At 50.9% G+C, this 461,373-nt stretch carries 364 protein-coding genes, 9 tRNA genes, 3 rRNA genes, 1 other RNA gene, 1 pseudogene, 2 riboswitches and 3 other annotated features (2 of these 383 only partly in view); of the genes and pseudogenes, 316 read left to right on the top strand and 62 right to left on the bottom strand.

All coding sequences use genetic code 11. The features are described 5' to 3' along the window. From JRJ22_RS23705 to JRJ22_RS23680, 6 genes are all read left to right on the top strand, one after another. Positions 1–42 carry the 3' end of a spore germination protein gene (locus tag JRJ22_RS23705; protein ID WP_206101788.1) on the top strand. The gene continues 1,380 nt to the left of window position 1, outside the view, so 42 of the gene's 1,422 nt are visible here — the last part of the coding sequence; its start codon lies beyond the left edge, outside the window; the stop codon is at positions 40–42. A gap of 11 nt (positions 43–53) precedes the next feature. Then, positions 54–1,142: a GerAB/ArcD/ProY family transporter gene (locus JRJ22_RS23700; RefSeq protein ID WP_206101787.1), complete on the top strand. Its 1,089-nt coding sequence runs from the start codon at positions 54–56 to the stop codon at positions 1,140–1,142. Continuing rightward, positions 1,135–2,238, top strand: a complete 1,104-nt coding sequence (locus JRJ22_RS23695) for a Ger(x)C family spore germination protein (RefSeq protein WP_206101786.1) — start codon at positions 1,135–1,137, stop codon at positions 2,236–2,238. The genes JRJ22_RS23700 and JRJ22_RS23695 overlap by 8 nt, the downstream gene beginning before the upstream one ends. A gap of 249 nt (positions 2,239–2,487) precedes the next feature. Next, on the top strand, positions 2,488–3,501 hold the full coding sequence (locus JRJ22_RS23690; protein WP_206101785.1) for an ABC transporter substrate-binding protein: 1,014 nt from the start codon (positions 2,488–2,490) through the stop codon (positions 3,499–3,501). After that, positions 3,482–4,258 carry an ABC transporter ATP-binding protein gene (locus tag JRJ22_RS23685; protein ID WP_206101784.1) on the top strand — a complete coding sequence of 259 codons (777 nt, stop codon included), beginning with the start codon at positions 3,482–3,484 and terminating at the stop codon, positions 4,256–4,258. Before JRJ22_RS23690 ends, JRJ22_RS23685 begins: the two co-directional genes overlap by 20 nt. Then, positions 4,258–5,004 (top strand): ABC transporter permease, encoded by a 747-nt coding sequence (locus tag JRJ22_RS23680; protein WP_232380936.1) that lies wholly within the window; start codon positions 4,258–4,260, stop codon positions 5,002–5,004. Before JRJ22_RS23685 ends, JRJ22_RS23680 begins: the two co-directional genes overlap by 1 nt. A 211-nt stretch (positions 5,005–5,215) precedes the next feature. On the opposite strand, the gene JRJ22_RS23675 is transcribed toward JRJ22_RS23680, so the two are convergent. Together JRJ22_RS23675 and JRJ22_RS23670 are read right to left on the bottom strand one after the other, a co-directional pair. After that, the gene (locus JRJ22_RS23675; protein WP_206101782.1) at positions 5,216–6,487 is read right to left on the bottom strand and encodes a sensor histidine kinase; all 1,272 of its coding nucleotides are present in this window, start codon (positions 6,485–6,487) and stop codon (positions 5,216–5,218) included. After that, the gene (locus JRJ22_RS23670) at positions 6,484–7,227 is read right to left on the bottom strand and encodes a LytR/AlgR family response regulator transcription factor (RefSeq protein ID WP_206101781.1); all 744 of its coding nucleotides are present in this window, start codon (positions 7,225–7,227) and stop codon (positions 6,484–6,486) included. Before JRJ22_RS23670 ends, JRJ22_RS23675 begins: the two co-directional genes overlap by 4 nt. A 222-nt stretch (positions 7,228–7,449) precedes the next feature. Here JRJ22_RS23670 and JRJ22_RS29815 point away from each other — a divergent pair, with 222 nt between their 5' ends. From JRJ22_RS29815 to JRJ22_RS23620, 10 genes are all read left to right on the top strand, one after another. Next, positions 7,450–8,019, top strand: a complete 570-nt coding sequence (locus JRJ22_RS29815) for an accessory gene regulator B family protein (RefSeq protein ID WP_206101780.1) — start codon at positions 7,450–7,452, stop codon at positions 8,017–8,019. A 201-nt stretch (positions 8,020–8,220) separates the two neighbouring features. Continuing rightward, positions 8,221–9,387: an SDR family oxidoreductase gene (locus JRJ22_RS23660; RefSeq protein ID WP_206101779.1), complete on the top strand. Its 1,167-nt coding sequence runs from the start codon at positions 8,221–8,223 to the stop codon at positions 9,385–9,387. A 38-nt stretch (positions 9,388–9,425) separates the two neighbouring features. Beyond that, positions 9,426–9,575: a cyclic lactone autoinducer peptide gene (locus JRJ22_RS23655; RefSeq protein WP_206101778.1), complete on the top strand. Its 150-nt coding sequence runs from the start codon at positions 9,426–9,428 to the stop codon at positions 9,573–9,575. Between the two features lie 33 nt (positions 9,576–9,608). After that, positions 9,609–11,297, top strand: coding sequence for an MFS transporter (locus tag JRJ22_RS23650; protein WP_332461342.1), 1,689 nt, complete (start codon positions 9,609–9,611; stop codon positions 11,295–11,297). A 19-nt stretch (positions 11,298–11,316) separates the two neighbouring features. Beyond that, positions 11,317–13,377 carry an AMP-binding protein gene (locus JRJ22_RS23645; protein ID WP_206101776.1) on the top strand — a complete coding sequence of 687 codons (2,061 nt, stop codon included), beginning with the start codon at positions 11,317–11,319 and terminating at the stop codon, positions 13,375–13,377. 25 nt (positions 13,378–13,402) lie between these two features. Then, the gene (locus JRJ22_RS23640) at positions 13,403–16,771 is read left to right on the top strand and encodes a non-ribosomal peptide synthetase (RefSeq protein ID WP_206101775.1); all 3,369 of its coding nucleotides are present in this window, start codon (positions 13,403–13,405) and stop codon (positions 16,769–16,771) included. 19 nt (positions 16,772–16,790) lie between these two features. Continuing rightward, positions 16,791–20,225: a type I polyketide synthase gene (locus JRJ22_RS23635; protein WP_206101774.1), complete on the top strand. Its 3,435-nt coding sequence runs from the start codon at positions 16,791–16,793 to the stop codon at positions 20,223–20,225. A 30-nt stretch (positions 20,226–20,255) separates the two neighbouring features. Beyond that, positions 20,256–21,476: an ACP S-malonyltransferase gene (locus tag JRJ22_RS23630; RefSeq protein WP_206101773.1), complete on the top strand. Its 1,221-nt coding sequence runs from the start codon at positions 20,256–20,258 to the stop codon at positions 21,474–21,476. Continuing rightward, positions 21,476–22,012: an HXXEE domain-containing protein gene (locus JRJ22_RS23625; RefSeq protein WP_206101772.1), complete on the top strand. Its 537-nt coding sequence runs from the start codon at positions 21,476–21,478 to the stop codon at positions 22,010–22,012. The genes JRJ22_RS23630 and JRJ22_RS23625 overlap by 1 nt, the downstream gene beginning before the upstream one ends. A gap of 534 nt (positions 22,013–22,546) precedes the next feature. Next, complete coding sequence (locus JRJ22_RS23620; RefSeq protein ID WP_206101771.1) at positions 22,547–24,895, top strand: YcdB/YcdC domain-containing protein; 2,349 nt, start codon at positions 22,547–22,549, stop codon at positions 24,893–24,895. A 138-nt stretch (positions 24,896–25,033) separates the two neighbouring features. Here the strand turns inward: JRJ22_RS23620 and JRJ22_RS23615 are convergent, their stop codons facing one another. After that, entirely contained in the window at positions 25,034–27,631 is a 2,598-nt protein-coding gene (locus JRJ22_RS23615) for a beta-L-arabinofuranosidase domain-containing protein (protein WP_206101770.1), read from the bottom strand. 509 nt (positions 27,632–28,140) lie between these two features. Here JRJ22_RS23615 and JRJ22_RS23610 point away from each other — a divergent pair. Further along, positions 28,141–29,109, top strand: coding sequence for a glycoside hydrolase family 43 protein (locus JRJ22_RS23610; protein ID WP_206101769.1), 969 nt, complete (start codon positions 28,141–28,143; stop codon positions 29,107–29,109). A gap of 71 nt (positions 29,110–29,180) precedes the next feature. Here JRJ22_RS23610 and JRJ22_RS23605 read toward each other — a convergent pair whose 3' ends face one another. Further along, positions 29,181–30,008 carry a TerC family protein gene (locus JRJ22_RS23605; RefSeq protein WP_206101768.1) on the bottom strand — a complete coding sequence of 276 codons (828 nt, stop codon included), beginning with the start codon at positions 30,006–30,008 and terminating at the stop codon, positions 29,181–29,183. Positions 30,009–30,895: 887 nt separating this feature from the next. Here JRJ22_RS23605 and nifB point away from each other — a divergent pair. The 15 genes from nifB to JRJ22_RS23530 all read left to right on the top strand — a co-directional run bounded on the left by nifB (position 30,896) and on the right by JRJ22_RS23530 (position 47,805). Further along, positions 30,896–32,269: a nitrogenase cofactor biosynthesis protein NifB gene (nifB, locus tag JRJ22_RS23600; RefSeq protein WP_206101767.1), complete on the top strand. Its 1,374-nt coding sequence runs from the start codon at positions 30,896–30,898 to the stop codon at positions 32,267–32,269. A 6-nt stretch (positions 32,270–32,275) separates the two neighbouring features. Continuing rightward, entirely contained in the window at positions 32,276–33,142 is an 867-nt protein-coding gene (gene nifH, locus JRJ22_RS23595; RefSeq protein ID WP_039876645.1) for a nitrogenase iron protein, read from the top strand. Positions 33,143–33,277: 135 nt separating this feature from the next. Further along, the gene (nifD, locus tag JRJ22_RS23590) at positions 33,278–34,735 is read left to right on the top strand and encodes a nitrogenase molybdenum-iron protein alpha chain (protein WP_206101766.1); all 1,458 of its coding nucleotides are present in this window, start codon (positions 33,278–33,280) and stop codon (positions 34,733–34,735) included. Then, positions 34,732–36,291: a nitrogenase molybdenum-iron protein subunit beta gene (nifK, locus tag JRJ22_RS23585; protein WP_206101765.1), complete on the top strand. Its 1,560-nt coding sequence runs from the start codon at positions 34,732–34,734 to the stop codon at positions 36,289–36,291. The genes nifD and nifK overlap by 4 nt, the downstream gene beginning before the upstream one ends. Before the next feature lie 289 nt (positions 36,292–36,580). Next, positions 36,581–37,942, top strand: coding sequence for a nitrogenase iron-molybdenum cofactor biosynthesis protein NifE (gene nifE, locus JRJ22_RS23580; protein WP_206101764.1), 1,362 nt, complete (start codon positions 36,581–36,583; stop codon positions 37,940–37,942). Next, positions 37,932–39,260, top strand: coding sequence for a nitrogenase iron-molybdenum cofactor biosynthesis protein NifN (gene nifN / locus JRJ22_RS23575; RefSeq protein WP_206101763.1), 1,329 nt, complete (start codon positions 37,932–37,934; stop codon positions 39,258–39,260). Before nifE ends, nifN begins: the two co-directional genes overlap by 11 nt. After that, positions 39,235–39,645 carry a nitrogen fixation protein NifX gene (gene nifX / locus JRJ22_RS23570; protein WP_206101762.1) on the top strand — a complete coding sequence of 137 codons (411 nt, stop codon included), beginning with the start codon at positions 39,235–39,237 and terminating at the stop codon, positions 39,643–39,645. Before nifN ends, nifX begins: the two co-directional genes overlap by 26 nt. Then, on the top strand, positions 39,629–40,195 hold the full coding sequence (locus JRJ22_RS23565; RefSeq protein ID WP_206101761.1) for a DUF269 domain-containing protein: 567 nt from the start codon (positions 39,629–39,631) through the stop codon (positions 40,193–40,195). Before nifX ends, JRJ22_RS23565 begins: the two co-directional genes overlap by 17 nt. A gap of 37 nt (positions 40,196–40,232) precedes the next feature. Continuing rightward, positions 40,233–41,003, top strand: coding sequence for a HesA/MoeB/ThiF family protein (locus tag JRJ22_RS23560; protein ID WP_206101760.1), 771 nt, complete (start codon positions 40,233–40,235; stop codon positions 41,001–41,003). Next, entirely contained in the window at positions 40,981–42,123 is a 1,143-nt protein-coding gene (locus tag JRJ22_RS23555) for a homocitrate synthase/isopropylmalate synthase family protein (protein WP_206101759.1), read from the top strand. The genes JRJ22_RS23560 and JRJ22_RS23555 overlap by 23 nt, the downstream gene beginning before the upstream one ends. A 209-nt stretch (positions 42,124–42,332) precedes the next feature. Then, positions 42,333–43,106: a Cof-type HAD-IIB family hydrolase gene (locus JRJ22_RS23550; protein WP_206105278.1), complete on the top strand. Its 774-nt coding sequence runs from the start codon at positions 42,333–42,335 to the stop codon at positions 43,104–43,106. Between the two features lie 500 nt (positions 43,107–43,606). Next, on the top strand, positions 43,607–44,086 hold the full coding sequence (locus JRJ22_RS23545) for a hypothetical protein (RefSeq protein ID WP_206101758.1): 480 nt from the start codon (positions 43,607–43,609) through the stop codon (positions 44,084–44,086). 112 nt (positions 44,087–44,198) lie between these two features. After that, positions 44,199–45,890, top strand: a complete 1,692-nt coding sequence (locus JRJ22_RS23540; RefSeq protein WP_206101757.1) for a glycoside hydrolase family 13 protein — start codon at positions 44,199–44,201, stop codon at positions 45,888–45,890. 139 nt (positions 45,891–46,029) lie between these two features. After that, entirely contained in the window at positions 46,030–46,764 is a 735-nt protein-coding gene (locus JRJ22_RS23535) for a class I SAM-dependent methyltransferase (RefSeq protein ID WP_206101756.1), read from the top strand. Continuing rightward, complete coding sequence (locus JRJ22_RS23530; protein WP_232380935.1) at positions 46,765–47,805, top strand: MBL fold metallo-hydrolase; 1,041 nt, start codon at positions 46,765–46,767, stop codon at positions 47,803–47,805. A gap of 359 nt (positions 47,806–48,164) precedes the next feature. Here JRJ22_RS23530 and JRJ22_RS23525 read toward each other — a convergent pair whose 3' ends face one another. Then, complete coding sequence (locus JRJ22_RS23525) at positions 48,165–48,761, bottom strand: phosphatidylglycerophosphatase A family protein (protein WP_206101755.1); 597 nt, start codon at positions 48,759–48,761, stop codon at positions 48,165–48,167. Positions 48,762–49,034: 273 nt separating this feature from the next. Between JRJ22_RS23525 and JRJ22_RS23520 the strand changes: the two genes are divergently transcribed. From JRJ22_RS23520 to JRJ22_RS23485, 8 genes are all read left to right on the top strand, one after another. Then, positions 49,035–50,156 (top strand): GerMN domain-containing protein, encoded by a 1,122-nt coding sequence (locus JRJ22_RS23520; protein WP_206101754.1) that lies wholly within the window; start codon positions 49,035–49,037, stop codon positions 50,154–50,156. A gap of 189 nt (positions 50,157–50,345) precedes the next feature. Further along, positions 50,346–51,104, top strand: coding sequence for a ribonuclease PH (gene rph, locus JRJ22_RS23515; RefSeq protein WP_206101753.1), 759 nt, complete (start codon positions 50,346–50,348; stop codon positions 51,102–51,104). A gap of 1 nt (position 51,105) precedes the next feature. Further along, positions 51,106–51,741, top strand: coding sequence for an XTP/dITP diphosphatase (locus tag JRJ22_RS23510; RefSeq protein ID WP_206101752.1), 636 nt, complete (start codon positions 51,106–51,108; stop codon positions 51,739–51,741). 593 nt (positions 51,742–52,334) lie between these two features. Further along, complete coding sequence (locus JRJ22_RS23505) at positions 52,335–54,263, top strand: glycosyl hydrolase family 18 protein (protein WP_206101751.1); 1,929 nt, start codon at positions 52,335–52,337, stop codon at positions 54,261–54,263. A 289-nt stretch (positions 54,264–54,552) separates the two neighbouring features. After that, positions 54,553–54,987: an NfeD family protein gene (locus JRJ22_RS23500; RefSeq protein ID WP_206101750.1), complete on the top strand. Its 435-nt coding sequence runs from the start codon at positions 54,553–54,555 to the stop codon at positions 54,985–54,987. Beyond that, positions 54,987–55,922, top strand: a complete 936-nt coding sequence (locus JRJ22_RS23495; protein ID WP_206101749.1) for an SPFH domain-containing protein — start codon at positions 54,987–54,989, stop codon at positions 55,920–55,922. The genes JRJ22_RS23500 and JRJ22_RS23495 overlap by 1 nt, the downstream gene beginning before the upstream one ends. A gap of 98 nt (positions 55,923–56,020) precedes the next feature. After that, positions 56,021–56,476, top strand: a complete 456-nt coding sequence (locus JRJ22_RS23490; protein WP_206101748.1) for a cupin domain-containing protein — start codon at positions 56,021–56,023, stop codon at positions 56,474–56,476. A 177-nt stretch (positions 56,477–56,653) separates the two neighbouring features. Beyond that, complete coding sequence (locus tag JRJ22_RS23485; RefSeq protein ID WP_206101747.1) at positions 56,654–57,490, top strand: aldo/keto reductase; 837 nt, start codon at positions 56,654–56,656, stop codon at positions 57,488–57,490. Between the two features lie 128 nt (positions 57,491–57,618). Here the strand turns inward: JRJ22_RS23485 and JRJ22_RS23480 are convergent, their stop codons facing one another. Further along, on the bottom strand, positions 57,619–58,446 hold the full coding sequence (locus tag JRJ22_RS23480) for a CPBP family intramembrane glutamic endopeptidase (protein WP_206101746.1): 828 nt from the start codon (positions 58,444–58,446) through the stop codon (positions 57,619–57,621). A 94-nt stretch (positions 58,447–58,540) separates the two neighbouring features. Then, entirely contained in the window at positions 58,541–60,385 is a 1,845-nt protein-coding gene (gene asnB / locus JRJ22_RS23475) for an asparagine synthase (glutamine-hydrolyzing) (RefSeq protein WP_206101745.1), read from the bottom strand. Between the two features lie 241 nt (positions 60,386–60,626). On the opposite strand from asnB, the gene JRJ22_RS23470 reads away from it, so the two are divergent. Both JRJ22_RS23470 and JRJ22_RS23465 read left to right on the top strand, forming a co-directional pair. Next, entirely contained in the window at positions 60,627–60,995 is a 369-nt protein-coding gene (locus tag JRJ22_RS23470) for a hypothetical protein (RefSeq protein ID WP_054942775.1), read from the top strand. A 198-nt stretch (positions 60,996–61,193) separates the two neighbouring features. Continuing rightward, positions 61,194–61,267, top strand: a tRNA-Arg gene (locus JRJ22_RS23465). 491 nt (positions 61,268–61,758) lie between these two features. Here JRJ22_RS23465 and JRJ22_RS23460 read toward each other — a convergent pair. From JRJ22_RS23460 to JRJ22_RS23415, 10 genes are all read right to left on the bottom strand, one after another. Further along, the gene (locus tag JRJ22_RS23460) at positions 61,759–63,630 is read right to left on the bottom strand and encodes an arginine--tRNA ligase (protein ID WP_206101744.1); all 1,872 of its coding nucleotides are present in this window, start codon (positions 63,628–63,630) and stop codon (positions 61,759–61,761) included. Positions 63,631–63,692: 62 nt separating this feature from the next. Then, positions 63,693–63,911 (bottom strand) — a binding site (T-box leader). Between the two features lie 167 nt (positions 63,912–64,078). Beyond that, on the bottom strand, positions 64,079–64,234 hold the full coding sequence (locus JRJ22_RS23455; RefSeq protein WP_206105364.1) for a hypothetical protein: 156 nt from the start codon (positions 64,232–64,234) through the stop codon (positions 64,079–64,081). A gap of 3 nt (positions 64,235–64,237) precedes the next feature. Next, positions 64,238–64,438, bottom strand: coding sequence for a hypothetical protein (locus JRJ22_RS23450; protein ID WP_232380934.1), 201 nt, complete (start codon positions 64,436–64,438; stop codon positions 64,238–64,240). A 261-nt stretch (positions 64,439–64,699) separates the two neighbouring features. Next, positions 64,700–68,035 carry a DEAD/DEAH box helicase gene (locus JRJ22_RS23445; RefSeq protein WP_206101742.1) on the bottom strand — a complete coding sequence of 1,112 codons (3,336 nt, stop codon included), beginning with the start codon at positions 68,033–68,035 and terminating at the stop codon, positions 64,700–64,702. A gap of 228 nt (positions 68,036–68,263) precedes the next feature. Further along, positions 68,264–68,956 carry a TetR/AcrR family transcriptional regulator gene (locus JRJ22_RS23440; RefSeq protein ID WP_206101741.1) on the bottom strand — a complete coding sequence of 231 codons (693 nt, stop codon included), beginning with the start codon at positions 68,954–68,956 and terminating at the stop codon, positions 68,264–68,266. A gap of 66 nt (positions 68,957–69,022) precedes the next feature. Further along, a complete protein-coding gene (locus JRJ22_RS23435; RefSeq protein WP_206101740.1) occupies positions 69,023–70,054 on the bottom strand; it encodes an ABC transporter permease in 1,032 nt (343 codons plus the stop codon). Continuing rightward, positions 70,051–70,782 (bottom strand): ABC transporter ATP-binding protein, encoded by a 732-nt coding sequence (locus tag JRJ22_RS23430; protein ID WP_206105276.1) that lies wholly within the window; start codon positions 70,780–70,782, stop codon positions 70,051–70,053. Before JRJ22_RS23430 ends, JRJ22_RS23435 begins: the two co-directional genes overlap by 4 nt. Before the next feature lie 77 nt (positions 70,783–70,859). Continuing rightward, positions 70,860–71,507 (bottom strand): hypothetical protein, encoded by a 648-nt coding sequence (locus JRJ22_RS23425; protein ID WP_206101739.1) that lies wholly within the window; start codon positions 71,505–71,507, stop codon positions 70,860–70,862. Between the two features lie 119 nt (positions 71,508–71,626). Beyond that, positions 71,627–72,817 (bottom strand): IS256 family transposase, encoded by a 1,191-nt coding sequence (locus JRJ22_RS23420; RefSeq protein WP_206101738.1) that lies wholly within the window; start codon positions 72,815–72,817, stop codon positions 71,627–71,629. A gap of 91 nt (positions 72,818–72,908) precedes the next feature. Next, positions 72,909–73,073, bottom strand: a complete 165-nt coding sequence (locus JRJ22_RS23415) for a hypothetical protein (protein ID WP_206101737.1) — start codon at positions 73,071–73,073, stop codon at positions 72,909–72,911. Between the two features lie 131 nt (positions 73,074–73,204). Here JRJ22_RS23415 and JRJ22_RS23410 point away from each other — a divergent pair, with 131 nt between their 5' ends. The 6 genes from JRJ22_RS23410 to JRJ22_RS23385 all read left to right on the top strand — a co-directional run bounded on the left by JRJ22_RS23410 (position 73,205) and on the right by JRJ22_RS23385 (position 80,265). Further along, complete coding sequence (locus JRJ22_RS23410) at positions 73,205–73,648, top strand: hypothetical protein (RefSeq protein ID WP_206101736.1); 444 nt, start codon at positions 73,205–73,207, stop codon at positions 73,646–73,648. A gap of 190 nt (positions 73,649–73,838) precedes the next feature. Next, positions 73,839–75,260, top strand: a complete 1,422-nt coding sequence (locus tag JRJ22_RS23405; protein ID WP_206101735.1) for a stalk domain-containing protein — start codon at positions 73,839–73,841, stop codon at positions 75,258–75,260. Positions 75,261–75,319: 59 nt separating this feature from the next. Beyond that, positions 75,320–76,183, top strand: a complete 864-nt coding sequence (locus tag JRJ22_RS23400; RefSeq protein ID WP_206101734.1) for a phosphate ABC transporter substrate-binding protein — start codon at positions 75,320–75,322, stop codon at positions 76,181–76,183. A gap of 80 nt (positions 76,184–76,263) precedes the next feature. Continuing rightward, on the top strand, positions 76,264–77,208 hold the full coding sequence (gene pstC, locus JRJ22_RS23395) for a phosphate ABC transporter permease subunit PstC (protein ID WP_206101733.1): 945 nt from the start codon (positions 76,264–76,266) through the stop codon (positions 77,206–77,208). After that, complete coding sequence (pstA, locus tag JRJ22_RS23390; protein ID WP_206101732.1) at positions 77,208–78,089, top strand: phosphate ABC transporter permease PstA; 882 nt, start codon at positions 77,208–77,210, stop codon at positions 78,087–78,089. Before pstC ends, pstA begins: the two co-directional genes overlap by 1 nt. A 310-nt stretch (positions 78,090–78,399) precedes the next feature. Next, positions 78,400–80,265, top strand: a complete 1,866-nt coding sequence (locus tag JRJ22_RS23385) for a FapA family protein (protein WP_206101731.1) — start codon at positions 78,400–78,402, stop codon at positions 80,263–80,265. Between the two features lie 192 nt (positions 80,266–80,457). Here the strand turns inward: JRJ22_RS23385 and JRJ22_RS23380 are convergent. Next, positions 80,458–80,531, bottom strand: a tRNA-Arg gene (locus JRJ22_RS23380). A 221-nt stretch (positions 80,532–80,752) separates the two neighbouring features. Between JRJ22_RS23380 and JRJ22_RS23375 the strand changes: the two genes are divergently transcribed. The 30 genes from JRJ22_RS23375 (at position 80,753) to JRJ22_RS23230 (ending at position 119,311) form a co-directional block, all read left to right on the top strand. Continuing rightward, the gene (locus JRJ22_RS23375) at positions 80,753–81,598 is read left to right on the top strand and encodes a hypothetical protein (RefSeq protein ID WP_232381212.1); all 846 of its coding nucleotides are present in this window, start codon (positions 80,753–80,755) and stop codon (positions 81,596–81,598) included. 108 nt (positions 81,599–81,706) lie between these two features. Then, positions 81,707–83,041 carry a trigger factor gene (tig, locus tag JRJ22_RS23370; RefSeq protein WP_206101729.1) on the top strand — a complete coding sequence of 445 codons (1,335 nt, stop codon included), beginning with the start codon at positions 81,707–81,709 and terminating at the stop codon, positions 83,039–83,041. A 296-nt stretch (positions 83,042–83,337) separates the two neighbouring features. After that, positions 83,338–83,928, top strand: a complete 591-nt coding sequence (clpP, locus tag JRJ22_RS23365) for an ATP-dependent Clp endopeptidase proteolytic subunit ClpP (protein WP_054942759.1) — start codon at positions 83,338–83,340, stop codon at positions 83,926–83,928. A 12-nt stretch (positions 83,929–83,940) separates the two neighbouring features. Next, positions 83,941–85,197 carry an ATP-dependent protease ATP-binding subunit ClpX gene (clpX, locus tag JRJ22_RS23360; protein ID WP_206101728.1) on the top strand — a complete coding sequence of 419 codons (1,257 nt, stop codon included), beginning with the start codon at positions 83,941–83,943 and terminating at the stop codon, positions 85,195–85,197. Between the two features lie 111 nt (positions 85,198–85,308). Continuing rightward, positions 85,309–86,448, top strand: a complete 1,140-nt coding sequence (gene ispG / locus JRJ22_RS23355; RefSeq protein WP_206101727.1) for a flavodoxin-dependent (E)-4-hydroxy-3-methylbut-2-enyl-diphosphate synthase — start codon at positions 85,309–85,311, stop codon at positions 86,446–86,448. Between the two features lie 448 nt (positions 86,449–86,896). Further along, a complete protein-coding gene (locus JRJ22_RS23350) occupies positions 86,897–87,568 on the top strand; it encodes a hypothetical protein (protein ID WP_206101726.1) in 672 nt (223 codons plus the stop codon). A 183-nt stretch (positions 87,569–87,751) separates the two neighbouring features. After that, on the top strand, positions 87,752–89,461 hold the full coding sequence (lonB, locus tag JRJ22_RS23345; protein WP_206101725.1) for an ATP-dependent protease LonB: 1,710 nt from the start codon (positions 87,752–87,754) through the stop codon (positions 89,459–89,461). A 229-nt stretch (positions 89,462–89,690) separates the two neighbouring features. After that, on the top strand, positions 89,691–90,506 hold the full coding sequence (locus JRJ22_RS23340; protein ID WP_206101724.1) for a hypothetical protein: 816 nt from the start codon (positions 89,691–89,693) through the stop codon (positions 90,504–90,506). 265 nt (positions 90,507–90,771) lie between these two features. Continuing rightward, the gene (gene lon / locus JRJ22_RS23335; RefSeq protein ID WP_206101723.1) at positions 90,772–93,138 is read left to right on the top strand and encodes an endopeptidase La; all 2,367 of its coding nucleotides are present in this window, start codon (positions 90,772–90,774) and stop codon (positions 93,136–93,138) included. 12 nt (positions 93,139–93,150) lie between these two features. After that, positions 93,151–93,843, top strand: a complete 693-nt coding sequence (gene yihA / locus JRJ22_RS23330; protein ID WP_206101722.1) for a ribosome biogenesis GTP-binding protein YihA/YsxC — start codon at positions 93,151–93,153, stop codon at positions 93,841–93,843. 175 nt (positions 93,844–94,018) lie between these two features. Then, complete coding sequence (locus tag JRJ22_RS23325; protein ID WP_206101721.1) at positions 94,019–94,606, top strand: non-ribosomal peptide synthetase module; 588 nt, start codon at positions 94,019–94,021, stop codon at positions 94,604–94,606. Between the two features lie 101 nt (positions 94,607–94,707). Next, entirely contained in the window at positions 94,708–95,490 is a 783-nt protein-coding gene (locus JRJ22_RS23320) for a tyrosine-protein phosphatase (protein ID WP_332461341.1), read from the top strand. A 139-nt stretch (positions 95,491–95,629) separates the two neighbouring features. Beyond that, the gene (locus JRJ22_RS23315) at positions 95,630–97,597 is read left to right on the top strand and encodes an S-layer homology domain-containing protein (RefSeq protein ID WP_206101719.1); all 1,968 of its coding nucleotides are present in this window, start codon (positions 95,630–95,632) and stop codon (positions 97,595–97,597) included. A 103-nt stretch (positions 97,598–97,700) separates the two neighbouring features. Beyond that, positions 97,701–98,480, top strand: a complete 780-nt coding sequence (locus JRJ22_RS23310) for a YveK family protein (protein ID WP_206101718.1) — start codon at positions 97,701–97,703, stop codon at positions 98,478–98,480. Further along, positions 98,461–99,147, top strand: a complete 687-nt coding sequence (locus JRJ22_RS23305; RefSeq protein ID WP_206101717.1) for a CpsD/CapB family tyrosine-protein kinase — start codon at positions 98,461–98,463, stop codon at positions 99,145–99,147. Before JRJ22_RS23310 ends, JRJ22_RS23305 begins: the two co-directional genes overlap by 20 nt. A gap of 42 nt (positions 99,148–99,189) precedes the next feature. After that, positions 99,190–101,022, top strand: coding sequence for a polysaccharide biosynthesis protein (locus JRJ22_RS23300; RefSeq protein WP_206101716.1), 1,833 nt, complete (start codon positions 99,190–99,192; stop codon positions 101,020–101,022). Between the two features lie 23 nt (positions 101,023–101,045). Next, positions 101,046–101,777: a hypothetical protein gene (locus JRJ22_RS23295; RefSeq protein WP_206101715.1), complete on the top strand. Its 732-nt coding sequence runs from the start codon at positions 101,046–101,048 to the stop codon at positions 101,775–101,777. Beyond that, a complete protein-coding gene (locus JRJ22_RS23290) occupies positions 101,774–102,775 on the top strand; it encodes a stalk domain-containing protein (protein ID WP_206101714.1) in 1,002 nt (333 codons plus the stop codon). The genes JRJ22_RS23295 and JRJ22_RS23290 overlap by 4 nt, the downstream gene beginning before the upstream one ends. Before the next feature lie 158 nt (positions 102,776–102,933). Continuing rightward, positions 102,934–103,491 (top strand): sugar transferase, encoded by a 558-nt coding sequence (locus tag JRJ22_RS23285; RefSeq protein ID WP_206101713.1) that lies wholly within the window; start codon positions 102,934–102,936, stop codon positions 103,489–103,491. A 220-nt stretch (positions 103,492–103,711) separates the two neighbouring features. Next, positions 103,712–103,954 (top strand): NAD-dependent epimerase/dehydratase family protein, encoded by a 243-nt coding sequence (locus tag JRJ22_RS29810; RefSeq protein ID WP_206101712.1) that lies wholly within the window; start codon positions 103,712–103,714, stop codon positions 103,952–103,954. A 408-nt stretch (positions 103,955–104,362) separates the two neighbouring features. Next, positions 104,363–105,190 carry a glycosyltransferase gene (locus tag JRJ22_RS23275; protein WP_206101711.1) on the top strand — a complete coding sequence of 276 codons (828 nt, stop codon included), beginning with the start codon at positions 104,363–104,365 and terminating at the stop codon, positions 105,188–105,190. 30 nt (positions 105,191–105,220) lie between these two features. Continuing rightward, positions 105,221–106,423, top strand: coding sequence for a hypothetical protein (locus tag JRJ22_RS23270; protein WP_206101710.1), 1,203 nt, complete (start codon positions 105,221–105,223; stop codon positions 106,421–106,423). Next, a complete protein-coding gene (locus tag JRJ22_RS23265; protein WP_206101709.1) occupies positions 106,416–107,303 on the top strand; it encodes a glycosyltransferase family 2 protein in 888 nt (295 codons plus the stop codon). Before JRJ22_RS23270 ends, JRJ22_RS23265 begins: the two co-directional genes overlap by 8 nt. After that, the gene (locus tag JRJ22_RS23260) at positions 107,296–108,183 is read left to right on the top strand and encodes a glycosyltransferase family 2 protein (RefSeq protein WP_206101708.1); all 888 of its coding nucleotides are present in this window, start codon (positions 107,296–107,298) and stop codon (positions 108,181–108,183) included. Before JRJ22_RS23265 ends, JRJ22_RS23260 begins: the two co-directional genes overlap by 8 nt. An 82-nt stretch (positions 108,184–108,265) precedes the next feature. Next, on the top strand, positions 108,266–109,762 hold the full coding sequence (locus tag JRJ22_RS23255; protein WP_206101707.1) for a lipopolysaccharide biosynthesis protein: 1,497 nt from the start codon (positions 108,266–108,268) through the stop codon (positions 109,760–109,762). Positions 109,763–109,842: 80 nt separating this feature from the next. Further along, the gene (locus JRJ22_RS23250) at positions 109,843–110,814 is read left to right on the top strand and encodes a glycosyltransferase family 2 protein (protein WP_206101706.1); all 972 of its coding nucleotides are present in this window, start codon (positions 109,843–109,845) and stop codon (positions 110,812–110,814) included. A 106-nt stretch (positions 110,815–110,920) separates the two neighbouring features. Next, positions 110,921–111,799 carry a glucose-1-phosphate thymidylyltransferase RfbA gene (gene rfbA, locus JRJ22_RS23245; protein WP_206101705.1) on the top strand — a complete coding sequence of 293 codons (879 nt, stop codon included), beginning with the start codon at positions 110,921–110,923 and terminating at the stop codon, positions 111,797–111,799. A gap of 20 nt (positions 111,800–111,819) precedes the next feature. Beyond that, on the top strand, positions 111,820–112,380 hold the full coding sequence (gene rfbC / locus JRJ22_RS23240; RefSeq protein WP_206101704.1) for a dTDP-4-dehydrorhamnose 3,5-epimerase: 561 nt from the start codon (positions 111,820–111,822) through the stop codon (positions 112,378–112,380). Positions 112,381–112,412: 32 nt separating this feature from the next. Further along, positions 112,413–113,408, top strand: coding sequence for a dTDP-glucose 4,6-dehydratase (gene rfbB, locus JRJ22_RS23235; RefSeq protein WP_206101703.1), 996 nt, complete (start codon positions 112,413–112,415; stop codon positions 113,406–113,408). A 614-nt stretch (positions 113,409–114,022) separates the two neighbouring features. Continuing rightward, complete coding sequence (locus JRJ22_RS23230) at positions 114,023–119,311, top strand: S-layer homology domain-containing protein (RefSeq protein ID WP_206101702.1); 5,289 nt, start codon at positions 114,023–114,025, stop codon at positions 119,309–119,311. A gap of 99 nt (positions 119,312–119,410) precedes the next feature. On the opposite strand, the gene JRJ22_RS23225 is transcribed toward JRJ22_RS23230, so the two are convergent. From JRJ22_RS23225 to JRJ22_RS23210, 4 genes are all read right to left on the bottom strand, one after another. Next, positions 119,411–119,869 (bottom strand): hypothetical protein, encoded by a 459-nt coding sequence (locus JRJ22_RS23225; protein WP_206101701.1) that lies wholly within the window; start codon positions 119,867–119,869, stop codon positions 119,411–119,413. A 239-nt stretch (positions 119,870–120,108) separates the two neighbouring features. Continuing rightward, positions 120,109–120,642: a hypoxanthine phosphoribosyltransferase gene (gene hpt, locus JRJ22_RS23220; protein ID WP_206101700.1), complete on the bottom strand. Its 534-nt coding sequence runs from the start codon at positions 120,640–120,642 to the stop codon at positions 120,109–120,111. 32 nt (positions 120,643–120,674) lie between these two features. Beyond that, the gene (locus JRJ22_RS23215) at positions 120,675–122,186 is read right to left on the bottom strand and encodes an IMP dehydrogenase (protein ID WP_206101699.1); all 1,512 of its coding nucleotides are present in this window, start codon (positions 122,184–122,186) and stop codon (positions 120,675–120,677) included. A 42-nt stretch (positions 122,187–122,228) separates the two neighbouring features. Continuing rightward, the gene (locus JRJ22_RS23210) at positions 122,229–122,789 is read right to left on the bottom strand and encodes a phosphoribosyltransferase (protein ID WP_206101698.1); all 561 of its coding nucleotides are present in this window, start codon (positions 122,787–122,789) and stop codon (positions 122,229–122,231) included. Between the two features lie 120 nt (positions 122,790–122,909). Further along, positions 122,910–123,012: riboswitch (purine riboswitch) on the bottom strand. A gap of 193 nt (positions 123,013–123,205) precedes the next feature. Between JRJ22_RS23210 and JRJ22_RS23205 the strand changes: the two genes are divergently transcribed. The 10 genes from JRJ22_RS23205 to JRJ22_RS23160 all read left to right on the top strand — a co-directional run bounded on the left by JRJ22_RS23205 (position 123,206) and on the right by JRJ22_RS23160 (position 135,260). After that, positions 123,206–124,537 (top strand): hypothetical protein, encoded by a 1,332-nt coding sequence (locus JRJ22_RS23205; RefSeq protein WP_206101697.1) that lies wholly within the window; start codon positions 123,206–123,208, stop codon positions 124,535–124,537. A gap of 19 nt (positions 124,538–124,556) precedes the next feature. Continuing rightward, positions 124,557–125,396: a protein phosphatase 2C domain-containing protein gene (locus tag JRJ22_RS23200; RefSeq protein ID WP_206101696.1), complete on the top strand. Its 840-nt coding sequence runs from the start codon at positions 124,557–124,559 to the stop codon at positions 125,394–125,396. Positions 125,397–125,632: 236 nt separating this feature from the next. After that, entirely contained in the window at positions 125,633–127,021 is a 1,389-nt protein-coding gene (hemA, locus tag JRJ22_RS23195; RefSeq protein ID WP_206101695.1) for a glutamyl-tRNA reductase, read from the top strand. A gap of 5 nt (positions 127,022–127,026) precedes the next feature. Then, positions 127,027–127,854, top strand: a complete 828-nt coding sequence (ccsA, locus tag JRJ22_RS23190; RefSeq protein WP_206105275.1) for a cytochrome c biogenesis protein CcsA — start codon at positions 127,027–127,029, stop codon at positions 127,852–127,854. 5 nt (positions 127,855–127,859) lie between these two features. Then, positions 127,860–128,507 carry a precorrin-2 dehydrogenase/sirohydrochlorin ferrochelatase family protein gene (locus JRJ22_RS23185; protein WP_206101694.1) on the top strand — a complete coding sequence of 216 codons (648 nt, stop codon included), beginning with the start codon at positions 127,860–127,862 and terminating at the stop codon, positions 128,505–128,507. A 470-nt stretch (positions 128,508–128,977) separates the two neighbouring features. Continuing rightward, complete coding sequence (hemC, locus tag JRJ22_RS23180) at positions 128,978–129,946, top strand: hydroxymethylbilane synthase (RefSeq protein WP_206101693.1); 969 nt, start codon at positions 128,978–128,980, stop codon at positions 129,944–129,946. 5 nt (positions 129,947–129,951) lie between these two features. Further along, positions 129,952–131,499, top strand: a complete 1,548-nt coding sequence (cobA, locus tag JRJ22_RS23175; protein WP_206101692.1) for a uroporphyrinogen-III C-methyltransferase — start codon at positions 129,952–129,954, stop codon at positions 131,497–131,499. 489 nt (positions 131,500–131,988) lie between these two features. Further along, positions 131,989–132,987, top strand: coding sequence for a porphobilinogen synthase (gene hemB / locus JRJ22_RS23170; RefSeq protein ID WP_206101691.1), 999 nt, complete (start codon positions 131,989–131,991; stop codon positions 132,985–132,987). Positions 132,988–133,017: 30 nt separating this feature from the next. Beyond that, positions 133,018–134,319, top strand: a complete 1,302-nt coding sequence (hemL, locus tag JRJ22_RS23165; RefSeq protein ID WP_206101690.1) for a glutamate-1-semialdehyde 2,1-aminomutase — start codon at positions 133,018–133,020, stop codon at positions 134,317–134,319. A 71-nt stretch (positions 134,320–134,390) separates the two neighbouring features. Further along, entirely contained in the window at positions 134,391–135,260 is an 870-nt protein-coding gene (locus JRJ22_RS23160; protein WP_206105274.1) for an RluA family pseudouridine synthase, read from the top strand. Between the two features lie 167 nt (positions 135,261–135,427). Here JRJ22_RS23160 and JRJ22_RS23155 read toward each other — a convergent pair whose 3' ends face one another. Next, positions 135,428–136,108 carry a hypothetical protein gene (locus JRJ22_RS23155; protein WP_206101689.1) on the bottom strand — a complete coding sequence of 227 codons (681 nt, stop codon included), beginning with the start codon at positions 136,106–136,108 and terminating at the stop codon, positions 135,428–135,430. A gap of 205 nt (positions 136,109–136,313) precedes the next feature. Here JRJ22_RS23155 and ypfJ point away from each other — a divergent pair, with 205 nt between their 5' ends. Continuing rightward, positions 136,314–137,162, top strand: a complete 849-nt coding sequence (gene ypfJ, locus JRJ22_RS23150; protein ID WP_206101688.1) for a KPN_02809 family neutral zinc metallopeptidase — start codon at positions 136,314–136,316, stop codon at positions 137,160–137,162. Between the two features lie 91 nt (positions 137,163–137,253). Here the strand turns inward: ypfJ and JRJ22_RS23145 are convergent, their stop codons facing one another. Continuing rightward, positions 137,254–138,492, bottom strand: a complete 1,239-nt coding sequence (locus tag JRJ22_RS23145) for a GGDEF domain-containing protein (RefSeq protein WP_232380933.1) — start codon at positions 138,490–138,492, stop codon at positions 137,254–137,256. 191 nt (positions 138,493–138,683) lie between these two features. On the opposite strand from JRJ22_RS23145, the gene JRJ22_RS23140 reads away from it, so the two are divergent. From JRJ22_RS23140 to JRJ22_RS22935, 42 genes are all read left to right on the top strand, one after another. Next, complete coding sequence (locus JRJ22_RS23140; protein WP_206101687.1) at positions 138,684–140,102, top strand: glycosyltransferase family 4 protein; 1,419 nt, start codon at positions 138,684–138,686, stop codon at positions 140,100–140,102. 141 nt (positions 140,103–140,243) lie between these two features. After that, a complete protein-coding gene (locus tag JRJ22_RS23135) occupies positions 140,244–141,626 on the top strand; it encodes a LysM peptidoglycan-binding domain-containing protein (RefSeq protein WP_206101686.1) in 1,383 nt (460 codons plus the stop codon). Between the two features lie 201 nt (positions 141,627–141,827). Further along, positions 141,828–142,110, top strand: a binding site (T-box leader). Positions 142,111–142,269: 159 nt separating this feature from the next. Then, positions 142,270–144,906, top strand: a complete 2,637-nt coding sequence (locus tag JRJ22_RS23130; RefSeq protein WP_206105271.1) for a valine--tRNA ligase — start codon at positions 142,270–142,272, stop codon at positions 144,904–144,906. Positions 144,907–144,911: 5 nt separating this feature from the next. Next, complete coding sequence (locus JRJ22_RS23125) at positions 144,912–146,288, top strand: bifunctional folylpolyglutamate synthase/dihydrofolate synthase (protein WP_206101685.1); 1,377 nt, start codon at positions 144,912–144,914, stop codon at positions 146,286–146,288. 7 nt (positions 146,289–146,295) lie between these two features. Further along, on the top strand, positions 146,296–147,684 hold the full coding sequence (murC, locus tag JRJ22_RS23120) for a UDP-N-acetylmuramate--L-alanine ligase (protein WP_206105272.1): 1,389 nt from the start codon (positions 146,296–146,298) through the stop codon (positions 147,682–147,684). Positions 147,685–147,950: 266 nt separating this feature from the next. After that, entirely contained in the window at positions 147,951–149,132 is a 1,182-nt protein-coding gene (locus tag JRJ22_RS23115) for a glycosyltransferase family 4 protein (RefSeq protein ID WP_206101684.1), read from the top strand. 183 nt (positions 149,133–149,315) lie between these two features. Next, the gene (locus JRJ22_RS23110) at positions 149,316–150,500 is read left to right on the top strand and encodes a glycosyltransferase (protein WP_206101683.1); all 1,185 of its coding nucleotides are present in this window, start codon (positions 149,316–149,318) and stop codon (positions 150,498–150,500) included. Between the two features lie 76 nt (positions 150,501–150,576). Beyond that, a complete protein-coding gene (locus JRJ22_RS23105) occupies positions 150,577–151,692 on the top strand; it encodes an SPOR domain-containing protein (RefSeq protein ID WP_206101682.1) in 1,116 nt (371 codons plus the stop codon). A 182-nt stretch (positions 151,693–151,874) separates the two neighbouring features. After that, positions 151,875–152,120, top strand: a complete 246-nt coding sequence (locus tag JRJ22_RS23100; RefSeq protein WP_206101681.1) for a DUF4321 domain-containing protein — start codon at positions 151,875–151,877, stop codon at positions 152,118–152,120. Positions 152,121–152,156: 36 nt separating this feature from the next. After that, complete coding sequence (locus JRJ22_RS23095; RefSeq protein WP_206101680.1) at positions 152,157–152,765, top strand: Maf family protein; 609 nt, start codon at positions 152,157–152,159, stop codon at positions 152,763–152,765. 19 nt (positions 152,766–152,784) lie between these two features. After that, the gene (gene radC, locus JRJ22_RS23090) at positions 152,785–153,474 is read left to right on the top strand and encodes a RadC family protein (RefSeq protein ID WP_206101679.1); all 690 of its coding nucleotides are present in this window, start codon (positions 152,785–152,787) and stop codon (positions 153,472–153,474) included. A 40-nt stretch (positions 153,475–153,514) separates the two neighbouring features. Next, positions 153,515–154,549 carry a rod shape-determining protein gene (locus tag JRJ22_RS23085; RefSeq protein ID WP_054942706.1) on the top strand — a complete coding sequence of 345 codons (1,035 nt, stop codon included), beginning with the start codon at positions 153,515–153,517 and terminating at the stop codon, positions 154,547–154,549. A gap of 59 nt (positions 154,550–154,608) precedes the next feature. Then, entirely contained in the window at positions 154,609–155,487 is an 879-nt protein-coding gene (gene mreC, locus JRJ22_RS23080; RefSeq protein ID WP_206101678.1) for a rod shape-determining protein MreC, read from the top strand. After that, positions 155,487–156,017 carry a rod shape-determining protein MreD gene (mreD, locus tag JRJ22_RS23075; RefSeq protein ID WP_206101677.1) on the top strand — a complete coding sequence of 177 codons (531 nt, stop codon included), beginning with the start codon at positions 155,487–155,489 and terminating at the stop codon, positions 156,015–156,017. The genes mreC and mreD overlap by 1 nt, the downstream gene beginning before the upstream one ends. Before the next feature lie 80 nt (positions 156,018–156,097). Continuing rightward, positions 156,098–156,757 (top strand): septum site-determining protein MinC, encoded by a 660-nt coding sequence (minC, locus tag JRJ22_RS23070; RefSeq protein WP_054942703.1) that lies wholly within the window; start codon positions 156,098–156,100, stop codon positions 156,755–156,757. A gap of 5 nt (positions 156,758–156,762) precedes the next feature. Next, positions 156,763–157,557 carry a septum site-determining protein MinD gene (gene minD / locus JRJ22_RS23065; RefSeq protein WP_206101676.1) on the top strand — a complete coding sequence of 265 codons (795 nt, stop codon included), beginning with the start codon at positions 156,763–156,765 and terminating at the stop codon, positions 157,555–157,557. 159 nt (positions 157,558–157,716) lie between these two features. Further along, positions 157,717–158,574 carry a M23 family metallopeptidase gene (locus JRJ22_RS23060; RefSeq protein WP_206101675.1) on the top strand — a complete coding sequence of 286 codons (858 nt, stop codon included), beginning with the start codon at positions 157,717–157,719 and terminating at the stop codon, positions 158,572–158,574. Beyond that, positions 158,567–159,409: a M50 family metallopeptidase gene (locus tag JRJ22_RS23055; RefSeq protein WP_206101674.1), complete on the top strand. Its 843-nt coding sequence runs from the start codon at positions 158,567–158,569 to the stop codon at positions 159,407–159,409. Before JRJ22_RS23060 ends, JRJ22_RS23055 begins: the two co-directional genes overlap by 8 nt. A gap of 33 nt (positions 159,410–159,442) precedes the next feature. Then, the gene (locus JRJ22_RS23050) at positions 159,443–160,684 is read left to right on the top strand and encodes an Rne/Rng family ribonuclease (RefSeq protein ID WP_206101673.1); all 1,242 of its coding nucleotides are present in this window, start codon (positions 159,443–159,445) and stop codon (positions 160,682–160,684) included. Positions 160,685–160,777: 93 nt separating this feature from the next. Continuing rightward, positions 160,778–160,863: a sequence feature (ribosomal protein L21 leader region), on the top strand. A 14-nt stretch (positions 160,864–160,877) separates the two neighbouring features. Further along, entirely contained in the window at positions 160,878–161,189 is a 312-nt protein-coding gene (gene rplU, locus JRJ22_RS23045; protein WP_054942699.1) for a 50S ribosomal protein L21, read from the top strand. A 12-nt stretch (positions 161,190–161,201) separates the two neighbouring features. Continuing rightward, a complete protein-coding gene (locus JRJ22_RS23040) occupies positions 161,202–161,537 on the top strand; it encodes a ribosomal-processing cysteine protease Prp (protein WP_206101672.1) in 336 nt (111 codons plus the stop codon). Positions 161,538–161,555: 18 nt separating this feature from the next. Continuing rightward, a complete protein-coding gene (gene rpmA, locus JRJ22_RS23035) occupies positions 161,556–161,867 on the top strand; it encodes a 50S ribosomal protein L27 (RefSeq protein ID WP_039876443.1) in 312 nt (103 codons plus the stop codon). 199 nt (positions 161,868–162,066) lie between these two features. Then, positions 162,067–162,807 (top strand): Spo0B domain-containing protein, encoded by a 741-nt coding sequence (locus JRJ22_RS23030; protein ID WP_206101671.1) that lies wholly within the window; start codon positions 162,067–162,069, stop codon positions 162,805–162,807. 15 nt (positions 162,808–162,822) lie between these two features. Next, the gene (gene obgE, locus JRJ22_RS23025; RefSeq protein ID WP_206101670.1) at positions 162,823–164,133 is read left to right on the top strand and encodes a GTPase ObgE; all 1,311 of its coding nucleotides are present in this window, start codon (positions 162,823–162,825) and stop codon (positions 164,131–164,133) included. A 185-nt stretch (positions 164,134–164,318) separates the two neighbouring features. Next, positions 164,319–164,843, top strand: coding sequence for a hypothetical protein (locus tag JRJ22_RS23020; protein WP_206101669.1), 525 nt, complete (start codon positions 164,319–164,321; stop codon positions 164,841–164,843). Positions 164,844–164,930: 87 nt separating this feature from the next. Beyond that, positions 164,931–165,368 (top strand): ACT domain-containing protein, encoded by a 438-nt coding sequence (locus tag JRJ22_RS23015; RefSeq protein ID WP_206101668.1) that lies wholly within the window; start codon positions 164,931–164,933, stop codon positions 165,366–165,368. Positions 165,369–165,504: 136 nt separating this feature from the next. Continuing rightward, positions 165,505–166,791: a homoserine dehydrogenase gene (locus JRJ22_RS23010; RefSeq protein ID WP_054942694.1), complete on the top strand. Its 1,287-nt coding sequence runs from the start codon at positions 165,505–165,507 to the stop codon at positions 166,789–166,791. 58 nt (positions 166,792–166,849) lie between these two features. Beyond that, the gene (thrB, locus tag JRJ22_RS23005; RefSeq protein WP_206101667.1) at positions 166,850–167,830 is read left to right on the top strand and encodes a homoserine kinase; all 981 of its coding nucleotides are present in this window, start codon (positions 166,850–166,852) and stop codon (positions 167,828–167,830) included. After that, the gene (gene pheA / locus JRJ22_RS23000) at positions 167,827–168,714 is read left to right on the top strand and encodes a prephenate dehydratase (RefSeq protein WP_206101666.1); all 888 of its coding nucleotides are present in this window, start codon (positions 167,827–167,829) and stop codon (positions 168,712–168,714) included. The genes thrB and pheA overlap by 4 nt, the downstream gene beginning before the upstream one ends. A gap of 4 nt (positions 168,715–168,718) precedes the next feature. Beyond that, positions 168,719–169,600, top strand: coding sequence for a branched-chain-amino-acid transaminase (gene ilvE, locus JRJ22_RS22995; protein WP_206101665.1), 882 nt, complete (start codon positions 168,719–168,721; stop codon positions 169,598–169,600). Between the two features lie 245 nt (positions 169,601–169,845). Next, a complete protein-coding gene (locus JRJ22_RS22990; RefSeq protein WP_206101664.1) occupies positions 169,846–171,432 on the top strand; it encodes a LysM peptidoglycan-binding domain-containing protein in 1,587 nt (528 codons plus the stop codon). Between the two features lie 465 nt (positions 171,433–171,897). Continuing rightward, positions 171,898–173,445: ribosomal RNA gene (locus JRJ22_RS22985) — 16S ribosomal RNA — on the top strand. Between the two features lie 229 nt (positions 173,446–173,674). After that, positions 173,675–176,600 (top strand): 23S ribosomal RNA (locus JRJ22_RS22980). Between the two features lie 147 nt (positions 176,601–176,747). Then, positions 176,748–176,864, top strand: a 5S ribosomal RNA gene (gene rrf, locus JRJ22_RS22975). Together the 16S, 23S and 5S rRNA genes form the textbook arrangement of a ribosomal RNA operon. A 96-nt stretch (positions 176,865–176,960) precedes the next feature. Then, positions 176,961–177,485 (top strand): DEAD/DEAH box helicase family protein, encoded by a 525-nt coding sequence (locus JRJ22_RS22970; RefSeq protein WP_206101663.1) that lies wholly within the window; start codon positions 176,961–176,963, stop codon positions 177,483–177,485. Between the two features lie 85 nt (positions 177,486–177,570). After that, a tRNA-Glu gene (locus JRJ22_RS22965) sits at positions 177,571–177,645 on the top strand. A gap of 66 nt (positions 177,646–177,711) precedes the next feature. Beyond that, a tRNA-Val gene (locus JRJ22_RS22960) sits at positions 177,712–177,787 on the top strand. Between the two features lie 34 nt (positions 177,788–177,821). Beyond that, positions 177,822–177,898, top strand: a tRNA-Met gene (locus tag JRJ22_RS22955). A gap of 4 nt (positions 177,899–177,902) precedes the next feature. Beyond that, positions 177,903–177,980 (top strand) — tRNA-Asp (locus JRJ22_RS22950). 55 nt (positions 177,981–178,035) lie between these two features. Beyond that, positions 178,036–178,110: transfer RNA gene (locus JRJ22_RS22945), tRNA-Gly, on the top strand. Between the two features lie 6 nt (positions 178,111–178,116). Then, positions 178,117–178,193: transfer RNA gene (locus JRJ22_RS22940), tRNA-Arg, on the top strand. A gap of 26 nt (positions 178,194–178,219) precedes the next feature. Next, positions 178,220–178,298, top strand: a tRNA-Leu gene (locus JRJ22_RS22935). 347 nt (positions 178,299–178,645) lie between these two features. Here the strand turns inward: JRJ22_RS22935 and JRJ22_RS22930 are convergent. After that, positions 178,646–179,416 (bottom strand): DeoR/GlpR family DNA-binding transcription regulator, encoded by a 771-nt coding sequence (locus JRJ22_RS22930; RefSeq protein ID WP_206101662.1) that lies wholly within the window; start codon positions 179,414–179,416, stop codon positions 178,646–178,648. 302 nt (positions 179,417–179,718) lie between these two features. Between JRJ22_RS22930 and JRJ22_RS22925 the strand changes: the two genes are divergently transcribed. The 4 genes from JRJ22_RS22925 to fucU are packed head-to-tail and all read left to right on the top strand — an operon-like array spanning position 179,719 to position 184,091. After that, positions 179,719–181,485 (top strand): L-fucose isomerase, encoded by a 1,767-nt coding sequence (locus JRJ22_RS22925; protein WP_206101661.1) that lies wholly within the window; start codon positions 179,719–179,721, stop codon positions 181,483–181,485. 28 nt (positions 181,486–181,513) lie between these two features. Further along, positions 181,514–182,950 (top strand): rhamnulokinase, encoded by a 1,437-nt coding sequence (locus JRJ22_RS22920; RefSeq protein ID WP_206101660.1) that lies wholly within the window; start codon positions 181,514–181,516, stop codon positions 182,948–182,950. Positions 182,951–182,978: 28 nt separating this feature from the next. Beyond that, positions 182,979–183,629, top strand: coding sequence for a class II aldolase/adducin family protein (locus JRJ22_RS22915; protein ID WP_206101659.1), 651 nt, complete (start codon positions 182,979–182,981; stop codon positions 183,627–183,629). A 21-nt stretch (positions 183,630–183,650) separates the two neighbouring features. Beyond that, positions 183,651–184,091 carry an L-fucose mutarotase gene (gene fucU / locus JRJ22_RS22910; protein WP_206101658.1) on the top strand — a complete coding sequence of 147 codons (441 nt, stop codon included), beginning with the start codon at positions 183,651–183,653 and terminating at the stop codon, positions 184,089–184,091. 150 nt (positions 184,092–184,241) lie between these two features. Here fucU and JRJ22_RS22905 read toward each other — a convergent pair whose 3' ends face one another. Further along, entirely contained in the window at positions 184,242–186,227 is a 1,986-nt protein-coding gene (locus JRJ22_RS22905) for an alpha-amylase family protein (protein WP_206101657.1), read from the bottom strand. 131 nt (positions 186,228–186,358) lie between these two features. Here JRJ22_RS22905 and JRJ22_RS22900 point away from each other — a divergent pair, with 131 nt between their 5' ends. Continuing rightward, positions 186,359–187,267, top strand: a complete 909-nt coding sequence (locus JRJ22_RS22900; protein WP_206101656.1) for an AraC family transcriptional regulator — start codon at positions 186,359–186,361, stop codon at positions 187,265–187,267. Here the strand turns inward: JRJ22_RS22900 and JRJ22_RS22895 are convergent. After that, positions 187,257–188,147 (bottom strand): helix-turn-helix domain-containing protein, encoded by an 891-nt coding sequence (locus tag JRJ22_RS22895; RefSeq protein ID WP_206101655.1) that lies wholly within the window; start codon positions 188,145–188,147, stop codon positions 187,257–187,259. The two genes, JRJ22_RS22900 and JRJ22_RS22895, sit on opposite strands and share 11 nt — an antisense overlap. A gap of 131 nt (positions 188,148–188,278) precedes the next feature. Between JRJ22_RS22895 and JRJ22_RS22890 the strand changes: the two genes are divergently transcribed. Both JRJ22_RS22890 and JRJ22_RS22885 read left to right on the top strand, forming a co-directional pair. Beyond that, positions 188,279–189,055: a GDSL-type esterase/lipase family protein gene (locus tag JRJ22_RS22890; RefSeq protein ID WP_206101654.1), complete on the top strand. Its 777-nt coding sequence runs from the start codon at positions 188,279–188,281 to the stop codon at positions 189,053–189,055. A gap of 58 nt (positions 189,056–189,113) precedes the next feature. Next, positions 189,114–191,423, top strand: a complete 2,310-nt coding sequence (locus tag JRJ22_RS22885; protein ID WP_206101653.1) for a helix-turn-helix domain-containing protein — start codon at positions 189,114–189,116, stop codon at positions 191,421–191,423. Positions 191,424–191,429: 6 nt separating this feature from the next. Here JRJ22_RS22885 and JRJ22_RS22880 read toward each other — a convergent pair whose 3' ends face one another. After that, positions 191,430–191,597 (bottom strand): hypothetical protein, encoded by a 168-nt coding sequence (locus JRJ22_RS22880; RefSeq protein ID WP_206101652.1) that lies wholly within the window; start codon positions 191,595–191,597, stop codon positions 191,430–191,432. A 69-nt stretch (positions 191,598–191,666) separates the two neighbouring features. Between JRJ22_RS22880 and JRJ22_RS22875 the strand changes: the two genes are divergently transcribed. From JRJ22_RS22875 to JRJ22_RS22845, 7 genes are all read left to right on the top strand, one after another. After that, positions 191,667–192,653 carry an ABC transporter permease gene (locus JRJ22_RS22875; RefSeq protein WP_206101651.1) on the top strand — a complete coding sequence of 329 codons (987 nt, stop codon included), beginning with the start codon at positions 191,667–191,669 and terminating at the stop codon, positions 192,651–192,653. Positions 192,654–192,668: 15 nt separating this feature from the next. Next, positions 192,669–193,553 (top strand): carbohydrate ABC transporter permease, encoded by an 885-nt coding sequence (locus tag JRJ22_RS22870; protein ID WP_206105270.1) that lies wholly within the window; start codon positions 192,669–192,671, stop codon positions 193,551–193,553. Between the two features lie 36 nt (positions 193,554–193,589). Continuing rightward, on the top strand, positions 193,590–195,143 hold the full coding sequence (locus JRJ22_RS22865) for an ABC transporter substrate-binding protein (RefSeq protein WP_206101650.1): 1,554 nt from the start codon (positions 193,590–193,592) through the stop codon (positions 195,141–195,143). Between the two features lie 377 nt (positions 195,144–195,520). Continuing rightward, positions 195,521–199,294 carry an Ig-like domain-containing protein gene (locus JRJ22_RS22860; protein ID WP_206101649.1) on the top strand — a complete coding sequence of 1,258 codons (3,774 nt, stop codon included), beginning with the start codon at positions 195,521–195,523 and terminating at the stop codon, positions 199,292–199,294. A 203-nt stretch (positions 199,295–199,497) separates the two neighbouring features. Next, positions 199,498–200,178, top strand: a complete 681-nt coding sequence (locus tag JRJ22_RS22855) for a hypothetical protein (RefSeq protein WP_232380932.1) — start codon at positions 199,498–199,500, stop codon at positions 200,176–200,178. Further along, positions 200,171–204,298 carry a glycoside hydrolase family 2 protein gene (locus tag JRJ22_RS22850; protein ID WP_206101648.1) on the top strand — a complete coding sequence of 1,376 codons (4,128 nt, stop codon included), beginning with the start codon at positions 200,171–200,173 and terminating at the stop codon, positions 204,296–204,298. Before JRJ22_RS22855 ends, JRJ22_RS22850 begins: the two co-directional genes overlap by 8 nt. A gap of 31 nt (positions 204,299–204,329) precedes the next feature. After that, positions 204,330–206,723 carry a GH36-type glycosyl hydrolase domain-containing protein gene (locus tag JRJ22_RS22845; protein WP_206101647.1) on the top strand — a complete coding sequence of 798 codons (2,394 nt, stop codon included), beginning with the start codon at positions 204,330–204,332 and terminating at the stop codon, positions 206,721–206,723. A gap of 100 nt (positions 206,724–206,823) precedes the next feature. Here JRJ22_RS22845 and JRJ22_RS22840 read toward each other — a convergent pair whose 3' ends face one another. Both JRJ22_RS22840 and JRJ22_RS22835 read right to left on the bottom strand, forming a co-directional pair. Continuing rightward, a complete protein-coding gene (locus JRJ22_RS22840) occupies positions 206,824–207,636 on the bottom strand; it encodes a helix-turn-helix transcriptional regulator (protein WP_206101646.1) in 813 nt (270 codons plus the stop codon). 143 nt (positions 207,637–207,779) lie between these two features. Then, positions 207,780–208,910: a glycoside hydrolase family 88 protein gene (locus JRJ22_RS22835; RefSeq protein ID WP_232380931.1), complete on the bottom strand. Its 1,131-nt coding sequence runs from the start codon at positions 208,908–208,910 to the stop codon at positions 207,780–207,782. Between the two features lie 277 nt (positions 208,911–209,187). On the opposite strand from JRJ22_RS22835, the gene JRJ22_RS22830 reads away from it, so the two are divergent. Then, positions 209,188–210,639: an IS1182 family transposase gene (locus JRJ22_RS22830; protein WP_206101644.1), complete on the top strand. Its 1,452-nt coding sequence runs from the start codon at positions 209,188–209,190 to the stop codon at positions 210,637–210,639. Positions 210,640–210,819: 180 nt separating this feature from the next. On the opposite strand, the gene fabV is transcribed toward JRJ22_RS22830, so the two are convergent. Next, entirely contained in the window at positions 210,820–212,010 is a 1,191-nt protein-coding gene (gene fabV / locus JRJ22_RS22825; RefSeq protein ID WP_206101643.1) for an enoyl-ACP reductase FabV, read from the bottom strand. 178 nt (positions 212,011–212,188) lie between these two features. Between fabV and JRJ22_RS22820 the strand changes: the two genes are divergently transcribed. From JRJ22_RS22820 to JRJ22_RS22810, 3 genes are all read left to right on the top strand, one after another. Next, entirely contained in the window at positions 212,189–213,163 is a 975-nt protein-coding gene (locus JRJ22_RS22820; RefSeq protein ID WP_206101642.1) for an ornithine cyclodeaminase family protein, read from the top strand. Between the two features lie 81 nt (positions 213,164–213,244). Then, positions 213,245–214,405, top strand: a complete 1,161-nt coding sequence (locus tag JRJ22_RS22815; protein WP_206101641.1) for a dipeptidase — start codon at positions 213,245–213,247, stop codon at positions 214,403–214,405. Between the two features lie 13 nt (positions 214,406–214,418). Then, complete coding sequence (locus JRJ22_RS22810) at positions 214,419–216,545, top strand: CocE/NonD family hydrolase (RefSeq protein ID WP_206101640.1); 2,127 nt, start codon at positions 214,419–214,421, stop codon at positions 216,543–216,545. A gap of 466 nt (positions 216,546–217,011) precedes the next feature. Here the strand turns inward: JRJ22_RS22810 and JRJ22_RS22805 are convergent, their stop codons facing one another. Then, the gene (locus tag JRJ22_RS22805; protein ID WP_206101639.1) at positions 217,012–217,365 is read right to left on the bottom strand and encodes a hypothetical protein; all 354 of its coding nucleotides are present in this window, start codon (positions 217,363–217,365) and stop codon (positions 217,012–217,014) included. 601 nt (positions 217,366–217,966) lie between these two features. Here JRJ22_RS22805 and JRJ22_RS22800 point away from each other — a divergent pair. From JRJ22_RS22800 to yajC, 28 genes are all read left to right on the top strand, one after another. Beyond that, positions 217,967–219,211, top strand: coding sequence for a serpin family protein (locus JRJ22_RS22800; RefSeq protein ID WP_206101638.1), 1,245 nt, complete (start codon positions 217,967–217,969; stop codon positions 219,209–219,211). Positions 219,212–219,567: 356 nt separating this feature from the next. Then, positions 219,568–220,317: a BofC C-terminal domain-containing protein gene (locus JRJ22_RS22795; protein WP_206101637.1), complete on the top strand. Its 750-nt coding sequence runs from the start codon at positions 219,568–219,570 to the stop codon at positions 220,315–220,317. Positions 220,318–220,551: 234 nt separating this feature from the next. Further along, positions 220,552–221,469 carry an ABC transporter ATP-binding protein gene (locus JRJ22_RS22790; RefSeq protein ID WP_206101636.1) on the top strand — a complete coding sequence of 306 codons (918 nt, stop codon included), beginning with the start codon at positions 220,552–220,554 and terminating at the stop codon, positions 221,467–221,469. A gap of 2 nt (positions 221,470–221,471) precedes the next feature. Further along, on the top strand, positions 221,472–222,623 hold the full coding sequence (locus JRJ22_RS22785) for an ABC transporter permease (RefSeq protein ID WP_310829855.1): 1,152 nt from the start codon (positions 221,472–221,474) through the stop codon (positions 222,621–222,623). A gap of 1 nt (position 222,624) precedes the next feature. Continuing rightward, a complete protein-coding gene (locus JRJ22_RS22780) occupies positions 222,625–223,731 on the top strand; it encodes an ABC transporter permease (protein WP_206101634.1) in 1,107 nt (368 codons plus the stop codon). 32 nt (positions 223,732–223,763) lie between these two features. Then, entirely contained in the window at positions 223,764–226,361 is a 2,598-nt protein-coding gene (locus JRJ22_RS22775) for a condensation domain-containing protein (protein ID WP_206101633.1), read from the top strand. Further along, positions 226,354–227,523, top strand: coding sequence for a condensation domain-containing protein (locus tag JRJ22_RS22770; RefSeq protein ID WP_206101632.1), 1,170 nt, complete (start codon positions 226,354–226,356; stop codon positions 227,521–227,523). The genes JRJ22_RS22775 and JRJ22_RS22770 overlap by 8 nt, the downstream gene beginning before the upstream one ends. A 10-nt stretch (positions 227,524–227,533) precedes the next feature. After that, the gene (locus JRJ22_RS22765; protein WP_206101631.1) at positions 227,534–229,114 is read left to right on the top strand and encodes a non-ribosomal peptide synthetase; all 1,581 of its coding nucleotides are present in this window, start codon (positions 227,534–227,536) and stop codon (positions 229,112–229,114) included. Beyond that, positions 229,098–230,588 (top strand): condensation domain-containing protein, encoded by a 1,491-nt coding sequence (locus tag JRJ22_RS22760; protein ID WP_206101630.1) that lies wholly within the window; start codon positions 229,098–229,100, stop codon positions 230,586–230,588. Before JRJ22_RS22765 ends, JRJ22_RS22760 begins: the two co-directional genes overlap by 17 nt. Beyond that, entirely contained in the window at positions 230,589–231,749 is a 1,161-nt protein-coding gene (locus JRJ22_RS22755; RefSeq protein WP_206101629.1) for an ACP S-malonyltransferase, read from the top strand. A 42-nt stretch (positions 231,750–231,791) separates the two neighbouring features. Further along, positions 231,792–235,538 carry an SDR family NAD(P)-dependent oxidoreductase gene (locus JRJ22_RS22750; RefSeq protein WP_206101628.1) on the top strand — a complete coding sequence of 1,249 codons (3,747 nt, stop codon included), beginning with the start codon at positions 231,792–231,794 and terminating at the stop codon, positions 235,536–235,538. A 38-nt stretch (positions 235,539–235,576) separates the two neighbouring features. After that, positions 235,577–240,070: an SDR family NAD(P)-dependent oxidoreductase gene (locus tag JRJ22_RS22745; protein ID WP_206101627.1), complete on the top strand. Its 4,494-nt coding sequence runs from the start codon at positions 235,577–235,579 to the stop codon at positions 240,068–240,070. Continuing rightward, positions 240,063–241,295, top strand: a complete 1,233-nt coding sequence (locus JRJ22_RS22740) for a beta-ketoacyl synthase N-terminal-like domain-containing protein (RefSeq protein ID WP_206101626.1) — start codon at positions 240,063–240,065, stop codon at positions 241,293–241,295. Before JRJ22_RS22745 ends, JRJ22_RS22740 begins: the two co-directional genes overlap by 8 nt. Continuing rightward, entirely contained in the window at positions 241,292–242,035 is a 744-nt protein-coding gene (locus tag JRJ22_RS22735; protein WP_206101625.1) for a thioesterase II family protein, read from the top strand. Before JRJ22_RS22740 ends, JRJ22_RS22735 begins: the two co-directional genes overlap by 4 nt. Next, entirely contained in the window at positions 242,032–243,639 is a 1,608-nt protein-coding gene (locus tag JRJ22_RS22730; RefSeq protein WP_206101624.1) for a non-ribosomal peptide synthetase, read from the top strand. The genes JRJ22_RS22735 and JRJ22_RS22730 overlap by 4 nt, the downstream gene beginning before the upstream one ends. Next, complete coding sequence (locus tag JRJ22_RS22725) at positions 243,620–244,273, top strand: hypothetical protein (RefSeq protein ID WP_206101623.1); 654 nt, start codon at positions 243,620–243,622, stop codon at positions 244,271–244,273. The genes JRJ22_RS22730 and JRJ22_RS22725 overlap by 20 nt, the downstream gene beginning before the upstream one ends. 12 nt (positions 244,274–244,285) lie before the next feature. Beyond that, positions 244,286–244,960 (top strand): 4'-phosphopantetheinyl transferase family protein, encoded by a 675-nt coding sequence (locus tag JRJ22_RS22720; RefSeq protein WP_206101622.1) that lies wholly within the window; start codon positions 244,286–244,288, stop codon positions 244,958–244,960. Between the two features lie 241 nt (positions 244,961–245,201). After that, a complete protein-coding gene (locus JRJ22_RS22715) occupies positions 245,202–245,840 on the top strand; it encodes an accessory gene regulator B family protein (protein ID WP_206101621.1) in 639 nt (212 codons plus the stop codon). Continuing rightward, positions 245,812–245,982 carry a cyclic lactone autoinducer peptide gene (locus tag JRJ22_RS29805; protein WP_206101620.1) on the top strand — a complete coding sequence of 57 codons (171 nt, stop codon included), beginning with the start codon at positions 245,812–245,814 and terminating at the stop codon, positions 245,980–245,982. Before JRJ22_RS22715 ends, JRJ22_RS29805 begins: the two co-directional genes overlap by 29 nt. Before the next feature lie 477 nt (positions 245,983–246,459). Further along, positions 246,460–247,467 (top strand): sensor histidine kinase, encoded by a 1,008-nt coding sequence (locus tag JRJ22_RS22705; RefSeq protein ID WP_232380930.1) that lies wholly within the window; start codon positions 246,460–246,462, stop codon positions 247,465–247,467. A 15-nt stretch (positions 247,468–247,482) separates the two neighbouring features. Continuing rightward, complete coding sequence (locus JRJ22_RS22700; protein ID WP_206101618.1) at positions 247,483–248,226, top strand: LytR/AlgR family response regulator transcription factor; 744 nt, start codon at positions 247,483–247,485, stop codon at positions 248,224–248,226. A gap of 223 nt (positions 248,227–248,449) precedes the next feature. Further along, on the top strand, positions 248,450–248,953 hold the full coding sequence (gene ruvC / locus JRJ22_RS22695) for a crossover junction endodeoxyribonuclease RuvC (protein ID WP_054941889.1): 504 nt from the start codon (positions 248,450–248,452) through the stop codon (positions 248,951–248,953). Beyond that, a complete protein-coding gene (ruvA, locus tag JRJ22_RS22690; protein WP_206101617.1) occupies positions 248,950–249,573 on the top strand; it encodes a Holliday junction branch migration protein RuvA in 624 nt (207 codons plus the stop codon). The genes ruvC and ruvA overlap by 4 nt, the downstream gene beginning before the upstream one ends. 26 nt (positions 249,574–249,599) lie before the next feature. After that, positions 249,600–250,607 carry a Holliday junction branch migration DNA helicase RuvB gene (gene ruvB / locus JRJ22_RS22685; protein WP_206101616.1) on the top strand — a complete coding sequence of 336 codons (1,008 nt, stop codon included), beginning with the start codon at positions 249,600–249,602 and terminating at the stop codon, positions 250,605–250,607. A gap of 35 nt (positions 250,608–250,642) precedes the next feature. Beyond that, positions 250,643–252,742 (top strand): SpoIID/LytB domain-containing protein, encoded by a 2,100-nt coding sequence (locus JRJ22_RS22680; RefSeq protein ID WP_232380929.1) that lies wholly within the window; start codon positions 250,643–250,645, stop codon positions 252,740–252,742. Positions 252,743–252,751: 9 nt separating this feature from the next. After that, entirely contained in the window at positions 252,752–253,780 is a 1,029-nt protein-coding gene (queA, locus tag JRJ22_RS22675) for a tRNA preQ1(34) S-adenosylmethionine ribosyltransferase-isomerase QueA (protein WP_206101615.1), read from the top strand. 21 nt (positions 253,781–253,801) lie between these two features. Next, positions 253,802–254,938, top strand: a complete 1,137-nt coding sequence (gene tgt / locus JRJ22_RS22670; RefSeq protein ID WP_054941885.1) for a tRNA guanosine(34) transglycosylase Tgt — start codon at positions 253,802–253,804, stop codon at positions 254,936–254,938. A 44-nt stretch (positions 254,939–254,982) separates the two neighbouring features. Next, positions 254,983–255,291 carry a preprotein translocase subunit YajC gene (gene yajC, locus JRJ22_RS22665; protein WP_206101614.1) on the top strand — a complete coding sequence of 103 codons (309 nt, stop codon included), beginning with the start codon at positions 254,983–254,985 and terminating at the stop codon, positions 255,289–255,291. 88 nt (positions 255,292–255,379) lie between these two features. Here yajC and JRJ22_RS22660 read toward each other — a convergent pair whose 3' ends face one another. Both JRJ22_RS22660 and JRJ22_RS22655 read right to left on the bottom strand, forming a co-directional pair. Next, positions 255,380–256,273: a phosphatase PAP2 family protein gene (locus tag JRJ22_RS22660; RefSeq protein WP_232380928.1), complete on the bottom strand. Its 894-nt coding sequence runs from the start codon at positions 256,271–256,273 to the stop codon at positions 255,380–255,382. A 41-nt stretch (positions 256,274–256,314) separates the two neighbouring features. Further along, positions 256,315–256,707 (bottom strand): TIGR04086 family membrane protein, encoded by a 393-nt coding sequence (locus JRJ22_RS22655; RefSeq protein WP_206101613.1) that lies wholly within the window; start codon positions 256,705–256,707, stop codon positions 256,315–256,317. Between the two features lie 349 nt (positions 256,708–257,056). Here JRJ22_RS22655 and JRJ22_RS22650 point away from each other — a divergent pair, with 349 nt between their 5' ends. After that, positions 257,057–257,848 carry a YetF domain-containing protein gene (locus JRJ22_RS22650; RefSeq protein ID WP_206101612.1) on the top strand — a complete coding sequence of 264 codons (792 nt, stop codon included), beginning with the start codon at positions 257,057–257,059 and terminating at the stop codon, positions 257,846–257,848. Positions 257,849–257,852: 4 nt separating this feature from the next. On the opposite strand, the gene spoVB is transcribed toward JRJ22_RS22650, so the two are convergent. Then, a complete protein-coding gene (gene spoVB / locus JRJ22_RS22645) occupies positions 257,853–259,442 on the bottom strand; it encodes a stage V sporulation protein B (RefSeq protein ID WP_206101611.1) in 1,590 nt (529 codons plus the stop codon). Between the two features lie 207 nt (positions 259,443–259,649). Here spoVB and JRJ22_RS22640 point away from each other — a divergent pair, with 207 nt between their 5' ends. From JRJ22_RS22640 to JRJ22_RS22615, 6 genes are all read left to right on the top strand, one after another. Beyond that, a complete protein-coding gene (locus JRJ22_RS22640; RefSeq protein WP_206101610.1) occupies positions 259,650–259,901 on the top strand; it encodes a post-transcriptional regulator in 252 nt (83 codons plus the stop codon). A 220-nt stretch (positions 259,902–260,121) separates the two neighbouring features. After that, a complete protein-coding gene (gene secD / locus JRJ22_RS22635) occupies positions 260,122–261,375 on the top strand; it encodes a protein translocase subunit SecD (protein ID WP_206101609.1) in 1,254 nt (417 codons plus the stop codon). After that, entirely contained in the window at positions 261,365–262,267 is a 903-nt protein-coding gene (gene secF / locus JRJ22_RS22630) for a protein translocase subunit SecF (protein ID WP_206101608.1), read from the top strand. Before secD ends, secF begins: the two co-directional genes overlap by 11 nt. 121 nt (positions 262,268–262,388) lie before the next feature. Continuing rightward, positions 262,389–263,351: a cation diffusion facilitator family transporter gene (locus JRJ22_RS22625; RefSeq protein ID WP_206101607.1), complete on the top strand. Its 963-nt coding sequence runs from the start codon at positions 262,389–262,391 to the stop codon at positions 263,349–263,351. A gap of 29 nt (positions 263,352–263,380) precedes the next feature. Then, positions 263,381–265,780, top strand: coding sequence for a single-stranded-DNA-specific exonuclease RecJ (recJ, locus tag JRJ22_RS22620; protein WP_206101606.1), 2,400 nt, complete (start codon positions 263,381–263,383; stop codon positions 265,778–265,780). A gap of 85 nt (positions 265,781–265,865) precedes the next feature. After that, on the top strand, positions 265,866–266,384 hold the full coding sequence (locus JRJ22_RS22615) for an adenine phosphoribosyltransferase (RefSeq protein ID WP_054941877.1): 519 nt from the start codon (positions 265,866–265,868) through the stop codon (positions 266,382–266,384). 94 nt (positions 266,385–266,478) lie between these two features. On the opposite strand, the gene uraA is transcribed toward JRJ22_RS22615, so the two are convergent. Next, positions 266,479–267,783, bottom strand: a complete 1,305-nt coding sequence (uraA, locus tag JRJ22_RS22610; protein ID WP_206101605.1) for a uracil permease — start codon at positions 267,781–267,783, stop codon at positions 266,479–266,481. A 385-nt stretch (positions 267,784–268,168) separates the two neighbouring features. On the opposite strand from uraA, the gene JRJ22_RS22605 reads away from it, so the two are divergent. From JRJ22_RS22605 to JRJ22_RS22555, 11 genes are all read left to right on the top strand, one after another. Continuing rightward, positions 268,169–270,349 (top strand): RelA/SpoT family protein, encoded by a 2,181-nt coding sequence (locus tag JRJ22_RS22605; protein ID WP_206101604.1) that lies wholly within the window; start codon positions 268,169–268,171, stop codon positions 270,347–270,349. A gap of 22 nt (positions 270,350–270,371) precedes the next feature. Then, positions 270,372–270,815: a D-aminoacyl-tRNA deacylase gene (gene dtd / locus JRJ22_RS22600; protein ID WP_206101603.1), complete on the top strand. Its 444-nt coding sequence runs from the start codon at positions 270,372–270,374 to the stop codon at positions 270,813–270,815. A gap of 512 nt (positions 270,816–271,327) precedes the next feature. Next, entirely contained in the window at positions 271,328–271,834 is a 507-nt protein-coding gene (locus tag JRJ22_RS22595) for a type 1 glutamine amidotransferase domain-containing protein (protein ID WP_206101602.1), read from the top strand. Between the two features lie 28 nt (positions 271,835–271,862). Beyond that, a complete protein-coding gene (locus tag JRJ22_RS22590; protein WP_206101601.1) occupies positions 271,863–272,306 on the top strand; it encodes a hypothetical protein in 444 nt (147 codons plus the stop codon). Positions 272,307–273,135: 829 nt separating this feature from the next. After that, on the top strand, positions 273,136–274,389 hold the full coding sequence (gene hisS / locus JRJ22_RS22585; RefSeq protein ID WP_206101600.1) for a histidine--tRNA ligase: 1,254 nt from the start codon (positions 273,136–273,138) through the stop codon (positions 274,387–274,389). An 82-nt stretch (positions 274,390–274,471) separates the two neighbouring features. Next, the gene (gene aspS / locus JRJ22_RS22580) at positions 274,472–276,250 is read left to right on the top strand and encodes an aspartate--tRNA ligase (protein ID WP_206101599.1); all 1,779 of its coding nucleotides are present in this window, start codon (positions 274,472–274,474) and stop codon (positions 276,248–276,250) included. 67 nt (positions 276,251–276,317) lie between these two features. Further along, positions 276,318–277,073 (top strand): tRNA threonylcarbamoyladenosine dehydratase, encoded by a 756-nt coding sequence (locus JRJ22_RS22575; RefSeq protein WP_206105266.1) that lies wholly within the window; start codon positions 276,318–276,320, stop codon positions 277,071–277,073. A gap of 155 nt (positions 277,074–277,228) precedes the next feature. Beyond that, entirely contained in the window at positions 277,229–278,530 is a 1,302-nt protein-coding gene (locus tag JRJ22_RS22570) for an NCS2 family permease (protein WP_206101598.1), read from the top strand. Positions 278,531–278,669: 139 nt separating this feature from the next. Next, positions 278,670–280,871 (top strand): HelD family protein, encoded by a 2,202-nt coding sequence (locus JRJ22_RS22565; RefSeq protein ID WP_206101597.1) that lies wholly within the window; start codon positions 278,670–278,672, stop codon positions 280,869–280,871. A 399-nt stretch (positions 280,872–281,270) separates the two neighbouring features. Next, on the top strand, positions 281,271–281,552 hold the full coding sequence (locus JRJ22_RS22560) for a CD3324 family protein (protein ID WP_206101596.1): 282 nt from the start codon (positions 281,271–281,273) through the stop codon (positions 281,550–281,552). A gap of 129 nt (positions 281,553–281,681) precedes the next feature. Beyond that, positions 281,682–282,989 (top strand): replication-associated recombination protein A, encoded by a 1,308-nt coding sequence (locus tag JRJ22_RS22555; RefSeq protein ID WP_206101595.1) that lies wholly within the window; start codon positions 281,682–281,684, stop codon positions 282,987–282,989. An 83-nt stretch (positions 282,990–283,072) separates the two neighbouring features. Here the strand turns inward: JRJ22_RS22555 and mnmA are convergent, their stop codons facing one another. Beyond that, positions 283,073–284,197: a tRNA 2-thiouridine(34) synthase MnmA gene (gene mnmA / locus JRJ22_RS22550; RefSeq protein WP_206101594.1), complete on the bottom strand. Its 1,125-nt coding sequence runs from the start codon at positions 284,195–284,197 to the stop codon at positions 283,073–283,075. A gap of 319 nt (positions 284,198–284,516) precedes the next feature. Between mnmA and cymR the strand changes: the two genes are divergently transcribed. After that, a complete protein-coding gene (gene cymR / locus JRJ22_RS22545) occupies positions 284,517–284,936 on the top strand; it encodes a cysteine metabolism transcriptional regulator CymR (RefSeq protein WP_054941865.1) in 420 nt (139 codons plus the stop codon). Between the two features lie 88 nt (positions 284,937–285,024). Here cymR and JRJ22_RS22540 read toward each other — a convergent pair whose 3' ends face one another. The 5 genes from JRJ22_RS22540 to JRJ22_RS22520 form a co-directional block, all read right to left on the bottom strand. Continuing rightward, complete coding sequence (locus JRJ22_RS22540; RefSeq protein ID WP_206101593.1) at positions 285,025–286,047, bottom strand: ABC transporter ATP-binding protein; 1,023 nt, start codon at positions 286,045–286,047, stop codon at positions 285,025–285,027. Continuing rightward, positions 286,040–287,059: an ABC transporter ATP-binding protein gene (locus JRJ22_RS22535; RefSeq protein ID WP_206101592.1), complete on the bottom strand. Its 1,020-nt coding sequence runs from the start codon at positions 287,057–287,059 to the stop codon at positions 286,040–286,042. The genes JRJ22_RS22540 and JRJ22_RS22535 overlap by 8 nt, the downstream gene beginning before the upstream one ends. Next, positions 287,026–288,045, bottom strand: coding sequence for an ABC transporter permease (locus tag JRJ22_RS22530; RefSeq protein WP_232380927.1), 1,020 nt, complete (start codon positions 288,043–288,045; stop codon positions 287,026–287,028). Before JRJ22_RS22530 ends, JRJ22_RS22535 begins: the two co-directional genes overlap by 34 nt. After that, positions 288,042–289,013 carry an ABC transporter permease gene (locus JRJ22_RS22525; protein ID WP_206101591.1) on the bottom strand — a complete coding sequence of 324 codons (972 nt, stop codon included), beginning with the start codon at positions 289,011–289,013 and terminating at the stop codon, positions 288,042–288,044. Before JRJ22_RS22525 ends, JRJ22_RS22530 begins: the two co-directional genes overlap by 4 nt. A 124-nt stretch (positions 289,014–289,137) precedes the next feature. After that, positions 289,138–290,874 carry a peptide-binding protein gene (locus tag JRJ22_RS22520; protein WP_206101590.1) on the bottom strand — a complete coding sequence of 579 codons (1,737 nt, stop codon included), beginning with the start codon at positions 290,872–290,874 and terminating at the stop codon, positions 289,138–289,140. 645 nt (positions 290,875–291,519) lie between these two features. Continuing rightward, a riboswitch (Fluoride riboswitch) is annotated at positions 291,520–291,579 on the top strand. Between the two features lie 60 nt (positions 291,580–291,639). Between JRJ22_RS22520 and JRJ22_RS22515 the strand changes: the two genes are divergently transcribed. Next, positions 291,640–292,965 carry a voltage-gated chloride channel family protein gene (locus JRJ22_RS22515; RefSeq protein ID WP_206105264.1) on the top strand — a complete coding sequence of 442 codons (1,326 nt, stop codon included), beginning with the start codon at positions 291,640–291,642 and terminating at the stop codon, positions 292,963–292,965. 13 nt (positions 292,966–292,978) lie between these two features. Here JRJ22_RS22515 and JRJ22_RS22510 read toward each other — a convergent pair whose 3' ends face one another. Beyond that, complete coding sequence (locus JRJ22_RS22510; protein WP_206101589.1) at positions 292,979–293,164, bottom strand: hypothetical protein; 186 nt, start codon at positions 293,162–293,164, stop codon at positions 292,979–292,981. A 122-nt stretch (positions 293,165–293,286) separates the two neighbouring features. Next, positions 293,287–293,955: an SOS response-associated peptidase gene (locus tag JRJ22_RS22505; protein WP_206101588.1), complete on the bottom strand. Its 669-nt coding sequence runs from the start codon at positions 293,953–293,955 to the stop codon at positions 293,287–293,289. Positions 293,956–294,118: 163 nt separating this feature from the next. Here JRJ22_RS22505 and JRJ22_RS22500 point away from each other — a divergent pair, with 163 nt between their 5' ends. The 9 genes from JRJ22_RS22500 (at position 294,119) to JRJ22_RS22460 (ending at position 308,094) form a co-directional block, all read left to right on the top strand. Further along, positions 294,119–294,592: a 2-thiouracil desulfurase family protein gene (locus tag JRJ22_RS22500; RefSeq protein WP_206101587.1), complete on the top strand. Its 474-nt coding sequence runs from the start codon at positions 294,119–294,121 to the stop codon at positions 294,590–294,592. 204 nt (positions 294,593–294,796) lie between these two features. Next, positions 294,797–295,942 carry a cysteine desulfurase family protein gene (locus tag JRJ22_RS22495; protein WP_206101586.1) on the top strand — a complete coding sequence of 382 codons (1,146 nt, stop codon included), beginning with the start codon at positions 294,797–294,799 and terminating at the stop codon, positions 295,940–295,942. 91 nt (positions 295,943–296,033) lie between these two features. Then, positions 296,034–296,555 (top strand): PRC-barrel domain-containing protein, encoded by a 522-nt coding sequence (locus JRJ22_RS22490; protein WP_054941856.1) that lies wholly within the window; start codon positions 296,034–296,036, stop codon positions 296,553–296,555. Between the two features lie 14 nt (positions 296,556–296,569). Next, positions 296,570–296,779, top strand: coding sequence for a hypothetical protein (locus tag JRJ22_RS22485; protein ID WP_054941855.1), 210 nt, complete (start codon positions 296,570–296,572; stop codon positions 296,777–296,779). Positions 296,780–297,110: 331 nt separating this feature from the next. Next, positions 297,111–301,658, top strand: a complete 4,548-nt coding sequence (locus JRJ22_RS22480) for a carbohydrate binding domain-containing protein (protein ID WP_206101585.1) — start codon at positions 297,111–297,113, stop codon at positions 301,656–301,658. Positions 301,659–301,791: 133 nt separating this feature from the next. Continuing rightward, positions 301,792–303,189, top strand: a complete 1,398-nt coding sequence (locus JRJ22_RS22475; RefSeq protein WP_232380925.1) for a sugar ABC transporter substrate-binding protein — start codon at positions 301,792–301,794, stop codon at positions 303,187–303,189. A 65-nt stretch (positions 303,190–303,254) separates the two neighbouring features. Beyond that, entirely contained in the window at positions 303,255–304,235 is a 981-nt protein-coding gene (locus JRJ22_RS22470; protein WP_206101584.1) for a carbohydrate ABC transporter permease, read from the top strand. Beyond that, positions 304,232–305,089: a carbohydrate ABC transporter permease gene (locus tag JRJ22_RS22465; RefSeq protein WP_206101583.1), complete on the top strand. Its 858-nt coding sequence runs from the start codon at positions 304,232–304,234 to the stop codon at positions 305,087–305,089. The genes JRJ22_RS22470 and JRJ22_RS22465 overlap by 4 nt, the downstream gene beginning before the upstream one ends. Positions 305,090–305,124: 35 nt before the next feature. Continuing rightward, on the top strand, positions 305,125–308,094 hold the full coding sequence (locus JRJ22_RS22460) for a GH36-type glycosyl hydrolase domain-containing protein (RefSeq protein WP_206101582.1): 2,970 nt from the start codon (positions 305,125–305,127) through the stop codon (positions 308,092–308,094). 5 nt (positions 308,095–308,099) lie between these two features. Here the strand turns inward: JRJ22_RS22460 and JRJ22_RS22455 are convergent, their stop codons facing one another. Then, complete coding sequence (locus JRJ22_RS22455; RefSeq protein WP_206101581.1) at positions 308,100–309,707, bottom strand: response regulator; 1,608 nt, start codon at positions 309,705–309,707, stop codon at positions 308,100–308,102. Beyond that, positions 309,682–311,400, bottom strand: coding sequence for a sensor histidine kinase (locus tag JRJ22_RS22450; protein WP_206101580.1), 1,719 nt, complete (start codon positions 311,398–311,400; stop codon positions 309,682–309,684). The genes JRJ22_RS22455 and JRJ22_RS22450 overlap by 26 nt, the downstream gene beginning before the upstream one ends. Positions 311,401–311,546: 146 nt before the next feature. Here JRJ22_RS22450 and JRJ22_RS22445 point away from each other — a divergent pair, with 146 nt between their 5' ends. Next, entirely contained in the window at positions 311,547–313,127 is a 1,581-nt protein-coding gene (locus JRJ22_RS22445; RefSeq protein ID WP_206101579.1) for an extracellular solute-binding protein, read from the top strand. Between the two features lie 63 nt (positions 313,128–313,190). On the opposite strand, the gene bglS (JRJ22_RS22440) is transcribed toward JRJ22_RS22445, so the two are convergent. Then, complete coding sequence (bglS, locus tag JRJ22_RS22440; protein WP_206105262.1) at positions 313,191–313,922, bottom strand: beta-glucanase; 732 nt, start codon at positions 313,920–313,922, stop codon at positions 313,191–313,193. Between the two features lie 196 nt (positions 313,923–314,118). After that, on the bottom strand, positions 314,119–314,841 hold the full coding sequence (gene bglS, locus JRJ22_RS22435) for a beta-glucanase (protein ID WP_206101578.1): 723 nt from the start codon (positions 314,839–314,841) through the stop codon (positions 314,119–314,121). 199 nt (positions 314,842–315,040) lie between these two features. On the opposite strand from bglS (JRJ22_RS22435), the gene JRJ22_RS22430 reads away from it, so the two are divergent. After that, the gene (locus JRJ22_RS22430; protein ID WP_206101577.1) at positions 315,041–316,108 is read left to right on the top strand and encodes an AI-2E family transporter; all 1,068 of its coding nucleotides are present in this window, start codon (positions 315,041–315,043) and stop codon (positions 316,106–316,108) included. 405 nt (positions 316,109–316,513) lie between these two features. Then, complete coding sequence (leuS, locus tag JRJ22_RS22425; protein WP_206101576.1) at positions 316,514–318,964, top strand: leucine--tRNA ligase; 2,451 nt, start codon at positions 316,514–316,516, stop codon at positions 318,962–318,964. A 111-nt stretch (positions 318,965–319,075) separates the two neighbouring features. On the opposite strand, the gene comER is transcribed toward leuS, so the two are convergent. After that, positions 319,076–319,927, bottom strand: a complete 852-nt coding sequence (gene comER, locus JRJ22_RS22420) for a late competence protein ComER (RefSeq protein WP_206101575.1) — start codon at positions 319,925–319,927, stop codon at positions 319,076–319,078. Positions 319,928–320,067: 140 nt separating this feature from the next. Between comER and JRJ22_RS22415 the strand changes: the two genes are divergently transcribed. The 6 genes from JRJ22_RS22415 to JRJ22_RS22390 all read left to right on the top strand — a co-directional run bounded on the left by JRJ22_RS22415 (position 320,068) and on the right by JRJ22_RS22390 (position 327,291). Then, positions 320,068–320,736 carry a ComEA family DNA-binding protein gene (locus JRJ22_RS22415; protein ID WP_206101574.1) on the top strand — a complete coding sequence of 223 codons (669 nt, stop codon included), beginning with the start codon at positions 320,068–320,070 and terminating at the stop codon, positions 320,734–320,736. A 102-nt stretch (positions 320,737–320,838) separates the two neighbouring features. Then, the gene (locus tag JRJ22_RS22410; protein ID WP_408637851.1) at positions 320,839–321,378 is read left to right on the top strand and encodes a deoxycytidylate deaminase; all 540 of its coding nucleotides are present in this window, start codon (positions 320,839–320,841) and stop codon (positions 321,376–321,378) included. Between the two features lie 122 nt (positions 321,379–321,500). Beyond that, positions 321,501–324,143: a ComEC/Rec2 family competence protein gene (locus tag JRJ22_RS22405; protein ID WP_206101573.1), complete on the top strand. Its 2,643-nt coding sequence runs from the start codon at positions 321,501–321,503 to the stop codon at positions 324,141–324,143. 290 nt (positions 324,144–324,433) lie between these two features. After that, a complete protein-coding gene (locus JRJ22_RS22400; RefSeq protein WP_206101572.1) occupies positions 324,434–324,973 on the top strand; it encodes an RNA polymerase sigma factor in 540 nt (179 codons plus the stop codon). Continuing rightward, positions 324,970–326,145: a hypothetical protein gene (locus JRJ22_RS22395; protein ID WP_206101571.1), complete on the top strand. Its 1,176-nt coding sequence runs from the start codon at positions 324,970–324,972 to the stop codon at positions 326,143–326,145. The genes JRJ22_RS22400 and JRJ22_RS22395 overlap by 4 nt, the downstream gene beginning before the upstream one ends. 120 nt (positions 326,146–326,265) lie before the next feature. After that, a complete protein-coding gene (locus tag JRJ22_RS22390; RefSeq protein WP_206101570.1) occupies positions 326,266–327,291 on the top strand; it encodes a LacI family DNA-binding transcriptional regulator in 1,026 nt (341 codons plus the stop codon). Between the two features lie 153 nt (positions 327,292–327,444). Here JRJ22_RS22390 and JRJ22_RS22385 read toward each other — a convergent pair whose 3' ends face one another. After that, the gene (locus JRJ22_RS22385) at positions 327,445–328,398 is read right to left on the bottom strand and encodes a sugar kinase (protein WP_206101569.1); all 954 of its coding nucleotides are present in this window, start codon (positions 328,396–328,398) and stop codon (positions 327,445–327,447) included. A gap of 359 nt (positions 328,399–328,757) precedes the next feature. Here JRJ22_RS22385 and JRJ22_RS22380 point away from each other — a divergent pair, with 359 nt between their 5' ends. The 5 genes from JRJ22_RS22380 (at position 328,758) to holA (ending at position 333,209) form a co-directional block, all read left to right on the top strand. Next, positions 328,758–329,399: a bifunctional 2-keto-4-hydroxyglutarate aldolase/2-keto-3-deoxy-6-phosphogluconate aldolase gene (locus tag JRJ22_RS22380; RefSeq protein WP_206101568.1), complete on the top strand. Its 642-nt coding sequence runs from the start codon at positions 328,758–328,760 to the stop codon at positions 329,397–329,399. A 216-nt stretch (positions 329,400–329,615) separates the two neighbouring features. Continuing rightward, on the top strand, positions 329,616–329,855 hold the full coding sequence (locus tag JRJ22_RS22375; protein WP_206101567.1) for a hypothetical protein: 240 nt from the start codon (positions 329,616–329,618) through the stop codon (positions 329,853–329,855). A 279-nt stretch (positions 329,856–330,134) separates the two neighbouring features. Continuing rightward, entirely contained in the window at positions 330,135–330,686 is a 552-nt protein-coding gene (locus JRJ22_RS22370) for an RNA polymerase sigma factor (RefSeq protein WP_054941836.1), read from the top strand. After that, complete coding sequence (locus tag JRJ22_RS22365) at positions 330,683–331,906, top strand: zf-HC2 domain-containing protein (RefSeq protein WP_206101566.1); 1,224 nt, start codon at positions 330,683–330,685, stop codon at positions 331,904–331,906. The genes JRJ22_RS22370 and JRJ22_RS22365 overlap by 4 nt, the downstream gene beginning before the upstream one ends. Before the next feature lie 283 nt (positions 331,907–332,189). After that, on the top strand, positions 332,190–333,209 hold the full coding sequence (gene holA / locus JRJ22_RS22360; protein WP_206101565.1) for a DNA polymerase III subunit delta: 1,020 nt from the start codon (positions 332,190–332,192) through the stop codon (positions 333,207–333,209). Between the two features lie 158 nt (positions 333,210–333,367). Here the strand turns inward: holA and JRJ22_RS22355 are convergent, their stop codons facing one another. The 3 genes from JRJ22_RS22355 to rpsT form a co-directional block, all read right to left on the bottom strand. Next, entirely contained in the window at positions 333,368–333,736 is a 369-nt protein-coding gene (locus tag JRJ22_RS22355; protein WP_206101564.1) for a DUF1304 domain-containing protein, read from the bottom strand. Between the two features lie 24 nt (positions 333,737–333,760). Beyond that, positions 333,761–334,258 (bottom strand): DinB family protein, encoded by a 498-nt coding sequence (locus JRJ22_RS22350; RefSeq protein ID WP_206105260.1) that lies wholly within the window; start codon positions 334,256–334,258, stop codon positions 333,761–333,763. Positions 334,259–334,519: 261 nt separating this feature from the next. Then, the gene (gene rpsT / locus JRJ22_RS22345) at positions 334,520–334,792 is read right to left on the bottom strand and encodes a 30S ribosomal protein S20 (RefSeq protein WP_054941831.1); all 273 of its coding nucleotides are present in this window, start codon (positions 334,790–334,792) and stop codon (positions 334,520–334,522) included. A gap of 311 nt (positions 334,793–335,103) precedes the next feature. Between rpsT and gpr the strand changes: the two genes are divergently transcribed. The 6 genes from gpr to JRJ22_RS22315 all read left to right on the top strand — a co-directional run bounded on the left by gpr (position 335,104) and on the right by JRJ22_RS22315 (position 342,158). Then, complete coding sequence (gene gpr / locus JRJ22_RS22340; protein ID WP_206101563.1) at positions 335,104–336,114, top strand: GPR endopeptidase; 1,011 nt, start codon at positions 335,104–335,106, stop codon at positions 336,112–336,114. Between the two features lie 220 nt (positions 336,115–336,334). Continuing rightward, the gene (locus JRJ22_RS22335; protein WP_206101562.1) at positions 336,335–337,699 is read left to right on the top strand and encodes a stage II sporulation protein P; all 1,365 of its coding nucleotides are present in this window, start codon (positions 336,335–336,337) and stop codon (positions 337,697–337,699) included. Positions 337,700–337,839: 140 nt separating this feature from the next. Further along, a complete protein-coding gene (locus JRJ22_RS22330) occupies positions 337,840–338,316 on the top strand; it encodes a hypothetical protein (RefSeq protein ID WP_206101561.1) in 477 nt (158 codons plus the stop codon). 121 nt (positions 338,317–338,437) lie between these two features. Beyond that, entirely contained in the window at positions 338,438–340,252 is a 1,815-nt protein-coding gene (lepA, locus tag JRJ22_RS22325) for a translation elongation factor 4 (RefSeq protein ID WP_206101560.1), read from the top strand. 146 nt (positions 340,253–340,398) lie between these two features. Next, complete coding sequence (gene hemW, locus JRJ22_RS22320; RefSeq protein WP_206101559.1) at positions 340,399–341,571, top strand: radical SAM family heme chaperone HemW; 1,173 nt, start codon at positions 340,399–340,401, stop codon at positions 341,569–341,571. 92 nt (positions 341,572–341,663) lie between these two features. Beyond that, on the top strand, positions 341,664–342,158 hold the full coding sequence (locus tag JRJ22_RS22315; protein WP_206105259.1) for an N-acetyltransferase: 495 nt from the start codon (positions 341,664–341,666) through the stop codon (positions 342,156–342,158). A gap of 95 nt (positions 342,159–342,253) precedes the next feature. On the opposite strand, the gene JRJ22_RS22310 is transcribed toward JRJ22_RS22315, so the two are convergent. Further along, entirely contained in the window at positions 342,254–342,979 is a 726-nt protein-coding gene (locus JRJ22_RS22310; RefSeq protein WP_206101558.1) for a hypothetical protein, read from the bottom strand. Positions 342,980–343,136: 157 nt separating this feature from the next. Here JRJ22_RS22310 and JRJ22_RS22305 point away from each other — a divergent pair, with 157 nt between their 5' ends. The 6 genes and pseudogenes from JRJ22_RS22305 to dnaJ all read left to right on the top strand — a co-directional run bounded on the left by JRJ22_RS22305 (position 343,137) and on the right by dnaJ (position 349,713). Further along, a complete protein-coding gene (locus JRJ22_RS22305) occupies positions 343,137–343,736 on the top strand; it encodes a TetR/AcrR family transcriptional regulator (protein WP_206101557.1) in 600 nt (199 codons plus the stop codon). A gap of 104 nt (positions 343,737–343,840) precedes the next feature. After that, positions 343,841–344,664: pseudogene (locus JRJ22_RS22300) on the top strand (SDR family NAD(P)-dependent oxidoreductase). Positions 344,665–344,811: 147 nt separating this feature from the next. After that, complete coding sequence (gene hrcA, locus JRJ22_RS22295) at positions 344,812–345,843, top strand: heat-inducible transcriptional repressor HrcA (RefSeq protein ID WP_206101556.1); 1,032 nt, start codon at positions 344,812–344,814, stop codon at positions 345,841–345,843. A 49-nt stretch (positions 345,844–345,892) separates the two neighbouring features. Beyond that, positions 345,893–346,465 (top strand): nucleotide exchange factor GrpE, encoded by a 573-nt coding sequence (gene grpE / locus JRJ22_RS22290; protein WP_206101555.1) that lies wholly within the window; start codon positions 345,893–345,895, stop codon positions 346,463–346,465. Between the two features lie 169 nt (positions 346,466–346,634). Then, complete coding sequence (dnaK, locus tag JRJ22_RS22285) at positions 346,635–348,470, top strand: molecular chaperone DnaK (protein WP_206101554.1); 1,836 nt, start codon at positions 346,635–346,637, stop codon at positions 348,468–348,470. 118 nt (positions 348,471–348,588) lie between these two features. Next, positions 348,589–349,713 carry a molecular chaperone DnaJ gene (gene dnaJ, locus JRJ22_RS22280; RefSeq protein ID WP_206101553.1) on the top strand — a complete coding sequence of 375 codons (1,125 nt, stop codon included), beginning with the start codon at positions 348,589–348,591 and terminating at the stop codon, positions 349,711–349,713. 210 nt (positions 349,714–349,923) lie between these two features. Here the strand turns inward: dnaJ and JRJ22_RS22275 are convergent, their stop codons facing one another. Further along, entirely contained in the window at positions 349,924–354,042 is a 4,119-nt protein-coding gene (locus JRJ22_RS22275; RefSeq protein WP_232380924.1) for a S8 family serine peptidase, read from the bottom strand. 557 nt (positions 354,043–354,599) lie between these two features. Here JRJ22_RS22275 and JRJ22_RS22270 point away from each other — a divergent pair. The 17 genes from JRJ22_RS22270 (at position 354,600) to JRJ22_RS22190 (ending at position 373,138) form a co-directional block, all read left to right on the top strand. Beyond that, positions 354,600–354,971: a hypothetical protein gene (locus JRJ22_RS22270; RefSeq protein ID WP_206101552.1), complete on the top strand. Its 372-nt coding sequence runs from the start codon at positions 354,600–354,602 to the stop codon at positions 354,969–354,971. Between the two features lie 39 nt (positions 354,972–355,010). Continuing rightward, positions 355,011–355,190, top strand: a complete 180-nt coding sequence (locus JRJ22_RS22265; protein WP_206101551.1) for a YfhD family protein — start codon at positions 355,011–355,013, stop codon at positions 355,188–355,190. Between the two features lie 111 nt (positions 355,191–355,301). Further along, positions 355,302–355,676 (top strand): hypothetical protein, encoded by a 375-nt coding sequence (locus tag JRJ22_RS22260; protein ID WP_206101550.1) that lies wholly within the window; start codon positions 355,302–355,304, stop codon positions 355,674–355,676. A gap of 257 nt (positions 355,677–355,933) precedes the next feature. Continuing rightward, positions 355,934–356,845: a methyl-accepting chemotaxis protein gene (locus tag JRJ22_RS29495; RefSeq protein ID WP_206101549.1), complete on the top strand. Its 912-nt coding sequence runs from the start codon at positions 355,934–355,936 to the stop codon at positions 356,843–356,845. A gap of 171 nt (positions 356,846–357,016) precedes the next feature. Continuing rightward, complete coding sequence (locus JRJ22_RS22250; protein ID WP_206101548.1) at positions 357,017–359,452, top strand: EAL domain-containing protein; 2,436 nt, start codon at positions 357,017–357,019, stop codon at positions 359,450–359,452. A gap of 173 nt (positions 359,453–359,625) precedes the next feature. Beyond that, positions 359,626–360,186 (top strand): RNA polymerase sigma factor, encoded by a 561-nt coding sequence (locus JRJ22_RS22245; RefSeq protein ID WP_206101547.1) that lies wholly within the window; start codon positions 359,626–359,628, stop codon positions 360,184–360,186. Next, the gene (locus JRJ22_RS22240; protein ID WP_206101546.1) at positions 360,146–361,807 is read left to right on the top strand and encodes a DUF4179 domain-containing protein; all 1,662 of its coding nucleotides are present in this window, start codon (positions 360,146–360,148) and stop codon (positions 361,805–361,807) included. Before JRJ22_RS22245 ends, JRJ22_RS22240 begins: the two co-directional genes overlap by 41 nt. A gap of 163 nt (positions 361,808–361,970) precedes the next feature. Continuing rightward, positions 361,971–362,528 carry a DNA-3-methyladenine glycosylase I gene (locus JRJ22_RS22235; RefSeq protein WP_232380923.1) on the top strand — a complete coding sequence of 186 codons (558 nt, stop codon included), beginning with the start codon at positions 361,971–361,973 and terminating at the stop codon, positions 362,526–362,528. A 109-nt stretch (positions 362,529–362,637) separates the two neighbouring features. Then, positions 362,638–363,687, top strand: coding sequence for a 50S ribosomal protein L11 methyltransferase (gene prmA / locus JRJ22_RS22230; RefSeq protein WP_206101544.1), 1,050 nt, complete (start codon positions 362,638–362,640; stop codon positions 363,685–363,687). 2 nt (positions 363,688–363,689) lie between these two features. Then, positions 363,690–364,382, top strand: coding sequence for a site-2 protease family protein (locus JRJ22_RS22225; protein ID WP_206101543.1), 693 nt, complete (start codon positions 363,690–363,692; stop codon positions 364,380–364,382). Between the two features lie 150 nt (positions 364,383–364,532). Then, the gene (locus JRJ22_RS22220; protein WP_206101542.1) at positions 364,533–365,297 is read left to right on the top strand and encodes an RsmE family RNA methyltransferase; all 765 of its coding nucleotides are present in this window, start codon (positions 364,533–364,535) and stop codon (positions 365,295–365,297) included. Between the two features lie 3 nt (positions 365,298–365,300). Further along, positions 365,301–366,644, top strand: a complete 1,344-nt coding sequence (gene mtaB, locus JRJ22_RS22215; RefSeq protein ID WP_206101541.1) for a tRNA (N(6)-L-threonylcarbamoyladenosine(37)-C(2))-methylthiotransferase MtaB — start codon at positions 365,301–365,303, stop codon at positions 366,642–366,644. A 159-nt stretch (positions 366,645–366,803) separates the two neighbouring features. Continuing rightward, the gene (locus JRJ22_RS22210; RefSeq protein WP_206101540.1) at positions 366,804–367,241 is read left to right on the top strand and encodes an NUDIX hydrolase; all 438 of its coding nucleotides are present in this window, start codon (positions 366,804–366,806) and stop codon (positions 367,239–367,241) included. A gap of 340 nt (positions 367,242–367,581) precedes the next feature. Continuing rightward, positions 367,582–369,828 (top strand): Ig-like domain-containing protein, encoded by a 2,247-nt coding sequence (locus JRJ22_RS22205; protein ID WP_206101539.1) that lies wholly within the window; start codon positions 367,582–367,584, stop codon positions 369,826–369,828. A 112-nt stretch (positions 369,829–369,940) separates the two neighbouring features. Further along, positions 369,941–370,510 (top strand): ECF-type riboflavin transporter substrate-binding protein, encoded by a 570-nt coding sequence (locus JRJ22_RS22200; RefSeq protein ID WP_206101538.1) that lies wholly within the window; start codon positions 369,941–369,943, stop codon positions 370,508–370,510. Positions 370,511–370,607: 97 nt separating this feature from the next. Further along, positions 370,608–372,314, top strand: a complete 1,707-nt coding sequence (locus JRJ22_RS22195; protein WP_206101537.1) for an ABC transporter ATP-binding protein — start codon at positions 370,608–370,610, stop codon at positions 372,312–372,314. After that, a complete protein-coding gene (locus JRJ22_RS22190) occupies positions 372,311–373,138 on the top strand; it encodes an energy-coupling factor transporter transmembrane component T family protein (RefSeq protein WP_206101536.1) in 828 nt (275 codons plus the stop codon). Before JRJ22_RS22195 ends, JRJ22_RS22190 begins: the two co-directional genes overlap by 4 nt. 159 nt (positions 373,139–373,297) lie before the next feature. On the opposite strand, the gene JRJ22_RS22185 is transcribed toward JRJ22_RS22190, so the two are convergent. Further along, the gene (locus JRJ22_RS22185) at positions 373,298–374,290 is read right to left on the bottom strand and encodes a Na/Pi cotransporter family protein (protein WP_206101535.1); all 993 of its coding nucleotides are present in this window, start codon (positions 374,288–374,290) and stop codon (positions 373,298–373,300) included. A 98-nt stretch (positions 374,291–374,388) separates the two neighbouring features. On the opposite strand from JRJ22_RS22185, the gene JRJ22_RS22180 reads away from it, so the two are divergent. The 33 genes from JRJ22_RS22180 (at position 374,389) to rnpB (ending at position 416,502) form a co-directional block, all read left to right on the top strand. After that, the gene (locus tag JRJ22_RS22180; protein WP_206101534.1) at positions 374,389–375,789 is read left to right on the top strand and encodes a class I SAM-dependent rRNA methyltransferase; all 1,401 of its coding nucleotides are present in this window, start codon (positions 374,389–374,391) and stop codon (positions 375,787–375,789) included. Between the two features lie 403 nt (positions 375,790–376,192). After that, positions 376,193–376,645, top strand: a complete 453-nt coding sequence (locus JRJ22_RS22175; RefSeq protein ID WP_206101533.1) for a MarR family winged helix-turn-helix transcriptional regulator — start codon at positions 376,193–376,195, stop codon at positions 376,643–376,645. Positions 376,646–376,670: 25 nt separating this feature from the next. Beyond that, positions 376,671–377,189: a spermidine/spermine N(1)-acetyltransferase gene (locus JRJ22_RS22170; RefSeq protein WP_206105257.1), complete on the top strand. Its 519-nt coding sequence runs from the start codon at positions 376,671–376,673 to the stop codon at positions 377,187–377,189. Between the two features lie 136 nt (positions 377,190–377,325). Then, complete coding sequence (gene addB, locus JRJ22_RS22165) at positions 377,326–380,850, top strand: helicase-exonuclease AddAB subunit AddB (RefSeq protein ID WP_206101532.1); 3,525 nt, start codon at positions 377,326–377,328, stop codon at positions 380,848–380,850. Continuing rightward, a complete protein-coding gene (locus JRJ22_RS22160; RefSeq protein WP_206101531.1) occupies positions 380,847–384,998 on the top strand; it encodes a UvrD-helicase domain-containing protein in 4,152 nt (1,383 codons plus the stop codon). Before addB ends, JRJ22_RS22160 begins: the two co-directional genes overlap by 4 nt. Positions 384,999–385,255: 257 nt before the next feature. Continuing rightward, positions 385,256–386,440, top strand: coding sequence for an exonuclease SbcCD subunit D (locus JRJ22_RS22155; protein ID WP_206101530.1), 1,185 nt, complete (start codon positions 385,256–385,258; stop codon positions 386,438–386,440). 1 nt (position 386,441) lies between these two features. Further along, on the top strand, positions 386,442–389,870 hold the full coding sequence (locus JRJ22_RS22150) for an AAA family ATPase (RefSeq protein WP_206101529.1): 3,429 nt from the start codon (positions 386,442–386,444) through the stop codon (positions 389,868–389,870). A gap of 810 nt (positions 389,871–390,680) precedes the next feature. After that, the gene (locus JRJ22_RS22145) at positions 390,681–391,040 is read left to right on the top strand and encodes a histidine triad nucleotide-binding protein (protein ID WP_206101528.1); all 360 of its coding nucleotides are present in this window, start codon (positions 390,681–390,683) and stop codon (positions 391,038–391,040) included. A gap of 138 nt (positions 391,041–391,178) precedes the next feature. Continuing rightward, positions 391,179–391,352: a 30S ribosomal protein S21 gene (gene rpsU / locus JRJ22_RS22140; RefSeq protein WP_005547957.1), complete on the top strand. Its 174-nt coding sequence runs from the start codon at positions 391,179–391,181 to the stop codon at positions 391,350–391,352. A gap of 15 nt (positions 391,353–391,367) precedes the next feature. After that, entirely contained in the window at positions 391,368–391,811 is a 444-nt protein-coding gene (locus JRJ22_RS22135) for a GatB/YqeY domain-containing protein (protein WP_054941798.1), read from the top strand. 259 nt (positions 391,812–392,070) lie between these two features. Continuing rightward, the gene (locus JRJ22_RS22130) at positions 392,071–393,393 is read left to right on the top strand and encodes an NfeD family protein (RefSeq protein WP_408637908.1); all 1,323 of its coding nucleotides are present in this window, start codon (positions 392,071–392,073) and stop codon (positions 393,391–393,393) included. 59 nt (positions 393,394–393,452) lie between these two features. After that, on the top strand, positions 393,453–394,454 hold the full coding sequence (gene floA / locus JRJ22_RS22125) for a flotillin-like protein FloA (protein WP_206101526.1): 1,002 nt from the start codon (positions 393,453–393,455) through the stop codon (positions 394,452–394,454). A 16-nt stretch (positions 394,455–394,470) separates the two neighbouring features. Then, positions 394,471–395,091 carry a hypothetical protein gene (locus tag JRJ22_RS22120; RefSeq protein ID WP_206101525.1) on the top strand — a complete coding sequence of 207 codons (621 nt, stop codon included), beginning with the start codon at positions 394,471–394,473 and terminating at the stop codon, positions 395,089–395,091. 467 nt (positions 395,092–395,558) lie between these two features. Beyond that, on the top strand, positions 395,559–396,950 hold the full coding sequence (ltrA, locus tag JRJ22_RS22115; RefSeq protein WP_206101524.1) for a group II intron reverse transcriptase/maturase: 1,392 nt from the start codon (positions 395,559–395,561) through the stop codon (positions 396,948–396,950). 192 nt (positions 396,951–397,142) lie between these two features. After that, positions 397,143–397,436 (top strand): sporulation protein YqfC, encoded by a 294-nt coding sequence (gene yqfC / locus JRJ22_RS22110; RefSeq protein ID WP_206101523.1) that lies wholly within the window; start codon positions 397,143–397,145, stop codon positions 397,434–397,436. Next, entirely contained in the window at positions 397,433–398,614 is a 1,182-nt protein-coding gene (gene yqfD, locus JRJ22_RS22105; RefSeq protein ID WP_206101522.1) for a sporulation protein YqfD, read from the top strand. Before yqfC ends, yqfD begins: the two co-directional genes overlap by 4 nt. A 15-nt stretch (positions 398,615–398,629) precedes the next feature. Continuing rightward, positions 398,630–399,601 carry a PhoH family protein gene (locus tag JRJ22_RS22100; RefSeq protein WP_206101521.1) on the top strand — a complete coding sequence of 324 codons (972 nt, stop codon included), beginning with the start codon at positions 398,630–398,632 and terminating at the stop codon, positions 399,599–399,601. A gap of 17 nt (positions 399,602–399,618) precedes the next feature. After that, entirely contained in the window at positions 399,619–401,874 is a 2,256-nt protein-coding gene (locus tag JRJ22_RS22095; RefSeq protein WP_206101520.1) for an HD family phosphohydrolase, read from the top strand. Continuing rightward, the gene (gene ybeY, locus JRJ22_RS22090) at positions 401,871–402,368 is read left to right on the top strand and encodes an rRNA maturation RNase YbeY (RefSeq protein ID WP_206101519.1); all 498 of its coding nucleotides are present in this window, start codon (positions 401,871–401,873) and stop codon (positions 402,366–402,368) included. Before JRJ22_RS22095 ends, ybeY begins: the two co-directional genes overlap by 4 nt. After that, the gene (locus JRJ22_RS22085; RefSeq protein ID WP_206101518.1) at positions 402,368–402,763 is read left to right on the top strand and encodes a diacylglycerol kinase family protein; all 396 of its coding nucleotides are present in this window, start codon (positions 402,368–402,370) and stop codon (positions 402,761–402,763) included. Before ybeY ends, JRJ22_RS22085 begins: the two co-directional genes overlap by 1 nt. A gap of 349 nt (positions 402,764–403,112) precedes the next feature. Further along, positions 403,113–403,532: a cytidine deaminase gene (locus tag JRJ22_RS22080; protein WP_206101517.1), complete on the top strand. Its 420-nt coding sequence runs from the start codon at positions 403,113–403,115 to the stop codon at positions 403,530–403,532. A 594-nt stretch (positions 403,533–404,126) separates the two neighbouring features. Then, a complete protein-coding gene (gene era, locus JRJ22_RS22075; protein WP_054941788.1) occupies positions 404,127–405,020 on the top strand; it encodes a GTPase Era in 894 nt (297 codons plus the stop codon). Between the two features lie 153 nt (positions 405,021–405,173). After that, complete coding sequence (locus JRJ22_RS22070) at positions 405,174–405,317, top strand: YqzL family protein (RefSeq protein ID WP_082451906.1); 144 nt, start codon at positions 405,174–405,176, stop codon at positions 405,315–405,317. Between the two features lie 36 nt (positions 405,318–405,353). Beyond that, entirely contained in the window at positions 405,354–406,109 is a 756-nt protein-coding gene (recO, locus tag JRJ22_RS22065; RefSeq protein ID WP_206101516.1) for a DNA repair protein RecO, read from the top strand. A gap of 465 nt (positions 406,110–406,574) precedes the next feature. Beyond that, positions 406,575–407,462 (top strand): glycine--tRNA ligase subunit alpha, encoded by an 888-nt coding sequence (gene glyQ / locus JRJ22_RS22060; protein ID WP_206101515.1) that lies wholly within the window; start codon positions 406,575–406,577, stop codon positions 407,460–407,462. Then, positions 407,455–409,536, top strand: a complete 2,082-nt coding sequence (gene glyS, locus JRJ22_RS22055) for a glycine--tRNA ligase subunit beta (RefSeq protein ID WP_206101514.1) — start codon at positions 407,455–407,457, stop codon at positions 409,534–409,536. Before glyQ ends, glyS begins: the two co-directional genes overlap by 8 nt. A gap of 196 nt (positions 409,537–409,732) precedes the next feature. After that, positions 409,733–410,212, top strand: a complete 480-nt coding sequence (locus JRJ22_RS22050; protein ID WP_232380922.1) for a YaiI/YqxD family protein — start codon at positions 409,733–409,735, stop codon at positions 410,210–410,212. Positions 410,213–410,252: 40 nt separating this feature from the next. Then, positions 410,253–412,073 carry a DNA primase gene (dnaG, locus tag JRJ22_RS22045; RefSeq protein WP_206101513.1) on the top strand — a complete coding sequence of 607 codons (1,821 nt, stop codon included), beginning with the start codon at positions 410,253–410,255 and terminating at the stop codon, positions 412,071–412,073. A 40-nt stretch (positions 412,074–412,113) separates the two neighbouring features. After that, on the top strand, positions 412,114–413,250 hold the full coding sequence (rpoD, locus tag JRJ22_RS22040) for an RNA polymerase sigma factor RpoD (protein ID WP_206101512.1): 1,137 nt from the start codon (positions 412,114–412,116) through the stop codon (positions 413,248–413,250). Between the two features lie 91 nt (positions 413,251–413,341). Beyond that, positions 413,342–414,166 carry a hypothetical protein gene (locus JRJ22_RS22035; protein ID WP_206101511.1) on the top strand — a complete coding sequence of 275 codons (825 nt, stop codon included), beginning with the start codon at positions 413,342–413,344 and terminating at the stop codon, positions 414,164–414,166. Continuing rightward, complete coding sequence (locus tag JRJ22_RS22030) at positions 414,163–414,939, top strand: tRNA (adenine(22)-N(1))-methyltransferase (protein ID WP_206101510.1); 777 nt, start codon at positions 414,163–414,165, stop codon at positions 414,937–414,939. The genes JRJ22_RS22035 and JRJ22_RS22030 overlap by 4 nt, the downstream gene beginning before the upstream one ends. After that, positions 414,915–416,030 (top strand): Nif3-like dinuclear metal center hexameric protein, encoded by a 1,116-nt coding sequence (locus JRJ22_RS22025; RefSeq protein ID WP_206101509.1) that lies wholly within the window; start codon positions 414,915–414,917, stop codon positions 416,028–416,030. The genes JRJ22_RS22030 and JRJ22_RS22025 overlap by 25 nt, the downstream gene beginning before the upstream one ends. Positions 416,031–416,093: 63 nt before the next feature. After that, positions 416,094–416,502, top strand: an RNA gene (rnpB, locus tag JRJ22_RS22020) — RNase P RNA component class A. A 91-nt stretch (positions 416,503–416,593) separates the two neighbouring features. On the opposite strand, the gene JRJ22_RS22015 is transcribed toward rnpB, so the two are convergent. Then, the gene (locus JRJ22_RS22015; protein ID WP_206101508.1) at positions 416,594–417,823 is read right to left on the bottom strand and encodes an aminotransferase-like domain-containing protein; all 1,230 of its coding nucleotides are present in this window, start codon (positions 417,821–417,823) and stop codon (positions 416,594–416,596) included. Positions 417,824–417,916: 93 nt separating this feature from the next. On the opposite strand from JRJ22_RS22015, the gene pdxR reads away from it, so the two are divergent. Beyond that, a complete protein-coding gene (gene pdxR / locus JRJ22_RS22010; RefSeq protein WP_206101507.1) occupies positions 417,917–419,356 on the top strand; it encodes a MocR-like pyridoxine biosynthesis transcription factor PdxR in 1,440 nt (479 codons plus the stop codon). Here pdxR and JRJ22_RS22005 read toward each other — a convergent pair. Continuing rightward, positions 419,353–421,251, bottom strand: a complete 1,899-nt coding sequence (locus JRJ22_RS22005) for a S8 family peptidase (protein WP_206101506.1) — start codon at positions 421,249–421,251, stop codon at positions 419,353–419,355. The genes pdxR and JRJ22_RS22005 overlap by 4 nt on opposite strands. A 222-nt stretch (positions 421,252–421,473) precedes the next feature. Here JRJ22_RS22005 and JRJ22_RS22000 point away from each other — a divergent pair, with 222 nt between their 5' ends. The 6 genes from JRJ22_RS22000 (at position 421,474) to thiI (ending at position 426,286) form a co-directional block, all read left to right on the top strand. Continuing rightward, on the top strand, positions 421,474–421,971 hold the full coding sequence (locus tag JRJ22_RS22000) for a YpuI family protein (protein ID WP_206101505.1): 498 nt from the start codon (positions 421,474–421,476) through the stop codon (positions 421,969–421,971). 174 nt (positions 421,972–422,145) lie between these two features. Next, positions 422,146–422,367, top strand: a complete 222-nt coding sequence (locus JRJ22_RS21995) for a DUF1540 domain-containing protein (RefSeq protein ID WP_206101504.1) — start codon at positions 422,146–422,148, stop codon at positions 422,365–422,367. A gap of 11 nt (positions 422,368–422,378) precedes the next feature. Further along, complete coding sequence (locus JRJ22_RS21990) at positions 422,379–422,780, top strand: hypothetical protein (RefSeq protein WP_206101503.1); 402 nt, start codon at positions 422,379–422,381, stop codon at positions 422,778–422,780. Between the two features lie 199 nt (positions 422,781–422,979). Next, complete coding sequence (locus JRJ22_RS21985; protein WP_206101502.1) at positions 422,980–423,690, top strand: lytic transglycosylase domain-containing protein; 711 nt, start codon at positions 422,980–422,982, stop codon at positions 423,688–423,690. 158 nt (positions 423,691–423,848) lie between these two features. Continuing rightward, positions 423,849–425,000 carry a cysteine desulfurase family protein gene (locus tag JRJ22_RS21980; protein WP_206101501.1) on the top strand — a complete coding sequence of 384 codons (1,152 nt, stop codon included), beginning with the start codon at positions 423,849–423,851 and terminating at the stop codon, positions 424,998–425,000. After that, on the top strand, positions 424,997–426,286 hold the full coding sequence (thiI, locus tag JRJ22_RS21975) for a tRNA uracil 4-sulfurtransferase ThiI (protein WP_408637850.1): 1,290 nt from the start codon (positions 424,997–424,999) through the stop codon (positions 426,284–426,286). The genes JRJ22_RS21980 and thiI overlap by 4 nt, the downstream gene beginning before the upstream one ends. Before the next feature lie 8 nt (positions 426,287–426,294). Here the strand turns inward: thiI and JRJ22_RS21970 are convergent, their stop codons facing one another. Then, entirely contained in the window at positions 426,295–426,996 is a 702-nt protein-coding gene (locus JRJ22_RS21970; RefSeq protein WP_206101500.1) for a TerC family protein, read from the bottom strand. A 202-nt stretch (positions 426,997–427,198) separates the two neighbouring features. Between JRJ22_RS21970 and JRJ22_RS21965 the strand changes: the two genes are divergently transcribed. From JRJ22_RS21965 to JRJ22_RS21940, 6 genes are all read left to right on the top strand, one after another. After that, entirely contained in the window at positions 427,199–427,861 is a 663-nt protein-coding gene (locus JRJ22_RS21965; protein WP_206101499.1) for a TerC family protein, read from the top strand. Positions 427,862–428,048: 187 nt separating this feature from the next. Beyond that, positions 428,049–428,561: a hypothetical protein gene (locus tag JRJ22_RS21960; RefSeq protein ID WP_206101498.1), complete on the top strand. Its 513-nt coding sequence runs from the start codon at positions 428,049–428,051 to the stop codon at positions 428,559–428,561. A 206-nt stretch (positions 428,562–428,767) separates the two neighbouring features. Beyond that, positions 428,768–430,612: a translational GTPase TypA gene (typA, locus tag JRJ22_RS21955; protein WP_206101497.1), complete on the top strand. Its 1,845-nt coding sequence runs from the start codon at positions 428,768–428,770 to the stop codon at positions 430,610–430,612. A 114-nt stretch (positions 430,613–430,726) separates the two neighbouring features. After that, entirely contained in the window at positions 430,727–431,023 is a 297-nt protein-coding gene (locus JRJ22_RS21950) for a YlaH-like family protein (protein ID WP_206101496.1), read from the top strand. An 83-nt stretch (positions 431,024–431,106) separates the two neighbouring features. After that, positions 431,107–432,195, top strand: a complete 1,089-nt coding sequence (locus JRJ22_RS21945; RefSeq protein WP_206101495.1) for an LCP family protein — start codon at positions 431,107–431,109, stop codon at positions 432,193–432,195. 98 nt (positions 432,196–432,293) lie between these two features. After that, the gene (locus tag JRJ22_RS21940; protein ID WP_054941768.1) at positions 432,294–432,749 is read left to right on the top strand and encodes a PNPOx family protein; all 456 of its coding nucleotides are present in this window, start codon (positions 432,294–432,296) and stop codon (positions 432,747–432,749) included. A 65-nt stretch (positions 432,750–432,814) separates the two neighbouring features. Here the strand turns inward: JRJ22_RS21940 and JRJ22_RS21935 are convergent, their stop codons facing one another. Next, positions 432,815–433,390, bottom strand: coding sequence for a YhcN/YlaJ family sporulation lipoprotein (locus tag JRJ22_RS21935; protein WP_206101494.1), 576 nt, complete (start codon positions 433,388–433,390; stop codon positions 432,815–432,817). Between the two features lie 105 nt (positions 433,391–433,495). Here JRJ22_RS21935 and JRJ22_RS21930 point away from each other — a divergent pair, with 105 nt between their 5' ends. Both JRJ22_RS21930 and JRJ22_RS21925 read left to right on the top strand, forming a co-directional pair. Next, the gene (locus tag JRJ22_RS21930) at positions 433,496–434,827 is read left to right on the top strand and encodes a PhoH family protein (RefSeq protein WP_206101493.1); all 1,332 of its coding nucleotides are present in this window, start codon (positions 433,496–433,498) and stop codon (positions 434,825–434,827) included. Between the two features lie 424 nt (positions 434,828–435,251). After that, a complete protein-coding gene (locus JRJ22_RS21925; protein ID WP_206101492.1) occupies positions 435,252–436,493 on the top strand; it encodes an ABC transporter substrate-binding protein in 1,242 nt (413 codons plus the stop codon). On the opposite strand, the gene JRJ22_RS21920 is transcribed toward JRJ22_RS21925, so the two are convergent. Both JRJ22_RS21920 and JRJ22_RS21915 read right to left on the bottom strand, forming a co-directional pair. After that, positions 436,485–437,564, bottom strand: a complete 1,080-nt coding sequence (locus JRJ22_RS21920; RefSeq protein WP_206101491.1) for a coiled-coil domain-containing protein — start codon at positions 437,562–437,564, stop codon at positions 436,485–436,487. The genes JRJ22_RS21925 and JRJ22_RS21920 overlap by 9 nt on opposite strands. A 209-nt stretch (positions 437,565–437,773) precedes the next feature. Continuing rightward, a complete protein-coding gene (locus JRJ22_RS21915; protein WP_206101490.1) occupies positions 437,774–438,010 on the bottom strand; it encodes a DUF2626 domain-containing protein in 237 nt (78 codons plus the stop codon). 347 nt (positions 438,011–438,357) lie between these two features. Here JRJ22_RS21915 and JRJ22_RS21910 point away from each other — a divergent pair, with 347 nt between their 5' ends. The 19 genes from JRJ22_RS21910 to murD all read left to right on the top strand — a co-directional run. Next, positions 438,358–439,008, top strand: coding sequence for an RsfA family transcriptional regulator (locus JRJ22_RS21910; RefSeq protein ID WP_206101489.1), 651 nt, complete (start codon positions 438,358–438,360; stop codon positions 439,006–439,008). A 135-nt stretch (positions 439,009–439,143) separates the two neighbouring features. Beyond that, entirely contained in the window at positions 439,144–440,121 is a 978-nt protein-coding gene (locus tag JRJ22_RS21905) for a ketopantoate reductase family protein (RefSeq protein WP_206101488.1), read from the top strand. A gap of 6 nt (positions 440,122–440,127) precedes the next feature. Further along, positions 440,128–440,514 (top strand): DUF3397 domain-containing protein, encoded by a 387-nt coding sequence (locus JRJ22_RS21900; RefSeq protein WP_206101487.1) that lies wholly within the window; start codon positions 440,128–440,130, stop codon positions 440,512–440,514. Between the two features lie 150 nt (positions 440,515–440,664). Further along, on the top strand, positions 440,665–442,389 hold the full coding sequence (locus tag JRJ22_RS21895; protein ID WP_206101486.1) for a peptide ABC transporter substrate-binding protein: 1,725 nt from the start codon (positions 440,665–440,667) through the stop codon (positions 442,387–442,389). A 227-nt stretch (positions 442,390–442,616) separates the two neighbouring features. Next, on the top strand, positions 442,617–443,549 hold the full coding sequence (locus tag JRJ22_RS21890) for an ABC transporter permease (RefSeq protein WP_206105254.1): 933 nt from the start codon (positions 442,617–442,619) through the stop codon (positions 443,547–443,549). 3 nt (positions 443,550–443,552) lie between these two features. After that, positions 443,553–444,500, top strand: coding sequence for an ABC transporter permease (locus JRJ22_RS21885; protein ID WP_269751859.1), 948 nt, complete (start codon positions 443,553–443,555; stop codon positions 444,498–444,500). 13 nt (positions 444,501–444,513) lie between these two features. Continuing rightward, on the top strand, positions 444,514–445,509 hold the full coding sequence (locus JRJ22_RS21880) for an ABC transporter ATP-binding protein (RefSeq protein WP_206101485.1): 996 nt from the start codon (positions 444,514–444,516) through the stop codon (positions 445,507–445,509). Beyond that, positions 445,506–446,426 carry an ABC transporter ATP-binding protein gene (locus JRJ22_RS21875; RefSeq protein WP_206101484.1) on the top strand — a complete coding sequence of 307 codons (921 nt, stop codon included), beginning with the start codon at positions 445,506–445,508 and terminating at the stop codon, positions 446,424–446,426. The genes JRJ22_RS21880 and JRJ22_RS21875 overlap by 4 nt, the downstream gene beginning before the upstream one ends. A 161-nt stretch (positions 446,427–446,587) precedes the next feature. Beyond that, complete coding sequence (gene bshC / locus JRJ22_RS21870) at positions 446,588–448,219, top strand: bacillithiol biosynthesis cysteine-adding enzyme BshC (protein WP_206101483.1); 1,632 nt, start codon at positions 446,588–446,590, stop codon at positions 448,217–448,219. A 323-nt stretch (positions 448,220–448,542) separates the two neighbouring features. Continuing rightward, on the top strand, positions 448,543–449,814 hold the full coding sequence (locus tag JRJ22_RS21865) for an adenosylhomocysteinase (protein ID WP_206101482.1): 1,272 nt from the start codon (positions 448,543–448,545) through the stop codon (positions 449,812–449,814). A gap of 190 nt (positions 449,815–450,004) precedes the next feature. Beyond that, positions 450,005–450,442 (top strand): division/cell wall cluster transcriptional repressor MraZ, encoded by a 438-nt coding sequence (gene mraZ / locus JRJ22_RS21860; RefSeq protein ID WP_038595376.1) that lies wholly within the window; start codon positions 450,005–450,007, stop codon positions 450,440–450,442. Positions 450,443–450,481: 39 nt separating this feature from the next. Then, positions 450,482–451,435, top strand: coding sequence for a 16S rRNA (cytosine(1402)-N(4))-methyltransferase RsmH (gene rsmH / locus JRJ22_RS21855; RefSeq protein ID WP_206101481.1), 954 nt, complete (start codon positions 450,482–450,484; stop codon positions 451,433–451,435). 26 nt (positions 451,436–451,461) lie between these two features. Next, the gene (locus tag JRJ22_RS21850; protein ID WP_206101480.1) at positions 451,462–451,857 is read left to right on the top strand and encodes a hypothetical protein; all 396 of its coding nucleotides are present in this window, start codon (positions 451,462–451,464) and stop codon (positions 451,855–451,857) included. A 43-nt stretch (positions 451,858–451,900) separates the two neighbouring features. Beyond that, positions 451,901–454,126: a penicillin-binding transpeptidase domain-containing protein gene (locus JRJ22_RS21845; RefSeq protein ID WP_206101479.1), complete on the top strand. Its 2,226-nt coding sequence runs from the start codon at positions 451,901–451,903 to the stop codon at positions 454,124–454,126. Positions 454,127–454,256: 130 nt separating this feature from the next. Then, the gene (locus JRJ22_RS21840) at positions 454,257–456,182 is read left to right on the top strand and encodes a stage V sporulation protein D (RefSeq protein WP_206101478.1); all 1,926 of its coding nucleotides are present in this window, start codon (positions 454,257–454,259) and stop codon (positions 456,180–456,182) included. Between the two features lie 50 nt (positions 456,183–456,232). Then, positions 456,233–457,720 (top strand): UDP-N-acetylmuramoyl-L-alanyl-D-glutamate--2,6-diaminopimelate ligase, encoded by a 1,488-nt coding sequence (locus JRJ22_RS21835; RefSeq protein ID WP_206101477.1) that lies wholly within the window; start codon positions 456,233–456,235, stop codon positions 457,718–457,720. Next, entirely contained in the window at positions 457,717–459,126 is a 1,410-nt protein-coding gene (locus tag JRJ22_RS21830) for a UDP-N-acetylmuramoyl-tripeptide--D-alanyl-D-alanine ligase (RefSeq protein WP_206101476.1), read from the top strand. The genes JRJ22_RS21835 and JRJ22_RS21830 overlap by 4 nt, the downstream gene beginning before the upstream one ends. A 21-nt stretch (positions 459,127–459,147) precedes the next feature. Continuing rightward, positions 459,148–460,113, top strand: coding sequence for a phospho-N-acetylmuramoyl-pentapeptide-transferase (gene mraY, locus JRJ22_RS21825; RefSeq protein ID WP_206101475.1), 966 nt, complete (start codon positions 459,148–459,150; stop codon positions 460,111–460,113). Positions 460,114–460,116: 3 nt separating this feature from the next. Beyond that, positions 460,117–461,373, top strand: partial view of a UDP-N-acetylmuramoyl-L-alanine--D-glutamate ligase gene (murD, locus tag JRJ22_RS21820; RefSeq protein ID WP_206101474.1) — the 5' portion only. It continues 162 nt past the right edge of the window; the window shows 1,257 of its 1,419 coding nt (coding positions 1–1,257); the start codon lies at positions 460,117–460,119; the stop codon falls past the right edge of the window.

The following is a 461,373-nucleotide window of genomic DNA, read 5'->3' as shown; positions in this document are numbered from 1 at the left end:
TCTGCAACCTCTAACCGGGTGAAGCAAACCAACAGAAAGTAGGAATGGTAGGTATGCCAGAAAAGCTTAGTCCCTTTCATATTGCCATTCTTGTGTACATGACTCAGTCGGGAATCGTGATCTTTACCCTGCCGCGTAGTCTGGCGGATTATTTCGGAACGAACGGCTGGCTTGTAATCATCCCGTGTCTGCTGCTGTCGTCATTCAATATTTATTTGATTAATCTGGTTTTTCGGCTGGGGAAGGGACGTTCCATCTTTGAAATTATGGAGCAGTCGGTTCCGAAGGGGATCCTGTATCCTTTCTACGTCTGTTTAACAGCAGTTTGGCTTGTTTTTGGCTGTATGATCGGCAAAAAATATGTGCTGCTCTTTCAAATGCTGGCTTTCCCGACAACCAATCCGATGCTGTTCAAGCTGGCTATCGACGTGCTCGCCTTTATGATGCTGATCAAAGGAATCTACAAGATGTCCAATGCGGTAACCCTTTTCTTTTGGATGACTATCTGGATGTTTGGACTGCTGCTCTGGTTCTTCCCCTCTTTTCGCTGGGCGAGGTTTACTCCGTTCATTCTTCACGGCGGGCATGACCAGGTAAAGGGGGCGGTGGAGGTGTATGCCGCTTATTTGGGCTATGAGCTGTCCATTCTGCTATTCCCGTATGTGAACAAGAGTAAAGGTAAAAAGTCGATGGCGGCCATTTATGCCGGAAATGTTTTTTTATCGTTCGTCTACATCTGTCTGTCGCTGATCTGTTTCGGCTTCTTCGGCCCGGGTCAGTTAAAAAAGCTGCTGTATCCCGTGCTGGACTTACTGGCCTATATCCAGTTGCCGTTTATTGAACGGCTGGAAAACCTGCTCTACGGTTTTTTTCTGTTTTTAGTCCTGGTCACGGTTGTGATGTATTGGTGGGCGGCGCAATTGACTATACAAAGAATTGTTCCAAAGATGAAAACACCGGTACTTCTGGTCATTTTGCTGGGCATCTCCTATTGTATTTCTTTTGTTCCCAAGACGCTGGATCAGGTCAATGTCTGGATTACTAACTTGGGCTATGCGGTGACGGGTATTGCCTTTGTCCTCCCCCTGTTATTGATCATGATCCTGCTTATTCAACGGAAAGGAGGGGCTTCCCATGTTTAAGCTGCGGCTAATTCCTGCGATTCTACTTCTGCTGCTGTTAGCCGGCTGCAAAAGCGATGAGCGGATACTTGAAAAGCTGGGGATGGTCCAAACGGCAAGCTATGATCTCATGGACGATAAACGGCTCAAGGTGACTTACTGCGTTCCGGTTACAGATCCCACCTCGAAGGTCCGCCGTGAACTCATGACGACTGTAAGCGACAGCCTAAAATCAGCGCGGCTGCAGTTCTCCCGGCAAACTGATCTGAAGGTGGTCAGCGGGCAGGTAAGAGAGACCTTATACGGAACGAAGCTGGCAAAAGAGGGTTTAGGCGATTATATCGATACACTCCTGCGGGATCCCTCTATCGCGCTGGGGGTCAGAGTAACCCTGGTTGAGGGGGATGCAGGAGATCTGCTGTCCAAGACGTTCAAGTCCCATAACGATACGGGGCGCTATATCACTCATCTGCTGGATAAGGAATCTTACGGCAATAGTGTCCCGGCCACCACCCTATATGAGTTCTCCAGGGACTTCAACGATGACGGCATTGACCCTGTAGCTCCGATTGTGAAAGACGGGGGAGACAAAGTGGTCATTGAAGGAGTTGCCATGTTTCAAGAGGACCGGTATGTGATGAGGATTCCGGCCAAGGATGGAATTATCTTTGCCCTGTTCCGCGATGATCTCAGGCAGGGGGAAGCCGCAATTAACTTAGGGGAAAAGGATGGCAAGCCAGTGGTCGTCATGTTAAGCTCCATATTAAACAAACGAAAGATCAAAGTGCATCAACTGGCCGGCGGGCGGTTTAAGGTTGACATCTATGCTTCCATCCAAGGCTCGGTACTCGAATACACCGGAGAAGAGAAGATTAATGAGAGCAAGGCACGTCATGAATTAGAACAGAAGATATCTGAATATATCACGGCCAAAGCTGATAAGATGGTGGCGCAGATGCAGGAGCATGACATAGACAGCCTGGGAATCGGATCATATGTGCGGAACGGGCTGACCTACAAGGAATGGATAAGTTTAAATTGGAAAAAAGTGTATCCTGAGATAGAGGTTAAGTGTCATACCAAAGTACTCATCAAAGACTACGGCAAATATAGCTGAGGTTAGATGCTGGTGCATATCTCATACACACTAATGTAACGATAGTGCAGAGCCGGTGGTGGCGCTGATACACTGTCGTTTTTTTATGCAGCCGTTATTATTTAAATTTATAAATATACAAAATAGGGCAATGGGTGTAAAATTGCATTACTTACGCTTCCCGGGGGAGCATAAAGGATTCTCTATGCCCTTATGTGAATAAATGCGCAAGCAAAATATACTAGAGAAGATATGGAGGCAGGAAGATTCATGAAAAGAAAGAACTGGAAACACCTGATGATGCTGTTTATGCTGGTCGCTGCGGTAGGCATGGTTGCGGCAGGCTGCGGCAATAACAATACAGCAAGCGGCGGCAGCAATACAGGCTCGGCCAATACAGGGGGAGCGGCTGCTACTGAGGCTCCGGCGGAAGCGGCAGTCGTCACACTGGGCCTGCTGCCTTCGATCGATGCCATTCCATTTATCATCGCCCATGAGCAAGGCTTCGACAAGGAGCATAACGTCAATCTGGATATTCAGACCTTCAAGAGTGCCAAGGACCGCGACGTGGCGTTCCAGGCAGGCAAAGTAGACGGCATCAGCGCCGATCTGGTGGCCATCTCGATCTATAATGAAGCCGGTCTGGATGTGAAGATCACAAGTACAACAACTGGTGAATTTGACCTTCTGACCGGTAACGATGAGATTCAGGATGTGAAGGATCTGAAGGGTAAAACCGTTATTTTGTCCAAGAACACGTCCACTCAATATACAGTAGCGATGATGCTGAAGCAGGCGGGCCTGAGCGAAGCGGATATCACCGTGAGTGAAGTGCCGCAGATCCCGACCCGTCTGGAGCTGCTTAAGAACAAGAAAGCCGATGCCGCTGTGCTGCCGGAGCCTTTTGTGACCATGGGGGAATCCGCTGGCCTGCGCGTGCTTAGCTCTACACATTCTGCTGGGGTCAACCCGTTTGTGCTCGCCTTCCCGCAAAGCGTAATTGATGCCAAACCGCAGGCAATCCGCGACATGTATGCTGCTTATAATGAGGCGGTAGAGTATATGAAATCTCATGACCAGGCGGAATATATGGATCTGATTATTAAAGAAGTAGGCTACCCGGAAACATTGAAAGACGAGATTAAGGTACCTGAATACCAGCCGGCGAACCAAGTGGATGTGAAGGAAGTGGAGGCAGCCTTTGCCTGGGCACGGGAGACAGGACTGCTGACCAAAAATATATCGGCTGAAGATGTGATCTCCGATGTCCAGTTCAAGAATTAGCGGACTTTGCATCAAAGAGCTCCAGGTTGAGTACAAGAGCGGCCAGGTGGCACTGGGTCAGGTCAATCTGACTCTGCCGGAGCACGGGATTTATACGATTATCGGGCCTTCCGGCAGCGGGAAATCGACGCTTCTGCGGGCGATTGCCGGCCTGCTGCCGGATTATACAGGAGAGCTGCTGTTTAACGGCAAACCTGTTCATGACAAAGATATCCTGGTCGGGCTTGTTCCGCAGAACTACGGATTACTGCCCTGGAAGACCGTTCATGGCAATATCCATATCGCGATGAAAATTACCGGGGCTGCCGGGGGAGACAAAGCGGAGCGGGAAGCGCGGATTACGCACTGGCTTAGCTCCATGGGAATAGCGGATCTGGCGGACCGTTATCCGCTCTCACTGAGCGGAGGCCAGCAGCAGCGGGTAGCGATCGCCCGGGCCTTTGCCATTTTGCCGAAGATTATGCTGCTGGACGAGCCGTTTTCGGCCCTGGACGCCGTGACGCGTGAAGCGCTGCAGCAGATTTTTCTCGACAATTGGCTTGCCCATCCGGCAACGGCGCTGTTCGTCACGCATGATGTGGACGAGGCTATCCTGCTGGGACAGCGGATTATCATCCTGCCTGCGGGCAAGGAGGATTCGCTGGAAGTTCTGGATAATGCCGTAGTGTTCGGGATGAAGCATGAGGAGAAACGGGAAAGTAATGAGTTCTTTGAGCAGACGAAACGGATCAGAAAGGTAATGCAGGAGAAATGGTGATGAACAAGCGGATTACCCGTGTGCTGCGGTTGTTGTTTGTCTTTTTATGCATGAATCTGGTCTGGTATATCGTCTACCTGCTGATGAATCATCCGATTCTGCCCAGTCCGGGTTCGGTCTACAAGGCGATGTTCCAGCTGGAAGGCCGGGAAGTTCTGCTCAACGTCGGCTATAGCCTGCTGCGGATTTTTGAAGGCGTTCTGCTGGCGCTGGTCATCGGTCTCCTGATTGGACTGCTGATGGGACGTTCAACGCTGTGGAACAAATTGCTCGATCCGGTCGTCTATCTGACCTATCCGATTCCGAAGATTGCCTTGCTGCCGGTGGTCATGCTGTTCTTCGGGCTTGGGGAAACCTCCAAGGTACTGATGATTATGCTCATTCTGCTGTTCCAGATCATTATTTCCGTACGTGACGGGGTCAAGGCAATTCCCGAGAACACCTATGATGTACTGACCAGTATCGGTGCCGGCACGGTCCAGAAATTCTGGAATGTGACGCTGCCCGGCGCACTGTCAGTCATTCTCAGCACAATCCGGATTTCGCTCGGTACGGCGATATCAGTGCTGTTCTTCACCGAAATCTACGGCACCGAGCATGGCATGGGCTACTTCATCATGGATGCCTGGCTGCGGCTGGATTATCCGGAAATGTACGCGGGCATTATGCTGTTTAGCTTAGTTGGCTTTGTATTGTTCCTGCTGGTGGATCTGCTGGACTACAAGTTTATGAAATGGCGGCGTTAACGATAGATTGTAGATAGATGCTTGCAGATAATTATTAACACAATATAAACGCTTTGGAATCTTTGCTAAGCAAAGGTTCCTTTTTTATGCTGTCAGAGTAGGGAAGTATGGAAGAAGTGTGAGATTAGTGGGACTTTTCCCTCTGCGATTTCCCTCTCTGCCCTTAGTTCATTCTGAAATACCGGGCTATCCAGTATCCAGTTTTCAGCATTTAGACTCCTCGGTTTATAGGAAGGACAACTATAGTTTTAAATGTTTCACTGGCCGTTACGGTAAGATGACCTCCATATCTTTCAGTGATCTGCCGGATATTGAGCAGGCCTACTCCGTGTAGCTCATTATTTTTCTTTATTCTCCTCTTGTTGCAAGGGGTATATGAATTTTCGGAATAAATGGTTAGCATTTGATACTGCGTGAAGATTCGAATGAATATGAAACGTTCCGCAGGGGTAGGAAGAAGTTGAGCCGCTTCAACTGCATTGTCTAAAATATTACCGATTACTATGCACAGGTCAAAAGGATCTATCATGTCCAGATTCTCTATACTTATATGATGTGTTATTTGTATATTTCTCTCATTAGAAATATTTATTGCATTATTTAGTAAAGAATCAATAACCAAGTTACCTGTAGCTATCGTGAAATAAGAATTCTTCATCGCCTGTAGAGTTTTGCTAATATGACCAAGTGCCTTTTCCCTTTCCCCTGCTTGAATGCAGGCGCGAATATAAATAAAGTGCTTATTCGTATCATGGATAATTCGTTTGGTCATTTGAAAGGAGTTTGAAATTTTCTGATAGCTGGTATTTTGATACTCAGTTTGTTTATGTAATCTTTGCAGCTCATCCTTCATCTGGAAGCTTTCAATTAATTCATCAAATAAATAGATGATAGTAACATTGATTAGCAGGACAGCAATGGCTGAATAAATATACATGTTATTTTCTTGTGCATAGAAGAAAAGCGTATGTAAGATAAACAGACTAACTATATTGATGACAGCCAGTATAAGATAGTACCAGGTGTTCAGCTTGTAGTCCCGTTGTCTTTTAAATAACTTGATGAATACAATGAACAAGAAAAAAATAAGTGATGATAGCAATAAAATGGGTAAGCGTGTTTGTTCATTGCTTAAGTCTATAGCATCAGAGGAAAGATGAAATTGCGAAATGAGTCCATATGACAGGGTTTCCGCTACGAAACCCAAAATGACGTATACAATTGAAAAAATCAATTTCGATTCTATCCGGGCAGGGTAGCACCAAGAGATGATAAATGCACTGCACATTGATAATGAACCTGTTATGACAACAGGAAAAAAGGAGATTGAGGATAAATAAATGATAATTCCGCTCAGCAGATAATGAAAAGTTGTTTGCAGTTTATTTTGTTGAGAAGAACCGAGCAAAGCAAAAAAATAGCGATTCAATAGAACGAGCTGTATGAGAGTCGTTCCTAGAAAGAACAGTAAGGTTATTTTCATAGAATAAATTTTCCTGCCATATAATGAGCATAGGAATCTTTAATTTGCTTAATGTGAGCTCTGCTTATAGGTAATTCCTGATGGTTGCTAAGTACAACGGAACGAACAGTAAATCTTCGGATATAATCCATATTGACAATGACTGATCTGTAAATGAGCAGGAAAGGTGCTCCTAACTTCGTAGAATAGGATGATATAGTTCCTGTAACGGAAAAATCCCCATTGGTTGTAATGATTTTCAATTTATTTTGTGCCAAAGAATGCTTTATTTTTAAAATGGATATAACCTCAGACAATGGGATAATATGCTCGCCTTGCTCCCCTTTCAAAATTATTGAATACGTTAAGGTAGAGTTGAGATGGTCATAAAGCCGTATCATTTTTGATTCAAAGGTACTGTACGTCAATGGTTTTAGTAAATACTGGAATGTGAATACTTCAAAACTTTCCATGATATATTCCGGGTGGCTGCTTAAAAATAAGATTGCGACTTCTTTATTAGGGAAGGAACGTATTTGCTTTGCCGTTTCCAGGCCATCTATACCTGACATTTCTATGTCAAGAAAGAGAAAATGGAAATGAGGAGGCTTTTTGCTTTGATAGTGTTCTAGCAGTTCTTCTCCTGAGGAAAAATAAGTCAAGGAGATTTTACAATTAATGTTTCTTTCGAAAAGTGTGAAAAATCGACTTAATTCTTCGTAAACTTCGCTTTCGTCGTCACATACCCCACCATATAACATTGGATCTTCCCTCCCATTTATTCCATATATTTTAAGTATAGCGAATTCCGCCTATAGATCAACACAAGGGCAGTTCTAAAAATTAGTATACTTTCAAAATAGAGTACACGAAAAAATAAATATCCAAAAATGCAATTCGCATAGAAATTTATACGGTTCGCATATAAGGTGTTCCTTTGACAGAATAATTATCATATATTGTTTAGGGGGAGATGGAAAAAAATGATAGAGATGTTAGTTAATATGATGAGCAAGAGAATGGTTCATCATAAAGTTATCATGCAGAAGGAGCTATCGATAATCCAATACGGGTTACAGGCCATGATCGAAACCTTACTTATTTTCTGTACGATGATAATTTTTTCCATTTTTCTGGGACGCTTTTTAGAAGCGCTAGCCTGGGTAGGGACGGTCTTCCTAATAAGAAGTTTGAGGGGAGGGAGACATGCCGGGACATTTTTACAATGCTACTTCATATCTGTAGGTACCTTTGTATCCTGTATGATTGCAATCCATTTTTTTCAACATCAATTTATTCTATATTGGATAATTTGGGGAGCCGCGCTACTGCTGTTAGTCTGTTCACTGGTATCTTTAGGCACAAGGTCGGGGCAGGAGAACGCACAAAAAATAGGTACACTAATAAATTGCCTTCTATTATTGGCATATGGCTTTTTAATTTTCTTGCAAAATACTAATCCAATCTTGTTAGCAAGCTTGTTGGGCTTAACTGTTTCGCAACTATCTAATGTTTGGAAGCGAGAGCCTAATCCAGAATATAGCCCAAATTAAAAGATTGTATTGGGTATGATTGTGAAATTTATAACGTTCTTTTGTGTCTCGCTTTATCGCTTTGCAGCGGCAGAGATGATTCAGGGGAGGTTTTATCATGGAAAAGATATTGACTGAAAAAATTGCCAAGGCTTTTGCAGGAATCCCTGTTTTCCTTATTCAGGGGCATGATTTGTTGGCACAGGGCAAGGGGGGGAATATATGACTTCTACAGGAGGTTCTATGAAGCCCTCTGAGCTTCAAGGCAATATTCTCATTACCGGCGTCACAGGATTTATCGGGAGACACGTGCTATACGAGTTTCTGAATGTGGCTATGGAAACTTCATGGAGAAATAAAATATACATTCTATTACGGGGAAAGAAGGGGCTCTCAGCAGCCGCAAGAGTGGAGCATTTATTGACCCATGAGTATCTTCCCGATTATCTAAAAAAGTATGACTACCAGGAATTAGCGGACAATATCACCGCCATTGATGGAAATTTAGAAGATTCTGATCTTGGGCTGCAGGTATGTTCGCTAATCCCCAGAGAGGAGCAGTTGTACGTTATACATAACGCAGGGTCGGTTAACCTTTTTAATACTGCTGCGGCTGAACAAGAGGTCCATCATACTAATTGGCTGGGAACAATAAATCTGATTCATGCCATAGAACTGTTCAACAGTAAATTGGTATTTATGAGTACTGCATTCTCCTGTGGCATTGTAGATGGGGTAATCGGTGATAATTTCTCCTTTTATCAAGACAATAGTTTCAGAAATCATTACGAGAAATGCAAAAATCTGACCGAAAAATTCATTCAGAGCTATTGCACCGAAAAAAACATCAAGTATCAAATTTTGAGGCCGAGTGTGGTCTGCGGAAGACTTATTGATGCACCGCTTTATTACATCTCTAAATTTGATGTATTTTACGGCTGGACTAAGTTCTTTTGGAATTTACAAAACCAGGGCAGTACCGAAAGTGTAAGAATTCACATTTCCCGCAACTCAAAGGTCAACATAGTGCCTGTGGATTTTGTGGCCAAATCGGTACTGGCATTTTTTCAACAGGATATCCCTTACGTCAATATTGTTTATCCAGAATCTATTAATAACCGTTATTTGCATGCCTCATTGCTGGATGCTTTACATTTTAATCGCTATGAATTCATTGACGAGGCGCCTACTAACCTGAACAAGAGTGAGAAGCTTTATTACAGGTCCATAAACAAGGTGTATACTCCTTACTTAAATCAGTGCAGCAATGAATATGACACCCAACTTATAGGCAGTATTATGGGCAGCACGGTTATGCCAAAAATTGACTTGCATTCATTGGCTGATTTTTCGATCTGCAATCATTTTGATGAAGAAATGGTCTACTAGAATACAAATATCCAATTTTAGGGAGGAAGAACCTGATCATGAATGTAGCTCAAATTAAAAGAATTCCTTGGAAAGTAATCAGTTTATTGGCCGTTGCCTTTGTGATGCTGAGAGTGAATACGTTATGTTGGTGGATTGCCCATGAGCCTGAAATGCCGGAAGAGATCAAGGAAAAGTATTACAAATAACAATTGCGAAAATCTGGGGGTGGAGATTGGAAGATGATAAGCGGGACAAAAAACAAATTAGCATTTATGGCAGTTATTTTTGGGTTTTTCATGGCATTACTGGATACAACGATCATTAACATCACCCTTCCCGAGATGATGAGCTACTACAATACCACGCTGAAAAACATTACTTGGGTAATCAACGGCTATAATTTGGCGTTTGCTGTTTTTATCATTACAGCTTCAAGATTGGCCGACCAGTTTGGCCGGAAGAAGATATTCGGGATCGGTATTTTATTCTTTACACTGATGTCATTTCTGTGCGCTATCTCACCATCCTCTGAGATGCTTATCTTATTTCGCGTGCTTCAAGGATTATTCGGCGGAATTATTCTGCCGGTATCCATACCCCTCGCACTTGACTTGGCTCCGGAAGATAAGCAGGGCAAGGTGCTCGGCATTTGGTCCGTAGTGTCGGGGCTGGCGGCGGCAAGCGGGCCGACGCTTGGAGGATTCTTAGCGGATCAGTTCAACTGGCAGTCGATATTTTTGATCAATGTTCCGATCGGTATTGTCGCTCTGTTCTTAGTGATCTTTTGCATCAAAGAATCCTATGACCCCACAGCAGGCAAACAACTCGATATTCCGGGGATGCTTACACTGTCCGTCTCGCTGTTCTCTGTCACCTATGCGCTCATTCAGGCCAATGACGAAGGGTGGACCTCTCCGCTTATCCTGTGCTTGTTTTTAGCCTTCTTGATCTTTATGGCGTTATTTGTCTGGGTTGAGCTTACCTCAAAGAAGCCAATGATTCCCCTGTCACTCCTTAGGAATGTCACCTTCAACGCAGCATCCTTAACTCTGCTTATTTTGGGTGCGGGAATCATGACAATATCGCTGCTTATTTCTTTTTTCATGACTCGGTTGATGGGGCTCAGCGAGCTTGAGGCTGGTGTGACTCTATCTGTTATGCCGTTGTCCTCGGCCTTCTTCTCGGTAATAACCAGTCTGCTTCTCAAAAGAGTGGGGGAACGCTGGCTTATCATTGCCGGGATGGGCTGCATCGCGCTGTCAATGTTCCTTATGAATGACCTGACTGCAGGATCGGATCGGCTTGATGTAATATACAGACTGGCTATCGCTGGCGCGGGTATGGGGTTTGCGCTGGCACCCACGATGAATTCGGCCATCGGCAATGTCCCTAAAGATAAGGTTGGTATTACGTCAGGTATTATGAATATGACGCGCTCTATCGGGGCAGTGCTTGGTGTAGCTATTATTGTCACTATTTTGAACGCGGCCATAGGCAGTGAAATTACGGCTGCAAAGTCCGATATAATCGGCATTATCCGTTCGGATAAAGTCTTCAGCGCCGCCGCTCAAGAGGAATTGATTAACGCTGTGAATGACATCGAGGTATCCAGCAGTAGTGAAGTTCCCCAGATGGAGAGCGTTATCGGCTTGATGCAGCAGCGAGGGGCCAAAGTGCTGGCTGGTGTAGCTCCGGACAAATTGGAGATGACCAAAGCTGCTCTTCAGGCTCAGCAAGACGAAGTGAAGAAACTGTGGCCTGAACGGATTCAGCCTGAGTTATATTCCGGATTGGTCTCTTCGTTCAGTGATACTTTCAAATACGGCAGTGCCGGTCTGCTGCTGGGCATCTTATTTTCCTTTTTCATAGGAACGGGACGAAGGCAGGAGCAGGGTACCGAAATAGCGATGGACAATCAAGAAATGTGATAAAAAGGTGGAGAAGCCAGTGAACAGTATCTTTGAGATCATTAGGCAGTCAGCGTCAAGATGGCCGGATAAAGAAATATTGAAAGAACTTCCAATGGACGAAACAGGGGAACGTGCAATTACTTATTCCGAATTGATTACCCGGGCCGAGGGCATTGCCGCGCTTCTTCGCACGAAGGGATGCCAGCCGAAGAGCAGGGTACTTCTCCTATTCAACTCGAACATTGAATTTACGGTTGCATTCCTTGGCTGCATCTTCGGAGGAGTTATAGCGGTTCCCATGTATTTAACCAAGAGCGCGTCGTTTGTGGAGGAACTCAAGGCTTTCTCCGCGGATTGCCTGACAAATCTTCTGTTGACCACATCCGAGATGCAGCCCATGCTGCAGGCGCGCTTGCCAGGTTATAGCATATATACAACTGACGGGCGACTGGAAGAGGCTGAATATATACCAGTCGATCTATCCCCGGCCTCCGAAGCATTCATTTTGTATACATCCGGTTCTACTGGCAGGCCCAAGGGAGTTGTTCATACGCATCAAAGCTTCAGCAGCCATGTGATGTCAGTTCAGGACCGTCTCCGACTGCAGGATACGGACAGTTCAGTGTGTGTCAGCCCGTTGCAGCATATTATGGGGATGCTGAATGTCTTCATTTCATTAACTTTTGGTCTTCAGGTTATTTTTCTGCCCATGCTCCGAGTCTTGCAATCGCCTCTTGATTGGGTAAGGGAGCTATCCCGGCGCAGAGCGACCATATTTCTTGGTCCTGATTTTGTCTACAAGCTGGCGGCTGGCGCATATACCCTGGAACAGGCGGAAGGGTTGGATTTGAGTCATCTACGAATTTCTCTCAGCGGCTCGGAGCGGATTCTTCCCTCCACGGTGGACAGCTTTACCCGCACTTTTGCCAGGCATGGCTTTGCGGCGAATAGCCTGATCATAGGATACGGAATGACCGAGGCGGGCATTATCTCAATCAGCGCATTGAATGAACCGCCGAAGATGCTTGAATCACTTCCAGGTATTTATAATTGTGGTCAGGTAGTTGCGGGGTATCAGGCCGTTATTGTTGACAGCAACAGCGGGCGGGAGTGTGGATCGGGCGAGATCGGCGAGATATGGGTAAAGGGCTCCGGACTGGCTGATAGATATTGGAATGATCCTGATCAAACAAAGAAGGATTTCAGCATGAATTTGCCCGAGGGAGAGGGGCCATTCTTCAGGACAGGGGACTTGGCCTGTAAGATCGACGGCAATCTCTTTCTGACCGGAAGACTCAAGGAAATAATAATTATCAAAGGGCAGAATTTCTACCCGGATGATATTGAGGCGGGTGTACGCAGACAGGCAATGACGATAGGGCAGTGTGCGGCTTTTTCGGTTGAAGATATCGAGGGAGAACGCTTGATTGTGGTGGTGGAAACCGCACTTCACGACAAGGAGGAACTTTCCCGGCTGGCTGATCTGACAGTTGCGGATATTCAAGCACGCAACGGAATTCGGATTGCGGAGCTGCTCTATGTACCTCCTCAATCGCTTCCGCTTACCCGTACGGGCAAGCTCCAAAGAAGTAAATGCAAAGCTCTCTATCTTGAAAAAAAACTAAGCCTTGCATACGTATATGAGCATCTGACCAACAAAACGGGGACAGGTAAATCCCGCTCCGCATTTACATCAGATTGGATGAAGGAGCTCACCTTGAATGAGCTCAGGGAGGCTGTGCTTGCCGATTTGATTACCGCTTTCAAAAGGTTACTTCCCGGTGAAAGTGAATCGATTGATATCGGGCTGCCGATCCATCTGCTCGGTACCGATTCGATTACGGCCATTGAGCTACACCACCTGGTTGAAGAGAAATATGGGGTTCAGCTTCCGATCTCCTATTATCTGGAGGGCAATACTATAGAGTCCATTGCCGGCAGAATCATTGAAGAGAGCAGGGCTTCCACTGCTATGGAGGCAAGCCCGATGATGGAAGAACTGGATCGGGACAGCATGGACATTGAGACGATATACAACCGTCTGAACAGTTATTCGGAGGAAGAGCTTGATCTGATATTAGATGCCCTACAGCGGTAACCTAAGGCATATTAAGGAGGAAAAAATGGAACAGACCCTCGAAAGGACACAGAAACTCCAGCTTGCTGAAGCTATATTGAGACATAAACTTGGTCTAACCGGAGACTCTCTTCCTGCCTCCAAAGGGCAGGAAGGATTGTTTCTTCAATATCGACTCGCTCCTGACTCTTGTGCGTACCACTTGAACTTTTGTGCACGGATTGATAATCAGATCCGGGTCGATCTTTTGCGGGAATCATTCCGCATTTTGCGGGACAAGCACCCTATCTTGCGTACCGGGTATCGTGAGAATACCAGTGGCCTCTTTAAAGTTGTCCAGCAGGTGATGAATGGGGAAGAATTCTGGACGGTGCATGAGGTATCCGATCTGGAGGAAGAAATGATTGAGCCTCTGGTTCACGAGTGTTCCAGGCATCCCTTTGATTTGGAGAACGGCAAAGTAATGAGAGTTGATTTTTTTGAAAGGGCGGGGGGACAGGGTTTACTACTGGTATCCATACACCATATTGCGATGGATTATTGGAGCCAGGGTATTTTGTTGAATGAGCTTGGGCAGATCTACACAAGTCTGGTTGAGCACGGAACGGCTTCTCCAGGCCCATCGGGAGTTTTGTACAGTGAGTTTGCAAAGTGGCAAGGGGGATTGCTGACATCTAATGAAGGCCGCCGTTCCTTGGATTACTGGAAAGAAACTTTGAACGGTTTACTTCCGTGCATGGATCTTCCAACGGATTATCCAAGAGGAGAGTATACGGATTACAGAGGCCGTTCTTGCTCCTTCGAGCTGAATCCAAAGATGGTAGATGGAATCAGAAGGCTAGCGGGTGCCCATGGAGCTACAGTTTATGTAATTATGCTTGCTTTCTATTATATGCTTCTCCAGAAATATTCGGGGCAGAGGGATATAATCATCGGATCGCCGACAACCGGCAGAAGCAGTGCCAGGTTCAAAGATACGATAGGGTACTTAGTCAATATGCTTCCGCTCCGAATTGCCGCTGACAGTAGCCTCTCTTTTCCGGAATTGGTTGCTTATGTGAAGCAAGTTTCTATGGAGGGCCTGATCCACGGAGATATCCCCTTCTTTAATATTGTTCGGGAGCTTCAGGGTCAACGCAACGGCAACCGGACGCCGGTCTTCCAGGTTTCTTTGACGTTCGAGAAGCCGACATCCGCGAACCGGTCGGGTCGCTTTCTTTTCGCGGAAGAGAGACCGCTCATTCAATTAGGGCGTTTAATCCTGCAGCCCGTTCCGGTGCCGGTACATGCTTCCCAGTATGAGCTTTCCCTGTATCTGGAGGAAGTCGAAGGTTCGCTGTCAGGGCAGTTTCACTACCAGTCTGCATTGTTCAAGGAAGAGACTATCCAGCGCATGGCTCTTCATTATGTACAGCTCATCTCGGAGGTGCTGGATAAGCCGGATCTGGAGATAGGCGCCTATCCCATGATTACTAAGGAAGAACGGGAGAGAATTCTGAACGTCTGGAACTCTCCTGCCGCGAAGTTTACAGAAGAAGAAACGTTGCACAGTCGGGTCGGCAAGATGGCGGCGCGATTTCCTACAAGAACAGCCGCAGTTTGCGGGCAGGAGGAGATTACTTACCGCGAGTTACATCTGAAATCTTCCATTCTGGCTACTTGTTTAGTTGCGAAGGGTGTCGGACCCGAAGTGAAGGTGCCCTTGATTGTGCAGCCCTCGCTCGATATGATCGTGGCCATTCTGGCTGTTCTTAAAGCAGGTGGGACTTACGTTCCCATTCATCATCAAGCCCCTCCGGAACGGATTGCCGAGATCATACAGGATATTCAACCTGCTGTTATGATCACCGAACGGGATTTGGCTGCCAAGATCCAAGGTGGCGAGACGGACATCTTGTATGTAGACGGAGATTGGAGTGTGCCGGAATCGGCGGAGATACTTGAGTCTAACCAGGATGTGACCGCCGAAAACACTGCTTATATTATTTATACGTCCGGCTCGACCGGAAAGCCAAAAGGCGTTATGGTCAGCCACCGGAATGCCGTCCGCCTGTTTACTTCAACAAAACCGTGGTACAACTTTGACGAAAGGGATACGTGGACACTCTTTCATTCATTCAGCTTTGACTTCTCGGTTTGGGAAATTTTCGGGGCTTTATTGTACGGCGGCAAGCTTGTTATCGTTCCTTACTACGTAACCAGAGAACCTCATGCTTTTTACAGACTGTTGAGCTCGGAAGGCGTTACGGTGTTGAATCAGACCCCGTCTGCATTCAAGCAACTTATGAATGTGGACCTGAGCCTGCATCATGAATATCCATTGGCGTTGAGGGTTGTCATTTTTGGAGGAGAGGCGCTTGATCTCAAGAGTTTGAGGCCTTGGTTTGAACGTCATGGGGACAAAGAACCAACATTGGTCAACATGTACGGAATTACCGAAACGACAGTCCATGTTACCTATAGACCCATCACTATGGCCGATACCGAGTTCGCCACCGGAAGTTTTATCGGAGAACCGATTCCCGATTTGCAGATCTATCTGCTTGATGAATATCGGAATTTGGTTTCGCCTGGTGTGTACGGTGAAATCTATGTCGGAGGAGCCGGGGTATCTAAGGGATACTTCAATCGTCCTGAATTGACCGCAGAGAAATTTATTGATGATTTTATAGGTGGAATTCCTGGCAATCGCCTGTATCGTTCAGGCGATATGGGAAGATATCTTCCGAACGGAGATATTGAATATTTGGGAAGACGGGACTCACAGGTCAAAATTAGAGGCTTTCGGATTGAACTGGGGGAGATCCGGTCTAAAATCCTCGATTTCACCGGTATCAAGGATGCTGTGGTTCTGGTAGACGGCAGCCGCGATGAAGACAAGAGAATTGTGGCTTATGTGGTGTTGCATGATCAAGAGCTATTCGATTCCGGAACGCTTCGGAAGTTTCTGAAGGGTAAATTGCCAGATTATATGATCCCATCTGCTTTTCTAGCCGTTGAGCAGATTCCACTGAATGCAAATGGAAAAATAGATCGCTCTGCCCTTCCACCAGTTGTCTGCGGTATCTTGGAGTCGAGCAGCTTTTCCGCCCCTGAGACCGAGTTGCAACGGAAGCTTGCCAGCTTATGGGGAGAAGTTTTATCAATGGACAAAGTGGGAATAGATCATCCGTTTTTTGATATGGGCGGGAATTCTATTCTTGTGGTGGAATTGCACAATCGTATAAAAGATCAACTATGTGCGGATATCAGCATAACGGACCTCTTCCAATATTCTACCGTGGCGGAGCAGGCCCAGCATATCGAGAGCATACAGTCAAAGCACAAGGATGACAAGACGTCGTCTGTGACCTCCGACAGAATTGACAAGCAGCAGTTAAGAAAACATGCGATGAATCGGAGAGTCAAGCCGTAGAGGGGGAGTGTAACTAGCTATGGATAAGGATACGAGCTACGATATTGCGATTATCGGAATGTCCTGCCGGGTACCTGATGCGGGAAATTTGGATGAATTTTGGGACAACCTGATGCAAGGCAGGGAAAGCATACAGTTCTTTTCCACCGAGGAAATGGCCCGGGAGGGGGAAGTGGCTTTTACTAAGAGCAACTATGTAAATGCTGGCGGAGTTCTGGAGGAGATAGAGGGATTCGACAGCAACTTTTTTGACATGTCCTCATCCGAGGCTGACATTTCAGACCCGCAGCATCTTATATTTCTGGAAGCTGTCTGGAGTGCTCTTGAGGACTCCGGGAATATCCCGGGGAGGTATCCGGGTATCATCGGGATGTTCGGAAGTTCCAGCACCAATACATACTTGTACCGCAACCTGCTGCCGAATCGCGATCTGATGGATACGCTGGGAATTCACCCATTGCTGATTGGGAATGAAAAGGACTTTCTCTCCACTAGGGTATCATACAAGCTGGGCTTAACGGGCCCCAGCATGACCGTTCAGACTGCGTGCTCAAGTTCTTTGGTTGCTGTGCATATGGCAATTCAAAGCTTACTGAATGGAGAATGTACTATGGCGGCGGCTGGCGGCGTTACGGTCAGATCGGCACAACGGGTCGGGTACGAGTTCAGCGAAGGTGGAATTTTGTCACCCGATGGGGTATGCCGAGCATTTGACGAAAATGCGAACGGCACGGTAACGGGAAACGGAGTCGGGGTTGTGATTCTGAAGCGCTATGAGGATGCGGTTCGGGAGGGGGATTCTATCTATGCCGTAATCAAATCCAGCGCGGTGAGAAACGACGGATTGCACAAAGTCGGATTTACAGCTCCGGGAATTGAGGGCCAGATCCAGACGATTCGGGATGCGCTTAATTTATCCGGTGTCCGTCCGGAGGATATCAGCTATGTGGAAGCTCATGGAACGGGCACACGGCTTGGAGATCCGGTGGAGCTCTCGGCTCTATGTCAGGTGTATGCAGAATATACTGATCAAAAGGCCTTTTGCGCTTTGGGGTCCGTTAAATCTTCAATAGGACATCTGGACGTGGCAGCAGGCATTGTCGGCTTGATTAAAGTGGCTTTGATGCTGCGCTACAGGAAATTGGTGCCTACCGTAAATTTTCTATCCCCTAATCCGGAATTAAACCTGGAGAAAAGCCCGTTCTATATCAACACGGAGTGTGAGGAATGGGAGAGTGAGGGAACCCGATTTGCAGGCATCAGTTCCTTCGGACTCGGAGGGACTAACTGCCATATCATTCTGGAGGAGCATGTGCCGGAGCGTACGAAGGGAGAGGATCGGCCGCTGTATCTGGTGCCGTTGTCGGCCAAAACAGAAACCTCATTGATCAGCTATACGGACAAACTGCTAAACCAACTGGAAAAGACCGGCTATCAACTGGCTGATGTTGCGTGTACGCTTGCCACTGGACGAAAGCCCTTTAATTACCGCCGGGCAATTGTTTGCAGAAATTTGGAGGAACTGAAGACTAAGCTCGGCTCCACTACGGAGATAACGAAGTCCCCCTCCCGGCCTCTTCCGTTGACCTTGCTTGTTTCCGATATGGACGTTGGGATATTGGACAAGCTGTATCCTCATATATCTGCTTGCGGAGGGTCCTTTGCCAGCAGCCTGTTGGCAAGCTCGGAAATTCTGGGCAGGCATGGACTGACTTGTAGCGACTTGCTGGATTGCGCCGCTGGAAGGGTATGCACTGAGCGGCCAGCTTGGCTAACCAAACAGGCTGCCGTGAGAGCGGCTTCTTATATCTGCAACTGCGCGCTTATCTCTGGAATGATCACCGACTTTGGATTGATGCCGAATACTTACGCTTACACAGGCGATGGACACTATGCGATCAAGGTGCTGCTCGGCCAGATCAGAGTGGAGGATGTGGTGGAAATCCTGCTGGAGGTCCCGGTATCATCCGGACGCGGACGCGGCACAGACGCTGATATCCAATCCGCAGTTGAGAATTATGACCGCAGTCGTAGAAGTGGACATATCCTCCATGTCGGCTGTATGGAGTTGATTATGGATGCCGCAGAGCAGGTGCATCAGATCGTCGGAAACCAAGATGATGTGGCAGATTATTCGCTGTTTCAATGCATCATGGAGACAATGGGAGCGTTATGGTGCGGCGGTATAACCATAGATTGGGAGAAGTTCTATGAAGGTCTTGCGGCCAGAAGAGTGTCATTAGCCACATACAGCTTTGAACGGACGCGTCACTGGATTGAAGCTAAGCCCCAAACGGAGCCGGGTATCACGGTGCCTAATGAGGCCGGTTGCAGATCCCCGGAGGAAGTGGCCTCCAGACTTATAGAAATTTGGCGGCGGCACCTCCCGGTGGAACAAGTAAATATGGATACTGATTTTTTTCTGGCCGGTGGGGATTCATTCCGGGCCATTCAGATTCAAGCTCAAATTAGTCAGGAATTCGGAGCCAAGCTGTCATTGTCCAGGTTCATAGCAGAGCCTACCCTTGGAGCGCAGGTACAACAATTGCTGTCCAAGCTTAAGGGGGAGAATGTTCAACATGCGAAAACCGGAGAGCCGGATGAGCGTGTGGTGAGGCTTAGAAGTGGCGATGATGCCCAGCCTCCGGTCTTTCTGATCCATCCTGCGGGAGGGACAGTGATGGTGTACAAGGCACTGATTCAGGAATTAGACTGCAACCGTAATATATTCGCGATACAGGTGGGGATGTCCGCAGAGCGGGCAGGGGAGAAGAAGGAATGCATCGAGGAGACAGCGGCCGAATATATTCAAATAATGAAGCGCTTATATCCTCAGGGCCCGTATATTATAGGGGGGCACTCCTACGGAGGGAATGTTGCCTTTGAAATGTCGCTTCAATTGCAGCGGACCGGGGATTTGGTGGAGGAGCTGCTGTTGTTCGACAGTCATCCGCCTAAAGCTTATTTTAATAACAAGGTCATGACCGAGGAGAAATTCCTCGAGGCATTTCCTATTATAGCTTCCTTGTACTTTCCTAACGATAACAGTCGGGAGGATCGGGGGGTTCCGTCTGTGCGTGTAATCACGCAGCCTCGGGAGGACATTGCGGGCATTGTCGGCTATTTGAAGAAATATTCAACTCAGTTGAGCTTGCTGCCCGATGAGGAGATCAAGCATTTCTTCCAGGTGTGGGTAAGCAACCATAATGCCTTGAGAACTCATAATCCGCAGGAAGTGTATAACGGGCGGCTGCATTTTTTCCAGGCACAGCAACCTCAGCCCGGAGAAATATTAGAGATATTGAACATCAATTTACAACCAGGTATGGATTTGGCCGACTGGGGAAGACTGTCCGCAGATTTCTGGGTATATCCCATTCCCGGCACGCATTATTCAATGCTAAACGAGCCGAATGTCCGAATCATGGCAAGAAGTTTAGAGAAGATTTTGTAAGAGCATATTGATTGCAAAGGTGGTTTAGCGATGAACAAGCTTGCACTTCTGTTTCCGGGACAAGGTTCTCAGTACACTGGAATGGGCAAAGAATGGATCGGCTCTTGCCGGGAAGCCGCTTTAGTCTATGAAGAAGCCAGTGACTGGTCTGGAGTAGACGTGAAAAAATTATGCACGGAAGAAGCAGCCGCACTGGGCGGCAGCCGCAACACCCAACTTGCAGTACTGGCAAACAGTGTTGCCATGTTCAAAGTCTACGAGGAGAGGGTGGGTATTCAACCGGCCGTTTCTGCCGGACACAGTCTGGGAGAGTACTCCGCTTTGACCTGTGCAGGGGCGCTCGACTTCTCTGATGCAATCAGGCTGATTGCCAGACGCGGACAATTTATGGAGGAAGCCTGCGCAGAGGTGGAGGGAGGGATGGCTGCGGTCACAGGCGTTAGTCCCGGTGTGGTTGAAGAGTTATGCGCTTTGGTTTCCGAGCCCGATCAATTCGTTCATCCGTCTAACTACAACACTGATCACCAAACTGTAATCTCGGGGCATAAGAAGAAGCTGGAGGAGGCTTTGGGGGTTCTGGACAGACGGGGAATCCAGTATAAGCGGCTCCCGGTAAGCTTACCCGCTCATAGCCGGATATTGCTGCCAGCTCGAGACAGACTGGTGGAAGAACTGCAGTCTCTGAATATCCGCATGCCCAAGTGGGAGGTTGTTTCCAACCTTAAGGCGAGTCCTTATGGCTCAGTGGATGAAATCAGACAATCCTTACCTGAACAGATTGTATCCCCCGTATTATGGTCCAGTACCATGCGTTTATTGCAAAGCAGCAGAATTACGGTTGCTGTTGAAATAGGGCCTAAGACGGTTCTGCGTAATTTGCTTCGCCAATCGACACCAGGTATCAGAAGCTTGGCTTTCGATGTAGTGGAGGATCGCACGCTTCTGCTCCAATATATGAGCAGTGATTTGTACCGGCAGAACGACGCTCATTTTATTTCACTTTGTATGGGAATCGCTGTGTCTGTGAGGAACAGAAATTACAATCAAGAGGAATATGAAGAAGGCGTGATCATACCTTATAGTGAAATGAGCAAGATGAAACGGATGTATGAAGCAGGAGGCTATTCACCGGAGGTTGCGGACAGAGATAAGGTCTTGGAATATCTAGTCCAAATTCTTGAGACGAAAAGGTATCCCCACGACCAAATCCGCCGGAGGCTTCGGACCTTGACTGCAGAAAGGAGAGCGTAATGAACCGGCTGATTAGCGATACGAGTATTTTATGGCTGCTCCCGATCATATTTATGATTCATGATTTTGAAGAGATCATTCCTATTCCCGGATGGGTTCAGAGGAACAAGGAACAAATATACAATAAGATTCCTAGTTTCGCCAAAGCCAGAGTGGAAAAAATGTCCTCCCTCACGGGGTCACAATTCTCAGCAGCGGTGGGAGTGCTGTTTGTCCTATTTTCGGCTGCAGCATTCCTAGCTTATGAGTATCATTTTTATCTTCTTTACATGGTGCTGAGCCTTGGATTGTTCCTGCACGCCTTCTTTCACATAGGGGTGTCGCTGTTTTTAAGAAGATGGACGCCGGGCGTGGCAACAAGCGTGCTTCTACTTCTTCCATACGGTGTTCTAAGTATTGATTACTTCAATCGGAATGATCTGTTTGTGTTCCCGGATATTTTGTATTTCAGCCTGATTGTAATCCTCTTATTCATGCCATTTCTTCAATTTCTTCATTTCATTGGAAGAAAGCTGGCGAGATCGGAGCATCAATAGCCCGTAATGCTTCTCGACATTCTCAAGTTCTTCGCTTGACGCAATTTTGCAAGACTCAAGTTATTTAAGTTCCGGCAGACTTCTGCTGCCCGCTTTTGCTTCTACAATTCCAAGTCCTCCCTCAGCAGAAGCTTATTCCGCCGGGCCAGACGTACAGCTGCTCCTCCCTAACTAGAGAATTTCCAGTTTGGGAGGAACGGCTGTTTAGGCTGCGTACAATGAACGAGGCAGATTGAATTTGACAACTAGATTACTGCCTTTTTATTACTTTTATGCAGGAGATAAACATTGTTTGTAGAATTTTTAATTGGCAGGATGATGCATCCAATTAATTACCATTTTCAATACACTCTATTACTACGAACTGGCCTCGCAAATCATGAGTAAGAAGGGAGGGGGTTATGAAAACACGGGTTATTGTGGATGATGAGCGTATCTCTTGAGAAGGCCTGATATATACAGGATGATTGTCGGTTAAACCTCAAGCCTATTTTCATAGCCCGTTAGGGCATTAAAATTTAGGAGGATAAAATTTTGAAAAATGACAGGAATCAGTTCATTCATCAGACTACCAAAGCCGCATTGATTACTACCGTGGCACTCGCTTTGATGCTTCCGGGCGGTTTAGCCGCAGCGGATGCCAGTTACTCTTCGCAGGGCATCGTTGTTTCAGCATCGGCAGGGCTGGGAGCGGCAGCAGCAACAGCAGACCCGGATAAAGCCAAGGTGACTCAGGAGCAGGCTGTGGCGAAGCTGCGGGAGTTGTTCCCTGCTCTGAAGGATGCCAAGATCTCTAATGCCCAAATCGGCACAGGCAATTCTTATCCGGTAAATCCTAACCAGCTGGTCTGGAGCATTCAATGGGAATATCAAATCGGCAGTGCAGGATATGGCTTTTCCAGTGAGGTCGATGCTATTACTGGTGACGTGATCTCTACATATCTCTATTTCCCGTTTATGCAAGCCGACAATTATTATCCGCCTAAAGTGTCACGGGCAGAAGCTTTAGAGAAGGCCCGGAGCTTTATTGCCGTAGCAGCGCCCTCGCTGAAGAATAGTGAGCTGGAACTGGAAGAGAATACATGGATGAATGAATCGGCACTCTTTGGCCCGGTTCAATATTCGTTTAGTTTTATGCTGCTGACCAATGGTTTGCCTTCACCCAGTGACTCCATCCGGGTTACTGTAGACGGCAACGGAAATATCATTCAATTTAATAAGTCTTCCTTTGGACTGGAGTATCCGTCCGCGAAACCTGCTGTTTCCAAGGAACAGGCGGAGAAGAAATTTAAAGAAGGTTTTGATATCGGGCTGTACTATACCCCTGTCTATAAGAAGGGCGTAGTAGACAGCTGGGTGCTCGGCTGGAGAGCGCAGGAGGAAGCTTTATATGCGATCGATGCGCAAACTGGCAAACGGATAGACTATGAAGGTAAAGAAGCCGCTGCCACACCGGTTGTCTACGAGGCAATACCGGCCGGTAAAGAAGTCTTCCAGCCGGTAAACACCGGTAAAGAGCTTACTGTTGAAGAAGCAGTCAAACGGGTCAAACAGGTAGCAACGATTCCGGTGAACCGTAAGCTGGTCTGGCAGACGCTAAGCACGAATTATCAGAACAGTAAACAGAAAGTCTGGTCACTGGCCTGGAGTGATACTGCAGAGGCTGCGTTTTCAGGCATGCCGGGCCGTACGTATGCCGAAGTGAACGCAACTACCGGCGAGGTAATTCAGTTCCAGGTTGAGCAGTATGCCTACCCGGCAGACAGCAAAACAACGCAGCCAATAGCCGCCGGAACGAAAAAGCTGAGCCAGGCTGATGCGAAGAAGCAGGCGATTCAGCTGATCAACCGTTTGTATAACGGGGCGGGCAGCAATCTGAAGCTTGCCGAGCATGGGGGAACCTGGAGCGTCCTGCCTGAAGGGAAAGGATACCGCTATCAATTTCTCCGTTATTTCGATGGCATACCGGTAAGCAACAGTACGGTCTCGATTGAACTCGACAGTTACGGTAGACTCCGGACATATACGAACTATGGATATTCTGATTTTGCCCTAATTACCAAGCAGCCGGCTCCGGTAGTCACTAAAGCTGAGGCCCTACAAAAATATCTGAGCACTTATATCCTTAAGCTTCAATACAGTCTCATAGGCGGAACTTATGGAGCCAGCGCGTATGTCGAGCCAAAAATCAAACTGGTCTATGCGCCGCAGCAGGCCGATATGAGTAAGCCTTACGAGGTGGTGAATGCACAGACGGGGAACTGGGTTTCGGTCTATGAGATGTACGGACAGGTGAATACTTCAGCAAATGCGGTTGATGTGAAGGGCCATGCTGCAGAACAGCAATTAACCGAGCTGCTGAAGTACGGGGTTATTACACCGGACGCTGACGGAAAAGTGTACCCGGACCAGGAGATCACTGTAGGAGAATGGCTTAACTTCATTGCGAAAGCTTCAACCCCATATTATACGCAATATTCCAATATGCAGGATCGTAAGACCATAGCTGGTGTAAGTACGGATAGCCCGTACTACGATGCTGTGAACTTTGCGGTTTCCCGCAGCTGGCTGGACAAGGATGCTGTAATTAAGCCGGAGGATAAACTCACCCGTGAGGAGCTTGCAGTTCTCGTATCCTCATTCTTGAAATACAGTAAGATTGCGGCCTTCCTTGGTAATGATAATACGGTAACCAGCTTCAGCGACAGTGCGAGTATCACTAATAAAGGTGCTGTAGCGCTTGTTGTCCGGCTGGGACTGCTGCAGGGTGAGAACGGAAAGTTCAATCCGCAGCAGCACATAACAAAAGCACAGGCGGCGTCCATTCTTATGAAGCTGGTAGAACTGCAAGGCAAAACCGACCAACCGATTGGCCAGCAGTAATCTCCAGGCAGGAGCTGCCGGTGATCATCCTAACCTGAATTTCGTACATTATCCATAAAAAAGATCGTTCTGAGCGCCTGTACAGCAGCGCATGCAGAACGATCTTTTTTTAGTTATAGCTGAAATGTTTACCCATTGTTACTGGATTGGCGGGGCTTTAATGATCGTAATGCTGTATTCCTGCTCGGTTACATGGTCTTCAGCTTTGACGGTCAAGTTGACCTGTGTGCTGTTCTCTTGCAGCGAGACGGTTCTTGGCTGTGTATCGTCAATTAGGATGCCACTGTAGTAGACCAGGGCATTTTTGTGTGCCGGTACAGCCTGCAGCTCAATGGTTTGTGTATCTGTTGGAACCGTCAAAGTATAGCTGCTAAGATCGGCTGAGAACGGCTGATCAAGTGATCCCGCATCAAAGCTCAGACTGTGGAGCGCCGCATTGTGATCGAAGCCTGTCATCGTCCGCAGCAGGTCGAATATTCCGTTCATCTCGCCTGGAATGACAAATCTGACCTCAAGCTCGTTGCTGTCTTTGATGGTGTCTGCAGGAATTAGGTAGCTTTTCGTATAGAAAGACCGCGCCTTATCGGTCATCAGCGTGTCGCTTACCAGCAGCTCGCCCTGTACATAAATGTCGATGGTTCTGCCGTTGCTGCCGGAGAAGTAAGTGACCGCCAAGAAATTATCCCTGTGCGGAAGAACTTTAAGCTGATAGCTGAACCAGCCGTTGTTCTCCGCCTGTCTGATGTTATATCCGTCCCAGGTAGCGACCGAGGTGTTCTCACCTTTGATTTTATGCTCCAGCTCGTACTGGTCGTTGCCCACAGGCAGGCTGTCAATCGTAGCTTCCTGTACGCGCTGACGCTGCTTGCCCTGGAGAATATGCTCCTGCAGCTCGGTTGAATCAGCTTCGACCAGATTCCAGTAGATCCCGTAACGCTCATTATGCTGCTTGTAATGAGGGGTGAATTCCAGCCGGTTATCTTCATCGGTATTACGGAGAACAAAGGCCAGCTCCCCGCCCTTCTGGACAAAATGCTCTTCAAACTTATCCAGCCAGCTGCTTACACTTTGCTGTGCAGGGGTGATAAAGTCCTTCACCAGCATGTTGCGGGTCGGCACACTGACTGCCACGCCGGTAGCGGATTCTGCGAGGTCTTCGGTTCCCAGTGCAGCGCTTAGTACAACCGGACCATACTTGAAGGCTACTACATTAGGCGCATCAGGCAAGGTATGGTAAGACGGCTTCATCGGCAGGCGGATACTGAGCGTATCCCCGTCAGTCCACTTTCTGTCCAGTACAGAATAACGTCCCGACTGGTTAAGTGCCTGCGGCTGCCCGTTCAGCGTAATCTCCATATCTCCGGCGGCCCAGTCCGGCAAACGCAGATGCAGGGCAAAGGACTGCTCCCGGCCTTTAAGCGTGCGGATCTTAAATTCAGCAGTGTCGTTGTACGGAAGAGTAGCCGTTTGAGTCAGCTCAATGCCGTATTCCTCAGCGTTCAATGTGGAGCTTATATATTGGTTCACATAAATACTGCTGCTGCCATGGAAATAGATGCTGTCATTCAGTTTAGTAAAGCTCTCCATGCCTGTTCCGGTGCAGCACCAGAAATGGTCGAAGGGGGAGCTGTATACCTTGAAGTAGCCCGTAGCCATTGGCTGAAAATACATCGTCATCCCGGTATGCGGGTTCTGCGAGGAAAGAATCGCATTAATGAACGTATTTTCATAGAAATCCATATACTTGGCTTCGCCTGTAATCTTGAATAATTCCCGGCTCAACTTCAGCATATTGTAAGTGTTGCAGGTCTCAGCCGTGAAATTCGACCGTTCCGCATCCAGAATATCCGGATCGCCGAAATGCTCCCATTCACTGTTGCCGCCTGTAATATAGCTGTGATGGAAGACGACCATGTCCCAGAACTGCTGCACGGCCTCAAGGTAAAAGCGCTCGCTTTCGCCCAGCACCCGGTACCGGTTCAGCGCCCCGAGGAACTTCGGAATGGTGGTATTGGCATGTTTGCCCTTCAGAATATCCCGGCCCTCATGCACTGGAGTGAAAAGGGACAGCTCGTCGAACATGTGGGCGGCCTGTAAGTGGCGCTCATCCCCTGAGATTTTGTACAGCTCATAGAGGCAATCATTCATCCCGCCGTATTCAACAGACAATACCCGCTCCTGAATTTCCGCCGACCAGCCTGAGCTGCGCTGATGCACCCAGTTGCCAAGTCCGGTGACAATCTGATAGGCCGTTTTACTGCCGGTGCCATTGTATACAGCGGTTAATCCGGCGATGATCTTGTGCATCGTGTACCAAGGCACCCAGGCAGGCTGTTTGTTCTCAACATTATCAAATAATTGCTCAGGAAAAGCCGACAGGTAACCGCTCTCAAGTTGGCAGAGCGCAAGCTCGCCTACGACATACTCCAGCCGCTTAAGAAGGTTGTCGTTACGGGTGGTCTGGTAAGCCTGTGACAGCGCAGTCAGATAATGGCCCAGCGTATGGCCGCGGATTTCTGTGCTTTCCCATCCGGGGTATTTTTCGCTTTTTGCCGGCAGCCCCCGGTTCTCGCGGAAGCCGGCAACCAGCCGGTCCGGGTCATAGCTTTTGAGATAAAGCACCTCTTTGGAGAAGGCGTTAACACAATAGGGATCGGTAACCTGGACCTGATCCATCCGGAAATCGTTCAGCAAAGAATGGTCTTTTGTAAGGGGAACGGTGTTGTTTACAGTCATTATTTTAGCTCCTGCCTGTTGAATTATAGGGCGGTCAGTCTGCTAAGCAGACTCGCCTTCATGCTCATAACTTAGCTTATATTTTCATACGATCTGTGGTAAATAGTGCAACGTTCGAATTTGTGTGAAAAGGTTAGAAATATGATTAATTCGGGAACAGGCCTGCAGGAGAATAGGTACACTGAATCAGAAAAATGTGAATGTAAAAAGGTTAGATCGATCTCATGGCTACGATTAAGTGGAAGCTGATGAACCCGCCCGTTTGAAGAAACTAGATATTTATATGCATTTATTTAATATATTTCATTTATATATGAAATAATAGCTAATATATATTATAGATGGACCTTTTTTAGAGTGCTTATTTACTTTAAACGGTGGAAAAGAACCTATTTTTAGATTGTATTTATAAAATTATTAATAAATTTATATTTACAAGAAATAAACGTTATGATACCTTGAGGACGGAAACAGAGGCAAGCTTAAGCTATTGAAAAGGAGAACTGATCATGCCTAGGAACCAAGAGTATGTCAATCCGCTGGTAGAGCAACGCGCTGATCCTTGGGTGTATAAGCATTCAGACGGTTATTATTATTTCACGGCTTCAGTACCGGAGTATGACCGGATTGAGGTAAGGAGATCGCTGACACTTGAGGGATTGCCTGATGCGGTGCCGGCAGTAGCCTGGCGCAAGTATGAGACCGGGATGCTTAGCGCCAATATCTGGGCACCCGAAATTCATTACATCTCCGGGAAATGGTATATTTACTTTGCTGCAGCGCATACAACGGAGACGAAGGAAGGGCTGTTCGATCACCGCATGTATGTGCTGGAGAACGATGCCGTGAACCCGCTGGAAGGTGAATGGACTGAGAAGGGTCAAGTGAAAACTGCGTGGGAATCGTTCGCTCTGGATGCCACAACCTTTCAGCACAAAGGTATATTGTATTATGTTTGGGCGCAGAAGGATCCGGAGATTCCGGGGAATTCTAATCTCTATATTTCCGAAATGAGCAATCCGTGGACCTTGCAGGGGAAGCAGACGATGATTTCCACCCCGCAGTACCCCTGGGAGGTTATCGGGTTCAGCGTCAATGAAGGGGCTGCGGTCATCAAGCGTAACGGGCGAATTTTTATCAGCTACTCGGCCAGCGCTACCGATTACAATTATTGTATGGGGCTGCTGGCAGCCGATGAAGACAGCGATCTTCTCGATGCAGCATCCTGGTCAAAATCGCCGGAGCCGGTATTCTGTACATCCGAGGGGAACGGGCAATACGGGCCGGGGCATAACAGCTTTACCGTCAATGATTACGGGGAAGATGTGCTTATCTACCATGCCCGGAATTACAAGGAGATTACCGGCGATCCGCTGTATGATCCGAACCGCCATACGCGGGCCCAGGTCTTCCGCTGGAACCCGGATGGCACTCCGGATTTCGGAGTGCCGGTCAAGGATAGCCAATTGAAGCGGTAAGCAAATAACCCGGAAGATTACACCTGTGCTGGTGTGTATCTTCCGGGTTATTGTTTTAACGGTATCTTTATTTATTTGCCGAGCTGTTTATCGACTTCTTTAACCGGATTCTCGCCTTCATGCCCTTCAACTTTGTGGTTACTCATGAACCAGCCTGTAGCTGCGATGATCACAAGCACGACATAGAAGGTTGCTTTCCACCAGGTGCTGTGGGCGAAATCCTCGGACAGAACACCAAGGGAAGGGTGGGCCAGTGTAATAACAGCCAGCTTCACGCCGACCCAGCCGACGATGAAGAAAGCCGCGACTTCAAGACCGGGACGGGAATGCAGCAGCTTGACGAAGAAGGAAGCCGCGAACCGCATGATAACGAGACCGATGAAACCGCCGGCAAAGATGACGAGGAACTGTCCGCCGTCAAGTCCGCCGATGTTGCGGATGCCGCTGTCCGGAAGTGCAACCGCAAGGGCTACTGCCGCCAGGATCGAATCGACCGCAAACGCAATGTCCGCTACTTCAACCTTCAGAACAGTGAACCAGAAGCTGGACTTCTTTTTATCGACAGCTTCAGAAGTGCCGCTCTCATTGGCTTCATCTGTAACCGGCTTCTTAAACAGCACCTTCCGGAAAATGTGATTTCCCGCTATAAATAGCAGGTAAATCGCACCGATGGCTTGTACTTGCCAGATGTCTACCAGATAAGAGATGACAAAAAGTGATCCGAATCTGAAGACAAACGCCCCGGCTAATCCATAAAACAGCGCTTTTTTACGCTCCTCATCAGGAAGATGTTTTACCATAATTGCCAGTACGAGTGCGTTGTCTGCGGCGAGCAGCCCCTCCAGTGCTACGAGAACGAGCAATACCCATCCGTATTCTAATAATAATCCCCAATCCATTGCTGTTTCCTCCTCTTTTGGATGTAAATATCTTCAAAAAATACCTACAGTACCTTATTTTGACCAAAATATATATAAAAAAGACCTTTACCAAACAGATCAGCCTTTGGAATAAAGGTCTAACCTGATTGGTAAAGGTCTCGCTAACAATAGTTCATTGCCGATAAAGCCGGAGAATATCCTCATATTCTCGTACTGACGACTTTATCTGGTATATAAGCAAGTACAGGTCTCTCACCCATACTACAATCTTATATTTCTCACAGAAACGATCACACCTTACAGAGAAGATGGCAACCGGGTCTGCTCGAACAGCTACTCCCCTTTACGGGATATATTAAATTTTATAAGTTGTGTTATTGACTTAGAAGTATCATATATGAGCCTAGGGCGATTGTCAATGGATATGAGAATAAATATCAATATAACATTGAGTTAAATGGAAACGGAAACATGATATATATAGGTTATGAAACTTAACATACGTTATGGCGATACTGCAAACATGAGGGAAATGAGGGCATTTTAAGCTTGTATGTAATTGACGATGCCGGGTGTTGAAAATATGATGAAAGTAATTCAAGCGGTCAAGCGAGGTTGCTGTCAGGAAACTTAACACAACCAATCTTGCCCTTAACTCCACTGTCGTATAGTCGATTCAGCAAAGCGGAGGCTAGTAAAGATGCTTCCGAAGCGAGTTTTACTGCGAAGAGGTTTCAAAGAAGTTGAGCTCCGTAAAACTAAGCGGATGCTTACGAAGCGAGTTTTACTGCGAAGAGATTTCAAAGAAGTTGAGCTCCGTAAAACTTAAGCGGATGCTTACGAAGTCAGTTTTACTCGAAGCAGAACAAGGTTGTACCGCTCGTAAAACTTTTAGGAGGTGGGAAATGATGCAGCCGTCGTGTATATCAAATGAAGCAGAGGAGGAGATCAGCCGCCACCCTTGCTACAGCGAGGAAGCCCACCGGTTCTATGCCAGGATGCACATCCCGGTTGCTCCCGCCTGTAACATCCAGTGTAATTACTGCAACCGCAAATTCGATTGTGTCAACGAGAGCAGGCCGGGCGTGGTTAGTGAGGTGCTGTCGCCGGAGCAGGCAGAACGCAAGGTGAAAGGCGTTGCGGCGCAGCTCATGCAGCTGTCGGTGGTTGGTGTAGCCGGTCCCGGCGATCCGCTGGCGAATCCGGAGCAGACCTTCGACACTTTCGCAAGGGTGAAGCGGCATGTGCCTGATGTCAGTCTCTGCCTCAGCACGAATGGTCTCACGCTTTACCGGCATGTGGATGAAATTGTAGAGCTTGGCATCCGTCATGTCACCATCACGATCAACGCCATTGATCCTGAGGTCGGCCGTGAAATTTATCCCTGGGTGTTTGATGAGGGGGTTCGGTACGAGGGAAGGGAAGCGGCGGAGCTGCTGATCAGCCGGCAGCTAATGGGACTTGAGAGGCTGGCGAAGCTGGGGATTCTCGTTAAGGTCAACTCCATCATGATTCCGGGGGTCAACGATCATCATCTTCCTGCAGTGTCCAAAAGAGTAAAAGAGCTCGGGGCCACACTGCACAACGTAACACCGCTGATTATCGCACCGGGCAGCCAGTATGAAACGGACGGCCGCAAAGCGCCCCGTCCGAAGGAGCTGCACAATCTGCAGGAACTGCTGGGGCGAGACGGGATGAAGGTTATGCGCCACTGCCGGCAATGCCGGGCGGATGCCATTGGACTGCTGGGCCAGGACCGCAACCAGGACTTTCCGTTGGAGGCGATGGAAGCCGATCCGGTGATCAATCAGGAAGCGCGGGCGCAGTTTCAAAGTGATCTGGATTCCAAGATCCGCGAACGTGTCAGCGCCAAGCAGGCCAGAGCCAAAGGGCGCTGGGAGGAAACACCGAGAACAAGAGTTGCAGTGGCCACCAGAGGCGGCGACAAGGTCAATCAGCATTTTGGCCATGCGACGGAGTTCCTGATTTATGATACTGACGGAGCTGATGTCAAGCTGGTCGGTGTCCGCAAGATCCAGGCTTATTGTCACGGCAAAGCAGATTGCAACGGTGATAAAGCCGCTACGCTTCAGGAAATCATAACTATTTTAAATGACTGCCGTATACTTCTCTGCTCCGGTATCGGAGACGGCCCGCGGGCCAGCCTGAACAAAATCGGTGTATTGCCGCTGGTCCGCAAAGGCGGGATACAGGAAGCCATTCTCGAAAGCGTGAAGTACAGCTCATATTTTGAAAATATAAACATTTCGAAGGGATGATCAATCATGAGACAAATAGCTTTCTACGGTAAAGGCGGTATCGGTAAATCGACAACTTCACAAAACACCCTGGCTCAGTTAGCTACAAAGTTCGGACAACGCATTATGATCGTTGGCTGCGACCCGAAAGCAGACTCCACCCGTCTGATCCTGAATACTAAAGCTCAACAAACCGTGCTTCATCTGGCTGCAGAGCTTGGCTCGGTAGAGGATCTGGAACTGGATGATGTGCTGCAAACCGGATTTGGCGACATCATCAATGTAGAGTGCGGCGGACCAGAACCGGGCGTAGGCTGTGCAGGACGCGGAATCATTACCGCCATCAACTTCCTGGAGCAGGAAGGTGCTTACACCGATCTCGACTTCGTATCCTATGACGTACTCGGTGACGTTGTATGCGGCGGTTTCGCCATGCCGATCCGTGAGAACAAAGCGCAGGAGATCTACATTGTCTGCTCCGGGGAAATGATGGCGATGTATGCAGCCAACAACATTGCCCGCGGGATTCTGAAATATGCCACCAGCGGCGGTGTCAGACTGGGCGGCCTGATCTGCAACAGCCGTAACACAGACCGTGAAGATGAGCTGATTATGGAGCTTGCCCGCCGGCTGAATACACAAATGATTCACTTTGTGCCGCGCGACAATGTGGTTCAGCATGCCGAGCTGCGCAGAATGACCGTTGCCCAGTACAATCCGGAGCATAAGCAAGCCAAGGAATACGAAATCCTGGCTGAGAAAATTCTGAACAATAAAATGCTGACCATACCGACTCCGATTTCCATGGAAGAGCTGGAAGAGCTGCTGATGGAGTTCGGTATCATCGAGGATGAAGAAGCGGCGATCCAGAAGCTGCAGGCTTCCGGACAATAAACAGTAAGCCGGAGTAAGGCGGGGAGTTACCGGTGAACGGAGTGGAGAGACGGAGGTTCACCGGAATGGCTCACAATGGCACGTTAGCCATGCGGACGGCTTAGGCAGTCTGCACCATGAGAAGGAGGGTCAATAATGGGACTGGATATTGAAGCGAATAAGAAGCTGGTTGAAGAAGTGCTGGAAGCCTACCCCAAAAAAGCGAAGAAAGACCGGGAAAAGCACTTTCAGATTAATACGGAAGAAGCGCAAACCTGCGGCACCTGTGCCTTGAAGTCCAATATCAAATCACGCCCCGGTGTCATGACACCGCGCGGCTGCTCTTATGCAGGCTCTAAAGGTGTGGTCTGGGGACCGATCAAGGATATGGTTCATATCAGCCATGGACCGATCGGCTGCGGACAATACAGCTGGGGAACCCGGCGTAACTATGCGAGCGGTACGCTTGGGATCGACAATTTTACCGCCATGCAGATTACAAGTGATTTCCAGGAGACGGATATCGTTTTCGGCGGCGACAAGAAGCTTGAAGTGATTATGCGTGAAATTACCGAAATGTTCCCGCTGGCCAAAGGGATCTCCGTTCAATCCGAGTGTCCGGTCGGTCTGATCGGCGATGATATTGAAGCTGTGTCCAAGAAAATGTCCAAAGAGCTGGAAATGCCGGTTGTTCCGGTACGCTGTGAAGGGTTCCGCGGAGTCAGCCAATCGCTGGGCCACCATATCGCCAATGATGCCATCCGCGATTTCGTACTCGGTAAAGCGGAGCTGGCCGAAACCGGTCCTTATGATGTCAATATTATCGGTGACTACAATATCGGCGGCGATGCCTGGGCCTCACGGATTCTGCTCGAGGAAATGGGCCTCCGTGTTATTGCCCAGTGGTCCGGTGACGGTACACTGAATGAGCTGGAGATCGCCCATAAGGCGAAGCTGAACCTGATTCACTGCCACCGTTCCATGAACTACATGGTGGAGCATATGGAGAAGGCCTACGGTATTCCGTGGATGGAGTATAACTTCTTCGGACCGTCCAAAACATATGAGAGCCTGCGTGCCATCGCCGCCTTGTTTGACGAAACGATCCAGGAAAATTGCGAGAAGATGATCGCGAAGCACAAGCCGGCAATGGATGCCATTATCCATAAATACAAACCTCGTCTTGAAAATAAAAAAGTACTCCTGATGATCGGCGGTCTGCGTTCCCGCCACACGATCGGCGCTTATGAGGATCTCGGTATGGACATCGTGGCTTCCGGTTACGAATTTGCCCATAAAGACGATTATGAGAAGACCTTCCCGATGATGAAGGAAGGAACGATCATTATGGATGATCCGACCGCCTACGAGCTGGAAGAACTAGCCCAGAAAATGAATGTCGATCTGGTAGGTTCCGGTGTTAAGGAAAAATACGTGTATCACAAAATGGGTGTTCCGTTCCGCCAGATGCACTCCTGGGATTACAGCGGTCCTTACCATGGCTTCGACGGGTTTAAGATTTTTGCCAAGGACATGGATATGACTGTAAACAGCCCGGTGTGGAATCTGATCCAGAAGAAGAAAACCGTCCAAAAAGAGGAGGCGAGCATATGAGTAAGGACAGACTGGACATTCCGGATTACAACACTCTGTTCTCGGAGCACCGGTTTGTGGAGCAGCGGCTGAACAAGCAGCAATTCGAAGCCCCCTGCAGTGAGCAGGAAACCGCTGAAGCGCTCGCATACTCCCAATCTGCCGAGTACATGGAGAAGAATTTTAACCGCAAAGCGGTTGTTATTAATCCTCATAAGGCTTGCCAGCCGCTCGGATCGATTATGGCCGCGCTCGGCTTCGAGAAAACCCTGCCCTTCGTTCACGGCTCGCAAGGCTGCAACTCTTATTTCCGCAGCCACTTGAGCCGCCATTTTAAAGAGCCTACACCGGCTGTTTCATCTTCCATGACCGAGGATGCAGCTGTATTCGGCGGCATGAGCAACCTGATTGACGGTCTGGAGAACAGCATCGCACTCTATAAACCGGAGATGGTTGCGCTCTGTACCACTTGTATGGCTGAGGTTATCGGGGATGACCTGTCCTCCTTTATCGGCAATGCCCGCCAAAAAGGCGTAATCTCCGAGGATTTCCCGGTTGCGTTCTGCAATACGCCGAGCTTCGTCGGTTCGCATATTACCGGCTATGATTCGATGCTGAAAGGCATCCTGAGTTATCTGTATGAGCGATCCGGTCTGCAGGCGGCCCCGGGCAGCGGTGAAGAAACAGGAGAGAAGCTAAATGTGATGCTCGGATTTGAGCCTTACACCGGGAACTTTGCAGAGATCCGCAAAATTCTGGATGCTTTTGATACCAAATATACGCTTCTCGGCGATCACAGCGGTAACTATGACTCGCCGGCTACCGGTGAGTACGAATATTACTATGGCGGAACGAAGCTGGCGGATGTCCCGCTGGCTGCCAATGCGCTTGGTACGCTGTCACTCCAGAAGTACACACTGAAGAAAACTCAGGATTTCATCAGTGAAACCTGGAAGCAGCAGGTCTCCGCATTGTCCACACCACTCGGTATTGCCGGAACCGACAAGCTGCTGGAAGCGATTAGTGAACTGACCGGCCTGCCGATTCCAGCTTCGCTCCTGGAAGAGCGCGGCCGGGTAGTGGATGCACTTACCGACAGCCATCCGTATCTCCACGGTAAGCGTGTGGCACTGGTAGGCGATCCGGATCTGCTGATCGGACTTATCGGATTCTGTATGGAAGTAGGCATGGAGCCTGTGCATATCGTCTGCTCGAACGGTGATGTGGATTTCAATGAGGTGAAATTCAAGGAAGAGGCCGAAGCGCTGCTGGCTTCGAGTCCTTACGGCTCAGAAGCTACGGTATATGTCGGAAATGACCTGTGGCATATGCGCTCGCTGCTGCTGACAGATCCGGTTGATCTGGCGATCGGCAGCTCGCATCTGAAATTCGCGGCCAAGGATGCGAATGTTCCGCTGATCCGTGTAGGATTCCCGATCTTTGACCGTCATCATATGCACCGTTATCCGATCCTTGGATACCAGGGCGCGCTAAATCTGCTCAGTCAGATCGTAAATACCGTTCTGGATGAACTGGACCGCAACAATTCCGGCTTCAACTATGATCTGGTGCGGTAAGCAGAATACTTGGATTTTTACAGATTGACTACATGGTTAAGTGATGGAAATTACTGAAACTTTCTGTAATCATATTTTATGCTTAACATACATCAATTTGAATAAATGTAAAAAGTAATATCAAGCCCGGCGTTCTCTAAACCCGTACTTTCGCCCATAGTTCTCACAAGCGAATGGCGGAAATAGAGTAGGCCGGGATTCTTGCTAGTGATGTGTAAATGCCGTTTCTGATGCAGGTTAGCATGTAGGTAAAGTTAGCATCCACCTTTAACGAAGGAGATGAAAGCCGATGGACCCTATTCGAAAAGACGAGTTTGATTCCGAGGCTTGCGGGAGTAAGGCACCCAAATCCAAGCCTTGTCCGCGGCCTAAGCCTGGTGAAGCGGCCGGAGGCTGCTCCTTCGACGGAGCCCAAATCACACTGCTGCCGATTATGGATGCTGCACATCTTGTCCATGGTCCGATTGCCTGTGCCGGGAACAGCTGGGAGAGCAGAGGTACGCTTTCAAGCGGCCCCTCGCTTTCCCAATATGGTTTTGCCACGGATCTGAACGATTCCGATATTATTTTTGGTGGAGAAAAGAAACTTAAAGAGAGCATTGACTACATTGCCGGGCGCTTTGCGCCTCCGGCAATATTTGTATATTCAACTTGCGTAACTGCACTCATAGGCGAAGATATGGATGCCGTATGCAAGGAAGCAGGCGACCGGCTGGGGATACCGGTCATTCCGGTCAACAGCCCCGGCTTCGTTGGCAGCAAAAATCTGGGCAACAGGCTGGCAGGAGATGCCCTTCTGCAGTATGTGATCGGTACAGGTGAACCGGAGCCGGAGTTACCTCCGGGTGTCAATCTGATTGGTGAATACAATATCGCCGGTGAGATGTGGGATATTGAGAAGCTGATGAATAGCGCGGGCATCGCTGTAACGTCACGCATTACAGGCGATGCCAGATATAAGGAGATCACTTGGGCGCACCGTGCCAAGGTAAATATGGTCGTCTGCAGCCGCGCCTTGCTGGGTTTGGCCAAGGAGATGGAATCCAGATACGGGATCCCGTATTTCGAGGGTTCCTTCTATGGGGCCAAGGAGACAACGTATTCCTTGCGCCAGATGGCATACCTGATGAATGACCGGGATATGGAGCGGCGGGTTGACCGTCTCACTGAACGTGAGGAGAGCCGTCTGACACAGGATTTGCGTCCCTACCGCAAGATTCTGAAAGGGAAAAGAGCGGTGCTGTATACCGGTGGCGTTAAGAGCTGGTCCGTGATTTCCGCTCTGAAGGAGCTTGGTGTCCAGGTGGTTGGGGTCGGTACAAATAAAAGCACAGAGGATGATGTACGGCGGATTGCCGACCGGGTAGGGGACGATACCGAATATATCCCGGAAGGCGGGGCAACCCGGATTCTCAAAACCGTCAGGGAGCGCAAGGCTGACATCATGATCGCCGGCGGGCGCAATATGTATGTAGCCATGAAAGAACAGATTCCGTTCATTGATATCAATCAGGAGAGACATAAAGCTTATGCCGGCTATGAAGGGTTGCTGCGCCTGGCCAAGGAGCTTACGTATTCGCTGGCCAATCCGATCTGGAAGCTGGCTTCCAGCCCGGCTCCCTGGGATAAGGAGGTGCCTTATGACCGTTAACAGACGGAACAAGCCGGCGTCAGTGAATCCGATCAAAATCGGCCAGTCACTCGGTGCCGTGCTTGCCCTTCAGGGCTGTTACCGGGCCATGCCGCTGATTCACGGCTCGCAAGGCTGTTCAGCCTTTCCTAAGGCGCTGCTGACCCGACACTTTCGTGAGCCGATTGCCGTGCAGACCTCTGCGCTTCAGGAGATGGATGTTATTTTTGACGCAAACCGCAATCTGGAAGAAGCGCTCAATATCGTGCTGAGCAAACACCGGCCCGACATTATCGGCATTATCGGCACGGAATTGACCGATGTTGCCGGAGTGGATTATGCGACGATGCTCAAGAGCTACAAGCGGGAGCGGAACATGCGGGGCGGGCTAGCTTTCTCCGTCGTGCTGCCCGACTTTCGCGGTTCAATTGAATCAGGATTCAGTGCGACAGTCGAAGCGATGATTGACGAAATGATCCAGCAGGTAGGGCACCGGGGCTCAAGAACGGTAAACACCCGCCAGATCACCCTGCTGCCGGGATCCTTTCTGACCCCTGCGGATGTGATGGAGCTTAAGGAAATGATCTCTGCCTTCGGGTTTGAGGTCATTGCGGTGCCCGATATCTCCACTTCATTATCCGGACATCTGCTTACCGGCTTTTCCCCGCTGACCCGGGGCGGGGTGCCGCTGGATTCGATGCTGCAGAGCCTGCAGTCCGGACTGACCATCGCCGTTGGAGCCAGCATGGAGCGGCCGGCGAGACGGCTGCACAATGCGCTGGGTACGCCTTACAAAGTATTTAACGGAGCGATGGGCCTTAAGGCTACGGATGAAATGCTGCATTTCCTGCACCAGATCAGCGGTGAACCAGTACCGCTGCGCTACTGCTGGCAAAGGGAAAACCTGCTCGACAGCATGCTTGACGCGCACTTCCAGTTTGCGGGGATGTCTGTAGTGTCTGCACTTGAGCCGGATCATCTGTACTCCATATCAGCATGGCTGGAGGAACTCGGTGTGGAGCAGAAGGCACTGATCGCCTCTTATGAGACACCGGTCGTCGCCGGTATGGAGCGGGAGGTATGGATAGGCGACATGGATGATGCGGAGGTATTGGGCGGGGGCGCTGACCTGTGGATCAGCAATTCGCACGGAATTGCCGGCGCACAGCGGATTGGAGCCGCGTTTATGCCTGCGGGATTTCCGGTCTGGAACGAGCTTGGAGCTTATATGTCCGTTTCAGTGGGCTACAGAGGAGCAATGGAGTGGAGTAATAAGGCAGGCAATTTGTTAATGCAGAGGGAGGCTAAACACCGTGAAAGTAGCGTTCGCCACAGATGATGGAAGCCGTGTAAATGCCCACTTCGGGCAGAGTCCGATGTTTGCTGTATATAATGTGACCAAAAATGGCGGCGATCTTGTAGAGCTGCGCAGACTTCCGGTGGTTCTGAACCAGGATGAAGCCGGGAAAATTGAGAGCCGTCTGGAAGCCGTAGGGGACTGCACCCTGATTTTCATTATGCAGATTGGCGCTTCGGCCGCGGCGCGGGTAACACGGCGCAAGATTATGCCGGTAAAGGTTCCGTTCGGAAGCCCTATCGATGAACAGGTGAAGCGTCTGGTCGAAATGCTGCAGGGCAAGCCGCCGATGTGGCTGGCTAAGGTACTGCGGGCGGAAGAAGAAGGCACAGGGGAAGGGGAGGAAGCAGATGGAACCCACGGCTAAGGAGCATTCAGCCCAGGTAGTGTGGACTCTTGAGGGCGGCGCGCTACAGAAACGCCGCAGCCGTCCCGGCCGGAAGGAGCTGGATCAGGAAACTGTGGATGCTTTTGTCCGCCGGTTATGCAATCTCCTTGATACGGAAGATTTCTTTGGCCGCTATGCCGCGCTGTCGCCGCAGGAGAAGATTGTGCAGCAGTTTCTGGCTTCCTCTGAGGATAAAAGCCAGTCCGACTTCAACTGTGCCGTCTCTCCGAAAGTACGCCAGCAGGTTCCACTGCTGTTCCAGGCCATTGCCGGTGTGATGGAAGAAAGAAGCGGGACTATGATCCAGAGTACGGCCGAGATTAACCATGAAGGCTTCGGCCGGGGGCTGCTCTACAGCGGGCGTGTCATTCTGGTTCTGAAGAGCCTGCGGGCAGGTTTTCCCTTCCCGTTCACTTCGGAGGAGAAGGTGATCCGGTACGGGGTGGAATGTGTGGAGGAAGGTTTGGCCTTCCTGGCTAAATACAAGGAAGTGACCGCTCTGCACGGCTTGCTTAGCCTGGAGGGCTAGGCGGTAAACAACTAATCAGTCACAGGGGGCGACAGGTATGGAGCAGCTTGCCGGAGGAATGGAGCTTGAACGGTATGCCCGGCAGCTGAAGCTGCTCGGAGAGAGCGGACAGCAGGCGCTGAAGGAAGCGACGGTGATGGTAGCCGGCATTGGCGGCTTAGGAGGCACGGCTGCGCTGTACCTGGCAGCGGCAGGTGTTGGTAAGCTTATTTTGGCTCATGAAGGAATCATCCTTCCGCCTGATCTGAACCGGCAGATTCTGATGGATAGCGATTCTTTGGGGATGGAGCGGATCAGCACGGCAACAGCGCAGCTGAAGCGTCTGAATCCGCATGTGGAAATCGAGGGCTACAATGCCAAAATTGAGTATGATCTTGCTAAACCTTGGGTGGAGCGTGCTGATATTGTGATCGATGCCCGTTATGATTTTCCGGAGCGGTATGCCCTGAACCGTCTCTGTGTGGATACTGCTACACCGATGGTGGAAGCGGCAATGTACGGCTTCGAAATTTCACTTACGACCATGATCCCCGGCCTGACCCCTTGTCTCGAATGCCTCTACCCAGATGTACAGCCGCAGTGGGAACCGTTCGGATTTCCAGTTTTGGGTGCGACCTCCGGGATTGCGGGTTGTCTGGCAGCGCTGGAGGCCGTAAAATGGATTACAGGGGTAGGGACAACTTATGCGGGCGTAATGCATCGCTTCAGCTCACTCGACTTCGCCTGTTATAGCGTCCGTATTACCCGTAATCCGAATTGCGCTTGCTGCGGAGAAGGAGGTAAACGTGAAAAGTCTCAAGCTATGTGACACGACACTTAGGGATGGTGAACAGGCGGCTGGAGTTTCATTCACGCAGGCGGAAAAGCTGGAAATCGCAAAGTTGCTGTCGGAGTGCGGAGTAGAGCAGGCAGAGGTAGGTATTCCTGCCATGGGTAAGCGGGAGCAGGAGGACATCGCGGCGGTGGCCGAGCTGGGGCTCCCCATGAAGCTGATGACCTGGAACCGTTCGGCTCTTGGTGATATCGACAAGGCGCGGAGCACCGGGGTGAATTGGAGCCATGTGTCCATTCCGGTCTCGGAAATACAGTTGCAGGGCAAGCTTGGGTTAACGCCGCTGGAAGGACTGAACAAGCTGCTTCATGCGGCGGAATACGGGCTCAGGCTGGGCATGACGGTGTCGGTAGGCATGGAGGATTCCTCCAGGGCGGATATGGGGTTCTTGGTTCAGCTGGTGAATGCTTTATATAAAGAGGGTATCCGCAGGTTCCGTTATGCGGATACGGTATCCGCTCTTCATCCGGGGCAGATGGCCGAGCGGATTCATACGCTGCTCGGTGCGGTTCCCGCCGATGTGGAGCTGGAGGTGCACTGTCATAATGATTTTGGGCTGGCCGTTGCCAACACACTGAGCGGGATTGCCGCCGGTGCGGTCTGGGCCAGCACCACAGTAGCCGGTATCGGCGAACGGACCGGCAATGCGGCCATGGAGGAAGTCGCCATGGCCTGGCGTCATTTGTACGGCGGCGAATGCGGCGTGCGGCTGGAGCTGCTCAAAGGCCTGGCGGATAAGGTCATTGCCGCCTCCGGCCGCAATGTCGGTGATGCCAAACCGATTGTGGGACAGCTGGCGTTCACCCATGAGTCGGGCATCCATGTGGACGGGCTGATGAAGGAGAGGGCTACGTATCAGACGTTTGATCCTGCCGAGATCGGCCGGGCACACCGCTTTGTGCTGGGCAAGCATTCCGGCAGCGGCGGTGTCGCGCATGTGCTGGAGCAGCGCGGCCTGGAAGTCAGCGCCGATACGGCCGGACGCCTGCTGGAGAAGGTCCGTGAATATGCGGAGGCCCGAAAAAGCAACGTTCCGGAGGTCATGCTGATTCAGTGGCTGATGGAAGAGCAGCAGCGGGCGCAGAATGTGGTCTGAATGAAGTGGAGATGACTAAAGGCTGAAGCTTCAGAAGGATGCTGAGGTCTTACAGGTTAAAGCAGCGGCAGTTTCCGTTTATGGAGACTCGCCGCTGTTTTTTTTCAGAAAATTGACGTAACTGTAATTGAAAACTTGCATAGCTTGCAGCAAGCATCTACAATTTTGGCAGGATGAATTCAAAGAGACAGCAAGGAGAATGGAGAGCCATGATGAAGAAGACGATCTTTTTTGATATTGACGGTACAATTTATGACGAAGATAAGGTAGTGCCTGCTTCCACGAAGGAAGCCATTGCCGAACTGAAATTGCGAGGCCATAATGTCGCTATTGCGACCGGTAGAGCCTCCTACATGTTCAAGGAGCTGCGCGAAGAGCTGGGAATCGACTCGTATGTCTCACTCAACGGGCAGTATGTTGTTTTTGAAGGGAAGGAGCTCTACCTTAATCCGCTGGATACCGGAGCTCTGAAGGAAATTACGCTGTTCGCCGAAAAGAACGACCACCCGGTAGCCTACATCGACGCGCTCGATATGAAGGTGAATGTGGCGGATCATGAGTATATCCACACAAGTATCGGCTCGCTGAAGCTGGCTTTTCCGACGCATGATGCGGAGTATTTCCTGCAGAACGAGATTTATCAGGCGATGATCTTCTGTCCGCAGGAGAACCAGGCGGTGTATGCTGAAGCCTATCCCGGGTTTAAATTTGTCCGGTGGCATCCGCTGTGCATGGATGTGCTGCCTGGCAACGGCTCGAAGGCTAATGGCATCGCCCAGATGATCAAAGCGCTCGGCGTGGCGAAAGAAGATGTCTATGCGTTTGGCGACGGGCTCAATGATGTGGAGATGCTCAGCTTTGTCGGTCATGGAATTGCAATGGGCAATGCGGAGGATGAGGTAAAGGCAGCCGCTTCTTATGTAACCAGTCATGTCAGCGAGAACGGAATTTATGAAGGGCTGAAGCTGGTGGGGCTGCTGTAGCAGGCAGGGACAGAAAAAGCCTAATGGAGGTTCAACGGATCTGCCCGGTCCCACATCCCACACTTTTTCCACACCTGATTGGCTTAATTGCACTTTGTACAACTAAAAATGCCATGTAGCTTCAAGTCATCCCTTTAGTTGTATTCTGTACACTTAAACAGGCATATAAAGCTAGTTTTAGCCGAATTGGGCAGTTTTAGTTGCACAGTATACAGTTATATCGAACAGGTGCGGGCTTACGGGGTTTTTAATTGTATAAAATACAGCTATATGAAGGACAAAGGGCTTTCTGTTGCAGAGTCTGCATTAGAAAGCCCTTTTAGCGCTACCGGAGAATTTTCTATTGCACAAAATGCAGCAGAAGCTGCTTTTACAGTGATATCGGCATAATCCATTGTACAAAATACAATCATGATTAAGATAAGACAGCCAGTTCCGCAACTAATTCTGCCATGGAGCCGTTAATTACTTATAAACGAAGTGAATAGGGGCTGGCAAAGATGAGTATGAGTATGAAGCTGCGGATGTCAGGGATATTAATACTGCTGCTCCTCGGCTTTGGAATGCTGCTTACCGGCTGCGGCCGGGGAACTGATCCGGTTAAAGTTGAGGCCAGGGAGCTTAGCGCAGATGAGATTTCTGCTTATTTTGCCAGGCAGGGTCTGGAATTGCATAGCGTGGTAGTACACCCGGAGAATATATTTCAGGGGGAACTGAACGGAAGGAAACCGCTGGTTTTCCTGCTGGACGAGAAGGAACTGGTCATTTATCAGTTTGCCACGGCCGGGGAACGCGAAGCGGGCTGGGCTGATTTTGAACAACATACAGCCACAGCTGACTTGGTGCCCTATAAGGCTTATCAGGAACAGTCGCTGCTGGTTTTTTATATCCATGATGAAGGTATGATCGGCCAGGAGCTGTACCGGCAGGTTGAGAAAACAATACCGGGACTGCTTGAGCTAAAAGCGGACGGAGCCTGACAGCTGGAACTCTGATTTTTGAAAGGGGCGTGTGATTGTCTTCCTTCAGTGTGGTTAAGATATATTAATATATCTAACACGGGCAGGAGCCGGAGAAGCGGAGGGAATCCTAGTGAATCCAAAATGGTGGAAAGAAAGCGTAGCGTACCAAATCTATCCGATCAGCTTCATGGACAGTAACGGTGACGGAATCGGTGATCTGAGAGGAATTATTTCGAAGCTCGATTATTTGCAGGACCTGGGTGTAGACGTCATCTGGGTATGCCCGATCTACAAGTCGCCGAACCATGACAACGGCTATGATATCAGTGATTACTGCGATATTATGAAGGAATTCGGGACGATGGAGGATTTTGACGTGATGCTGCGGGAGATGCACGCCCGGGGAATGAAGCTGATGATGGACCTGGTCCTGAACCACACTTCCCACCAGCATCCATGGTTCATAGAATCGCGGAGCTCGAAGGACAATCCCAAACGGGATTACTATATATGGCGGAAAGGTAAAAACGGCGGTCCCCCGAACAACTGGGAATCCTATTTCAGCGGTTCGGTGTGGGAGCTTGATCCGCAGACGGATGAATATTACCTGCACCTGTACTCCAAATATCAGCCCGATTTGAACTGGGAGAACCCGGCGGTAATCGACAAGCTGCATGAAATGGTGCAGTGGTGGCTGAAAAAAGGCGTCGACGGCTTCCGGTTTGATGCGATTGCCCATATTGTGAAGGCGGAGGGCTACCCGGATGCCCTGAACCCCGGCGGAACGGCAACCGTACGCGCTTATGATATGTTCTCAAACCTCGCGCATGTCCATACGCTGCTGCAGAATTTACACGACAAGGTGCTGTACTTCTACGATATTATGACGGTCGGGGAGACATCGGGCCTCGGACCGGAGCAGGCGCTGGATTATGTCGGCGACGGACGCCGCGAGCTGAATATGACGTTCCAGTTTGAGCATATGAATCTGGATTGTGCGGCTCCGGGCGGAGGGAGATGGGATACCATCCCCTGGAATCTGCGTGACCTCAAAAAAATCATGAGCAACTGGCAGACCGTTCTCCATGACCGGGGGTGGAACGCCAATTATTTGTGCAATCATGACCAGCCGCGCTCCGTATCACGGTTCGGCAATGACCTCTACTACCGTATTCCTTCAGCCAAGATGCTGGCGACCTTCATTCATATGCTGGAGGGGACACCGTATATTTACCAGGGTGAAGAAATCGGCATGACAAATGTGGCTTTCGAGTCTATCGATGATTACCGGGATGTGGAAACGCTCAATTACTATGAGGAAAAGCGTACCCAAGGCGTCCCTGAGGCTGACATTATGGCGGCAATCCATAAAAAAAGCCGGGATAACGCCCGCACGCCGATGCAGTGGGACGCCAGCGAGGATGGCGGCTTCACCACAGGCGTACCGTGGATCCGCGTGAATTCGAACTTCCGTGAGATCAATGTAGCCAGTGCGGTTAAAGACCCTGATTCGATCTACAACTACTATAAAAAGCTGATCCAGCTGCGGAAAAAGCATCCGGTCATTGTCTACGGTGAATACGCCTTGCTGCTGGAAGATCATCCGGAGATTTATGCTTATACCCGGACGCTGGAGGATCAGCGCCTCCTGGTCATTCTCAATTTCTTTGAGCATGAGCCGGTATTCGAGCTGCCTGCGGATTTTGCGGCCGGGAAGCAGGAGCTGCTAATCTCCAACTACCCTTCTGTCAAAGAAGAGGATCTGACCCGGCTGAAGCTACGGCCTTATGAAGCCAGGGTGTACTTAGAGCGGCATCGATAAGTTCAATTCAGAAGAGTTACCCTACCGTGTGAAATATGGCGGAAAGGCGACTCTTCTTTGAGTTTACAGGGAAAAGGGGGTACAATCGTAACCATATTATACATAGAGAGAACTGCAGGAGTGCGGGAGGAGAAGGAAGATGAGTGAATGGTACGAGAAAAGCTTCGGAGAAGATTATTTGATTGTATACCGGCATAGGGATTTCTGCGGAGCCCGGCATGAGGTGGAGCAGATGATCGGCTGGCTGGAGCTGCCGCAGGGGGCAAAGATCCTGGATCTATGCTGCGGCATGGGCCGCCATTCGCTGGCGCTTGCCGAAGCGGGTTATGAGGTCACAGGCGTCGATCTGTCCGAAACCCTGCTTCGTGAAGCCCGTGCCCAGGCTGGTGCCGGAGCGGTGACCTGGGTGCAGTCCGATATGCGCAGGCTGCCGCTCCCCGGCGGTTTTGATGCAGTAGTTAATTTGTTTACTTCATTCGGCTATTTTGAAGAGGATGAGGAACAAGTGAAGGTGCTGCGCGAAATTTACCGGATGCTGAAGCCTGGCGGCAGGTTTATTATAGATTTTCTGAATCCGGCTTATGTCATCCGCCATCTTGTACCGCATTCCTCACGTGAGGACGGGGTTAATCTGATTGACGAGTCCCGCCGGATCGAAGACGGTTATGTGAAGAAGGATATCATCCTTACCTCCCGAGGGGATGATACGCCCCGCAAATATCACGAGCGTGTGAAGCTCTATCCACTGGAAACGTTCCGCAGGCTGATTGCCGCAGCCGGGCTGCAGATCGAAGATGTGCATGGCGATTACGATGAAGGGGAGTACGATGAGGAGCATTCGAAACGGATGATCTTCGTTGGTGCCCGTCCTTAGATGGTTTCAGGCAGAAGACTCAAAGAGGGCGGTGAAGGAGCCATGCGGAAGGCACAGATAAAGGCTTGGGAGAGCGGCATCCTTCAGGTATCCGTGCCGATGGATCCGCCGCTGCGTCAGGTGAACTGTTATATTGTGACAGAGCCGCAGGGCGGCATCACGGTGATTGACCCCGGTCCCCATACACAGGAGGCGGAGCTGGCCTGGGAGGGCGTGCTGGACGAGCTGGATTTATCCTGGGACCATATCCGGAAAATTGTGGTTACCCATCATCACCCTGACCATTACGGTCTGGCGGGCTGGCTGCAGTCCCGCAGCGGCAGCCGGGTATGGATGTCGGAGCGAGCCCACGCCGAGGCCCGGATGTCCTGGGGCGGGGCAGCGACTCTCAATGAGGCGCTGCCGCTGCTGTTCCTCCGGCACGGGATGCCGGAGGAATGGATCCGGGGGATCAGGGAGCATCTGGTGAGCTTCCTGCCCCAGGTTACCCCGCAGGCGGAGGTCAGCTATATCGACGCTGCGGTGCCGGTTGTGATTGGCGGCCGGGAGTGGACGCCGGTTCTGACCGGCGGGCATGCGCCGGGTCACGTGTCTTTGTATGAGGCCGGCAGCGGGCTTGTGTTCTGCGGCGATGCGATTCTGCCGCAGATCTCGCCCAATGTCGGCCTGCAGCCGGGCAGCGATCCGCAGCCGCTGCAGACGTTCCTGGAGGGGCTTCGCGCGCTGCGCAGCCTCCGGGTGAGCCGTGCGTTCCCGGGCCACCGGGAACCGTTCACGGTGTGGACGGAGCGGGCGGACAGCCTGCTCCGGCACCATGAGGAGCGGCTGGATACCGCCGCTCAGCTGCTGGCCGGCGGACCGCTCAGCGGGTTCGCGGTCTGTGAAGCGCTGTTCCGCAGCCGCGTGTCCAGCGCGCATCAGATGCGCTTCGCCATGAGCGAGGCGCTGGCGCATCTGGCCGAGCTGGTGCGCCGGGGGCGGGCAGCGGAGCTTGCGCCTATCCCCGGCGGGCCGGTCCTGTTCGCAGCTGCGGACAGGTAGGACGGGCTGCCAGTTGCCGCGGTTGCGGCACTCCACTCGCTGGCCCTCGCCGCTCGCGCCAAGTATACAAGCACAGCAAAAAGCCATGCCACAGAGCAGTGGGAGCATCCCACCCGGTTCATGTGGCCATGGCTTTTTTAGTTAGTTCAAGTCAGTCCGTTTAACTGCACTTAGTACATTAAAAGCAGCAAAAGTTACACCCATAACAATGTAACTGCATTCTGTGCAATTACTATGCGGAAAAGGGGCTCATACGGAGTAAATGCAGATTTTTAGTTGTACGAAGTACAATTAAAGCTGATTTACAGCCTTATTCGCTTAATTTAATTGCGCAAAGTACAGCTAAATGAACTGCACGATTACTCCAGCCCATCCTCAGCCGCCAGCTTTCTGGCGGCTTCTTCGGTATCCTCCGGCGCATGCGGGAGGCCGAGCTCCTGCTCGCGTTCCGCTTGCTTGCGGTGGGCAATGCGGCTGCTGGCGGCAGCGGCCACAGCGCCGACGATGTCGTCCAGGTAGGTGTGAATCTGCCCGGTGGTTTTATCGTTCAGCCGCTCCAGCACACCGGGCTTCAGCTTGTCTACGTAACCATAGTTGGTGAAGCCGATGCTGCCATATACGTTCACAATGGAGAAGGCGAGAATTTCGTCTACCCCGTATAAGCTCTCATCGTTCTCGATCATATCCTGCAGCGGAGTGAACAGCTTGCCTTCCTCCGCCAGCACATCCAGCTGAATCCCGGTCAGCACCGCATTCTGCACCTCGCGCTTGCTCAGCACCATTTCGACGTTATGGACACATTCCTCGATCGTCAGATTCGGATAGTATTTTTGCTGCAGAAACAGAACAAGCTCAGCAATCTCCTCCAACGTCACGCCGCGCTTATGCAGCCAGTACTTGGTCGCCTCTGCAACCGCTTTGCTGTTAAGACTGTAAGGATTTTTTATATCTTCCATAGTCATCAGTCACCTCATCAGAAGGATAGTTGATTATTTGAATTGCCACTATTATAACGGCTGCTGCTGCGGTTGTCTAAACTGCCGGAAGCCCTGGGGGCGCTTCACAGGCAATGCATTAGTCTTTGGAGTGTTTGGAGTTTTTGGAGCCTGTCCAGAATATAAGATCTGCATTGTCCAGCAATTTAGGATAAGCCGTTGTTATTTTTTGGGCATGGGGCTCGTATACATAGCAGTACAAACTGATCTTAGTGTTGAAAGGGGTAATTATTCATGAAGCATATGAACACAGTCCGCGGTCTGTCTGCGGCTTGTCTGCTCACGGTTCCCATTCTTTTGTCCGGCTGCGGCCTGTTCGGCTCGGAATCGGCATCGGTTGATCCGCCGCCGGAAGAGATTGAGGCGCAAATGCTGGAAGTCAGTGACAACACCACGCTCGACACCGGGGTATTTGGGCCTGTTGCGGAAGAAGGAACTGCAGCGGAAGGCAGCACTACAGATAAGGCGGAAGCTGCTGCCCCCGGGGAACGGACCACCGTGTTTCTCAAGGACGCTAATGGTCTGCTGGCTCCGGTATCCCTCAGCCTTCCCAAAGGCGACAGTACTGTAATGCTGAAGGATTCGCTTACGGCACTGGTTAGTAAAGGGGCCTATGCCTCGGCTGTACCGGAAGGCTTCCAGGGTGTGCTCCCTGCAGGAACGGAAGTGAAGAGTGTCTCGGTAGACAAAGACAAACTGGCAGTAGTGGAATTTAACTCCGCATTTAATGACTACAAGCCTGCCGATGAGCGTAAAATCCTTGAAGCAGTTACCTGGACATTGACCGGCCAGGAAGGCATTCAGGGTGTGCAGCTTTGGGTAGACGGTAAAAAGCTTACAGAAATGCCGCTTCAGGGCACCCCGCTGGATCATCCGCTGTCACGCGCCTTCGGGATCAACCTGCAGAAGAATGGCCCGATGCAGATGAACCAGAGCGCGGTTACGGTATATTTTTCCGCAGCTACGCCTGACGGTACCCACCAGTATTATGTTCCGGTCACACGCTTTGTACCCGCCGGAGAGGACAAGGTGAAAGCGGCACTGGGAGAGCTGATCGCCGGACCGGAGTCTGCTAACGGCCTGGAGACGGCAATGACCGGGGGAACGGTGTTAGATTCCGTAGAAGCCGGGCAAAATGGGGTAGTTACCGTATCCCTGACTGACGATATGTTCACAGACGGTAAGAATGTGCCGGAGGAAATGCTGGAATCCGTGGTGCTGACGGTAGCGCAAAATGCCGAGGATGCTCCGGTCCAAATCCGTCTGAACGGACTTGAAACGGTCACCGGAACCAACAACGTGGACTATGGCAAGCCGGTCTCTGCTCCGGAATATGTGAACGCACTGCCGTTATAAAAGATTTTCTCAGGGCTAAAAGATGCTTTTGTGCCTGCTCTTTGATAGAATAAAGTTTGCTAAGCGAAAAACGGATAATGTCCTTCCCTGGATGTTATCCGTTTCTCGCGCAAAGTAGAGAATAGACATCCCGCTTGGCGGGAACTTTTATCACAACTTTAGCTATTCAAGATGCAGGAGGAAGAAAACATGAGATCAAACGGACGTAACGACGACCAGCTCCGGCCGCTGACAATAACCACCCAAACGAATAAATATGCTGAGGGTTCAGTTCTGATTGAAATGGGAGACACGAAGGTCATCGTCACCGCGACGGTGGATGAGAAGGTCCCGCCGTTTCTGAAAGGACAAGGCAAAGGCTGGGTGACTGCTGAATATTCCATGCTTCCCCGGGCGACCCAGACGCGCAACCAGCGTGAGGCGGCACGCGGCAAGCTGACCGGACGGACGATGGAGATCCAGCGGCTGATCGGACGGGCGCTTCGTTCCGTAGTCAATCTGCAGGCGCTCGGCGAGCGCAGCATTACACTGGACTGTGACGTCATCCAGGCGGACGGCGGCACACGGACGGCTTCGATTACAGGCGCTTTTGTAGCGATGGCGTTTGCCATTAACAAAATTGCGCTGCAGCATAAACTTAGCGTATTCCCGATTACCGATTATCTGGCCGCAATCAGCGTCGGTGTGGTCGGCGACAAAACGCTGCTTGATTTGAACTATGAAGAGGATTCCAAAGCAAAAGTCGATATGAACGTAGTCATGACCGGCGGCGGGGCATTTGTAGAAGTGCAAGGCACCGGGGAGGAGCGGCCGTTCACCCGCCAGGAGCTTGACCAGCTGCTCGGTCTTGGGGAGAAGGGGATCTACGAGCTGATCGCCGTGCAGAAGGAAGTACTCGGTCCGATCGCGCTCAAAATCCCGTCCGGCCAGCCTGGCCAAGAGGTGTAGCATGAACGCCGGCGGTGGAATTCTGATTGTCGCTACCAAAAATAAAGGCAAGGTCCGTGAGTTCCAGCATGCTTTTGCACCGCTTGGACTGACCGTGAAGAGTATGTTCGACTACCCGCAGCTGCCGGATGTAGTGGAAGACGGGACAACCTTTGCCGAGAATGCATTCAAAAAATCCAAAGCAGTCGGCGATGCCCTCGGGCTGCCTGTGCTGGCCGATGACTCCGGTCTCTGTGTCGATGCTCTGGACGGCCGCCCAGGGGTCTACTCGGCGCGTTATGCCGGAGAGGATGCCCGGGATCAGGACAATAACCTCAAGCTGCTGAGCGAGCTGGAAGGGCTGAAGCAGGGTGAGGATACCGGCCAGCCGCTGCTCAGTCCCGCCCGTTTCGTCTGTGCCTTGTCGCTTTATGATCCGGCGGACGGCCAGGAGCTGACGGCGGAAGGCACCGTGGAGGGCTGGATTACCTCTGAGCCGGCGGGCGGCGGAGGGTTCGGCTATGATCCGCTCTTTTACCTTCCCGAGTATGAGAAGACGATGGCCGAGCTGACGCTGGAAGAGAAGCAGAGGATCAGCCACCGGGGAATGGCGCTTAGGCTGCTGACGGATAAGCTGGCCGCGAAGCAGCGGAAATAGCGGGGTCACGGCTTGCGGCAAAATTACTGTAGTGTTGCACCCTAATTCAATTGGAACCATTAGAGGGCCTATCCGCAGTCTTTGCGGGTGGGCCTTTTTGTGCTGTGCAGCTACAAAATAAACTGAAATTGCAATATTACGCAGTGGCATTTTTTAAGCATAAGATGATCTTATCCCTCCAAAACGGAAATTTCCCCCTAGCCCTTTGAGCAGCAATGCTTGAAAATTAGAAGTGCCTTCACACCTTTTCATGTAATAAATCCTCCACTAGCATTCACTCCATCCTTGCAACCCGTTCACACACCTGACAGCACCTTTTTTTTGGCGAGTTCAATCTAAGGAGTCAAAAGACTCCTTCACCACAGGCAGCGGAGAAGCTTCATGCGTTTTTTTAGCATGCTATCTTCTATTTAGCTGCCGCTAATTTAATAGAAAGGCAAGTGAGGGTGAATCCAATTCCTGGGGGTGAGCGATGAGTTTTCTTTTCTGAGCATGCAGGCATAAGCATTACCATTCTAGTCCGAACGCTGTCGCCGTTTCTTGTACCTGAACAGAATTGTGCTACGCATTCAACCGAGGAGGTAACCACTTCAATGCTGAAGAAACAGAAATCGAGGAAAGCTGCGCTGCTGGGCCTTGTAGCTGCTCTGATCATTACACTTGCCGCCGGACTGGGCGGTAGTGTCAAAACTGCAAATGCGGAAGGAAATTACAAGGTGGTCGGGTATTATGCATCATGGGCTGCCTATGGACGGGCTTTTAACGTAACGGATATTGATCCCACGAAAATGAATGTAATTAACTATGCCTTCGCAGACATCTGCTGGAACGGTATACACGGGAATCCCGACCCGACCGGACCGAACCCGGTTACCTGGAGCTGCCAGAATGAGCAGGGCCAGACCATCAGCGTACCGAATGGTACGATTGTGCTGGGTGATCCCTGGATCGATGCCCAGAAAAGCTTTGGGGATGACAAATGGGACGATCCGATCAAAGGCAATCTGAAGCAGCTGTGGAAGCTCAAGGAAAAAAATCCGAACCTCAAGACTGTAATCTCCGTCGGCGGCTGGACCTGGTCGAACCGCTTCTCGGATGTGGCGGCTACGGCGGCGACCCGTGAGGTATTTGCTAATTCCGCGGTTGATTTCATCCGCAAATACCAGATGGATGGGGTCGACCTCGATTGGGAATATCCGGTGAGCGGGGGGCTGGCAGGCAACAGCTACCGTGCGGAAGACAAGCAGAATTACGTACTGCTGCTGCAGAAAATACGTGAAAAGCTGAATGCGGCGGGCACCGCCGACGGCAAAACCTATCTGCTGACCATTGCCTCCGGTGCAGGTCCAGCCTATATCCAAAATAATAATCTCAGCGGCATTGCAGCGGTTGTGGACTGGATCAACATTATGACCTATGACTTTAACGGAAGCTGGAACACCACGACCGGACATAACGCACCGCTGTATTATGACCCTGCGGCAGCGTCTTCCGGGCTTACTGAGCCGGCGAATTATAATATCGACAAAGCTGTTACCAGCTATCTTTCCGCAGGGGTTCCGGCAGGGAAACTGGTGCTCGGCATGCCATTCTACGGCCGAGGCTGGGGCGGAGCGCCGAGTACGGGCAATGGACAGTATCAGGTATCGTCCGGTATTTCCTCTACTGGCACCTGGGAGAAGGGGAATTACGATTTCAATGACCTGGAAGCGAACTATATTAACAAAAACGGCTACACCCGTTACTGGAATAATACATCTAAAGTGCCTTATCTCTATAATCCTTCGACACAAACCTATATCAGCTACGATGATGTAGAATCCATCGGTTATAAGATCAGCTATCTGAAGTCCAAAGGCCTGGCCGGGGCAATGTTCTGGGAGACGAGCGGCGACCGCAACAAAACTCTTCAGAACAAGCTGAGCACCGAGCTAGGCGGTACTGTGGTTACACCAACCCCAACGCCGACTGCAACGGTGGCGCCGACACCAACAGCCACGGCAACGCCAAAACCAAGTGCCACGGCAACACCGACCGCAAGCGCGACTCCTGGCGTTACAGCGACGCCGACGCCAAGTGCCACAGTGACACCAACCCCAACACCGGGGCAATGCACAGTAGCGGCCTGGAGCTCTACCGCCGTATACACGAAAGGCCAGCAGGCCTCTTACGGCGGTATATTATATGAGGCGCAGTGGTGGACTCAGGGCGACCGTCCTGATCTGAGCGGTGCATACGGGGTATGGAAGGTGATAGGAACCTGCGGCAATACCGCTGCTTCCCCGACACCGTCCCCTTCCGCAACCCCCACGCCTGTACCAACTGTTACGCCGACTGCAACGGTGAAACCAACGGCAACCGCATCGACAACACCTGGAGCCGGTGCATGGTTGGCAGGTACCGCTTATAAAGCAGGTGATGTGGTTACCTACAATGGAGCATCTTATACTTGCCTCCAGGCGCACACCTCACTGGCGGGCTGGGAACCGGCGACCACACCGGCTCTCTGGAAAAAGAACTAATCCCGCTTCCCCCGCATCCGCTGGGTATATCATTATTATTGGGCAGCAAAAAAGCTTGCGGAGAAGGATAACTTCTCTGCAGGCTTTTTGGTGTGGTTCACGTATAGCGTGACCATTACACCCGCTGCTCCCAAGCCCGGTATTTTTGCCAAAGTGCGGTTCTGTATTCATAAGCTTCCACAAGCTGAAATATAATGATGATGCCGCTGCCCGGTTTTTAACATTTATGGAACGTAAGTGCCTTTGATTTCGTTATAGTAGTATATAGCGGAAGGTGGTGGGTCTACCTATGGATGTCTGGGCGTTGTGGTTAATCATTGCCGGCGTCTTGTTTGTCGTAGAAATGTTTACGTTTACATTTTATTTGTTATGGCTTAGTATCGGAGCTTTGGCGGGCGGTGTGGTTGCAATCTTGTTTCCGGACGCAATATTTCTGCAGGTAGTGGTCGGTTCATTGGTTGCTTTGGGTCTGACGGTATTTACCAAACCCCTGGCCGCCAGGCTCCGGAGCTCGCGGGGGTTCAAGGATACCGGGACAGAGATCGTCGGCAGACAGGGGCTGGTCGTGGAACCGATTGTGCCTGGGCGCTACGGGCAGGTCAAAGTAGGCGGTGATACTTGGAGTGCAACGTCCACAGAAGCTCTGGGCAAAGATCAGAAGGTTATCGTTGTTAAAAGAGGTACCACGATTATTGAAGTAGAACGATGGGGGGACACGTACTGATGCAATTAGCCATTTTAGGAATTATCGTTGTTGTTGTCGTAGTATTTATCGCACTGACGATCAAAATCGTTCCGCAGCAAAGGGTAGGCGTAGTCGAACGGCTCGGGAAATTTAACCGCCTGCTTACACCGGGTCTTAACATCCTTATTCCGGTTATCGACCAGGTACGAACCTATCATGATTTGCGGATTCAGCAGGCCAATGTGCCGCCGCAAACGGTCATTACGAAGGACAACGTGCAGGTGCAGATTGATACGATCATCTTTTATCAGGTGGTAGGCCCGGAAGAAGCGACTTATGGGATCTCCGATTATGTATACGGGGTACGCAACATCTCCACGGCAACCATGCGGCAGATTATCGGGAAGCTGGAGCTGGATGAAACCCTGTCCGGCCGGGAAAAAATCTCCTCGGATATCCGGCTCGCCCTGGATGAAGCGACGGAAAAGTGGGGCGTACGGATCGAACGCGTGGAGGTCATTGATATTAAGCCGCCGCTTGATATCCAGGAAGCGATGGATAAGCAGATGAAGGCAGAACGCAGCAAACGTGCGATTGTCCTTGAGGCGGAAGCCGCCAAGCAGGATATGATCCTGCGCGCAGAAGGCGACAAGCAGAGTAAGATCCTGAAGGCTGAAGGTGACAAGGAAGCGCGTATCCGTCAGGCGGAAGGCATGCGCCAGGCGCAGGAGCTGGAAGCGCTCGGTCAGGCCAAGGCGATTCAGGCAGTGGCGGAAGCCGAGAAATCGCGTATCCAGCTGATCAGCAGCGCCGGACTGGATGAGCGGGTGCTGGCCTATCAATCCTTTGATGCATTAACTGAAATCTCCAAGGGTGCAGCCAATAAAGTGTTCCTGCCAAGCAGTGCTGTGGAAACGCTGGGTACACTCGGTGCCATCGCTGAGGTGTTCAAGGCCAGCAAGGAGAGCAAATAAGCGGGAGGTTTTACAATCGCGGTACATTCCGTTAAAGTAAAAGCAAACCTAAATTAACTGTGGATGCTTATGCAGCACAACTTTAAGGAGAAGATACTGTGACGCAAAAAGAAATTTCTCCGCTGGTGGAAGCGCTGGGGCTGCAGCCTCACGTTGAAGGCGGATGGTACAAAAGACTTTGGAATTCTTCCTTTGAAATCCCGCACGAAACCCTTGGCAGCAGCTACTCGGGGCCAAGAGCCTCAGCGTCGTCCATTTACTTCCTGCTTCACCCGGGCGAAGCTTCGGAATGGCACACTGTGCTCTCCGACGAAATCTGGCTGTGGCATTCCGGCAGCCCGATTGTGCTGAGCCTCGGCGGCAGCGGCGAACAGCCGGAGAACGTTACCGAGGTCGTTCTCGGCATTGATGTCGCAGCCGGCCAGCAGCCGCAGGTGGTCATTCCGGCAGGCGTCTGGCAGGCGGCACGGCCGCTTGGCGATGAGCCGGTGCTGGTTTCCTGCATCGTATCGCCGGAGTTTCATTTCGATGATTTCAAGCTGATCGAAAAGTAAATAAGTGGGGGGAGCGTCTACTGTGATTACAGTGGCGCTCTTTTTTTAGAGGGGCGATCCGCGCTTTTGGTGGCACCGCAGCAATCTGTTATACTGTTGTTTGCATCCGGCTGATTACACAGTCTCTATAAAGGTTAAGGAAGTTTGATCAAACTATTCAAGCTTGGAGGGTGAACCATGAGCGAAATGAACGGACCGTTTACAGGTGGGCCTACATTGAATGACGGAGTAACGATGCCATGGCTGGGTCTAGGGGTATGGCAGACCAAAGACGGCGAAGAAGTTATCCATGCGGTGAAGACGGCTATTGAAACAGGCTACCGCAGTATTGATACAGCGGCCGGATATAATAATGAAGAAGGTGTCGGACAAGCAATCCGGGAATGCGGGGTGCCCCGGGAAGAGCTGTTCATCACAACCAAGGTGCGCAATCCCGATCAGGGCTACGAATCCACGCTGAAGGCCTTCGAGGTGAGCCGGAAGAAGCTGGGGCTGGATGTGATTGATCTGTATCTGATCCACTGGCCGGTGGCCGGCAAATACCGGGATACGTGGAAAGCACTGATCCATCTGCAGAAGGAGGGGCTGGTCAAATCGATCGGCGTCAGCAACTTTCAGACTCATCATCTGCAGGATATTATTGATGACACCGGAGTGGTGCCTGTTGTCGACCAGATTGAATTCCATCCGCTGCTGACCCAGCGTGAGGTGCTGAAATTTGCGAAGGCGCATGACATTCAGGTTGAGGCCTGGAGTCCCCTCATGCAAGGCAATCTGGATGTGCCGCTGCTGAAAGAATTGGCTGAAAGATACGGCAAAACTGTCGCACAAATTGTGCTGCGCTGGGATTTACAGCAGGGTGTGATCACGATTCCGAAATCGGTGCATGCCGAGCGGATCGTCGAAAATGCCGGATTCTTTGACTTCACCCTGAGTGACGAAGACGTCAAGGCGATTGAGGATTTGAACCAGAATCACCGGTTCGGTCCCGATCCGGATAACTTTAATTTCTAAACCGGATAAAATCGCGGCTGTAGGCTGTAATAAAAGACAAAAGAGCAAGTCACAGGAATGTGACTTGCTCTTTATTTTGTCTTGCTCGGATAAGTGGAGCAACTGGTTGAATCCTCTCCCTTTGCCGTTTACAGCCTGGGCGGTTGGCTGCGGCGTCTGCCGAGGATCCGCATCAGCAGGATGCCATGGAGAATGACCAGCATACTGCAGACCATCGCCATTACCTCAGCAGCCTGGTCGCTGGCGGTCAGCAGATCAAAAATGCCGTGCCATACGATGACAGGAAGGATGCTCCAGCGGCTGCCTTCACAGATCCAGGCCAGCACGACTGAACCGTAGGTCAGGCTGATCGCCCAGCCAATGATGCCAAAGCCCATTCCAAGATAGCTTTCATTGAACCAGAAGGCAGGTAAATGCCAGGCCATCCAGATCAGTGCCACCAGCAGAGCAGAGGTGAACAGGGAGTAGCGCTTGTGCAGTGCAGGCAGCAAATAACCGCGCCAGCCGCTCTCCTCCCCGATACCGAAGGTCAGCATCCATACCCCTGAGGTCATCCAGATGTTAAACCGCGGCGGCAGGTCAGAGGTGAGGCCGAACTTGTGCATATCCGGCATACTCCCCGTGATCAGCGTGTGGGCCAATACAGCGACCGCCCCGTAAGCGAGCGGCAGACCTGCGGCAATGGCCAGCCACTTTTTGGAGAAAGCAAGAGAAAATGCGGTTTTGCTCCAGGTGGTAATCCCTCCTTCACCGGGCAGCCGGAGGCTGACCAGTGTGCCGAGCAGCGGCCCGAAGGAGCCTAGATAGAATTGACCGGGCAGCACCGGCATACCAGCTTCGAACTGCTTATTGAGCAGGAGCGGCAGCCAGCACAGCCAGGTGAATCCAAAGGCGACAATTATGAATGGAAGCAGTTTTTTTGTGGGCGAAGCAGCAGGTTTTACAGAGGTTGGCATCAAGGACAATACCCCTTTAACGAAGATATGTTTACCTATAGTTGTAGAGGTTTTTATCCTATCCGGCTGTATTAATAATCACGAACCTCTGCATTTATCCAATCGAAACGTTGTATGTTTTCAGCCAGAGATTTACCTGGGCCAGATAAGCGAACAGCTGCGGACCGGACATCAGCTGGCCGAACCAGGGCAGGTTGCTGGATGATTCCGGCGATGCCGCGATTTCGCGGATTTTGGCCGGATCGATGAGCGGCAGGATCGGAGAGGAGGAATCATCGAGAATACTCAGCATCTGTGAACGTACGGCGTTTAAATAAGCGGGATTATGGGTTTTGGGATAAGGGCTTTTTTTACGGTAGAGCACATCATCCGGCAGTACGCCCTCCAGCGCTTTGCGCAGAATGCCTTTTTCACGGTTGCCGACGGTTTTAATTTCCCAGGGAATGTTGAACACATATTGCACCAGCCGGTGATCGCAGTAAGGGACACGGACTTCAAGCCCTACACCCATGCTCATCCGGTCCTTGCGGTCCAGCAGCGTAGGCATGAACCGGGTAATATTGAGGTAGGACATCACGCGCATTTGCGCCTGTTTGCCGGTCTCCCCGTCAAGCTTAGGAACCTCAGCCACGGCATCGCTGTAACGGTCGCCTAAATATTCCAGCGGACGTATCCATTCCCTGACTTCGGGCGACAATAGTTCTGCGCGCATTTTGGGGGCCACAGACCAGGGGAACGTCCCGGAGGACAGCATCTCTTCCCGGTGGAACCAGGGATATCCGCCAAAAATTTCGTCAGCCGCTTCGCCCGAAATGGCTACAGTCGCATTCTTTTTAATTTCCCGGCAAAATAAATACAGCGACGAATCCACATCGGTCATCCCCGGCAAATCGCGCGAGTAGAGGGCATTATCCAGCGCCGACACCAGCTCCGGGGTATCAAAAGTCACATAGTGATGATTGGTATTCAGCTCATCGACCATCCGCTTAATCCACGGCCCGTCTGCTCCGGGCTGGAAGGTATGGCTTTTGAAATGCTTATCGTTATCAACATAATCGACGGAATAAGTGTCAACCTGTCCTTGGCCGCTGCGGTTGTAATAATCAACGGCGAGCGCGGTGAGGGCGCTGGAATCAAGGCCGCCGGACAGCAGGGAGCAGACCGGAACGTCGGAGACGAGCTGGCGCTCCAGCGTATCCTGCAGCAGTTCGCGTACCTTGGCGGCTGTTTCATCGACATTATCGGTGTGATTGTAGCTCTCCAGTTCCCAGTAAGCATACTTACGGATTCCATTCCGGTTATAAATCATGGCATGACCCGGGCGAAGCTCGAATATATCTTTGTATACACCCTGTCCCGGTGTGCGGGCCGGACCGATGATGAAGATTTCTGCCAGACCTTCCGGTCCGACCTTCGGCTGAACCTTGGGATGCTGCAGCAGCGCTTTGGGCTCAGAGCCGAAGACAAACACATCATCCACCTGGCTATAGAACAAGGGTTTCACGCCAAGCCGGTCACGTGCCAGAAACAGATGCTCGCGTACGCTGTCCCAGACCGCAAAGGCAAAGATTCCGTTCAGCTTCTCAGTGCAGTCAGGTCCCCATTCCATGTAGGCGTGGAGCAGAACCTCGGTGTCACACTGGGTCAGGAAGCGGTGCCCGCGCTGTTTGAGCTCACCCTTGAGCTCGCCCGCATTATACAATTCGCCGTTATACACAAGGGCATAGACCTGTTCGTCATGGCGGGCGATCATCGGCTGTGCGCCGTTCTCGGGGTCAATCACGCTAAGTCTGCGGTGTCCAAGGGCACAAGGCCCTGATATCCACGTTCCGGCCGCATCCGGTCCGCGGTTGGATAAGGTTTCAGTCATTTTTACGAGCAGCTGCGAGTGCTGTGTTAGGTCGCCGCGCCACTGGATAAATCCGGTTATTCCGCACATGTCGTTTCATCCTCTCTTTTTGTGCGATTGTTGTCCAAATATAAGAATGGATATGCTTTACGCAAAAAAATGATCCTTATATTCTCGCTGAAACGGTTGTGGTCCTTAGGAGACGGCGCAGCCGGTTCCACTTGTTTCTTTTTTGCCAAGTAATACAGATATATGCCGATTGAAGGGATAAAATGTATGTCCTTATCCGAACACTAGGGAGAGGGAAATTTGCCAGGAGGGATGATGACAAGTGTATTACATTAAAGACGCCAAAATCCGCAGAATGACCGAATATGACGGTGCGCCTTGTGCCGAAGTAGGGGTATTGCCGGGAGCTGTAGGCGATTCCGCGCTTTTGGTGTACATTGTTGAAGACCAGCGTGAGGAAGGGTACGAAATTGTGCGCATTCTGACGAATGATGCGGACACCGAAACCGATTGGTTTGATAACAATATGCATGATGCCTTTCAGGATGTGACAGTCAGCGCGTTTACCGGCAGTATTGTCATGAGTCCGGAGGATGAACGGTCCAAGTTCCAGCGGGAGCTGCTCATTTTCGGCCATCTGAAAAAACAGCTGGAGGAGCACTTCCGGCAAGTTACACCAGGACGGCATTAAGGGCTGCAGCAGAGATGCTGCTGCCTCTGCTCCGGCGGCGGAAGACGGAAAGTGAGCGGCGCTATGCGCCGCTTCATCCGCTGCCGGGGGCAGAAATTGTTTTTCTTCGTCTCCAGCCTTGAAAAATTATCTCAATGAGGTATAATAAATAACGTTGCGTTAATACATAGTGTTAATAATCAGTCCTGTCATCGACATGTCCCGGTAGCTCAGTTGGATAGAGCATGCGCCTTCTAAGCGCACGGTCGGGGGTTCGAATCCCTTCCGGGACGTCACTGTAACAGCCTTCCTCCGGGAAGGCTGTTTGCGTTCGGGGGGATGAGAACCCCGAAAGGGGGGGACGTTGAAGCATAAGCATCGTTAGGATTACATCGCAATCAGCCCGAAAGGGCTGCATCCCTTCCGGGACGTCACTGTAACAGCCTTCCTCCGGGAAGGCTGTTTGTGCGTCCGGAGGATGAGAAGAAGACTGTTTACCACCCGCGGGTATAATAAGTGTACTCTGTGCAATTAAAAATACTGTGTTATCCGGCAAATTAGTTTAGGTGCACTTTGTACATCTATTTTGCCCGGAATTGCCAATGTGGGTCGATTTCACCGATTATAGTTGTACGAAATGCATTTATTCTCATTAAATGCTCATTCTCACGGGTTATAGTTGTACGAAGTACAGTTAAACTATGTTATGCCACGGAAGATCCAATAATCGATAGGCCCGTCGCCAAATCAGCTGTCACTCGTATCAAAGGAGCCGCCTCGGCAGTTACATCCGTTCCGGTTTCGGCAGTCCCAGCACGTCCAGCACATCCCCCAGCGTCTCCTGGAATTTGTACGTTAGCCAGAGGCGGAAGGAGACCCGGGCGGCTTCACCTTTCAGGATCGGGCAGGCTGAGTAAAAGTTGTTAAACAGCGAAGCCAGAGTATGCGCATAGTTGCAGATGACATTCGGCGTCAGCAGAACGCTTGCACTGTAGAGAGTATCCTGCCAGGTGCTGAGATGTCTCAGCAGCGCAAGCTCTGCCTTTTCCAGCGGCGACGGGAATTCCGGTAGAGCGTCCTCTTCTTCAACATTAACAGGAACAACAGCTTTGCTGAGCACACTGCCTGCACGCGCGTAGGTGTACATCAGATAAACTCCCGTATTGCCGGAAATCTCCGTAGCCTGCTTGAAATCAAAAATAATCTCCGTTCCCAGATTGAAGCGCAGCAGATAATACCGGATGGCTGCGGTAGCGATGAGCCGGCTGGAGAGGCCGGTTTTATCAGACCGGGTGGCTTCAATGGTATGCTCCATCAGCTGCACCAGCTCGGTGACCTTGATGCCGATACCCTGGCGGCCGGACATGGCGTAAGAGGATTTGCCTTCCGTGGTGTCGATGCCAAGCTCCGCTGCGGAGGCGGGACTGAGTGAAACAACGCCATAGCTTACGTGATGCAGCTTCTCAGCCTGCCCCTTGAACCCCAGCACCTCAAGCGCCTGCTTGACCATCGCCTGCGGATATTCCTGACGGTAGTCAATCACATTGACCACCCGGTCTGCCCCGCCAAAAGGCAGCTGCTCCCCGGTTAATCCCGTCGTCCAAAGTCTGGCATTAAACTCGCTGTAGGCGAAATCCTTATCCAAAAGTCCAAACTTCCAGAGATGATAGGCAATATCCTTGGCGGTATAGGTCAGAATTCCGTTCGAGCGCACCAGCACCTTATCTTTGTGATGCTCTTCAGAATCTGCCTCTCCTTCATCCTCCGCAGGTTGCTTCAATATCCAGCAGCCCGCAAGCTTCCCCTCCTTCTCCTGCACAAATACTTCCGTCTGTTCCAGCAGCGCGAACGCGGATGACCAGAAGCCTTCCTTCACAATGCTGCTCTCCCAGACGAGCAAATCATAGCGGATGCCGAACCCCTTCATCTCCTCCACATGCTCTTTGACAATCCGCTCCGCAACCAGTTTACCCAGCCAGGCTGTATTGCCTTTCCCTTCTTCCAAAGCATGAAGAATCTCCGTCCGTTTGTGCAGCGTCTCAGGATGCAGCGCATATTCCTTGTTCACACCGGCGTAAATATCCCAGCAATAATCACCAAAACGCACATGTTCACCTGCAAGCGGCACATTCAGCAGCCCAACCACCGTATCTGCCAGCTGATTGCCGAGATCGTCCACATAATTATGGACCTCTACGTTGTGCCCGGTTCTACGCAAAATTCTTACCAGCGCGTCCCCGATACACGAGTTTCTCAGGTGGCCTATATGCATCGATTTATTGGGATTGACAGAGGTATGTTCGATGATGACCTTTTCCCCTGCAGATGTGGGCAGTTCAAACCTGCGTCCGGCCCACTCCCGCCAGTCAATGTACAGATTAATGAATCCCGGTGCCGCGATGTCGACTTTTTGAAATAGTGCCCCAAGACTCTCTGACTGACGTAGCTCAGTTGTTATCAGCTCCGCAATGGCCATAGGGGCTTTGCGCAGTACCTTTGCCAGCTGCATGGCAATGTTGCTGGAGTAGTCGCCGAAATCGGGATTAGCGGGCTGTTCAAGCACAATCGTTACCTGTTCTGCACCGTCAGCGCCGAGGGCTGTAAATACATGACTTACGCTCTTTTCCAAACTGTCTTTGATAAGCTGGCTTAACATGGTTATGACCTCCTGAAAATGTTGAATCGTAATATATGCAAAAGAAAAAGCCCTCATCTCCAAAAAGAGACGAAGGCTTATTGCGCTCGCGGTACCACTCTCGTTGCTAAACCGCCGGTTTAGCCACTCATAAGTTAACGGTCTTCAGCCGGGGCTTCCTACTGTCAGTTCAGAAGTCCATCTCCCGGGTGCGCTTCATGGGTTGGCCTGTACCGGTTTCCACTCTCCCGGCTCGCTGAGGACTAGATCCAACTCACTACTATCCCGTTCATCGATTGCATATTGATTTTTTTCAGTATAGCGAATTTTTGGGAGAAAGCAAGAGACTAAGCCTTAACTATTTCCTTTTTTTGAAAAATATTAACTATGGTACGCACATAGCAGGTGAGTGCTGTATGCCACAGCTTGTCTTTTGTAACCCCTCCGTCCAACTGGGGGCAGAGAGGCCTTAATCCGAGGTGGGGGCAGCGGTCAGATCCTTAATATCCGTGGAGCCATAAATCAGCAGGGCAATTACGATTACCAGCAGCAGGGCACCGGCAAAATTCTCCCCGTCAAAATCCAAATTTCCCATAAGCTCCTTTGCCCCCTTAATCGTCATCATTTTTTATGAGAGATCGGCTTTTTTCTTTAAGGCGGTCATAATTTCATTTAATGTCAGGCTGCTGTTATCATCGAGAAAGCTAACCAGCTTATCTACATTGCTCTCGCTCAAAGGATTCAGGGATGTATATTTTCCGACCAGGCTCACAAGCAGGGATGCGTCTCTAAACATCTGAATGGAGTCTACCTTCAGTTTGCCTGTCAAAAGGAGCGCAGCGACCGCAAATTCCAGCCCTTTCGGGCTTTGTGCTTTGGGGTTTGCCGGTTGTTTTTTAACACCCGTTTTCTTTCCTTTTCCAGGAGGGGGCATGGAACTCCCTTCTTCCGTTTACATTCTATCGGGAAAGCTGCAAAACTCCCTAAGCGTGCTCTCCTTTGAACACCATATGCGCATTTAGAGGTATCGGTGAATGGAGCTGCCGGATGTCCATACTGACAACACAGCATTCGAATCTATGCCAGTCTATCAGATCATGAGAATCTCACGGATGTCCTGCTCGCTCAGCGTGGATAGTGCTTCTTCCCCGGGCTGGATGACTTCGTCGATCAGATTCTTTTTCTTCTGCTGCAGCTCATACATTTTGTCCTCCACCGTGCCTTGGGCAACGAGGCGGATCACCTGGACCACTTTTTTCTGTCCGATCCGGTGGGCCCGGTCAGCCGCCTGCTGCTCAACAGCAGGATTCCACCATAGGTCATACAGGATCACCGTGTCGGCTCCAGTCAGGTTCAGGCCGGTTCCGCCTGCTTTGAGGGATACCAGGAACAGGTCACGTTCACCTTCATTAAACCTGTTGCACAGTTCCACGCGCTGCGAAGCAGGCGTCTTGCCGTCCAGATAGAAATGCTGGATGCCCTGCAGGGCAAGCTCTCGTCCGATCATTCCGAGCATCTCGGTGAATTGGGAGAAGACCAGCATCCGTTTGCCGGAGCTTCGGCATTCCTCAATAATTTCGAGCAGCTGCTCAAACTTGGCGGAACCCCCGTCATAGCCTTCAACGAAAAGTGCTGGGTGGCAGCAGAGCTGGCGCAGTCTTGTAATCCCGGCCAGCACCTTGATCCGGCCATGGCCGAAGCCTTCGTTATCCAGATGCTTCAGTGCTTCTTTCCTCAGTCTCGCGAGATAAGCAACGTACAGCTTCTTCTGCTCCGGCAGCAGCTCGGAGGCCTGCAGCGATTCGATTTTATCCGGCAGCTCCTTAAGCACATCGCTTTTGAGGCGGCGCAGCAGAAAAGGCCGGGACCGCTTCGCGACGGTTTCCCTGGGCAGGTCATGAAACGCCTTTTTGCCGGGGAACAGCCCGGGGAATACGACGCTGAATATAGACCACAGATCCTCCAGCGCATTCTCCACCGGCGTTCCGGTAAGGGCGAATCGGTAGCGTGCCTGCAATATTTTAACCGCTTGCGCAGTCTGGGTAGCATGGTTCTTGATCATCTGGGCTTCATCCAGAATCAGCGTATGGAAGGAGTGCCGGGCGTACAGCTCAATATCCCTGCGCAGCAGCGGGTAAGACGTAATGATCACGTCAGCGCCAGCGGCATTACGCACAGCTTTGCTCCGCTCGTTCAGGTTCCCGTCGGCAATGGCCGCCTTGATCCCGGGTGCGAACTTCTTCAGCTCATTCTGCCAGTTGTAGAGCAGTGAGGCTGGAGCAACGATCAGAGCAGGCTTGCCCCCTTCGCGGATATCCGCCAGCTCTGAGAGCAGAAAGGCGATTGCTTGCAATGTTTTGCCGAGCCCCATATCATCAGCCAGAATACCGCCGAAGCGGTAGTGGGCCAGGGTCTTCAGCCACTGGAACCCGAACTGCTGATAGTCGCGGAGAATGGGAGCCAGACTGTCCGGCACAGGAAAGTCCAGATTCTCGGGACTTGCCATATTGGCCATCAGCCGGCGGAAGGAGCGTCCGATCGTCACGGCGTCTCCATGCTTTGTCTCTGGATTCAGCTGCAGGCCATGGACTAGAGGCAGGGAGAACTGGGGTTTGTTGAAAGGAACGCTATGTACCCCCAGCTCGTTCATAAACGCTATAACTTCTAAGAATTCTGCACTCTCCAGCGGCAGCAGTGCCCCGTCCGGCAGCCGGTAATATCTGCGCTTTTCCTGCAGCGCTTTGAGGACCAGTACAATTTCACCTTCCGGTATTCCCTGCATCCCGAATTTGAATTCCAGCCAATCGGTCTTCTCGTTCCAGGTCAAAACAGCCTTCGGTGTGAAGGTATCGGCAGCAATTCTTCCTTTGACGGCAGTGGTGGCATACACCTGAAGCAGCGGCTCCAGCAGCGGAATCGTGTGGTAGAGGAAATCATATTCCCCCTCTTCATCGTTCATGATATAACCGCCTTCCGTCCGGGCAAAAGACTCATGCTCCATCAGCTCGAGAATCCGCCGTTCGGCCTCCCCGTCACGCATCAGAATGACCTCGCTGCCCCGCTCACGGCTCTGTTCATCAAGCGGGTTAATCACAATGCCGCCGTATTGAAATTCAAGGCCGGCCAGCAGCCGGTCTCTGACCCGGTCCAAATAGAGTCTGGCCTGCAGCTGTGTCTGGACAATACGGTCCGCAATCGCTTCGGCAATATGCACATGACCCAGCTTTTTCAGCCCGGGAATGACTTTGTCCATAAAAGGCTCCATCTGCTCCGGGGCGATCGCGATTCCGTCTTTGCGGGCGGCCGCCAGCATCCGCTTCAGCTCGGCGAGTCTGCGGCATTCCTCGGCCGGGAGCTTCAGCAGCCTGCCTTCGGACAGCACCAGCCCGTAATCCTCAAGCACCATAATCTGCGCCATCCCCTGAATATCCAGCCGGTAGCCATCCTCTGACGCCTGGTCGAACTGGAAGCTTAGCGGCGGCGCCTCTGTGGAGATCTGAAGTCTCTCCATGGACAGGTTGCCCTGCTGTAAATAGACGGAGGGGGCAGCGGTCAGAGCCGGAAGCACAGACTCCCAGAAAAAAGGCGGGACCGCCAGCAGCCTTTCCCCGCCGATTCCCCCGGAGAGCGCTGCATAGGGGTTAACAGCGGCACGGTAGATCTGTTCATTCTGAAAAATCTCAATCAGCTTCTGCAGGACTGTATTGTCTTCTTTATGAAAGGAGTGCAAAGCGGGATCATAGATGAAATGTCTGGAGAACTCAAACGGCTCACCGCGTTGTAGACGGTCCAGGAACATTCTGATTTTTTGCACAATATAGAGACGCTTCGGCCCGATCCTGAGTTCGATTCCGAGCATGGGTGCGCCATAGCTGAGTGAAACCGGCTTGCAGATGAACTCTACCTGCAGCGGTGTTCTAAGATCGATATAGGTTCCCGTACCGCTTGGGCGCGGACGGCTGCTGCTCTCGAACACGCCCAGCATGCTGTTCACAAGCTGCCGGTCACCGGAGCGCTCCGCCGAGCCTGAGCCCGGATAGCGGGGGGGAATCACGCCGGCCGCTTCCGGAAATTCTCCCCGGGTCTGAAGACTGGAAGCGGCCGTCCGTCCGCCGGGGCCCCGGCCCTCTTCAAGACGGAGAATGCTCACCAGCGCAGCTGCAATATGCTGGCAGAATGCTCCGCCGGGATAATAAGCAGGACAGGAGCATTCCGCATTCACATCACCATCGCTATCGACCGTAAGCGCTACGTCATAATTTTCCAGACCCTGAACCTCAGCCCGGTACTTAGAATATTCAAGCGTGTCGTCATTCTCTATATAAGTTAACCGGACCCTGTCTGATTCGTGGTAGGCTATTCCTTTGTCCAGGGATGCGCTGCCGCACAGCAGCTTGATCACCCGTTCCGGCACATAAAATCCCATGCTTACCTCACATCCTTAATCGCTTTAATGCCGCCGTTCGTTTCTTTTATCATAGCAGAACAAGCGTACGCCTCAAAGTGTGGAGTGAATCAGCGGGGAATCCCCCCCGAACAGCGTGGCAGTCTGCACAAAAAAAGCAACCCGAAGAATTCACTTCCGGGCTGCCCCAAGGTCTATCATACGCTCACTCCGCCGCGGTAGCTGCATTCCCCGCCGCCCGAACGTTTTTTACTGTTCTGCTTGGTGTCCCGGCCCGCCAATACCGTGGAGCATAAAGCTTAGGATCAGATTGATCTCTTCCTCATCATTCCAGTCCTTCTCCGGCATCAGCAGCAGGCGTGTCACCAGATACCCGATTACCGAAGAGACCGTGAAACGGATAATTGCTGGCGTAGGTGCCTCGATAATTTCGCCTTTAGCCTTGAAATGCTCGGTAATAGCGGTTACGCGCTCCAGCACCTGGCTGAGGATGTTCTCGGAAAACTGCTTGCGCAATACAGGCTGGAAGGGAATCTCTTGAATTAGAATCCGTATAATTTTAAAGTTGTTACGGGCAAATTCCAGGCGGTTAAGGATAAAGGCCCGCAGAAACGCTTCATAGCTCTCAAAAGGCATATCCAGCACACCGTTAAAATTGCGCATCACGAAGGGAGCAATCATACGGCTCATGGTTGGCCCTACAATAGACAGCAGCAGATCCTTTTTCGTCTTGTAATAGCGGAAAATCGTTCCTTCAGCTACTCCGGCCTTTTGGGCAATTTCACTGGTGGACGCTGCCGAGAAGCCTTTGTCGGAGAAGACTTCGACCGCTGCCTCCAGAATAGATATCTGCTTCGGCGTCATTTGCTTGTCTCCGCCAATTTCTAGCAGCTCCTCCATCCATTGCTCAATTTCGTGCTGCTCAGCACTGTCCTTCTTCATGTTAATGCCCTCCAAATTTATGCTATCCCTTAATAGTATCACGGGCGCCGGGCAAATTACACCATGCTACATCTTCCGGTGCTTGCGCAGGGCAAGAACATTCAGTGCCATGAACAGGAGGGAGAACCCGATCAGCACATATACCTCCAGTGCGATAGCACTCCAGCCTTTGCCGCGGATCATGATATCCATCAGCGCCTGTGCGCCGTAGTAGATTGGTGTGGCCAGCCCGATCCGCTGCAGCCACAGGGGAAGGGTATCCAGCGGGAACAGCCCGCTTAAGAAAATCTGCGGCACAATGACCAGCGGGATGAACTGGATCATCTGCAGCTCATTCGCGGCAAATGCGGAGAGCAGCGTGCCCAGCGTAAGTGCTGTTACCGCCAGCAGCAGCGTCATCAGCAGCACATAGCCGAAGCTGCCAGCCATCATAATGCCGAGCACCTGGATGGAGAACCAGGAGATTAGCAGCGCCTGAATGACGGTGAAGATGCCGAAGCCGCAGACATAACCGAGTACAATCTCCCAGCGCTTCAGCGGCGTGGAGAGCAGGCGCTCCAGTGTTCCGGTTGTCCGTTCGCGCAGGAAGGAGACGCCCGCGATCAGGAAAACGAAGAAGAAGATGAAGACTCCGATCATAATCGGACCGAAACGGTCGATTGTGGTCATATCCTCAGCGCCGTACAGGTAACTGACGGCCGGGTGAACTTGTCCAGTACCTGAGGGCTGCAGCCGCTGCATAGCTTCCTGCAATACCTGCATGACAGCTCGGTTGGCCGTAGGGTTGCTGCCTTCCAGCATAACCCCGGGAGTGGAGCCGTTCATTGTGATTAGCGCATCAATCTCGCCGTCCTTCAGTGCAGCGTTCCCCAGCTCAGCTGTCGCGAATGCGGTAACAGCCGCCTCCTGCGCTTCCAGGGCAGGGGTGAAGACAGCCGCTCCTGCGGTAACGCCGATATTCGGTTTATAAGCATCACCGTTGAACACCAGGCTCATTAAGCTGAGCACGATCAGAGGCGCGATGAACATCAGCGCCATTGTCCGTTTATCGTGAATAAACTGCCGTAGAATTCGAATTGTAATTGCCCGGATTCTCATTTGCGGGCACCTCCATAGTATAGAAAAGCTTCCTCAATCGTTGCGGAGCCGCTCGCCTGCATCAGCCCGGCCGGAGTATCTACACCGAGCAGCTCACCGTCCCGGATCATCCCCAGCCGGTCGCATTTCTCGGCCTCGTCCATCACGTGAGTTGTCAGCACAATGGTAGTGCCCTGACGGTTCAGCTCCCGCAGCTCCCGCCAAATGGACTGGCGCAGCACCGGGTCAATACCGACGGTAGGCTCGTCAAGAATGAGCAGCGGGGGCTCATGCAAAAGAGCAATGGCCAGCGACAAGCGCCGCTTCATGCCTCCGGAATATTGATCGACGCGTTTGCGCAGATGCTCCTGCAGGTTCACCAGTTCCATGACGTCGGCTATCCGCCGTGTGCGGTTTCCGCCTTTAAGACCATAAAGGGCGGCGAAAAACTCCAGATTTTCCTTCGCGCTCAGCTCCGTGTATAAGGCATCAGACTGGGCCATATATCCGATTTGCTGCAGCATCGGCAGTGCGGGAATCTTTACTCCCATAACCTGCACTTCGCCTGAGCTGACCTCATCAATGCCGGTAAGAAGCTTCACCAGTGTAGTTTTACCGGAACCGGATGGACCCAGAAGGCCAAAGGTTTCTGCCTTATTTACCTGAAGATTAATATCCCGAAGCACCTCCTTGCTGCCAAAAGCTCTGTTGACATGGGTTACTGTAATAACCGGAGTGTCCTGATTCATGTCGATCTCCTCGATTCTCATCATTATGAGTGAGTACTCACTCATAATATAGAATATTCCTTTGGAAAAGTAAACCGTTATTTATTGCTGTGATATACACCCCGGCGCGACCCCACAGAATCAAAGGGAAAAATCCCGTTGATTTCGCCAATCCGGCGCGACACCGCGGAATCAAAGAGAGAAATCCCGTTGATTTCGCCAAACCGGGGCGACACCGCAGAATCAAAGGGAAAAATCCCGTTGATTTCGTCAATCCGGCGCGACACCGCAGAATCAAAGGTAAAAATCCCGTTGATTCCGCCAATCTGGCGCGACACCGCAGAATCAAAGGTAAAAATCCCATTGATTTCGCCAATCCGGCGCGACATCGCAGAATCAAAGGTAAAAATCCCGTTGATTTCGCCAATCCGGCGCGACCCCACAGAATCAAAGGGAAAAATCCCGTTGATTCCGCCAATCCGGCGCGACCCCACAGAATCAAAGGGAAAAATCCCGTTGATTTCGCCAAACCGGGGCGACACCGCAGAATCAAAGGGAAAAATCCCGTTGATTTCGTCAATCTGGCGCGACACCGCGGAATCAAAGGGAAAAATCCCGTTGATTTCGCTAATCCGGCGCGACACCGCAGAATCAAAGGGAAAAATCCCGTTGATTCCGCCAATCCGGCGCGACACCGCAGAATCAAAGGGAAAAATCCCGTTGATTTCGCCAATCCGGCGCAACACCGGGTAGCGTCAAGAAGTTTGTGTAAGAGAGCAGAATGTAACTTCTCGGGTGTTCGTTGGTAAGTGCAGATGTTCTTTGGGGCGGGGGAGACCCGCCCCAAAGAACAAGGGATTTTGAGTTACTTCTCTGGCTCTGCCTGCGCTGGATATCGCGCTTCAAACATCTCATTTAGTTTCTTCTTTACTTCCAGATCGCCGAAGCCGCGAATGACTCGTTCGCTAAAACGTTCGTTGTAATCGATGACGTCCAGGTAGACAATTTTCTCTGCCGCATCCATATTCGTGAGGCTGTTCATCGGCTTCAGGCGTTTTCGGATTTCTTTGTTCATTCGTTCAATCGGATTGGATGTGTAGATGGCTTCTTTTATGAGCACGGGATACTTGTAAAAGGTCAGCAGCGTCGGTAACTGTTCTTCCCAGGACCGCATTTCTTTCGGGTAGAGCTTGCCCCATTTGGCCTTCACCGTGTCAAACGCAGCCCGGGCCAGATCATGGTCTGCAGCCGTGTAGATGGTCTTCAGATCTTCAATGACTTCCGTTTTGTGCTGAACTCGAATTTTCGGAAAGGTCGAACGCACTTTGTGGACGATACAATGCTGCACATCCGCCTTCGGATAAGTTTCACGAAACGCTGCATCGAGTCCCGGTAGCCCATCAAATACGCCCAGCAAGACTTCCTGGACACCACGGTTGTAAAGGTCTTTGAGCACCTCACGCCAGCCGTTTGCGCTCTCCTGGCCGCCTACGTAAAAGCCAAGAATCTGGCGGTGACCGTCTTCGTCGATACCCATGGCGAAATAAACGACTTCTCCGCTCACGGTGCTGCGCTTGAGCTTCACATATAGGCCGTCCAGGTAGATCACGGAGTAGCGTTTGTTTAACGGGCGTTTCTGCCACTGATGAATGTCGTCAAGTACCGTAGCTGTAATGTTGCTGACGGTGGTGGGTGAGTAGTGGCTGCCGAACATACTTTCAATGAACCGGGCCACATCTCGCGTTCCCATGCCACTTTTGTACATCTGGATGACGGCCTCTTCTAGCCACCCGTCCCGCCGCTGGTAAGGCTCGAACAACTGCGTTTGGAAGACTCCCTGACGGTCCCTAGGAACGGCCAGATCCTCAACATTACCGTATTTCGTGTGCAGATCCCGGGTGTAGTATCCGTTACGGCTGTTGTGATTCCCCGACTCATCACTGGTCATGAATTGCTGGATTTCCGCTTTCATAATGGACTCCAGATTATCTTTTACAAACTGGGTGACAAGATTTTCAAATAGATTATTTAACATGTTTTCGGGTAGAATAGTCATCGAGTAGGGTTCCTTTCTTGGTGGACTTCGCAATCCCGAGAACACCCTACTTTTTTGTTGCCTGACTAGGCTCCAAATCTTGGTACACAACTTACTTTACGCCATCCAACACCGCAGAATCAAAGGTAAAAATCCCGTTGATTCCGCCAATCCGGCGCGACCCCGCAGAATCAAAGGTAAAAATCCCGTTGATTCCGCCAATCAGCCACCGCCCCCCCCCCCCCCCACTTTTATTGTGGGAACCTAAAATTTTCACTATTCCGTTTGCACCCTTGTCAAACTGGTTAAATAAGGGTATATGCCGCAATTACCGTAAACTCTGTTTATATCTCTGTTTATATCAAACTTTGCTTATATCTGTGTTTTTATCATAGAGGAGGTTTCTGTATGTGGTCTGCCAAGAAACCTGTTTTTTCCACGCTGGTCCTGCTAGCCGCCGCTGTTTCACTAGTTGCTTGCAGCCGCACGGAAACAGGGGATGAGAATTTCCATACGCTGGCTCAGGAGCAGATTCGTGATCCGCAGTATCTTCCCGGTGATTTGCCGATCCCTGAGGGGGCGGGCATCACTTTTACGGAAGGGGAGCTTGTCGGCGGCAAGAAATCATCCATGCTGATCTATGAGACAGAGGAAAGTATGGCTAAGCTGGGCACTACATATTTAAAGTATATTCAAGACAAGGATTTAGATAGTAATACGGAAATTGTGGATCAGAACAATCTGATTATTAGTGGAAAAGCCCCGGGCAGCTACTCGTATTCCATTATAGGCAGCAGCTCAGCAGCGAAACCCGGCGGAGCCGAGATTATAGTCACTTGGATTGAAAATTAACATTTACAGGACTTTTTCAACCATTTTGCACCGATTTTTACACTGAGTTTACTTACAGGCCGACCTCGAAGTATTTCGGGGCCGGTCTTTTTAGTTACTTAATATTTCCATAACATTCCTCTTGAACAGAATTCACACTAGTAGATGAAAATAACATTAGCAGTTACCTATAGGAAAAGGGTGAATCTAATTGAGAAATAGTAAATGGTTCGGCGCGGCTTTGGCTTCAGCACTTCTCGTAACAGGGGGAGCAGGCAGCATTGTGGCAACTAGCAGCAACGTGAGCGCCGCCGCAGCCGTCAATACATCAGCAGTCAAAACAGCTAAGGCGACATGGAAAGTCAACAGCCTGCCGGTTGCGTTCAGCACAATAGACAGCAGCGGCTACAAGCTGTATTCCCTTAGTGAAGTTGCCGGGGAGCTAGGAGCCAAAGTGATCCTCAGCAGCAACGGTTTTGAATTGAATGACAGTAAAGGATTACATATCGTACAGCTTCAAGCGGGTGCCAAAAGCTATCTGGTGGACGGAGTATCGCAGCAGTTCACAGTAGCCCCTGTACTCTATAACGGAAAAGTATACGTGGAGCTGACCAAGCTGGTTACTGCCCTTGGCGGTGAGCTCACGGCTGAAGACCAGTCGATTCTGAGCTTTGCCCGTCCGGAAGGCCAGTTCGATACGCTGCACTGGAACGCCGATGGTAGCATCATTGCGAACCGGAGCGATTCGGAAACCGCTCAGCTGCTCAAATTCAGCGCCTTCCCTGGCGTATATGATATTTTCTCTTCCAATGAAAGTGCACTGGATTTCGCTGTATCCCCAGATCAGAAATGGGGCGCGTTCACAGATGAGAAAGGCCAGCTGAATCTAATCAGCCTGTCGAGCGGCGCGATCTCCCCTCTGGGTACAGATACGAGCGTGAAGATGGATCTGGTCTGGTCGCAGGACGGCAAAACGATCTACTTCATCCAGGGCGACAAGCAGGAGAAGATTGGCCAAATCTCTGTAGAGACCGGAGCCGTCAAAACCCTTCTTGAAGATAAAGTGGAGAACAAATCGGAGCTTCGGCTGTCTGCTGATTCGAAAAGCGTTGTCTACATTGTCAATGTAACCGGTGTTGCCAAGAATGATACTGACAGCACGGAAGATTCACTGACTGTAGATTTCAGCAAAGCCGGAGAACAATTGTACAAGCTGGACCTCTCCACTAAAGACGCGAAGCCGGCAGCCCTCACTACAGCGCTGGATAACAAACTGTATCCGGAAATTTTGGCAAATGGTGCTGTAGCCTACCTGAGTGCAGATCCGGACGGAAATGCGGCGAACACCCTGAAATCCATTGGAGCGGACGGTGCTATTACCAACATCGCGCTTGATGTAGAGCCTTCCTGGTCTACCGGTGTAGCCACAGGTCTTATCGTGTCCGGTACAGCAGCTGACGGAAGCACCACCATCTATTCGATCGACGCAAACGGCAGCAAAACGTCGCTCTTCCACACTACCGAAGATGTCTCGGAAGTAGCGGTTTCCCATGACGGCAGCAAGCTGGCTATCGTAAGTGACGGCAAAGTGCTCCTGATCCAGAACGGCCAGGCACTTCAGCTCACTAAATAAGCAATTCCACCCACACCCACACAATATATCGGCGCAAACGCCGGGAGGAGAATTATTTCATGAAGGTTTTCAAAAAATTAACAGTAACAGCACTGACAGCGGTCATCGCGGTAACAGCATCCTTTGCAGGGATTGCTGCAGCGGCTGACAGCCTCAAGGGTAAAATCACGGTCAACGGCTCCACAGCACTGCTTCCGCTCACGCTACAGGCAGCCAAAGAATTCCAGAAGCTGCATCCAAAAGTGAAAATCGCCGCTTCCGGCAAAGGTTCGGTTACCGGACCACAGGCCGTGAAGAAAGGCATCGCTGATATCGGCGCCTGCGATTGGGATGCCAGCATCGACGTGCCGGGCTTCAAAGCATTTGACGGACAGGTAGCGAACAAGGTAGCGGTTATTCCTTTTGCCACTATCGTGAACAAAAATGTCGGTGTAGACAACCTGACTACCGAACAGCTGGCAGGCATTTTCTCCGGTAAAATCACCAACTGGAAGGATGTCGGCGGATCGGATGCCAACATCGTTGTAATTACCCGTTCATTCGGTTCCGGTACTCGCGTTAACTACCAGGCTAAGGCACTGGGCGGCGGAGATATCGTCAAGAAAGAAAAGAACTACAAGGAAACCGGCTCCAGCGGTGACATGAAAACAGCGGTTGCGACTACACCTAACTCCATCGGCTATATCGACCTTGTTTATGTAACCGGCAGCGACATCAAGGCTGTTAAATTCAACGGTGTGGCGGCTACTACAGATAACGTAATCAATGGCTCGTACAAGATTTGGGCATACGGCTACTACATGACCAAAGGCCAGCCGACCGGCGCAACCAAAGAATTCATCGACTATGTACAGAGCAAGAAATTCCAGAACGGATCGCTGAAAAAGCTTAAGTTCATTCCGATTGCAGCAATGAAAGGCTAATTCAAGAGCTTCATTATATTGAACGGTAAAAGCGGCCAGCCCCGGAATGTACGGGGGTGGCCGCTTACAGGAGGGAAAGTATGGGGGCACCAGTTCAAAGCCTGGCATCGAAAGCACCAAAGAAGGTTACGCAAAGCACTGCAAATGACAAACGCCACCGCAAACATCTGCTTGGCAATAAATTATCCCGCTATTATTTCTTATTCAGCATCCTTGCACTGTGCTTCGTGCTTGGACTAGTTATTGTATTCATCGGAAAAACGGCGCTGCTCCTGTTCGCACACGTCTCTCCGGCTGAATTCTTCCTGTCCTTCAATTGGACTCCGGAGGAGGATGCCTTTGGAGCTGCCGCCTTTATCGTAAATACATTGTCTCTGACCGCATTGACCCTGCTGATCGCGGTGCCAGTCTCAGTCGGGATGGCCGTGCTCTGCGCGGAGATCGCTCCGAAGTGGCTGAAGAGCTTTATCCGTCCGGTGCTTGATCTGCTCGTCGGCATACCTTCCATCGTATACGGCTATCTGGGCCTAACTGTGCTGCTTCCATTTCTGCGTAGAGTCAGCGGGGAAGGACTGGGCGACGGGCTGCTGGCGGCTGCGCTAGTTCTAGCGCTAATGGTACTGCCAACGATCTGCCGGATCAGTGATGACGCCATTATTGCCGTGCCGCGCAAATACCGTGACGCGGCCTACGCCCTGGGTTCTACCCGACTGCAGGTGATTATGCGTGTGGTGCTGCCTGCGGCTAAGCGGGGAATTATCTCTGCCATTATCCTCGGCATGACCCGTGCGGTTGGTGAGACGATGGCGGTTGTCATGGTTATCGGCAATACGCCGCAGCTGGCCAAAAGCTTGTTCACGCCGTCCTCGGTATTGACCAGCAACATTGTCATGCAGATTTCCAATGTGGAGTTTGACTCCTCCTGGAACTACGCGCTGCATATGATGGCCTTCCTGCTGCTGCTGATTTCGTTTGCACTTATCTTTGTGATCCGCGTGCTGGGCCGGAAAAGGGGGGATGCATAATGAGCGGTTTCACCCGAACACGTTATACTGCACGTGCACAGCGGCGCAACAAAATTGCAACCATCGGCTTCTATACGCTGGGGGCGCTGGTCATGCTGCTGATTTTCTGGCTGCTCTTTACCATTCTAAGCAAAGGGCTGCCGGCGCTTAGACCCGATTTCCTGATCAAGCAGCCGGAAGAGATTGATGCCGGAGGCGGGATTGGCCCGGTGTTGTTCAATTCCTTCTATATTTTGTTTATCTCCCTGCTGATTTCGATTCCGATCGGCGTTGGGGCCGGAATTTATATGGCAGAATACGCGCCGGACAACCGTTTTACCGGTGCGCTGCGCATTTGTGTGGAGTCGCTGTCCTCCGTCCCTTCAATTGTATTCGGGATGCTGGGCCTGGCAATCTTCGCCGAATATTTCAATATCGGCCTGACCATTCTCGGCGGCGGCGTCTCCCTGGCGCTGCTGAACCTGCCGATGCTGGCCCGCGTAACGGAAGAAGCCGTGCGCGCGGTTCCCGGCGACATCCGCGAAGCCGGCTACGCACTGGGGATGACCAAATTCCACGTCATCCGCAAGGTGGTGCTGCCCGTGGCGATGTCTGCCATTGTCACAGGCATCTGTCTGGTGGCCGGACGCGCGTTCGGGGAGTCTGCGGTCATTATCCTGACCGCAGGCCTCAGTACCTCCGGCGAAATGTGGGACTTCAATCTGTTCTCGCCGGGTGAGACACTGGCGGTGCATCTGTGGTATGTACAATCCGAGGCGATCGTTGAGGATGCGCGGCAAATTGCCGACAAGTCGGCGGCAGTGCTTGTTTTTGTAGTCCTGCTGATCAATTTCATTTTCAGGTTCCCGCTGTGGCTGGGAAACCGCCGCAAGGGGCGGTAATGCCGTACCGAATCAGCTAGCTGTACTAATTTATAGGCCGCCGGGCTCATCCGGCGGCTTATTTGGTGTTGGGATAGGTCACCAGAAATTCCTGCGCATCAGTATTTCACGTGCCCGTCCGGAACAGATAGCCACCGGTGTTGCAGCGATTGTGGAGGAAGCGGCAGGCGGGGGATGGTGGTAAGCTCCAACTTTCTAATCCTTCCATGATCCGTAATTGCTTAAATTTAATATTAATAATAAAATGAAAGCAGTTACGTACAGAGCGCAGCCTTTCTACCGTTGTACATTAACCAGGAGGTGCAGCGAGATGCCTGATCATATGTCCGAACAGGAACTGAACAAGCTGATTAATATGCTGGAGCTTTCGCAGAATGACGATGAGCCCCTGCAGACCTTTATGGAGTCTGAGTATTTTGAGAATGACCTCGGCGGACGGGTTCTTGTCCGTGCGGGCAAAATATTTGTTCAGGACCCGCTGCCCGGCGGAACACCTGCGGTGATTTCGGCCGCTCCTCCAGTGGTAATCCTTGTTAACGGCCAGCCTGTTTCAGGCCCTGCTGAAGTGACCTCTCAAGATACGATTGAGTGGGAGATCATGGAGCCGCCGCTGTATACGATTACGGTATCTGAGGATCGTCTGCAGGCTTTTTTTACCTTACATTCCCCCAAACGCTATCAATGGAAATTGAATGACTACTATTCAGCCGGCATGGTAGAAGTAGAGGCCGCATTGGATACGGAGACTGTGGTTGAACTGCTGGGTCTTAACCGGATTATTACGGATTTCGAGCATCGGGGAATTATACAGAACCTGAATATATCCGGAATTCATGCCGAGCTGCAGAATCCCACCTATCAGCCGATAACCGCTGCTAAGGGACGGGCTGCTGTCCCGGGAGAGAATGCGCAGCTGGAGCTGTTTTTCTCAGAAACGATAGAGAATGAGTTCAGTGAAATTGAGGGGCAAGTGGATTTCCGCAGCCATCTACGCATTCCTTCAGTGATCAGAGGAGAGGTCATTGCCCGTAAAATTCCCTTTGTCGAGGGGATTCCCGGCTGTGACGTATATGGGGAGATATTATATCCGCCGCTGCCGAACGATGTGAATATCATTGCCAAAAATAACACCGTGGTGCTGATCAATAATGAGATCCGGGCGCTGCGTGAAGGCCGTCCCCGGGTAACCGGTGACAAGGTCAAATATTTTGACATTACTACAACCTATATCGTTCCCGGCAATGTGAGTATCAAGACCGGCAATATTCTTTTTTCCGGTGACGTGATTGTCCGCGGCAACGTGGAAGATAATATGATTATAGAGTCGCTGGGGAATGTATATGTGGACGGCAGCATTTACAATTCCACAATAACAGCAACCGGCAGTATTCTCGTCAAAGGAAATGTGGTGAACAGCAAGCTCTATTCCGGCTATTTTGGCGTGCTGTACAACCGGATTTTCAATTGCTCCAAGCTGTTGATTGAAGAAGCGCAGCTGCTGAGAACAGCCGTCCGGCTGCTCATCCAGGCGGTCCAGGCCCGCAAACAAAGCGTGAAATACGGACAGGCGGTGGTTCTGCTGCTGGAGAGTAAATTTCAAAAGATCCCGCAGCTCACCAAGGAACTGCTCTCCGTGCTCGCGACGGTCCAAGCTTCGTACCATCAGGATCTTCAGCAGACGCTGCATTTTCTGAATCTGCTGTTAAAGCCGGCCCAACTGGTCGACTTCATGAATGAGGCTGCTCTGAGCGGAGTAATTAGCATGCTGGAGGAGCTGCACATGGGCGTGGCCCGGTTGCAAGAGACTAAGGTAGAGGTCAATATCGGAAAATGCCAGAACAGCACGCTTAAATCCAACGGCGACATTATGATTCACAGAGACGGTATTGTGCAGAGCGAGCTGTTCTCCTCCGGCAATATCTCGTTTCGCAAGACGTTTTCGATGTGCCGCGGCTCCAAGCTGGAGGCGGGAGGCAGCATTTCTGCCTATTATGTAGGCGGAGAGAGCGGTGCGCAGTCTTATCTGAAGGCGAAACAAAGCATCTCTGTCCACAAAATGTATCTCGGCAGGGTCACGATCGACCGCTACACGGCAGAAATCACGGAGCCGGTGGAGAATATGGTGTTCAACATCGACAATATCCGCACCATTAAGCTGCGGATGGAGTCGAATTAAAGCCCCGGAACGTAAAAACAGCCCTCCGAAGGAAGGCTGTTTCTGTAGGACGTCCCGGAAGGGATGCAGCCCATTCGGGCTGATTGCGAAGCGGTCCTCCCGAAGATTATGCTCCAACGTCCCCCCAAGAGGCGTTCTCATCCCCCCGGAACGCAAAAACAGCCCTCCTGAAGGAAGGCTGTTTCTGTAGGACGTCCCGGAAGGGATTCGAACCCCCGACCGTGCGCTTAGAAGGCGCATGCTCTATCCGGCTGAGCTACCGGGACATGAGATAAGAGTGAAAAGCAAGCAAAAATTATGTTATCATAGATGAATAACTTTTTCAACTTGTTTTTTTGAAACCTTAATAGGTTATGCTATAATCTACAATTAATTATGGTTCGGAGAAAAAGGAGGTGCCCTCATTAATCAATTCAATTCCCCCGCCAAAGAGAATATCGTGCTGTTTCCGAAAACGCTGGATTACTATCAGATCCAGCTTACGGTAATGCTGGAGAGTGAACGCTACGGGGAAGCGATGGAATTGCTGCGGTTTCTGCTGCAATGCCAGGGTCAGGAAGAGCGGCACTACGAGGAATGGCAGTCGCTGCTGGGCTGGCTGGAAGCGGCCTTTCCGGAAGCAGCCGACAACGCAGACAGTAATCATACCGCTTCCGGAGCTGAACAGGATCTTAAGGAAGAGGATATGGCCCGGATTTTGGCAAAGTCGAAGCTGGAAGAAGATGCGGATTATCCCGACAAGCTGCTGCGGAAGGTGATGAATGAACCGCTGTCCGAAGCGACTATTCTGGCACTGGAGCAGCTCTCTTATCTGGAGGGCGGCCAAGTGGATGAACAGCTGACCGCCTGGCTGCAAAAGACTGCGGTGCATCCGCTGCTGCAGTTCCGTACACTCCAGACGCTGAAGAAACGCGGGGCACAAGGAATTGTGAAGCTGGGCCGCGGTCATGAGGTTGCGCAGATTGAGATCGAAACTGTCCCGCTGCAGAACGACGAGTTTCCGCCCCAGATCAGCCAGGTGTTGGAACGGGTGGCGGAGCAGGCAGAGGTGCATGAGCCCACCCTGTATTATTTTGCGCAGGAGCTCTGGGGACAGTTTATTATGTCGATTTATGGGACCTCTGAATATCACAAATTGCTGGAAGGTGAGGATGCCCTGCTGGATATTTGGGCGGGCGCGCTGCATCAGATGGTTTCGGAGAGCCTGAACGGGAACCGCCAGGAGGAAGAAACGCGTGTAATGTACGGGATAACAGACGGCATGCGCTTTCAATTTGAAGGAGCCTATCGGTCTCTCAAAGGATTTGTTAAGAGTTCCATACTTGATAAATAAAGCGATGTTGTATATAATATAATGGTTATTCTGTGCGTGAATTGCGTGATTATTTTGCGTAATTATTTGAAGTAAACATGTAACCTATTTTGGAGGGAAAAGTATATTATGAAAGCAACTTGGGAAAAAATAGAGAAGAACCTTGGCGTTCTTGAAGTCGAAGTAGAAGCAGAACGCGTAGCTGCAGCACTCGACAAAGCATTTAACAAAGTAGTTAAGAAAGCAAACGTGCCTGGTTTCCGTAAAGGTAAAGTGCCGCGGCCGATTTTTGAATCCCGTTTTGGCGTAGAGAGCCTCTACCAGGATGCCATCGACATCCTTCTTCCAGAAGTATACGGTGAAGCTGTTGAACAAACAGATATCTTCCCTGTAGACCGTCCTGAAGTAGACATCGAGCAATTCGCAAAAGGCCAAGCCTTCATCTTCAAAGCGAAGATCACTGTTAAGCCTGAAGTGAAACTGGGCCAGTACAAAGGCCTTGAAGTTCCGGCTCAAAAGGCAGAAGTTACCGAAGACGAGCTGAATGCTGAACTGAAACGTCTGCAGGAGCGTCATGCTGAGCTGGTTGTAGTTGAAGAAGGAGCAGCAGCTAACGGCGATATCGCTGTTATCGACTTCGACGGATCTGTTGACGGAGTGCCATTCGAAGGCGGCGCGGCTGAGCGTCATTCCCTGGAACTTGGCAGCAACTCTTTCATTCCTGGATTTGAAGAACAGGTTGTAGGCATGGCTACTGGAGATTTCAAGGATGTTGAAGTTACTTTCCCTGAGGCTTACCATGCAGAGAACCTTGCCGGTAAAGCAGCAGTATTCAAAGTGAAGCTGCATGAAATCAAACGCAAACAGCTTCCTGAACTGGATGATGAGTTCGCTAAGGATGTTAGTGAATTCGATACGCTGGAAGAATACAAAGCAGACCTGAAGGCACAGCTGGAATCCCGCAAACAGGATGAGCTGAAAGGCATTCGCGAAACTGCAGTAGTTGATGCAGCAGCAGCAAATGCAGACGTTGAAATTCCTGAAGCAATGATCAACAGCGAAGTTCAGAACATGGTTCGCGATTTCGACAACCGTCTTCGTCAGCAAGGCATGAACATGGACATGTTCCTCAGCTTCTCCGGCCAAACCCGTGAAGATCTTGAAGGCCAGATGAAGAGCGATGCCGAGAAGCGCGTTCGCAACAACCTGGTGCTTGAAGTGATTGCGAAGGAAGAGAACATCGAAGTTTCCGAAGAAGAAGTAAACCAAGAGCTTGCGACTATGGCTGAATCCTTCAAACGTTCGCCTGAAGAAATCCGTAGCATTCTTGCAGCCAATGGCTCCCTGAGCAGCTTGAGCGAAGAAATTTCTCTGCGCAAAACCATCGACCTGCTGATTGCAAGCAGTGTTGAAGTTGAAGCGGCAGAAGAAGCTCCAGCAGCAGAAGAAGCAAGCGCTGAGTAAGATTGTTCCCTAAAGTCCATTTTACCTAGAACGGCCAAGCAAGTCGGCCTCCATAAATAGTAATCAATAAGGCACGTAAGTTCTGTTACGTGCCTTATTTTTTATCGGCGGCTGCACGTTTGGGTGTACATAACCGGAAGCGGATTGGCATTCTGTCTGGAAGTGCGCTATAATGGCAGGCACGCGGGGTATTACGTTATTTTCGAACCAGTGAAAAAATGACATCCCGCCCCGAACGTGTTAAAATATTTCTGAAACGGAAAGACTAATCTGTATAGAGAAAAGAGGTTGGTGGCATGAGTTTGGTACCTATGGTTGTGGAATCAACAAGTCGTGGAGAACGCTCATACGATATCTATTCCAGATTGCTTAAGGACCGCATCATCTTCCTGAGCAATGCGATTGACGATGATGTCGCCAATCTGATTATTGCCCAGTTGTTGTTCCTGGCAGCAGATGACCCAGAAAAAGACATTCACCTGTACATCAACTCTCCCGGTGGTTCTGTAACAGCGGGCATGGGTATATATGATACGATGCAATATATTAAACCGGATGTTTCAACGATTTGCGTAGGGATGGCAGCCAGTATGGGTTCGCTGTTGCTTACCGCTGGAGCACCAGGCAAAAGATATGCGCTAACCAACAGTGAAGTCATGATTCATCAACCGCTCGGCGGTGTTCAGGGGCAGGCATCCGATATTTGGATTCATACGGACTGGATTCTCAAAACGAGACAGAAGTTGAATCAAATTTATGTGGATCGCACGGGTCAGCCCCTTGAAAAAATCGAACGGGATACGGACCGCGACAACTTCATGAGCGCGGAAGAAGCGAAGGAATACGGGCTTATTGACCAGGTACTCTCTTCACCGATCATATCTTAAAGGGGTGGTAAGATGTTTAAATTTAACGATGAAAAAGGGCAGCTGAAATGTTCCTTTTGCGGCAAATCACAAGAGCAGGTTCGTAAGCTTGTAGCCGGACCTGGTGTTTATATATGTGACGAATGCATCGAGCTGTGCACGGAAATCGTGGAGGAAGAGCTCGGTCATGAAGAAGAGCTGGATCTGAAGGATATTCCGAAACCGAAGGAAATCCGTGATATTCTCGATCAATACGTAATCGGCCAGGAGCAGGCGAAGAAGTCGCTCTCCGTTGCCGTATACAATCACTATAAGCGCGTCAACAGCCAAAGCAAGATTGAAGATGTCGAATTGACGAAGAGCAACATTCTGCTGCTCGGACCAACCGGCTCCGGTAAAACCCTGCTGGCCCAGACGATGGCGAAGATCATCAACGTTCCTTTTGCTATTGCGGATGCAACCTCCCTTACGGAAGCGGGCTACGTCGGCGAAGATGTTGAGAACATTCTGCTGAAGCTGATCCAGGCTGCTGATTATGATGTCGAGAAGGCCGAACGCGGCATTATCTATATTGACGAAATTGATAAAGTAGCACGCAAATCCGAGAATCCGTCCATTACCCGTGACGTTTCCGGTGAAGGTGTACAGCAGGCGCTGCTGAAGATCCTGGAAGGCACAGTTGCTTCTGTACCTCCGCAGGGCGGACGCAAGCATCCTCATCAGGAGTTCATCCAAATCGATACAACGAACATTCTGTTCATCGTAGGCGGTGCTTTTGACGGTCTGGAGCAAATGATCAAACGCCGTATCGGCAAAAAAGTCATCGGCTTCAATGCTGCAGTTGAAGGCCAGAAGGATCTGAAAGCCGGAGAATACCTCTCCATGGTATTGCCTGAGGATCTGCTCAAATTCGGTCTCATTCCTGAGTTTGTCGGCCGTCTGCCGGTAATCTCCACACTCGAGCCGCTTGATGAGAATACACTGGTCCGCATTCTGTCTGAACCGAAGAATGCATTGACCAAGCAGTACATCAAGCTTCTGGAAATGGACAATGTGGCGCTGAAGTTTGAACCGCAGGCCCTTGAAGCTATTGCCAAGGAAGCGATCAAACGCAACACGGGTGCCCGCGGTCTGCGTGCCATCATTGAGAGCATTATGCTTGATGTCATGTATGAGGTTCCTTCGCGTGATGATATTAAAGACTGCGTGATTACAGAACAGGTTGTGCAAGAGAAGGCTCTGCCTGAGCTGGGACTTAAGAAAGACAAGAAAAAAGAGGAAAGCGCCTAAGACACGCTGACCTTACAATAATACAAGTCATAGTCTCCACCGTTTCCGCTGATCCCGCTTCATAAGGTGGGCGGAAGGGGTGGAGCTTTGATCGTTATGGGGGAGAAAACCATGTTCTTGAGACACCAGACCCGGCCCGTCAATGTCGGCGGAGTGATCATCGGGGGTAACAACGAGGTTGCTATTCAAAGCATGTGTACGACCAAGACCGCTGACGTGGAAGCTACAGTGGCTGAAATTCTGCGGTTAGAAGAAGCGGGCTGCCAGATTGTGCGGGTTACCGTCAACAATGAAGAGGCGGCTGCAGCGATCAAAGAAATCAAGAAGCAAATCCACATTCCGCTGGTGGCGGACATTCACTTTAATTATAAACTGGCCCTGCTGGCGATTGAGAACGGCATCGATAAGGTGCGGATTAATCCCGGCAATATCGGCCGCCGCGACAAGGTAGAAGCGGTAGTCAAAGCCTGCAAGGACAAAGGAATTCCTATCCGTATCGGAGTAAATGCCGGTTCCCTGGAGTCTCATCTCCTGGAGAAATACGGTTATCCGACACCGGAAGCGATGGTTGAGAGCGCCCTTTATCATATCGGGATTCTTGAGGAACTGGATTTCCATGATATTATCGTATCGCTCAAAGCCTCTGATGTGCCGATGGCCATCGAAGCTTACCGTAAAGCAGCCGAAGTTATTCCTTATCCGCTGCACCTCGGTATTACTGAGTCCGGTACGCTGTTTGCCGGAACCGTGAAGAGCTCCGCCGGGATCGGTGCACTGCTCTCCATGGGGATCGGAAGCACCGTGCGCATTTCCTTGAGTGCTGACCCTGTCGAGGAGGTTAAGGTGGCGCGTGAGCTGCTTAAGACCTTTGGTCTAATCTCTAACGCACCTACACTGATCTCCTGCCCGACCTGCGGACGTCTGGATATTGACCTCTTCTCCATCGCTAATGAAGTAGAAGAGTATATCTCCAAGCTGAAGGTGCCGATCAAAGTCTCGGTGCTGGGCTGTGCCGTCAACGGTCCTGGGGAAGCGCGTGAAGCGGATATCGGTATCGCTGGTGCCCGCGGTGAAGGGTTGCTGTTCCGCTACGGTCAAATGATCCGCAAAGTTCCTGAAGCGGAGCTGGTGTCCGAACTTAAGAAGGAAATTGACGCGATTGTAGTCGCTTTTGAAGAGACCGGTGAGATTCCGGGCCGTAAGCATGCCGGATTGGCTCCGGCTGTAACCGTGGGGAATCCAGAGGAATAGTAGAACTTATTCTATATTATTCTGCTTTTGCATAAGCCATAATACCTCAGGATAGTTACGCCGGGTGGATCATGAGCGCTGAATTGTTGAAGGGCTGGCGTGGTGTTGGATTGCTGGCATTGCGTTGAAGTGCTGTAACTAACGGGGAATACTCCCGGTAATTTAGCTCGATTAAGGGAAATGAAGAATGTAACGGGATTTCCTCCCTTTAATTCAATTAAGTTAGAACGATTCGAAGATATAGAATGAATTAAAGGGTAGCATTCCCTTTATTGCTTGAGAAACATGCTTAATTGGTATTATAGCGGGTGTATTTCCCTTTAGTTGTAGATAGAAGCTCCGATTTTCATAGCATGAAGCAAGGTGACGATGAACGTCCCATTATACCACGGGTGATCCGCGGTGAATGGGGCGTTTTTTATTTTTATAACCAAGGGGATATGCAGATATGAATCATAAACAGATTATCGATGACTTTATTCAGTATCATCTGGATGCCAGAACCGGAGAACGCAAGGGGAGACTAGAACGAGGTCATCGGCACGCCGAAGCGTTATTTCTTCAGAATGTGTGGTGGCCGCTGCGCGGTGATTTCTGTGATCTTCATCCTGAGTATGAGGTTCTGGACTGGCGCGGCCGCTCCTATTTTGCTGACTTTGCTTTTTTGCCGGGAACAATCAGACTGCTGCTGGAGATCAAAGGTTACACTGCACATGTAAAGGATATGGATAGACAGAGGTATAGCAATGAACTAAATCGAGAAACTTTTCTGTGTGCCATGGGCTACCAAGTGATTTCCTTCGCCTATGATGATGTGGAGCAACGTCCGGAATTGTGCATAACTTTGCTCCGCATGGTGCTCAGCAGATATATGGCGGCAGTTGTTCCGGTTGATAAATTACTGCTCGGAGAAAGAGAAATCATGCGTTTTGTCATGCGTCAGTCCGGATCCGTACGTCCACAGGATGTTTCTGATTATTTTTCAATCGATGCTAAGACTGCGCGGCAAATATTATACAAGCTGTGTGACAAAGGCTGGCTCAGTCCGGTAAAACGTGGTGAGGGGATCCGAAAGGTAAGGTATGAGCTCGCCCGTAATGTTCTTAGTTATTGGGATTAAGAGTCGATCATAATACTAATCCCTCTCGCCCAGTCCACTGGATCCCCGGTTTCTATTCAAAGTTTAGGCCAATCTGTTATTATTCCTGTCCCGGAGCGTTTACGAATGACCGAAACGGCTATACTACCTAGTAGTAGCCAAATGGGCAGGACAGATAGACTGAATGAAACAGGAGGGTGACCTATGCAATTAGGAATATTGCTGATGATCGTGCAGCTCTTTTTCGCGCTGGTTATCGGCGTTTATTTTTGGAATCTGCTGCGGGGACAGAAGACGAATAAGACGGCAGTGGACCGGGAATCGCGCAAGGAGCTGGATAAGCTGCGAAAAATGCGGATGATCTCTCTAACGAAGCCGCTATCAGAAAAGACACGGCCGGCCTCCATTAGCGATATCGTCGGGCAAAAGGATGGACTGCGTGCCTTAAAGGCCGCGCTGTGCAGCGCGAATCCCCAGCACGTGATTATCTACGGACCGCCGGGGGTCGGCAAGACGGCAGCGGCCCGTGTTGTGATGGAGGAAGCCAAGAAGAATTCACTTTCTCCTTTTAAAAGTGATGCCAAGTTTACAGAAATAGATGCAACTACAGCACGCTTTGATGAACGCGGGATTGCCGACCCGCTGATCGGCTCTGTGCATGACCCGATATACCAGGGAGCAGGAGCAATGGGTGTGGCTGGGGTGCCGCAGCCTAAGCCGGGAGCGGTAACGAAGGCGCACGGCGGGATTTTGTTTCTGGATGAGATCGGTGAGCTTCACCCGATCCAGATGAACAAGCTGCTAAAGGTGCTGGAGGACCGGAAGGTGCTGCTGGAGAGTGCGTACTATAACTCCGAGGACAGCAATACGCCTGCTTATATCCATGATATTTTTCAAAATGGCCTGCCGGCTGATTTTCGGCTGGTTGGAGCCACAACGCGTTCGCCGGAAGAAATATCGCCTGCACTACGCTCACGCTGCATGGAGATTTATTTCCGTCCGCTGCTGCCTGATGAGATTGCCGTTATTGCCCGGGATGCCATTCAGAAGATTGGCCTGAAGCCCAGCCCGGAAGCCGTGACAGTGGTACAGCAGTATGCCACGAACGGCCGGGAAGCCGTGAACATGATCCAGCTGGCTGCGGGGCTCGCACTTACAGAACAGCGCGATACCTTAAGTGCGGCGGAAGTGGAGTGGGTAGCCGGCTGCAGCCAGCTGCCGCTGCGTACAGAGCGGAAAATTCCGACAGCTCCGCAGATCGGGCTGGTCAATGGCCTGGCGGTCTATGGACCGGGGATGGGCACCTTGCTGGAAATCGAAGTATCCGCAGCACCCGCGCAGAACGGCCAGGGCCGGTTGAATATCACCGGTGTTGTTGACGAAGAGGAGACCCGCGGCGGTTCGCGGACGATCCGCCGCAAGAGCATGGCTAAGGGATCGATTGAGAATGTACTGACCGTTCTGCGGTCGATGAACCTGGAGCCGGATCGCTATGACATCCACGTGAACTTCCCCGGCGGCACGCCAATTGACGGCCCTTCTGCCGGGGTTGCCATGGCCGTGGCCATTGTCTCCGCAATCCGCCACCTGCCAGTGGACAACACCGTAGCCATCACCGGGGAGATCGGCATTCATGGCCGGGTTAAGCCGGTCGGCGGCGTGATCGCCAAGGTCGAGGCGGCCTTCCAAGCCGGAGCGACAACCGTGCTCATTCCCAAGGACAACTGGCAGTCCCTCTTCGCCGACCTTGCACCACTGCAGGTCATTCCTGTGGATACCGTTGAAGAGGTATTCCGCCACCTGTTCGGCGCCGACACCGCCGATGTGCGCCTGCCGGCGGTTTCGGGCGAGACCTTTTCAACCGGGCCTTCGCTGCTTAAGGCGGATGCTTCGGGGGAGAGTGCGCAGGGGTGAAGGCTGCATATGAGGTTTTTGAACCCTATCCTTCTGTCAGGATATAATGTGAAGTAGGAAATATTAAAATCGCTCCCTCATCAACAATTTGAGGGAGTGATTTTTTATGCGAAGAAATTGCAACTTTTTTACAGTAAGATCGTCTGTAGTACCGTGGATTATTGATGAAAACATGGATATTATATACAATTTATTAGTGTGATAATTTTTATCGGGGGAGAGTTGTATTTTGAAAAGACTATTCATCTTAAAAATTATAGTTGCATCTATGCTTTCTTTTTCTGCCAGTGCCAATAGTGAAGGTGTGAGCCCTAAGTTCATACAAATGAACAAGTTCTACCGGGGATGGCAAGGAGTAGCAGCAGATAAGGATAAAGTATATGTGACGTCCGATCGGGATGTAGACTTTTCTCTTTCAAATACAATTTCGGTCTATGGAATTTCCGGTAAATATTTAGCAGAGAAAAGAATGGCCTACACAGGCACGGATAAGAAAATGCGCTTCATGTCATTTGGTGATTGTTTTGCAGCCAAAGGATTCCTGTATGCTACGGTCTATAACTTTAATTCAGGCCCGCCGGAAAAAGAGCGCATTAGCCGGGTTGTGAAATATAGGCTTCCTGATTTAAAGCAGGTAGCGCAATACGATATTGGACAAGGGACAGCTGAATCCCTGGCTACTTATAAAGGCTCTTTTTGGGTGGTATACCACGATAGGAACGAAATCAGGCGGTTTGATAGCAAATTTAGATTTCAGGCTGCTTACCCGCTTTCTGCTCAATTCGGTGGAGAGGGAGGATATCAAGGTATCTTTTTCAAGAATGATGACCTTTATGGAAATCTTCACGGATCGAATGAATATGGGAAGGCATACGCCCAAGGGTTAGATCACTACAGGTTCGATGGACATTCTTTTAAATTCATCGAAAGAATTAAACCTCCTACATATGGGGCTGGTCAAGGCGTTGAAAGAGTGGGTACATATGTGTTTTGGGCAGACCGCCCAGGAAATAAAATAATAATAACCAGTGAAAATGCGCTGTAAAGCGCGTTTTTGCTTTGTAATGATGTCAGTGTTTATATTGAGAATACCGTTGCCGGCTAAAAATTCCGCTCAAAACATATTCTGCAGAAGAACCACAAATACTAAAGACTGTGCCAAAATCTGTTTTGGGCATCTTAGCCCTTCAAATGTCCTCTAACAGACCAACAACCTTTGTATCGCAAGCCGCCAATTGGTGTTTTGATGCCGCTTTTGTTAGAATGAATGCATATGACATAACTTGAGAACCATGGGAGGTGCGAAAGCGATGATACCAAACAAATCCAAAGGTCGTCGTTTTCCTTTATTGCCGCTTAGAGGTCTTCTCGTGTACCCTAGCATGGTTCTTCACCTTGATGTAGGGCGCGAGAAATCTGTTCGTGCGCTGGAAAAAGCTATGGTTGAAGATAACCTGATTCTCCTCTGCTCCCAGTCAGAAGTGAATATTGAGGAGCCTGGACAAGAAGATATTTTTCGGGTCGGCACCGTCGCGAATGTGCGGCAGATGCTGAAGCTTCCGAACGGCACGATTCGTGTGCTGGTAGAGGGAGTGGAACGGGCCGAAATTATTCATTATACGGATAATGAGGAGTATTACGAGGTTATGGCACGCGAGCTGCCGGAGCAGGAGGACGTCGATCAGGAGAGCGACGCTTTGATGCGGACGGTACTGAGCCAGTTTGAGCATTACATCACCTTATCCAAAAAGGTCACCCCAGAGACGCTTGCTGCCGTGTCCGATATTGAAGAGCCTGGCCGTCTGGCAGATGTGATCACGAGCCACCTGGCACTGAAGATTAAGGATAAGCAAGAGATTTTAGAGACCATTGACGTCAGCAAACGTCTGGAGAAGCTGCTCGACTTTCTTAATAATGAGCGCGAAGTACTCGAGCTGGAACGTAAGATCAACCAGCGGGTGAAGAAGCAGATGGAGAAGACCCAGAAGGAATATTACCTGCGTGAGCAGATGAAAGCGATCCAGAAAGAGCTCGGGGAGAAAGAGGGCCGGGCTGGTGAAGCCGATGAGCTGCGCTCGCAAATGCAGGAGAAGAATCTGCCGGAGCGGGTGCAGGAGAAGATTGAGAAGGAAATCGACCGATTAGAAAAAATGCCTGCCAGCTCAGCCGAAGGCAGTGTCATCCGCAACTACGTCGATTGGCTGCTCGGACTGCCTTGGAGCGAATCTACGGAAGATGATCTGGATATTCTGAAGGCGGAGCAGGTGCTGGATGCTGATCATTACGGTCTTGAGAAACCGAAGGAACGCGTGCTGGAATACTTGGCTGTGCAGAAGCTGGTCAAGAAGCTGAAGGGTCCGATTCTCTGTCTCGTAGGGCCTCCGGGCGTCGGCAAAACCTCACTGGCGCGCTCCATCGCCCGTTCCCTGAACCGTAAGTTCGTCCGCATTTCGCTCGGCGGCGTGCGTGATGAAGCTGAGATCCGCGGGCACCGCCGCACCTATGTCGGTGCTATGCCAGGCCGGATTATCCAAGGGATGAAGACAGCCGGAAGCATTAATCCGGTCTTCCTGCTTGACGAAATTGATAAGATGGCGGCTGACTTCCGCGGGGACCCGTCGGCAGCCTTGCTTGAAGTGCTGGACCCGGAACAGAACAATACCTTCAGCGACCATTTTGTGGAGCTGCCGTTCGATCTGTCGAACGTAATGTTCGTGACAACGGCGAATGCTGTGCACAACATTCCGCGTCCGCTGCTCGACCGGATGGAGATGCTGTTTATCCCCGGCTATACGGAGCTTGAGAAGCTGCAGATAGCCAGCCGTTACCTGCTGCCGAAGCAGCGTAAGAACCACGGGCTTGAGGATACACAGCTGACGATTGAAGATGACTCGCTGCTGAAGATCGTCCGTGAATACACACGGGAATCCGGGGTGCGTAATCTGGAGCAGCAGATTGCTGCGCTGTGCCGGAAGGCCGCGAAGCAGATTGTATCCGGAGAGAAGGAAGAAGTCATTATTCTTCCGGGAGAGATCAAGGATTATCTTGGTGTTTCGAAGTACCGCTATGGAATGGCGGAGCTGGAGGATCAGATCGGTACGGTTACCGGTCTGGCCTGGACCGAGGTTGGCGGCGACACGCTGCTGATCGAAGTGACGGTAGTCCAGGGTACCGGCAAGCTGACGCTGACCGGGCAGCTGGGCGATGTAATGAAGGAATCGGCACAGGCCGCCTTCAGCTATACCCGTTCCAAAGCGGAGGAGCTGGGTCTGGCGCCTGACTTCCATGAGAAGAACGATATTCACATTCACATCCCTGAAGGTGCGATACCGAAGGATGGTCCGTCTGCCGGGATTACCATTGCTACCGCGCTGATCTCTGCACTCACGAAACGGTATGTCTCGAAGGATGTAGCAATGACGGGAGAGATTACACTCCGCGGACGTGTCCTGCCAATAGGCGGACTTAAGGAGAAGTCGCTGGCAGCCCACCGGGCCGGCTACAAAAAAATCCTTCTTCCAAAAGACAATGAACGCGACCTCAAGGATATTCCGGAGAGTGTGCGTAATGATGTGGAGTTCGTACCTGTATCCCATATGGATCAAGTACTGCAGCATGCGCTGGTAGATCATCATCATACAGAAATAAGCAGTGAAGCGCCGAGTAGTGTGCATTAGAAAGGAAGTCCTATGAAAGTTAACAATGCCGAATTTATCATCAGTGCCGTAGGCCCTGATCAATACCCAACGGACGCCTTGCCAGAGATTGCTCTGGCAGGGCGCTCCAACGTCGGGAAGTCCTCTTTGATTAACCGTATGATTAACCGCAAGAACCTGGCACGTACCAGCTCCACACCGGGCAAAACCCAGCATATGAACTATTACCGTGTGAATGAAGATATGTATTTTGTCGATTTTCCCGGATATGGTTACGCCAAGGTATCCAAAACCCAGCGGGCCTCATGGGGCAAAATGGTTGAAAAATACATGGCGGAGCGTGACACGCTGAAATTGATCCTGCTTGTTGTAGATCTGCGCCATCCGCCGACCGGCAATGACAAGATGATGTTTGATTGGCTTAAGCACTATGACCTGCCGCTCTGCGTGGTGGCTACTAAGGCCGATAAAATTCCTAAGACGCGCTGGCCCAAGCATATCAAAGTGATGAAACAGGAGCTTGGTGTGCTGCCGGGAGATAACTTCATTCCATTCTCGTCGGAAATCGGTCTTGGCAAGGATGAGCTGTGGGCGTTAATTGAAAGTTACAGTCTGCAGGCTACAGAAGAAGATACGGATGAGATGTCTGATCCGGATGGTCTAAATGATCAAGCTGAGCAGATAGCAGGAAATGAAGTTGTGCCTGAAGAAGAGCAGGAATCCTGAAACAAGGCTTTATCCTGTGTATAAGTTAGCAATAGAGCGCAATCCTTTGACTCTCCTCCTATTCTCAAGGTATAGGTTGAATTATCAGCTTACAGTCTGTTTCCGCTCATGAGAAAACCCACACTCATCGATGTATAATCATTGTAAAGGCCTTACAAAGAATAGAGGGATGGTTATGGCTCAGCGATTGGCTACAGAATATGTAAATGCAACAATGCAATTGACGGAATTTCAGATGAACCAGTTTCTGCTCACAGCCGATACCTGCTATATCAGTCACCGGGTGAAGGTGCTTGGAGGCGGGGAACAGATGATTGTTCTCGAGGAAGCCGGGGGTGAGGAGGTGTGCCTGTCGGTAGAGCGTAAAGGCGACATCCATTGGTGCACACTTTCCTGCCGGGTAGTTAATCCCCATCTGAACAATGCTGTCCGCAAACTATTCGTCACCTATAAAGGAACGGGGACAGTGAATAGAATCTATCATGGGTTTACCATGATCTATGATTATGAGAGAGGTTCTGTCCGCCGGATCTCAGAATTGACGTCTGCTGGCAGCAAGCTGATCTATCAGCATAAGCATTCTCTTTCAGAGATGATGAATCTGTATAAGTCAGATGCTATAGAGCGAGAGATAGAAGAACTGCGCCGCAGGGTTGATCGTTTGCTGGATCAGCGCAACTCCCTTCAGTCTGCCATAGATCCACGAGATATTGATGGCCAGCTTGCATTCATAGCTCATAGATTGCTATTTTTGGAGGCTTGAGGATACAATAGCTATATACTTGGCAATCATTTCCTAGTGAAATGGTTGTATTTTTTTGCGAAACTCTATAATTTTTCTGGAAAAGGACCGATAAAAAGTATATGATAGATATTCACAGCCACATTTTGCCTTTTATGGATGACGGAGCCACTGACTGGGAAGCGGCCCTCTCCATGGCACAGGATGCCGTACAAGATGGCATTTCCACTGTTGTTGCCACACCACATCATGCTAATGGAGTATATATGAACCCCGCTCCAACTATTGGACAAGCTGTGCAGCTGCTCAATGAGAGAATTCAGCAGGCTGGTCTTCCGCTGCTTGTGCTTCCCGGCCAGGAGATCCGCCTTTACGGGGATCTGCTGAATGATTTGGAGCAGAGTCAATTGCTGACCCTGGCGGGTTCGAAATACATCCTGCTGGAAATGCCTTCTTCACGTGTGCCACGCACAATGGAGGAGACCTGCCACGAGCTGGTTATTCAAGGCTTCGTTCCGGTCATCGCCCACCCGGAGCGCAATGCTGAGGTCGCTGCTAATCCCGCCACATTAGAAAGATTAGTAGAGCTGGGAGCCGTAGGTCAGGTAACCGCCCAGAGTCTGGCCGGAACCTTTGGAAGTAAACTGCAGAAGCTGTCGCTTGATTTGTGTCGCAGAAACGCCGTACATATTGTTGCATCGGATGCACATGACAGTAGTCATCGTCCGTTTGGATTAAGTGAAGCTTTCAAGGTTGTGGAGAAAGAGCTGGGGACTGTGACGTTCGACAATTTCCGCCAAAATTCGCAGAGAATCATCGCAAATGAGGAGCTAATCCGGGTCATTTATACTAATTCCGGCAAGAGACTTCATAGAATGTTCGGATTTTTTTCTCGTAAAGGGTGACCAACCTCTCAATTGATGGTAGAATGGGTATTACTGGGTTATTGTTATATTTTATCAGATTAGTGTGAGTTAGGGCGAAACTTCTCTGATAGCGCAGCAGTATAAGCAACATAACTACATACAAAGAGGTGGATGAAAAGTGTCTTTGAAGAAGAAACTGGCAGTATCAACATTAGCAGTAAGCATGGCAGCAGCATCCGTAGCAGGGTTTCCGTTCAGCAGCGAAGGATTGGCTAAACATCTGACTGGCGTAGCATCTGCAGCAGCAGTCGATCACAACGCAGTAAAAGCCAAGATTACGGCAATCTACAATAACCTGACTGCAACAGAAGTAACTTATTTGCAGAACTATTCCAAAGAAGTTGCCGGAATTGATCAGGCGAAGTTCGAGGATATTTTTGCACCAGTACTCGGCAAACTGCAACTTAACAGTGAAGATAAGGCTACTTCCTTGAAGCTCTTCAAGAGCGTTTCCAGCGTAGTATATGATGTATATGCAAGTGATTTCGATGTTCTTAAAGGCATCCGTTATGATGTTAACAACGTTAAATTGTTTAACAACATTGCAGCCAAAGCGAAAGTGGACAGCCTCAGCTTCGACGATATTCTGGACTTCTTCTTCGCTACTAACGGCGTAGAGGCAGAGCTTCGTGCATTGCTGGGAAGTAAGTCTACTGCAGATATGATCAACCTCATCGGTAATCCGGAGTCCCAGAAGACCTTGGTTAAAGATGCTGTTTACAAAGTGCTTGAGCACAAGACTGGCGTAGGTGCACTGACTGTAAGTGATGCAGTATACAACTTGGGTATCACAGCTGATGATCTCGTGCAGACATTTGATAATGTGAATACGCAGATCAAATCCGCAAAACCTGCTGCACAGGCACTTGCTCTCGCCTACATCCGTACTAATCCGCTTGTTTCTGGTGGTGGTACTGGAGGCGGTACAACAGTTACTACTCCAGGTGCAACTCCTGGCGTTTATGATGTATCGGCTTTGGTAAGTGTTGTTAACGGTAAAGCAACATTGAAGCTGGTAGATGCTGATGTACTTAAAGCCTTTGATGCACTGTTGGCAGCTAACCCAGGTAAAACTGGTCTTACACTAACATTGAACTTGGGTACAGTGACCGCAACGACTGTAGAAGTTCCACTGTCCAAAGCGATCATTGAAGCTGCTAAAGCTAAAGGTATTGCGAATATCGCGGTTACCTTCAACGGCCTGACTGTTACAATTCCAGTCGGACAATTCAGTGATGCAGTAACTTTGACGGTTACTACAGAAGCTGACACTACAGTAACTTCGATCACTAGCCTGAAATTGGCTTCGAAAGTTTATTCCTTCGACCTGACCGTTGGTGGAGTAGCTACAACAACCTTCAAACAACCACTGACAATCAAGCTTCCTCTGGTTGGTGCAGCATCACTGGATAAAGAGCTTCTGTCTGTATCGAAGATTGTTTACGGCAAACTGCAGTTCCAAGGCGGCGTTGTTGACGGTGATTTCATCGTTGAGCCGCGCGACACCTTCTCTTCCTACGCTGTAGTAGAGAACAAAGTAAGCTTCAGTGATACCGCAAGCGTACAAGCTTGGGCTGGAAGACAGATTCAAGTTGTAGCCGCTAAGGGTGCAATTGAAGGAATCGGCTCCGGCAAGTTTGCTCCTAAGAGCAATGTTACCCGCGCTGAATTCGCGAAGATGCTGATCCGTGCACTCAACCTTGAGAACAGCACGGCAACAGAAAGCTTCAGCGATGTAAGCTCTACTGCATGGTATGCTCCATACGTTGCAGTTGCTGCTGAGAAGGGCATTATCACTGGACGCAATGCTTCAACCTTTGATCCGAATGCGACAATCACACGTGCTGAGATGGCTACAATGATCTCCCGTGCGGTGAAAGCACTCAAGCCTGCTGCAACTGCTGATGCAACAGCACTTAGCAAATTCTCGGATGCAGCGAAGATCAGTGCTTCCCTGAAAGACGGCGTAGCCTTTGCAGCCAGCAATAACCTGGTTATCGGTAATGCAGGCAAGTTCAACCCTAACGCTACTGCTACCCGTGCAGAAGCAGCTGTAATCATCTATCGTACAATGAACTTCAAGTAAGAATAATACAAGCAAGTGGAGAGCCTCCTCTCGTTCATGTGAGAGGGGGCACTTTTTTAGCGTGAATTGAAATATTACAGAAACAGCTTGGAGGGAAATTCACTTGTCAGCACAAGAATTGGATCTTCGCGATTATTTTCAGATTGTAAGAAAGAGACTGTGGATGATTGTAAGTATTGTTATCGTCGTCTGTCTTCTTGCCGGTGTGTATAGCCTATACATTAAGAATCCGGTGTATGAAGCTTCAACGAAGATTATTGTTAATCAGACACAGCAAGTGCAGTCAGCAGCATCACAGCTGGATTTGAATCAGATTAATACTAATATTCAATTAATTAACACGTACAAGGAAATTATTAAGACACCAGCCATTCTGGATGTTGTAGCCAAGGACTATCCGCAATTTAACACTACTGCAGAAGAGTTGCTGAAGAAGGTTAATGTGAGTTCGGTAAATAATACGCAGGTGATGACACTTGTCGTTCGAGATAATTCTTATCAGAGAGCAGCAGAAATCGTGAATGCCATTTCACTTGTGTTCAAGCAGGAAATTCCCTCCCTGTTCAATGTACAGAACGTATCGATTTTGAATGAAGCCAAGCTTAATCCTACTGTTGCACCAGGACCGGTTGAACCTAATGTAGTGATGAACCTGGCAATTGCCTTTATCGTTTCACTGATGATCGGCCTGGGGATTGCCTTCCTGCTGGAGTACATGGATGACACCCTGAAGACAGAAGAGGATATTGAGAAATACCTGGGTCTGCCGACGATAGCAATGATAACCAGACTCGGACAAGAAGAGACCAAGTCTACAGAAACGCAAGCACAGAAGCTATCCAGAAAGGCAGGGGATCTCGAACATGTCACAGCAGCCAAATAAACAACGCCATCTGATTACCGTAACGAATCCGCGTTCGCCTGTATCGGAAGCATTTCGGGCTTTGCGGACCAATATTGACTTTTCTTCGATTGATGAACAGATTCAGGTCATTATGGTCACATCTTCCGGACCTGAGGAAGGTAAATCCACAGTAACCGCGAATCTTGCGGCCGCCTATGCACAAGCAGATAAGAAAGTGCTTTTGATCGATGGAGACTTGCGGAAGCCTACGGCACACAAAACCTTTTCTTTAAGCAACCGTTACGGGTTATCTTCTTTGCTGTCACAGCAGGCGGATTTAAACGAGGTTATACAGGAATCTGGAGTTCCTAACCTATACCTTATGACTTCTGGTCCGATTCCTCCGAATCCAGCGGAGATGATGGCTTCGAACCGGATGAGTACAGTCCTGCAGGAGCTTCGTCAACAGTTTGATGTGATTATGTTCGATACTCCGCCGCTCTTAGCGGTTACGGATGCACAGATTGTGGCTTCCAAGAGTGATGGTGTGATTATGGTAGTCAGCTATGGCAAGGTGAAACGTGATATAGCCGTTAAGGCTAAGGCCAATCTTGATCGTGTAGGGGCGAAGATGCTGGGGGTAGTACTTAATAACGTCAAGCGCAAAGCTAGCGAAGGCTACTATTATTACTACTACGGAAATTGACAATGTTCGGTAGAGAAAATGTTATTTTTGGAGGCACTAAAAATGACAGCAAAATCTAGAGTGTTCGTGTTGTTCTTCATTGATCTGGCCATCATTTGGTTCAGCATTGCTACCTCATATTGGTTCCGGTTCTATGATGGTATCCCTCATGATTATGTAGTCCAGATGCTGCAGTTTGGCATCATCTCGACGATTGTTATCGGGGGAAGCTTGATCTACTTCGGTCTTTACCGGCGGATGTGGCAATATGCCAGTATTGGAGAAATCGTCTCTATCCTTAAGGCGATTGTCATTGGTTCTATTAGTTCCTATGTGATAGCACTGCTGCTCCTTCCGGCACGAGTACCCTTTGGAGTGGAAGTTCGCTCGATGGAAACGATTCTGGTCTTGGTTGGGGGAGTGCGGTTCTTATGGAGAGTTTTTCGGAATGACCGGATCACTAATAAAGAAACCGAAACCCATGCACTGATTGTTGGAGCAGGGGATTGCGGCATGCTGATTGCGAAGGAAATGATGGGGCCTTCCTTTGCGCATACGAGATTGATAGGGTTCATAGATGATGATCACAATAAATATCACATGTCTATCTTGGGCTTGCCTGTGTTGGGGAATAGGTATGATCTGCCAAGGCTTGTCAAAGAAAAAGATATTCATGAGATCATAATTGCAATGCCATCTATATCGAGAACCGAGATCTCCGAGATTATCAATTTAGCCAAAACTACAGGTGCTAAGCTTAAAATTATTCCCGCACTTAATGATCTGATTGCCGGGAAAATATCTGTGAAGAAGCTTCGTGATGTTAGCGTGGAAGATTTACTAGGACGTGAGCCGATTATAGCAGATTTAAATGGCATTCTAGGCTATGTTCATAATAAGACGGTTATGGTAACGGGTGCTGGCGGATCTATTGGCTCGGAGTTGTGCCGTCAAGTTTCACCCTTTGCTCCAGAGAAGCTTCTATTGCTGGGTCATGGGGAAAATAGTATCTATACCATTGAAATGGAACTGCGTAAGAAGTTTCCTGATCTTGAGATTGTTACGGTCATTGCAGATGTACAAGACCGCAATCGCATGATGGATGTATTCCGCACGTTCAGACCGCATGTTGTCTTTCATGCGGCAGCGCATAAACACGTTCCTCTGATGGAGCGCAATCCATCGGAAGCGATTAAGAATAATGTCTTCGGAACAAGAAATGTGGCTGATTGTGCGGACCGATTTGGAGCAGAGCGATTTGTGATGATTTCATCTGATAAGGCGGTCAACCCTACTAGCGTAATGGGAGCAACCAAGCGTATTGCAGAAATGTACGTACAGAGTCTGAATACTACAAGCCACACTAAGTTCTCTGCAGTGCGATTCGGTAATGTCTTAGGTTCCCGGGGTAGTGTAATACCAGCCTTCAAACAGCAGATCGCTGCAGGTGGTCCTGTTACTGTCACCCATCCTGAAATGGTACGATATTTCATGACTATTCCTGAAGCTGTACAGTTGGTCATCCAATCCGGTTCTTTCGCCAAAGGCGGAGAAGTCTTTGTACTGGATATGGGTGAACCTGTGAAGATTCTTACCTTGGCCGAGGATTTGATAACCTTGTCAGGATACGAACCTTATAGGGATATCAATATTACGTTCTCTGGTATCCGCGAAGGTGAGAAGCTCTATGAAGAGCTCTTAACAGATGAAGAGAATCTGGGTTCGACTCAACATGATCGTATATTTATAGGTAAACCAAATGTAATCAGTCAGAATCAGCTAGAGTTGGAATTTAAGCGGTTGGAACGTGTATTAACCGAAGAGCCAAGTGCGATCCGCGAAGTGATTAATCAGATTGTTCCCATGCAGCCCGTTGCTCAAGCCGCTATTAGCTAACTATTCTGAAAGAAGGGATTACTATGTTCAACAAGAGATGGAAGAAAGTACTGGCGTGGTCTCTGTCTGTAGTAGTGGTATTAGCAATTGGTGGATTGTTTGCTGCAAATTATGCGGTGGATAAACTAATGACCTCCATGGCCGGTGGGCTGGATTTAGAATCTAACAATGTATCGAATAGCGGGAGCGTAATCGTGGAACCTACTATAGCACCTGCTGAAACGGTAAAGCCAACTGAAGCAATTGCGGATAACCCGTTCAACAATACAAATACTCCAACTGTATCAGCGCCGGCTTCAGAGACTGCAACTAGTCAACCTGTCACGGCACAGAAGACAGCTGAGAATAGTGGGAATATTGCTTCTCCTTCGGCAAAACCCCAAGCATCAAGAAGTCCGTCCTCGGACAAGAACACAGATGTGGGCGGATATTCTGCACAGGTCTCAGCTGATAAAGCTAAGCAAATACAAGAAAATGTTACAGTTAAGGAAAAAGCGGATGTTGCATCTATTGTAATGGGTCAATTAAGTGTGTCGGATATCAAACGTTTGCAGGAGCTAGCATCGGGTGGATTAACCATAGATGAGAAACGCGAAGCACGCAGTATTATTCTTGGTAAAGTGTCAGAGGAACAATATAATGAACTTTCACAGATTGCGAAGAAGTATGGAGTAAGCGAAGGGAAAACACAAGAACAAGTGTTAGCTGAAGAAGAACAGTCTAAAGCACAAGAAGAAGGAAGTGAACAGCAATGAGTAAAGTCAAAATTCCTGCAGCAGCTCTACTGCTCCTCTTATCCATCGGGGCTGCCCCATTAACAGCTTCGGCACCTTTATCTGCATCGGCTGCTTCAGTGGCTACTGCCGCAACACCATCGATTTATAATAACTCTGCTAAAGTTCAAAATATGAATGTCAAAATGATATTTGATGGTGTAAGTATGGTACCGCCTTCTGGTCAATTAGTATTTATTCATAACAATACGACTTATGTACCTGTAAGATTTATGTCTTATGCACTGCAAAAGAGCGTTACCTGGGATGCTAAGAATCTCAAGGTTACCGTAGGTGAACCAAGCAGTGCTGAGTCGGTTGTAATTAAAGAATATATAATGAATGCTGCGAATACTAAAATTACCTTTTCTGAATCTAAACCTGTAACCTTAACTACAGTGAAGGCAAGCTTTGTATTTGATGGAGTTATCAAAAGTCTGCCTGCTAACCAGACTAGTTATATATTAAATGGAGCACTATATGTGCCGCTTCGCTTCCTTTCAGAATCAGTAGGAAACGTAATCAACTGGGATCAGAAAGCGAAGGTTATTACGGCTACATCTAAGGCTTACCAAGAACAAGTGAATGAAGGGAATACAGCTGGTAATGCAGGCCAGGGAGCAACTACTACAACTCCATCACAGGCCGGTGGCTCAACTTCTGGGAAAGTTTCATATGAAGACATAACAAGTGCAACGGAAGCTAAGCTTAATGCATTAAAAAGTCAAAGTCAGTCAACTTTGATGAGTATTGCACTTGAGTATGTAGCTGCCAAAGATGATGCTAGTAAAGCCAGTATTAAGAACAAGGGCTTAGAACAATTGTCTTCATTTACTGCAAGCTTTAATAGTATTGTGGCTGATGCCGAACAACAATTGAAAGCAAATGGATATAGTACAGATATCATTCAACAATATCGAAGTGCTTTTGAGGCGGAATTACAGGCTGGCAAAGATTTAGCTGGAAATACGGCAAATTGAGTAGTAGTGACATCTATAAATTATTTAGAAATTCACTAAATACGGGGGCTGTCAAAAGTAACTCAGTATTAGTTTTGTCCTCTCTTATAATCTTACTTACTTGTGAAAATTATTTATGAACTATGTGTCGTTGAAAAAAATGATAAAGGTGAGGTAATTTGAAAAGAATCGTTGATATTACATTTTCTTTAATTGGTTTAATATTGCTATCACCCTTTATAGTTATTATAGCAATAGCAATTAGACTAGATTCCCCAGGCCCTGTGATGTTTAAACAGAAAAGAATCGGAATGGGCAACTCGTTGTTTACCATTTATAAATTCCGTTCGATGAAAATAGGAACTCCTGATATTCCAACGGATCGAATTAATCCAGCTGACTATGTAACAGCCATCGGTAAATTTTTACGTAAAACAAGTTTAGATGAGATACCTCAATTATTTAATGTGTTTTTAGGAGAAATGAGTTTTGTAGGACCGAGACCTGCTTTACATAATCAAAATGAACTTATTAAGAGTAGGACGGAGAAAGGAATTCATCATATCCTTCCCGGCATTACCGGATGGGCACAGATAAATGGAAGGGACGAGATAGACACTGCTGAGAAGGTAAGTTTGGATGAATATTACCTTAAGAACTGGTCAATAAAGTTGGATTTTAAAATTCTATATTTAACATGTAGTTATGTATTTAAAGCAAAAGGAATAAAAGCATGACATGGGAGTGCTTATGATAACTTTATAGGGAAGTATAATGTTAATTACTGGTTCAATAGGGTGTCTTGTTTATCAACTTGTAGAGAAATTGTTAGAATTAAAATGCTCTGATGTAAGGTGTTTAGTTCGTACTCCTGAATCACTTGATGATAAAATCAGAGACAAAGTAACAGTTTACTAATCTCGGAGAGTTTAAAGAAAATTGATACCGTAATTCATTGTGCAGCAAAAGTTTTTTCCTAAATTAGTATCTAATAAAGAAGACTTTTATAAGACGGATTTTGAAAAGACAATACAGCTATTCGAAATGTGTTTAAATAATAATGTTAAAAGTGTGATATTTATAAGCACTGTAGCGGTTTATGACAACTACCCTCTTATTAATGAATATTCTATAAAGGCACCAAATATGTCTACGGAAATTCAAAGGTATGCTGAGGAAGCAGCGCTGGAAATGTTTTAATTTTTGGAGATGGAAGTAATGTAAAAACCTTTACATATGTAAGGATGCGGTGAATGCAATAATTGAAAGTATTAATAATTCCGTAATCTTAGGGGAACGCATCATAATTGCCAATAATATTGATATCTCCTTTATTCAACTGGTACGGTTAGTTGCAGATGAATTAAAGAGGAAAGTAATTATAGTTAAAATACCATATTGTTTTATAATTAAAACGGCTCGTATTATTGATATGATAACTAAAAATTTCAGTATAAGGTTATGCTATATTTAAACAAATTCAATATAATACAAAAAAACTGTGAAGATGTTTTATTGAGTATATAGAATTGGTTTTAATCATTGATTAAATAATTGCTTGAATTGGTATAACCGTGAATAATAATTACTTAGATTATGAGGTGTTATATGTCTCAATTTTCCGTGTTGATGTCAATTTATCTCAAAGAGATACCAGAACATTTTGAAAAATCATTAAATAGTATAATTGATCAGACCTTAAAGCCGTCTCAGATTGTAATTGTGAAAGATGGTCCCTTAACTAAAGAATTAAATACGATAATCGATGAATTTAAAGAGAATAATGTAAATATCGTTAAAGTTGTGAATTTGAAAGACAACGTTGGATTGGGTGAAGCGCTGAGGGTTGGTCTCAATCAATGTGATTATGAATTAGTTGCTAGAATGGACAGTGATGATATTTGTAGAACAGATAGATTCGAAAAGCAAATTATGTTTATGGAAAAGAATCTAGATATAAGTGTGATGGGCTCATGGATCGCTGAATTTGAAAGGGAACCTAATGATATTATTTCTGTTAGGAATGTACCTTTAACCCATGAAGAAATTATAAGAACTGCGAAAATCCGGAATCCTATGAATCATATGTCTGTAATATTCAGAAAAAAAGATGTAATTAATGCTGGTAATTATCAAAGCTTCTTATGGAATGAAGATTATTATCTCTGGGTTAGAATGTTAGTTAATGGATATAAATTTGCTAATATTTCTGAAGTATTACTAGACGTGCGTACTGGACAGGAAATGTTTAAAAGAAGAGGCGGTTTGAAATATTTTTTTGTTGAAATCAAGTTGCAAAGAGTATTTATTTTTTTGGGATTAATTGGTAAATATGTAGCGGTGAAAAATATAACCAAACGATTATTTATTCGTTTACTTCCGAGTGAATTTCGTGCTTATATTTATAAAAGGTACTTAAGAAATTCAAATGAGTAGTTTTTCGATAAATATTAGGATGTGTGTCTCTTGCAGATTAAAACCAATCAAGCTAGAAGTGCGTATGATATTTTATTAGGACTGTTTTTCTTTATCTGTTTATTCTGTATGACCAGACAAACGAATTTTCCTGTTTTATCTAAATTTATTCTTTTTTCTTTATTAATGATTTTTTTTATTTCTGTACCTCGAATGATTAGAAATATAAGATCAGTTGATGTCTTTCTTTCAAGAACTGTTGTCATTTATACATTAGCGCTATTTATTTATTTGATGTACTCTGTGGTTTTTTTAGGCAATAATCCGGAATTTTCAATAAGGTTTTTCATGATATTGATGTTACTTCCCTTATGTTATTTCATACCTGGCAAAGGGTTTTTTTTGAAAATTTTCATATTTTTGATGGCTCTACAGAGTATATATCTTATAATATTTGAACTTTATATGATTTTCAATTCTAGTCCTGCATTCAATTCAATGATTAGATTTCAATATCTCTCTGCCGGATTGGGTGACATATATACATATAATGGTTATTTCTTTAAGATTCAAATTTTAGGGAATTCTCTGTTACCTACTGGTTTATTTGTTGGAACGGTATATTTAAAAGATAATTTCTTTAAAAAGATATTATTATTAGTAATGTTAAGTGCCGTTATAATAGCAGGAAACTTTGCTTTCTTTGTATCTATAGGCATATTTTTTATAGGTTACTATTTCTTTAAATCAACTAAAAATTTATCAAAAATAACCAAACGACTATTTTTTATTATGATAATAATGTCAATAATTATTACTCCAATAATATCTTATACAACTAAAGTGTTAGAAATGAAATCAGAATCTTCTTTGTCTATTAGAAGTGAACAATTTGATTTACTACTCAAAGATATGTCGGTATCTATAGGGAGTACTTTGTTCGGAAAGGGACTTGGAAATACTATAACTTTACAATCAAACTATAGAGATTATAGTAAAGCTATATATTATGAATTACAATCAATCTATATACTTAATCAGTTAGGGTTTATTAATTTTTTTATATTTATATTACTAAATATTATCCTAAGTATTCGTTTTTTTGGAAATAAGTATATATATTTGATATATCTATGTTATCTCATTTATGCTATAACAAATCCTTATATATTCGATTCAGCGAATATCATAATAATCATGATTTTAATCTCATTAAAAAAAGAATTGCAAAAAAGAGGAACAATAGATGCATAAAAAAAAGGTTTGTGCAATTTTTGTGTTATATAATCCAAATATTCCTGAATTGATTAATAATTTAAAGGTAGTTTTGCCACAAGTAGATCATGCTGTTATTATTGATAATTCTGAAAAAAGTGAAAATGTTAACTATGAATATTGTTTTAGTGATTTTGATAAGGTCCAATATTTCGCGTTTAATAAAAATAGAGGTATTGGAGCAGCGCAAAATAAAGGAATGGAACTTGCGTTTAATGAAGGCTTTGAGGCAGTTCTTATTATGGATCAGGATAGTCATGTACCACCAAACTTAGTAGAAGAACTTCTCAATGGAGCTTTCAAGTTGAAAAGCGCTGGTTACAAAATCGCTTGCATTGGTCCTATTGTATATAATAGGGATACTGGTGAAACATATAAACCGCTATTTCATAGTAAAATGGATATTTCGGATTTTATCAAAAAAGATGCAATTATTAGTTCCGGATCATTAATTTTAAGAGAAGCTTATGAAGTTATTGGGGGAATGGAAGTAGGTCTGTTTATTGATAATGTAGATTTTGAGTGGTGCTGGAGAGCAAAGAGGGAAGGGTATTCAGTATTTGTATCAAAAAGAATTGAAATGGCACACAGAGTAGGAGAAAGGGATTTGTCCATATTCAATTTGTTTTCCTTACAAGTTAGTACACCTATTCGACTCTATTATCAATTTAGAAATACAATAATTCTTTTGCCCAGAGCCTATGTTCCTCGATACTGGAAGATTAGAAGTATTTTGATAAAACCAATTGAATTTATTGTGTTTTCTTTATTTATCGGACCTAGGTCGTTGAGAATGAAGATGATGGTAAAAGGTATAAAACATGGTTTGTTAAAGAAAATGGGTGAGATGATTGACTGATAGCGATTTAAATTACTCAAACGTTTGTATAGTTATTGTAACATTTAATCCAAATATCATAGAGTTAAGGGCTAGTATAGAAAATTTAAAGGAAAATAAATTAAATGTGTGCATTGTTGATAATAGTATTGAGGATGAGATTCAGCGAGCTGTTAAACTATTTAAGAGCTTTTCTCAGATAATTACTCTAGGGGAGAACAAAGGAATAGCCGAAGCTCAAAATCATGGTATGAATTGGGCATTCTCAAATGGATTTAAAGCTGTTCTTTTATTAGATCAAGATAGTTATATTAACAAGAAATTATTGGATGATTTATGTTCATCATATAATTATTTGTCGAAAGAAGAGATAAAAGTCGCTTGTGTAGGCCCTCTTACATATAATCGTGATAAGACTGAGAGGGATTTATATACAAAAAAGAGGCGTAATTCAGGCATGAATTTAATGAAAGTAGACAAAACATTAAGTTCAGGTTCTTTAATAGCGAAGGAAACTTATCAAATTATTGGTGGTATGGAAGTTGGATTATTCATAGATCTTGTAGACTGGGAGTGGTGCTGGAGAGCCCGAGAAAAAGGATATGAAACTTATATAATAGCAGATTCAATCATGGCTCATCGATTAGGAGAAGGGAGGAGGGAATTGGCGGGTTTTGGTATTGGAATACCCTCTCCTATTAGACACTATTATCAATTTAGAAATACGCTACTTCTTTTTAAGCGTAGTTATGTTCCAATAAAATTTAAGATAAAGTATAGCTTAGTATTAATATTTAAATTTTTCTATTTCCCATTATTTGTTTCCCCAAGAAAAGAAAGGTTGAAATGGATAACTAAAGGAGTGGTTGATTTTATCATTGGGAAAACTGGTTCAATATAAAAATATAATTCTTGAGTTTTTTGGGTATTAAATAGAATTCCCACTAAAGAATGAATGGGAAATGATACAAAGAGGTGGAAAATTGGAACCCTTAGAGCAAAAGAAAACAAACATATTAGCGAGATTTGGTAAAGATACGTTAGCATATATACCTGCAATTCTAATCCCAGCAGTTTTAGGGGTTCTTAGTCTTGTGATATTCACCAGAATGTTCTCTCCCTTAGAGTATGGTCAATATGCTCTTGTTCTGACTTCAGTAAGCATTTTATCACCGTTAATCTCTCAGTGGTTAGTTCAATCAATACAAAAATTTAGGCCACAGTATGAAGAAGAGAATAATTTATGGAATTTCAATCAGTATATAAAAAGATTGGTATTCTACATAATTCTATTTTTTGCCATTATTTTTATGTCTTTATATCCTATTATTAAAGATATTATTGGTGAATATAAAAAATATTATTTTGTTACATTTTTGTTAGTCTCATTCCAAAGTCTTTTTAATATTGGAAGTACAATCTATCAATCAGAAATGAAGGTTAAACTTTACGGAATTATACAAATCTCTAATGCAGTATTAAAATTGATAATTAGTATTGGACTATACCTTTTTTTTTGGAAAAACACAGAATCATTATTTTGGGGAATGGTATTATCCTTTTTGATTTTAATTGTTCCAATGTATTATGATCTTTTCAAATATAAAGAGACTGAAAAATTCGACTCATTAGAATCATTTAAAGAATTTACTACAAAATTACTGTCCTTTGGATTTCCTATGATTGGTTGGTTTCTAGGGTTGTCCTTACTAAATATGAGTGACAGATATTTGTTAGAATACTTTAAGTCTGCTAGTGACGTGGGTATATATTCAGCAAACAACAATATTGTGACAGCGGGATTAGGATTATTATGTGGTCCTTTAATTACAGCAGCACATCCAATTATAATGAATGTTGCAGCTAAACAAGGTGACACTAAGCATGTTGAGTCTGTAATATCAAATTTCTCAAGAATTTTTTTACTTGTAGTAACACCTGTAGTTTCTTTTGTGACTGTTTATAGGGACTCCATAGTTAAACTTCTTTTAGGAGAAGAATTTCGAGAAGGAGCAATTATAATTCCTATTCTACTCGTAGGATACTTTGCCTGGAATTTTGCTATGTATGGTCATAAGGGATACGAGATTTTAGGGAAAACTAAAAGAATGCTTCTTTACGTTTTAATTTGTGTTGTAGTAAATGCTATTTTGAATATAGTATTAATTCCCAGATATAGTTATTTGGGAGCCTCATTAGCTACATTAATAGCTCTTTTGTTATATCCTATAATTATTTATTTCACTTCAAAAAAACACATAAAATGGAATATTTCAATTCTGCTGTTAGTTAAATTATTCCTGATTGCTATATTTTTAGGGATTGCATTGTGTTTTTCGAAAAATATTTTATCGATAGATAACTTGTTTTTGGAACTATTCGTTTCGTTGTGTCTTAGTATTTTATATTACGGTGTTTTATTAATGATTTTTAAGGAATTGAAGCTGAAAAAGCTGATATATTATTTTAAAAAAAGATAGACAGTATAATTTACTCTTAAAGAAGAAAAAATAATAAGTATTTTGTGTTTGTTGAAAAATAATATAAGAGGATAGATGAAATGTTGACAGATTATAAGATTTCTATAGCTCTGTGTACATATAATGGAGGGGAATATTTACTCGAGCAATTAGATAGTATCTCAAGCCAATCTAGATTACCGGATGAATTAGTAATATGTGATGATTGTTCAACGGATAGTACAGTTGCAATAATTAATGGTTTTAGAAATAGAGTTTCTTTTAAAGTAAACTTATTTATTAACCAATTCCAAATGGGAAGTACCAAAAACTTTGAAAAGGCGATTGGGTATTGTACTGGAGACATAATTTTCCTCGCTGATCAAGATGATGTATGGAATGAAAATAAAATTCAAGACATAGAGATGGAATTCTATCGTAATTCTAACTTATGTGCGGTCTTTACAAACGCTGAGATTGTGGATCAAGATCTAAATTTTATGGGGTACGACCTATGGAAATCGGTTGGTTTTTCACAGAAATCTCAAAAAGAGTTTGATAAATATCCAGAGAGAATTCTGTTGAAACAAAATGTCGTCACTGGTGCTACTATGGCCTTTAGAGGGGAACTCAAAAAATCTCTTCTGCCCATTCACGACAACTGGGTCCATGACGCTTGGATATCAATTATTGTAGCAGTAATGAAAGATAAGGAAATTAAAGCGCTGGATAAGAGATTGATAAAGTATAGACAGCATGCTAACAACCAATTAGGGGCTCTTAAAAAAGACATTTTTAGCGAAATTGAGATTTCAAAAAATAAAAATGTGAAAAAGGGGAAAAATGTTGACTTTCTTGCATTGATAGAATTCCTCAAACCTAAACAGAAGCTACTTAAAAGGGAGGGCTTAACCCAATTAACAGAGAAGAATAGACATTTGGAGCATCGGAATAAACTTCATCCCGAAATAGTGGTTCGAGTGTGGAAAGTTTTTCTAGAGGCAATGTCAGGTAGATACTTTAGATTTTCTAGAGGATGGAAAAGTATACTTCGTGATATACGGTATAGATAAATAATCGTCTGTATATAGATATTTAACAGATAATATTTACGTATAAACCTGACTGAAATATTAATTAGTTAATTAAGTTTATGTTGAATGTAGGAAGGGGCTCTTTATGAAAGGTATTATTCTAGCAGGTGGTAGCGGAACGCGCCTATATCCTTTAACGATGGTTACTAGTAAGCAGTTGTTACCCGTTTATGATAAGCCAATGATTTATTATCCACTTTCCACATTAATGTTAGCGGGAATAAATGAAATACTTATTATTTCCACTCCAGAGGATACTCCACGATTTGAGAGTCTTTTGGGTGATGGGTCTCAGTTTGGAATCACCCTCCAATATATCGTACAACCGACACCCGACGGCCTAGCACAAGCCTTTATTTTGGGAGAAAAGTTTATTGGAGAAGATTCTGTAGCTATGGTATTAGGGGATAATATTTATTACGGAAACGGCATACGGAAAATGCTGAAACGTGCTTCAGATAAAGAGGTTGGTGCAACTGTCTTTGGGTATCATGTGCAGGATCCGGAGCGTTTTGGTGTAGTGGAATTTAATGAAGAAGGTAAGGTGCTCAGTGTAGAAGAGAAGCCTTCTGAGCCGAAATCCAATTATGCAATTACGGGGTTGTATTTCTACGATAATAGGGTTGTGGAAATTGCTAAGAATGTACAGCCTTCGGTAAGAGGTGAACTTGAAATCACTTCTATTAATGAAGCATATCTTAAACTTGGTGAGTTGGATGTTGAGTTACTGGGCCGCGGGTTTACTTGGCTCGACACTGGAACTCATCAGAGTCTTGTAGATGCCACTAATTTTGTCAGAACTATTGAAGATCATCAAGGAATCAAAATAGCAGCTCTTGAGGAAATTGCATATATTAATGGCTGGATCACTAAAGAGCATCTGCTGGTATGTGGTCAGAAACTGAGTAAAACTGGCTACGGGCAATATTTAATCAAAGTCGCCACCGGAAAAATCCAATATTAAACATTGAAGGTGTGGGGAATATGAAACTAACGGAAACGATGCTTCCAGGCGTATTTATTGTAGAGCCTGCTGTTTTCGGAGATCATCGGGGATGGTTTATGGAAACCTTCAGTGATGCCAAATTCAAAGAGCAAGGTATTGATACTGCTTTTGTACAAGATAATCAGTCCTATTCTGCTGCGAAAGGGACGCTGAGAGGTCTCCACTACCAATTGAATCCCAAAGCTCAGACTAAGCTTGTCCGTTGTACGCGTGGTTCTATTTTTGATGTGGCAGTGGATATTAGAAGAGGAAGTCCCTCTTACGGGAAGTGGTATGGGGTAGAGCTTAGTGCAGAGAATAAGAAGCAGCTACTGATTCCAAAAGGGTTCGCTCATGGTTTTATGACGCTTACCGAAGATGTTGAGGTTCAATATAAATGTGATGAGCTTTATGCGCCTGAATGCGACGGGGGAATTCTTTGGAATGATCCATCTATAGGGATTGAATGGCCTATTCATGTTACTCCGGTACTTTCCGGCAAAGATGAGAAGGCTCCTTTACTGAGAGAGGCTAATTTGAATTTTACTTATGATCTTTAGAAGAATATTTTATTGAATTTGAGGTGCATTGAATGAGCAGGAAGAAATTGCTGATCACCGGTGGTGCTGGTTTTATTGGCGGGAATTTTGTGCAATATATGGTGGATAAATACTCGGATTATGATGTCGTGAACCTGGATTTGTTGACCTATGCAGGCGAACTTAAAAAGCATTCAGACATTGAAAATAGAGACAATTACCGTTTTGTGCAAGCGGATATTGCTGACCGGGAGACGATTAGTTCACTTTTTGAGCAAGAACAATTCGATTATGTAGTGCATTTTGCAGCAGAAAGTCATGTGGACCGCTCCATAACAGATCCGGCAGTATTTGTACGGACGAATGTTATGGGTACACAAGTGCTGCTTGATGCATCTCGAAAGGATGGAATCAGCAAGTTTGTTCATGTATCCACTGATGAGGTTTACGGAGAACTGGATTTTGATCCTTCTGTATTCTTTACGGAAGAAACACCTTTGCAGCCTAACAGCCCTTACAGTGCGAGCAAAGCTTCTTCAGATCTATTGGTGCGGGCGTATTATGAAACTTTCGGATTACCTATGAATATTACCCGCTGTTCTAATAATTATGGACCCTATCATTTTCCTGAAAAATTAATTCCTCTGACGATATCGAAGGTAATGAACGAACAGAAGGTTCCTGTCTATGGCGATGGCAAGAATATCCGCGATTGGCTGCATGTATGGGATCACTGTGCTGCCATTGATCTGGTTCTGCATCAAGGAGTTAATGGTGAAGTATACAATGTAGGTGGACATAATGAGCGAACCAATCTAGAGGTAGTTAAGACGATCATTCATACTTTGGGTAAATCTGAAGATCTGATTGAATTTGTTGCTGACCGTTTAGGTCACGACAAGCGTTATGCTATTGATCCAACCAAGCTGGAGAATCTGGGCTGGAAGCCAACTTATACCTTTGAGACTGGAATTGCTCAGACCATCCAGTGGTATATCGACAACACAGAATGGTGGGAACTTATCCTTAGCGGCGAGTACCGGAATTAATCTATGAAGAATTAAATACTGAAAGTAAGTCAGGCAAACCTGTAAAGAGCTGTTTCTTTATAGGTTTGTCTGTTCTATTAACACTGATATTGTTACCCTCAGATGGTCGATTTTTCTTTTCCTCTTAAAGGTACCACAAGAATCCGTTGTCAACATCGTCTTGTTCAGATGCCGCATTTGATCTACCTTATCTCCCAAGCTAAGTTACTACCTCTACCTCAGTAGTCGTTTGTTACTGGGCACGCCCCTCTATTAGTTTTGCAGCATAACTGCTCAGAATCTTCCTCAAAGCAATAGCCGGATTTTCTACCCAAACATAACTCAGCGTTGCAACTCTTTTATTGATTACCAGAGTCAATATGTATAATACCTTTGGCAATTTCTGGGACTACATCAGTCATAAATCCAGTAATTTCGACATTTCAGTGAAAGTATTATCCTGGAATTAGTTCTATTCTCTTACCTGTTAAGGGAATTAATAGACACTGCAAAGAAATAAATGTAAAATCTATGCTAGACGCCTTTTTTGGGCTTAGTTTAGAAAGGAGTAGTGATCGTACGGTTTAGATCGTTAAAAAAAGGATTTGAATTCACTGGGGAGTAGGAGATGGGTTATGTATTCAAAGAGATTTCGAATGGCTGTTTCGGTAGTTTTAGTTTTTTTATTAGCTTTTATTAATGTACTTGGGGTGTCTGCTGCTTCACTTAAAGCGGGAATGGCATCCAATGAACTATCGCCGGACGGCAAGCAAAAGATTACGGTCAACAGTGTAGTAGATGTCACCTATAAAGATCTTAAGGTTCTGCAAGAGGTTAAGTTTATCCTTACCAAGGGTGAAACTGAAATTGCACGCCAGGTGAAGCCTAAAAGCGAGGCGAAGCTTACAGCAGTGGATGCTGTATACAATTCCCTTGAATATAGCAGCATTCCTTTTGAAGGATTGACAGCCGGTGAAGAATATTCCCTGCGGGCAGAATTTGAGGGTGAGCAAGGTACGGTTGTTACCCTACCGCAGATTATCCGGGTACCCTCGACAACGGGGATAAACATTGCTGTCGAAGTAATGGCCAAGGATTCTAATACATATGTAAGTGCAACCAATGGAGAGATACGCAGTGATGATAAGAATGTAAGACTGACCATTAGCAATAATGGTGTTCCGCTAGCGAACGAATCGCTCGCTATTTCGTTGAATTATTCCTATTACACCTTTACAACGGATGCAAACGGACAGATTCAATTGAGGGATAAAATAAGCTCAACCATTAGTACTTCTGTTCTGTTCGTATTGTTGAAACAGGGGACCGATCAATATGAAGCTAAGCCCATCTATGTAACCGATCTCCAGCAGGCAGGAACATATACTGTTGCTATTCGTTACTTGGATGCAGCTGGCAAGCAGCTGCGTAACTATAATTCTAACACTTCTTGGCCAAACGGAATTGTTAACCGCTATGGAGTTTCGGGAATCGATGTGTTAGTTCTTAGAACTGGTGAAGTATCAGGAAATTATACAGGCTACGTTACTACAGACGATGGAGCGTATTTATTCCAGACGGGTCAAGCGGCGTTGTATTCCTCTGTTAGCGGAGTTCACAAGGAGATTATTGAGGATGGCAGTGATTATAGTCGTCTCAGCCTCCATTACACATGGGATAATAAGCCGGTGCAGCTGGAATCTTATTCACTCATTGATAACAACCAGTATAAACAGATTAATGGTGGATACAACAATAAAAAGTTAACTTCACCTGTTATCTATGTCAAAAAGAATAAGGAATATGAAATCACTGCGGTCGGCACCGTTCAGGGTGTGGACGGCAAGGTGGTCTTCCGTAATAGGGTTAAGCCGACGGAAGCTGCGGTTGAAGTAACAACGGCTGCGAACCCGGCTGATTATAGTGCCTTGAAGCTTCAGGTGCCTCAGCAGAGCGCAGGTGTAGGACAAGTGCTGGTGTCTTATCTTAATGACAGGCTCAATTATAGCCAGATCAGTACTACTCTTCCTGCGGCTAATGGTACTTTGTATGTGCGCAAGGGGGAAGAAATTCATCGACTGACAGCCACTGTTGCGCCTTCGGCAGCCGGCCAGAGTAACAGTGCGAATCAGATTGTACTGAAAGCATTCTTTAAGCCGGCCGAGAGCGAATATACGCTGAAGGGCGGCAGCACCTACACAACCAAGATTAATGTTGTGGTACCGGACACGTCTTATTATGGCAAAGATGAACTGCGGAATCAGGTTGTACTGGGTGAAAGTGTCCAGAACCAGGTTGTTATGACAGATGAATATGGCAATATTATCGATCTGAACGGCAGCTATAGGTTCTCGATTGTGGATGAGAGCGGCACAGTTTTAGCGAATGATTCGCTGTCTTGGACGACCAGGGAGAAGGATGGTCATCTGGAGCGCATTAATATGCGGGACTGGAAGCCGGTTACTGCAGGAACTTATAAAGTTCAATTCTCGCCTTATACCTATTCAAACGGTCAGTATGTCAATGGAGAACCGCTGGCTGAGGCAGTACTGAAGGTTTTGCCGAAGAATGAATTTGATGTAGAGATCAGAGGTAAAGACGGGAAACTGGTTGACCTAGTAGAGAAACCTTATCTAACTGTTGACCAGGCACAAAATGTAACCATTACTGTGCGGCAGCATGTCACTGGCGGACAAGGCGAATTGCAGGCCGGCGTGGAAATTAGCCGTTATGGTCAGGCGCTCGGAGTTACGGATGCTCAAGGGAAGTTTACGATCCCTTCAGATCAGACCTATTATATCGGTGAACTTATGTTCAAGAAACCGGGCTTCTTATTCAAAAAGGTAAAGGCAGCGGTGATTAATCCGGCGACCCAGGCGGTAATCCGCGTTCGCGGGTTGGACAAGGCCGAAGGAAGCAGTTATGCCGGTGGCGTTCCACTCGATTATGCCAGCGTACAGGCCGTTGTTAAGAGTCAGGATGGTTCCTACCAAGGAGACTCTTACTTCATTAATACTTCTGAAGCGCAAGCTATTCTGGTTGTGGATTCACCTTCTGTAGTTGGTGTTGACTTCATCCGCTACAACCGGAGTTATACGGGTGTAGAATCTAAATTCGGCTACTATATGTACGGTTCTGTCCGTACGGAGCCAGGCAAGGATTACTCGCTCGTGCTGGATGCAAGACAGGAACTGCAGGAAGTAAGTAAAGTGTTATTAGATAGACCTGCAGAGGATTTATCTGTTGTTAGAGCTGACTTGGCTGGTGCAAACAACGTTCCATATGTAATCGACAGCAATGCGGTGAAAGAGAACTACTTCTACGCAACGCAGGGGACTTACAGTATGCTGGCGCAAACTGCATCAGACACCTTTATCTACCGTGATGGAGTTGTTATAGGAGCGGGAGATAATACACTTACGCTTGATGATTCCGCTTCCGGGCTGGCTACCCTGGTTGCGCCAGAATCCGGAACGATTTATAGCGTTGAATATTCTACACCGAATCAATCGACACTAAAGAGTTATGCCTATAACGCAGATCAGGTACGGCTGACTCCGGGTGATGTAACAGTACAGGTAGATAAAGCATTTGGTACAATTGAGTATCAGTATGATATTCATTTTGCACCTGGAACGCTGAAGGCGGGGACACTTACTGAGCTTGCTCCGCAGACCATACAGGGGCTGGACATCGTTGGGCTGAAGGATGGAAAGTTGAAACGTCCTGCCGGAGTGAACTGGCTGACCATCGGACTCGTGGATACTGCGGGTAATCAGATCGGACAGATTAAAAAGCCGCAGATTTTGGTAATATCCAACGGTGGCTGGTCTAACGGGTATAAATATGTTACTCCAGAGGCAGCTTCCTATGAAATTCAGGATGAGTCTGGACGAACACTATACTCAGATTCATCGGTCAGCTATCCGCTGACTGCTTATACCTTTAACACTTTAGGTGAGAACGTTGGCTATCTGACAAATGGAACCTATATAATTAAGGCTTCTCTAACCATTGACGGCAAGAATTACACGCTGAACAAGAAGGTTGTGCTTGAGACAACCACAGGCACTGTAGTAGATCCGGGTACAGATTTGCCAGGAACAGATGTAGGTAATGGTGATGGAAGCGGAACCGGCAACAGCAATGGAAATGGAAATGGAAATGGAACCGGGTCTGGTACAGAAACTGGTACTGGTACGGTTACTCCTACTCCGTCACCGACTCCAACTCCAACTGCTGCAAACGTGACTGAGAATGTAGAGAAGCAGAATAACAAACTTGAAGAATTATTAACGAATACCACGGGCTCAGCCGTTGAACGGGCCGCAGCAGCGCAAACGGCCCTCACAAGCATTGCGGACTCGCTCAAATCTGCTACGACTTCCGCGGAAGCCGAGCAGAACAGCAAGAGCCTCTCAAAAGCTATGGATACGGCAGCAGGGTTGCTCGCAACGATCCAAGATTCTGCAGCGAAGCAGAAGATTGTGGACTCGATTACAGAGCTTGTTGGAAGTGCACCATATCTGCTGAATAAAATGGACAGCTCCGACAAGGCAGTCTCGCTCGCCCATACGCTTATTGAGAATGCAGCAGCTGTACTCAATAATGTGCAGGGTGTGGCAGCGGAAGACATCCAGAAGCTGAAGAACAGCGTAATCTCCTCAAGCCAGACCGCTCTTAATAAAGCGGGAGAAGTAACGATTGCCAAGGCAAATGTAACAGTGGCAGGTAATACTGTTTCTTCGAAGCTTGATGAGACGCTGATCAGCACACAGATCCAATCTGCGAAGCTGGCGCTGTCCGATCTGTCCAAAGATCTGACAAGCAAGCTGGGTACAGGAAGTGCAGCAGAGCTGAAGGTGAGCATCACCGTCAACGTGCCTCCGGTAGAAGAAGGAATTCATAAGCTGAATACCACGCTTCCGTCCGAAATCCTTACGCTGGTCAAAGAAAATGATGTTGCCGGCTTAAAAATTCAGATGGATCAAACCGCATTCACGCTTGAGCCGGATACCTTCGGTACTGTAGAAGCCGGCCAGACGATTAATTTGGCGGCTGAAGTTGTAGAGAATGCTGTAGTAAGTAAGCCTAGCCAGGCTGAACCGCTGGCCAGCATTCCTGTGATGGAATTCAGTGCCTCTGTAGGCGGTCAGCAGGTTAAGAGCTTTGCCAAACCTATTGAAGTTACTTTTGATGTATCTTCGATCGATACTTCCAAATATTCCGGGGCCAACCTGGAGAATCTGACGGTGTATCTGCTTAATAATGAGAGTCTTACATGGGAAGCTGTCGGGGGCAAATATGACCCGGTTACTCAAACCGTAACAACACCAAGAGGACACTTCAGCCGATATACAGTAATGTTAGGCAAAGCTTCTTTCACAGATGTCTCTGCTAATCATTGGGCAGTGCAGGAAATTAATTATTTGTTGAACAAAGGAATCCTGGATCAGAGTGCAGTGTTCCGTCCATCGGACAAAGTTACACGTCAAGAGTTTGCTGCAATGATCGCCCGGGCTTATGGTTTGAGCGGTGAAGGACTGCTTCTGCCGTTCAAAGACATCTCATCATCCAATCCGTATTATGATGAGATCGCCGCTGCTTATGCTGCGGGGATTATTACCGGCAAATCAGCAAATGCTTTTGATCCGAAAGCAACTATTACCCGTGAAGAGATCGCGACGATGCTTGCACGGGCACTCACAGCCTATAATGGCAAGCAAGCTGTCTCCCAGCCTGAATCCGTAAATGCAACCTTCACAGATAAGGCCAAAATATCGAAATGGGCAGCGGCAAGCGTAGCATTAACTAAGAGTATCCAATTATTCGAAGGATTTGAGGATCATAGCTTCCGTCCGGCTCAAACCGCAAGCAAAGCGGAGGCAGCTGCGCTTATCTATCGTTTATATCAATTAAAATAGTAGTTTAAGAGAAAAAGACATCATAACAAGCAGAGCAGCGATTATTCCGTTAAGGATAACCGCTGCTCTGCTCTTTTGTATGGGCTGCCCATGGAATGATTAAAGTTCAGGCTCCAGCTCAATATCCTCTGATCCCCCACTCCACTCCACATGCATCTTTACAACAGAATCCTGTTCGGCCACTGAGCCGGTTCCACCACTGCCGCCCAGGTTGTATATGACGGACGGTGACTCCGCATCAGATAGGGTCCCGCTCCCGCCACCGCCGCCTTCTGTAGTATAAGCGTATTTCATTTCACCTGACGGGCCGGGCTCCTTGCCGAGATATTTCAAAAATACTCTGGAGACATGACTATCGCTATCTTTTTTCTGATAGACGTAATAGGTGGATGCCCAGTTGTCAGTATGTCCTTTGTATGCGTAGATGTAATCCAGCTCCTTGGCAGAATTAATCTCCGTAAGGTCCTGCTTTTCAATTCCTGAATAAATATTATCCTTCCCGCTACAGCCGCCGATTAACATAGCACTGAGCAGGAGTAGAATAGGTAACCGCTTCAAGTTCATCATCACTCCTTATATTCCTGGATAAGAAGGTTAAATTAATCATATTCTCAAATATACCATAAAATGGATTGCTCTAATGAACCTGCTGCTCATTGGTTTAGGCTTATTTGTGATCGGCGATTACGTTAGTAGAATGATTTGAAAAAAACGGACACTTCTCTTGCCCATTCATTCTGAGTGAATGCTGGCGGGAGAGGTGTCCGTTATTTTGGTGGTGCATGGTGCTGCTACTGCTACTGCTGTTCCTCAGTCTCCACAATCCATACCTCCGGCAGGTTGCGGTACTGTTCGGCATAGTCGAGGCCGTAGCCGACGACGAATTCGTCGGGGATCTCGATGCCGCAGTAGTCGATGGGAATATCGGCCAGACGGCGGGAGGGCTTGCTGAGGATGGTGCAGATAGACACGCTTGCCGCTTCGCGGAGGGCGAACAGCTGCCCCAGGTGCTGCAGGGTGAGCCCGGTGTCGATCAGATCCTCGACGAGCAGCACATGCTTGCCACGAATGTCGGTGTTAATGTCCTGCTTAATTGTAATTACACCTGATGTGGTGGAGCTGCTGCCGTAGCTGGAGACGGACATATAATCAATGGCCACGGGGAAGGTGATTTCCCGCATCAGGTCGGCCATGAATACGGCGGCACCTTTCAGAATGCCAATGAGCACGAGCTCTTTGCCTTCATAATCGCGTGAGATGGCTGCGCCCAGCTCCTTTACCCGGCTCTCAAGCTGGGCTTTGCTAACCAGTACCTTGCGAAGTTCCTTCATTACCACTGCTCCTTGTGAATCATAATCAATGCTCAGGATGTTCGATCCTTCTCCTTAAGCATAACATCATGTGCCCCGCCTTCGTAGATGGTAGTTGATGAAACGAGGGTGATTTTGGCATGCTTCTGCAGCTGGGGAATGGTCAGCGCACCGCAGTTGCACATGGTAGATTTGATTTTGCTGATGCTGAGGTCCAGGTTGTCTTTGAGTCTGCCGGCATAAGGGATGAAGGAATCCACACCCTCTTCGAACTCGAGCTTGCTCTCTTTGTCGGCGTTCCCGAAGTCGTATCTTTGCCAGTTGCGGGCCCGGCTGGAGCCTTCGCCCCAATATTCTTTGACGAAGTTCCCGCCGACGAGCAGCTTGCGGCCCGGGCTCTCGTCGAATCTGGCAAAATAACGGCCCAGCATAACAAAGTCAGCGCCCATAGCCAGTGCCAGCACGATATGGTAGTCATGGACGATGCCGCCATCGGAGCAGATCGGGACATAGATGCCTGTTTGCTCATAATATTCCTGCCGGGCTGCCGCTACCTCAATGACGGAGGAGGCCTGGCCGCGGCCAATGCCCTTTTGCTCACGGGTAATGCAGATCGAGCCGCCGCCGATGCCGACCTTGATGAAGTCCGCTCCGGCTTCGACCAGGTAGAGGAACCCTTCTTTGTCGACGACATTGCCGGCTCCGACCTTCACTGTCTCCCCGAAGGTTTCCTTAATATAATGGATCGTCTCCGCCTGCCATTCGGAATAACCGTCAGAGGAGTCGATGCAGAGCACATCTGCTCCCGCTTCGACCAGCGCCGGCACCCGTTCCTTGTAATCCCGGGAGTTGATACCCGCGCCGACGATCAGCTGCTTGTTGCTGTCATGGAGCTCCAGCGGATATTCCTGGTGGCTGTCATAGTCCTTGCGGAAGACCAGATGCACCAGATGTCCACTGCTGTTCACGATCGGCAGGCAGTTCAGCTTATGGTCCCAGATCATATCATTGGCTTCAGTCAGTGTAATCCCCTCTTCGGCGTAGATCAGGGCGGACAGCGGTGTCATGAATTCGGTAATCGGACATTCCTGCGGCAGGCGGTTCTCGCGGTAGTCGCGGCTGGTGACAATGCCCATAAGCTTGCCGGTCGGCTCTCCGTTATCGGTAATGGCGATGGTAGAATGGCCGCTGCGGTTTTTAAGGGCCAGCACATCCTTCAGTGTATCCTCCGGACGCAGGTTGGAGTCGCTCAGGACAAAACCGGCTTTGAACTTCTTGACCCTGCGGACCATCTCCACCTGTTGCTCCACGGATTGGGAGCCATAGATGAAAGAGATTCCCCCGCTTTTGGCCAGGGCTATAGCCATATTATGGTCGGAAACCGCCTGCATCACCGCGGAGGTAACCGGCAGGTTCATGGTCAGCGCCGGAGTTTCGCCGCGCCGGAATTTGGTCACAGGGGTTCTGAGATCTACATTCCCGGGAATGCATTCTTTGGTCGTCAGGTTCGGAACGAGCAGGAACTCGCTGAACGTTCTGGACGGCTGATCATAATAATAAGCCATGGTTGTTCACTCCTTAGAAAGTATTGTAACCCTTGAATTCACTTACACTTTGGACAGCACCCGCACCGGGATTCCATAGTCCGCTTCCAGCTGTTTGTAGTGCTCACCTTTGGCCAGAATACCCTGCACCCCGACGAGTTCTACCCCCATATCCGCCATTTGCTGGGCGATGCAGCGGATCGTTGCGCCTGAGCTGATCACATCATCAAGAATAAGTACCCGATCTCCGGCTGTGAATCCGTCAAAATAAATATAGTTCTCGTTATAAGCCGTCTCCCGCTTAATGCAAACCTCGTAATTCTCGTACAGCTCGGTGCTGAGGCGCAGAATATTCATCGGCTTCATCAGCTTGTAGGCTGCCAGCATGCCCCAGGTGTGACCGCCCGGCTCGGGCGAAACAATATAATCGAAAGCGGGGAACTGCTCTGTAATGCTGCTGGCCAGATTGTCGGTAATTTCACTGATCAGCTCGGGATCGATATATGTGCCCCGTTCGCCAAAAGGATACAGCTTGAAATCATAGGCGGTGTCTTTATTTTTATAAATCCTCACGTTTTTGGCCTTGCTGATCGATTCGCTGAGTCTTGCAAGTAATGCGCTCATCGCCTTCACTCCTTTTGTCTGGATATGCAAAACCCCAGAATACAAGAGACACCTGCAGAACAAAGAGTCACCGGGAAGAGCGGGCACACCAAAGTCTGCGGCTGCTCGGCCTGGGATTATCTGTCTTGCGGTATCTCTTGTAGCCTGGGGCAATTTACGGTTGCCTGTAGAAACGCTCAAACCAAATTAATGAGCTTATACAAGAGGTATGTGATTGTAGGGTTCATGTAAGGAATCATAACCTTGATTATTTTGTTATATGCTATCACCCGCAATAAAGTGTGTCAATCCTAGAATTTGTGTTATAAAATATGACGCAAAGGAGGGGTGTGTATTAATTTGTCGGGAAAGAAGGGGAATTGAGGTGTTTTGTGAAATAGTTAAGAGTGAACTGTATCTATGGAGGCTGGTATAAAATGCGTTTTAGAATGTATCGTGACTATTTTTGGTATATTGCGATGTTGAAGAAGAAAGAAACCTTTATTATTCTGGTGGATTTCGGAATATTTATAGCGACGGTATATGCTTTTGTTGAGCAGATGACGCGTGAGTTCAATGGAGCGGGAATATCCTTCAGTATCGGTTTGTTGCTTGTTCTCAGCACGATAAAGTTTGGGTGGGATTGCTACAAAATGTATTCGGATTACTCTGCCTATAATGGACTGGGGAAGTATATGAGTGAACCTGTGAGCCAGATTGTTAATGAGCAGGGAGTATTCAAACTTCGGGATCTGCTGCCGGGTACCGAGGATGAGGAGAACGGTTTTCAGATGCAAAAGGTCCCAAGCAGGGATGCATACCATGAGGAATACGTATTGGTATCAGATGAGATTGACAACTATATACGGAAGACCTCTGAAATATCACTGATTCCGAAAACTAGAAAGTATGAAAAGGTCAGAGAGCGGATTAAGGATGAGGGGGATGCGCTGCTTGCGTTCTTAACCTTTAACTTTTATCGGTCCAAAAATAAGAATCAGTATTTCTTCAATGAGCAGAAGCTGTGTCTGTCCACGGATATCCGGTTGAATAGCACTGAAGTGGAATGTCACAAAGGAAGTTATTATGATACATATCTTACAAATATCATCTCCATGCAAAAGCTCGTCATCGCCAAGAAACCGGAGAGTATTGTATTTGACGGACGTAAGCTATACCCTTATGGCATCAGTGATGGAGAGCTGAGACTTTGCAGCATCAAAGATTCGAGTGTGAATAATGAGATCGGCGTCTCTACCTTGGCTTTTACGAAGGATCGTTATTTGGTGTTGTGGAATCAGAATGCAATGGCCCAATCAAGTGGCAATTTGCTAGTGCCATCAGGCAGCGGATCTGCAGATTGGAGCGATATTGTGGGAGAAAGCTTCACCCAATCGATCCAGAAAGGGATGAGCCGGGAACTGAAAGAGGAAAGCTCCCTGAAGGAGCTTTCCGCTGAGCAAATCGGAGAAACGCGTATTATCGGATTTTTCCGCTGGGTTCGCAAGGCTGGTAAACCGGAGTTTGTAGGTATAACCAAAATGAATGCCGAATGGCTGGATATTAAGCCCGAGGAAAAAGAAGTAGCCCGGATAAGTCATACCACCAATTCAAGTATTAAGAATCTGGATCAATTAAGCAAAAGCTTGGCGTCTATCAAAAGTAACCTCAACATTTCTGTTCCTCTATACATGAACATTGATGCGATGGAGCGTTATATTGCGCGTGAACCTGCAGAAGTAATTGCTTTTTTGGGACTGGATTCCTGATACAGAAAGGTTGAGAGATATGGACAGCATGAGCCAGTGGAAAATGGAGACTTATTCATTACAAGGAGACGGCGAGTGGAATGAGGATTCGCTGGTAGTTAATGAATCGGCGCGTATATACGGAGTTGTGGATGGAGCGACCTCACTTTCACCTTACCGGAATCAGGAGGGATTTACCGGCGGATATTTGGCTGCCCGGCTTGCTGCCACGTATTTTACAGCTACCTGCCAGCAGCCGTTAGAGCTTACAGCCATCGAAGCCAACGAGCGTTTGCGGGAGGCGATGGAAGCTGAAGGTGTGGATATTACGGATTCTTCTGCACTCTGGTCTGCTGCTTACGTCATCATCAAAGTACATGCGTATTCCATAGACTATATACAGTCCGGAGACTGCATGCTGCTGTGCAGGTACAGGGATGGTTCGGTAAGAGCGCTCACCCATACACAGGTGGCCCATATTGATCAGAAGACACTGAACCGGATGGCAGAGCTGCATGCAGGAGGGGTAACAGATCCGGTGGAGCTCCGGAGGCTGCTTACGCCAATGCTTCAGGATAACCGCAGAAAGGCTAACACGCTGGAAGGATACGGAGTGATGAACGGCAGTCCGGATTTCCCGCTTTTCCTGGAGAAAGGGACGTTCAACCGGGCGAATGTGGAGAGCCTCTATCTCATTAGCGATGGTCTGTTTACGGGTGCTGCGGGGTGGGAGAGTCTTATTGCCGATATCGATCGGAAAGGGCTTCAGCGCTGCGCAAATGACATTTATGCTGCTGAACAGGAGGATGCAATGCTGCAGAAAGTTCCCCGCCTGAAAATATCGGATGATAAAACAGGTCTGGTGCTGCGCTTTATCTGATTCATAATTAATGAAAAAATAACCGATCATAAACCATAGCACTTTTATGGTTTTTTATTTATAATTATTATTATCTGGATGTCATAAATAGTTCAAAGGTTATACAAAAAGTCACATTTTGATGTGATATACTTAACACACGTGATTTGGGGACTTGTGAAAGACTACCCAATTCATCCGATCTAATTGTAACAGTGCCTGCACCACTGAATAGAGACTAGGATGGTGAACAAGCGATGCATATTGTCGTCGTTGGCCTGAATTACCGTACGGCTCCCGTTGAGGTGAGAGAGCAGTTCGCTTTTGCAGAGAAGGACTTGCCCGCAGCGCTTCATCAGCTGATGAAGACCAAAAGCGTGCTGGAAGGGGTCATTGTGGCCACCTGCAACCGGACGGAAATTTATGTGGTCGTAGACCGGCTTCATATGTGCGGATATTTCATCCGCAGCTTCATAGAGCAGTGGTTTCATGTGAAAAGTGAACAATTTACGCAACATATGTATATATACGAAGATGAGCAGGCGATTGCCCATCTGTTCCGTGTGACCTGTGGTCTGGATTCAATGGTAATCGGGGAGACGCAGATTCTGGGACAGGTACGCAATTCTTTTTTGACTGCACAGAGTGAGGGTGTGACCGGTACCTGGTTTAACCAGCTGTTCAAACAGGCGGTGACTCTCGGCAAACGGGCGCACAGTGAGACCTCCATCGGAGAAAGTGCCGTTTCGGTCAGCTATGCGGCTGTCGAGCTGGGCAAGCGGATCTTCGGCATGTTTACCGGCAAAAGAGTGCTGATCCTCGGCGCAGGCAAAATGAGCGAGCTGACGGTGAAGCATCTGTACAGCAGCGGTGCGGCTGAGGTTATTGTCGCCAACCGTACCCTGGCGCGGGCAGTGGAGCTGGCGGAGAAGTTCTCCGGCAAGCCGAGTACCATTGATGAAGCCCTAAAGCATCTTGATGATGTAGATATTATTATCAGCTCTACGGGAGCAGAGGGTTATGTATTGACTGCTGACCAGGTGGCTGCCGGTATGAAGCGCCGCCCTTCGCGGCCGCTGTTCATGATCGACATTGCCGTTCCGCGTGATATTGATCCGGCGGCCTCGAGCGTACCGGATGTCTTCCTCTATGATATTGATGATCTGGAGGGTATCGTGGAGAGTAACCTTGAGATGCGCCGCAGCGAAGCCGCGAAGATTGAAGTCATGATCGCGGGCGAGATGGACGAATTCCAGGTATGGCTGAAAACACTTGGTGTCAGACCTGTGATCCGTGCGCTGCAGGACAAATCGAACGGAATTTATGAGGAGACGATGGACAGCCTGTTCAACAAGCTGCCTGAGCTGGATGAGCACCAGCGCAAGGTCATCCGCCGTCTGACGAAGAGCATCGTGAACCAGATGATGCATGACCCGATTAACGTCATTAAGGAAATGTCCGGCGGCAGTCAGGGAAATGAAGCTCTGGAGTATTTCACCCAAATCTTCGCCCTGCAGGAGCAGCTTGAAGCCGGCCCAGGCGGAAGCGGTAATGCTCCGGTGCAGCAGAATGACAAAGAACGTGCTTCTACTGACTTCAATGTGCCTAAGACCGTCTTTGCTCCGGCAGGCCTGCTGGGCGGGTGAGCAGCATGCAACTGCTGAACGGAATATATGATACTGCTCTGCTGCTATATGCCCTGAGCCTGCTGTTTATTTTCTCGGATTGCCTTCGGCGTAATCCGGGCGGAAAGCGGATAGGCACAGGGCTTCTTGCCGTTGTGGGTGTTTTGCAATCCGGGGGGCTTGCCGTTCGCTTCTCCCAGGAGAGGGGCCTGCCGATCTTTACTCCCTATGACTTCCTGTTCTGGTTCTCCTTCAGTATCGTTGTGACATCGCTGGCCGTTGCGTATACACGCGGCGGTGAATTCACCATTCTGCTGCTCAGCGGAGCCGGCTTCAGTGTATTTTTGCTGAACCGGGTATGGCTGACCGCGGCGGATCATAGCCTAGAAAGCTGGAGTGCAGTACATGGCTGGCTGGCGATGCATATAATTTTGGCCAATCTGAGCTTTGGCGCACTGACACTGGGGACCGTATTTGCGATAATGTACCTGTTCCTGCACACGAAGCTCAAAAATAAAAAGTGGGATGACCGTATCCGCCGCCTGCCGAGTCTGGAAACGATGGACAAATATTCGTATTCCGCGATTCTTGCCGGTGTGCCGCTGCTGATCATCTCTCTGCTGCTGGCGGCTACGTCGATTATCGCTGAGGGGCGGACGCCGCTGTTTCAGGATTCCAAGGTGCTGACGACACTGCTCGGGCTGGGGGTATATGTTATTTATATTGTCCTCAAACGGTCCGGACGGAGAAGCGGCACCATTATGGCCCGCTGGGCTATATCCGGCTACGCCTTCATTATCCTCAACTTCCTGCTGAATTCGTTGTCTGAATTTCATGGCTGGGGCGGGAGGTGAGCGGGATGGGCTATTATATGCCGGTGATGCTGGATCTCAGGGGACAGAAGGTAATTGTTATCGGCGGTGGAGCCGTAGCGGAGCGCAGGGTGCTGGCGCTCCTTGATGCGGGGGCGGAGGTTGTTGTTGTCAGTCCTTCGCTGAGTGGGGCGCTTACCGCGCTCGCTGAGGCCGGCGGGTTAAGCTGGATGAACCGCAGCTATGCACCCGGTGATCTCCGGGGGGCTTTTTTGGTATATGCCGCGAGTAGTAATGACGCGGTGAATGAGGAAGTGGCTGCAGAGGCGCGTTCACTTGGACTTCCGGTGAATGTGGCCAGCCGGGCTGAAGCGGGGAATTTCATCACACCCGGCGTTCTGCGCCGGGGACGGCTGACTGTAGCCGTCTCGACTTCAGGCGCAGGGCCGTCTGCCGCGGCCAGAATTACGGAGCAGCTGAGCGAGGTGCTGGGTGAGGAATACGAACCGTACCTGGATTTTTTGCATCAGCTGCGCACCGAGATCAAGCGGCGCGAGCCCTCGGCTGAGGTGCGGGGGCGGCTTCTGCGCAGGCTTAGCCGGCTGGACGTGTTGAATGAGATGCGGCAGGGCACCTTTATAGAGTGGACTCCGCAGGATGTGGAGGCGTGGATCGCCGGGAACCGGGGCGATTAGTGCCGGGAGGCAGCCGGGGGGTGCTAATGCCGGGTAATGCCGGGTAGTGGCCTTGGCGGAACCGGTTTTATGACCCGGCTTAAGGGATTTTAAGGAATTTGTTATAGAGATCATCTGCTGCTCAAGCTAAGTGGAATTACTCCACCTAATTCTCAGATCACACTTGGAATCAGAGTGCTAGTGGGAATAACTCCACTTAAATGTATCGAAATTGAGCCCAGATGGATGTGTGGATCGAATTAGGTGGAGGTTTTCCAACTAATCATCGTAAATATCGGAATATGATGGGATTAGATGGAGCAAATCCAATTAATTATTGGATAATACTTGCAGGCAGATAGTGTGGATAGTTAGAAGCTGCTGCCCATATCAGGCAGACGGATGAACGGCAGGCTTGCCCCGGATTAGATAAGAGTACAATGATTGGGAGAGCAGTAAGACAGAGCGATGTTACCGGGAGGAATGAGAGAATGCGTAAAATTATTGTAGGCAGCAGACAAAGCGCTCTGGCGCTGACCCAGACAGGGCATGTCATTGAGGATCTTACGCGGCTAAGTGCGGAGCATGGCTTCGATTTCACCTTTGAGGTGCACAAAATCGTGACCAAGGGCGACCGTATTCTGGATGTGACCTTATCTAAGGTAGGCGGCAAGGGACTGTTCGTGAAGGAAATTGAGCAGGCGATGCTGGCCCGTGAGATTGATATGGCAGTACATAGTATGAAGGATATGCCTTCCGAATTGCCGGAGGGCTTAATGAATGGCGCTGTTCCGAAGCGGGTAGATCCGCGGGACTGTCTGATTGCTTCCGGGGGATCAAGCCTAGAGGAATTGCCGCAGGGCGCGCGTGTGGGCACAAGCAGTCTGCGCCGCTCCAGCCAGCTGGCTGCCCTGCGGCCGGATCTTGTGATTGAGCCGGTGCGCGGCAATATCGACTCACGGCTGAAGAAGCTGGAAAGCGGCGAATATGACGCTATTCTGCTGGCTGCCGCCGGACTGACGCGTATGGGCTGGCAGGACCGGGTAAGCGCCTATCTGCCTCCTGAGGTGTGTCTTCCCGCAGTAGGCCAAGGCGCGCTCGGTATTGAGTGCCGTGAGGAGGATGCGGAGCTGCGACAGCTGCTTGCGCTATACAATGATGAGCAGACGGCGCTGACAGTTGCGGCGGAACGGACCTTCCTTGGGGCATTGAACGGCGGGTGCCAGGTGCCGATCGGCGCTTATGCGGTGCTTGGTGCGGGCGAAGCTGCGGGAACAGAGCGGACAGCTGAACCTAAGGGGCAAGTCATTACACTGACCGGTATGGTCGGAACACCAGACGGCTCGGTAATCCTTAAGGAAACCTGCAGCGGCGAAGACCCGGTGCAGCTTGGTGAAGAGGTAGCCCGCAAGCTGATTGCCAGGGGTGCGGAGAAGATTTTGGCGGATGTAAGGGGATGATAGGGATGACGGGGAAAGTATATCTGGTAGGTGCGGGTCCGGGAGATGCGAAGCTGATCACAGTGAAGGGCTTGGAGTGTATTCAAAAGGCGGATGTACTGGTCTATGACCGGCTTGCAAGCCCGAGACTGCTGAAACATATGAAACCCGGCGGTCAAAAAATCTACGTTGGGAAATTGCCTGACCGCCATACCATGAAGCAGGAGGAGATCAACCAGCTGCTGATTGATCTGGCGCTGGAGGGGAAGACGGTTGTGCGGCTTAAGGGCGGAGACCCGACGATTTTTGGCCGGGTGGGTGAAGAAGCGGAGCTTCTGCGGCGGCATGGCATTTATTATGAGATCGTGCCTGGCATTACGTCGGCGATCAGCGTGCCGGCGTATGCCGGCATTCCGGTAACTCACCGGGATTACGCCTCCTCCCTGTCGATTATCACCGGTCATGAGAGCCCGGATAAGCTGGATCGTTCCATCCATTGGGATAAAGTCACGAATGCTACGGGAACGCTGGTATTCCTGATGGGTGTAGCCAAGATCGGCTACATCAGCGACCAGCTAATCAAGCACGGGCGCCCGCCGGAGACGCCGGTGGCGCTCGTCCGCTGGGGCACGCGGGCGGATCAGGAGACGCTTGTGGGCACGCTCGCCGACATAGAGGACAAGGTCAAGGCGGCTGATTTCCAGCCGCCGGCGGTGATCGTCGTCGGCGACGTGGTCCTGCAGCGCAAGCAGCTGCAGTGGGTAGAGGCGCTGCCGCTGTTCGGCAAGCGCATCATCGTGACCCGCGCCCGCAGCCAGGCCAGCGAGCTGGTGGACCGGATTGAGGAGCTCGGCGGGGAACCCTACGAGTTCCCGGTCATTGAGACGGTCATGCCGGAAGGCGAAGAGAAGAAAGCCAAGATTGCTTCCGCGCTGGGCGCGCTGGAAGCTTATGATTGGGTTTTCTTCACGAGCGCGAACGGCGTGGAGTTCTTTTGGCGCCACCTGGCGGAGCTCAAGGTGGACATCCGCGGCTTGCACCGCGCGAAGATCGGCGCGGTGGGGCCGGCCACAGCCGCGGCGCTGGCGGAGCGCGGGCTGATGGCCGAGGAGCTGCCCGCCCGCTTCCAGGCGGAAGGGCTGCTCGAAGCCTTTGGCCCGCGGCTTGAGCCGGGGCAGAAGGTGCTGCTGCCGCGCGGCGATCTGGCGCGCGAGTGGCTGCCGGACAAGCTGAGGGAGCTGGGGCTGGAAGTGACCGAAGTGGACACCTACGAGACGGTGGTGACCGGCGAGGATGATATCGAGCTGATCAGGCTGCTGGAGGAGAAGCGGATTCATGCGATTACCTTCACCAGCTCTTCGACAGTGCGTAATTTCATCAGCATCCTGGAGCGCATGGGGCTGGAAGATCCGCTTCAGCTGCTGGCAGGGGTCACAATCGCCTGCATCGGTCCGGTGACGGAAGAAACCGCAGTCGAAGCGGGCCTCACCCCGGGGCTGCTTCCGGAAGAGGCGACGATTGAAGGGCTGGTGCAGGAGCTGTGCCGCTGGAATGAGTCGACGAGACTACGATAGAGACAGGTCATCTGGTTGCTGTGATCCGGGAGCAACCGGTTCTGTGTCTGGTGTTTGTGTTTGCTTTTGTGCGAAGTAACTTTGAGCTCTTATGAGCTAACTGCATTCTGTACAGTTAACAATGCCATATTTGTGCTTCCTGCCAAGTAACTGTATTCTGTGCAGTTATATTTGCTCAATTGGGATTAAAATAGCTTCATCCGTAAAAATAACTGTATGAAATACAGCTAGACTGGTTACTCAAAGGCAAATCGGCGATTTAACTGTACAAAGTGCAGTTGCGGTTAGTTGGAGAGGTGCAGGTTTACGAACAGGATTACTGTTTACGGAAGCAGAGTGATAATGCGTCTGAGCTTATATGCACAGAATCATGTGCAGTGTGATGAACAAAGCAACAGATGAATGCTGCTGCAACTGGCGGGTAAGCATTAACAGCGCTGATTGCTTTCGGATTGTGTTTACATATCTACTATACAGGAGGACATACCAATGAGTTTTCCAATTACCCGGCACCGCCGTCTGCGCGGTACTGCCGGAATCCGCGGAATGGTGCGGGAGACGGTGCTGAATACGCTGGACTTTATCCAGCCGATTTTTGTGACTTATGGAACAGGAGTGAAGAGTGAGATCGGCTCGATGCCGGGCGTATATCATTTTTCACTGGATATGCTGAAGGCCGAGGTGGACGAGATTGCAGCACTTGGCATTCCGGCTGTCCTGCTGTTCGGAATTCCTGAAACCAAGGATGCCATCGGTACTTCCGGCTTCGCGGATGACGGGATTGTGCAGGAAGCGACGCGGCTGATTAAGCAGTGGTATCCTGAGCTGCTGGTCGTTGCGGATACGTGCCTGTGCGAATTTACGGATCACGGCCACTGCGGGATGGTCCATACACATGTGGTGGATGGTGTCGTGCATGGCGATGTGATCAACGATGCTTCGCTGGAGCTGCTAACCCGGACTGCGGTATCGCAGGCTAAGGCAGGCGCGGATATTATCGCCCCTTCGAACATGATGGACGGGTTCGTGCAGGCGATCCGTACCGGGTTGGATGAGAACGGATTCGAGCATGTGCCGATTATGTCCTATTCGGTGAAATACGCTTCTGCTTTCTACGGCCCGTTCCGTGAGGCGGCTGATTCCGCACCGCAGTTCGGTAACCGCAAAACCTATCAGATGGACCCGGCCAACCTGCGGGAAGCCATTCGCGAAGCGGATTCCGATGTGCTGGAAGGGGCAGATATGCTGATGGTCAAACCGGCGCTGGCTTATCTGGATGTGATCCGGACCATCCGCGACCAGTTCGATCTGCCGCTGGTGGCTTATAATGTGAGCGGTGAATACTCTATGGTCAAAGCAGCGGCGCTGCAAGGCTGGATTGATGAGCAGGCGGTTGTACTAGAAATGCTGACCGGCATGAAGCGCGCAGGCGCGGATATTATCATCACTTATTTTGCGAAGGATGCCGCCCGCTGGCTGCGCGGTTAAATTAAGAGAACAGAACAGGAGTGATTAAGCATGGGCAATGTGCCATTGTCGCGCCGGGAAGAGGCTTCCAGGGCGGCTTTTGAAGAAGCAAAGCAGTATATTCCCGGCGGGGTGAACAGTCCGGTGCGGGCGTTCAAATCCGTGGGTCTGACACCGGTGTACGTGGATCACGGGATCGGCTCGCGCATCTATGATATCGACGGCAACAGCTTTATCGACTATGTCTGTTCCTGGGGGCCGCTCATTATGGGGCATGCCCATCCTGAGGTAGTCCAAGCGCTGCAGGAGACTGCGGTAAAAGGGACAAGCTTCGGGGCGCCTACCCTGCTGGAGACGGAAATGGCTAAAACTGTAGTGGAGCGCGTACCCTCTGTCGACATCGTGCGGATGGTTAACTCCGGTACGGAAGCTACGATGAGTGCCATTCGCCTGGCCCGGGGCTATACCGGACGTAGCAAAATCCTCAAGTTCGAAGGCTCCTACCATGGACATGCTGACAGCTTGCTGATCAAAGCCGGTTCGGGTGTGGCTACGCTGGGTCTGCCCGACAGTCCGGGAGTGCCGGAAGGCGTTGCGGTGAATACAATCACTGTGCCATATAACGATCTGGAAGGTGCCAAAATCGCGTTTGAACGCTACGGCAATGAGATCGCTGCTGTGATTGTCGAGCCGATTGCCGGAAATATGGGCGTTGTGCCGCCGCAGCCGGGCTTCCTCGAAGGCTTGCGCAAGGTGACGACGGGGTACGGGGCCTTGCTGATATTTGATGAGGTGATGACCGGCTTCCGGGTGAACCGGGGCTGTGCGCAGGGGTTGTTCGGGATTGATCCTGACCTGACCTGCTTCGGCAAAGTAATCGGCGGCGGTCTTCCGGTTGGTGCGTATGGCGGCCGGAGAGAAATTATGGAGCAGATCGCGCCTTCCGGTCCGATCTATCAGGCGGGAACGCTCAGCGGCAATCCGCTGGCAATGGCTGCCGGTTACAGCACGCTGAAGCTGCTGACACCGGAGGTGTACGGCCGGCTGGAAACGCTCGGTGCGCGCTTGGAAGCAGGACTGAAGCGCAACAGCGAAGAGACCGGCGTTCCGCTGACGGTCAACCGTGTAGGTTCGATGGTCTGTCCGTTCTTTACCGAAGGGCCGGTTTACAACTTCGAAACGGCGAAGACAAGCGACCTGAACAGATTCCGTACCTACTTCGGCAAAATGCTCGATCAGGGCATCAGCGTTCCGCCGTCGCAGTTTGAAGGCATGTTCGTCTCTGGTGTGCACACCGAGCAGGATATTGACGATACGATCGAGGCCCATTACCAGGCCTTGAAATCGCTGTGACGGCTGGCGGAGAGGGCGCCAGCTTCAAGGGCGGCGGCGCCTGGACCCGGCGGGGGGAATGGCTGGAAGCCATGCCCGGCCGGGCTGTCACCGGAGCTGCCGACAAGGAAGCAGCCATAGATCTGTGGCTGCTGGAGACCGCCGGGATGCCGCTGAAGCTGCACACGCGGCTGCGCCGCGAGGGCGGCATCCAGTGGCGGGGCGACCGGCTGCGGCTGGCGCTCTTCCCGTACCGGGAAGCAGGGATCGAGCCGATATGGCAGGAAGCCGGCGTGCTGTATGAGGACGACTTCTGCCTCGTCGTTCATAAGCCAGCGGGCATGGCCGTGCACCCGGACGGCAGCGGAACGGAGGCTACGCTGGATCACCTGGTGGCCGGACATTATGCATCTTCCGGCGGAGGTGTGGCGGTACGCCATATTCACCGCCTGGATAAGGATACAACGGGACCTGTGCTGTACGCGAAGAATGAATATGCCCAGCTTGCACTCGACGAGGATATGCGCGGCAAGAATATTTCGCGCCAGTACGCGGCTATTGCCGAAGGCATTGTGCCGCCTGCGCTTACCGTAATCGACGAGCCGATCGGCCGTGACCGCCATCATGCGTCACGCCGGCGGGTCTCGCCCGGCGGCCAGCCGGCGGTAACGCGGATCATCGGGCGTGAGGTACTGCGCGGCGGCACCTCGCTGAAGGTCGAGCTTGAGACCGGACGTACGCATCAGATCCGCGTCCATCTCAGCCATGTCGGCCATCCGCTCATTGGTGATGAGCTCTACGGCGGACCGCGCTGGGGTCTTGCAGAACGCGGCCGCCAGGCGCTGCACGGTGAGTCTCTGGCTTTCCGCCATCCCTGGAGCAAAGAGCAGATCCTGGTGGCCGATCCCTGGCCGGAGGACATGCTGCGGCTGCGGGAGTCGCTCGGAGGTCCTCAGCTCTAAGCAACCTATGGCGTCGCATATCTCGGATTCAGTAAACATATTCTATCTTCGGCATTATAGACAGTTAAGGCCGGGGGAAACGCCTGTAATCTGGCGTTTCCCCCGGCCTTTATGTTTGCGGAGAATACAATCAAAATCAACTGTGCACAATTCAACAGGAATTTTTATTATTTTTCCAGTACGTATTTTTTCAGATCATCAAATTTAGCCTTATTCTCCTTAGTCCATTGTGCTGAATCAACTGGAGAAATTGACTTGCTCAGCTCCCCGCTGTCTGAGACTAAATATTGAATTGCCGGAAATAATTCAGTTTTACCAGCCTCGACTTGGTCGATTATAAAGGGTACCGCAGGAAGTCCAAGCTTTGTTAACGATCTGATTTTAACATCATTGGTTTGCTCGGAAGACGCGATTTTCTCAACATCTTCTGGAATGCTTTTCAATTTTACCTTCCATTTTTCGGAGAGTGTATCGCCAGTGTCCCAGGGAGCCGGATCGTCCTCTTTTAAGTCTACCTTCGCAATCTCTTCAATTGCAGCGGCATAAATATAGTCAATGAGACCACTGCCCTCGCTTTCATCAATCTTCTTCTCCAGTACCGGGATAGCTTTGTATCCCAATTTCACTATATTTTCATATTCTTCGCTGTCCTTGATATAGTCATATGGATTGCCGCTGAGTGACAGTTTTGTTTTGTTACTACCTTCATTTTGGATTTGCTGAGCGAGCAAAGTCGTGTTGTCATCAATTTGTTTCTCAACGGATGCCTCTGCATTCTTGGGATACAAAGTAAACAAGGCAGTAGCGGTAAAAACAAGGGCGAACATGCCCAATATCAGCTTCTTCAATGTTTCACCTCCATGATTATTTAATTATATTTCTCTAAAGCTGAACCGTATACAAGATTAGTGCAGCTCAGATAAGAGAGGGATTACTTAACTCCACCGCAAACCCAGCAAGTGGAAGTGAGCTTCTGCAGATTTTGGGTATAACACTAATAAGAGTTCTGTTCACATGAATCGTTTAGTGTAAATACGACTGGGGGGCTCAGCTATGAAATGGCAGGGTAGAAGAGGCAGCTCGAATGTGGAGGACCGCAGGGGTATGGGCGGCGGCGGCAAAATGGTCGGCGGCGGAATCGGCGGTATCATTCTGGTGGTGATCGTAACGCTGCTCAGCGGCGGCAATGTCGGTGATATATTGGGAGGTCTGACTTCCGGCGGCACTACCTCCAATGCTCCTTACCAGGAGACGGCACAGGATAAAGAGCTTGCGGAATTTGTCTCTGTCGTGCTGGCAGATACGGAGGATGTATGGACAGAGGTATTCGCGCAGCAGGGATTGACCTATACGGACCCTACGCTGGTGCTCTATAGTGGCAGTGTAGACTCAGCCTGCGGGACAGCAAGCTCGGCGGTCGGACCGTTTTATTGTCCGGGAGACAGCAAGCTGTATATTGATCTAAGCTTCTATGATGAGCTGCAGCAGCGTTTTCAGGCCCCCGGCGATTTTGCGATGGCCTACGTCATTGCCCACGAGGTGGGACATCATGTACAGACCCTGCTTGGAACCTCGGAGAAGCTGAACGCGCTCCGTCAGAGTCTTAGTGAGAAGGAATTCAACAAATATCAGGTCCGCTTTGAGCTGCAGGCCGATTATCTGGCTGGTGTGTGGGCTAACCATGCGCAGGGTATGAATCTGCTGGAGGAAGGCGACTTGGACGAAGCATTGACGGCAGCCAGCGCAGTCGGCGATGATACGATCCAGAAGCAGACCCAAGGCTATGCGGTGCCGGACAGCTTCACGCACGGAACCTCAGAGCAGCGGAAACGCTGGTTCTATAAAGGCTTCAATTCCGGCACGATTGCAGGCGGAGATACATTTAATGCCACTGAGCTATAAAGAGAACATATGGAGGAGCTGCACTGTGCTGCATTCCGCCTACGCAAAGAGCCGTTTCAGCCGGACTACCCGGTGAAACGGCTCTTCTTCATTAATCATCCAGCTCATTTTTATGCGTGAGCCGGTTTCTGCCGAGTTTTTTGGATTCCAGCAGCAGCTGGTCCGCGCAAACATAACCTTTTTGCATAGAGGTATTCAGATCTGTCTTGTAGTAATAGAGGCCGAAGGAAGCTGAATACCTGACTTTGATCATCTGGTCCTCATACTCCGCCGTAGCGGAATGCTCTGCAATATCATTCTGAATTTCTTCAATTATGGACCGGCACTCCACGAAGGATTTATTTCTCAGGAACAGGGTGAACTCTTCTCCACCGCTGCGGAAGAGAATATCGTCCTTCTGCAAATGCGATTTCAGGGTGTCAGCAAAATCAACAATGACTTTGTCCCCGACAGCATGGTTGTAGGTGTCGTTAATTTTTTTGAACCGGTCGATGTCCGCCACTACGATGCCGATGCATTCGCCGCTATGATCCAGCTCTTTCATCATTTTGTCCATATGGGCACGGTTGTAGCTGCCGGTCAAAAAGTCCCGGTAAGCCATCTGCTCGAACTTGTCCCGCTCGAACTTATGCTGGGCACTCTGCGACTTCGAGAAGAAGGAGAGACTGACGATGTAATTCAGCAGGAAAAGAGCGATCAGCATTTCCCATTTCTCCATTTGAAGCAGGCGCAGCAGCAGGGCATTGGTTAATGCGACTTTGCTGAAATCCAGCAGATTCCGGCTTTTTAACAGCAGATTCAGCGCTTCTTTCCGCGTCTTAATATCCCCTGAGAGTGCAAAGGTGATTACCAGGAACCCTGAGGACAGAAAGGTTGTAACACAGACCATCAGCAGGAACAGCAGCCAGTATCCGGCCGGGAAATTAGCGGCAAATGGATAGAGAAGCGTATATAAATAGTAGGCGGCAGTACCGCCGAGCGTGAAGGAACCGATATTGTAAAAGGTATCCAGAAACTCTCCGGGATCAGCGGTTTTCGTTTTCTTTTTATAGATAAATACGGTAAACCGGTAACAAATCTCATAGAGCAGCGTACCCAGCGGGCCGGCAAAAATACCAAAGGAGGAAGTGTAGCTAATAGCGTAGTCAATGGTCGAGTTTCCGCTCCGGGTCACAATGCGCAGCTGGAAATAAAAGCTGGCGAATACCCAGTACAGCAGCATCGCTTTGAGATATGTATAGTTCAAGGCTACACCGGGATGCGTCCCGAGTGCTATGCCTACAGCAGCAATAAACAGTGACAAATCGAAAATTCGTGCTTTTGACATCATCGCCTGACTTCCTTTCCAGAGTTATACCGATTATACCCGAAATGTTGAAGCATGATAAAAATATATTTTGAAAATTTACAGGCTATTTTCTTTGTTGTACAAAAGAGACGCTCACCCATGTCGGGGAACCGGTGCCGATCATATAATACTTTGTTCATTAGTGAATTCTATTTGCCGGGGGAGAGGGGTTCATGAGAATATTGCTGGTTACCTACTGGGGACTCACCAATATGGGGGGGATCTGGACGTATATGAAACAACTCTCAGACAAGCTGAGCGAGCAGGGGCATACGGTAACCCTCATGGGCAGCAATGTGGAGAGCAATACCTTATATCTGCTGAACGAGAACGCTCTCTTTGATAAAAAAGCGTATTATACCGCGCTGCTGCCTTATCTGGATCCGCAGAAGTTTCCCCATTTGCATCAGGAGCACGGCATTTTTAGCTTTGAGCTGGGACGCTATGTATTCGAAGGCGGGGCTGCGGCGCTGGGCCTGGAGAAATATGATGTAATCCATGCCCAGGATCTTATTTCCTCTTATGCGCTGCGGCGGATTATGAAGGTTCCGGTGCCGCTGGTCTCCAGTGTTCATGGGGCTCTGGCCCGCGAGTCGTTTTATGAATACAAAGGGCTTGAGCCGGGGCTGACAAAGCTGGAATATGAGCGCAGGCCTATCTGGAGCTATTTCCGCCGGATCGAACAGCTTGGTGCGAACGCTGCGGACCTGATTATGGTCTCATCAGAATGGATCGGGCAGTTGGTGGGGGAGCTGGGAGTGGAACGGGATCGGATTCACCTTCAGCCCTATGGAGTCAATTTGAACGAATATGAGGTAAAAGCGGCAATGCCCTCTCCGCTTCATCTGGATCACGGGCGGAAGGTCATTATGTATGCCGGACGTCTTGAATATATCAAGGGAGTTCATGTATTGATCGGTGCACTTGGCATGGTGAAGCAGCAGCGCCGGGACTGGATCTGTGTGATCGCCGGGAACGGCAGCCTTATGGAGGAGCTAAAAGTACAGGTGGAGGAGCTTGGCATCCAGGACCTCGTTTTATTCCCCGGCAAAATAGACAATATCCCCGCTGCGCTGGCGGAAGCGGATATTTATGTCCAGCCCAGCCTGCAGGATACGCAGCCCTTTTCGGTTACTGAAGCGCAGCTTGCCGGCATTGCCCCGGTTGTAGCTGGTACGGCAGGGATGCCGGAAATGGTACAGCATGGGGTAACGGGCTGGATTGTGCCTCCGGAGAATCCGGAGGCGCTGGCGAAACAGCTGGAACAGCTGCTGGAAGATGACGAGCTGCGGGCCAAGACAGGAAGTGAGGCGAAGCGCTGGGCTGGGAACAGCCGTTCACTGGATGCGATGGTGGAAGGGACACTCAAGGGATACCGCTTGGCAGCAGGAAAGCAGGCATGCCGGCAGCCAAGCGCAGCTGCCGGTATATTGCATTTGATCAAACGGAAAGCCCGGCCTATTCCCGGTGCGTTTCATCCTGCAGATATTCTCAGTCTCACCGACCCAGGTAATCCACTGGCGCGTATCTTGCGCAGCAGACTTCCGGCAGAATATTGCATTCCCGATGCCGGCATCCTCTCCGGCAAGTGAAATAACCAGTGACTTATGCTGTTGTGTCCAAAATAGTCATGCCTTTCTGATTAAAGCATATACATGAGTGGAGTAACATTTTGGGCTTATGCTCTGGGCTTGTCTCAGAGTTAGATTATGCCAAGAAGGAGGACATTTCCCGTGTTTGACCAGTCCCACGGCTTGCGGTTTGATATTTATGAACGCATCCATCTATCGGATGAACTTCCGGGAATAGCTGAGCTGGAAGAGGTGGAGCTGATTCCGGATATTCAGGTGATTCAGCGGGAGGACCGGGCTGAGCTCTACGGCCAGCTGCTGCTCACCGGACTTTACCGGGGCGAAAATGACCGGACCGAGCGTCTGGAGCATGCCATTCCCGTTGAAATCACAGTTCCGCTGACCCGGGTCAGTTCACTTGAAGACATAGGGGTGGAGATCGAGAACTTCGATGTTGACCTGCTTACAATGCGAACTGTCAACATAACAGGCGTGCTCTCCCTGCGGGGTATCGGCGGAACGGATACTGGGGCCGCCTGGCAGCAGGAAGAGTACACAGTTGCGTATTCTCCGGAGCATGAAGGCCGGGGAAGTGATGCTCCGGCTGAACCCCGTGAGCATGATAACGATGCCCTGTATGAGAATTCATTGTGGACTTACGGCGAAGGTGCAGCTGAAGCCCCGGCAGATGAACACGAGAATGCTGTTTTTACAGCGGAAGCTGCAGTGAATCCGCTTTTTGTGGAAGGCTCCGTCTACACTCAGCCTGCAGGTTCCTCAGCACAGCTGCAGAAGGACAAAGAAGAGAAGCTGCGGACGCATAGCTTTGATTCTCATAAAGGCAGCGCAGAGCCGCTTTCCGGACACTTTTTTGGTGCGCGGGAGAAGGCAGAAGCTGCGAATACGCTTAACTCTCCGGAATTAGCGCAAGTGTCAGGCAGTGCGTCCTTAGAATCTGTTATACCTGCTGCTGCACTCGTGAATGCTTTTGAAGAAGACATAGCTGGGGCAGAGAATTATGCGGTTAACCGGGAAGAGCCTTCGGTTGCTGCAGAAGCAGAGGATAACGCTCCGCCTGAGGTTCAGGCCCAGGATGAAGCGGCGCTCCCCGAGCCAGCTGAATACAAGGAGAATGAAGTTTTCCATTCACCGGAGACGCTGCCCGCTCATGAAGAAAAGACGGACCTGAAAATCGCTTTAGGAAGCAAGAAGGAAGAAGAGACTCCTGCAAAGGAGCATCTCACCTTCTCCTCATTGCTCAGTTCAAGCCGTGCTCATAAGGAGCAGGAGACTGCCGCCCTGAGCGGAGCCGTTTCTGCAGTGCCTATTCCAGAGGCCGGAAATGATAGTGAATGGAAGAGCCGCTTCATCGGCGGATTGGGCGGTGCCGAGCTGTTCCGCAAAGTCCGGCTCTGCATCGTACAGCGGGAAGATACCCTGGACACTATTGCCGAGAAATATCAGCTGAGTGCCCGGGAGCTGGTCATGTACAACCGGCTGTCCGGCCAGAATGTGGAGGAAGGGCAGGTCTTATACATTCCTTAGAGCTCGTGAACGGCATGATTATGTACTTGAGAAACCTCTCCTTAAAAAATGGCAGGTTGCACTTCCATTTTTCAGAAAGGAGAGGTTTCTTTTTGTATTCCGACAAATATTTTATTTGGGCGGTATAAGTCTCGCGGTTTGTGCGTATGCTGGTTGACTAGGAATAGTACTAACTGTATTATGGGATTAAGTAAAACTTAGCTAAAGACTGGGAACGGGAAGAGTAGGCGGTCAGCCCTTCAGAGAGCGGAATTGTAATTGCTGTGAATTTCCGCAGGATGCAGCCACCGAAGTCGCCCCGGAGTCGCCCTTCTGAATGCATACCCTTAATCAGGGCTGCAGTGTAGGATGTGGCCGGATGCAGCCGTTATCTGCGTGAGTGTCGCGCTAAGCTCTGGAACCGTAAGGTACCCGGGCAGAGGTTTATTTTCTGTTAGCGCGAAACAAAGGTGGTACCGCGAAAGAATGGCCTTTCGTCCTTTGAGACGAAAGGCCTTTTTGTATTTTCATGACCACAAACAATACAGTTATCTTAATGGAGGTTCAGAACATGGCTGATCACAACACTAATGCGGCAGCGGAGCTGCCGGACACGCAGGCTGCGGCAGACAATGCTGCTGCTGACAATAACGCCAAGAGCGAAATGCCGACTACATATGATCCGAAGGCGGCAGAGCAGAAATGGTACACCTATTGGATGGAGAACGAATTCTTCAAGGCCGGCATGCGGCCTGATGCCGAGCCTTACAGTATTGTAATTCCCCCGCCGAATGTAACGGGCATGCTGCACATCGGGCATGCGCTGGATTTCACGCTGCAGGATATCCTGATCCGCACCAAGCGGATGCAGGGCTTCGATACCCTCTGGCTGCCGGGAACGGACCATGCCGGAATCGCCACCCAGACCAAGGTGGAGCAGAAGCTGCGCCAGCAGGGAATTTCACGCCATGATCTCGGCCGCGAGAAATTCCTGGAGCAGGTATGGGCCTGGAAAGAGCAGTACGCCGAAACCATTCACGGGCAATGGGCGAAGATGGGACTGTCTCTGGACTATTCGCGCGAGCGGTTTACGCTGGACGAAGGATTGACCAAAGGGGTACGCCAAGTCTTTGTTGAGCTGTACCGCAAAGGCCTGATCTACCGCGGCAAGCGTATTATCAACTGGGATCCGGCTGCGCGTACAGCGTTGTCAGATATCGAAGTGGAATATAAGGAAGTTAACGGTCATTTGTACCACCTGCGTTATCCGCTTAAGGACGGCAGCGGCTTCATTACAGTAGCGACTACGCGTCCTGAGACGATGCTGGGCGATACAGCGGTAGCGGTGCATCCTAAGGATGAACGCTATAAGGACCTGATCGGCAAAACTCTGATTTTGCCAATTATCGGCCGTGAAATTCCAGTGATTGCCGATGATTATGTAGAGAAGGAATTCGGCAGCGGAGCGGTGAAGATCACTCCGGCACATGATCCTAACGACTTCGAGGTAGGTCTGCGCCACAGCCTTCCGCAGATTAATGTGATGGACGAAGGCGGCATTATGAATGAGGAAGCTGGACCCTACCAGGGTCAGGACCGCAGCGAATGCCGCAAGAATATCGTTGCTGATCTGAAGGAGCAGGGTGTTCTGATCTCCATTGAGGACCATGTGCACCAGGTTGGTCACAGCGAGCGTTCCGGCGCAGTGGTTGAGCCTTACCTGTCCACCCAATGGTTCGTTAAGATGCAGCCGCTGGCCGAAGCCGCCATCACTGCACAGAAGAACGGCGACGGCGTTAACTTCGTTCCGGAACGTTTTGAGAAAACCTATCTGAACTGGATCGAAAATGTGCGTGACTGGTGTATTTCCCGTCAGCTGTGGTGGGGACACCGCATTCCGGCCTGGTACTCTGAGTCTACAGGCGAAGTATTCGTAGCCTACAGCGAGGAAGAAGCCCGCGAAATCAGCGGTCTTGATGATCTGAAGCAGGATGAGGACGTTCTTGATACCTGGTTCAGCTCCAATCTGTGGCCGTTCGCCACACTCGGCTGGCCGGATGAGAACAGCAGCGACTATCAGCGTTTCTACCCGAACAATGTCCTGGTTACCGGCTATGACATCATTTACTTCTGGGTAGCGCGTATGATCTTCTCTGCACTTGAATTTACCGGCAAAAAGCCATTCAATGATGTCTTTATGCACGGTCTGGTACGTGATGCGGAAGGACGCAAGATGTCCAAGTCGCTTGGTAACGGGATTGATCCGCTGGATGTTATTGAACAGTACGGTGCAGACGCGATGCGTTATATGATTTCAACCGGCAGCACGGCCGGCCAGGATCTGCGTTTCCGTATGGAGAAGGTAGAGCAGGCGCGCAATTTTGCCAACAAGATCTGGAATGCTTCCCGCTTCGCGCTGATGAATCTGGAAGGTGTAAGCTTTGCAGATATTGACATTACAGGTGAGCTCACTACGGCGGACCGCTGGATTTTACACCGCCTGAACGAAACTTCTCGCGATATTACGCGTCTAATTGACTCGTACGAGTATGGTGAGACCGGCCGTCTTCTGTACAACTTCATTTGGGATGACCTGTGTGACTGGTATATCGAGTTCGCGAAGCTGTCGCTTTATGGTGCGGATGCAGCCGCCAAAGCCAAGACCCAATCGGTGCTTGCCTATGTGCTGGACCGCACGCTGCGCCTGATTCATCCGTTCATGCCGTTCATCACCGAGGAAATCTGGCAGCATCTGCCGCATGAGGGTGAGACGATTACCCTGGCGCAGTGGCCTGTGTATGATGCGGCACTTGAGAACCCTGAGGCCGTTGCTGAAATGAACCTGCTGATGGATGTTATCCGTGCGGTTCGTAATATCCGTGCTGAAGTGAACGTGCCGATGAGTAAAAAGGTTGAGCTGATCATCAAAGCCGGCAGCGAAGAAACACTCAGCATCATTACCCGCAACGATAATTACATCGGGCGTTTCTGCAATACTTCATCGTTCGAAGCAGGCCTTAATCCGCAAACTCCGGATAAGGTTATGTCCGCAGTAGTTACAGGAGCAGAGCTCCTGCTGCCGCTATCCGGTCTGATCGATATCGAACAGGAAATTATCCGTCTGAAAAAAGAAGTTCAGACGCTGAACAGTGAAGTAGAACGCGTAGAGAAGAAGCTTGGCAACCAGGGATTTGTTGCCAAGGCACCGGCTAAAGTCATCGAAGAGGAACGGGCTAAGCAGGCGGATTATTCCGCTAAGCGCGAGAAAGTGCTGGCCCGCATCGCAGAGCTGAGAGGATAAGGGACATGGAAGAGATGATCGGGAGCGGCGGTACCGCTCCCTTAAGTTCTTATACAGAAGCGGTCGACTGGATTAACGGTTTGATTCCTTTCGGCATCCGTCCGGGGCTGGAGCGGATTGAAGTGCTGATGGAGAAGCTGGGCAATCCGCACCGCAAGCTGAAGTTCATTCATGTAGCAGGGACGAACGGCAAAGGCTCGACTTGCGCTTTTTTGACAAGTGTGCTGCTGAAGAGCGGGTATAGCGTTGGAACGTTCACTTCTCCCTATATCACCAAATTCACCAACCGTTTTCAGTATAATGGCATGGATATTCCTGAAGAGACGCTCGCCGAGCTTGCAGAGAAGCTGCGTCCGCTCGTCGAAGAAATTGCCGGGACTGAGCTGGGTTCACCCACGATGTTTGAGGTGGCTACGGCGCTGGCTATCCTCTACTATGCGGAGCGCTGTTATCCCGATGTAGTCGTATGGGAGACGGGTCTTGGGGGAAGGCTGGATGTAACGAACATCGTGACGCCTGTCGTGTCCGTGATTACAAATGTCGGCCATGATCATACCGATGTGCTGGGAGATACCCTGGAGAAGATTGCCGGTGAGAAAGCCGGAATCATCAAGCCGGGAGTTCCTGTAGTCAGCTGCGTGAGCCAGCCCGAAGTTATCGCTGTGCTTAAGGCCAAAGCGGCAGCCTGCCGCTCAACCCTCTATCTGGCGGGAGAAGATTTCAGCTATGATCTGATTGGGATTGAGGATGGTGTACAGCGGTTTAACTTTAAAGGTCCGTTCCGTTCACTGGACGTTGGCATTGGCATGAAAGGCGAGCATCAGCTGAGTAATGCGGCCGGGGCCATGATGACGCTGGAGGTTCTTCGTCAATACATGGCGTTCATGCTGGAGGACGAGGATGTGCTGGAAGGCTTTAAGAATACGTTCTGGGCTGGAAGGCTGGAGGAAGTAGGCCGCTCTCCGCGGATAGTACTCGACGGGGCACATAATCCCGAAGGTGCGGAGAGTCTGGCCAAAAGCCTGCCGCAGTTTTATAAGTACGGCAAATTAAATTTGCTCATGGGGATGCTGGCAAATAAGCATCATGAGTCATACTTCAAGCATATACTGCCTATAGTGGATACGCTCATCCTGACCGAACCGGATTTCCGGAAGAAAATGGACGCGGAAGAACTGCAGGCCATCGCAGAACGTCTGCGGGAGAAATATGCCAAAGAAAATTTGGAAATCATAGTAGAACGTAATTGGGGTAAGGCGCTGCAGCAGCTGCAGTCGATCACGTCAGAAAAAGATCTTGCGGTCGTGTCCGGCACACTGTATCTGATCTCCGATGTGCGCAGTACGCTTTTGCGGCAACCCGATTCTGAAAAAGGCTGGTGACGAACTGTTGGATACTACTGAACGTGTGCATTTTATAGGGATCGGCGGCTACGGAATGAGCGCGATTGCCCGGGTAATGCTTGAGATGGGATATACGGTTACGGGCTCCGATGTGGCAGCTCAGGAATTGACAGAGAAACTGATTGCCAAAGGTGCCAAGGTTTATATCGGACATACTGCGGAGCAGGTAAAAGGTGCGGATCTCGTAGTTTACTCTACGGCACTGGCAAGTGACAATGTGGAATGGGTGGAGGCGGAGCGTCTCAAAATCCCGGTTCTGCACCGTTCCCAAATGCTTGCCCGGCTGCTGAATGAACGCAAGGGAGTTGCCGTTGCAGGGGCGCACGGCAAAACAACTACCTCCTCGATGATCGCTTTGATCATGGAGGAATGCGGAGTGGACCCGACATATATTATCGGCGGGGAAATTATGAATGTCGGCACCAACGCCAAGGCCGGACAAGGAGAATTCGTCGTGGCCGAAGCGGATGAAAGCGACGGCTCCTTCCTCCAGTACCACCCTTGGCTGGCCATTGTGACTAATATTGAAGCGGATCATCTGGAGAACTATGGCGGCGATTTTGGCAAGCTGAAGGCTGCCTACGTCCAGTTTATGAATCAGCTTCGTGAAGACGGCACGGCCATTGTCTGTGCTGATGACGAGACGGCAAGCTCGCTTTTGTCCGAAGTGAAAGGCAATGTCATCACTTACGGCATTCATTCGCCGGATGCGGATTATACCGCCACTGACATCGTGCTGGGCGACCGGCTGGTCTCCTATACGATGAGCAGCCGTGGTCAAGTGCTGGGACGGATTGAGCTGTCCATTCCCGGAAAATACAATCTGTATAATTCAATGGCTGCGGTAATCGCCTGCCTGAAGTCAGGCATCGCTTTCGAGGCCATCGCAGACGCTATAGTGAAATTTCACGGTGCCAAACGCCGGTTCCAGGTGCTGGGCGAAGCAAATGATATTCTGGTGATTGATGACTATGCGCATCACCCTACCGAAATTCAGGCTACGATCAGCGCCGCCAAAGCTACCGGCAAACGGATTATTGCCGTCTTCCAGCCACAGCGGTATACCCGTACTTTCTTCCTGCTGGATGCGTTCAGCCGGGCCTTCAGTGAAGCAGATGAGGTAATCATTACCGACATTTACTCACCGGCCGGTGAGAAGCAGATTGAAGGTGTGACCTCTGCGAAACTAGTGGAACTGATTGTTCAGAACAGCAACGCCGGGGCAAGGCATCTGCCGACCAAGGAAGCCGTACTGGCAGACCTGCAAGGCCGTATTGCTCCAGGCGATCTGGTGCTCACAATGGGCGCCGGAGATATTTGGAAGGTCGGGTACACATTGGCGGAAGCTCTGAAGGAGCACGGTAAACAAGCATAAAAGGATTGAAGCTGTATCTCAAAGCGTATTCTTTCTGATCATTCGGAAAGGATACGCTTTTTTTTGAATTTTATTTAATTTTAATGGAAGCGTGTACAACCTTGTTGTATGGCGGTACTGCACTTTATGGAGTGGAAAATATTTTGAAATATTTCTGCAAAATCCCATAAAACGACAAAAACTCGCGCCGCTTTGGGGTAATATATCTTAAATGAATAAATATGTCCAAAAAATTACAGATAAAGTGGAGAGTAGGAGACGAGGTTATGAAGGAAAGATTACTGTTTATTTCCGCTGAGAATCCTTTTCCGCAAGACAGCGGCGGCAAACTGCGGACTGGCAATATTCTGAATATTTTGATGATGAAATATGAGGTAGACCTGCTAACCTACCGTAACCCCCGGGAACAGAAGCCGCAAGAGAGAGTGCCAGCCTTTACGATGCATGAAGTGGAACGACGGATGAGTTACCGTAAGGCGATGCTCCGTTCACTCTATAAGTGGCGCAACTGCTCTTATATGAGTCATGCAGATATGGATATGCACAGCCAGATTATTAGGCTTAGTAAACAGAACAGCTATAGTCACGTTTTTATTTCTCATAGCCTGCTAGGATCCTGTATTGATATCGTCCGCGGAGTACTGCCGGAGGCAGTCATTATTACGGATGCCCACAATTTCGAGAGCAATCTCTCGGCGCAGCTGGCACAGAAGAAGCACGGTATCGCCAAGCTGTATTTTAAGCTGAACGCGTTCTGGACCCGGCTGGATGAGCTGAAGCTGATGGATAAGACCAATCTGCTGCTGACAACGTCTGAACAGGACGGATTGTCCTTCAAAGCGCTGTCCACCAAAAATTCCTATAAAGTGCATGTCATCCCCAACTTCATCCGGATCGGCGATTATCGTTCAAAAGCAGAACCGGAGAAAGAAAAGTGGATCATCCTTCCCGGGAATATGAACTACTTTCCGAACGTTAATGCAGCCGTCTATTTCTACCGCGATATCTATCCGCTGATCAAAGCACAGGTTCCGGAGATCAAATGGTATATTGTAGGCCGGGATGTGCATCCTGATGTGGCTGCGCTGGCAGATAAAGATCCATCCATTGTGATCACTGGTTATGTAGACAGTGTAGCTGATTATGTACGGAGAGCACAGGTGGTTATTGCACCTCTGCTGGAGGGGAGCGGAACCCGTCTGAAGATACTGGAAGCCTGGGCGCTGAAGACCCCTGTTGTCTCCAGTACCAAAGGTGCGGAGGGTTTGCTCTACAAGCATGGCAGCAATATTATGATTGCCGATGATCCCGTGACTTTTGCCGCCAGTGTCGTGCAATTGCTCCAAGATCGTAAACAGGGAGCCATTCTGGCGGAGCAGGCGCATCGGACGCTGATGGCTAATTATGAGGCCGACAGTGTGAGGGAGAAGCTGTTGAGTCTTGTCTAAAACTCTTCATATTTAGAAATAAAAAAATTTTCTCTCATAAATCGACATTCTTTTTCAATAAACTGCGCTACTATTGATCTACAACTAAAGTTCTATAAAAAGCGGCTGGGTATGTATCCAGCCTGCTTTTTCTGCATGTTAATATAAGGTTTATTATTTTTATAGAACCAAGGAGCCAGAGATATGAGAGAGAGAATGCTGTTTCTTTCTGCCCGGATTCAAGGTCTGGGGGATGATCCAGAAGGAGAAATACGAACGGAAAGTCTGGTCAGCATCCTGCTGGAGAGATTCGATATCGATCTGCTTGAATATTGCAAGTGCCAGCGTGATTCAACATTACGTCCTGATGCTGCGCTTAGGATGCACACTGTAAATCAAGTCCCCAGGCCGCGCAAGTCCCTGATGGATTCGCTATATAAGCTTAGGGGTAAAGCTGTTCATAGTTATGCAGATAAAGATCTGCAGGCAGAAATCAGACGTCTGTGCAGCTTGAATGCATACAGCCATGTATTTATTGCGCAGGGAGTGCCTGGCGACTGCATTGATGTAGTGTCTTCATTGCTGCCGGAAGCTGCAATTATTACCGATTTACAGCGTCTGGAGAGCATGCAGTCAGAGGGAAGGGCTGCCGGCAAACGCGGTCTGAGCAGACGTTATCATAAGTTAAATGCGGCACTGTCCCGGCGGGATGAACGTAAATTATTGAACAAAACCGCTTTGCTGCTGACGGCTTCCGAGTGGGATGCCCTATCGTTCAAGGCCCTGTCTTTTGCGGATGCCGGCAAGGTTCATGTCGTGCCGCATTTTATCGATCTGGACGATTATCAATACAGCGAGCCTGCCGTCAAAGAGAATGCAATCCTGCTTAACTGGAATATGCACACCACTCAGGGCAAAAATGCAGCGTTGACCTTTCATAAGAAGGTGTATCCGTTAATTAAGGCTAAGGTTTCAGACTGCAAATGTTACATAGTCAGCAGGGAGGTTCATCCGGAGGTTGCAGCTTTAGCCAAGCTGGATTCCTCTGTGCAGATCATTGAAGAGAGCGGAGAGATGTACGCATACATACGGCGGGTGAAGGCGGTTGTGACTACGCTCCGTGAAGGCTGCGGCAGCCCGCTGAAAATTCTTGAGGCTTGGGCGCTGCGGACACCGGTAGTTACGGGCCACAAAAGTGCGGAGGGAATATATTGCGAGCCGGGCCGGAACATTCTGTTGGCCAACACCACCGGTGAAGTTGCCGAACAAGTGGTGAAGCTGCTGCAAACCCCGGAACTCGGATCGATTATAGCTGATCAGGCCTACCGGACACTGCTGAAGTATTATGAGGCAAGCAATATCAAGGAAAAAGTGCTCAGTTTGGTGTAATCATAGCAAAATAGCATATTCGCCCCCTCTCTATCATATATTCTCTTAACGAATAGACGATAGTGAGGTGTGAGATTTGAATAACGGAAGAATGACATTCCGCTTTGATATGAACAAGGACAAGAGCGGACAAGCACCGCAGGATATAAGTGCAGGCGGCGGAGGTCTCGGTACAGCGAAGGATTACAGCAGCACGCAGCAGCGTGAGGAGACAATCCCTTTAAAGACTTGGTCCTATAGAGATTATGAAGTAGAGCCTGTCAGCCAGTATCCTGAATTTATGCCAGCTGACGAACCGGAGAACTTCGGGGATATCTCCTACTCCGGAGTCAGTTATGGAGGCTCTTACCAGACCCGCCGGCCCACGCAATGGTGGAAATTCGCCCTTCCTGTTGCCGGAGCGCTGGGGATAGGAGTGTTGCTGGGCTACGCGGCGCTGAACTTCATCAGCGGTGTGAATGATGGCGGCAGCGGGCCTGCCGGAGCCAATACGGCAGCCGTGCAGAGCCAGGCGAACACTTCTTCCGGCCAGCCGGTTACCGGCGACACCGGTCTGCCGGACATCCCTGCTCCAGGCCGCATCCCCGTAGCAATTGCAGAGCAGAGCTATTATCTGCTGCAATACGGTGTGTTCAGTACCCCGGCAGGAGCCCAGCAGGCGCAGCAGGAATTACTCGCCGCGGGACTCGCCGCCGGCTTCGATCCTGAGGGCGGCAACCGGGTGTATGCCGGAATGTCGCCTGACCGCGAGCAGGCCAAGCTGCTTAGCAGCGGACTTAAGAATCAGGGGATTGAGCTGTACGTAAGAGAAGTGACATTGCCGGCCGCGGATCAGGCTGCTTTTGCCGGGGCTTCTGAGGCTGTGAACAGCTACTTTGCTGCCAGTGGGAAGCTGGTGAATGAGCTGAGCAGCGTATCTGCTTCGCTGCTTAGCGGAGCCGGCGGGAATGTGAACAGCGCTGCTGTCAGTGATCTTCATATGCAGTGGAATGAGGCTGTCAAACGACTGGAACCGGGCCTGTCTGCCGAGGGGAAGAGTCTTTGCGCAGGGCTGGAGAAATCCGTGAGCCAGGGAATTGCAGCACTTAACGAATATAATAAGAATCAAGCGCAAGGACTGCTCTGGGAAGTGCAGGACTCGATGATGAGCTTCCTGGCAGGCCAGAAGAGCCTGCTCTCCTTGCTTAGTTAACAGGAAATATAGCATCCCCCGGCCCGGTGTCCCGCCCCTGGCCGGGGGATTTTTGATACCAGTAGCATCCGGTTTTACCGGGTTGAATGGTAATCATTACCGATGTGGATTTTGAGTTTGTATTGAACTCAGTTTCACCGTATAATAATTAAGGTGTCAAAAAATGGCGAGGGAAGACGTGGATGAAGAAGAAAAATGTAGGAACACTGCTGTTATTTCTTATTCTGGGCTGGCTGGCCGGGGCATGGATCGCCAAGCTGCTGGAGCCTGTAAAAGCCCTGTCTTTTCTTACAGCCCCGACTGTTCTTAAGTGGTCGCCGCAAGCCGATTTGGACATCATAACCTATGATATCACTATTCATTTGAAATTGTGCCTGCTCAGTCTCGCCGGTATCATTACAGCCGTATGGCTGTATCGCAGACTGTAGCTTTCAGCTGCTGACTTCAGAAGGGACGTTTATACAGTGGAGCATGATAACTCACGACTCATTATCCTTGCCTCTGGTTCACCTCGCCGCCGGGAGCTAATGTCGAACCTTGGCTTGCCTTTCGAGGTGATGGTCAGCGATGCTGATGAGAGTACGCCGCCGGACTTTACACCGGAGATGATCGTGCATACGCTCGCTTTACGCAAAGCAGAAGCCGTATTGCCTGCCGCCGGAGAACGGAATGCCGTTATTGTCGGCAGCGACACCATTGTCGTGCTGGATGACAAGGTGCTCGGTAAGCCGGTGGATGAGCAGGACAGCAAAGCCATGCTGAGCATGCTTCAGGGCCGGACTCATCAGGTGTATACCGGCGTGGCCTGCATCGGGCTGCCGGACGGCAAGTCCGAAGTGGCGCACCGGGTAACCTCAGTAAAGATGAGAACACTCGGCGAAGAGGAAATATCCGCTTACATAGCGACCGGAGAGCCTGCCGACAAAGCCGGCTCCTATGCGATACAAGGCCTTGGCGCCACTTTGGTGGAAGAGATTGAGGGCTGTTACTTTAACGTGGTCGGATTACCGTTGTCGCTGCTTGGCGGCATGCTGACCCGGTTTGGGATTTCCGTGCTGAACCGGCAAGGATAGCAAGGAGAGAGGGATAGGGATGGAGTCGCAATCATTTATGCTGCGGGACCTCCCCCATGAAGAACGACCACGAGAGCGCATGATGCACTATGGGGCGGAATCACTCAGTCAAGCGGAGCTGCTGGCTATACTGCTGCGTACGGGTACACGCCGGGAATCGGCTATTCATATTGCCCAGCAGCTGCTGGGCAAGTCTGGCGGTCTGCGCGGGCTTGCGGATCTGAGCATTGAAGAATTGACGAATATCAAAGGCATCGGCCCTGCCAAGGCGGTGCAACTGAAAGCTGGCATAGAGCTGGGCAGGCGGATGGCGAATTCGAGGCTTACTGAGCCGGTTACCATTCGTTGCCCGCAGGACGCAGCAGAGATTCTGACGGAGCAGCTGCGCTATTTACAGAAGGAACACTTTGTCTGTCTGTTTTTGAATACGAAGAATCATGTAATATCGCAGGAGACATTGTCTATGGGGAGTCTGAATGCCTCTATTGTGCATCCGCGGGAGGTGTTCCGGGCAGCCATGAAATGCAGCAGTGCAGCGATAATCTGTGCACATAATCATCCAAGCGGCGATCCTACGCCAAGTCCCGAGGATATCGCCCTGACGTCAAGACTGATTCAGGCAGGCGAAATTGTCGGAATCGATGTGCTGGATCACCTGATTATCGGGGACAGCCGGTTTATAAGTTTGAAAGAAAAAGGGTACATGTAATATAATTGTGCAGATTCACTAGGAAAAGGAGAATACAAGCATGTTAGGTGGTTTTACGAAAGATCTTGGAATTGACTTGGGGACAGCGAATACGCTTGTCTATGTACGCGGTAAGGGGATCGTAGTCAGAGAGCCTTCCGTGGTGGCCATTAATACAGATACCAAAACGATTGAAGCTGTAGGCGAATCCGCCAAGAAAATGATCGGCCGTACGCCGGGGAATATCCGTGCGATCCGTCCGATGAAAGATGGCGTTATCGCAGACTTTGATACAACAGCGACAATGATTAAATATTTCATCCGACAGGCACAGAAGCAGCGCTCTATGTTCCAGCGGCATCCGAATGTAATGGTTTGCGTTCCTTCCGGCATTACTGCGGTTGAGCAGCGTGCGGTTGAGGATGCAACCAAACAGGCAGGCGCACGTGAAGCCTACATTATCGAAGAGCCTTTTGCTGCTGCAATCGGTGCGGATCTTCCGGTATGGGAGCCTACAGGCAGCATGGTGGTTGATATCGGCGGGGGAACTACAGAAGTTGCAGTCATCTCGCTTGGCGGTATTGTTACCAGCCGCTCTGTGCGTGTGGCTGGCGATGAAGCGGATGAGTCGATTATTCAGTACATCAAACGCCAATATAACCTGATGATCGGGGAACGTACCTCGGAGCAGCTTAAGATGGACGTGGGTTCTGCACTTCCGCTGGAGAAGGCGGAAACGATGGAAATCCGCGGGCGCGATCTCGTTACCGGACTACCGAAGACACTCACAATTACCTCGGATGAGATCTGTGAAGCTTTGTCGGATACGGTGAATGCGATTGTAGAAGCTGTAAAAGTGACGCTGGAGAAATGTCCTCCGGAGCTGGCTGCCGATATTATGGACCGGGGAATTGTGCTGACCGGCGGTGGAGCGCTTCTGCGCAACCTGGACAAGCTGCTGGCACGTGAAACGGGAATGCCGGTTATCGTTGCCGAGAATCCACTGGATTGCGTCGTCATCGGAACAGGCAAAGCGCTTGAGAACATTCATCTGTTCAAGAGCCGCAACAATACAGGACTTCGTCCTAAACGATAGGATATACTGCTTCATATGCACATCAACCCCTGATATGGGTGAAATACGGTTGTTAGAGGGTGTTGAAACTGTTTAAGCTGTTTAACAATAAACGTCTGTTCATCCTGCTGATTACACTGGTAATGTTCATCGTGGTCATGGGCTTCAGCCTGGGTGCAAGGAAAGCCTTGTCCTGGCCGGAGAATTTCCTCAGGGATACAACCGGATTCGTGCAAAGTTTGTTCTACAAGCCCGCTGGATATGTAGCGGGCTTGTTCCAAGATATCGGGAATCTGCATGATCTGGCAGAAGAGAACGAGCGGCTCAAAATTCTGGCTGCCCAGTACACACGGGACAAAGCGACCTACAACTTCATAAAAGCAGAGAATGAGAATTACAAAGAAGAGCTTGAATTCCGAGAGGCCCAGAAAAAGCTGTACCAGTATGAGCTGCATATTGCTCAGGTCATCAGCTTGACGACAGAGCCGAGCAATAGCTCGATAGTGATTGATCTGGGCTCGAAGGACGGAATCAAACCTAATATGTCTGTAATTTCTGTGGAAGGCTTGGTCGGTGTTATCAGTCAGGTAAGTAATTTCACTTCAACTGTGAAGCTGATGACAATGATGGATGCGAATGATCCTAATTCCCAGCCGCCAATTGCTGCAACTGTACTGAATAAAGAAAAGCTAAGCTTTGGAATGATTGAAAGCTATGATCAGCAAACCGGAATGCTGAAGATGAACAAGATCCCGGTAGGTGACCCTATAACCCCAGGAGATACCATTATTTCTTCCGGCAGCGGCGGCGTGTACCCGCGTGGATTAACCATTGGTACGGTGAAGAGTGTCCAGGAAGGGGAGTTCGGTTATACCTCGACTGCGCTCATTGACCCTGCGGCTGACTTTCAGAATTGGAAGGATCTGTTCGTGGTGTTTACGGAGGAGCGTGTGGAATAGTGAGGATGCGCAGATCTGTTCTTGTACTGTTATTGTTTCTTTTATTTATTCTTCAGGGCACCATTCTACCCTGGCTGCTTCCGGATGCCTGGGAATTGCGGATTATTCCTAATCTTGTTTTTATCGTTATCCTGTTTGTGACGATCTACCATCACCGGCATACGGCACTTATCTTAGGACTGTCTTTCGGCATGCTGCATGATATTGTTTACTACGGCAGAATTCTGGGTGCCCATTCCTTCGCAATGGGGCTATCCGCTTATTTGATTGGACTAATCTTCCAGATTCCGCGGGCTCCGCTTCCGCTGATGATGACCGTTGTGCTGCTTGGCAGTCTGCTGGAGGACAGCATCCTGTTTGCGATTTACAGTGTGTTCAATCTCAATCAGGAGCCCTATAACTGGGCGCTTCTGAACTATATGCTTCCAACCATGCTCTTTCATTTTGCCGTTGGATTACTCTTATACATTCCGGTAAGGCGTCAGCTGGAATTGTTGAAGAAAGAGACCCGCAAGGAAGAACCGGCATAACCGGGCTCCGCATTTTCTTTCACACAAAGAAGGAATTTACCTGACCCGGAACGAATGAATGAGGATGGGGGGACAGGCATATGACAGTAAAATCCAAGCATGTAAGGATTAAGGGCATCAAGGACGGCCTGGTATTCCTGCTAGACGACAAGTGTCCCTTTGAAGATCTCTTAAGCGAGCTTCGCTATAAGCTGGAGCACAGCCATCAAAATATTTTAACGGGTCCGATTGTGCACGTGGATGTTAAGCTGGGGAGCCGCCCCGTCACCGATGAAGACAAAGCGGCGGTGCTGGAGATTCTAAAAAGTCAGGGCAATCTGCTGATTCGCTCTATTGAAGCGGTTGAAGATCAAGGCAATGTGGATCCTGAGGCCTTGTTCCTGATGAGCGGTATGCTTCGTTCCGGGCAAGTCCTGCATCACCAGGGCAATCTGTTATTTCTAGGCGATGTGAATCCGGGAGGAACAATTACCTGTTCAGGTGATATTTATATTCTCGGAGCACTCAGAGGCATGGCTCATGCCGGGGTGGACGGCAATCAGGATGCGATTATTGCCGCTTCTTTATTGTCACCGACACAGCTGCGGATCGCCGACGTCATTAGCCGGCCTCCGGATGAATGGGGAACTCGGGAGAGCAGCATGGAATTTGCCTATTTATCGAGCGGCGCTATGCAGATCGACAAAATTCATAATATAGTCAAATTACGTCAGGGTTTAAATGTGTTTAAAGGAGTGTAGCCTCCATGGGAGAAGCGATTGTCGTAACCTCGGGCAAAGGCGGAGTTGGCAAAACAACCACAACAGCCAACATTGGAACCGCACTTGCATTGCAGGGCAAAAAAGTATGTCTGGTTGATACGGATATCGGACTGCGGAATCTGGATGTAGTTATGGGGCTGGAGAACCGGATCATCTATGACCTTGTCGATGTGGCGGAGGGACGCTGCCGCCTGAATCAGGCGCTGGTCAAGGACAAACGGTTTGATGAACTGTATATGCTGCCGGCTGCACAGACGAAAGACAAGACGTCCGTTACCCCTGAGCAGGTAAAGGATATTATTCTGGAGCTGAAGAAGGAGTACGAATACATCTTGATCGATTGTCCCGCCGGGATCGAGCACGGATTCCGTAATGCGATAGCTGGTGCTGATAAAGCTATTGTGGTTACCACTCCCGAGCATGCGGCTGTAAGAGATGCGGACCGGATTATTGGTCTGCTGGAACAATCCAGTGTAGAATCACCGAAACTGGTGGTCAACCGTATCCGGCCGGGCCTGGTCAAGACGGGAGATATGCTCGATATTGAGGACATCCTTCAAGTGCTCAATATTGACCTGATTGGAATTGTTCCGGATGATGAGCTTGTAATCAAGGCTGCGAACAGCGGGGAACCAACAGTGATGAATCCCAACTCTTCTGCAGCGATTGCTTACCGTAACATCGCGCGGCGTATTCTGGGGGATGCCGTACCGCTCATGCAGCTGGACCGCAAGCCGGGTGCGTTTAGTAAATTCAAGAAATTTTTTGGTATGGGTTAAACGGTACGGAGAGCAATTGTAGAATTATCCATAAAAATCCCGCCTGCAGAGTATCTGCGGCGGGATTTTTCTTGGTGTTCTCTTCCACGGGGGCTTGTTCTAAACAGATGCTGCGGTCTCATAAACTAGCATTAAAACAAGCCCGCCGGAGGGATGATTATGGAACAGAATTCAGGCATCAAAGGACGCCGCAAGGAACGTATCCGCAGTCTGCTGGATGAGAACCCGGAAGCAGCGGCACCGCCGCTGTTTACGCTGACCGATAATGTGACGAGCTTTAAAGAATGGGGACTTGGACAGCCAAGCGAGACTCCAACTGGACCGGAGCCCGACCCTGAACTCCTGTGGAAGCAGCAGCGCGGAGGCTGGGGGGACGAGGGGGGCGGAGGTGGTACACCGCGGTTCGCGGCCGGATTCATCCGGAGGACTATCGCAAGTGTCCTTGTATTCGGAGCAGTATGGGGTATCTTCATGTCCCGGGAGCCTTGGGCAGTTAAGGCGCAGGATTTTATTACCGATGTGCTGAGTAATGATATGGATTTTGCAGCTGCACAGGTTTGGTATGAAACACATTTTAACGGTGCGCCCTCCTTTATTCCGATTTTTGGTGACGATGAGGTACCGGCGCAAAAGGTAAATGCCTCGCACAGCTTGAGTGCTCCGCTGGAGGGAAGCATCGTACGCGCCTTCGCTTCCACACTGAAGGGAGTGGAAATTATGCCGTTGGCCGATTCAAGCGGTAATGTCACGGTGAAAAGTGTAGATACGGGCCGTGTGCTCTCTGTATCGAAAGAAGCACAAGGAGGAATCCGCGTGGTGGTTCGCCATACCGGCAATATAACAGCGGAATACGGCCATTTAAGCGGAACCCGACTATCGGCGGATGACTGGGTGCAGAGCGGAGATACTGTCGGCTGGATGCAGGAAACGGAGAGCCAGGATGCGCCGCTGCTTTTTTTTGCAATTATGAAAGACAAGACTTATATTGATCCCGCTGAAGTGGTATCGTTTGATTAGGATATTAGGAATCCAGCTGTCGCTGCATCCGCTGTTCGTGCTGATTATGCTCCTCTCTGTCATTACCGGACAGTTCCTGGAACTGCTAACGTTATTTACAATCGTATTTATTCACGAAATGGGACATGTCATTGCCGCTTTGCTGAACGGGGTTACAGTCAAGTCTGTCCAGCTGCTTCCATTTGGAGGGGTGGCTGTTATCGAGGATCACGGACGGCTGACCGCCGGCCGGGAGATTACCATTGCGCTTGCCGGACCACTGCAAAACGGAATTATGATTGTGATGGCTCTTCTCCTGCAGCACGCAGGAGGCGGCAATAGTGCTTTTCTTGCTTATTTTATACAGGCAAATGCCATTATTGCACTTTTTAATCTTTTGCCGGTGCTTCCTCTGGACGGGGGCAAAATCCTTCAGGCTGCGCTTAGTATGCTGGCGCCTTATTATTACACTCTCCTATGGAGCGGCAGAGTGAGCATAACAGCAAGCGTGCTGGTCATTTGCTATGCCCTGCTTCCGCTTTTGACAGGCGGCGGCCTGCGGCTGAACCTGCTGATGATCGGTGCTTTTCTGCTCTATTCGAATGTTACGGATCAGCGTAATTTGCCTTACCGCTTTGTGGCTTTTCTGATGAACAGGGAGGCTGCTTATGAACGGCATTTACGCTCGGGGGGGGCCGCACGTCCTATTGTGGCTTTTTCCGCGAAACCTTTAGATGATATATTGCGTCTATTTAAACGTAATCAATATCATTTTATTTATGTGATGAACGATGATAAAAATGTGGTAGCCGTTGTACCGGAGCAGCGCCTGATCTCTTCCTATTTCGGAATTTAGATACATGAATGATTGAATACCAGAGGTGAAGCCATGAAACAAATGATCGTTCACTGCACGCAGCATGTTACCCGGATGGCTCTTCTGGAGAACGGGCGGCTGGTGGAGTATGCGGCCGAGCGCGATCAGCAGCAAGGGCTGGTCGGCAGTTATTATAAAGGCCGGGTTATGAATGTTCTGCCAGGCATGCAGGCCGCTTTTGTCGATATCGGACAGAAGAAAAATGCTTTTTTATATGTTGATGATGTACTCCATCCACACTTGGACAAGCAGCCGGAGGTAAAGCCCTCCATTGATACACTGCTGCAGCCCGGCCAAGAGATCATCGTTCAGGTCCGCAAAGAGCCCCGCGGCGGCAAAGGAGCCAGGGTGACCACACACTACACACTGCCTGGACGGTGGATGGTGTACATGCCTTTTGCCGAATACGTCGGGGTGTCCAAAAAAATCAGCCGTGAATCGGAACGGAACCGGCTTAAAGTCATCGGCGAAAGACTGCGGCGGCGCGAGGAAGGGCTGATCATGCGGACGGTTTCGGAGGATGAACAGGCGGATGCGGTGGAAGGTGATCTTTCCTTTTTGCGGGCACAGTGGGAAATGATTCTCCGCCGGGCAGAAGAGGCGTCAGCTCCGGCACTGCTGCATTCCGATCTTAGTATTGTTCAGCGTTTTATCCGTGATGCTTACAATCCGCAGCTTGATGAGCTGATGATTGACTCGGCCAAGGCCGTTCGGGAGGCGGAGGCTTTTCTGGCGGAGATGGCCCCCGAGGGGTACAAGCCTGTAGGATTTTACCGTGGACAGGAGCCGATCTTTACCGCGTACGGCGTGCAGGAGCAGCTGCTCCGGAGCTTCAGCCGCAAAATCATCCTTGAGGGCGGAGCAACACTGATCTGGGACGAAACCGAGGCATTGACCGTCATTGATGTCAATACGGCTCAATATACCGGAGGAGCGACACTCGAAGAGACTGTAACACGTACGAATTTGTTAGCTGCTGAGGAGATTGGCCGGCTGATCCGTCTGCGTGATACCGGAGGCATTATTATAGTTGATTTTATTGACATGGAACTGGAAGAACATCGCAGGCAAGTGGTGGAACGGCTGGGGCGGGTGGTCAGCAGCGACCGCACCAAAACGCATATTCTGGGCTGGACCCATCTTGGACTGCTGGAGATGACCCGTAAAAAAGCAAGGCATGACTCGGCAAGCTTCGCCCCGGTGATCTGCCAATGCTGCGGCGGCACGGGCAAGGTCGGGGCCTGGCTGGAGTAACCCGCAACTTCTTAAATACCTTTCCAATAGTATTGACGATAGGTAATAAGTATGATAATATCTTCAAGTATGTGTTTGATTCTTCTAATCCTGCACATGCTGTAACCGCTCCGATCGGGTACATAAGCGCAGTTCCTCCGGGAATTTGCCACCTAGACTAGGCGAGTCTGAGACATGAGGAGGTGCAAGTACAATGTATGCAATTATCGAAACTGGTGGTAAACAATACAAAGTCCAAGAGGGCGATGTTTTGTTCATTGAGAAGCTGGTGGCTGAAGACGGCGCAAGCGTAACGTTTGACCGTGTATTGGCTGTTTCTAACGAAGGTGGTCTGACTGCAGGAACTCCGCTGGTTAGCGGCGCGTCTGTAACAGCTAAAGTCGAGAAACATGGTAAAGGCCAAAAGGTTGTAGTTTACAAATACAAACCTAAGAAGAACTACCACAAGAAACAAGGCCATCGTCAACCGTACACTAAAGTAACTATCGAGAAGATTCAAGCGTAAGAAGGTGCGTTAATGATTAACGTGCGGATTACACGGGCTTCGAACATGGGTACTGTTATCGGTTTTGAGGTGGAAGGGCATGCAGGTTATGCCAAACGCGGTGAAGATATTGTGTGTGCCGGAGTATCAGCCGTTACGGTGGGTACCGTCAATTCAATTGAGAGTCTGACCGGAATCTCCATGGATACTTCCATGAAGAATGGCTTCTTAAGCGGAACCCTCGGTTCTGTTGAAGATGCTGAAACGTCCGCGAAAGTTCAACTGCTGCTGGAATCCATGGTCTTAATGCTCAGTGATATCGCAGAATCATACGGGAAGTATATTAAGATACAGCAAGTTATCATTTAAAGAAGGAGGTTGACCAACATGTTGAAATTGGATCTTCAATTATTCGCATCGAAAAAGGGTGTAGGTTCCACAAAGAACGGACGTGATTCCCACTCCAAGCGTCTTGGCGTGAAACGTGCTGACGGTCAAGCAGTTACCGGCGGTAACATTCTGGTTCGTCAACGCGGAACAAAAATTCACCCGGGCACTAACGTAGGCATCGGTAAAGATGATACGCTGTTCGCACTGGTTGATGGCGTAGTGAAGTTCGAACGTTGGGGACGCGATCGCAAAAAAGTGAGCGTGTACCCGGTTGATGTCGCTCCGGTAGCAGCGGCAGTGGAAGCGTAAGCTTTCCGAACCACATTTGTATGTAGAAGCCTCCGGCATGAGTGCCGGGGGTTTTTTTGATAAAATATTAGAATGTATAGGTTACACGTGCTGGTGATTGCACCGGGCGCCTGTGTTATACTGGGAAATGGTAAAAGCCCCTTCGGGGCAGATTTATAATTTTGAATGAATTTTGCGAACTGAGGGACGGGGAGAAAGAATGAAATCCTGGAAAAGGTTGATCTGGGCAGTCATGTTATCCGTAGCGCTTCCTTTAGGTCTCGTGTATTGGCAAACCTCCTTTTTCACATGCCTGCTGCTCGGATTATGGGTAGCTGGGGTGCTTGCTTTCAGCTTTTATTACAACCGGCGTCATTTTGAAGAGGAACTGCGCATACAGGAGAAAACTCTGCAACAGGCGGCAAACCGGACACTGAATCATCATCGTCATGACTGGATGAATGATCTGCAGGTACTTTACGGATATATCCAGCTGGGGAAGCGTGATAAATCCGTACAATGTGTGGAAAGAATAAAGGAACGCATCGCACTGGATAGCCGGATCGCTAAGCTTGGCATTCCGTCGCTGGTGTTCTATCTGCAGTCCTTCCGCACTTTCCGGAGTAATCTGGAGCTGGAAGTGCAGGTAGAGGAAGGATTGCAGCTGGAGGACAAGCTGACTCCTGATCAGGGGGACGAACTAACTTCTGTGATTATGCAGACGGTAAGGGCTTACCAATATAGCGGACTCACGCTACAGGGCGATACACGGACACTCCGCCTCGGCTTTTCACAGGATGGAGGAGACATTCTCATCTCTTTCGAAAGCAAGGGAGATCATGGTAATCCCGAGCTGCTGCAGGGGCAAATTTATAATATAGTACAAGGCAAAATCATGAAGGCGGAGCAGTGGAAGCCAAGTGAGGCTTACGTAGAGCTGCGTGTACCGCTGGGAATGTAAGGAAGGTGAACATGAATGTTCGTAGATAAAGCTAAGATTTATGTAAAGGGCGGCGACGGCGGCGATGGACTCGTTGCGTTCCGCCGGGAAAAGTATGTGCCGGAAGGCGGTCCTGCCGGTGGAGACGGCGGACGCGGGGGAGACGTTATTTTCCGCGTGGATGAAGGCTTGCGTACTTTGATGGATTTCCGTTATCAGCGCCACTTCAAAGCGGAACGCGGAGTAAAGGGCCGCAACAAAAGCCAGCACGGAGCGAACGCCGAGCATATGATCGTGCGCATTCCTCCGGGAACTGTATTGATTGATGATGATACTCAGGAAGTCATTGCTGATATGACCCGTCACGGCCAGCAGGTAGTGGTGGCGAAGGGCGGACGCGGGGGACGGGGAAATACCCGGTTTGCCACTGCAAACAATACCGCGCCAGAACTCGCAGAGAACGGTGAGGAAGGCCAGGAACGTTATATTGTCATGGAGCTTAAGGTCATGGCAGATGTAGGGTTGGTAGGCTTCCCGAGTGTAGGCAAATCTACACTGTTATCGGTGGTGTCAGCGGCACAGCCAAAGATCGGTGCGTATCACTTTACTACAATTACTCCAAATCTGGGTGTAGTTGATGTTGGTGATGGCCGCAGCTTCGTAATGGCGGATCTGCCCGGTCTGATTGAGGGTGCCAGCGAAGGTGTGGGCCTGGGGCATGAATTTCTGCGCCATGTTGAACGCACGCGCGTCATTATTCATGTAGTGGATATGTCCGGTTCCGAGGGACGTGATCCTTTCGAAGACTGGGTGCTCATTAATGATGAGCTGAAGCAGTACAACGCGAGTCTGATCGACCGTCCGCAGATCGTTGCAGCGAACAAGATGGATATGCCGGAATCGGAAGCGAATCTGGTTTCCTTCCGTGAACGGGTAGCGGAACTGCGCCCGGATATGGAGATTATGCCGATCTCTTCACTAACCCGTCAAGGGGTTCAGGAACTGCTGTACCGGGCAACAGATCTTCTCGACAGCATCCCGGTTGCACCGGTAGTAGAAGAAGTAGCAGAAACCTCGGAACGCAAGGTATACAAGCTGGAAGCCGAAGATGATAATACCTTCACTATTACTCGTGACAATGATGCGTTTGTTGTCAGCAGTCCGCGCATTGAGAAAATGCTCAAACGCATGCAGCTTAGCACGCATGATGCGATTCTGAAGCTCGCCCGTACGCTGCGGCATATGGGAGTAGACGCAGAACTGCGTAAACGCGGAGCTGTGGAAGGCACAATCGTCCGCATAGGTGAATTCGAATTCGAGTTTGTAGAGAACAGCAGCTACTATTAAATAATTTATCTGCCGGTTAGGCAGAGAGTTATGGAACGCCGACAGTGATTTCCCGTCAGGGGAGAACACCGCCGGCGTTTTTTTCGTGCAGACAACCCTAAACAGCCCTTGAATCGTTTACAATAATAAGCGGAAATGAATGTCAAGTATAGGAGCACAAGAAGGAATGGTTAAAGGGGGAAGTTATGCGGAAGAACAAGCGCTATACGGGTATCGTCAGCTTAATTTACGCTGTAGCAGTCATTCTCACATTATTTTCCTTTATGATCCTGGCCTTCTCAGAATCACAGCTGGCCGAGCTGATTATCAGTGCTGTTATCCTTGGGGCAGCCGGTATTTACGGCCGGAGTACTGCAGTAAAGCTACAGAAAACTAAGGATACTCTGCGGATTCATCGCCAGCATCTGGCGGAATTACAGGATATAAGGGAGCTTGCCGGTACATGGAGGCATCCTGGAGCGGAATGGCTGACAGAACTGGTTACCGGCTTAGAAGAACGGTTTCAATACAGCGCTCCGGTTTCCCATTCCAGTCTGTTCGCCATTGAGGTTATCCTTACTCAGCAAATATCTTTGCTTCATGATCAGGTAAGCCTGCTGATGACGCTTCAGCGCCCGGGCGACAATTGGGAAGAGTCTGCAAGTGAACTGGCGGAGAGTATTTCCGCTACGCTCCAGCGGCGAAATATGGAGCTTGCAGCGCTTAAATAGCGGTATGAAAATGTATTGCTTTTTTCAGTTCCTTTCAAGTATAATGTCCACTATATAAACACAAAAGTCTTTGGGGTGAGGACGTTCGTGAAAGAACGCTATTATTTGGTCCGGGAGGACATTTTGCCTGATGCCGTGCTGAAGACCATGCAGGTCAAACAGCTGCTTGAAGCGGGTGACGCCAAGACGGTACATGAAGGTGTAGAACAGGTTGGACTTAGCCGCAGTGCTTTCTATAAATACAAAGATGGTATTCATCTGATCCATCAGCTCGAGCGTGAACGTATAGTTACGATTTCGCTTGATCTGGAGCATGAATCCGGTATGCTGTCCAAAGTGCTGGGCTGTGTCGCTGTGCATGGGGCTAACGTGCTCACGATTAATCAGAGTATTCCGCTGCAGGGACGGGCTAATGTCGTGATCTCTGTGGAAATTTCACATTTGAATGAAGAACTGGGCGACATGCTGGAAGGACTTAAGGAAATCTCCGGTGTGAAGCGGGCCGTAATCATCGGCCAGGGTTAACAAGCAAGTTTTATTACGTAGAAATGATCTAGGAAGTATAGCTTCATAAAACTTAAGCGAATGCTTACGAAGCAAGTTTTATTACGTAGAAATGATCTAGGAAGTATAGCTTCATAAAACTTTTAGGAGGAACCAAATGAAGCCGGTTAAAGTTGGACTATTGGGACTGGGAACAGTCGGTGCGGGCGTGGTCCGTATCGTAGAAGGAAATCAGGAGGATTTGAGCAGCCAAGTGGGATCACCGATTATTATTGAACGCATCGCTGTAAAGAACGCCGATAAGCCGCGTGATATCGAAGTCGATTCCGCCAAAATCACTACAGATCCCTGGGAGCTCATCCGCGATCCGGAAATTGATGTGATCGTCGAAGTGATGGGCGGCATCGCCGGGACGAAGGAATATATTCTTGAAGCGCTGGAGCGGGGCAAACATATTGTAACCGCCAATAAAGACCTGATGGCACTCCATGGATCGGAAATTTTGGCTAAGGCGCAGGAGAAGCAGTGTGATGTATTTTATGAGGCCAGTGTAGCCGGCGGGATTCCGATAATCCGCACATTGATCGAGGGGTTTTCCTCCGACAAGATTATGAAGATCATGGGGATTGTGAACGGTACAACCAATTACATATTGAGTAAAATGAGTCAGGAAGGCGCCTCCTACAATGATGTGCTTAAAGAAGCGCAGGAACTGGGATATGCGGAATCGGATCCTACTTCGGATGTGGAAGGCTTGGACGCTGCACGCAAAATGGCTATTCTGGGCACACTCGGCTTCCGCACAAATGTGGAGCTGAATGATGTCAGTGTCAGCGGGATTTCCGGTGTGAGCAAGGAAGATATCGCTTTTGCCAAACGGCTTGGTTATGATATGAAGCTGCTGGGAATCGCAGAACGTGAGGATGAAGAGTTCAGCATTAGCGTCCAGCCGACGATGATCCGTACCAGTCATCCGCTAGCTTCTGTAAATGGCGTATTTAATGCGGTTTATGTATATGGCCAGGCTGTTGGAGAAACTATGTTCTACGGTGCAGGTGCAGGGGCCATGCCTACGGCAACTTCTATTGTCGCCGATCTGGTGGCTGTGATTAAGAACCTGAAGCTTGGCGTAAATGGCCTGAAGCAAATTGTTCCATACAAACAGAAGAAACTTAAGAGCGACGAAGCTATTTTTTATAAGAACTTTTTGCTGCTGCATGTTGATGATAAAGCGGGGGTACTGGCGAAGATTACCCAGGTGTTTGCGGAGTATGATGTCAGCCTCGATTCTGTAGTTCAGCAGGCCAATCCGAATAATCCTGACGCAGAAATTATTATAGTAACGCATAATGCCAGTAAGGCGAGTATGAATAAAGTAATGCGGCATCTCGAGGAGCTTGCGGTCATCCATCGGATTAAGAGCCACTATCGCGTAGAGGGATAATACTCCTTCTGAACAGCTATTATACCGCGCAAAAAATATGAAGGAGATTTCACCAGCTATGAGTATGTACGGAAGGTCTAGAGTAAAAGTGCCCGCCAGTACCGCCAATCTGGGTCCCGGCTTTGATACGTTGGGGATGGCTCTGTCACTGTATGAATGGATTGAGATGGAAGAGGCGGAGGAGACGGTTTTTCACTTTTTTGGAGACGCAATGAACGGGGTTGCCGGTGACAAAAGCAATCTGATTTATCAGGTGGCGCAAATGGTGTTCGACGAAGCCGGAGTTTCGATTCCCGAGCTGTCGATATCAGTGTATTCCGAAATTCCGCTGACACGCGGTCTTGGCAGCAGTGCCTCGGCCATCGTTGGCGGAATGGCAGCGGCTAATGCTATGATTGGCTCACCGCTGGATCACGCGAAACTGTTCGACATGGCCTGCGCCCTGGAAAAGCATCCGGACAATGTTGGAGCCTCCTTGTTCGGGGGCATAATTACGGCAGTGTGGGACGGTGTCCATGCCGACTATATCCGGATCGAGCCTCCGCAGGACCTTGAGGTGCTGGTCGTTATTCCGGAATTCGAGCTGGCAACGACCAAGGCCCGCGGGGTGTTGCCGGCTGAAATTACCGTAAGTGATGCGGTGTATAACATTAGCCGGACCTCGCTTTTAACAGCAGCCTTGGCCACTGGCAGGCTGGATTTAATCAGCCGGGCCATGCAGGACCGCTTGCATCAGCCCTACCGTGCACCGCTTGTACCCGGAATGGAGAAGCTGCTGGCTGAAGCTCCACAGCATGGGGCGCTGGGCATTGCGCTTAGCGGAGCGGGACCGACACTGCTGTGTCTGGTGGACCGCAGCGAGAGTAAGAAGCAGGAGCTGGAGCTTTTTCTGAAGGAAACGATGCTTGAGCACGGTATTCAGGCCCAGACCTGCTGGCTGCCGCCTTCTGGTGCCGGTGTGACTGCAGAGCTGCTGGAAAGAAACGGGATGCAAAACCATTCATTTTTGGATATGATAAAAGGAGAAGTACAGTTATGAAGTCTATAGCGGTATTGCCGCAGGGCACCGTATCCCACGAAGCGCTGCTGCATTTGTTTGGTGATGAGCCTGTCCGGATCGTGCATCACAAGCTGATTTCCGACGTTTTTCTCTCTACGGCAGGCGGTTCTACCGATTACAGTGTAATTCCGATTGAGAATACGATCGAGGGATCGGTTAGTTTGCATATCGACTGGCTCATTAATGAAGTGAATCTGCCTATGCAGGCGGAATGGATTTATCCGTCGGTTCAGAATTTGATCAGTAATCCCGGGGAACTTATGGATAGCAGCGGGCATAAGGACTACAGCAAAGTGGTGAAGATTCTCTCTCACCCTGTCGCTATGGCACAATGCCTGCAGTTCGTCCGTGAGCATGCCCCGCAGGCTGATCTGGAATCGGTAGGGAGCACCTCGGAAGCCGTGGAAATTGTGAAGCACAATCCCGGCAAAGGCTGGGCTGCCATCGGTACAGCGCTTGGGGCGTCTACGCATAACCTTGAGATCGTTGACCGCAAGATTACCGATCACCATAACAATTACACGCGTTTCGTGTTGGTGGGACCGCACAAGCTGACCCTTCCGCAGAAGAGCGCCGGTGATAAGACAAGTATTCTTGTAACCCTGCCGGAGGATTTTCCGGGAGCCCTGCATCAGGTGCTGTCCGCATTTGCCTGGCGGCGTCTGAATTTATCACGTATTGAATCACGGCCAACGAAGAAGAAACTGGGTACTTATTATTTCTACATTGATGTGCTGGAACCGATAGAATCTGTCCTGCTACCTGCTGCGATTGAAGAGATCAAGGCTTTGGGCTGTCAGGTACGGGTTCTGGGCTCGTATCCCACATACACCTATGAGGAAGAGAAAGCGGAGGTGCAGTAAGTTCATGGCTGAGCAATGGATCTATCTGGATGGACAACACGTAACAAAGGGAAATGCAAAGGTATCCGTATTTGATCACGGGTTTCTTTATGGAGATGGCATTTTTGAAGGCATCCGTATTTATAACGGCAACATTTTTAAATGCAAAGAGCATCTGGACAGGCTGTATGATTCGGCCAAATCCATTATGCTGGACATTCCGCTGACTTACGATGAGATGCTGGAAGCAATGGCAGAGACGATTCGTCTGAATGAAATGCGTAACGGATATATCCGTTTAATCGTTTCACGTGGTCCAGGTAACCTGGGACTTGATCCGCGCCGCTGCCCTAAGGCCAGTGTAATCATCATTGTGGAGCAACTCGCGATCTATCCGGAGCAGGCTTACCTGAACGGCTTGCGTGCCGTCTCCGTTTCGCAGCGCCGCAACCTTCCGGATGCACTCAATCCGAAGATCAAGTCGCTAAACTATCTGAACAACATCCTCGTCAAAATCCAGTCCAATCTGGCGGAAGCCGATGAAGCGATTATGATGAACGCCCAGGGTTATGTAACCGAAGGCTCCGGTGATAATATCTTCATCGTCAAAAGAGGAGTAGTCTATACACCGCCTTGCTACCTGGGAGCGCTGGAAGGCATCACCCGCCTGGCGATTATCGAGCTCTGCGAGAAGCTGGGTCTGCCTCTGAAAGAAGAACCTTTCACTATGCATGACGTTTATATCGCCGATGAAGTTTTCTTTACCGGAACCGCAGCCGAAGTTATCGCCGCACGCGAAATCGACGGCCGGATTATCGGAGAAGGGCATGCAGGCCCGATTACGCTGCAGCTGCTTGAAGAATTCCGCAATGCCGTAGATAAAGACGGTTATAAGGTTTGGGGCTAATCCAGTCTCTTTTTACAGATCTAAGCTGATATCAAAAAATCCTTTCATGTCTGACATGAAAGGATTTTTTTTGTTCCAGGGATGTCAATCGCCCATGGGCTGCATAAGATGTAGTAACGAAGGAGGCGGCTGTACCGCATATAACGATGCTCGAGATCCGTGCAGAAAGTCCTGAGCCGGAATTTGCAGCTGTAAAGATGGCAACGCGCTCCAACAATTAAGCACTTTTAGGAGGTTAATGCTGCGTGAAAATACACATTGTCAAACAAGGCGATACGCTCTATGCATTATCGCAAAAGTACGGAGTATCGCTGCAAAAAATCATTGAGGCCAATCCGCAAATCAGTAATCCTGATGTGCTTGTCTTAGGGGATAAGGTCAAGATCCCTTCCGCTCCGACACCAGTGCCGGATAACAGTGAGCTTTTCTATAAACATACCGTTAAACAAGGAGATACGCTCTGGAAATTGTCCAAGGCTTGGGGGATTACGTTAAAGGAAATGATTGATGCTAATCCGCAGCTTAAAAACCCCAATGCGCTCCTGACAGGTGAAATCGTCAATATTCCTAAAAAGTCTAACGCAACTCCAATACAGCCCCAATCCACTCAAACCAATACTACCCCTCCTCAGCCTGAAGCCACATCACCTGCAGTGGTAGACAAAACGAAGGTCGGCGGTAAAACATACACTGGACCTAAAGAAGAAGCGGTTCAAGAAGCAGCTCCTATGCCTGCACCTGTCCCTGAACCAGTAATCTCTAAAGAACCTGAAGCGAACTTAGCTTCAGAAGTGAAAACAGCTCCTGAAGTAAACATATCGCCAGAAGTAGTGAACATAGCTCCTGAAGTAAACAAGGCACCTGAGGTCTCACCTGTCCAGATGGTCCATGAGTCTCAGAGCCTGTATGTACAAATCTCGGTTCCTGCGCAGGAGGCTGTTGCCTACGAAATGCCTAAGGAGAAAGGCAAAACGGAGGTTCAGCAGGCGTACTGGACTGCAAATAAGGAAATGCCATGCGACAAAACAGCGGGTTACCCCGGATTAAACGAGAATCCGTATCTTTTTGATTGCCCGCAGGTATATCCTTATTATGAGCAGGCGATGCCGGTGATGGGCGTGAATCCCGCGCAGAATTACATTCAGCCAGCCGCTTATATGCAGGAGAGCATGCCTCCCTATATTTATCCGGGTAATATGTATCCCGTCTCAGAGACTCAGGAACCCTGGTATCCGAACTATACCTCTGATTACACTGCTGGGCCATTAACCGCTGTAAGTCCAGCTGTCGACTATCCGTCTTATGGAGTACCCCAATATGGCGGCCAGACGATGAATCTGCCATGGCCATCCTGTGGTTGCGGTGGGGAAGTTCCTATGCAGCACTATGGTTATGAACAGCCAGCTTTTGGTGGTTATCCGGTTTATATGCCGCAGCCGGGCGTAATCTCTCCTTATGGGGTAGGAGCGGGTAACTTGCCTAATGCAGCAGCGAATTCTGTAGCGCCATTTGAAACATATGCAAACGCCCCGATATCCGGCATTCCTGCCTATCCGTCCTATCCGGGCATGGAGAACTTTGCACATCATAACCGGGTACCGGAAATATTGGAGCCTGAGCCTATTGAGCCTCATACACCTCAAGCAGCCGTTAATACAACGGAAGCTGCAACAAAGACTAAAAACCGTAGCAATAAAACAGGAGCAGCTAAGGTGAAAACATCAAGCCTTACTGGTACCAAGTCCGGTAAACCTGCTTCCAAACAGGGGGGGAATCAGAACAGCCGGTCGGGGAGCGCTAAGAAAAGCAAGAATCCATGGATTTTGAACTAATCATTCTTAGTCCTACACTAGTTCTGCAAGCATGTAAGGTTGCGTTCATATAAGCAGCCTTACATGCTCTTTAACATTCCCATAGTGTATAAGTGATGCATAGTAGTTTTAGATATTCTGAGGTACTCATTTGTAAAATTGGAAAAAGCTATGGGTTGTTTTTGTAGGACGAGTCGTGTTATATTATAAATCCAGTCGGGAACAGCAAGATAATGTGAAGGACTGGAACATGATTATCCGATATGATTTGCTAACTTTCTTAAAAATAAATGTTGCATTCAATCGGAAAACGTGATATATTATAAGAGTTGCTGGTGACGAGCTAATCATCACTGACAGCGAGCTTGATCTTTGAAAACTGAACAACGAGTGAGTACCTGGAGATCACTTCGGTGAGATCCAAAATTAGAGAATGCAAATTCTCGTCAGATGTTTCAAAATGAGCAATCGCTCTTTCTAAATACCAATTTGGAGAGTTTGATCCTGGCTCAGGACGAACGCTGGCGGCGTGCCTAATACATGCAAGTCGAGCGGAGTTTATCCTTCGGGATAAGCTTAGCGGCGGACGGGTGAGTAACACGTAGGCAACCTACCCCTCAGACTGGGATAACTACCGGAAACGGTAGCTAATACCGGATAATTCCTTTCTTCTCATGAAGAAAGGATGAAAGGCGGAGCAATCTGCTACTGAAGGATGGGCCTGCGGCGCATTAGCTAGTTGGTGAGGTAACGGCTCACCAAGGCGACGATGCGTAGCCGACCTGAGAGGGTGAACGGCCACACTGGGACTGAGACACGGCCCAGACTCCTACGGGAGGCAGCAGTAGGGAATCTTCCGCAATGGGCGAAAGCCTGACGGAGCAACGCCGCGTGAGTGATGAAGGTTTTCGGATCGTAAAGCTCTGTTGCCAGGGAAGAACGTCCGGTAGAGTAACTGCTACCGGAGTGACGGTACCTGAGAAGAAAGCCCCGGCTAACTACGTGCCAGCAGCCGCGGTAATACGTAGGGGGCAAGCGTTGTCCGGAATTATTGGGCGTAAAGCGCGCGCAGGCGGCTATTTAAGTCTGGTGTTTAAACCTTGGGCTCAACCTGGGGTCGCACTGGAAACTGGATGGCTTGAGTACAGAAGAGGAAAGTGGAATTCCACGTGTAGCGGTGAAATGCGTAGATATGTGGAGGAACACCAGTGGCGAAGGCGACTTTCTGGGCTGTAACTGACGCTGAGGCGCGAAAGCGTGGGGAGCAAACAGGATTAGATACCCTGGTAGTCCACGCCGTAAACGATGAGTGCTAGGTGTTAGGGGTTTCGATACCCTTGGTGCCGAAGTTAACACAGTAAGCACTCCGCCTGGGGAGTACGGTCGCAAGACTGAAACTCAAAGGAATTGACGGGGACCCGCACAAGCAGTGGAGTATGTGGTTTAATTCGAAGCAACGCGAAGAACCTTACCAGGTCTTGACATCCCTCTGAATCCTCTAGAGATAGAGGCGGCCTTCGGGACAGAGGAGACAGGTGGTGCATGGTTGTCGTCAGCTCGTGTCGTGAGATGTTGGGTTAAGTCCCGCAACGAGCGCAACCCTTGACTTTAGTTGCCAGCAGGTAAAGCTGGGCACTCTAGAGTGACTGCCGGTGACAAACCGGAGGAAGGTGGGGATGACGTCAAATCATCATGCCCCTTATGACCTGGGCTACACACGTACTACAATGGCCGGTACAACGGGAAGCGAAGCCGCGAGGCGGAGCCAATCCCAGCAAAGCCGGTCTCAGTTCGGATTGCAGGCTGCAACTCGCCTGCATGAAGTCGGAATTGCTAGTAATCGCGGATCAGCATGCCGCGGTGAATACGTTCCCGGGTCTTGTACACACCGCCCGTCACACCACGAGAGTTTACAACACCCGAAGTCGGTGGGGTAACCCGCAAGGGGGCCAGCCGCCGAAGGTGGGGTAGATGATTGGGGTGAAGTCGTAACAAGGTAGCCGTATCGGAAGGTGCGGCTGGATCACCTCCTTTCTATGGAGAATCGTTCTCTGCAATGAGAACATTCAAATTTTAAATCTAACCGGTCGGTTAGTTACTCACTCGTTGGTCAGTTTTGAGAGTTTAAGCTCTCAGCAGTACCTTGATCCTTGAAAACTGGATACCGAAACGAATTTGCGTTTTAGAACATTCTTTAAGCTGAACTTGTGTAAACAAGTTTCAATTATAGCAATGCTGGCGATTTTCCTAACGGAGAACGCATGGTTAAGCTAATAAGAGCACACGGAGGATGCCTAGGCGCCAGGAGCCGACGAAGGACGTGGCGAACAACGAAACTGCCTCGGGGAGCTGTAAGCAAGCTTTGATCCGGGGGTGTCCGAATGGGGAAACCCAGCTGTGGTAATTCGCAGTTACTCACACCTGAATACATAGGGTGTGTAGAGGCAGACCAGGGGAACTGAAACATCTAAGTACCCTGAGGAAGAGAAAACAATAGTGATTCCGTCAGTAGCGGCGAGCGAACGCGGAACAGCCTAAACCAAGGGGCTTGCCCCTTGGGGTTGTGGGACGTCTCACATGGAGTTACAAAGGAATATGGTAGGTGAAGAGGTCTGGAAAGGCCCGCGATAGAGGTAAAAGCCCTGTAACCTAAACTGTATTCCCTCCGAGACGGATCCCGAGTAGTGCGGGGCACGTGAAACCCCGTATGAATCCAGCAGGACCATCTGCTAAGGCTAAATACTACCTGGCGACCGATAGTGAAACAGTACCGTGAGGGAAAGGTGAAAAGCACCCCGGAAGGGGAGTGAAATAGAACCTGAAACCGTGTGCTTACAAAAAGTCAGAGCCCGATCTATGGGTGATGGCGTGCCTTTTGTAGAATGAACCGGCGAGTTACGTTTAACATGCAAGGTTAAGGTGAGAAGCCGGAGCCGCAGCGAAAGCGAGTCTGAATAGGGCGACTAAGTATGTGGACGTAGACCCGAAACCGTGTGATCTACCCCTGTCCAGGGTGAAGGTGCGGTAACACGCACTGGAGGCCCGAACCCACGTATGTTGAAAAATACGGGGATGAGGTGGGGGTAGCGGAGAAATTCCAATCGAACTCGGAGATAGCTGGTTCTCCCCGAAATAGCTTTAGGGCTAGCCTCGGTGAATGGAGTGGTGGAGGTAGAGCACTGATTGGGTGCGGGGCCCGCAAGGGTTACCAAGCTCAGTCAAACTCCGAATGCCATTAACTTCTTGCCGGGAGTCAGACAGTGAGTGCTAAGATCCATTGTCAAAAGGGAAACAGCCCAGACCATCAGCTAAGGTCCCCAAGTGTGTGTTAAGTGGGAAAGGATGTGGAGTTGCACAGACAACCAGGATGTTGGCTTAGAAGCAGCCACCATTGAAAGAGTGCGTAATAGCTCACTGGTCGAGTGACTCTGCGCCGAAAATGTAACGGGGCTAAACACACCACCGAAGCTATGGCTAGATGCTTTGCATCTGGGGTAGGGGAGCGTTGTATGTGGGTTGAAGGTGTACCGTAAGGAGCGCTGGACAGCATACAAGTGAGAATGCCGGTATGAGTAACGAAAAGATCAGTGAGAATCTGATCCGCCGAAAGCCCAAGGTTTCCTGAGGAAGGCTCGTCCGCTCAGGGTAAGTCGGGACCTAAGGCGAGGCCGAAAGGCGTAGTCGAAGGACAACAGTTTGAAATTACTGTACCACCGTAATCCGCTATGAGCGATGGGGTGACGCAGGAGGGTAGTGACGCGGACTGATGGATGTCCGTCTAAGCAGTGAGGCTGGTGTGTAGGCAAATCCGCACATCGTAAGGCTGGGCTGTGATGGGGAGCGAAAATTATAGTAGCGAAGGTCATGATCTCACACTGCCAAGAAAAGCCTCTAGCCAGGAGAAGGTGCCCGTACCGCAAACCGACACAGGTAGGCGAGAAGAGAATTCTAAGGCGCGCGGAAGAACTCTCGTTAAGGAACTCGGCAAAATGACCCCGTAACTTCGGGAGAAGGGGTGCCTCGGTAGGGTGAATAGCCCGAGGGGGCCGCAGTGAAAAGGCCCAAGCGACTGTTTAGCAAAAACACAGGTCTGTGCGAAGCCGCAAGGCGAAGTATACGGGCTGACGCCTGCCCGGTGCTGGAAGGTTAAGGGGAGTGGTTAGGGGTAACCCGAAGCTATGAACCGAAGCCCCAGTAAACGGCGGCCGTAACTATAACGGTCCTAAGGTAGCGAAATTCCTTGTCAGGTAAATTCTGACCCGCACGAATGGCGTAACGACTTGGGCGCTGTCTCAACGAGAGATCCGGTGAAATTTTAATACCTGTGAAGATGCAGGTTACCCGCGACAAGACGGAAAGACCCCATGGAGCTTTACTGCAGCTTGATATTGAATTTGGGTACGATCTGTACAGGATAGGTGGGAGCCGTAGAGGCAGGAGCGCAAGCTTCTGCGGAGGCGCCGTTGGGATACCACCCTGATCGTATCTAGGTTCTAACCTGGTACCCTAAGCGGGTACGGGGACCGTGTCAGGCGGGCAGTTTGACTGGGGCGGTCGCCTCCTAAAGAGTAACGGAGGCGTTCAAAGGTTCCCTCAGAATGGTTGGAAATCATTCGAAGAGTGCAAAGGCATAAGGGAGCTTGACTGCGAGACCTACAAGTCGAGCAGGGACGAAAGTCGGACTTAGTGATCCGGTGGTACCGCATGGAAAGGCCATCGCTCAACGGATAAAAGCTACCCTGGGGATAACAGGCTTATCTCCCCCAAGAGTCCACATCGACGGGGAGGTTTGGCACCTCGATGTCGGCTCATCGCATCCTGGGGCTGAAGTAGGTCCCAAGGGTTGGGCTGTTCGCCCATTAAAGCGGTACGCGAGCTGGGTTCAGAACGTCGTGAGACAGTTCGGTCCCTATCTGTCGTGGGCGCAGGAAATTTGAGAGGAGCTGTCCTTAGTACGAGAGGACCGGGATGGACGTACCGCTGGTGCACCAGTTGTTTCGCCAGAAGCATGGCTGGGTAGCTACGTACGGACGGGATAAGCGCTGAAAGCATCTAAGCGTGAAGCCCCCCTCAAGATGAGATTTCCCAATTAGTAAGACCCCTTGAAGACGACGAGGTAGATAGGTTGGAGGTGGAAGTGCAGTAATGCATGGAGCTGACCAATACTAATCGGTCGAGGGCTTATCCAAATTTCGAAGAACGCAGATTCGTTTGGGATTCAGTTTTCAGGAATCAAGTTCTGATTCATGAGACCCTAGCGGTTGACTGATAAAGACCTGATATTCAGCATTTGGCGATGCTGAGACCTGAATATGCATTTACGCTGTAAATGCCCGTTTGGTGGCGATAGCGGAAGGGTTCCACGCGTACCCATCCCGAACACGACCGTTAAGCCTTCCAGCGCCGATGGTACTTGGACCGAAGGGTCCTGGGAGAGTAGGACGCCGCCAAGCACTTAAGACCACTGTTGATACTATCAGCAGTGGTCTTTTGTTCGTTTTACGGATTAGTTATACTGGGAGTTATGAATAATCACGGGAGGGATGTTGTTGATTATTTGGATAAATGAAGCTTTTGGTTCCGGAAAGACACAAACTGCTGCAGAGCTGAACCGTAGAATAGCAAATTCCTTTATATTTGATCCTGAGAATGCTGGGGATTATATTAGTCAAAATGTACCGACAGGTATGCTCAAAAATGATTTTCAGGATTATCCGCTTTGGCGTGAAATCAATTATGCGATGTTAAAGCACATTGATTCTGAATATAACGGCACGATTATCGTACCCATGACGATTGTAGAACCAGCTTATTTTAGGGAATTGACAGGCAGGCTGCAAAATGAAGAAATTACAGTTCATCATTTCACCTTATGTGCTTCCCGGAAGACCCTGTTAAAGCGGCTTAGGAGCCGTGGCGAGAGAGAGGACTCTTGGGCTGCGCAGCAGATCGACAGATGCCTTAGCGGGCTACAACAGGCGTTATTCCAGCGGCATCTAGATACGGAGGCATTAAGCGTAGAAGAGGTCTCTGAGGCCGTTTTGTCTTCTTTAGGATGGCCTCAGAGTACATAGATAAAAAATAGGTAAATATAGTATTGCTATTTTACAGAATAATTGGTATAATATTTTTTGTTGTCACAAACGACATTGATGATATGGCCCGTTGGTCAAGGGGTTAAGACACCTCCCTTTCACGGAGGTAACATGGGTTCGAATCCCATACGGGTCACCATTTTCCTTAATAAAGATTGCTTTTATAAGGGATGTGTGATAAGATCATTAAGTTGCTTCTTTCAATGGAGGCTTAGCTCAGCTGGGAGAGCATCTGCCTTACAAGCAGAGGGTCGGGGGTTCGAACCCCTCAGCCTCCACCAGATGAACCATTGAGGAAGATAATACTTTTACTGACGCGGGGTGGAGCAGCCCGGTAGCTCGTCGGGCTCATAACCCGAAGGCCGCAGGTTCAAATCCTGCCCCCGCAACCAATTTGGAACCGTGGTGTAGTTGGCCTAACATGCCTGCCTGTCACGCAGGAGATCGCGGGTTCGAATCCCGTCGGTTCCGCCATTTAGATGGCTTCAGGGATATGAATCCCACAGTGTTATAAGAATACATACCGTGTGCGGACGTGGCTCAGCGGTAGAGCATCGCCTTGCCAAGGCGAGGGTCGCGGGTTCGATTCCCGTCGTCCGCTCCATTATTTGCGCCCTTAGCTCAGCTGGATAGAGCGTTTGACTACGAATCAAAAGGTCGGGAGTTCGAATCTCTCAGGGCGCGCCATTATTTTAAATAACAATTAAATTTATGCCGGCGTGGCGGAATGGCAGACGCGCTCGACTCAAAATCGAGTGGGAAACCGTGGAGGTTCGAGTCCTCTCGCCGGTATTATCAGACACAGGCTTACAATTTGCTTTCGGGCGATTTTGTAAGCCTGTTTTTATATTTATCACAATGTGTACCTCCGGGTACAGAAAGACTGCGAAAAGCTATAGACCTCCTTAGGTGTGTGGACCTGGTGGAATAGGGGGATGTGCATATGTTTTAATGTAAGCGTTATCTAAATTAGGGCTAAAGATTCTGCCTATTGGAGCTTTTTGAATACCATCCACAACAGCACTATAAGACAGGCTCCGACAGCGATAAGAACGAATGGAAACCACTGGGGAGCATGATAAGCAGCCAAACTTATCGATCCCATTGCAGGACTCACCCCCTTCCTGGTGAAGTATAGTTTACATCTCAGAACTGTAGAGAACGGATACCTGATAGGTATTCAGAAAAGCGATCCATTCTTCCGAAGGCTTCTGATCGGTCACAATGTAATCGACCTTATCAAAGCTGAAGAGCTTAATGAAGGCGATACGGTCAAATTTGGAATGGTCTACGAGCAGCACGACCTTACTGGCCTGCTTTTGCATTAGAATTTTTAGTTCGCTCTCTTCTTCGTTGGAATCACTGAGGCCTCCGGTCATAGACAGCGCTTTACAGCTGAATAGAGCTACATCCACATTGTACTTTTGTATGGACTGGGAAGCTGTGGGGCCAACGAAGGAGCTGGTTTCAGGCCCTAAAGTACCGCCGGTGGAGATGAGCTTGTGGCCGGAATGCTGGAACTCGGACAACACAGCCAATGAGTTGGTGATTATCGTTAGATTCTGTTTGGCTTCGGTAATTTTGCGTAAGGCTTCAAAAGCTGTTGTACTGGTATCGGTCATCAGACTGTCCCCGTCATTAATCAAGTCCAGCACATTGGCGGCAATAATGCCTTTGGCTTCAAGGTTGATCTGATGTCTGATTGCATAGGAAGGATCTTCATTGGTATGCGCATTCAAAATGGCGCCGCCGTAATTCTTTTTGGCCAGTCCTTCTTTATCGAGTTTGTCCAGATCGCGCCGGATCGTCTCTTCGGAAACCTGGAATTTTTGGGCGAGGTCAGCGACATGTACTTTTTTATGTCTATAAAGCTCGTTAATAATGAGGTCCCGCCGTTCAAATGCCTTCATGTCTAATCCACCTTTAATTATTTATCATTTAATATTCATAGTGTACTACAATTTACTAAGAGATAGTCAGGAATCAACATAAACTCCACACTATTTTTTTAATAATATCACATTAAACCACAAAAATATAAGATTATTATGTGGTTTGTTGTTGACTTCGTTGAATTTGGATTCTATTATTAACATGAACTTCATTTAATCAGTCCCAAAACATTAATGATAGCGCTTTATTCGCAGGATTGATTTTTTTTCTAAATGGATTTGCCGCAATATTCAACCACTTATTATGAGGAGGAACAGCAGTGGCAACAAATTATCCGAAGATTGGTATCCGGCCCACCATTGATGGCAGAAGACGCGGTGTCCGCGAATCGCTGGAGGTCCAAACGATGGGCATGGCGCAGCGTGTGGCTAAATTTCTGGAAGAAAAGCTTTTTTATCCGGATGGTTCTCAGGTGGAGTGTGTTATCGCTGATTCTACAATCGGCGGTGTTAAGGAAGCCGCGGCTGCCGCACAGAAGTTTGCAAGTGAGAATGTTGGAGTGTCTATTACTGTAACCCCGTGCTGGTGTTATGGTTCGGAAACCATGGATATGGATGCCACTATTCCTCATGCAGTATGGGGGTTTAATGGAACCGAGCGTCCGGGTGCGGTATATCTGGCTGCGGTATTGTCTGCCTATGCACAAAAAGGAATCCCGGCTTTCGGGATATACGGTGAGGATGTTCAGGATTCCGGCAGCGAAGAGATACCGGCGGATGTGCAGTCCAAGCTGCTGCAGTTTGCCAAATCCGCTTTGGCGGTAGCGTTGATGAAGGGGAAATCCTATTTGTCGATGGGCTCCGTCTCCATGGGGATCGCGGGTTCGATAGTTAACGAGCAGTTTTTCCAGGATTATCTCGGCATGCGCAATGAGTATGTGGATATGTCTGAATTTGTCCGCCGGTTTGAGGAAGAAATCTATGATCAAGCAGAATTTGAGCACGCACTGGCCTGGGTCAAGGAGAATTGCCGGATCGGAGCAGATAATAACCCGCCGGAGCTGCAAATCAGCGATGGGGAAAAGGAAAAGCAATGGGAGACATGTGTGAAAATGACCCTCATTGCGCGCGACCTAATGGTCGGTAATCCTAAGCTGGCTGAGCTTGGCTTCGAGGAAGAGGCGAACGGGCATAATGCACTTGTCGGCGGCTTCCAGGGCCAGCGGCATTGGACGGATCATTTTCCAAACGGAGATTTCATGGAGACCCTGCTGAACTCTTCCTTTGACTGGAACGGCAGACGCGCACCTTATATTGTGGCAACTGAAAATGACAGCTTGAATGGCGTAACCATGCTGTTCAATTATCTGCTCACGAACACCGCGCAAATCTTCGCCGATGTCCGCACGTACTGGAGCCCTGCCTCTGTAGAGCGTGTAACCGGATATACGCTGGAGGGAGACGCGGCAAACGGCCTATTGCATCTGATTAACTCCGGCTCCGCGGCGCTGGATGGAACAGGTGAGCAGAGTATTGATGGAAAGCCGGCGATTAAGCCTTTCTGGGAGATTACGGATGAAGAAGCGGATAGCTGTATCGCACAGACCCGTTTCCGCGCTGCATCGCAGGAATATTTCCGGGGGGGAGGCTTCTCTACAGATTATCTGACGAAAGGCGGAATGCCTGTTACAATGGCCCGTCTCAACTTGGTTAAGGGACTCGGTCCTGTACTTCAGCTTGTAGAGGGTTTCACCGTGGAATTACCCGAAGCTGTTCATAAGACGCTGGATGAACGGACTGATCCGACATGGCCAACAACCTGGTTTGCGCCGAAGCTGACGAATCAGGGCTCATTTAAATCTGTTTACGATGTCATGAACAATTGGGGAGCCAACCATGGAGCCATAAGCTACGGGCATATCGGCGCAGATCTGATCACGCTTGCATCTATTCTGCGGATACCAGTCAGTATGCACAATGTGCAAGAGTCACGTATTTTCAGACCGCGGGTATGGTCATTATTCGGTACAGAGGATCTGGAGAGTGCGGATTACAGAGCCTGCCGGAACTTCGGGCCACTGTATTAATTCCTCAAATGAAGCAGGTGCGGATAATATGAGCGATGCTATAAATTTGCTGGCGATGGATCTGGGGGCAAGCTCCGGCAGGGTTATGCTGGGCGTGTATGATGGTGAGAGTATTCACCTGGAAGAGATTCACCGTTTCGCTAATCAGCCGGTGCAGGCGGGCGGACATTTATACTGGGATGTTCTGAGGATTTTTCACGAAATGAAGCAGGGTATACGGAAAGCCGCTAAGGCTCAGCGTGCATTGACGGCTTTAAGCGTAGATACATGGGGGGTCGATTACGGCTACATTGACAGCCAAGGACAGCTGCTGTATTCGCCACACCATTACAGGGATCAGAGAACAGCTGCCAGTGCGGGCATCCTTGAGTCCCTATTGCCGCCGGAAGAACAGTTTCAGCTATCAGGCAACCAATCAGCCAGAATCAATACAGTGTATCAGCTGTTTGCCGATCTGCGAATCAGCCCTTGGCTGAGAGAGACTGCGGACAAAATGCTGATGATGCCTGACTTGTTCCATTACCTGTTCTCGGGTGTTGGTGTGGCGGAGCAGACGATTTGGAGTACAAGCGGCCTGCTGTCCGCAGGGGGAGCTGGACCTTCCCTGGAGGTACTGAACAGGCTGGGTCTCCCGGTTGAACTGATTCCTGCACCAGTTCCGGCTGGCACGGTCATCGGCTCTGTACTGCCTGCCCTGCAGGAAGAGCTTGGCATAGGTCCGCTCAAGGTGATAGCCGGAGCTTCACATGATACGGCTTCTGCGGTGGCCTCAATCCCCTATATATCCAAACCGGATGCCGCGTTTATCAGCTGTGGAACATGGTCCCTGGTGGGAATGGAGAGTGAGCAGCCGGTAATTACGGAGCTGGCCCGTGAATACGGGTTTACCAATGAAAGCTGCTATGGGGGCAGCAATCGTCTGCTGAAGAATATTACAGGGCTGTGGATTCTGCAGGAAACGCAGCGGGGCTGGGCAGATGCGGGTGAACCGGTGTCTCATCAGGAGGCTGCCCTGCTTGCACAGAGTGTTCATAGGACAGCGTATGCTGCACCGGTTATTGATCCGAATGATGCGCTCTTCAGTACACCTGGCGATATGCCGGGACGGATAGAGGCGTATTGTACCCGGACCGGGCAGACACAGCCGCAGACAAAGGCAGAGATCATTCTAACGATTCTGAACAGTCTGGCCTTCTCATACGCAGAGACGATTAAGGAGCTGGAAGCGCTAAGCGGACAAATCATCCGGAGAATTCATATGGTTGGCGGAGGGATCCAGAATGTTCTTCTATGCCAGCTTACGGCAGACGCTACCGGCAAGGAAATTGTCGCCGGACCTGTAGAAGCGAGTGCGATCGGGAATATTGCGGTTCAATTAACGGCCTTGGGAGCAGTTCATACCTCTGAGGTCAGAGAACTTGTGGCACGCTCCTGTACGCTTTCCAGTTATTATCCGGCTTTATAAATCACTCATTAAATAAAGGAGAGTAACCATGAATCATACTGAAGAGGAATTGCGGCTGCAAATTTGTGATATAGGCAGAAATCTGTTTAACAAGGATTTTATAGCCGCTAATGACGGCAACATTTCTGCGCGCCTATCGGAAACAGAGATTCTTACTTCACCGACCGGAGTCAGCAAAGGGTATCTAAAGCCGCATATGCTCGTAAAGGTTAATCTGCAGGGGGAGATTCTTGAAGCTGCGGAAGGCTACCGTCCGTCTACTGAAGTAAAAATGCACCTTAAGATTTATAATGAGCTGCCTGAGATGAAAGGCGTAGTTCATGCGCATCCTCCTTATGCAACTGCCTTTGCCATCAAAGGCGAGAGCCTGGACAAGATGATGATGCCTGAGTCTGTGATTGCCATGGGGGATATTCCACTGGCAGAGTACGGGACACCTTCGACGGAAGAGATCCCGGATTCGCTGATCCCTTTTCTGGGCAAGAAAACAGCAGTCCTTCTGGAGAGCCACGGTGCATTGACCTGGGGCAAGGATGTAATGAGCGCCTACCTGAACATGGAAAGGCTCGAATATACAGCTAAGCTGACGTTTATTACACGAATGATTAACGGTGAACGGGAATTGCCCCAGAACCGTATTGATGAGCTTGTTGCTTTAAGATCATTTTATGGAATGTAGCCCGGCTCTAGGAGGAACAACATGCTGAAGAAAATACCTAAGCTCCTGTCCCCCGAACTGGTTCGTGTACTGATGGAGATGGGCCATGGGGATGAGCTTGTGCTGGCAGACGCCAATTACCCGGGGCATGCACTGCATTCCAGAGTGTTGAGATACGATGGCATCGGGATTCCCCGGCTGCTGGATGCGATCCTTGAACTGCTTCCCCTGGATCATTATGCGGCGCACCAGGCGGCGTTCATGGCTGTGGTTGAAGGTGACAACACGGTACCGGTGATCTGGTCTACCTATGAAGACATTATCGCCAAACATGATGAGGCGGCAACCATCGAATACGAGGAACGCTTTGCGTTCTATAACCGCTCCAGGCAGAGTTATGCCATTGTAATTACGGGTGAAGAGGCGTTATACGGAAATATAATCATCAAAAAGGGTGTTATCAAACCGGAGGATAACAACTGAGATTCGTTACGGGCGAACGGTAATAGATACCCAGGTAGAAGGGTTTGATACGCGGATAGCGGATTAAAAAAAGGGAGGTTACAGAAGCCGGAGGCTGCTGCGACGTCCCTTTTTTTTATAAATCTACGGGCTCTCCCGCAATTATTTTGGCTACGCCAGCTCTATCACTGCCATCTGGTGATTCTCCAGGTAAGGAACCGTATACGAGAGTTCACCCTCCTGACCGGCCGTAAACGGCAGCTCTGTCATTGACGGGGCAAGATAGACTCGATGGACGGGGGCAGCGGTGGGGAGACGCAGACTGACGGAAATGTCCCGCAGCGGCACGATGTCTTCAATGACTTCAATGCGGCCTTTGAGTACGGGAGCGGCATAGAGCAGATGGTTCACATAGCGCCGCTCTGCCTGCTGGTACTGCAGGGTCGTTATTCCCCGGGCCGGCAGACTGGTACTCAGGGCTGGCTGCGGAAGCAGCCGGGAAAGGGCGTGGAGCACCATCTCTTTCAGGATGAGATGTCCGCCATCCGCATAATCGCTGAACACCTCCCAGGCAATATAGATTCCGTCTTCACTCTCGACCATGCCTGGACCCTTGTCTTCTCTGGTACCGGGGGTGTGCTGATGCGAACAAAAGGTGAAGACATCACGGTTGAAGTACGGATTCTCCAAGTGGCCCAGTGAATGACCGCCTTTAAGTTCCACTAGCTGGCCCTCGCTGTACACCACATAGGAAGCGGGCAACAGGGCACCGGGAGTGAAATGCGGACGGAAATAAGATGGCCGATACGGATTAACTCCCAGCCAGTTGATTCCGAGGTTTAGCGCAAAAGCATCCCCGGCCATGTTTAGACCCGAACGCCCTGTGGCCAGCACCTTGCCGCCTCCTGCCGTAAAGGTTTCTATGGCGCCGGCCAATTCCGGCCATACCGGCACCTCGTCCGGCAGAATCAGCACCTTGTAGGCGGTGAAATCACTGGACATATCCACGATGTCGAACAGGTAGTGGCCTTCAGTCAGCATGCGCACGACACCGGCATCGGCCAGATTGCGCTGCCCCTTCAGTTCGTGACCGCCGGGACAGGCCTCACGCGCCGCTTCCAGGGACAGGACCGCGATGTCGGCAACTGATTCTACCCCGCTGCACCAAGGCTCCTTCGCTTCTACCTCGGCGTAGGCAGCGCCGATCAAGGCGTAGGTTGCTTCGTCCATCCGGCCTGAAGGGTGAAGCTGGTCGCCGATGGAGCATTTGGCGCCGTGGGCGAGACTGAGTGCGGCCTCAAACCGCAGTGCGTTCGGATGCTTGTAGCCTCCGAATTCGCCCCACGACGTATGGAATTTGCCGGTCATGCCGAGAAATTCCATGCCCAGCGGCTGGGCGTACCGTGCCGACAGCGGGAAATGGTCATAGCCCCAGCCTCCGGTCGGGAGCGATTCCAGTTCAAGATGGCTGTTGACATGGACAAGATCACGGCGGCCCCGCTGCTGATGACCGTTGTTGTGATAGACCGGAAGACCGGGCTTCACGGCGTCGATAGTCTCCCTTACGCGGCGCGCATAGTTCAGATAAGTCGCTTCCCCCAAGGCAACTACGGATGTTTCGTCGCGGGGGTCCTGGCCGGCTGCCCGCAGTGCGGCTACACAATACTGGCAGCGGCATTTACGGGCGCCGACGATGTCGAGAAAGATGCCGTCTGCATCGTACCGGGAGACGACTTCATGGATTTGCGCCAGTAAAATGTCCAGATAAGGTGTGCCCAGGCAAAACTCGTGGTAACCCGGCGTCATAAAGTCCTTCACCCAGCGGGTCCGGTCCTCTGCATCACGGATCAGCCACTCGGGATGGCGGCGCGCCAGCTTCTCATCAAGACCAGCCGACAAATATACCGGTGTCCGGACCCCGATCTCGTGAGCCGCCGCGATCATTTCCCCCAGCAGGTCAAAGGAGAGATGCGGATGCATTTCATTGGCTTCACTGGGATGGTAAGCCCAGCCGTGATGGCATTTGGAGAACACGGTGATTGAATCTACATGCCCGGTACGCAGCATAGCTTGAAAATTGGCTTTGGAGAATTCCTGTCCTATGCCGGGAATAGCTTCGGAAGTATGGAAGTCGAGATGAACCTGACGAAAACGCATCGATAAACAGCCCCTTATATGGTTGGATGTAAAGCGGATTCCCAGTCAATGTACCTCTTTTCCGCCAGAGCAGCCAGTGATAATATAGACTTTGAATAGCACAAAATCGACTTGGACAGGAGAGATATACGGTGCTGTGCCTGGAATTCGCCATCCCGCCGCTGCCGCAGTTCGTCACGGTGGGACATGCCGTCTGGTCGCCGGGAGACCGGCATTTTGCCCGCACCTTCGCAGTGTACGATCTGCTGCTGGTCAAGCGGGGAACACTCTATATGACAGAACAAGATAAGGAATATGAGATTGGTCCGGGTAAGCTGCTTGTGCTGGAGGCGGGGCTGCCGCATGCCGGGCATAGAGCTTGTGCAGAGGATACAGAGATTTACTGGGTGCACTTCATCCACACTTGTAAGCCGGCTTATATCCGGCGGGAGGATATTCCCTGGCCGTCGCTGCTGGCCAAAGGTACGGTAGAGGATGAGGAGCCTTCGGCACAGCAGCGCCTGTACATGCCGAAGTTCGCCGATGTCGATGTAGAGGCACTGGAGCCGATTCTGCATGAGATGAACGAGATTCACAGCCGGCTGAACGCAGAAAATGCACTCCGGCTCCATCTGCTGCTGGCCAGACTGATGGCGGCATTGCAGGCGGAATGCGCGCGGACTGCCCTGCCGGAGCCGGCGGTCAGGCTTGCCCGGGCAGCAGCAAGCTATCTGGACGTTCACTGGAGGCAGCCGTTTAATCTTGCCGGGCTCGAGGAGGAGCTGCATTTCCAGGCAGATTATATTACGAGATGCATGAAACAGCATATCGGCACAACACCGCTGCAGTACGTGCTGCACCTGCGCCTGGAAGAGGCTAAAAAACTGCTGGGCGGTACGGTGCTGGGCATTTCCGAAATTGCCGAACGGGTAGGCATTCAAGATCCCAACTACTTGACGCGTCTGTTCCGTGCAAGGTTTGGGGTAACCCCCGGAGTGTACCGGCGGCGGCTTCGTCAGAGAGATGAGTCCGCTGCCGGTCCGGAGAGGTTCAAGGATTGACGGGGGATGCTTGCCCTGAATCCCGTATTTTCTCGCGGTATTCGCTGGGCGTGCAGTTAAAAACTTTGCGGAACTGGCGGGAGTAATAGTTCTGGTCGTGGAAGCCGCTGTCCATGGCCACTTGGGATATGGAGAGGTCGGGGCTCCGCAGCAGCGTGCAGGAATAATCCAGCCGTTTGCGGATGACATAATCCATAGGGGTCGTCTGATAGTTGCGGGTGAAGACTCTCAGGAACTGGCGGGTTGACAGGTAGGCCATGTCTGCCATGGATTGTAGGGTGATCGGCTGCAGAAAATGCTCCTCGATATAGGTAACCGTCTCACCGATCCGCAGCGCCTTGTTATCCTCGCGTCCGCTGCTGTTCTGATAATACCGTGACAGCATGCCTACGAGTGCGGTGAAATAGGTGCGGATCATTAGCCTATACCCTTCCTGCTGACGGTCATGCTCACCCAGAATATAATCCAGCAGCCGTGTAGCCTCCCGGAGCTGGCTAGCGTCAAGGGTGAGCATGCCTTTGAAGTACATCTCCTTCCGGTAGAAGGGCTCGATATAGAACAGCGCCTGAAAACCCGGCATCAGCCTGAGCTCAGACTGCTGCAGCAGCTGCTCTGGCTGGAACATCACGTTAACATATTCGATGCCGTCGACATTCTTGTAACCGTGGGAAACATTGCTGTGGATTAGAAAAACCTGGCCGGCGCTAACCGGATACTCCCTCCCTTCGATAATATGTACCGCGTTTCCTGACAAAATGACGACGAGCTCGGAGAAGTCATGGCTATGGACATAGTAGTCATGGGTCAGCGGACATTTCTGGATTCTGAAGGTGAAGCCGGGTTCAAGTCCGATGTCCCGCGCAAAAAGTTTGGTTGTCATGGCCATATTATGCTAAAGATGGTCGATATCGTCAAGGCGAAAAAGGGCAGGCGGCGCTACCATTAGGTTGCGGGTGTACCGCCCGATTTCGGCCGGGCAAGGGACCAGCGCGATCGACTGGAGGGAGAAATATGCTGCATTTATTTACTGATAAGATAACTGATAAGGTAATAAAAGATTCTGCGGATCTCCGGATTCTGTTTCTCGGGGACAGCATTACAGCTGACGGCCTCTATATCCGTCTGGCCGGGGAATGGCTGAGGAAGCACCGTCCGGATCTGGCCGTGGAACTGGATGCACGCGGTGTCCCCAGCGAGACGGCCTCGGGCCTCAGCGAAGCGGCTCATCCGTTCCCGCGGCCCTGTGTACATGAACGTCTGGCAAAAGAACTCGCGGAAGCATCTCCCGGTGTGGTCGTAGCGTGCTATGGCATGAATGACGGGATCTACCATCCCTTCTCTGAAGCACGGTTCTCCGCCTATAGGGCAGGAATGCTGCGGCTGAGTGCACAGATCCGTGAAGCCGGGGCCAAGGTCGTACTGATGACCCCGCCGCCGTTCGACGCCGAATCAATGAACGGCCAGCTTCTGCCTGCGGAGGCGTCCGGTTTCAGCTATCTGGCGCCCTACAGGGATTATGACCGTGTACTTGAGCGTTATGCGGACTGGCTGTTATCGGGGAGCTGCCCCGCCGAGGGCATCATCGATCTGCGCACTCCGCTGCTGGAGCATATCCGGCAGGAACGCTCAATGAACGGCTCGTATCGCTATGGCGACGGTATCCATCCGGATGCATCGGGTCACGGGGTGATGGCGCGGACACTTCTGCGGGAGTTGTTCCGTGCAGAGCCCGGGACATGGCCAGACGGGGAAGATACCGGCAGGACGCTTCAGGATATCGAGGATTGACAAGCAAAATCGCGCGGGATTATATTAAGGTCACCCTAAGAGCAGGGAGAGAGGACCCATGAATGTATTGCAGACGATCCGCTCGCGCAAATATTTACAGCGGATTTTGCTCAGCTTTATGCTTGTTGTCGCCATACTGGCCATTGCTTCGTTTGTTTTGAACACCAGTGCCCGCGGCAAGGTGCTTAGCCTGCAAAATGAAGCCGACCGCAAGCTGCTGACCCAAATGAATTACAACATTGAGAACATGAATGGCATCGTAAAGGATTTGGCGGTTTCCCTGTATAATGACGAAGAACTGATTGCGCTGAAGTCCGGTGCGGATTACAGGCAAAGCATTCTAAAGATCGAACGCCTGAACCATACGGTGGCCTCTTCCCCGTATCTGCATGCTGCGGTTTTTTACAACGGTGCACAGCACCGGTTCTTCTCATCGCTGAACCATGACATTGATAACAGCCTCTTTTACAATGCCTTAGAGGATTATATGACCTCCCGGGCCGATTTGCCGAAGCTGCAGCTGATTCCCCTGGATCTTGACGGCAAGGACGAGGGAATCGATGTATTTGCCTTTTTCATGTATGACGGAGATTCCCTGGGTTCAATCAATGACAATGTGCTGATTTTGACGGTGAAGCCGGGATGGATGCTGGATAATATGAAAGCGCTTAATCATGTGGCTGAGCGGGAAAATGATGTGCTTTTCGTCACCGACAGCGAGGGTGAGGTGCTTATTTCGACTGACGGGCAGCTTCCGGCCGGACTTAATATTAAGCAGGATCTGCTGCCGCGGATCTCCTCCTCGGACACGCCGCTGGATTCTTTTAACTACACGTATGGAGACAGGAAGTATAAAGTCACTTATCTGAGTAAAGCCCTGAATAACTGGCAGATTGTCAGTATGCAGGATTATGATGTCGTACTGGGCAGCGTCCGGCAGATGAAGTGGACGGAACTGGCAGTAACGCTGTCTGTAGTGCTGCTTGCTGTAATGCTGTCCGTGTTCTTTTCGCTGCGGCTCTATAAGCCGGTGGGCCAGCTGCTGACGCTGGTGCCGCAGGATGAGCGCGGCGCTCCGCAGGCGAAGGATGAGCTGTCGCTGATTACAGCCAACGTGACCGAGATGCTCGGCAAGCTAAAGGGGCTGGAACAGGAACGGGCATCGCAATCCAATATAGCGAAGATCTACCAGCTGCGGAGCCTGATCGGGCTCAGCGGCAGTGTAGACGAACGGGCATTTCTGCAGATCAGGGAGCAGTACGGGATTGATATTGCCTATCCGTCGCCGCTCCGCCTGGCGCTGGTACAGATCGATGATCTGCAGGGACTTGCTCCCGGCCCGGGACTGCCGATGGAATCACTGCTATACTTTGCCATTGGCAATATCGGCCAGGAGCTGCTGCGCCTTGAAGGTTCCTGTGAAGCGGCGGATATGAAAAGCGGGCATCTTGTCTTTATCGCCGGCGGCGAAACGGGGAAACTGGAAAAGCTGGGAGAGCGCTTCAAGGAGCTTCAACAAACCATTCTTGGCTATTACCGCATTACGTTTACGGTTACGCTGAGCGAAATATTCACGGATTACCGCTGCATTTCGCAGCATTACAATCTGGCGGTGCGCCATTTGGGCTACCGGATGATTTACGGCAAGGGAGCGGTACTTGAGCCTGATCTTCTCCGGGAGAATGAGCGGAATGAATCACTGCGCATCCCGCAGGAGCTGGAACGGCAGCTGACAGAAGGACTGAAAGGCGGGGATCTGGCGGAGACGGAGCAGGCAATCCGCAGCTGGAGAGAACTGATCGGGGGGTTCAGCTTCGAAAATATGTTCTCCGCGGTGCTTCATCTGGCGGTTACACTGAGCAACACGCTTGGTGAAATGAACAATCATAACGTCAATCCGGTGTCAGTCAATCTGCAGGCCATTAACCGGCGCATTCTTGAAAAAGAGACACTGGATGAGATTGAGGCTGTACTGCTGGAGGTTGTGCGTGAGGTTGCAGACCAGCGCCGGAGCGGACGCGAGGATAAGAACCGGCTGCTGGCTGAAACGGTAAAGGAAATTATCGACAAGCATTACGCTGATCCAGACCTCAATGTGCAGCGGATCGCCGACATGCTGAAGATGAGCTCCGTTTATTTGGGTCAGGTGTTCAAGACACAGGAAGGAACGACTGTAGTCGATCAGATCAATGCAGCACGCCTGGCCTATGCCAAAGAGTACCTGGAGCAGAAGGACTTAACCGTGACGGAGATTATGGAGAAGGTCGGGTTTGGCAATGAGAGTTATTTCTACCGCCTGTTCAAACGCCGCTACGGGACGACGCCTAAGGAGTACCGCCTGAAATCAGCCATAGACCGCAGCAAATAAAACAGATCAAAATTCATACGTAATCCGGGCCCGCAGATGAATGATTTTCATTTCGCGGGCCTTTTGCTGTACTGCTGCAGCGTTCAGCCATGCCGGAACAGTAATCCGTGAACAATACAGCCCGGCTGTACAGCAATCCTGTAATTGTACAGTACCGCCAAAGCCGTATTCCACGCTATTGTTAGTCGTGCAAAGCCTGGAACACAGGCAGCCGCTAAGGAAGGAAAGGAAGGGGCTTTGGCTATGTTGAAGAACGTTTCACTGACTCAGCAAGGGGCACATGCGGGTGCGCCGCCGGGAAAACGCAGGAAGACGTGGATCTCAAGAGAGCTTCACCATTTCAAGAACAACCGGGAGCTGTTCCTGCTCTCGCTGCCGGGAATATTGTACAAATTAATTTTTGCCTATATTCCTATGATCGGCCTGATTATCGCCTTTAAAAATTACCGCTATGATCTCGGCATCTTCGGCAGCAAGTGGGTAGGGCTTGATAATTTCCGTTATTTGTTCACCACGGATACAGCGTGGCGGATTACCCGCAATACGGTTCTTTATAACACCGCTTACATTCTGGTGGGCACCTCAGCAGCGCTGCTGCTGGCAATACTCATGAACGAAATTAAGGCAAAGTGGAGCAAGTTCTACCAGACGGCCTTGTTTCTGCCCCATTTTTTATCGTGGGTACTGGTGGGTTATGTAGCATATGCCTTTTTGAATCATTCCGATGGCTTTATCAACCGCACCCTGGAGTCCTTCGGTCTCGAGCCGGTGAGCTGGTACCAGAATGCCGCACCGTGGCCGGTAATCCTCATTCTGGCTCAATTGTGGAAAGTGGTCGGGTTCAACACGCTGATTTATTTTGCCGGCATCATCGGCATTAACAGCGAATATTACGAGGCGGCGCGGATCGACGGAGCGACCAAGCGGCAGATGGCGTTCAAAATCACGATCCCGCTGATGGCACCGATCATCATTATTATGCTGATTCTGTCTATCGGCAACATGTTCCGCGGTGACTTCGGGCTGCATTACTTTATACCGAACAACTCCGGGTTTCTCTATGGCTCTACGGATATCATCGATACCTATGTCTACCGTGCGCTGCGGGAAGTCGGCAATGTAAGCATGTCGGCGGCTACAGGCTTTTACCAGTCGGTTGTCGGTCTGGTGCTGGTGCTGTCGGCCAACGCAATCGTGCGCAAAATCAATCCCGATAACTCTCTGTGGTAAGGAGGTGCCATGGCAGTGGCCCGAAAATTCGAATTCTCCAAGCTGTTTATTAACCTGCTGTTTACGGTGCTCTCCCTTATCGTTATCCTCCCGTTTCTGCTTGTCATAGCAGTCTCGCTGACGGATGAAAAGGCGCTGACCCAAAACGGCTATCAGTTCATTCCTACGTCGTTCAGTCTGGATGCCTACCGCTACTTGCTTGATGCTCCTGATATTCTGCTGAGGGCCTACGGGGTGACCCTTACGGTGACTGTGATTGGATCGCTGACCGGCCTGCTGCTGACTGCGATGACCGCATACGTCATTTCAAGACAGGACTACCGGTATAACCGGGTGACGACATTTTATGTTTTTTTCACCATGCTGTTCAGCGGGGGGCTCGTTCCCTCCTATATCCTCATTACGCAATACCTGCATCTGAAAGACAGCCTGTGGGCGCTTATTCTGCCGATCCTGCTGTCACCGTTCAACATCATGGTCATGAAGGGGTTCATGTCCAAAATCCCGCATGAGATCATTGAATCAGCCAAAATCGACGGGGCGCGGGAGTTCCGTATTTTCTTCCGGATTATCCTGCCCTTATCCACACCGGCGCTTGCTACTCTGGGTCTCCTGATTTCATTTACGTATTGGAACGAATGGTTCAACGCGATGCTCTACATCGATGATCCTAATAAAGTACCGCTGCAGCTGCTGCTGGTGCGGACACTCAACAGTATCGAGTTTCTCACCACGAATTCGGAGTTTACAGGACAGCTCGGTATTGATCTGGCTAGTTTCCCCAATAGTTCGGCGCGGATGGCCATTGCCGTGCTGGCGGGCGGACCGATGGTGGTTATCTTCCCGTTCTTTCAACGGTTTTTTGTCAAAGGGCTTACGGTTGGCTCCCTAAAGGGTTAACATACAATCATGTACAAAGTACAGGAGGTCACTCAAATGAAAAAAAGACTGTTTGGGGTTTTGGCGTTTGTATTGCTCGCGGCGTCGGTTCTGTCCGGCTGCGGCGGCAACAATAACGGCAATGCTAACGGTAACGGGGCAAGCAGTACGGAAGGCAGCGGTACAGAAGGTGTGCAAAGCGCAGCACCGGATTCGGGAAATGCCGGGGAGCTGAAGCCGGTTGAACTGACCTGGTATTATCCGCTGTCGCAGCTTCAGGCCGACCAGGCGAAGGTCCAAGAGGAAGTTAACAAGATTGTGAAGGAAAAGATCAACGCCACCGTCAAGCTGATGCCTGTCGCCATCGGGGACTATGTGCAGAAGATGAACACTGTGCTTGCAGCGGGCGAGAAGTTCGACATTCTCTGGACTGGTTACATGCTCAAGCCGGAGGAGCTGGTACGCAAAGGAGCTATTCAGCCGATGGATGCTCTCCTGGATGAATACGCGCCGGAGCTGAAAGCAGATGTGCCGCAGGTGATGTGGGACGGTCTTTCGGTTGACGGGGAGATTTACGGTATCCCGAACCAGCAGATCAACGGCTCCCGTTACGGATTCATTATTCAGAAGCGGTTTGCTGACAAGTACAAACTTGATACCGCTTCCATCAAAAAGATTGCCGATATTGAACCTTTCCTGGCCCAGATTAAGCAGAATGAACCGGATATTATTCCGTTTGGCGTATTCGGTACTTCTTTTATCAATCCTCAGTCGCATGACGACAAGTACTGGGTAGTTCCGGGACTGGATGACCATTTCTACATCAAAACAGATGATCCGAATTATACGCTGTACCGCTATCCGGAAGAAGAGCTGGACAATTTCCGGCTGGCCAGCAAATGGTATAAAGAAGGTTACATTTACAAAGACGCTGCTACTGAAAAGATGAACGATTATTTGACTAAAGGACAGATTGCCGTAGATTTCAACGTTACGCTGAAGCCAGGGGTAGAAGCCGAAGTTAAGGCGAAAAACGGCGGCAATGAGGTCATCACGGTTCCGCTCAGCGACTGGTTCTCCAACGGCTACTCGGCGACGACCAACCAGTCGATCAGCCGCACCGCCCCTAATCCGGAACGGGCCATGATGCTGCTGAATCTGGTGAATACCGACAAGGAGCTGTACAATCTGCTCTGCAATGGTATTGCCGGTGTTCACTACGAGAAGACGACAGGAGATTACATCAAGGCGCTGCCGGATTCCCGGTATCTGCCGAATATGGACTGGGTGTTTGGCAGTGTATTTAATTCTTATCTGAAGGAAGGCCAGCCGGAGAACGTCTGGGAGGAAACCAAAAAGATCAATTCCGATTCCGAGGTCAACCCTGTCGGTGCCTTCAAGTTCAATTCTGAGCCGGTGAATACAGAGATCGCCAACCTGAATGCCGTGTGGGGTGAATACAAGCGCGGACTTGTTACCGGAACACTGGATTTTGAAGAAACCTGGCCTGTACTGTACGGCAAGCTGAAGGAAGCGGGCGAAGAGAAATACGTAGCGGAAGTGACCAAACAATTCGAACAATTCCTTAAGGATAAAGGCTTGAAGAAGTAAGCTGCTATATAGATTGAACTTGAAAATAGTAAATTAGGAAAAGTGATGGAGGGGAATTTTGGAACTGTAGGAGTGTTAGCGTCCGCCTGAAAGCTTTCCGAAGGAAAGCTAGCATCGGAAGCATAGGCTGTCTGCGGATTTCAACCGTGGAAACGGTATAAATCAAGAAATCTGCAGGCGGGCAGCGGCCGGAAGTCCAAATATTCTCTGGAGTCACGGCCAATCCAAAATGGTAAAATCACAAGTTCAAACTATATAGAGATACACCTGTACCGCTGGAGGAACTCGGAAGAACCTGCTGCTCAAAGGCGGCTGCGCTTAGGAAAAATACAGGCGTGGCCGTCAACATTCCCACATGGAAAGGAAGAGGAGCTTTGGTGAGAAAAAGGTTGCTTGCAGCGCTTATGGCCGGTCTGTTGTTCATGATGACTCCCTGTCCCCCCTTTGCATCTTCTGCATCTGCTGAGGAGAAGACATCCGGGAAGGCTTTTTATGTAGCTACAAATGGAAGCGATTCCAATAACGGGACAAAAGATGCCCCGTTTCTGACGCTTGAGAAGGCACGTGATACCATCCGTTCTTTGAAGGCAAAGAAAGGATTGCCGAATGGCGGCGTCACTGTATATTTACGCGAAGGAAGGTATGAACGGACGGCCAGCTTCGAATTGCGGCAGCAGGATTCAGGGGAAGCGGGCAAGCCGATCACTTACACTGCTTATCCGGGGGAGTCCGTGACGTTGTCAGGTGCGGAGCAGCTTGCCAAGTCTGCGTTCGTTCCGGTTACTGACCCGGCTGTACTCAGCCGTATCATCAGTACAGAGGCGAGAACGAAAGTACTGACGGCCGATCTGGCAGCGCTCGGAATCACCGATTACGGCCAGCTTAGCCGCCATGGATATTATCTGGCCAATGATCTGAGCCAGGTCCCGCCGATGGAATTGTATGTGGCCGGGCAGGGCATGACACTGGCCCGCTGGCCCAACGAAAGCACGGTGCAGATGGATGAAATTCTTGATCCGGGCCCGACGCGGAAGGATCCGAACGGGGAAGTGCATACGCGCGGAGGCACCTTCACGTATACGTATGACCGGCCGCAGTACTGGACACAGGCTGACGACATCTGGCTGGACGGCATTTTTGGCTACAGCTGGGAATGGTCGTACAACAAAATTGCCTCTATCGATACAGCCGCCAAAAGCATCACGCTCCGTTACGGGGAAATGAGCGGCCTCTTCAAAAACTGGTATCCGGATTTTCATTTTGCGCAAAATCTGCTCGAGGAAATTGATATGCCCGGTGAATATTACATCGACCGCCAGGCCGGCAAGCTGTATTTCCTGCCGAACGCCGAGTTTGCAGCAGCGGACCCGGATATTGAAGTGACGATGCTGAAGACGCCGATGATCAACGCGCTGGATGCATCATACATCGATTTCTCTGAGCTGGTGCTGGAGAACGGCCGCGATTCGGCAGCCGTGTTCATGGGCGGAAGTCACATGCGGATCCTGAACAGCGAAATCCGTAATTTCACTAACAGCGGTGTGCTGGTCAATACGCAGAGCCGGTTTTATTACAATATTTTCGACGGAGCACCGGGTACGGACCACGCCATCATCAGCACCCACATTCATCATATCGGCGGTACGGCCGTCACGCTGGCGGGGGGCAACAAAACGACGCTGCAGCCGGGGAATAATGCCGTGGAAAATTCGCATATCCATGATTTTGCCTACTATCACAAAGCCTATAACCCCGGTGTTCTGCTGTCAGGTGTCGGCAACCGGATGTCACATAATGAGCTGCATGATGCGCCCCATCCCGGTGTGCTGATCTTCGGCAACGACCATGTTGTGGAGTATAACGAAATCTACGATGTATGTACAACCTTCTCCGACCTTGGTGCCATCTACATGAATGCGGGTGAGCAGCCACAGGAACGGGGCACGGTCATCAGGCGTAACTACTTTCACAATATCGGTGAAACCAAAGCCGGGGTGGAAGGGGTATATCCCGATAATTTCACCATGGGACTTACCATAGACGAAAATATCTTTTACAAAATGGGCAATTCGGCCATTAAAAACAACGGCGGGGCGCATATTCTGACCCGTAACAATATTTTTATCGACAGTAAGGTCCCCTATGACTACGCTGATATGTTTCTCGGCGACGAGCCGGATGATCAGGTGCCGCTGAATTACATGCCGAAGTGGCAGGCGCTGTTTGCGGCAAATAACAATTTTACAGGAACGCCTTATATGACCAAATACCCGGAGCTGGCGAATTTCTTCACGGAGAACCGTTATTATCCTGACACCAATACGTTTCAGGGGAATGTCGTCTATAATCCGTCGCTTCCGCGCAGTGTAACGACCAATGTATATGGGGCATACGACAAATTCGGGCTGGTTCAGTATGCAGATAACTGGGTGACCACGGAGGATCCCGGCTTCACCAATCTGGCGGGTGGCGACCTGTCGCTCCGGCCGGATGCGGAAGTATTCGCTGCCATACCCGGGTTCCCTGACATTCCATTCGCAGAAATCGGCCTAACCGGTAAAGCAGGTACGACGGCAGGACCTATAAGCCATCCTATCCAGGGGGTGGTCGCTTATGACAGCGAAATTACCGTGGACCGCTGGAAAAGTGTAAAGCTGCAGACGGCAGTCCTTCCGTGGAATGCGGATAATCCCGCGCTGACCTTCACCTCAGCCGATCCCGGCATCGCGGTTGTGGATGGCGCAGGCGTAGTCACCGGCCAAGCGGTCGGCAACACGGTGATCACCGTGGCATCGGCGGAAAATCCGCTGCTGACAGCTTCGGTTAATGTCACGGTAGAAGCGGGCGACGGCGTGATGGATTTCACCGATTTCGAGTCCGGCGCCAACGGCTGGGTCCAGGACGGGAACCGCAGCATTGTGAAGCTTGACGGCAACCGCTGGTATAAGGTGCTGAATGGAGCCTCGGCGCTTAGTCCTAAAAGCTTCTCTGAATATGAGCTGAGCTTCAGGCTGAAGACCCCAGAGACGATGGGGGACAATGTGACCCTGTATATTTTTGACCGCCAGGCCAGCAGCGGCTCCAGCCGGATTGGCTACAAGACGCGGGCAGACGGGACCTCGGCCTGGCTGCTCTACAACTCAGCGTGGACCGTACTGAAGGAAGTGAAGCTCCCTCATCACGACCTGCAGCCGAATACGGAATATGCGGTCAAAATGCTCGTTAAGGGCGGTGATATCAGCATCTATCTGGACGGAGCGTTTCGCCTGAAGGGCAATGATCCGGGACACAATGCGGAAGGTAAAGTAGGCTTCTACGTCAGCAATGTCAGCCATATGCTGTTCGATGACATTCAGTTCAAGGCACTGACTACCGAGCTTGCCGGGATCATCCCGGCAGAGAGCAGCGTGCGTCTCGCCGCCGGGGAACAGCGGCAATTGCAGCTGGCCTTTGATCCGTCGGATACACCGGAGACGGGCGTTACCTGGCAGTCGGCCAACCCGGCGGTGGCTACGGTGGACAGTACGGGAGTGGTTGAGGCAGTTTATGAAGGGCAGACAATCATCACGGCCGTGTCAACGGTAAATCCGTTAATTAAAGCCGATATTGCAATAACGGTCTCCAATATTATGCATGAGACAGACTTTGAGAACGGGGGGAACGGCTGGCCGGTAGATCCGAACCGCAGCATTGCGGCTGATCCGGACGGGAACCGCCGCTATAAGCTTCTGAACGGGGCGACTGCTTTACTCGACCGCAGCTTTACGTCCTATCAGCTGGATTTCGTGCTAAAGACACCGTCTGTGATGCCTGATAACGGCATCCTGTACATCTTCGACCGCCAGGACAGCACCGGCTCTACCCGGATCGGTTACCGCACCCGGGCCGATGGAACTTCAGCCTGGATTCTGTATAACACAGCCTGGCAGAAGCTTACCGAGACTGTCCTCCCGGGACATGACCTGCAGCCGGACACGGAGTATGCGGTGAAGGTAACGGCCAAGGACGGCGATATCTCTGTATTTGTGGACGGTTCACCAAGACTGTCCGGCAGTGATCCGGGCCATCGGCCGTCTGGTAAAGTCGGCTTCTACACCAGCGGCTTCGCCTACATGCTGTTCGATGACATCACCTTCTCGGTTTTACCTTAAATCTTCGTGAGCGCTCTTCCTGCGGGGAGGGCGCTTTTGCGCTTACCGGAGGGTGGGGAATGTCCTGAAAGAAGCAGGGAACTAGGCTGGAAACGAGTAGTAAGCGCATGTCGTTATCATGCTAAACAAGGTCGCCATCGTCAAGGCGGGGGCAGTTTGTATACGGTAACATGAGAGTGAACCAAACGATAGGGAGGTGCAGCATGAAGCGCTGTTTATACAGAGCGGAGGGGCCGGAAGGCAGGGAAGCGGCTGATTTTTTCCGCAGCCGGGAAATCTCACTTCCGCTTACCGAAGCCATGGACCGGCTGCATGTAGACCATTTGAGCCTGTTTGCCTGCAGCAGCCAGCTGTTTCTTTATTATGAATGTGCGGGGGCGCCGGTTCCCCCGGAAGCTTTGCTGCCGGGAGCCTCGGAGCAGCTTGCCGTTTGGCCCGGAGGGGAAAGGGGACGCCGCTGGGCGCCGCTGACGGATATTTTTCATTACCAGCATCCGGTTTCAGCGCAGCACTGGGAACGCCGCAGTCCTGAAGGCAAGCCTTACGGACGGCTTGCGCTGCTGAAGCCTGAAGAGGCTGCCAGCTACGTTTACTACCACTATCAATACCAGGAGGAACGGCCTGGGGACGGCGATAAATACGGAATCATCGGGCTGCATGAGAATGTGCTGTTTTTTTATGCGGAGCAGCCGGATACCCGGGAGCCTGCCCCCTATGAAGGAAAACTGAAGACATCGCTGCGTCCGGATAACTGGGCGGAAGTGATGGAGCCGCATTTTATCAAATGGGAGGGAGCACCTGAGGGCCAGGAGCTGTGGCGCAAGCTTACGCTGGTGCTCGAGGTATGCTCCTTCGCCGGAAAGCTGGGAATAAGAGATGCGTAATCTGCTATGTCTAAACGGGGAATGGGATTTCATGCCCCTCTACGATCAGCCGCAATGCCGCAGGCTTCCCGAAAAAATAATGTATGAAGCCCGCAAGGTACAGGTGCCCTCCAGCTGGAGGAGGACCTATCCGGAGCCGGACGGCAAAAGCTTCGGCAAAATTCCGAAGTATGCGTATGCTCCGTTTGACCTTCACGGTTATCCGGAGGCATGGGATGCCGCGGAAGCGGGTGTACTGCACAGGAGCTTCCGCGTCCCGGAGCGTATGGCCGGGCAGCAGATCGTACTGCGGCTGGACGGTATTATGCAGAAGGCTGTCATTTATGTGGACCGGCAGGAGGTTGGTGTCTGGGAAGACGGGTATTTACCGCTGAGGCTCGACATTACTTCCATAGTAAAGCAGGGCCAGGAGCATCAGCTGCATGTGGTGTGCGGCGGATTTGATACCGTGACGCTTCCCGGCGGCATGTCCAAAATCACCGGGCTTATGGGCTCCTGGTATGGAAGAATCAGCCGGGGGATCTGGCAGGACGTGTATCTGGAGGGTTACCCCTTAATGGCGCTGGAGGACGTAACGATCCGGACTTCCGTCAGGGAAGGGCGGATCGGGGTGCAGGCGCTTGCTGCCGGGACAGACACAGCAGCGGCCCGCGGCCCGCTTACGGTAAAGCTGAGCATATGGGAAAAAGGTGTGCTAGAGCAGTCTGCGGAAGGGCCAGGGGCGGAACAGTATAGAGCGGAACATTATAGATTAGAAGCTGAATCCAGTCCGGTGTTGTCTGCGGAGTGCGCGGCCGAACATGTGGATGCCCTCGCAGCGGAGAGTCTTAGACGTTGTGAAAACGAACGGGGCGGGGAAGTATACAGTGCTTCATTCCAGCTGGACTGGAGCAACGCCAGGCTGTGGAGCCCGGAGGAGCCGTTTCTGTACAATGCGGTGCTGGAGCTGCTCGAAGACGGGGAGGTTATCGACAGGCATGCTGTAGTTTTTGGTTTCCGCGAATTCTGGTGCGATGGCCCACAGTTTATATTGAACAGCATCCCGGTCAATCTGCGCGGTGACTCCTGGCATTTTCAGGGCGGACTGCAGATGACCGAAGCCTACATCCGCAACTGGTACCGCATCTGCCGCGCGGTTGGTATCAACAGTATCCGGCTGCATGCCGAGCCCTACCCTGCCGATTATCTGCGCATCGCTGATGAAGAGGGCATGCTCCTAATCGATGAAACGGCGATTTACGGCTCCGGCAAATCGATGCTGGCCGACCATCCCGCTTATGTGGAGAACTGCCGGCAGCATGTCCGGAGGCTGGTGCAGCGCGACAAAAACCATCCGTCTGTCATTCTCTGGAGCCTGCAGAACGAAATGCGCTGGGTGGACGGGCGGGACGGCTTCAAGGGGCATATGCCCGGCCTGATGGCCGAGATCCGCAGTCTTGATCCTACCCGCGCGATTATCGCCGAAGGGGACAACCGTCTGCTGCCAAAAGAACATACCGAAGTGGAAAGCCGCCATTACAACATCGACGGCACGATTAGCCAGTGGGACCGGACAGTTCCGCTGACTTTCGGGGAACATGGCGGCTGGTGGTATATTTGTCCGCAGAACAGCAGCATGTACAACGGCCTGCAGGCTTACCGTGGTACAGATGAAAGCACGGCGGGGCTGGCGCTGAAGGAGCGGCTGTTTGTGGAGTACGCCAGACGGCAGGGAGTGTCCGGCATCTCCACCTTCAATTTCGCCCATTATTTCATGCAGGCGATGCCGGAGCGGGACATTGTCCTGCCGCCTTCCGGCACGGATACTGCCGGAGTGAAGCCGGGGGTCATTCCGGCCTATTCGCTGTCGATCAACAACGGAATGCTGCCGGAGGAGTATCCGCTGTACTCCCCTAATCCGGCCTTTGCGATTATGGCAGAGGCGTTCAAGCCGGCAACGATCATCGCTGCCGAATATAATAGCTGCTTCTATGACGATAAGCCGGTTACCCGCAGCTTCGACGTATACAATGACACGCTGTCTGCACAGCAAGTCAGGGCGGAATTCGTTATCCGGCAGGGCGGGAAGACCGTGCATGAGCAGAGCTTCGACTTCGTTCAACCCCCTGCCGGGCATAAGATTATTCAACTGGAATGGATGCCGGCCTCCGCGGCTGAAAGCGGGCAGGCGGTGCTGACAGCGCAGTTATTCCACAGCGGGCGGCAGGTGCATGAGCTGCGCCTGGACTACAGGCTTATGCCGGCAAGTCTGCTGAACCGGCCAGTGAACGTACAACGGCGGTCGGCCTATTGGGGAGCGGACCGCGATTTCGTACTGATCCGCCGGCTTGTTCCAGGCTGTGAAAGGATAGACCGTTCCCGGCTGGCTGAGCTGGCGGCCGATTATCTGCTCATTGTCGGCAGCCGCGCGGAGGATGGTGACGGCACACTCGAGGCGTTGCTGAAGGCTTTTGCCTTGCGGGGCGGCCGGCTGCTGCTGCTGGAGCAGAACCAGCTGTCGCTGGGCAAGCTGACGCTCTCACGGCGGCCCTTCCTCCGCGCCCATGCCGGGAGCTACCGGCATCCGGTACTGGAGGGGCTTGGCGACAGGGACCTGATGTTCTGGCAGGAGAAGCTGCATGAAGAGGGGCCGGAGCCGATCATCCATGCTGCCTTCGAGAAGCCGGCGGCAGGTAATTTCAACCTGCTGCTGGAGTGCAGCTCCGGCGATTTCGGAGACGGCGGCGATCTGTGGTCTCCGCTGCTGGAGTACCGCAGCGGCGAGGGCATGTTCCTGGCCAACCAGCTGGAGCTGATGGCCAGTCTGGAGCAGGTTCCGCAGGCCTGCCTGCTGCTGCGGAACCTGCTGGCCTACGCCGGCGGCGCGGAGCCAGCCGGGGCTAAGGCCCTGCCCGCGGCAGCGCTGGTGCGCCGCGGCGGGCAGGCCGCAGCCTTCCTTGCGAAGCTGCGGCTGCGGTACACGGCGCTGGATCCCGCAGCGCCGGATTGGATCGGCGCGCCGGGCATTGCCGCGCGCGCCGGGCTGCAGGACTTCGGCCTGATCGTGGCCGAAGCCTGCATGCTGGAGACGCCGGGAGCCGCTAGGGCGCTCCGGCGTCATGCCGAAGCCGGCGGGCAGGTGCTGCTCCTGCCGGCGGAGGAACACCAGCAGGCGGCGCTTGCCCGCCTGCTGGACCGTCCCGTGCGCGTGGTACCGCACGAGACGTATCACTTGGCGGCGGACTATGCCTACGCCGCCGTGCAGGGATTCAGCCCTGTCGACCTGTTCGGGTTCGACAAGGTGTTTCTGTCGCCGCGGGAGGTCAAGAACCGCGTGCTGGCAGCCGACAGCCTGGAGATTCAAGGCGCCGGTGTGCTCTGTACGAGCGTCGAAGGCACGGCCTGGAAGGACTATTTCGTGCATGGCTACACGTCCGAATACAGCCGTCTGGCACTGGTGGAGTTGAACCGCAGAAACGCCCGGCCCGCTGGAACCTTCCTGGCGGAAGCTAAGGCTGGTGCAGGTTCTGTACTCTGCTCCCAGCTGTTAACAGACCCGGAGAGTGAGAAGGCGCTCCGCCTGTATACCCGTTTGCTGGCCAATCTGGGTGTGTCCTTTGATGACGGTCTATTGGACAGCGTGAAGGGGGACGGGGAGTGGGCCGTGGAAACGATGATGGCGCTGCCTTGTCCGCCCCATGTCGATTATGGTGAGATGAAGGCTTATTACACCGATCCGGAGTTTTCTCTGAATAATCTGGGGGAAGGCCTTTACGGCTGGATGCAGAAGAAAGAGCGGCGTTCCGGTGAGGGTACACTGCGCATCGCGGATGCGGGATCTGTTCCCTGGTTTCTGAGCTGCTTCGTGCAGACTCCGGATAAAGAGGGGGCTGCCGGGCAGCTTCACCGGGGACGGCTGCGCATCAACACATCCGCACCTTATGAGATTTATCTGAACGGTGCCCTGGTGGTAGAACCGGAGCGTGAGCTTACCCTGCAGACCGGTCTTAACCGGCTGATTGCGATCGTGCACGGAACGGGCGGAGACCTGACGTTCGGCCTGACTTTTCTGAACGAAGACGGCACCTATATGAAAGGCCTGGAATACCGTCTTACCCTGGATGAAGTCGAGCCGAAATAAGCTATTACCATCACAAAGGAGCTGAAGCAAAGTGAAAGCCGAGCTTTTCAAATATACGGATCCGAAAGATTACTACACCTTCAGGGACGAAGAGAAGGAGGTGGAATTTAAACGGCATGAGTTGCCGACGCCATGGATGAACTACCTGTCGAACGGTACCTTTCACACCATGATGTCGCATGCGGGCGGAGGTGTAGCTTTTTACAAGTCGCCCCAGATCTGGCGGATTACACGCTACCGGTTCTTCCACCTGCCGATGGACCGTTCAGGCCCGTATATCTATGTACAGAACGCAGAAACAGGCCGTTACTGGTGCCCGACCAGCGAACCCGCTTTAGAGAAACCGGAGGTGTGGAAGAGTGCCCATGGCATGGGGTATACGCGTTTTGAGGCAAGTCAGGGCGGTATAGCGGCGCAAACAGTGTATTTTGTCGGGCCCTATGAGAATTCGCTGATCTGGAATCTGACCCTGACCAATCAGGGCAGTGCACCGCAGGAGCTGAAGGTCTACGCATACGCTGAGTTTGGCATGATGGAATTTATGCGTGAGCTGCAGTGGCAGTGCTACAACAAACATCAGGTTTCAGTGCAATATCATGAAGCGGAGGGACTGGTGTACCGGTACGGGGTCGAAAATCAGCCGAAGCCGGAGGAGACGCCGCTTGTCTATCTGGCATCGGATACGCCTCTAGCCGGCTATGACGGTGACCGCGAGGAATTTATCGGCAGCTACCGCAGTGAATCCAATCCGTCAGCGATTGAGAACGGCGGCTGCACCGGATCGACGCTGATGGGCGGCGACCCGTGCGGGGCGCTGCAGTTCAACCTTACGCTCCAGCCGGGGGAGAGCCGCATGATCAATGTATTTCTTGGGACTGCAGCAGATGAGGAAGAGGTTGCGCGGGCAATTGCCCGCTCCCGGGAAGCCGGGTTCGTAGAATCCTCTTTCCAGGCGCTTAAGGAGAACTGGTCAAGCTACCTTGGCGCATGGGAGAGCCGGCTGCCGGACAAGGATGCCGAGCGGATGATCAACATCTGGAATCCGTACCAGGCGCACCGCAACTTTCTGTTCTCGCGTAACATTTCTTTTTACGCCACCGGCACGTTCCGTGGTGTCGGCTACCGGGATACTGCACAGGATATTTTGGCAGTCGTGCCCTTCGACACGGAGCTCGCCTTTGACAAGCTGCGGCTTTTGCTCGGACAGCAGTACAAGGACGGGCATGTGAACCATTACTTCTTCCCGAACGAAGGCTGGGACCCGGTAACGAGCATCCACTCCGACGACCATTTGTGGACTGCGCTGGCGGCATGGGATCTGCTTGCGGAAACCGGAGATGCCGCTTTTCTGAACACTAAGATACCTTATTATGACGGCGGCGAGGGAACAGTGTATGAGCATTTGAAGGCTGCGGTTGATTTCACCGCGTCGCAGCTTGGGTCCCGCGGATTCCCGCTGATGCTGCGCTCGGACTGGAACGACCAGCTGTTCCGTGTATGCCGGGAAGGGCGGGGCGAAAGTATCTGGACATCGATGCAGCTTGGAACGGTGCTGCTGCGGATGGTTGATCTTGCCGCAGCTGGCGGCCATCCGGAGGATACCGCCCGGTATGAAGCTATGTATGAGAGTCAGCGTAAACTCGTCAACAGCATTGGCTGGGATGGACGCTGGTTCCGGCGGGCCATCATGGACGACGGACGTTTTCTCGGCAGTGACGAACATGACGAGGCCAAAATCTGGCTCAACGCCCAGACCTGGGCGACGATGTCAGGCATGGCGGACCCTGAGAAGGGGCTGCAGGCCATGGACAGCGTGTATGAAATGCTGGACACGGAGCTCGGCATCAAAAAAATCCATCCGTCCATCACCAGCTTTCCCGATCCCGCTGACCCTTTGACCAATTACAACAAGGGGACGGGGGAGAACGGGGCGGTATTCTGCCACGCCAATACCTGGGCCATTATTGCGGAATGCATGCTTGGCCGGGGGGACCTGGCCTACAAATATTACCGCCAGCTGCTGCCGAACGTGGCCATGGATAAGGCAGGCTTATGGCGCTACAAAGCCGAGCCTTACGTCTATGCCTCCAACCTGTTTGGGCCGGAGTCTGACAAATTCGGTCTCGCCAATGTCTCCTGGTTAACCGGTACGGCTGCCTGGATGTATGTTGCTGCTACCCAATATATCCTGGGGGTGAAGCCGGTGCTCGAAGGCCTGTCCATCGACCCTTGTATTCCTGCCGGATGGGAAGGGTTTACGGTAAAACGGCGATTCCGGGGCTGTGTCTATGACATCACCGTTACGAATGCCAGCAGGGTCTGCAAAGGTGTCCGGCAAATCACGGTCGACGGTGAAGCGGTAGAGGGCAACATTCTGCCCGCATTTCCCGGACGCTCATCCGTCAAGGTTGAGGTCATTTTATAGACAAGGTTTTAAACAGCAAACCGCCCTTTCGTAAAATGGCTGCTTATCACTTCCATTTTATAAAAGGGCGGTTTTTTGTGTTTTATTCATTAGATTGATTTCAGCGGATGCTCTTTCTGTATTTCTCCGGTGAAATCCCTTTATTTTTTTTGAACATCTGACTGAAATAGGACGGGGAAAAACTGCCCACCTCCATCGCGATCTCCTGAACGGATTTAGCGGTATTGGCAAGCAGGATACACGCTTCACTTACACGCCGCTGCATCAAATATTCGGACAGCGTGATGCCGGAAAATTGCTTGAATACATGCGAAATATGATACGGTGACAGATGCATCGTATTAGCCAGTGCTTCGAGGCTGAAGGGCTCTTGGTAATGTTCATCCAGCCATTCGGTGATCCGCTCTACATGTGATCCTCCACGCGAATGCAGCGGGTTGACTTCGCCCATGACATCAGACATTTGTTTTTGAAGCAGCCGGATCAGCTGAAGCATCAGAAACCCGATCGTTTCTTCTTTGTCCGCGGCAGGGTTAGTGATGGAATGATCTATTTCCTCCAGCACATCCGGAATCATGGTGTCCTGCATCTCATAGAAAACCGGCTTCCGCAGGCTGCCTTTCCACATCCTGCGGAAAAATTTCTCCAGGAAAGGAAAAGCGGAAAGATAATGCTCCACAAAACTGGGGTCAAAGGTCAGATTGGTCCGGATATAAGAACAGCCTTGTGCCGGAGGAACCATCACACGGTGCAGCTGATAGGGCTGAAACCAGACCAGCGTATGATCCCGGATGGGGTAGGTCTGATTCTCTGCCATAATTTCGCCGCGGCCCTTGTAAATATACAGCAGCTCAATCCCCCTGTGAGCGTGAAACCAGTGGGCGTCCTCATTTTCATATTTATAATTGAACATTAGTAATCCAGGTTCAAGCCTTTGGGGTGAATGATCGTTCCTGTTCATGAAACGCTCCCTTATTAACCTTTATTAATTCCAGTATAGATCATTCTTTTCCTATCGGCCATCGGAAGACAAGGGGATAACTGATGCACATCCGTTTAGCGTTCATACCAATATCCCGGAACGCCTTGCTGCAGACGCAGCAGCGCTTCCAGGAAGAAATAGTCCCCCCAGATCATGAAATCATCAGGCGAAGAGTTCCCTCTGACAGAATAGGAGCCATGCCGGAGAAAACCTTCCTCTGCTGGACTGCCTGCAGTAAAATAGAGCTCCAGCAGGGAATCCATAGACTTGCCCACCGCTTCAGCAAGTACATCCCGGTCCTGATCACCCTCGGGCAAGTGCTCCAGCAGCTCAAGGATGCCGCATACAAAGATGGCCGAAGCCGAACTGTCGCGGGGAGTGGGGGGCTCCTGCGGAACATCGAAATCCCAATACGCAATACCATCACCGGACAGCTGCTCCAGAAAATAGCGGGCTAGTCTTTTGGAGGTTTCTAGAAAACGCGGTTCTTTAAGATAACGATAAGCTAAGGCAAAGCCGTAAACACCCCAGGCCTGCCCCCGTGTCCAGGTGGAGCCGTCCTGAAAGCCTTGTCCGGTTCCTCCGCGAATGGCATTTCCCGTCAGCTGGTCAAAATAAAAGGTGTGGTAGGAGGAATCATCTCCCCTCACCAGGAACCGGCGGCTTTTCTCAGCCTGAATGCTGGCACAGTCGGCATACCTGCGGTCGCCGGTCTGTTCCGTTGCCCAATAGAGCAGTGGAAGATTCATCAGGCAGTCAATAATAATCCGGCCCCCGTCGTTCACATCGCCTTCCGGTCCCCAGGCCTGAAACAGCTGCGGAACAGAGCGCCAGCGCTTCATCAGAATATCGGCTGCCTGTAGCCCCAGCAGACGGGACTCTTCATCCTTATCTACAATCCAGCGGGCCTTGGCAGAGAGCGAGTAGAGAAAACCGATGTCATGATGATCGAGCGACTGCTCCGCTTCCAGGCGTTTCTTAAAAGAATCAACCGTTCGGATAGCTGCGGCGTGAATCTCCGGGTCTTTGCTGTATTCATAGCTCAGCCACAAAATTCCGGACCAGAATCCTTCTGTCCAGCTGGTATGGTCAGTCAAATGATATTTGCCGTCTCCCAGGCTTACAATCGGAAAAGAGCCTCCAAAGCGTTTGATGTTGAGGCGGGTGGTTACGAGCGTGTGTTCAATTGCTGTTTTCCAGTTCATAATAACCTCCATAGTATCGCTTCATTGTTATTATGTTCATTATAGTCCTGGCGCTGTATTGATTTGTTGTGCAAATTATTAGCTATGTTGCGGTTTTGAGCGGGGGCGCCCGGGCTGCGACTCATGCAGTTTACGACAGCAAAGAAGCCGCCCCCTGACGGGAGGCCACTGAAAAAGTCCAATAAGATCTCTAAGAGACATTCTCCCCATTTTTCCGAGGAGAATGTCTCTTTTTTTCGGTATAATTAAAGGATCAAATCAAAGGCTGGTGGTCTTCATGCTTCCTGAGCAGCAGAGTTTTATCTTGAGCCCGTATATCGAGCTTTACAATATACTTATTCCTAAAGATAACTTGCTGCGTCGCATGGACGAGCTGGTAGATTTTAGCTTTGTTTATGAGGAACTGAACGAAAGGTATTGCCATGAGAACGGTCGAACTGCAGTAGACCCGGTCCGAATGTTTAAATATTTACTGCTCAAATCCATTTATGACTTATCCGACGCCGATCTGGTGGAACGCTCCAAAACCGACTTGTCGTTCAAGTTTTTCTTACATATGGCTCCGGAGGAAGGGGTCATTGACCCCAGTCTACTGACCAAATTTCGCAAGCTGCGACTGAAAGATATGAAGTTACTCGATCTGCTCATTGGTAAAACGGTAGAAATCGCCATTGAAAAAGGCATCATTCGCAGCAAAACCATTATTGTAGATGCCACTCATACCAAAGCCCGATATACCCAAAAGAGCCCACAAGAAGTGCTGCGAGAACGCTCTAAAAAGGTAAGACAAGCGATCTATACCTTAGATGAATCCATGAAAAGTGCCTTTCCGGCTAAACCTGTTACAAATGTGCTGGAGGATGAAATCGGATATTGCCAGCAGCTCATTGCAGTGATTGAGCAAGACGGACGATTCACAGGGCTGCCCAAAGTCAGTGAGGCGTTAAACCTGTTGAAAGAAACGATTATTGACGACGCAAAACATCTGCAAACCTCTACTGATCCCGACGCCAAAGTGGGCCACAAAAGTGCGGACTCCTCCTTTTTCGGGTATAAAACGCATATCGCGATGAGCGAAGAACGAATCATTACGGCAGCAACGATTACGACAGGGGAAAAGTCGGATGGGAAAGAGCTACAGACCCTCATTGAAAAAAGCAAGGCCGCAGGCATGAACGTGGAAACGGTAATTGGAGATACCGCCTATTCCGAAAGAGATAACATTGCGTACAGCACCGAACATGAAATTGAGCTTGTGGCCAAATTACATCCAATGATTACCCAAGGAAACCGCAAGAAGGAAGATGAGTTTGAGTTTAACAAAGATGCGGGTCTGTATGTCTGTAAGGCCGGGCATATGGCGATACGTAGAGCACGGCAAGGGAAAAAAGGTCAGGGCAAAAACCAAACGAACACGTACCATTTTGATATTGAAAAATGCAAGCGATGTCCGCTAAAGGAAGGCTGCTACAAAGAAGGCGCCCAAAGCAAAACGTACTCGGTGAGCATAAAGAGCACCGAGCATGTAAAGCAAGCTGAGTTTCAGGAAAGTGAAGCATTTAAGGCCAAAGCTAAAGAACGATATAAAATTGAAGCCAAGAATAGTGAACTCAAACACAGACACGGGTACGACATTGCGTTCTCCTCGGGTTTGGTTGGCATGGAAATTCAGGGAGCCATGGCGATATTCACTGTCAATTTAAAACGAATATTGAAACTCATGGAGTAGCCAAAGTTAAAGAAATACGCGAGAAAAAGACGACATCCAATCGAATGAAACAGAATGGATGTCGTCTTTTTGATACGCATTCTTGCTTTTACCAAGAAAGGCGAGTTTTTCAGTGGCCTCCCTGACGGGAGCGGCTTCTTTGCTGTTCACGATGTATATTAAACCTGTAATCAACCCGTGCTAAACCAAATTCGGAATATCCACTGCTGGCTCACTGTCAGCTTCGTAATCTACACCTTCTGTGCGGAAGCCGAACAGGTTGAAGAAGTCATCCTGATAGCCGGCAAGATCGGCCAGCTCAGGTACATTGGCGGTTTCAATAGTGCTCCAGCGTTTCATTACCTCAGTCTGCACATCCTCACGCATTTCCCAGTCATCAATCCGGATCAGGTGGCTTCCGTCCGCTGCCGCCACTCCTCCGTTATACAGATGCTCTGAGAACAGACGGTACATTTGCTGGATGCAATTTTCGTGCAGATCCTTCTCCTTCATGACCCGGTACAAGGCAGAGATATAAAGCGGTACTACCGGAATCGCCGAGCTGGATTGGGTGACAAGTGCTTTATTCACCGATACAAAAGCCCGTCCGCCCGTAGCATTCAGCTTCTCATTCAGTGCGATAGCTGTTTTCTCCAGATCATTTTTGGCTTGGCCGATCGTTCCGTCTTTGTAAATAGGGTGGGTAACTTCCGGTCCGATATAGGAATAGGCCACCGTAGTAGCTCCATCCGCAAGCGCTCCTGCTTCCTGAAGCTGGTCAATCCACATGCCCCAGTCTTCTCCGCCCATGACGGCAATCGTCTGGCGGACCTCATCCTCTGTAGCCGGTTCAATGGTTACAGTAGACACTTCGCCGGAGTGGAAGTTCATCGTTTTGTTCGTATACGCGCTGCCGACAGGCTTGATGACGGAGGAGAAGGTTTCGCCTGTAACCGGATGCGTACGGCGCGGGGAAGCCACGCTGTAAACTACCAGATCAACCGTGCCGAATTCTTTTTTGATTAGCTCAATCGTCTTGGTCTTGATGCTGTCAGAGAAGGCATCGCCGACGATGCTGAAGGATTTCAGCCCCTGCTCGGCAGCGGCTTGTTCCAGAGCGGCGGAATTATACCAGCCGGCGGAAGCCGTCCGTGCACCCTCAGCAGGCTTGTCGAAGAATACGCCAATGGTATTCGCACCGGCACCAAAAGCGGCTGTAATCCGCGAAGCGAGTCCGTATCCGGTAGAAGCGCCGACCACGAGAACATTAACAGGCCCGCTCAGCTTCTTGTGTGCTTTTACATAGTCAATCTGCTGCTGAACCTGCTTGGCGCAGCCTTCGGGATGGGCGGTGGTGCAGATAAAGCCGCGTGTTTTAGGCTGAATGATCATATAGGAAATCCCCTTTGTTTTAGTTTTTAACTTTTTAACCACTAATATAGAGTATAGCAAATGATAGCTTAGAAAGATAAGCTTTGCAGTTATTTTACTTCCGGTATTTCTCAAAAGGCATAGATGACGCTATGATAAAAGAAGTTGATGCAAAAAACAGGACTGGGGGCTAGGCGGAATGCTGGTTATTAACAGAGATGATGTAGCGGATTTGTTATCAATGAAAGCTTGTATCAATGTGATGCAGGAGGTATTGGCCGCACTCTCCGCAGGGGAAGCGGTGCAGAGCCTCCGGCAGGTGCTGCCGCTTGGCGAAGGTAATCTGCTGGGGCTTATGCCAGGGCATCTGCGTCAGGAAGCGGCAGCCGGAGCTAAGATTATCAGTGTGTTCCCGCATAATCACCATGCAGGCCTGCCTTCGCATCAAGGGGCGGTCGCTTTGTTTGATGCGGCAACTGGTGTGCTGAAAGCGGTCGTGGACGGGCGGAAAATTACAGCTATCCGTACAGCAGCAGTAAGCGCTGTTGCAACCAGGCTGCTGGCGAGGGAGGATGCTGGTATATTGGCGATTCTGGGGACGGGAGAACAGGCGGTGAGCCACCTGGAAGCAATGCTGCTGGTTCGAAACATCCGGGAGGTCCGGGTGTGGGGCAGAACAGGGTCCAAAGCGCAGCAATTTGCGGCAGAGATGAGCGCCAAATGGAATGTGAAGGTTACCGCGGCAGCCACGGTCCGTGACGCGGTTCAGGACGCGGACATCATCTGTACGGTGACCGCTTCCACCGTCCCGGTGCTGCTGGGCGAATGGGTGAACAAAGGCGCACATATTAACGCGGTAGGCGCATGCAGGCCGCAGGACCGTGAGCTGGATTCGGCGCTTGCGGCCATGTCCAGGCTCTATGTGGACCGGCTGGAATCCGCAGTCCATGAAGCGGGAGATTATCTCATTCCGCTGGGTGAGGGAGTCATCCGGGAGGGGCATATCATCGGTGAGCTCGGTGAACTGCTTCAAGGCCGGATTGAGGGCAGGGCTGATCCTGCGGAGATTACGCTGTTCAAAGGGCTGGGCCTGGCCATTGAAGATTTGGCCGCAGCGGATTATATCTATAATCAGGCAGTAATATTCCATAAGGGTGTTGAGGTTGTCTGGTAATTCCGCAATCTATTATGAATAATGAAGTAACGCCGCTCTATTTAATTGTCAGAGCTTCGGGCGTACAGGAGGGCTTAACAAGTGAGCTTGCAACCAGGAATGTATGATTTCAATTTATCGGAGGAACAGGAGAAGCGCGCGCAGCGTCTGCATGAGCAGAACATTAACATCGACCTGCTGTTCCAGGGCCCGCTGTCTCCCCGTGCGATCCCCGCTGCTGTCTCTGAGGCGATCAAAGAACTCAGTGAGCCATACAAGGAAGAGCCTATGATCTACAGTGCTATGCCGGCTAAATGGGTTACCAAGCTGTCGGCAAGCGGGGAAATTCCCCAGTACAAAGAGGAATGGTACATGTCAGGGATTACCGCCGGCAACCGTGAGCTGCATCTGAATGATATGGAGAGCGTGATTACGAGCATGGGCGAGGTGCAGCTGCAGTTTGATTCCGCAGACTGGCTGGTAAAAGCACTGACCGCTGAGGATATCCGCAGGGCCAAGCGGGAAGGACGTGTCGCGGGCATCGTGACGGCGCAGGAAACGGATGCGCTGGGCACCAATCTGGAGCTGCTGGAGGTACTGCATCACTTTGGACTGCGTATTTTGCAACTAACCTACAATAAGCAGAATCTGATCGGCTCCGGCTGTGCGGAGCAGGCGAATGGCGGGCTTTCGAATTTCGGTGTCCGGTTCGTAGAGCGCATGAACAAGCTGGGTATCATCGTCGATACCGGACACTGCGGTAAACAAACGACACTTGATGCCTGTAAAGTTTCCCGCACACCCGTAATTGCCTCGCACACCGGCGCAGAAGCGATTTATCACCATATGCGCTGTAAAAGCGACGAAGAAATCATCGCTATTGCGGATACAGGCGGCGTAATCGGAGTCTTTGCTATGCCATGGTTTGTGCATGAGGACCCTGATCATACGACAATTGACCATGTGCTGGATCATATGGAATACGTTATCCGGCTTGTTGGTGTAGATCATGTGGGAATTGGCACAGACTGGCCGATGAGCGATCTGGACTGGTCTCTTGTTTATTTTAAAGAACACATAGCTCCGAAGCTGGGTTTTGCCAAAGGGGACGGACCTTCTACGGAAACGGTAGCCGGACTAGAGAAGTACAGCTATTTCATCAATTTCACCCGGGGATTGGTCGCACGCGGCTATACGGATGATGAGATTGCGAAGATGATGGGCGGGAATTGGCTGCGGGTGTTCGAACAAATTTGCGGATAGGGGTTTTACACCGATGACTACATATTTACATACAACAAGCTTTAACTTCTACTGTTCGGGCATCTATAGCGGAAAGATCCATTTCACGGAACAAGGGATCATGCATGCCAAGGTAGATGTCCGCCGGCGCACACAAATGCAGGATAACGTGCTCGATCCAGGGGCGAAATATGTACTTCCTTTTGCTAAAATAGCCCGGCAGCTCAGGTCTTACGAAACCGCAGAATGGGCGGGAGAAGAGGTTGTACTGGATAGCGGCGACGTGTATCAGAAGCATATCCGCTATGAGGCGGAGATCTCCGGGCAATTGCAGGCCTCTCAGGTATGGGCATTAAGGGGGGATACCGCGCTGGATGTGGTCACGCTGGACGGGGAAGTGATTGCTTTTCTGACGCCTAACCGTTATGGCATTGAGATGATCGTCAAAGCAGGATACGAGAAGCTGACTCCGCTTACCGAATATGATGAGCCGCTGCTGTCCAAGCCTGAATATGGTGTCAATGATCTCGGAACTTTCCTGATCCCGATGCGGGACGGCATCAAGCTGGCTACCGATGTATTCCTGCCCGAAGGCATCAAGCCGGGAACGAAGCTGCCGACAATTCTGGTAAGAACCTGTTATGACCGGAACGGGAAAAAAGAGATTTTTATGCGCTGGGCGAACAAAGGTTATGCTGTAATATCCCAGGATGTCCGTGGCCGGGCGGATTCGGAAGGCGAGCTTATTCCTTTCTATCATGAGCGCGATGACGGCTATGACACGATTGACTGGATTATTGCCCAGGACTGGTCTGACGGTAAAGTCGGGATGTGGGGCGCATCTTATCTGGGCTATGTCGTGGTAGCGGCGGCAACGAGCGGGCATCCGAACCTCAAAGCGGTTGTGGACGAAGTGAATGTAGGTTCACCGTTCGTTGATACTGCGCGCAAGGGGGGGACGCTCTGCTCCTGGCCGCTGCTGTCCTGGACGCTGGCCCAATCGGTGGGTACACGGACGGATTTTGATATTTTTGGCGGAGTAACGGTGAACCCGGAGGCAGCTGTAGATGCCAGACCCATCCGGGACATTCCGCAGCAGATGATCAGCAGGACCTCAGGACCGTGGGAGCTGTGGAGCCAGCATCCGGAATACGATGACTTCTGGAAAAACTGCACCTTCACCGAACGCGGAGAGCAGGTAAAGGTTCCAATGTACGTAATCTCCGGCTGGTACGACGGGGACAGTCCCGGTGTATCGGAGACGTGGCGGATGCTGACTGAGCATGATGTGCCAAACCGCAAAATCCGTCTTGGCGCCTGGGAGCATGGACCGAACCGGGCCCGGGACCTGATGGGGGTCAGTTTTGGCAACGACGCCGTAGTGTACGATTACGATGTATCCGTGCTGCGCTGGTTCGACCGGTTCCTGAAGGAGATCCCGAATGGTATCGATGAGGAGCCCAGAGCTGCTTATTACGTGGTAGGAGAAAATAAATGGAGAACGTCGGAGGACTGGACACCTGCCGAAGCGGTAGTGACCCCGTTCTACCTGGCAAGCCGCGGGCGGGCGAATTCGTCGCTCGGCGACGGCAGGCTAGTATCCCAGCCGGAAGAGAACTCCATTCCAGACACCTATATCTATAATCCGGCTGATCCTGTTGCGGACAGCGGGGAGCGGGAGCCGGAGAATATGCGTAAGCATGAGCTGCGCAGCGATATTGTCGTGTACACGAGCGAACCGTTAGCGGATAAGCTGACTATTGCCGGAGAGCTGTCTGCGGTTATCTATGCTGCAAGCACGGGGGCCGATACGGATTGGGTCGTTACACTCAGTGATGTGCATGAGAACGGAGATTCCATCCGGCTCTCCAACTACATTGTCAGAGCGAAGTACCGGCACGGGCTGGAGCAGCCGCAGCTGCTGGTTCCGGGACAGGTGGAGAAGTATGATATTTTCCTGCAAAATATCGCACATACCTTTGCTGAGGGACACCGCATCCGCTTTACCATTACTTCGTCGAGTAAATTTGTCGCTTTCCCGAATACCAATACCGGAAATAATCCATATGAGGATACAGAGGATGTAACCGTGCAACAGACGATCTGCCATGACAGCAGCTATCCAAGCCATATCCTGCTGCCGGTTATTCCTAACGCTTAGAGCGCCATTATTCAAATATTTCCCATTCACTTCGTCAGTGTGTTATGTGGATCATAAATGCAACCATTTAGTCTTTGACTGTATCAGGAAGGAAACAATCGCTGAATGGGTTACGACCAAAAGTGTACCCCCATTTCCGAGCGATTGACCATACTAATCAATGGGGGAGCCGCTACGCTCTCCCATGCCGTGGTCTCAGAGGCTAGCGCTTCCGCTATCGCTGATGTGGAGCGCGATTCGCTGGTTTCTTAGTGCAGTATAACTTAAGACTATCCAGTAATCGGTTCTGTGCTAATAGAATAGAAAATATCCACGACACTGAGCAGTAGACGCATACGGCGCACTTAGGGAGAGATAGTACAGCTTATCGCAGCAGCTCTGAACTAAAAATCAAAGTCATAGACTGCTGCTGTTTTTTTTCATTAACGTTTTCCGTTAGTTCAAAGAACAGTTCATCAACAAATTATTACTTCACTCTTTCGGAAATATTTTTACTTATTTCTTCAGGATTTTTAACACCAATGATCAACTTTGATATTTTGAACTTACCAACTTTATAGCTATTCAAATCTAAATGAAGAGTTTCAAGCTCATTTTCAAAAAAGTGCAGTTGATAACCACCATTTGATCTAAATAACCCATTTCTCATTCCTCCTAATAAAGCACCATATAGTTTAAAAGCATTTGGTATCGGTCTACCTGTTGTTATTCCCTTGATTGAAGAGTATGGAATTTGCAACCCTTTATCTAATTTTAAAAAGGGTGAGTTTCCAAAGTCGATATTTACGTAGGTTTCCATTAGTTGAATTTTACGTTCCATATTTTGATTCCCCCATTTTCAAATAATCCATAATAACATATAATTCCACAAATACCTCATTTCTCCATAAAATGCCCGTTAACTTAATAAAGCTTTTTTATCGAGAGTCATCCTGATTGTTGCACAGTACGAGATACTCATGGGGAACAAATACAAATACTATTCGTTATTCTTCCGTATCAGCTTCTCAATATAAATCCAAACATAGTAAGTCATCCAAAATGCCATCGCGGTTGTAAATAATGCAAATGATCTTGTAGTGGATTGAAGAGTGAAGGCCAAGATGATCCCTAGAATGAGGAATAGTGGTAAAAGGGTGAAGTATTTCTTTTTATGCAAGTTAACTATCTCCTTTTATTAATTTGGTATACATCCATTAGAGGATGAAAATAAATATCTTATCAGACCGTTTGAACATCCTAAATGTCACCTCAATCCTCTTTTTGTTAAATAATACCATATATCTATAGCAAATCCAGAAGCCGATATTCCTAATGTGTATGCCGCCACTCTTGAAACTTTTTCCAATTCCTCGCGTCAGTGATGGTATGCGGATGTTCGGTACATACATTCAGCCATTATTGTGAAAGGGGGAAGGGTCGTGAACAAGATATTGGCATTGCTTCTGTCGTTGCTGCTGCTGACCAGCTGCAGTTCTGCGGGTTCCTCAATGAGCTTCAGCGAAAGAGCAGATGCGGCTAAGAAGCTGAATTCCCGGCTTGCCCGGCAGAGCAATGAGCTTGGGCTTAAGCTGTTCAGCCAATTGAGAGAGCAGAGCGGCGGAGGCAGGAATCTGACGATTTCGCCTTACAGCATTTCCGCTGCGCTGGCGCTGGCCTACAACGGCAGTAAGGGAGAAACGGCAGAGGAGCTGGGCAAGCTGCTGGGCTATGCTCCTGATGAACTGGATCAGCTTAATACTAGTGAGGGTGCTCTGCTGCCGCTGCTGAACGATGCCGGGCCCGGCATTCAGCTTGAGCTGGCTAACTCCGTATGGGCTAATCAAGATATACCGCTTCGCAAAGGATATTTGAAAGCAAGTGAAGACTACTATGATGCCCAGATCCGGACTGCAGATTTGGCTGGAGAGAAATCGGTCAAAGAGATTAACGAGTGGGTCTCTGATCACACGTCAGGGAAGATTGACAGGATGCTGGAGCAGCCGCCCGGAGCGCAAAGTGTTGCCGTACTTGTAAACGCACTATATTTCAAGGGTGGATGGAAGAAAGTGTTTCTGGAGGGAAATACGCATCCGGATGATTTCTATCCCGCCTCCGGTCCGGCTGTGGAGGTTCCCCTGATGAATCAGGCTGGTCACTTTCTATATGCAGAAGATAAGGATTGGCAGGCCGTGCGTCTTCCCTACGGAGAGGGCCAGATGCATATGATTGTGATTCTTCCCGCCAAGGATTCTTCTCTAAATACGCTTCTTAATCACCTGGCTAAAGACGGTTTACCTTCAGATGATCAATTTTCGGGTAAGCAGGGATCGCTTTCTTTGCCCCGGTTCACAGCAAGCTATGGTACAGACTTGAAGGAAGCGGTGCAGGCTCTGGGAGTGAAGCTTGCTTTTGACCCCCGCAAAGGGGATTTCTCAGCACTTGCGGATACGGGAACTCCCATCTTCATCAGCAGTATCATCCATAAAACATACATCGACGTGAATGAGTCCGGAACAGAAGCTGCCGCTTCAACGCTGGTTGGAATGCTCGCGGGAGCTGCTTCTCCAGCTGAAGCGCCTTTTGAAATGATCGTGAACCGGCCGTTTATCTATATTATTGAAGACATACAAACCGGAGTCTGGCTGTTCATGGGCGCAATTGAGAACCCGCTGCTCACGGAGTAGTAACGGGAACACAATAATATTTTTGCCTTATATAATTTTAACTTGAAGATAAACATTTAAGGAGAAGTGACGGAAGAGAAGTTTGGAACTGTAGGAGCGGCAGCGTCCGCCTGAAAGCTTTCCGAAGGAAAGCTAGCATCGTAAGCATAAACAGTCTGCGGATTTCAACCGTGGCAACGGTATAAATCAAGAAATCTGCAGACAACAGCGGCCGGAAGTCCAAACATTCTCTGTAGTCACGACCTGTCCTAAAATAGAAAAATCACAAGTTTAATCTATAAAGCGCATAATTGCCCCCTTCACAGGTCACAATAGGAAAAAACCAGAATGAAGGGATTACAGTGAACGCTTTTCGCTTGAAAAAACAACTGTGGCGGCGATGGAGACGGTGGAAAAAAGCCCCTTGGGTTGGAGCGGCTTGTATCGCATTAACGGTGCTGGCCTGGCGCGGCATGCAGGTTCCGGAAGAGATCAGCGGTTTGCTAAGTACTTCCGAATGGAGGATCCCTACAGCAGCGGGGGAATTGTATAATCCGCTGCAGAACGGGAATCAGGGGGACAGTGTAGCGGCTCTGGCAGCCGTTTATCATACCGGGAATAACAGGGAGGACAGCAGTACCGCAATGGACCGCGCACAACTGCTGGAAGCGGTGAGCCGCGGAGGCATCAGCAGAACAGTGCATCTGCAGACCACTTATGTAGCAGGTGAGGAAGTGGAGACACTGCCCGGTGTGAAGAGTCCCGCCCAGCTGAAGGCATTGATTGAGGATCATCCGGGCTGGAACGGCTGGATCAGCAAGGAAGGCGATCTGTGGCTGGAGCAGCGGGTAAATGACTTATCGCCGCTGACTAAAAAGGATGCCTACATCGGGGTGGATGAGCAAGGAAATCTGACGTTGTTCAAAGGGCCTCCGGCAGGAGAAGAAGTGCTGAAAACCTTTTTCCAAATGGATATGGGGTCGATGAAATCCTCGCTCCCCGAAGAGATCTGGAAGCAGCTTCACGAAGGCATACGCGTGCAGGATATCGAGGAGTACAACAGTGTGCTCTCGACGTTCAGCGATTATGCCAGGGATTCAGCAGAGCAGGTTATGCAATCTGAATAGGGTATGCACTAAACGGTTATGCGCCTTGAAAGGCGGCATGGCCGTTTTTTTTGTGCGCAAAATCATGCAGTTATTATCTAAAATCCGCCTGTTATGACATAAAAGTATATCCTTTTGCACCGATGCTACACTGTGAATGTAGGAAACAGGCCTCGCAATGAATTCCTAAGTGAATTCGTTCGGAGGATGTCAAAGGAGCAGAAGCTCACAACATTTGTAGGAGGTACAACAGCAATGCGGACAATTTTTTCAGGCGAGGCTATAGATTTCAGCTACAACAAAAAGGAACCCGTTCTGGACGGCTTAACAATCTCTATCACAGACAAACAAATTTATGGACTGCTGGGCCCTAACGGAGCCGGGAAGTCAACCTTGACCAAGGTGATGCTGGGGCTGGAGAACCCGCAGAACGGTAAATTGCAGTGGTTCAACGAGTATCCCAATCAGAGCACGAAGAGCCGGGTGGGATATGTGCCGCAGGATTTGGCGCTAATCTACGATCTATCGGCATATGAGAATGTGGAATTCTTCGGCAAGCTCTACAACCTGAAGGGGGAACGGCTGAAGAATCAGGTCCGCTACGCACTCGAATTCGTCGGGCTGTGGGACGAGCGCAAGCAGAAGCCAAAGAAATTCTCGGGCGGGATGAAGCGGCGGCTGAACATCGCCTGCGGCATTGTGCATAATCCGGATGTCATCATTCTGGATGAGCCGACTGTAGGTGTGGATCCCCAGTCGCGCAACCGGATTCTGGATGCCATTCTTGAGCTGAACCAGCTGGGCACAACCATCGTCTACATCTCGCATTACATGGAGGAGGTAGAGAAAATCTGCTCTCACGTTGGCATTATCGACAAAGGTACGCTGCTCTGTGAAGGCAGGCTGAGCGAAGTTCTGGAGGCACACACCGATCAGGCGATTCTTAAGCTTGAGTTCCAGCAAAAGGGATCGGCTTATGCCGAGCGGCTGGCGGAATACACGGTGATCTCTACAGACGAGAACACGGTCGAGCTCTCTGTCCCGAAGAATAACGTCAGCATTCTCAGTGAAATTAAAGCAAGATTCGGTGATGAGGTCAAAAGCTTTCAATACATCTCGCCGAATCTGGAACAGGTTTTCTTCAAATTAACCAAGAAGAATTTGAGGGATTAGCCATGTGGACCATTTATCTGACAAGCATGAAACGGAAAATAAAAAGTCCGGTCGTATTCGTCAACTACATTCTATTGCCGCTGCTGCTGATTGTAATCCTCGGCAATGCCTTATCCACCATGTTTCATTCTGAGCCGGAGAAGACAGCGGGAGCCATCAACATCACTCAGACCCGCACGGTTGTGGTCAATGAGGACAAGGGACAGCTCGGTAAGGATATTGTGTCCTTTCTGACAGGCAAGGAGAACCAAGAGCTGTACAAGGTAACGGTCGCGGAGAGCGCGGAGGAGGCCCGGAAGTCTCTGGAGGCTGATGAATATGACCAATATATTTATCTGCCGGCCGGTTTAACGGAAGGGGTGAATGCCAAGCAGGAGAGCGCAGTAACCATCTACGGCAAGGACCAGAACATCGATAAGGTGGACATCACAGCATTGACCCTCTCCGCCTTCGGGGATGGCTATCAGGCGATGGATGTGTCTGGACGGAATAACCAGCCTATCGTGTATCAGCATGCTTACAGCAATCTGCTGACAGCAGGAAATACGTCAGAGAAGCAGAGTGATGCGGGCAATATGTCAGGGCTAAGCTATTACGGAGTGACGATGCTGGTGCTGATTCTCTTTTACGGCCTGGCCAACACAATGAATTTCATTCAGGAGGAGTACAATGAGGCACTTGGCGACCGCTATCTCATTTCTCCGCTTTCCAAAATGTCGCTGGTAGTCAGCCAATGGCTGACCGGGTGCTCGATCTCCATTATTCAGGGACTGATCATCGTCTTCTGTGCCAAGCTGTTCTTCAATGTATCCTATGGCGCAAGCAATCTGGTGGTCCTGTTCATCATCATCGTGGGAGCGGTTTTCTTCAATGCGCTGGGTTTGTTTCTCGGAGTGCTTGGACGCCGCATGAAGGCGCTGGACGGTATTGTCTCGCTGCTGATTCCGGTCATGACGTTTATCGGCGGCGGATTTATCAAGCTGGATTTCGGCTCACTCAGCAAGCTCAGCATTAACGAGGTGTTTCAGCAGCCGTTGTTCGATTATATCCAGCAGGGTGTAATTCATCTGATGCCTGTCTATAATGCGCTGGCATTGTCCTTAGGCTTTGTGATCATCTCCGTCTTCTCATTGACACGGAAAGGAGTCAGATAAGATGAGAATCTTTGAACTCTATTTGAAACGGATCGTGAAAAGAAGGCTGACGCTTATATTCATGGTGCTGCTGCCGATCCTCTTTACCTTTATGGTAGTCACGCAATATAACGATGCGACCAAAGTTACCTTAGCCCTGTATGCACCGGACCCCGCGGTTGACTCTTATGTCTCTGCCATGCTGGAAAAGCAGGATGTGACCCTGATTCATGCGGAGGATGCAGACAGTGCCATTAAGAGCAGTGCCAATCTCGGAATTGTCTTCTCCCAGACGGCCGATGAATTGTATGCCAGCCCGGATGGAATGAAGATTGAAAGCTATGCCAAAGAAACCAATTTCAATTCAAAATCACTCGAAGTGAAGCTGAACAGCGTCTTCTCTTCCCTGCAGACGCTGGCCAAAAATGCTCCGGATGCAGGAGCCTTCAAGCAGAATATGAAGCTTATGGAGGGTTCCCCGGCACCGATTAAGGTGGAGCCGAGTATTCTGGGCAATCCGCACGCAGTGGTGCTGACCAGCACGTTCAACATGATTGTCTTCATCATGCTGTTCCTGACAATGACCAATACGCTGCTGTTCCTTGGTGATAAGGTTCACTCGACCACAGAACGGGTACTGCTGACGGCTAAAAATAAGCTCAGCTACTATCTCCAGACTGTCTCAGTATTTGCAGCAATCGGTGTCGTCCAGTTCCTGCTGATGATTGCGCTGATGAGCGGAGCTTTCGGAATTGACCTGGAGCTGTCCGCCTCTCATCTGCTGCTGCTGGTCCTGGCTTACGGCCTGCTGAATGTTATTGCTGCAGGGATTGGCCTGCTGCTGGTCAGCCGTACCACCAAGCAATCCACCGGCCGCCTGCTGGTAACGGTAGTCTCCCTGCCGCTGGCGATGCTCGGAGGAACACTCTGGCCCAGCTCGATTATGCCCGAAGGGATGCAGCGCTTCGCCAGAATTCTGCCTACCCGGTGGATCACGGAGCTGAATACAGAATTGTTCAGCGGGTTCTCAGGAAACAGCGGCGCTGTAACAACCCATTTCATCAGTTTGTTTGGCTGTGCGGCAGTGATCTTCCTGCTGCTTACCCGGGTGAAGACTCAGGATATTTAGAGCAGCTGCCGTGAAAGGAGGAGGGGACCATTATGAAAGTGGAGCCAGATAACGGCACACGGTACTATGAGCTTACACCCCTGCAGCAGAAAATTCTCTATGCAGAGAAGCATAACAAGGATTACGGAATTTATTTCTCGGTTCACTATGACAAGCGGTGGAGCCGGGAAGACCTGGAGCAGGCCGTTCAGCGGGTGATGAATGCAGCCGAGGCCTTTAGCGGCAGGATCATCAGACAGGAGGGGCAGTACCTCTTTGCTGTGGACCGCGGCTTCAAGGATTACAGAAGCGGGACTTCGCTCCGCGGCCAAAGAATCTCCATTTTTGAAGGGCAGCAGTTAGCCGCCTTTTACCTGAGAGAGGATGAGCGCTGCATTGAATTTCTGATGCATCATCTGATTATGGACGGGGATTCCCTTTATCTGTTCCTGGACTGTCTGGAACAAGAGCTGCTGACCAAGGATTCTCCGGTGTTTCAGGAGGGAAGTTATTTCCGGGAGCCTGCGGGCCAGGGGAAGCCGCTAACTATAGCTGACGGATACACGGACAAGATCAGGCAGTTCCTCCGCACGGATAAGGAGTCCCGTCCGTATGCCGAACCGGTGTATGGCCGGGACCGGCTCTCAGCCGAAGCATTTAAGGCAGCTGCCGCATTATCCGGTAAACTGAAAGTAACCCGGTTCGGTGTGATTCTGCTGGCTCTGGCCCTGCTGTCGCCGCAGCGGAAGAACCTCGTCGGCGTGGTGGTGTCCCGCCGGGATCACCGGCAGCAGGCCGGTGTTATCGGGAACTTTACGGACATTGCCCCGGTGCTCCTGCAAATTGACGAAAGCTTAAGTTACGCCGGTAATGCGCAGAGCATTTTCAAGGAATTGTTTCATGCGATTAACGGATCCGCCGCACTATCCTACGAGGAATATATGGAGCTGCTCGGGTATCGCGGGTATGATTACGTCCTATCCTATACAAAAATGCCGGATCTGGACCGGAAATCGGCGGTGTTCTCCGGGCTTGCTCTGGGCGAATATCTCCACAAGTACAATAACCACCTGCAGTTTAATGAATACGAGACGCAGCTGGATTATGAGGTCTGTTATGAACAGCATCTCATGCAGCACCTGTGTGAAGGTCTGGAAGAAATGCTGCTGGAGCTGGATCAGCTGGATCTGTCCCAGCCAGCCGGTAAGGCGCAGATCACACCGCTGGTTATGTTGGAGACTGCTGCGGCAGCCGAGTGGAGCGCTGAGCCCAAAAGGAGCAGCCAATGGTTCCCCGATGTGGATGAGGATGAGAACCTGTTCAACTCCTCCATCTCTTCAATGGATATTGCCAGGATGATCACGGATATTTATGAGCATCTTGGTGTACAGCTCAGCTATCAGGATATTTATGCATCGGGAACGCTCCGGGAGCTGAAGCAGCTGATTCTCGGCAAGGCTGGCACTGCGGTTCCGCTGCACATGGGCGGACAGGAACCGGATGAATATGTATGTCCGAACTTTATGAAGGTGCTGTTCATCGACAGCTTCCGGTTTACAGATTCAAATATGTACGATGTGAAATATGCGTACCGGATTTCGGAGCAGGGTACAGCGGAATTAATTGCCCTCCAGGCGGTAATCGAGCATGTTATTGCATGCAACGATGTATTCTTCACCGAATATTCCTATGCTGACGGTGAGGTGTCGGGAAAGGTTAAAGCGGACCGGCATGTTGAAATTGAGCATCTCACTGTGGCTGATCTTGAACAGCTGAACGGTATCAGCAGCGGATTCCGCCTGCAGGGCGGTGCAAGGCTGTGGGACATCCGGCTGGTCACGGTACTCTCCACGCAAGAGACCTACCTGTATCTTAATATGCACCACATGCTGATCGATCAGGTAGGGCTTGCCGTGCTGCTTCGCCAGATCGAGGACAGCTTCAATGGCCGGCCTGTAGATTATGCCCAGTACGCGCAAATTGCCGGAAGCTATGAAGCGGCAATCAGCGATGCCGTACAGGGCTGGCAGCCGCTCCTCCGTTACAACGCCTATCCAAGCCAGGGCAAGCCGATGCTGACCAAGGGAAGCTATCATGTGCATGAGATTGCTTTTCAAGTGGAAAAGGCCCCCTATTCCGAGACGGAACACAGATTGCTTACATACATAACAAACCGTTTGGCGCTGGCTTTCAATCATACACAAGGTTATGTAGGTGCGGTATACCACGGCAGGGTGATACCGGGCGCGACGAAAGTCATCCATTCCTTCGCCAGAGTGCTGCCAATCTTCTTCAACGCGGCAGACGAGGAAGTCCTGCGGGAGAGCCTTGCTACGGCACACCGGTATCAGGCGGCATCGATTTACGATTTGAACGGCGCCGGATTTACACTTGAATTCCCTTCAATCGTGTTTCAGACGCTGGTTGCAGGCAGCAGCGAAGGTACATTATTTGACCGGACGCTGGAGTTCGCAGGGATGTCCAAGTTCCAGATTCTGTTGAACCTGGAGCTGTCCGCCGCAGAATGCCGCTTAAGCCTGTATATTGATGATCAGATTTATAATCCGGCGGAAGAAGCACAGATTGTCCGTGATGTGCACGCCGCAGTACAAGAGCTCACTGGGAAGGCAGGTGAAGCGGAGCATGCTTGATTATGCACCCTTGGCAGACCGCCAGGAAGCCTGGGAGGAGAGCAGTGAGCTGACCTCCATTCAGCGGAAAATGTTCATCTGCAACAAGCTGCCGATCTACCGTCTGCCGCTGCTGTATCCGCTGGAACCCGGAATCAGCTATGCAGCTGTGAAGGAAGCCTTATATGCAGCGTTCAAGGCACATAAGACACTGCAGGTGAAATATACGTATGAGCCGCAGCTGCGGAAATTTTACCAGCGTTATACTCCGCTGCAGCCGGAAGAGTTCATTGTGGAATCCCTCAGGATTATTGAACCGCCTGATGAGTATATCCGGAACCTGCTGGCAGGCATTGATCTGAGCGCTGATTATCCATGGCGTCTGGCCTTTCTGGAATGGCGGGATGAGCGGTATCTCTGGGTAGAGTTTCATCATATCGTGATTGACGGGCTGGGCATCCGCCGGTTTGAACAGGATTTTACCGGCAGGCTGCTGGAAGGACAGGAGGTTCCGCCGCAGGCTTCGCTTCCATTGTCCAGCTACCGCAGAATCTGCGAGCTGCAGCGGGATAACCCCGGTGCACCGGAAGCAACCGGCAGGCTGCTGAAGCTGCCTGAGCTGCAGGACAAGCCGGTCCCTGGTGTCGGAAGGCTTACAGTTCCGCTGGATAATAACCGGCAGGAGGCTGTTCAGCGGCTGGCCAAGCAGCTGAATGTAACCAAAAACGCCGTGTTTCAAGGCGTGCTGGAGGAAGTGCTGAGCCGCTGCTGCAGCGGAGATACCTACGGCGCCATTGGCAACTGGCGCATGAGCCTGGGGAATTTCACGGAGGCAGGCTGCTACGTGCGGCTCATGCCGAAGCGGATGCAAGCAGCCGGTACAACGGAGGACAGGATCAGAACGATTCACCGGGATAATCTTCAGACGCTCATGAACCGCAGCAATGAGCTGCCGGGAATGACTGAATATCCAGTGATGTACTCCTATGAAGAGGATATGTTCAGGCATTTCCGGTATATCCCGGCGGACAGGATGTGCAAGTTCCAGCTCTATATCCGGGTGTATTGTTACCGGCAGGAGAATGGGATTGAAGCCGAATACAGCAAGGCTAAATATACGGAGGAACAGGTTTCTGCAATCATCAGCGAATTCAGCACCAGGCTTGATCATTTAGCAGAATAGGGGGCTCAATATGAATTTATCAGAAATATTTAACAAAAAGTTTAATATATACCAGGATAAACAGGCGATTCTGGACGATACCCGCACCCTTACATATCAGCAGCTGGACGAGCTAACCCGCGGGATTGCCGCCTGTCTGCGCAGGCAGGGAGTCGGTGAAGGGGATGTGGTCGCCATCGAATGCGTCAGCAGAATCGAAGCTATTGCACTCATGATCGGCACCATCCGGGCCGGAGCCGCCTATTGTGTCATTCCTGAAGCCTATCCGGACTACCGCAAGGAGAAGATGAAGGCGCTGGTTCAGGCCAAGCTTAGTGTGCATCAGGTAGACTGGGCAGAAGGCGGCCATGCAGACGAGCTTCCGGAAGCGGTAAGAAAGCCGGACAGCCTGCTGTACATTATCTTCACCTCAGGCTCAACGGGAGAGCCGAAGGCGGTAGCTATTGAAGATCATTCGATCGCCAAAATTGTGAATGAACCCAGCTTCTACAGCGGCAATGTAATGGGCCAGCTGGCTCCGCTGGAGTTCGATGCCTCGGTGTATGAGATTTTTGGCGGGCTGCTGAACGGCATGACGCTGAAGCTGATCAGTAAAGATGACAGCCTGGATTGCGAAAATGTACCTGAAAGGTTCAAGGATATCGACACCCTGTTTCTGACCACACGGCTGTTCAATCTGTATGTGGATGAGGCCCCGGAGCTGTTCAGGAAGGTATCGCTGGTTCTGACCGGCGGTGAGCGCTGCTCGGTGCATCATCTGCAGGAAGCCGCCCGGCACTGCACCGTCCTGCATGTATACGGACCCACGGAGACGACCGTTTTTGCCACCTCCCACAAAGTCACTGGTGCCGAACAAGATATGCCTATCGGCAGACTGTTTGACCAGGGAACGTTCATGATTGTAGGCGACAATAACCTTCAGGTGCCGCAAGGGCAGCAAGGGGAGCTTCTGATTGCGGATTCCGGTGTGATGCGCGGCTATCTGGGAGATGAAGAGGCCAGCCGCAGAGTCCTGCTTCAGCAGGATGGAGTACGCTTTTACCGTACCGGTGATGCCGTGTACCTTAATGATGCTGGTGAGATTGTCTACGTCGAACGGAAGGACAGGCAGGTCAAAATCTCCGGCTACCGCATTGAGCTGGGGGAAGTGGAGAAATGTGCCTATGACTTCGGCCTGCAAAAGGATTGCCTGGCGCATTATGACGGTAAACGGCTCACGCTCTACGTGAAGGATCAGGTCAATCTGGAGCAGCTGCGGGGCCATTTGAGAAGCCGGCTGCCTGAGTATATGGTTCCTACAGTGAAGGTGGTGGATATTATTCCTATGAATACGAACGGCAAAACGGACATCCAGGAGATTATAAGTGGCAATTGTAAGGCCAATGAGAGCCGGAATGAAATTATGAAGGTGATGACGAGTGTGCTGAGCAGCGAATTAACCGCAGAGCAGACGTTCCTGGATGTGGGCGGGGATTCCATCAAGGCGATGGAGATCATCTGGCAGCTGGGAAGCAAGGGGTATCAGCTGGACCTCGATACGCTGTTCAGCAGAACAATAGGAGAGATCGCGGACAATGTCAGCAATGGTTAGCAGTACTGAGAAGAGGATCGTAAGCAGCTGCCTGCTTAGTCCGACGGCTTATAATATTCCACTGTTTGTGAGGTTCGCCGAAGGGCTCAACATTCCCAGAATGTATAATCTGCTGACCCGCTATATGGAGGATTTCGAGCTGTTCCGGACCTCCTATGAAATACACTCGGAGATTCATAAAAGAACCCGGAATGAACCGCCGACGATTGAGGTTAGAACCTTTGAGCATCTGGACAAGGATCGTCTCATCGGCGAGCAGCTGATCACGATCAAGGACCGTGCGCTGGTACGTTTCCTGATCTGCAGGGTACTCGATGAGCCCGGTGATTATCTGTTTATCAATGCCCATCATGTTCTTCTCGACGGATTCAGCATGAATCTGTTTCTGCAGGAGCTTACCCAGGCTTATCTGTCCGGGGAACCGGCCGTCTCACAGCTGTATCCGCTGCTGCCGGAGGAGGCTCCGCAGGGAAGCATGCAGGCAGAAGGAGGCGGGGGCCGGACCCTCAGCTTCGGGAAGTATGCCCCGTTCAAGAGCAAACTGCTGGGCAGACAGAGCAGCGAGATTCATTACCTGAACGAGTGCTTCAGCCTGGACGGCAGTCCGGCCAAACGCCATTCGGATTTCGCGGTGGCACTGACCGCCTTCTCGCTCAGTCTGGCCCACTTTCTGCACAGCGGCTCCGTATATCTGGCCTATCCCTACCTGGGCAGAGACCCCCGGAATTACAAGGCGCTCGGTAATTTCGTCCAGCTGATTCCGTTTGGAATAGAGCTGGAGGAAGAGCTCGGGACAGAGACGGATCAGCTCATTGCCGGCATTCAGAGCCGGATTTTCGCAAGCTTCGCCGGACGAGATTATTACGATGAGCTGATCCGCACGGAGGGGATGAGCAGCATGAATATTTTCAGGGATATTATCTTTGACTATAAATCCGGCAGCCTGATCGCCAAAACCTTAAATGAGGCTCACGGCATTCAGCTGGAGGAGGCCCACGGCTACCGCGACGAGAAGTATGGTCTCCATTTCTCCGTATACAAGACGGGAAATGACTGGGAGATCAGCATTATCTCCAGCGAATACGGACTTACAGATCTGCAGGCACTGCTGACGCTGTTCCACTCCATTCTTCAGAAGCTGTATGCGAATGCCGGCGGCGGATTACGGGTTGGCGATTTAGTATCGCTCACTGCGAAGGAAGAGAAGCATGGCGGTGAAGCAGCCCCGGAAACACCGGGCGGAAAGATTTACGACGAGGTCGCCGGAATCGTATCCGCGCTGCTGGGGGAGGCGGGAGTGCAGGCGAATGTAAGCTTTTTCGATCTCGGCATGGACTCGCTTCTGCTGGTGAAGTTCAAGAAAAGAATCAGGGAATCCTTCAATATCAATCTCAAAATCTCGGATTTCTTCAATTATCATACGGCGGAACTGCTGGCCGGAAAAATTATGGATCATCTAAAGGAGGCTAATTAAATGAATATTGCATTACTGTTGCCCGGACAGGGAACCCGATTTACAGAACAGGTAAAAGAGCTCTGGCTGGAATCTCCGGAAGCCCGTGGCCTTATTGAAACGGCAGAACGGCAGCTGGGCTATCCGGTTTCGGAATGGCTGACCTCCGATCTGAGCAAGGACACCCACAAAGCGCAGCTTGCCACCTATGTCGGCTCCATGTGCATGTATCAGTTATACAAACAGCAGATTGGATTGTATCCCAGCTATGTGCTTGGCCACAGTCTGGGAGAGCTTACCGCGCTGACCATTGCCGGGGCTGTGAGCTACGAAGAAGGGCTGCAGCTGGTGGATATCCGCGGGAAGGCAATGAAAGCGGCGATTGAGCAGCAGGAGAGCCTCGGAATGATGGCGGTATTCGCCGCACCTGAGCAGGTCGAAGCGTTGGCAGCCGGCTGGGATGAGGTCTATGCGGCCAATCTGAACTCGGAGCAGCAAACTGTAATTTCCGGTACAAGGCAGGCCATTCAGGAATTCGTCAAACATCACCAGCTCGAAGGCGTGATGCTCGGCGTGAACGGAGCCTTCCATACGCCTTATATGAAGGAAGCGGCTGAACAGGTCTATGAGCAGCTTGGCGGGCTGTCCTTCAGCACCAGACTGCAGACACAGGTGATCAGCAATAAGAGCGCAGAGCTGTATAATTTCACGAATATCCGTGAAGAAATTGCCGCTCAAATGGTCAGCCCGGTCCGCTGGAAGCCGTCGGTGGATTATGCGCTCAGCCAGGGCGTGCAGCTCTTCGTAGATCTGTCGCCAAACGGGATGTTCGTCAAAATGTTCAAATCCCCGGATGGGGTATTTGCCTTCCATAGTGAAGAGACCATCGGCCTGCTGCGTACAGAGCTGAAGGATGATATTGAAGTAAACCGGCATTATGATGTATTCTCCCGGGCGCTGGGCATCATTGTCTCCACCAAAAATAACGGCACGGATGCCGAAGCCTATGACAATATCGTCATGAGCGGCTATAACCGCATCAAGTCGCAAATCGGCAAGGAGGCTTCGCCGGAGGATATCAAGCAGACGTTGTCTCTGCTGGAATTGATTCTGAGCACCAAGGAGGTTCCGGCTGACGAGATTGCCGAATATTGCAACCGTCTAGCCTGGAAGATCGGATAACAACGGTAAATGCAGCATTGAAGAAGAGGGAGGTGAGGGAGCTTGAGTAAGGAGGATATTGCTATTATAGGTCTGGATCTGTCCATGCCAGGCTGCCGGGATCAGGAGGAAGTCTGGCGCTTTATAAGCGGCAAACAGGTATCGAAGGGGAAGTTCCCTGCGCAGCGGCTGAACCGGAGCGGGCTGTCTGAGGATGAAGAACGTTACATGGAGGGCTCCTATTTTAGAGCCATCGATGAATTTGATCATAAATTTTATCATATCGCCCGGAAAAGTGCGGAGTATATGGACCCCAACCAGCGGCTGACCTTGCTCTCCGCAACACGGGCGCTGAATGACAGCGGCTATCTGGAAGACATCCGGGGTACACGGACAGGCGTCTACGGCAGCGTGAATACCACGCAGCAATACCAGTATCAGCTGCAGCTGCAGGCGCTAGGTCTGACCCCGGACCTGCTGGGCATGCTGAATTCGACCATCGCCAGCCGGATCAATTATATTTTTGACCTGAAAGGGCCGGCAGTCATGACGGATACGGCCTGCTCCTCTTCACTGGTATCCGTGATTCAAGCCTCGAATGAGCTCCGCCGCGGAGATATTGATTATGCAGTAGTTGTCAGCTCCAACCTGTATATTAAGCCCGGAGAGAAGGCTGATAAGCTGGTAGATATTCTGGCAGCCGATGCCACGACCAAAGCCTTTGATGAGCGGAGCACCGGCACCTCCATCGGAGAAGGGGTAGGCGCTGTCATACTCAAAAGACGTGAGGATGCCGAGCGTGACGGCGACGCTATCTATGGCCTGATCAAAGGCTATGCCGTGAATAATGACGGTCATACCGTCAACATGTCCTCCCCGAACCCGCTGGCCCAGGAGAGCCTGATTGAAGAAGCATGGAGCCCCTTGGCAGATCAGCTGGACCGGCTGGCCTTCATCGAAGCCCATGGAACAGGCACAGCGATTGGGGACAGCATCGAATTCGAAAGCCTGAATCCTTATTTCCTGGAGCATGGAATGAGCAGGCAATCGGTCGCTCTTACGGCCTGCAAATCGAATTTCGGCCATTTGGATGTGGCCTCCGGATTATTTTCTCTGATTAAATCCGTGATGAGCCTGCAGCGCAGCGTCCTGCTGCCGCACCCCGATTTCAGAATTCCCAATGGAGAAATTGAGTTCGAACATTCGGTATTCTATGTCCCGGACAAAAGCAGCCCGCTCCCCCCGCGTTCATTGGCCGGGGTCAGCTCCTTTGGCATGACAGGGACGAATGCCCATGTCATCCTGGAAGGTTACGAAGGCAATAGAGTAGGCAAGGGGAAAGCATTGGAACTGCAGCTGCAGCCCTATTGGTTCCCGCTGGACAGAAACTCCTTCTCGGTCAATAGTCCCCTTCAACGGCTGGATACGGAGCATACGCTGAGCGTTCAATTTCCGCTGAGTCTGCAGCAGTGCTGGGAGATCAGGGAGCACACCTTTGGCGGCAGCCATCTGATGGTAGGCACAGCAATTTTTGAAATCCTCTCCCAGGGCCTGCGCTCTACCGCCTATGAACTGGCACAATTCAATATCCGGAATCTGCATATTCTGGCGCCTCTCTCGGTACGGCAGGAGCCATTTACGATTACCCTTATCCTGGATAAAATAACCCTTCGCGGCACGGTCTCCTATGCTGTCACAGGAGAGCACCGGAACTGGCTTCAATTCGAGCTTGTGCACAAGTGTGAAGGCGGGCTTGCCGCCATAGAGCTGGACCCCGAAACGGAATTGCAGGAAATTGCCGTCACCAGCCAGGTGGGAGATGGCGGGGACGGCGGGCTGCAGGTCTCCGGCAGATGGGCAACTGTGGACAAGCTCTGGGTTAGCAGTGACCATGGCCGCGCCCTGGTAAAGTTGAAGGCACCGGCCGGCTATGAGCGGGAATTTGGATTATACAGCTTTTATCCGTCCCTGTTGGACCCGGCGTTCAACGCCCTGAACCGGATCGCGGAGCCGAATGATATTCTGTTCCCTTGGCTGTGGAGTGAAATTGATTTCGGCAGCGGCGAGCTTTCCGGAAGTGACTTTTATTCAGATCTGAGGATACGTGAGAAAACTTCGGATAACATCGGAAATATTATATTATCTTTGGACATTAATCTGTATGACGGTTTAGGCAGAGCGGTTCTTACGGTTAGAAACTACAAGGTCAAAAATGCGCTGACGACCGGCGGGGAGCCCCGGGGGGATTACTTCAAGCAGGAGCATTATATCGAAACGGTATTCAAGGTGCGGGAAGAGCCGCAGACGCCGCTGCTGATTATGCATCAGTCCTGGCAGGGAGTATTGCAGCCTGAAGAGCCGGTTCATTACTTCGGGGAAATCTCTGAGCTGCAGCAGCTGCTGCCGGCTGCGGAAGCTGCCCAGAGCATTTTTATGTGGGATAAGCCCTACAGGGATGAGTCCTCCGTAGCGGAAGAGACCTATGATTTCGGCTGCTGGCTTGTGGAGCTTAACCGCGGGAACCGTCTGAAAGAGTTTCATTACATCAGCACCGGGCTGTTCGGCCGGGATGAAATGAACGCCCTGAGCCGCAGTGTTGCTATGGGGATCTACGCTCTCCGCCTGGAGCTGAATTTCAAGATCAGGCTGATTGACAGCCCCTATGGCCAGGAATCCATGGAGCTCAACCGCTATGCCTATCATGACGAGGATCTGATTGTGCATAGAACCGGCCATTTCCGGACGCTCCGCTTCAAGAGCCTGAAGCTGAAGGCAGACGAACCCGGCAAGCTGGCCGGACGGACACTCCTGATCATCGGCGGTGCTTCAGGCATTGGAAGAGAATACGCCAAGTATGTGGCTGCCGCCTATCCTGACACACGCATTATTGCCGCTGGTCGCAGTCCGGAATGGAAGGGTGAAGCTCACCCTGCTAATCTTAGCTATCTCGCCTTCGATGTTACCGATGAGCATCAGGTGCAGGCCTTGGCCGCGGGGGAAGGACGGCATGTGGATTATGTGCTCAATTTTGCCGGAGAACCGGCAAGAGGGCTGTTCGCCAATAAGTCCAAAGCGGAGTTCTGCGGGCGGACACGCAGTAAAATCAACGGCTCCTTCCTCCTCGGCAAATACTTCCCCCATGCCCGGGAGATCATCCACTTTGCTTCCGTCGCCGGTCTGATCGGTGCCATGGGACAGACGGAATATTGCGCGGCGAACGCGTATCAATCCGGGCTGGCAGTGGACGGCGGCAATATCCGGACCCTGAATCTGACCGGATGGGAGGATGTCGGCATGTCAGCCGGCAAGGCGGACTATTACTTTGAGAAGCTGCATAGCGGGGATGGCGTGAAGCTGATCGATCTGTTCGTCCATTCGGGAGTCCGGCAGGCTTCCATGCTGAAGCTGAAGACTGCAGCCGAGGACTACTCCTCGCTGTTCGGCAGAGCGGAGCAGGTCTCCGGTATCCGCAGCCCGCTGCCGCAGGCTGCTCCGTCAGCCGCCGCATCCACAGCCGTGCAAGGTGTCACCGAAGCCTGGAAGCGGACGCTGGGCGAGGATTGCTACGACCCGCAGCTCAGTTTTTTTGAGCAGGGGGGAGACTCCATTACAATCGTGCAGCTATGTGATGAGCTTAACCGTACTTTTCCGGGAAGCTTTGATGTGACCACCCTGTTCTCCATTCCGACCATCCACGGGCAGGCAGAGCTCATAGAACAGGTCATACATGTGCCGGTGCAGCAGATAATGTCTGAAGCTGCCCCGGATGCCGCCGACCTGCTGGATTTCTTGAGATTCCAGAAGGCATAAGCGATCGAAGTCCAAAAACATTGAAAGAGGCGAACGCAATGAGAGCAGGCGAGTATATATTTGATCAGGTCAAAAAAGGAAACTTGGATTCGGCGGCCGGTAAGGCCCTGCTGGAGGAGATTATTCCCGATGATATCGCTATCGTGGGCATCTCCTGCGAATACAGCAATGTGAAGGATACCTTTGAGTTCTATCAGGCGGTCAAGCACGGGATGAGAGGCTTTAAAGAGTTCCCGGAGAACCGGATTCAGTACATTCCGAAGGATCATGACTATCTGCAGAAGGGTGCAGACCACTTGAAGACCACTCCGGAGGAGTTCCTGCAGCGGCTCTGCCGGGAGAAGGGGGCTTACCTGGAGGATATTGACACCTTTGATCCGGAGTTCTTCGGCATTTCCCCGGAGGAGGCCAAATATATTGACCCGACGCACCGTCTGGTGATGAAGCATTCCTACCTGGCACTTGAGGATGCGGGGATCCGGCTGGATGCCATCAAGGACAGCAAAACAGCGATTTATATCGGGAAGGACAAGTCCATTACCGCTAATTACCGCTCAGAGATCGAGGAGGATTCGAACTATGTAAACTCCGGCTGCTGGGAGGGCATACTGGCCAGCCGCCTCAATTATATCTACAACATGTCGGGCGGCTCCTTTGTTATTGATACCGCCTGCTCTTCCTCGCTGGTGGCCGCGCATCTGGCGGTGAAGACACTGCGTGACAAGGAAATTGATACAGCGATTGTCGGCGGTATCGCGCTAGGCCTGTTCCCCCGCCAGGGCAGTGTGCTGGACCAGTACAGCAATGTAGAGACCTCCCGTTCATTCCTGAAGGTGTTCGATGCGGAGTCGCAGGGGACGATCTTCGGCGAAGGGGTGGGGATTGTCATCCTCAAGCGGCTGAAGAATGCGATCGCTGACAACGACAATATCTATTCCATTATCCGCGGAAGCATGATCAACAGCGACGGCAAATCGAACGGGCTGACCGCTCCTAACCCGCATGCCCAGAAGGACCTGCTGCTGGAGACTTATGAACGCAGCTCCATCTCTCCCGAAACCGTGGAGTACATTGATGCCCATGGCACCGGTACCAAGCTGGGCGACCCGATTGAAGTCAGAGGACTTACAGACGCCTACAAGCAGCATGCGGACAAAAAGGGCTTCTGCGCCCTCACCAGCCTTAAGGAGAATATCGGGCATACCGTAGGTGCAGCCGGTGTAGGCGGACTGATCAAGATGTCGCTGGCTTTGCGGAACCAGGAGATTTTCCCCAACCAGTCCTTTGAATCGCCCAATGAATATATCAAATTTGTCGACAGCCCTTTCTATATCCCCACAAAAGTCCGGAAATGGGAAAGAGGCAAATATCCCCGCCGCGGGGGGATCAGCTCTTTCGGATTCAGCGGAACTAATGCCCATATTGTACTGGAGGAATATGAAACACGCCGCGAGCCGGTGAAGTCATCAGCACCTTATCCCTTCGTTTTCTCGGCCCAGACCGCAGAGCAGCTGATTGCAGTCCTGAATAAATTCGTGCGCCAGGCAGGAAGATTGGAAGCCTTCAGCCTGCACAACATCTCCTATACGCTGATTCACAAACGGAATCATTTTAAGAACGGTATCGGGTTCGAGGCAGCATCCTTCGCAGAATTCACCGGCAAGCTGCGTGCAGCCATTGGCGTTCTGGCCAGCGGACAGGCTGCAGAAGGAATTACTCAGAGCGAAGTTCAGGAGATATCCGGTGATATGAGGAAGCTGATGCAGCACCGGCTCAAAACCGGCTACGACCAGTACATGACAGGCGAACTGATCCAGTTATATCTGGAAGGTTATGATCTGGCACTGGAAATGTATCCTTATCAGGATGCAGTTACGCTCTCCTTGCCGACTTATGAATTCAAACGGCAGGTGCTGTGGGCCAATGTTAAAAAGCACAACACCTACGAGAATTCCGGGCCCAGCCTGCCCGTGCAATCCACACTGATCCGCAAACAGACGCTGAAAACTGCGCATTCCGATGTCTACACCGTTCAGCTGTCACCGGATGACTGGTTTGTCGACGATCACCGGATCGGCGGCCAGCGGACCTTCTCCGGAACCACCTATACACAGCTCGCCGCTGAGCTGGCGGTCCTATATTTCGGAACCCCGGCGTTCCAGCTGGAGAAGCTCTATTTCAAAAATCTGATTCAGCTGGAGGAGAAACGCAGAGAGTTCCAGATCCATGTCAGTAAGAGTTCCTCCAAACAGCTGGAGATCGAAGTCTTCTCCTATGAGAATCAGGATATGAACAACTATGTGACGCATGCCTCCTTCACGATCAGACAGGCGGAGCTTGAGGCTGCGCCGGAAGCAGTGGATGTGAACAGCATGTTCGAACAGCAGCTGCTAACCGCGGACTTTGGCTCCGAGGAGAATAACTTCTTTAAGGGCCGCTGGGATTTCGCCAAGCAGAATTTCCGCCTGGCCCGTCCATCCAGCTCCGAGATCCTGCTGTCCCTGACGCTTCATGAGAAATTTGCCGGTGACTTGCAGAATTTCTACCTGCATCCTTCCCTGCTTGACGGCATTCTTGGCGCGATGGTGTATGAACGTGCCCAGGCCCGCGGTAAAAGCTACCTTCCGCTGTCCTACGGCAAATTCATCTTTACCGGCAAAGCGTTCACCGGCCGGATATATTCCAGGACAGAGCTGCTCTATGACCCGGCCGGAGATCATGATGTCATTACGGCCAATATCTCCGTCTACAACGAGCTTGGCGAGACCATAGCTTATCTGGACAAATACGTGATGAAGGCTTTTGCCAACGCCTATTTCAAGCCTCACCTGCATGAAGTGACCTGGGTACCTTCGGCTTACCGTGTACCGGAGACAGCAGCTTCTGCAGCTGCCGGGAAGACCGTTCTGGTCGTCGGCAACGGGCGGGCGCTTGAGCTTGCCGCTGCTGAACAGCGTGAAGGTGTTGACCTGCAGGATTACAGAGCGCTCAAAGCCTTCAAGGCTGCCGAGAAATACGATTTCGTAATCTATGCTCCCTGGTTTGGGGAGTCCCTGCCGGATACCAGCGTCACCCGGCAGGAAATGCTGCATTACTTTGACTTTGCCAAGCAGGCCAATTCGCTGGTTAAGCGCAAGGGCAAAGTGCTGATTCTGGCTGATAACGGCTTCGCTCTGGATACGGCTGACACCATGCTTAATCCGCTGAACTATTCCCTGCTGAGCTCAGGAAGAATTCTGGGGCTGGAGAATACCGGCTTCAAGACACAAATGCTGAACCTGGCGGAATTCGACCTTGGGAAGATCCTCAGTATCGCGGAGACAGAAGAGCTGGACGGCAAGAAAATGCTGGTTGACCATAACCAGCTGTATGAGGAAGCGCTGGTCGAGGCGAAAACCCCGGCGGATGCGAACCTTCAGCTGAATGAACAAGACTGTGTGATTGTGACCGGAGGCTACGGCGGCATCGGGATGGAATACATCGATGTTCTGCTGGAACGCCAGCCGAAGCTGCACATTGCCATCCTTGGACGCAAGGATTCCTATTCCGCCTTGCAGGCCAAGTCATCGCTGACAGCCGAAGAAAGCAGCAAGCTGAACCGGATGAACCAGGTGCTGGGCAAAGGCGCTAACGTGTCCTTCCACAGCTGCGATGTATCAGACGAAGAACAGGTCAAGCAGGTTGTAGGCAGCCTGGCCGGAGCAGGAAGCATAGCCGGGGTTGTTCATCTGGCAGGGGTTCCGGAAGAGGGCATGCTCTTCACGAAGTCTGAACAGGAATTTTTAAATATTGTAGCTCCAAAAGTAACAGGGACCCTGCTGCTGCTCAAATATCTGCAAGGCCAGCCGCTGAAGTTCTTCATTGCCAGCTCCTCGATGACCACGATTGCCGGATCGGCAGGCCAGTTCTCTTATACCTTCGCCAACGCCTTTCTTGAGGGCTTCAGGGATGAAGCGGCAACCACAGTATTGTGGCCGGGCTGGAAAGATACCGGTATGGCGCTGCAATTCGGCGATCTGGCCGCAGCAGACGAGCATTTGCTGATGAAGTCACTCTCTTCGCCTGTCGGAAGGGAATACATCAGACTCTCGCTGGATAAGAAGCTCGGCAAGGTTATCGCCGGTGAGTTCAACAAAGCCAAGACGGCGGAATTCTTAGCCGAATATATCCGCATGCCGCAGCAGTATGCAGGCAGCAGAGCCGCAGCTGCAGCTTCGGATGTTGTAGCGGAAGAGGCTGCCAAGATTCAGATTAAGGAGTACTCAGCCTTAACGATCACGGGTACCGACAGCCAGGATGAAGTGGAGAAGTTCGTCACGGTTGTGTTTGCCTCGGTGCTGGACCGCAATGACATTGATGTGAATAAGAGCTTTACAGACTTGGGCGGCGATTCGCTCAAGGCCTTCGGCATCTATGGTCCGGTGGCAGAACAGTTCAAGATTGATATGGAAGTGGCCGATGTGTTCATCTACCCGACCATCACGCAGCTCAGCCAATACGTCAAAGATCTGCTGGAGGAAGCCAATGAATGAACGCCGAGTAGTTATCGTTGATTTCATCTATGATTACCCGGGCCGGGAATCGGGGAGTACGGAAGAGCTGATGGGCCGCAAGAACGCGATCTGGCAGAGCCGTGTGCGTGAGCTTGAACGAACCTATAATCAGGAGCCGGGTGAGGCTGCCTCCTTCGACGGGGTGTTCTATCCCTCCGTAGAGGAGCATTTCAAGCTGGAGCATATCTCCGGGCCGGACAGCAGATTCCTGCTGTCCAGCGAACGGATCACACTCTCCCTCCTGCAGACGCTGGCGGACCGGAATGTGCTGGGTCCAAAGAACAATCTGCTTGTCTCGATAGGAACCGCCCAGACAGACAGCCTCTCCAAATTCGCATTAATGAGAGTGGAAGGCGAGGCATTTGGACATGCAGTGAAGCTTATTGATCCGCTTGGCTATCTTAAGCTGCTTCAGCTGGGCCGTCCTCCGGCCGTTGAGCTCATCAGTGAAGCCTCTACTTCGGGGATCAGCTCGATGTACAGCGCCTATGCCAAAATCCGCAAAGGGGAGTTCGACATCGCCCTTACCGGCGGATCAAGCGCGGTTACCTTTCCGGTCCCGTATGAGCTGTCCCAGTTCGGAATAGGCGCTGAACGCTACACCGAACCTTTTGAGGACGGGGCCTCAGGCCGGTACTTCTCGGAAGGCGGGGCTGCCTTCCTGCTGAAGGAGCGGGAACTCGCACTTAGCGACGGCGATACCATTCTTGCGGAGATTAAGGATATCTCTGCAGGAACGATGGGCAATCCCGTTGTCAACCGCACCGTGATCAAGAAGCTGGTAAGCCGCTCTCTGGAGAATGCCGGAGTTGACCCGGAAGCAGATGTTTTTCTGGAGCTGTACGGCCGGGGCAATGAGATCGATGATACGGCAGAATTCTCCTGCCTGAAGACGCTTCAGAAATCCTACAGGAACCTGAAAGGCGGATTCCTGAAGGAGGGAGTCCATTATATCGTAGGCTACTATGGCCTTATCGGCACCTGCCGTCTGCTGGATTCGCAGCGCATGAAGACTGAACTGCAGGGCAGGGAAGTCGCCAGCCCGAACGCTTTTATCGGCAGAATCGGCGCAGAGCAGTGGAGTATCAGCCCTGGAGACTACAGGCTGTACTCGGCCGTCTCGTATTCGATGCACGGCAACTGCTACAATCTGCTGCTTCAGCTGGAGGCAGAGAGCGTGTACCGGGGAGGTGCCGGCGAGTGAAGCTGATTCTCCTGCCGTACGCCGGTGCCCATGTCAATGTATTCGCGGAGCTGCAGAAGCAGCTTCACGCCAGCTGCCCGGAGCTTGCTGTCCTGTCCCTGGAATATCCCGGTCACGGCAGAAGGTTCTCCGAGAAGCCCTTCGGCTCGATCCGGGACATCACTGCAGACCTGTTCTCCCTGCTGAAGAAATCTCTGGACCCGCAGGAAGAGCTGATTCTGCTGGGCTACAGCATGGGCTCCCTGATTGCGTATGAACTGGCCCATGCCTTAATAGAGTCCGGCTATCCGGTAATCAAGCTGCTGTTCATGGCGGCCACCCCGCCGCACCGGATTGAAGCGGTGGATGAAGAGGAGCCGGACGATGATACGCTGCTGGAGCGCTGCCGCATTTATGGCCTGATCAAGGAAGGGCAGTTTGCCTCCCAGCAGATGCGCCAGCTGTTTCTGCCGGCTCTCCGCAGTGATATTACAGCAGTTAACCGTTACAACCTGGACAATCAGTACCGCTGCCGCAGATTCGATCCCGCTATCCAGATTGCTGTGTTTCAGGGGCTTGAGGATCATTCCGTCACCGCCATACAGGACTGGAGCGACCTGTCGGAACGGGAGATTCCGTATCATACGTACCCGGGCGGGCATTTCTTTTACTACGAATTCCAGCAGCAGGTATATCACCATATCATCGGTTTCATCACATCCAGCCAGACAAGCCCATTCAAAGGAGGAAGCGGACAATGAACAATATTCTCGGCATTTTAGGGGAGAACATGCGGAAATATAGGGATAAGGTGGCGATTGCGGAGAGCAGCCGCTCCATCACCTATGGTGACTTAAACGCGTTGTCAAATATTTATCTGCAGCAGCTGCAGGTGAAGGGCGTTCAGGCTCATGATGTGGTAGCGATCGAGCTGGAGCGCAGCATCGAGGCGATTGCCGCTATGGTGGCGGTACTGAAGGCGGGAGCCGCCTATACAGTGATCAACAAGGACTATCCTGAGGGACGCAAGCAGTCCATGCGCGAAACGATCCAGGTTAAAGCTACAATTAACGAAGTGCTGCAGCCGGTTCCCGGTCTGAGAGAGGTATGGGACTTTCCCGCACGTACTCCTGAGCAGCTCTGTTACATTGTCTTCACCTCAGGCACAACCTCCACGCCCAAAGCGGTCGGCATTCCGGACCGCGGTGTCCTCCGCCTGCTGGGGGATGAGCGCCTGGGCCTTGCCCCGGACAAAACGATTTCACATATCAGTCCGCTGGAATTCGACGCATCGATTATTGAGATCTGGGGCGGGCTGCTGTCCGGTATGACCATTTCCTTATTGTCGAAGACGGAGATTCTGAATATCTATCATGTGGAAAAACGGATCAGCCAGGGCATTGACGTAATGTGGATTACCTGCTCCCTGTTTAACTTCTGGGTGGACAAGAAGCCGGAAATGTTCAAGAGTCTCTCCCGTGTAATTGTTGGCGGCGAGCAGCTCAGCTTATCCCATGTCAATGAAGTGCTTAAGCATACCACGGTAGTAAACGGCTATGGCCCCACAGAGAACACCGTATTTACTACCCTGGATGTCATGGAGCAGGGAAGTGTAATGCAGGAGATTGCCATTGGAACAGCGATTCATGGAACACAGACCCATATTGTCGATGAGCAAGGGCAGAGCGCCGCAGAAGGGGAGCTTTATGCCAGCGGGCTTGGGGTAGCACTGGGCTATCTCGGTAACCCGGAGAAGACGAAGGAAGCTTTTATCCAGTGGCAGGGCCAGGAGGTCTATAAGACAGGAGATCTGGTCCGGCTGAATGCGGAGGGCAAAATCGTCTATCTCGGCCGTAAGGATACCCAGGTCAAAATCAACGGCTACCGGATTGATCTGCAGGAGATCGAATATACCGTCCGTGCCCAGGGAATTCAGAACTGCCATGCTTTTGTGCGGGACAAAAAAATCTATCTGGCGGTCACGACCCGCTCCGAGAATATCGGCCAGGTATTGAAGCAGCTGCTGCCGATCTATATGATCCCGTCCAAGATCGTATATGTGCAGGAAATCCCGCTGACCGCGAACGGAAAGACCAACACCAAGACCTTATACGAGAACCATTTCCTCAGCAAAAATAAAAAGCTCTCGCTGATCCTGCAGCAGTATTTGCCCGGCGCGGCCTTGAATGAGCAGACCAATATTTTTGAGCAGGGCATAGATTCCGTCACCGTCTGGGAAATTGCCCGGGAGATAAACCAGCAGTTCGATGCAGATATCAGCTTCTTTGATGTATTTGAACACCCGTCCATTGAGCAGCTATCCAACATGCTGGGAGAGGAACATTATGCAGCGAACTATCTATGATTTTCTATACCGTAAATACGGCTTTAACCTCCAGGGAGGGAACACCGCCTTCCGCAGAAGGTTTACAGCGGGGATGAAGACCTACTGGGGACTCAAGCTGCTTGCGGTCGGGATCTATTTCTTCCTATTCCTGCGTTTTGTGGGCGAGGACAAATTCATTCCGGGTGACACGTATTGGTTCGTCCTGAGTGTAGTGGGCGTGCTGGTTCTGATTAGTCTATCTTATCTGAATGTGTTCGGCGCCTGGTACACCATCGCCCTCAGCAGACACCGTAAATGGATAGACTCGCTGCTGATCATTTCAGGTCTTCTGCTCTGCATCCGTTTCCCGGTATATACCTTCGGAGAGGCTATGCCAAATATCGGCGAGCTGCGGGAAACGCTGATTCTGCCGGGAATTCTGATGCTGATGCTCGGGCTGTACCGCAAGATCCACTACCGGAGTTCGGGCGTTGTACCGCTGAGCGCTCTGGCAAGCCTGCTGATTACAGCGGGTATTCTGCTCAAATATCCGGTCCATTCCATTACACAGAGCATCTATTTAAGCTTTATACTGCTGATCAATGCCGGATTTGTAGCGGATCTGCTTCTGTTTCATTATTGGCACCGCAAATCAAAGGCCGGGGAACGATAAGGGGATGAGGCCATGATTAGTCCGCACTTGATCGATATGAAGGAGCAGCACACCTTCGAGGTTCACAAAATCTTAAGCTCTACCGAGTACGTGATGTACTGCAATATCTGCAACGAGAGCCGGCGCAAGGAGTTTCTGTACGGGCGTTATGCGATCAAAAAAAACCTGGCGGACCAAACGGCTTCCTTTAAGGGTGAGCTCAGCGGAATAACGGTGGAGTATGGAAGCCTGCGCTTTCCAATTGTTAAAGACCAGCTGGTTGAGGTGGGGCTGAGCCATTCCAAACGCTATGTGCTCTCGGTAGTCTACTCCAAGGATAATATTGTGGGCATCGATATGGAAACCATCCGGCTGGATGTGCCGATTGAAGAGATGCTGAGCGGCAGCGAAAAAGAGCTGATGTCCGGATATGAATCTCCCGTCCGGTTCGCCTATATGTTCTTCAGCTGCAAGGAAGCGCTGGGTAAGGCATTCAAAATGGGGCTGCTTGCCGATTATGCCATTTATGAAATCTCCTCCATCAGACCGGAGACTATGTTCGGTACAGAAGTATTCCGGATCCAGTTCAAACACTTCCCGTTTCTGGTCGGCTATTCCTTCATGAAAAGCGAACAGGAAATCTGCAGCCTGGTCGTTCCGCAGAAGATTGAGGTACAAGAGGTACTGAAGGTTCTGATCAACACTTGAGCAGATTGTATATTCCACCCGCCCATTCGCCGCCGCGCATCCGGACTCTCTGGATGTACGGCGGCGTTTTTCATAGAGACCGCTGTATTCGTTTTCACAGGTAGGTATGATTTCGGTACATTTAGGATATGCCTTTCCGTTTATGCCAGCATTTGGTACATCTAAGTGGCATCCTGGGTACGAACCGTCAATCTCTCAGAAAATGGTCTAATATTAAGGACAAGAGAGGTGACCAAATAAGATGGAAGCTGAAGAAGCAGTAAAGATGGGATTTACCGAATCGCTGGCCTGCAGAATGGCCCAAAGGATGAACAAGGAGCGTGAGGGGGAATACATTGATTACCTGAAAATGAAGCTGGGATTTGAAATGCTGTTAATTAACCTGAATAAAATCGTTCTGGTTTACGGAGCGGCAATCCTGTTCCATCTGCTCTGGCAGACATTAGTCATGCATGGCGCCTACTTCACTATTCGCAAAACGGCATTTGGCCTCCATGCAAGCAACAGCTTAATGTGCAGTATATCAAGTACTGCTATGTTCATAGGCATACCGTATTTATGCGAACAATACATAAGGTTCAACAACATACAGGTAGGAATCATTGGTTTACTAGCTACATTGCTGCTTTACCGGTATGCACCGGCGGATACAGATAAATTTCCGCTGCTTGGCAAAGAAAGAAGAGAAAAATTAAGAAGGGCTACTACAAGGTCCAGTCTGCTGATTGTATTTACCGCTCTCTTAATTCCAAGCCCCACTGTCAAGGCTTTACTGCTCACGGGAATCCTGCTTCAAGTACTGATGATTTTGCCAATAACCTATAAACTATTGAAAAGGAGCTATAACAATTATGAAAACTATGACGCAGAGAATGTTTAACGAGGTAAAAGACGGACTAACCAGAACAGTGAGAAGTGCGGCAATCAAGAGCGGTGATATTGCGATGGAAACATGCTGCATGACATTCTTCCACGAACCTAAAATTCCGTTGGAGTTATTAAAGGCCTCAGCCCATAAATAACCTACGATTTAAGCATCACTGCACGGCTATGAAACCATTAGAATCCGAAAAGGTCTCCGGTATAGGGGGCTTTTTTTGGGTTATTCGGCTTTACTAGATTATCTTGTATGAATTACAATGTTATGTATAGGGTTAAAGTACCAATCTTGTATAAAATTACAGAGTGGGCTTAAGCTGAGGGGGATAGGGATTTTGGGAGAATTATTATCGGTTGGCGTTCAGATGTTAACACTTTCTTTGAGTATTTATATGTTAAATCAGGGAAGATTCAATCTGAAATTCAGTCTTGTAATGTTTATAGGCTCTCTTTGTATCGGATATCCTCTATACATAATGATCGGAATTCCCAGTATAACTATTATTCTGCTTTTTTGTATTGCATTAAGTTACTGGAAATCAAGGGGAATTGTATTCAGCATCATCTTTCCGATCATAGCGATCATTATTTCAGTGATCAGCGACTACATAACAAGCAATATGTTTATCTGGATCTTTCATTCTTCGCTTGATGAAATTATCCAGGGAACTTTGTACATTGTTTACTATCCTACTTATTTCGTGATCGCCATTCTTCTCACATTCGCAGCCCGGTTTCTTTTCACCAGATTCCAGGCATATGAACTGTTATTCCGCAGATACGGAATTCTGTTCGCTATCCTTTGTGTAATTACGGTGGTGATTTTTTATGCCAACATTCTAATCGGCAAGCAGCAGGGATTCACGAATGCCAATATCCAGGCGAACAGTCTGCTGTTTGTATTTTATTTCATTCTCTTAATCGGTGTGTTCATGGTATTGACGCGCAGTGTCATGAAGGAGGCTGTCATGAAGGGCAAGCAGGAGCAGTATGAGCGTCTCCTGGAGTACACCGACAATCTGGAAATGATGTACACTGATATGCAGAAATTCCGCCATGATTATATCAATATTCTGCTGTCGATGTCTGAATACATACGCTCCAAGGATGTGGAGGGGCTCAGCACCTATTTTGACCAGAAGATCCTACCGATCAGCGAGGGAATGCAGAACAACAACTATAAGCTGGGCACGCTGCAGAATGTCAAAGTCCAGGAGTTGAAAGGCATTCTGTCTTCGAAGCTGATCCGTGCCCAGGAGCTGCACATCGATGCAGTAGTGGAGGCGATTGAGCCGATTGAGGCCGTGAATATGGATTCCGTCAAGCTATGCCGCTGTCTGGGGATCATTCTGGATAATGCAATCGAAGAAGCCGTCAAATGCGAATCGTCGAATTTGCGGGTGGCGCTGGTCAAGCGGACCGGAGGGATACTGATTGCTGTAGCGAACAGCTGCCAGCAGGACGGCCCGGAGCTGCATCAGATTTTTGAGAAGGGCTTCTCCACGAAAGGTACAGGCCGGGGACTTGGGCTCAGCAATCTGCGAGAGATTGTATCCCAGTGCGCCGGGGTGACGCTTGATACCTACAGGAAAGACGGGCAGTTTATTCAGGAACTGGAAGTTTACTAGACAGGAGGAAGCTTAATGCTGGAGATATTTGTCTGTGAGGATGACCCGGAGCAAAGGAAGCGACTGAACTCTTACATAGAGAATTATATAATGATGGAGAATCTGGATATGAAGCTGGTTATCTCCACAGGGCGTTCCCAGGAGATCATCGACTATATACAAAATAACCGTGTAACAGGGCTTTATTTTCTGGATGTGGATCTGCAGGAGGAGAAGAGCGGGATCGCTCTGGGAGCGGAGATCCGCAAGTATGACAGCCTCGGTGCAATCGTCTTTGTGACCACCCACTCGGAGCTGACGTATTTAACCTTTACCTATAAGGTTGAAGCTATGGATTATATTACCAAAGACAACTTCACGGATATCCGGCAGCGGGTGATCGACTGTATCGATACAGCGAATACGCGCTATCTGCAGAACAAGTACAATAATATCAAGAAGTTCCAGACCAAATCGGGCGATAAGATGATCAGTGTCGATTATAATGATATTTTATTTTTTGAGACCTCGCCGCAGCTGCACAAAATCATCCTGCATGCCAAGAACCGCCAGGTTGAATTCTACGGCAAGCTGAAGGACATTCTCGAGATGGACTCCCGGTTCTACCGCTGCCATAACTCGTTTGTGGTCAACAAGGATAATATTGCCGAAGTGGATACCAAGAATCGCGAGATTCGCATGATCAATGGCGAGATCTGCTATGCTTCCAGCCGTTTTCTTGGGGGACTCAAGGACATTATCCCGCATAAATTACAATAGAAGGTTCACGAATAGAATGGAGCGGTTTCTGCACCAGGTGACCTGGCAGATTCCGCTCTTTTTGCTGTGCGCAGGATGATCCTTGTTGCATGCAGCAAATTTAATGCTCCCGTCAGAGGGTTTTTTGCTATAATGGTTAGAAGGAATACATATGTTCGCTTAAGTGACGGACAATGGATGATAACGGTGGAATATCCTGCCTGTGATAGAGGAGAGATTGGATTTGCGCATCTTGGGAATTGACCCGGGGCTGGCGATTGTCGGCTTTGGCTTCGTTGATAAGGAAGGGAATAAGTTAACACCGGTTCAATATGGTTCCATTCAGACTGAGGCGCATACGCCGGAGGAAGAGCGGCTGCTGCATGTCTATGAGGGCATGGTTCAGCTTATCGATAAATACAAGCCGGATGCGGTTGCGGTAGAGAAGCTGTTTTTTGCCCGTAATGTAACAACTGCTCTGCCTGTTGCGCAGGCACGCGGTGTACTGATTCTTGCGGCTGTACAGCGGGGGCTTCCGGTCTCTGAATATACACCGATGATGGTGAAGCAGGCTGTGGTCGGTTACGGCAAGGCGGAGAAGAAGCAGGTACAGGAAATGGTGAAGCTGCTGCTGAAGCTGTCGGCTGTACCGAAACCGGATGATGTGGCCGATGCGCTTGCTGTTGCGGTATGTCATGCCCATTCTGTAAGTCTTAATTCCAAATTAAATGAGGTATTGCGAAAATGATAGATTACTTAAGAGGACCGGTTGTACATTTGGAGTCAGAATATGTGGTGCTGGATGTCCAGGGGATTGGCTACCGGGTATTCTGCCCGAATCCTTATGCGTTTGCCAAGACGGAAGGGCCTGTGACGATCTATATCCATTATCAGACACGTGAGGATGCGACACTGCTGTTCGGATTCCCGACACGGGAGGAGCAGAAGCTGTTCCGCAAGCTGATTGAGGTATCCGGCATCGGACCGCGTGTTGCGCTGGGGATTCTGACCGGAGGAACGCCAGATCAGGTGATCTCCGCCATTTATCAAGAGAATATTACGTTCCTGACGAAGCTGCCGGGTATCGGCAAAAAGACCGCCCAGCGGATGATTCTCGATCTGCGCGACAAGCTGGATGGACTAAGCGGCGTCTCGCTGCAGACCGGACTGTTCGCTGTAGCGGCTGAAGCCGATGCCAAAGCTGCGGCTCTGCCTTGGGAAGAAGCGCGGGACGCGCTGAAGGCACTGGGTTATACTGAAGCTGAGCTTGACCGAGTCTGGCTGACAATGAAGAAAGAAGGCACGGATACAGGAACTGTTGATGTGCTGATGAAGAAGGCGCTGGGGCTGCTATATATAGCGAAGTAAGCCTTGAAGAACGGAGTGATGATTAAATGGATGACCGGATCATATCGGCTAATCTGATGATGGACGAGCAGGCGGTGGAATTAAGCCTGCGTCCGCGTTATTTGGGTGAGTATATCGGACAGAATCAGGTGAAAGAGAACCTGAAAATATATATTGAAGCCGCCAAAATGCGCAGTGAGGCGCTGGATCATGTGCTGCTGTACGGTCCTCCGGGCCTGGGCAAAACAACGCTGGCCAATATTATCGCCAACGAGCTTGGCGTGAATCTGCGGACAACGTCAGGGCCGGCCATCGAGCGGCCCGGGGATCTGGCGGCATTGCTCACCAACCTGCAGGAGGGTGATGTGCTGTTCATTGACGAGATCCACCGGCTGCACCGTACGGTGGAGGAAGTGATGTATCCGGCAATGGAGGATTTTGCGCTCGATATTATGATCGGTAAAGGCCCGAGCGCCCGTTCCGTCCGGCTGGATCTGCCGCCGTTTACGCTGATCGGAGCGACCACGCGTGCCGGGCTTTTGTCCGCGCCGCTGCGCGACCGCTTCGGGGTAGTCAGCCGCCTGGAGTATTACAGCATGGATGAGCTGAGCTTCATCGTCTCCCGCAATGCCGAACTGCTCGGTATTGAGATCATCGGCGATGCCGCCGAAGAGATTGCACTGCGTTCCCGGGGGACGCCGCGGATTGCGAACCGCCTGCTGAAGCGCGTCCGTGACTTTGCACAGGTGCGCGGCGACGGGATCATTACACCGGACATTGCCGGTGAGTCCCTGAAGATGCTGCAGGTGGACCCGCGCGGGCTGGACAGCATTGACCATAAAATGCTGCATGCAATGATCAGCTCCTTCCGCGGCGGTCCCGTGGGTCTGGATACAATTGCCGCTACGATCGGTGAAGAGAGCCAGACCATTGAGGATGTATATGAGCCGTATCTTTTGCAGATCGGATTTCTGCAGCGGACACCGAGAGGAAGAATGGTGACACCTGCTGGGTACCAGCATTTAGGTCTTCCGCTCCCTCCGCAGCAGCAATAAGTCAAATATACACAACAACTTCTAAGGGGGACTTCATGATGAATATTGCCAGTCGCAGAGGAATTAGAAAGCTGGGCCGGACCCTTCTTGCAGCAACGCTGATTGCCGGCAGTTTTCTGCTTCCCGCGGGTGACAGCCATGCCGAATCCGTCCGGACCATCCGGGTTGCACTGTATGCCGATATCGGCAGCAAATATAAATCCACCGTCCCGTTCGTAACGCTGCAATCGAATGCAGCCTTTAATCTGGAGTCGGCTGCCGGAACAGCACTACTTCCGGTTCCGGCCAACAACAAGATTCGCGTCAGCCTGGACGGCTACAGGGTTAAGGTGATGGAGACCCCAACCTGGCAGATCGCTGCTGACGCCGCGAAGAAGCTGCAAGCTTCTTCCGATAAACCGCAGCTGTTCGTTACTACACGCGGCGGTGCGAGCGTGTATCAATTATATACAGGTCCGTATGTAAGTGAAGCAGCAGCCAAAGAAGGTCTTACCCGCGTAGCTAAGGCGGGGCTGTCTATTCCGGCTGGCCAGACGGTGGCCGTCAAGGGCAACAAACATCTGCTTGCCGGGGAATTCGCTACTTCACAGGAGGCGGAACCCGTTCTGAGCAGCATTACCGATGCAGGATTTGATGCCTGGAAGGTGCTGGTGTCAAGTGCTGACGGCAGTGCGAAGTATCAGGTATGGGCCGGTGAAGCGGTGAATGACAGCGAGTTAGCTGCGCTGCAGGCGAGCGCCGCTGCCGCGTTGCCGCAGCTGGCCTGGACTGCCGGTGCTGCCGGCGCCACCGGCCTCATCATCCGGACGGATGCGGGGATGGACTGGATCAGCGAAGGCCAGGCCTTCCATTACATCCTATCCGGTACGGGGGCGAAGTTTGTGGCTGCCGGTAATGACAACGGCATTCAAATTGTGGAGAGATCCAAACGTACCTACCGCGGTGATTTGGAGATGAGCGGTTTGGCGGGATCATTGGCGGTGATCAATGAGGTTCCGCTGGAGCAGTATTTATATGCCGTAGTGGGCGGGGAAGTTTCCTCAGGCTGGCCGGCGGAAGCGCTGAAGGCCCAGGCGGTAGCCGCACGCAGCTATGCGCTGGCCCAGGGCAACAGGTTCGATGTGGCGAATGTGGTGGATACGACCCTTAGCCAGGTGTATAACGGCATCGGAGCCGAAGCACCTGTTATTACCAAAGCGGTCGATGCCACCGCCGGTGAAGTGCTGATGAGCGGCGGCAAGCTTGTCGAAGCCGTCTTCTCCTCGAACAGCGGCGGTGTGACCGCCGATCCCTCTGAGGTATGGAATAACGGCGGCAATGTTTTTGTCAGTGTACTAAGCGCCGAGGACGCAGCGGCGGTCGCATCCTCGAAGAAATGGTATTATGTGCTGCTGCCAAGCGGAATTTCCGGTTATGCCCGTGAGGATAACATTAAACTGACCGGCGACAAAACTGCGGCGGGATTAAGTATAGCTACAGCAACAACCAAAGACGTGAATATCCGGCCTTTGCCGGTTATCGAGAGCAGCAGTAGTCCTGTAGGGAAGCTGAATCCCGGCGACAACGCCGTTGTGCTCGATCAGGTCTATGAATCCGGCAGCTACAGCTGGATTAAAGGGCCCTATACCTCAGCCGAACTGCTGAAGAGTCTGAGCGGCAAGACAAGTAATTCGCTGCCTTCTTCCATTGTGAGTCTGCAGGTCACTCAGCGCGGGCCTTCGGGAAGAGCTACGCAAGTAAAGGCTAACGGTGAAATTTTGCAGGTGAAATATCCGGATCTTTTCCGGTCGGCATTTAACGGATTGCCCAGCACTTTGTTTGATATTGTACCTTCCGGCAGTTATACTGTATTAGGCGCTGACGGCTCTACAGCAACCATTAGCGGTTCCCAAACCGCAGGCGTGCTGTCTGCTTCTGGCAAAGTTTCTGCTGGGACTAGCGGTACGGTTGTTATGGGTGCAGATTCCTCCGCCAGAGTCGTTACCGGCACCAGCGGATTCTATTTTATCGGCTGGGGGAACGGCCATGGTCTCGGCATGTCTCAATGGGGTGTAAAGGGCATGGCGGATAACGGGTATGATTATAGGCAAATATTGCAACACTATTTTAATAACGTTACTATAGTTAAGGAATGAAGACTGAACATGAATGTAGAAGATTATGACTTTCATCTGCCGGAGGAGCTGATCGCCCAGACTCCCCTGCCTGACCGCAGTGCTTCAAGGCTGCTTATGGTGAATAAGGAGAACGGGCAGCTCGAACATCGGCATTTTACGGATATACTAGAGCAGTTTCAGCCAGGCGATACGCTGGTGCTGAATGATACACGGGTAATTCCTGCAAGGCTGTTCGGGATCAAGGAAGATACCGGTGCCAAAGCCGAGGTGCTGCTCCTGAAGAATTTGGGGGAAGACCGCTGGGAGGCGCTGGTGAAGCCGGGCAAGAAGCTGAAGACCGGTGCGGTTATTGTTTTTAGCGATGAGCTGCGTGCAGTCATTGAAGACGAGTCGGATATGGGCGGGCGGACCTTGCGCTTCATCTACCAGGGGATTTTTCAGGAAATTCTGGACAGACTGGGCTCCATGCCGCTGCCCCCTTATATTAAGGAAAGACTGGATGACCGTGAACGTTATCAGACCGTTTATGCCCGTCATGAAGGTTCAGCAGCTGCACCGACGGCAGGCCTGCATTTTACCAAGGAACTGCTGGAGCAAATTGCTGCAAAAGGCGTTAATATCGCCTATATTACCCTTCACGTTGGACTCGGCACTTTCCGCCCGATGTCTGTAGAGAAGGTAGAAGAGCATGTGATGCATGCAGAGTATTATGAGTTATCCCAGGAGACGGCCGATCTGCTGAATGCGGCAAGATCAAGGGGCGGGCGGATTATCGCCGTTGGCACCACCTCCTGCCGGACGCTCGAAACGGCCGGAAGACAGGCTGGGGATGGAATCCTTCAGGCAGGCAGCGGGTGGACGGATATTTTTATTTATCCCGGCTATCAGTTTACGGTAGTAAACGCGCTGATTACGAATTTTCATCTGCCGAAGTCAACCCTGGTTATGCTGGTTAGCGCTTTAGCGGGACGGGAGCATATACTCGCCGCATATGAGGAAGCGATTAAGGAACACTACCGCTTTTTCAGCTTCGGTGATGCAATGTTTATTTATTAAGCAATAGGAAGGGTTAAACATATGGCAGCAATTACTTATGAACACATTAAGACCTGCAAGCAGTCCGGAGCCCGGCTCGGCAGAGTCCACACTCCGCATGGTGTCATTGAGACACCTGCATTTATGCCGGTAGGCACACAGGCTACAGTCAAAACGATGGCTCCCGAAGAGCTCAAACAAATGGACGCTCACATCATTTTGAGCAACACGTACCATTTATTTCTGCGGCCGGGCCACGATATTATCCGCGAAGCCGGCGGATTGCATAAATTCATGAACTGGGATCGTCCGATCCTGACAGACAGCGGCGGTTTTCAGGTATTCTCGCTGAGTGATATGCGCAAAATCACCGAAGAAGGTGTACATTTCCGCTCCCATCTGAATGGTGATAAGAAATTCCTCTCCCCGGAAGTGGCGATGGAGGTTCAGAACGCGCTCGGCTCGGATATTATGATGGCCTTTGATGAATGCCCGCCGTTCCCCGCAGAATATGATTACGTCAAAAAATCACTGGAACGTACTTCTCGCTGGGCGGAAAGATGTCTCAAAGCTCATGCCCGTCCGGAGGACCAAGGCCTGTTTGCAATCGTGCAGGGGGGCATGTATGAAGACTTACGCCGCCAGAGTGCAGCTGATTTGACTTCCATGGATTTCCCGGGGTATGCTATTGGGGGGCTCAGCGTCGGAGAGTCCAAGCAGCTTATGTATGAAGTGCTGGATTATACAGTTCCGCTCCTGCCGCAGACGAAACCGCGCTATTTAATGGGTGTCGGTTCACCGGATGCGCTGCTTGAGGGGTCAATTCGCGGTGTGGATATGTTCGACTGTGTTCTGCCTACCCGCATTGCCCGCAATGGGACAACGATGACCAGTCAGGGAAGACTCGTTGTACGCAACGCCCAGTATGCCCGTGATTTCGGGCCGCTTGATCCGGAGTGCAACTGCTATACCTGCCGGAATTATTCCCGCGCTTATTTACGTCATCTAATCAAAGCCGATGAAACCTTCGGCCTGCGGTTAACGACCTATCATAACTTACACTTCCTGCTGGATTTGATGCGTAAAGTGCGTGAAGCCATCAGGGAAGATCGGCTGCTTGATTTTCGCGATGAGTTTTTTGCACAATACGGATTGTATGATAATCTTAAAGGCTTCTAGAAAACTGGATTGTGCTTCAATGTGTACTGAAAGGAGGTAAAGATATGTTTCAATTTGCAGCAGCTAACGGTGGCGGGGGCAGCATCCTGGGTCTTGTAGGCCCGTTTGTACTTATGTTTGTGGTGTTTTATTTCTTACTTATCCGCCCGCAGCAGAAGAAGACCAAAACACGCAACAGTATGTTAAAAGCGCTGAAAAAAGGCGATAAGGTAGTCACTATTGGTGGCCTTCACGGGACGATCACAGAGATTTCCGATGATATCGTTGTTTTGCGGGTTAATGATGTAACCAAGCTGACCTTTGACCGCGGTTCGATCAGTCATGCGGTTACAATCGCAGAAGGTAAAGAGTAGTTTTCACACATATAAAAAAGCGGCAATTCTCTTTTGGGAGAATGCCGCTTTTTTGTATGCATTAATCGTTCTAGCAATATACTTAGTATCACTGAATATCCGTTGCCCGGCTACGCACCGCCAGTGATTCTTCCCCGCTTCGCAGCGTAAGCTTCGCGAGCTGGACAGCTGCGGAGGTAGAGAGTACTGCGAGCAGTGTTCCGCCAAGCATGTCGGTGAGCCAGTGAATGCCGAGATAGAAGATTCCGAATACAATCATAGCTGCAGAGACCGTTGTAATGACCATCCAGCGCCGGTTGCCGGAACGGTAAGCCAAGATCGCTGTAGAAACGGAAATGGCAGTATGCAGGCTTGGAAAGCAGTTGTTCAGACCGGAAAGGGGTCTATATTCCTGTTCGAATCTCGGGAAAACGTCAAGCATTGTAAACCGGACACCTGCCGGAGCATAAGACCAAACCTCGTTTACCGGGAAATATAAATAGAACGGAATGGCAACCGCATAAACAATCATGATCGTGTAGCAGGTGGCATAGAGCATCACGCGGTTTTTATCCAGCAAATAGACGCCAAGTGATGCAGCGAGTACAGACTGGAGCATAAAAATATAGAAGAAAACAATAATCGGCGTCAGCCAGGGAGAATAAAAGAGCTGCTGCACGTACTCTACAAAATGCCCCTCCAGCCCGAAGATGAAGGACGTAAAATCGGAGCCGAGATGCATCTTCCTTTCAATCTGCAGTTCATACTTGTTAAGGGTTAGAACACTGATCATTCCGGCAATAATCAGCAGAAACTTATAAGAGCGCAGCAGTTCCCTGCCCAGTTCTAGAAATGCCAGCAGAGGATTACGCCGGGTGCCGAGCCAGATTAACAGCACTACAATTACGACGGTATAGAGAACTACATGATTCATGGATTGGTACAGCAAAACATTCAAAGCCTCCTTGAGCTTTTGCACAGTCAGATGAATCCAGTGTAACATATTTTCGAAGAAGGTTTTTATTTTTTAGAATATTCTATTTATTAGGATTTTTGCAAATTGACCCCAAACATTCCTCCAAGTGCCCCAATGGCTGCAGCCGCCAAAATCCACAAGCCGTCAATGCCGGCAGGCGAGCTGTCAAGCGCGAGAAATCCGACCAGCAGCACAATGGCCCCGTAAAAAGTGCCGGTTAGCGCGCCTTGATACCAGCCCTTGTTAACGGCTCTGCTTCCGGCTGTCAGGCCGCCGAATGCGGCAGCAATACCGTGGACAAGATACGTATACATGGTAAGGTCCTGCTCCTTAAGGCCGCTGCCCCACAGTAGAAGTGAGAGAACAAATGCCCCTGCCAGCATCCACATAAACGATCGGCATAAGCCCGACAGAACTGGATTTGAAATTCTCCACGAAAGCAGGCGCCGGATTAAGTACATGATACAACCTCCTAAAAGTTTTTTAGCATAGCCCCATTGAATCAGCTTCGGAAAACTGTCTCCGGAAGCATACGCTTAGTTTTTTAGCATAGCCCCATTGAATCAGCTTCGGAAAAACTGTCATCGGAAGCATACGCTTAGTTTTTTGATCATGGGTGTCTTTAACTACTAATCAGTGTATGGGAAGGCTTGCCCCAATAGTACAAGAAAGGCATGGCCGTCCTTTTACCATTAATTTATATGGCAGCTTCCGAATGTTCCCTTGGCAGGGAGGCCAGAATAGGGTTACAATCAACCGCCCCGGAGACAGGTACCGCGGGTGAGAAGCGGAAGGGGGAGCGAAGAGAATATGTTCAAACATATTTCTGTACATATCTTTCTGACCGTGCTGATGTATATCCTCATTTTCCTGAGCATGCGCATTATGGGGAAGCGTGAAATCGGCAAGCTGTCGGTATTTGATCTGACGATCTCCATCATGATTGCAGAAATTGCTGTGTTTGTGATTGAAGATATCGAACGGCCGGTCTACGATGGGATTGTACCTATGGCAACACTGGTTTTGATTCAGATACTAGTTGCACAGCTCAGCCTGAAGAGCAGAAAACTGCGGCTGCTGGTCGACGGCAAGCCAAGTGTCCTAATCTCAGACGGGAAGCTCAACCGGCATGAAATGCGCAAACAGCGGTACAATATTGACGATTTGCTGCTTCAGCTTCGGGGTCAGAATATCGATAGTCCTGCTGACGTGGAATTTGCGATACTGGAGACCAGCGGGCAGCTGACCGTTATAGAAAAAAGTAAAGGTGTCTCATCTACGAACCAGTCCGGCAATAGCAGTTCAGCCGCCGGGGAACAGGAGCAGGATTCAAATGAAGGCGGGAATTCGGACACTGCCGGGAATTCGGGCGCCTCTGGGAGCACTACGCTACCGGGCAAAAAGATCCGATATGAGGGCCTGCCGATTCCGCTGATTATGGACGGTAAAGTGCAGGATGATAATCTGGAAATGATCGGTAAAAACAGATTCTGGCTGCGGACCCAAATCCGCCAAAAAGGGGTTTCTGATTTCCGTGATGTGTTTCTCTGTTCTATCGATCATAAAGGTAAAATTTATGTAGACCGGCTGGACAGCCGATGAGTTTTTAACGCCGCCGTTTGAAGAATGGCACCCGGTCCAGATCACGTACTGAGATGAGGCCGGAGAGCAGGCAGATTCCCAGATAAAGGGCCATGCCGCTCGCGGCGGACAATAAGAACTGCAGCCATCCGGTGTCAGAGAAATGTACAGAGGTATACACGTAAGACATCCCGGCTGCCATGATGATCATTGCGGTGAGTGTTTTGAGGGGATCGGCGATTCTAAGCGACAATTTGATCAGCTTTACTACGCTGGCTCCATGCAGCAGAGTGACCAGAATACTGTTGACCATAATCGCTATGATGGCACCATAGATCCCGTACTCCGGCTGTGAGGCGAGCATTAGGATGAGCAGGATTTTGACCACCGCACCAATCAGCGTATTAATGAGGGCCCGGCCCGGCCGGTCCATGGCTTGAAGAGCGGCCTGCAGCGGTGCCTGAACATAAAGAAACAGTGCAAAAGGGGCCATCATCCGCAGCATTGGGGCGGTGTCCGCATTGCCGTACATAAGCGTGCACAGGGGTACGGCAAGCACATACATGATCGCGGCAAAAGGGGCACCCGTGACCATCGCCAGCCGCAGAGCCTGATGCATTCTTTTATGAATGGTAGTCAGATCATGACGGGCTGCCGCTTCTGACAATGAGGGAACAAGCGAAACCGCAAGTGAAGAGCTCAGCACCCCGGGAAGCAGCAGCAGCGGTATGACCATACCTTGCAGAGATCCGTATTGTGCAGTGGCTGCAGCAGTCGCAATTCCGGCAAGCGCCAGGCTGCGGGCGGTAATGATGGACTCCAGCAAATAGGAAAAGGAACCGACAAGCCGTCCTGCTGTGACAGGAACCGCTATTCCAAGCAGCCGTCTCATTACCGGGGCCGCCTGTGGATCCTCTACTTCTTGCTTTTCATGTCCAGGCTCTGACGGCACTAAAGATAAGCTATTTTCCTTTTTGTCTCTATTCACGATAAAGTAATACTGCAGCAGCAGGGCCAGCATTCCGATAATCTCTCCGACGGTTACCCCCAGCATCGCACCCGCTGCCGCAAAAGCAATCCCCTTCGGCAGCAGAATCCAGGAAAACCACAGCATGAAAAATATCCGGATGACCGATTCCAGCACCGAGGAAAGTGCAGAAGGAATCATGTTCTGCCTGCCTTGAAAATAGCCGCGGTAAATGGAAGACACCGCAACAATGGAGATCATGGGGGTCATACTGACGAAGGTATAGTATACCCGGCTGTCCGTCAGAACAACATTTGAAACCCATGAAGCGCATAGCAGTGCAATCAGGGTGAACAGAAGCCCAAGGCCCAGGCTTAGCGTAAGTCCGGTATGCAGGATGCGGCGCGACTGATCCGGGCGGTTCTCCCCTTCGGCTTCGGCCACCATTTTTGCAATGGCAAGCGGTATTCCTCCGGTAATCACTGTGACCAGCACGATGAAAAAGGGATATCCGAGCTGGTATAAGCCAACGCCCTCGGCGCCGATAATCCGCGGCAGCGCAATCCGGGGAATAAAGCCCAGCATCCGGTTAATGATGCCCGCGGCCAGCAGAATCATCGTTCCTTGAATAAAGCTTTGTTTCCTCAAAGGGCACTCCTTCTTCCTGAAAATGAAATCAATGCAGGTATGCCCGTAAATCAAGCGGGCTTGCTTATTGATATGCTTGACCCTATACACTACATGACAAGCTTTAGAATGTGACATCTTTTTGCGGGAAGCAGGAAAGCGGACAAGGAGGGTCGAATACATTCCTGTAGCCTGCTTTTAGCGAGGAAACTTTGGAGGTGTCATCACGTGGAATCGGAACAATTGAATTTTGACGAACTTAGCGATGCGATCGAGGCCATGTGCTCCAGTAAGGCGGAGGAATTCCAGCTTCTGGGCTATGAGTACGTAACGGGCAAGGATATCTGGGATTGTGTCAGCCGTAACTATGCCAAGGAGGGCAAGCCGCCGCTGCACAAGCTGGTGAACGATATTTATTCATTAAAGGCCACAAGCTATATGAATTATTTGACAATAGCGGCATACAGGGGATTCACCTGATTAAAAGGAACGATTTTCTTTTGCAAACAGCTATAGGAAGCGTTAAAGTAAGAGAGGATCAATTAAGCTGTACCTATCCAAACGGATGGCTTGCGACCCATAGCATAGCCGGCCGTTTCTTTGTGTGAATAGGGCACCGTCATTCTACCTTGAATTGACGGTGATTTCGCACGTAGCTATAATAGGAATATTGAGTAATGAAAGGGGAACTAGCAAGAGCATGAAGAGACTGTTGAGCTTTATCATTACCGTGCTCGTTTTAACAGGCGTTATGGCGTTTACAACTCCAGGGCTGTTGGACAGAGTCCGGCTGGGTCTTGACCTGAAGGGCGGATTCGAGATTCTGTATCACGCTGAGCCGATGGAAACGGGAGGAACGCTGACCCGGGCTTCATTGCAAAAGACAGCGGAAAGCTTGGAAAAACGCGCGAACGCGCTGGGAACAAGCGAGCCTGAGGTGACTACGGAGGGAACAGACCGCATTCGTCTGAAGATTGCCGGTGTTACCGACGAAGCTGAAGTCCGCAAGAAAATGAAAGAACCTGCGGTCCTGACTTTCCGCAGTGCTGCCGAAGGCGATGCAACAGGAGTTTATAGCAAGATTGAACTTGTGGGCAGTGATTTTGTTGAGAATGCTGCAGAAGTTCAGCGCAACAACCTGAACCAGCCAGAGATCAGCATCACTGTTAAAGATAAGAAGAAATTCGCGGAGATTACCGAAAGGTTGCTCGGTAAGGAACTGGCTATCTATCTCGATGATCAGCTGTTGGGCAATCCACCAGTCGTTAGAGCTGTATTGACCGATGGTAAAGCGTCGATCTCCGGAAATTACACGATAGATGAAGCACGTGCATTGGCTGACACCATTAACCTCGGTGCCCTGCCGCTGAAGCTGACCGAGAAATACTCCCAAAGCGTTGGAGCAACTCTTGGTAAACAGTCTCTCGATCAAACAATCACAGCAGGTCTTGTAGGTTCTTTGATTATCCTGATCTTCATGATGGCTATGTACCGTCTGCCTGGTGTTCTGGCCAGCTTCGCGCTGATCCTGCATACTTGGCTGCTGATTCTGGTCTTTGTCATCGCTGACTTTACCCTGACACTCCCCGGTATTGCTGCATTTATCCTCGGTATAGGGATGGCGGTTGATGCCAATATCATTACGAACGAACGGATAAGAGAAGAGATGCGTAGCGGCAAGAGTATCCTGTCCTCCGTAAAAGCGGGTAACAAAACCTCTTTCCGGACCGTCATGGACGCCAATGTAACAACCATTATCGTTGCGGCCGTTATGTTCGCATTCGGTACCGGCGCGGTTAAAGGCTTTGCACTGATTCTGATTGTCGAAATCGTGCTCAGTATCGCAACGAACCTCTATTTTGCCCACTGGCTGCTCACGGTGCTGGTTAAAGCCGGTACTTTGAAAAAACCGAAGCAATTTGGGGTAAAGGAGAGTGACATCCGTGCGCTTTAAGAAAGATATGGATTTCGTGCATCTGAGTAAATATTTCTTTATTTTTTCTATTGTAATTACTGTACTAGGTGTAATCTTCCTGGGATTTATGGGTCTTAACTACAGTGTCGATTTCAAAGCAGGTTCCAACGTCGATGTGTCCTTGTCCAAGAATATTACGCAGGAACAACTTCAGCCTGCTCTCGACAGTCTTGGACTTTCACACGAGCCAAATATTACAATCGGCGACAAGCGGGTGAATATCCGCTACGATGAAGAGCTGGATAATGAGCAGAGTGCTGCACTGAAAACTGCGATTACCAAACTGGATGACAAGGCTTCCTTCGAAGTCAACACCGTTGATCCGGAGATGGCCAAAGAGCTTGCCCGTAATGCGATCTATTCCGTGCTTCTGTCCAGCTTAGGGATTATCGTTTATGTAAGTATCCGTTTTGAATGGCGGTTTGCCGTTGCAGCGATCGTGGCATTGCTCCATGACGCATTCATGGTTGTAGCCATCTTCTCGATCTTCCGCCTGGAGGTAGACCTGACCTTCATTGTCGCGGTGCTTACGATTATCGGATATTCCATTAATGATACGATTGTAATCTTCGACCGTATCCGTGAGAATCTGCGCTTTGGTAAGCAAAAATCGTATGAGGATCTTAAAGCGCTTGTTAATAAGAGTGTATCGCAGACTCTTATGCGTTCCCTCTACACAGCGTTTACAGTGTTTATTGCCGCATTCTTCCTGCTTATTCTCGGCGGAGAATCGATTAAAATGTTCTCGCTCGCTATGGTTATCGGTTTGCTCTTCGGAGCCTATTCCTCCATCTTTATCGCAAGCCCGCTCTGGCTGCTGCTCAAAAAGCGCCAGAAGGTTGCAGTGAAGAACAATCCGGCCAAAGCCTAAGCTTTACTTCCTCCGAAAAGCCGCGTCAAAGGCGACGCGGCTTTTCGGAATCTTTGGAGTAAGATGTCAGGTAGATGCCTCATCATGAGATTACTTGCTACCAGGTAAGGAGGGCCTCAGTATGAATGACAAACAATCACCGCAAAGTGAGACGGTTGCCTGGAACGGGATCGTCAGCGATGCTGCTCTGGCGTTAGCCAAAGGATGTGTAGGCTATTTTACAGGCAGTAAGGCACTGCTGGGCGATGCATTATATTCCGGAGCAGACGCTGCAGCCAAGCTGTCGGAAGCTCTTCCGTGGCGCTCAGAACAGGTTAAGAAGACGGATGAAACACGCCGCACCCAGCAAGGGCAAGGCAACAAAGAACCGATTATTGCGATTCTTTTTTCAGTACTGATTCTTATGGCCGGACTGCAGATTGCCTTTTCCGCCATCCGGGATCTAACCAGAGGGCATTTGTCCACAGTCCCGCCCGCTGCACTAGTTACCGTTCTGATTTCGATTGTATTTAAAGAGGGTATCTTCCAATACCAATACCGTTACTTCAAAAAAATAGGCGATGGCAGCCATGCCGCTTATGCGGATAGCCACCGTTTCAGTCTATATAGTTCAATTACCGCATTAATCGGGATTACATTGTCTATGGTTGGAGGATATATGGAATGGAGTCCGCTGCTGTATATGGACCCGATAGCAGCGCTGCTGACAGGCGCCCTGATTCTCCGTAAAGGCTATTCCATGATTACGGCTTCTGTATATGACAAAAAAAATCAGGAGCTTCCCTCGGAGGAAACAGCCAACTTCATTGAAACTGTCGGGCGTGTGCATGGTGTGATCCGTGTGGAGCATCTTCAGGCGATCGAACAGGGACGATACGTTAATCTTCAGGTTAAAATCAGCGTCAATCCGCGGATTACCGTCATGGAAGCCCAGGATATCTCGGAATGTGCGAGAAAGCTGCTTCAGCACCGTTTTGTCCATGTAGGCGAGGTGCATATGGATGTCGTGCCGTATGATCCGGGTTATCCCTACAAGAGCAACCATCAGCTTGTGGACAACGATATTCCTACGCTGCTTCAGTAGAACGCATGGCGAGAGAAAGGTGAGCCCTATTGCTTCATTCAAAAACAAGATGGCATTCTCCGGCAGCCGATCCCGATACAGTTCGGGATTTGGCCCGGAGCCTTTCTATTTCTCCGCTCCTTTCTTCTTTACTTGTGACAAGAGGCCTGGATGCTCCTCAAGAGGCATTGCTCTTTATGGACGGAGGAGCGGAAGACAGCCATGATCCATTCCTGCTTAAGGGAATGGCCGAGGCTGTCCCGCGTATTAGAAAGGCATTGCAAGACGGAGAACATATTCTGGTATATGGTGATTATGATGCAGACGGAGTGTCCAGCACGGCGCTTATGATCTATCTGCTTCGTTATCTCGGCGCTTCATTCGATATTTATATTCCGCACCGCTCTAATGAAGGCTATGGACTTCATAATCATGCGCTGGATTGGGCAGTGCAGCAAGGCGTTTCGCTTATCATTACGGTTGATACCGGAATCAGTGCGGTCCACCAGATCGCTTATGCTGCGGAACTGGGGATGGAGGTAATCGTTACCGATCATCATGAACCGCCGGAGCATCTGCCGGAAGCGTTTGCCTTGATTAATCCCAAGCTGCCGGATTGTCCTTACCCGTTCAAAGGATTGGCTGGGGTAGGTGTGGCCTACAAGCTTGCCGAAGCATTACTGGACGGTAAGGTGCCTGAGGAATGGAGTGAAATCGCCGCGATTGGCACAGTAGCCGATCTGATGCCGCTGCTCGGTGAGAACCGCAGCCTTGTGCGCAGGGGGCTCTCCAGTATGCGGAATTCTCCTTTTCCTGGGATACGGGCGTTGCTCGAGGTCAGTGGAATAACAATGAGTACCGTGGGTGCGGTGAATATTGCCTTTGGCATGGCACCGCGGATTAATGCCAGCGGCCGGCTGGATCATGCGGGCCGGGCGGTATCCCTGCTGACTACTGCCCACCCGGGCGAGGCGGAGCAACTGGCCGGCGAACTTGACTTGTTGAACAAGGAAAGGCAGCTGGTGGTTGAACGAATTGTTGCTGAAGCTACTGAGAAGCTCTCCAAACAAATAGGTGACGGCGAGCCGCCGGATATTATTGTCCTTGCGGAACAAGGCTGGAATGTCGGTGTCGTCGGGATCGTGGCTTCCAAGCTGCTTGAACGGTATTACCGCCCGGTGATCATTCTCGATATTCATCCGGAGACCGGGATGTGCAAGGGATCTGCCCGCTCGATTCCCGGGCTGGATATTTATGCGGCATTGTCCTCGTGCTCCGGGTTAATGGATCATTTTGGCGGTCATCCGGCTGCTGCCGGAATGAGCCTGCACCGTGACAACCTTAATGCTTTTGCAGCGGCTTTGAATGAATATGCTGCAGCAGTACTGACACCGGAACATCTTGTTCCTGTAACGGCTGCGGATGGTGAAACGGAAATCGCAGATCTGACGCTGCAGGCTGCGCTTGAGCTGGAACGTCTGGCGCCCTTTGGAATGGCTAATCCGTTGCCGAAGTTCATTGTGCGCGGAGCAGCAGTGAAAGAGACCCGGAAGATGGGGCAGGAAGGCAAGCACCTGAAGCTAGTCCTGCAGCAAGGCAGGCATACCATTGAAGCGGTAGCCTTTGGCAAAGGCCCATTGGCTGAATTATTGCCTGGCGGAACTGTCATTGATGTACTAGCCGAGCTGACAGTTAATGAGTGGAACGGCTCGCGCAAGCCGCAGCTAATGCTGCAGGATCTTGCTGTGCCACAATCACAGCTGTTTGACCTCCGAGGCGCAGCTGATGCGGTGAAGCAGGCGGTCTACATCAAAGAACTGCTGCAGCCCTATAGCGGTGGCGCGCCTTTCAGAACAGCTGCGGTCTTTCAGAACAGCCGGTTATCACCGCTTAGTCAATTGAAAGGCATGTCACTGTGGGTTTATGATGAGGAAGCCGGGATCTCTCCTCTCCCTTCTGGACAAGCGGAGGCAAGCGGGACAATATCCCTGCTCTGTCTGCTCGACATGCCGGAAACGCCGGAACAGCTGGATGCCTTGCTTGCTGCTTTTCCGCAAGTAGAGAATATTGCGCTGCTGCACTCACTCCGCGACGGACGTGACCGGCTGCAGATTCCTACGCGCGATCATTTCAAAGCCTTATATAAATTACTGGCGGGGATTGCTGCTGCACCAACACCAGAGCATGAGGTGCTGTTGCGGCTTAGCCGCCAGTCACCGTTAAGTGTGCGCATGCTGGGTAAAATGCTGGATGTGTTCGAGGAGCTTGAATTTATTGAGCGCTCCGGGGGGACAATCTCTTTTGTCTCCCAGCCTTCCGCCAAGAGTTTAACGGCCTCACGGCAATTCGTCAGATTAGGCCAGATTGCCGAAATGGAACAATATTTCATGGAAGGCAGCCTTCGTGAGCTGGAGGATTGGATGCTGGCCCGCCGTCAGGGCGTGTCCTAATTTACAGTTTCAAGCTTTCGAAGTGAGTTTTGTACGAAGTAAATAAAGTGGGCACAGCTCACAAAACTTTCAGGAGATGATACGATTGGATTTCAAAAACAGTATTCGGGTAATTCCGGATTTCCCGCAGGCGGGAATCAGCTTTAAAGATATTACTACATTGCTTAAAGACGGTGAAGCCTACCGTGCAGCAATTGATGAACTTAAAGCGCTTGTCGCTCATTTGCAGATCGATGTAATTGCCGGACCGGAAGCGCGCGGTTTTGTGGTTGGGGCTCCACTCGCTTATGCACTTGGTGTCGGCTTTGTGCCTATCCGCAAAAGCGGCAAGCTTCCTTACGAAACCATCGAAGTGGGCTATGATCTGGAGTATGGAAAGGATACACTTGCTGTTCATACGGATGCTATCAAGCCTGGTCAAAACGTGCTGATTGCTGACGATCTGCTGGCAACCGGCGGTACCATTGCTACTTCTGTCAGTCTAGTAGAACAGCTTGGCGGCAAAGTTGTTGGGGCTGCCTTCCTGATCGAGCTGGTACAGCTTGCCGGACGTAATAAGCTCAATGACATTGAAGTTGTTTCCCTGTTGACCTACGAAGATTAATCTGTCCCGCAGAACCTTTTCCCGGGAAATAAAAAGCGGACCGCTGCCTGATGAGACAGTGGTCCGCTTTTTACCATATATTAGTATTCAGAGCTTAATGAGCGGATTTATCAGATTCATGTTCATTGGACAAGCCCAGAACTTCAATCAGCTTGAAGAACAAGGAGAGCACCATACCAACAATCGTAGCAAGCGCCATACCTTTGAGCTGCACACCGCCTAGATTAAGCGAAATGCCGCTTATGCCTACTACCAGCACCAGAGTTGCAAGAATCATGTTGGTTGCTTTGGAGAAGTCGACTTTCTGTTCTACGAAAATGCGCAAGCCGGATGCGGCGATTACCCCGAATAACAGGAGAGACACCCCGCCCATAACAGGTCCGGGAATATTGGCAATTACAGAAGAGAAGGTTCCCGAGAAGGACAGCAGAATCGCGATTACCGCTGCGCCGCCGATTACAAATACCGAATACACTTTGGTTAAAGCCATAACGCCGATATTTTCACCATAGGTGGTGTTAGGGGTAGAACCTACAAATCCGGAAAGTATAGTGGATATCCCGTTACCCATCAGGGAGCGGTCAAGTCCGGGATCTTTGGTCAGGTCTTTGCCGACAATATTGCTGGTAACAAGCAAGTGGCCAATATGTTCAACGATAACAACAAGCGATACAGGAATGATAGTCAGGATAACCTGCCAGTCGAAGGACGGAGTAGTGATCGTCGGATGGGAGAAGAAGCTCGCGTCAGCGATAGCTCCGGTGTTAACCTGTCCCATAATATAGGCCAGCACATAACCTGTAACGATACCGATGAGGATATGAATGATTTTGGGGAATCCGCGGAACATCACGGAACCGATTACGGTTACACCGAGTGTGACCATAGACAGCGTAATGGCTTTACCGTCCGGAGTCCAGTCTGTAACGCCTTCCGGTGCGATCAGCCCGGACATGCGTGCAGCTACCGGCACCAGTTCAAGTCCGATGGTTGCAACGATAGCCCCCATAACTGCGGGAGGAAATACAACATCAATCCAGCCCGTTCCGGCATAACGGACGATTAATGCAACCAGAATAAAAATAACGCCGGTAACAATAAACGCGCCAAGTGCAAGCGAATATCCATGCTGATGATCTCCCTTGTATTTATCCAGCACACTGAGCACCGGTGAGATAAAGGCGAAGCTTGACCCTAGATAAGCCGGGATTTTGCCGCGGCAGACCAATATATAGAGCAAGGTGCCGATACCGTTCATCAGCAGAATCATGCCCGGGTCTACCCCGAACAGGTTAGGGACAAGCACAGTGCTGCCGAACATGGCGAACAGATGCTGCAGACTCAGTAAAAAGCCCGGGCCCCACGGGAGTTTCTCGTTAACTTGAATTTCGCGTTGCAATGGAGTTCACTTCTCTTTCTCTATGTAGATTTAGGTTAGGTAGGCGAAAACCGCCTTTACTAGATTAAATAGAACGGCGTCTTTTTACAACAACATTTTTCAAAAAAATAAGACTTTATCTGTTTGTGTTGTAAATTGTCCTTTCTTGTTCATATAGCCTTGGTATGAATGCCATGCTATGGGAAGTGTTGACGTAATGCATCGTAAGCGTCATAATTATAAACAACTTTAATCTGCGTGTAGTGCAGCTTGGAAGAGCTGAAGACCTGCAAATATTGTTCCACTTGCGGGTTTATTTTATTAAATGATGGATGAACTCCTATAACATCTTCGAGAAACTCCTATACGGAATTTTTCTTATAGAAAGGAAACGGATACGACGAGAATGGGCATAGAGCAATTAATGGAAAAGGCCGGCGCCTATATAAAAGAAAAAGATCTTCTCCGCATCCGGGAAGCTTATGAGTTTGCCGATCAGGCTCATCACGGGCAGGTTCGGAAATCGGGGGAGCCCTATATTCTGCATCCGCTGGCGGTCGCAGATATTGTCGTTAATATGCAAATGGATGTCATCTCCATTATTGCAGCGCTGCTGCATGATGTAGTGGAAGATACCACGGTGTCTCTGGAGCAGATCCGCGAGAATTTTGGCGATACCTGCGCTATGCTGGTGGATGGTCTGACCAAGCTGGAACGCATCCGCTTCCGCTCCAAGGAAGAGCAGCAGAATGAGAATTACCGCAAAATGTTCATTGCCATGGCCCAGGATATCCGGGTCATTGTGATTAAGCTGGCGGACCGGCTGCATAATATGCGGACGCTTAAGTACCAGTCCGAAGAGAGTCAGCGCAGGATTTCGTATGAAACGCTGGAGATTTTTTGTCCGATTGCCGACCGCCTGGGGATTTCCGCGATCAAATGGGAGATGGAGGATATTGCTCTCCGTTATCTGAATCCGCAGCAGTACTACCGCATTGCCAATTTAGTGCATAAGAAGCGGGCGGAACGTGAGCAGTTCATCGACAGTGTCATCGGAAGGATTCGCGCCAAGCTCGATGAGATGGGCATTGAAGGCGATTTGTCAGGACGTCCGAAGCATATTTATAGCGTCTATAACAAGATGAATACCAAGAATAAGCAGTTTAACGAAATTTACGATCTGCTTGCTATCCGGATCATCGTTGATAACATTAAGGATTGTTATGCGACTTTAGGGATTATTCACACTCTTTGGAAGCCGATGCCCGGCCGTTTCAAGGACTATATTGCTATGCCCAAAGCCAATATGTACCAGTCGCTGCACACCACAGTGGTAGGTCCAGGCGGTGAGCCGACGGAAGTGCAGATCCGTACCTGGGAAATGCACCGCACCGCGGAGTTCGGGATCGCAGCACACTGGGCCTACAAAGAGGGCAGCAGCAACAACGCCAATCCGGAGAACCGGATGCCGTTCTTCCGTGAAATTCTGGAGCTGCAGCATGAAGCCAAGGATGCGGAAGAATTCGTGGAATCGCTCAAAATGGACTTCTTTTCTGATCTCGTATTCGTATTTACGCCCAAGGGTGAGGTTGTGGAATTGCCGGCCGGCTCGGTTCCGCTGGATTTTGCTTTCCGGATTCATACCGAGGTCGGCAACCGGACGATAGGCTCCAAGGTTAACGGGCGGATAGTGCCGCTCGACCACAAGCTGAAGACCGGGGATATTGTGGAAATTCTGACCTCCAAAAATTCTTACGGCCCGAGCCGCGACTGGCTCAAAATCGCCCAATCTTCACATGCGCGCAGCAAGATCAAGCAGTGGTTCAAGAAAGAAAAGCGTGAGGAAAATGTTGAAAAAGGCCGCGAAGCGGTGGAACGCGAGCTGAAACGGCTCAATATGGAGGTCTCCGATTTCCTGACAGAGGATAAGCTCAGCGATGTGGCGAAGAAGTTCGCCTTCGGTGATGTAGAGGATATGCTCTCCGCCGTCGGGTTCGGAGGCATTACTGCCTCGCAGATCGCCAACAAGCTGACTGAGAAGCTGCGCAAAGAGCTGGAGGACGCTGCTAATCATCTGGAGCTTACTTCAGAGATGAAGGAGATCAAGTCCAGCGGCGAGAAACGTAACCAGCCGACCAATGGCGTCCGTGTCAAAGGCATTGATAATCTGCTCGTCCGCTTCGCGCGTTGTTGCAATCCTGTTCCGGGTGACGATATTATCGGTTACGTAACCCGCGGGCGCGGCGTGTCTGTGCACCGTGAGGATTGTCCGAATATTCCAACAGACGGTGACGGGGAAGAATCGGCACGGGTGATCGAGGTCGAGTGGGAAGGCAGCATGGAAGCCAACTACAGTGTCGATATTGAGATCACCGGCCATGACCGCAACGGGCTGCTGAATGAAGTGCTGCAGGCGGTGTCAGAGAGCAAGACAAACATCTCGGCGGTCACCGGACGATCAGACAAGAACAAAATGGCGATGATTCACATGACAATTCTCATCCGCAATACGGATCATCTGCAGTCCGTCGTGGATCGGGTGAAGCGGGTAAAGGTTGTATATACAGTTAACCGTATCATGCAATAAGGCAAGGAGCTGAAAGACGATAATGAGAGTAGTTGTGCAGCGCTGCAAGGAAGCTAAGGTTACTGTCGGCGGAGCAATTACAGGTGAAATAGAGGAAGGCCTGATGCTGCTGGTCGGTGTTACCCACGGGGATACCGAGAAGGACGCTAAATATTTGGCCGATAAAATTGCCGGACTGCGCATTTTTGAGGATGACGCCGGCAAAATGAATTTTAGTGTCACGGACACCGGAGGAGCGATCCTCTCTGTATCGCAGTTCACGCTGTACGGGGATTGCCGTAAAGGCCGCCGCCCGAACTTTATGGCTGCTGCTGCACCTGCTGAGGCAGAACGGCTCTACGACTATCTTAATCAGGAGCTGAGAGCCGGCGGGCTTCAGGTGGAAACCGGCGTGTTCGGAGCCATGATGGATGTTTCGTTTACCAACTGGGGGCCGGTTACGCTGATTCTCGACAGTCAGACGTAGGTCTGCCGGACTGTTCCAACTAGTTTGAGGATTGATACTTTTAATAAGGATGCCGTAACTGTTCCGCCTGAGGAACAGTTACGGCATCCTTATTTTTGCGGAAAAGCCGCTGCGATTTCATGAAGCATATAGGGAATACAGCCTATCTATGCAGGTTACACTAGGGGAGACTGATAATTTGCCAAGGGCAGGGATTTAATATGAGAAGATCTCAGAAGGCATGGGTTTGGAACAGTATGTCTGCTAATCCGGCCGGATGCTCCGCAGAAGCTGCGATGTCAGCGAAAGATACCGGGGAGCAGCAAGAAATGCTGGTACTTAATGGGAGACGGCGGAGCCTGCTTCCTCGCACCTGAAGTAACTGTATAAGCAGCAGTTTTTTAACATAGGATGTGCAGATTACGTGCGGCAGAAGGTCAAAAACCGAAATCCGGGGGTTGTTTCGTTAGAACTCGCAACATTCAGGGTAATAAGAAAGCGAGAACAAAATAGCGGAGAGGAGAATTTATCTCATGAGTAAGGTAGCATTTCTGCTCGCCAGCGGTTTTGAAGATTCCGAAATGAAGGTACCCTATGATGAAGTTATACAAGCAGGTCATCAGGCAGAAATTATCGGCCTGAAGAAAAATGAGACGCTGCTGGGCAAAAAGGGAAACGTCTCTTATGCCGCAGACAAAGCAATCCGTGAGGTGAAGGCCAGCGAATATGACGCTATCGTCATTCCTGGCGGTTCATCACCGGAAAATTTGCGCCTGGATCAGGATGTTCTTGCTTTCGTGAAGGAAGCTGATCGTGCAGGTACCCCGATTGCCTCCATCTGTCACGGGCCGCAAATTCTAATCAGTGCAGACCTGCTTCAAGGACGTACCATAACCTCCTACCCACCGCTTAAAGACGATGTTGTGAATGCCGGAGCGGAGTTCAGGGATGAAGAGGTCGTCGTTGACGGCAATTATATTACATCGCGCACGCCTCAAGATGAGCCCGCTTTTGTGCGCGAGCTGCTGAAGGTCCTGTAATTAACCATTTCTGAAGGAGGGAAAGACAATGACTAGAAGAATTCAGGCTTATTTCAGAACGGAAAGTGAAGCAGAAGGTGCCAAAACTGCGTTAATTCCTTACGGTGTGGAGGGCCTTGAAATCTCGCCCTTAACAGATCCTTTGGATGTGGGCAGAAACAGCAGACCTAACCTTCTTCTGCCGCTGGTGCCTTATAATAATTCGGCGATGACCGGAGGACCTTTTGGGGTTGCAGGAGCGGCCGGGACCTTAAACGGGGCGGCGGTCGTGCCGGCCATTGATCCTGATGATGGTCTGGAGCGTTCAGATATCAACAATGACGACGGACTCCGGCGTAATGCGGATGTGAATAACGATGTGGATTTGAGTGATGTCCATGTGGTTATGGCGCTTAAGGTTGCCGAGGAGCATTACAATGAGGTGATTGAGACACTGCGCGGCAAACATGCCTTTGTAGAGGTCTTTGAATAAAGGGAACAAGGAATCAGCGGGTTACTTCAGACAGACAGCATCAGCCGCCCTGCAAGGGGCTGGCTGATGCTGTTTATTTTGTTTTGATCGCTTACGGACATAGAATTCACTGGACAGCCAAAGTTGATGTAGTGTAGACTATTTTGTGCTGGTAGGTCAGGGAATATCCCGGAAAATAAAACGCTTTCTTTTCTGTAATATAACCGTAATATTACATTCATGATTCCTTAATATAGCGTGTTTATAATAGAAGCATGACCCCCTTTTTTATAATATATGATGATGGACCTGCAGCAATCGGCTGCAGGTCACTTTTTTTAAACGGCGGAATTGGAGTATGTTAGCTGAGAAATTTCATTTCCTTTCTTGACTTTAGCGCAGTGGTTCAGTAGAATCTAACAATATACGAAATGTTTATAATTGTTTTGATGACGGGACCAAGTAATCCGAGAACCACAACCCCAGAGAGGAATCCCCGCAGAACCGGCTATCTTCCTTAAGTCTAAGGAGAAATAACCGTTTCAGCAACGGCTGTAAGGATTCTGTTGATGAACGGATGAATGACCTCCCCGAGAACGCATGGCGAACGCGAGGCAATGAATATTGCCAAGGGTCAGTAGCCGCTGCGCGTAGGCGGGCGTTAACCGCTTAAAGCGGATTCAATTTGGCATGAGTCCGGAATGTGGGTGGTACCACGGGTGAATAATCGTTTCTGATAATCCCTCGTCCCTGTTTGTTACAAACAGAGGCGAGGGGTTTTTTGCTTTATTTGCAGTTCAGCAAACAAGGAAAGCTAGGCAAGAGGGGTTATTTTCAGGAGGGATAGGCTGTGGCTAAAGAAAGATTCGAGAAACCAACGGGCACACAGGATGTGCTTCCGGGAGCAGTGGAGAAGTGGCAGTATGTTGAAGGCAAGGCCAGGGACCTCTGCCGCCGGTTTAATTACCGTGAGATTCGTACACCGATGTTTGAGCACACAGGGCTCTTTGAACGCGGCGTAGGAGAGACCACAGACATCGTGGAAGGCGAGATGTACACCTTCAAGGACAAAGGCGACCGTGATCTGGCGCTTCGCCCGGAAGGAACAGCCGGTGTTGTACGTGCATATGTACAGAACAAGCTGTACGGCGAGCCGGATGTCAGCAAGCTGTATTATATTGGGCCCATGTTCCGCTATGAGCGCCCGCAGGCGGGAAGATACCGGCAGTTCCATCAATTCGGCATTGAAGCCTTTGGCGCGGTTGATCCCGCGATTGATGCGGAAGTCATCTCGCTGGGGTATCAGTTCTACAAGGATTTGGGACTTAAGGATGTCAGAGTGGAGCTGAATTCCGTAGGTAACGCGCCCAGCCGCGCGGCTTACCGGGAGAAGCTGCTGAATTTCCTGAGACCGATGCGAGACAATCTGTGCAGTGACTGCCAGCGGCGTATGGAGCGCAATCCGCTGCGGGTGCTGGACTGCAAGGTGGATCAGGATAAATTCGGCGGTGCGCCTTCTATTCTGGATAGTCTCGATGAAGAATGCACCACTCACTTCGAGAAGGTAAAAAGCCATCTGGACACTATGGGCGTGGAGTACAGCACTAATCCCCGTCTGGTCCGCGGACTGGATTATTACACGCATACAGCGTTTGAGTATAAAGCAGCCGGCATCGGTTCGATCGATACGGTCGGCGGCGGCGGCCGTTACAACGGGCTGGTGGAGGAAATCGGCGGCCCCGATCAGCCGGGCATCGGTTTTGGCATAGGTCTCGAGCGTATCCTGCTGATCCTGGAGAATCAGGGCGTGGAGCTGGAGACAGCGAAGCCGCTGGATGTGTATTTTGTAGCACTGGGCGAAGCCGCAGACCTGGAGATTACGAAGCAGCTGTTTAATCTGCGCAGCCAGGGCTTCTCTGCAGAGCGTGATTATCTCGGCCGCAAAATGAAAGCCCAGATGAAATCGGCCGACCGCATGTCTGCACGGTATACTGCGATTCTTGGCGAAGACGAGCTGAATAACGGGGTCATTGCCCTGAAATCGATGGCTACCGGTGAACAGCGGACCGTGAAGCTGGAAGAGCTGGCGCAGTCGCTGGTCTAAGCTGTTGTAAGGAAGCATGCCGCACTATGAACGGTCAGGTAATCCAAAACTGTATTTTAACCATGAAGGGGTAGGATAAATAATGACTAGAAGCCATCACTGTGGACAATTGACGCCGGAGCATATCGGCCAGACAGTAACTCTTAACGGATGGGTGCAGACCCGCCGTGACCTTGGAGGCGTGCTGTTCATTGATCTCCGCGACCGCAGCGGGATCGTGCAAATCGTCTTTAACCCGGACTATTCCGGGGAAGCACTGCAGATTGCCGATAAGGTGCGCAGTGAATATGTGCTCTCTGTTACGGGTAAAGTTGTAAAAAGAGATGATGAAACTGTCAACCGCAATCTGCCTACCGGTGAGATTGAAGTACAGATCACCGATATCGAAGTGCTGAATTCAGCCAAGACCCCTCCGTTCTTCATTGAAGACGGTGTGGAAGTGGATGAGTCCCTGCGGATGAAATACCGTTACCTCGACCTGCGCCGTCCGGAAATGTACAAGACGATGCTGCTTCGTTCGAAAGCGGCAAAGATTTTCCGCGATTTCCTTGATGGTGAAGGATTTATTGATATTGAAACGCCGATCCTGACAAAAAGCTCCCCTGAAGGCGCACGTGATTATCTTGTGCCAAGCCGGGTGCATGAAGGCGAATTCTTCGCGCTTCCGCAATCGCCGCAGATTTACAAGCAGCTGCTGATGGTAGGCGGCATCGAGCGTTATTACCAAATCGCCCGCTGCTTCCGCGATGAGGACCTGCGCGCTGACCGCCAGCCGGAATTCACCCAGGTCGACATCGAGACCTCCTTCGTGCCGCAGGATGAGCTGCTCAGCATGATGGAAACGCTGATGCAGCGTCTCCTGAAAGAAACCGTGGGTGTGGATGTAGCTGTTCCGTTCCAGCGTCTGACGTATGCAGAAGCCATCGGCAAATACGGTTCGGATAAGCCGGACCTGCGCTTTGGCCTGGAGCTCGTAGAGATGAATGATATCGTGGCAAGCAGCGGAGTGAAGGTATTTGCTTCCGTGATCGAAAAAGGCGGAGAAGTGAAATGCCTCAACGCAAAAGGCTGCGGCACCTGGACCCGTAAGGAAATTGACGATCTTGGACCGTATGCCGCACGTTACGGTGCTAAAGGCTTGGCTTGGATTCAAGTGAAGGACGGGGAATTCAAAGGCCCGATCGTTAAGTTCTTCAGCGAAGAAGAAATCGCAGCTGTGAAGGAGCGCACCGGTGCTGAAGAAGGCGACCTTCTGCTCTTCTCTGCAGATAACAAAAAAGTCGTTGCTGACGTACTGGGTGCCCTGCGCCTCAAAATCGGCCGCCAGCTCGGCCTGATTGACGACAGTGTGTTCAAATTTGCCTGGGTAACCGAATTCCCGCTGCTCAGCTATGATGAGGATCAAAAACGTTATGTGGCGGAGCACCATCCGTTCACCCGTCCAATGGATGAGGATCTGCACCTCTTCGATACCAATCCTGGTGCGATCCGTGCTCAGGCCTACGATATCGTGCTTAACGGCTACGAAGTAGGCGGCGGTTCCCAGCGTATCTACAAACGCGAGGTACAGGAGAAAATGTTCGACGCGCTGGGCTTTACGCCTGAAGTGGCTTATGAGAAATTCGGCTATCTGATGGATGCATTTGAATATGGCACGCCTCCACACGGCGGAATTGCCTTCGGCTTTGACCGGCTGGTAATGCTGCTGGCAGGCCGTACCAACCTGCGTGAGACGATTGCCTTCCCGAAAACGGCAAGTGCAACTGATCTTCTGATGGACGCTCCGGCCCCGGTAGATGCTGCACAATTGGAACAGCTGCATATCAAGCTTGCACCAAAGCCGGAGAAAGTAAAAAACTAATTAAAGCACATGCTTGAGGAGCGGCTTACTTCCGCTCCCCAAGCTTCATAAAGGAGGCATGAACATCATGCTGCATCAGTTCTCACGTACAGAACTCGCTATCGGACCGGAAGGTCTGGAGATTCTGAAAAACAGCACGGTGGCAGTGCTGGGCATTGGTGGGGTTGGCGCTATGTCCGTTGAAGCGCTTGCCCGTACGGGAGTCGGGCGGATAATCCTGATTGATAAGGATGCGGTGGATATTACTAACATCAACCGCCAGATTCACGCGCTTACGACAACCATCGGCCAGAAAAAAGCCGATCTGATGGTCGATCGCATCAAGCTGATCAATCCGGAGATTGAAGCAATTGCTCTGAATATGTTCTACACGGAAGAGACCTATGAGGAGCTGTTCAAGCTGAAGCCGGATTTTGTGATCGATGCTTCGGATACCATCATCTATAAGATCCATCTGATTAAGGAGTGCCTATCCCGCGGAATTCCGATGATTTCCAGTATGGGCGCAGCCAATAAGATGGACCCGACCCGGTTTAAGGTAGCGGACATTTCCAAAACGGAAATGGATCCGATCGCCCGCGTCATCCGTCAAAAGCTGCGCAAGGAAGGCATTAAGAAAGGCGTAAAGGTTGTATTCTCGACCGAGATTCCGATAAAGCCGCGTGTGGATGTTACGGAACAGATCGTTCCGGCAGACGCACCGGACCGGCGCAAGGCCAAGCAGCCGCCGGCGAGCAACTCGTTCGTGCCTCCGGTTGTCGGCCTCATTATGGTCAGTGTCGCGGTTAACGATTTATTAAAAGCCGGCGGCGTCAGTGTATAGCAGTCGCTCAAGCAACGCATAAATATAAGATGGACGAAGGGCGTAAGCAGCCGGATAACCGGCTGCACGCCCTTTTATTGCGGTTTTCCGCTGCTTATGATGCCCCGAAACCGGGTAATAGCGTGCGGAACTTAACTATTGGTGGAGGTTTTTTGATGAAATCGAATGTTTGGCGGAATAGCGTAGGATTGGAACCCGGCGATAACTGGAAACGGGAATGGGCCGCGGGCATCTTATCTTATTTTGCTTCTGTATATATTGTCATGGTTAATGCGGCTATTCTTCATGATGCAGGCATGCCGCTGCGGGCAGGAATGGTGGCTACGCTGCTGACGGCAGTTACGGGCTGTCTGCTCATGGCTTTCGGCGGCAAAACGCCGATTATTGTTGTGCCCGGGATGGGGATCAATGCCTTCTTCACCTACACGCTGGTGCATTCCATGAAGCTGGACTGGCGGGAAGCGCTGGCCGTTGTGGTGGTAACCGGTATATTATTTGCGGTCGTTGCGTTTACTTCGCTGTACCGTATTCTAAGCGAAGCGATCCCGCATAATCTGCAGCATGCCATTACGGTCGGCATCGGGCTGTTCCTGACCTTTATCGGCCTGCAAAAAAGCGGAATTGTGATTGCTCACCGGACAACCTTTGTGGCTATCGGGCACTTCAGTGAACCGGCTGTAATTACGTCCTGTGTAACGCTGATTCTGGCACTAGTCCTGTTTATCCGTGGAACGCGCGGCGGACTGCTGATCAGCATGATCGTTGGCACCGGGCTGGCCTATCTGCTTGGAGCGGCACATAAGCCGGAGACAACGGGTTCCGGTCATGTGTTCAGCGGGTATGGCGCTGTGTTTGCCGGAATGGACTGGAGCCGCGGGATCAGTCTGGTGTTCTGGATCGCCGTGTTTCTGCTGCTGCTGATTGTCGTCTTTGAGAATATCGGGCTGATCTCCTCACAGACACTGATGGCCGGCCGTCCCGAGCGGTTCAAGAGCAGTCTGCGGGCGCTCTCGATCGCTAATATTGCAGCCGGACTGTTCGGCAGCAGCCCGGTAGTAGCGGCTGCTGAATCAACGGCAGGCATCGCTGCCGGGGGTAAATCCGGTTTGACCTCGCTGGTTACCGGACTGCTGTTCGGAGCTACATTCCTGTTCATCCCGCTGCTGGCTTATGTTCCGGACAGCGCAATAGCGCCAATCCTGATTGTGATCGGCGGGCTGATGGTCCAAAACGTACGCGAAATGGATCTCAGCGACATGACCGAGCTGTTTCCGTCATTTCTGATTATGGTGATGATTCCTTTTACCTACAGCATCGTAGACGGCATGGCCTTTGGCTTCATCACTTACCCGATCGTCAAGCTGGCCATGGGCAAAGGCAAGGATGTTCCGCCGGCGCTATACGGAATTGCCGGGCTGTTCGTGGCAAACTTTGCACTGCATGCTTTCATGGGATAATAGCAATACCGGAAAGGTCCCAGCGTTAGTTAGATAATTCTGGATTTCCTGAATTTGTTGTGATATGATGATAATCCTTTTTTGTGTAAGTGGTATCAGCCTTGCACGGGGGTATATTACTTTTAGGAGGTAACTGAAATTGGAAGACAACTTTCAAAGTGCCTATCAAGAGGAAGAAGACAGGCTGAATAGTACGCTTACAGAAATTGATTCTACCCTTGAGAGACTGCGCAGCATTCCGGTGTACACGGGACACGATTACACGGAACAGGTGCTGGAGGACTCCAGGGAGCAGAGGCGCAAAGATCTGGCCAAGCTTAGGCAGGAGCCTTATTTCGGACGGCTTGATTTCCAAGGCAGCGATGAGGATGACCGCAAGGCCCTGTATATCGGCAAAATCGGTGCAGACCGTGAACAGGTAAGCGACCGTCCGCTGGTCATTGACTGGCGCGCACCGGTAGCAAGCCTGTTCTATTCGTTTACCGGAGGGACTGAGCCGGTCACCTATGAAGCGCCGGAAGGGCTGATTGAGGGGCTCGTCTATCTCAAGCGCAACGTGGTTATCCGCAAGCGCATTCTGGAGCGGGTGGCGGATACCTATAACCGCGACAGCGATGCACCGGTGGTGTCGGATGAATTTCTCGTCTACCGTCTGGGTGAGAACAAGGACAACCGGCTCCGTGATATCGTCTCGACGATTCAGGAGGAGCAGGATAAGATCATCCGTGCGGTGAAGAACACGGCGCTGATTATTCAAGGCGTGGCGGGCAGCGGTAAAACAACGGTTGCGCTGCACCGGCTGGCTTTCTTATTGTATCAATACAAGGACCAGGTATCGGCGGAGAAGATGATAATATTTGCTCCGAACCGGATGTTCCTGGATTATATTTCAGATGTGCTGCCGGAGCTCGGCGTAGGCAACATTGCCCAGAGCACGTTCCCGGACTGGGCAGCGGAGGTACTGGATATTACCCTGCCTGAACAGAACACGGCCGAGACTCTGAACCGGTGGTTTGAATCGGCGGGCGGTATGCCGGATATTACGGAAGAGACGCCGGGCCGCTTCAAAGGCTCTACTGTGCTGATGGGTGTAATTGAGTCAGCGGTCAGGCAGCTGGAGACCGGGGCGGTTCCCGAGGGCGATTTCAGTCCCTGGGAAGGCGCTGTGCTGCGCCGCTCGATGATCCTCCGCTGGCACAATGAGGAATACGCACCTTATCCGCCGCTTAAGCGCAAAGAACGGGTTATGGCGCGGATTCACCGCTGGATTGAAATGGAGCTGAAGAAAAGCCCATCGGCGGCAGCGCTGAAGGATCGGAAGAAAAAAGGTGCGGCCCGCGAAAAAGCCTACGCCGCTAAATGGCCTAAATATGATCCGCTGATGATCTATAAACAAATTTTCCGCGCGGCGAAGGTGCCCGAGGACTGGCCGGCGGAAGCGCCGGAGCAGATTCCGCAAGCTGTCCTCAAAGAGACGGCCAAGGATCTCAAAAAAGGTATCCTGCGCGAGGAGGATCTGCCACCGCTGCTCTATATCCATTATCTGCTCAGCGGAAACGAAGGCGGTGAGCGCTTTGACCATATCGTAATCGATGAAGCGCAGGATTTCTCGCCGTTCCAGATTGCTGTGCTGGACTTGTATGTGAAGGGGCACTCCTTCACGATTCTAGGCGATCTGTCCCAAGGAATTCACGCCTATAAGGGAGTGCATGAATGGGATGAGATGCAGAGCCTGTTCGCACCTGAACATACGGCTTACCATGCACTGACCCGAAGCTACCGCTCCACGATGGAGATTATCGAGTTTGCTAATGGCATTTTGTCATCCGGTGTCCATAGTCCGCTCTTGGCTGTGCCGGTCTTCCGGAGCGGGAACCCGGTCCGGCTGATTGCCTACGGCGAAGAGCAGTCTAAGGCCGGCAAAAGTACGGACCCGCGCGTCAATGCCGTCAGAACGGCGCTGGAGGCGCTCTCCGTCCGTGAATACCGTACGGTTGCTGTTCTTACCCGCAGCCTGCGTGAAGCCGCGGAGCTGCACGCGGAGCTGGCCGCAGATTTTGCCGACCTGCATCTGATTGACGGCAGCATGACTCAATACCTGGGCGGCCTGTCTGTACTGCCTGTATACTTGTCTAAAGGGCTGGAGTTCGATGCGGTTATCCTTGCTGATGCCGATGCAGACCATTATGGAGCAGCCGCCTGGGATGCTAAGCTGATGTATGTCGGCTGTACACGTGCCCTTCATGAATTATGGCTGCTGCACAGCGGAGAGCTTCCTGAGTATGTGCAAATGACCGGCGAAGAGACAGTCAGCGGGTGGCCGGAATCATCCGAAAGCTGACTGTTTCCTTTGGTGAAGAACGATTATAACTATTCTTGAACTTGTAACCCTCCCCTGGCTATGGCTTAATAATAAGTGTCCGGCCGGGCAAGATTACTTCTGGAAGGAGGCTGATTGAAATGATTTCAGTATACGAGGTGGTTTCCGTCTAAGGACGGAGACCTGTTAAAGGGGAGGCCGCGAGGCCTCCTTACTTTTAAATATAGGGAAAAATAACATAAATCTATGGAATCAATAATTTATTACTGTGAATGTAGACGCTAACCATAGGGTTTTATATAATGAACTTACGGTATTTACCAAATATGAGCTGAAGAAAGGAGGCAGGTGCAGTGATTATTACTTTAAGTGCAGTTGACGAACTCAAAGGGACACACCTGTTGAAGGAGGAAGCAGAACGTGAGTTATGTAAATGGAAAGGATGTGCTCCCCCCGGGCCTGCTCGAAGAGCTTCAGGGATACATTCAAGGTGAATTGCTCTACATTCCCAAGAAAACGGAGCAGCGGGTAAAATGGGGCGAAAACAGCGGGTCACGGCAGGAAATTGCCAACCGCAATGAAGAGATTTTCTGCAGTCACAGCAGCGGCTGCTCGGTGAACGAGCTGCAGAAAAGATACCACCTGTCAGAAGAAAGCATCCGCAAAATTATTTCAAAAATGCGGCTGGCGATGAACCGCTAGCCTGAACTTTGAACAAAGAGCATGGCACCCGCTTGAGGAGCGAGGTCATGCTCTTTCTATATTTTGTGGTATGATAGAGAGAGGTATGCAGGGTGACAGCCTGCAAGATCACAGCAAGGAAGTGGAGTTATGGATTTATTTTCCCTCGGGGAGGATACCGGAAGCGGACGTCTGCTGGCAGACCGCATGCGTCCGGAGAATCTCGATGAATATATCGGACAGGAACATATTGTCGGCAAGGGCAAGCTGCTGCGCAGGGCGATTGAGGCGGACCAGGTCTCTTCGATCCTGCTGTATGGCCCGCCGGGCTGCGGCAAAACAACGCTGGCTCATATTATTTCCCACCATACACAGGGCGAATTTGTGCGGCTGAATGCGGTCGAAGCCTCCGTGAAGGATGTGCGGGAAGTGATCGACCGTGCGCAGAGCAACAAGGCACTATACGGTACCAAGACGATTCTTTTTTTGGACGAGGTGCACCGCTTCAACAGCTCCCGCCAGGATGCGCTGCTGCCGGCCGTGGAGAAGGGCACGATTATCTTTATCGGCGCTACGACAGAGAATCCGTTCCACTATGTGAACGGGGCGCTTATGAGCCGGTCTACACTGTTTCAGCTGGAGTCCTTGACCAGCGAGCACAGCCTGACTGCGATGCGGCGGGCGCTCGCCGACGAGAAGCGTGGACTTGGCTTTATGCGGCTGCAGGCGGACGAAGACGCGCTGCTGCATATCGCCGCGATGGCGAACGGCGACATCCGCCGGGCGCTGAATGCACTGGAGCTGGCGGCGATGACTACAGCGCCGGAGCCTGACGGCAGCGTGCATATTACGTTGGCGGTAGCGGAGGAATCGATCCGCCGTCCGATTGTCAAAGCGGATGAATCCACCCAATACGACGTGCTCTCGGCGTTTCACAAAAGCATCCGCGGCTCCAGTGATGCCGCGCTGTTCTGGTTTCTCTACGCCGTCGAGAAGCTCGGCATGGACCCGATGACGTTCATCCGCCGGCTGATTGCCGCAAGCAGCGAGGACATTGGCCTTGCGAACCCGCAGGCCATGGTTCAGGCGGTCAGTGCACTGGACGCCTACCGTAATAACGGCTGGCCGGAGGCGAGGCTAAATATTGTCCAGGCCATCCTGTTTGCAGTAGAGAGCCCGAAATCCAACGGTGTGGTAACGGCAATCTCGAATGTCATGGACGCCATAGAAGAACTCAAATCCGCAGAGGTGCCGCTGCATCTGCGTGATACGCATTACAAAGGAGCGGTGAAGCTCGGGCATGAGGGATACCAGTATCCCCATAATTTCCCGGGCCATTATGTCAAACAGGACTATCTGCCGAAGCAGATTGCCAGAAGAGTATTCTATCAGGCAACCGAGCAGGGGAATGAAGCGAAGATCCGCCATAACCAGTTGCTGCGGCGCGGGCAGAATTAACGCTGAGCGGATGTTAATGAGCTAGCATAACAAAAAACTCTCTTTGGCTTTCGGGCCGAAGAGAGTTTTTAGTGTCTACTGGTTTAGTACGGCTGAGGAATAACCTTCTCTGCCGCTTCAATGGTTCCGCCGCCCAGACATTGTTCGCCAAGATAGAAGACAACGGCCTGTCCCGGTGTAATCGCCTTTTGCGGAACATCGAATTCGACATGAACGGTGCCGTCTTCCCGCGCAGTCAGCGTAACACCTTGGTCAGGCTGGCGGTAGCGGAATTTGGCAGTGCATTTCAGGGGTGCGTCTCCAGGCGTAAGCGTCCGGCCGTCGATCCAATTCACACCGGAAGCGTTAAGGCTGGTGGAGTAGAGACTGGGGTGCTTATCCCCCTGTACAACGTACAGGATATTGCGCTCCAGATCCTTTTCTGCGACGAACCATGGTTCACCGGTTCCGGAACCTCCGATTCCTAAGCCCTGCCGCTGTCCCAGCGTGTAATACATCAGGCCTTCATGACGGCCTTTGACTTCACCTGTGGCGATATCGACCATGTCCCCGGATTGTGCCGGCAGATACTGGCTGAGGAATTCGCGGAAATTGCGTTCACCGATGAAGCAGACGCCGGTGCTGTCTTTTTTCTTCGCGGTGTAGAGTCCGGCTTCTTCAGCGATTCTCCGCACTTCCGGTTTCGGCAGATGGCCGATCGGGAACATCGCTTTGGAGAGCTGGTACTGGTTCAGCGCATTCAGGAAATAGGTCTGGTCCTTATTGTTGTCGACTCCGCGGAGCAGCTTAAACACCCCGTCTTCCTCCACAACACGGGCATAATGGCCAGTGGCTACATAATCGGCGCCCAGCTGCAGCGCTTTATTCAGGAATTCCCCGAATTTGATCTCGCGGTTGCACATCACATCCGGATTAGGCGTCCGCCCGGCCTTATATTCATCGAGGAAATAGGAAAAGACTTTATCAAAGTATTCCTTCTCGAAATTAACGGTATAGTAAGGAATATCGATCTGCTCGCATACGCGGCGTACATCCTCAGCATCGGTCTCTGCCGTGCATACACCGAACTCGTCGGTATCGTCCCAGTTCTTCATGAAGATGCCGATGACGTCATAGCCCTGCTGCTTGAGCAGAAGCGCTGTAACGGAGGAATCGACTCCTCCAGACATGCCGACGACGACACGTGTATCCTGATTTGCCTTTGTCATCGTAATCACCATTTTCTATGCAAAAAATACCGGTATCACACTAAACACCCGGCTCATTTTGTATTATAACACACCTGTCTACCCCAAGCTGCCTCTGATCAGAGGAATTTGTTGCGGAAAAGCAGGCGATTTTGACAATTTGTCCACCGGAGGCGAACATTTTGCCAAAAAGTTGTGTTTTGCGCTGCAAATGTGTCTGTAGATATGATAACATAAGCATAGAGCAAACATCGGAATACGTTGATATGACATTTCTCATGTCTACTGAGCTTTCTATGATTCAGACACCAGCAGCAATTAAACCGAAAGAGGTGCCCCTTTGAAAATATCAACAAAAGGACGTTACGGATTAACCATTATGATGGAGCTTGCCCTGAAATTCGGCGAGGGGCCTACATCGCTTAAAAGCATTGCCGAAAAAAACGGATTGTCCGAGCATTATCTGGAGCAATTAATTGCCCCGCTGCGGAATGCCGGACTTGTAAAGAGCATCCGCGGCGCCTACGGCGGATATATTCTTTCCCGCGATTCAGCCACCATCACTGCCGGTGACATTATCCGCGTGCTGGAAGGACCGATCTCCCCGGTTGATTTCACCGAGGAAGACGACCCGGCCAAGCGCGATCTCTGGCTGCGCATCCGCGATAGCATCGCCGATGTGATGGATTCCACGACCTTGTCTGACCTGATTAACTATAAGGAAGAAAACAAGGCAGATAACTATATGTTCTATATCTAGAGCTGTTCTTCATCTGTATTGCCAGCTTCACCAAAAACGCCTAACCGGCCGGTTAGGCGTTTTTTGCTGCTTCTTGAGAAGTCTTCAGCTACACAGAAGCCAGCGGGAAATGGCAGGCTACCATCCGCCCGGGTGCTGCCTCCTCAAGCAGCGGCTCCTGTAAGCGGCATTTCTCCTGTGCCAAAGGACAGCGGGTATGAAACCTGCAGCCGGAAGGTGGATTGGCGGGAGAAGGGACATCGCCCTCCAGGACAATACGGTCCTGCTTGCGTCTTGGGGTCGGCTTGGGAATGGCGGAGAGAAGCGCTGCTGTATAGGGATGCAGAGGAGCGGCGAACAGCGTCTCCGTCTCAGCGACTTCAACCAGCTTACCCAGATACATAACTCCTACGCGGTCCGAGATATGGCGTACGACATTCAGGCCGTGGGCGATGAATAAGAAGGTCAGTCCAAGCTCCTTCTGCAGCTTCATGAGCAGATTGATCACCTGGGACTGGACGGATACATCGAGCGCAGATACCGCTTCATCGGCAACGATGAACTGCGGATTCAGTGCGATGGCCCTGGCAATACCGATCCGCTGGCGCTGTCCGCCGGAGAACTCATGCGGGTAGCGGTTTCTCCGGCTGGCATCAAGCCCTACGAGCTCCATAAGCTCCACCACTCTGGCATCGATATCCCGTGCAGACATGCTCCGGTGAATGCGCAGCGGTTCGCCGATGATATCCTTGACGAGAAAGCGGGGATTCAGTGATCCGAACGGGTCCTGAAAAATAATCTGCATTTCTTCGCGCAGGCGGCGCATCTCCTGATGCCTTAGAGCATGAATATCTTTACCTTTAAACAGCACTTCTCCTTCTGTCACACTCTGCAGCCGGAGCAGCAGACGTCCAAAGGTAGACTTCCCGCAGCCGGATTCTCCGACCAGGCCAAAGGTTTCGCCTTTGCGGATGGCCAGGCTTACCCCGTCAACAGCTTTTACTTGGCCGACAGTCCGGTTCAGCAGGCCTTTGGTGATGGGGAAATATTTTTTGACGTCCTTTATGTCAACCAGTACCTCGGCTGAGGACAAAGCTTTACTGTCGGCTGTAACAACCGCTTCCTTAACCATGTGTTCTCACCTCATCGCTGTAATCGGTCTGGACCGGTTTGTCTTGGAACAGCCAGCAGGACGTCCGGTGATCGCTCGTAACCATGAAATTCGGCGGCTCCTGGCTGCGGCAGACGTCCATCGCATGAGGGCAGCGCGGATGAAAGCGGCAGCCGGAGGGAAGCTGGCCGATCGGAGGGATGGTTCCGCGAATGGTATACAGCTCACCGCCGCGTTCCCCTTCAAAGCCGGGAATGGACTGCAGCAGCCCCACTGTATATGGATGGCTGGGATGATCGAAAATCTCTTCAACCGTACCTTCCTCGACGATAGCCCCCGCATACATAACCGCAATCCGGTCTGCCATCTCTGCAGCTACCCCCATATCATGAGTGATCAGCAGGATCGACATGCCAAGCTCCGCCTGAAGCTTACGCAGAAGATCGAGGATCTGCGCCTGGACTGTTACATCAAGGGCTGTCGTCGGTTCATCGGCAATCAGCAGCTCGGGGTTACAGGCGAGCGCAATGGCGATGACGACGCGCTGGCACATCCCGCCGGACAGTTCATGCGGATATTGCTTAGCCCGGATCTCGGGTGCCGGAATGCCAACCAGCTTAAGCAGATCAACAGCAGCTTTCATCGCTTCTTCGTTACCTTTGTTCTGATGCAGCCGAAGGCTCTCAGCTATTTGTTCGCCTACGGTGAATACCGGATTGAGAGAGGACATCGGGTCCTGAAAGATCATCGCGATCTGGTTGCCGCGGATTTTACGCATGTCCTCCTGCTTCTTCGCGGCAAGATCCTGACCATGGAAATCAATGCTGCCTTCCATAATCATTCCTCCGGCATAATCGATCAAACGCATGATAGCCAGTGAGGTTACGCTTTTTCCGCTGCCGGATTCACCGACAAGACAGACCGTCTGGCCTTTCTTAACGGAAATCGAGATGGCATCTGTAGCTTTGACGAGCCCCTTTTCGGTGGCAAAGCCGGTGGTCAGTTTCCGGATTTCGAGTAATTTTTCCGCCATTTTTCCAGCCTCCTCCGGGATTTGGTCACTTGCTGTCTGGGATCAAGAGCATCCCGGATTCCGTCGCCGATAAAGTTGACGGCGAGTACTACAAGTAGAATGCACAGGCCCGGATATACGGCCTGCATCGGGTCAACCAGCATGAATTCCTGGGCATTGCTGAGCATGACTCCCCAGCTGGCTTTCGGTGCCTGTACACCTAGCCCCAGATAAGAGAGTGCCGATTCACTCAGAATGGCACCGCCGACCATCAGAGTCGCATTGACGATGATCGGGAAGCTCGCATTGCGAAGCAGATGGCGGAATATAATTCCCCAGTTCGATACGCCGATCGCTTTGGCGGCTTCAACATATTGCATCTCCCTTAGCTGCAGGAAGGTACCGCGGACCAGCCGGGCAATGCTCATCCAGCTCGTCAGGGCCAGGATCAGAATCATGTATTTAATCTGCGACCCGAAGATGGCCATGAACAGGATATTCAGGAAAAGGGAAGGTACAGAGTTCATCACATCAACAATACGCATGAATACCGTATCGACCCAGCCGCCAAAATATCCTGATATTGCCCCGATAACGGAACCGATCGCAACCGAGGCCAAGGCAACAGAGAAACCGATCATCAGGGAAATTCTCGCGCTGTACAAAAGTCTGGTAAACACATCGCGCCCAAGCTCGTCTGTCCCAAGCAAATGGCCTTCGGCACCCGGCTTCAGATTAGGAAACATCAAATCAATGGCTGCCGGGTCGAACTTGGTAAGCTTAGGGGCTAATATCCCGGCGATAATAAAGACGAGTAATACAATAAGTCCGCTCATCGCATAAGGATTGCGGGAGAATTTCTTCCACAGCACTGCCCATGGACCCGGAGGCCGCTTGGAAACATCCGCTGAAATCTGCGGATCGGGAGTAGGTGCCAAACCGTTATCAGGTGTTCCGGAAGCAGATGCAGACGATTGGGCAACAAGTTGTGAATGGTCGGTACTCATGCTGCTTTGCCTCCTTGCTTGCCGAGTTTTACACGGGGATCGACTACGGCATACAGGATGTCAGCCACCAGATTACCGATGACGACCATGACAGCTGTGATAATGGTGATGGCCATAAGGGCCGAATATTCACGTGAGCTCGCCATTTCTACAAACCAGCGGCCCATCCCCGGCCAGTTAAAGACATTCTCCGTCAATGCGGCCCCTGCTACCAGAATAGGCAGATCAAGTCCCAGTATCGTAATAATCGGGATAAGCGCGTTGCGCAGCGCATGCCGGAATACGACTTTGCGTTCCTGTACCCCTTTGGCGCGGGCAGTCCGGATATAATCCTGATCGAGGACCTCGAGCATGCTTGACCGGGCATATTTCATATAAGAGGCGAGGAAGCCAAGCGCAAGAACCGTTACAGGCAATACGAGGTGCATGAATAAGTCTCCGATATCCCCCTCATGTCCTCTGGAATGCATATCCGAGAGCGGAAACCAGTCCAGCTTAATGGACAGCCACTGCTGAAGCAGTATTCCGAACCAGAAGGTGGGCATTGCGAACCCCAGATAGGAGATGAAGGAGGCCGTCTGATCAGAGAAGCCGTATACCTTGGTACTGTTATAGATACCCCATGGGATCGCGATCACCAGCGAAACCAGCCAGGCAGCCCCCATGAGAATGAAAGTATTGGCGATACGCGGCCAGATCAGAGCGGATACGGCAATATGGTTTTTGAATGTGTAACCCAAATCGCCTTGCAGCAAATCGCCAATCCAGCGGACATACTGGACCGGGATAGGTTTATCCAGACCGAGATTCTTAGCCTGCTGCTCAAGAACCTCCGGGGACAGCCCCGGGGACAGCATCACTTTGGTCGGCCCTCCGGGAGCGGCATGAATGAGAAGAAATGTAAGCAGTGTAATCAGAAAGATGACCAGTACTGATTGCAGTACGCGACGGATCAGATATTCTGTCATGAACTATATCCTCCTAGAGAAGTTAGGGTATAGAATCCGGAATGCAGTCCCCCATAGACAAAAGGAGAAGGAGAAAGAGACTTCTCTTTCCCCTTCCGAGATTCTATTTCCTGTGTCCGTTTTGTTAATCCGTTACCCACCATTTAATAGCATGGAAGAATTGTCCGTAGCCGAGTGATGGTTCCGGAGCATCTTCTTCTGCCCAGTGGACTCTAGGACCCGTACCAATCGCCTGACCGTACTGGTACAGGAATACGTAAGGAAGATCGGTGGAAATTTCTTTACCTACTTCTTTATAAATCTCTTTGCGTTTATCCTGATCAACGGTAGAGTATCCGTCTACCCACAGCTGATCCAGCTTCTCATTCTTATACCAGCCTGCGTTCTGGCCAGCCGGCGGGAAGTACTTGGAAGAGAAAATGCTCTCTGCATCCGGATCCGGGTTATTCAGGGACCAGGCCAGGAGAACCGCCTGGAATTTACCCGGTGTGACATTCTGGTCAATCCAGGAAGCGAAGTCAATGGCTTTAGGAGTCACTTCAATGCCTACATCCTTCAGGTTCTGCTGGATAACGGCAGCAACCTGTTCACGGCGGCTGTTACCTGCATTGTACTGCAGCTCGAAGGAGAAGCGGTGGCCGTCTTTGGTGAGAATCCCGTCAGTGCCGGCAACCCAGCCATCTTCAGCGAGGAGCTTCTTGGCTGTTTCTGCATTGTAGTCATAGTTCACAGCTGCATCACCCGGATCAGCCCATGTATCCGGCAGGAACGGTGCATTCATCAGCGCGCCGACACCTTTAAGGATATTATCAACCATGCCTTGACGGTTGAGAGCGTGGGCAATCGCCTGTCTGGTCTTCTGGCCTTCGAATAATCCATATTTGTCTTTGAAATTATTCGCATCAAAGTTGAAACCGAGATATTCATACTGCGCACCCGGCTTTTGGATGATCGCAATATCGCCGTCTGCTTTGGCTGCCTCAACCTGTGTTACCGGAATAGCACTGATGTGGTCGGTGTCGCCTTTCAGAATGGCTTGAACTTCGGTATTCTGATCCGCGTAGATTTTGTATACGAGCTGGGAAATATGAGGTTTAACTTCTCCCCAGTAGTCCGGATTAGCGTCCAGCGTGTGGCTTTCGCCTTGTTTCCAGGCTGTCCATTTCCATGGTCCGCTTGTTACGGTTTTAGCCGGGTCTGTGCCATATGGATTGGTTTGAATTTCTTTTGGAGCTACATCCTTCAGAACATGCGCGGGTACGATGGCTTGGCACAAAGCATACAGGAACGGAGCATAGACCTGGTTCATTGTAAATTTAACGGTATGGTCATCAACCTTTTCAACGGTTTTTACCTTATCATACTGGCTGATCAGCGGTGATCCGGTTTCCGGATTCTTCGCGGTTTCAACTGTATACACTACATCATCCGCAGTAATCGGCTGGCCGTCACTCCATTTAATGTTATCTTTTAATTTAACAGTGTAGGTCAGACCATCTGCGGAGATTTCCGGAAGCTCTGCAGCCAGCGACCACGGTTCGGCGGTTACATTACCTGCGCGGTCCAGGTCATAGATTTGTGCAAATACGAAGTTAGCGATATCGCCTGAAGAAGTGTCTCCAATCAGGAGCGGGTTAATATTTACGATATCGGAGAAGGAGCTTAATACGAGGGTTCCGCCGTCAACCGGTGCGTCAGCGGCCGGTGCGGAGGCTTCAGGTGCTGCACTTTCAGCAGGAGCTGTGCTCTCTGCAGTAGCGTTAGGAGTATTTGCAGTGTTATTTGTACTGCAGCCAGTGAACAAAATTCCTATGAGCGATACGATAAGTAAGATAGACCACCAATTTCTTTTTTTTGTCATTCCGTTTACTCCTCCTTTTTTAAGTGCGGGTAAGTAGTTTACCTGGATACTGGACTTAAAATTGAGTTGTTCTGGGGTGCAGTCCGCGCTCTTGCTGTCTCTCTGTAATCTAAGGCTTTGTTCGACCTCCTCGGCAGTTAGATAGTGCTTGCCCAATGAATGATCTTAATAGTGTTGAAGAGTTTCTTCTGTCCACTGTAATAACCCTTTGCTCTGTTAGGCGACGTCCGTTTCTGCAATACGGCATGGGGCGCCGAATAGACCGGAGGTCAATTAGAGACAGGATGAAACTCCCCAACCTGGCGGGCAAAACCTTTGTATATAAATTATGGTTTATACTACATGTTAATAATTCTTACGTCAATATAATATTTTGTAGTACATTTATTTTGGTAAACTGATAAAAAATGAAATATTTAGGCATATAGGGTAAGGTATATGCAGGTTTTTTGAAAGTAAATAAAACTTATCCGTTTACTATTGTTATTTTAAATGACCTATATGTCACATTGTGTCGATATAATGGGGTTTATTGTTTTATTTGTGACACCTGTCGACAAGATTTTGAATAAAATGCCGGAACTCTTCAAAACTGGCCAGCCTCACTATTGACGATTCTGCTGCGAAATACTAAAATAAGTCTACGATGACTAGGGCGATGGAGTTCGCCGTAACTGCCGCGAGGCTAATGACTCCTACCAGCGATATATTTCCTGGTAGGAGTCTATTTTTATGTGCGATTATAATGCGAAGGGAACGAATGTAATGACCCGGTTGAAACAAAAATGGTCTGAGGCTGCTGAGAAATGGTGGTTTGCTGCATCATGGGTAACTTTACTGAAGTGGATTGTACTCGGGGGCGGAGTGGGGATATTAACAGGAACAGCGTCAGCTTTTTTTCTGAAAAGCCTGGACTTTGTGACGGATATAAGATTGGCCCATCCGTGGCTGCTTTTTTTACTTCCCCTGGGAGGGGCGCTGGTCAGCCTGCTGTATTTTAAATATGGGGGCAGCAGTGCTAAAGGCAATAACTTAATTCTGGAGCAAATTCAGGCGGGCAATGAGCCCGTAATGCTGCGGATGGCTCCGCTTGTATTATTTGGAACGCTTATTACCCATTTGTTTGGCGGCTCTGCAGGACGGGAGGGGACAGCGGTGCAGATGGGCGGCAGCTTAGCCGATTGGTTCGGAAAGATGTTAAAGGTCGGCCCTGTTGACCGGAGGATTCTGCTGATATGCGGGATTAGCGGCGGCTTCGGCTCGATCTTTGGGACACCTTTGGCCGGAACGGTGTTTGGACTGGAAGTGCTTGCAATAGGATTAATCAGCCATGAAGCGCTTATCCCTGCTTTTATCGCCAGCTTTGTCGGAAACTTGACAGCTACTTCATTCTGGGGCATCACACATCTGCACTATCCTATAGGACAGATTCCTTCCCTGACTTTTGTAGTGCTGCTTAAGGTTGTATTTGCTTCCATTTTGTTTGGACTTACGAGCATCCTGTTCAGTGAGCTGACTCATGCGCTGAAAAAGGGCTATACCCGCTGGTTCGCTAATCCAATGATAAAAAGTGCTGTCGGTGGTGTAGTGATTATTGTGCTGGTGTACGTTTTGGGAACTAGAGATTACCTGGGGCTGGGGATCCCTTTGATTCAGGATTCATTTACCGGAGACGTTGCTCCGTTTGCCTTCTTAGGAAAGCTTGTATTCACATCGCTGACCCTGGGAGCAGGCTTTCAAGGCGGGGAAGTCACTCCGTTGTTTGCCATTGGAGCTACATTAGGACATGCATTATCCGGATTTTTACACCTGTATGCCCCTTTTCTGGCCGCACTCGGTTTTGTCGCCGTATTCTGCGGTGCCACTAACACGCCTATCGCCTGCTTTTTGATGGGCATTGAATTGTTTGGAGCCGAAGGGGCCGTTTACCTCTTTATCGCTTGTCTTGTAAGTTATTTGTTCTCGGGGCATACCGGCATCTATACCTCACAGCAAATCGGTATATCCAAAAGCCAGTTCACTTCCATCCCGCAAGGGACAACACTGGCCAAAGCCAAGCTCCTTAGAAAGAAAGGCAAAGACCCCTCATGAATGCTTACCGGATCTATATTTGTTTGAACCGTTTTATCGTCCAATAGGGCAAGGATAATAGACCCTTGTCTGTTTTTAGCTCGAAGGAATCGGCTAACTTACCCTTTTTACATATCCCTCTATAGGTTTCACCGCTGATCAGATGAATCTCGAGCAGAGTTCCTTCAGCGATCGCTTGTTGGAATTTTAGTGTTTGCAAAATACGGTCTCCTCTTAATATATATATGCTTTTTATAGCCATGTACTTATTTAAACCAACTGACATTTCTTTACACGCAAAAATGGATAATTAACAAAGTTGTAATGTTTGCCGTATGTGCATCAGGCTTCTTTTATCAGTTCTTTATAGTCATTTCGCACATTGCCAACCTCTGAGGATACCGGATAGGCATGCATCCGTGCCGCATCGTATGGCCGGAGCAGACGCATTAGGGAAGGGATATCCTGATTGCTGCGGTCCAGCCACTGGGATTCGGCTTCCGGGCTGAGAATAACCGGCATCCGGTCGTGAATATCCGCCATCAGGCTGTTCGCCTCCGTGGTAATAATCGTACAGGTGCTGAGCTTGTTGCCGCTTGCATCTGTCCAAATATCATATAAGCCGGCCATCGAAAAAATACTCCGGTCCTGCAGCACAATCCGCATCGGTTGTTTACCGCCAGCCTGCTGCTTCCATTCATAAAACCCGTCGGCGGGTATGAGGCAGCGGCGAGAGCGGATCAGCCCTTTAAAGGAAACTTTGTCCAGCAGTGATTCTGCACGTGCATTGATCATTTTGCTTCCGACTTTATCATCCTTGGCCCAGGAAGGTACCAGCCCCCAGCGTAATACTCCCAGCTTGTTAGAGGTGCCGTTATGAATGACCGCCGGAATATGCTGCATCGGAGCCGCATTGAATTTAGGCGCGTAATGGACAATGCTGGATTCATCTGTAAAATACCGCAGCATCAATTCCTCTAGCGTTACTGTAATCGTGTATCTGCCGCACATCCTGGCTGCACCTCCATTTTCATCTGTTATTGTACGGCAAAGTTTACAGCTTTAAGGGCCCCCGTGTTATACTCTGAATGTTTATTTTAATAGAACTTGAACAGTTACAGCTATTATAAATCATGCTGCATTAAATAGTGAAGTAAAGAAAGAGAGTGATCCTGTGATAATGGTTAGCTCCTGTCTGGCCGGGATGAAAGTCAGATATAATGGTACAGATTGTTTGGAAGAGAGTCTGATGAGTCTGCTCGACAGCGGCAAGGCAATTGCGGTCTGCCCCGAGCTGCTTGGCGGCTTCTCTACCCCTAGAGAACCGGCGGAAATCATCGGCGGAACCGGCGAAGATGTGCTGAACGGGAAGGCCCGGGTGATCGACAGATCGGGAAATGATGTTACCGGGATGTATCTAAAGGGAGCTCATGTGACTCTAGAGAAAGCCCGTGAATTCGGCGCTGCTACTGTAGTGCTCAAGCAGAACAGCCCATCCTGCGGAAGTACAATGATCTATAACGGAGAATTCTCAGGCCGTAAAATTCCCGGAGAAGGCGTTACGGCAGCATTGCTTCGGAAAAACGGGATTGAGGTCATCTCCGAGGATGAGCTTGCTGCCCGTCTGGAGGAATTTAGACTCCCTTGAAATCAGGGTGCTCGCCGAGGCAGTATATCAGGCGAAGCTGAAAATTAGCTGAATACCTGCTGGGAGTTTGGAGGTGCAGCCTCTTGACAGAGATTACAATATTGTGTTTATTCCTTGGTGGTAAAACATTCTGTTCAGCAGTATAATCGAGTAGTCCTGTAAGAAAATACTGAAATTCAATTTCAAGAAGCGGAGAAACAAGTCATGAAGCCCATCTATTTGGACCACGCCGCCTCAACCCCGGTTCATCCGGAGGTGGCTAAGGTTATGTACAATATAATGATTGAGGAATACGGCAATGCGTCCAGTGTACATCAGTTCGGACGTTCCGCCAAAAAGATTATTAACGGTGCGCGCGATTCTATCGCGGGCTTTTTAGGCTGTGCGCCTGATGAATGGATCTTTACCAGCGGAGGCACGGAAAGTGATAATCTGGCCTTATTCGGCGCTGCTGCCGGCACCACAGAGAAAGGCAAGCATATCATTACTACAGCTGTTGAGCATCATGCGGTCCTGCATACCTGCGGGGAATTGGAACGGCAGGGCTATTCCATCACCTATCTGCCGGTAGACTCCACGGGTTTAGTTGCTGCTGCAGATGTTATAGCAGCTCTGCGGGAAGATACTGTTCTAATTAGTGTGATGTTTGCCAATAATGAGGTTGGAACGGTGCAGCCGATTGTGGAGATTGGGCAATTGGCCGCTGAGCGGGGCATTTTGTTCCATGTAGATGCTGTACAAGCCCTTGGGATGCTTCCGGTCACACTGCGTGAGCTGCCGGTGGATTATATGAGCTTTACCGCCCACAAAATCGGCGGTCCGCAGGGCATAGGCGGCCTCTACGTACGCCGCGGTGCGCCGCTGCATCCCAGACAGCACGGGGGCTTGCAGGAGCGCGGCAGACGGGCCGGCACGGAAAGCCTGTCGGGTGCGGCCGGGTTTGCCAAAGCAGTGGAACTTGCGGTGGCGGGGCTGACACAGCGTCAGGACCATGCGCTGCTGCTGCGAACCACCCTGCTGCAGGAGCTTGACGGCCGGATCGGGCGGGATGCTTACGTGATCAACGGAAATACACAGCATTTTTTGCCGGGAATTCTGAATCTCAGCTTCCCAGGGGCAAGCACGGATGTGCTCCTTATGAATCTGGATATGGAGGGAATTGCTGCTGCCAGCGGTTCGGCCTGCACCTCCGGGTCACTGGAAATTTCGCATGTTCTGCAGGCCATGAATCTTCCGGCAGAACTTTTACATTCAGCGATTCGATTTAGCACAGGTTTGGGTAATACTAATGAAGAAATGGAGTACGTTGCCCAAAAAGTTGAAACCATTCTGAAACGGCTGCGTAAATAAGACCAGGGATTGCTACAGTCTTGTGTCTGTTTCAGTTTTTCACTTCTCTGGGAACTCGTAAGTATACTCAAAGTGAGGGGACTTAGCAGTCATGAAACTTCAAGATTTGATTGGCCTCACTATATATGAAGTTGAAGAAGGTAATGAAGTCGGCAAGCTTGTCGATTGTTTACTCGATTCAAACTGGAATATTACGGGTATTGAACTGGAAAGCAAGTCTTTTTTCTCCAGTCATGTGAAAGTTGTGGCATGGGAAGACATTGTCGCTTATGGCGAAGATGCTATTATGATTCGCAGTAAAGAGTCGATTGTTAAGGCCGACACTGACCATATACCATATACTTTTCTTTTGGGAAAGAACAAACTGAAGGATTTGCAGGTACTGACTGCATCCGGAACGAACCTAGGACGAATATCCGATGTTTATTTTGACCAGAAGTTGGGAAACACAATAGTAGCGCTGGAAATCAGTGACGGGCTTGTAACTGATTTGATCGAAGGCCGCAAATGGCTGCCTTGTTCTGAAGGGATGTCCATTGGGGAGAATGCCGTACTGGTTCCCGCGATGAGCGAAGAACGGCTACAAAAAGCCATTAATATTGTTAACGGATAGGTGGAATGTATTATATGAAGTGTCCAAACTGCAACTCCAAGGATATCGGCAAGATCGGTTCACACCAGTTCTACTGCTGGGGCTGTTTCATCGAACTTACGGTCAACGGTGAGAAAATGTCGGTTTATCAGGTGGAAGAAGACGGCACACTCAGTTCGCTAGACGATCTGTTTTCGGGTGAGGATATTGCTCAGGATTTCCCTCAGATCCATGCATCCTCCTGATTTGAAACCTAATGATGCTCAACAAGAGTTACATAGATTCACCGCGCCTAATTCTCAGGCAGCTGCTGCAGCGGTCTGAGAATTAGGCTTTTTTCAAATTATAAGAATTTATATGCTTTACATTATAAATTATCCTTCTATTTCTCGCAGAAACGGATACCGTCCTAAGAAGGACGGCTATACCGTTTCTTCTTGTTTTACGCGAAAGTTGCATCTTTGTTATACGTACTAAGGAATTGGTATGTTACCTGCAGCGGGCGAACTCTATACTGAAATCGACCGGCGGCAACGCCGGAAGTCTACACGTATTTACATAAGGGGGAATGTGAAGATGTACCGCAGGGGAATATCTAAGCTTCTGGTTACTGCTATGCTACTATCAGGTCTGCAGCTTCCAGGGAACATCGGACACGCAAAAGCAGCCGGTCCGGAAGGACTTCCCGGCTCAGCAGTAAGCGCAAATAGTATTAATGCAGCCGGAACGGCAAAGTTTGCCGACATGAAACAGCATTGGGCGGCGGAGGCGGCGGACAGGCTCGCAGCCGCCGGGATTCTGCAGGGAGACGGCCAGGGGCAATTTGGGCCCACCCGGGTAGTCTCCCGCGCGGAGATGGCAGTTATTCTTAACCGGGTGTTTCGCTACTCAGATTCGGGCAGTGCCGTTTTCAGTGATGTAAGCGCTTCTTCCTGGTATGGCAAGGATATTGGCGGGGTGAATGCAGCGGGTATTATCAAGGGTTACGCGGACGGCCGGTTTCAGCCGGAAGCTGCTGTAACGCGGCAGGAAGTGATAACGATGCTGGTCCGGGCTTTCCTGCTGGAGGCCGCCTCTCAAACTGCACTGGCCGCGCAAGCAGACGGTTCATCGGTCAGCGGCTATGCCAGGGAAGCAGTGAGCACTATGCTGGACGCCGGTTATATTCACGGCGACTCGGCGGGAAAACTGAATCCGCAGGCTCCGATGACACGCGCCGAGCTGGCGGTGCTGCTGGGCCGGATGATCGGATGGATTAGTCCGGACAAAGGAAGCTATTCAATTGGAGAGGTGTCCGGCAGTGTTATTGTCAACCGGGCAGACGTACGGATTGAAGGCGGATCAGTCAATGGAAATCTCTATGTGACTGCCGGAACGGGTGAGGGAGAAGTGTCGTTATCCGGACTCAAGGTAAAGGGTAGCACCCGTATCTCCGGAGGCGGCGGGCATTCGGTGGTCTTTCACAAGTCTTCTCTGGGGCAGACGATTGTAGACAAGCCCAAAGTGCCTGTCCGGCTCGTCCTGGAGGATGAAAGCTCAGCGGCCCGGATCGAATTGATCCAGCCGGCCAAAGTTGAAATTGGGACCGGCTCAAGGGTGGATGCCCTGATCGTCGATCCCGGCGCAGCCGGATCAGAGATTGTGAACCGGGGGCAGATAGGCTTGCTTGATCCAAAGGCGGGCAGTGTGCTTCTCAACGGTACTGCCCTCAAAACCGGAGAGACACTCCGGGGCTTAACCGGCAGTGTATCCTCTCCTCAGGCCAGTGCTCCGGCTAGCGCAGTCGGCGGTGGAAACGGAGGAGGCGTGACACCAGCACCGACGCCTGCAGCGACAGCCAGCGCTGCACCAACTGCAACTGCAGCTGCCAGCGCTACACCGGCTGCAACGGCGACGGCTACTCCGTCAACCAATAACGATCCATGGGAGCTGGTCTGGAACGACGAATTCGACGGCAGCTCCATTGACGGGAACAAATGGAATGTACAGGATACCGGAACTGTATACAACAACGAACTGGAATATTACCATCCGGACAACGTTGCACTCGAAACGGAGAGCGGGCAGGGTGTGCTCGCACTGGAAGCACGGAAGGAAGCTTACGGCGGGAAGGAGTATACTTCCGGCAAGCTGACCTCCAAGATGAAGGGCGACTGGACTTACGGTAAATTCACAGTGCGTGCCAAGCTGCCGATTCAGCAAGGCATGTGGCCGGCCATCTGGATGATGCCAACCGATGAAGAGAAGCAGTACGGACCTTGGCCTGGCAGCGGCGAGATGGACATTATGGAATTGACGGGACCGGTGGCTGGTGATACGGAGAAGGCTGATCTGTACCCGAGAACCGTTCATGGCTCGCTTCATTACGATATCCCGCACATGTCCCAGTCTAAGACTTACGTTCTGCCCGAAGGCAAAACATTCGCTGACGATTATCATGATTTCACGCTTGAATGGCTTCCGGGCCTAATCCGGTATTATGTGGACGGTAAAATGTATTTCGAAACGAGCGATTGGGGGACTAAGGCAGAAGGCCAGCCGGATTACTATACGTATCCTGCACCGTTTGACCGGCCGTTCTATATGATTCTCAATCTGGCGGTCGGCGGCGATTGGCCGGGCAACCCGGCGGCTGATTTCCAGTCCGATAAGATGTATGTCGATTATGTACGGGTCTATAAGTATAAAAAGCTGGATGAGTGGCCTGACGTAACGGGAAAGCGGCCAACAAAGCCCGAAATCTCAGAACCGCAGCGTCCTGTGCTTGCAGACGGAAACCAGATTTACAACGGTGATTTCAAAGGCGCCGCAGCAGCCGGCGGACTTCCGGAATACTGGGAATTAATCAAGAATGCAGGCGGTGCGGGCACAGCTTCCGTCATCGAAGACAAGGATAAGGGTAAGGCTGTGAAGGTGGCTATCCAAGAGGCGGGAACCCAAAACTATTCCGTTCAGCTCACCCAAATGCCGCTTATTCTGGAGAAGGGCAAAGCCTACAAAGTAACGTTTGACGCCAAAGCAGATGCGGTCCGTCCGGTGATGAGCAAGCTTACCGAGTTCGGCGGCGGATGGACAGCGTACTCTAAAGAACGGAATTTCCAGCTTACCCCGGACTGGCAATCTTTTGAGTACACCTTTAACATGGCGCAGGCTACCGACAACAATGTCCGTTTTGAATTCAATCTTGGTCTAAACGATATTACAGCCTATTTCGCTAATGTCCGGGTAGTTGAGACACAGCCTCTGCCGGTAGTCCGCACTCCGCTGGCTGACGGCAACCTCATTTACAATGGAGGATTTGAGCTGGGCGAAGACCGGCTGGGCTATTGGGGCTTTGCGGTTAAGCCGGAATCGGGAGCAGCGGCGGATGCTAAGGTAACCAATATCCTGGAGCTTCCGCTCATGAAACGGATATTCAGTGTCCAAGTCGATACCACCGGTAAGTCGGCGGAGGATGTGATGCTTACGCAGACAGGTCTGCCATTGTCTGCAGGAGGCGTCTACCAGCTCTATTTCGATGCCAGATCGGAACAGACTCAGCCGATGGGTATTAAGCTTGAGGCCGGTGGCGGAGATACCCTCTATCCTGACGGATCAACGCTCACTCTGACGCCGGAATGGAAGAGCTACACAGCGGAGATCACCATGTCCAGCACTGCTGGCACCGAAGGTACGTTATCCTTCCTTCTTGGCCAGGCTGCCGGACAGACCGAGATCGACAACGTGCGTCTGGTCCGTAAGGCCGATCCGCCAACATTCAGCGGCTATCTGCATCTTCGCGGCGACCAGTACTGGAGTGCATCGGGAATCAGTCTGACGCCGAGCGGCGAAGGCGGCAAGGATGTCACCGATATCGACAAGGGCGATTACGCGGAGTATAAAGTGGTTCTTCCACAGGCGGCAAGCATTGTTCCGGTGGCCCGGGTGTCCAGTGTTCGGGCGGATTCCGAACTGGGACTGTCTGTTCTGGATGCCAGCAAGCGCAGTGTGGTGACGGCAGCCGTCTACAGCACCGCAATTGGGGATACGGGAGGACTTCAATCCTATCGCGCAGTCATCGGGGCACCGCTTGAATTGCCCGCTGGAACCTATTATTTCCGTCTCGGCGGTAGCGGCTATAATCTGGCCTGGCTGGATCTTTCCCGCGAGCTGGTGGTGAACGGCAGCTTCAAGGACGATTCGACCGAAGGCTGGACGCTATTCAAGAAGGACTGGGTAGACAATGATCCGGTGAAGAATACTGCAATGACTGCTAAGAATGGAGCGCTGCAGGTTGCTCTTGGCGGCAGCGGCGACGAGGATTGGAATGTACAGGTCAAGCAAGGCGCGATTCCGGTGGAGAAAGGTAAGAAGTACCTGCTTCGCTTCGATGCGGAAGCTTCTATAGACCGGTTGATTCGGGTACTAGTTCAGCATGACGGTTCTTCGGACAACAACTGGACCGCATATACGAACAAGTCGGCTAGTCTGAGCGAAGCCGGCGGACACTTCGAATACTATTTCACCGCTTCGGAGAGCGATGCCGCCGCCCTGCTTCAGTTTAGTCTCGGCAAGGTATCGGAGGCACTTGGAGCACATACTGTCACGCTGAGCAATATTTCCCTGCTTCAGGTGAGTCCGGTGATGGCTGGTGAAGCCTATGGGGAGAATCTGATCCCGAACGGAGACTTCTCGGCTCCGCTGCAGGGCTGGAGCAGCTATTCATCTGACAGCGGTGAATTGTCTATTGACAATGTAAATGGCGCGCTGCGCATGCAGGTAGGCTCCACAGGGTCGAACAGCTGGGACCGGCAGGTCTACTACGAGGGAGTAGCCTACAACGAAGGCAATCATTATACACTCACTTTTAAGGCCAAAGCAGAAGCAGCACGCAAAATGAACATCAGCATCGGCTGGCTGGATGTCGCGAATAATTACACCTGGCACGGTTATGCCAGTAAAGTGGTTGATCTTGGCACGGACTACAACACTTACACCTTGGAATTCGACGTTTCGGGAGATAGCACGTCCATCGGCCGAATTTCTTTTGAACTGGGAAATATTACAGACGGAGGCACAGGCCATCTTGCGGTGGATGTCGATGATGTGGTCTTGATGAACAACGGAGTAATACCGGCACCTTGAGACAAGCTTTATAATTTGTTATCCAGACTTGGGATTTGTTATTTAGACGGACAAGAAACGCTTTTATAATCAAGACAAGGGGAACGGGCAACCGTTCTCCGCGATTATCAAACGATAATGGGGGAGATTTATTTTGAAAAAGACAGCAGTATCAATCAGTGCACTGCTCATGGCATTTTCAGTAGTCGTCAGCGGATGCGGCGGCAACAACAATTCTTCAAATTCTGCTAACAACGGAGGAAACAAACAAGAGGCCAGTGCAACTGCGGCTCCTGCCACTCCAAGCACGGAACCGGTTACCCTGAACGCCTGGGTGATGCCGAACAGTCCGAAACCGGATGCAGACTTCTTGAAGACGCTTGATCCTTATCTGAAAGAGCACCCGAATGTCACCATGAAGGTAACAGTGCTCGACTGGGGCTCCGCCTGGACCAAGATTACGACAGCCGCTACAAGCGGTGAAGGCCCGGACCTGCTGCAGCTCGGATCGACCTGGGTGCCGGCAATTGCCAGCATGGGCGGTATTGACAAGATAACGGACAAAGTAGCCGATGTAGGCGGTGCTGAGGCCTTCCTGCCGGCCATCTGGACGACTACCTCTATTGCAGGGGACAGCGAGGTATACGGAGTGCCATGGTTCGTGGATGCACGGGCCATTTACTACCGGACAGATGTATTCAAGCAAGCCGGTGTTGACACAGCAACAGCCTTCAAAGATTGGGATTCCTTCAAGAGTGCGCTGCAAGCGGTCAACGGACAGACAGTGGATGGCAAGAAGATTGCCGCACTCGGACTTCCGGGCAAAAATGACTGGAACGTAGTGCATAATATCTTCCCTTGGATCTGGGCTGCAGGCGGGGACGTTCTCTCGGCAGACAACAAAGATGTAGCCTTCAATGATGATAAAGGGCTTGATGGTGTGATGTACTACACAGGACTTGCAGCGGAAGGCCTTGTTGACAAGGCATCGCTCGAGAAGAACTCGTCACAGATCGAGAGTGACTTCGGCGATGGCAAATCGGCCGTAATTATCTCGGGTCCATGGCTGGCCAAGAACTTTGCAACACCCAAAGCAAACGGCGGTATGGATGACAAAAAAGCAGCGAAAAACTTTGCGGTTGCTCCGCTTCCGGCAGGCCCTGGCGGACAAGCGACCTTTGTCGGCGGCAGTGAGCTGACCGTATTCAGCGGTTCGAAGAATAAGGAAGCTACATGGGATGTTATTAAGTATCTGACCTCTGATGAAGCGCAGAAGGCCTATGCTGCGGTATCCGGCCAGCTCCCGGCCAGACTGTCACTTCTGGAATCGCCGGACCTTGATGCCAATATGAAGGCCTTCTCGGAAGCAACGAAATACGGAAGAACCTATCCGTCCATCCCGCAATGGGGACCTACGGAAACAGCGCTGCAAAAGCATTTTGCCAATGTCTGGGATATCGTTGCCGGCGTGAAGGGCAAGTACAGTAAAGAAAGCGTCAAGGAAGAGCTGGATTCTGCAGCAGCTGAAGTCAAAGCCATTATTAACCAATAGGATCTTGGGATGCCGCCGCGCGCAGGGTGCGGCGGCTCTTCTATTAGCAAAGTGAGGGATAAGAGATGGGACTCCATACTGAAAAAAATCTTCCCGTAAAAGCGGCTCCAAGCAAAAGCGCAGTGTGGCGCAAGCGGGTTAGAGATAATAAATTTGCTTATATGCTGATGGTTCCGACCATCATCTTTATGCTGCTGGTGCATCTGCTCCCGATGATTCAGGGATTCTGGATGTCCTTTTTGAAGCTGAACCAATTTACGCTGGGCAAATACCTGAAGGCACCCTTTGTCGGGATGGACAACTATATCGGCCTGCTGTTCAACTCCGATAATCCGGTCCGCCAGGGGTTGAATTTTGCCATCCGCAACACCGTGATCTATTCGGTTATCGTAACGATCGGTGTAATGATCATGGGCCTCATGATGGCTCTGCTGATGAACCGTGATTTTCCCGGACGAAGCATTGCCCGTACCGCTATGCTGCTTCCGTGGGTAGTTCCGTCATATGTGGTCGGTGTACTCTGGGGCTTCATGTGGCAGCAGAACGGGATTATCAACTACTTCCTGGTGGATGTGCTGCATCTCTTCGATGAGAAGCCCTTCTGGCTGCTGGGGCCGAATACGATCTGGGCGATCATTATCCCAACCATCTGGCGCGGCTGGCCGTTCCTGATGGTCATTTTCCTGGCCGGACTCCAGACCATTCCTGAAGATATCTATGAAGCGGCAACCATTGACGGCGCAGGCAAGCTCCGCCAGTTCTGGAACATGACGCTCCCGATGCTGAAGCCGGTTATTGCGGTACAGCTTCTATTCCAAATTATTAATAATGTCTACTCCTACAACATCGTCTCCACAATGTTCGGCAATGGTGCCGGATATCCTGGCGAATGGGGAGACCTCCTGATGACGGCCTTGACCCGCCAATCCTTCGGATATTGGTCCTTCGGTTCGGGTTCTGCCGCTTCTATCATGCTGATGTTTGCCATGCTGATGGTCGTCGGTGTCTGGTACCGCGCCTTTAGATCGGAGTTGAATGCCCAATGAGTACACACCGTAAACGTTCTGTCAGCTCATTCATGCTGACTTCACTGACCTGGGTCATCGTTATATTGACGATATTTCCCATCCTGTGGATGATCTTCACCTCTCTGCACTCCAATGACCAGATTCTGAACGGGATCACTACCTTCAGCCTGCCGAAGCCGCAGTGGGTCAACTATATCAATATGTGGGATACGGTTAACTTTGCCGTCTATTTCCGCAACAGCCTGCTGATCTGCGGTGCGACGACGCTGCTTGCCGGTTCCTTTGCCGTGCTGGCCGGATACGCGCTGGCCCGGTTTGATTTTCCCGGATCGAAGCTGTTCAGCATGAGTATCATCTCCACCCAGCTGATCCCGGGGATTATGTTCCTGTTCCCGATCTATCTGATGTTCCTGTGGATCAAGAATACGTTCGGTTTGCCGATGATCAATACGTACTGGGGAATGATTCTCGTCTATACGGCGTTCTATACCCCAATCAGTATCTGGATTATGCGCAGCTTCTTTGTCTCGATTCCAAGAGATTTAGAAGAATCGGCTACGATTGACGGCTGTTCGAAATTTCAGGCTTTCTACAAAATTATTCTGCCGTTGTCTCTGCCGGGCATCATTGCGACAGGGATCTTCATCTTCCTGACAGCCTGGGATGAGCTGCTCTTCGCCTGGGTACTCACGACCAGCTCAGATGTACAGACGATTCCGGTGGGTATCCGCCTGTTTGTCGGCCAGTACAATACCCGATATGATCTGCTGATGGCAGCTTCGACTGTTGTCACCGTGCCGGTTATGGTCATATTCTTCATGACACAGAAATACTTTATCAGCGGTATGACCGCGGGAGCTGTCAAGGGCTGATCCGCAGGCTGCCAGGGAAGAGGAGATAATCTATTATGCTGAAATTCAATACCGCAAGAGAAGCAACAGCTTCGGCTGAAGAGATTCTGAGACAGGTGTTCGCTGACCGGATCGGCGGCGGCACGCACATTAGCGCCGTCTTTACCGATTCGCAGCGCTGCGGGGCTGTTGGCATAGCTGGCCTGCCGCTCCGGCTGCCTGCCATTCAGGAATTGCTGAAGCTTCCGGCCGTGGCGGCGCTGCTGCCGGCGGAAGCCGCCGCATCCGCGCTGTTCACCGTAGAAGGCGAAGGCACGGCATTGTCACTGTATATCCGCCATGCCGGAAGGCAGGAACAGGCAGTAGCCATCCCGGAGTCCACTGTAATCGAGGCGCTGGCGCAGCTGCAAGCCGCACCCGGCTGGGCGGGGGCGCTTAACAGCGAGGGGGAGCATGTCATCGATCTGCGCTCACCCGTACCGGGTCCGCATTTCGCGGTCAATCTGCTGCTCGGCAACCGTCTCCGGTTTCCCCACCCGCTTCAGACCACGCCCAAAAGCGTTGTTGACCGGTTCGGCGGCGGGAGCTTCCGCTCCCACGCGGCAACCCAGGTGCTGGCTACCCGCTGGGATATGCGTCAGGAAGAGAACGGCTTCCCGGCCAACCGGCAGTTTTATTTATTCGAAGACGGGAAGCAGATCTTCTACTCCGCAGACCCCGGAGATGAAGGGATTGAATCGGCGGTCTGCCGGCATTCCCAGAATTCAACCATAATTACCTACCGCACGCGCTGCGGATTGGAAATTATACGCACGATCTTTATTCTTCCGCAATCCGAAGGTCTGCCTCTGGCTACCGAAATGCAGCGGATTGATATTGTGAACCTGGGGGGAGACGCCCGCCGACTCCGACTTGTGTATACCGGGATGTTTGGTTCTGCCGCCCCGGGTGCACTGTTCGAGGATGTGCTGTACAGCAATGTCATCATGCAGGGGGGCGTGCTCCAGGATTCCTCAGGAGCTGTGGCGGCCATCAGTCCCGATTATTATCCGGAAGGCGGCCGTCACGACCTGCGCTTCCATACGATGATCATTCACGGGGCGGAGGGGCCGGTGCTGCCGCGCGAATATTGTGTCAGCTACAATGAGTTCGTCGGTACAGGCTCGCTGCACCGGCCGGCCGGTGCGCTCAGGCTGAGCAGTATTCTGCACCGCAAGGGACCAGGCTTCTTCGCTGTAGCCGGTGAGGTTCATATCACCGCCGGCAGCGCGGTAACTGTCGACCAGTTGACCGGACTTGTCTCCGACAAGAGCGGCGCGCCATGGAACGACACGGTGCTGGCGGACGAGGTGGGGGCCCTGGTCGCCCGTTTCTCCGAGCGCAGCGCGGCGGAATCGGCGTTCGCGGAATCGTCCGGCTTCGTGCGGGAGTATGGCAAGTTCCTGCAGGTATCCTCCGGTGACGGGAATTTCGATGTGTTTGTCAACCGCAATCTGCCGTTTCAGGTGCTCTACCAGACATTTGTCTCCCGTTCCTTTTGTCAGACACAGAAGGGATACCGGGAAATTGGTTTCCGCGAAATCCAGGATTTGTACGCGTCGATGTATTATTTCGTTGGTATGGGAAAAGGCAGCCTGGTGAAAAGTCTTTTGAAAGAATGGACCAGTATGGTGTTCGAGCTGGGCTATGCTTATCATAATTTCTTCTGGATCGGCAAGGAGCCGGGCAAATGGTCCGATGACGCATTATGGCTTGTCCAAGCCGTCTACCGTTATGTAATGCTCACAGGAGATCTGGAATTCCTGGATGAGTCCTGCCCGGTGGCGGGACAAGAGACCAGCCGTCCGGTCTTTGAGACTTTAAAGGCGATTATTGTCTATTCGGGAAGGATTTCGGTCGGCCGCCATGGTCTTCCGTTGCTGGATTTCGCAGACTGGAACGACTGCCTGAAGCTTGACGATACGTATCTGAACGGCCCGGCCAAGGAAGAGCGTTACCGGAAGCAGCTGCAGGCAGGCGGAGTATTCGGTGATCCGCTGGACAGCGATTATTCCGAGAGTGTCATGAATGCCTTCCTGCTGAAGGTGGCTGTGGATGAATTGTCCGTACTGGCAGCACGGAAGGGAGAGCAGGACTATGCAGCCGAGCTGGACCGCTTCGGGGCAGAGTTGCGGGGACGCATTCAATATCATGCCTGGAAGGATAACTTCTTCGCACGCGTGCTGTTCAACCGGTATGCGAACGGCGAATACACGTATTTGGGGGCCGCCGGGGATGGTCTGTCTTCAGATCCGGAAAGCGACGGTTCTTACTTCCTGAACTCGTTCAGCTGGAGCATCCTGTCTGGCTGTGCGGATGAAGATCAGATCGCTGTGATGCTGGATACGATGAAATCGCATCTCATGACTCCTTTCGGGCTGAAGCTGGTCTCGCCTGTTGCACTGGGACGGGTGTCCTCCCACACAGCTTCGGACGAATACTTTCCGGGTGACCGGGAGAACGGCGGCGTATTCAAGCATGCCTGCATGATGGCGGCAGCAGCAATGTTCAAGGGAGCGAAGGAAGTATCCAATGCGGGGCTTGCCGCTGAACTGGGCCGCTTCGGCTATTGGCTTCTGGACCGGATCATGCCGTTTAAAACCATGGAAGATCCGTTTGCAATCTGCGGAAATCCGCGGTTCTGCACCCAATACAATAATAGCGAGACCGGTGAGAACATCGGTCCGATGCTAAGCGGTACATCGACCTGGCTCACCCTCTCGCTGATGGAAGCGCTGGGTATTGAATATACGGCGCAAGGAATTAAGCTTAATCCGATCCTACGGGAGGAGCAGACAGACTTCGCCTACACCCTGAAGCTCGGCGGCTCCTCGTACCGGATTTCGATCAGCAAGCCGGAAGGCTTCCGCCGGATACAAGACGGAACTGCCTCCCTGACGCTGGATGGCCGGGCGCTTGAAGAAGGACTTGTGCCGACGGCGGATGATGGCCTCTCCCATGAGGTGGAACTGCGATTTGAAGGCTAAGAGCGTTACAATGCCCGGTCGCGGAACTCTTGCGGGGTCATGCCGGCGTATTCCTTGAAGAGCTTAATAAAATAATGGGCGTTGGAGTAACCAAGCTCAGTAGAAACTTCATAAATTTTCAGCGGCGTATGGATCAGCAGATACGCCGCTTTTTCCATCTTTACCTGACTGATATAGTCGCTGATTCGCTTGCCTGTCTCCAGCTTGTACATTTTGGACAAGTAAACCGGGTGCATCTGGACATGGTCGGCGATGGCCTGGAGTGAGACATAATGCAGATTGCTGTTGATATATTCATGAACGTTCTGAATCAGGACAGTCCGGCTATTCAGGCGTTCCGATTCAAAATGCTCTCTCAGCAGAACGATGACCTCAAGCGCCCATTCCCGCAGCTTGTCCGGCGTCTGGAAGGGAGCCTGCTCCAGCAACGGATTGCCTACAATCTCACTCAGCATTTTGTTGTTCTTGTGGGCGAAATAATAGAATGCCGTCTCCAGATGAAGGCGGGCTTCATGAATGTGCTCAAGTGACCGGTCCGGATTCCGGCCCAGCTCCGAAGTGATGGCATTAAGCTTGTCTTCGATACCCTGCCAATTGTTCGCTTCGAACATATGGAAGAGCAGCGGAGGCTCATAGAGCGGCTGGAGAATCTCTACAGGCTGGGAGCTGCTGGTGTCGGTGACGTCCAGATAAATACCTGTTTCGCTGCCGATATGCTGGCGGATGGCCGTAATGGCGGATTGATAGAGCGAATAGACCTGATCGGGAAACTCTCCCCAGCCTGTGGTTACAACGGAGAGGCCGCCTCCAATCAGCGTGCTGACATGGTTCTGCAACTGATAAGCCGCCTGCGCTACATCATTCCCCGGATTACCGCTGGGTTCAATGTCATCCCTGGGCTGGAGCAGAAATATGAGATAATCATGCACATCCTTGCACGACCAGATGTGGAAATGGTCTTGGAACAGCTCCTGTGCGATATTGATGATCGCGTATTCGAACAGCAGCATGCTGCGCATGTCCTGCCGGCGGAAGAATTCCTCCGGTCTGACGACTGCGAGGCATACCGGCAGGTCGGCCTGCAGCGGGAGATCGAACTGGGCCAGCCGTTCTTGCAGCTGCTGTACGGATAGCTTCCGTCCCTGGAGCAGCTCGCTGAGCAGGCGGTCCCGCAGGAGAGGAAGATGCTCACGGAAGGTCTGCATCGTCCGCTGATAGGAGGACCAGGTCTCCCACTCTGAGCGGAGCTCCTCCTGGAGCTTAACGATAACGTCGATTAGCTGGTTATTGGCAATCGGCTTAAGGAGGTAGGCACTGGCCTGCTCTTCTATCGCCTTACGGGCATATTCAAATTCGGCATAGCCGGTCAGCATAACAACCCGGATATGTTTCCAGCGACTGCGGATGGACGCGATCAGTTCAATGCCCGAGATTTCCGGCATATTGATGTCAGTGACTACGATGTCGATAGGATAGCGCTGAAGCAGCTCCAGCGCTTCGTACCCGGAGTAGGCTTTGTGAACCTGTTCGAACCCCATTTCCGCCCAAGGAAGCGAGATGGATAAATCATCAACGACATAGGGTTCATCATCGACCAGCAGAATTTGGTGCATAGTTTTCCTCTTTCTTCTCCATACGGAGTGTGATTTTTAGACCGCCGGCAGGTGAAGAGGCGATCAAAAGGCCGGAAGAATCATCATAATGAGACTTAAGACGCTGCTGGATATTCCAGAGTCCGCAGCCTCCGTCCTCGCGCCTCGATTCGGATATTCTGGCATGCAGAGAGGCAATCTCCTCATCGGTCATGCCGGCTCCGTTGTCCTCAACGGTGACTGTCACCGCTTCAGGCGTTTGGCTGGCAGTGATCCGGATGAAGCCCTGGCCGATTTTTTTCTCAATGCCATGGATGATACTGTTCTCCACTAAGGGTTGAATCAGCAGCCGGGGAATTTGCAGACCAAGCAAATCACCGGCAATATCCATCTCATAGCGGATACGCTGTTTCCGTAAATTCTGAATTTCCAGGTAATTCTCCAGCAGCTTCAGTTCATCTTGAAGCGTGGTGAGGGAATGGTCGACTTTGGTGATGTAGCGGTAATACTCCCCAAGATTAAGCGCCATCGCCTCCACCGAATCCGTATCGCCGACAACGGCCTTGCTCTTGATGAAGAACAGGCAATTATAGAGAAAATGCGGATTGATCTGTGATTGAAGCTGCTTCAAGTGAGCGTCCTTAGCCCGGATCTGTTCCAGATAGACCTGCTCAATTAACGATTGAATCTTTTCCGCCATCTCGTTAAACTCTTCGTTGAGCATCGTGAATTCAGGATTGGTCTTGGCGTGAATACGGGTAGACCAGCGTCCTTCCTTCATTCTGTTAAGGGAGCGCAGCAAGAGGCTGACCGGACGCTGAACTTGGCGGTAGAGCTGAAGCGAGAACAGCAGGCTCATGACCAAAAGAATGGCCGTACCCGTCAGGAAAGAATAACGGCTGCTTTGGATCGGCTGAAGAATCTGCTTCAGCGGCGAATAATGCACGACCTGCCAATTGATGGCAGAGGATGGGACTGAACTGACAAGAAAGCTGCCTCCCTTGAGGCTAAAGATTTCTGAAGTTCCTTGACCGGCCGAAGAAGCCAGCGTTGCAACGATCTGCTTCGCCATTTCAGGGTCGGTATTGCGGGAAAGAATCACCCCGAATGATGGATTAAACAGGAAAGTATCGCCCTTGTTTTGTGACTGGTAGGCATCGAACAACCGCTCAATGTTGGATACAGGAAAATACATGGACACCAGGAGTCCCGCCTTGCTGGGCACATTTCTTCTCTCGATAGGGTCCGACAGCAGCAGGCGGAAGCCTGCTTCAGCACTGCCCTTGTCCTCCGGAATATACTCCCAGCCGGAAGGCAAAGGCTTCTTCAGTACGGAGGGATCAAAGGAGAGAGAGGAATCCGAGCCCAGGGTCTCCCCGCTCTGCGGCTTGTACAGGACAATCCGGTTCTCCCACGTACTGGAGCTGGTCTGAAGGGAAAGCTTCTCCAGTACGGTCATAATGGTCTGGGCAGGATCAATGAGATGGCCCAGTTGCCGGATCTGCTCATAGTCGCGGACGGTCGGATCTCTCTGCAACGCATACATGCTGCCTGCTAATTGGTTGATATTGTTGTCCAGCTGTTGAGTCAGGAACTCCAGATGGTTCAAGTCGGTCGTCTTAATCTGACTGGTAATAACGCCGATATCCTTTCGGTATGACAATCCGTAGAATAAGAGCGTAACCGAAATGAGAGATAGGAGAATTGCAAGCATTTTGATGAATAAGTTCGGCCGCCGGGTCATAAGATCATCCTTTACAAAGACTTCAATTTACTAAAAGAAGTGTATCACACGATGCGGAAGACGATTGTGATACAATCGGTTTAACTCCCCAGTATTTTACGAAAAGCAGGTGTTCCATGAAAATCCGTTTATCGCTACTCATACTGCTCCTGACGTTGTCGGGTTGCAATTTTCAGAGCACCGGCGAAAGTCTCCCGGCAGCTTCCCAGGAGAGCCTAACGCCTCATTTCGAAGTCAGTGAAGGTAAATATATTCCTCCTGTAGATCTGTATACAGTAGGCTCCGTCAACCCCAATCTGACCTTTAAAAAGGGCGAGAGCCTAGAACATAACGTGCATACGACCTGGGCTGAGGAGCGGCTGGGTATCCGCATCCGTTATCTATGGACCATCTCCGGCACCTCCGAGACCTATGCCAACAAGCTGAGACTTGAGCTGGCTAAAGGCAATATGCCCGATGTCGTAACGACAAGAGATGCCGATATCATCCAGGAACTGATCAAATCCGGGCAATTCATGGAAGTTGGCAGTTTATTTGAAAAATATGCTTCCGCGGTGTGGAAGAAGGCCGTGGCCGAGGACCCCTCGGCGTGGGATCCCTTCGTGCAGGACGGACACAAGTATGCAATTCCAATCATGGACTATGAATATAACTCCGATCCGCTGCTCTGGATCCGCCAGGATTGGCTGGACAAGCTGAATCTGGCAGCACCGCGGACTTTGGACGAACTGGAACGGGTCATGGATGCCTTTGTCAACCGGGACCCGGACGGCAACGGCCTTAAGGACACTTACGGCCTTGCAGTCGGTTTCAGGAATGGTGCCAATACCTGGATGGGCGACAGCAGCTGGATTTTTGGCGCGTTCGGCACGGTTCCTGAGCAATGGAACCGCCGGAGCGACGGAACACTGGAATACGGGTCCGTGCTGCCGGGTGCCAGGAAGGCAGTCGCACTGATGAAGCATTGGGTGGGGCAAGGATACTTGTCCGCCGACAGTGCGTGGCTGGATGAAGAGGGTGCCGCCAATCTGTTCGTTTCGGGCAAGGCCGGCATCATTGCCGGTCCGTACTGGATGCGCGGCTGGCCCTTATCATACCTGACCGATACTGACCCGAAGGCACGCGTCCAGGCTGTCGCCATCCCTTCCGGACCGGACGGCACCGCCATGAGAAGAGGAACCTTGCCTGTCAACGGTGCTATTCTCATTAACAAGAAGATGAAGCATCCTGAAATCTTTTTTACCTATCAGAATTATTTGTTTGATTCTTATGCTACCTCGACCGGCGAATTCATAAATGGTCTTGCAGAGGGATATGATTGGGCAATGGTTGACGGAAATCCGACCATTATGCCTTCTGCTCTGCCGATGGGCGGCATCCGGGTCGCTTCTTACACGCTGACCTTCGACGGAGCGAGAATTCCTTCCAAAGTCATTAAGGAAATCCCGGAGGACATTGCTCCCGTGCTGCTCGGCCAGAAGGAGGCCTCCCGTAAGGAGCAGTTCACGGGACCGCCGACCGTGACGATGAAGAGCGCCGGGGAGCTGCTGAAGAAGCTGGAACAAAAAAGCTATCAAAAAATCATCTTCGCGGACAGCGGCATCGGGGAATTTGACGAATTTGTCGGCAAATGGAAAGCCTACGGGGGATTAACCGAAACCTCAGAGGTCAATGCCTGGGACCGCAGCCGCCATTGAGTGCGCAGGGACAAGAAACCGCCTTGATTAAGGCGGTTTCTTGTCGGATTGGCGCCGGGAATTTTACTCGCCGGGCGCTTGATCCGGAGTATAGCGGAACTGGTCATAGTATGCGTGGAGCGGTACCTTGCCGTCAAACGGCTCCAGCCAGGAGTCCACACCAGTCCCGTTCCAGAGATTCATCATAATGCGGCCCGCGGTGGAGGGAATGTTCTCGGTGGCTGTGTGAACGGGCCGGCCGTCGATGTACCAGGTAATGGAGTCCCTCTTCCAGTCGAAGCCGTACCAGTGGAATTCCTGTGAGGCATCAAAGCCGAGGTCGATCACCTGCTCATGCCCCCCTGCGCCGTCAGTGAAGTAATTTAACTGCACCTGCCGCGTGTTCTTGCCCAAAAATTCAATGTCGATTTCATCCCAAGGCTCGCCTTCCGAAGGGCCGGTATAAGTGAAAAAAGAAGAGACCACACCGGGATTCGCCGCCGGCTTCATCCGAATTTCATACCTGCCATAGCTGTACTTGTCCAGCGAACGGTACTCCGCACCGTCGTATTCTCCCGGAGACGGGCTGGTGAGTGACAGAGTCAGGAGGTCATCTCCGGCGAACGAAACGTTGTCCCCGCGCCAGGTGCAGTTGAACATGTCTCCATTGGAATAGCCATCCGTTTTCTTCCAGAACTCCGTGTTGAATGTTGTGAAATTGTCCTTGATGATTCCGGCTTCTTCTGAGCTGGATGCTGAAGTGAAAGCCCATATCCCCCATACAGCGGCCGACAGAGCTGCAACCGCTGCGGACATTTTGATTAACCTGCTGCGTATCAAACCTGTTCCTCCTGTGAAGTATTCTTGCTAATATCGTACTGAATGACGGCTGCAGCCGCCATACCAATGTGTCAATCCGAATAACAAATTCTGAAGATAACGGATTTCAACAGAAGTAAAAGGACCCCGGCAGGCGCGTTTTCAGCAGCCGCCGGGGTCCTTTTACTCGCTTTTAGTTGCCAGTATATTTCAACCAGTCGTAATAGGCATACAGCGGATTAGCCCCGTTATATGATCCGAGCCAGGAATCGACGCCTGTACCATTCCAAAGGTTCATCATGATTTTACCGGCATGGGAGGGAATATTGCTCGTGGCCGTATGCTTGAGCACTCCATCCACGTACCATTTAATCGACCCTGCCTGCCAGTCGAAAGCATACGTATGATAACCCTGTGAAGCATCAAAGCCCAGATCGACAACCTTTTCGTGTCCGCCAACGCCGTTAGTGTAATAATTGAACTGTACTTTAGTCGTATCCTTGCCAAGGAATTCGATATCAATCTCATCCCATGGTGTTCCATCGGAAGGACCGGTATAAGTGAAGAAGGAGGAGACGATTCCGCTGTTCTTGGCCGGCATCATGCTGACCTCATATTTGCCGTAGCCATACTTGTTTGTAGACCGGTATTCTGCCCCGTCAAACTTATTGTAGCTGGAGCTGGTCAGTGCAAGGCGAAGCTGTCCTCCGCTGGTAAATGAGACATTGTTGGCGCGCCAGGTGCAGTTAAACATACCTCCATTGGAATAGCCGTCGGCTTTTTGCCAGGTTGCGGAATTGAAGTAGGTCAGAGGTTCATAAAAGACGGTGGCAGCCGATACAGACGGAGCACCCGCCAGCAATCCGACAAGCAGCAAGGTCAGACCAGCACCGCAAAATTTCTTCAGCCTTTTCATAGAAAAGCATTCCTCCTTAAAATGAAAGCGTTTTACAATATGATTCTAGCTAACGCAAATTCTGTCCACCATACCAACTTTCGAACCTGGATAACAAAAAAACAATTTATTTGTTGGGCAACTAGAGTATTTTGCCTTCCTCCCACACATACTGATATCGTATGTCTGTCTTATGCTGAATTCGATCAGGAGGGATAACGTGGAGCAATGGTCGCAAAGCAAATGGTTCCGCTGGATGATCGGTGTGCTGCTCGCCCTGATCATTTTATATTTTGTCTGGCTGCTCCGTCCGATGCTGCATGGGATATTCGTTTTTTTAAAAGCGATTCTGGCGCCCTTTCTGGCTGCGATGATCATTTCCTATGTACTGAATCCGGTAGTCAGTATGCTGGCCGGGCGGAAAATGCCGCGGGGTGTGGCGGTGCTGCTCATCTATACCGTATTCCTGACTACGCTTGCGGTCATCGCCATTAACCTGATCCCGATGTTCATCGAACAGCTTGAAGAGCTGAATGAGCATTTGCCGGAAATGACGCTGCATGCGCAGGGCTTAATGCGGAATATGAATAGCAGGCTGATCCCGCCGGGTGTAGAAACGGGGATGAATAACTGGTTTTTTCAACTGGAGAACCGCCTTGAGGAAGGGATTTCCCATTTTCTCGATAATATCGGAACGACGATAGGGGTGCTGTTCAATGCGTTTATCGTACCGTTTCTTGTGTTCTATATCCTAAAAGACTTCGATGTGTTCGAACGGACGGTCGTTTCCTGTCTGCCCCGCTCGCGCCGCAAATCGATGGTGAAGCTCCTGAAGGATATCGATGATGCGCTCGGCAATTATATCCGCGGCCAGTTTCTGGTCTGTCTTATCATCGGTGTACTGGCGTATATCGGCTACGCAATCATTGGTATGCCCTATGCCCTGCTGTTTGCCTGTGTAGTTGCCGTATTCAATATCGTGCCCTATATGGGGCCGTTTCTTGGAGCAGCGCCTGCGATTGTGATGGCCTCGACAATCTCGCTGCGGCTTGTGCTGCTGGTAGCTGTTGTGAATACACTGTGCCAGATGCTGGAGAGCAACGTCATTTCTCCTCAAGTGGTAGGCCGCAGGCTTCATCTGCATCCGCTGATGATCATTTTTGCCCTGCTGGTCGGCGGGGAGGTTGCGGGAATGATCGGCTTAATCCTTGCAGTACCGGTCTTTGCAGCCGGGAAAGTCGTCATACAGCATATCTTTACGTATTATATCCGGCGTAAGCCGGCATAAGCTGGCAAAAACGTTGACTATAGACAACAAAGTTGTATATAATATTGTGTAATATTACGATTAGCATTACGAATACTTGTCGATGAAGAGGAGTACTAATTCGCTGGACGTTAGTTCAGAGAGCCGGTGTACAGGTGCAAGCCGGTTAACGAAGCGGATGAACTCACCTCGGAGTAACGGCGCAAGCCGCAGGTTCTGTACACGGTTTTTACAGAATCCAGCGTGTGAACCGTCGTCGCCTCACCCCCGATAAAGGGTGTCAAAGTGAGTGGCAGGCAGAGCATGTCCGGCCGCTAACTAGGGTGGTACCACGGGAATTCAAACCTCTCGTCCCTAGCGTAAATACGCTAGGGATGGGAGGTTTTTTTGTACTTACAGCAGCAGTACTCCAAGGAGGAGAATGAGATGAGCGAGAATCAAACAAGCACGGCAGCCGGAACTGGCTACCGCGCCCAGACCATCGAGCCGAAATGGCAGAAATTCTGGGATGAGAACAAAACCTTCAAGACTGGCGAAGCCCAAGACAAACCGAAATTTTACGCGCTGGATATGTTTCCGTATCCTTCGGGCGCAGGACTGCATGTAGGTCACCCGGAAGGATATACGGCGACAGATATCGTCTCCCGCTACAAACGGATGCGCGGCTACAATGTGCTTCATCCGATGGGCTGGGATGCTTTCGGCCTTCCGGCAGAGCAGTATGCAATGGATACCGGACAGCATCCGCGCGATATTACGGTTAAGAATATCGACAACTTCCGCCGCCAGATTAAATCGCTGGGCTTCTCGTACGATTGGGACCGCGAGATCAGCACTACCGATCCGGAGTACTATAAATGGACACAGTGGATCTTCATCCAGCTGTACAACCGCGGACTTGCTTATGTGGCTGAGGTATCGGTTAACTGGTGTGAAGCGCTGGGAACCGTATTGGCTAATGAAGAGGTTATCGACGGCAAAAGCGAGCGCGGCGGCCATCCGGTCGTCCGCAGACCGATGCGCCAGTGGATTCTGAAAATTACGGAGTACGCGGAACGTCTGCTTGAGGATCTGGATGAGCTGGACTGGGAAGAAAGCATCAAGGATATGCAGCGCAACTGGATCGGCAAATCGACCGGTGCGGAAGTGAACTTTGCGATTGACGGCCACGAGGCGAGTCTGGAAGTATTCACCACCCGTCCGGATACGTTGTTCGGAGCAAGCTATTGCGTGCTGGCACCTGAGCATAAACTGGTCAATATCATTACAACCGAAGCCCAGGCTGCTGCGGTTGCAGATTACCGCGACAAAGCGGCCCGCAAGAGTGATCTAGAACGTACGGACCTCGCCAAGGAGAAAAGCGGTGTATTCACCGGCGCTTATGCGGTTAATCCGGTAAACGGCGCTAAAGTGCCGGTCTGGATTGCCGATTATGTATTGGCCGGTTACGGAACGGGAGCGATTATGGCTGTTCCGGGACATGATACCCGTGACTGGGAGTTCGCCAAGCAGTTCGGCCTGAACATCATCGAAGTTGTTCAAGGCGGCAATGTCGAGGAAGAGGCCTACTCCGGCGACGGCCCGCATGTGAACTCTGATTTCCTGAATGGTCTGGACAATAAAGAGGCTATCGCGAAGATGATCGCCTGGCTGGAGGAGAAGGGCAGCGGTAAAGGCAAAGTAACCTACCGCCTGCGCGACTGGCTGTTCAGCCGCCAGCGTTACTGGGGTGAGCCGATTCCGATTCTGCATCTGGAAGACGGTACGATGAAGACTGTTCCAGTGGATCAGCTGCCGCTGATGCTGCCGGATGTGGATGCCATTAAGCCTTCGGGTACCGGCGAATCTCCGCTGGCGAACGTAACCGAGTGGGTGGAGACGATTGATCCGGAGACCGGCATGAAGGCCCGCCGCGAGACCAACACCATGCCGCAATGGGCCGGCAGCTGCTGGTACTACCTGCGTTATATCGATCCGCATAACGACAAGGAGCTGTGTTCACCGGAGAAGCAAAAGGAATGGCTGCCGGTTGATCTGTACATCGGAGGTGCTGAGCATGCGGTGCTTCACCTGCTGTATGCCCGCTTCTGGCACAAAGTGCTCTACGATATTGGTGTAGTGGATACGAAGGAACCGTTCCACAAACTGGTGAACCAGGGCATGATTCTGGGGAACAACAATGAGAAGATGAGTAAATCACGCGGCAATGTTATCAACCCGGATGAGATTGTGGAAGCCTACGGGGCAGATACCCTGCGTGTCTATGAAATGTTCATGGGGCCGCTGGAAGCTACCAAGCCGTGGAATGAAAAAGGCGTGGAAGGTATCCACCGCTTCCTCTCCCGCGTATGGCGCCTGTTCGTAAACGAAGACGGCAGCCTCAGCGCTAAAATTACGGCGGACGGCGGTACGGATGAGTTCAAACGCACCTGGCACAAGACGCTGAAAAAGGTTGGTGATGATTTCGAACACCTGCGCTTCAACACAGCGATCAGCCAGCTGATGATCTTCATCAACGATGCCTACAAGCAGGAGAGCCTGTCCAAGGAAGCGGCAGAGCACTTCGTGCAGATGCTGTCGCCGCTGGCACCGCATATTGCCGAAGAGCTGTGGCAGCTGCTCGGCCACGAAGGAAGCATCAGCTATGTCCCTTGGCCGGCTTATGAAGAAGCCTGGACGGTGGATGCTGAGGTTGAAATCGTTATACAGGTGAACGGCAAGATCGTACAGCGTGCATTGGTAGCAGCGGATATGGACCAGCAGGAACTGCAGGAACATGCACTGGCGCTGCCGAATGTGAAGGCCGCTGTAGAGGGCAAAACCGTCCGCAAAATCATTCCAGTTCCCGGCAAGCTTGTAAATATTGTAGTGGGTTAAGCGAAGAACGCAATTCTACCCGCAGCTACGGATGATTCCGTGCTGCGGGTTTTTGTTTCTTGCCATATGAACGGACGCAGGAACTTAGGTGCAGTACCTTGCAGAGGCAGACTAGCGGTCCAGCGGTCCTTGAACGATGCCGCTCTGGCCGAAGAGGGCATCCAGCTTGTTCAGATCCTCATTGTATTTGTCGTGGGTTGTGGTGATCAGCCGTTCGAATACGCCTTCCAGACTGGAACGCAGGTGGTTCAGCGCCTCCGCCGTAATTCCTCCGCGGACGGCAACCCGCTCCTGCAGCTCCTGGGGAGTGAACCCCCTTTCCGTCAGCAGCTTGCCTGTGCCAAGCAGCATTTCACCGGCCAGCGTGCTGACCAGTGCCTCGTCGATGCCGGTCGCTTCTACAGCCGCTTCAATCCACCGCTCCAGAAAATAACTGAGGAACGCCGGACCGCAGCTGGAGAAATCAGAGGCAATCCGGGTATGACCCTCAGGGATTTCCGCAGGAACGCCAATAAATGATAACAGCTGGAGGAGCGCCAGCCTGTCTTTTTTATTTAACCTGCTTCCGAAGATGCAAAGAGAAGTCCCGCTCTTGACGGAATGGGTGATGCTGGGAATAATCTTGGCAACTTTGGACGGCAGAACGGATTCCAGATGGTAGAGCTGGACAGGACTTGTAATGGATACGACAATTTGCTCGCTGCTCAGACAGGGAGCAATTTCATCACATAACGTTTTGAACTGCAAAGGTTTGACACATAAAAAAACAATATCGCTTCCTGATGCGGTTTCGCTGTTGCTTGCGCAAACCGTAATTCCGGGATGAACCTTCTTAAGCTCCAGCAGCTTGCCTTGGCTGCGGTTGCTGGCCAGCACATCGCTTGGATCAAGTGCTCCCGAACTAAGAAAGGTTTCAATGAGCAGACCGCCCATGCTACCTGTTCCGATAAATCCCACTTTCATCCTGTGGTTACCTCCTTTCTTATGTTGCTGGGCTTACAGGAATACTCTTCGTTAAATGTATGCAGGACAGTCTTGGACAAATGACAGGTTTTAAACGTATTTTTGAATAAAATTACAATTAATTGAAGGAGGACGGTTTAATGATTATAAGAAGAATTGGTTCGGCTATTGCCGCCGCGCTGCTGGGCGGGGGGTTGGTCTGGGCTGCGGACCATAGGGCAGAAGAGGGCATCGCCGGCTGGGAGACGCTGAACGCCGGAATGGCGCAGGCTCTGGGAGTGGAAGCTGGCGGGGGGAAGGCGGACAGTGATGGTGCGGGCTCGGGTAGTGGAACGGCTGATGGGGAAGGAAAGGATGTTGCAGCGGCTTCCGTTACAGTAAGCAGTGGACTGGCGGCTGACAGCGCAGCAGGGATCAAGGGTGATGGCAGGACAGCGGCGTCTGGCGCGGTAAACGGTGGAACGGGTGGTGACAGAAAAGAAGTAAGTGCCGGTTCGGGTACGAGTGGCGGAACTGCCGGAGCAGCAGAGAGTGAAGGAGCTGCTACACCGGGTGCAGCAAGCGGGAGTATAGCCGCTGGAACAGCTGCAAGCACGCCACCCGCCGCCGCAGCGGACGGCAGGATCAATGTAAACACAGCCGATGCCGCAGCGCTGATGAACCTGCCGGGTATCGGCGAGAAGAAAGCGCAGGCGATCATCGACTACCGCAGCAGCACAGGGGCGTTCCGCAGCTTGGCCGATTTGGGCAAGGTGAAAGGGATCGGGCCGAAGATGCTGGAACAGCTGAAGCCGCTGGTTGTTTTTTGAGGCAAGCACTATGTTTGCGGAAGGTCTTGGACATGCTGTTATCCCGTACAAGCTTTATAGTGAAAATATGCCGCATTATGTTACAATAATGAACAACTATTTATGAGGAAGTGGAGATTGCTGATGACTGTGGCCTATCGTAAGAACTGGGATACATATTTCATGGACATTGCCTGCATGGTCTCCACCCGCTCACGCTGCCCCCGCCGCCATGTCGGCGCTGTGCTGGTGCAAGGCAAGAAGCTGCTGGGCACCGCCTATAACGGCGCACCTATGGGTGTTCCGGACTGCTCTGAAGCTGGCTGTATGGTCTCTGAGCAATATGAGCGGGAGATCGTTGGCGGCGTAGAGACGATGGTGAAGAAGCAGCGCTGTATCCGCACGATCCATGCTGAGCAGAATCTGCTGCTGTTCACCGACCGGAGCGACCGGGAAGGGAGTACGGTCTACGTTACAGATGAACCATGCTGGACTTGCGCTAATATGCTGGCCAACAGCGGTATTGTAGAGATCGTCTACCTGCGTCCATACCGCAAGGATATGGCGAAGGTAGAAGCGATGCTGGGCTCCAAAGGGATTGTGTTCCGCCAATTGGAGAACTATGAGCCGCCGAAGGAAACCATGATCACCGTATCAGAATAACCGGCGGAACTGACGCAGCCGGAGTAAGAATAAGCTTCAGGGGAAGAACCTCTGCACACGCAATGTTTGCGTATGCAGAGGTTCTTTTTTGTGATAAAGGCGATTACCGAAGGAGGAATATTATGAACAGGAGGCCGCTCTTAAGCTTCACGATCTGCTGGATTGCCGGCAGCTCGGCGGGCTGTTTATTCTCTGGTCACAAACTGTTGATCTATATCGCTTGCTGTCTGCTGCTGATCGCTATCTGGGCAGTCAGCAGGGGGATACGCTGGCGAACGGCTGCGGTGTTCGGTCTGGCACTTGCTGCGGCAGCCCTGTATTGGGAATGGAACGAAGCCCGTAATATCAGCCTGCTGCCGGAAGCGCTGGGTAAGCAGGCGAACGAGCTGAACGAGAATTACGTTACTGCCGCAGGTGTAATAACTTCTCCAGTGGAGCGGGACGGGGACCGGGTGGATTTTACGCTGAAGCTGTCGCGTATCGGTTTGGATCTACAAGGGGCTAATGCAGTACATGCGGCAGATGAACTTGTTGCTGTGCAAATCAAACTCCAGGCTGAAAGTGAAATTGCGGTAGCTGCCGGGTGGCAGCGGGGAGACCGGGTAGTCATGGAAGGAGAGCTGGAGCAGCCGCAGGCGGCACGTAATTTTGGCGGATTCGATTACCGAGCCTATCTGCTGACTAAGAAGATCCACTGGCTGCTAAAAGGGGAAGGCACGGCCAGCGTTTCGGTGAAACCTCCGGCATCCTGGGAGCTATCTGGGATCCTCCGCTGGAGTGATGCCGTGCGTTCAGCGCTCGGGGCAGAGCTGGACCGCTTATTTCAGGAGCCGCATGCCGGATATATGAAGGGCCTGGTCATTGGGATCCAGGAGGATCTGGACCCGGATACGTTCAAGCAGTTCTCCCAGCTGGGCCTGACGCATATTCTGGCCATCTCGGGGATGCATGTAGCTGTATACGTCGGGGTGATTCTATTTATCCTGCGCCGCTGCCGCATCACCAGAGAAACGGCCATAACGATAACCTTGCTGCTTGTTCCTGGATATGTATTGTTATCCGGTGCCGGGCCGTCGATTATTCGTGCCGGGCTGATGAGCATGATCGCTTTGCTGGCCGCCAGGCTCGGCCTGCTTAAGGACGGGATGCACATTCTGGCCGCTTCGGCGCTGCTGATGCTGGTCTGGAATCCTTATCTGCTGCTCAGTGTCAGTTTTCAGCTTTCTTTTCTGGTAACGGCGGGGCTTATGGTGTACACACCTCTGGCTGCACCATTATTCAGGAGGCTGCCGGGCTGGCTGGGCAGTGCCCTGTCGGTGACTTTAATCGCGCAGCTGGTTTCTTTTCCGCTCACAATCTATTATTTTAACCAGTTCTCGCTGCTGTCCTTTGCCGCCAATTTGCTGCTTGTTCCCTTTATAACCTTTCTTGTACTGCCGCTCGGGACACTGGCGCTGCTGCTTGGGCGGTTCTGGAATGCCGCTGCACTTGTCATTGCACATTTTGCAGAGTTACTGAATAATGTTACGTTTGCGGGAGTGGAGTGGGTGAACGGATTCAGTGCCGGTACCCTGATCTGGGCCTCGCCTTCATTGTTGTGGATTAGCATCTATTACACGCTTCTCTATGGTCTGCTGTATATCCTGAAGCGGCGTAAGGAAGCCAGGTTCGCTCCCCAGTATATGGAGGATGAAACCAGACCGTTGTCAGAGCTTGAACAGCCGGGGGATGACGGACGCTGCCATCACACAGGCAGAAGTCGCGGAGCGTTATCACCGCACCCGCTGTTTCCCGTTCCGGCTACCCTCCGCTGGAGTGGTCCGGCAGCTGTACTATGCGCCGCCGGAATGGCGCTCCTGCTGTACAAGGGTTATTATGCCGGGGAGCTGAGTGGTGGTACAGGAGCCATCAGCTATCTGGATGTGGGTCAGGGGGACAGCATCCTGATTACTACGCCCGAGGGAGCGCATATTCTGGTCGACGGCGGCGGAACGGTAAGCTTCGGGGACTGGGAGGAATGGCGCATCCGCCGCAGCCCGTTTGAGGTCGGGGCCAAAACACTGCTGCCCTTGCTGAAGCAGCGGGGCATCCACCGGCTGGACGCTGTAATATTAACCCACGGTGATCAGGATCACGCGGGCGGGCTGCAGGCTGTGCTGGAAGGAATGCCGGTCTCTGCACTGCTGTTCAACGGGACGCTGACCGGCACGGAAGCGTATGCTGAGCTGATGGATACGGCGCTTGCAAAGGGTGTCCGGATGTACGCGGTTCATCAGGGACAGATGCTTACTCCGGATGACGAGACGCGGTTGTTTTTCCTGTGGCCGGAGCTTCCGGCTGAGGGAGATTCCCTGCTTCCGGAGGTGGAGGAACAGAATCACGAATCGGTCGTCTTCCGGCTGGAGATGAACGGCCGTGGCTTTCTTTTTACGGGAGATATGGACGAGGCGGCGGAGCGGGATATTATGGAAGCCGGTCAGCAGGCAGGTATCCTAAAAGGCGGGCCTATCGAGGTGTTGAAAGTAGCGCATCACGGCAGCAAAACCGCAACAAGCGCAGCCTGGCTGGAGTTCTGGAATCCCGGTGCAGCAGTGATCTCTGCCGGAGTCCATAATCTGTACGGGCATCCCAATGCGGATGTATTGAAACGTCTGGCGGATTCGGCTACGGCTGTATACCGGACGGATTTGCATGGAGAGATTCAGCTGAGGGTACGGAAGGAAGGGATCACCGTGAGGCATAAGCGCTTAGCACCTGGTCCTTAACAAGAGCAGGGATCAAATCACCCAGCAGCCGCCTTGTTCAATGCGCAGACTTCCAAGAGTGTATTCTTATTTCTTGTACCCTATAGCTGAAATTGCTGTTATCATGCTCAGGTAAGGTTTCTGTGCAGGACCAAGGTTCTTGCGGGAGGTGCCTTCTTGGCCAGATGTATTCCGTTTCCGCCGTTTTTGCCACGAAATTAGTTATACATAAAATTCGTTGATCCTTTTGGAAAATTGAGGGAACCAATTGCTGCCTGGAGAGTCTTATTGGGGGAGAGGTGAGAGAGAACATGCACAGTGAAGAATTGCCTTACGCCGTGGCCTATGCGCCGTCCATGACGCTGCGGGAGATGATGGAGACGTACGGCTCCGATGTGTGGCATTATGCGTTTTTCCTAACCCGCAGCCGCGAGCAGGCGAATGACATCAGCCAGGAGGTGTTCCTGAAAGCCTACCGGAGCATCGGAAAATACCGCGGGAACGCTACCCTAAAAACCTGGCTGCTGACGATTACCCGCAATACGGCATTCAGCTGGAGAAGGAGCAGCTTTTGGCGCAGATTTGCCCCGCTTGGGAACGGGCAGGAGACTGGACAGGCGATGTCTGCGGAAAAAGAAGCGATCAGCAACCAGTACGTCAGCAGGATCTGGGAGCTGATTATGGAGCTGCCGGAAAAACACCGGGAGGTGCTGGTACTGGAGATTCAACAGGGGCTGTCCACCGTAGAAATGGCTTTACTGCTCGGTGTGGCGGAAGGAACGGTAAAATCCCGGCTGTCGCGGGCCAGGGACAAAGTAAGAAAGGCGCTGGAGGAGGAGGAAAAGCGATGAAGAACAGACAGGCCCAGGACACAGTACACATGTTACATAAAAAGCCGGAATGGTATCAGCAGGCGGCAGGCGGTCCGTTTCAGGAAGACGGCTTCACCCCGGAGCTGATGGCCCGGATCGAGCTTGCAGCCGAAAGCCGCGCCGGGGCAGGCAAAAGATTTCGTTCACCCAAAAGCTTCAGTATCGCCGGTTTATCGGCCCTCCTGCTGTTCGGTGTGCTGGTCTGGCCGCTTGGGAGCCTCGGCAAGGGGGATTACGCAGCTCAAATTGCCTCCTTGTTCAGTAAATCTACCGCTGCCGCTGTGCAGCCATCGGCTGTACCTTCTCCATCAGCGGAAGCGAAGGATTATAATCCGCCTGTAGGCTCGGCAGAGTTCGAAATCGGAGGGCAGAAGTATTATATGCCTTTGTCATTTAGCGGAGATAAGTCAAACGCGCGTGCAGTCGAGACAGATGCAGGCATTGTGTGGTCACCGCCGCCGCCGGTAGTAAATTACACTAAACCCAAGCTGACTCATAACACAGAGCCATATTCGCTTTATCTCACTCCAAAAGGTCATTCTGAGCTCTCAGTTGCCTCAGCCAAACGCATCTATACCTTCCCGCTTTATGCCGGTGGGGCACAAACATACTATAACCTGATGGGAGTTGAAGGTGCCGGGAAATATGCGCTTTTGGTTAGCAGCACATATACGCTAGGGGAAGGACGCGCCAATTATTCCAAAGGGAAGCTGTCTGTCATTGACGTGCAAAAGGCAGCTGCGGGAGCAACTGTAACACCAACAGAGATATTTTCGATAGAAAAGGAATATGGAAACTACAAGTCATTTATCTCTATCGATCTGAAGCATGAGGAATTGCTGCTGGTGTACTATACCCCCGGTGATAACGGGAAGTGGATTGCCCATAACAAGCTGTATAATCTCGAAACCGGGGAATCGCAGATGCTTACTGGAGAGTTCGCTGCAAATCAAAAGGATTCAGGCGCTAAAAAATCGACCTCGTTTGCTGACCACGACTTGAATACTTTGATCCAAAGTAAGATCTTAACAGCACACTATGAAGTAAACGGCGAGAAACGCTCACCTGAATTCACGCTGCCGCTAGGCCAGCAATGGGTCTATGACTGGTGGCTTGAAGAATATGGCGTAAAGTATGAACCGCAGAACTAAGCTCTTTCCCGTAAGCTAAAGCTTCGATAATTGATTACTAGATAATTTACTAAAAAAAAGCTATACTTTTGATAATATCAAAGGTATGGCTTTTTTATATAGACAGAGTGGGGCGGAAAAATGAAGAAATTAACGATTGAGGATGTCGCTCAAAAAGCGGGAGTGTCCAAAAGCACAGTCTCGCAATTTTTGAATAAACGGTTTAAATATATGAGCGAGGCCACGAAGAACCGGATAGAGGGTGTGATCGAGGAGCTGAACTATCAGCCGAACGGCCTGGCCCGCAGCCTCAAGCAGAACCGTACCCATATGGTCGGGATCATTGTGGCGAATATTGACTACTCGTTGTCGATCCAGTGCATCCGGGCGATCGAGAATGAGCTGTCGCGCCATGGTATTCAGGTTATTATCTGCAATGCCGATGAGAACGCTGATAAAGAGAATACCTATGTGGAGAACTTAATAGCGCGCCAGGTAGACGGCTTAATTATATTCCCGACAGGCGACCAGTCTTCGGCTTACAGTAAGCTGATTGATGCGGAATATCCGCTTGTTTTCATGGACCGGCTGGTGGAAGGGGTAACGACGCAGAGTCTGCTGCTGGACAATGAAATGGCTGTCAAGACCGCGGTTAAGGAGCTGACACGGCACGGTCATGAGGCGATTGCGATTCTATCACTGCCGCTTGGGGAGCATGCAATTACACCGCGAAGGGAACGAATGAGCGGCTACAAAAAGGCAATGGAGGAAGCAGGGCTGCCGCTGAATGAACGGTACATGCGCAGTGTGCCGCGTGAAGAGATCTCCGCTGCGCTGGATGATCTGCTGCGCCAGCCGCAGCCGCCGACAGCGCTGCTCGCCGCCAACGATCTCGTGCTGGGCGAGATCCTTAAATACGCGAACCGCCATTCCATTGCCATCCCCGGGCGGCTGTCTGTCATCGGCATTGACGACGCGGAGTTTGCCCGGATCTACAATCCGTCCATTACGACGATCCGCCAGCCGGCTTATGAAATGGGCATGCAGGCGGCGAAGCTGATGCTCTCTTTGATTGAGGATCAGGATGCTGCCGTCCCGATTACGTACCGTTTTCCGCCTGCGCTCCAGCTGGGACAGTCGGTCCGGCCGCCGTCAGCTGCGGAATAAACCGTTTTATATGCTCCGCCTATCGCAATGGCTCCTGTGTCCCCAGCATGCTATGCCGCCAATATAACATTAAAGAGCAGCGACCCTTAACGGGGATCGCTGCTCTTTCTGTCGTCCTACTATTTCTGCGGTGCCGGATATTCGCAATTGCCCTTAAACGCTGGCGTTCATGAATTGTTCCAGTCCTTCCCGGGTTGGCAGTCCGTCCATATCTCCGGGAGACATAACCGCCAGTGCGCCGATCGCATTGCCGCGTCTCACGGCCTCGGCTACGGTAAGCTGCTCAAGCATTGCGCTGATCACCCCAACGGCAAATCCATCCCCGGCCCCTACCGTATCCACTACCTCTTTTACCTTGAAGCCGTCTACATAGCCCTCTTCTCCGGCGGCAGTTTTGTAATAAGCGCCTTCCGGGCCCAGCTTGATCACCACGAGCGATACTCCCCGCTGCAGATAGTAACCGGCGATTTCCTCCGGTGTCTCAAGTCCGGTCAGAATTTTGCCTTCGCTAAGGCCCGGCAGGAACCAGTCGCAGCGGGTAGCGAGATCATTGATCGTATGGACCATCGTCTCTGTGTCCGGCCAAAGGGTTGGACGCAGATTCGGGTCGAGGGAGACGGTTTTACCGTTCTTTTTCATAAATTCCATCGCATGCAGGGAGAATTCATGGCAGGTCTTTGAAAGGGCTGAAGATATGCTGGTTACATGCAGATGGCCTGCGGAGGCAAAATAGCTTTCATCAAAATCAGCCAGGCTAAGCTTGGAGGCGGCGGAATTTTTGCGGAAATATTCAACCTTGGGATCACCGGTAAGCACCTTGGATTTGATCAGCATTCCGGTTGAGAACTCTTTGGTATAAGTGATGCTGTCGGTGTCAATACCCTCTTTATTCAAAGCCATGGCGATGAATTGACCGAAGTTGTCTTCGCCAAGCTTGGTTACATATCCGGTCTTGTGGGCCAGACGCGACAGTCCGGTTGCCACATTGCTCTCTGCTCCGGCCAGCGCTTTAGAGAATGAGGTGACCTCATGGAGCGGGCCCGTCTCATTCGCATAAAACATCGCCATCGGTTCTCCAAAGGTGACGGCATTCAACTGCTTACTCATTGATAAATTCCTCCCGAGGGCAATCGGTAGATTCCCTGTATAATGATTAGTAACTAGAAATTATCATATAAATCGGTTTTGTTCAATAAAACATTATTCATTCTGTGGAGATAATTTTGTGAATAATAATGGTTTGCTCACTAAGTCCTTTGTTTATAAGGGATTTTTGGATCGTATTAGGCTGGTTCTGCAGATTTACATAAAAACTTATTGACTGTTAACGGTATTATTATTACTATTTCCATAGAAGTATTTACGATTAAGTTAGTAAATTAGATAAAATAGTTTATCTAAATTAATATTTTATGTTTTTACTTTTGCGATGAAATCTATTTTTTATTAGGAGAGGGAGTTTAATCATGAAGAAAATAAAAGTTTTGCAAAACATCACATCTGTTGGTGTAGTCGCTGTTATCCGTGCGGATAATGCCGACGATGCTTATAAAATGTCAGCTGCCTGTATAGGAGGCGGACTGAACAACATTGAGGTTACCTTTACGACTCCGGATGCAGATGTAGCGATCAAGCGGCTGGTAGCCGAATACGGCAGCCGTGCGGTTATCGGTGCAGGTACAGTGCTCGACCCTCTTACGGCGAGAATTGCTATTCTGGCCGGTTCGGAGTTTGTGGTCAGCCCTTCTTTTGAAGAAGAGACTGCCAAGATGTGCAATCTTTACGGGATTCCTTACATGCCGGGCTGCATGACGCTGAATGAAATGAAGGAAGCGCTGAAGCTGGGCGTAGATGTGCTGAAGCTGTTCCCGGGCAGCGCCTTCGGACCTGATTATGTCAAAGCAGTCAAAGGTCCGATGCCGCATGTCAACATCATGCCAACAGGCGGTGTGGACCTGAACAATATGGAGAAGTGGATTGCGAACGGCTGCATTGCAGTAGGCATCGGCGGCAACCTGACCGCTCCGGCCAAGGAAGGCCGCTACGACCAGATCACAGAGCTGGCTGCGCAGTATGTTGCGAAGTTTAAAGAGATTAAGGGCGCGTAATCGCTGGCTCCAGCCGCTAATGATGTACATCCGTTGAAATACTTAAACTGCCCGGCCGAACTTAGCGGTCTGGCAGTTTTTTTGTGAAAATTCTTCCTTCATCTAAATGAAGCTAAATGATGGTTTTTCCCCACTTCAGGGCAATACTTACAGAGAAGGTACTTTAGAACTGGCTTAAGCTCTGAAGAATGTTTCTAATGGAGGAAAGGAGCCGTCATGCGCGGGAATGATGATCAAAGGACGCTGTACCGGACCTTACATGAAGAAGAAGCCGAATATGTGCAGATTCTATCCATTGTGCGCGGCTGCCGGGTCACTGCCGGTAAGATGTATAAATTGTACCGGAATTATAATAATCCGCATATTTTTGAACAGGGTGAAATGTATGTAGTGGATGATGACTCCAAGGACAATTACGCTGTATTGATGCTGTGTGCTACTATACTATATCGATAATCCGGGCTGTCTCCAGTGTAGCGAAATCTGCTGCGGAGGCGGCCCTTATTTGATTTCAATTTTGTAATAAACTTCTGTAAAAGAATATTTGAAGATTGGGCGCTTCCCTTGTATGCTTAGTAAGGATTATGGACGGTTATGGCCGTGCGTCGGAGCGGAACCGGTGGCGGCACAAGACGTAACATGTAAAGTTTGGTATTGTTAAAATATTGATTACAGGCTTGCAACAAATTCGCAGTCTTACACGTCAGTAAGATTGCATAGAGAGGGGGAACCTTCGTGGTGGAGCAGGGACTCATCAGAGCCGCTCAAGCGGGCGATCGCGACGCTCTAATCACCCTATTGCGGGAAATTGAAGGACATGTGTATAAGACGGCCTTCTACATTTTGCATAATGAACAGGACGCTCTGGATGCCTCACAGGAAGCGCTCATCAGAGTGTACACCAAAATTGGTTCCTATGAAGAGAAGGCCCAATTCAAAACATGGGTTCAGCGAATCGTGACCAACATTTGCATTGACAAATTCAGGAGAACAAAGCCTACCGTTTCTATCGATGAGCACGAGATGGTGTTCCAGGATAATAAACATAACGTAGAGCGCGAAGTCATGTCCGGTTATCTGGCGGAGGATATCCGCGAGGCGATCGAACAGCTGCCGGAGCATCACCGGACGGTGATTGTACTGCGGTATTTACAGGATTTTTCTTACAACGAGATTGCAGACTGTCTGGATCTGCCGCTGAACACGGTGAAATCGTACCTGTTCCGGGCCCGGCAGCAGCTGCAGAATAGACTTCAGGAGTATCAGAAAGGTGGTGTATCAGGATGAAGTGCACGGAGGTGATAGAATGGATGCACCGTTATTTGGATCATGATCTCAGTCCAGATGAAACTATAGAGATGTATCGGCATATCGACAACTGTCCTTCTTGCGCGGAAGTCTTTAACCGGTTGACTCTGCTCTCCGAACAAATGGAACAGCTGCCGGACGTTAAGCCTCCTTTCAGCCTGGTTGATTCAATTATGCCTCAGCTTGAGCAGATTGATCTTGGTGTTCAAGCGGAGGATGCAGCAGCTTCGGAGGACACTAAAGTCATTCCAATGACACGCAAAGGTACTCATAGCCAAACAGTGAAAGGAACCTCCAGAGTAGCTTCCATGGCCGCGCGGACAGGCATTGGCGCAGTTGCTGCTGCGATTATTCTGGTGATTGCCCTCTTTAATATGCCGGACAGCATGCCGGCGGCAGATGTGGAGCAAGCGTTGAACCAGGCGGCTGATACGGCTGGAAGCAATGAAGCCATGAGCAAGATGACAACGGGGAATTCGGATACGGCAGCGACGGAAGGCGCGGATAACGCTGCTGCGCCTGATGAGCTTAACGCTCAACTCTCTGAATCCGCAGGCGCAAGCGACGGTGGAACCGTTGATGGTGGAGAAGCGGACAGTGCGGCTCCGGCTACGATAGACGCCGGACCGGCAGCGGAAGCTACAGAAGCGGGCCCTGCTGTGAGTGAGGGTCCCGCTTCGGCAAAGCGGAGCACGTCAGTTATCCGTAACAGTGAACTGGCTACTCCGGCCCCCCAGTCTGACATCAAAAGCGGCGGTGGTCATATGAGTGCTCAGGACGCCCGGACCTTTAATGATGAGGATACGGCTGCAGACAATTCAGCGCCGGCGCAGGATGTTGAGCAGACTCCGGCGGCTGAAGAAGCCGGAACGATGGGGCTGCTGCCTATGCTGAAAGCCCAGTCCCCCTGGTACTCACCGGACGGAAAGTATTCTGCCGAGCTTGCCGGACAGCAGCTGGTAATCTATAACGTTCCGTCAAGCGGCCTTCAGGAGGAACGGACCGCGGTAACCTCGCTTCCGCTGGAAGGCACGTGGGTATCCGGTACTTGGTCGGAGGACAGCCTCCAGTTTACGTATGTAACCTTGAAGGATGGCTCCGAAGTTTCCAAGGTATACAACGTTCCGGATGCCGGAGCCGCCGGGGTACCGTCAGCTTCGCCGGACGCTTCGGCGACAGCCCTTCCGGGTAATAAATAATTATAGTTGGAACTTTTTAGGGGCACCCGGAATATGCTATGGTAAGAGGACAGGAATTACAGGATTTGCGAGTTTCATCGGTATGACCGCCGGAAGTGAAGTTTCTAGAGCTTCTCCTTCCGTCGTTTATATAGATGCGCCGCTGAAACGGAGCAACTTTGGCTTTAGTGCCGAGGTTGCTCCGTTTTTGCATGGAACAAAGCAGCGAAGCTCCCTATGTTTAAAACGTTTTTTTTGTTAAACTATAAAATGGTTATGATGAAATGGAAAAGGAAGTGGCAGGATGGATGCCAAAACGGCGGCCAAAGACATCAGGCAGGGGAAAGTTTCACCGCTATATGTGCTCTACGGCAGTGAGAAATTCCGGATGAATGAATTTGCGGCCTTGCTGGAGGATCACCTGATCGCCAAAGAGGATCGTGATTTTGCGGTAATTCCCTTCGACCTCTCCGAGACGCCGGTGCAGGCGGTAGTGGAGGAGGCGGAGACCGTCCCGTTCATGGTGGAGCGCAAGCTGCTGCTGGTGAGGGATGCCTCGCTGTTTACAGCGGGCAAAGAGAATGCGAAAATTGAGCACCGGGTAGAGCTGTTAAGTGAATACATGCAGGCTCCGGCCGATTTTAGTGTAATTGTGTTTCTGGTCAATAACGATAAGCTGGATGAACGCAAAAAGATAGTCAAAGCTGCCAAAGCTGCCGGAACGGTACTGGCTTTTAATCCGCTGGGTGCAGAAGAGCTGCTGCGCTGGGTGGAAAAAGGTTTTAAAGACCGCGGCTGCGCAGTGGCCCCGGGAACCGCAGAGGCACTTGTAGCAAGCGCTGGCACAGGGCTGCAGAACCTGTCCGCAGAGATGGACAAGCTGTGCCTGTTCACCGGTGCCGGCGGTACTGTGGATGCCGCAGCTGTGGAGAGCCTTGTACACCGGGGAACCGAGCAGAATGTGTTCACGCTGGTGGAGGATATAGCGAATCTGCGCCTGGATAAGGCACTTAATACACTCTATGAGCTGCTGAAGCAACGCGAGGAGCCGATTAAGATTGCCGCGCTGATCGCCCGGCAGTTCCGGATCATCCTGCAGGTTAAGGATCTGTCTGCGCTCAGCTATTCACAGGGCCAGATTGCCTCTCAAGTCGGACTTCATCCGTATGCCGTTAAGCTGGCCGGAGAGCAGGCCCGCAAGTTTGAGAGCCAGCGGCTGCGTCAAATTCTGAGCATTCTGGCGGATCTGGATTACCAGATGAAGACAGGTGCCATCGACAAGGTGCTCGGGCTGGAGATGTTTATGCTGCGTCTGGGCGCCTAACTTTGCCTGATACGCTCCCCATATAGCAGACGGGTAATGAAAATCTGTCGCTGTATGGGGAGCTTTTTTTGCCCATTGCCGCGTATTTAATCAGCAGCAAAAAAACTGGCCCCGATGCAGCATCGGCGCCAGTTACAAGTTGATGGTCAAAAACCGATTTACAGATTGGCCAGAAGAAGGGCGATAATAGCCAGAAAAGCAGGGAGGCCCTGGACGAACAGAATGGATTTCTTAGCCGTCATGCCGCCATAGACCGCTGCAACCAAGACACAGATCAAGAAAAACAGCTGAAGCTGAAATCCGAACGTGTCGTTCGGATGGAGCAAGCCCCACACCAGACCGGCAGCCAGAAAACCATTGTACAGACCTTGGTTGGCTGCGAGTGATTTCGTGTCCTGCGCGAACTCCCTGGTGGTCCCGAACGCCTTCTGCGCTCTGGGGGTAGTCCACATAAACATCTCCAAGGCTAAAATATACACATGCTCCAGCGCTACGAGCGCCACAAGTATAGTACTCAAAATCATCATTTTAATTCCCTCTTTTGTATTGGATTAGGCGGGATAGCCTCCGCCAGGTGGCGGCCAGGCCCCGTGGAGACGGCGAAGTATAACTATTTCTCCTAAATGGTAGGAATTATGAGAGGCGATGTTACGTAATATCCCGCCCTTAGTTTCCCCCGGAAAACCTAGGAGCGGTTCGTCCAGCTGTACGGTCCGGGCAAAAGCAACAGCCTTTTCCACGCCTTGCAGCAGATGCCTCACGGTGTCCTGCCATTCTGCCTCGTCTACAGGGGCTTCCTCTACCGGCCAGCTCTCCCTTACATTTCCTGGCGCTTGCGGTTTTCCCCCCTCCAAAAAGGTCAGCATGAAATCCTGCCAATAGCTCATATGCTTCAATAATTGATAAATGCTGTACGGGATCCCTTCCGTGCGTTGTCCGGCGAGCTCGGATGTAATATCCGGCAATGCTCTGGCAATCGGAATATGCCCGCGTTCTCCAATCAGTGATTTCACAAGAGCCTCACCAAAAGCAGAATTGGATTCGGACATCATGAAGCTCCTTTCTTTAGTTTACTAATAGCATCTAAATTATATTTTGCAAAATCTAATTTCATAAAAGTAAATATACCTAAATTCAGTAATTTTGTCAATTGCCCGGGTCTTGGGCGAGGGGATAAAAAAAGAGCCTGCCCTAGACGCTTATTCAGCGCAGGACAGGCTCTTCTTATTCTAATGGGAACAAAAAAACCTAACCGTATGCAGCATAGCGGTCAGGTTCTTATAGTGCTCATTATGAATGTCGCCCTTGGCTTAGGCTTGAGCCTTAAGAGCGTTCAATTTCTTCGCCAAGCGGGATTTTTTGCGGGCAGCCGCATTTTTATGAACCAGACCTTTAGTTACGGCCTTGTCCAGCTTTTTGGAAGCAGCTTGGAAAGCAGCATGAGCAGTTTCAACTTCCGTTCCTGTCAGTGCTACATCAGCAGTTTTCACAGCTGTACGAAGCGCAGATTTCTGGGAAGCGTTCAGTGCACGGCGTTTTTCGGTCGTCTTGACGCGTTTAACCGCGGATTTGATATTTGGCATTGCATTCACCTCCTGAAAGACATTCGAAATCATTAATCAAATGATTCACAACTTAAAATAGTTTAGCATGACCAGTAGTAAAATGCAACACTAAATACTATTGAATAAGCCTCCGCTTCCTCAGGTGAACTCCCGGAGATAAGGTCCGGCGCTCTATCTTTTCGCATGTTCATGGGTGAAATTTTTTTGATCCGCAATTATATATCCGTCCCGTTTGTATAAACAATGCTCTTCTCTCGCACACTACTGGACAAAAAGAAGTTCAATCAGGATGCATATGCTCACAAAACTTTTAGGAGGCTGAACTAGCGATGGAACTGGATCTTCAGCTGTATTCGGTACGCACGGACCTGGCGGTAGAGGCGAAAGAAATGGCCCAAGGACCGCTCGAAACGCCGATTCCCGGTGTGAACGAAGAAGTGGAAGAAGCGGATGGGATCAAGGTTACGCGGCTTGGCGTGGCGAATAACGCCGGCTCTCAGGCCATTGGACGCGCGATCGGAAACTATGTAACCCTGGAGGTTCCGGCGCTGCGCGGCGGAGATACCGGCCTCCAGCAGAAGGTGTCCGTTGTGTTTGCCCGTGAATTCGAGCAGTTTATGAATAGAATCGGCATCAATAAAAATTCCTCAGTGCTGATCGTCGGCCTCGGGAACTGGAATGTGACTCCCGATTCGCTGGGTCCGCTGGTTGTGGAGAATGCACTGATTACGCGGCAATTTTATGAGCTGGTTCCTGACCAGGTGTCTCCAGGGTACCGCAATGTCAGCGCAATCGCTCCGGGTGTACTTGGTCTTACCGGGATTGAATCCAGTGAAGTCGTTCAAGGCATTGTGGACCGGACCAAGCCGGATGTGATCATCGCGATTGATGCACTGGCCTCCCGTTCGCTGGAGCGGATCAATACAACGATTCAAATCGCTGACATCGGAATTCATCCCGGATCAGGCATCGGCAACAAACGCCGTGGACTGACAAAGGAGATTCTTGGAGTCCCGTGTATAGCCATCGGGGTTCCTACTGTTTGTTATGCTTCTACGATCGTCAACAATGTGCTGGAAATGATGAAGAATCATTTTGGTCAAATGGGGGACGGCGGGGCGCATACCAAAGAGATCATGGGCATGCTGGATGATATCTCCGAGCAGGAACGTCTGCAGCTGGTGAAGGAAGTGCTTGAGCCGCTGGGCCATGATCTGATCGTTACACCCAAGGAGATCGATGAATTTATTGAGGAAATCGCCAACATTGTGGCTAGCGGACTGAATGCCGCATTGCATGACGCGGTTGATCCGGGGAATGTCGGCGCATATACCCACTAATCCGTATATAAGTAAAATGGCCCGTACAAGCTGCCTTAGTGGCACTGCTTATACGGGCTTTTTCATAGCTGCGGGTTTCTCTACTCCGGTAAGGCCTGCTGGCGGCTGTGTTCATCCCGTGACTCTCTCTTTGTCTCTTTTTTTGGTTCTAGTATTCCTTCCCTGCTCATAGATTTGAAGTATAAGAGATTACAGAGGGCTGGAGGAGGACATAACAATAATGAACAGAAAATGGTTTCAGCTATGGAATATCGGCAGACTGCGGGGAAAAGTGCTGGACGTTCTGTCGCTGGGAAAAACGATGCTGCTGCTGGCCGGAGGCTCACTTGTCTTTTTCATGCTGCTTGGAGCCGGCGGTTTGGCCGGACAAAAGCTGAATTCTTCCCCTGTTCCTTCTATGAAAGGACTGGCCGCCTCGCTATCAAGCGGATTTTTCATGGAGCTGCTGGGGATGGAGGTTCCGCATTTGCCAAAGGGCGAAGAGCCCTCTGCCTTCTCTGCCCCCAAGGTAACTTCGTTTGTGTTCCGGATGCTGACCAGCGTCGATCCCGGCAATCCCAAGAGCCTGCTCTCGCGTGAGGTGCCGGGGCTTGCGGCAGATGATCCTTTTTTGCTGCGGGAAGGCTCGGGAGGGACCGCCGGCGCACCCGCCGATTATCATCCGGGCACGGATGAGCTGGCAGCAGGCGAAGATCCGCAGCCGGGTACTGGAACGGATCCGGGATCATCCGGAAATGATCCTATAGCGGGTGAAGATACGGACAAGCCTGCGGATGATCCTGCTGCACAGCCGCAGCCGACAACTGCACCGGATGCCGGTACTGCCGGAGAACAAGGCAGCAACGGCAGCGCTGGTGAGGACAGCGGCACTGAGCAGGATACTTCGGTCAAACGCATCCTAATCTACCATTCGCATCCCCGTGAAGCCTATAATCCGCTGCTGGGAGCGGAGAGTGATAATCCCAGCTCCAGCGTTCCTTCCAAAAATGTAATGCTGGTAGGCTCCTATATCGCCGACAGACTGGAACAACGCGGGATTGGCACGGTGCATGCGCAGGAGGATTATGCGACAGAAGTACCGGATTACAATTGGAACTTTTCCTATAAATATTCCCGGATCACCATTAAAGCGGCAATGGCTGCCAATCAGGAAATGACTGAACTGATCGATATTCACCGCGATTCGCAGCGGCATGGCAAAACAACCGCAGTCATCAATGGCGAAAGCTACGCACAGGTCTATTTTATCCTGGGGCATGCCAACAAAGACTGGAAGAAGAATGAAGCCTTCGCCAATTCGATTCATCAAGTGCTGGAGAAGAGCTATCCGGGACTGTCACGCGGCATCTGGGGCAAATCTTCCGGTAATGGCAATAACGGGGAGTACAATCAGACCCTTTCTCCTAATAGCGTCTTAATCGAAGTGGGGGGAATCGACAATTCTGCTGAAGAGCTGAAACGGACGGCGGATGTGCTGGCCGATGCGATTGCGGATGTGTACTGGAACAGTCATGATGCTGAAAAAGCGGCTGCCCCTGAAAAAGGCACTGCCGGTACACAGGAGAGCAGCGGTCAGGCGGACTAGAAGCAGAAAGCGATGCCCGAAATTTATTGGGGGAAAAAGGCAGGCTGGCTGTCACCCTGGAAGCAAACAGGGTGACAGCCGGTAGCTTGCTTCTTATAAATAAACAGAACTGGTAATAAGCAGATAAAGGAGGAGTCAACATGTCGCGTTTCGGCAAGAAGCTGGTCATGGTCGGCATTTGGGCGGGCATCGGCATATTGGTTGGCATGCAGTTCGGCAGCAGCGGTGGAACCAGAACCAGTGCGGTGCTGCCGGGCTGGAACGGGGCAACCGGGGTGGCACAGACAGGCCAAGCTGCGGCAACGCCGGTGACGGGAACGGGGATAGCCCAGAACGGTCAAACTTATGTTTACGTGCCGGTTGCCATAGATCCGGCTACAGGTGCTTACACAGCTCTTCCGGTGGCTCAGACGCAGACTGCAGTCCAGACACCTGCCACAGGACTTCCGCAGCAGGAGGTACCGGATTACAGTACGCTGACTCCGGAGCAGATTCTGATTCCCGGGGAACAGAAGCCGACAATTGATGTGCTTGCGGATAAAACGGCGGGTCTGCTGCAGCAGGCTTCGCAAAAAAGTATCCGCTGGGTCGTCTCCCTGTTTGATTCAGCCGAGTAGCGGACTTAATTACAGGATGGTGCTCCTGTTTCTTTACTTTCCCTGCTGCACGGGATTGATGGGGGAAGCCCGTACTGTTATAATAAGTGGATTAACATTAGGCTGTCTGTGGGGGTAAGGAATGACTGACGTTCAGAAAAGACAACAACAAATCCGCAATTTCTCGATTATTGCACATATAGACCATGGTAAATCGACATTGGCCGACCGTATTCTTGAGTATACAGGCGCACTAAGCTCGCGCGAAATGCAGGAGCAGGTCCTTGACCAGATGGATCTGGAGCGTGAACGCGGGATCACCATTAAGCTGCAGGCCGTCCGCCTCACTTACCGTGCTGACGACGGTCAGGATTATTTGCTGAACCTGATTGACACACCGGGACATGTCGATTTCACTTATGAGGTATCCCGTAGCCTTGCGGCCTGTGAAGGCGCATTGCTTGTAGTAGATGCTGCACAGGGGATCGAAGCGCAAACGCTGGCTAACGTATACCTGGCGCTGGACAACAACCTGGAAATTCTGCCGGTCATCAACAAAATCGATCTGCCAAGCGCTGATCCGGAACGGGTGAAGCAGGAGATTGAGGATGTGATCGGACTTGATGCCAGCGAAGCAGTGCTTGCTTCTGCCAAAGCGGGCATCGGTATTAAGGAAATTTTGGAGCAGGTGGTTAAGCAGGTCCCTGCACCAACCGGCAATTCCGAAGAGCCGCTGAAAGCGCTGATTTTTGACTCCCACTATGATCCTTACAAAGGCGTTATCGTCTATGTCCGGGTAATTGACGGAAGCATCCGCGCAGGTTCGAAGATTAAGATGATGGCAACCGAGAAAGTATTCGATGTCATTGAAGTCGGTGCCTTTATGCCGCGTATGACCATTGTCGACGAACTGAATATCGGTGATGTCGGCTTTATCGTCGCCGGAATCAAGCATGTCGGCGATACCCGTGTCGGGGATACCGTGACGGATGCGAAGAATCCGACGCCGGAGCCGCTGCCGGGTTACCGCAAGATCAACCCGATGGTTTATTGCGGACTGTATCCAATCGAAACCTCTGATTATAATGACCTTCGTGAAGCGCTGGAGAAGCTGCAGCTGAATGATGCTTCGCTCAGCTTCGAGCCGGAGAGCTCCAGTGCGCTCGGCTTCGGCTTCCGCTGCGGATTCCTTGGCCTGCTGCACATGGAAATTATCCAGGAGCGGATTGAGCGCGAGTTCAACCTGCCGCTGATTACGACTGCACCAAGCGTTATCTACCGGATTATGCTGACTAACGGCGAGACGCTCACCATTGACAACCCGTCGCATTATCCGGAGATCGGAACGATTGATTATGTGGAAGAGCCTTACGTCAAAGCTGCGGTCATCGTCCCGAACGATTACGTAGGAACCGTAATGGAGCTGTGCCAGAATAAACGCGGCGAATTCGTCAACATGGAGTATCTCGATTCCAACCGGGTAACGATCACTTATCAGATTCCGCTCTCGGAAATTGTATATGATTTCTTCGACCAGCTGAAATCTGGTACGAAGGGCTACGCTTCCTTCGACTATGAAATTTCCGGTTACCGCCAGTCCAATCTGGTGAAGATGGATATTCTCCTGAATGGCGAGCAGGTCGATGCTCTCTCGTTCATCGTTCACCGCGACCGTGCCTATAACCGCGGACGTATTATCTGCGAGAAGCTGCGCGGCATTATTCCGCGGCAAATGTTCGAGGTGCCGATTCAGGCTTCTGTCGGAACCAAGGTTGTTGCGCGTGAGACCGTCAAGGCGATGCGCAAGAACGTACTCGCCAAATGCTACGGCGGTGACATTTCGCGTAAGCGGAAGCTGCTGGAGAAGCAAAAGGAAGGTAAGAAACGCATGAAGCAGGTCGGCAGTGTTGAGGTGCCGCAGGAAGCGTTTATGGCAGTTCTGAAGATCGACGAGTAAATTTGTCCCTGGTAACAGTGCGCAGCACTGTTCCTGATGTGTGTAAACTGATCTGCAAGGGAAGCCTTAAGGCTTCCCTTTTCTGACTTTTTGGATCAATGACTGCGCCGCTGCTCCGGCGCTAATATAAGATGAAGGAGACTGCTATGACAACTCAATTAAGTGGCCGTCCCCCTGAGGCCGTATATATTCATATCCCGTTTTGTACGAATAAGTGCTTTTATTGTGACTTTAATTCCTATGTACTGAAAGACCAGCCGGTCATGGATTATCTGCACGCGCTTGACCGGGAAATGGAACTGACCGTGAAAGAGACACCTCCGGGTGTAATTAAGACAATCTTTGTCGGCGGCGGAACACCAACCGTACTGAAGCCGGATGAAATGGCTTATTTCCTGGAATCGGTACGCAAGCATTTCCCGCAGTGGGATGAGAATATCGAGTTCTCCATGGAGGCCAATCCCGGCACGACAGATATGGATAAGCTGACTGTAATGAAGGAAGGCGGCGTCAACCGGGTAAGCTTTGGCGTGCAGGCTTTCCAGAATGAGCTGCTAAGCGGAATCGGTCGGATTCACAATGTGGACGACGTTTACCGCAGTCTGGAGAATGCCCGCAGTGTAGGGCTGAATAACCTGTCGGTCGATCTCATGTTCGGGCTGCCCAACCAGACGGTAGATATGCTGAGAGAGAGCATCCGCAAAGCGCTGGAGCTGGACCTGCCGCATTATTCGATCTACAGCCTGAAGGTGGAGGAGAATACGCTTTTCCACACGCTATTTAACAAGAATAAACTTCCGCTGCCAAGTGAAGAGGATGAGCTGGAGATGTACCTGCTGCTCATGTCAACGATGGAGGCGGCCGGCTACACCCAATACGAAATCAGTAACTTTGCCAAACCGGGCATGGAGAGCCGCCATAATATAACGTACTGGCGCAATGAAGATTATTACGGCCTTGGTGCTGGTGCACACGGATACGTCAAACGCCAGCGGCATATGAATATCAAAGGCGTCAACCCTTATGTCGAAGCTTCACGCAGCGGCCTGCCGCGCCTGGACTCTTTCGAGATCTCCGAACAGGAGGCTATGGAGGATTTCATGATGGTTGGTCTGCGGATGCGCGAAGGAGTATCGGGCAGCGCATTCCAGGCGCAGTTCGGTACAACGCTGGAGGACATCTTCGGGGCTTCGCTGCATAAGATGCTGCATGCCGGGCTGCTGGAGCATGAGGGTGACACCTACCGGCTGAGCAAGCAGGGAATCCTTTTCGGGAATGATGTTTTCGGTGAATTTGTCGGTGCTTTGACAGAAGTTTAATTTTAAAATACCCCTTGAATTGTAATTCACTGTGTTGTATATTTATTCATATTAACAACGAGGGGTGAGTCAAAGTGCTTGTCAAGACGGAAATGATCCGCCAGTCGGCGGCTCCTGCGGGAGATCACAAGGTAATATGCAGAAATGCTACAGTGGAGGATGTTGAGCCGCTGTACTTAATGATAGAGGAATACGCCCAGCGCGGTATCATGTTACCCCGTTCCAGGCAAGCACTGACCCGCCAGATTGATCAGTTTGTGATAGCCGAAATCGGCGGCAGGTTTGTGGGCTGCGGATCGCTGTTCAGACTGGGCAATGATCTCGTTGAAGTCCGTTCCATCGGTCTACGTGATGAAGGCAAGGGCAAAGGTGTAGGCTCCATGATTCTGGAGAAGCTCACGGAAGAAGCGAAACGCCAGGGCATTCCGAAGATTATGGCTCTGACCTATGCGGTAGATTTTTTCCTCAGAAACGGATTCACCGTGGTCGAGAAGGAAATCTTCCCGGAGAAGGTCTGGACTGATTGCGTGAACTGCAAGAAGCAGCATGCCTGCGATGAAATCGCGGTGCTGAAGAGACTGGATTAACCGGAGCGGATTGGCTTCGTTATTTATAAATAAAAGAAACCACTATTCGTCCGAGGCGCGGTTCCGGGTGAATAGTGGTTTTTTTAATCCGTCACTTACTTGGTATAGATCAGCTTGCGCTGCTGCTCTACAAGTGCTGCAAGTTCCGGCGTAGCGTACGCAGGAGGGTTGAAGGAGGGGGACAGCGTATTATACAGAATGTTCATTGTAGACCCGTCCTTCATTTCGATTTCGAGCCAGTAGTTATCTCCGACCCAGCCTTTGGTCTGTTTGTATAGTTCCTGGAACGGAAGGTACTTCAGCTTGGGAAACTCCCTAATAAATATCCCGGCAGCCTCCGGGGTGAAATCCATCAGGTGAGTAGTACCGTCCATGCCGCTGATGAAGCGGACGTTCTCAATTTTGCCTGCGATATCCAGGAGGTCATTCAGTGTCTTAGCGGCAGGATTGCTATGGGCGTCATACAGTCTGTCCCCCGCCCATAGCCTGGCGGATGCCTTATACCCGGTCACTTCATACAGCTGCGTGCCGACATCAAGGAGAGTGGCGTCTCCATCCTGCATAACCGTACGAGGGCATTTATGGTCTGCTGTAGTGTAGGTGATCTCACCAACCAACTTCCCTTTATGAAGACCGGTGAGCGGGCTGTCCCAATTTTGTTCATAGACAATACCGTCCCACTGCAGCACTGAAGCATATTCAGATTCACCGAAGGAACATTCATAATGACCGGCCCTGTCCTTCAGATAAACCCAAGCACCGCCGGCCAAGAGCAGCACAGCTGCAAAAATCATGAATATGGAAGAACGTTTTAGTTTCATGCCGTTTATCCGCCCCCCTTTTTATATTCAGACGAAGGTTATAGGCAGAGGTTGCGATGCTTATGCCGTAATAATGACTTTATCTTGAAAAATCTGTAATTATACTATATCTTAAAAATAGGACGTTCGTTCAATTTTGATCGGGGATGGCTGTACAATGAACAAAAGGCATTATGACAGTGAAGAGACAAGGTCGGTCATCGCAGAGAAGGCGGCAAGGCTTTTTTCGCAGAAGGGATTTGCCGGTACTTCTATCGCCGATATTTCCAGGGAATCGGGGTTCAGCAAAGGGCATATTTATTATCATTTTGAGAATAAAGAGAAGCTCTTCGTATACCTGGCACTGGAAACGATGGCCTCCTGGAAAGAGCGGTGGGAGAGAATCTCGGCAGATTACGGGACGGCTACTCAGAAGCTTTATGCGATTGCGCATTTTGTGCAGAACAACTATAAAACACCATTGCTGCAGGCAGGACAGGAAGTGAGCAGCAATCACGCAACCTCACCGGAGACGGTAGCTCAGCTGATGGGACTGGCGGCAACACCTATGCAGGCCTATTATGAGATTTTTAAGCTGGGTGCGGAGACCGGGGAGTTCAGGCTCGAGGAAGCAGAGCTGCAGACTACGGGCTTCTTGTTCGGCACTCTGATGGGGGGACTATGTCAGCATCTATTTACGATGGAACCAGAGCCCCTGGAGGCACTGTTTCGGCAGAGTGTAAAGATTTTTGTGGATGGAATCCGCGGCAAGGGATGAGTCAAGTGCTAATCTTTTGCTTAGTCGAATTAGAACGATCGTCCTATTTTGTTCCAATGTGTTCTTCAGGATGGACTACATACAATTCATAGGGAGAGATGAAAATGCAGGAGATCGGACGGGTAGGCATCGTAACAGGCGGAGCTTCCGGTATAGGCAAGGCAATTGGCAAAGAATTGGTCAAACGGGGAGTGCATGTGGTTATTGCAGACTTAAATACGGAGCAAGGGCAAATTACAGCGGCCGAACTCACCCAGCTTGGCGGTGAAAGCACCTTTGCAGAGATAGATGTAACAGATGCTCGGCAGGTGAAGGAACTGGTATGCGGTGTGCACCGGGAATTCGGGCGTTTGGATTATATGTTCAACAATGCGGGAATAGCGATGTACGGGGAACTCTGCGACATGACAGAGCAAAACTGGAAGCAGATCATAGATGTGAATATATGGGGAGTGATTCATGGTGTACAGGCGGCGTATCCGCTGATGAAGGAGCAAGGCTTCGGGAGCATAGCTAATACTGCCTCTGCGGCAGGCCTGGGGCCTGCCCCTACGACAGGAGCCTACTCAGCGACCAAGCATGCCGTGGTAGGGCTGACGACTTCTCTCCATTATGAGGCTGAAGCCTACGGGGTTAACGTTAGCTGCCTGTGCCCCGCTTTTGTGGATACTCCGATATTTGATTCCGGAGAGGCGATTAAGATGGATAAGAGCAGGTGATCGCCCAGGTGAGAAAGCAAAAGCTGATGACGCCCGAGCATTTTGCGGCACTTGCCATCAGGGGGCTGGATAAAAATGAGGTGCTGGTTCATCCGATGCCGCTGCGCAGGACGATGGATATAACGTTTACGCTGTTTCCTGTTTTGCACCGCAAAGTCATGCAGTTTGTCTGCAAGAAAGCAAGGGAGGCCAGCTTAAGGTCGGAATAGTTGAGAAAAGTCACCATGATAACGCACTCAAGATGCCGAACTGACTTGACAATGCCAAGGTCAGTTTGGTATTTTTGTATTAGTGGTTAGCACTCATCTCGACAGAGTGCTAACGAATCGGAGCCACAGCCGATAGGAGGGAATTACATGTTAACTGAACGCCAGAGAATGATACTTAACGCTATCGTGGATGATTATATTTCTTCCGCTGAGCCGGTAGGCTCGCGCAGCATCTCCAAACGGGGCGATGTGGGCTACAGTCCGGCAACGATCCGCAATGAAATGGCCGATCTGGAGGAGTTAGGGTATCTGGAGCAGCCTCATACTTCGGCGGGAAGAATTCCGTCCCATAAAGGCTACCGCTATTATGTGGATCATCTGGTACCGTGGAATTCCGCTGAGTCGGCAGAGATGGGCACGATCCGCGCTTTTTTCGCCGAGAAGCTGAACGCTACAGAGCAGGTTATCCAGCATGCGGCAATGATACTTTCCAATATGACGAATTACACTTCCATCCTACTCGGACCGGAGGTTTTTCATACTTCATTGCGCCATTTTCAGCTGCTTCCGCTCGACGGCAACAATGCCGTAGCGATTATTGTAACCAGCACCGGACAGGTAGAGAACCGTACGGTTCAGATTCCGCCGGAGATTTCCCTTTCCGAAATGGAAAAGGTGGTTAATCTGCTCAACAGCAAGCTGGTGAATGTTCCGCTCTACAAGCTGAAGAGCCAGCTCTATTCCGAGCTGGGCGAGGAAATGCAGCGTCACATTTCCCACTATGAAGAATTAATGCAGGTGCTGGACAAGGCGCTGGAAAGCGATCATGAACAGCGCATTTATCTCAGCGGAGCGACCAATATGCTGACCCAGCCGGAGTTCAAGGACGTCGACAAGGTCAAAACTATTCTTGATCTGCTGGAAGAAACGCCGACCCTGCTTAAAATGCTGGCCCCCGCATCCGGCGGAACCGGTATACAGGTGCGCATCGGAACGGAGAATAAGCATGAGGCCTTTGCCAACTGCAGCCTGATTACAGCCACATATTCACTGGACGGCAAGGCGCTGGGCAGTATTGGCATCCTGGGACCGACCCGAATGGAATATGCGCGCGTGATGGGCATACTGGGGATTATCTCCCGGGATTTGACAGCGATGCTGGCACACTGGTATAAGTGAACAGAGTGTAAATGATTTTCGTGAATGATTTGAAGGAGGTGAAGACAACTTGAAAGAGGAACAGGTTCAAGATTCGAATGAGATGAATGATGAGGCTATAAACGAAACTCAGGCGGCAGATGAGGCAGAAGCCGTGCAGGAGAACGATGCAGCCTTCGAGGAGGCTTCATGCGGTGAAGCCGCTAAGCGCCTCCAGGAGCTGGCTGAGGAGGCTCAGGCCCGCGCGCTGCGCGTGCAGGCTGATTTCGACAACTTCCGCCGCCGTACCCAGAAGGAGAAGGAAGAGCTGGCCCAGTACGCCACTTCCAAGCTCGTAGGTGAGCTGCTGTCCGTACTTGATAATTTTGAGCGTGCACTGGTAACTGCTCCGGGGAATGCAGAATCCGAAGCCTTCACCAAAGGCATCAATATGATTTTCCGCCAGCTTGAAGGGGTACTGAAGTCTGAAGGACTTACAGCAATGGAAACGGTAGGACAGCCCTTTAACCCTGAATATCATCAGGCGATTATGCAGGTGGAGAGCGAGGAGTACGAAGAAGGTATCGTGACGGAAGAGGTCCAGAAGGGCTATCTTCTGAAAGATAAGGTTCTTCGTCCGGCCATGGTCAAAGTCAGCATGTAGTCTGTCTATATACCTAAGGCATCACCTGCCTGCTATGATACGGTGCTGCCGGATGTTCCGGCCATACGGTCATGTGCGGGTGTCTTTTAAGCATTTGTGTTCATTATGCAACTATTGATCATTCCATAGGAGCCTAAGCTCCATAATATTGTTGAGGAGGCACATTACAGTGAGTAAAGTTATCGGGATTGACCTTGGAACCACCAACTCTTGCGTTGCCGTTATGGAAGGCGGGGAAGCCGTCGTTATTCCAAATCCGGAAGGCGCGCGCACAACCCCATCGGTTGTAGGCTTTAAGAAGGACGGCGAGCGTATCGTCGGCGAAACAGCGAAACGCCAGGCTATTACGAACCCAGACCGCACCATCGCTTCAATCAAACGCCACATGGGCACGAACCACAAAGAAAGCATTGACGGCAAAGATTACTCGGCACAAGAGATCTCGGCCATGATTCTGCAAAAGCTGAAATCCGATGCTGAAGCATACCTGGGACAGCCTGTTACCCAAGCTGTTATTACGGTTCCTGCTTATTTTAATGACAGCCAGCGTCAAGCTACCAAGGATGCCGGTAAAATCGCAGGCCTTGAAGTTCTGCGTATCGTAAACGAACCAACTGCTGCAGCGCTTGCCTATGGTCTGGAGAAATCCGAAGATCAAACGATCCTCGTCTATGACCTCGGCGGCGGTACATTCGACGTATCGATTCTTGAACTGGGCGACGGCTTCTTCGAAGTAAAAGCTACCAGCGGTGACAACCGCCTCGGCGGTGACGACTTTGACCAGGTAGTTATGGATTTCCTCGTAGCTGAATTCAAGAAAGAGCAAGGCATTGACCTGAGCAAGGATAAAGCTGCTGTACAGCGTCTGAAGGATGCAGCTGAAAAAGCGAAAAAAGAGCTGTCCGGCGTACTGACAACTACAGTATCGCTTCCGTTCATCACTGTGGTTGACGGCGTGCCTCAGCACCTTGAAATCAACCTGACCCGCGCGAAATTCGATGAGCTGACTGCAGGTCTCGTAGAGCGTACACTTGGACCTACACGTCAAGCCCTGAGTGATGCTGGCATGACTCCGGCTGACCTTAACCGGATTGTACTGGTAGGCGGATCTACACGTATCCCTGCCGTACAGGATGCCATCAAGAAGCTTACAGGCAAAGAACCGCACAAAGGCGTTAACCCGGACGAAGTAGTAGCCTTGGGTGCTGCTGTTCAAGCCGGTGTATTGACTGGTGATGTTAAAGACGTGGTATTGCTCGACGTAACCCCGTTGTCCCTGGGTATTGAAACTGCGGGCGGCGTGTTCACGAAGATGATCGAACGCAACACTACAATCCCTACAAGCAAATCCCAGGTCTTCTCGACCTTTGCCGACAACCAGCCGAGCGTTGAAATTCACGTGCTGCAGGGTGAACGCCAAATGGCGAACGGCAACAAAACACTGGGCCGCTTCATGCTGAACGAGATTCCGCCGGCACCGCGCGGTGTACCGCAGATCGAGGTTACTTTTGACATCGACGCCAACGGTATCGTAAATGTATCTGCCACAGACAAAGGCACGAACAAGAGCCAGAAGATCACGATCACCTCTTCCAGCGGCTTGAGCGATGCCGAAGTTGAACAAATGATGAAGGATGCCGAGCTGCACGCTGAGGAAGACCGCAAGCGTAAAGAACTGGTTGAAGCAAAAAACAATGCTGACCAGCTCGTGTATTCTACAGATAAAGTAATCAAAGACCTCGGCGACAAAGTGGATGCTTCCGAAATCGAGAAAGCAAACGCTGCTAAGGACAAAGTAAAAACAGCACTGGAAACTGACAACCTGGAAGAAATCAACGCAGCTACAGAAGCGCTGACTGAGATTGTACAGCAGTTGTCTGTGAAGCTGTATGAACAGGCTGCACAGGCTGAACAAGGCGCTGAAGGCGCTCCGGAAGGCGCTAAGAAGGACAATGTCGTTGATGCGGACTATGAGGTTGTTGACGATGAGAAGAATCAAGGTTAACCTTAAACGATAAACACTATTGTGGAAGAGAGGGAAGGTCAAACCGGGGCATCCCGTGTTTTGACTTTCCCTTTAAATTGTCAAGAATGATCAGTATGGATGTACGGAGGTGAAAGCAGTGGCAGAGAAACGCGATTATTATGAGGTTCTGGGCCTCGGAAGAGATGCATCAGACGATGAAGTGAAGAAAGCCTACCGCAAGCTGGCTCGCCAGTATCATCCGGACGTCAACAAAGCCAGTGATGCCGAAGCCAAGTTCAAGGAAGTGAAGGAAGCTTACGATGTGCTGAGTGACGGCCAAGCGCGGGCCCGTTATGACCAGTACGGTCATATCGACCCTAATCAGGGTATGGGCGGCGGCTTTGGCGGGGGCGGAGATTTCGGCGGACTCGGTGATATCTTCGACATGTTCTTTGGCGGAGGCGGTGGACGCCGCGATCCGAACGCCCCGCAGCGCGGCGGCGATTTGCAGTACACGATGACCATTGAGTTCAAGGAAGCGGTATTCGGCAAGGAGACCGACATTACGATTCCCCGGACGGAAGCCTGCGATACCTGCTTCGGCTCCGGCGCTAAACCGGGTACCAAACCGGAGACCTGCTCCGTCTGCCATGGCAGCGGCCAGCAGGAATTCGTACAGAATACCCCGCTTGGACAAATGCGTAACCGCCGCCCCTGCTCCAATTGCAGCGGCACAGGCAAGATTATCAAGGAAAAATGTACGACCTGCGCAGGCCAGGGCAAGGTTAGGAAGCAGCGCAAGATTCATGTGCGCATTCCTGCCGGTGTCGATGACGGCGCACAGCTGCGAATGACCGGCGAAGGCGAAGGCGGCACGCGCGGCGGCCCGGCCGGAGATCTGTACATCGTGATCCGTGTGAAGAGCCATGATTTCTTTGTGCGCGAGAACGACGATATTATGTGCGAGGTTCCGCTGACATTCGCCCAGGCAGCGCTTGGTGATGAAATCGAAATTCCTACTTTAACTGAAAAAGTGAAGCTCAAGATTCCGGCCGGAACACAGACCGGCACCTTCTTCCGCCTCAAAGGCAAAGGTGTTCCGCATTTGCGCGGCAACGGTACAGGTGATCAGCATGTGCGGGTCATTGTAGTCACCCCAAGCAAGCTTAGCGATGAGCAAAAGGACCTGCTGCGCCAGTTCGCTTCCTACAACGGAGAGAACACGCATGAGCAGGAGCAATCTTTCTTTGACCGTGTGAAGCGTGCCTTCCGCGGTGATTGAGTATCTCTTCATCCAGCATCTTCAGTGAATTCATAAGAAGACACAATAGCCCCAATTTCGTATATTAAACGGAATTGGGGTTTTTTGTGCTGTATACAGTAGGTTAAAAAAAGGACCGTACATGGCTGTTAAGCCATGCACGGTCCTGGGACAAGCATCACTGCTCACTTCCGGCCTCCGGGGAGACCGGAAGCTGACAGGGACTTAGAACTATTCGATTAGACCAATCTTACTCAGCAGTTGGTACAGCGCGGCAGCAGCGGTCTCACGGGTTGCGGGAGCGACCGGGTTAAAGCTGGTTCCCTGGTCACTGCTGATGATGCCGGCTGCAGACAGGGACTGCAGGCTGTCCTTCGCATAGGCAGCTACTTTAGCGCTGTCTGCGTAGGTCGTAAAGGAAGGGTTCGCACTCTTCAGTTCGGTTCCGGTCAATTTAAGCGCTCTGTCCAGAATAACAACCAGCTCTTGGCGGGTTACCTTCTGGGTTGGAGCAAATTTACCGTTGCCGATGCCCAGAATCAGGCCGGCTTTGGAAGCGGCAGCTACGTCAGCAGCGTACCAGTCTGTTGCTTTCACATCAGAGAAGGTAACTTTGGCATCCGTACGCAGACCGAGCGCGCGGGTCAAGAGCGCCGTGAACTCAGCACGGGTCAGGTTGCTCTTCGGCGAGAAGGTCGCCCCCGAGGTTCCCTGGATGATCAGCTTATTGGCCAGCGCCTGGATGGCTTCTGCCGATTTCGAAGAAGCGATGTCCGTAAAGGCTGCTGCTGGTTTACTTACGGCAGCATAAGTCGAGAAGCCTGGGCGGTTTACAGTAACAAGAGTTGTTCCGTCTGTCTGAGACTTGAACACGGAAGCAACCGGAGTTACCACTCCCTTCTCTTCGAAGAGCACACCGGCAGTTTTCGGCTGAATCGTGCCTGGAACTGTAAAGGATCTCTTAATGAATACATTGCTTGGTGTGTTCAAATAGGTGCTGCCGGTAGCGGTAGTCCAAGAAGCTTCAAAAGCAACCGGAGTTCCGATTACCGTAGAACCAGGTACGCTGGCAGTCAATTTGCTTGCGGCTTCAGGTGCCTGCTTGATATCCAGCTTGAAACTTTCACCTGCAGGAGCAGATTTCAGCAGGGATACCGGCAGGGAAACTGCAGATCCGCCAACACTGATTACAACAGAACTGTCAGCATGGATACCGGCCAGCAGTTTCACTTGGTCCGCAGTCAGGCTCAGTACAGCTGCCTTGTCAGTGATTGCGGCCACGGAGATCACTACAGCGGTCTTGGAAGCTGTGGCTTTAGCCAGAGCAGTCTTCAGATCATTGTCTGTCACCGTTACTGTGGTAACACCATCTTTGGAAGCTGTCGAAGGAGTCAAGGATACTTGCGCAGCTCCTTCTTCAACTAGCGCAGCTGCAGCAGCAGGCACAGTTGGCGTGGTTGGTGTGACTGCGCCACCACCGCCGCCACCGCTTCCTCCGTCTGGTCCGGTACCCGGAGTAGGAGTAGTTGTCTTATAACTGAAGGATGTATAAGCGGTATAGATTTCTAAATCTTCATCGTTTTGATCAATCTTGACCGGAGGTTTGGTATTATCTTCCGCATTGATTCCTATAACTTGAAGCTTGTAAACCCCGTCTGTCAAGCTTGCCACAGCTGGTTTACCGTTCGCATCTAGAATTGGATCTCCATTGCTGTCATACGGGTGATAAGTGGCTCCGATGACAGTACTGTATTCGCCCGGAGCGAAATATGCATCAGGATTTGAAGTAGCATAGTATTTGAAATAGCCCTTGGTTTTATCATCCAGGCCAACCAGATCCACTTCATAGTAATTGATGTCATCAGCCTTCAGTTTGTAGGTAAGGATACCGGAATCATCTTTCGTTACGATTGGTTTATTCATGACAGCTTCTTGTATACCGGTACCCCAGTCAGGCTGTTGCAGAGTATTGTCAATATTAATAGCAAACGGCAGATGCAGTGTCGGCTGTCCATCGGCTGTCAATACAACATTACCTTGCAGCATTTCCGGTTCGGCATCAGAGGAAACATTAACCTTTAAATTAAAGGTAGACGTTCCGTACGCGGAAGCGGTCACGGTTGTTTTGTCTAAGGTGGCAGTAACATTTTCCAGATCATCATGGTTCCAAACGATGGATGCGGAATACGTATGGCTGCTATTGCTGACATTTTTCAGCTGCAGTGCTTTTGTCGCAGAGGAACCCGGCAGCAGTGTTCCAAAGCTTGTAGAAGGATTATAGTTAATGACATTTTGCGGTGTGAAATTTTTGTCCAGAATCGTAATGGGTTCAAGTGCTTCAAGTAACGCTGGTGTTTTAATGGCATTTTCAACATTTGCCCGACCCGGACCTTGAACGTATAAATCTTCCGGAGCACCATTAGAAGTGAGCTGGTCTGCAGTATTAGCCAGAGCGGCACGGATATCAAATGGTGAATACTCCGGATGAGCCTGCTTGATCAGAAGAGACAAGCCTGCAACATGCGGTGTCGCCATACTGGTACCGCTGATCCGGTTATAGGCTTGGGTGTAATCTCCGCCGTATGCCGGCCAAGTGGACAGTACGCCTTCACCAGGAGCCACGATATCAGGTTTGATAGACAGGTTACCATCTACATTTGGACCCCATGAGGAGAAGGAAGTTACTTCATCTCCGGCAGACATTGAAGGATTATAATTGGTTCCAAAGGTGAAGAAGACAGGTTTACCCTCGTTCGCCAAAATTGTCCGCGCCAGTTGACGTCCAGTCGTACCTTTGATATCAAAAGTTGGAATGTTGTCAAATCCATCCCCGAGGTTGTTGCCAATGAATCCGTCGCGGCCTTGGATGCTATCAGCCAGGATGGCTTCATGTTTAGAGTTGGCATTACCGTTGAAGATGACAATCGCTCTGGCACCGCGTGCCTTGGCGTTGGCAATCTTATCAACGAAAGCCAGCTCTCCGCGGGAGACCAGAACGATGGAACCGCTGATGTCACTCTTTGGATAATCTTCCTCTGCACCTAGATCAGCGTAAACTACCGGAACGGGTTCGGTACCGATAATTTTGGCAAAATCAGTTTTCCCAAGTTCGTAAGCCATCACGTGGAAATCCTGATAAGTGGCGTAAGTAACTGAAGTTACCGCACCTACAATTTCCGTCTCAAACCGGCCAGAGAAGGATTTTACCGGACTGTTCACGGCACCTACTGAGATTGCCAGCTGGGAAACTGCCGGAGAACCAAGGGTGAAGTATCCAGGTCCGTTGTTGCCGTTGGCAATAACCGCCACAACGCCAGAGAGTACAGCGTTGTTAATCGCAATGGTATCTGGAGAGTTAACGTCCTTCTCTGAGTCGGAACCAAGCGACAGGTTGATAACATTCATACCGTCTTTCACCGCACGCTCGATACCGTCGATGACCTGGGCGGATGAACCGGAAGAAGTACTTGGTTTATCGAGATTCCGTCCCAGTACCTTGTATGCATAAAGTTCAGCCCCGTATGCGACACCTTTTTGAGCAACATCACCTTTGGCTGCGTATTGACCGATGATAGTACCGGCTACGTGTGTGCCGTGATATGTTCCTCCATAACCGGTGCCGTAAGGATCTTCATCTGCTGCCAACGGGGGTTCTTCAGAGGGATCATTATCATTATAGAAGGAGTCGTATCCGCCTTTATAAGCAGCTGCGATATCCGGATGATTAAAATCTACACCGGTATCAATTACGCCAACCTTCAGACCGGCCCCGGTGATCCCTTGATCCCAAGCCCAATTGGCATGAATTTGCTCCAGTGGAGCATTGTCATTCTTGTAAGTGACCTCTGTCACTGTTTCTTCCGGCAGCGCATACCAGGTGCTGTTCGGATAAATGGAGGTAACGCCGGAGATCTTCGCCAGCTGCGGAATTTCATTGGCTGGAACGGATACTTCAAAACCGTTAAGTACCGTATCATACTGGTAGTTTACAGTCAGATCGATTCCCAGGTCATCCGCTTTGTCCAGTACTTCTGCCTGCTGGCTTTTGACCGCAGCCTCCGTAGCTGTCTTGGAAAGGGCGGAAATTCCCTGCTTCGCTGCATATTTACCTACTGCTGCAGGCTGGCCGCTCAATTGCACGATAACGCGGACATTGTTTGAGGATTTGGTGTTGATCTGTGGTGAGATAAACGTCTGATTCGAGGTCTGAGTTAAAGAAGATAATGTTTTACTCGATGATGGCGTCTGCAAGCTGCTGGCAGCAAATGCTGCTCCAGGAATCATGCCTGCTGTCACTCCCAGTGACAAGGCTACGATAGATAGCTTGCGTGGTAGTTTAGTCCACTCCAAATGTAATCCCCTCCAGATGTGTGTTATTCTGATACAAATTTTTCCCGCTGTAGACAGTAGGTTGATTCTCCTTTCTATTAATCTTCTATTTCCATCTAGATTAGTAGGAAAAATATTAAGAAGATTTTACCATTGGTAAAATGTAAAATCTACATAAAATTTATCTGATTTCTAAAGTGCTTGTTCTTTTGTGATGTAAAATATGACATGTGCACAGCTTATTCTCGGAAAAAAACTAGATACAAAGAACTAAATCAAAACTGTATCTCTGTTTATTTGACATTAAGTAAGCTTTTATGACATGAATAACATTTGGATATTTTAATTTTAATGGGTCTAAAGTAATGCTCTCTTTAGCCCTATGTTCAATATAGGCACGAACTGGCGGGGACTGGTAATAATTCCGAGTCTGGGAATGGAAAAAGTAGTTTTGAATATGCAGATGATGACACAAGGAGCTTATAAAAAATAGAGCATGTGCATAATCCGGAATGCTTCAATACAAAATAACACTGTAAATTTGCGTTGTGCATTCCAGCAGAAAGCAGGGATTACCCTTGTCCGAAAAAAACATACTTGCTTATTTTAAAGCTCCCGAAGAAGCAGAAGGCGTCTCCAGGAAGCTTCAGGCGCTTCGTGTAATCGACATGTCCATAGACACCTTCAGTAAATACCCCGGCAATGCGCAGTACTCGGGAAATAACCCGCTGACTGGAGATATTCCCAGCCTGGCGACCATGACGTTGAACTCCACGATGGACAGCCATTCAGCGGGGATACTGGCGGCAGCAGATTCCAGCGCGAGCGGAATGAGCCACGGAGGAGACGGCGGTCCTACAGGCAGAAATATTTTGCTGACCGTAGTTGTAGACTCGGGTTCATTTGACCAGGCTTTAAAAATCATTGAAGATGCCGGCGGAATGATTTGAAGTTTTGCATTTTAGAACAACACGGAGGCTGATCCCGATATGGATAGAGAAAACTCAAAAATATTCTCCAAAACAGACAAACAAAAAATGCTCTACGAAGCCAAATTAGAGGATGTGGAGTTTTCGGCGGCGGAGGCCGATCAGGATGACCTTGAAGCGCTTGATCGTTCGCGTGAGGCCGATAAACGGCATCTTCATGAAATTTTGAAGAAGGAATAGCTGAGTTAAGATAATGAAGGTTAACTTCTGACACGCCCCACGAACTGTGGGGTTTTTTTGTGCTCTGCCGTGTATAATGAGGTGGATAAGCGATGCGTGGAGGGAACTGGAATGAACACATTTATTTTATGGGGCGGACTGGCGCTGCTGGTTGCGCTGCTTACTTTTTTGAACCAGAAGCAGGTCTATTCTTCTAAAGTAAAGCGGGCTTACCGCGAGCTGCGGGAGCTTACGGAGCGGGTGCGTGACGGCCGCTCTGAAGCTGCTGATCTGGAAAGCTGGGAAGCCTCACTTTCGGAAATGGAGAAGCATCCGAATGAGTTTAACAAGCTGGATTACGAAATCGGCCTGCGCCGGGGATTTGTGATGTACCTGGAGCGGCATTATCCGCAGGATGTGAGGCTTCCTGATCTGCAGGAGGCGGCAGCACATCAGAAGGATTCGGTGTGGGGGATTAAATTCGGGGATTATGGCCCGAAAAAGTGAACGATATAGTGTTTAAACTGGATAATAACTAGATCAGTGAACAACAATATTGAACCGCCAAAGCACTCGGCATCCATCTTCTTAATGGACGCCGGGTGCTTTTGTTACGGGGACATTGCTATATTTTAGAAAAGTTGATGTTGTATGTAATCCAAAGCTGCAGTTTTACCGTTAATATAGCATACAAACAAATATAGCGGCTTGATGATACCGGGAAGTCACAGATCACAAATTAGGTTAGACAGGGAGAAATTACTATGGAGAACGGTTCAGCCCAAACAGTCACAGATGCGCTGGTTGTCAAAGCTTTAGAGAAAAATCTTGCCCTGATCCGCTTTGATCTGGACCGCAGGGTGGCATATGTTAATGAAGTGTTTGCGGGTTCAATGAAATACAAGCCAGAGGATATGTATGGGATGAATCATCGGGAGCTGTGCTTTCCTGAATTTGCCGATAGCCCCGGTTATGAAGTTTTCTGGCAGAATCTGCTATCGGGCACAAGCTATCAGGATAAAATTGAACGAATGGATTCAGAAGGGAATATAGTCTGGCTTGAGGCGGCATATATGCCGATTTTTGATGAAGCGAATGAGCAGGTTATCGGTGTAACTAAGGTTGCAACGAATATCACACATAGGCAGATCAACATGAATAAATTGGTGGAAAAGATGCAGCAGATGGCGGACAGTCTGAACCAGCGCGCAGAAAAAGGCATTGAACGGAGCCGCGAGCTGCTGCAGAGCATCGACAAAATCGCCGGAGTATCAGACGAAAATTCAGTTACGCTAGTGAATCTGCAGAATAAAGCCGGTGATATTCAGGGGGTGGTACAGACCATCCGTGATATTGCATCACAGACACATCTTCTGGCACTTAACGCAGCAATCGAGGCGGCGCATGCCGGAGAGTTCGGCCGAGGTTTTGATGTGGTGGCTAAAGAGGTCAGAAAACTGTCGGGTCTAGTACAGGATTCCATTGCCGAGGTTCGGGACAGTGTCAATGCAATCACAGAAGAAATCAGCAGAATGTCAAACGGCCTGGATCAAGTGCAGAGCAATGTTGAAGAAGGACAGCGGCAGATAGACACTGCTCTGAAGGAGTTCACCGGAATTGCGGTTTCCGCCCAGGAGCTGGATACCCAAGCGCGTGAAGTACTCAATATCATCTAACTTGAATCGACAGTATGGAGCCCTAAAAAGAAGGGAGGCCATGCTGTTTTTTTAATGCGGATTTCAGTAAAAAATATATTGGATTTTTGCCGGATCCGTCCGATATAATAGTAGCTTATGTGAAATATAAGTTTTCGCCAGCCTTGTGGAATGGTATGAAGGGAGAAGCACATGGAGCATATACATGGCAGTCATGATAAGCTGCTCGTGTTTTTTTCATATTTGATTGCGGTTGCAGCCTCCTTTACCGTTCTGGAGTTAGCAGGCATTGTGGGCATGTCAAAGGGCAAACGCCGCGGATTATGGCTCGGGTCCGGTGCGGTGATGATGGGGATGGGCATTTGGTCGACCCATTTTGTCGGGATGCTGGCCTTGAAACTGACAGTTCCGGTGGCTTACAACCTTATGGCTGTCTTACTGTCAGTTACGGTTGCGATTATTGCATCATTCGTGGCGTTATTGGTTATCAGCTTGTTCAAGCGGGGAATGCTTCCGCTCTTTGGGAGCGGAATCCTGCTGGCCGGCGGTATATTCGGGATGCATTATATTGGAATGTCGGCGATGCAGATAGGCGTTACTTATAAGACTGGTTATGTGTTCCTGTCTTTTGTGATTGCTCTGGCTGTATCCGTTGCCGCTCTGGGTATGTCCTCTAATCTGATGGTGAACCGGGAAGACGGCAGGCGCGGGAAAAAGTTCATAAGCGGTCTGGTTATGGGAACCGCCATTGTGGGGATGCACTATACCGGAATGATGGCCGCAACCTTCGAGCATGCCAGCCATTCCTGGCTGAATACCGGGGTGGTGCTGAACCAGAAGTGGCTTGCCTATGTGATTGCAGGCGGAGCACTGCTAACGCTGGGATTGTCGATCCTCGGCATCTATATCTCCCGGCGGTTCTCCAGTAAAGATACGGAGCTGCTGGTCAATGAAAAATGGTATAAATCGCTCTACGAAAACAACCAGGACGCTATCGTCTCTGTAGACCTGAAGCTGCGGATCATCGGTTCCAATCCTGCAGCAACAAGAATCACCGGGATCAGCGAAATGGAATTGAAGGAACAGCCTCTGATTTCAGTCCTGTCGCTTGTTGCAGAAAGAGACCAGGAGCCGGTCCGGGAACTGTTTGCCAAGTCTTTGGCCGGAGAACAGGCTAGCATCGAGACGAGGATTACCCATCAGAGCGGGCGGACGGTTGATATCGGTATGAGTGTTGCTCCGGTTGTAGTCGACGGGCAGGTGGCAGGAATCTATGTCATTGCCCGGGATGTGACCGAAGAGAAACGGGCTAAGGAGCAGAATCAATATCTTGCTTTCCATGATGAGCTGACGGGATTACCGAACAGACGGATGTTTAATCAGCTGCTGGCACAGACCATTGAGGTGCATCGGGGAAGCCAGGAGCCGTTTGCGGTACTTGTCATGGATTTTGACCGGTTCAAAATCATCAATGATTCACTCGGGCATCTGTACGGTGATCTGTTCCTGCAGGAAATGAGCAGTCGGATTCACCGCAGTGTAGTCAATGAGCAGCTGACAGTGGGCCGGATGGGGGGAGACGAGTTCGCCCTGCTCTGCCGGTTTTCCAGAGAGAATATGAATGTTACGGCTATTGCAGAGCGGATGATCGCAGCGATTGAACAACCGCTTTATCTAAAGGAGCGGGAAATATATGTAACCGTAAGTATCGGAATCGCCTTCTTTCCTGCTCATGGTCAGGATGCGGGCGAACTGCTCAAAAATGCAGATACTGCCATGTATGAGGTGAAGAAGAACGGCAGAAACGGCTATCAGTTCTTCTCAGACGATTTGAATGGACAATTACTGGAGCAGCTGGAACTGGAAGCGGATTTGCGCAAAGCGCTGGAACGCAACGAGTTCACGGTGTTCTATCAGCCACAGATCCGTGCAGATAATAATGAGATTATAGGGGTGGAGGCGCTCGTACGCTGGCAGCATCCTGTCAAAGGATTGCTCCCTCCCGGATTGTTCATTTCTGCGGCGGAAGAGAGCGGGCAGATTGTGGAACTTGGAAACTTTGTGCTCCGCGAAGCGTGCCGGCAAATGCGCCAGTGGCATGATGAGGGAGGTCCGCTCATACCTGTGGCGGTGAATCTCTCTTCCCAGCAGTTTCTGCAGTACAGTTTACTTGAGGATATCCGGGAAATTCTCCGGGAGACCGGACTTGCTCCTAAATACCTTGAGCTGGAGATTACGGAAGGGATGATGATGGATGCCACGCGGTCCAGCGGAATTCTGAATGATCTGGCGAAGAGCGGAATCCGGATCAGTCTGGATGATTTCGGGACGGGCTATAGCTCTCTCGGTTATTTGAAGCTGTATCCTATTCATAAAGTGAAGATCGACCGGTCGTTCATCAGCGGCATAACGGACAGCAGCAATGACCGGGCGATTGTAGCTACCATCCTGACGATGGCACAGCATATGCACATGCAGGTGATCGCTGAAGGCATCGAGACCAAAGAGCAGCTGGAAATTGTGGTGGACAGCGGGTGCCAGGATATTCAAGGCTACTATTACAGCCGTCCGCTGGCTGCTGACGATTTGAAGCAGAAGTATATGTTTCCGTTAGAAGCATCCAAGTAGATTGGTATGAAAAAGCGCGCCCCTTCGGGGTGTGCTTTTTTTTGTTCTACGGCTCTGCAAAACCTGCTTCCTGCCCTGGTCAGAACAGCTGCAAATGTATATGCTCAAGAAATGAACCTTTTTCGGGCCCGGATTGTTAAATAGACAGATCACATAAGAAAGGAGGGCCAGAATTGCAGAGTAACCGCGAATTATTTGAAGCCTATAACAAAGCTGTTTACCGGACCTGTTACTACATGGTGCATGATGCAGCAGATGCCGAGGATCTGTGCCAGGAGGTGTTCATCACCGTGTTTCGCAGCCAGTGGCAGGATGTCGAATATATCCGGGCATGGATTATGAAAATCACGGTCAATGCCTGCCTGAATCATCTGAAACGCTCACGCAGCCTGCAGCAGAAGGTCGCAGAAAATCTGCATCTTTGGAACGGGAACAGCGAAACACCGGTAGAGCGGCTCATTGAACAAAAGGAGACAGCACTGGAATGGGCGGTTTATATGTCCAAGCTTCCAGCAAAAATCCGGGCGGTACTGACACTAAGATACATGCATGATTTCAGTCTGGCTGAAATCTCGGAAGCACTATCCATACCGCTCGGTACAGCAAAATCAAGACAGCACAAGGGACTGAAAATGATGAGGCGGATTCTGCTGGAAGCCGGAATACAAGATGAAGAATGGAAGGGTGAGCATTATGAAGAAGCTGGAAAATATGCTGGAGCGTCAATTAAATAAAGAACACGCTGTTAACTATCCGGATTTTGACAGCATGTGGGACCGGGTAGAGCAAGCGGCGCATGCTGCATCCTTAAGGGTTGGCACTACGGAAGCCGCTAGTCCGCGCAGGTCGAGAAACTGGCGCAGAATTACGGTTGCTGCCTCCCTTAGTGCACTGCTTGCTGCCGCCCCGGTGTATGCGGCCATTCAATATGATTGGGGTAATCTGCTGCGCGACAGGGAAGGCGTCCAAGCTGCGCTCGACCAGAATCTGGGCCAGCAGCTGGGGCAGTCCATCAGCAGGGACGGGGTTACGCTGACGCTGCGAACGGCAATTGTCGATGAGAACCGGACGGTGATTCTATATAGTCTGGATGTAGGGAAACGGGCGGATCAGGAGTTTTGGAATGTAAAAGGCCTGTCCTTAAAGGATGAAAAAGGCAACAGCAGCGAGGGCCAGTACAGCTACCAGCAGTGGGATGAAAAAAACCAGCGGTACAATGGCTATTTTGAGAGTGACTGGACCTCTAAGTCGGAGGAAGCTAAGGTTACTTTGACCGCGGCAGCAGTGCAGTCCTTTACTCAAACGGAGCAGGAACTCTCTCTTGACAGTGGCTCTTCGGCGCTGCAGACCTTCCAGATCGGACAAGAAGGCATGCAAAGCCTGGAGGTACAGCCATTTACCCAGAGTGACGGTAAGCTGCTGCTGTCTTCGGCAGTAATTTTCGCTGAGCCTGAGGCAAAGGAATGGACCTACCCGATGATTGTAGCCTATAAGGGAGGAACTCAGGTGAATTCGCTTTCCGGGGGGACCTTTGGAGCGCCGGGGGATAACGGTGAATACACCATGAAGCAGTATTTTAAAACAGCTGAGGTTCCTAAAGGGCAAACTGCCTACAAGCTGCAATATACTAAGCTGAAACACAGTATAGCCGGACCCTGGTCCTTTGATCTGCAGTTAAGCAAGAAGCAAATGGAGAGCGGAACGATCAAAACAGCGCTGAATCTTCCGCTGGAACCGGGCGATACTATGAATACTATTGAGAGTATGGTGGTTACACCCACCCAGATCCGTGTCTCTGTCAGAGTGAAGAATAATAAATTTCCAAGGATACCTTATGTCAAAGTAAAGCTTGAAGCTGGCGGAAAGACAATCGAGGGGATGCAGTACCGGTCGAAAGAAGATGATCCTAAATTAATGACATTCAGCTTCGAGCGTCCTAGTGATCTCGTGATCGATAAGCAAACCCCGCTTACCTTTATCGGCAGCTACAAGGTTACTGTTCATGAAGATGACAAGTCTCCGCTCCAGCTGACGAATATTTCTGCTCATAAACAGACGCTGATCCGCACTACCGGGGGCTATCCAGTGAAGTGGACCTATTATATGCAGGGAAGCGATTTGTTCGTAGAGACGCAAAGCGATGACGACCGTTTTGGCGGAGTCAACCAAACCCATATTAATCTGGGTAAAGATCGTATACTGGGCAGACCGGTCACGAGCAACTTTGACGGGGACGGAAATAATAAAGCTATCGATGTCTATAAGAATTTCAAAGGAACAGAAGCTTCTATCTATATGTTCTATTACACAACCGATGAGCCGGAGAAAGAGACGCGGGTTCAGCTGCAGCCTTAAACTCTGCCGTCAGATCACACCGTTTTGTAAAAGCAAAATTAAGCCGTTCGATACCCTGGTGCAGGGGCGGACGGTTTTTTTTGATATTATATTATAGAATATTATTATGGTTGAAGCAGACCGAAGCTTGTATAACAGCTTGAGAGACAAAGGAGAGAACAACTTGGAGATCACACGCTGTGCCTGGGTTAACGAAGACCCGCTCTATATTGCCTACCACGATGAAGAATGGGGCAAGCCGCTGCACCATGACCGGAAGCTGTTCGAGCTGCTGATGCTGGAGGGCATGCAGGCCGGACTGAGCTGGTATACCGTGCTGAAAAAGCGGGAGCATTTCCGGAAAGTCTTCGACGGATTCGATCCGCAGAAGATTGTCCAGTATGATGAAGCGAAAATTGAATCATTGATGCAGGATACGGGGATTATCCGTAACCCTCTGAAGATCAATGCCATTCTGCGGAATGCGGAGGTCTACCTGCAGATTTGCCGGGATGAGGGCAGCTTTGCCGATTACCTGTGGAGCTTTACCGGAGGAAAGCCGGTGATTAACCAGTGGAAGACACGTTCCGAGGTTCCGGCTACCACCGCCCAGTCTGACGAGATGAGCAAGGCGCTGAAGAAGAAGGGCATGAAGTTTGTCGGCTCTACGATTTGTTATGCGTTTATGCAGGCCTCGGGCATGGTGAATGACCATACGGCTGACTGCTTTTGCCGCCGGTGAAATAACGGAGCTAAGGCACAGAAGTCGCGGTTTTGGCGCTACCTATAGAAGAAATGTTATACTGTTAAATATTCAACCACTGCATATTATTTTAGGAGGACCTACACACATGTTATGGCATGAACTGACGGTACATACAACAGAAGAGGCACAGGAGATGATATCCAATCTGCTGTATGAAGCCGGAGCAGGCGGTGTTTCCATTGAAGAATCAGGAACACTGAGTAAAATAAGAGACACCCGGTACGGCGAATTATACGACGAGCCGCTGAATGATATTCCGATCGGTGAAGCTGTGATTAAAGGTTACTATGCCGAGACGGTTTCGATGGACGATGTGATCTCGGAAGTCGCTCCGCGTGTGGAAGAGCTGCGGGAGTTCGGGATTGATCCCGGCAAAGCGCTGATCTCATGGAAGACCGTAGACGAGGACGAATGGGCCCATGCCTGGAAGGCGTATTTCAAGCCGCTGCGTGTATCGGAGCGTCTGACCATTAAACCGACCTGGGAAGAATATACACCAGCCGGCCCGGATGAGAAAATTATTGAAATCGATCCCGGCATGGCCTTCGGAACAGGTACGCATCCTACGACCGCACTGTGCCTGCGTGCACTTGAGAAGAGAATCAGCGGCGGTGAGGAAGTAATCGACGTAGGCACCGGATCCGGTATTCTGGCTGTGGGTGCGGTTCTGCTTGGGGCAAAGTCTGTGCTTGCGCTGGATCTTGATCCGGTCGCGGTAGAAAGTGCCCGGGAGAATGTGGTCCTGAACAGACTGCAGGAATCGGTTACTGTAAAAGAAAGCGACCTGCTGTCGCTGCTTGGCGGCGAAGGCGCAGCGGATACTGCAGCGGCAGATATGTGGCCTGCGGCAAGACCCGGTTATACGAACACGCAGGAAACTGAAGCTCCGGCAGATTCTGGCCTTGGAGTGACACTTCCCGTGAAGCTAATCGTGGCTAACATTCTGGCGGAGATTCTTGTGCTGTTCACAGATGATGTATTCCGTGCACTGCAGCCGGGCGGGATTTATATTACCTCCGGCATCTATAAGGATAAGGAAGGTCTTGTGACACAGGCACTTGAGGCTTCCGGTTTTGAGATTATGGAAATTACCCGTGAAGAAGACTGGGTGGCAATTACAGCCGGAAAGAGGTAGAGATGGATTCATTGGATCGAATTTTAGTATATCCCCTGCAGCAGCTTCCGTTTTTTCTGATTACGATTGTGATCGCATTTACTGTGCATGAGTTCGCTCACGCATACTTTGCCAACAAATTCGGTGATCCGACGGCAAGACTGCTGGGCCGCATGACACTGAATCCTGCCGTTCATTTTGATCTGTTCGGTATAATATTGCTGCTCATTGCCGGATTCGGCTGGGCCCGTCCGGTTCCGGTGAACCGCGACAATTTCAGCCGCCCGCGGCTGATGGGAGTAATTGTATCCGCAGCCGGACCAATCAGCAATCTGCTGCTTGGTATTCTCGGTGCGCTGATCTACGCTGCACTCCATGCAACAGGCGTTATGGATTCCATTACAAATGATCAATTGTTAAGAGCGATATACTGGTTCTTCGGAATGTTTATTCCGTTCAATTTCTTCCTGTTTGTGTTCAACCTGATTCCGCTGCCGCCGCTGGACGGCTACCGGATTGTGGAAGACATCGCACCGCGTCCGATTCGCGGCAAATTACAGCAGTATGAACAGTGGACGGTCTTTATCTTCTTGTTGATCATTTTCATTCCCGGACTGAGCGCTTATACCATCCGGCCGCTGAACATATGGTCACAGCAAATTGCCACTGACTTTATCAATATGTTCCTCAAGCTGTTCGGATATGGGACCCTGTAACAGGGGCTGTTCACAGACAGGCAAACGTTGTATGATGTAATGTGTTATTTTTAGAGGGTTTATATGTGCGTAGGAGCGGCGGCCGGAGACCTGGACAGCAGGAACGCCGCCGTTTTTACGCTGAATAATCGAACAGAATGAGGTTTGAATATGCAGCGTTATTTTGTAGCACCCGAGCAGTTTGGCACGGATCAGGTGAGTATTGGGGGCGAAGATGCCCGCCATATCGCCAAGGTCATGCGCGGCAAGGCGGGGGACAAGCTGATTGTAAGCGATGGCGTAGCCCGTGAAGCCCTGGTGGAAATTGCATCGATTGAAATTGGTGAGGTTGTAGTGAACATCCTGGAACCCCTGGAGATGACTCATGAGCCGCGTATCCAGATCACGGTGGCCCAGAGTCTGCCTAAAGGTGACAAGCTGGAAACGGTCATTCAAAAATGCACCGAAATCGGTGCGGTGGCCTTTGCCCCCTTCCTCTCGGAGCGTACCATCGTGCAGTACGATGAGCGTAAGGAGAGCAAGCGGCTGGAGCGCTGGCGCAAAATCACCAAGGAAGCCGCCGAGCAGGCGCACCGGAATATCGTGCCGTCCGTGCATTCACCGCTCAGCTGGAAGCAGCTGCTGCAGAGCTTCAGCGGGTACGATGCGGTATACTTCTGTTATGAAAAGGAAGAAGGCCTGCAGCTGCGCAGTGCCGCCGCTCCTTGGTTATCCGCGCTGCCGCCGGAATCTGCGGGCAAGGTCATGATCGTCGTCGGACCCGAAGGCGGCTTCAGCCCGGAGGAATGCCGTGCGGCCGAAGAAGCCGGGGCAGTATCCGTTGGACTTGGAAGCCGTATTCTGCGCTGCGAGACAGCAGGTATGGTCGCCGCAGCATGTATTCTATATGAATCCGGAGAAATGGGGGGAGCTTAAACAATGCCATCCGTAGCATTTTATACTTTAGGTTGTAAAGTCAATTTCTATGACACTGAAGCCATCTGGCAGCTTTTCAAAAATGAAGGTTACGAGCAGGTGGATTTCGAGGGCTCTGCCGATGTGTATTTGATCAATACCTGTACAGTAACGAACACCGGCGACAAAAAAAGCCGGCAGATGATCCGCCGCGCCGTGCGCCGCAACCCGGAGGCCATCGTAGCCGTAACGGGCTGCTATGCGCAGACCTCACCCGGCGAGATTCTCGATATTCCCGGGGTCGATTTGGTGATCGGGAACCAGGACCGTGAGCATATTATGACCCACGTCAAGAATATACAGGAATCCCGCCAGCCGGTTAATGCCGTGCGCAATATTATGAAGACGCGTGAATTTGAGGAGCTGGATGTGCCTGGCTTTGCCGACCGGACGCGGGCTTTTATGAAAATTCAGGACGGCTGTAACAACTTCTGCACCTTCTGCATCATTCCGTGGTCGCGCGGGCTGTCACGCAGCCGTGATCCGAAATCCATCGTTGCGCAAGCGCATCAGCTGGTTGAGGCTGGCTACAAGGAATTTGTGCTCACTGGCATTCACACCGGAGGCTACGGCGATGACCTGGACAATTATCGTCTCGCCGATCTGCTCTGGGAGCTGGACAAAGTGGACGGGCTGGAGCGGGTGCGCATCAGCTCGATTGAAGCCAGCCAGATTGACGAGAAACTGCTGGAAGTACTTAACCGGAGCTCCAAAATGTGCCGCCACCTGCATATTCCGCTCCAGGCCGGACATAACGACGTACTCAAAGCGATGCGCCGCAAATATACGACTGAGGAATATTACGCCAAAATGCAGCTGATCCGCCAGGCTATGCCGGATGTCGGCATTACAACCGACGTAATCGTCGGCTTCCCGGGCGAGACGGAGGAAATGTTCCGTGCCGGCTATGACTTCATGAAGGCCGTGAACTACTCCGAGATGCACGTATTCCCGTATTCGAAGCGGACAGGCACACCGGCTGCGCGGATGCTGAACCAGGTCGATGAAGAGATTAAGAATGCCCGTGTACAGCAGCTGATCGACCTCTCCGAAGAGATGCAGCTTGCGTATGCCCGCAATTTCGTCGGCAAGACCGTATCGGTCATTGCCGAGCGGTCCGCCAAAGATGCACCGGGCCGCAGCACCCAGCACGGCTTCAGTGACAATTACCTGCAGGTATTCTTCCGCGGCGATGATTCGCTGCAGGGTGAACTCTGCCAGGTGAAGATTACGGAAGCCGGAGTCAATGAATGCAAGGGCGAGCTGGTAGGCGTCAGCCGGACTGAGCTTCGCCCAATCGCGCACTAGCATTTATAGATGGCCGCAAGTAAGGATTTCATTTCCCGCGGGAGATGAAGTCCTTCTTGCTATTTTGACGCTGCAAAACTAAGCGTATGCTTTAGAAGCAAGTATTGACGCTGATGATTCAGTGATGCTATGCTACAAAACTTTTAAGGAGCTATCAACATGGCGCATAAGCAAATTTCAGCGGGCGGCGTGGTTTACCGGAGAGGTAGCGGGCAGCTGGAAATACAGCTGATCGTGGACCGCTACGGCAAAGTGGCGCTGCCCAAAGGCAAGATGGAGGACGGAGAGACAGTAGAGGAGACAGCGCTGCGGGAAATCCGTGAGGAGACTGGTACCGTCGGAATAATCAAGGCACCCATCGATATTATTAAATATACTTTTCAGCATCCGGTATTTGGAAAAGTCGATAAGGAAGTCCATTACTTCCTGGTGGAAGCGGTGGGCGGGGTGACCAAAGCGCAGGCTGAAGAGATTAACGCCGTGGAATGGCATGAGCCGGAGGCAGCCTGGGAGCGGGGGAAGGGCAGCTTATATGCCAACAACGTGCCTATTCTCCAACAGGCGCTGTCAATGCTTGCCCAAAAATTTACTATATAAAATGAATTTGAATATAATCAAAAGGGGAAAGTGACGGAGGGGGATTTTGGAACTGGAGGAGCGTAGCGTCCGCCTTTGTCTGCTTATTTCTACCTCTAAGAGCGGTAAAATCAAGAAATCTGCAGACAACAGCGGCCGGAAGTCCAAATATTCTCTGTAGTCACGGCCAACCCCAAATCAGATAAAGTAAAGGTTCATTTTATATAGTTACAAAGTCCCGAATTCGGCCGAAACTGAAAATAAACTGAAAAGAAGGTAAACACTTCAGGCGTAATTGTCGATATAGTGGAAGAGTGTGGGAATTGACCACCGATAAACTTACTGCCTAAGGAGAGAATAGATGACTGTGTACAGGAAAATGACGAAAATGCTCCTCATTATGATATTGCTCGCTGCCGTAGCTTTTCCGGTAAACGTCTTTGCAGCTACAGGCGATACCATCTCAATCGATTTCGACAGTTCGGCAAAAGTAGAGCTTACCGTTGGACAGACACCCAAACAAATCAAAGTCTATGCAAGCCTTGAAGGGTCCTCCTCTAAAAGGGACGTCACAGCTGCTTCGACTTGGGTATCCTCGAATACGAATGTAGTCAAAGTGATGAACGGACTGCTGACCCCGCAGGATGCCGGTACAGCTATGATCACAGCTACATACAACAATGCGGTAGCCACTCTTGAGGTGTCTGTTACCCATCCCTATAAGGAATTAACTCTGGAGCGCAGCTCCGACGGGAAATATAAATTAGGCGATAGCAAAGACACACTGCAGGTCAAAGCTAAAGCAATAGGCGGCGAATCGGCCACTTCCGTTAAGGATGTATCCGCCGATGCCGACTGGAGCAGCTCCAATGCGGGAGTGCTGACTGTCGATGATGGCCGAATCATACTGGTGGGAGAAGGAACCGTCACCATTACGGCCAAATACAAAGGCTTGACTGCATCGTTCAAGGCTGAAGTAGGACTGCCGTATTCAGCGATTGTACTGAAAGAGAAAGATGAAGCTGATGTTGTCAAGGAGCTGGAGTTGCTGGTCGGAGATGATCCGGTGGAATTAACAGCAATGACCAAAGCGACCGAGAGCAGTAACGAACAACCGGTTACGGGTCTGGCCGAATGGTCAAGCTCGAATGAGAGTGTAGCAACTGTAAAAGCCGGAACAATCACCGTCCTGGCTTCAGGAAAGACTGTAATTAAAGCAAGCTACCTTGGAGTGTCCAAGGCAGTGGATGTATATGTCCGTTCCCCTTACGAGGCGATTCTGTTAACGCCTTCGGATGATCAGGCTCTTTTTCTCGGTGAAAGCCTAAAGGTTATGGCGAAAATGAGAAATGCCGCTAACTCAACCCTGAACCAGTCTGCGGATGCAACCTGGACTTCTGACAATCAGTTGGCCGTAACGGTGGCAAAGGATGCTACAGCGTCGGCAGATGCTGCCGCGACTGTCACCGCCAAAGCAGTTGGATCGGCAGTGATTAAAGCAGATAACCTGGGTGTCAGCAAGATGCTCAAAGTGACTGTGTATCCGACAATTACGGATTTGACACTTGAGAAAACCGAGCAGGAAATGTATACATCCGATACCCTTACCCTGCCGAAAGTAAGCGGCACTAAGCTGGATGGGACCAAGCTGGATATCAGCCCGGAAATCGTATGGACTTCTGGCAATAATGAGATCGCTGAGATTAAAGACGGCAAGCTTGCTGCGGTCAAAGCAGGGACAGTAACCCTTACCGGCAAGATCAAGACGGGAAATGTCTCCTTGCCGGCCTCCGAAGTGCGCGCGAAAAGCGTCGAGCTGAAAGTAACAGTACTGAACAAAGTTCTGATTCTGATTGGGCCTGAAGACGGGCTGGGACTTGTCATTGGGGAAGAGCAGCCGCTGCCGACAGTGAACGCAGTGCTCGAAAATGGTGACGAGCTTGATGTCTCCGGTACGATTGCCTGGGAGGTTACCGGAACGAATGCCGTGATTAAACAAATTGCTAGCGGCAAAGTGATCAAAGGCTTAACCAAAGGTACAGCTACCCTCAAAGGTACTTATGCCAACAAGACCATCAGCATCCCGGTATCGATTGAGCAGAAGGTTGTGAAGCTTGTTGTAGAGCCTGCAACACTGGAACTAAACCTCAAAGCCACCAAAACAATCAAGGTAACCGGATATTTTGCGAACGGCAAGTCGGCTAACTTCTCCGGCGGAATGGACTGGGAATCCTCCAATCCGGAAGTGGCTACAGTAAAGGGAACATCTGTGAAGGCTGCTGCCGAAGGCACGGCAACGTTGACTGGTTCTTATCAGGGCATTACCGCTACAGTCAAAGTTACAGTGGTTCCTAAGCTGGCCAAGCTGACTGTGAATGAGACCAAGCTGACTCTTGCTGCCGGATCCTCCCAAAATGTAGTCGTGACGGCGCTATATGATACCGGAAAAACTGCCAATGTCACAGGAAGTGTAGTCTGGACAAGCTCCAAACCATCTGTGGCGAAGGTGAATGCATCCGGAACGATTACAGCAGTGAGCAAAGGAACAACATCTATTAAAGGCAAGTGGAACAACAAAACGGTAACGGTATCCGTTACTGTAAAATAGAACGCAAAAGATCTGTGAAGCAGCTGTTTTAGGGCTACGCAGATCTTTTTTTAGTAAATCTATAGTAATCCCTAGTAAACCGATGTATAATTCCTAAAAATACATAAGGGAGATGAAGCAGGTGGCCAAAAAAGATATATTATCTATCAGAACGATTGTAGCGGTTGGAATCGGTTCGGCATTATTCGTAATTTTGGGAAGGTTCGGTTCGATCCCCTCCGGCATTCCGAATACGAATATTGAGACCACTTATGCGCTACTTGCATTGTTCGCCTTGTTGTACGGACCCGTTGCCGGACTGCTGATCGGCTTGATCGGCCATACGCTGAAGGATGCCATTTTTTACGGTTCCCCCTGGTTCAGCTGGGTAATCTCCTCAGGACTGGTCGGGCTGATTATCGGCCTGCTTGTGGCTGGAATCTCTATACAGGACGGGGAGTTCGGCAGAAAAGAAATCATCAGGTTCAATCTCGCCCAGATCGCAGCAAATGCCATTGCCTGGTTTGCTGTAGCACCAACGCTGGATATTCTCATTTATGCAGAGCCGGCGAACAAGGTGTTTACGCAAGGATTGATCGCCGGAGCGGCAAATATTGTAACCGTGGGGGTCATTGGCACCCTGCTCGCAACAGCTTATGCTAAGACCCGGACCCGGCAGGGAAGCTTAAGAAAGCTGAACTAACATAGGATTTAACAGAAAGCCGGTGACAATCACCGGCTTTTCTGTTGAAATAAAGAAAATACAGCTTCACGAGACAGCTGAAAGAGGAAGATCAATTATGAGTAAAGCGGTTATTGAATTTACGGATTTCAGCTTCACCTACCGCGCTCAGCAGGAGCCGACGCTGCGCGGAATAACCTTGAGCATTCACGAAGGGGAGAAGGTGCTGATCGTTGGCCCTTCCGGTTCCGGCAAGAGCACCCTGGCCCATTGCATCAACGGGCTGATTCCCTTTTATTACCCGGGTGAAATGAGCGGAAGCCTGCAGATTATGGGGCAGGAGCAGAACGGACAGAGCATCGCTGCATTAGCGGAAACGGTGGGAACGGTGCTGCAGGACCCGGACGGGCAGTTCGTCGGTCTTACTGTCGGTGAAGATATCGCCTTTGTACTGGAGAACGGGGAAGTGCCTCAGCAGGAGATGACGAAGCGGGTTGAGGCTGCGGCCAGAGCTGTCGATGTTCACGAGCTGCTGGCTGCTTCACCCCAGGAGCTGTCCGGCGGACAAAAGCAGAAAACCATGCTGGCTGGAGTCCTGGTCGGCAATGTTGATATTTTGCTGTTCGACGAGCCGCTGGCCAGCTTAGATCCATACACCGGGACCAAGACGATTGAACTGATCGACCGGCTCCAGCGGGAAACCGGCAAAACGGCAATTATTATTGAGCATCGTCTGGAAGAGGTGCTGCACAGGCCGGTGGACCGGATTATTGTGATGAAGGACGGGGCAATTGCCGGTGATCTGCCTGCGGCCAAGCTGCTAAGCTCCAGCCTGCTGGCTGAAGCGGGCCTCCGGGAGCCGCTTTATCTGACGGCACTCAAATATGCAGGTCTTGTCATTACTCCGGATATGCAGCCCCAGCATCTGGATCAGCTCCGGATGGAGGGACATGCCGACAGGCTTCAGCAGTGGATGGACAGCTGTGCGGAGGAATCGGAGGTTCTGGAGGCTTCCCCGCTGCTGGAACTGAGAGAGGTTTCCTTCGGCTATGACCGGGATAAGGAGGTGCTGCACCGGCTGTCGATGACCGTTAACCGGGGCGAAATGCTGGCGATCGCCGGAAGAAACGGGGCCGGCAAGTCGACGGTATCGAAGCTGATCTGCGGCTTTTACCGGCCTTCATCTGGAACGATTCTGCTGAACGGACGGGATATCAGCCGGGATACAATCAAGGAGCGGGCGGAGAAAATCGGTTTTGTCACACAAAACCCTAATCACATGATTTCCAAGACGCTTATATACGACGAGATTGCACTGGGGCTGAAGCTGCGCGGGATTCCTGAGGATATTATTCGCGGACGCGTCTATGAGGTGCTTAAGGTATGCGGGCTGCATGAACTTCGTGAATGGCCGGTTTCTGCGCTCAGCTACGGGCAAAAGAAACGGGTTACGATCGCTTCTATTCTGGTTCTTGAACCTGAGGTAATCATTCTGGATGAACCAACCGCGGGGCAGGATTACCGGCATTACAATGAAATAATGGAATTTCTGCGGGGCCTGAACAGCCGGGGTATCACGGTGATCATGATTACACATGACATGCACCTGATGTTGGAGTATGCGCAGCGGACCATCGTACTGGCGGACGGGAAGAAGCTTGCCGACGACCGGCCGGAGCGGATTCTGACGGACCGCGCCGTAGTGGAGCGTGCCAACCTGAAGGAAACCTCGCTCTTTACCTTGGCTGTTAAGGCGGGAGTGGGTCAGCCGGAGGAGCTGGTGCGCAGGTTCATTGCTTTTGACAGGAGGGTCCGCCACAAATGAAAGCCCAAATGCTGACGTTTACAAACCAGGACTCACCCGTGCACCGTCTGACGGGGGCCACAAAGCTGATTGTGTTCGCGGTATGGTCGGTTTCGGCCATGATTACATACGACACCCGATGCCTGATTCTGATGCTGTTAATCAGCCTCGTGATCTTCAGAATCTCACGGGTACGGTTTCAGGATTATGCCTTTGTGCTCTACTTCATTCTGTTCTTTTTCTTATTGAATCAACTGGCGATCTTTATGTTCTCTCCGCTGGAGGGAACGCAGATTTACGGCACGCGCCATGATCTTGTTCATCTGGCAGGGCGGTATACTGTAACAGCTGAGCAGCTGTTCTATCAATTCAATATTGCGCTGAAATATGCTGTGGTCATTCCGATGGCGCTGCTGTTCCTGCTGACGACAGACCCCGGTGAGTTTGCCTCCTCACTGAACAGGGTCGGAGTTCATTATAAAATCGCTTATTCCGTCTCGTTGGCTTTGCGCTATATTCCCGACATCCAGCGGGATTACGAGAATATCGCCTTCTCCGCCCAAGCCCGGGGGATTGATATTTCCCGCAAGGAGAAGCTGCCGGCACGGCTGAAAAATATCGTGTCGATTCTGCTGCCGCTGATTCTGGCGAGTATTGAGCGGATTGAGAAGATCAGCACGGCGATGGAGCTGCGCGGCTTCGGCAACGGCAGGAAACGGACCTGGTACCGGGGCCGTCCGTTCACCCGAAGGGACTATCTCGCCTTAGGAATGATATTGGCTATTGCAGCAGTATCGGCAGTGGTTACCTTTTATGATGGTTCAAGGTTCTACAGTATCTTTTGAGCTGGAGAAACCATTAGTATTGCAGGGCGGTTTGAAGTATAATAATACGGCGAATCTCCGGGTAACAATCGAACGCTGCATTGCTGCGTGTTCTTGCACGGCTAGCAGGCTGCCGCCCCAATCAGGAATATGCTTAGGGATTAACTTATCATAGTAGACTTAAGTCCGGCTGAGGCGCTGCTCGATTCTGGACCAGAGCGGCAGGTAGCACAGAGGCAGCACCGCGAGTGAACAGACGACGTTGAAGATCGTCTGGGCATGGGCGAGCTGCGAGGCAGGCCCGCCGCCAAGCGCGGCGGATAAGCTCTGGAGCGGCCCGATAAAGGGCAGGAACAGGAGAGCGCCGCCGACATTGAGCGCTACATGCGATCCGGCAACAAACTTGCCGGAGGCTGAGCCGCCGATGGCGGCGATGACGGCGGTGACGCAGGTGCCGACGTTCGCGCCGAGCACGATGGCGATGCCGAGCTCAGGCGGCATCGTCCCGGAAGCCGCGAGGCCCATTGCCATGCCGATGACCGCCGCGCTGCTGTGCAGCATAGCGGTCAGGCAGGCTCCGGCAGCGAGACCCCACAGCGCGCTGGTCGCCGCATGGTCCAGGAACCAGCGGAACAGCCCGCTGGCCTGAAGAGCCGGGCCGATCGACTGCATGACAGCGATCCCCCACAGCACCAGTGCAAAGCCGGCCACCGCCAGGCTGATGAACTGGAGCGGCCCGGAGATGCGGCGGCAGAATTCGGCCGCCCGCCAGGAGAAGGGCGGGAGCTCGCCGAGCATGACCGCCGCCGCCCATAAGCACAGCGCCGCGGTGAGCAGCGGCGCAGCCATCGAGCTGATCTGCAGCCCGATCAGCTCGGTGGTCAGGCAGGTGCCGATGTTGCTGCCGAGAATGATGCCCAGCGTGCGGGCATAGGTGAGCAGCCCGGCATTGACCATGCCGATGGTCAGCACCGTAACGGCAGTGCTGCTCTGCAGCAGCGCTGACAGCAGGCTGCTGGCGATCAGGCCTTTTAAGGGCGTGGAGGTGGCTTTATGCAGGCTCCGCGTAAGCAGCGGGCCGGCGAGTTTCGCCAGCGCGGCCTCCATCACCTTCATGCCGGCGAGGAAAATAACAAGGCCGTATATAACAGGGAACAGCAGGTCACGGATCATAAGGACAGGCTCCTTTGAACGGGGGTTGTACACCAATATATGAATGCATTGCAGTGGACATGTATGAAATCATCAACAAGAACAGGGAGTTGAAGTCATTGGCATCGGTTATTCTGGAACGAAACCGCAAAAAAAGACTGGAACAGGGCCACCCGTGGGTGTACGCCAGCGAGGTAGCCTCAGTGGACGGAGATCCGCAGGCCGGCGGTTTGGTGGATGTTCTTACGCATCAAGGCCGGTTTCTCGCGGCAGGTTATTACAATCCGGCTTCGCAGATCCGGGTACGAATTGTATCCCAGGCCCCGCTGGCGGCAATGGATACGGCTTTTTTTATCGAACGGTTTACGCGCTGTCTGCAGCATAGGGAACGGTTTCTGCCGGGAGCGGACGCGTACCGCTTCGTCTATGGAGAAGCGGATTTTCTGCCGGGTCTGATCATTGACCGGTTCGGCGAGATTCTGGTCGTGCAGCTGCTGACACTGGGCATGGACAAGTGCCGCACCGAGATTGTGGAGGCGCTGGTGCAGGTAATGGCTCCGCGCGGCATTTATGAACGCAGCGATGTTTCTGTCCGCGAACTGGAGGGACTGGAGCAAAGAACCGGCGTATTGTACGGGGATTGCCCGCGCCACATTACGGTAAGCGAGAATGGCCTGAAGGTCATCGTTGATATTGAAGAAGGCCAGAAGACCGGCTATTTCTTCGATCAGCGCGAGAACCGGGCTTCCATTGCTCCGCTGATTAAGGGCTGGGGCGGGCGCAGCGGGGTTACACTGCAGGAAGTGGAGACGGAAGACGGAGACAAGAAGATTTTGCCGGTCAACAAAAGCGGTAAACCGGTCACATTCCCATACTGGGATGGGGCGACAGTACTTGAATGCTTTGCGCATACGGGCAGCTTCACGCTGCATGCCTGCAAATACGGGGCGAAGAAGGTAACCTGTCTGGATGTTTCCGCCCATGCGATTGAGAGCGCCAAAGCAAACGTGGAGCTGAACGGCTTCACGGACCGCGTAGAATTTGTTGTAGATGATGCTTTTGCTTTTCTGCGTAATCAGGTAAAAGGCTTAGAAGAGCGTTCCGAACGAGCAACGGGTACTGGGGAAACGAAGTCCGGAAGTAAGCCGGCGACCAAGACCGATACGGCGAAGCCCATGACAGCCGGCGGCGGGCGCACCTGGGATGTCGTCATTCTTGACCCGCCTGCGTTTGCCAAAACCAAAAGCGCTGTAGCAGGAGCCTGCAGGGGTTACAAGGATATCAACCTGCACGGCATGAAGCTGGTCAACGAGGGCGGTTACCTGGTGACAGCGAGCTGCTCGTACCATATGCAGCCGCAGCTGTTCCTGGACACCATTGCTGAAGCGGCGAAGGATGCTGGCAAAGTGCTGAGACTGATTGAATGGCGGGCCGCAGGCAAAGATCATCCGCAAATCCTTGGCGTCGACGAAGGACATTACCTGAAGTTTGCGATTTTTGAAGTGACCAGCAAGAAATAATTCAGCCGTAGGGCTGGGTAGGCAAGAGTCTCCGGAAGCGGAGGCTCTTTTTTATTTTATTGATTTGTTGTAAATACAACAAAAATACAGTAAATTTAGTTCAGCGCATTTTTATTGTATTTGCAACAAAAATTTATGCTCATACAGTTGAACTGGAAACATACACGAGGGAAGAGTGGCGGAAGGGAATTTTGGAACTGGAAGAGCGGTAGCGTCCGCCTGAAAGCTTTTCGCAGAAAAGCTCGCTACGGAAGCATATGCAGTCTGCGGATTTCCACCGCTAACAGCGGTATGAATTCAAGAAATCTGCAGATGGGCAGCGGCTGGAAGTCCAAATATTCTCTGTAGTCACGGCTGATCCAAAGTATAATACTCAGAAGTTCAATATATAAGGAGTTCTACTATGAAGGAAATTCTTCGGGAAATTGGAATGATAGCAAGGGCCTTAGAGTCGATAAGCAATATAGAATTCAAAGAGTATAACCTTACTAAAGGGCAATATTTGTATCTGGTACGCATTTGTGAAAACCCTGGAATCATTCAAGAAAAGTTAGCGGAGATGATAAAGGCAGACCGGACGACAGCAGCCCGTGCGATAAAAAAACTCGAAATGAACGGTTTTATTGAAAAGAAAGCGGATGAGCATAACCTCAAAATTAAAAAACTCTATCCGACCGTTCAGGGACAAGAGGTGTATCCTTTTATAAAAAGAGAAAATGATTATTCAAACCTCGTTGCATTAGCGGGTTTCACGGGCAGTGAAGCTGAAGTTATGGCCGGTTTTCTTCAAAGAATAAGAAAAAATGTGGAGAAAGACTGGGAATATGTCAAAAAGGGAAACAAGAGAGATTATTGATGATATAAAGGAGTGTTCTATTGAAATGACTATAGAGGTTAAAAAGTGTACCCTTGCTGATTTACACCTTCTTCAAGAATTAAGTTATGAAACCTTTAATGATACTTTCAAGCATCAGAATTCACCTGATAATATGCAGGCCTATCTGGAGAGGGCATTTAACTTAAATCAACTGGAGAAAGAATTATCCAACCGCTTTTCGCAATTCTTTTTTATTTTTTTGAATCAGGAGCTCGCCGGTTATTTAAAGGTTAATACGAATGGGGCCCAGACTGAAGAAATGGGTGAGGAATCTCTTGAAATCGAGAGGATTTATATAAAAAACACCTTCCAAAAATATGGTCTTGGCAGGTATATGCTTAATAAAGCTAAAGAAATTGCCATTGAACATCAACTGGAGAGGATCTGGTTAGGCGTATGGGACAAGAATGAAAATGCGATCGCCTTTTATAAAAAAATGGGGTTTGTTCAAGCGGGAGCCCACTCTTTTTATATGGGGGATGAAGAACAAACCGACTTTATTATGATTCACACACTCCTGTAACTATTGAGATTTGAAAACAATGGCAAACGTATGTTCTGTTCCGTAAGGTAGAGATATGCTATAATGTTGGGACGAATGTAACACCTTGTGTTGATATTGATTCACCTCATCTCCGCCACGGAAGGAGTCTACTGCAATGACGGTTAACTTTTTGATCGGCCGCTCGGGCAGCGGCAAGACAACAAAAATATGGGAGGAGGTCTCCTCCCGGCTGGAATCGGAGCCGCTGGGTGCGCCGATTATTGTGCTTGTGCCGGAGCAGGGCTCATTCGGGGCGGAACGGGGGCTTCTGAGCAGCGGGAAAGTGAAGGGCAGCATCCGCGCCCAGATGCTTAGCTTCTCCCGGCTGGCCTACCGGGTAAAGCAGGAGACGGGTGGCAGCGCCAGTCTGCCGATCAGCGAGGAAGGCAAAAAAATGCTGATCTACAAAATCGTCAGCCGCCGCAAGGATGAGCTGAAGCTTTTTGGCGCGTCCAGCGACAGGCCCGGTTTCGTCGAGCGGTTAAGCAGCCTGCACACAGAAATGAAGCGGTGCTGTCTGGGGGCTGCGGATCTGGAAGAGCAGCTGTCCGGCATCAGGCAGTCGCCAATGGCAAGCCCTATTCTGGCAGGCAAGCTGGATGATCTGCAGCTGATATTCAGCGATTTGGAGCAGGAAATGTCCCGGCTGTATATCGATGAAGAGGACCGCCTGGCCGAGCTGGCCGAGCATATTCAGGATTCCTCGTATATCCGCGGCGCTGAGATTTGGGTGGATGGCTTCCATGGCTTTACCCCTCAGGAATTTATAGTGCTGCGTGAGTTAATGCTGCATGCCTCTAAGGTAACAATAGCACTGACCCTGGACCGGATTTATGCCTCCGGACTGCAGCCCCATGAACTGGAGCTGTTTTATCCGGCGGCTGTGACTTATATCAAGCTGCGCGGGATGGCGGAAGAGGCAGGTCTTGAAGTGTGGGACGAGGTGCTGGCTCCTCAGGTGCTGCCGCGTTTCGCGGACAGTCCTGCCCTGGCTCATCTGGAGCGGGGCTTCGGACGGCGGGCACGCTGGAGCGGAGAAGCTGCACAGGCCAGGGAAGCGATCACCATTAGTTCGGCCTCATCACGCCGGACAGAGGTGGAGAGCGCACTCCGGGAGATGCTCCGTCTGGCGCGTGAGGACGGGGCGAAATATGGTGAGATGGCCGTGTTTATGCGGAACATCGGCGACTACGAGTCGCTGGTTGCCCCTTTGTTTGAAGATTACGGAGTGCCCTTCTTTCTTGACCAGAAGGCCAATGAGCTGCATCACCCGCTGGTGGAGTTTATCCGCTCCGCGCTTGATGTGGTGCGCCGCCGCTGGCGTTATGAGGATGTGTTCCGCTGTGTGAAGACTGAGCTGCTGCTTCCGCTTGACGGCAGTCTGACCCGTGAGGATATGGATCAGCTGGAGAACTATGTACTAGCCTGCGGCATTCAGGGCTACCGCTGGACCGACGGCAAATCATGGCGGGGGATTCCGAGCCTGTCGCTGGAGGGCGCAAGGGTCGTGGATGAAGTGCTGCTGGCGAGAATGGAGGCCTGCCGTAAGGCCATTACTGGGCCGCTGTCTGCGTTTGAGAAGCGGGTCAAGAAAAGCCGCAGCGGTCTGGAGCTGTGTACAGCGGTATATATGCTCCTCCAGGAATCGGAGGCAGCGTACAAGCTGGAGAAACGAAGCGCAGCGGCTTTGGAGCAAGGGGAGCCAATACTGGCCCGTGAGCATAGCCAGCTATGGGATGCGGTGCTTGATTTGCTCGATCAGATTGCCGAAATGATGGGCGGTGAGCGGCTGGAGTTTGACTTGTTCGCCGGAGTGCTGGAGACAGGACTTGCCGAGCTCCGGATGGGACTGGTTCCGCCTGCGCTGGATCAGGTGCTGGTCGGAACGATGGACCGGACCCGGACTACGGGCGTGAAGTATGCCTTTTTGCTTGGCTTTAATGAAGGTGTTGTGCCTGCACAGTTCAAGGAGGACGGTATACTCTCCGAGGGGGAGCGGCTGCAGCTGGAGAACAGCGGTATGGAGCTGGCTCCCGGGGCTTCCCGCAAGCTGCTCGACGAACGGTTTCTTATTTATAATGCCCTCACAACGGCCAGCACCAGGCTGTGGATTAGCTATGCAGCAGCGGATGAAGAAGGCAAGGTGCTGCTGCCGTCCGAGATTATCCGCCAATTGCATAGCATGTTCCCGGGAGCGCTGGCTGAGCGTTCCCTCTCGGGTTTCCCTCCGGCTGTGTCTCCGGAGGATGCAGCTGCGGGTGAGACTCTGCATCTGAGTTTTATCGGGCAGCGGGATCAGACGCTGCGCATGCTGATTATGCAGCTGCGGCAATGGCGTCAGGGCGTAGAGATTCCCGGAATATGGTGGGATGTCTACAACTGGTACATCAGCGGGGACAAGCAGCGGAGAGTGCCCTTGGAGCGGCTGCTCGGTTCATTATTCTACCGCAACAGCGGGGTTCCGCTGCGGCGGGATACCAGCCTCAGGTTATATGGGGGTTCAACACTGCGGGGCAGTGTGTCGCGTATGGAGAAATTCGTCGCCTGCTCCTTCTCGCATTTTGCTTCCTACGGCCTGAGATTGAAGGAACGCCAGCTCTATAAGCTCCAGGCGCCGGATATCGGTCAGCTGTTCCATGCGGCGCTGAGTGATATGGCCAAACGCCTGCAGGAGCAAGGCAGAGGCTGGGGCAGTATGACGGCAGAGGAATGCCGGCGCGAAGCCGGAGCTACGGTGGACAAGCTGTCCCCGCTGCTTCAGGGCGAGATTCTAATGAGCACCAAGCGTTACGGGTACATTTCCCGCAAGCTGAAGAACATTGTCGGACGGGCCTCGGTTATCCTCGGTGAGCATGCCCGCCGGGGCAGCTTTGAGCCGGCAGGGCTGGAGCTGGATTTTGGCCCGGGCAAAGAGCTTCCCCCGCTGAGAATAGCCCTGCCCAATGGCTGTGTCATGGAGGTTGTGGGCCGGATAGACCGTGTAGACAAAGCCGAGAGCGAGCAGGGGGTACTGCTGCGGGTCATCGACTATAAGTCCAGCCAGAAGGACCTGAAGCTGCATGAGGTCTACTACGGGCTGTCGCTGCAGATGCTTACTTATCTCGACGTGCTGCTCACCTATTCGGAGCAATGGCTGGGCAGAGCTGCGCTTCCGGCCGGAACACTGTATTTCCATGTGCATGATCCGCTGCTCTCTTCACCGAACGGGCTGAACAGGGAACAGGCGGAGCAAGAACTGCTCAAGCGGTTCAAAATGAAGGGGCTGCTGACCGCTGACCGCGAGGTTGTCTCCCTGATGGATACAACACTGGATAAAGGACATTCCTCAATCGTGCCGGTAGCGCTGAAAAGTGACGGCTCCTTCTATAGCAGCGCATCTGTCGCTACACCTGAACAGTGGGGGCATTTGCTGTCTGCGGTACGAACCAATATTACCGAGATCGGGACACGCATTACAGAAGGTGATGTGGCGATCCAGCCGTACCGGATTCAACAGGAAACGGCCTGCACCTTCTGCTCGTTCCGCCCGGTATGCCAGTTTGATGAGGCTGTAGAGGGTAACGGGTACAACAATCTGGGCAAACCCGGCAAAGACGCGATTTGGGATCTGCTGTCCCGCAAAGGAGGAGAGAAGCCGTGACAATTAGAAGCGCAATCGAAGAGAAGCCGGAGGGCAGTTTCTGGAGCGATGACCAGTGGCGGGCTATAGCCGGCAGCGGCGACGATATTCTGGTAGCGGCGGCAGCAGGCTCAGGTAAAACTGCGGTGCTGGTAGAGCGGATTATCCGGAAAATCAGTAACAGCCAGAATGGCTTCAGTGTGGACCGGCTGCTCGTCGCCACCTTCACGAAAGCGGCGGCCTCGGAAATGCGCCAGCGGATCCGCGAAGCGCTGGAGCGGAAGCTGGAGGAGGCGGAAGGCGCAGCAGGGGAGGAACATGAGGATACGGATCATTTACGCCGTCAGCTTGCCCTGCTCGGCAGGGCTTCCATTACAACATTGCACTCCTTCTGTCTGGAAGTCATCCGCCGTTATTACCAGCTCATACCGATAGATCCCGGATTCCGGATTCTGAATGAGCATGAAGCGGAGATGATGCGGCAGGAACTGCTGGAAGAACTGCTGGAAGAGAAATACGGGGAGATCTCCGAAGACGGGACAGACAGTGTATTCGTGAAGCTGGCTGACTGGTTCAGCGGGGAACGCAGCGACGATGCAGTGCATTCTCTTGTGCAGCGCCTGCATGACTTTGCCCGCAGCCATCCCTGGCCGTCGCAGTGGCTGCGGGATACCGCAGCTGACTTTTCGCTCCCGGATACGGAGAGTCTGGGGCACACGGCATGGGTGCAGAGCATTCTCGCCGAAGCTAAGCTGGCGCTGGATGGAGCGGCCAGCCAGCTGATACAGGGGCGGGACATCGCTCTGCAGCCGGGCGGCCCTGCGCCGTATGCGGACAGCCTGGCAGAAGACCTTGCCATGGTACGCGGACTGCAGGAGGCGGTGGCCTCACGGCCCTGGGGAGAGCTCTATGATATCTTTGTGGAAATATCTTTCGGCAAGCTGAAGGCCTGCAAGAAGGATTCAACCGATCCCGGATTGCAGGAGACGGTTAAAGAACTGCGCGATAATGTGAAAAAGAGCCTGCTGGAGCTGCAAAATTCGCTGTTCGGCCGTCCTGCTGCTTCTTATCTGGCAGAGCTGCATGAGGCGGCTCCGCTGATGCAGGAGCTGGCGGAGACAGTTATCGCCTTCGGGGAACGCTACCGCGCTGAGAAGGCTGGCCGTGCGCTTGTGGATTTCAGTGATTTGGAGCATTACTGCCTGCAAATCCTGCGCCATCCCGACTCACAGCCGGGCCGTTCCTTGCCTTCGGATGCGGCAATGGAATACCGTGACCAGTTCGATGAAGTGCTGTTGGATGAATATCAGGATACGAACAGCGTGCAGGAGGAAATTGTGCGGCTGATCTCCCGGGAATCACCGGGCAACCGGTTTATGGTCGGCGATATGAAGCAGAGCATATACCGGTTCAGGCTGGCTGAGCCGGGTCTGTTTCTGGACAAATATAACAGCTTCCGTTCCGTGAACGCAGCAGGGTACGGTGAGCCGGAGTATGACGGTGCCGATATGAATGCTGAGAATAGGACTGGTGAGAATAGCGGTTCGGGCGGCATGGTCATTGACCTGGCGCGCAATTTCCGCAGCCGGATGGAAGTTGTGAATGCCGTCAATATGATTTTCCGGCAGATAATGGACAAGACGATTGCAGAAATCAGCTACGACCAGCGTGCAGAGCTGGTATACGGTGCGAACTTTCCCGGGGCGGAAGAGAAAGGTCCGGATCCTTATTTTGCCCCGGAGCTGCTGCTCATCGACCGGGGAGCTTCAGGCGGACGGGCCGAGGAAGCCGGCGAAGACGGGGAACTCCCGGCGCAGGAGAATGAAGCGGCCGAGAGCGAGACGGCGCAGCTGGAAGCGCGGGCGATTGCCCGGCGTATATCCCAGATGACCGGGATGACCGGCAGCGCCCCCCTGCTGATTTACGATAAATCGCTGCGCATAATGCGTCCGGTGGTGTATGGTGACATCGTAATTTTGCTGCGCTCGGCCCGGATCTGGACACCTCTAATAATTGAAGAGTTGCGCTTGGAAGGCATTCCGGCCTTTGGCGATCAGAACAAAGGGTATTTTCAGGCTACAGAAGTGGAAATTGCACTCTCCCTGCTGCAGATCGTCGACAACCCGAGTCAGGATATTCCGCTGGCCGGAGTGCTCCGCTCGCCTGTAGTCGGCTTAAGCGAGGAGGAGTTGGCCACTGTGCGCCTGTGCAGTAATGGTACGTTCTTTGATGCTCTCCTTGCAGCTGCCGGAGAGCGGCGGTCGGGAAGCGGGGGAGACGATTATTTTACCGGACTGGAGCGGGATGAGGATCCTGCGGCGGCTGAATATAGGTTCGGGAGAGATACGGTTCAAGCAGAGACTGCCGTATCTCTGGAGCCTTTTGCCGACGCGGCTGAACAGATTCCGCTGCGTCTGCGGGAGAAGCTGCTGCATTTCCTCGAACAGCTGGACAGCTGGAGGAATGCGGCGCGGCAGGGCAGCCTCAGTACATTAATCTGGCGGATTTACGGGGAGAGCGGATATCTGGAATGGGTCGGCGGACTGCCGGGCGGATTCCAGCGCCAGAACAACCTCAAAGCACTGTATGACCGGGCAGTACAATTCGAGAACGACACCTCGGCACGCGGACTGTTCCGTTTTCTTGTCTTTATTAACCGGCTGAGAGAGAACGGGGGCGACCTCGGGGTTGCCGGAGGAAGCGGTGAAGAGGCGGGCGGAGTAAGGATTATGACAATACACAAATCCAAGGGGTTGGAATTCCCGGTAGTCTTTTTGGCCGGAATGGCTAAGCCCTTCAACCGCCAGGACCTGTATTCCCCGTTCCTCATGCATAAGGAGCTTGGTTTCGGACCGCGTTTTGTGGAACGGGAGACTAGAGTCAGTTATCCGACTCTCCCTTACTTAGCCATCAACCGCCGGTCACGGCTGGAACAGCTGGCCGAGGAGATGCGGGTGCTGTATGTGGGCTTAACCCGGCCGCGGGATAAAATGATTCTCGTAGGCACGCTAAGAGATGTGCCGCGTGCCGTGTCTGCTTGGACCAGTACGCAGAACCGCGAGGAGCTGCTGCTGCCTGATCATCTGCTGGCCAGGGGACGCAGCTACCTGGATTGGGTAGGACCTGCGCTGATCCGGCATCCCGGCGCGGCCATGTTGCGTAAGCTGGCCGGGGGTGAAGGCACCGGATCTACTGTGCTGCATGGCGACAGCTCCAATTGGAGCATCTCGGTGCAGGATGCTGCCGGACTGAGTTCAGGCGCTATTCTGGCCGGTGAAGATGACACGGCGAAGAACGAGGAGAAGCGGCTGGTGCTCGAAGCCCTGCGCAAGGGTAAACCCGTGTCTGCCTACGGAACAGCAGCCGCTCCGGAGATTGCCGCCCGGCTGGAATGGCAGTATCCGCTGGCTGCGGCTTCCGCCATTCCGGCCAAAACCTCGGTAACGGAGCTGAAGGCAATGCTGTCGCTGCAGGAACAGCCTTCCTATGACTTGCTGGAGGACGGGGTACCTGTCAGAGCCGTCAAAGGACATAAACGGCAGGGCAATGCGGCCCGGGCGGAGAGCCTCCATCTGCGGCGCCCCAAGTTCATGGAGAAGCGGGGTTTGTCCAGTACGGAACGCGGAACAGCCTATCATACGGTAATGCAGCATATCCCGCTGGACGGCCCTGTCGATCGTACAGTTCTGGTGGCCTCACTGGCTGAGCTAACCCGGGTGGCTATCCTCAGCGAAGAGCAGGCGGAGGCGGTAGACCTCGGCGAAGTAGAGGCTTTTTATGCCAGTGAGCTGGGACACAGATTGCTTCACGCCGAATGGAAGTGCAGAGAGCAGCCATTCAGTTATATGGTTCCGGCTGGTGAAGCGTATAAGGGACTTGAGTATTACGGTGAGACGGAAGGGCTAACAGCCGCAAACGGCGGTGCCCTTGGCGAAACTGTACTGATCCAGGGTGTTATTGACTGCCTGTTCCGTGAGGAGGGGCGGCTGATTCTGCTGGATTACAAGACAGATGCCGTGCTGGAGCACCAAGGCGGAGTGGAGGCGCTGAAAGAGAAATACCGGTTCCAGCTCGAGCTGTACAGCAAAGCGCTGTATGATATAGTAGGCGAGCCGGTCAGCGAGATTTGGCTGTACTTTTTCGACGGCGGCCATGCCGTGAAACTATAAGTCTTGTTCATTTGAACGTGGAAATAGAATCACTGCTCCAGCTGGTTGAGCAGCTGCCCGCACTTAGCCGAATCCCGTTTGGGGTTCTGCCGGCTGCGGGCGTTACACAAAGTGCAGTCTCATAACCGATATTTATTTGTTTTAAGCAATGATCTCTATTTATTTTGTTATAGAGCATCATTGCTAGTTTTCACATTTAGGGACGAAATCTATGAATCTATGAATGCCGCATGATGGGCGGGGAAAAGAGGGCGGAAATGCGCATATTGCATACAGGAGACTGGCACTTGGGCCGAACGCTGGAAGGACGGAGCCGGCAGAAGGAGCAGGAGCAGTTCATTGATGAGCTGGTGGAGATTGCCGACTCTGCGCAGGCGGATCTTATTCTGATGGCGGGAGATGTCTATGATTCGGTGAATCCTCCGGCGGCGGCGGAGCAGCTGTTCTATGATGCTGCTGCAAGACTGACGGCAGGCGGCAGGCCGCTGGTCGTCATCTCCGGCAATCATGACCAGCCGGAACGTGTAGCTTCTGTCTCCCCGCTCGTGCTCAGACAGGGCATTACCCTGGTCGGTATGCCTACTTCGCAGCCGGTAACGGTGCATGCAGTACGGACAGGCGAAACCGCCAAAATCGCTGCGCTCCCTTATCCCTCAGAAGCCCGGCTTGGCGAGCTGCTTGCCGGGGAGAGCGGTGAGGAGGAGCTCCGGCTCGCGTACAGCGCGCGGGTAGGCAAGCTGATGAAGCTGCTGGGCCGGGAGTTCACACCGCAGACTGTGAATCTGGCGATGAGTCATATTTATGTGCTTGGCGGTGTGGAGAGCGATTCAGAGCGTCCGATCCAGGTTGGCGGAGCGTATACCGTAGATCCGTCTGCTTTGTCCTGCGGGGCACAGTATACGGCGCTTGGACATTTACACCGGGCCCAGCGGGTAAAAGGTAACGGGATGATCCGCTACAGCGGATCGCCGCTTGCGTACAGCTTCTCCGAAGCAGGCCAGGCGAAGTCGGTAACTTTGATAGATGTTGTTCCCGGAGGAGAGCCGGTCTTCGAGGAAATCTATCTCCGCTGCGGCCGGCCGCTGGTGAACTGGAGATCCTCGGGAGGGCTGGAGGAGGTTTACCGCTGGCTGGATGAAGGCCGGGACGCTTCAGCCTTTATAGATCTGGAGCTGCGCCTGACGGAAGCGATGTCCATGAATGATATTCAGCGGCTGCGCAAATCGCGGGAAGGGATTATCCATATCCGTCCGGTTTATCCGCAGATGGAGCTTGAGCTGGAGGAGATCTCCCGCTCACGCATGCCCGTGCAAGAGCTGTTCCGCAAATTCTATCAGCGGCAGACCGGGGGAGCGGAGCCGGAGGAGAGCCTGATCAAGCTCTTCCTGGAACTGGCGGAAGAAGAGGACCGGCGGCAGCCGGAGGAAGGAGAGGTGAACTAGCTTGAAGCCGATTCTATTGAAGCTCTCGGGGCTTCAGAGTTACAGGGAACAGCAGGAGATTGATTTTGCCAGCCTGACCGAAACTGGGCTGTTCGGAATCTTCGGCCCGACGGGCAGCGGCAAGTCCAGTCTGCTGGATGCCATTACGCTGGCGATGTACGGCAAGGTGGAACGCGCCGTCAACGGTACGCAAGGCATTATGAATCATTCCGAAGACCAGCTCAGCGTAGCATTCACCTTTGAACTTACTTCCTCGGCAGGTCCCATCCGCTATCGGGTGGAGCGGAAGTTCAAGCGGACCGGAGAACAGTCGGTCAGCAATACCATTAGCCGCTTTATTCAGGTCACTGAGGACGGCGACCATGTCATGGCTGACAAGCTGGCTGACGTTACCCGTTGTGTAGAGGAGCATATCGGACTCAAAATGGATGACTTTACCCGGGCGGTAGTGCTGCCGCAGGGTAAATTTGCTGAATTCCTGTCGCTGCGGGGTGTGGACCGCAGACAGATGCTCCAGCGGCTCTTTCATCTGGAGCAATACGGGGATCAGCTGGCTCTTAAGCTCAGCCGCAGGGTCAAGGACAATGAGGCGGCGCTGCGAGCACTGGAGGCGGAGCAGCAGGGGCTGGGCAGCGCCGGTAAAGCGGATGTCGAGGCAGCGGCAGTACGGCTGCAGGAAGCGGTCCGGCGCGCGGCGGAATGCCGTAAGCTGCTGGAGGCTGCCCAGCAGCGCTCCGAGCGCTTCGCGAAGATCCGCGAGCTGCAGGAGGAGCGTTCCCGCCGCGAAGCGCAGCGGCAGGCACTGCTGGCCCAGGAGGAGAGTATCGTCCTCCTGGAGCAGAAGCTCGGCAAGGCTGAAGAAGCCGAGCAGCGGCTGCCTGCGCTGAATGCCTGGCGCAGCGCAGAGGCCGCCTGGAAGAGCCGGCTGGCCCGGGCGGAGGGCCAGGAGCTGCTAGCCGCTTCCGCGGAGCGGGAAGCGGCGGGGCTTGCCGCGGCCGAAGCTGCGGCGCAGGCTGCGCTGCTGGCGGAGGAGCCGGCCCTCCGGCAGGGGGAGGGCACCTACCGCCGTGCGCTCGAGCTCGAAGCCGAGCTCAGCGGGCTGCGGCGGGAGCGCGCCGAGGTGCTGGCGCGCCGTGATATGGCCTCCGGCGGGCTGGCCGCCTCGCAGGAGCGCATGGCCCGGGAGCGGGAGCTTTTGGCCCGCGGCCAAAAGAAGCAGCAGGAGCTGCAGCAGAGTCTGCAGCCGCTTGCCGTCCGCTCCCAGGAGCGGCAGTCTCTGCAGGAAGCGATGCAGAGACTGCAGGGGCTTCGCTCTGCCGAGACCCAGTGGGACTCGGCGGAGCGTGAGCGCCAGGGCCGCGCGGCGGTGCTCGCGGCGGCCGAAGCGCGTGCTGCCGCCGCCGAGTCCCGGCGGCAGGAGCTGGCAGCGCAGCGCGGCGGGCTGGTCGCCGCGGCCGCGCTGCACCTGGAGGACCTGCGGGCTGCGGAAGCCGCCGCAGGAGAGGCCGCCGTGCGCCTGGAGCAGCACGGCGGCGCGCTGGAAGCCGCGCTGAAAGACCAGGAGCTTCACCGGCTCTCGCTTGCGCTTGCCGGTGAGCTCCAGGCTGGCCTGCCTTGCCCGGTCTGCGGCAGCCCCCATCATCCTTCGCCTGCGTCCTCCCAGGACGACGGCGAACGGGAAGAGCTGGAAGGCAGGCTCCAGCAAGTCCGCCTGCTGGCAAGACGGGCGCTGGAGACGCGCCACCTGTTTCACAGCCTGCTGGAGCAGGACGCGGCATGGCTGGAGCAGGTCTACGGCGAAGGTATGCAAGGCAGTCCGGCGGAATCTCCGGCGGCTGTGGCTCTGGAGCAGAAGGGAGCTGCGGGTGCCGGGTCTGCACAATCCCTTGCGGAGGTTCCGGATGAGAATCTGATGGATGAGCTGGAGTCTAGGCTGACTGCAGGCAAAGCCCGTTCAGGCGGGCTGCGCAGCGGTGCGCTGGAGTGGCAGCGGGTCCTGCAGGAGCAGCAGCAGCTATGCCATAAGGAGGCCGCAGCTGTGCAGGCTGAATCTGCATGGGTACAGGGGCTGGCAGCCAGGGCGGAGGAGCTGAATGTCCAGTTAGGTGTCTTGCGTCAGGAATGGACCACGCTGTTCCCCGAGATGGCACTGAATGAAGCAGAGGATGCCTACCGCGCGATGCTGGCCAAGGATGAGCAGTCCGAAGAGATCAGAGGACGGCTGGAGATCAGCGTGAAATTCCTGGAGGAGAAGAGCTCGGCTGTGCAGGGACTTCAGGAAGAAATCGCTGGTCTGGACAAGGAGCTGACGCATTTACACGCACAGCTTGAAGGCAAAGAAGTCCTGGAGCGCGAGAAAGAGCAGCGCCTGTTCCAGTGGACAGGCGGCCGTCCTGCGGCTGGTTTGCTTGCGGAATGTGAGCAGAAGCTGCAGAAGCTGCAGTCTGCGCTGGAGCACACCAGACAGAGTCACCGCCAGGCTGCGGAGAAGGCACAGCATGAGCTGAAGGAAGCTGCCATTGCCCGGCAGGCGGCAGATTCAGCTCACGAGCACTACACCGAGGCTGCATTCCGCTGGGAGGAGAGCCTGCAGTCTTCTCCGTTTGCCTCGGCCTCCGAGGTGGAAGCGGCAGCTTTGCCGCCGGAAGAACGGAGTGCCGCCGCTGCACATGTGCGGAGTCATCGCGAGGCTGAGGCCGAGGTGAACCTGCAGCTGCGCAGCATTGAAGACAAACTGCAGGGTGCAGTGCTCAGCAGTGAGGAATGGCTGGAGAGTCAGACCGCCCTTCAGCGGTGCAAAGAGGAGGATGAGGAGTCGCTGCAGCACCGGGCGCGCGCCGAGCGCGATCTGGAAGATTTGCAGCACCGTCATGTTCGCTGGATGGAGCTGGAAGGCCAGCGGGTGGAACATGCCGCGCTTCAGGACCGCTTGTCCAAGCTGCAGGCCGTGCTGCGCGGTAATGCCTTCGTTGAATATATCGCCGAGGAGCAGCTGATGCAGGTATGCCAAGCCGCGTCACAGCGGCTGCGTTTCCTGAGCAAGCAGCGGTATGCGCTGGAGGTCGATTCGGGAGGCGGCTTTGTCATCCGGGATGACGGGAACGGAGGCGTGAGACGTCCGGTTTCCACGTTGTCCGGCGGCGAGACGTTCCTGACCTCACTCTCGCTGGCGCTTGCTTTATCGGCACAGATCCAGCTGCGGGGGCAGTATCCGCTGCAATTCTTCTTCCTGGATGAAGGCTTCGGCACACTTGATCCGGAGCTGCTGGATACCGTCATTACTTCTCTGGAGAGATTGCATAATGATCAGCTGGCCGTCGGTATCATCAGCCATGTTCCCGAGCTTCGGGCACGGCTGCCGCGCAAGCTGATTGTTGTTCCTGCTGAGCAGGGCGGCGGGGGTTCGCACATTCTCTTGGAAAAAATGTGAGACTTGGGGTTTGATGTGATGTCAATCACAGAGACACCTTCAAACCCCTGTTATAATACAGCTAAGCCGACATCATTTTTGAAACACCTCGGCGGACGTATGACCGGGAAGATCTCCTTTTCATACGTCCGCCGCCGAATCAGCTTTTTAAGCTGATAAGGGTGTTTCTTTTTTTTTGGATTTTTTGGTGCTCCAGGCAGGGGACGAACCGCGTACAACCGGCCTTTTTATGGATTTTCGAATCTCTTTGCAGAATACAGGGTGCACTTAAATAGAGTGCCATTGCCTCCAAGGAAGTGATTCCTTAGTTATTTACACAGATTACTTTGAAAAGCCGGTTTATCAATAAAAGACATTTAGATCGCACTGACATCCTTGTTTTCTGTTACTGATACAGTTTTCGCTAGTAATAACAGGGCTGTTCCGCAACTTGGCTAAGCCCGTACTTGTAATTACTGTTTTTTAGCGTAATCATCGCTGTTTATATCACAGCCATTGTGTTAAACATAGTTTCATGCTCTTTCCTTGGCTGTGAGATCCCTATGTGATGTTTCGCAGCCCTCCAACTCCCCGGCCGTACGGTAATATAAATATCTATCATCCAAAAGAGCTGTATTCTGCTTCTTCCGCTTTCGTATTCTTTTATAATCCTGTATGATTAGAGACATAAATTTATTGTGGCGAAGACAGCCGGGCTGTAAGACCGAAGCAGGCGCTCCACAAAACAAAGTGTCAGCTTACGAAGCGAGTTTTGTTGCGAAGAGAATTCAGGCAGACATGCTCCACAAAACTTTTAGGAGGAAGCGTTGTATGGAAACCGTCTTTAGCAAAATTATAGAGGGCACAATCCCTTCCAAAAAGGTTTTCGAGAACGAGCGGATTCTGGCGTTCTATGACATTGAGCCTGCTGCGCCAGTGCATGTGCTCATTATCCCGAAGAAATTCATCGCCTCGATGAATGATGTCACGCCGGAGGATTTGCCGCTGATCGGCGAGATTCATGCTGTGGCACAGCAGATTGCCATAGAGCTAGGCATTGCGGAAACCGGCTACCGGCTGATCAACAACTGCGGACCGGATAGCGGACAAGCCGTGCCTCACCTTCATTATCACCTGCTGGGCGGTGCCAAACTGGGCGCCCTTGTCGGCACTTCTGCTTCACATGCTTAGCGGATTTTTCAAAATTAGATAACCAGCCAGAAAAAAGAATAACACGAAGGTTGACACCTTATTTCGGTTTGACCTATAATGAAATTTGATGAACCGTGTTATGCTCTTGGACGGTCTGGTCGGAGGGAGGGAAAACTGGTGTCTGAAACGAAAGTTCGTAAAAACGAGACAATTGATGCTGCACTTCGTCGCTTTAAACGTTCCATCGCTAAAGATGGTGTCTTGGCTGAGGTGAAGAAACGCAAGCATTATGAGAAGCCAAGCGTAAAGCGCAAGAAGAAGTCTGAGGCTGCTCGTAAGAGAAAGTTTTAGGAGGATTACCGAGTCATGAATCTTAGCGAACGATTGAACGAAGATATGAAGCAAGCGATGAAGAGTAAGGACAAGTTCACACTCTCCACCATTCGAATGGTTCGTTCTACGATAAAGTATCTTGAAATAGATTTGAAGAGAACATTAGACGACAACGAAGTGCTTGATATCCTTAGTCGTGAAATCAAACAGCGCAAAGATGCCCTCCAAGAATTTGAATCAGCGGGTCGCGACGAGCTTGCCGCGAGTACGAAGGCAGAAATCGAGATTATCATTAAGTATCTTCCTACGCAGCTTTCCGAAGAAGAAATTAAAGTAATTGTACAGCAGACCATCCAGGAAACCGGTGCTTCTTCGAAAAGTGATATGGGTAAGGTCATGAGCGCGCTGATGCCTAAAGTCAAAGGTCGCGCCGATGGTAAACTTGTGAACCAGGCGGTTCTGCAATTTCTGCAATAATATAACGCTAGCACCCCTTTTATAAGGGGTGTTTTTCGTAATTAAGGGACAGGTATAAGCAGCAGCTTAACTTGTCCTTTTTTTGCATTTTCGCAGGTGACTAATGGAACTTGAGTGTGTTTGAAACGGATTTCCCGGAATGGCGTACTAGGGAGTATGATCTGGGTTATCATGAAGAAAGAAGGGAGGTTAAAACATGAGCAGATTTCGAAAAATGTTACTATCCTTTACTGTCGCAGTTCTGCTGCTGATGCTGGGTATGCCGGTTCTGACTGGAGCTAACGGAGCGGCAGCCCCGGCAGGTGCAGCAGATTCAGGAGCCCAAGAAACTAAGAGCGGACCTGTGTTTATTATTCCGGTAGACCAGGAGATTGAACGCGGACTGCAGAGCTTTCTGGAGCGTGGTTTTGGCGAGGCGGCAAGCTACGGGGCTGTTCTGATTGTGCTGGAGATTGATACACCGGGGGGACTTGTTGACTCTGCCGAGCAAATAGGTACGCTGGTCAGAGACAGCGATATTCCAACGGCTGCTTACATTAAGGGCGACGCCGCATCTGCGGGCAGTTACATAGCGCTGAATGCGGATACCATTATCATGAAGCCCGGAAGCATGATCGGAGCGGCATCGCTGGTTGATAGGAACGGAAACCACGTGGATGATGCCAAAATGGTCTCCTACTGGAAATCCAAAATGGTAGGAGCAGCCGCGCTGAACGGCCGTGATCCCGACATTGCCGCAGGGATGATGGATGTTAATCTGGTGGTGAACAAACCTGAGCTTGGCGTGAACAAAACCGCAGGGCAGATCATTGCTTTGACCAGTGATGAAGCGCTGAAAGCCGGATATGCTGAACATTTGGCGGGTACACCGGAGGATGCTGTGAGCTGGCTTGGGTATTCTACGGAAGATATTTTTTATGTAAAGCATACCGGTGCGGAGAAAATGTCGCAGTTTCTCACCAATCCGGTTGTGATGACCATCCTGCTCTTTATCGGGATTGCCGGAATTGTCATTGAAATGCTGATACCGGGATTTGGTGCTCCGGGGATTATCGGAACGCTGGCCTTTGCCCTTTATTTCTTCGGCAACTATGTTGCCGGCTTCGCAGGGGCCGAGACCTGGCTGCTGTTCATTCTGGGGCTTGTAATGCTCGTTCTGGAGCTGTTTGTCCCTAGCTTTGGGATACTGGGTCTGCTCGGTTCAGTCTGCCTTGTGGCAGGCGTAGTGCGGGCAGCCTTCAGCTATACTCATGCCCTGCTCAACCTTGGGATTGCCTTTGCGGCGGCAGCGGTGGTAATTGTGATTGTCGCAGTAATCTTTAAGGAGCGGAGAATCTGGAACCGATTTATTCTACGGGACAGTCTGACCAAGGAAGAGGGATTTGTGCCTGTACTGGAAAAGCTGAACCTTCTTGGAGCAGCAGGCGTGAGTATCACTCCGCTTCGTCCGGCAGGAACTGCCATGGTCGGCGGAGAACGTGTAGATGTGGTTACTGAAGGCAGCTTTATCAATTCGGGCAGGCCCATTTCGGTCATCAAAGTAGAGGGCGGGCGCGTGGTGGTAAAGGAATCGGCGGAATAAGCTGAGTCTTTGAAAAGCAGAAGTGGATTTTAAAAAAGTAGCGGAGGTTGAGAAAGAGTATGGGTGAAGCGTCTTTGATTCCTATTTTGCTGATCGCGGTTGTCGTGATCATTGTTTTGAGTGTGTTCTTCAGCTTCTTCCCGGTTATGCTGTGGATTTCGGCATGGGCATCCGGTGTAAGAATCAGTATTATTACACTGGTGGCGATGAGGCTGCGCCGGGTAACTCCGAGCCGGATTGTCAATCCTCTGATTAAGGCAACGAAGGCCGGATTAGGCCTTAATATCAATCAGCTGGAGAGCCATTACCTGGCCGGCGGTAACGTTGACCGGGTTGTTAATGCGCTTATCGCCGCCCAGCGGGCCGATATTCCGCTGGAGTTCACGCGGGCTGCTGCGATTGATCTGGCGGGACGTGACGTGCTCCTGGCTGTACAAATGAGTGTTAATCCGCGTGTCATTGAGACGCCGATTGTCGCTGCGGTTGCCAAGAACGGGATCGAAGTGAAGGTTAAAGCACGTGTAACAGTCCGGGCTAATATCGACCGTCTGGTCGGCGGTGCGGGTGAGGAAACAATTATTGCACGTGTCGGTGAAGGGATTGTCACTACGGTAGGTTCAAGTAATTCTCATAAGGACGTGCTGGAGAACCCGGATTCGATTTCACGGACCGTTCTGTCGAAAGGCCTCGACTCCGGTACCGCATTTGAGATTCTCTCGATCGATATTGCGGATGTCGATGTCGGCAAGAATATCGGTGCTTATCTGCAGACGGAGCAGGCAGAAGCAGACAAACGTATTGCACAGGCTAAGGCGGAAGAACGCAGAGCAATGGCGGTGGCCCATGAACAGGAAATGAAGGCCCGGGTCGTTGAGATGAAGGCGCTGGTCGTAGAAGCCGAATCCCAGGTACCGCTGGCTATGGCGGAAGCGCTGCGTGGCGGACAGCTTGGCGTTATGGATTACATGAATCTCAAGAATATCGAGGCCGACACGCAGATGCGCGGCTCGCTCGGTAAATTCAATGATGGGGACGATTCGAACCGTCCGACCAATAAATAAGGGGATGTGAGTTCCCATGGGCAGTTTGATTTATATCGCCGCGATTATCCTTATCGCGATCGTTTCCAATGTGAATAAAGCGGCTAAGAATAAGAAAAAGCCTAACGCGCGTGGCGGCATGCCTGCCTTTGGAGGAGGCGGAGATGCTCCGCTTCGCCGGGCACGGCAGCCTGAGCCTGACCGGGAGGTCGTGCGTCCGCCAGCCTCGGGCAGCGGGTTCCCGGCGCCTGGAGGTTCCTCCTCGTACCCTGGACGGTCAACGGCGTCTTATGAGGAGCATGACCATGAGCTCTCTCCGGCATGGAGAGAATCTCCGCAGATTCCCACACCCGATTATGAGACAGGCGAAGGAATGTCTCTGGAGCAGTCCGAAGATAGAGAAGACAGCGTACAGGCGCGTACAGAGCGTATGCAGCGCGAGCTGGAGCGGCTGCAGGCCTCATTTGACGGTATGGCTGGTCAGGTGAAGGAAGAGGGCTTAGGAGGCGCTGAGGCGGCCCGTGAGCAGAACGGCACATCGTCAGCCCCTCTCCGGAGCAGTCTGGCAACCAACCGTCAAGCCCTGCAGAATGGGCTGGTCTGGTCGGAAATTCTCAGCCCCCCGCGTTCCCGGCGGCCGCATTCTACCCGCAGATAAAGATTTTGGTAAAGCCTCCGGGGCCTTTAAAGGTCCCGAAGGCTTTTTTGTGGTACGCCCAGCATGGGCGTCATCTCTAGGGTGAAAGTCCCGAGCGGGGGCTGGCAAGCGCCTACCGTTAGCCAAGGGCAAGGGTGTCCACCGTGAGGCGGAATCTGAAGGAAGCCGGAGGCAAAAGCACGACCTGAGGTACACGAATCCAATTTGAGGCGGTTGCAGCCGGATGAGTCACCCATACATGACAAAATCCAAAGCTGCCAAGGGCTGCAGCCGTAAACTTGGGCAGGTGCGGGCGGAAAGATGACGTTCTTATCTGGGGAGGCCTGCCGGAGGGGCAAGGAAAAAAAAAAAAACTTGTAACCGTAGCCGAGAGGCTGCGCTGAACCGGCAGGAGTCAGCAGAGGCCATAGTACGTAAACTGCTGCAGCGTTTACGGAAGGGCTGAACCGAAAGGAGAGAGGAAACCGATGCGTTCGCATGAAGTGCAAAGACAGCAGAATATCTCGCAAGAGAGCTTACGGCAAAGAGAAGCGGTGAAGCCGCCAGGGTATGCCGGAGCGCCGAGTTCTTCGTCGGCACAAATCGCCCCTTCCTCTCGCGAAGCAGAGAGCAACTTGCTGGAGCGAATGCTCGAAGGAGACAACCTTCGGCTCGCGTATAAACGAGTGGTACAAAACGGAGGAGCGCCCGGTGTGGACAATGTAACGGTAGCGAATCTACAAGCTTATTTGAAAACACATTGGGAATCGGTGAAAGCCGAACTTCTAGCGGGGGCTTACAGACCTGCGTCAGTCAAACGGGTGGAAATCCCCAAACCCGGAGGCGGTGTAAGGCTACTAGGCATCCCAACCGTTATGGACCGTTTTCTCCAGCAGGCGCTTCTACAAGTCATGAACCCGATCTTTGACGCAGAGTTCTCCTGGTATAGCTATGGCTTTCGACCGGGGAAAAGTGCACATGACGCCGTGAAACAAGCGCAAAGATATATCCAAAGTGGCCTCCGGTGGGTCATAGACCTCGATCTGGAGAAATTCTTTGACCGGATAAACCACGACATGCTGATGGCAAGAGTGGCGCGGAAAGTGATAGACAAAAGAGTACTGATCCTGATTCGTGCGTATCTGAACGCCGGAGTTATGGTGAACGGAAAGCTGGAACGTAGCCGGGAAGGAACGCCCCAAGGCGGTCCGCTCAGTCCGCTTTTGGCAAACATTCTACTGGACGATCTGGATAAGGAATTGGCCGGACGCGGGCTGCGTTTTGTACGCTATGCGGACGACTGTAATATCTTTGTGGCGAGTAAACGAGCGGGCGAACGGGTCATGGAATCGGTTAGCCGATTTGTAGAAGGAAAGCTGAAACTGAAAGTGAACCGGGATAAAAGTGCGGTAGCAAGACCGTGGCACCGAAAGTTCTTAGGTTTCAGTTTCCTGAGTCAGAAGCAGGCAACGATTCGATTAGCTCCGAAAACAATCTCGCGATTCAAGGAAAGAATCCGTGAACTAACGAATCGAACGTGGTCCATTTCCATGGAAGAGCGAATTCGCCAAGTGAACCGGTATGTGATGGGGTGGCTTGGCTATTTCCATCTGGCGTCGGCGAAGAAACACCTCCAAACGCTGGACCAATGGATTCGGAGGAGGCTGCGAATGTGCCTGTGGAAACAATGGAAACGAGTGCGCACACGAATCCGCGAACTCCGGGCGCTTGGGGTGCCCGAGTGGGCCTGTTTCACAATGGCAAACTCACGGCGAGGCGCATGGGAAATGTCCCGGAACACAAATAATGCCCTTCCCACTTCCTACTGGGAAGGGAAAGGGCTGAAAAGTTTGCTTTCACGTTACTTGGAGCTTTGTTAACCTTTTGGAACCGCCGTATGCGGACCCGCATGTACGGTGGTGTGAGAGGACGGGGGTTAGCCGCCCCCTCCTACTCGATTTTTCCGGGCTCCGAAGGCCCCACGAATCTCGCTTCCCATGTGACTTCTGCTCATAAAAAACGGTATCTCCGCATATGGTGTACAGAAGGCAGGAAGGGGGAGAAGTCTACATATGACCCGTATCGGCCGCAGGCTGCGGGGATGGACAAACGGGGTACTGGATCTTCCGCAGGATGTGCTGCAGGAGTTGCCCCGGATCACCCTGATCGGCAATAAGGAGCTATACATTGAGAATCACCGCGGTGTGCTGAACTTTTCCTCTGGACAGCTTACGATCGCGTTAGTGAATGGTTCACTGGAAATTTCCGGGGAGGGGCTTATGATCCGGAACATACTCGGCCAGGAGCTGGCTGTTGAAGGCATTATCGGTGAAATCAGATATAAGGGAAGCGAGGAGAAACCATGAAAGAGCCGCCTCTGTCAACATTGCGGGGGTTCGTTACACTGCATGTGACGGGACCGCAGGTGGAAAAGTTTATCAATGCCGTAGCCGAAGCCGGCATCGTCATCTGGGAGGTGAAGCCTGCCGGAGACGGCGCTTCCCTGAATCTCTTGCTGAATGACTTTTTTGCTCTCCGGCCGCTCCTGAAAAAGACAGGCTGCCGCATGCATGTCACCGCCAGGAACGGACTTCCCTTCAGGGCGGCACGGCTGTGGAGACGCAAGCTTTTTGCCGCAGGTATACTCCTGTTTGGGGTTACACTTCTGCTGTTTTGTTCGATGGTCTGGACCATCCGGGTTGAAGGAAATAAGCTGATTGCCTCCGATGACATATTAGCTGCTGCCCGCCAGGAGGGCGTATATCCGTACCAGTGGATTTGGCGTATGGAAGATCCGGACAAGCTCTCCAAAAAGCTGGCTTCCCGTGTCCCGGGTATTTCATGGGTCGGTGTGGAGCGGACGGGGACGAGCATTACGATTCAGGTAGTCGAGGCTGACCGGCCGGAGAATAAGCCTCTGTTAAGCCAGCGCCATTTGGTCAGCAGAACTGATGCTGTGGTTACCGGAATTTATGCCGAGCAGGGCAGACCGGTGGTGGGCATCCATTCCCGGGTCAAAAAAGGGCAGATATTGATCTCCGGAGCTTTGGGTGATGAGGAGAATATAGAGTATGTAGTGGCTAAAGGAGAGGTAAAGGGCCTTGTCTGGCATGAATACAATATCGAGGTTCCCCTGAAAACGACAAGCAGCTCCTATACCGGGGAACGGAAAGACCGCACTTACCTAGTGCTGGGTAAATGGGCGGTCCAGTTGTGGGGCTACGGGAAATCCGGTTTTGATAAATCACGCACGCTTACAGAGAATAATATGCTCACCTGGCGGTCCCTGCGGCTGCCGCTCGGGGTGATGACGGAGAAGGAGCTGCAGATCCAATACACGTCTTCGGAAAAAACGGCCGAAGAGGCCAGGGCAGACGGGATTGCACGGGCAAAAAATGATATTTTGGCCCGTTACGGCGCTGACAGCACCATAAAAAGTCAAAAAATTTTGCATGAGAAGAAAGACAATGGTAAAGTTTATATAAAAGTGCTGTTTGAAGTGGAAGAGAAAATTGCGGAAGAACTTCCGATAGTAAACAACTGAGGAGAATGAGGCTACTTGTCAGAACAGACTGCAAGCATTCGTATATCTTTGCAAAATGCGGGAGAAGCGCAATCCCTGTTCGGCCCGCAGGATGGATTCCTTAAAATAATCGAAAGTGAAATTCCGGCGGTCATTGACTCGCGTGAGGCGGAGGTTACGATACGCGGGGCGGAGCGCGAAGTGGACATGCTGGGGCAATTATTTGGCGTTCTGCTGTCCCTGGTTCGCAGCGGTTACATACTCAGTGAACGGGACATTCAATATGCGGTAGAGCTGGCTAAGGATTTTCGCGCCGATCAGCTGCTTGACCTGTTCAAGGGTGAAATCACAACCACTTTCCGCGGCAAGCCGATCCGTGTCAAAACCATTGGCCAGAAGCACTATGTTACTACCATTAAGAAACGCGATATCGTCTTTGGTATCGGTCCGGCAGGAACAGGCAAGACCTACCTTGCCGTTGTACTTGCCGTTACAGCCCTCAAAGAGGGTTCTGTGAAGCGTATTGTGCTTACCCGCCCGGCCGTTGAGGCAGGGGAGAGTCTGGGCTTTCTTCCTGGCGATTTGCAGGAGAAGGTAGACCCGTATCTTCGTCCGCTTTACGACGCCTTGTATGACGTTATGGGACCAGATCAGGTGGCCAAGGCACTAGAGCGGGGATTAATTGAAATTGCACCGCTTGCCTATATGCGGGGACGTACGCTTGATGATTCGTTTATCATCCTGGATGAAGCCCAGAATACAACCCCCGAGCAAATGAAAATGTTTTTGACCCGGCTTGGGTTCGGCTCGAAGATGGTGATCACTGGAGACGTCACCCAGATTGACCTGCCGCGCGGCAAGAAATCGGGATTAATCGAAGCTAAGGCGATTTTATCCGGCATTGAGGAATTGGGTTTTGTTTATTTTGCAGAACAGGATGTAGTAAGGCACTCCCTGGTGCAGAAAATTATCGTAGCCTATGACCGCTCTGCCGAAAACCTCGACTAACAAAGGGGACTGTCCTCATGGCTTCAAAGCAACCATCGAAATTAAGCGGATTTGTATATAGCAATACCGGATGGAAGTATAGCGCGGCAACGCGCTATGCTCTTTTCCTGTTATTGGGGATTGTCTTCTATTTCAGTCTCTCTTCTGATCTGCTGCCCAAACGTTATGATATAAAAGTGAATACCACCAGCGCCAAAGAAATTACGGCCCCCAAGCAAATCCTTGATAATAAGGCTAAGCTGAAGGCCCAGGAGGCGGCTGCCGAGAGTGTACCCAACAAGTATGAGATTATTCCGATCAGAGCCGACAGTCTGGTCACCTCGCTGCTGGACCGGATTGACAGCCTTAATCAGGATGATCTGATTTCACAAAGCGATAAGGTCGGTATCTACAAAGATGTGATTCCCCAGCGGGCTAATGACTTTATCCTGAATTTTATCAATTCAAGCCGTAATTCAGGCACTTATTCCGATACACTCCTGGATGAAATACAGTCGGTCATCGCTGAGCAGGCTTATACCATTCCGGAAGAGACTTATATCAAAATCCCGCGTCTGACCTCCCAGGACATCATCGAAATGAAGCAGGTTGCCCGGGAAATTGTGATTAAGCTGATGAACGATCAAATCGTTGACGCCCAGACGGTGCGCGCCAAGGTAGCAGAACAGGTCAGCGTCAGTTCGCTTAGCCAACGCACAGCGCGTGAGGTTACGCAGGAGCTGGTGCGGCTTGTTATTATGCCGAATAAGTTCTTTGACGAGGAAGCCACCAAGGAAGCAAAGGTGCAGGCCCGGGAGAATACGCCGGATGTGTTTATTGAGCAGGGGGATGTGCTTGTATCCAAAGGGGAGACAATTACGCCAGATTTATACGCGCTGCTGGATGAAAACGGACTGCTCAGCAATGAAGTCAACTATTGGCCGCAATTCGGGCTGCTGCTGCTGTCGATCATGCTCTCGGCAGGATTAATGGTATTTATCCGCTATTCCGGAGGCACCTCCGGTTTTAAGTATAATAACTCCCAGCTGCTGATGCTGGTGCTCGTCTTTATCATAACCATCTTCACCATGCGGCTTGCCGCGTTCCTGCAGACCGATGTCCGGTCTTATGTGGGCTTCCTGGCTCCGGTCGCGATCGGGGCGATGCTGATTGCCATGCTGCTGGATATGACCCTGGCTTATTTCTGCTCCATTTTGTTCAGTGTGCTCTCAAGCATTATTCTGAATGTGCAGCAGAATACGGTTTTTGACTTTACCTTCGGCTTCTTTGCGCTGGTAGTTTCGTATGTCGCCATTTTTGCAACCCACCGCGCCGGACAGCGCTCCACCCTGCTGAAAGGCGGAATTATGGTCTCCTTGTTCGGCTGTGTAACAGTATTTATGCTGAAACTGCTGGGAGGCGGGGAATGGAATGATACACAGACCTTATATGAGGTGGGTTTTGCTTTTGCCAGCGGTCTGCTGACAGCGGTGCTGGTGATCGGCCTGATGCCGTTCTTCGAGGCTACCTTCGGCATTTTATCGGCGCTGAAGCTGGTCGAGCTGTCCAACCCGAATCATCCGCTGCTCCGTAAGCTGCTTACCGAAACACCGGGAACGTATCATCACAGCGTAATGGTCGGCAACCTGTCGGAAGCTGCGGCAGAGGCGATAGGTGCGGATGGCCTGCTGTGCCGCGTCGGCTCCTACTATCATGATATCGGCAAGACGAAGCGGCCGTTTTACTTTATCGAGAACCAGAACAATATGGAGAATCCGCATGATTCGATTGAACCGGCGCTCAGTAAATCAATCATTGTGGCTCATGCCCGTGACGGGGTGGAAATGCTCAAGGAGTATAAGCTGCCTAAACCGATCCGCGATATTGCGGAACAGCATCACGGCACGACGTTCCTGCATTATTTTTATCATAAAGCACTAAAACTGGCGGAGGAAAAAGGCATTGAGCCGGATTTCACCGAAGAGGATTTCCGCTATTCCGGACCTAAGGCACAGTCTAAAGAAGCAGCCGTGGTCGGAATTGCTGACAGTGTGGAGGCTGCTGTCCGTTCGCTCCGCAAGCCGACCGTTGTGCAGGTGGAGACGATGATCGAGAAGATTATTAAGAGCCGTCTGGACGATCACCAATTCGACGAATGTGACTTGACTATCAAGGAATTGGACATTATCGCGCGGACGCTTAAAGAAACGGTAATGGGGATTTTTCACTCACGGATCGAATATCCTGAGGAAGTGAAGAAACCGAAGAAAGAGGAAGGGGCGGCTACTACATGAGTTTAGCCATCAATTGGAGCAATGAACAGGAAGAATACGAAATCAATGACGGTCTTATCGCACTGCTGGAGAGTATTCTGCAAAAAGCGGGGGAAGCCGAAGGGATTGAAAAAGGTGAGGTGGACCTAACTTTTGTCGATAATGAGCGCATTCATGAACTGAACCGCGAATACAGGGGGATTGACCGTCCGACGGATGTGCTTTCCTTTGCGATGAACGAAACCGGAGAAGATGAGCCGGAGATTATATATGCATTTGAGGAAAATGATGAACTTGGGGATGTGCCGAACGCGCTGGGAGATATTATTATCTCTGTTACACGGGCGCAGGAGCAGGCTTTGGAGTACGGGCATTCTCTGGAACGGGAGCTTGGATTCCTGTTCGTTCACGGTTTTTTGCATCTGCTGGGCTATGATCATCAGGATGCGGCTTCGGAGGCCGAGATGATGTCCAAACAGGAGCATGTACTGGCTCAGGTGGGGTTGACCCGCTAATGGTCAAAAATACGGCGGTGGGCCACAAAAAATTCTGGCATTCTTTTCGATTTGCTGCGCACGGCATAGCCTCAGCGTTCAAATCCGAGCTGAACATGAAGGTGCATTGCGGCCTGGCTGTTATTGTGCTGGCCGCCGCCGCTTTTTTTCGGCTTCCTCCTTCAAGCTGGATGATGCTGCTGCTGGCAATTACGCTTGTTCTGAGCACAGAGCTGTTGAACACGGCTATTGAAGCGACGGTTGATCTGGTGTCGCCGGATATTCATCCCCTGGCTAAGACTGCCAAAGATACCGCCGCAGGAGCTGTGCTGCTTACGGCGGTCTTTGCTGTTATCGTCGGAATCTATGTTTTTTATCATCCTGTGATGGACTGGATCGCCGGACTTATGTCATAATCAGTTTACAACTTCAGCTGACCTAAGAGGCGGACCGGCTTTTTTGCCCTCCGTCATCTTTAGTTAGGCCGTTCTCTTTCGAAGCAAATATGCTGTAGAAGAGCCCAATTTCAAAGGTGTGTATAGGGGCAAATCTCAAATAGGACGGCTTATAATAGCATGGTTGCCTGCTGATGAAAAATGATCAGAAGTCTAACAAAACAAACTGAGCGGAGGTTTGCGAAGCCAGTTTTGTATGTAGTAAAACCAAGTAGAATATGCTGACAAAACTAAGTGAATGCTTACGAAGCCAGTTTTGTACGAAGTAATCCAAGTAGAATATGCTGACAAAACTTTTAGGAGGGCCACTATGGAATCTGCTCAACTTCTTCAGGAAGCGATCAAGGCAAGAGCTAATGCATATATACCTTATTCCCGTTTCGGAGTCGGTGCGGCGCTGCTGGATCAGGACGGCCATGTCCATCATGGCTGCAATATCGAGAATGCGGCCTACGGCCCGACGAACTGCGGTGAGCGTACAGCAATGTTCCGCGCCATTGCAGACGGCCACAAACCCGGCACCTTCCAAGCGATTGCCGTCGTTGCTGATACTGACGGACCTGTATCGCCCTGCGGCGTCTGCCGCCAGGTCATGGTTGAACTGTGCGGTCCCGATATGAAAGTTATTCTGGGCAACCTGAAGGGCGATATCGTCGAAACAACGGTGCGCGACTTGCTTCCCGGCGCGTTTGGCCCGGCTGATCTGGAGCAGGGGCAGGCTCCTGAATAAATCAGCTCTACATAGCCGGCGGAATTCAGTAGCCGCAATGTAGTGTACTTTCGTTTTAATTGCACAAGGTACCGTTAAGTAAGCCAAACTTTGCGCAGTATTCGAATTTAATTGCAGCTTCTGCAGTTATATTTGCCAATTTGCCAGTGAATCGCCCAAATTTCCAAAAATAACTGCAAGAAATACAGCTAAATGAGAAAGTTGCAGATTCAATCTGAAATAACTGTACAAAATACAATTAAAGTATCGACTAAAAGTATCGACCGAGTGCTGATGGTGCGCTCCAAGCGAATGTCAGTTAACTAATCAATTCACGCCGCTGTCCAGCGTGTTCCCGGAGGGAACGAAAGCGCTCCATGCACCACTTTACTGATCCGTGCGCCGATTCCTGCTCCTACGCCAATTCCGGGTGTCCAGAGGGCCGGGGCCCTTGGGATCCCCCTTGCTAAGGGGGATTTAGGGGGATCGAAAAGGTTTTGAATCAAGGTTTTGAATCAAGGTTTTGGATCAAGGTTTTGAATCAAGGTTTTGAATCAAAGCTTATAGAATAAAAACACTTTTTAAATTATTTTTCACCAGTGGAAGGAAGATCATATGAAATTCAAATCAGGGTTTGTCGCCATTATCGGCAGACCGAACGTAGGCAAATCGACACTCATGAACCAGGTGATTGGTCAAAAAATTGCCATCATGTCGGACAAGCCGCAGACCACAAGAAACAAAATTCACGGGGTGTATACGGCGAACAATTCACAGATCGTATTCCTGGACACACCGGGTATCCATAAAAGACAGTCGAAGCTGGGCGATTACATGAACCAGACGGCGATGAGCACGCTGCATGAAGTGGAAGCGGTACTGTTCCTGGTGGATGCTTCAGAGGGTCTGGGCGGCGGTGACCGCTTTATCGCTGAGCAACTTAGCGGCGTTAAGACACCTGTTATTTTAGTGCTTAATAAGATCGACAAAATCGAACCGGAAGCACTGCTTCCGCTGATTGCACAGTACAACAAGCTGCATGAGTTCGCTGAAATCGTACCGATTTCCGCCAAACTCGGCAGTAATGTCAATACGCTGCTGGATCAGGTGGCCAAATATCTGCCGGAGGGTCCTCAGTATTATCCAGATGACCAGATTACCGACCATCCGGAGCAGTTTGTCTGCGCCGAGCTGATCCGTGAGAAAATTCTCCACATGACCCGTGAAGAGGTGCCGCATTCCATTGCAGTGGCCATCGAGGATATGCGCGTAGAGCCTAATGGCGTAGTGCATATTAACGCGGTTATTTTTGTCGAGCGCGATTCCCAAAAGGGGATTATCATCGGCAAACAGGGGGCGATGCTGAAGGAAGTCGGCAGACGGGCCCGCACGGATATCGAGAACCTGCTGGGTTCGAAGATTTTCTTAGAGCTATGGGTAAAAGTAAAAAAAGACTGGCGCAATCAGGAACGCGTTCTGCGCGATTTGGGCTTCCACAAAGACCTTTAAAACTTAGGCTCCGCAGCTTCTTGAAACGGCCCCGCCTGCCAAGCAGGACGGCAGGCCGTTTCTGCTTGGCAGGAATTGCAAGGATAAACCTCCGCTTAGCGCACATCCTATTTCTGAAGAGACATCGTGTTTCCGAAGAAAGGATGAATACGAATGCGAGACTTTTCGTGGAAGTATTTTGCAAAGACTGGAGATGTCGATGCTTATCTGCTGTATAGAGAAGCCGGAGATCCGCTTGAAGAAGGCGGACCGCTGCTAGCGGAGGAAGAGAAGGCCCTTGATGAAGAAGCGCAATAAGGACTGGTTGCTTGCCGAATGGTTGGGGGAAGAGGCATGCTACACAGGGTGGAAGGGATCGTCATCCGCAGCATGGACTACGGTGAAGGGAACGCCATTATTACGCTTTGCACCGAGAACGCCGGTAAAGTAGGCGTTCTCGTCCGCGGTGCCAAGAAGGTTAAAAGCCGCCATGCTGCGCTAATCCAGCTGTTCACGGTTGGGGAATTTGTATTTTTCCGCAACAATGGGGGGTTAGGGACCCTGAACGCAGGAGAAATAACACAGTCCCATCATTCGCTGCGGACAGATTTGATCAAAGCAGCCTATGCTTCATATGCATGCGAACTGCTTGACCGTGTGCTGCATGAGGAGGAAACCGGCAGCTTCTGGTTCCGGCAGCTGTCGGCGTGTTTGAATGCACTTGAAGAAGATAAGGAACCCGGTGTCATTCTTAATGTATTTGAGATGAAAATACTGCAGGCTGCGGGATACGGGCCGGAACTCGATCATTGTATTGCCTGCGGGCTGGACAAGCCTGATGAAGAACTGCGCGTCAGCCCCCGCCTCGGCGGGGTATTATGCCGCAGCTGCAGGCACAATGACCCGCCGGCGATGGAGATTTCTCCCCGTGCGCTTAAGCTGCTTCGCCTGTTTGCAGCCCTTGATCTGACACGCCTCGGCAATGTGGATGTGAAGGAAGCCACCCGCAGTGAGCTTAAAAAAGTAATGCGGGCGTTTATGGATGTGCAGCTGGGGCTGAAATTGAAGTCGCAAGGTTTCCTTGACCAGCTTGATAAATACAATATTTGACGAATCTTAAATTATCCGTTACTATGGGATCAGTTTCTTTTTAATTTACAGCCGATGTTACTCCGAAGATTTGGAGACGTGCAGTGATCGGGAAAGTAGTGGACGCCAGTTGTCGCTTAAGCGAGCCGGGGATAGTGGAAGCCTGGCAGCACAATGTTCATGAACAAGGCACCCGGGAGTACGGAGACGGCAGAATGAAAAGTGGATTTCGTCAACTTGCGTATTACTGAGCCGAAATGGCCGGGGACGCAGTGCGTAATCAAGTAGGGTGGAACCGCGGGAGTATATGTTAAGCTCTCGTCCCTATGTCTGGAAATCAGGCATGGGGGCGGGAGCTTTTTTGCCTTGTGGCGGACCTTCGGGCCTACGCTGCAGGCTTATAAGAGCGCCGCCTCCATCGCGGCACAGTAAGAAGCTTCATGGCAGAGACTGCCACCAAACTTGTAAAGCGAAGGAGTCGGTAGTATGAACTTTCAGCAGATGATTTTGACGCTGCAGCAGTTCTGGGCAGAACAGAACTGTATCCTCGTCCAGCCGTATGATACGGAAAAAGGGGCGGGCACGATGAACCCTATGACGTTTTTGCGTTCGCTTGGACCGGAGCCGTGGAAAGTAGCTTATGTTGAGCCTTCCCGCCGTCCGTCGGACGGACGTTATGGCGAGAACCCGAACCGGTTGTACCAGCATCACCAATTCCAGGTAATCATCAAGCCTTCACCGGACAACATCCAGGAGCTGTATCTGGAAAGTCTGAAGGCGCTGGGTGTAGATCCACTCTTGCATGATATCCGCTTCGTTGAAGATAACTGGGAGAACCCGTCACTGGGCTGTGCAGGCCTCGGCTGGGAAGTATGGCTGGACGGTATGGAAATTACGCAGTTTACCTATTTCCAGCAGGTGGGCGGAATTGAGACCAGTCCGGTAGCCGTAGAAATCACTTACGGTATGGAGCGTCTGGCTTCTTACATTCAGGAGAAGGAAAATGTATTCGATCTCGAGTGGGTAGACGGAATGACCTACGGTGATGTATTCCATCAGCCGGAGGTGGAGCATTCTACCTATACCTTTGAAGTATCTGATGTCCAGATGCTGTTCACCCTGTTCAACACCTACGAACAAGAAGCCCGCAGAGCCATGGAGAACCATCTGGTATTCCCGGCCTATGACTATGTGCTGAAATGCTCGCATACCTTCAACCTTTTGGATGCGCGCGGGGCCATTAGTGTTACTGAACGTACAGGCTTCATTACAAGAGTGCGGAATCTGGCCCGTACCGTTGCGGCGACATATCTGGAGGAACGCGAGAAGCTGGGCTTCCCGCTGCTGAAGAAAGAAGGTGTAGAACATGTCTAAAGATATCTTGTTCGAAATTGGTCTGGAGGAAATTCCGGCGCGCTTTATCCGGGCGGCGATGGAGCAGCTTCAGGACAAAACAGCCAAATGGCTGGAAGCTTCGCGCATTGAGCACAGCGGAGTAACCGCCTATGCCACCCCGCGTAGACTCGCTGTACTGGTGAAAGATGCAGCTGAGAAACAGGCGGATATCAGTGAAGAAGTGAAAGGCCCGTCACGCAAAATCGCACTGGATGCCAGCGGCGAATGGAGCAAGGCGGCACTTGGTTTTGCCCGCAGCCAGGGGGTATCACCCGACCAATTCACCTTTAAGGAACTGGCTGGTGTGGAGTATATCTATGCCACCAAAAACAGCGACGGTGTAGAGACCTCCTCTTTGCTTGCCGAGGGACTTACAGGCATCGTCAGCTCGATGAGCTTCCCGAAAAATATGCGCTGGGGCGCTTATGATTTCAAATTCGTCCGTCCGATCCGCTGGCTCGTTGCCTTGTTCGGCCAAGACATTATCAATCTGGAGATTACCGGTGTACAAGCAGGCAACGTGAGCCGCGGCCACCGTTTTCTCGGTGCAGAGACGGTCATTACAGAACCTGCTGCTTATGTTGAAACCATGCGGGCGCAGCACGTGCTGGTGGATGTGAAGGAGCGCGAAACGCTGATTCTGGATCAGATCAACAAGCTGGCAGCTGAAAAAGAATGGACCATCGGAATCAAGGAAGATCTGCTGGAAGAAGTGCTGTTCCTGGTGGAAACACCGACTGTACTGTTCGGTACCTTTGATCCTTCCTTCCTGAACATTCCGCAGGAGGTGCTGATTACCTCGATGCGTGAGCATCAGCGGTATTTCCCGGTATTTGATGCTGCGGGCAAGCTCCTGCCGTTCTTCGTAACTGTTCGGAATGGTAATGCGGAATCGCTTGATGTGATTGCCAAAGGAAATGAAAAGGTGCTGCGCGCCCGTTTATCGGATGCGAAATTCTTCTATGAAGAAGATCAGAAGCTGCAAATCAGCGATGCACTGGCTAAGCTGGAGACCATTGTGTATCAAGTTGAACTGGGCAGTGTTGGCGACAAAGTACGCAGAATCCGTGCAATTGCCGACAAGCTCGCAGCTAAGCTTGAACTCTCTCAAAGTGCAGCAGCTGAAGTCAGCCGTACCGCGGATATTTGCAAATTCGACCTTGTCACGCAAATGGTGGGTGAATTCCCTGAGCTTCAAGGCACGATGGGTGAAGACTACGCCCGTAAAGCTGGAGAAGCGGAGAATGTGGCCAAAGGTATTTTCGAGCATTATCAGCCGCGTTTTGCCGGAGACAGTGTGCCGTCGACGGAGGCGGGTATGGTCGTCAGTCTCGCTGACAAAATCGATACGATCGTCGGAAGCTTCTCGCTCGGCATTATCCCGACGGGTTCTCAGGACCCTTACGCGCTGCGCCGCCAGGCGGCAGGTATTGTGCAAATCGTACTGGAGCATAAGCTGCCGGTCAGTTTGCAGGAAATTTTCGCTGCAGCCGTGGAAGTTCATGAAAATTTACGCACAGAGAAACATTTTGCCCCTGAACTGCGTATAAACCTTTACGAGTTCTTTGGCCTTCGCGTGAAGCGCCTGTTATCCGATGATAATATCCGCTACGATGTTGTGGAAGCTGTCACTGCTGCGGGTTTTGATGACATCGTGGATGTTGTGAACCGAAGCCGTGCACTCACAGAGGCTGTAAATACTCAGGCTGATTTCAAAATCACCGTCGACTCGCTGACCCGTGTCAGCAATCTGGCGGCCAAAGCGGCAGAGGGTTCCGTTATCCAGCCTTCCCTGTTGAAAGAAGCAGCCGAAGTGAAGCTATATGAGACATGGCAGGGAATCCACGCGCCTTACCAGGAAGCACTTGCAGCCAGAAATGCCGCAGAAGCGCTGAGTATTCTTTCCGGCTTGAAGGATGCCGTCACCGGATTCTTTGATTCCGTAATGGTTATGGCCGAAGACGAACAGATCCGCACGAACCGCCTTGCTCTCCTGGCCGCTGTAGATGCAGACTCCAGAGTGTTTGCCGATTTCGGCAAGCTGGTTTGGTAATTTCCGGCTGAATTTGAGCTTTGCTGCCACAGCAAATTTGTAATTTTGAGTAACTTATGGTATAGATCGATGGTTTGGGGTATAAATATACGGAACGGTGCCAATGCGTAAGTTGACATTCGTTCCGTATTTATGCTTTATCAAAGAAGGATTTCGGTTTGGGTAAAGCGTATATATATTACACGGGAATTTGGTGATGACCATGGAAAAGCCCGGCGGAAGAAAAATCGTGGTCGACGGGGATGCTTGTCCGGTCAAAAAAGAAATTGCTGCTGTTGCACGTTCCTTCGGCGTACCTGTCCTGATGGTTTCGTCCTTTGACCATGTGCTTCAGGCGGAAGAGGGTGTCGCAGTGGTGCAGGTTGACCGCGGAGCTGACAGTGCTGATCTGTACATCGCCAATCATATTTCTGCCGGAGATATCGTCATCACGCAGGATTATGGACTAGCTGCGCTGGCGCTGGGCAAACGCTGCAGGGTGCTTTCAAACCGCGGACAGGAATATGAGGATTCAAAGATGGATTTTATGCTGGAAGGCAGGCATGCCAGGGCTGTGGAACGCCGGCGCGGGCACTATTCCAAAGGACCAAAAGCGATCACGGCCGAAGAAAAAATTCTTTTTCAACATAAACTGACAAAACTTTTAACACTTTTGCAGGAGAATGTGCAGCTATAGCGAATTATATTTATTTGTTAAGAGATGAAGGTGGCTAAAAGTGGCAAGCGGACACGGTAATATTCCGGAAGAAGTTATCGAGAGCGTGCTGGCTCGGCATGATATTGTCGAAACCGTCGGCAAGGTCGTCCATCTAACTAAGCAGGGGAAATATTTATGGGGCCTCTGCCCGTTCCACTCGGAGAAATCCCCTTCCTTCACCGTGACCCCTGACCGGGGTGTATTTCATTGCTTTGGCTGCGGAATGGGCGGTAATGCCATTAAGTTCAGGATGGAAATCGAAGGATTATCCTTCCCCGAAGCAGTCAGAATAATGGCGGAAGAAAGCGACATTGCCATTCCCGAGGGCAAAGGTGGGCCATTGTCTCCACCCGATCCCGAGCGGGACCGGCTGCTTCAGGCTTATGAATTGTCAGCAAAGTTTTATCATTTTCTGCTGAAGAACACGGAATACGGCACAGCCGCGATGAATTATTTAAGATCCCGAAACTTCAGCGACAAAATGATTGACCAGTTCCAGATCGGGTTTGCTCCTGACCGCTGGGATACGCTGCTGCAATTCCTGGAGAAGCGGAATTTTGATCTCGCCGAAATGGAGAAAGGCGGGCTGCTGTCTGCCAGAGGAGAAGGCAAGGGCTATATCGACCGTTTTCGCGGGCGGGTCATTTTCCCGATTGCGAACCGGACGGGCAAGGTAGTTGCTTTTGCCGGAAGAATTCTCGGAGACGGTCAGCCAAAATACTTAAACTCCCCGGAAAGCAGATTATTTAACAAGAGCCGGATTCTGTACAATTTGCACCAGTCCAAAGCATCCATCCGCAAAACGCGGCAAATCGTCCTCTTTGAAGGATATGGCGATGTCATTTCGGCCTGGGAAGCAGGTGTGCATAACGGTGTAGCTACAATGGGAACGTCTCTGACGGAGAGCCATGTGGCACTGTTGAAAAGTCTGGGAGATGAAGTCATTCTCTCCTATGACGGCGACAAGGCAGGACAAGCTGCCGCGCTGAAGGCAATCCCGGTGCTGGAGGATAGCGGGCTGAGGGTTAAGGTTGCCGTGCTTCCAAGCGGACTGGACCCGGATGAGTTTATCTCTCGTCATGGCGGGGAAAGGTTCATGGAGCAGGTGATTGACTCGGCGGTTTCAGCCATAAAATTTAAGCTTATATATCTGAAAAAAAACCATATACTCCTAGAGGAAGACGGCAAAATAGCCTATGTTAAGGAAGCACTCCAGATTATTGCGACGCTTCATTCCTCCACAGAGCGGGAAGTTTATTTGCGGGAAATATCCTCCGAGCTCGAGCTGTCATATGATAGCTTGAAACAGGACTGCAACTTACTCCGCGCGTCGATGCAAAAAAACATGCCCGAAGGGGATAATAACGACAAAAGGTGGAATAATGGTAGGCATAAAAAAGGGCAAGTGCAGACACCAACTTTGCTGCCCGCTTATCATGCTGCAGAACGGCGCCTGCTGTCTTTTATGATTCAGGATCCGGAAGCTGCCGCTTATGTAGGCGAACGCCTCGGAGAAGAGTTCAACATCGATGATCATGCGGCAATTGCCGCTTATCTATATGCCTATTACGCGCAAGGCAAACCACCCGGCATCAGCCGGTTTCTGTCATCGCTTCAAGATGACCGTCTGGAGAAGACTGCTACAGCCATATCCATGATGGACACACCTCCAGACTGGAATACGCAGGTTCTGGATGACTGCATCCGTGAAGTGAAGAAATATCCTACACAGCGCAAGATGGAGCAAAAGCGTGAAGAGATGATTCAAGCGGAGAAATCCGGTGACTTTTTACGTGCGGCACAAATAGCAAGTGAGATTATAACCCTAGAGAGACAGTGAGAATTTGACAGGATGTACCTAGGGAGGAGGGAGTCGAATTATGGCGAACGATCAGCATACTGAACTGGAAGCAGAATTTACTCTGGATCAGGTTAAGGACCAGCTTATTGAACACGGCAAGAAAAGATCATCATTGAATTACAAAGATATTATGGAGAAATTGTCGCCGTTTGATCAAGACCCCGAGCAGATGGAGGAATTCTACGAGCAGCTCAGCGACCTCGGGATCGAGGTTGTCAATGAGAATGATGAAGAAGGCTCCAATCCGCTTCGGCAGAGCGAGGACAATGAGAACAGCGAAGGTGATGATTTCAGCTTCGATGACGATTTGTCCTTGCCGCCGGGAATCAAAATTAACGATCCAGTCCGGATGTATTTGAAGGAAATCGGACGTGTGCCACTGCTATCAGCAGATGATGAAGTTGAGCTGGCTATGCGGATCAAAAATGGTGACGAGGAAGCCAAACGCCGTCTGGCCGAAGCCAACCTGCGTCTCGTGGTAAGTATCGCCAAACGTTATGTCGGACGCGGCATGCTGTTCCTGGATTTGATTCAGGAAGGCAATATGGGTCTGATCAAAGCGGTGGAGAAGTTTGACCATAACAAAGGATTCAAATTCAGTACCTATGCGACATGGTGGATTCGCCAGGCGATCACACGGGCTATCGCTGACCAGGCACGTACGATCCGTATTCCGGTGCATATGGTGGAAACGATCAATAAGTTGATCCGTGTCTCCCGCCAGCTGCTGCAGGAACTGGGACGTGAACCTTCGCCGGAGGAAATTGCTGCAGAAATGGAGCTGACCGTTGAGAAGGTTAGAGAAATCATGAAGATTGCTCAGGAACCGGTATCACTGGAAACTCCTATCGGGGAAGAGGATGATTCGCATCTCGGCGATTTCATCGAGGATCAGGAGGCGCTGGCGCCTGCGGACGCCGCTGCTTATGAGCTGCTGAAGGAACAGCTGGAGGATGTACTGGACACGCTCACTGAGCGTGAAGAGAATGTGCTTAGACTCCGTTTCGGTCTGGATGACGGACGGACAAGAACGCTTGAGGAAGTCGGCAAAGTATTCGGTGTTACGCGTGAGCGGATTCGTCAGATCGAAGCCAAGGCGCTGCGCAAGCTGCGTCACCCGAGCCGCAGCAAACGGCTTAAGGATTTCCTCGAATAGATTCGATAACCGGACCTTCTGCTGCATGGTGGCAGGAGGTTCTTTTAGCTTGAGAAGCATCTAGCGCAAGGGTGAAATGAGGGATAAGCCGTTGAATCTGGAAAAACGTGAAATTATTATAAGAGAAATTCAGTACTGGAGAAGAAGCAAGCTGCTGCCCGAACAATATTGCGACTTCTTGACCAACCTCTACAATGATGAGGCGGAGATCAAGGACAGCAATCCGGTATCGCTGCAAAATCTACAGCAGGGAAGCATCAAAGTTTGGTTGTTTGGTTTTGGAATTATTTCCTTGATTTTCTTGATTAGTCTTTATTTTAGCGTTTTTCCCTGGCCTTTGCAACTTGCAACAGCACTCTGTGTTTTAGTGGTCTGCTACGGTTATTCGGCCATTTACCGGGACCGCAACAATATGATCAGCCTCCTGCTGGCTGGGGTCGGCAGTGTGCTGACACTGGGTTTTGGCCTATGGCTGATCGCACTGCATGACCTTGATCCTGACTTTTGGAGACCTCTGCTGATTGCGGGCTGCGGGCTGCTGTGGTGCGTCCTGGGCTTCACCCTGCGGATTGGTTTGCTGCACTACTGCGGATTCGCCTTTTGGGCACTTCTGTATGCCGGATTCTCCGGGCAAATGCGTCCGGATGCCTCGATGCTGGAGCTGGAGCTGATCTGGCTGCCGCTGTGTGTGCTGATGGTCTGGTTAAGCTGGCTGCTTTACCATAAGGTCAGCGGTGTGTCAGGTGTCTATCTGGGAGTCGGCGTGTCGCTGTGGCTAATGCCGGAGGTCGATGCATTGTGGTTAAGACAGGACTATCCGGGCTGGGTGTCACTGTTATTGATAGTGAAGGTTGCTGCCGGATTGGCTCTGCTGTTTATTTTCCGAAAAAAATGGATAACGTGGGTGGCCTCATGAACAAAGTAAAATTATCAGACCGGCTGCAGCTTCTGCTGGATCAGGTGCCGGAAGGAAGCAGACTCGCCGATATTGGCTCCGATCACGCGCTGCTTCCTGTAGCTGCTGTAGAGAGTGGAAAAGCCGTTTCGGCAATTGCAGGTGAAGTAAATCAGGGTCCGTATGAAGCGGCGCTAAAAGGTGTTGCAGAAGCCGGACTCGGCAAACAAATCGCTGTACGGCGCGGTGACGGACTTGAAGTGCTTGAACCGGGTGAAGCCGATTGCATCACGATTGCCGGAATGGGCGGATCGCTGATCGCTGCCATATTGGGCCGCGGCCAGGCCCTCGGCAAACTGGAGGGTGTGAAGACGCTGGCGTTGCAGCCGAATGTAGGTGAGGATATTTTGCGCCGCTGGCTGCTGAATAACGGCTGGGTAGTGACGGCCGAGCATATTCTTGAAGAGGACGGTAAAATCTACGAAGTGCTGACAGCCTATCCTGAAGGGGATGCTTTCGGACTGACGAATGAGCAGCTGTACCTAGAGCGGGTGCTGCCAGGAGGAGTGATCTGCAGCCCGGACATGCTGCTGCAAATGGGACCTTGGCTGCTGGAAAAGCCGAATGCCGTATTTACCGCCAAATGGCAGGGGGAGATTGCCAAGCTGGAAGGCATTCTTGGCTCTTTGTCCCGCTCAGAGCTTGATTCGGCGGAAGAGAAACGGAGCAAAATCCGGGCGCAGATCAAGAAAATTTCGGAGGTGCTGGAATGTTTGCCAAAGGACAAACTGTAATTGGCTATATGGAGCAGCTTGCCCCGAAGCATCTGGCGGAAGAATGGGATAATGTAGGCCTGCAGCTTGGCAGTCTGCAGAAGGAAATCAGCGGCGTGCTGGTTGCCCTAGATGTCAATGACGCCGTTGTGGACGAAGCCATTGCTAAGGGCTGCAATCTGATTATTGCCCATCATGCGATTATTTTCCGGCCGATCAAGGGAATTCAGACCGATACTCCTATGGGTAAACTCTATGAAAAGCTGATCAAAAATGATATCGCGGTCTATATCAGCCACACCAATCTTGATGTTGCCGAAGGCGGAATGAATGATTGGATGGCGGATGCGCTTGGTATTGAGAACGGGGCGCCGATCAAGGATATTCATACAGAACAGCTGTCCAAGCTGGTCGTATTCGTGCCGAAAGACCATCATCAGAAGGTCCTCGATGCGATCCTGAATGCCGGTGCGGGCTGGATCGGGAATTACAGCCATTGCAGCTTCAATATTGAGGGCTATGGTACTTTTGTTCCGCGAGAGGGCTCCGACCCTTACATTGGAGAAGCGGGTAAAATGGAGCGTGCCGAGGAAATCCGTATCGAAACCATTGTTCCGCTCTCCATCCGCAATAAGGTAGTCCAGGCCATGCTGAAGGCACATCCGTATGAAGAGGTTGCCTACGATCTCTACTCGATGGATCTCAAAGGCCGGAGCCTTGGACTGGGCAGAGTAGGCAAGCTTAAAGAGCCGACGACATTAGGTGAATTCATCGAAACGGTTAAGCGCGGGCTGAAGGTGGATCATGTACGTGTCGTAGGTGACCTAAACCGTCCGGTCCGCAAAGCTGCGGTGATGGGCGGATCCGGTGCCAAATACTATAACAGTGCCATCTTCAAGGGAGCTGATGTATTGGTGACCGGTGATGTGGATTATCATACGGCGCAGGATGCCTTCCTGGCCGGAATTGCCCTAATCGATCCGGGACATAATGCGGAGAAGATTATGAAGGAGCATGTGGCGGAGTGGGTGAGCAGTAAACTGGCGGAACATAAGTATAGTACCGCTGTTTATGCTTCGCAAATTGACACAGAGCCTTTCAAGTTCCTCTAAAGTTCCTTTATTTTACACTTGTGCAGACTGGTGCAAGTCTGTATAATATACAATGTTGTTCGGGAAGTTTGACAGACAATCGCCGGCGGCTTAGCCGCGGGAGGAAAGTCCGGGCTCCACAAGGCAGGGTGCTGGATAACGTCCAGTCGGCGCGAGCCGAAGGATAGTGCCACAGAAATGGACCGCCGATGGCCGCTTTCGGGCGGCACAGGCAAGGATGGAACCGAGGTGTAAGAGACCCCGAGGAACGCTGGTGACTTCGTTCCTGGTAAACCCCATCTGGAGCAAGACCTAATGAGACACAGCGCTTCCTTTACCGGAAGAGCAGCCTTCGCCTGAGGCGTGTCTAGGTTGGTCGCTGGAGCTGTGCAGTAATGTACGGCCTAGATAGATGATTGTCGCTTATGGTGGGAGGGTAGTTCCCGGTTGAACCACAACGAGCACAGAACCCGGCTTACGGCAAACTTTCCTAACTGACAACTCATAGCGATGTACGAAGCTTATATACGACAAGACAGCGGCCTTCCTTTTGGAAGGCCGCTTTTTTTGCTGTTTTTCGGATTTCAGACGATTGTTCCCATTGCCTTTACAGATTTCCGCGTATAGTTCTCCAGTGCCGTCTCAAGCCGCTGTACAGCAAGCGGTACCAGTGCTGGAGGGGTATGCGTGAAGTTTAGGCGCATCGCGTTCGTAAGCGGATCGGCTGCATAGAACACTCCACCGGGTACAAACGCTACACCCTGCTCTACGGCCAGTGGAAGAAGCTCGGTAGTGTTAATATCCGGCGCCAGCTTCAGCCACAGAAACATTCCGCCCCGCGGCTCGCTGAAGCTTGCTCCCTCCCAGCCCCGTCCGGACAGTTCGCCGGAGAGCCGCTTCATCCGTGAATGATATTCCCGTGAAATGACACGGATATGCGCATCAATATCAAATCCCTGAAGTAATTCATGCAAGGCGCGCTGGTCAATTGCACTGGAGTGCAGGTCAGCGGCCTGCTTCGCTTTTGCGATCATTTGGATCAGCTCAGAGGGTCCGGTAATCCAGCCGGTGCGCAGGGCGGGGGCAACGATTTTGGAGAAGGTTCCGGTGTACACGACACAGCTGTCATCGCCGGAGCTTCTGTCAATGGAAGCCATGGTCGGCGGATAGGCTCCCGGGGTTTCATCGAATGTTATTTCACCATAGGGGTTATCTTCCAGAATCAGCACGTTGTAGCGCCGGCATAGTTCAACCGTTCGTTCACGGCGTTCCCTGCTCCAGCTTGCGCCCGAGGGATTGTTGAAGGTGGGCACGGTGTAGAGCAGCTTGGGACGGTGCAGCCGGAGCTGTTCCTCCAGATGATCCGGCAGCATACCGAATTCATCGCTTTGTACGGTCTGAAGATCAGCGCGGTAAGAGCCCAATACCTGCAGGGCGGCCAGATAAGTGGGCGCTTCAATTAGCACTGTGTCCCCCGGGTCAAGCAGGACTTTACAGAAGAGATCGATGGCTTGCTGGGAGCCTGTGGTCAGGAGCAGATCGGCAGCTTGAACGGGAATACCCTGAAGTGTTAATCTGGCGGCTACAGCCTCGCGCAGCGGTGCATATCCTTCGGTAAGCCCGTATTGCAGCGAAGAGGCGCTTCCGGATAGCGCACGGTTATAGGCTTCACGGACAGCCTCCACCGGAAACAGATCCTCTCCGGGCAATCCGCCTGCCAGGGAGATGATATCCTTGCCCTGTGTAACCTTGAGAATATCACGAACGGCTGACGATCCGAGATGACCTGTCATATCAGCGTAATTGATCTTCATAAAAAAAGCTCCCCGCAATTGAATTTTGTTGTATCATAACGGCATAGCGGTATAACAGTAAAGCGCTGAATATAACAGTGGGAGGATGGCCAAATGCATATTGAGTTAGTCCGCAGCAGCACTAAGTCCCTGCCGCAGCAAATCAGCGGGACGCTGGCTCAGCGAATCACGTCCGGCCTGCTTCAGCCGGGCATGCGCCTGCCCTCTGTACGCAGTCTGGCCTCCTCTTTGAAGGTCAGCCAGGTCACGGTTAGCAAAGCCTATGACGATTTGGAGAGCCATGGCCATATTCTGTGCAGCCAGGGGAAGGGCTGTTTTGTGGCAAAGAAGCCGCAAAAAGCACAGGAAGCCGGGTCTGGATGGCAGGACGGGTATGATGATTTTTTGCCCCGGGCCCAGCTTTGGCGGAATTTTGATTACTCTAATGTGCAATACCCCTTTCATATAGCAGCCATTCACAGTGATCTGCTTCCTCTGGATGAGATTGGATCGACGATGTCCCGGCTTGTACTTGAGCAGCCTGAGCTGATGGCCTCCTACGGGAATTTCCAGGGGGATTCGGAGCTTCGTGAAGTGATGTCCCGGCATTTGAGAAAACACGGGGTTTCTGTACAGGCCTCCGGCATAATGATTACGAGCGGGTCACAGCAGGGGATTGATTTGGTTGCCCGGACTTTTGTGGGTCCGGGAGATACCGTATATCTGGAAGCGCCCAGTTATACAGGAGCTATCGATGTTTTTGCCGGACGGGGAGCGGAGATGATCTTTGTACCCATGGACGATGAGGGAATGAGGATTGATGTACTGACCAGGCTGTGTGACCGGAGGCCGCCGAAGCTGATCTACACCAATCCTACATTTCAAAATCCGAGCGGAGTCACTATGAGCATAACAAGAAGACAGCGGTTGCTGGAGCTGGCCAGAAGCTACCGCTGTCTCATTGTCGAGGATGATCCGTTCAGTGATCTTTATTTTCGCAAGCCCCCGCCGCCGCCAATCAAATCCTTGGATGAGGAAGGGCATGTAGTCTATATGAAAAGCTTCAGCAAAGTCATTGCCCCGGGCTGCCGGATTGCCTGTGTCGCCGCCGGAGGCAATATCCTCTCCAGGCTGATTGCCGCCAAGTCAGCGAGTGACCTCGGCAGTCCACTGCTGAATCAGCGGGCGGTACTTCCGTTCATCGCCCGGAAATATGAGGCTTACGCAGAGCAGCTGCGGGCTGCCTTGCGGGGACGGATGGAGACAGCGGCAAAGCTGCTGAAGCAGCATGCCCCGCCGGGAGTCACCTGGAACCTTCCGGAAGGAGGATTGAACCTGTGGCTGCAGCTGCCCGCAGCAGACAGGATCGCAGGGCTGCATGCGCGGGCCGAACAGGAAGGAATATCCTTTCTTCCCGGCGATGTTTGTTATTCCGGCGAGAAGCCTTCCCGGCACATCCGACTCTGCTATTCACAAATGACGGAAACAGAGATGGAGCAGGGCCTAAGGCAGTTCCTCCTGCTGCTGAAAGAGCATTTGGGCTCCGGCCTTTAATGGCTGTTTTCCAGACTTTGCTGCAGGCTTTTGAGCTGCCGGCCGACATGCTGGGGAAATAGCTGAAGGGGGACGTTGTTGCCGCCAGCGGCCCGGAGAGTTTTATAAATATCAACCTGGCCCCACCCGTAATATTTGTCATGCCCCGCGACACCAAGATCAACCGCATTAGCGGTCATCAGATCCATGACCTCCTTGTTGGTTAAGGCCGGATTGAGTGAGCGGACCAGCCCGGCAAGCGCAGCAACATGCGGACTCGCCATTGAAGTTCCTGATAGCGCCGCATATTGATTATCGGGATAGGTGCTGGCAATGCTTTCTCCCGGTGCTGCAACGTCAATGTATTCCCCGTAATTAGAGAAGGAGGCCCGTTCTCCGGTGGAATTCGTGGCGGCAACGGCGAGCACTTCTTCGTAGGCAGCCGGATAACCCGGGCGTTCAGTGTTGTCGTTTCCCGATGCGGAGACGATCACAACATCGCGGTCATAGGCATATTTAATGGCATCATGCAGAAACTGTGAATCGGCATAGTTACCCAGGCTGAGATTGATGACCTTAGCACCGTTGTCGGCAGCCCAGATAATGCCTTCAGCAACGGAGTAGGTTGTGCCTGCTCCCGAGTTGTCGAGCGCTTTAACCGGCAGTATTTTGTTGTACCAGCTGATGCCGGCGACACCTTCCTCGTTATTGGTCAATGCGCCGATAATACCCGCTACATGAGTTCCATGTCCCACATCGTCGTCTGGTGTTGAACCGTTTGTGATCGCATTATATCCAGTGAGCAGCTGGCCTTGCAAGTCCGGATGGCTTGCCTGCACACCGGTATCAACCACGGCGACAATAACCTCTTTGCTGCCTTTAGACAGATTCCAGCCCTGCTCGGTCTCGATAGCCGGAAGGTTCCACTGGTAGGTAGAGAACAGGAGATCATTGGGTGTAATTACTTTAGCTCCGGTATTTTCGTCTTTAGCGTCATTGGTTAAATACATATAGTGAGGCTCTGTATATTCCGGACTCCATTTCTTAGTAAAATAGGTTTTGAGCCGGGAATAAGTCATTTTGTCCGAACGGAAAATATAAGCATATCCCAGTTTGCGCGGCTCCTTGCAGCGGATATCCGCTGCGATGGTCTGAAGCTGTCCGGCAGTGGGATGGCCGTTTTTGAAACGGACGACGATTTCGTTTTCGTAAAAATGGCTGGCATTTTCGTTATCATGGCCTGTCTTAACGGTAATATCCTTCAGGGTATCGGTATGGACGGATTCCACCCGGTAGTTGCCTTCCTTCGGGTAAGGGATGAGCCGCAGGTTTTTGAGCTGGTGATCGGCTACACGGTCAAGGATCCTTTGATTGATCAGGGCGATTACAGCGATATTTCCTTCCTGATCACGCTGGGCCATAAAGTAATATTTTTTATCGCCGATAATGAAGGAAGGGGATTCATACGACTGATGCCCTTTAATCGCAGCTTTTGCTGAATTCAGGTATTTGCGCAGCTGTTTGTTTTCCTGATCGGTGCCTTCCGGGAGTGAGGATTTGAAGGTGCTTGTCTTATGGGTCCGGTAATCGATCCACATTAGCATGGTGATATGCCCGTGTCCCTGCTGAAGGCGCTGAGCATATGCTGAAATATCCTGGGGCGGTGCACCGTGAGTCTCGGCGAGCATGGTCCGCAAATGTCTGCTGACATCAGTCCGGTTTAAACGGTCGGTAGCGCTGACATCCTGAACAAGATTTGTTTTTTTGACCGTTTTTTCCTGTGAGGGATTGGGAACGGTGGCTTGCGCAGTCTGTTTCAGCCTTGGTTCTTCAGCAGGGCGCAGAACAAAGGTTAGCAGGACAACCGTGAACGCAGCGGTGACAAGACCGGCGACCGTTAGATTTTTACGTGACATATTTTCCGCTCCTTCAAGGTATTGTATAAGCTGTAGGTTTAGAAGAGCGCACATGTTTTATGCATCAGAGAAAAGGATACCGCGTCCCTTGGTTTTGTGATAATATCAAAAGGAATAACCGGCTAGTACAGCTTCTTGATATTGCTACAGTAACCATCCGTTTTGGCAATACCTTTCGTTAACAACAATAAAAGCAAGGACTAATAAGGGGGAGCAATCGCCATGTCAGCAGCTAATGTGCAGAAATTATGTGAAACGACGAGAGAAAAACTTAAATCGGTAATCGGAAAAATGGAGTTATTCCTGAATGGGCATGCGCTGCCGCAGCTGGTAACCGAAGAAGATGAGGAAACCGTGGCGTTCTATCAAGGTTTCTTGTCCGATCTCCGCCATCTGCTGGTATTCTCGGAAATGTCCTATGAGAAGCTTGGGGTTGCTTTGCGCCGTGCCACATTTGATGAAGATTTCGCCCAAAAGGCGCTTTATAACGTATACCATTTTGGAGTCAACAACTTCTTCTATCCGAAGAATGAAAGCTACTCCGAAGATGGCCGCTATGCATACACAGGCCAGGATGCTATCCGCTTCCGCAAAAAACCTGTCCGCCCGGCGCGCGACATCATTATGGAGATTACCAAGGTTTATGAAGAACTGCGTGATGATCTCAGTTATTATGAGAATGACTATTTGACCGAAAAGCGGATGCAAAACCAGGTTTAAGGTTTATTTGCATACAGCTACCCATAACTTAACATTCCCGAGAGACCGCACTTGTCATGGTGTTTATGACAGGTCCGGTCTTTTTTGTGATCCGGTACATGCCGGCAACAGCTGACAGTCCTCAACCCGAATAGAGATGAAATGACCCGGACATAATGAAACCGAGGTGATCATATGTCAAACACTAAACCGCTTGTAAAATGCAGTGTGAGCAATTGCCATTATTGGGGAGAACAAAATTTATGCCGGGCTGAAGAAATCATTATTGAGATCGATAAGCATACCGGCAGCAGCTTTAAGGAAGAATATGCCGAAGAGATGACCAATCACAACCATCATGATCATGCCGACACTTCGTCAGCAACCTGTTGCCTAACCTTCAAGCCTGGTGTCTAGGAGGACTGCAGATGGATTCGAACCAAGAGGGAACGAAGCATGACCCGGCAAAACGCAGGAAAATAATTCTGCGTCCGCGCAGCAGGGTGGATTACCCCAGGCGGGACCCTTCGCATAATGAAGAGTACGCCGCTGAAGTAAGTCCGCCCTTAACACAGCTGCAAAGAACCGACGGGGTTACAGAGAAGAAAGAAACGGCAGGGGAAAACAGCGACAGTAAAAGAATGGGTTACGTCGGACTTGCATTCGGGATAGCTTCTTTATTTATTTGGTCGATTATTACAGGGCCAGTGGCTGCGGTGCTTGGTTACTATGCTTATACCCGGGGACAAAAAACAACCGGAGCGTGGGCGATGGGACTGGGGATTGTGTCAACGCTGAGCTATTTTGTAATGATTCCGTTTGCCCGGTAAGACTTTGGAAAACATGAACAGCGTTATCGAAACAGGCTTTAAGACCTAACTATAAGGGTCTTAAGTCTGTTTTTTCATGTCGTGTTATAGCATTTATAGTAAATGAATTGTAAAATAAAGGCGTATCTACAACTTTAAATAGAGCCTCTTTGGACCAGAGATTTTATATAGAATGAACCAGAAAGAAGGGTTTTCAGGTATGGGTATAAATCCGGCTACGGCCAGCGGGCTTGGGCAGCTGAAATGGGTGAATCTGCGGGGTGCAGGCATCAAGGAGTTAACCGGAAAGCATAGCAAAGAAACCTCGGGTTCCTCCAAATCCGAGTTCGCCGCCTTGCTTCAACAGCTTGCCTTGCAGTCTGCGAACGGAGACAGCACCAGCGGACTGGCCTCCCTTCCGGACAGCTCATCGCTAAGTAATCTGATATGGCAGCAGCTTGGCGGGACTGCCGGCGGCTATAGCGAAATTTCCGGGGAAATAAAAGAGACGGTTCCAACCGACTATGAGGATCTGATCCAGTCGGCCAGTGCGAAATACGGTGTGCCGGTCGATTTGATCAAGGCAGTGATAGATACGGAATCCTCCTTTAATCCGAATGTTGTATCATCGGCTGGAGCTAAGGGGCTGATGCAGCTGATGGACGGAACGGCTAACGGGCTGGGCGTCTCAGATCCGTTCGATCCGGCCCAAAGCATCGATGGCGGGGTCCGCTACTTATCTTACCAGCTGAAGCGTTATGACGGACAGGAGAAGATGGCGCTGGCTGCTTACAATGCCGGACCCGGACGGGTGAACCGGCTTGGCGTGAGCAATGACCAGGAGCTGATGGAGAAGCTGAGTCAGCTTCCCAAGGAAACCCAGGCCTACATTACCAAAATAGAACGCGCCCGCGCAGAGTACGCGGTATAATAAAAGGATCAGACGGTATCGACTTGCACCTTTTTGGTGGTGCAGGAGCCGTTTGGTCCTTTTTTTGAAGTCTAAGTCTTTATAAGGACTTCGCGATAAGGTATTCTATATTTCTCAAGTTAGGACTTATCAGCAAAGATGCAAAGGAGCGCCAATATATGCTGTACTGGGATTATGCCGCAGCAAGCCCGCCCTATGAAGAGGTGGTGCAGACGATGGAGCAGATTATGAAGCTGCACTATGCCAATCCTTCTTCTCTGCATCGTCCAGGGGCGGAAGCGGACCGGCTTATTACACGTTCAAGAGAAGTCTGCGCTGCTGCACTTGGCGTACAGCCTCAGGAAATTCTATTTACTTCAGGAGCAACGGAGAGCAATAATCTTGCGGTAAAAGGGGCAGCCTTGCAGTATCGGAGCAGGGGACGCCACATTGTTACAACAGATATCGAGCATCCTTCCGTATACGAGAGCTGCCTGCAGCTGAAATCACTGGGCTGGGAGATTACATTTGTGGCGCCGGACAGAACAGGAGTTGTAGATCCGGCACATGTTGCCGCAGCCGTCCGCCGGGACACTGTTCTGGTGAGTGTTATGCATGTCAACAACGAGACCGGAGCGGTACAGCCGCTGCGGGAAATCGGCAGCCGGATCAAAGCGGCCAACCGCCGGACATTATTTCATGTGGATGGCGTTCAGGGCTATGGGAAGCTGGAAACGCAAATCAAGGAGTGGCAGGCAGACTTGTACAGCCTGTCTCCTCATAAAGTCCGTGGTCCGCGCGGTGTGGGGATTCTTTATGTAAAAGAAGGGGTTGCGCTATTTCCTATCCTTACTGGCGGATCGCAGGAGCAGGGGGTTCGTGCCGGCACAGAGAACGTAGCCGCAGTTGTGGCTTCTGCCAAAGCTATACGCATGAGCGGAGAGCGGAGAGAAGCTTTTAATCATCAGATCCTTCCGCTGCGGAACCGGCTGCTGGATTTTGTCTCGGGTATCCCGGAATTCACAGTAAACAGCAGCTGGGACGGGGCGCCGCATATTGTGCATTTTTCTTATCCGGCAGTAAATGGCGAGGTTATGGCCCGCAAGCTGGAGGAGCTGGGAATGACCGTCTCCACCCGCTCCGCCTGCTCATCAAGGCTGGCGGAGCCGAGCCGGGTTCTGCTGTCCATGGGTAGAAATGCAGCTGATGCACTCGGTGGGGTCCGTATCAGCTTAGGTGACAGCCATACTGAAGCTGATGTGGCTGCTCTGGAGCAGGCGCTGCTGACAGCTGTACAAGCTTTGAAGATTGTAGAGAGGGGCACGAAATGATGAGAGATCGGGAGACTGCAGCCGCAGCAAGCGGCGGGAGCAGTATAGACTATGCCGATATGCTGCTGTTGCGGTTCGGGGAGTTTACTTTAAAGGGGAAAAACCGTACCCGTTTTGAAAAGACGGTGCTGCGGCATGTGAAGGAGATGGTTAAACCCTATCCGAAGGCAGTGCTGAGCAAAGAATTCGGACGGATTTATGTGACGCTGAACGGTGAACCGGCCCGCGAGCTTGCGGAGGCGCTGAAGAATGTTTTTGGTATCGCTTCGATAAGTCCGGTCAAGGTATCACGCTCTGAGTTTGAGGATATTCTGGCAGTAAGCCGGACATTTCTTGAAATTATTGCCCCGGCACAGGGAACTACGTTCAAGGTAAGTGCGCGGCGCGTGTGGAAGGACTTCCCGTATGGCTCAATTGAGATGAACAAGCTGATCGCCACACCGCTGCTTCAGGGATACCCGGGTTTGCTGGTGGATGTGAAATCGCCGGAGCTTGAGCTGAAGCTTGAAATCCGCGAAGGTCATACTTTTATTTTCTGTGAGCAAATTGCCGGTGTCGGAGGGTTTCCTTTGGGGACTAATGGGAAGGCGATGCTTCTCCTGTCCGGCGGCATTGACAGTCCGGTAGCAGGGTGGTCTTCGATGCGCCGCGGGCTGGAAGTAGAATGCGTCCACTTCTACAGCTATCCTTACACAAGTGAGCTAGCCCGGCAGAAGGTGGTGGATCTTGCGCGTGTACTGTCGCGTTATGCGGGTGTGATCAAGCTGCACTTGGTTCCGTTTACGGAGGTTCAGACCTCTTTTACCGGGATTGGCCAGGATAATCTGATTATTACGCTGATGCGCCGGGCGATGCTTAGAATTACTACACAGCTGGCTGAGCGTGAGGGTGCTCTAGCGGTGGTCACCGGGGACAGCCTCGGGCAGGTTGCCAGCCAGACGTTGTCCAGCATGAACGCCATCGGCCGTGCTACTGTGCTTCCGCTGCTTCGTCCGCTGGTCATGATGGACAAGAGCGAAATCGTGGAGCTTTCCAAAACCATCGGTACTTATGATCTGTCGATTCTGCCTTATGAGGATTGCTGCACACTGTTTGTCCCGAAATCACCGACAACCAATCCCAATCTGCGGATCGTGGAGAAGATTGAGGCTACATTGCCGGGATATTCAGCGCGGCTGGATGCAGCGGTTGCAGGTACGGAGACCCTCTCCATTACGCCTTACGGGGATGAGAAGCCAAGCGATGTAGTTTCGGCTCAAGCCGGGCTGCAGGAAGAGTGGTTCTAGAACGAGGTTCAGCCGGAAGTTCCGCTGTGGGGAACCTTCTTATGGTCAAGGTGCCGCTTCCAGTGACCGGCAGCCAGAATGCCCGCAATGACCAGAACAATGAAGAGAACATGGAGCACCGGATGCTGTCCGAAAAAAGGCTCGAGCTTCTTTTCTCCGGTGATCATAGTCGATGCCGTATAGCCTAGCACAGCGGAACCGATATAGATGATCCAAGGATATCTGTTAATCAGCTTAATAAAAAGGGTGCTGCCCCAGACTACGATCGGTACACTGATCAGCAATCCTACAATAACAAGTGTGATATTGTGATTGGCAGCTCCTGCAATCGCAATGACGTTGTCGAGACCCATGGCTGCATCGGCCACAATAATCGTACGCACGGCAGCCCACAGGGTTCCTCCGGCCTGAATGTCACCAGCTTCCTCACTGTTCTCGCCGGTTAGCAGCTTGTAGGCAATCAGAATCAGCAGTAGTCCGCCGAACAGCAGGAGCCAGGGTACTTTCAGCAGCCAGACTACCAGGATAGTGGCAATGATCCGCAGGATAATGGCTCCGCCAGTGCCAAGCAGAATGGCTTTTTTCTGGGTGTCTCCGCGCAGATTGCGGGCGGCAAGTCCGATGACAATGGCATTGTCTCCCGCCAGAATCAGATCAAGAAAAATAATGTTCAGCAGCGGCAATATAAAATCCGTAAAGGTTGTGTTCAAGCCAAGGTCACTCCTAATGTTTGTTTGTCTAAACTTTAGAACTCATAGAGAGTATGCGTTGTTCAATATTGCCACGGTATAGTTTTGTATACGCTAAAATGGCCCCTGACATTCATCCTCCCGCAAAAAAAACGGACAGGAAGCATAGCTTGCCTGCTGTGGACATACATGTAATACATGTAGCCCGGGGAGGTAATAACAAATGGATTCCGTAGTGCTGCTTGGTGAAATACTGATGATCAATCTTGTGCTGAGCGGGGATAACGCAATGGTCATAGCAATGGCCAGCAAAAATCTGCCGGAGAAACACCGTAAAACGGCAGTATGGTGGGGGGCGGCTGGGGCTGTGGCACTGAGGTGCCTATTAACCTTCGTAGCAGTACTGCTGCTTCAAATCCCATACATCCAAGCCGGCGGGGGCATTCTGCTGCTGTGGATTGCGTTCAAGCTGCTGCTGGAGGAAGAGGATGAAATTAATGTCCGGGAGGAAGGCTCCAGCGTGTGGAAGTCTATCCGTACCATCCTTCTGGCAGACTTCATTATGAGCCTGGATAATGTTCTGGCGATAGCCGGAGTGGCCAAAGGGGATCTGGCTCTGATTGTAATCGGAATTGCCCTAAGCATTCCGATTGTCGTGTGGGGCAGCGGGATTATTGTCGGATGGCTGCACCGTTTTCCTGTACTGGTCTATATCGGGGCCTTTATTCTCGCCCATACAGCAGGGGAGATGCTGCTTCAGGATGCCAAGTTTGGGCCGGTCCTCTCGTTCTTTCTGCCTTCTTCGCATTCCTTACTGCCGGTAGCCCTTGGCATTATTGTAGTGCTGACCGGTGCTTTCAGACGCCGGCTTGTATCCGCCCGGTAAGAACCGGCAATACTTATGGCTGTGCCAGAAGCTGTATAAGCTTTGGTGCAGCCTTTTTAGCATGAACGGCGCTATGACTTTTTTAGACAGCCGAAACCTGAAGAATGATGGCGTTTTAACTCTTTTTCAGATAAAATATAAGAGAAATCCAGGGACAAGAAGTGAACTCTGAAGGGATGGGTGGACAATGTCATCTAAAAACGACATGAAACTGGGGGTATTTATTGCCGCCGCCGGCCTCGTGATTTTATTAGGAAAGCTGGGGGTATTCGGATTTCTCGGACGAGCCTTATGGCCGCTCGTAATTCTGGTTCCAGGCCTGTTCCTGCATGTGCTCTTCTTTAGCCGCCGTGCTTCTGCAGCCGTGCTGATTCCCGCGGGGATTTTGACTGTATACGGTTTGCTCCTGGGATTCTGCAATACCTGGGGCTGGGGATTTATGAGTCATCTGTGGCCGCTGCTGCTGTTTGGCATCGCTGTTGGCCTGTACGAATATGCATTTTATTCACCGGCGCGGACGGGGAGTCTGACAGCCACATCAGTGATATTGGGTGTATTGAGTCTTGTGCTCTTTATTTTCACTTTGCTGGGTACCGGAGCCCTTTATCTGCTCGGAATTGTACTAGTTGCAGGCGGAGTCTGGCTGATGTTTGGCCGCAGAAAACAGGGAAGCCGCAAAAAATGGAATGGCGGCTGGTAATCCCGCTGCCCGGAACTTGAAAATTTAAACGAAGCTGGAAATCGTTTTTTCATAAAAAGACTTGCTTTTCATGGTGCTTTCACTATAATATTAAGGAATGTTGGAGCGTCGGCTTTCTGCCAGGCGCTTCTTTTGTGAGATTGCCGTGACATGCTAAGAATTTAAACATTTTTAATTTGATAAATGAGAGGATTTGGATACAAATCATGCATTCAAGAACAGAAATTCGCAATATTGCGATCATTGCCCACGTTGACCATGGTAAAACAACACTCGTCGATCAGCTTCTGCAGCAATCGGGTATATTCAGCGCCCACGAAACTCTGCAGGAACGCGCCATGGACTCGAACGACCTGGAGCGGGAACGCGGTATCACCATCCTAGCCAAAAATACAGCAATTACCTATAAAGAGTTCCTGATCAACATTGTAGATACCCCTGGACATGCCGACTTTGGCGGCGAAGTAGAACGTATCATGAAGATGGTTGACGGTGTCCTTCTGGTTGTTGATGCTTATGAAGGCTGCATGCCGCAGACGAAATTCGTACTGCGCAAAGCCCTGGAACAGCACCTGACTCCAATTGTTGTCGTGAACAAGATTGACCGTCCGGCTGCCCGTCCGAAGGAAGTTATTGATGAAGTACTGGATCTCTTCATTGAGCTGGAAGCCAGTGACGATCAGCTTGAATTCCCGGTTGTCTATGCTTCTGCGCTGAACGGTACATCGAGCCTGGATCCCGAAAAGCAGGACGATAACATGCAGGCACTCTACGACACCATTATTGAGCATATCCCGTCTCCAACGGAAAAAATTGACGAGCCTCTGCAGTTCCTTGTAACCCTGATGGATTACAACGAATATCTCGGACGTATCGCTATCGGCCGCGTAAACCGCGGTGTGATTAAGCAAGGCCAGTCCGTTACAGTTATTATGCGTGACGGTAAGAGCAAGACTGCGCGGATTGAGAAGCTGTTCGGCTTCCAGGGCCTCAAACGTGTAGAAACAGAAGAAGCCGGCGCGGGTGATATCGTGGCTATTGCCGGTATCAAAGACATTAACATCGGTGAAACCATCGCTGATCCGGCGAACCCTGAAGCACTGCCGGTTCTGAAGATCGATGAGCCTACGATGCAAATGACATTCCTCGTGAACAACAGTCCGTTCGCCGGTAAAGAAGGCAAATGGGTGACTTCACGTAAACTGCGCGAGCGTCTGTTTAAAGAGCTTGAAACAGATGTCAGCTTGCGTGTAGATGAAACAGACAGCCCTGATGCATTTATCGTATCCGGACGCGGTGAGCTTCACCTCGGGATTCTGATTGAGAACATGCGCCGTGAAGGTTATGAGCTGCAGGTTTCCAAGCCAGAGGTTATCGTGAAGGAAATCGACGGTACCAAGATGGAGCCGCTTGAGCGCCTGCTCATTGATATTCCGGAAGAAAGCATGGGCGCCGTAATGGAGAGCCTGGGCAGCCGCAAAGCTGAAATGGTCAACATGATCAACAACGGTACCGGCCAAGTCCGTCTGGAATTCCTTATTCCGGCACGCGGCCTGATCGGCTACAATACGCACTTCCTGACATTGACCCGCGGCTATGGCGTAATGAACCATGCGTTTGACAGCTATGCTCCGCTAATTGGCGGCCAGGTTGGCGGACGTCACCAGGGCGTGCTTGTATCCAGCGAAACCGGAACAACTACGTTCTACGGTATGATGGGTGTAGAAGACCGCGGTATCCTCTTCCTGGAGCCGGGTACTGATATCTATGAAGGTATGATCGTCGGCGAACACACACGCGACAACGATATCATCGTTAACATCTGTAAGGAGAAAGCACTGACTAACGTGCGTTCCGCTACTAAGGATGAAACGGTCAAAATGAAAACTCCGCGCCTATTCTCGCTGGAGGGTGCCCTTGAGTACCTGAATGATGATGAATATTGCGAAATTACGCCTAAATCCGTACGTCTGCGCAAGAAGATTCTGAACAAGAGTGAACGCGAACGTGCAGAAAAGCAGCGTAAGCAGGCTCAAGCAAGCCAAGCCTAAGCTGATAACCCAAGCCGCCGGATGAGTCGTCCGGCGGCTTTTCTTCGTCTAGGCTTAAAGCCGGCAGGAATGCTATAATGTAAGCGATACTTATTTCCGGGAGGAGTGACGGCTGTGCAGAGCTGGTTTGCAGATCATCCGATTGTCGCTTATATCGTCATTTTTATATTGCTGACTTACGTGTATAACCGTGTCTTCCGCGTGAATCAGAAGCTGTCCATCGGCAAGGAAATTATGCTCTACCTGATGATGGCACTGGGATCAGGAATGCTGCTCATCTTTCAGCACGACAAGCTGCCGATTATACAGTGCCTGCTGGTTGCTGTAGGGCTTATGCTGCTTGTGCGGGTCCGTTATCTGGTGGAAGCCCGGCAGAAGCGGAAGGCAGCTGCAGCTGCAAAGCGGCAGTAACCGCAACTTTTGCCGACCCGATTCGTCTATTTATATGTTGATGTACTAAAATCTAATTGAGTTGAAAAGGACTTTATTCCATTATGAATACAAGCAAGGGAAGTTTACCTCCAAGATCGAACGGACAACAAGGGGGCAGGGGATCTCAGAACAGAACCGCTCCGCAAGGAAAGCCGAAGAAAAAAGTAAAAAAACGCGGATTTTTTGCCAGATTGGTCAGATTGCTGCTCGTCCTGATCTTAATTGCGGTACTTGCCGCACTCGGGTATGCCGGATTCCTGTACTTTAAGTTCGAAAAGGGCGGCTTCGGTGTGGACCAGTCTGTAGAGAGCGGACAGCTCGCCTCGAAGAAGCCACTGACCCTCCTGCTGCTGGGTACCGATAACCGTCCGAAGCATCCCTCCAATCTGACGGATGTCATTATGGTGGCTGCGCTGAACCCGGAGACGAAATCTGCGACCGTTGTTTCGCTGCCCCGTGATACCTATGTAGAGCTTAGCGGTTATAAGAAGACCAAGATCAACGCCTTCTACGCCCGCTTCAAGGCAAAGGAGGAATCCTCCGGCAACCTCGCCAAGGATGAAATGAAGACAATGATGAGCAAATATCTGGACATCGATGTTGATTATGTCACTGTGCTTGATTTCCAGGGCTTCCGCGATATTGTGGACGAGCTTGGCGGAGTGGATGTTAACATCAGTGCGGATATGTGCTATACCGACAGTGTGGATGGGACAGATATCAATCTGAAAAAAGGCCCTGCAGAGTTGAACGGTGATGATGCACTTGATTATGTACGTTACCGCAAATCGAATTGCAGCCCCAAGACAGAGGCTTCAGATGATTTTGACCGCAACAAGCGCCAGAATGAGGTACTGAACGCACTGGTCGGACAAATGCAGTCGCTGGGCGGTGTGCTCAAAATAGGCAAGGTGCTTGATGCCGTTGATAATAATCTGGAGACGGATATCGAAAACGCCCAGATCAAAAGCATGATTGCTACCTATTGGAAAATCTCCAAAGAAAACATCGAATTTGTGCCTGTCACCGGAACCTGGCGCAGTCCGTATGTGTATATTAACGATGAAGAATTGGAGAACGCCAAGAAAAGCCTGCACGACCGGATTACCGGAGTTGCTGCGGATGGAGCCGCTGCTGCAGAGACCCCTTGAGCCGCAGCTGCAAACATCCTGAAATTGAATGCAAGTTTGGGCATGTGCTATAATATAATAAATTGAATGCACATTTGCGTCATAGGGGGCCTGTACTTATGTCCGAAGCCATTGCTCAGCTCAATGAAACCCTGCTAACGATGCTGCAATCGGAAACTTTTGTTCTTCTAAACACGGTGGATGCGGAATCCGGAGGACCTACGTCCACTGCCATTTCCTGGATCTACGCAGTGAGCCCTTCTATCGTGCGTCTTGCGGTGGACCACCGGTCCAGACTGGTGAACAACATGAAGGTCAATCCGCTGGTAACGATTACGGTTTTTGGCGAGGGTACCGTTCATGCCATTAACGGGCGTGCTTCCGTCAAGCAGGATCCGCTGCTGGATGTGCCCTTTAAGATGTGCTGTTTTGATGTTGAAATTGATGCGGTCCGCAATGCGCTTTTTTACGGCGCACAGCTTGAATCCGCCCCGAAATATGCGAAGGTATACGATGCGCGTGCGGCTGAGAAGCTGGACGGACAAGTGTTTGCCGCCATGCAAAAAGCCCAGTGATTCTCTCACTAGGCTTTTTTTGTCCATTAGGAATTCCAATCGGAGAAACTAAAGGGTAGTACCGGTTATTGGCCGTTGCCCTGCGGTTTAGTATCTTCCGGAAGCTGAGGGATGATACGCCCGATGATATCGGCCATTTCTGCAGCGAATCCGGATACCGGATTGCCTTTGGAAATATGGCGTCCCATTTCATCCAGCCGGTTAGAAAGATCCATGTCGGCGGTAACCAGAGCTTTTATCCCCCGGGGGTCCTTGCGGATCGCTTCGGCTACGGAGTATTTGATACTTCCGACCCGTGAGCGTCCAAGTGACCCATCGACATCAATGCCGACTACTGCAAGGTTGTTCATCACGACACAGTGGGCGCCGTTTACACCGGGAACTCTTATAGCCAGCTGTTCAAAATGGTCTTTAAGTGCAACATCGCTTTCGCCTTGAACGTCAGAAGCTTGTCCGGCTTTGGTCGCATCACCTTGAGTGGCGGCATTGTCATCAGGCAAATTCCGTACCTCCTGGTTCCCCTGGCTGCTCAATGTTTCAGGCGATTGTTGACTCTGAGGAGAGGGTGATGACTCTTTATTAGCGATACCGCAGCTTGTCAGCAGCAGCAGTACCAGCAACAGACACATTGATTTTCTCATATGTGAATACTCCTTTCAGTCCAAGATCAGTACTTTACTTTATGTTGCCCGTACTGAAAAGAGTTATGTATGATCAATCAAACCAGGCGCTGTGGAGGGGATATCATGAAAAAGATATTTGTACTAGACACTAACGTGCTTCTGCACGACCCCAATTCGATCTTTGCGTTCAAGGAGCATGAGGTAGTGATTCCGGCTGTAGTTCTGGAAGAAATCGACTCCAAGAAGCGCAACGCCGACGAAATCGGCCGCAACGCCCGCACCGTGTCACGCTTGTTAGACGGACTCCGTGAACTCGGCCACCTGCACAGCGGAGTGGTACTGGAGCATGGAGGCACGCTGAAGGTGGAGCTTAACCACCGCAGCTTCGTAAAGGTACAGGAAATGTTCGGAGAAGTGTCCAATGACAACCGGATATTGGCTGTAGCGCTTAATTATCTCCATGAGGAGAACGAGAAAGCTGAACCGCGTCCTGTGGTACTCGTAAGTAAAGATGTACTCGTCCGCATCAAAGCGGATGTGCTGGGGATTACACCGGAGGATTATTTATCCGACCGTACAGGAGATCTGAACGAGCTGTATAGCGGCTGCCAGTCTCTGCTGGTCCATCCTTCACTGATAGATGAATATTACAGTCACCGTTCCTTGTCCGTTAAGCAGCTGTCCTTGTCTTACCCCTTGTATCCTCATGAATTCGTCATTCTGAAGGACGAAATCGGCAGCGGCAAGTCAGCTCTGCTCAAAGTGAACAGTGATGCATCGCGGCTGGAGCCGCTGTATCTCGGCAATGATGCAGTTTGGGGCATCAGTGCCCGCAACGCACAGCAGCGGATGGCGCTTGAATTGCTGCTGAATGAGGATATTCCGCTGGTGACCATTACCGGCAAAGCGGGAACAGGTAAAACCCTGCTGGCGCTAGCCGCCGGATTGTTCAAGGTAGAGGATGAGCACCGTTACAAAAAACTGCTCATCGCCCGTCCCGTCGTTCCGATGGGTAAGGACATTGGTTATCTGCCCGGAGAGAAGGATGAGAAGCTGCGTCCGTGGATGCAGCCGATATATGATAATCTGGAGTTTCTGTTCGATACCAAAAAAGCCGGGGATATTGATAAAATATTAATGGGGCTGGGCAGCATTCAAGTCGAGGCGCTCACCTATATCCGCGGACGTTCCATTCCATCGCAGTTCATCATTATTGATGAGGCTCAGAATCTTTCCCGTCATGAGGTAAAGACGATTGTCTCCAGAGCCGGGGAAGGCAGTAAAGTTATCCTGATGGGCGATCCGGAACAAATTGACCATCCTTACCTCGATGCCGCGAGCAACGGACTCAGCTATATCGTTGAAAAGTTCAAGCAGCAAGGCATCAGCGGACATATTACTCTGGAAAAAGGCGAGCGTTCCCGCCTGGCCCAGCTGGCCGCGGATTTGCTGTAGAACCTGTAGCGGCTATTGAAGTTGCAGAAAGGGCAGCCTGCCCAAGGCACCGCCATAAGCAAAAGCCGGGAGAACCTCTCTCCCGGCTTTTTGCTTGCCCGCCCCCGTGAGGGGCGGGGATGTTTTAAGATTGTTTCGCGATAAGAGGAATGGAAAGAAAGTTTGGAACTGTAGGAGCGGCAGCGTCCGCCTTTGTCTGCGGATTTCCACCGCGAACAGCGGTATAAGATCAAGAAATCTGCAGACAACAGCGGCCGGAAGTCCAAAGCTTTCTTGGAATGTACCAGACTATCGCAGCGGCAATCTTTTACCTCCCCGCCACACACATATATAATAGAAAGAGAACGGTTTCAACTGTCAAAGACAACATCGCGGTCATCTGGTAAAATAGGGAAGAATACCGAAGTCGGGAGGGGAAAGAAACGTGCTGAGACGCAAAAACTATTGGCTGCTGTTTGCAATATTGCTGCTGGCGCTGACAAGCTTGTCGCCCAGCATGGAGCTGGATACCACCGAAGGTTCCTATCCGCTGAGGCAGCCGCAAAGCCTATCCGAACAGCCCGATTCGGGAGATCAGGGCAGAGTGAAAAGTCTGAGCATTAGGGTCTCCTTGAGCAGCGAAGAGCTTAAAGAGCTGGAACGGATCAGCAGCAATTATACCTTATCAAGCGGAATACAAGTAATAATCAGTAATGTAGGCAATGAAGAGAATGCCGATATGCTCAAACAGGAGCTGACGACAGGCGAAAGTCCGGATATTATCATGACCGACGGCCGGAATATTGCTGATCTGGCTACCCGCGGATTTTTGCTGCCTGTAGACGTTTATCAAAGTGTGCCGGGCAGTGCGCCGCTCACCATGCTGATTCAGCAAATGCAGTGGAACGGATATGACTGGGGAGTTCCGCTGGATATCGATCCATATGTCCTTGTATATTCACCACAGCGGATTGCCGAACTGGGCCTCGCGGAAGCTCCGAGAAGTCTGGAGCAGTGGGGTTTACTGCTGAATCAGCTGCGTGAACAGCAGGAGAAGACACCCGGAAAAGAACAGTATCTCCTCGGATTGGACAGCCGCAACCCCTATGGTTATATGACGCTGCTGGAAAGTATGGGATTCAGCCTGGCTTCTGACAATACAGCCGCGCTGGAGTGGACGCAATATGCCCGCAGCTATTTTTATCTGAGCAGCCGCTATAATCCGGATCTCTGGGACATGCTTCAAAGCGGCAAGCTTGCCATTGCTGCGCTTCCTCTCTCCGAATGGCAGCAGTACGGTAACGCTTCGCTTACGGCAGAGGCTCCCATGGATATGGCGGGCAATAAAGGATATGAGGCGATGCACAGCCGGTTCTTTGCACTTCCGGCCGGTTCAAACAACCCGGAAGCAGCGGTCAATTGGCTGGCTTACATTACTTCATCCACCGCACAGCTGGAGTGGCTGGAGAATACCAGACGGCTGCCGGCACTGGATGAACTGTACCAATCATCATTGCCGGAGATTACCGGTCTTCCATTTGATAGCAAGCTGCTATTATCTGACGAAGCTGTTACTGATGAAGCGCCGGGCAGATGGAGTGTATTATCGACAGCGACCACTTTACTGCTGACCGGAAAGCTTGACGCTGCTGGATATAAAGCTGCACTCAGCCAGAAATCAGAATGAGATGGAGAGCTTCACATATAGCACACCCTCTTTACTCTCCACATTTGTCGCACGCAGGAAGGAAACAATCTTCTCCGGGTAGAAGCCGAGATCGAATTCATCCTCCAGATCCTGGCGGGTGGATTCCGGCAGCTCCAAACCGTTAAATACGACATTATCGATATGGAACATCAGTGCATTAACCGGCTCGGATTCTATCGAGTAATGGCCTGTCAGGGTGAGTGTTAAGCCGCCGCTTGATCCGGAAGCGGTCACGTTACCGTTATTGAAATGAAAGCCGAAATCCTGGAACAGCTTATTTTGCGACACCAGAAATTCGTTCAGATCTTCTTCCTTTAGCGCTAGATTGTAAGTCATTCCTTTACGGGTCAGAATGCCATCCCGGCTCTGGACAAATTGCGGAAGATGATTCATGGCCGAGGAAAGGGCTTTGAAATACGTTTTTACTTCATGAAGGCCGATATTTTCCCAGTATTTTGTAAACTCGTCCAGCAGAGCGCTCATGCTTTCAGGGTCACTGCTGGCTGAGATACCGCCCTCAATCTCTTCATTCAGCGCGGCAATCCGCGTTTTCTGTTCCTCCAAAGCTGTTTTAAGCTCTGCAAGCTCTTTGGAGCTGCGTTCTGCAGCAGCCAGAGTCGACTTTAAGTCTTTATATTCCCCTTCATACTGCCTCAGGATGTCATGGTCCCGCCCGATAATGATCTCATAATAATCATATAAGGCAAGCATCCGCCCGATGCTTCTTGCCGAGAGCACTGCAGCAAGCAGCCCGTCTCTTTCTCCCATATAATAAGAACGTACAATAGCACCTGCGCGCTGCTGCTGATCCAGTATCGCGGATTGCTTAGCTGCGGCCTGTTTGTTTAACACTTCCACTTTTCGCTCAAGAACAGCTTGCTCTGCGGTAATTCTGCCAATTTCCTTTTCGATTTCGGTAGATGACAGGGTTTGCTCCAGCAGCTTCCGGGTTTCATCATTATCCGGGATGATAGGCGGAGATGAGGTGATGGGGCCGGGGCCGGCCGAAAGATAAGCTGTAGACGACAGCGGCAGTATAGTGAGAATCATAAGAATGAGCAAAACGCTGAACCTTCGGATTGCCTTATTACGGGAGAGCACCACACCACCACCTTTTGCATAATAGATAGGTATGTACTAATAATATGTTTTGTCCTGTTAAAATATCATACTCCGTTCTGTCAAAAGAGCACACAAAAAACGGAGGCTGTTCCTTGTACCAAGGAGCACCTCCGTTTTTACTTGTTGAAATAGTGGGGTTACAGCGGCAGTCCCATCTTAAAGACAGTCCAGTAGCTGAAGCCGGTGAACGTCAGAATCATATAGCCCCAGAAGAGCAGAATATAAGTCTTTTCCGTAAATTTCATATAGCCCAGCACAACAAAAAAGGCCGTTTGCAAAAAGAAGAGCAATGCCATTTCGGTTAAATCGCCAGCGAAAGCCATAAGCCCGATAGCGAGCGTGAAAAAACCCAATACGCGAAACATACGGTCCAAGAGAGTAGCCCCCTTCTTAGAAATGGTTCCCGAAAAGTACTTCTTTGGATCTATTATAACTGCTGGACAAAAAGCTGTAAACGAATTCATTGAAAAAAATTAGTATTTATATAATAAATATGATTTTTGCAATTGACTAATTCGGATTAGTCCCGAAACGAGAATTTATAGCTCTGTGCGTATGAGGTTTAAACAAAATGGAAATACAATTTAGTATCAAATAGATTCTATGAACTCTAGCAGAGGCATAGAAATGGAGTAAGCAGCTTTTATCCTATTCACTATCCGGCGGAGCTGCCGGTTATGAAGATGGTTATTTCAAGATGTTGTTAGGAGGGTTAGGCTTTATGACAGCCGTTAGACAGGACGCTTGGAGCGCGGAAGATGATTTGATATTGGCAGAAATAACGCTGCGTCATATCCGGGAAGGCAGCACACAGCTTGCTGCTTTTGAAGAGGTGGGAGAAAAGATTGGCCGAACCTCGGCGGCATGCGGATTTCGCTGGAACAGCTGTGTCCGTAAAAGCTATGAGGATGCTATTGGTATTGCTAAAGGCCAGCGCCAGAAGCGGAGTTACCTGAAAAAGCAGCCAGTGAACAGAGGAGCACAAGTTGCCGGACTGATTCTTGGAGACATTGATGAGGAATATGGCCGAAGCGAAGGGCTGAACGAAAGCACCTTATCCATCGACGCGGTGATCCGGTTCCTGAGACAGTGGAAGGGAACCTTTCAGGAAGCAGGCCGCCAGCTGAAAATGCTCGAGCGTGATTTGCGCGAGAAGGAAGACGAATTAACGGAGCTTCGGGCAGAAAATGAGCGCTTATCCAAAGAAGTGAATCTGGCTCAGAGTGATTATCGTGTTGTGAACGATGATTATAAGGCTTTAATTCAAATTATGGACCGGGCCCGCAGACTTGCGTTCCTTAATGAAGAGGAAGAAGAAATGAAAACAAGATTCAAAATGGATGCGAACGGAAATCTGGAACGGATTGAATAATGGAATAACAGTCTGTCCCGGTTATAAGCCGCAAACGAATGCCGCCCGGCAAACGTATTGCGGCTTTTATTTTTGCTTTCGTAAGCAACAGCGGGCTATAATGAGGGAAATTATTGGAAGGATGCGTTAGTAAGCATGATAATTGATATTATCGGTGCAGGATCATTGGGGCTGCTGCTGGCGGGTAAGCTTATCCATGCCGGAGCCCGGATCAGAATATGGTGCAGAAGTTCAGAACAGTCAGAAGCGCTGAAAAAAGAGGGATTAACAGTCAGCTATGAGGACGGAACAGCACCGGTCTTCATCCCGGGGAAGGAGATCTTTGCTGCTCCGGCAAGTTCATTTGCGGATACTGTCCTGCGAGAGCCTGGGGATTGGCTGGTCATCACACTCAAGCAGCAGGCTTTTCATGAGAAGTTGCCTGAAATGCTGTTTCCTTTAAAGAACAAAAGCCTGCAAATGGTTTGTTTTCAAAATGGATGCGGACACCTGGAACGGTTGCAGGAGCTAATGCCCTATGCTTCTATCTGGGCAGCAGTGACTACAGAAGCGGCTAAGAGGAAGACATTAACAAAGGTTATTCATGCTGGCAGTGGGGAAACATGGATAGGGAAAGGGGGATTCGGCGGGGCTAGTCCAGAACCGGACATACCGGTACATGCTCCGGCAGTAATAAGTTTGGTGGACACACTCCTAACAGCAGGATTCTCCGCCTCTGTGTCGAAAGAAGTGAATACCATGATTTACCGGAAGCTCTTAATCAATGCTGTGATCAATCCGCTTACGGCGGTGTGGCGCATACAGAACGGTGAACTGCTGGCTTCTGAACAGCGGCTGCTGGTCATGAAGGAACTGTATGCGGAAGCGATTACTGTATTTGATGCCTGCGGAATTGAACATGAGGAGAGTGCCTGGGACAGCATTATAGAAGTATGCCGGGCAACCTCAGGCAATATCTCCTCGATGCTTGCCGATGTGCTCTCCTCAAGAGCAACAGAAATCCGCTGGATTAACGGAAGCATTGTGGATCTGGCAGAGCGCCGGGGGATTCAGGTTCCACTGCATCGCTGGATTTGCCAGCTTGTTGAAGGCATGAGTGCGAGAGAGAGGTGAGGCTGTTTGGAGTTATTGCAAAATTCATTTATTACATTAGGTGTAATTCCGGTTGTTCCCTTTTTTATCGTTTATTTGATTGGAATGGGCCTCAAACAGGATAAAAGAAAGAACTTTTTACTGGCAATGGACGTAACCACATTATTTTTATTATTATCAGTTTCGGCTTTATTCAACATCCTCTTTCATGCGAAATTCGGTTTTTACTTTATACTACTTATTGTATTAATATCCGCTGGACTGATTGGCGGAGCCCAAAACCGGATTAAAGGAAAGGTGGACGGGAAGCGGTTATTCCGGGCGGTTTGGAGGCTATCCTTCTTTTTTTTAAGTTCCATGTATGTACTTTTTATGGTTGTCGTCCTCATTCAATACATATCACAAGCGATGTAATGTTCCACTGCTCCGGTGAAGCGTCAATGTCACAAAATTTTTAAGTTTTAAAAAAAATGTGTTTTCAGAAAATATTGCTCTAGATTTTTTTGACCACTGGTTGTATAATCATAAACCATATACCACATTCTATTTAGGGGGAACTGCTAGATGAAGAAGAGTAAAAGTCTTTTGCTCATGATTGCAATTGTTCTGGTAATCGGCACAGTGCTTGCTGGTTGCGGATCGAACAATGCAAACAATGGCAACAACGCAGCCGCGACTAACAACGCCACGGCTACAGACAATGCAGGTACAAACACAGGCAACACTGGTGACGAGAAATTGGCTGCTGACCAAACGCTTAGAATCAACCTGAGTGCAGAGCCACCTACATTTGACCCTGCACAAGCTCAAGACAGCCAAGCAAACACTGTCCTGAAAACTATGTACGAAGGCTTGACTCGCATGAATGACGAAACTGGCCAAGCTGAGCCGGGTATCGCTGAAAAGTGGGATGTTTCCGCTGACGGTCTGGTATATACCTTCCACCTGCGTGATGCAGTATGGAGCAACGGCGACCCTGTAGAAGCTGCTGACTTCGTTCGTGCTTGGAAACGCGTGCTCGATCCGAACACTGATCCAACAGCACCTTACGCTTATCAACTGTACTACCTCAAGAATGGTGAAGAGTACTACACTAAGAAAGTTACTGACTTCAATGAAGTAGGCGTAAAAGCAGTTGACGCTAAAACGCTTGAAGTAACTCTGAAAGCACCAACTCCTTACTTCCTTGGATTGCTTTCCTTCTATACTTATTACCCTGTACACAAATCCGTTGAGGGTAATGCTAAATGGGCAACCAGCAAAGACACTATGATCACTAACGGTGCTTTCACTTTGACCGAGTGGACAACTGGACAATCTTTGCAAGTAACTAAGAATGAAAAATATTGGGATGCTGCATCCATTAAACTTAGCAAAATCGACTTCTCCCTTGTAAACAGCGGCGCAACTGAACTGCTGAGCTACAAGAACGGCGAGTTGGATCGCGCTGGCGGTCCTACTGGTGAAATTCCTACAGATCAGATTCCTATCGTTTCCAAAGAGCTTCCTAACGAGTTCGTAAGAAAAGGTATTGCAAGTGTTTACTACTATGAATTCAACATCACTGAAAAACCTTTCGACAACGCTAAAATCCGTAAAGCCCTGGCTATGACTGTTAACCGCCAAGTGCTGATCGACAACGTTACACTGGGTGGACAACTTCCAGCATACGGCTTCGTACCTCCGGGTATCGCTGGTGCTGACGGAGAATACCGCACAGCTGTTAAAGACAGCTACTTCACTGAAGATGCTGAAGCAGCAAAAACTTTGCTGGCTGAAGGTCTGAAAGAAGAAGGTCTTGACAAGCTTCCTACAGTTACACTGACTTACAACACAAGTGAAGGCCACAAGAAAATCGCTTTGGCTATCGCTGATATGTGGAAAAACGCTCTGGGTATCGATGTACAAACCGTTAACCAAGAGTGGGCTGTATTTATCGAAAACCGTCAAAACCTGAACTACCAGATCGCACGCGCTGGCTGGACTGCGGATTACAATGATCCAATGACCTTCCTCGACATGTGGGTAACAGGCGGCGGTAACAATGATACAGGTTACGCTAACCCTGAATACGACAAACTGATCAACGAAGCTAAAGCAAGCTCCGACCTGGCTGCCCGCCAAGAAATGTTTGCTAAAGCTGAAAAAATGCTGATCGAAGATGACATGATCTTGATCCCGCTTTACTACTACACAAACAACTCCCTGACTAAAGAGTACCTTAAAGGTGTAACTCTTGACTTCAGTGGTGCAATCGACCTGACTCGCGGCTACCTGCTCGAGCACTAAGATTCTATATACTTCAGTAAACTAAACTGAATAGTTAGGTATCTGAAGTTAGCATTACACTTCGGGATATATATGTGGAATTCCATATATATCCCTTTTTTTTGCATTTCAGGCATTTTGTTAATGTTTACTCTTGTTTACAAAAATAGAAAATAGACAAACTGCCGTTTTTTTCATAAAATCAGTTTGTGTGCCTAAAAAAATTGTCGAAGGAGGTGTTGATGGGGATGGTTCGTTATGTTGCTAATAAGTTGTTTTACATGCTTGTATCGCTGTTTGTGTTAATTTCAGCGACCTTTTTTCTGATGAAAGCTATTCCGGGGGACCCGTTTACTTCTGAGAAGAAAGTTCCGCCGGAAATAAAAGCGCGTTTATATGAGCAATACGGTCTGGACAAGCCGCTCTATCATCAGTATTTTAAGTATTTGGGTGACATTGCCCAGGGTGATCTTGGTGTATCTATGAAACGTTTGAACCAGGACGTTACACACTTGATCGGTCAAACCTTTTCAGCGTCCTTAAAGCTGGGAGTCGTCGCAATTATTGTGTCGGTTATTGTCGGGGTATTTCTCGGGATGATAGCCGCACTCTATCACCGTAAATTCATTGATAGTGCAGCGATGGTGCTTGCGGTGCTTGGGATTGCGGTTCCGAGCTTTGTAGTCGCTTCTGTTTTACAATATGTACTAGCCTATAAGTTCCACTGGGTTCCGGTATCAGGCTTTAAAGGGCCGATCTATTATATTCTGCCTGTAGCAGCGCTCTCAGCGCAGCCGATAGCCTTTATAGCCCGTTTGACCCGTTCCAGCATGCTGGAAGTGCTGCATGCCGATTATATTAAGACGGCAAAAGCTAAGGGACTCAGCTGGGCTGCAATTTTGAGCCGTCACGTATTGCGCAACGGGATTCTGCCGGTTGTAACGTACCTCGGACCAATGACAGCTAACGTTGTAACCGGTTCGGTAGTTATCGAGCAAATCTTCGGAATTGGCGGTATCGGTAAGCAGTTTGTGGAAGCCATTGGTGTCCGCGACTATACGGTTATTATGGGGATTACGATTTTCTATGGCGTATTGCTCATGCTCGCCCGTTTTATCACAGATATTGCCTACGTATTTGTAGATCCACGGATCAAACTAACTGGAGGAAAGGAGGGCTAAAGATTGGCATCTGACAAAAACTTGGTATCGCTTGATGCGAACCTGAAACCGGAAGATTTCCGTAAAATCGGGATTGATGAGAAGCAGGCAGAGGTTATTCAGCGTGAAAGTCTTTCCGCTTGGCGTGATTCCTGGCAGCGGCTGCGTCAAAACAAAATGGCGATGACTGCGCTTGGTATTCTGGGACTGATTGTACTGGCTGCAATCTTTGCACCGTATTTCTCGAAATTCAATTATTATTCCAATGATTTGCTCAATACCAATAAGCCTCCTTCAGGTGATCATTTCTTCGGAACTGATGATCTTGGCCGTGACATCTTTGTACGTACCTGGTATGGAGCACGTATCTCGCTTATCGTAGGTTTGGCTGCTGCGGCAATCGACCTTTTGATCGGTGTAATTTACGGCGGTATTATGGGTTACTTCGGTGGCCGTGTCGACAACATCATGAATAAATTCTCGGAAATTTTGTATGCTATTCCTTACCTGTTGGTCGTTATCCTGCTCCTGGTTGTAATGGAGCCAAGTCTTGGCACTATTATCCTGGCCTTGACCATCACGGGCTGGATCAATATGTCCTGGATTGTACGCGGTGAGATTATGCAGCTCAAGAACCGCGAGTTCGTTCTTGCTTCACGCTCAATGGGTGCAGGCTCCAAGAGACTGTTGTTCCGTCACCTGCTGCCTAATGCGGTCGGACCTATTATCGTAACGATTACTTTATCCGTACCAAATGCAATTTTTGCTGAAGCATTCCTAAGCTTCCTAGGACTTGGTGTGCAGGCTCCTGTCGCTTCCCTGGGATCGATGATCAATGACTCACTGACCGGCTGGCTGTACTATCCGTGGCGCTTCCTGTTCCCGGCTATCCTGGTAAGTTTGATCATGCTTTCCTTTAACATTTTTGGTGACGGCCTTCGTGATGCGCTGGATCCTAAATTGAAAAAATAGGGGATGAACGTTGATGGAACCCATTCTGCAAGTCAAGGATTTGCATGTCTCCTTTTTTGTGAAAGGCGGAGAAGTACAGGCTGTCCGTGGTATGAATTTTGAAGTAGGCAAAGGCGAAACGGTTGCTATTGTCGGTGAATCCGGTAGCGGCAAGAGTGTTACCGCACAATCGATTATGCGCCTGATCCCTACCCCGCCCTCGAAAGTGAAAAAGGGTGAAATTATTTTTCAAGGACAGAATCTGCTGGACAAAAGCATGAAACAAATGGAACATATTCGCGGCAAAGATATTGGCATGATATTTCAAGACCCGATGACTTCTTTAAACCCAACTATCAAAGTGGGTAAACAGATAACCGAAGTTTTGATCAAACATCAGAAAATGTCAGCGGCCGAAGCGACCAAGCAAGGTATTGAGATGCTTAAATTAGTAGGTATCAAAAATGCGGAGGCTCGCTTTTACCAATATCCCCACGAATTCTCCGGCGGTATGCGTCAGCGTGTGATGATCGCTATTGCGCTAGCCTGCCGCCCGGCTCTGCTCATTGCGGACGAGCCGACAACGGCGCTTGATGTAACCATTCAGGCGCAAATCATGGATGTTATGAAAGAGATGCAGCAAAAGCTTGGGACCTCCATTATCCTGATTACACATGATCTCGGAGTGGTTGCCGGTATGTGTGACCGGGTCATCGTTATGTATGCCGGTGAAGTAGTGGAAACCGGTACGCGGTGGGAAATCTTCAAAAATCCGCAGCATCCTTATACTAAAGGTCTTCTGCGGTCAATGCCGCGTCTGGACCAAAAGAAGGGCGAGCCGCTGATTCCGATCATCGGTACTCCCCCGGATCTGATTAAGCCGCCGATCGGCTGTCCGTTCTCTGCGCGTTGCGGCGAAGCAATGCATGTGTGCGAACAAATCGATCCCGGCGCCACAGAATTCAGCGAAACCCATATGGCGCGCTGCTGGAATCTGCATTCGATGGCCAAGGAGGTGCAGTACGTTTGAGTAAGAACCTGATTGAAGTTGAAGGGCTTAAGAAATATTTCAATGTAGGCAAAGGTAAAGTTCTTAAGGCTGTGGATAATATTAATTTCACAATCCGTGAAGGCGAAACCCTCGGGATGGTAGGCGAATCCGGTTGCGGTAAAACTACTGCTGGCCGTACGGTTCTTCGTCTATACGAACCGACTGCCGGAAGCGTGAAATATAATGGTACTGATATTTACAAATTGTCATCCGGTAAAATGAAAGCTATGCGCCGCGATATGCAAATGATTTTCCAGGATCCGTACGCATCGCTTAACCCGCGGTTCACGGTTTCTGATATCATCGGCGAAGCGCTGGATATTCACGGTATGGCCGGAAGCCGCGCTGAACGCAAGAAACGGATTGAAGAGCTGCTGGATATGGTTGGTCTTAACCATGATCATGCTACCCGCTATCCGCATGAGTTCTCCGGCGGACAACGCCAGCGTATCGGAATTGCCCGTTCGCTTGCAGTTAATCCTAAATTCATCGTCTGCGATGAGCCGATTTCTGCGCTTGACGTGTCGATTCAGGCACAGGTTGTCAACCTGCTGAAGGAATTGCAGGACCGTCTTGGCCTGACTTATCTCTTTATCGCGCATGACCTGTCCATGGTTAAGCACATCAGTGACCGCGTAGCGGTTATGTACCTGGGCAGAATGGTTGAACTGGCAGAGAGCGAAGAGCTGTATGCTAACCCGATCCATCCGTATACCAAATCGCTGTTGTCGGCGATCCCGGTTCCGGACCCGGAAATCGAAGTTAACAAAAAGCGTATTCACCTGCATGATGAGCTCGGCAGCCCGATTTTTGCGGCTGGCTCGAAATCGAATGACAGCGACTTCGAACTTGTGGAAGTATCCAAGGGTCACTTTGTCGCCAAACAATTTGCATAATCATCAGTATTAATTCATGTAGGCGGGAGCGTTCAGCTCCCGCCTCTTATGCGTCAGCGGGATTTCTTTGACGCCGCCCCTTACTTTGGATACAATCATATAGAGTTTATGGACCTAATGTTTACATACAGCAGGAATACAAGAACGGGAGGCAATTGCACATGAATGTAGCACCGGAACCGCTACCGGGCGGATCTGCGCTCGCACGCGATTATATAGACCGCTATGAATCGGTAGGCCATTTGTACGGCGGAGATTTCAGAAATGAAGAGAGCAGAAGGAAACGGGCGGAGTGGCTGGATGGCAATGAGGATCAGCGTGCCAACCGGGCTGAGGTAGCTTCAGTGTTGCGCCTTTATAATGAACGTCATAATTCCTCTCCTGAGGTGATGGCATCACTTGCGCTGCTTGAGCAGCCTGGAACACTGGTGATTACCGGCGGGCAGCAAAGCGGCCTGTTCACAGGACCACTCTTCGTTGTGTATAAGGCGATGACAACAATTCTGGCGGCTAGAGAAGCCGCAGCCCGGCTGGGGCGGCCTGTCGTTCCGCTATTCTGGATCGCCGGAGAGGATCATGACTGGGATGAGGTGAATCATACCTATGTTTTGAACCGGACGGGTGAGATTGCCAAAATCAAGCTGGACAAACCGGAAGGGCCGCGCGCTTCAGTTAGCGGTATCACGGTAGAAGAGCAGAGCTGGCAGCAGGTGACTGAACTGCTGGAGGGCATGCTGCAGGAAAGTGAATTTAAACCGCAAATCATGGAGTTTATCCGTACTTCCTCAGATGCAGCATGCAGTATGAGTGATGCTTTTGCTAAGTTAATGGGTTCTTTGTTCGGCAAATTCGGCCTTATTCTGCTTGACTCTGCCGATCCGTCGCTGCGCAGGCTGGAGCGTCCATTCTTCAAGGCACTGATTGAACGGAATGATGAGCTGGAAGCCGCCTATAAGGACACAGCTGCCAATATTATTGCCGCAGGTTATGATCTGCAGGCGGATGTGACGCCGGGTAATGCCAATCTCTTCTATATACATGAAGGAGCGCGGCTGCTGCTGCATAAATCGGAAGGAAGATTCAGCGACCGCAAAGGAGAGGTCTCTTTTTCACGGGAGGAGCTGCTGCTGATCCTGGACGAGCATCCGGAACGGTTCAGCAACAATGTTCTGACCCGCCCGCTGATGCAGGACTATATCCTGCCGGTTCTGGCAACCGTACTCGGACAAGGGGAAATGGCTTACTGGGCGATTCCGCGCGATGCGTTTCATGTGGTTGGCGGACAGATGCCACTGATTCTCCCGCGGATGTCCTTTACGGTAATAGAAGGTACACTCCACAAACATATGGATAAATACGGACTTTCCTTCGCGGATGTCCGCTCCGGTCTTGAGGGGAAGCGGAAGGAATGGCTGGCGGCCCAGGATGAACTTGAGCTTGGACGGCGGTTCGAGGAGGCTAAAGAAGCCTTCTCCGCAATGTATGAACCGCTGATCGAACAGCTCGGCAACATTCAGGCCGGACTGCTGAAACTCGGCAACAACAATAAAGAGAAAATTCTCGATCAGATTGCCTTTCTGCAAGGAAAAGCCATGGATGCCATGGAAAAGCAGAACGAAGCAGCGCTCCGCCAGTGGGAACGGATTGAGCTGTCGCTTATGCCTGCAGGTAAGCTCCAGGAGAGGGTATACAATATTATGTACTACTTGAATCGGTATGGCCTGTCCTGGCTGGATGAGCTGATGACCATCCCGGCGGATTACAGCGGAACGCACCGGATTATTTATATGTAGGAACATGGCGGGGTAGCGAGTATTTGTGCTAGTGTGAGTAAAATCAATGCATCTTAGAATTAACTAAAACTTGAGATAAGAAAGGAACAATGGAGGGGAATTTTGGAACTGTAGGAGCGTAGCGTCCGGCTAAAAGCTTTCCGCAGGAAAGCTAGCATCGAAAGCATAAGCAGTCTGCGGATTTCTACCCTTACAAAGGTTAAATTGAGAAATCTGCAGAAGGGCAGCGGCCGGAAGTCCAAATATTCTCTGGAGTTGTAGCTACTTCGTTCTCCAAAGCTTTAGGTTTATTCTTCAATGCAAAACTATTAGGAGGTTTTCAAATGAGTCCATTGTCGAAAGAAAATAGTATTGTTGCAGATATGTCGCTAGCACCCGAGGGGCATCTCAAAATCGACTGGGTCCGCCAGCATATGCCGGTGCTGAACCGCATCCGTGAGCAATTTGAAGCCGAGCAGCCGTTCAAGGGGCTGAAGGTGTCGATTACACTGCATCTGGAGGCGAAAACCGCCTATCTGGCAAAGGTAGTGCAAGCAGGAGGCGCAGAAGTTACGATTACCGGGTCCAATCCGCTCTCGACACAGGACGATGTCTGTGCGGCGCTTGTCGAAGATGGGATTACAGTATTCGCCAAATACAATCCTTCCCCGGAAGAGTTCAAAGCGCTGAATATTAAGGCGCTGGAGAGCAAACCGGACCTGATTATCGACGATGGCGGTGATTTTGCAACACTGCTGCATTCGGAGCGGCCCGACCTGATGGAGAATATCCGCGGCGGGGCAGAAGAGACAACGACCGGAATTATCCGGCTCAAAGCTTTGCAGAAGCAAGGCATCCTGAAGTTCCCGATGGTAGCAGTCAATGATGCTTACTGCAAGTATCTGTTCGACAACCGTTATGGTACTGGCCAATCAGCCTGGGACGGTATCGTCCGCACAACCAACCTGATTGTAGCCGGCAAGACAGTCGTTGTAGTTGGTTACGGCTGGTGCGGTAAAGGTGTAGCTATGCGGGCCAAAGGCCTTGGCGCTAATGTCATCGTGACCGAAGTCGATGCAATCAAAGCTGTTGAAGCTCACATGGACGGCTTCCATGTCATGCCGATGCTGGAAGCGGCCAAACGCGGGGATTTCTTCGTGACCGTTACGGGCAACCGGTATGTGATACGCGGTGAGCACTACGATGTGATGAAGGACGGAGCGATCCTCTGCAATGCGGGGCATTTTGATGTGGAAGTGAACAAGCCGGAGCTGGCTGAACGTTCGGTTTCCCAGCGTACGGTGCGTAAAAATATCGAAGAATATCAGCTGAAGGATGGCCGCAAGCTGTATCTGCTGGCAGAAGGCAGACTGGTCAATCTGGGGGCGGCAGACGGTCACCCGGCGGAAATTATGGATACCACCTTTGCACTGCAGGCACTGTCCCTGAAATATGTAAATGACAACTACAAGAATATCGGTGTCAAAGTGGAGAACGTTCCCTATGATCTGGATGAACAGGTGGCGCGTTACAAGCTTGAAAGCCTGGGAATTGCCATTGACAGTCTAACCCCGGCGCAGATCGATTATCTGGACAGCTGGAATTTGAACGGTTAAGCGGTACAGTTTAAACACTATAGCCTGGTGCCGACAAACGGCCCAGGTTATTTTTATGGAGACTTGACAAATAAGAAAAAATTACCTCACGTGTGAAAAAGGTTTTTGATTTTTAATGGCGAATCTATTATGCTTAGGTGGTGTGAAGTGGGGTAAAGTGGGGAATTGGTAACAAGGAGTGGGTAAAACGATGTTTATGGGGGAATTCCAGCATAGCATTGATGACAAAGGCCGGATCATTATCCCGGCTAAGTTCCGTGAATTGCTCGGAACCTCTTTCGTTGCGACCCGCGGCCTTGACTCCTGCCTGTTTGTTTATCCCATGGAAGAATGGGGAATCATGGAGCAAAAGCTCAAAAGCCTTTCACTGATGAAATCGGATGCCCGTGCATTCAGCCGCTTTTTTTTCTCGGGAGCGACCGAATGCGTTTGGGACAAGCAGGGCAGGGTAAATCTGCCGGGGAATTTGCGGCAATATGCCAAGCTGGACAAGGACTGTGTTATTCTGGGCGTTTCGAACCGGGTGGAGATCTGGAACAAGGAGCTATGGGAGCAGTACTTCGAACAGTCAGAGGAATCGTTCAACGAGATTGCCGAAAAATTGGTTGATTTCAATTTTGATCTATAAAACATACACAATTCGAATACTGCCCTGGAGGGATGCAGCTTGTTTCACCACATCACGGTGCTTAAAGAAGAAGCGACAGAAGGGCTGCACATCAAGAAAGACGGCATTTACGTCGACTGTACACTTGGAGGAGCGGGACACAGTTCGCTTATTGCGTCCAAGCTTAGTGGCAGCGGCCGGCTAATCTGTCTGGATCAGGATGATTGGGCCCTGGACAATGCCAGAGAACGCCTGGCTGAATACGGAGATAAGGTGGTCCTAGTTAAGACCAACTTCCGCGACCTTGAACAGGTCCTGAAGACTCTTCCGTTTGTTCCGCAAAAAGACGGTGTACCCCAGGTAGACGGCATACTGTTTGACCTTGGCGTATCTTCACCCCAATTTGATGAAGGGGAGCGGGGATTCAGCTATAATCACGATGCCCCGCTTGATATGCGGATGGATCAGTCCGCAGACTTGACCGCAGCCGAAATAGTTAACACATGGCCCGAGCAGGAAATCGCCCGAGTGCTTTTCCAATATGGAGAAGAGAAGTTCTCACGGCGGATTGCCCGGAAAATTGTGGAGAGGCGTGAGGAGCATCCGGTAGAGAGTACCGGAGAATTGGCCGAGCTGATCAAGGAGGGCATTCCCGCAGCCGCGCGGAGAACGGGAGGACATCCTGCGAAACGCAGTTTTCAAGGACTCAGGATTGCAGTTAATGATGAGCTGGGAGCGTTTGAAGAAGGACTGCATGGAGCTGTACGCTGCCTGGCGCCGGAAGGAAGAGTATCAGTTATTACCTTTCACTCGCTGGAGGACCGGATTTGCAAGCAGATTTTCAGCAGCTATTTGAGCAGATGTACTTGTCCGCCTGACTTTCCGTTTTGCGTTTGCGGCGCTGAAGGCACGCTCAAGTTAATAAACCGTAAGCCGCTGATTCCTTCCGAGGAAGAACTTGAGCTTAACCCGCGCGCCCGTTCGGCGAAATTGCGCGTTGCAGAGAAATTGTAAAATACGACGATAAAGGAGAGTCAGAGATGGCCTATACCCGCGGCAATTTAGCAGTTCAACCCAAGAGAAAACAAGAGGAAAACCCGCTTTACCGCGAGAAGACGAAAGTTGTCACCAGACGGATGGTGCTGCCGACACAGGAGAAGCTTTTGTATATGCTGACACTGGGAGCATTTGTGCTGGTAGCTGTCGCCCTGATTTGGCGTTACGTCCATATTTATGATTTGAACATGCAGGCTCAAAAGCTGGACAGCAAAATCGCTGAAACGCAAAAGCAAATTGCCACTTATCAAATGGAGAAGCAGTCTTTAGAGCAGCAGGTGGCCGTGAAAGCTGAGAAGCTGGGCTATATTCAGCCGCCTGAAGATTCTACAATCTATGTATCCGCTAAAGGTACGGCAGCTGACGGAAACGACAATTAGCGGCTGACAGCAGCCGCAATAATAGAGTTTGTGAGGTTTCCTTATGGTAAAGAGAATCAAACTTCGCACGCTGTTTATAGGAGGGTGTATTACCCTCTTTTTTCTTGTTTTAGTTGCCAGGGTATTCTGGATTCAGGTGCTGCAAAACGATTTCTGGCATGAAAAGGCAATCGCCCAATGGGCGCATACCTCAGTCATCAAAGCTAAGCGGGGAACGATCGAAGACCGCAACGGCAGTGTTCTGGCCAGCGATGTTCCGGCTTACACGGTTGTGGTGAACCCTGAGGTCATAGCGGAGCAGGGGCTCGGTGAAGAGGTAATTCAGGGGCTCCACGAACTGCTGGGCAAACCGGAGAATGAACTGAAGGCGCTGGTCGAAGCCAAGGATAAGAACGGGAATTACCTCAAGAACCGTGAAATCCGCAATGAGGGCTGGAAGATTGACAAAGAGCTTGCGGATAAGGTGAAGGCATTCTACGAAGGTCTGGAAGATGAACATGATATTCTCGAGACTGGGGTCGGGCTTATCACGGAGCAGAAACGCTATTATCCGAAGGATTCTTTGGCTGCGCATATTTTGGGCTATACCAACCGGGACGGCGTTGCCATCATGGGGCTGGAGAAATATTTTGACGAGAAGCTTAAGGGAATCAATGGCGAGCTCAATTATCAGAGTGACGGCAAGGGGATTAAGCTTCCTGATTCCAAGGATACCTATCAGCCTGCGGTGAACGGTAGTAATTTCAAGCTGACCATTGACAGTATGATTCAACGTTATATTGAAGATGCGATGCAGAAGGCATATGACCAGTACAAACCGAAGAGTATGACTGTTATTGCCGCCGAGCCGAACACGATGGAAATTCTCGGTATGGCGAATATGCCTACGTTTAATCCCAATGAATTCTGGAAAACAACAGATCAAGGAGACTTTTTGAATCATGCGATTAAATCGATATACGAGCCCGGCTCCACCTTCAAGATTGTAACGCTGGCCGGAACGGTGCAGGAGAAGCTGTTTAATCCCGATGCCACCTTTAAGTCAGGTTCGATCCGGATTAAGGGCTACAGTAAAGCACTCCATGACATCAACCGCTCGGGCTGGGGTGAGATTTCCTTTCTTGAAGGTGTAAAACGCTCCAGTAACGTTGCTTTTGTAAAGCTGGGTTATGAGATGCTGGGACAGGAACGGCTCACCCAGTATATCCATGATTTTGGGTTTGAAGAGAAGACAGGCATCGATCTGCCGGGAGAAGTCTCAGGCCGGGTAACTCCGCAATACTCTGTCGAGTATGCCACACTGGCTTACGGACACGGGAAGGTGCAGGTAACGCCAATCGAGCAGCTTACGGCAGTAGCGGCCATCGCGAATGGCGGTAAGCTGATGGTGCCGCATGTCGTCAAGGAAGTGACCGATCCGAATACCGGGAAAACAACGGCCACCCAGCCTGAGGTTGTCCGTCAGGTTATCTCGGAGGAAAGTGCACGGGAGACCGGTAGTTATCTGGAGCAAGTCGTATCGGATCAGAGTATCGGTACCGGGCGTCATGCCTACATTGAAGGCTACCGGGTAGCAGGTAAGACTGGTACAGCGATCAAGGTAGAGGGTCAGGATTACGTGAAGTCCAAGGTGCTAGTATCATTTATCGGTTATGCCCCGGTTAATGATCCGAAGATTGCGGTTATCGTCATTATCGATGAACCGAACGTGGAGGTTGGCGGAGGAACCGCAGCAGCCCCGGTCTTCAAGGAGATCGTTTCGCAGTCCCTCCAATATATGGGCGTACCCAAAACGGTTGAGAGTGCAAAGGAAACGGGGACGAAAGTGAGCCAAACTGCTGCAGTGCCGCAACGTTCAACACCGGACTTAACCGGCAAAACGATGAAGGAAGCACGGGAGCTTTTGCTCGATCAGGGATATGATTTTGAAACGGTCGGCGGAGGGGCAAATGTAGTAAGCCAGTATCCGGAGAAGGGCACCCTGCTCGCTTCGGGCCAGCGGATCTATTTGCTAAGCCAGCAGGGGGATCAAACAGCTATCCCTGATTTGCGCGGGCAGTCACTGCGTGATGCGCTGGAGGTTCTTAATCTGCTGAAGGTCGGCATTGCCGTTGAAGGTGAAGGGTATGTCACAGAGCAGACCGAATCAGATCAGAATGGCAAAAAGCTGGTGACCCTGAAGCTGAGTCCGCTCAATGAATACGGGGAGGAAATTCCTGTTGCTGCCGCAGATGAAGATGCAGCGGGTTCTGAGGATAGTGGAGGTTAGCATAAAAAGTACAAAATTTAATCTATAGTAATTCTTACAGTTTCGTGAGGCTTGTTCTAAGCCCTGTTTGTCCCGAATAGTCATGAAGATAAGAGATCATGTCTATACGAGCGAAAGCGGGGAGAACGGAATGAAGGTTTCGAAAGTCGTAACTCGGCGGAGAATGCTGTGGACACTGCTGGGACTGGCTGTGTTGTTCGGTTCGCTGGCCGTACGTCTTGCCTATGTGCAGCTCTATCAAGGTGAGAAGCTTAGCGCTAAGGCGGAGGAGTCGTGGCGTCGTAATATTCCATATACCGCAAAGCGCGGTGAAATATTGGACCGCGAAGGCGTCGCGCTGGCCTACAATGTCAGCTCGCCTACGGTTTATGCTGTTCCCGTACAAGTGAAGGATAAGCAAAAGACGGCACAGCAGCTGGCTCCGCTTCTTGGCATGACCGAAGAGAAGCTGGTCGCTTTAATGTCTAAACGGGAGATGTCGGTGAAGCTACAGCCCGGCGGCCGCAAAATTACGATGGAGCTTGCCGCGAGCATCCGTGATTTGCAGCTGCCGGGCATCGTTGTGGCTGAGGACAACAAGCGTTACTATCCCTTCGGAGATTTGGCAGCACATATTCTCGGGTTCACCGGGATTGATAATCAGGGGATTACCGGAGTAGAAAGCATATACGATAAGCTGCTAAAAGGAATAGAAGGCAATGTGTCGTATTTATCCGATGCGGGCGGACGGCTAATGCCAGGCTCCTCAGAGAAATATTCCGAACCTCAGGAAGGCCTCAGCCTGCAGCTGACGATTGATAAGCAAATTCAATCGATCATGGAACGCGAGCTCGATCAGGCAATGGTCAAGTATCAGGCACAAGGCGCCTGGTCAATCGCGATGAATCCGAAGAACGGCGAAATTCTGGCCATGGCCAGCAGGCCGGGTTATGAACCTGGCGCTTACAAGGAATATGATGCAGCGGTCTATAACCGCAATCTTCCGATATGGATGACTTATGAGCCGGGGTCAACGTTCAAGATTATTACCTTGGCTGCTGCGCTGGAAGAGAATAAAGTTGATTTGCAGAATGAGCACTTCTTTGATCCGGGATATATTGAGGTCGGAGGTGCGAAGCTGCGCTGCTGGAAAAAGGGCGGCCATGGCAGCCAGACCTTCCTTGAAGTGGTCGAAAATTCATGCAACCCCGGTTTTGTGGCACTGGGGCAGCGGCTGGGTAAAGATACCTTGTTCAAATATATCCGTGATTTCGGCTTCGGAACGAAGACAGGTATTGATTTGAACGGAGAAGCGAGCGGAATCCTGTTCAAGCCTTCCCAGGTCGGGCCGGTGGAGCTGGCAACTACTGCTTTTGGCCAAGGGGTCTCGGTTACACCGATTCAGCAGATTGCAGCAGTGTCGGCAGCCATTAACGGCGGCAAACTGTTTACCCCCCATGTCGCCAAGGCCTGGATCAATCCGGAAACGGGTGAGACCGTATCTGAGGTTCAGTCTAAGGAAGTACGGCAAGTGATTTCGGAAGAAACGTCGAAGAAAGTGCGGGCTGCCCTCGAGAGCGTGGTTGCCAAAGGCACCGGGCGGCCGGCATTCATTGACGGCTACCGGGTGGGAGGTAAGACGGGGACGGCACAAAAAGTGATCAACGGCCGTTATTCTCCGACGGAGCACATTGTTTCTTTTGTCGGCTTTGCGCCTGCGGATGATCCGCAGATCGTAGTATACACCGCGGTTGATAATCCCAAAGGAATACAGTTCGGGGGCGTAGTAGCCGCTCCGATCGTACAGAACATCCTGGAGGATTCCCTGCATTATTTAAAGGTGCCGGAGCGGAAAGACCAGCTTCCCAAAACCTATAAATACGGAGAAACTCCGATTGTTACGGTTCCTGATCTTACAGGTGCGACAGTACAGGATATTTATGAGGATCTGAATATGAACTTTACGCTTGCCCGTTCCGGGACTGGCAATACTGTAATTAATCAGGCTCCCAAGCCTGGGGCAAGAGTTGAACAGGGTTCAACCATCAGGATTTATATGGGTACTTCCAGTGAATGATAGTAGTAAGTATATCTTCTTATCCGAAATTGCAGAGTGAGGGATTAGTTATGAAAATTAAAGAATTATCTTCTTGTCTCGCGGCTTCGCGCTTGTACGGGGAAGGAGAAACTGAGATTTCAGATATTCAGGCGGATTCCCGGAAAGTTAAACCGGGTGACCTGTTTATCTGTCTCCCGGGTTTTACGGTGGATGGTCACGAATTCGCACCGCAGGCGGCGGCAAACGGCGCTTCTGCTCTTGTCTGCGAACGGAAGCTGGACATAGATCTGCCCCAGCTAATCGTAGATGACTGCCGGTTTGCGATGTCCGTATTGTCCAATGCCTTCTTTGGCTCACCAAGCAACCGGATGAAGATGATTGGTGTGACCGGAACGAATGGTAAAACAACGACCACCTATCTGATCGAACGGATTTTGACGGATCATGGGGTAAAGACAGGGCTGATCGGTACGATCCAGCTGCGTTATGACGGCCAGACCTATACGGCGTCAGGTACTACACAAGAATCGCTTGAGCTTCAGCGTACGCTGAATGATATGGCTCTGAAGGGTGTGGAATGCTGTGTAATGGAAGTATCTTCCCATGCGCTCCATCAGGGACGGGTAAAAGGTACGGATTACCGCACCGCTATTTTCACGAATTTAACCCAGGACCACCTGGATTACCATCATACGATGGAGGAGTACCGCGCAGCAAAAGGGCTGTTCTTCTCACGTCTTGGAAATGTGATTTCGCCATGGAAAGAAGAACGCAAATATGCCGTGCTGAATGCCGATGATGAGGCGGCCGCTTATTTTGCCGCCCAAACCGCAGCAGAAGTGATTACATACGGTATTGACAGCAAAGCGAATGTTAGAGCTTCGCAGATATCGATCACGTCAAAGGGAACTTTTTTCCATGTGGATACGTTTAAGGGAGAGACTGACATTTCACTGCGTATGGTCGGTAAGTTTAATGTCTACAATGCTCTTGCTGCCATTACAGCTGCACTGCTTGAAGATGTTCCGCTGGAAGAGATCAAGACCAGTCTGGAATCTGTAGCCGGTGTGGATGGACGTGTGGAGTCTGTCGATGCAGGCCAGGATTATGCAGTGATTGTAGACTATGCCCATACACCGGATGGCCTGGAGAACGTACTGAGAGCGGTCTGCGAATTTGCCGGCGGGAAGGTGCTGACTGTGTTCGGATGCGGCGGAGACAGGGATAAGACCAAACGTCCGCTCATGGGCAAGATTGCCGCGAAGTACAGCGATCATGTCTTTGTTACTTCCGATAATCCCCGGACGGAGGATCCGCTCTTGATTCTGCAGGATATCGAGGCCGGGCTGACAGAAGACGGTGTGGAACAGGACAGCTATGAGATGATACCGGACCGCCGGGAGGCGATCACAAAAGCTATTGAAATGGCAAGCCCCGGAGATGTAGTATTGATTGCGGGGAAAGGTCATGAGACCTATCAGCTGATTGGCGGAGTGGTTCATGATTTCGATGACCGTCTTGTTGCCAAAGATGTTATAAGGGGCCGAAGCTATTGATTACAAGAACGCTGCAAAGAATCGCTGCCATGTGCGGAGGAGAACTGGTTTCCGCTGTAGATACGGATATGGAGATTGCTGGGGTCGTTACCGACTCACGTAAAATTACGACAGGTTGTCTGTTTGTCCCGCTGGCCGGAGACAACTTTGACGGGCATCATTACAGTGCTGCGGCTTTGGCTGCCGGAGCTGCTGCCACGTTGTGGCAGCAAGACAAGGGACCTGCACCGGAAGGCGGTGCTGTCATTCTGGTTGAGGATACGCTGGCTGCGCTGCAAAAGCTGGCTGCCGCATATTTAAGTGAAGCAGCCCCGCAGGTTGTGGCGATCACGGGCAGCAACGGCAAAACGACAACGAAGGATATGATTACTGCTCTTTTGGAGGGCCAGTATAAGGTTCATAAAACCCAGGGGAATTTCAATAATCATATCGGCTTGCCGCTTACTGTACTCTCGATGAGCGAGAACACAGAAATTGCTATTCTGGAGATGGGCATGAGCTCCCGGGGGGAAATTGCCCTACTCGCTTCGCTTGCTGCTCCTGATGTAGCGGTTATCACCAACATAGGCGAATCGCATCTGCTGCAGCTTGGCTCGCGTAAGGAAATTGCCCGGGCTAAGCTGGAAATCGCCGAAGGGCTAAAGCCGGGAGGACTGCTTATCTACAACGGCGATGAACCTTTACTCGCGGAAGTGATGGCTGAGCCTTCTTTCCATGCCCCTGCACATATGCAGACGCTACGTTTCGGTTTGAGTGCAGATAACGATAATTATCCTACAGGGATGATGACGCATCCCGGAGGAATGACGTTTACAACCCGCTATCTTGCTGAGGAGCGTGCCTTTACACTGCCGCTTCCCGGACGCCATAATGTCATCAACGCGTTGGCCGCACTGGCAGTTGCCCGCCATTATGGGGTAACCGAGGCAAACATCGAAGAGGGGCTGAAACGGCTCAAGTTGACCGGCATGCGGATTGAAGTGATGATGACCGCATCCGGCCTGACACTGCTGAATGATGCCTATAATGCAAGTCCAACCTCCATGAAAGCGGCGATTGATGTGCTGCAGTCTATGAAAACCGGCGGCAGCCGGATCGCTGTGCTGGGGGACATGCTGGAACTGGGTCCGGAGGAAGTGGATTTCCACCGGGAAATCGGTGAATATCTTGACCCGGCATTAACCGATCTGGTGTTTGCCTATGGTCCGCTTGCTGCCCGGTTAGCTGAGGCCGCAACGGAGAAATTCGGTCCTGAACGGGTGTTTGCCTTTACAGACAAGGCAGAGCTGTCTTCGGTCCTGAACAGCAAATGCAGTACCAAGGATATTGTGCTGTTCAAAGCCTCCAGGGGGATGCGCCTGGAAGAGGTGCTGCACAGCCTGAATGAACATTTTAATCAGACCTAAATTAATGGAGGGGGTGTACCCATGGATTATCAACTTCTGCTGCTGACAATTGCTGTATCTTTTATCCTTGCGGTCATTGCCGCTCCGCTCATCATTCCGCTGCTGCGCAGGATGAAATTCGGACAGCAAGTACGTGACGACGGACCGCAATCCCACTTGAAAAAAGCGGGCACGCCTACAATGGGCGGAATTATCATCATGGTGGCGTTCACGTTATCTTTTTTGAAATTTTCCGTGGTGAATTCGGACTTTTATGTCCTTCTGGTGGCTACGCTCGGCTACGGGCTGATCGGGTTTCTGGATGACTATATTAAGATTGCCTTTAAACGTTCACTCGGACTTACCGCTCGCCAGAAGCTGGCGGGTCAACTCCTGGTGGGCATCGTGCTATGTATCCTGCTGAATAATGCCGGCCACAATACCGGAATTAGCATTCCAGGGACAGACATCAGCTTTGACTGGGGCGGGTGGTTCTACTATCCGTTCATTGTGATCATGATGATGGCGGTCACGAACGCCGTGAATTTTACAGATGGCGTAGACGGATTGCTGTCCGGTGTGAGTGCCATTGCACTTGCCGCTTTTGCCGTAGTGGCCATGCAGGCTACATCGATTGCAGCAGGGGTATGCGCAGCGGCGATGATTGGTGCAGTACTCGGCTTTCTTGTGTTCAATGCACACCCGGCCAAAGTATTTATGGGGGATTTCGGTTCCTTCGGTATCGGCGGGGCGATTGGGGCAATTGCCATTGTGACCAAAAGTGAGCTGCTCTTTGTGGTAATCGGCGGCGTGTTTGTTATTGAGATGCTGTCTGTTGTTCTGCAGGTGGCCTCATTTAAGACGCGCGGCAAGCGCATTTTCAGAATGAGCCCGATTCATCATCACTTTGAGCTGGGCGGATGGTCGGAATGGAGAGTCGTCACCACATTTTGGGCGGTAAGTCTGGTGCTGGCGGCAGTGGGACTAATCTTGAGCAAGGGGTTGTAAGGAATGAAGCATCCAGATGAATACCGGGGTAAGCAAGTGGTCGTCCTGGGGCTCGCGAAAAGCGGCGTCCAGGTGGCCAAGGTGCTGCATGAACGCGGCGCGGTTGTAACGGTCAATGATAAAAAGGAAAGAGATCAAAGTCCCGAAGCTTCCGAACTGGAATCTTTGGGAATTTCTGTTATATGCGGCGGGCATCCGGATGGACTGATTCATGAAGGTGTGAGTCTTGTAGTTAAAAATCCGGGTATCCCGTATTCGGTACCACCTGTACAAAAAGCGCTGGAGCTTGGCATTGAAGTTGTGACCGAGGTAGAGGTAGCTTACCGTATATGTGCGGCACCGATGATCGGCATCACCGGGTCAAACGGTAAGACGACTACAACTACTTGGGTCGGGCGTATGCTCGATGCGGCCGGAATGAGACCGATTGTCGCCGGCAATATCGGTACGCCGCTCTGTCAGGCCGCGCAGGAAGCGGATGAGGACAACTGGATGGTGGTAGAGCTAAGCAGCTTTCAGCTCAAAGGAACCGAGACTTTCCGACCTAAGGTAGGAGCACTGCTGAATGTGGCCGAGACCCATTTGGACTATCATGGCGGCATGGAGGATTATGTGGCCTCCAAAGCCAAACTGTTTGCCAATCAGGGGCCAAGTGATACTGCGGTGCTAAACTGGGATGATCCGATCTGCCGTGAGCTGGTTCCTTATATCAAAGCAGGCATCCTTCCCTTCTCCATGACAGAGGAACTGGTCCAGGGTATCTTTGTCCGGCCCTCTTATGTTCCGGATACCGAGGATGACCTGGAGCGGGTTATTATCTACCGTGATTATTCAGAAAGCGAGACAGAGATTGCCAAAGTAGATACTATTGGCTTGCCGGGCCGCTTCAACGTGGAGAATGCACTGGCTGCCTGCGGTATTGCCATTGCTGCAGGAGCTGATCCTGCAGTGTTAGGCGAGGTGTTGGCCTCCTTCCGCGGAGTCGAGCACCGGCTGGAATATGTGGCGGATAAGGCCGGGGCAGCTTATTTCAATAACTCCAAAGCTACCAACTCTAAGGCGACTACGATGGCTCTGGGCTCCTTTAAACAGCCGGTAGTACTGATTGCAGGAGGCCTCGACCGCGGTTCCGATTATATGGAGCTGCTGCCTGTCCTCGGCGGGGTGAAAGGTGTAGTTCTGCTGGGAGAGACAAAGGACAAGCTGGCAAAGGTCGCCAGCCTGGCAGGAGTAAAGCATGTAATCTCGGTCGATAATGGG

Origin of the sequence: Paenibacillus tianjinensis (assembly GCF_017086365.1) — a bacterium.
Lineage (GTDB): Bacteria > Bacillota > Bacilli > Paenibacillales > Paenibacillaceae > Paenibacillus_AQ > Paenibacillus_AQ tianjinensis.
This window is presented reverse-complemented; position numbering and strand designations above follow the sequence as displayed.

Bases quoted from the DNA above. Each gene is read 5' to 3' on its own strand.
- cobA (WP_206101692.1), top strand. From the start codon at position 129,952: ATGACGGGGAAAGTATATCTGGTAGGTGCGGGTCCGGGAGATGCGAAG.
- JRJ22_RS22535 (WP_206101592.1), bottom strand. From the start codon at position 287,059: ATGGCGGAAAAATTACTCGAAATCCGGAAACTGACCACCGGCTTTGCC.
- JRJ22_RS23265 (WP_206101709.1), top strand. From the start codon at position 106,416: ATGCATAAAAAAAAGGTTTGTGCAATTTTTGTGTTATATAATCCAAAT.
- JRJ22_RS22520 (WP_206101590.1), bottom strand. From the start codon at position 290,874: ATGACAAAAAAAAGAAATTGGTGGTCTATCTTACTTATCGTATCGCTC.
- JRJ22_RS23525 (WP_206101755.1), bottom strand. From the start codon at position 48,761: ATGGAAGATATAAAAAATCCTTACAGTCTTAACAGCAAAGCGGTTGCA.
- mnmA (WP_206101594.1), bottom strand. From the start codon at position 284,197: ATGACAAAGGCAAATCAGGATACACGTGTCGTCGTCGGCATGTCTGGA.
- JRJ22_RS22835 (WP_232380931.1), bottom strand. From the start codon at position 208,910: ATGAACTGGAAAACAGCAATTGAACACACGCTCGTAACCACCCGCCTC.
- JRJ22_RS22350 (WP_206105260.1), bottom strand. From the start codon at position 334,258: ATGTCCGAATCCAATTCTGCTTTTGGTGAGGCTCTTGTGAAATCACTG.
- JRJ22_RS22830 (WP_206101644.1), top strand. From the start codon at position 209,188: ATGCTTCCTGAGCAGCAGAGTTTTATCTTGAGCCCGTATATCGAGCTT.
- JRJ22_RS22250 (WP_206101548.1), top strand. From the start codon at position 357,017: ATGGAGCATATACATGGCAGTCATGATAAGCTGCTCGTGTTTTTTTCA.
- JRJ22_RS22720 (WP_206101622.1), top strand. From the start codon at position 244,286: ATGATTAGTCCGCACTTGATCGATATGAAGGAGCAGCACACCTTCGAG.
- JRJ22_RS22715 (WP_206101621.1), top strand. From the start codon at position 245,202: ATGGAAGCTGAAGAAGCAGTAAAGATGGGATTTACCGAATCGCTGGCC.
- JRJ22_RS22410 (WP_408637851.1), top strand. From the start codon at position 320,839: ATGAGGAAGTGGAGATTGCTGATGACTGTGGCCTATCGTAAGAACTGG.
- JRJ22_RS22265 (WP_206101551.1), top strand. From the start codon at position 355,011: ATGGATAGAGAAAACTCAAAAATATTCTCCAAAACAGACAAACAAAAA.
- JRJ22_RS21940 (WP_054941768.1), top strand. From the start codon at position 432,294: ATGTCCGAAGCCATTGCTCAGCTCAATGAAACCCTGCTAACGATGCTG.
- JRJ22_RS22915 (WP_206101659.1), top strand. From the start codon at position 182,979: ATGAATCATACTGAAGAGGAATTGCGGCTGCAAATTTGTGATATAGGC.
- nifN (WP_206101763.1), top strand. From the start codon at position 37,932: ATGACCGTTAACAGACGGAACAAGCCGGCGTCAGTGAATCCGATCAAA.
- pstC (WP_206101733.1), top strand. From the start codon at position 76,264: ATGGGGGCACCAGTTCAAAGCCTGGCATCGAAAGCACCAAAGAAGGTT.
- tgt (WP_054941885.1), top strand. From the start codon at position 253,802: ATGGCAGCAATTACTTATGAACACATTAAGACCTGCAAGCAGTCCGGA.
- JRJ22_RS23085 (WP_054942706.1), top strand. From the start codon at position 153,515: ATGTTAGGTGGTTTTACGAAAGATCTTGGAATTGACTTGGGGACAGCG.
- JRJ22_RS22650 (WP_206101612.1), top strand. From the start codon at position 257,057: ATGTTCAAACATATTTCTGTACATATCTTTCTGACCGTGCTGATGTAT.
- rph (WP_206101753.1), top strand. From the start codon at position 50,346: ATGAGATCAAACGGACGTAACGACGACCAGCTCCGGCCGCTGACAATA.
- JRJ22_RS23020 (WP_206101669.1), top strand. From the start codon at position 164,319: ATGCGGAAGAACAAGCGCTATACGGGTATCGTCAGCTTAATTTACGCT.
- bglS (WP_206105262.1), bottom strand. From the start codon at position 313,922: ATGTCCGCAGCGGTTGCAGCTCTGTCGGCCGCTGTATGGGGGATATGG.
- JRJ22_RS23050 (WP_206101673.1), top strand. From the start codon at position 159,443: ATGAAACAAATGATCGTTCACTGCACGCAGCATGTTACCCGGATGGCT.
- hpt (WP_206101700.1), bottom strand. From the start codon at position 120,642: ATGAAGGAACTTCGCAAGGTACTGGTTAGCAAAGCCCAGCTTGAGAGC.
- JRJ22_RS22225 (WP_206101543.1), top strand. From the start codon at position 363,690: ATGGATTCATTGGATCGAATTTTAGTATATCCCCTGCAGCAGCTTCCG.
- JRJ22_RS22385 (WP_206101569.1), bottom strand. From the start codon at position 328,398: ATGAGTAAGCAGTTGAATGCCGTCACCTTTGGAGAACCGATGGCGATG.
- JRJ22_RS22745 (WP_206101627.1), top strand. From the start codon at position 235,577: ATGAGAGCAGGCGAGTATATATTTGATCAGGTCAAAAAAGGAAACTTG.
- JRJ22_RS23420 (WP_206101738.1), bottom strand. From the start codon at position 72,817: ATGACTATTCTACCCGAAAACATGTTAAATAATCTATTTGAAAATCTT.
- JRJ22_RS22405 (WP_206101573.1), top strand. From the start codon at position 321,501: ATGAACAGGAGGCCGCTCTTAAGCTTCACGATCTGCTGGATTGCCGGC.
- JRJ22_RS23505 (WP_206101751.1), top strand. From the start codon at position 52,335: ATGCTGAAGAAACAGAAATCGAGGAAAGCTGCGCTGCTGGGCCTTGTA.
- queA (WP_206101615.1), top strand. From the start codon at position 252,752: ATGAATGTAGAAGATTATGACTTTCATCTGCCGGAGGAGCTGATCGCC.
- JRJ22_RS22240 (WP_206101546.1), top strand. From the start codon at position 360,146: ATGAAGAAGCTGGAAAATATGCTGGAGCGTCAATTAAATAAAGAACAC.
- pstA (WP_206101732.1), top strand. From the start codon at position 77,208: ATGAGCGGTTTCACCCGAACACGTTATACTGCACGTGCACAGCGGCGC.
- ypfJ (WP_206101688.1), top strand. From the start codon at position 136,314: ATGAAATGGCAGGGTAGAAGAGGCAGCTCGAATGTGGAGGACCGCAGG.
- JRJ22_RS29815 (WP_206101780.1), top strand. From the start codon at position 7,450: ATGATAGAGATGTTAGTTAATATGATGAGCAAGAGAATGGTTCATCAT.
- JRJ22_RS22570 (WP_206101598.1), top strand. From the start codon at position 277,229: ATGAAATCGAATGTTTGGCGGAATAGCGTAGGATTGGAACCCGGCGAT.
- JRJ22_RS23385 (WP_206101731.1), top strand. From the start codon at position 78,400: ATGCCTGATCATATGTCCGAACAGGAACTGAACAAGCTGATTAATATG.
- JRJ22_RS23215 (WP_206101699.1), bottom strand. From the start codon at position 122,186: ATGGCTTATTATTATGATCAGCCGTCCAGAACGTTCAGCGAGTTCCTG.
- JRJ22_RS23660 (WP_206101779.1), top strand. From the start codon at position 8,221: ATGACTTCTACAGGAGGTTCTATGAAGCCCTCTGAGCTTCAAGGCAAT.
- JRJ22_RS22445 (WP_206101579.1), top strand. From the start codon at position 311,547: ATGAAAATCCGTTTATCGCTACTCATACTGCTCCTGACGTTGTCGGGT.
- JRJ22_RS23375 (WP_232381212.1), top strand. From the start codon at position 80,753: ATGCTGGAGAGTGAACGCTACGGGGAAGCGATGGAATTGCTGCGGTTT.
- JRJ22_RS21835 (WP_206101477.1), top strand. From the start codon at position 456,233: ATGAAAATTAAAGAATTATCTTCTTGTCTCGCGGCTTCGCGCTTGTAC.
- JRJ22_RS23325 (WP_206101721.1), top strand. From the start codon at position 94,019: ATGGCTCAGCGATTGGCTACAGAATATGTAAATGCAACAATGCAATTG.
- yajC (WP_206101614.1), top strand. From the start codon at position 254,983: ATGTTTCAATTTGCAGCAGCTAACGGTGGCGGGGGCAGCATCCTGGGT.
- mraY (WP_206101475.1), top strand. From the start codon at position 459,148: ATGGATTATCAACTTCTGCTGCTGACAATTGCTGTATCTTTTATCCTT.
- rplU (WP_054942699.1), top strand. From the start codon at position 160,878: ATGTATGCAATTATCGAAACTGGTGGTAAACAATACAAAGTCCAAGAG.
- yqfD (WP_206101522.1), top strand. From the start codon at position 397,433: ATGAAAGAGCCGCCTCTGTCAACATTGCGGGGGTTCGTTACACTGCAT.
- JRJ22_RS23615 (WP_206101770.1), bottom strand. From the start codon at position 27,631: ATGACTGTAAACAACACCGTTCCCCTTACAAAAGACCATTCTTTGCTG.
- JRJ22_RS23440 (WP_206101741.1), bottom strand. From the start codon at position 68,956: ATGAAGAAGGACAGTGCTGAGCAGCACGAAATTGAGCAATGGATGGAG.
- mraZ (WP_038595376.1), top strand. From the start codon at position 450,005: ATGTTTATGGGGGAATTCCAGCATAGCATTGATGACAAAGGCCGGATC.
- JRJ22_RS22485 (WP_054941855.1), top strand. From the start codon at position 296,570: ATGAAGTGTCCAAACTGCAACTCCAAGGATATCGGCAAGATCGGTTCA.
- JRJ22_RS22575 (WP_206105266.1), top strand. From the start codon at position 276,318: ATGCTGCATCAGTTCTCACGTACAGAACTCGCTATCGGACCGGAAGGT.
- JRJ22_RS23010 (WP_054942694.1), top strand. From the start codon at position 165,505: ATGAAGCCGGTTAAAGTTGGACTATTGGGACTGGGAACAGTCGGTGCG.
- nifH (WP_039876645.1), top strand. From the start codon at position 32,276: ATGAGACAAATAGCTTTCTACGGTAAAGGCGGTATCGGTAAATCGACA.
- JRJ22_RS21895 (WP_206101486.1), top strand. From the start codon at position 440,665: ATGAAGAAGAGTAAAAGTCTTTTGCTCATGATTGCAATTGTTCTGGTA.
- JRJ22_RS23605 (WP_206101768.1), bottom strand. From the start codon at position 30,008: ATGGATTGGGGATTATTATTAGAATACGGATGGGTATTGCTCGTTCTC.
- JRJ22_RS23460 (WP_206101744.1), bottom strand. From the start codon at position 63,630: ATGTTAAGCCAGCTTATCAAAGACAGTTTGGAAAAGAGCGTAAGTCAT.
- JRJ22_RS21990 (WP_206101503.1), top strand. From the start codon at position 422,379: ATGGATTCGAACCAAGAGGGAACGAAGCATGACCCGGCAAAACGCAGG.
- addB (WP_206101532.1), top strand. From the start codon at position 377,326: ATGACGGTTAACTTTTTGATCGGCCGCTCGGGCAGCGGCAAGACAACA.
- leuS (WP_206101576.1), top strand. From the start codon at position 316,514: ATGAGCGAGAATCAAACAAGCACGGCAGCCGGAACTGGCTACCGCGCC.
- JRJ22_RS23430 (WP_206105276.1), bottom strand. From the start codon at position 70,782: ATGAATCAGGACACTCCGGTTATTACAGTAACCCATGTCAACAGAGCT.
- JRJ22_RS22890 (WP_206101654.1), top strand. From the start codon at position 188,279: ATGCTGCATTTATTTACTGATAAGATAACTGATAAGGTAATAAAAGAT.
- JRJ22_RS23625 (WP_206101772.1), top strand. From the start codon at position 21,476: ATGAACCGGCTGATTAGCGATACGAGTATTTTATGGCTGCTCCCGATC.
- JRJ22_RS22905 (WP_206101657.1), bottom strand. From the start codon at position 186,227: ATGCGTTTTCGTCAGGTTCATCTCGACTTCCATACTTCCGAAGCTATT.
- JRJ22_RS22775 (WP_206101633.1), top strand. From the start codon at position 223,764: ATGAAAGTGGAGCCAGATAACGGCACACGGTACTATGAGCTTACACCC.
- JRJ22_RS23650 (WP_332461342.1), top strand. From the start codon at position 9,609: ATGATAAGCGGGACAAAAAACAAATTAGCATTTATGGCAGTTATTTTT.
- ilvE (WP_206101665.1), top strand. From the start codon at position 168,719: ATGGCTGAGCAATGGATCTATCTGGATGGACAACACGTAACAAAGGGA.
- JRJ22_RS22175 (WP_206101533.1), top strand. From the start codon at position 376,193: ATGAAGGAAATTCTTCGGGAAATTGGAATGATAGCAAGGGCCTTAGAG.
- aspS (WP_206101599.1), top strand. From the start codon at position 274,472: ATGACTAGAAGCCATCACTGTGGACAATTGACGCCGGAGCATATCGGC.
- JRJ22_RS23560 (WP_206101760.1), top strand. From the start codon at position 40,233: ATGGAGCAGCTTGCCGGAGGAATGGAGCTTGAACGGTATGCCCGGCAG.
- JRJ22_RS23530 (WP_232380935.1), top strand. From the start codon at position 46,765: ATGGTTTCAGGCAGAAGACTCAAAGAGGGCGGTGAAGGAGCCATGCGG.
- JRJ22_RS22595 (WP_206101602.1), top strand. From the start codon at position 271,328: ATGAGTAAGGTAGCATTTCTGCTCGCCAGCGGTTTTGAAGATTCCGAA.
- JRJ22_RS22855 (WP_232380932.1), top strand. From the start codon at position 199,498: ATGAAGCGCTGTTTATACAGAGCGGAGGGGCCGGAAGGCAGGGAAGCG.
- JRJ22_RS23205 (WP_206101697.1), top strand. From the start codon at position 123,206: ATGCGTTTTAGAATGTATCGTGACTATTTTTGGTATATTGCGATGTTG.
- yihA (WP_206101722.1), top strand. From the start codon at position 93,151: ATGAAAGTTAACAATGCCGAATTTATCATCAGTGCCGTAGGCCCTGAT.
- JRJ22_RS22210 (WP_206101540.1), top strand. From the start codon at position 366,804: ATGGCGCATAAGCAAATTTCAGCGGGCGGCGTGGTTTACCGGAGAGGT.
- rpoD (WP_206101512.1), top strand. From the start codon at position 412,114: ATGGCGAACGATCAGCATACTGAACTGGAAGCAGAATTTACTCTGGAT.
- JRJ22_RS22260 (WP_206101550.1), top strand. From the start codon at position 355,302: ATGAACACATTTATTTTATGGGGCGGACTGGCGCTGCTGGTTGCGCTG.
- JRJ22_RS21850 (WP_206101480.1), top strand. From the start codon at position 451,462: ATGGCCTATACCCGCGGCAATTTAGCAGTTCAACCCAAGAGAAAACAA.
- nifD (WP_206101766.1), top strand. From the start codon at position 33,278: ATGGGACTGGATATTGAAGCGAATAAGAAGCTGGTTGAAGAAGTGCTG.
- JRJ22_RS23250 (WP_206101706.1), top strand. From the start codon at position 109,843: ATGTTGACAGATTATAAGATTTCTATAGCTCTGTGTACATATAATGGA.
- JRJ22_RS23185 (WP_206101694.1), top strand. From the start codon at position 127,860: ATGGGCTATTATATGCCGGTGATGCTGGATCTCAGGGGACAGAAGGTA.
- JRJ22_RS21910 (WP_206101489.1), top strand. From the start codon at position 438,358: ATGACAGCCGTTAGACAGGACGCTTGGAGCGCGGAAGATGATTTGATA.
- JRJ22_RS22095 (WP_206101520.1), top strand. From the start codon at position 399,619: ATGGCTTCAAAGCAACCATCGAAATTAAGCGGATTTGTATATAGCAAT.
- rpmA (WP_039876443.1), top strand. From the start codon at position 161,556: ATGTTGAAATTGGATCTTCAATTATTCGCATCGAAAAAGGGTGTAGGT.
- fucU (WP_206101658.1), top strand. From the start codon at position 183,651: ATGCTGAAGAAAATACCTAAGCTCCTGTCCCCCGAACTGGTTCGTGTA.
- JRJ22_RS23695 (WP_206101786.1), top strand. From the start codon at position 1,135: ATGTTTAAGCTGCGGCTAATTCCTGCGATTCTACTTCTGCTGCTGTTA.
- JRJ22_RS21985 (WP_206101502.1), top strand. From the start codon at position 422,980: ATGGGTATAAATCCGGCTACGGCCAGCGGGCTTGGGCAGCTGAAATGG.
- JRJ22_RS22785 (WP_310829855.1), top strand. From the start codon at position 221,472: ATGTGGACCATTTATCTGACAAGCATGAAACGGAAAATAAAAAGTCCG.
- JRJ22_RS21995 (WP_206101504.1), top strand. From the start codon at position 422,146: ATGTCAAACACTAAACCGCTTGTAAAATGCAGTGTGAGCAATTGCCAT.
- JRJ22_RS21935 (WP_206101494.1), bottom strand. From the start codon at position 433,390: ATGAGAAAATCAATGTGTCTGTTGCTGGTACTGCTGCTGCTGACAAGC.
- JRJ22_RS23210 (WP_206101698.1), bottom strand. From the start codon at position 122,789: ATGAGCGCATTACTTGCAAGACTCAGCGAATCGATCAGCAAGGCCAAA.
- ruvA (WP_206101617.1), top strand. From the start codon at position 248,950: ATGATAGATTACTTAAGAGGACCGGTTGTACATTTGGAGTCAGAATAT.
- JRJ22_RS23640 (WP_206101775.1), top strand. From the start codon at position 13,403: ATGGAACAGACCCTCGAAAGGACACAGAAACTCCAGCTTGCTGAAGCT.
- dtd (WP_206101603.1), top strand. From the start codon at position 270,372: ATGAGAGTAGTTGTGCAGCGCTGCAAGGAAGCTAAGGTTACTGTCGGC.
- JRJ22_RS23495 (WP_206101749.1), top strand. From the start codon at position 54,987: ATGCAATTAGCCATTTTAGGAATTATCGTTGTTGTTGTCGTAGTATTT.
- JRJ22_RS22120 (WP_206101525.1), top strand. From the start codon at position 394,471: ATGGGCAGTTTGATTTATATCGCCGCGATTATCCTTATCGCGATCGTT.
- JRJ22_RS22145 (WP_206101528.1), top strand. From the start codon at position 390,681: ATGGAAACCGTCTTTAGCAAAATTATAGAGGGCACAATCCCTTCCAAA.
- JRJ22_RS22480 (WP_206101585.1), top strand. From the start codon at position 297,111: ATGTACCGCAGGGGAATATCTAAGCTTCTGGTTACTGCTATGCTACTA.
- mtaB (WP_206101541.1), top strand. From the start codon at position 365,301: ATGCCATCCGTAGCATTTTATACTTTAGGTTGTAAAGTCAATTTCTAT.
- JRJ22_RS23700 (WP_206101787.1), top strand. From the start codon at position 54: ATGCCAGAAAAGCTTAGTCCCTTTCATATTGCCATTCTTGTGTACATG.
- JRJ22_RS22375 (WP_206101567.1), top strand. From the start codon at position 329,616: ATGCGCGGGAATGATGATCAAAGGACGCTGTACCGGACCTTACATGAA.
- JRJ22_RS23520 (WP_206101754.1), top strand. From the start codon at position 49,035: ATGAAGCATATGAACACAGTCCGCGGTCTGTCTGCGGCTTGTCTGCTC.
- ltrA (WP_206101524.1), top strand. From the start codon at position 395,559: ATGCGTTCGCATGAAGTGCAAAGACAGCAGAATATCTCGCAAGAGAGC.
- JRJ22_RS21880 (WP_206101485.1), top strand. From the start codon at position 444,514: ATGGAACCCATTCTGCAAGTCAAGGATTTGCATGTCTCCTTTTTTGTG.
- JRJ22_RS22330 (WP_206101561.1), top strand. From the start codon at position 337,840: ATGTCGCGTTTCGGCAAGAAGCTGGTCATGGTCGGCATTTGGGCGGGC.
- JRJ22_RS22390 (WP_206101570.1), top strand. From the start codon at position 326,266: ATGAAGAAATTAACGATTGAGGATGTCGCTCAAAAAGCGGGAGTGTCC.
- ispG (WP_206101727.1), top strand. From the start codon at position 85,309: ATGTTCTTGAGACACCAGACCCGGCCCGTCAATGTCGGCGGAGTGATC.
- JRJ22_RS22490 (WP_054941856.1), top strand. From the start codon at position 296,034: ATGAAACTTCAAGATTTGATTGGCCTCACTATATATGAAGTTGAAGAA.
- JRJ22_RS23300 (WP_206101716.1), top strand. From the start codon at position 99,190: ATGACAGCAAAATCTAGAGTGTTCGTGTTGTTCTTCATTGATCTGGCC.
- JRJ22_RS22765 (WP_206101631.1), top strand. From the start codon at position 227,534: ATGAATTTATCAGAAATATTTAACAAAAAGTTTAATATATACCAGGAT.
- minC (WP_054942703.1), top strand. From the start codon at position 156,098: ATGACAGTAAAATCCAAGCATGTAAGGATTAAGGGCATCAAGGACGGC.
- JRJ22_RS22155 (WP_206101530.1), top strand. From the start codon at position 385,256: ATGCGCATATTGCATACAGGAGACTGGCACTTGGGCCGAACGCTGGAA.
- JRJ22_RS22355 (WP_206101564.1), bottom strand. From the start codon at position 333,736: ATGATGATTTTGAGTACTATACTTGTGGCGCTCGTAGCGCTGGAGCAT.
- JRJ22_RS22380 (WP_206101568.1), top strand. From the start codon at position 328,758: ATGAAGAAAATAAAAGTTTTGCAAAACATCACATCTGTTGGTGTAGTC.
- JRJ22_RS23140 (WP_206101687.1), top strand. From the start codon at position 138,684: ATGAGAATATTGCTGGTTACCTACTGGGGACTCACCAATATGGGGGGG.
- JRJ22_RS23500 (WP_206101750.1), top strand. From the start codon at position 54,553: ATGGATGTCTGGGCGTTGTGGTTAATCATTGCCGGCGTCTTGTTTGTC.
- JRJ22_RS23410 (WP_206101736.1), top strand. From the start codon at position 73,205: ATGTGGTCTGCCAAGAAACCTGTTTTTTCCACGCTGGTCCTGCTAGCC.
- JRJ22_RS23535 (WP_206101756.1), top strand. From the start codon at position 46,030: ATGAGTGAATGGTACGAGAAAAGCTTCGGAGAAGATTATTTGATTGTA.
- rpsT (WP_054941831.1), bottom strand. From the start codon at position 334,792: ATGCCAAATATCAAATCCGCGGTTAAACGCGTCAAGACGACCGAAAAA.
- clpX (WP_206101728.1), top strand. From the start codon at position 83,941: ATGTTTAAATTTAACGATGAAAAAGGGCAGCTGAAATGTTCCTTTTGC.
- JRJ22_RS22705 (WP_232380930.1), top strand. From the start codon at position 246,460: ATGTTTATCTGGATCTTTCATTCTTCGCTTGATGAAATTATCCAGGGA.
- JRJ22_RS22205 (WP_206101539.1), top strand. From the start codon at position 367,582: ATGACTGTGTACAGGAAAATGACGAAAATGCTCCTCATTATGATATTG.
- JRJ22_RS21865 (WP_206101482.1), top strand. From the start codon at position 448,543: ATGAGTCCATTGTCGAAAGAAAATAGTATTGTTGCAGATATGTCGCTA.
- JRJ22_RS22820 (WP_206101642.1), top strand. From the start codon at position 212,189: ATGCTGGTTATTAACAGAGATGATGTAGCGGATTTGTTATCAATGAAA.
- JRJ22_RS22895 (WP_206101655.1), bottom strand. From the start codon at position 188,147: ATGACAACCAAACTTTTTGCGCGGGACATCGGACTTGAACCCGGCTTC.
- JRJ22_RS23305 (WP_206101717.1), top strand. From the start codon at position 98,461: ATGTCACAGCAGCCAAATAAACAACGCCATCTGATTACCGTAACGAAT.
- JRJ22_RS22625 (WP_206101607.1), top strand. From the start codon at position 262,389: ATGAATGACAAACAATCACCGCAAAGTGAGACGGTTGCCTGGAACGGG.
- hemA (WP_206101695.1), top strand. From the start codon at position 125,633: ATGCATATTGTCGTCGTTGGCCTGAATTACCGTACGGCTCCCGTTGAG.
- tig (WP_206101729.1), top strand. From the start codon at position 81,707: ATGAAAGCAACTTGGGAAAAAATAGAGAAGAACCTTGGCGTTCTTGAA.
- JRJ22_RS22085 (WP_206101518.1), top strand. From the start codon at position 402,368: ATGGTCAAAAATACGGCGGTGGGCCACAAAAAATTCTGGCATTCTTTT.
- JRJ22_RS23685 (WP_206101784.1), top strand. From the start codon at position 3,482: ATGTCCAGTTCAAGAATTAGCGGACTTTGCATCAAAGAGCTCCAGGTT.
- JRJ22_RS22200 (WP_206101538.1), top strand. From the start codon at position 369,941: ATGAAGCAGGTGGCCAAAAAAGATATATTATCTATCAGAACGATTGTA.
- bshC (WP_206101483.1), top strand. From the start codon at position 446,588: ATGAATGTAGCACCGGAACCGCTACCGGGCGGATCTGCGCTCGCACGC.
- JRJ22_RS22930 (WP_206101662.1), bottom strand. From the start codon at position 179,416: ATGAAGGCATTTGAACGGCGGGACCTCATTATTAACGAGCTTTATAGA.
- JRJ22_RS23545 (WP_206101758.1), top strand. From the start codon at position 43,607: ATGAGTATGAGTATGAAGCTGCGGATGTCAGGGATATTAATACTGCTG.
- hemL (WP_206101690.1), top strand. From the start codon at position 133,018: ATGGGCAATGTGCCATTGTCGCGCCGGGAAGAGGCTTCCAGGGCGGCT.
- JRJ22_RS22130 (WP_408637908.1), top strand. From the start codon at position 392,071: ATGCCGGTTCTGACTGGAGCTAACGGAGCGGCAGCCCCGGCAGGTGCA.
- JRJ22_RS23445 (WP_206101742.1), bottom strand. From the start codon at position 68,035: ATGGGATTTTATGTGCCGGAACGGGTGATCAAGCTGCTGTGCGGCAGC.
- era (WP_054941788.1), top strand. From the start codon at position 404,127: ATGAAATTCAAATCAGGGTTTGTCGCCATTATCGGCAGACCGAACGTA.
- JRJ22_RS22455 (WP_206101581.1), bottom strand. From the start codon at position 309,707: ATGCACCAAATTCTGCTGGTCGATGATGAACCCTATGTCGTTGATGAT.
- JRJ22_RS21945 (WP_206101495.1), top strand. From the start codon at position 431,107: ATGAATACAAGCAAGGGAAGTTTACCTCCAAGATCGAACGGACAACAA.
- JRJ22_RS23690 (WP_206101785.1), top strand. From the start codon at position 2,488: ATGAAAAGAAAGAACTGGAAACACCTGATGATGCTGTTTATGCTGGTC.
- JRJ22_RS23480 (WP_206101746.1), bottom strand. From the start codon at position 58,446: ATGCCAACCTCTGTAAAACCTGCTGCTTCGCCCACAAAAAAACTGCTT.
- JRJ22_RS22195 (WP_206101537.1), top strand. From the start codon at position 370,608: ATGAGTAAAGCGGTTATTGAATTTACGGATTTCAGCTTCACCTACCGC.
- glyQ (WP_206101515.1), top strand. From the start codon at position 406,575: ATGAACTTTCAGCAGATGATTTTGACGCTGCAGCAGTTCTGGGCAGAA.
- pdxR (WP_206101507.1), top strand. From the start codon at position 417,917: ATGCATATTGAGTTAGTCCGCAGCAGCACTAAGTCCCTGCCGCAGCAA.
- JRJ22_RS22185 (WP_206101535.1), bottom strand. From the start codon at position 374,290: ATGATCCGTGACCTGCTGTTCCCTGTTATATACGGCCTTGTTATTTTC.
- JRJ22_RS22540 (WP_206101593.1), bottom strand. From the start codon at position 286,047: ATGGTTAAGGAAGCGGTTGTTACAGCCGACAGTAAAGCTTTGTCCTCA.
- JRJ22_RS22015 (WP_206101508.1), bottom strand. From the start codon at position 417,823: ATGAAGATCAATTACGCTGATATGACAGGTCATCTCGGATCGTCAGCC.
- JRJ22_RS29495 (WP_206101549.1), top strand. From the start codon at position 355,934: ATGGAGAACGGTTCAGCCCAAACAGTCACAGATGCGCTGGTTGTCAAA.
- JRJ22_RS22805 (WP_206101639.1), bottom strand. From the start codon at position 217,365: ATGGAACGTAAAATTCAACTAATGGAAACCTACGTAAATATCGACTTT.
- hemW (WP_206101559.1), top strand. From the start codon at position 340,399: ATGACAACTCAATTAAGTGGCCGTCCCCCTGAGGCCGTATATATTCAT.
- JRJ22_RS23455 (WP_206105364.1), bottom strand. From the start codon at position 64,234: ATGATGACGATTAAGGGGGCAAAGGAGCTTATGGGAAATTTGGATTTT.
- JRJ22_RS23040 (WP_206101672.1), top strand. From the start codon at position 161,202: ATGATTAACGTGCGGATTACACGGGCTTCGAACATGGGTACTGTTATC.
- JRJ22_RS23565 (WP_206101761.1), top strand. From the start codon at position 39,629: ATGGAACCCACGGCTAAGGAGCATTCAGCCCAGGTAGTGTGGACTCTT.
- nifB (WP_206101767.1), top strand. From the start codon at position 30,896: ATGATGCAGCCGTCGTGTATATCAAATGAAGCAGAGGAGGAGATCAGC.
- JRJ22_RS22790 (WP_206101636.1), top strand. From the start codon at position 220,552: ATGCGGACAATTTTTTCAGGCGAGGCTATAGATTTCAGCTACAACAAA.
- JRJ22_RS22725 (WP_206101623.1), top strand. From the start codon at position 243,620: ATGCAGCGAACTATCTATGATTTTCTATACCGTAAATACGGCTTTAAC.
- holA (WP_206101565.1), top strand. From the start codon at position 332,190: ATGGATGCCAAAACGGCGGCCAAAGACATCAGGCAGGGGAAAGTTTCA.
- rfbA (WP_206101705.1), top strand. From the start codon at position 110,921: ATGAAAGGTATTATTCTAGCAGGTGGTAGCGGAACGCGCCTATATCCT.
- JRJ22_RS23675 (WP_206101782.1), bottom strand. From the start codon at position 6,487: ATGAAAATAACCTTACTGTTCTTTCTAGGAACGACTCTCATACAGCTC.
- hemC (WP_206101693.1), top strand. From the start codon at position 128,978: ATGCGTAAAATTATTGTAGGCAGCAGACAAAGCGCTCTGGCGCTGACC.
- JRJ22_RS23630 (WP_206101773.1), top strand. From the start codon at position 20,256: ATGAACAAGCTTGCACTTCTGTTTCCGGGACAAGGTTCTCAGTACACT.
- JRJ22_RS22495 (WP_206101586.1), top strand. From the start codon at position 294,797: ATGAAGCCCATCTATTTGGACCACGCCGCCTCAACCCCGGTTCATCCG.
- JRJ22_RS22135 (WP_054941798.1), top strand. From the start codon at position 391,368: ATGAATCTTAGCGAACGATTGAACGAAGATATGAAGCAAGCGATGAAG.
- JRJ22_RS21930 (WP_206101493.1), top strand. From the start codon at position 433,496: ATGAAAAAGATATTTGTACTAGACACTAACGTGCTTCTGCACGACCCC.
- recO (WP_206101516.1), top strand. From the start codon at position 405,354: ATGCTACACAGGGTGGAAGGGATCGTCATCCGCAGCATGGACTACGGT.
- ccsA (WP_206105275.1), top strand. From the start codon at position 127,027: ATGCAACTGCTGAACGGAATATATGATACTGCTCTGCTGCTATATGCC.
- JRJ22_RS23350 (WP_206101726.1), top strand. From the start codon at position 86,897: ATGAATCATAAACAGATTATCGATGACTTTATTCAGTATCATCTGGAT.
- JRJ22_RS22555 (WP_206101595.1), top strand. From the start codon at position 281,682: ATGGATTTATTTTCCCTCGGGGAGGATACCGGAAGCGGACGTCTGCTG.
- JRJ22_RS21920 (WP_206101491.1), bottom strand. From the start codon at position 437,564: ATGATTCTCACTATACTGCCGCTGTCGTCTACAGCTTATCTTTCGGCC.
- yqfC (WP_206101523.1), top strand. From the start codon at position 397,143: ATGACCCGTATCGGCCGCAGGCTGCGGGGATGGACAAACGGGGTACTG.
- thiI (WP_408637850.1), top strand. From the start codon at position 424,997: ATGATGAGAGATCGGGAGACTGCAGCCGCAGCAAGCGGCGGGAGCAGT.
- JRJ22_RS23655 (WP_206101778.1), top strand. From the start codon at position 9,426: ATGAATGTAGCTCAAATTAAAAGAATTCCTTGGAAAGTAATCAGTTTA.
- radC (WP_206101679.1), top strand. From the start codon at position 152,785: ATGGAGTCGCAATCATTTATGCTGCGGGACCTCCCCCATGAAGAACGA.
- JRJ22_RS23145 (WP_232380933.1), bottom strand. From the start codon at position 138,492: ATGATGTCAAAAGCACGAATTTTCGATTTGTCACTGTTTATTGCTGCT.
- ruvB (WP_206101616.1), top strand. From the start codon at position 249,600: ATGGATGACCGGATCATATCGGCTAATCTGATGATGGACGAGCAGGCG.
- JRJ22_RS22780 (WP_206101634.1), top strand. From the start codon at position 222,625: ATGAGAATCTTTGAACTCTATTTGAAACGGATCGTGAAAAGAAGGCTG.
- secD (WP_206101609.1), top strand. From the start codon at position 260,122: ATGAAGAGACTGTTGAGCTTTATCATTACCGTGCTCGTTTTAACAGGC.
- JRJ22_RS22505 (WP_206101588.1), bottom strand. From the start codon at position 293,955: ATGTGCGGCAGATACACGATTACAGTAACGCTAGAGGAATTGATGCTG.
- JRJ22_RS22740 (WP_206101626.1), top strand. From the start codon at position 240,063: ATGAATGAACGCCGAGTAGTTATCGTTGATTTCATCTATGATTACCCG.
- JRJ22_RS23295 (WP_206101715.1), top strand. From the start codon at position 101,046: ATGTTCAACAAGAGATGGAAGAAAGTACTGGCGTGGTCTCTGTCTGTA.
- JRJ22_RS22515 (WP_206105264.1), top strand. From the start codon at position 291,640: ATGACCCGGTTGAAACAAAAATGGTCTGAGGCTGCTGAGAAATGGTGG.
- JRJ22_RS22030 (WP_206101510.1), top strand. From the start codon at position 414,163: ATGAACAAAGTAAAATTATCAGACCGGCTGCAGCTTCTGCTGGATCAG.
- JRJ22_RS22080 (WP_206101517.1), top strand. From the start codon at position 403,113: ATGGAATCTGCTCAACTTCTTCAGGAAGCGATCAAGGCAAGAGCTAAT.
- JRJ22_RS21840 (WP_206101478.1), top strand. From the start codon at position 454,257: ATGAAGGTTTCGAAAGTCGTAACTCGGCGGAGAATGCTGTGGACACTG.
- JRJ22_RS22885 (WP_206101653.1), top strand. From the start codon at position 189,114: ATGAATGTATTGCAGACGATCCGCTCGCGCAAATATTTACAGCGGATT.
- hemB (WP_206101691.1), top strand. From the start codon at position 131,989: ATGAGTTTTCCAATTACCCGGCACCGCCGTCTGCGCGGTACTGCCGGA.
- gpr (WP_206101563.1), top strand. From the start codon at position 335,104: ATGGAACTGGATCTTCAGCTGTATTCGGTACGCACGGACCTGGCGGTA.
- JRJ22_RS22605 (WP_206101604.1), top strand. From the start codon at position 268,169: ATGGGCATAGAGCAATTAATGGAAAAGGCCGGCGCCTATATAAAAGAA.
- JRJ22_RS22220 (WP_206101542.1), top strand. From the start codon at position 364,533: ATGCAGCGTTATTTTGTAGCACCCGAGCAGTTTGGCACGGATCAGGTG.
- floA (WP_206101526.1), top strand. From the start codon at position 393,453: ATGGGTGAAGCGTCTTTGATTCCTATTTTGCTGATCGCGGTTGTCGTG.
- JRJ22_RS22365 (WP_206101566.1), top strand. From the start codon at position 330,683: ATGAAGTGCACGGAGGTGATAGAATGGATGCACCGTTATTTGGATCAT.
- rfbC (WP_206101704.1), top strand. From the start codon at position 111,820: ATGAAACTAACGGAAACGATGCTTCCAGGCGTATTTATTGTAGAGCCT.
- JRJ22_RS23485 (WP_206101747.1), top strand. From the start codon at position 56,654: ATGAGCGAAATGAACGGACCGTTTACAGGTGGGCCTACATTGAATGAC.
- prmA (WP_206101544.1), top strand. From the start codon at position 362,638: ATGTTATGGCATGAACTGACGGTACATACAACAGAAGAGGCACAGGAG.
- nifE (WP_206101764.1), top strand. From the start codon at position 36,581: ATGGACCCTATTCGAAAAGACGAGTTTGATTCCGAGGCTTGCGGGAGT.
- JRJ22_RS23680 (WP_232380936.1), top strand. From the start codon at position 4,258: ATGAACAAGCGGATTACCCGTGTGCTGCGGTTGTTGTTTGTCTTTTTA.
- JRJ22_RS23320 (WP_332461341.1), top strand. From the start codon at position 94,708: ATGATAGATATTCACAGCCACATTTTGCCTTTTATGGATGACGGAGCC.
- JRJ22_RS21890 (WP_206105254.1), top strand. From the start codon at position 442,617: ATGGTTCGTTATGTTGCTAATAAGTTGTTTTACATGCTTGTATCGCTG.
- JRJ22_RS23030 (WP_206101671.1), top strand. From the start codon at position 162,067: ATGAAATCCTGGAAAAGGTTGATCTGGGCAGTCATGTTATCCGTAGCG.
- lon (WP_206101723.1), top strand. From the start codon at position 90,772: ATGATACCAAACAAATCCAAAGGTCGTCGTTTTCCTTTATTGCCGCTT.
- JRJ22_RS23670 (WP_206101781.1), bottom strand. From the start codon at position 7,227: ATGTTATATGGTGGGGTATGTGACGACGAAAGCGAAGTTTACGAAGAA.
- JRJ22_RS23230 (WP_206101702.1), top strand. From the start codon at position 114,023: ATGTATTCAAAGAGATTTCGAATGGCTGTTTCGGTAGTTTTAGTTTTT.
- JRJ22_RS21905 (WP_206101488.1), top strand. From the start codon at position 439,144: ATGATAATTGATATTATCGGTGCAGGATCATTGGGGCTGCTGCTGGCG.
- JRJ22_RS22395 (WP_206101571.1), top strand. From the start codon at position 324,970: ATGAAGAACAGACAGGCCCAGGACACAGTACACATGTTACATAAAAAG.
- JRJ22_RS22680 (WP_232380929.1), top strand. From the start codon at position 250,643: ATGATGAATATTGCCAGTCGCAGAGGAATTAGAAAGCTGGGCCGGACC.
- JRJ22_RS22850 (WP_206101648.1), top strand. From the start codon at position 200,171: ATGCGTAATCTGCTATGTCTAAACGGGGAATGGGATTTCATGCCCCTC.
- hrcA (WP_206101556.1), top strand. From the start codon at position 344,812: ATGTTAACTGAACGCCAGAGAATGATACTTAACGCTATCGTGGATGAT.
- JRJ22_RS23115 (WP_206101684.1), top strand. From the start codon at position 147,951: ATGAAGGAAAGATTACTGTTTATTTCCGCTGAGAATCCTTTTCCGCAA.
- JRJ22_RS23130 (WP_206105271.1), top strand. From the start codon at position 142,270: ATGCCGACTACATATGATCCGAAGGCGGCAGAGCAGAAATGGTACACC.
- JRJ22_RS22755 (WP_206101629.1), top strand. From the start codon at position 230,589: ATGAATATTGCATTACTGTTGCCCGGACAGGGAACCCGATTTACAGAA.
- JRJ22_RS23200 (WP_206101696.1), top strand. From the start codon at position 124,557: ATGGACAGCATGAGCCAGTGGAAAATGGAGACTTATTCATTACAAGGA.
- JRJ22_RS23400 (WP_206101734.1), top strand. From the start codon at position 75,320: ATGAAGGTTTTCAAAAAATTAACAGTAACAGCACTGACAGCGGTCATC.
- JRJ22_RS22450 (WP_206101580.1), bottom strand. From the start codon at position 311,400: ATGCTTGCAATTCTCCTATCTCTCATTTCGGTTACGCTCTTATTCTAC.
- JRJ22_RS22875 (WP_206101651.1), top strand. From the start codon at position 191,667: ATGTTGAAGAACGTTTCACTGACTCAGCAAGGGGCACATGCGGGTGCG.
- JRJ22_RS22050 (WP_232380922.1), top strand. From the start codon at position 409,733: ATGACCATGGAAAAGCCCGGCGGAAGAAAAATCGTGGTCGACGGGGAT.
- JRJ22_RS21960 (WP_206101498.1), top strand. From the start codon at position 428,049: ATGTCATCTAAAAACGACATGAAACTGGGGGTATTTATTGCCGCCGCC.
- JRJ22_RS22470 (WP_206101584.1), top strand. From the start codon at position 303,255: ATGGGACTCCATACTGAAAAAAATCTTCCCGTAAAAGCGGCTCCAAGC.
- JRJ22_RS22865 (WP_206101650.1), top strand. From the start codon at position 193,590: ATGAAAAAAAGACTGTTTGGGGTTTTGGCGTTTGTATTGCTCGCGGCG.
- pheA (WP_206101666.1), top strand. From the start codon at position 167,827: ATGAAGTCTATAGCGGTATTGCCGCAGGGCACCGTATCCCACGAAGCG.
- JRJ22_RS22840 (WP_206101646.1), bottom strand. From the start codon at position 207,636: ATGTTCAATTATAAATATGAAAATGAGGACGCCCACTGGTTTCACGCT.
- JRJ22_RS22400 (WP_206101572.1), top strand. From the start codon at position 324,434: ATGCACAGTGAAGAATTGCCTTACGCCGTGGCCTATGCGCCGTCCATG.
- JRJ22_RS22415 (WP_206101574.1), top strand. From the start codon at position 320,068: ATGATTATAAGAAGAATTGGTTCGGCTATTGCCGCCGCGCTGCTGGGC.
- JRJ22_RS23610 (WP_206101769.1), top strand. From the start codon at position 28,141: ATGCCTAGGAACCAAGAGTATGTCAATCCGCTGGTAGAGCAACGCGCT.
- JRJ22_RS22920 (WP_206101660.1), top strand. From the start codon at position 181,514: ATGAGCGATGCTATAAATTTGCTGGCGATGGATCTGGGGGCAAGCTCC.
- JRJ22_RS23110 (WP_206101683.1), top strand. From the start codon at position 149,316: ATGAGAGAGAGAATGCTGTTTCTTTCTGCCCGGATTCAAGGTCTGGGG.
- JRJ22_RS22810 (WP_206101640.1), top strand. From the start codon at position 214,419: ATGACTACATATTTACATACAACAAGCTTTAACTTCTACTGTTCGGGC.
- JRJ22_RS23550 (WP_206105278.1), top strand. From the start codon at position 42,333: ATGATGAAGAAGACGATCTTTTTTGATATTGACGGTACAATTTATGAC.
- JRJ22_RS22530 (WP_232380927.1), bottom strand. From the start codon at position 288,045: ATGAGTACCGACCATTCACAACTTGTTGCCCAATCGTCTGCATCTGCT.
- bglS (WP_206101578.1), bottom strand. From the start codon at position 314,841: ATGAAAAGGCTGAAGAAATTTTGCGGTGCTGGTCTGACCTTGCTGCTT.
- ybeY (WP_206101519.1), top strand. From the start codon at position 401,871: ATGAGTTTAGCCATCAATTGGAGCAATGAACAGGAAGAATACGAAATC.
- JRJ22_RS21845 (WP_206101479.1), top strand. From the start codon at position 451,901: ATGGTAAAGAGAATCAAACTTCGCACGCTGTTTATAGGAGGGTGTATT.
- JRJ22_RS22005 (WP_206101506.1), bottom strand. From the start codon at position 421,251: ATGTCACGTAAAAATCTAACGGTCGCCGGTCTTGTCACCGCTGCGTTC.
- JRJ22_RS22315 (WP_206105259.1), top strand. From the start codon at position 341,664: ATGATCCGCCAGTCGGCGGCTCCTGCGGGAGATCACAAGGTAATATGC.
- JRJ22_RS22025 (WP_206101509.1), top strand. From the start codon at position 414,915: ATGTTTGCCAAAGGACAAACTGTAATTGGCTATATGGAGCAGCTTGCC.
- comER (WP_206101575.1), bottom strand. From the start codon at position 319,927: ATGAAAGTGGGATTTATCGGAACAGGTAGCATGGGCGGTCTGCTCATT.
- fabV (WP_206101643.1), bottom strand. From the start codon at position 212,010: ATGATCATTCAGCCTAAAACACGCGGCTTTATCTGCACCACCGCCCAT.
- clpP (WP_054942759.1), top strand. From the start codon at position 83,338: ATGAGTTTGGTACCTATGGTTGTGGAATCAACAAGTCGTGGAGAACGC.
- JRJ22_RS29805 (WP_206101620.1), top strand. From the start codon at position 245,812: ATGAAAACTATGACGCAGAGAATGTTTAACGAGGTAAAAGACGGACTA.
- JRJ22_RS23125 (WP_206101685.1), top strand. From the start codon at position 144,912: ATGGAAGAGATGATCGGGAGCGGCGGTACCGCTCCCTTAAGTTCTTAT.
- minD (WP_206101676.1), top strand. From the start codon at position 156,763: ATGGGAGAAGCGATTGTCGTAACCTCGGGCAAAGGCGGAGTTGGCAAA.
- JRJ22_RS23060 (WP_206101675.1), top strand. From the start codon at position 157,717: ATGGAACAGAATTCAGGCATCAAAGGACGCCGCAAGGAACGTATCCGC.
- JRJ22_RS22655 (WP_206101613.1), bottom strand. From the start codon at position 256,707: ATGTACTTAATCCGGCGCCTGCTTTCGTGGAGAATTTCAAATCCAGTT.
- JRJ22_RS23275 (WP_206101711.1), top strand. From the start codon at position 104,363: ATGTCTCAATTTTCCGTGTTGATGTCAATTTATCTCAAAGAGATACCA.
- JRJ22_RS23635 (WP_206101774.1), top strand. From the start codon at position 16,791: ATGGATAAGGATACGAGCTACGATATTGCGATTATCGGAATGTCCTGC.
- JRJ22_RS22310 (WP_206101558.1), bottom strand. From the start codon at position 342,979: ATGAAACTAAAACGTTCTTCCATATTCATGATTTTTGCAGCTGTGCTG.
- JRJ22_RS22465 (WP_206101583.1), top strand. From the start codon at position 304,232: ATGAGTACACACCGTAAACGTTCTGTCAGCTCATTCATGCTGACTTCA.
- lonB (WP_206101725.1), top strand. From the start codon at position 87,752: ATGCAATTAGGAATATTGCTGATGATCGTGCAGCTCTTTTTCGCGCTG.
- JRJ22_RS22070 (WP_082451906.1), top strand. From the start codon at position 405,174: ATGCGAGACTTTTCGTGGAAGTATTTTGCAAAGACTGGAGATGTCGAT.
- obgE (WP_206101670.1), top strand. From the start codon at position 162,823: ATGTTCGTAGATAAAGCTAAGATTTATGTAAAGGGCGGCGACGGCGGC.
- nifK (WP_206101765.1), top strand. From the start codon at position 34,732: ATGAGTAAGGACAGACTGGACATTCCGGATTACAACACTCTGTTCTCG.
- JRJ22_RS23290 (WP_206101714.1), top strand. From the start codon at position 101,774: ATGAGTAAAGTCAAAATTCCTGCAGCAGCTCTACTGCTCCTCTTATCC.
- JRJ22_RS23435 (WP_206101740.1), bottom strand. From the start codon at position 70,054: ATGAGAATCCGGGCAATTACAATTCGAATTCTACGGCAGTTTATTCAC.
- JRJ22_RS22000 (WP_206101505.1), top strand. From the start codon at position 421,474: ATGTCAGCAGCTAATGTGCAGAAATTATGTGAAACGACGAGAGAAAAA.
- JRJ22_RS22660 (WP_232380928.1), bottom strand. From the start codon at position 256,273: ATGTTACACTGGATTCATCTGACTGTGCAAAAGCTCAAGGAGGCTTTG.
- JRJ22_RS22525 (WP_206101591.1), bottom strand. From the start codon at position 289,013: ATGACAGAATATCTGATCCGTCGCGTACTGCAATCAGTACTGGTCATC.
- JRJ22_RS22305 (WP_206101557.1), top strand. From the start codon at position 343,137: ATGAACAAAAGGCATTATGACAGTGAAGAGACAAGGTCGGTCATCGCA.
- typA (WP_206101497.1), top strand. From the start codon at position 428,768: ATGCATTCAAGAACAGAAATTCGCAATATTGCGATCATTGCCCACGTT.
- JRJ22_RS23510 (WP_206101752.1), top strand. From the start codon at position 51,106: ATGAACGCCGGCGGTGGAATTCTGATTGTCGCTACCAAAAATAAAGGC.
- JRJ22_RS23160 (WP_206105274.1), top strand. From the start codon at position 134,391: ATGCCCGGCCGGGCTGTCACCGGAGCTGCCGACAAGGAAGCAGCCATA.
- JRJ22_RS22590 (WP_206101601.1), top strand. From the start codon at position 271,863: ATGACTAGAAGAATTCAGGCTTATTTCAGAACGGAAAGTGAAGCAGAA.
- rfbB (WP_206101703.1), top strand. From the start codon at position 112,413: ATGAGCAGGAAGAAATTGCTGATCACCGGTGGTGCTGGTTTTATTGGC.
- JRJ22_RS23100 (WP_206101681.1), top strand. From the start codon at position 151,875: ATGAAGAAGAAAAATGTAGGAACACTGCTGTTATTTCTTATTCTGGGC.
- JRJ22_RS22760 (WP_206101630.1), top strand. From the start codon at position 229,098: ATGTCAGCAATGGTTAGCAGTACTGAGAAGAGGATCGTAAGCAGCTGC.
- asnB (WP_206101745.1), bottom strand. From the start codon at position 60,385: ATGTGCGGAATAACCGGATTTATCCAGTGGCGCGGCGACCTAACACAG.
- JRJ22_RS22170 (WP_206105257.1), top strand. From the start codon at position 376,671: ATGACTATAGAGGTTAAAAAGTGTACCCTTGCTGATTTACACCTTCTT.
- thrB (WP_206101667.1), top strand. From the start codon at position 166,850: ATGAGTATGTACGGAAGGTCTAGAGTAAAAGTGCCCGCCAGTACCGCC.
- JRJ22_RS22770 (WP_206101632.1), top strand. From the start codon at position 226,354: ATGCTTGATTATGCACCCTTGGCAGACCGCCAGGAAGCCTGGGAGGAG.
- JRJ22_RS22335 (WP_206101562.1), top strand. From the start codon at position 336,335: ATGAACAGAAAATGGTTTCAGCTATGGAATATCGGCAGACTGCGGGGA.
- glyS (WP_206101514.1), top strand. From the start codon at position 407,455: ATGTCTAAAGATATCTTGTTCGAAATTGGTCTGGAGGAAATTCCGGCG.
- JRJ22_RS21965 (WP_206101499.1), top strand. From the start codon at position 427,199: ATGGATTCCGTAGTGCTGCTTGGTGAAATACTGATGATCAATCTTGTG.
- JRJ22_RS21980 (WP_206101501.1), top strand. From the start codon at position 423,849: ATGCTGTACTGGGATTATGCCGCAGCAAGCCCGCCCTATGAAGAGGTG.
- JRJ22_RS22460 (WP_206101582.1), top strand. From the start codon at position 305,125: ATGCTGAAATTCAATACCGCAAGAGAAGCAACAGCTTCGGCTGAAGAG.
- JRJ22_RS22190 (WP_206101536.1), top strand. From the start codon at position 372,311: ATGAAAGCCCAAATGCTGACGTTTACAAACCAGGACTCACCCGTGCAC.
- JRJ22_RS22730 (WP_206101624.1), top strand. From the start codon at position 242,032: ATGAACAATATTCTCGGCATTTTAGGGGAGAACATGCGGAAATATAGG.
- JRJ22_RS22700 (WP_206101618.1), top strand. From the start codon at position 247,483: ATGCTGGAGATATTTGTCTGTGAGGATGACCCGGAGCAAAGGAAGCGA.
- lepA (WP_206101560.1), top strand. From the start codon at position 338,438: ATGACTGACGTTCAGAAAAGACAACAACAAATCCGCAATTTCTCGATT.